The following is a 461,373-nucleotide window of genomic DNA, read 5'->3' on the forward strand; positions in this document are numbered from 1 at the left end:
CCTGCGGCCAGCGCCTTCATCGCGAGCGCGAGGCACGGGAACCGCGCGTAGTCGGGTTTTTCGAACGACAGGGACGCAATCTCCGCGAGATCGAGCTGCGCAACGCCGGAATCCACGCGATCCGGAAACGCGAGTGCGTGCGCGATCGGCGTGCGCATGTCGGGGTTGCCGAGCTGCGCGAGCACCGAGCCGTCCGCGTACGACACCAGCGAATGGATCACGCTCTGAGGATGGATCAGCACGTCGATGCGCTCGCCGGGCAGATTGAACAGCCAATGAGCCTCGATCACTTCGAGGCCCTTGTTCATCATCGTCGCCGAGTCGACCGAGATCTTGCGGCCCATCACCCAGTTCGGATGCTTGCAGGCTTCGTCAGGGGTCACGTCGACGAGCGTGGCCGGTTCGCGGGTGCGAAAGGGGCCGCCCGACGCAGTCAGGATGATCTTCGAGACGCCGCCATGCAGCGATGCTTCGCGCGGCAGGCATTGAAAAATTGCGTTGTGTTCGCTGTCGACGGGCAGCAGGACCGCGCCGTTGTCGTGCACCGCGTCCATGAAGATCGCGCCGGACATCACCAGCGCTTCCTTGTTCGCGAGCAGAATGCGTTTGCCGGAGCGCGCCGCGGCGAGGCTGGGCGCGAGACCCGCTGCGCCGACGATCGCCGCGACCACCGTGTCGCAGCCCTCGCTCTTCGCGACGTCGACGAGCGCCTGCGGCCCGTACGTGACCTCGGTCTTGCTGCCCGCATCGCGCAGCTTCGCGGCGACCTTCGCGGCCGTGTCGGCGTCGCCGACCACCGCCACTTCGGGCGCGAAGCGCAGGCATTGCTCGACAAGCTTGTCGCCGTTGCGATGCGCGCTCAGTGCGTAAATGGAAAAACGCTCGGGATGGCGCGCAACCACGTCGAGCGTACTGTCTCCAATCGAGCCCGTGGAACCGAGCAATGTCAGACGTTTTTGCATATCTCTTTTCTCTAGCCGAGCAGCAGCATCGCGAGCGGCAGCACCGGCAACAATGCGTCGATGCGATCGAGCACGCCGCCGTGCCCCGGCAACAGGCCGCTCGAGTCTTTGACGCCGGCCTGGCGTTTCATCATCGATTCGAACAGATCACCGACCACGCTGAAAACCACCAGCAGGGTCAGCGCGAGCACCGTGCGTAACGCGCCCAGTTGCGCCAGCAGCGCAGAATACAGGGTAGGCTCGAACGCGTGCAAAAAGATCGCCGCCGCCGCGACGATCATGACCAGCAACCAGCCGCCGATCGCGCCCTCCCAGGTTTTACCCGGACTGATGGCGGGTGCCAGCTTGTGCTTGCCAAACGCCTTCCCCGAGAAGTATGCGCCGATATCGGCGAGCCATACCAACAGCAGCAGCGACAGAACGAACGGCACACCGAGCATGCGCGCGGCGACGAGAGCATGCCAGCACGCGATGAAACCGACGATACCGGCAAGAAACAGAAAGGCGCGCCAGGCGCCCTGCGCGAGCACCGGCTTGCGCAGCAGCACGAAAGGACCGCCGATCACCCAGAAAATCGCCGCCGCCTGGAAGAATGGCCGCGCATGCTCGGTGCCAATGCCCAGCCGCGTGCTGGTGACGAGCCCGAGCGCCGCGACGAGCGCGTACAGCACCGGACCCGCGCCGCCGAGCTTCAGCAGGCGCGCCCACTCCCACGCGGCGAACACCACTACGAACGCGATCAGCGCGCCGAACGCGCCGACCGGCGCGAACAGCGTGACAGGCAGGAACACTGCCAGCAGCACGATCGCCGTGATGACACGGGTTTTTAGCATGGAAGCGAATCGACGTTCTGCGATTGCGGCTCGAGCTGAGCACTGGTGCGGCCGAAGCGGCGTTCCCGCTCGGCGTACGAAGCGATGGCGTGACCGAGTGCGTCGGCGTCGAAATCCGGCCAGAACGTGTCGGTGAAATAGAACTCGGTGTAGGCGAGCTGCCACAGCAGGAAGTTGCTGACGCGGCGCTCGCCGCCGGTGCGGATGAACAGGTCGGGCTCGGGCGCATAAGCCATCGACAGATGCTCGGCGAAGGTGTCCTCGTTGACCTCGACAGGTTTGCCGGCCGCAGCCGCCTGCTCGACGAGCTTGCGGGTGGCCTGCATGATGTCCCAGCGACCGCCGTAGTTCGCGGCGATGGTCAGCGTAAGACGGGTATTGCGCGCGGTCTTGGTTTCCGCGCGCTTGATCAGATCACGGATCTTGTCGTCGAAACGCTCGAGATCGCCGACCACGCGCAAACGGATGCCGTTCGCGTGCAGCTTGCCGATCTCGCGCTCGAGCGCGGTGACGAACAGGCGCATCAGGAACGACACCTCCTCGTTCGGACGGCGCCAGTTCTCCGAGCTGAACGCGAACAGCGTCAGATATTCGACGCCCCGCCGCGCGCACGCCTCGACGGCCGCCCGCACCGCGTCGACGCCGCGCGTATGGCCCGCCACGCGCGGCAGACGCCGCTGGGTGGCCCAACGGCCGTTGCCATCCATGATGATCGCGATATGTCGCGGCACCGCGGCGACTTCAGGCACGCGCACGGTCGAGCTGGTATAGGTCATGGCCGTCGGGACAGTAATGCCAGTAAAGAAGTGGAAATCAGAAAGACTGAGCCGAACGGCGTCAGACCGTCATGATCTCGGCTTCTTTCGTCGTGACGAGCTTGTCGATTTCAGCGACGAACTTGTCCGTCAGCTTCTGGACGTCGTCGCCGGCACGACGCTCATCGTCTTCCGAAATCTCCTTGTCCTTGACGAGCTTCTTCAGTTGCTCGTTGGCGTCGCGACGCAGGTTGCGCACGGCCACCTTGGCGGTTTCGGCTTCGCTGCGCACGACCTTGGTCAGCTCGCGGCGACGCTCTTCGGTCAGCGCGGGCATCGGAACGCGGATCACGTCGCCATGCGTGGCCGGATTCAGACCGAGGTCCGACTCGCGGATCGCCTTTTCGACGACCTGAACCATCTTCTTTTCCCACGGCTGCACGCCGATCGTGCGAGCGTCGATCAGCGTCAGGTTCGCGACCTGCGAAATCGGCACCGGCGAGCCGTAGTAGTCGCACTGGATATGATCGAGCAGGCCCGTGTGCGCACGGCCAGTGCGGATCTTCGACAGGTCGTTCTTGAACGCGTCGATGGAGCGCTGCATCTTCTGTTCAGCGCCCTTCCTGATATCAGCCACAGACATTTTTAAACCTCCGAACCTTCAAAACGGTGCGAGCCGCCCGGCACGCGCGATGCGGCGGCCCGGGCTCGCGTCAAAGCCCATGTAATGTAAACGAAGTTTACACGTGGACGAGTGTGCCCTCGTCCTCACCTAGCACGATGCGCTTCAGCGCACCCGGTTTGACGATCGAAAACACGCGGATCGGCAGCTTCTGGTCGCGGCACAGCGCAAAAGCCGTCGCGTCCATCACCTGCAGATTGCGGCCGATTGCCTCGTCGAAGCTGATCGTGGTGTAACGGGTCGCGCTCGAATCCTTCTTCGGGTCGGCCGAATAGACGCCGTCCACCTTGGTTGCCTTCAGCACCACTTCCGCGCCGATTTCCGAGCCGCGCAATGCAGCGGCCGTGTCGGTCGTGAAGAACGGGTTGCCGGTACCGGCCGCGAAAATCACGACCTTACCTTCCTCGAGCTGGCGGATCGCGCGGGGCCGGATATACGGCTCGACGACCTGGTCCATGCGCAGCGCGGACTGCACGCGCGCCTCGATGCCAGCATGGCGCATCGCGTCCTGCAGCGCCAGCGCGTTCATCATCGTGGCGAGCATACCCATGTAGTCGGCAGTCGCGCGGTCCATACCCGCCGCGCCGCCCGCGACGCCGCGAAAGATATTGCCGCCACCGATCACCACGGCCAGCTGCGTTCCGAGACGGACCACTTCGGCCACGTCCGCCACCATTCGTTCGATGGTCGCGCGATTGATGCCGAAGGCATCGTCGCCCATCAGAGCTTCACCGGAGAGTTTGAGCAGGACGCGTTTATAGGCAGTGGGCATAGAGGTATCCAGATCGCGCAGAACAGGGCAACAACAAGGGACTAATGTAGGGGTGAAATACTGATTCGGGCAAGCTCCGCCAAATTGGCGAACCCAAAGGTTCGCCAGCGGCGGCCGCGCGGCGAGGGTCAACCCGTGCGCGGCCTTGCGGCGCTGCCGACCGCGGCGAGGTCTTGCCTCGCCGTGGGTCCAAACGGTACGGCTGTGAAACTTAGCTAACGCTTATTGTTGCTTTGCAGCAGCGACCTGAGCGGCCACTTCCGCAGCGAAGTCGTCCTGCTTCTTCTCGATGCCTTCGCCGACCACGAACAGTGCAAACTTCTGCACGCTCGAGCTAGCCGCCTTCAGCATCTGCTCGATCGTCTGCTTGTCGTTCTTAACGAACGTCTGGTTCAGCAGCGACACTTCCTTCAGGTACTTCTGCACGCTGCCATCGACCATTTTGGCGACGATTTCAGCCGGCTTGCCCGATTCGGCAGCCTTCTGTTCAGCGATGCTGCGCTCCTTGGCGATCAGGTCCGCCGGAACGTCGTCCGACGACAGCGAAACCGGCTTCATCGCGGCGATGTGCATTGCCACGTCCTTGCCGACCTGCTCGTCCGCGCCGGTGTACTCGACCAGCACGCCGATGCGCGTGCCGTGCAGGTACGCGGCCAGCTTGTTGGCGGTTTCGAAGCGCTCGAAACGGCGGATCGACATGTTTTCGCCGATCTTGCCGACCAGCGCGAGACGGACTGCGTCGACGGTCGAGCCGTCGAGCGGCAGCGCCGACAGCGCGGCGACGTCAGCCGGGTTTTGCGTCGCGACGAGCTCGGCGACCTTCTTCGAAAACGCGAGGAAGTCGTCGTTCTTCGAGACGAAGTCGGTTTCGCAGTTCAGCTCGACGAGCGAACCAGCGTTGCCGCCAATAAACGATGCGACCACGCCTTCAGCCGTCACGCGCGATGCCGCCTTGCTCGCCTTGTTGCCGAGCTTCACACGCAGCAGCTCTTCAGCGCGCGCCAGATCGCCGTCGGCTTCCGTCAGCGCCTTCTTGCATTCCATCATCGGCGCGTCGGTCTTCGCGCGCAGTTCTGCAACCATGCTTGCGGTAATTGCCGCCATCATTTGCTCCTTGAGTTCTGTCTGTCACACGCCGCCCGCACTTCGATGCCGGCGGCAGGAATTCGTTTCAGCGTTTTCGCGTATTTTTGCGAGCGACGCGTGTCACGCCATCTCGAGCACTCTGCCAGATGTCCGTTACAACATCTGTTACAAGCGTCGCGGCTTAAAAAAAGGGGGCCTGTAGAAAGCCCCCTTTTATGTCGGACACTGGGCAGCCTTACGCTTCCGGGTTGACCTCGACGAACTCGTCGCCGTCGCCGCCACGTGCCGCCTGGACCACTTCGTTGACCGCATTGGCACGGCCTTCGAGGATCGCGTCGGCCACACCAGCCGCGTACAGGGCGACGGCCTTGCTGGCGTCGTCGTTACCCGGGATCACATAGTCCACACCTTCCGGCGAGTGGTTCGTATCGACCACGGCGATAACCGGAATGCCGAGCTTGTTTGCCTCGGTCACGGCAATCTTGTGGTAGCCGACGTCAACCACGAAGATCGCATCCGGAATGCCGCCCATGTCCTTCACGCCGCCGATCGACTTCTGCAGCTTGGCCATTTCGCGCTCGAACAGCAGCGCTTCCTTCTTGCTCATGCGCTCGGTTTCACCGGCTTCCAGCGCCGCTTCCATGTCCTTCAGGCGCTTGATCGATACCTTCAGCGTCTTGAAGTTGGTCAGCATACCGCCGAGCCAGCGTGCGTTCACGAACGGCATGCCAGCGCGCTGCGCTTCCTGGGCGATCGTGTCGCGCGATTGACGCTTCGTACCGACGAACAGGATAGTGCCGCGGTTCGATGCCAGCTGACGCGCGTACTTCAGCGCGTCGTTGTACATCGGGAGCGTCTTTTCGAGGTTGATGATGTGAATCTTGTTGCGATGACCGAAAATGAAGGGAGCCATCTTCGGGTTCCAGAAGCGGGTCTGGTGACCGAAGTGGACACCTGCTTCCAGCATTTGACGCATCGTAACTGCCATGAAATTCTCCACGAGGGTTGGGTCTTAAGCCGGCTGCCGTATCGGCCGCGCCCGCCTTTCTTTTGGCTGGAACGCGGCAGACACCCTGGGTGCGCCGGTTTGCGAATTGGTTGCCTGACACTGCTTTCTCCAGCTCACGACATCAGCAACCGGATTGCCGCGAGAAGCCGGTTCCGCCCAGTTGCCATGCGCGAATTTGCGGACTCGCGAATAAAAACGGACCAGGACCGACTTAGCCAAAGAGTATAGCACGCGACTATCGACCGACTCAACCGACCCAACCACCGGCGGATAGCCATGCGCACTGGAGCGCACAGCCGGGCTCCGAATCCGGGCTTGGCGCCCTATGGCCCACCAATTGGCCGATTTTGATCACTTTTAGCCCATTACCGCCTGATCCAGCGCAACGAGCCCGCCCCCACTGCTGTAAAATGGCTCGATTCCGCCACCCGCGGGGGATCGTCAAGGATCGACCGGCATTCCGTGTGCACCAGACGCCCTCCGCCAGGCCACCGCAACACCCAGCAAGCCTTATCCAGCAAGGCTTCCGAGGAAACCATGGCTATCACCATCAAAAACGAAGACGACATCGCGAAGATGCGCGTCGCCTGTCGGCTCGCGAGCGAAGTGCTCGACTACATCACGCCGTTCGTCAAGGCCGGCGTCACCACTGGCGAGCTCGACCGCCTGTGCCACGAATACATGCTGAAGGACCAGGGCACGGTCCCCGCGCCGCTGAATTACCAGCCGCCCGGCTACCCGCCGTACCCGAAAGCCACCTGCATTTCCGTCAACGACGTAATCTGCCACGGCATTCCCGGCGACAAGGCCCTGAAAAACGGCGACGCGCTGAACATCGACATCACGGTCATCAAGGACGGCTACTTCGGCGACACCAGCCGCATGTTCATCGTCGGCGAAGGGTCGATCATGGCGAAGCGCCTCGTGCAGGCTACCTTCGAGTGCATGTGGCTCGGCATCGACCAGGTGCGCCCCGGCGCGCATCTCGGCGACATCGGCTATGCGATCCAGAAGCACGCCGAAGGCCTCGGCTACAGCGTGGTGCGCGAATATTGCGGCCACGGCATCGGCACCGTGTTCCATGAAGATCCGCAGATCCTGCACTATGGCCGCCCCGGCACCGGCCTCGAATTGCAGGCCGGCATGATTTTCACGATCGAGCCGATGATCAACGCCGGCCGCCGCGACATCCGCACGATGCCCGACCAGTGGACCGTCAAGACCAAGGACCGCAGCCTGTCCGCGCAGTGGGAGCATACCGTCCTCGTCACGGAGACCGGCTACGACGTGCTGACCGTGTCGGCCGGTACGCCCGCGCGTCCGCCCGTGGTCGCGGCTACCGCCTGACCGATTCCGACCTCACCTTCCGTCTGCCAATGAGTAGCGTTCCAGCCGTCGCCCCCTCCCATGCCTCGTCGCTCAAGGCGGACTACAAAGTGGCTAAAGCCCAGTTGCTGGAACGCTTTCGAACGGCCACCAACGTCGACGCGTTGATGGCCGCGCTCGCGCGCGCCACGGACCATTCGCTGCGCGCCGCCTGGGACACCTGCGAACTGCCCGACGATCTCGCACTCGTCGCGGTCGGCGGCTACGGGCGCGGCGAACTCGCGCCGCACTCCGACATCGACATCCTGGTGCTGTTGCCCGACACGCGGCTCGAGCATCTGGAGGCGCGCATCGAGCGCTTCATCAGCCTCGCGTGGGATCTCGGGCTGGAACTCGGCAGCAGCGTGCGCAGCGTGTCGCAATGCCTCGAGGAAGCGGCCAACGACGTCACGGTGCGTACCTCGCTGCTGGAAGCCCGTCGCATCACCGGCAGCGCCGCGCTGTTCGACGATTTCGCCCAACGCTACCGTGCAGCGCTCGACCCGAAGGCGTTCTTCCAGGCTAAGGTGCTCGAAATGCGCCAGCGTCACGCGAAGTTTCAGGACACGCCGTACGCGCTCGAGCCGAACATCAAGGAAAGCCCGGGCGGGCTGCGCGACCTGCAGCTGATCCTGTGGATCACGCAGGCGGCCGGGTTCGGCAGCAGTTGGCGCGAGCTCGAAGCGCGCGGACTGATCACCGAGCGAGAGGCGCGCGAGCTGCGCCGCAACGAGAGCTTCCTGAAGGCGCTGCGCGCGCGGCTGCATGTGATCGCCGGGCGCCGTCAGGACATCCTGGTGTTCGACCTGCAAACGCCGGTCGCCGAAAGCTTCGGCTTCAAGCCGACCGCGACCAAGCGCGCGAGCGAGCAACTGATGCGCCGCTACTACTGGGCCGCGAAAGCGGTCACGCAGCTCGCGACGATCCTGATCCAGAACATCGAGGCGCAGCTGTTTCCGAACACGAGCGGCATCACGCGCGTGCTGTCGGATCGCTTCGTCGAAAAGCAGGGCATGCTCGAAATCACGTCCGACGACGTGTTCCAGCGCGAGCCGAACGCGATCCTCGAAGCGTTCCTGCTTTACGAGCGCACCCCCGGCGTGAAGGGTCTGTCGGCGCGCACGCTGCGCGCGATCTACAACGCTCGTGACGTGATGGACCAGCATTGGCGGCGCGACCCGGAAAACCGCCGGCTTTTCATGGAAATCCTGAAACAGCCGGCCGGCATCACGCATGCGTTCCGGCTGATGAACCAGACCAGCGTGCTCGGGCGTTATCTGCTCAATTTCCGGCGCATCGTCGGGCAGATGCAGCACGACCTGTATCACGTGTACACCGTCGATCAGCACATCCTGATGGTGCTACGCAATCTGCGCCGCTTCGCGATCGCCGAGCATGCGCACGAATACCCGTTCTGCAGCCAATTGATTGCCAACTTCGACCGGCCGTGGGTGCTGTACGTGGCCGCGCTGTTTCATGACATCGCCAAGGGGCGCGGCGGCGATCATTCCACGCTGGGCATGGCCGACGCGCGGCGCTTCTGCCGGCAGCACGGCATCGAAGGCGAAGATGGCGAGCTGGTCGTGTGGCTCGTGCAGCAGCATCTGACGATGAGCCAGGTCGCGCAGAAACAGGACACCAGCGACCCCGAAGTGATCAAGCGCTTCGCCGAGCTGGTCGGCACCGAACGCCGTCTGACCGCCCTCTATCTGCTGACCGTCGCCGACATCCGCGGTACCAGCCCGAAGGTCTGGAACACGTGGAAAGGCAAGCTGCTCGAAGACCTCTACCGCACCAGCCTCGCCGTGCTGGGCGGCGCTCAACCGGACGAGCATTCGGAACTGAAGTCGCGCAAGGAAGAAGCGCTCGCGCTGCTGCGCCTGGAAACCGTGCCGGAAGGCGCGCAACGGGCGCTGTGGGACAAGCTCGACGTCGGCTACTTCCTGCGCCACGACGCGGCGGACATCGCGTGGCAGACCCGCGTGCTGTACCGCCACGTCGAAACGCCGACGCCGCTCGTGCGCGCGCGGCCGTCGCCGATCGGCGAGGCGCTGCAGGTGCTCGTCTACGTGAAGGACCAGCCCGATCTGTTCGCGGGCATCTGCGCGTATTTCGACCGCAACGGCCTGTCGGTGCTCGATGCGCGCGTCAGCACGACGCGCCACGGCTACGCGCTCGACAACTTCCTCGTCACGCACACCGAAGAGGACGTGCACTATCGCGACATCGCCAATCTGGTGGAGCAGGAACTGACCGCGCGGCTCGCGGGCCACGGCACCCTGCTGCCGGGACCGTCGAAGGGCCGGCTGTCGCGGCTGTCGCGCACCTTCCCGATTACGCCGCGTGTCGACCTGCGGGCCGATGAGCGCGGCCAATACTACATCCTGTCCGTGTCGGCGAACGACCGGCCGGGCCTTCTTTATTCCATCGCGCGCGTGCTGGCCGAGCACCGGGTCGGCGTCGCCTCGGCGCGGATCAATACGCTCGGCGAACGCGTCGAGGACGTGTTCCTGCTCGAAGGACACAGCCTGTCGGACAACCGCCTGCAAATTCAGGTCGAGACCGAACTGCTGCGCGCGATCGCAGTGTGAGATTTCATGCGAATCAAATTAACAGCGAAGCATCCGCGGCCGGCGTCGTCCGAACGCTCCCCTGTCCGCCCCGGCAGCGCGTCGGCGCGTAAGCCGACCCGTCCAGCGCGGCCGAAGCCTTTCGAGGCCGAGGGTGGCGCGAAGCGGCCGGTCGGCGCGAAGCCGGCGGACGCCGGTGCGCGCGCGCCTCGTGCCGAAAGGTCGGGTCCGCGCGAACGGGGTGCGGCTGCCGCGGGCACACCGCGCCGCTTTGAAGGTGCGGCTGAGCGTGGCGAACGCGGAGAACGCCCACCGCGTCGTTTTGAGGGCAGCGCTGAGCGTGGCGAACGTGCCCCCCGGCGCGAATCCGGCGAGCGGAGTGAACGCGCGCCGCGTCGCTTCGAAGGCGGCGCTGAGCGTGGCGAACGTGCTCCACGGCGCGAATCCGGCGAGCGTACTGAACGCGCGCCGCGTCGCTTCGAAGGCAGTGCTGAGCGTGGCGAGCGCGCTCCACGACGCCAATTCGGCGAGCGGAGTGAACGCGCGCCGCGTCGCTTCGAAGGCGGCGCTGAGCGTGGCGAACGCGCTCCACGGCGCGAATTCGGCGAGCGTGGCGAACCAGCACGGCGTCGCTTGGAAGGCGGCGCTGAGCGCGGCGAACGCGCGCCCCGTCGCGAATTCGGCGAGCGCACAGAACGCGCGCCGCGTCGTTTCGAGGGCAATGCGGAGCGCGGCGGGCGCTCACCGCGCCGCGACGACGGCGAACGCCGTCCGTTCAGCGGTCCACGCGCAGGCGCAGGCAGACCGTCGGAAGGCAGCGGGCGTGACGACCGCCCGGTGCGCCGGGAGCGCGATGCCGCCGATCGTCCGCGCTTCGGTAGCGATCGCGGTGAGCCGCAGCAGCGTCGCGGTGGTGATCGAGGCGAGCGCAGCGAGCGCGCCCCGCGCCGCTTCGAAGGCGAGCGTGGCGAGCGCAGCTTCGGGAAACCCGCAAAAGGCGGCTACGGCGAGCGCACCGAGCGTCCGGCGCGCGCCCCGCGTGAGGACCGCGGCGAGCGCGGTGCACGCGGCGACTGGACGCCCTCGCGTCGCGAGTTCGGCGACCGCGCCGCACGCGGCGGTGAACGTACCGAGCGTCGCGAGCGCCCGGCGCGCAGCTTCGATGACACGCTGCCAGCCGCAAACCGCCGCTTCGGCGACGACCGGCCCGCCCGCGCCGCTAAGCCGCGAACGTCGGCATCGGCAACAGCCCGACCCGTCGACACCATCATCGACACCCCGCACCCGCCCCGCCGCGATCGCGAAGACGCGCCGGGCATGCTGCGTCTGTCGAAGCTGATGTCCAAGCTCGGCCTGTGCTCGCGCCGCGAGGCCGACGAGTGGATCGAGAAAGGCTGGGTCATGGTCGACGGCGAGCGCGTCGACACGCTCGGCACCAAGGTGTTCCCGGATCAGCGCATCGACATCGATCCAGCCGCCGAAGCCTTTCAGTCGAGCCAGGTGACCGTGATCGTCCACAAGCCGGTCGGCCTCGTATCGGGACAGGCGGAGGACGGCTATCAGCCGGCCATCACGCTCGTCACGCCGGAAAATCGCTGGGAAGGCGACCATTCGGGCATCCGCTTCTCGGTGTCGCATCTGCGCCAGCTCGCGCCGGCCGGACGTCTCGACATCGATTCGACGGGCCTGCTGGTGCTGACGCAGGACGGCCGCATCGCGAAGCAACTGATCGGCGGTCACTCGGACGTGGACAAGGAGTATCTGGTGCGCGTCGCCTACGGCGATCACACGGTCGACGTCGAAAGCCACTTCCCGCCCGAAAAACTCGCGCTGCTGCGCCACGGCCTGTCGCTAGACGACGTCGCGCTCAAGCCCGCGCAAGTCAGCTGGCAAAACGGCGAGCAGCTGCGTTTCGTGCTGCGCGAAGGCAAGAAGCGTCAGATTCGCCGCATGTGCGAACTGGTCGGTCTTGAAGTGGTGGGCCTGAAGCGCGTGCGCATGGGCAAAGTGATGCTCGGCGCGCTGCCGCCGGGACAGTGGCGCTATCTGTCGGAAGACGAGTCGTTCTGAAGTCCGTCCAATGCGCGTCGCTGCTCAGAGCGGGCGCATCGGCATAACAAAAAACCCACGCACTTAGGCGTGGGTTTTTTGTTGGCGGCAGCCGTGTCAGTCGTCGCTATTCGGATCGAGATCGGGGAACAGGACCTCGGTAAAGCCGAACTTCGAGAAATCGGTAATCCGCATCGGATACAGCTTGCCGATCAGATGATCGCATTCGTGCTGCACGACCCGTGCATGAAAGCCCTCGGCGACCCGGTCGATCGGATTGCCGAACTGATCGAAGCCGTGATAGCGGATCATCGAAAACCGGCTCACCACGCCGCGCAGTCCCGGCACCGACAGGCAGCCTTCCCAACTCTCTTCCATGTCCTGCGACACCGGCGTAATGGTCGGATTGATCAGCACCGTCTCCGGCACCGGAGGCGCGTCCGGATAGCGCTCATTCGAACCGAAGCCGAAAATCACCACCTGCAGATCGACACCGATCTGCGGTGCCGCAAGACCCGCGCCATTCGCCGCGTGCATGGTCTCGAACATGTCCTCCACGAGCCGGTGCAGCTCGGGCGTGTCGAAGTGATCGACCGGCTCGGCGATTCGCAGCAAGCGCGGGTCGCCCATCTTCAGAATGTCGTGAATCATCAGTGCCCCTCCAGGAGCTTGCGCATACCATCTTCGTCGAGTACGGGGATGCCGAGTTCCTCGGCCTTCGCGAGTTTGCTGCCCGCGTCGGCGCCCGCCACCACGTAACTGGTTTTCTTCGAAACCGACCCCGCCACCTTCGCGCCGGCCCCTTCGAGCATTTCCTTCGCGTCCTCGCGCGACAGGTTCGGCAGCGTGCCGGTCAGCACGACCGTCTGGCCGGCCAGCACGCCCTGCGGCGCCTTCGGCGCGGGCGGCCCTTCGGGCCACGTGACTCTGCCCGGTGCGCGCAGCTGCTCGATCACCGTGCGGTTGTGGTCCTCGGCGAAGAACTGATGGATCGATTCGGCGACGACCGGCCCCACGTCGTTGACTTCGAGCAGCGCTTCCAGCGACGCATCCATGATCGGATCGAGCGAGCCGAAGTGCTTCGCAAGATCCTTCGCGGTCGATTCGCCGACATGGCGAATCCCCAGCGCGTAGATAAAGCGCGCGAGCGTCGTGTGCTTGGCTTTTTCGAGCGAGTCGAGCAGGTTCTGCGCCGATTTATCGGCGAAGCGGTCGAGCTCCGCGAGCGTCGCGAAGCCGAGATTGAACAGATCGGCCGGCGTGCGGACCAGGTTCTGCTCGACCAGCTGATCGATGATCTTCTCGCCGAGGCCGTCGATATCGAGCGCGCGGCGCTGCGCGAAGTGCCACAGTGCCTGCTTGCGCTGCGCCGGACAGAAGAGCCCGCCCGTGCAGCGGGCAATCGCCTCGTCGGGCAGCCGCTCGATCGCCGAGCCGCACACCGGGCACTGCGTCGGCATCACGAACTCGCGCGCATCGGCCGGACGACGCTCGAGCAGCGCGCTGACCACCTCCGGAATCACGTCGCCGGCGCGCCGCACGATTACCGTGTCGCCGATGCGGATGTCCTTGCGGCGCACCTCGTCTTCGTTGTGCAAGGTCGCGTTCGTGACCGTCGCGCCGCCGACGAACACCGGCTCCAGCCGCGCGACCGGCGTGATCGCGCCGGTGCGGCCGACCTGCACGTCGATCGCCACGAGCTTCGTCAGCGCTTCCTGCGCGGGGAATTTGTGCGCGAGCGCGAAGCGCGGCGCGCGCGACACGAAGCCGAGCCTGTCCTGCTCGTCGCGCCGGTTGACCTTGTAGACGACGCCGTCGATGTCGTACGGCAGCCTGTCGCGCTTCTCGCCGACCGCGTGAAAGAAGCCGAGCAGGCCTTCGGCGCCCTGCACGACCGCGCGCTCGCCATTGACCGGCAAGCCCATTTCCTTGTACCAGTCGAGCAGTTCGCTATGCGTGGCCGGCATCTCGATGCCGTCGAGCACGCCGATCCCATACGCGAAAAACGACAGCGGCCGCTGCGCGGTGATCTTCGAATCGAGCTGGCGCAAGCTGCCCGCCGCCGCGTTGCGCGGGTTCGCGAATTCGCGTTGCCCGGCGGCGCGCTGGCGTTCGTTCAGGCGCTCGAAGTCGCGCTTGAACATCAGCACTTCGCCGCGCACGTCGAGCACGTGCGGCACGCGCTTGCCCTTCAGCTTCAGCGGAATCGAGCGGATCGTGCGGACGTTTTCGGTGACGTTCTCGCCAGTCGTGCCGTCGCCGCGCGTGGACGCCTGCACGAACACGCCGTCGACGTAGCGCAGCGAGATCGCGAGACCGTCGAATTTCAGCTCGGCCGAGTAGTCGACGGGGACCGGCGGCTCGCCCGCGTTGTTGCCGAGCGCGTCGCCGATGCGCTTGTCGAACGCGACGATGTCTTCGTCGGCGAAACCGTTGTTCAGCGACAGCATCGGCTGATCGTGCACGACCGGCTCGAAACCGCTCGCGGCCTTACCGCCGACACGCTGCGTCGGCGAATCGGGCACGATCAGATCCGGATGCTCGGTCTCGATGCGCTCCAGCTCCTTGAACAGCTTGTCGTACTCGGCATCCGGCAGATCCGGCTGATCGAGCACGTAGTACGCGTAGTTCGCGCGTTCGAGTTCCGCGCGCAACCACGCGGCCCGTTCGGCCGGAGCGCTGGTTGCGGAAGAAGGGACGGAGGATCGGGCCATGCTGTCGGAAGCTTCTCGAGATGAAAGTCGGACATCGGATTATCGCAGGAAGCGTGCCCCTTTACATCGGTGAATACCGGGCGAGCCATGCTGCAATGCAAGCCTGAAACGACGACGGCCGCACATCGTGCGGCCGTCGTCAAAACGGGTGGAACGCTGAAACTGCTTACTGGCTGAACAGGCGCCGCGTGGCCGGCGAACCCGCCGGAATGCCCGCCTGTTCGAGCTTCGCGTATAGCGTCATCAACTGTTTTTCGATCGCGAGCAGCGCGCTTTCGGGCAACGGCCGGCGGCCGTCGTCGACCACGCGTCCGCCGATACGCTCGGCCAGCGACTTCGCGTAATCGCACATCAGACGGAACGGCAGGATGTCTTCGTCGGCGACCGGCACGTCGAGCACCAGCGTGATCATCTCGCCGCCTTTATACGTGAGGTCGTCGCGCAGGAAGTTGGTGTCGCCGAACTGCAGCATGAATACCGGGTTTTGCCGCGAATCGAGCTTGACGAAGCGTGTGCCGTCACGCGACAGCAGCAGACCGTCCTGCGACGCGACCGCCTGCACGTAGTTGGCCGACCACGGTGCGCCGTCCGACAGCACGTTGATCGACAGCTGCGCGTCGCACTGAGCGGCAAAGCCATCGAGCTCGCGCGCCATCGCGACGGTTTCGAGCATGTCGGGGAATTCCGGCGCGGCGTCGAGCGCGTCGGCGAACTGCTGCACGCCGGTCACGAACTCGGAAAATTCCAGCTCGTTGAGCGCGCCGCTGCGGTTCGCGAGCTGCGCGGCCGCGCGCAGTTCTTCGTAGCGCGTGCCGTTCTGCAGCAGCTCCCACGCGCCGCCGCCTTCGGGCTTGCCTTCGATATGCACGGGCTTGCTACCCGCGCGACGCAAGCGCTGCGCGAGCGGCAGCACCTTGTCGCCGGCCACGGGACCGTTCAATCGGATCGGCACGATACAGTCGATGCGCCGATCGACGACGGCCGGTGGCGCCGACGAGATCGTCGTGGCGGCCGGCAGGATCGGTTCGACCCGCTCGTGCTCGGCGGGCGCCGGCTGGACCGCGGGCGCTTCGGCCGCGGGTCGCTCCACGTCGGCGTCCGAAGCCGCCGCATGCTCGCCTTCGCCGGCGGTATCGGAATCCGCCAACGGATAACCGTTCGGCGACGTCATCTCGGCCTGGATATCAGCCGGTGTATCGAGCGGCGCCGCGCCCGCGCCGAACGTCGGCTCGACGCGCGCGGCGCTCGGGTGCTTGGTCGGCTCGGCGCTCACGCTGGGCTCGCGCCGCGTGGTCGGCCGGGCCGGCTCGATGAACGGGCTTTGCTCCTCATGCTCGTCCCGCGCGAGGCTCTCGGCGGTGTCGGCCGGCATCGGCCGCGGCATCTTGCGACGCACCTTCGCGCCCTGCCACGCGTTGTACACGACCACGCCCCCCACCACCACGGCACCCGCGCCGATCAAACCGAGTGTCAACTCGTCCATGCATGCTCCATCAGCAATTCTTCTATCCACGCGGGCCTGTCGTCCGCTCCACGTACCGCGCGGCTCTCATCGAGGCCGCTGCGCTGGATGCGGATGCCCGCGAAGGCGTTAACTCAAACGATATTCTGGGCGAAACCCGCCGCCGTTTCCATGTCGACCGCAACGATCCGCGAGACGCCCTGCTCCTGCATCGTCACGCCGATCAGCTGCTGCGCCATCTCCATCGCGATCTTGTTGTGCGAGATGAACAGGAACTGGGTTTTGTCCGACATCGCCCGGACCAGATTCGCAAAGCGTTCGGTGTTGGCGTCGTCGAGTGGCGCGTCCACCTCGTCGAGCAGACAGAATGGCGCCGGATTCAGCTGGAACATCGCGAACACGAGCGCGGTCGCGGTCAGCGCTTTTTCGCCGCCCGACAGCAGGTGAATCGTCGAATTCTTCTTGCCCGGCGGCTGTGCCATCACCTGCACGCCGGCGTCGAGGATTTCGTCGCCGGTCATGATCAGCTTTGCCTGGCCGCCACCGAAGAGACGCGGGAACAGTTCGCCGAAATGACGGTTCACTTCATCGAACGTGCTTTGCAGCAGCGTGCGCGTTTCGGCGTCGATCTTGCGGATCGCGTCTTCGAGCGTTTCGATCGCGCTCGTCAGGTCGGCCGACTGCGAATCGAGGAAGCTCTTGCGCTCGGTCGCGGCCTTCAGCTCGTCGAGCGCGGCCATGTTGACCGGCCCGAGCGCGATGATCGCGTTGTTGATGCGCGTGACTTCGCTCTGCAGGTACGAGGGCTTCATGTCCGGCGTCAGCTTCGCTTGCAGCTCGGCTTCATCGACCCCGGCCGCGGTCAATTGCTCGACGAACTGCTCGCCGTTGATGCGCGCGGCCTGCTCCTTCAACTGCAATTCGTTGATGCGATCGCGCAGCGGCTGCAGCGCGCGCTCGGCGGTGAGGCGCGTTTCGTCGGCCGAGCGCAGCTTCGCGGTCAGGTCGTCGAGCTCGACGCGCGCGGCGCGCAGCGCCTCTTCCTTGACGGCGCGGATATCGAGCGCGTCCTGCAGACCCGTGTGCGCGGTCTGCTCGTTGATCGTTTCGAGCTCGGCGCGCGCGTCTTCGAGCGAGCCCGCAACGCGCTCGCTCTGCTCGTGCGCGACCTGAATGCTGCGCTTCAATTCGTCGATGCGGTTCGCCATGTTGCGCGCGGCAAAGCGCGCGTCGGTGGCGGCGCGGTCGAGGTCGCGTGCTTCGCCGCGGGCGGTCGTCAGTTCTTCGTCGAGTGCTTCGAAGGCGAGCTGATGGTCTTCGAAGCGCGCCTGCAGTTCGGCAAGCTCGCCGTCGTGACGCTCGAAGTTCGCCTCCGATTCCGCGCGCAGCGCACGCTGCTCGTCGACCTGCGCGGCGATCTCTTCGAGTTCCTCGCGAATCTGCGTGCTGCGCTGTGTGTAGCGCTCGTGCGCCTGGGTGAGCTTCAGCACGTCCATCTGCAATGCGTGGACCCGCTGTGTCGCGCGTTCGGCTTGCTGACGCATTTCGGCGAGCGCTTGCGCGGCCTGCGTGTGGGCGGCTTCGGCGCGGATCGCGGCGGCCTTCGCCTCTTCGGCGAGCAGCGCCTGCGCACGCACCTGGCGGCCGAGATTTTCGATTTCCTGCTGACGCGCGAGCATGCCGGCCTGTTCGGAATCGGCCGCGTACAGTTGCACGCCGACGCGCGTGACCACGTGCCCCGCCTTCACCACGAATGCGCCGCCCTCGGGCAGCTGCGCGCGCATCGACAGCGCCTGCTGCAGATCATCGGCGACGAACGCAAGGCCGAGCCAGTCGGTCAGCACCGCGCGGATACCCGCGTCCTCGATGCGCACGAGCGACAAAAGCGAGCGCAGCGCGCCGGCGGACGGGGCCGGCTGACCGGCCGCGGGCGGTGCGTAGAACGCGAGCTTGGCGGGGGGCGCGTCGGTTGCGAACGCCTTGACCCAGTCGAGATTCGACACTTCGAGCGCGGCGAGGCGCTCGCGCAGCACCGCTTCGAGCGCGGTTTCCCAACCTGCCTCGACATGCAGCTTCTTCCATAGACGCGGCAGGCTGCCCAATTCGTGCTTGTCGAGCCACGGCTGGATCTTGCCTTCGGTCTGCACGTTTTCCTGCAGCTGCTTGAGCGCGGCGAGGCGCGCATCTAGCTGATGGATCTGCGCGCTTTCGGCCTGCACGCGCTCCTGCGCGGCGCGCCGTTCGCCGTCGAGCCGCGGCAGCGTTTCCTGCGCGTCCGAAAGGCGTCCCTGCGCGTCGTGCAGGATTTCCTCGTGCTCGGCGAGCTGCATGCGCAACTCTTCGAGCTGCGCTTCGTCGGGCGCGTCGAGGCCGCCCTCTTCCGATTTCAGCCGCTCCTGGCGCTGCTGCAATTGCTGCAATTGCTGATCGGCATTGCGCTGATGTGCGGCTTCGAGCTTCAGCGCCTGCTCGGTCTGCGCGATGCCGGCGCGCTCGGTGTTCAGCTCCGCCTGCGCGTCGCGCCAGCGCGCTTCGAGCGCGGGCAGCGCGTCGTGCTTAGCGGCGGCGTTCTCTTCGGCCAGCACGGCTTTTTCTTCGGCGACGGCCAGTTGCTCTTCGGCGTCGGCGATATCGTCCTGCGCCTTGTCAGCCTGCGATTGCCACTGTTCGCGCTGCGCGGTCAGCGCGGCGATCTGCGCCTGCACGCGGTTGCGCGATTCGACGATGAAGCGGATCTCGGCTTCCAGCCGGCTCACTTCCGCGTTCGCCTCGTACAGCGCGCCCTGCGCGCCCTGCATCGCGTCGCTCGCCGAGTAATGCGCGACGCGCAGCGTTTCGAGCTCCGCCTCGACTTCGCGCAGCTTCGCGGTTTGCGCCTCGAGGTCGATCTGCGCCTGTTCGATCGCGCGTTGCTGACGCTGCTGCTCGCCAGCCGCCTCGTTCTTGCGCAATAGCCACAAGAGACGCTGCTTTTCCTCGCCATCGCTTTGCAGCTCGCGATAACGCGTCGCGACGACCGCCTGCCCCTCCAGCTTCTCGAGATTCGTGCCGAGCTCACGGATGATGTCCTCGACGCGCGTCAGGTTCTCGCGCGTGTCGTGCAGACGGTTCTCGGTCTCGCGGCGGCGTTCCTTGTACTTCGACACGCCGGCGGCTTCTTCGAGGAACACGCGCAGCTCTTCGGGCTTCGCCTCGATCAGCCGCGCGATCATGCCCTGCCCGATGATCGCGTACGCACGCGGACCCAGGCCGGTGCCGAGGAAGATGTCCTGGATGTCGCGGCGGCGCGCCGGCAGATTGTTGATGTAGTAGCTCGAGGTGCCGTCGCGCGTCAGCACGCGCTTCACGGCGATCTCCGCATACTGGCCCCACTGGCCGGCGGCGCGGCCGTCCGCATTGTCGAACACGAGCTCGACGCTCGCGCGGCTGCCGGGCTTGCGGGCGGTCGAGCCGTTGAAGATCACGTCCTGCATCGACTCGCCGCGCAATTCAGAGGCGCGCGATTCGCCGAGCACCCAGCGCACGGCGTCGATGATGTTGGATTTGCCGCACCCGTTCGGACCGACCACGCCAACCAGCTGGCCTGGGACCTGGAAATGCGTGGGATCGACGAAGGATTTGAAGCCAGCGAGTTTGATCGAGGTGAGCCGCACGGCGATTTCGCTGTTTGAAAAGAGAGTGTGATAGGTGGCTCGCGAGGTTGCGCCAGTCGTTCACCGCCGCGGCGGGACGGCCCCACGCAACCTCGCGAGCCTTCGCAATTTGTTGCCGGCTGCGTGCGCCCATGCACATCGGAGGCACAGGTGCGCATGCGCCGGCTAATGAGGGGGAATCATACCATCGCGCGTGGACGATTCTTACCGCCCTTTCGGTGGTCGTCGCTGTCGCCGTCACGGCCGTGTCCGTCACCGCGCGGGTCACCGCACGGGCCACCGCGTCCATCGTCGCCGCTCGGCCCGTCCGTGTCGCCGATGGCCGGATCGGGGGGCGCCGTCCTCGTCCGATGCACCCAGCTCGACAACGCCGATGCGAGCACGATGCACGCGCCGCCGGCCCATTCGCGCGGCCCCGGTACTTCGCCGCGAGCAGCAGACCGAGACCGAGTACCAGCAGCGCCGCGGTATCCAGATGCGCGCCGGTGGGCGGCGCGGGCATCGGCTCGATGAGCGACGCGAGCGCGCCGAACAGCGCAGCGCCGCCGAAGACCACCGCGGTGCGCATTTCGGGCTTCATGTCCGGCAGCACGCGGCTCGTCTTCAGAATCAGCACATTGCTCATCGCGAAGCCCATGCCGCCGGCGAGCCCGGCCCATTCGGCGGGATTGCCGGGCACCGGAATGCCGAGCCGCGGCGACCACAGCATCGTCATCGCGCCCGCGAGCGACAGCGCGGCCAGCGCCGCGCCCGACCACGTGAGCCTCTCATGCAGGATGAAATGTGCGAACAGCGCGGTCCACGCGGGCGTCAGATAGAACAGCAGCAGCACGCGCATCACCTGACCGTGGATCGCGCCCCACACGAAGCCGAGATTCGTGACGCCCGCGGCCAGCGCGAGCGCCGGCAGCAGCCAGTGCCATCGCACGGTCTTCAGCGCGCGATGCCGCACGAGCAGCACGAACAGGCAGCCGGTGCCGCTCGTCAGCGCGCTCGCTGCGGTGCCGGTCACGCCGAGCGCGGCGAGCATGCGCAGCGGGTACCAGACCATCCCCCAGACCGACGCGCCCAGCATGATTGCGAGCGTCGGCCAGCCGTTGCGAAGCCAGTTGGTCATGGGGCCGGACTCCGTCGGGCGCCGTGGGCGGGTCGGATGAGGGTCCAGCCGGCCGTCTGCTGCTCTGCTGCGTACATTGCTGCTCCTGCAAATTCTTTTACGCGAACCGTAGGGGATTCGCGCCGTTCCCGCCGCGGCGCGCCGGTGCGCCGCCTCGCGGATTGCTGCCGCGCCGCGCGGCAACCTCCCGCTTGGCCCGCGGGCGCGCCACGCTATAATCGTCCGTTCGCCGCCGCTGGTGGCCGGCTCGCCGCCGGCCAGTCCATCGCGCGCAGGGACGCCGATTCATGTTTGATGCACCGACGCCCGCCGGCGCGCGTGCCCGGTCGTCCCGACTTTCATCCGCGTCCATTCCGATCAGGCCAACTCGTTCCGTGAATCCGCTACTCGACTCCCTTCAGCCCTATCCGTTCGAAAAGCTGCGCCTGCTTTTCAAGGACGTCACGCCGCCGGCCGGCCTCGCGCATATCAGCTTCGGCATCGGCGAGCCGAAACATCCGACGCCGCCACTGATCCGCGACGCCGTCATCGCTTCGCTCGGCGGCCTCGCCGCCTATCCGGCCACGCTCGGCTCGGCGCCGCTGCGTGAGTCGATCGCGCAGTGGGTCACGCAACGCTACAACCTGCCGCCGCTCGATCCGCTGACCGAGGTGCTGCCGGTGTCCGGTTCGCGCGAGGCGCTGTTCGCGCTCGCGCAGACGGTGCTGAACCCGCGCCGGGATGCCGACGGAGAGCCTGCGATCGTACTCTGTCCGAACCCGTTCTACCAAATCTACGAAGGCGCGGCGCTGCTCGGCGGCGCCCAGCCGTACTTCGTCAACAGCGACCCGGCGCGCAACTTCGCGTGCGACTACTCGGCGGTGCCCGCCGACGTCTGGGCGCGCACGCAACTGCTGTACGTCTGCTCGCCGGGCAACCCGACCGGCGCCGTGCTCACACTCGACGACTGGCGCGAACTGTTCGCGCTGTCGGACCGCTATGGCTTCGTGATCGCGTCGGACGAGTGCTACTCGGAAATCTATTTCGACGAGTCGAAGCCGCCGCTCGGCGGTCTCGCAGCGGCCCACCAGCTCGGCCGCGGCTTCGAGCGCCTCGTGATGCTGTCGAGCCTGTCGAAGCGCTCGAACGTGCCGGGCATGCGCTCGGGCTTCGTCGCCGGCGACGCGTCGATTCTGAAGTCGTTCCTGCTGTATCGCACGTACCACGGCGCGGCGCTCTCCACCGTGTACCAGAGCGCGAGCGTGGTCGCGTGGAGCGACGAGACGCACGTGCGCGAGAACCGCGCGAAGTACCTGCAGAAGTTCACCACCGTAACGCCGATGCTCGCCGACGTGCTCGACGTGCGCCTGCCCGACGCCGCGTTCTACCTGTGGGCCAATGTCGAGCGCACCGGCCTCACGGACACCGAGTTCGCCCAGCGCCTCTACGCCGACTATAATGTGACGGTTCTGCCGGGCTCGTTCCTCGCGCGCACCGCGCACGGCGTGAACCCCGGCCGCAATTTCGTGCGCCTCGCGCTCGTCGCCGATGTCGACGAATGCACGGCAGGCGCGCAGCGGATCGTCGAATTCTGCCGGTCTCTCGCTGCGGCTTGAGCCGCACCCGAGCCGCACCGCATCCCCGTCTCCAGACTTCAACCCTTCAGAAAATCACGCATATGTCGCAACAACTTCAGAGCATCATCGATACCGCCTGGGACAACCGCGCCGAGCTGTCGCCGAAAGCCGCGCCGGCCGAAGTGCGCGAAGCCGTCGCCCACGCGATCGAGCAACTCGATAAGGGCGCGCTGCGCGTCGCCGAAAAGAAGGACGGCGACTGGGTGGTCAACCAGTGGCTGAAGAAGGCCGTGCTGCTGTCGTTCCGTCTGGAAGACAACGCGCCGATGCCGGCCGGCGGCTACAGCCAGTTCTACGACAAGGTGCCGTCGAAGTTCGCCAACTACACCGCTGAAGACTTCGCCGCCGGCGGCTTCCGCGTGGTGCCGCCCGCGATCGCGCGCCGCGGCTCGTTCATCGCGAAGAACGTCGTGCTGATGCCGTCGTACACCAACATCGGCGCATACGTCGACGAAGGCACGATGGTCGACACGTGGGCCACCGTCGGCTCGTGCGCGCAGATCGGCAAGAACGTGCACCTGTCGGGCGGCGTCGGCATCGGCGGCGTGCTCGAGCCGCTGCAGGCGAACCCCGTCATCATCGAAGACAATTGCTTCATCGGCGCGCGCTCGGAAGTCGTCGAAGGCGTGATCGTCGAGGAAAACTCGGTGATCTCGATGGGCGTGTACCTCGGGCAGAGCACCAAGATTTACGACCGCGAAACTGGCGAAGTCACGTACGGCCGCATTCCGGCGGGCTCGGTCGTGGTAGCGGGCAACCTGCCGTCGAAGGACGGCACGCACAGCCTGTACTGCGCGGTCATCGTCAAGAAGGTCGACGCGAAAACGCGCGCGAAGGTCGGCCTGAACGAGTTGCTGCGAGGCGACTGATGGCGCGCGGCACCAAAACCGTCGTCTACGGCATTCCGAACTGCGACACCGTGAAGAAGGCCCGTGTGTGGCTCGAAGAGCACGGCGTCGAGTTCGAGTTTCACGACTTCAAGAAGGCCGGCGTGACCGAGCCGCTCGTGCAGGACTGGCTCAAGGACGTCAAGCTCGACGCGCTGCTGAACCGCCGCGGCACGACGTGGCGCGCGCTGTCCGACGACATGAAGGCGGCCGCTGAAACGCAGCCGGGCGCGATCGCACTGATGATCCACAAGCCGTCGGTGATCAAGCGGCCGGTGCTGGTCGTGAACGGGCGCGTGAAGTCGCTCGGTTTTTCCGCCGACGACTACGCGGCGCTGTTTGCCTGAGCGCCAGACTCAGGCACAAGGCAGTAAGACGCGCGGCCTCGCGCCGCGTCGTTCAAAGGCTGTTGCCGGCTGCGGTGGCTCACCGCGAGCCGGCATTTTTTCATTTCAAAGTGGCTTGTACTGAATCCATGTCCGGCACCCTCGCCCTTACCGAACAACTGATCGCGCGCGCGTCCGTGACGCCCGACGACCAGCATTGCCAGCGTCTGTTGATCGAGCGCCTGGCCGCGCTCGGCTTCGAACACGAGACGATCGAATCCAACGGCGTGACCAACCTGTGGGCCGTCAAGCGCGGCGTCGACGGCACCGCGGGCAAGCTGCTCGCGTTCGCCGGTCACACCGACGTGGTGCCGACCGGCCCGCTCGAACAATGGCGCTCGGCGCCGTTCGAGCCGACCCAGCGCGACGGCAAGCTGTACGGCCGCGGCGCGGCGGACATGAAGGCATCGATCGCCGGCTTCGTCGTCGCGAGCGAGGAGTTCGTCGCGGCCAACCCTCGGCACCGCGGCTCGATCGCGTTCCTGATCACGAGCGACGAGGAAGGTCCCGCCACCGACGGCACCGTCAAGGTCGTCGAAGCATTGCAGGAGCGCGGTGAGCGCATGGACTACTGCATCGTGGGCGAGCCGACGTCGAGCGAGCGGTTCGGCGACATGGTCAAGAACGGCCGGCGCGGGTCGATGTCGGGCAAGCTGGTCGTCAAGGGCGTGCAAGGCCATATCGCTTATCCGCATCTGGCGAAGAATCCGGTGCACCTGCTCGCGCCAGCGCTCGCCGAACTCGTTGCCGAGCGCTGGGACGAAGGCAACGAATATTTCCCACCGACCACCTGGCAGGTGTCGAACATCCACAGCGGCGCCGGCGCGACCAACGTGATCCCCGGCCATGCGGACGTGATGTTCAACTTCCGCTTCTCGACCGCGAGCACCGTCGAAGGACTGCAAAAACGCGTGCATGCGATTCTCGACAAACACGGCCTCGAATACGAACTGCATTGGACCGTGAGCGGCCTGCCGTTTCTCACCCCGCGCGGCGAGCTGTCGAGCGCGCTCGCGCAGGCGATCAAGGACGAGACCGGCGTGGACACCGAGCTGTCGACCACGGGCGGCACGTCGGACGGCCGCTTCATCGCGCGCATCTGCGAGCAGGTGATCGAGTTCGGTCCGCTTAACGCGAGCATCCACAAGATCGACGAACATATCGAAGTCGCCCATATCGAGCCGCTGAAGAACGTGTATCGCCGCGTGCTCGAACAACTGATCGCATAACCAGGAACCTTGCGATGACGCTTCCTTTTTGCACCGTCCGCGACCTGCTGCGTTATGCAGTGTCGCGTTTTAGCGAGGCCAAGCTGTCTTTCGGCCACGGCTCGGCCAATGCCTACGACGAAGCCGCCTATCTGATCCTACACACGCTGCACCTGCCGCTCGACCTGCTCGAGCCGTTTTTCGATGCGCGCCTGACCACGGCCGAAATCGAGGCGGTGCTGAACGTGATCGAGCGACGCGCGGCCGAACGCGTGCCGGCCGCGTACATCACGCAGGAAGCGTGGATGCACGGCTATCACTTTTACGTCGACGAGCGCGTGATCGTGCCGCGCTCGTTCATCGGCGAGCTGCTGCAGGACGGCCTGCAGCCGTACGTCGAGGACCCCGAGCAGGTCGGCGCGGTGCTCGAGCTGTGCACCGGCTCCGGTTGTCTCGCGATCCTCGCCGCCCACGCGTTCCCGAACGCCGACGTCGACGCGGTCGATCTGTCCGCGCCCGCGCTCGAAGTCGCAACGCGCAACGTACTCGACTACCACCTCGACGACCGCATCGCGCTGTTCGAAGGCGATCTGTACGCGCCGCTCGCCGAGCGCCGCTACGACGTGATCATCAGCAACCCGCCGTACGTGAACGCGAAGTCGATGCAGGAGTTGCCGGCCGAATACAAGCACGAGCCGGAGATGGCACTCGCGGGTGGCGCGGACGGCATGGACATCGTGCGCCGGATCATTGCCGACGCGCGCAACTGGCTGACCGAAGACGGCGTGCTCGTCATCGAGATCGGCAACGAACGCGAGCACGTCGAGGCGGCGTTCGGCGGTCTGGACCTCGTGTGGCTGTCCACCAGCGCCGGCGACGACAACGTGTTCCTGATTCAGGCCAGCGACTTGCCGGTCTGAGTGCGGCGCGCTGTCCGTTTGATCGCGCGACGTGCGCGGCGCCGCTTGCAGCGGATTTCGCAAGTGACGCGCGCGCCGCGCGCCGCAGCACACACGGTTTATTCGTACGAGTTTTTACGCTATTTTTTAGCGCGGGTTTTTAGCCCGTTTTTGGCGCTTTCCCAGGCGCCGCAGCCGCAGTCTGAATTCGTTGCCCGACGCGTTCGCCGCAGACCACGAAGCGAGCCTGTGCCCGCCTCCGTTTCCTGAATCACGGCGCTTCGCCAACTGTTCGCGAGCTTATGACATTCGATCTGCTTCACGTCGGCCCGCTGGTTCTCCTTGCCCACATTCTCGGCATCATCGCGGCTGCTCACGCGATCCTCCATACCCGCACCTCGCAAGGGGCGATCGCGTGGGCCGTGTCGCTCGTCGCGATGCCTTATCTGACGCTCGTGCCCTACCTGTTCCTTGGCCGCAGCAAGTTCGCCGGCTACGCGGACGCGCGCCGCGTCGAGAACGAGCTGCTGCGCACACGCGCGCATCCGCAGGTGTGGGACACGCACGCGTCGTCGGCCGGGCTGCCGACGCAGCAGCTCGGCTCGCGGCTCGTGCAGTCGCTGACGCGCCTCGGCGGCATGCCGTTCCTGCCCGGCAATACCGTGCGCACACTGATCAACGGCACGGCGACTTTCGAGGCGATCTTCGACGCGATCCAGAACGCGCGCCGCTATGTAATCGTGCAGTTCTTCATCGTGCGCGCCGACGCGCTCGGCGACATGCTGAAAGACGCGCTGATCGCGAAAGCGCAACAAGGCGTGCGCGTGTACTTTCTGTATGACAGCATCGGCAGCTTCGATCTGCCGCACCGCTACGTCGCGGCACTGCGCGCGGCCGGCATCGAGATGCAGCCGTTCGCGACGAACCGCCGCTTCGTCAACCGTCTGCAACTGAACTTCCGCAATCACCGCAAGATCGTGGCGGTCGACGGCGAGCGCGCGTTTATTGGCGGTCACAACGTAGGCGTCGAATATCTGGGCGTGAAGCCGCCGCTGTCGCCGTGGCGCGATACGCACATCGAGGTGCGCGGCCCGGCGGTCGCCAGCATCCAGTTCGTTTTTATCGAGGACTGGTACTGGGCCACGCAGCAGTTGCCCGAGTTCGACCTGCCGGCCGCCGAATCAGCCGTCCCATCCGTCGAACAGCACGACGCCCACGACACCATCGAACGCCCCGCGAACAACATGCACTGCATCGTGCTGCCGAGCGGCCCGGCCGACAAACAGGAGACCTGCTCGCTGTTTTTCGTCGAAGCGATCAACGCGGCGCGCGAACGGATCTGGATCACGACGCCCTACCTCGTGCCCGACGAGGCGGTGTTCGCCGCGCTGCGGCTCGCGGCGCTGCGCGGCGTCGACGTGCGCATCCTGATTCCGAGCCGGCGCGATCACCGCGTGGTGTTCGAGGCGTCGAAGCTATACGCATACGACTCGCTGCGCGCGGGCATTCGCATCTTCCGCTATCAGCCGGGTTTCCTTCACCAGAAGGTCGTGCTGATCGACAGCAGCGCGGCCGCGATCGGCAGCGCCAATCTCGACAACCGCTCGTTCCGTCTGAACTTCGAGATCATGGTGCTGACCGTCGACCGCGGCTTCGCGCTCGAAGTCGAAACGATGCTGCTCGACGACTTCGCCGAGTCGCGTGAAATCGATCGCGACGAGTACCGCAAGGCGAACGCGCTGCGACGCATGCTGATGCACGTCGCGCGACTCTTTTCACCGATCCTGTAAAAGCGCTCCTGTTACAGCAGCGCTTCGATATCCTCGGTGATCGCCTCGGGCTTCGTCAGCGGCGCATAGCGCTTGACCACGTTGCCGTCGCGGCCAATCAGAAACTTCGTGAAATTCCACTTGATCGCCTCGAGGCCGAGCAGCCCCGGCGCTTCGATCGTCAGGTAACGGAATAGCGGGTGCGCGTTCGGGCCGTTCACGTCGATCTTGTCGAACATCGGGAACGTCACGCCGTAGTTCTTCTCGCAGAAGCTGCCGATCTGTGCGGCGTCGCCCGGCTCCTGCTTGCCGAACTGATTGCACGGAAAGCCGAGCACCGCGAGCCCGCGCGCCGCATAGGCGTCGTACAGCTTCTGCAAGCCCGCGTACTGCGGCGTGAACCCGCATTCGCTCGCGGTATTGACGATCAGCATCACCTTGCCTTGGTACTTCGCGAGACTCGCTTCCTCGCCGCCGAGCGTGCGTGCCGAAAACGAATAGATCGATGTCATGTGCCCTCCCGTGAAAGCCGTCAGTCTATGCCAAAAGCGCTGCCGATACAGTCAGCCGAATGGCCGATGGCGGCTGCGCTCGATGTGACAGCCGGGCGATCGGCGCCGCGCGCCCGGCAACCCGCCGGGCAGTCTAAAATAGCGGTTTTCTTCAGCCGGCCACGTCGTGATCCGCTTTAATCAGTTCAGCCTCGCGCGCGGCACCAAGCCGCTTTTCGACAACACCACGTTCACGTTGAACCCCGGTGAAAAAGCCGGCCTCGTCGGGGCGAACGGCGCGGGCAAGTCGACGCTGTTCGCCGTGCTGCGCGGCGAGCTGCATGCGGACGGCGGCGATTTCTCGATCCCGCCGACCTGGCGCATCGCCCACGTCGCGCAGGAAACCCCCGCCGTCGACAAAACCGCCCTCGCCTACACGCTCGACGGCGACGCCGCGCTGCGCGACATCGAGGCGCGCATCGCTTCGGCCTCCGCGGCGCACGACGGCGCGGCCGAAGCCGAAGCCCACGCCGCGTTCGCCGACGCCGACGGCTACACCGCGCCGGCTCGCGCCGAAGCGTTGCTGCTCGGCCTCGGCTTCACGCTCGACCAGACCCGTGAGCCGGTCACGAGCTTCTCGGGCGGCTGGCGCATGCGGCTGAATCTCGCGCAGGCGCTGATGTGCCGCTCCGACCTGCTGCTGCTCGACGAACCGACCAACCACCTCGACCTCGACGCGATCGTGTGGCTCGAAGACTGGCTCAATCGCTATGCCGGCACGCTGATCGTGATCTCGCACGACCGCGAGTTTCTCGATTCCGTCTGCAATGTCACGCTGCATCTCGAGAACCAGCAGATCAAGCGCTACGGCGGCAACTACTCGCAATTCGAAGTGCTGCGCGCGCAGCAGATCGCGCTGCAACAGAGCGCATACGAAAAGCAGCAGCGCACGGTCGCGCATTTGCAGAGCTACATCAACCGCTTCAAGGCACAGGCCACCAAGGCGCGTCAGGCGCAAAGCCGGGTGAAGGCGCTCGAGAAGATGGAACTGATCGCGCCCGCGCACGTCGCGTCGCCGTTCACGTTCGAGTTCCGTACACCCGACTCCGCGCCGAATCCGATGATGGTGATGGAAGACGTGCGCTGTGGCTATCACGCCGAAGACGGCAGCGAGATTCCGATCGTCGAGCGCGTGATGCTGTCGATCCAGAACGGTCAGCGCATCGGCCTGCTCGGTGCGAACGGCCAAGGCAAGTCGACGCTGATCAAGACGCTCGCGGGCACGCTCGAACCGCTCTGCGGCCACGTGCGCGAAGGCAAGGGTTTGCGCATCGGCTACTTCGCGCAGCATCAGCTCGAAACGCTGCGCCCGGACGACACGCCGTTGCAGCACCTCGCGCGCCTCGCACCCGACACCCGCGAGCAGGAACTGCGCGACTTCCTCGGCAGCTTCAACTTTTCCGGCGACATGGCGACCGCGAAGATCGCGCCGTTCTCGGGCGGCGAGAAAGCACGCCTCGCGCTCGCGCTGATCATCTGGCAGAAGCCGAACCTGCTGCTGCTCGACGAGCCGACCAACCACCTCGATCTCGAAACGCGCCACGCGCTGACGATGGCGCTCGCGCAATTCGAAGGCACGCTGATTCTGGTGTCGCACGACCGCCATCTGCTGCGCGCGACGACCGATCAGTTCATGCTGGTCGCGAAGCATCGTCTGCAGGAATTCGACGGCGATCTCGACGACTATCGCGACTGGCTGCTGCAGCATGCGGCCGAGCAGCGCGCGGCGTTGAAGGCGAATGCTTCCGGTGCGTCGGACGCAGCGTCTAGCGGCGCGGCAAATGGCGACGGCAACGTCAATCGCAAGGAGCAGCGTCGCCTCGAAGCGGAAACGCGGCAGAAGCTCGCGCATCTGAAGAAGCCGCTGCAAAGCCGTATCGCGAAGATCGAAAAGGAAATGGACGCGCTCAACGCGGAGAAGACGACGCTCGATACGTTCGTCGCCGATCCCGCGAGTTACGAGCCGGAGCAGAAGAGCAAACTGACGGAGGCGATCCGCCGTCAGGCAGACGTGAACGCGCGCCTCGATACGCTCGAAGCCGAATGGCTCGAGACGCACGAGGAACTCGAACAGATCGGCTAGCGGCACGCAACGGCCGGGCCGCGCCGGCATCCACGGGAGCTTGGCTTTGTCATTTGCGAACTCGTCGTCCGCGTCATCGGTGTCTGGACCCGCAGCTGCAACGGCAACCGAGGTGCCGCCACCGTTGCAAGGACTCCGCGTGCTCGACCTCACGCGCCTCTTGCCGGGGCCGGCGGCCGCGCTGCGTCTCGCCGAGCTCGGCGCCGATGTGCTGAAGATCGAGGCGCCCGGCGCGGGCGACCCGACCCGCACGATGATGCAATCGTCGAGCGATCGTGTCGCGGGCCGGCCCGGTGCGTTCTACCGGATGGTCAATCGCGGCAAGCGCGAGACGCGCCTCGACCTCAAATCGGAAGCGGGACGCAACGTGCTGCGCGCGCTCGCGGCCGAAGCCGACGTTCTGATCGAGAGCTTCCGGCCGGGCGTGATGGAGCGACTCGGCATGGGCTACGCGACGCTCAGCGCGGCCAATCCGCGGCTCGTCTATTGCGCGATCAGCGGATATGGCGCAAGCGGTCCATTCGCGGACCATGCCGGTCACGACCTGAACTACATCGGCTATGCGGGCGTGCTCGATCAACTGGCAAGCCGCGACGGTGCGCCGATCCTGCCGAACTTCCAGATCGCCGATCTGCTCGGTGGCGCCTTGAGCGCGGTCACGCAGATTCTCGCCGCGCTCTGGCATGTCGCGCGAGGCGGCGCGGGCCGCTTCGTCGATGTATCGATGACGCACACGAGCTATGCGCACAACTTCGTCGCGCAGGTCTCGCTGCTCAACGAAGGGGCGGCGCCCGCCGCGGGCAGTGGTCTGTTGAATGGCGGCGTGCCCTGCTACAACCTGTACCGCACGAGCGATGAGCGCTGGCTCGCGGTCGGCGCGCTCGAATTGAAGTTCTGGGAAACGCTGTGCATGGCGCTCGATCGGCCCGAATGGGCGACGCGTCACTGGAGCCTGGGGCAGGCGATCGGCGGTCCCGATGCCTTGGCGCTCATCCGGGAACTCGCTGAGGTGATCGCGACGCGCACGCTCGGCGAATGGGTGAAATCGTTGGAATCGCTCGATTGCTGCGTGTCGCCGGTGCTCACGCCCGCTGAAGCGGCGCAGCATCCGCTGTTCAATCCGCACGCGTATGCGGCGGTGGCCGCGAGCGCCGCCGACTCAGACGACGACGGGGCCTGAACCGCCACCGTCAACGCCGCGTCGCCGTCTGTCGCGGCAACGTTTGACGCGGCGATTTCTCGTCGTCGTACAGCAAGTGCTTGCGACCTTCCACATGGCGGCTGATCGTGGCGCGCACTTCGGCGGCCGTCACGTCTTCGGCCACCACCCGCCGCGAGATCTGCCCGGCGGTGTCGATCCACTCGACGATTCGGCAAGCGCCGCCCCAAGGCTGATGAATCGGTGCGGAGACCCGGCAGCCGCGCACCTGGATGTGCTGGTCGGCAGCGGTTTCATGTGACTGTTTCAAGGCGCGATCCTTTTTCGTGCATCGGAAGGGATGCATATCGTTACAGCTTAGGAAAAAGGTATCGCGCTCAGGTTACAGCCAATATTGCGACATTTACAGGGCATTACGAGACCGCAAGCGCACAAAGTGCCGGCGAGCCGTCCCGGCCCCCGTCTATTCGAGTGTGCGGACGCGGTCGATGGCCTGTTCGATCCGTTCGACCGCAACGACCTGTAAGCCTTCGATCGGCTGTTTCGGTGCATTGGCCTTCGGAATCACCGCCACCGAGAAGCCGAGCTTGGCCGCTTCCTTCAGGCGTTCCTGACCGCGCGGCGACGGTCGGATTTCGCCGGCGAGGCCGACTTCGCCGAACACGACGAGCCCTTTCGGCAGCGGCTTGTTGCGCATCGACGAATGAATCGCGAGCAGTACCGAGAGGTCTGCGGCGGGCTCGGAGATCTTCACGCCGCCCACCGCGTTCAGGAACACGTCCTGATCGAAACAGGCGATGCCCGCGTGCCGATGCAGCACCGCGAGCAGCATCGCGAGCCGGTTCTGTTCGAGGCCGACCGCGAGGCGGCGCGGATTCGGCGCGTTGGCCGAATCGACGAGCGCCTGCACTTCGACGAGCAACGGCCGCGTGCCCTCCTGCGTCACGAGCACGCAGGACCCCGGCACCGACTGTTCGTGCTGCGACAAAAACAATGCCGACGGATTCGCGACGCCGCGCAAACCACGCTCGGTCATCGCGAACACGCCGAGCTCGTTGACCGCGCCGAAGCGGTTCTTGATCGCGCGCACGAGACGGTACGACGAGTGCGTATCCCCTTCGAAATACAGCACCGTATCGACGATATGTTCGAGCACGCGCGGCCCCGCAAGCGCGCCCTCTTTCGTCACGTGCCCGACCATGATGATCGTGGTGCCCGACTGCTTGGCGATGCGCGTGAGTTGCGCGGCGCACTCGCGCACTTGCGCAACCGAGCCCGGCGCCGATGTCAAAGCATCCGAATAGACGGTCTGGATCGAATCGATCACGGCGACTTCGGGCCGTTGCTCGGTGATCGTCGCCTGAATTTTCTCGAGCTGGATTTCCGCGAGCAATTGCAGTTCGCTCGCCTTCGAGCCGGGTTCGAGCAGTGCGAGCCGTTGCGCGCGCAACGCGATCTGCGCGCCCGATTCTTCGCCGCTGATATAGAGCGCGCGCTTGTCCGCGGCGATTTCCGCGAGCGACTGCAACAGCAGCGTCGATTTACCGATGCCCGGATCGCCGCCAATCAACACCACGCCGCCCGGCACGAGGCCGCCGCCGAGCACGCGGTCGAATTCGCTGACGCCGGTGGAAAAGCGCGGCACGTCCGACGCGTCGATGTCGGCGAGGCGCCGCACTGGTGTGCTCTTCGCAAGCGACTGGAAACGGTGACCGGACGGCGCCTCGGCGATCGATTCGACGAGCGTGTTCCACGCCTGGCAGGACGGGCATTGACCGGACCACTTCGGCGACTGTCCGCCGCATTCGCCGCAGATGTACAACGTCTTCGCTTTCGCCACGCGTTACTCCGCCCGAACCGGCACACGCGGCGCGACCGCGCACATCAGCTCGTAGCCGATCGTGCCGCAGGCCTGCGCGACGTCGTCGATGGGCAGCGCGGTACCCCACAGTTCCACGCGCGAGCCGACGTTGGCGGTCGGCACCGGTGTCAGGTCGACGGTCAGCATGTCCATCGACACACGTCCAACGATTCGCGTGCGCACGCCATCGACGATCACCGGCGTGCCTTCGGGCGCGACGCGCGGATAGCCATCCGCGTAACCGCACGCGACCACGCCGATGCGCATCGGCCCGCGCGCGGTGAACGTCGACCCATAGCCGACCGAACTGCCTTCGCTGAGCGTTTGCACGGCGATCAGTTCCGACGCGAGCGTCATCGCGGGCTGCAGGCCGGTGCCGTCGATCGCGGCCGTCACGCCGGACGGCGACGCGCCGTACAGGATGATGCCGGGACGCACCCAGTCGAAATGCGCTTCTGGATGCCACAGCGTCGCGGCCGAATTCGACAGGCTGCGCGCACCGGCGATGCCCTGCGCGCCGCGCTCGAACGCATCCATCTGATGAGCAATGCCGCGCTCCCCATCGGCATCGGAAAAATGCGTCATCAACGTGATCTGGCCGACCCCTGGGCAGGCGCGCGCGCGCTCCCATGCGGCACGGAATTTTTCGACCGTATAGCCGAGCCGGTTCATGCCGGTGTTCATCTTCAACTGGATATTGACCGGTTTCGACAGGCGCGCCATTTCGAGCATGCGCAGCTGCTCGTCGGAATGCAGCGCCGTGGTCAAGCTGTAGCGGTCGATTACGTCGATGTCGGTCGGCCGAAAAAAGCCTTCCAGCAGAAGAATTGGGCCTGCCCAGCCCAATTCACGCAACTTCACCGCTTCTTCGAGGTCCAGCAACCCAAAGCCGTCCGTCGCGCGCAATCCGGGAAACACGCGCGCGAGGCCATGCCCGTAGGCATTGGCCTTGACGACGGCCCAGATTTTCGATTTCGGCGCATAGCGCCGCGCGACAGCGAGGTTATTGGCGAGAGCAGCGGTATGAATCGTGGCGGAAAGGGGGCGCGGCATGGGATTTTTTCGAAAAGACACTTGCGAATCAGCGGCTTACAAGGCGTTTTCAGCGCTCTGCGGCCCGCTGGGCGGTGCGATCAAGGATTCTGCTAGTCTGAATCCATCTATTTTCATGATATAAAGCCGTGCGCACAACCCATTTCGATCGGCATAAGCCCGGACGCATAACAAACGGCCGGGGCGGACGGACCGCAGCGAGGACAGCATCGCATCAGATGAAAAAAGGCTTTTACACCATCATGGCCGCGCAGTTTTTTTCGTCGCTGGCCGACAATGCGCTTCTGATCGCCGCTATCGCACTGCTGAAAGATCTTCACGCTCCGAACTGGATGACGCCGCTGCTCAAGCTGTTTTTTGTGCTGTCGTACGTCGTCCTTGCCGCCTTCGTCGGCGCATTCGCCGACTCCCGTCCGAAAGGACGCGTGATGTTCATCACCAATACGATCAAGGTGGTCGGCTGCATCACGATGCTGGTCGGCGCACATCCGCTGATTGCGTACGGCATCGTCGGTTTCGGCGCGGCGGCCTACTCGCCCGCCAAATACGGCATTCTCACCGAACTGTTGCCGCCTGACCGGCTGGTCGCCGCGAACGGCTGGATCGAAGGCACCACGGTCGGCTCGATCATTCTCGGCACGGTCCTCGGCGGCGCGCTGATCAGCCCGCACATCGCCGCGCCGATTCTCAAATGGCACGTCCCCACCGTGAACACGCCTGCGGAAGCCGCGATGCTCGTGATCATGGGCATTTACGTGGTCGCCGCGCTATTCAATCTGCGCATTCCCGACACCGGCGCGCGCTATCCGCGCCAGGAACACGGTCCGATCCGTCTGATCACCGATTTCGCCGATTGCTTTCTCGTGCTGTGGCGTGACAAGCTCGGACAGATTTCGCTCGCCGTGACGACGCTGTTCTGGGGCGCGGGCGCGACGCTGCAATTCATCGTGCTGAAATGGGCCGAGGTGTCGTTGGGCATGTCGCTGTCAGAGGCAGCGATCCTGCAGGCGGTGGTCGCGGTGGGCGTCGCGGGCGGCGCGATTTTTGCGGCTTCGCGTGTGCCGTTGAAGAAGTCGCTGTCGGTCTTGCCGGTCGGCATCATGATGGGTATCTCCGTGATGCTGATGGCGTTCTACACGCGCGATCTGTTTCCCCCGCACTGGGGCATTTATTTCGGCCGCATGCACGTGTCGGGCTATCTGATCTTCGCGTACATCTTCCTGATGTTCGTGGGCGGCCTGTCGGGCTTTTTCGTCGTGCCGATGAATGCGCTGCTGCAGCATCGCGGGCACGTGCTGCTGTCGGCAGGCCATTCGATCGCCGTGCAGAACTTCAACGAGAATCTGTCCGTGCTCGTGATGCTGTGCCTGTACGCGGTGCTCGTGTGGCTCGACGTGCCGGTTACCGTCGTGATCGTGCTGTTCGGCACCTTCGTGTGCGTGATGATGTGGCTCGTGATGCGGCGCCACCAGGCGAACCAGCGCGCGTTCGATTCGGTCGCGCTGATCGGCGAAGCCAAGCACTGATCAACCGCACCGGGCCGGCCGCGACACGCACGAACGCGCCCTTCTTCTTCCTCGCTCGACCATGACTCAAACGATTCCCAATGTGCTGACGATCGCCGGTTCCGATTCCGGCGGCGGCGCCGGCATCCAGGCCGATCTGAAGGCCTTCTCCGCGCTCGGCGCCTATGGCGCGAGCGTGATCACCGCGCTGACCGCGCAGAACACGCGCGGCGTGACCGCGATCCACGCGCCGGACCCAGGGTTCATCACCGCGCAGCTCGACGCGGTGTTCGACGACATTCGCATCGACGCGGTGAAGATCGGCATGCTCGCGAACGCGCCGATCGCGCGCGCGGTCGCCGACGCGCTGCGCCGTCACCGGCCCAAACACATCGTGCTCGACACGGTGATGATCTCGAAGAGCAATCACGCGCTATTGCTGCCCGATGCGGTCGCGGTGGTACGCGACGAACTGCTGCCGCTCGCCGATCTGCTGACGCCGAATCTGCCGGAAGCGGCCGCGTTGCTCGGCACGCAGCCCGCCACCGGCGAAGCCGGCATGGTCGAGCAAGGCGAAGCGCTGCGTGGGCTCGGCGCGCGCGCGGTGCTGATGAAGGGCGGCCATCTGAGCGCGACCGATAGCCCCGACTGGCTCGCGCAGGAAAGCGGCACGCTGCGTCTCGGCGGTCCGCGCGTGCCGGTGAAGAACACGCATGGAACTGGCTGCACGTTGTCGTCGGCGATCGCGGCGTTGATTCCGCAGCGCGACGATCTCGCTAGCGCCGTGGCCGATGCGAAGGTTTATCTGACCGGTGCGCTGCAGGCGAGCGAGCGGCTCGACGTCGGCCACGGCGTGGGGCCGGTGCATCACTTTCATCGGTGGTGGTGAGCGACGCTATTGCTTCGCGTAACGCCGCGCGTGCTCGGGCCAGTCGTCGGGCACGATAAAGCCGCGCGAGCGCTCGAGCAGACGTCCCGTGTTGTCTTCGATGAATCCGGCAACCATCGTCGGGCCGTATTGCGGTGAGATTCGAGCGGCGAGCGCGGTTGCGTCGACATAGCTCGAGTCGTCCGCGCCGGCTTGCATTCGATACTGCGGCGCGAGCCATTCGAGCCGCGGCAACAGCCGCCACTTGTGCGTGTGCGCGCACTCGAAAGCCGGCCAGTCGCGATGCGTAACCCACCAGCCGCGGCCATGCGCGGGATCGAGTTCGGCAGGATCGGCGGGCGTGGCGCCATGCCGGTAAAACAGCCAGCCTTTGACGAACATCTGCGGCGTCCACGCGCCCGTATAGCCCGTCGTTGCAAATTCGTCGCGTGCGCTGAGCGGCAACTGATGATCGAGCAGATGCGCGAGCTTCAGATCGAAGCGGTCCTTCAGATTGGGGCCGACATAATCGGCGAGACGCGCCGCCTGTGCCCCATTCGGATCGCCCGCATGCAGATAGCACTTCACTGCGAGTTCCCAATGCAGTCGCGCGCCTTCGCGTGTGCGCACGAGGAAATCGCATTCACCGAGCGTGCGGCCCGCGTGCCGTAGCGGCACACCCGCTGCGATAAGTTGCGTGCCCGGCCCATGACGAAGGAAAAAGCCCAGCAGGCGTTCGGCGTAGCGGCCAAGACGAGTGATGCGCGTTGCCGCGAGATCCTGATGCAGAGATCCTGGAGTGGCATCGAGCGCGTGCAGCCAGTCGAGCGTGGCCTGTAATTCCTGCGGTGTGTCGAATGGATCGGCGAGCGCGCCCGCGGGAGGCTGAGGGCGCAGCAGATCGGGACTCAGCAGCAGCCAGGCGAGATCGCGGACGGCGGGATCGCGCAGCGCATCGACTGAAGCATCGTCACGCAAACCCAGCAATGTATCGAGAAGCGCCGCCCGGCTGACAGACGCGGCGGGCATGCGCGCCGCCGGTCCCTCGGGGATCGTCACTTTGATTCGTTCGACGGCGCGCCGCCGTTCGCGAGCCACGTGGCGCGCGCAAGGCACAAGTCCGTCCATGCCTTGGCCTTGTCGGGCAGGCTACGCAGCAGATAGGCCGGATGATAGGTGACGATCACCGGTACACCCTCGTACGTATGCACGCGGCCGCGCAATGACGAAATGCTCGCCTCGGTCTTCAGCAGACTTTGCGCGGCGAACCGGCCGAGCGCGACGATCAGCTTCGGCTTCAGGAGCGACACCTGGCGCTGCAGATAAGGTTCGCAACGCGCGACCTCATCTGGCTGCGGATTGCGGTTGCCAGGCGGCCGGCACTTGATCACGTTCGCGATATAGACGTTGGTGCTGCGCGCGAGCGCGAGCGAATGCAGCATGTTGTCGAGCAGCTTGCCCGCCTGGCCGACGAACGGTTCGCCTTGACGGTCCTCGTTCTCGCCGGGCGCTTCACCGATCAGCATCCAGTCGGCCTCGCGATCGCCGACGCCGAACACCGTGTTCGTGCGCTTCTCGCACAGCCGGCAGGCCTCGCATCCGGCGACGCGCTCGGCGAGCGCGTCCCAATCGAGCGTGTGGATAGCCGGCAGAGCGGGCGCGTCGCGGCGTGCTTCGGCGGGTGCGGGGGCCGATACGGTTGGATCGTCGAACCACGCGAAGTCGTCGTCGGGTGGGGCGTCGAAAGTCGGCGGGACTGAAAAGTCGGATTGCGGTTGCGATGGCTCGCGGCGTGCGGCGGTATCGTCGAAGCGCGGTGCGGATTCACGCGTCGCTTGCTGCGGCTGCGCGTCGGCGGTTGCGCGCAGCGCTTCGCGCGCGGTCTGCGGTGCCGGCTCCGCGCGACGCTCGTCGTTTGCGTGTTCCCGCAGCGACTGCGACGCATCACCCTGCCCGGCCTCCGCCTCGCGCGCGGCGAGTCCGCGACGCACCCACAGCGGCGCGAGTCCAAATTCTTCGAGCACCGATTCATGCAGCGCCATCTTCGTCCTCCGTGCCAAACGACAGACGCATCACGATCGCGTCCTCCCGGGCGCGATGCCGCGCCGGATAATAATTTTTGCGCCGGCCGATCGATGCGAAGCCAAAGCGCTCGTATAAACGGATCGCCCGATGATTCGACGGCCGCACTTCGAGCAGCAGCCCCTCGAGCTTCTCCGCGTGCGTGATGCGCACCGCCTCGCGCAGCAGCGCGAGGCCCGCGCCGGCGCCTTGCGCTTGAGGTGCGACGCAGAGATTCAGCAGATGCATTTCATCGACGACCGGCATCAGCACGCAATAGCCGATCAAAGTGCCTGTCACGTGACGCAGACAGACGCCGAAATAGCCGTTGCGCAGCGAGTCGCCGAAATTGCCGCGACTCCACGGAAACTCATACGCCAGCTTCTCGATCGCGGCGACTTCGTCCAGGTCGCTTTCGGTCATCGGCGACATGTAGCGGTCCGTGAGCAGCACGCCGCTCATGGGCGCGCCTCGTCGTGGGACGGCTGGCCAGCCGCGCCGTTGGGCGCACTCTGTGCGGACTGCCCGGCGCTATGAGCCGCTTTGGCTGATTTCGCCGCTTTGTCGGCCATGCGCTCGGCGGTCGTCTGCGCGACCTTGTCGCGGACGTACTCGGGCGCGGCCTGATCGGCTGGTACCGTGCGACCCGCATGAAACGCGCGCAGCGCCGCGTACGCGAGCGGCAACGCATGCGGCAACGCCTCGCCATCGACGCTTCGCGCGGCCGCGACCGCCGGCAACCGCTCGCCGAACGCGGCGGCCGCGTTGCCGGCGAGTGTGAACGGTACGTCGGGCAACGCGATCCGCGCTGGCGCATCGAGCGACGCCGTCTGAACGGTGCGCCATTCGTGTTGCGCGTCGTCCCACGCGTAGTCGGCCCAGTAGATTTCGTCCATGCGCGCGTCGAGCGCGGCGAGCACGCGCGTCGTCGACGGATCGCGCAGGCGGGCGCTCTCCGCGCACGCGAGCAGCGTGCCGATCGGTACGACCGGCAGGTTCAGGCCGAATGCGAGGCCTTGGGCGACACCGGTCGCCGTACGCAGTCCGGTGAACGAACCCGGCCCCGAGCCGAACGCAATCGCGTCGCAGTCCGCCAACGGGAGGCCGGCTTCGTCGAACAGTTCGCGGATCGCCGGCAGCAGGCGGGTACTGGACACCGCGCCGGTTCGTTCGTGACGAACCCAGACGCGCGGTTCGGCGTTGGGCTGACCGGCGGCATCGACGGACGCGGACACGAGCGCCGCCGAACAGAATTCGGTCGAAGTATCGATTGCAAGGAGCACTGTTTGAGTCATGGACCGTATTGTAATCGGCGCGGTGCGCGTGAATGGTGGTTTGCGCGACCACGCTGCCCCCTTCGCGGCCGCCCGGTTTGGAATAAGCCCTCGGCCCCGCGGCGGCGGTCAATTGTTATGATTTTCAGTCGATCTCATCTATCCCGCCATCCGGGCCAAACCACCATGACCGATATCAACTCCCAGTTCGAACAAGCCCAGCAGGACGTCAAGCAGCTGCCCGAGCGTCCGGGCAATCTGACGCTGCTGCGTCTGTATGCGCTTTTCAAGCAGGGGAACGAAGGCGACGTGCACGGCGACAAGCCGGGCTTCACCGACATCGTCGGCAAATACAAGTACGAAGCTTGGGCGGCGCTCAAGGGCACCGCGCAGGACGCTGCGAAGCAGCAATACGTCGAACTCGTCGAATCACTGAAGAGCGGCGCCGCGGCCTGATTTTCCGGCGCGCCAATCATCTGCGGAACTGATCGTCTGGCAACGCTGCGACGGCCTCGCGGCGGGTGCCGAACACGAAGCCCCGAGCCGCCGCCTCACTTCCCTACCGCATTCCGTCACTTTTTTCTGTCGGAATTGCCTGAATGGTGGCGCAGTGCAGCAAAGGTCGCTATAATGCGGCCTGCGCTTCACTGCTTCGCCCGTTTTTTCCAACGGTCCTCGCGGCGCAGCGTCCCATAGCGTTTGCTCCAATCCAGTTTAGAACCTGTCCCCTTCTGCCTAGCCCACTACGGGCTCAAGTCCCAGGCTGGCGACTCGCCATGTTGGCATGTCGCATCCGATACAGCTTCTAACGAAAAACTCGCCTTCATTGTCGCGAGTTGCCCCCGTTTTTCGATTTGCTCGCTGCTTTTTTGCTCGCTGAATCCGACGACTTGGGTATGCCGATTGGCGTTGACGTTTTTCATCCGATGAACCACCCAGGATCGTTTTCAAGGATTCACATGACTTTGAGCAACACCCCCAGCAGCCCGTTGAACGCCATCGCCGACGAAGCACTCGGTCTCGCGCCCGCCGCTCCCGCAGCCGTCGCACAAGCTGACGCCAAGCCGAGCTTCGCGTCGCTCGGCCTGTCCGCGGAAGTCGTCTCCGCGCTGACCGCCGCTGGCTACGAGCACCCCACCCCGGTGCAGCAACGCGCTGTGCCGGCTGGTATCGCTGGCCGCGATCTGCTGGTTTCGAGCCCGACCGGTTCGGGCAAGACCGCCGCCTTCATGCTGCCCGCCATCGAGCGTTTCGCGCAGCTGCAAAAGGCCCAGGCGAGCCAGCCGCGCGAACCGCGCCCGGCCGACGGTGGCCGCGGCCGCCGTCCGCAGCCGGTCGCACGTCCGACCATGCTGGTGCTGACGCCGACCCGCGAACTCGCGATGCAGGTCACGACCGCCGCCGCGACGTACGGCAAGCACCTCAAGCGCCTGCGCACCGTCAGCATTCTCGGCGGCGTCGCTTACGGCCAGCAGCTGATGCTGCTCGCGAAGAACCCTGAAATCCTCGTTGCGACGCCGGGCCGTCTGATCGACCACCTCGAGCGCGGCCGCATCGATCTGTCGCAACTGCAGATCCTCGTTCTCGACGAAGCCGACCGCATGCTCGACATGGGCTTCATCGACGACATCGACACGATCGTTGCCGAGACGCCGGCTACGCGTCAGACCATGCTGTTCTCGGCCACGCTCGACGGCAAGATCGGCTCGCTGACCGGCCGTCTGTTGAAGGACCCGGAGCGTATCGAGATCGTCCAGCGCATGGAGCAGCGCACCAACATCGCGCAAACCGTCCACTACGTCGACGACCGCGATCACAAGGACCGTCTGCTCGACCATCTGCTGCGTGCCGACGGCCTCGATCAGGCGATCGTCTTCACGGCAACCAAGATGGACGCCGACCAGCTGGCAGGCCGTCTTGCCGACGCCGGTTTCGAATCGGCCGCCCTGCACGGCGACCTGCCGCAAGGCGCGCGTAACCGCACGATCCGCGCGCTGCGCGAGCGCCGCGTGCGCGTGCTGGTTGCCACCGACGTCGCCGCTCGCGGTATCGACATCCCGGGCATCACGCACGTGTTCAACTACGACCTGCCGAAGTTTGCCGAAGACTACGTGCACCGTATCGGCCGTACCGGCCGCGCGGGCCGCTCGGGTATCGCGGTGAGCCTCGTGCATCACGCCGAACAGGGCGCGTTGAAGCGCATCGAGCGCTTCGTGCGCACGCCGCTGCCGGTCAACGTCGTCGAAGGCTTCGAGCCGCGCAAGGCGCCGCCTTCGGGCAACGGCCGTCCTGGATTCGGTGGCCGCGGTCGTCCGGGCGGTAACGGCCGCCGCTTCGGCAGCGGCTCGGGCAAGCCGGGCGGCTACGGCGGCTCGCGCAACGGCAACGGCAACGGCGGCGGCAACAGCTGGGGCAACAAGTCGGCCGGCGGTTCGCGTGACGGCTACGGTTCGCGTGACAGCCGCGGCGGCTCGCGTGACGGCTATGGCTCGCGCGAAGGCTTCGGCGGTGGTTCGCGCGACGGTTACGGTTCGCGTGACGGCTACGGCGCGCGCCGCAACGACGGTCCGCGTTCGGCACGTCGCGGCGACTAACCGCCTCGTTATCTGAACGACCGGACGGCCTCGCGTCGTCCGTGACCACAAAGAAAACCGGTGCTCAGGCACCGGTTTTTTTTGCCGTTTGCCAAACCACCTTAAATTTCACGATATAAAAAATTTTTTTGCGTCGTAAAAAATGATGCTGCAAAGCACAAGAACAGCGATTGCAGCAGGGAAAATTTCGTTTCTTATCGCGAAACGTAGGACTCAACCTATTGATTTAACGGAAAAATAAATATTGGAAAAACGCTTTGCGGCGTCTATGGTGCGTCCATCGATTTGCCTAGACTCTTATATAAGACTTCACGAAACAGAACGCCTCTGCTGGCCCTACGCTTCGAGAAGACAGAGTCACCCATCCTCCATAACTGGCATCGAAGGAGCACATCATGACAATGACCCGCGAACAGCAAGTGCAGCAACTCAAGCAACAATGGGAAACGGACCCGCGTTGGAAGGGTGTCAAGCGCACCTACTCGGCCGAGGACGTGGTGCGTCTGCGCGGCTCGGTGCAACCCGAGCACACGCTCGCAAAGCGCGGCGCCGAAAAGCTGTGGGCCGCAGTGAACAGCGAGCCGTTCGTCAACTCGCTCGGCGCGCTCACCGGCAACCAGGCGATGCAGCAAGTGAAGGCCGGTCTGAAGGCAATCTATCTGTCGGGCTGGCAGGTCGCGGGCGATGCCAACGTCGCCGGTGAAATGTACCCGGACCAATCGCTGTATCCGGCCAACTCGGTGCCGCTCGTCGTCAAGCGCATCAACAACACGCTGACGCGCGCCGACCAGATCCAGTGGTCGGAAGGCAAGAACCCGGGCGATGAAGGCTACGTCGATTACTTCGCCCCGATCGTGGCCGACGCGGAAGCCGGTTTCGGCGGCGTGCTGAACGCGTTCGAACTGATGAAGGCGATGATCGAAGCGGGCGCGTCGGGCGTGCACTTCGAAGACCAGCTCGCCTCGGTCAAGAAGTGCGGCCACATGGGCGGCAAGGTCCTCGTGCCGACCCGCGAAGCCGTCGCGAAGCTGACCGCCGCGCGTCTGGCCGCCGACGTGTCGGGCGTGCCGACCGTGCTGCTCGCCCGCACCGACGCGGAAGCCGCCGACCTCGTGACCTCGGACATCGACGACAACGACCGCCCCTTCCTGACCGGTGAGCGCACCGTCGAGGGCTTCTATCGCACTAAGCCGGGCCTCGAACAGGCGATTTCGCGTGGCCTCGCGTACGCGCCTTACGCCGACATGATCTGGTGCGAAACCGGCAAGCCGGACCTCGAGTTCGCGAAGAAATTCGCCGACGCGATCCACAAGGAGTACCCGGACCAGCTGCTGTCGTACAACTGCTCGCCGTCGTTCAACTGGAAGAAGAACCTCGACGACGCGACGATCGCGAAGTTCCAGCGCGAGCTCGGCGCAATGGGGTACAAGTTCCAGTTCATCACGCTGGCCGGCTTCCACGCGCTGAACTACTCGATGTTCAACCTCGCGTACGGCTATGCGCGCAACCAGATGACCGCATTCGTCGAAATGCAGCAGGAGGAATTCGCGGCGGCCGAAAAGGGCTTCACCGCGGTCAAGCACCAGCGCGAAGTCGGCACCGGCTACTTCGACGCCGTCACGCAGACGGTCGAGCGCGAAGCATCGACGACCGCGCTGCATGGTTCGACGGAAAACGAGCAGTTCTTCGACAAGAAGGTTGCCTGAGACCAGCCGGTCGGGTCACGCAATCCCGTGGCCTGAACGCAGCAACGATTGGCAAATGTCGAGCGGCACCGTCAGAGTGCCGCCGACACAGGGGGGACCGCGCCGTACCGGATTGGCAGGAGCATTGGTGCGCATGCCAGCGGCCGGGGTCTGAGAGAAGCCAGCACGCGGCAAGCGTGCGGCGAACCTGAACGCGCCGGCTTCGCCGCCGGTGCGTTTTCTTTGAAGGCGGATGCCGGCACGCCGCCGGCGGCGGCGCAAAGCGAATCAGCGATAGACGATCACAGGAATTTTCGTATGCGTGAGCACGCGCTGCGTTTCACTGCCGATCAACAGGCTGCCGAGCCCACGCCGCCCATGCGACGCCATGAAGATCACGTCGCAGCCGCCCTGCTCGGCCGCTTCGATGATGCCGAGATACGGCGCCGGATGCACGCTCGTGCGGCTCTCGACGTGGACGCCGACGCGATGGGCCGCATGCTCGACTTCGCGCAGATGCACGCGCGCTTCGCGCTCGCTGCGTTGCAGGAACTCGCCGGGTGGTTCGACCGCGACATCGGAGAACGGCGAGTACGGATATTGCGGCAGACATGCGTACGCGGTCACGCGGGCGCCCACGGCCTGCGCGAGATCGATCGCACCCGCTATCGCCTTGCGTGAAAGATCTGAACCATCGGTCGGAACCAGGATGTGCCTGAACATGATGCCCTCCGTCGCCGGCTGCGCGCAGCACGGCGTCAGCGTCCAACAAAGCCCAGGGTGCAGGCTGCCCGGAACGATTGTAATGCGTATGAATGCCGGTAATTGCGTCCGGCTGGAGATTGGCCCGTCAGTCCCAGTAACCGGGTTCGCCGTACGTATGCTTGAGAAAGTCCAGAAACAGCCGCACCCGCAGCGGCAGATGACGGCGCTGCGGGAACACCGCGTGGATGCCGATCGGCGGCGCGGCGAATTCGTCGAGCACCGTGACGAGGCGTCCCGCCGCGAGGTCCGCGCCGACTTCCCACCAGGAGCGCCACGCCAGTCCGTGTCCGGCGAGACACCATTCATGCAGCACCGCGCCGTCCGAGCATTCCATCGTGCCGGACACCTTGATCGACACGACCTTGCCGTCGTGCTGGAACATCCAGCCGCGCTGCTGGTTCGCGCTCGCGCCGAGCGCGAGGCAGTTGTGGCGCGCGAGCTCGGCGAGGCTGTGCGGCGCGCCGCGCCGGTTCAGATACGCGGGCGACGCGACGCACACGCGGCGGTTTTCGGCGAGCTTCAGCGACACCAGCGACGAATCGGGCAACTCGCCGAGCCGCACCGCGCAATCGAAGCCCTCGTTGACGAGATCGACGAGACGATCGGACAGATCGAGCGTGATCGACACGTCCGGATGCGCGACAGTGAATGCGGGCACCAGTGGCGCCACGTGCCGGCGCCCGAAGCCGGCCGGCGCCGACAGCCGCAGATGGCCGCTCGCCTTGACGCCGCCCGCCGACACGCTCGCCTCGGCGTTCTGCATGTCGTGAAGGATGCGCTGGCAGTCTTCGAGAAAGGCCGAGCCTTCGAAGGTCAGCGTGATCTTGCGCGTCGTGCGCACCAAGAGCTTGACGCCGAGGCGCTCCTCGAGCGCGTCGATGCGCCGGCCGATGATCGCGGGAGCGACGCCCTCGGCGAGCGCCGCCGCGGACAGGCTGCCTTTGGCCGCGACGGTGGCGAAGGTCTCGATCTGCTTGAAACGGTCCATGAACGATGCGCACCGTGCGAACCAATGAAATCGGCGCAAGAGTGAGGGTTGTGTGCGAGATTAGGTATAGGAAAGTAAAAGATCAAGTGATCTTTAGCATATTTTTTACCACCTAAGGTCACCAATACAATCGATCCCGACCTCTGACAGGAGCGCACGGCAATGTCGGCCACAACGACATCCTCACCGCGAGCAGTGATTTTCGACGCCTACGGCACGTTGTTCGACGTGCATTCGGTGATCGCCGCAGCGGAGCAACTATTCCCCGGACACGGCGACGCGCTGTCGCAGCTTTGGCGCCAGAAGCAGATCGAATACACGCAGCTGCGCACGCTCGCCGCGCGCAGCGACGCCCCCGGCGAACACTACCGCCCGTTCTGGGACATCACGCTCGACGCACTGCGCTTCGCCGCGAAAAGACTGCAGCTCACGCTCGGCCGCTCGGCCGAAAAGCGTCTGATGGACGAATACGCGTGCCTGTCGGCGTTTCCCGACGCGGTGCCGGTGCTGCGCACGTTGCGCGAGCCCGCTGCCGCGCCGCGTGGCGGGCTCAGACTCGGGCTCGCGATTCTGTCCAACGGCAATCCGCAAATGCTCGACATCGCGGTCAAGAGCGCCGGCATGAGCGCCCTCTTCGATCATGTGCTGTCGGTCGATGCGGTGCGCGCGTACAAACCCGCGCCCTCCGCGTATGCGCTCGGCCCCGATGCGTTCGGCGTGGCCGCGCGCGAGATCGTGTTCGTGTCGTCGAACGGCTGGGACGTCGCGGGCGCGACGTGGTTCGGCTTCACGACGTTCTGGCTGAACCGGCAGAACCTGCCCGTCGAAGAGCTTGGAGTGAGCCCGCATGGCACCGGCGGCGGCATGAACGATCTGCTGGGCTTTCTGCGGACGCTCTCGACGTCGTCGCGCTCGAGCGGCGGCCGTCAAACCAAAACTCATGGCAGTGGCGGCCGCAAGCGCGCCAGCCCGCGCGTATGACGGCCCGCTCGCTTTCGGGAACCGTCTCCCATCTTCAACCTTCGCACTTTTGCAATCTGACCGACCAAGGAGAAAACATGGCTAATCCGCTGTCGTTGCCGCAAGGCATGGAAATCACCGGCGACATCAAGCCCGGCTTTGAAGCGATCCTCACCCGCGAAGCGCTGGAACTCGTCGCGGCCTTGCACCGCACGTTCGAGCCGCGCCGTCAGCAGTTGCTGCAGGCGCGCGTCGAACGTACGAAGCGGCTCGACGCGGGCGAGCGGCCCGACTTCCTCGCCGCCACGAAGAGCGTGCGCGAAGGCGACTGGAAGATCGCGCCGCTGCCGCAGGATCTGCAGTGCCGGCGCGTCGAGATCACCGGACCTGTCGAGCGCAAGATGATCATCAACGCGCTCAATTCGGGCGCGGACTCCTACATGACCGACTTCGAGGATTCGAATGCGCCGAGCTGGGACAACCAGATCACCGGTCATATCAATCTGAAGGACGCGGTGCGCCGCACGATCTCGCTCGAACAGAACGGCAAGTCGTACCGGCTCAACGACAAGACCGCGACGCTGATCGTGCGTCCGCGCGGCTGGCATCTCGACGAGAAGCACGTGAAGGTCGACGGCAAGCGCGTGTCGGGCGGCATCTTCGATTTCGCGCTGTACATGGTGCACAACGCGAAGGAGCTGATCGCGCGCGGCTCGGGCCCGTACTTCTATCTGCCGAAGATGGAGAGCCATCTCGAAGCGCGCCTGTGGAACGACATCTTCGTCGCCGCGCAGGAAGCCGTTGGCGTGCCGCGTGGCACGATTCGCGCGACGGTGCTGATCGAGACGATCGTCGCCGCGTTCGAAATGGACGAAATCCTGTACGAGCTGCGCGAACATAGCTCGGGCCTGAACGCGGGCCGCTGGGACTACATCTTCTCCGCGATCAAGAAGTTCAAGAGCGACCGCGACTTCTGCCTCGCCGATCGCTCGCAGATCACGATGACGTCACCGTTCATGCGCGCGTACGCGCTGCTGTTGCTGAAGACTTGCCATCGCCGCGACGCGCCGGCGATCGGCGGCATGAGCGCGCTGATTCCGATCAAGAACGATGCGGCCGCGAACGACAAGGCGATGGCCGGCGTGCGCTCGGACAAGGCGCGCGACGCTGGCGATGGCTACGACGGCGGCTGGGTCGCGCATCCGGGTCTCGTGCCGGTCGCGATGGAAGAGTTCGTCAAGGTGCTCGGCGACCGGCCGAACCAGATCGACAAGCAGCGCGTCGACGTGCTCGTGACCGCGACCGATCTGCTCGACTTCCGCCCGGAAACGCCGATCACCGAAGCGGGCTTGCGCAACAACATCAACGTCGGCATCCACTACCTCGGTTCGTGGCTCGCGGGCAATGGCTGCGTGCCGATTCACAACCTGATGGAAGACGCGGCCACCGCCGAGATTTCGCGCTCGCAGGTGTGGCAGTGGATCCGCTCGCCGAAGGGCAAGCTCGATGACGGCCGCAAGGTGACGGTCGAACTGGTGCGCGAGCTCGCGGGGCAGGAACTCGACAAGGTCAAACAGACGGTGGGCGGAGATACGAAGCCGTATGAGCGCGCCGCGCAGATCTTCGAGCAGATGTCGACCGCGGAGCAGTTCACCGATTTTCTGACGCTGCCGCTTTACGAAGAGATTTGATGGTGTCGATGAGGCGGGCTCGGGCGCCTCGTGCCTGCTCGAGCCAGGCGATCGCATCGGCTTGAATGACGGCGCGCCGCGGACATACGTGGCGCGCTGCGCTATTGGCCGCTTGCGCGCACCGGCTCAGCGCGTGCGCCGATGTTTGACCCAATCTCCCGAACGGATTTCGGGCAGCCCTTTTACCGCGTTCGGCACAACCGGATAGAAGCGGCAGTTCACGACGTTTCCGTCTACTTTGACCATCACCTCTCGGGCCAGAAAACGCTCGTCGACACCCGGATATACGGCTTCGATTTCGTCGAGCACCGCGACGAGCGCATCGTCGATCTCATAGACGTCGCCGACCACGTCGACGCCCGCTTCGTCGACGACGAGACCCGGATAGTCGCCAAAATCGAACAGATGGCCGCGCACCGTGGTGCTGCCGAGCAGGCTTGGCGCGGGGAGGTCGTTGCGCGCGGCGGCTTCGCTGATGTCGTTGGTTTCACCGGCACGCAGCGTGCCATAGACAAAGACGGTCTGCATCGTCGTTGAGTCTCCGTGGTCAGAGGTGAGTTGGTGGCTCGGGGGCCATCGGGACATTATGCAACGGTGGCCCGACGGCATCCGCAGCCAGGCACGATCTACAATGCTTGGAACCCGCGCCGGTGAATGGCCTCGACCGCGCCTCGCCCTTGCCGGCTCCGTTATCTGAACCGACCTTGCCATGCCCTCGTCCGCCGAGTCCAACCCGTTGAGCCGCGTGCGTTTCGCCGACATACCGCCCGAGTTCGCGCCGAACGACACGCATCCGATCCGCGTGCGCTCGCGGCCGATGCCGGCGGGCTGGCATATCGCGCGTCATACGCATGCATGGGCGCAGGTCGCGTATGCGTCGCGCGGCGTGCTGCGCGTCGCGACAACGGGCACGACGTGGATGGTGCCGCCATCGCGCGCGATCTGGTTGCCGCCGCATGTCACGCACGAAGTGGTCGCCGTCGAGGATGCGTTCCTGCGCACGCTGTACATCATCGAGAGTACGGTACCGGCCGGGCTCGATACGCCGCGCGTCGTCGAAGTATCGAACTTGTTGCGTGAGGTGATTGCCGCGCTCGATTCGCCTGGCCTGTCCGCCGCACGCGAGCAACTGCTCGGCGCGCTCGCTCTCGATGAACTGACGCGCTCCGAGCCGTTGCCGCTGTCCGTGCCGATGCCCAGCGAAAAGCGCCTGCGCGCGCTGTGCGAGGCCGTGATCGCCGACCCGATGCATGGCGAGCCGCTCGAACAGTGGGCGTCGACGGTCGGCGCGAGCACGCGGACGATCGCGCGGCTGTTTCGTCAGGAGCTGGGGGTGAGTTTTTCGCAGTGGCGTCAGCAGGCGATCCTCGCGCGCGCCATTCCCTTGTTGAGCCAGGGGCGGCCGCTGTCGCATGTCGCGCAGGAACTGGGCTATCAGAGCCAAAGCGCCTTCTCCGCGATGTTCCGGCGCGCGTTCGGCGCGAGTCCACGCGCGTTTATCGACCGAGGCGCCGAGCATCGCGCAAGCAACGGCGAGCATGATGATGCGCAAGCGGATGATGAAACGGCACAGGATCAAGCCGGTTCGGCCGATGTTGCCGAGCGGTGAACGTCGATGCGTGGCGGTGCGCGTCGGCGATCCACGCAGATCCGGCCTCAAACCCGCCGCGCCAGATGACGGATTGCGCCTAGCTGCGCGAGCCGCGGCCCGGCGAGCTTATAGCCCTTGCGCTGATAGAGCCGCGCAGCCGGATTATCGACGAACACGCGCAACTGCAACTCGCGCAGCCCCCGCTCGCGCGCCCATTGATGCGAGATGTCGAGAAGAAACGTACCGGCGCCAAGCCGCCGATATCCTTCGGCAATCTGCACGTCGCGGATATGCAGCGAATCACCCTCCTCGGTGATACGCAGCACGCCCATCGGCACGCTATCCACTTCGAGAATGAAATTCTCCGATTCCCGCCAACTGCCGAGAAACAGATCGCTGCGCCAGACCAGATGATGCCGGCGATAGTAGCCGCCCATGTTGTTGCGGGTCAGCGCCTCGGCAAACTCGAAATCGTCCATGCTTGCCGTGCGCAGATGAAACGGTGACGGGGCTTCGGTTGGATCGAACATGGCAGGACCGCGAGGATAAGTCGGATCAACGGTAAAACAGGCCGCGCGCGCTGGCAATGGCTGTTTGTCCCGAGCTTTCCGCGAGGCGACGGCAACGAGCAGCCGAAATAAAAAAAGCCCACTTCTTGTGAAGTGGGCTTTCTCAAATCTGGCGGAGCGGACGGGGCTCGAACCCGCGACCCCCGGCGTGACAGGCCGGTATTCTAACCAACTGAACTACCGCTCCAGATTTTGCATCGCAGTCTGCGGGCCATGCTCCCAGCCTGCTGCACCGTTCAAACTTCCAACCGAACGACGCCGATGTTCTGGCGTCCCCTAGGGGATTCGAACCCCTGTACTCACCGTGAAAGGGTGATGTCCTAGGCCTCTAGACGAAGGGGACAACGTACTGCTTACACCTTTAATGAAAAAGCCCGTTCAGGTATGTGTGAACGGGCTTTGTCTGGCGGAGTGGACGGGACTCGAACCCGCGACCCCCGGCGTGACAGGCCGGTATTCTAACCGACTGAACTACCACTCCAGTCTTTACACCCTGCTTGCGAGCGTCGGTTAATTCTCTGCAAGCTGCGCTGCTTTACTACCACTCGAATACTAAAGCGACGCTGATGTTTGGCGTCCCCTAGGGGATTCGAACCCCTGTACTCACCGTGAAAGGGTGATGTCCTAGGCCTCTAGACGAAGGGGACAAAATCTATTCAGATCCGTCTTAATTCGCTTTCGACTTATTCAGCTCGCTCTAACTTTTCAGTTAATTCGCTGAGCTTTTTAACGTCAACTGCGAAGACCGCTATTTTAACTACGTTTCAGCGATCTGTGAAGTCTTTTTTTCTACAACTTTCAGACTTCTTAACCACTTTAACTTCTCTCTGCTGTGTTGGTGGAGGTAAGCGGGATCGAACCGCTGACCTCTTGCATGCCATGCAAGCGCTCTCCCAGCTGAGCTATACCCCCGCGCGCATCAGAGAAACGAGATTCTAGAGGGCGATCTGCGGTTTGTAAATACCCCTTGAGCAATTACATGCGATTTTTCCGAAGGCGTGCGAAACCCTGTCACGCACGCCCACAGCTGATCAGCCAAGCGCTGTTTCGATGCGGCCAACGACGACGTCGCGACCGAACAGCATCAGCACGCTATCAATCGACGGAGTATGCGTCGTACCCGCCACCAGCAAACGCACCGGCATCGCGAGCTGCGGCATCTTCAGCTTGTGCGCGCCGAGCGTAGCCTTCAGCGCGGCGGCGATCGCCTCCTTGGTCCATTCGACCGTCTTCAATGCAGCGGCCAGATCAGCGAGCGCCGGACGAACCGCGTCGGTCACGTGCTGGGCAAGCGACTCGGCATCGGGTGCCGGCGTGCGATAGAACATCGCGGAGTTCTGCGCAATTTCCTTCACGGTCGACGCACGATCCTTCATCAGGCCCACCACGCCCGTCAAATCCGGACCTTGCGCGAGTGTGGCTTCGTCGATGCCGAGTTCCGCGAAGAACGGTATCGCCAGTTCGGCGAGGCGTGCGTTGTCGGCTTCCTTGATGTAGTGCGCGTTGAGCCAGTTCAGCTTGTCATGGTCGTACTGCGCCGGCGACTTGCCGAGGTGCTCGAGATCGAACCACTCGACGAACTGCTCGCGCGTGAAAATCTCCGCGTCGCCATGCGACCAGCCGAGGCGCGCCAGATAGTTGACGACCGCTTCCGGCAGATACCCTGCATCGCGATAACCAATGACGCTCATCGCGCCGTGGCGCTTGCTCATCTTCTCGCCCTGCTCGTTCAGCACGGTCGGCAGATGTGCATACACCGGCGGCTCGCCGCCGAGCGCGCGCAGAATGTTGATTTGCCGCGGCGTGTTGTTGACGTGGTCGTCGCCGCGGATCACGTGAGTGATGCGCATGTCGAGATCGTCGACGACGACGCAGAAGTTATACGTCGGCGTGCCGTCCGGACGGGCGATCACGAGGTCGTCGAGTTCTTCGTTCGAGATTTCGATGCGGCCTTTCACCGCGTCGTCCCACGCGACCACGCCGGTCAGCGGATTACGAAAGCGCAGCACCGGCGTCACGCCCGCAGGCGGCTCCGGCAGGACCTTGCCCGGCTCCGGGCGCCACGTGCCATCGTAGCGCGGCTTTTCGCCCGCTTCGCGCTGACGCTCGCGCAGCGCGTCGAGCTCTTCGGTCGACATGTAGCACGGGTAGACGAGCCCGGCGTCCTGCATCTGCTTCAGCACTTCGCGGTAACGGTCCATGCGCTGCATCTGGTAGAACGGGCCTTCGTCGAAATCGAGACCAAGCCATGCCATGCCCTCGAGAATCGCGTCGACGGATTCGGTGGTGGAGCGCTCGACGTCGGTGTCCTCGACCCGCAGCACGAAGGTCCCTTTCATCTTGCGCGCGAACGCCCACGGATACAGCGCGGAGCGGATGTTGCCCAGGTGGATGAAGCCGGTGGGACTCGGTGCGAAACGGGTACGAACGGAGGTGGTCATTAGCGGTTACTCGGAAAACAGGCGCCGGCGCTCGAGCGAACATGGCTGCGAAGCGCGGCAGCGAAGCGTGCCCATGCTGCGCGCGATGTCGCGCACGGCCACGAGGGAAATAGATGCAAGAGGCGAATTATACCTTCCGCCCGCGGGTGGCCGCCCTCGGCCGAACGGCCTAAGGCGCATGGGCGAACGGCGTCCGGACACCTGCGCAGGCACCTTCCCTCCGCTCACCGAACTCATCTTGAAAAGACGCGGCCCCAGTTCCGAATACTTCCTCTGCAACGTTTCATTACAGCGGACCGCGCGCGCCGATCGTTTGCATTAAGATGTGCGCGCGCTGATATAAGGGCTTGCCCCGCACATCGATCCGATAGGAACGGGACACTCTTCAGCGCGCGGTATCGCCACCGGCGATACGCCTCGCCTGACCTCAGCCTGATCGCGGTACGCGCGACGCCGCCTGCGTCGCCCGCGCCGTTGCTGGAGAACTCGTTGAAACCCTCATCCCCAAGTTTGAGCCGCCGCAGCTTTTCGCTGGCGGCCGCATCCGCAGTGCTTGCCGCCTGCACCACGACCAACGGCAAACTCAATGGCGCGCCCATCACCGCGACGCCCGCCGTTGCGCCGCCTGAAAAAGCGCAACAGAAACCGGTTCGCGTCGCGCTCGCTCTCGGCGGCGGCGCCGCGCGCGGCTTTGCGCACATCGGCGTGATCAAGGCGCTCGAGGCGCGCAATATCCAGATCGACCTGATCGCCGGCACGAGCGCCGGCTCCGTGGTCGGCGCGCTGTACGCGTCGGGCATGAACGGTTTCGCGCTGAACAAGCTCGCGCTGTCGATGGACGAAGCGTCGATCAGCGACTGGGCGATGCCGTTTCGTACGCGCGGCTTCCTCCAGGGCGTCGCGCTGCAGAACTACCTGAACACGACGCTGAACAACCGCCCGATCGAGAAGATGGCGAGGCCCCTCGGCGTAGTCGCGACCGATCTGCAAACCGGCCAGCCGATCCTGTTCCAGCGCGGCAACACTGGCACCGCGGTGCGCGCGTCGTGCAGCGTGCCGTCGATTTTCGAGCCGGTGAAGATCGGCGGCCACGAGTATGTGGATGGGGGTCTCGTGAGCCCCGTACCGGCGTCGTTCGCGCGCAAGATGGGCGGGGATTTCGTCATCGCCGTCGATATCTCGCAGCGGCCGGAGACTGGCCTCACCACGAGCTCGTTCGACGTGCTGATGCAGACCTTCACGATCATGGGCCAGACGATCAAGGCCTACGAGCTCGACAAGTACGCCGACGTGGTGATCCGGCCGAATCTCGCGGCGATGAGCGGCAGTGATTTCTCACAGCGCAACGCGGCGATCCTCGCCGGCGAGGAAGCGGTCGCGAAGATGATGCCGGAATTGCAGCGCAAGCTCGCCGCGCGGCGCATGGGCGCCTGAAAACCTCGTGGCGCACAGTCGCCGTGCGCCACCAGGGCAAAACTCGCGCATCAAATGCAAAAAGCCTGCTTCGAACGAAGCAGGCTTTTTTATCGCCGGACTCAGCGCGGAATTAGTTATTTCCGCTGATCGTCGCGGTCACGCGCTTGCGCAGATCGTCGGCCTGATACGAAGTCTCGATCCGACGCGCACCCGTGAAGCGCTTTTCCCAGTAGCCGTCATCCATGTCGTCGACGCGGATCGTGCTGCCGGTGGACGGCGAGTGCACGAACTTGTTGTCGCCGATATAGATGCCGACGTGCGAGAACGTGCGGCGCATCGTATTGAAGAACACCAGATCGCCCGGCTTGAGGTCGCTGACGCGCACCTTCTCGCCCATCCGGCTCATTTCCTCGGCACGACGCGGCAGCGCGAGGCCGAGCGTGTCCTGGAACACGTAGCGCACGAAACCGCTGCAATCAAGCCCTGAATCTGGCGTATTGCCGCCCCAACGGTAGCGAACGCCGATCATGTTCAGCGCGCCGACCACCACGTCACCCGCTTTGCCGGCCATACCGGAAAGGAAGGATTTGGCGCCGCTGCTCTCGGTGCTAGCAGCCTTGGGTTGGGGAGTGAGGAGGGAGAGAGGATCCGAGCCGTTGGTGGTCGGATACGAGGCATTCTGATTAAAACCGCTTACTTCATCGGCGAATGCGCCGGGAGCTGCTGCCATCAAGACGCCAGTGAACATCCCGGCGACGACGCGCGTGCAAGCCTGGGTGAAGTTTCTGTGCTGCATTGGTCGGTAGTTTTTGCCAAAAAATCAGACGTCTACGAAAAAGTTTGGTCGATACTAGCCAGTAAGTATTTGCGTGTCAAAAGGAATAGAAAAAATCAATCGAGACGCGCACTCAATTGGTGAAATGGTGAAAAATCAACGATCAAGCGCCGCTTTCAGCAGCTTTCTAGTGTAAGGATGCGCGGGTGTCGCAAAAATTTTCTCGACTTCGCCGGTCTCGACGATCGATCCGTTTTGCATCACCACCACGCGGTGCGCCATCGCCCCGATCACCTCCAGATCGTGACTGATGAACACGAAGCCGAGGTTGTACTTGTGCTGCAAACCGGTGAGCAGCTTGAGCACCTGCTGCTGAATCGAGACGTCGAGCGCGCTGGTCGGTTCGTCGAGGATCAGCACGCGCGGCTCGAGTACCAGCGCGCGCGCGATCGCGATGCGCTGCCGCTGCCCGCCCGAAAACTCATGCGGATAGCGATACAGCGCGGTGCGGTCGATGCCGACTTCACGCAGCACCGCGAGCACCTTGTCGCGCCGCGCCCGCGGCGTCATCTGCGGCCGATGCAGCGCGAGCCCCTCGCCGACGATCCGCTCGATCGTCTGCCGCGGCGAAAGCGAACTAAAAGGGTCTTGAAAGACAACCTGCATATTCGAGCGCAGCGCGGTCTTTTCGGCGCCGCGATAGCTCGCGAGCGCCCTGCCCTGAAACTGGATCTCGCCGTGCGCGGTGCGCTGCAGACCGAGCAGCGCCATCGCGAGTGTCGACTTGCCCGACCCTGATTCGCCGACGATCCCGAGCGTCTCGCCCTGGCGTACCGACACGTTCGCCGAGTCGACCGCACGAAACCGCCCCGCGCCGAACCAGCCGCGCAGGCCCGGCAGCTTCGTTTTGAAGTCGACCGACACATCGCGAGCTTCGAGCAGCACCGGCGAGATCGGCAGCACTGGCGCGACCTCGCGTTGCGGCCGGCTGGCGAGCAGGCGCTGGGTATACGGATGGCGCGGCGCCTCGAAGACCTGCTCGACCGTGCCGGTTTCGACCAGCACCCCCCGCTCCATCACCGCGACGCGCTGCGCGAAGTGACGCACCAGGTTCAGGTCGTGCGTGATCAGCAGCACGGCCATGCCGCGCTTTTGCGCTTCGTCGCGCTGCAACTCGAGCAGCAGTTCGACGATCTGCGCGCGAATCGTCACGTCGAGCGCAGTGGTCGGCTCGTCGGCGAGCAACAGGCGCGGCCGGCAGGCGAGCGCCATCGCGATCATCGCGCGCTGCCGCTGGCCGCCCGACAGCTGATGTGGATAGCTGTTGACGCGCTTCTCCGGTTCGGTGATGCCGGTGCGCGCAAGCAACGCGACGGCACGCCGGCACGCCTCGGCCACGCTGACGCCGTCATGCACGACGATCGTCTCGGCAATCTGGTCGCCGATCGTGTACAGCGGGTTGAGCGCGGTCATCGGCTCCTGGAAGATCATCGCGATGTCCGAGCCGCGCAGGCCGCGCATCGAGCGCTCGCTCTTCGCGAGCAGATCTTCACCATCGAAGCGGATCGCGCCGCTCACCTGCGCGTCGTTCAGCAGGCGCAGCACCGACAGCGCGGTCACGCTCTTGCCCGAACCCGACTCGCCGACGAGCGCGACGCGCTCGCCGCGCGCGATCGCGAGCGTGACGTCGTCGACGGCCACCGTGTCGCCGAACGCGACGCGCAGATGGTCGAGTTCGAGCAGCGGCATATCCGTCGATGGCGGATCGATTTGCGGCAGCGCGCTCATTGGCCACCTCCGGCGTGTATCGCATCGGAGATACGCGTGTCGAGCGCGTTGCGCAGCGCGTCGCCCATGAAGGTCAATAGCAACAGCATCGCCACCAGCACGCCGAAGGTCGACATGGAGATCCACCATGCGTCGAGATTCGCCTTGCCCTGAGCGAGCAACTCGCCCAAGCTCGGCGTCGGCGGCGGCACGCCGAGGCCGAGGAAGTCGAGACTCGTCAGCGCGAGAATCGCGCTGCTCATGCTGAACGGCAGGAACGTGATGACCGGCGTCAGACTGTTGGGCAACACATGACGCCACATGATCTGCCAATGCGACAGGCCCATCGCGCGCGCGGCGCGCACATAATCCTGCTGGCGATTGCGCAGGAATTCGGCGCGCACGTAATCGGACAGTCCGATCCAGTTGAACAGCGACAGCAGCACGATCAAGAGCGCAAAGCTGCGCTCGAAGATCGACGAAAAGATGATCAGCAGATAAAGCTGAGGCATCGCGTTCCAGACTTCGATCAACCGCTGCCCGACGATATCCGTTCGGCCCCCGAAGTAGCCTTGCACCGCCCCGGCAACGATGCCGACTATCGTGCTGATCACGGTCAGCACGAGGCCGAACACGACCGACACGCCGAAGCCGTACAGCAGACGCGCGAACAGATCGCGGCCGCGGTCGTCGGTACCGAGCCAGTTTTCGCGCGACGGCGGCGCCGGGTTGGGCGCCTTCGAGAAGTAGTTGAGCGTGTCGTAGTAGTAATGATTCGGCGGATACAGCGCGAAGTTGCCCGGCGCGTCGAAGCGGTGACGGATGTACGGATCGAGGTAATCGGTCGGCGTCGGGAAGTCGCCACCGAAGGTGGTCTCGGCGTAGGTCTTCACGAGCGGAAAATAGAGATGACCGTCATAGCGCACGACGACCGGCTTGTCGTTCGACCACAGCGGCCCCACGAGGCTCGCCGCGAACGCGACGACGAAGATGACCAGGCTCCAGTAGCCGAGACGCTGCTGGCGAAACCGCTGCCACACGCGACGCGCCGGCGACGGCGACATCAGTGCGCGCGCGGGTTCGGTGCGTGCCGCCGCATCGGCGGAAAGGCGGGCTCGATTCATCAGCGCTCCAGTTGTTCGAATTGGATGCGGGGATCGACCCACACGTAACACAGGTCGGAGATCAGTCGCGTGACGAGGCCGATCAGCGTGAACAGATACAGCGTGCCGAGCACGACCGGATAGTCGCGCCGCATCACCGATTCATACGACAGCAAGCCGAGCCCGTCGAGAGAGAACAGCGTTTCGATCAGCAGGCTGCCGGTGAAGAACGCGCCGATGAAAGCACCCGGGAAATTGACGATCAGCGGCAGTAGCGCATTACGAAACACGTGCTTCCACAACACGCGCCGCTCGGACAAACCTTTCGCGCGCGCGGTCAGCACGTACTGCTTGCGGATTTCGTCGAGGAACGCGTTTTTCGTCAGCATCGTGACGACCGCGAAGCTGCCCACTACCGACGCCGTGATCGGCAACGTGATATGCCACAGATAGTCGAGGATTTTGCCGATGAGGCTCAGCTGGTCCCAGTTGTCGGACGTGAGGTTGCGCAGCGGAAACAGCTGCAGGAACGTGCCGCCGCCGAACAGCACGAGCAGCAGCACGCCGAGCACGAAGCCCGGAATCGCGTAGCCGACCAGCACGACGAGGCTCGTCGCGATATCGAAGTGCGAGCCGTTGCGCACCGCCTTCGCGATGCCGAGCGGCACCGATATCAGATAGGTCAGAAAGAACGTCCACAGGCCGATGCTGATCGACACCGGCAGCTTCGACACGATCAGCGACCACACGCTCTGATGCCGGAAATAGCTCTGGCCGAGATCGAAGGTCGCGAAGCGCTTGAGCATCAGCCCGTAGCGTTCGAGCGGCGGCTTGTCGAAACCGTACAGCTGCTTCAGTTGCGCGATCTGCTGCGCATCGACGCCGCTATGCGAACGCAAACCGAACGGCGAGGCGCCCTCCGCGCCCTTGCGCAGTTCGTGCTGCATCTGCTCGACGGGGCCGCCCGGCACGAACTGGATCACGACGAAGGTCAGCGTCAGCACGCCGAGCAGCGTCGGGATCATCAGCAGCAGGCGTTTGAGGATGTAGCTCCACATAGGCGGTGTTCCAGTGCGAACGCGTTGGTGGGGGCGATGGGTCTGCGGATCAGTCGGCGCTGGCCGTGTGCGCATGCGCTTGCGGATCTTCGTACCACCACATCGTCGTGATCCAGCCCTCCGCGCCATAGTACAGCGGCAAAGTCTTCGGCCACGCGAGTCCGCGCTTGTAGGCGACGCGATGCGTGCCGCTGTACCAGTGCGGCACCACATAGTAGCCATGCATCAGCAGACGGTCGAGCGCGTGCGCAGCGTCGGTCAGCTGCTCGCGTGATTGCGCGTGTACGAGCGCGTTCAACACCGCGTCGACGGCCGGCGACTTCAGGCCGATCGCGTTGTCCGAGCCGGGGGTATCGGCGGCCTTGCTGCCGAAGCGGGTGATCTGCTCGGAGCCCGGCACCTGCACGTCGGGCATCCGAATCGTCGTTACGTCGAAATCGAATGCGTCGAGCCGCTTCTGATAGACCGCGAAGTCGGTAGTGCGGAAGTTCACGGTAATGCCGAGCTTCTGCAGATTGCGCGTGAAAGTCGCGATGATCGGCTCCATCGACGAGGCCGAACCCGCGTCGTCGAGTATCTCGAACTGGAACGGCTCGCCCTTGGCGTTGCGCAGCGCGCCGTCCCGATAGGTCCAGCCGGCCTGCTGCAGCAGATCGCGTGCCTCTAGCAGATTCGCGCGCAGCGTGCCGGGCGGATCGGTATCGGGCTGCTTCGGCAGCGGCCCGAATACCGCCGGGTCGAGCTGGGCGCGAAACGGCTCGAGCAGCGCGAGTTCGCCGGGCGACGGCAGCCCCTTCGCCTGCCATTCGGTATTGGCGAAATAGCTATCAATGCGCGTGTACTGGCTGAAAAACAGCTGGCGGTTCAGCCATTGAAAGTCGAGCGCGAGATCGAGCGCCTTGCGCACCCGCACGTCCTGGAACAGCGGCCGGCGCGTGTTCAGGAAAAAGCCCTGCATGCCGGTGCCGTTGTGCTGCGCAAACTCGCGCTTGATCAACTCGCCGCTGTCGAACCTCTTGCCGACGTCACGCCGCACCCAGTTACGCGCGATGTATTCGACCAGCGCGTCGTACTCGCCCGCCTTGAACGCCTCCAGCCGCGCGGTGCTATCCGCATACAGCTTGTAGACGATGCGATCGAAGTTGTACATGCCGACGCGCACCGGCAGATCGGCGCCCCAGTAGTTCGGGTCGCGCTTAAACGTGATCGTGCGGCCGTTGTCGAAGCTGTCGATCAGATACGGCCCGCTGCCGATCGGCTTTTCGAACGCAAGCTGATCGAACGGAACGCGGCTGCCGTCGGGCTTCAACCCCCACTTGCGCGAGAACACCGGCATGCTGCCCGCGAGCAGCGGCAACTCGCGATTGCGCTCGCGAAACTCGAAGCGCACTGTGGCCGGATCGACGACGACCGCGCCCTTGATCTCGCTGAAAAGCGATGCGAACTGCGGCGCGGCCTGCGGGCTCTTCAGCGTATCGAGCGAGAACTTGACGTCGTCGGCGGTCACGGGCTCGCCATTCGAAAAGCGCGCGCGCGAATTAATGCGGAACGTGACCGACAGGCCGTCGGGCGCGACGACGATGTCGTCGGCGAGCAGCCCATAAGCCGACGCGACTTCGTCGCTGCTGCCGATCGTCAGGCTCTCGAACATCAATTCGAGGCCCGGCGCCGCATTGCCGCGCAGCGTGAATGGATTGAACTTGTCGAAGCTCGTCAGACGGCTCGGGTTCGCGAGCACGAGCGTGCCGCCTTTCGGAGCATCGGGATTGACGTAGTCGAAGTGTCTGAAGCCGGCCGGATATTTCGGCTCGCCGTATTGCGCGATCGCATGGGCGGCATGCGCATGCGGCGCCGCGAGCAGACTCGCGCACAGCAGCGCGACGGCGAACGCGGCGCGCAAGGGTCCGTGGAGCACGCTGTGTCGAAGTCCCTGAGGCGTTTGAACCCGTCGCGAGCCAGTTGTCATGGAGTCGTGCTGGTAAGTGGGCAGTGGCGATGTGGGGGATTCTACCCAATTAGCTTGCGCGATCCGGCGGGCGACTGCGACGAAACGCATCAGTTATCGATGTTTCAGCGCAGAAAACAAAAACCGCCCTCGAAGGGCGGTTCTGATGTCGCAGCAGCCAGCTAGCGCGCCGCGGTGCCGGCTCAGTGCCAGCCGCGATGCTGGTCATAGTGACCGCGCCAATAGTCGCCGTGGCCCGGCGGATGATGGCGATACCAGTCGTCGCGCGCCCAGTAGCGACTGCCATCCCAGTAACGGTCGCCATGCCAGCCGATCACGATCTGCGGACCGCCGTAGTACACGGGAGCCGGCTGATAGACGACGGGAGGCGGCGGAGGCGGCGGCGGTGCGTAGACCGGAGCCGGTGCGACGTAGACCGGCGCGGGAATGCCGATATTGACTCCGACGTTGAGCCCCGCGGCCATCGCGGCACCCGATGCAGCCAACGTGAACACCCCGAGCATCAGCGGAACCAGACGAACGGACTTCATTGATCACCTTTGTACGAACATGTTTTGTTGGCGGAAATATAACGCAAGGCAGCAACACGCGTATTTCAACTTTGTAATAACTGATGCTGAAAATCGCCTGACCGACTGCGGCGTAATGTCTGGTTACATCCGCCATACGGCGGTGAAAAAACGCTTCCGGCGGGGCCGGCGGCAGAGGTCTGGCCGGCTTACCGCAAACGAACATTCCATGTTCGAAAGAACATTCACGCTCGCATTTCGGATCGCAGTCATCCGATCACCTTTCAAAAATTCTGACAAAGATTATCGAATTACCTCGAAAAATCAATGAAAATGCCGCCTGAGCTATGGTTTTCCCGAATATCAAGCCGGGTTCCAAGTGGTAGGATGACTTCAATAAATGTTCGAATTCGCGCATTTCCGAGCGCCGCCTCGGAAGCAACCGCTCAATGCGCCACGGAGACTGATTTTGAAAACGATCAAGGGATTGCGCTGGTGGATCATCGCCCTCGTTTGCGTTGGGACGATCGTCAACTATCTGTCGCGCAACGCGCTCGGCGTGATGGCGCCCGAGCTGATGAAGCTGCTGCACATGAATACGCGGCAGTACTCGTACGTGGTCGGCGCGTTCCAGGTCGGCTATACGGTGATGCAGCCCGTCTGCGGGCTGATCATCGATCTGATCGGCCTACGCCTCGGTTTCGCATTGTTCGCGTGCCTGTGGTCGCTGACCGGCGTGTTCCATAGCTTCGCGGGCAGCTGGCTTTCGCTCGCCGCGTTGCGCGGCTTCATGGGTCTGTCCGAAGCGGTCGCGATTCCGGCTGGCATGAAGGTCGTCGCCGAATGGTTTCCCGATCGCGAGAAATCCGTCGCGGTCGGCTATTTCAACGCGGGCACCTCGTTCGGCTCGCTGCTCGCGCCGCCCCTCGTCGTGTTCCTGTCGCTGCGCTACGGCTGGCAGAGCGCGTTTGCAGTGACCGGCGCGCTCGGCTTCTTCTGGGCCGCCGCATGGTTCGTGCTGTACCGCTCGCCCACCGAGCACAAGCGCGTGAGTGACGCCGAGCGCACGGCGATCGTCGAAGGCCAGGCACCGCCCGCGGCACGCCGCGCGAGCGTGCGTGAAGTACTGCGCACGCGCCGTTTCTGGGCGATCGCGCAGGCACGCTTTTTTGCCGAACCCGCGTGGCAAACGTTCAGCTTCTGGATTCCGCTCTATCTCGCCACGCAGCGTCATATGGATCTGAAGCAAATCGCTCTGTTCGCGTGGCTGCCGTTTCTCGCCGCGGACCTCGGCGGCCTGTTCGGCGGCTATCTGTCGCCGTTCCTAATGAAGCATTTTCGCGTGCCGCTGATCTGGTCGCGCATCTCGGGCGTGGTGCTCGGCGCGCTGATGATGCTCGGCCCGGCGTCGATCGGTCTCGTCGCGTCGCCGTACCAGGCGATCGCCCTCTTCTGCGTCGGCGGCTTCGCGCACCAGATGATCTCGGCGCTCGTCAACACGCTCGCCGCCGACGTATTCGATCCCGGCGAGGTCGGCACCGTCGCCGGCTTCGCGGGCATGGCCGCGTGGATCGGCGGCCTCGGCTTCTCGCTGATGGTCGGCGCGCTCGCCGATTCGATCGGCTACACGCCGCTGTTCGGCGCGCTCGGCGCGTTCGACATCATCGGCGCGGCGCTGCTGATCATCCTGATGCGCGGTGTGCCGCGCCACGGCCGCGCGCGCCGCGCCGACCTGAGCGTCAACACCGCTACCTGATCTCCCTCGAAGACTCGTCATGCGTTCACAGATCAATCTCAAACATCCGCCGCGCTTCGCACTTGCTTCCAACGCTGGCAACCCCGCGGCCAACCCGGTCGTGCTGAGCGCGCAGCCGAATTGCCGCATCGAGCTATTCGTGCTCGCCGAGGACATCATCCGCGTGCTCGTGCTGCCGGACGGCGAAACGCACGGTCCGCGCACGTGGGCGATCGCGCCCGGCGCGGACGACGTGCCGCTCGAAGGCCGCGAGCGCCGCGACCTGAGCGGCTTTATGCCGCCGCCGTTCACGGTGAACGAAGCAGCCGGCCACGTGGCGATCGAAACGGCGCGCGTACGCGTGAGCGTCACGCTCGAAGGCGGCGCCTGCGCATGGGACATCCTGCACGAAGGCACGTGGCATCGCGTAATGTGCGATCGCAAGACCCAGGCGTACAACTTCGGCTGGTGGGACTCGCGCGTCTATCACTACGTCGAGCGGCGCCGCGACGAAATGTACGTGGGCCTCGGCGAGCGTGCCGGCTCGCTCGATCGCGCGCAGCAAAGCTACGAGATGCGCAACATCGACGCGATGGGCTACAGCGCACGCACCACGGACCCGCTATACAAACACATCCCGTTCTACGTGACGTGGCAGCCGCAGACGTCGACCGGCTTTGGCCTGTTCTACGACACGCTCGCCGATTGCCGCTTCGACATGGGCCGTGAGCTCGACAACTATCACGGTCACTATCGGCACTTCATCGCCGAGCATGGCGATCTCGACTACTACTTCATCGCGTCGCCCGGCTCGCCGCTCGACGCGGTGCGCCGCTTCACGTGGCTCACCGGACGTCCCGCGTGGATGCCGAAGTGGGGCCTCGGCTACTCGGGCTCGACGATGAGCTACACCGACGCACCGGACGCGCAACAGCAGATGGGCGAATTCATCGAGCGCTGCCGCGAGCACGACGTGCTGTGCGACTCGTTCCATCTGTCATCGGGCTATACGTCGATCGGGCCGAAGCGCTACGTGTTCAACTGGAACCACGAGAAGTTTCCGGACATCGAAGGCTTCGTGCAGAGCTATCTCGATCACGGCGTGCGTCTGTGCGCGAACATCAAGCCGTGTCTGCTGCAGGATCACCCCGCGTTCGACGACGTCGCGCAGGCCGGCCTGTTGATCGAAGCGCCCGACGGCGAGCCCGCATGGGTGCAGTTCTGGGACGAAGTCGGCGCGTATCTCGACTTCACGAATCCCGCGACGATCGACTGGTGGAAGGCGCGCGTGAAGGACGCGCTGCTCGAATATGGCATCGCGGCCACCTGGAACGACAACAACGAGTTCGAGATCTGGTCGCCGCATGCAATTGCGCACGGCTTCGGCAAGCCGTATCCGGCACATCAGGCTAAGGTGCTGCAAACGCAGCTGATGATGCGCGCGTCGCACGACGCGCAGCGCGAGCATGCGCCCGATAAGCGTCCGTTCCTCGTATCGCGCTCGGGCGGCGTGGGCATGCATCGTTATGTACAGACGTGGTCGGGCGACAACTACACGTCGTGGGAAACGCTGCGCTTCAATCTGAAGATGGGCCTCGGGCTCGCGATGTCGGGCGTGTCGAATAGCGGCCATGACATCGGCGGCTTCTCGGGTCCGGCGCCGCAGCCGGAGCTGTTCGCGCGCTGGGTCGCGTTCGGCATTTTCCTGCCGCGCTTTTCGATTCACTCGTGGAACGACGACGGCACCGTCAACGAGCCGTGGATGCATCCGGAAGTCACGCGGCACGTGGCGGACCTGATCAAGCTGCGCTATCGGCTGATCCCTTACCTGTACGAGCTGCTGTGGCAATCGCATAGCGCGTACGAACCGGTGCTGCGGCCGCTGTTCGCGGAGTTTCCGCGCGATCCGCGCTGCCTCGTCGACGGCGACGACATGATGCTCGGCTCGTCGATGCTGGTCGCGCCGGTGGTCGATCCGGCCCGGAGCACGCGCGACGTGTATCTGCCCGCCGGTTCGCGCTGGGTGTCGTACTGGAGCGGCGAAGCATTCGACGGCGGCCAGACCGTCACGCTGCCCGCGCCTATCGAGCGGCCGGTGTTCCTGCTGCGCGAAGGCAGCGTGATTCCGCTCAACATCGCCGAGCAGCATTTCGGCCGCCCCGCCGACGAGCGCGCATTCCTCGCAGTGCCACATGCCGGCGCGGGCACCGCGCAAGGCGGCTCGATCGAGGACGACGGCGAGACCGAAGCCTGGCGCAATGGCGAGCAAGGACGCTGGAACGTCACGCTGACGGGTGACGCAAACACGTTGCGCGTGACGCTCGAGCGTCCGCAATGGAAGCATCGCACGCAGCTGCAAGTGCGTGTGTTCGTGCCGATGCATGAGACACGCGCGATCGCCTGCACGAACGGCACGCTCGACGCCGACCACACCGCAAACGGCTGGCGCTGCCTGACGATTTCGCTGCCGCACTGACACACAAAAGCACCGACTCGCGCTACTAGGCACTGAACGACACACCGCACCGGCCTGAGGGATCAGGCCGTCCCTTCAGTCTGGAGACATCCCAATCATGAAAATCAGCCAGCGCGCGCGCACCCGCGCGTTCGTCCTCTGCTGCCTGCCGTTCGCGGGCGCCGCGTTATCGACCAGCGCGTCTGCGCAAAGCAGCGTCGCGTTGTACGGCGTCGTCGACAATGCGTTCGCCTATGCCAGCAACCAGAAGGGGCATTCGAACTTCTACATGAGCCAGGGCAATCTGCAGGCGAGCAAGTTCGGCTTCCTCGGCTCGGAAGATCTCGGCAGTGGCACGAAGGCGATCTTCCGGCTCGAGAGCGGCTTCAATTCGCTGACCGGCGCGCAAAGCACCGCGGGTTACCTGTTCAACCGCCAGGCCTACATCGGCCTCGCGAACGACCGCTACGGCACCGTGACGCTCGGTCGCCAGTACACGCCGTACTTCCAGATGGTCGGCGCGCTCGGACCGACCGGCGTGCTGACCGGCGCGACCGGCGCACACCCGGGCGATCTCGACGCCCTCGACACGACGCTGCGCTTCAACAATTCGGTTACCTATCTATCACCGACGATCGCGGGCCTGCAGGCAAGTGCGCAGTACGGCCTCGGTGGCGTGCCCGGCAGCGTCGCGAACGGCAGCCTGTTCAGCGCGGCACTGCGCTATGACTTCCAGCCGGTATCGCTCGCAGCCGGCTACGTGAAGCTGAAGGACATCGCGACGAGCGCGGCGCTCGGCAGCTTCGCGATCAACTCGCCGGTCAACAACGGTTATGCGAGCGCGCGCAGCGCGCAGTTGTTCGCGGCGGCGGGCCGCTACACGTGGCACGATCTGATGGTGGGCGTCAACTACTCGAATGTGCAGTACGCGCCGGGCCACGGCTCGCTGTTCTTCGACAAGGCCGTGTTCACCACGTACGGCGCGATCGCGACGTACCGGATCACACCGAGCGTGACCGTCGGCGGCGGCTATAGCTTCACGCAGGCAAGCCAGGCGAATGGCATCACTGACCCGGCGCACTATCATCAGATCTCGCTCGAACAGACTTATAGCCTGTCGACGCGCACCACGCTGTACGCGCTCGAGGCCTATCAGCATGCGGGCGGCAAGTCGCTGATCGCGTCGGGCAGCGGCGTGACCATCGCCGATGCGGTCGCGGTGGTCGGCGACTCGCAGAACACGACGCCGTCGTCGGGCCCGTCTCAGTTCGTCGGCATGGTGGGGTTGCGGCACGCGTTCTAGGCGACGCGTGTTCAGAGCGCCATGCAGTGATCAGGATGCCTGCATAACTGGCAGTGAGAGGAAACGAAACAGCGGTCGCCGAAAAACAAAAACCCCGCAGAGCCTAGACTCTGCGGGGTTTCGCCGCCATTGCTGGCGGAGACGGAGGGATTCGAACCCTCGATCCAGGTTTTGGCCCAGATGCTCCCTTAGCAGGGGAGTGCCTTCGACCTCTCGGCCACGTCTCCCAAACTTTCTGTCGCACAGGGAGTCAGTGCGACGAAGCCAAGATAATAGCGGGCCGGGCCGATAAGGTCAATGTCCAGCGAACATTTTTTGTGCCAACGAGGTGTCTCGCGACGCAAATCGTTCACATGAACGCCACAAAACAAACGGGGCGCTCTAGAGCGCCCCGTTTTTTACACAATTTATGCCTGATCGAGTTCGAAGGCCTTATGCAGCGCGCGCACTGCGAGCTCCATGTACTTTTCGTCGATCAGTACCGAAATCTTGATTTCGGAAGTGGAGATCATCTGAATGTTGATGCCCTCTTCCGACAGCGTGCGGAACATCTTGCTCGCGATGCCGACGTGCGAGCGCATCCCAACGCCGACCACCGACACCTTCGACACCTTCGGGTCGCCCAGCACCTGCTCAGCCTGCACGTGCGCCTTCACCGTGCCGGTGAGGATTTCCATTGCACGCGCATAGTCGCCGCGGCCAACCGTGAACGTGAACGCTGTCTTGCCCTCGACGCTCTGGTTCTGAATGATCATGTCGACGTCGATATTCGCGTCCGCCACCGGGCCGAGAATCTGATACGCGATGCCCGGCTTGTCGGGCACGCCCATCACGGCGATACGAGCTTCGTCGCGCTGGAACGCGATGCCCGAGATGACTGCTTTTTCCATGGTCTCGTCTTCTTCAAAAGTAATCAGGGTGCCGGACTTCATTTCGTCGTCGAGCGGCATCAGCGGATCGGTCAGGCTCGACAGCACGCGCGTCTTCACCTGATATTTGCCGGCGAATTCCACCGAGCGGATCTGCAGCACCTTCGAACCCAGGCTGGCCATTTCCAGCATTTCTTCGAACGTCACGCGGTCGAGCCGGCGCGCTTCTTCAACGACGCGCGGGTCCGTCGTGTACACACCGTCGACGTCCGTGTAGATCAGGCACTCGTCGGCCTTCAGCGCGGCCGCGACCGCGACCGCCGAGGTGTCCGAGCCGCCGCGGCCGAGCGTCGTGATGTGGCCGTCGGGGTCGATACCCTGGAAGCCGGTGATCACGACCACCCTACCGGCCGCGAGGTCTTGCTTGACGCGCTCGCCGTCGATGTCGCTGATGCGCGCTTTCGTGAACGCGCTATCGGTTTTGACCGGCACCTGCCAGCCTGCGTAGCTGACCGCTTCGACGCCGGCTTCCTGCAGCGCGATCGCGAGCAGACCCGAGCTGACCTGCTCGCCGGTGGCGGCGATCATGTCGAGTTCACGCGGGCTCGGTTGAGTCGTGATTTCCTTCGCGAGGCCAAGCAGGCGATTGGTTTCGCCGGACATCGCCGAGGGCACGACGACCATCTGGTGGCCGGCCTTGTGCCATTTCGCGACTCGCTTGGCGACGTTCTTGATGCGCTCGACCGAGCCCATCGAGGTGCCGCCGTATTTGTGTACGATGAGTGCCATTGTCGTTCTGAACTGGAAGATAAACCGCGCTGGCGCGCTGGAGACGACCGCACAGAAAGCACAGGGGCGCAACGTCTCGTGAACGGCGGCAAAGTGTGTGGCGGCGTAGATGCAGCACGCGTGCAGCACGCGCGGATTTGCCCGGGATGAAATCGCAAATGGCTGATCGGATTTGAACGGCGACGACGGATCACGCACGCCTGCCGGGACTAACGACCGATCGCGACAAAAGCGACGGCGAAATCGGGTCGGGCAAACAAGCTAAAGTACCTGATTAGGCGCAAAAAGACAAGACGCACAGAGCGTTCAAATGCGTCAAATCAGGCCCGCAATGGCCTGTTTTATCGTTGATTTGCACCCTATTTCACTATTTCGACATGCCCCCGCGCGGCATGCGCGACTGTCCGACCGGCACTCAGGCGATCAGCAGATCTTCTCGCCAGGCGATCTTCACGCGCGTTTCGCGCTCGGATGCGTCGCGCACCGTCCGACGATTCACGCCGATCAGCGGCACGAACAGCAGTTCATCGCCGACGTAAAGCAATGGCACGTCGCGCTTCCATGCGGGAATGCCGCGCTCCTGAAACAGGTTCTTCAGCGTGCGGCTCGACGTGTTCGACGCACCGACGCGCATGCGCTCGCCGCCGCGGCGCGCCCGCACGCTTAGAGAAGCACGTTGCAGGACGCTGACGGGAACGGTATCCAATGCTTCGCCGCGTGGCGCTTCGTGCAATGCGTCGGCGACGTCGGAAGCAGCGGCTGCATCCACCACCGCGAACACGAACGTGCCGCGCCATTGCGGCAGATGCCAGACCTCTTGCCCCTGCCACGCGAGTTCGCTGATCTCACGCTCGACGAGCGCGGTTTCGTCGGCGGGCTCGCTGCTGTCGCCGGCCTCCCAGTACACGAGGCCGCGATAACTGCGCAACGCATGCCCCGCATGATCGATACGCAGACGATGTCCGTCCTGTCCCGCACCGACTTCGCGCAACTGCCGCAGCGCATCCGCGACACGTGCGCTCGATGCCGCGACGAAGCCGAGCGTGCGCATCCAGTAGCGCAGCAGATTCAGCGCGCGATCGTCGTCGAGAGCGAGCAGCGCGTCGTGCGCGAGCGCGCGTCCTTCATCGGACGCCGCGCTCTCCATGTCCGCGCGCGCGAGCGTATCGAGCAAGCGCTGCGCGGACGCCGCATGCGCGGCCGTGCGCGCGAGCGCATCGCGAAAGCCCGGAAAGTGCACCGCGAGCACCGGCATCACCTGATGACGCAATGCGTTGCGCGCGTAACGCGTGTCCGTGTTCGATTCGTCGTCGATCCAGCGCAGCTTGCGCGCGCTCGCATAATGTTCGAGTTGCGCGCGCAGCAAATGCAAAAGCGGCCGCATACGTGTCGTCGACGCACCCGTCGGCAGTGAGCCGGGCGCCATCGCCGCGAGCCCCGCGAGACCCGCGCCGCGCAGCAGTTGCAGCAGCACGGTCTCGGCCTGATCGTCCGCATGCTGCGCGAGCCATAGCGTGCTGATTCCGTGCGTTGCGCACATCGCGTCGAGCGCGCGATAACGCGCGTCGCGTGCCGCAGCCTCGATGCTCACGCCCGGCGCGCGCGAAACGTCCACGCGTCGCGCGTCGAATTCCACGCCACGTTCGCGCGCGAATGCCTCGCAATGCGCGAGCCACGCATCGGCATTTGGACTCAAACCGTGATGCACATGCAGAGCGACACAACGCGATGCGCCGGCGACGCGCACCGCCGCATCGAGCAGCACGCTCGAATCGACGCCGCCGCTGAATGCGAGCGCAATCCGCGCGTTCGGATCGAGCCCGGACAGCGCCGCGCCGAGCGCCTCGGTCACGAGGCGCTCGGCGGATGAGTCGGCGGTGGTGGTCACGTCGTTAGCGCGGCAAGCGCCGGTGGACGATGAAGACAGGTCAACGCGCGGGCTTATGCGCCCGGCGTCGTTTCCTTGAATTTGCCGTACGCCATCAGCCGTTCGAAACGGCGTTCGCGCAGGTCGTTGATGCTCATGCCCTGGAACTGGCGCAGCGAATCGGCGAGCGCGCGGCGCAGCATCGCGGCCATGCCCTTCGGATCGCGGTGCGCACCACCGAGCGGCTCGTTGACGATCTTGTCGATCAAACCGAGCGCCTTCAGACGATGCGCGGTCAAGCCGAGCGCTTCCGCTGCTTCCGGCGCCTTCGCGGCGCTCTTCCACAGAATCGACGCGCAACCCTCCGGCGAAATCACCGAGTAGGTCGAGAACTGCAGCATCAGCACGCTATCGCCCACTGCGATCGCGAGCGCGCCGCCCGAGCCGCCCTCGCCGATGATCGTCGCGATCAGCGGCGTCTTCAGCTCGGCCATCACGTACAGATTGCGGCCGATCGCTTCGGACTGGCCGCGCTCTTCCGCGCCGATGCCGGGGTACGCGCCCGGCGTGTCGATGAACGTGAAGATCGGCAGGCCAAACTTCTCGGCGAGGCGCATCAGACGCTCGGCCTTACGATAGCCTTCCGGACGCGGCATGCCGAAGTTGCGCAGCGCGCGCTCCTTGGTGTCGCGGCCCTTCTGATGACCGATCACCATGCACGCCTGGCCGTTGAACCGCGCGAGACCGCCGACGATCGACAGATCGTCCGCGAAGCTGCGGTCGCCATGCAGTTCATGGAAGTCGGTGAACAGTTCGCTCACGTAGTCGAACGTGTACGGACGCTGCGGATGACGGGCGATTTGCGAAACCTGCCAAGGTGTGAGGTTCGCATACAGATCTTTGGTGAGCTGCTGGCTCTTCTTGGACAGCCGCTCGATCTCTTCCGAAATATCGACGGCCGAGTCGTCCTGCACGAAGCGCAATTCTTCGATCTTCGCTTCGAGTTCAGCGATCGGCTGTTCGAAATCCAGAAACGTGGTCTTCATTGGTTGTAATCCTTGGACTTACCGGGCAGCGCGTATTCTAACCGCGCGAGCCGATGTCAAAACCATTTCTCAACTATCGACATGATATACACGATAGTCTTTGAAACGGCTTCGCCTCCTGTTCTTCTTCAGTAGTCGACCGGCAACGGATCGAGACTACGCCACATGTACCAGGTCGCCACGGTGCGCCACGGCTCCCAGTTCGCGGCAACCTCGCGCGCTTCACTGCGCGTGACGGGTTCGCCGCTGAAATAGTTGACGCTGATCGCGCGGATCAGGCCGAGGTCGTCGAGCGGCAGCACGTCGGGACGCGACAGGTTGAAGATCAGGAACATCTCCGCGGTCCAGCGGCCGATGCCGCGAATCTGCGTGAGTTCGGCGATCACCGACTCGTCGTCCATCGATGTCCATTTGCCGACGTGCAATGCGCCCGACACGAAATGCCGCGCGAGATCGAGCACGTACTCGGCCTTGCGTTTCGACAGACCGCACGCGGTCAGCTTCTCGAGACCGAGCTTGATGAACTGCTGCGGCACGAGCTTCGGACACGCGGCTTCGACCTTCGCCCACACCGCCTGCGCCGACGCGACCGAAATCTGCTGGCCGACCACCGAGCGCGCAAGCGTGACGAACGGATCGCCACGACTCAGAAGATGCACGGGGCCGAACTTCGGAATCAGCTTTTTCAGAATGCGATCGCGCTTGACGAGGTCCGCACACGCCTTATCCCAATACGCGGGACGCGTGACTTCAGGCGCGAGGCCGCCGATCTGCACCGGCACCGCGACTTCGTTCGCGAGCGATGCGACACCGGCCGCTTCGCCGCCGGCGCTGACCGTGCTCGCCGAGGCGGCCGACATACGTGTCTTGCGCACGACTTCGCCTGCGTTCGTATCGCGTGCGAGTTCCTGCACGTCGCCGGCGAGCTCGGCCGGCACCGCGCCATTGCCCTTCGCCCGCGACGCCGTTTTCGCGCGCTTCGCAACCGGCGCGTGCGCGGCTTCAGTGCCCGCGCCGCCGGCGCCATTGAGCGAGCGTTTGGCCGCGCTCTTCTTTGCCGCGGCCGAGCCGGCTTTCGCCGCCCCGCCCGCTATCGATGACGCTTTGTCTACCGCGCCATCGCCCGCGCGAGTCGACGCACGCGTCGACTTGGCTGCGGTAGCCGATGCTGCGGCTGCCGCACTGGTTTGAGACGCCGCGCGTTTAGCCGGCGTCTTCGTGGCCGTTGCCATCCTGCCTCCTGCCTGGCGAGTCGTTCAGAGGGAAGTACGAGGTGCGCTCACACGCGCCGCCACTCGGTCAACCCGCCGGGTTTGTCTTCGAGGGCAACGCCGGCCTCGAGCAATTCAGCCCGGATCCGGTCTGCTGCCGCATAGTCTTTTGCCTGCTTGGCGGCGATGCGCGCGGCGATCTTCGCTTCGATCGCGGCGGGCTCGAGCGCGCCTTCGGCTGCAGCACCCGCTGCCTGCTGCAGGTATGTACGCGGTTCGCGTCCGAGCAACCCGAGCACCGCGCCAAGCGCGCGCAATTGACGGGCCAGCGCGGGCTCGCGCGTGCGATTCACTTCAGTGGCCAGTTCGAACAGCACCGACACGGCCACCGGCGTGTTGAAGTCGTCGTTCATCGCTGCCTGGAAACGCTGCGCGTACGCTTCGTTCCAGTCGAGCGCGGCACTATCGGGTGACACGTCTTTCAACGCCGTGTACAAACGCGCGAGTGCATTGCGCGCGTCGTCGATATGCACGTCGCTGTAGTTCAGCGGCGAGCGGTAATGCGCGCGCGCGATGAAGAAACGCACCACCTCTGCATCGTACTGCGCGAGCACTTCGCGAATCGTAAAAAAATTGTTCAACGACTTCGACATCTTCTCATTGTCGATCTGTACGTAGCCGTTGTGCATCCAATAATTGACGAATGTTTGTCCGGTCGCGGCCTCGCTTTGCGCGATCTCGTTTTCGTGGTGCGGAAACTGCAGATCCTGGCCGCCACCGTGAATGTCGAACTGTTCGCCGAGCAGCGTGCAGCCCATTGCCGAGCACTCGATGTGCCAGCCGGGACGACCGCGCCCGTACTTCGAATCCCAGCCGGTGTCGGCCGGTTCATCGGGCTTCGCCTGCTTCCACAGCACGAAGTCGAGCGGGTCCTGTTTAGCGTCGTTGGCCGCGACGCGTTCGCCCGCACGCAGGTCTTCGAGCGACTTGCCCGACAGCTTGCCGTAGCCTGCGAATTTGCGTACCGCGTAATTGACGTCGCCGTCGCTCGCCTGATAGGCGTAGCCGTTTTTCTCGAGCGCCTCGATCATGCCGAGCATCTGCGGAATGAAGTCGGTCGCGCGCGGCTCGATGTCCGGACGCTCGATGCCGAGCGCGTCCGCGTCTTCATGCAGCGCGGCGATGAAGCGATCAGTCAGCGATTTGATAGTTTCACCGTTCTCGACTGCACGCTTGATTATCTTGTCGTCGATATCGGTAATATTGCGCACGTAGGTCACGTTGTACCCAAGCGCGCGCAACCAGCGCTGCACGATGTCGAACACGACCATCACCCGCGCATGACCGACGTGACAATAGTCGTACACGGTCATCCCGCAGACGTACATCCGCACGACGCCTTCGCGCAGCGGCACGAAAGTCTGTTTGTCACGCGCGAGCGTGTTGTAGATGCGCAGAGATTCCATAGAGAGCGGTGCGTGGGCCGAAAGAAGTCCGCATTGTGCTTCATGCGCGCCGCGACCCGCGAAACCAACAGGACAACGGGTGCGTCGCATACAGCTTAAACCGGCGCACCTCGTGCGGCGATCAGGCTGCAGACGATACTGCGAACCGGGCGGAGACGGCCACGAGTGGCGAAAAGACAGTCGGCGGTTCGACGGAACGCGCAGACCTTTTGTTAGAATGGCTCGGAGTATAACATCCTGACCTGAGCCTATGAAACACTCCAGCGGCCGCGCGCGCAGCGCTGCGACCCTCGCCGCGACTGCGTTTGGCGACGTTGTTGGCGGCATTACTTTCGAAGCTGCGCGCGCCCTCGCGTGGCGTATCACCGTCGTTGCCGCGCTAGCCGCGGTGCCGGCTGCGAGCGCTTTTGCGCAGAAGGCGGCGGTGATGCCGCAAGGTCCCGCCGTGCGCGACAACACGCCGGAAATCGACGCGTCGATCGCGCAGAAAAACTGGCAAGCCGCGCTGACCCAACTCGATGCGCGCGTCGCCGCAAACCCGCGCGACGCACAAGCTAAATTCAAACGCGCAAACGTGCTCGTGCATCTGAATCGCGACGACGAAGCGATCACTGCGTTCACCGAACTCACGCAGTTGTATCCCGAGTTGCCCGAGCCGTACAACAACCTCGCCACGCTCTTCGCAAGACAAGGGCGCCTGACCGAAGCGCGCGCAGCGCTCGAAATGGCCACCCAGGTCAATCCGAACTACGGGCTCGCGTTCGAGAACCTCGGCGACCTCTATCTGCGCCTCGCCGATGCCGCGTACCGTCGCGCGGAAAGCCTCGGCAAGGCTAGCCCGAGGACCGCGCAGCGTCTCGCGGACATCCAGAAGGTCGTGTCGCCGGCTGCGCCCGCTGCCGCGGCGTCGCAGCCCGCCGCCGAACAGACCACCGGGCCCGCCGCGCACCCCACGTCGAACATCACTGAGAGCCCGAGCTTCCAGTTCGGCGGCCCGAACGGCTCGCTCGCCATGCCGCCGTACATGGCGCCGTCGCGCTGAGCGTCGGGCTCGTTGCTTGCCGCACGTTTTCTCCAACCCCGAGGATTTTCATGAAATGGTTGATGTTGGCGCTCGGCAGCGCCGCCCTGATCGCAAACGCACCCGCCTTTGCACAGTCCGGTTCGCAGGCCGCTCATCCTTCCGTGCTGTTGAAGACGTCGGAGGGCGACATCCGCGTCGAGCTGTATCCCGAGAAGGCGCCAAAGACGGTCGCGAATTTTCTCGACTACGTGAAGGCCGGCCAATATAGCGGCACGATCTTTCATCGCGTGATTCCGGGCTTCATGATTCAGGGCGGCGGCTATACGCAGAGCTTCGCCGAGAAGCCGACGCGCGCGCCGATCCCGCTCGAGAGCCGCAACGGTCTGAAGAACACCGCGGGCACGATCGCGATGGCACGCACCAGCGACCCGAATTCCGCCACCGCGCAGTTCTTCATCAACACGGTGGACAATGCCAATCTCGACTACCCGAATCCGGACGGCAACGGCTACGCGGTGTTCGGCAAGGTCACGAGCGGCATGGACGTCGTGAAGCGCATCGAAGCCACGCCCACCACCACGCGCGGCCCGATGAGCGATGTGCCGCAGAAACCGGTCGTGATCCAGTCGGCGACGATGGTGAGCAAGTAACGACGAACCAGCGGGCGCACGAGCAAGCGAATCCGCGCGGCCGAAGCCCGGCCCCAACCAACGCCCCGGCGCGGCCTGTCGTCAGCGCATGACGACGCGACGCGCCTTTTATCCACCTGTTCATCAAAGGATTCCATCATGGTTGAACTGCATACGAACCACGGCGTCATCAAACTCGAGCTGAACGCCGAAAAGGCGCCGAAGTCGGTCGAGAACTTCCTGAACTACGTGAAGGCCGGCCACTACGACAACACGGTGTTTCACCGCGTGATCGACGGCTTCATGATCCAGGGCGGCGGCTTCGAACCCGGCATGAAGCAGAAGCCGACGGCCGAGCCGATCACCAACGAGGCAAACAACGGTCTGAAGAACGAGAACGGCTCGATCGCAATGGCGCGCACCAACGATCCCCATTCGGCGACCGCGCAATTCTTCATCAACGTGAACGACAACGACTTCCTGAACCACTCGTCGCCGACGCCGCAAGGCTGGGGCTACGCGGTGTTCGGCAAGGTCGTCGAAGGCATGGACGTGGTCGAGAAGATCAAGAAGGTCAAGACCGGCTCGAAGGGCTTCCATCAGGACGTGCCGGTCGATGACGTCGTGATCGAAAAGGCTGTCGTCGTCGGCTAAGCCGTGAGTGAGTCGCGCCCCATGCGGGCGTCGACTCGTTTGAACTGAAATCAGGCACCTTCAATGCTGCAAGAGACGCCGCTGCGAAGCATCGCCGCGGGCGTGCCAGGCGAGGGCCCACGCCCGCACGCTGCGCGCCCTTTTTTCTTCCTCTCCGATCTACATCTGAGCGAGGCGATTCCGCGCACGGTCGCCGCGTTCGAGCACTTCATCCGCGTGAACGCGGAAGCGGCCGACTCGGTTTTCATCCTCGGCGACCTGTTCGAATACTGGGTCGGCGACGACATGCTGAGCGAGCCGTTCGTCGCCCGTATTGCCGCATTGCTGCACACGCTGTCCGAGCGCGGCATCGCGCTCTACATCATGCACGGCAATCGCGACTTTCTGCTTGGCAAGCGCTTCATGAAAGCGGCCGGCGCGATCTGGCTCCCCGATCCATTCGTGATCACCGCGTTCGGCACGCGCATTGCGCTCGCCCACGGCGATGGTCTGTGCACCGCGGATCGCGGCTATCAGTTGTTCAGGTGTTTCGCGCGCAATCGACTCGCGCAGACACTGTTTCTCGCGTGGCCGTTTCGGTGGCGTCGCAAGCTCGCCGAGAATATGCGCTCGAAGAGCGAGCACGGCCGCACGCGGCCGATGTCGGTCAAGTATGACGTGACCCCGCGAGGCGTCGCCGCGCTGTTCAGGAAATCGAAGAGCGCGACGATCATTCACGGGCATACACATCTGCCCGCGCGGCATCGCGAACCGGGCGGCACGCGTTGGGTTCTGCCGGACTGGGATCTCGATCACGGCGAGCGCCGTGGCGGCTATCTGAAGATCGATGTCGACGGGATTCGGGCGTTGCCGCTGGATTGACCTGGTAAGTACGGCATGCGCTTCGCGCTGTCGAAGCGCCGATACCTAGCGCTCCGCCGCCACCCCTTCCACCTTCCCCGCGATCGCCGCCGATAGGCGCCGCAGATCGAGCAACGCCGCATCCGCGCCTTGCAGCCCTTCGAGGCTCGTGCCGAGCCGCTCGAGCGCATCGACGATTTCATCGATGCGCCGCGCCTGGGTAGCCGCATGATCGATCAGACCGTGAATCGCGAGCGACACCGGATCGTCGGCATTGGGCGTGATGCCGTAGGCGCAGAACGCGCTGATTTCGCTGCCACGCTTCGCGTCACGCGCGGCGTTGTCCGCATTCGTGTTCGCACCCGTGGCGCCGTTCGCGTCCGCGGCGAGCGACGCCGGCACGATGATCCGCGCCGGATTGCCGACCGCCGTGCCACGCGCCGGTACCGGCTTCGTCACCACCGCGTTCGAGCCGATCTTCGCGTCCGCGCCGATCGTGAATCCGCCGAGCACCTTCGCGCCCGCACCGACGATCACACCACGCTCGAGCGTCGGATGCCGCTTCGCGCCGCGCGTGAGCGACGTGCCACCGAGCGTCACGCCCTGGTAGATCGTGCAGTCGTCGCCGATCTGCGCGGTCTCGCCGATCACGACGCCCATGCCGTGATCGATGAACACGCGCCGCCCGACGGTCGCGCCCGGATGGATCTCGATCCCGGTCATGAAGCGCGCCATCTGCGACACGAAACGCGCGAGCCAACGGCGCTTCGCGCGCCAGCACGCGTGCGCGATCCGATGCAGCACGAGCGCGTGCAGCCCCGGATAACACGTGAGCACTTCCCATGCGCTGCGGGCGGCGGGATCGCGCTCGCGGATCGTGGCGATGTCTTCGCGAAGTCTCGTAAACATGGCTGGGACTGTGTTGTTTTGGGGGAAAGGAAAAACCGTCTGCGTGAGCGGGTCCGCGCGCTTAGCGCTCGCGCGGGCCTGTGCATTTCGCGCCACGCGTGACGGCATGCCTGCCGCTTAGCACGGCGGCAGCTTTGCTTCTAACGTTTCGTGGATTGTAGGGCGATTGCGCGAAACCTGCCGGAAGTCCCCGTCACCTGCAAGGTTGTCGTCAGATGAACGCGGCGCAACAGGTGCGCCGCGACGGGCTCGTCAACGAGCGTCAGCCGGTCCGCCCGGTCTTGAGCAGGATGTGCTTGGCGATGCCGCGCACGATGTTGACCTCTTCGCGCTCGAGGCCCGAGCGCGCGAAGAGCCGCCGCAGCCGTGACATCAGCTTCTTCGGATTGGCCGGATCGAGAAACTCGAGCGCGATCAGCGCGCTTTCCAGATGCGCGAACATGCTCTCGATCTCGTCGCTCGCTGCCATCTGCGCGCGCGTACCGGCGGATTCGGCCGGCGCTACGCGTGCCCCTGCGGCGGGCGCACCGTCGGTCGCTTCATCGGCGCCGAGATACGCGGTGCGCAGCTCGTAGGCGAGCACCTGCACCGCCTGCGCGAGATTGAGCGAGCTGTAGGCCGGATTGGCCGGAATATGCGCGATGGCGCTGCATCGCTCGACGTCCTCGTTCGACAAGCCCGTGCGCTCGTTGCCGAACACCAGCGCGATCTCGCCGTGCATCGCCTCTGCGTGCGCGGCGGCGGCAGCCGCACGCGGCGTCCATTGCGGCGGTCCATATTCGCGCAGCCGCGCGGTCAGCGCGATCGACCAGTGCACGCCGGTCAGCGCATCGGCAAGCGACGGCACCACGTGCACGGAGGCGAGCACGTCGTCCGCGCCGCTCGCCATCGCGATCGCTTCGGGATCGTTCTGCACGTTCGGCACGCGCGGCGACACGAGCACGAGCCGCGAAAAGCCCATGGTTTTCAGCGCGCGCGCCGCGGCGCCGACATTGCCCGGATGGCTGGGCTCGACCAGCACGAAACGCGTCGACGTGAAGCCGCCGCGCAAATCGGCCACGGCGGGGTCGGAGGAATGGTGGGTGTGATCCACGATGAAACTCGGCTGGCTAGAACTCAAGACGCGTATGGTAGCGCCAACGGGCGCCCGTGCGGCACATCCGCTCCACGTTAGCGAGCACCTGCGCGAGGGCGGCCGGACTCAGGTAAAATACCGCTCTTCGCGTCCGGCGCCGACGTTTGCTGAAGCCTTCGTCGAACCAGCCGCACCGTTCTTATTCAATTCGTCTCCGTCGACGGAAGGCGCTCCGGCTGGATAGCCGGCTGCCGTTCCGTGCTGTTTTTGCGTCGTTGCGGCGCCCGTCAGCGCAGGTTTCGCGCTTATTTACCGGCCGGCAGCCGTGCTGCCCCGGCACAAGGATCAGTTTATGCATCCCATGCTCAATATCGCTGTGAAGGCCGCGCGCCGCGCAGCTCAGATCATCAACCGCGCATCGCTCGATCTCGACCTGATTCAGGTCAGCAAAAAGCAGCACAACGATTTCGTCACGGAGGTCGACAAAGCGTCCGAAGCGGCGATCATCGAAACGTTGAAGACCGCCTATCCCGATCACGCCATCCTCGCCGAAGAATCGGGCAAGTCGAACGACGATTCCGAATACCAGTGGATCATCGATCCGCTCGACGGCACCACCAACTTCATCCACGGCTTCCCGTACTACTGCGTGTCGATCGCGCTCGCGCACAAGGGCATCGTCACGCAAGCCGTCGTCTACGATCCGACCCGCAACGATCTGTTCACCGCATCGCGTGGCCGTGGCGCGTTCCTCAACGATCGCCGCATCCGCGTCGCCAAGCGTGACCGCCTCGCCGACTGCCTGATCGGCACCGGCTTCCCGTTCCGCCAGTCCGACAGCCTCGAATCGTACGGCCGTCAGTTCGCCGAGATGACGCAAGCTTGCGCGGGCTTGCGCCGTCCGGGCGCCGCCGCGCTTGATCTGGCCAACGTCGCGGCCGGCCACATGGACGGCTTCTTCGAGCAGGGCCTGAACGCATGGGACGTCGCGGCGGGCAGCCTGCTGATCACCGAAGCCGGCGGTCTGGTCGGCAACTACACCGGGGATTCGGATTTCCTGCACGTCGGCGAAGTCGTCGCGGGCAACCCGAAGGTCTACGCGCAGATGATCCCGATCCTGTCGCGCTACAGCCGCACGCGTCAGCAGTCGGCGTAAGGTGCACCGCCGTGGCCGGTCCGCGGCCACGCATAACGGTTGTGCGGAAAAGCGGCTTCAGCCGCTTTTTTGTTGGCGGCGCTGCGGCGTGCCGGAGCGTCGCGCCAAAAAAAAAGCCGCGGTGACTCGGGACGGGACTCGGCCGGGACCGTTCTGTGCTCCCTACCGCTTTGACCCTGTCCGACTTTCACCCCGGGCGCAGCCTCCAACCGGCCCCATGAAAAAAGGCTTCCATACGATCATCGCGGCGCAGTTCATTTCGTCGCTGGCCGACAATGCGCTGTTGATCGCAGCCATCGCGCTGCTTTCCGTGATGCGCTCCGCCGCGTGGGTTACGCCGCTCTTGCAGATCTTCTTCACGATCTCGTACGTGCTGCTCGCGCCCTTTGTCGGCGCGTTCGCCGATTCGATGCAAAAGCGCCACGTGATGTTCATCTCCAACGCGTTGAAGGCGAGCGGTTGTCTGATGATGATCCTCGGCGTTCATCCGATGATCGCCTACGGCGTGGTCGGCTTCGGCGCGGCCGCGTATTCGCCCGCCAAGTACGGCATCCTCACGGAGCTGCTGCCCGCCGAAAAGCTCGTGCGCGCGAACGCGTGGCTCGAATCGGCGACGGTGCTGTCGACGATCGTCGGCACGATGCTCGGTGGTGCGCTGATCAGCACCGTCGTCGAGCATTTCGTCAAGCGCGTGCATATGCCGCTGATGCACTCCGCCGCCGATCTCGCGATGGCCGCAGTCATGCTTACCTACGCGATCGCCGCCGCGATCAATATCTTCATTCCGGATACCGGCGCGCGCTATCCGAACCGGCTGACCGAGCCGAGCAAGCTGCTCGGCGATTTCCATCACTGCTTCCGCGTGCTGTGGGCCGACAAGCTCGCGCAGATCGCGCTGTGGGTGACCACGCTGATGTGGGGCGCCGCGGTGACGATGCAGCTGCTGGTGCTCAAATGGGCGAACGTGAACCTTGGGCTGTCGTTGTCGAAAGCCGCGGTGATGCAGGGCGTGACCGGCATCGGCATCGCGATCGGCGCGGCGGGTGCGGCCGCGCTGATTCCGTTGCGACACTCGCTGAAGGTTTTGCCGGTCGGCGTGCTCACAGGTGCGGTGGCGATCGCGATGGCCTTCTACAACAAGGACCTGTTCCCGCCGGGCGCGGGCCTGCGCTTCGGCACGCACGTCGCGCCCTACTACATTCTGCTGGCCTATCCGCTGATGATCGTGCTCGGCGGGCTGTCGGGCTTTTTCATCGTGCCGATGAACGCGGTCCTGCAGCATCGCGGCGCGACGCTGCTTTCGGCCGGTCACTCGATCGCCGTGCAGAATTTCAACCAGAACCTCGCGGTGCTACTGATGCTCGGCGTGTACGCGCTGCTGCTCACGGCAAAGATGCCCGCGCAGTGGATCATCGTCGTGTTCGGCAGCTTCATCACGCTGCTGATGTGGCTCGCGAAACGCCGCAGCGCCACGAACGAACGCAGAGTGGACATGCGGGCGATGATCGAGGAATGAACGCATCCGGCTCCCGGGTTGGGCATCCTCCGTTCGGCCAGGGTCCCCTCATCGCGCCGGCGGGTTAAACTCACGCCCTGAGCATCTACCGCAAGAAGACACGAAGGATGGGCATTCAAACCGCAGCGGCCAACGACGTCGCACAACACACGCCCATGATGCAGCAGTACCTGCGCATCAAGGCGGAGCATCCGGGCACGCTGGTGTTCTACCGGATGGGCGACTTCTACGAACTCTTTTTCGACGACGCGGAAAAAGCCGCGCGTCTGCTCGACCTGACGCTCACGCAGCGCGGCGCATCGGCAGGCAATCCGATCAAGATGGCCGGCGTGCCGCATCACTCGGTCGAACAATATCTGGCCAAGCTCGTGAAGCTCGGCGAATCGGTCGCGATCTGCGAACAGATCGGCGACCCGGCCACCTCGAAAGGCCCGGTCGAGCGCAAGGTCATGCGCGTGGTCACGCCCGGCACGCTGACCGACGCCGCGCTGCTGTCCGACAAGAGCGACGTCTATCTGCTCGCGCTGTGCGTCGCGCACAATCGCCGCGGCGTCGCGACGAGCGTCGGTCTCGCGTGGCTCAATCTCGCGAGCGGTGCGCTGCGCCTCGCCGAAGTCGCGCCCGATCAGGTCGCCGCCGCGCTGGAGCGCATCCGTCCCGCGGAAATTCTGGTCGCCGATGCCGCCGCCGACTCGACCAGCTGGACACCGCCTGTCAATGCCAGCGCGCTCAAGCGCGTGCCGGCCTGGCACTTCGATATCACGTCGGGCACGAAGCGCCTGTGCGATCAGCTCGAAGTCGCGAGCCTCGACGGCTTCGGCGCGCATTCGCTCGGCTGCGCGTGCGGCGCGGCCGGCGCGTTGCTGCTGTATGCGGCGTCTACGCAAGGCCAGCAGCTGCGTCACGTGCGCAGCCTGAAGGTCGAATCCGAATCCGAATACATCGGCCTCGATCCGGCCACGCGCCGCAACCTCGAACTCACGGAGACACTGCGCGGCACCGAATCGCCAACGCTGTGCTCGCTGCTCGACACCTGCTGCACGACAATGGGCAGCCGCCTGCTGCGTCACTGGCTGCATCATCCGCCGCGCGATTCGGCGGTGGCGCAAACACGCCAGCAGGCGATCGGCGCGTTGCTCGACGCACCGCCAAACGCCGATCTCGATACGTTGCGCAGCGCATTGCGGCAGATTTCCGACATCGAACGGATCACCGGACGTCTCGCGTTGCTGTCGGCGCGACCGCGCGATCTGTCGAGCCTGCGCGATACCTTCATCGCGCTGCCTGCTTTGCGCGCGCAGCTCGCGGCGGTGGCAGCGAACGCGGATTCGCTCACGCGCATCGACGCGGCGCTCGAACCGCCGCACGCGTGCGTCGATTTGCTGAAGCTCGCGGTCGCGCAGGAGCCGGCCGCGATGGTGCGCGATGGCGGCGTCATCGCGCGTGGCTATGACGCCGAGCTCGACGAACTGCGCGATATTTCGGAGAACTGCGGACAGTTCCTGATCGATCTCGAAACACGCGAACGCGCACGCACCGGCATCAACAACCTGCGCGTCGAGTACAACAAGGTGCATGGCTTCTATATCGAAGTCACGCGCGGCCAGACCGACAAGGTGCCCGACGACTATCGCCGTCGGCAGACGCTGAAGAACGCCGAGCGCTACATCACGCCCGAGCTGAAGACCTTCGAGGATAAAGCACTGTCCGCTCAGGAACGCGCGCTCGCGCGCGAACGCGCGCTGTACGACGCGTTGCTGCAAGCGTTGCTGCCGTTCATTCCCGACTGTCAGCGCGTCGCGCTCGCGCTTGCCGAACTCGATCTGCTGGCCGCCTTCGGCGAACGCGCTCGCGCGCTCGACTGGGTTGCGCCGACGTTCTCGGCGAACGCCGGCATCGACATCGAGCAGGGGCGGCATCCGGTGGTCGAGGCGCAGGTGGAGCAGTTCATCGCCAACGATTGCACGCTCGCGACCGAGCGCAAGCTGCTGTTGATCACCGGTCCGAACATGGGCGGTAAGTCGACTTTCATGCGCCAGACCGCGTTGATCGCGCTGCTTGCATATGTTGGCAGCTACGTGCCGGCGCGGCGCGCGGCCTTCGGACCGATCGACCGTATCTTCACGCGCATCGGCGCGGCCGACGACCTCGCCGGCGGCCGCTCGACCTTCATGGTCGAGATGACCGAAGCCGCCGCGATCCTCAACGACGCAACGCCGCAAAGCCTCGTGCTGATGGACGAGATCGGCCGCGGCACATCGACGTTCGACGGCCTCGCGCTCGCGTGGGCGATCGCGCGTCACCTGCTATCCCACAACGGCTGCTACACGCTGTTTGCGACGCACTATTTCGAGCTGACGCAACTGCCCGCGGAGTTTCCGCACGCAGCCAACGTGCATCTTTCGGCGGTCGAGCATGGGCACGGCATCGTGTTCCTGCATGCTGTCAACGAAGGACCGGCCAATCAGAGCTACGGTCTGCAGGTCGCGCAACTCGCCGGCGTCCCCAACGCGGTGATTCGCGCGGCGCGCAAGCATCTCGCGCATCTGGAACAGCAATCGGCCGCGCAGCCCGCGCCGCAACTCGATCTGTTTGCGACGCAGCCTGCCATGCTCGCCGAAGATGCGGACGACGACCTCGAGGCGGCGAGCGACGCAACGCCTGCGTCGCCCGCGATGCTGACGCTCGTCGAGCGTCTGCGCGGCATCGATCCGAACGATCTGCGGCCGCGCGAAGCGCTCGATCTGCTGTACGAACTGCATGAACTGGCCGTCGCGCCGGATGCGGGCCACTGACATGCGCAGACGCCTGCCGCGCCCGCGGGGGATTCGCGCGGCGCTGCGTCACGTGCTCGCACCGGCAGGCGGCATCGTCGTGCTCGCAATGGTGTGCGCATGGGGCGCGCCGGCGCACGCCGAGGCCTCGCGCTTCGGGTTCGCGGTGATTTCCGGCACGATGCACAGCCCCGCCGACGAAGCCGCCACGCAACGGTTGCTCGATGCGATCGGCCGCGAGCGCGACGTGCGCTTCATCGTCTACGACGGCAATCTGAAGGGCCCGAAGGAAGTGTGTCGCGACGCGTTGTTCGAGCGCCGTCAGGCCTTGCTCGACAGCTCGCGCACTGCCCTCTTCTTTATCCCCGGCCAGCATGACTGGGCCGATTGCGGCACGGCGGAAGCCGGTGGCTTCGATCCAGTCGAACGGCTCGACCAATTGCGTCAAACGCTGTTCGCCGATCCGGCCTCGATGGGACAGAACCCGATCGCGTTGACACGCGAGAGCGAGGTATCGCGCTTCCGTCCATTTCGCGAAAACGTGCGCTGGGTGGTCAACGAAAAAGCGAATACCAAAGGCGGCGACGTCGTCTTCATCGGTTTGAACGCGCCGGGTCCGAACAATCACTTCCTGAGCGCGGGCGGCCGCAACGGCGAGTTCGAAGATCGCGTGATCGCCAATGCATTCTGGCTCGAGCACGCGGCCGAATACGCGAAGCGCCGCGACGCGCGCGCGATGGTCGTATTCATTCAGGGTGATTTCGACCCGGAGCGCTATGAGCGACCCGAACGGTTCGCCTGGCTGCACTTTGCGCACAGTCCGCGCCGCGACGGCTTTCTCGAATTCAAGCGCAGTCTGGTCAAGCTCGCGCAGATTTTCCCCGGACCCGTGGTCGTCGTGCATGCAGACGACGAACGGCAGGCCGGAGCTTTCGTCATCGATCAGCCGCTACGCAACGACAAGGGGATGGTCGTGACGAACCTCACGCGCATTGCGCTCGCGCCGCGTGATCGTCTCAACCAATGGATTCAGATAGAAGCGGACTTCGCCGCTAAGCCGCCGTTCAGAGTCAGCGTGCGCGACGTGCCGAAGCAGATGCCGCTGCCCACCACGCCGCCGGTCTTGCCACCCGTATCGCCGCGTGACGAATCCGGCGCGTCGATGCCGGCTGCGCCGGAGATGCCGAATGTGGAAGGGTTCGGGCCGGGGTCGGAATTGCCGCCCGTATTGCAGACACCTGGAGAGTCGCAGGACCAGCAGCCGCACATCCCGTCCGACCAGGGCGGCGGCGACTACGGCCCCGCGATCTCGATGCCGCCGGGGTCGATACTGCCAGCCTCGCCAGCGTTGCCGGCGTCGGTGCCGCCTGCCCCCGCGACGACACCGCGCACGCCCGCAAGCTCAGTGCAGGGTCGGTTTTGAGTTGTCTTCTTCGTCCTCGTCTTCGTCGTCGTCGAGGACTTCGAGGCCGTCCGCGCCATGCGCGTGTTCGTGCTGGATTTCGTCTTCAGTTGCCGGACGCACGTCCTTGACGGTCAACGCGAAACGCAGCGCCATGCCGGCGAGCGGATGGTTGCCGTCGAGCACGACCTTGTCTTCGGCGACGTCGGTCACCACGTAGACCAGCGCATCGATTTCCTCGTCGCCATCTTCCGGGGTGCCTTCGAACTGCATGCCGACTTCGAGAGGTTCCGGGAAGCGATCGCGCGGCTCGATCTTCACAAGCTCGGGATCGTATTCGCCGAACGCGTCTTGCGGTTCGAGCTGGATCTGGGTTTCGAAGCCAGCCTCGTGGCCGTCGAGCTCTTCCTCGATCTTGGGGAACGTGCCATCATAGCCGCCGTGAAGATAGACCATCGGCTCTTCGCTTTCCTCGATCAGATTGCCTTGCGCATCCGACAGCTTGTACGCGACCGACACGACGGTGTTCTTTGCGATTTTCATTCGATTCTCCAGAATACAACTCACATTATACGATGCCCAGGCGGCCCACTCACCTCCCGGTCGATGCACGTTCGGCAAGCAATTCGCCGTCTGCTGCAAAGCCGGCCACGCAGCCCATTCTTCCGCCCTCGCCCGACATTCCGACCGCACTGCTCGGCCATCTGAGCCCCTCGCAATTCATGCGCCGCTATTGGCAGAAAAAGCCATTGCTGATCCGTCAGGCGATTCCGGACGTCGAAGCGCCTCTGTCGCGCGACGAGTTGTTCGAGCTGGCCGATCAGGACGACGTCGAAGCGCGCCTGATCACGCACTTCCGCAACAAATGGCAGCTGGAGCACGGCCCGTTTGCGCCCGACGAACTGCCGTCCGTCAAACAGCGCGCGTGGACACTGCTCGTGCAGGGCGTGGACCTGCATGACGATCGCGCCCGCGCGTTGCTCGACCGTTTCCGCTTCGTGCCGGACGCGCGTCTCGACGACCTGATGATTTCGTATGCGACCGATGGCGGCGGCGTCGGTCCGCACTTCGATTCCTACGATGTGTTTCTTTTGCAAGTAAAAGGCAAGCGCCGCTGGCGTATTAGCGCGCAAAAAGACCTGACGCTGCAGCCCGGCTTGCCGTTGAAAGTTTTACAGCACTTCGAAGACGACGAGGAGTGGGTGCTCGAGCCCGGCGACATGTTGTATCTGCCGCCGCACATCGCGCACGACGGCATCGCCGAGGGCGAATGCATGACCTGTTCGATCGGTTTTCGCGCACCGTCGGAAAGAGAACTGACTGCGCAGTTTTTGTACCACCTGGCCGAGCGCGGAGAGGCCACAGGGAAGGCCAGCGCCCTCTACCGCGATCCGCTGCAGCCCGCCGTCGAGCGGCCGGCCGAGCTGCCCACGGCGCTGGTGGAACGGGTGGGCGCGATGCTTGCTAGAGTGCGATGGAATGAGCAGGACATTGCGTCGTTCCTCGGTACGTATCTCAGCGAACCGAAGCCGAGTGTCGTCTTTGATCCGCCGCAACGGCCGCTCAACGAAGCCCGTTTCATCGGCGTCGCATCGAAATCCGGTCTACGGCTCGATCGCAAGACCAACCTGTTGTATGAACGTCGTTTTTTCTTCGTAAATGGAGAAGAAATGACGTGGAACGGTGCGAAAAGATGGCTGTTTGATCTCGCGAATCAGAGGTCCATGAGTGCGAAACGCTTTGTAACACTATCGCACGATTCATCTGTGACATCCCTGCTACACGAGTGGTATCGTGCGGGCTGGATACAGGTGGGCGAGCTTGCGTAACTCTGCCCACGTGCTATACCGTACAGTGAAATTTTGTATGAGAAAGACAACGTATTGACCCCGGATTTATCGACTGTCAGTACGAAAGTGCATATAATTTCCGCCCAAGCCGTAGGGAAGATTCCAGCTCTCGAAAGAGCATCTCCACCAGCGGCCCAGGTCGGTGTTGGAGCACATTACCGGTTTTATTTTGCGCTGTTGCTTACCTTTAAACCATAAAAGGACGTGATCATGAAGAAATCCCTCCTCGTAGCATCCCTGTTGGCAGCTGTGGCACTCGCTGCATGCAATAAGAGCGAACAAGCCGCTGCTCCGTCAGATGCTGCGTCCGCGCCTGCTGCCGCGTCCCCGGCAGAAGCAGCATCGCCGGCAGTCGCAGCATCCCCGGCAGAAGCAGCATCGCCCGCAGAAGCAGCATCCCCGGCTGAAGCAGCATCGCCGGCAGTCGCAGCATCGCCGGCTGCAGGCGCAAGCCAGTAAGCTGCGCTTGCTCGACGTTGCGACGGCTCCCGTCGCAGCTAACGTCGATGCGGGAGGCTGCTCGAACCGGCAGCCCCTGGCAAGCAGCATTAAAAAAGCCACGAATGCAAATTCGTGGCTTTTTTGTTTGCGATGCACCGCGCACGCGGCACACGACGTTGGGTCGCTGCGTCACCTGAGCGCAGCAACCGATCAAGACATTCAACGGCGTTCGACCGGTTCCTCGAAGAACTCCCGGACCACCTCTATCTCGCGGGTGCGTTTGAAGGGCGGCAGACTCTGCCAGATACGGCGGCCATACGGTTTATCGACGAGACGCGTATCGCAGATCATCAGCACGCCACGATCCGTCTCCGCGCGAATCAGCCGGCCCGCGCCCTGCTTCAGCGTGATCACGGCTTGCGGCAGCTGATGCACGGCGAACGGACTCAAGCCCTTCTTCGTCAGTGCGTCGAGCCGCGCGGCCAGCACGGGATCGTCTGGCGGCGCAAACGGCAGCTTGTCGATCACGACCAGCGACAGCGCGTCGCCGCGCACGTCCACGCCTTCCCAGAAGCTCTGACTGCCGACCAGAATCGCATTGCCGTACGCGCGAAAGCGATCGAGCAGTTCGGTGCGGCTCGCATCGCCCTGGACCAGCAGCGGATAGTCCCAGCCGCGCGACTCGATCGCGTCGCGCAGCTTCGCCGAGATACGGTCCACCGCGCGTAGCGTCGTGCACAGCATGAAGACGCCGCCACCCGATGCTTCGATCGCGGGCAATGCCGCATCGAACACGGCATCGGTGAACATCGGCGACGACGGCTGCGGCAGATTGCGCGGCACGTACAGAAGCGCTTGCGACGGATAGTCGAACGGGCTCGGCAAGGTCATCGAGCGCTTCGAGTTCAAGCCCATCTGCGCCGCGTAATGCGTGAAGTCGCCCCGCACCGACAGCGTCGCCGATGTGAAGATCCACGCGCGCGGCACGCCGGCGCGCTGCTTCGCGAAAATCGGTGCGACCGACAACGGCGTTTCGTGCAACTGCACCGTGTGCGAGAACACCTCGATCCAGCGGACCTTTTCGTTCGGATCGGTGCGCTCGGCACCTGCGTCCCCTTCGCGTGTCGCAACCGCGTCGCGTTCCGCGCTCGTGGGCGGCGTGGTCCAGCCGCTGAGCAGGTCCTGCAGCTCGCGCGCGCGACGCAGACACGCGCCCAGCGATTCGGCTCGCTCAGCCTGCCCCGCCAGCGCCGAGGCCAATGCGTCGAGCTCGGCTTCGAGCGTGTCGAGCGCGGGGAATAGCGGATGATCGTCGGGCAACTGGCCGATCGACAGACGCACCGTGTCTTCCTTGAACGCGAGCCGCACGTCGCGCGCGGCGCGCTCGAGCGTCGCGCCGAGCTTGACCCAATCGAGCGCATCGCGTGCGTGACCGAGCCCTTCGGCCACCGAATCGCGCGCGAGCTCCAGGAACTGCGCGGTCGATAGCGTTTCGCCGAAAAACAGCGTGGCGGTTTCGGGCAGTTGGTGCGCTTCGTCGAAGATGACCGTGTTCGCAGTCGGCAGCAACTCCGCCATGCCAGTATCGCGCAGCATGATGTCGGCGAAAAACAGATGGTGGTTGACCACCACGATATCGGCCTGCTGCGCTTCGCGGCGCGCCTGCATCACGAAGCAGTCCTTGTAGTGCGGACACTCCTGGCCGAGACAGTTGTCGCGCGTCGAGGTGACCATCGACCACACTTGCGCGGTCTCCGGCACGCTCGCCAGTTCGGCCTTGTCGCCGGTGCGCGTGATCTTCGCGAAGCGCACGATGTCCTGCAGATACGAGGTTTCCTGGCGCGACGGCAGACGGCCGTTGTCCGCGGTGCGTTGCAGGTAGTAATGGCACAGATAGTTCGCGCGGCCCTTCAGCATCGCGACCGACACCGGCACCGCGAGCGCGTCGCGCACGGTCGGAATGTCGCGCTGGAACAGCTGATCCTGCAGATGCTTGGTGCCGGTCGAGACGATCACCTTGCCGCCCCACAGCATGGCCGGCACGAGGTACGCATAGGTCTTGCCGGTGCCGGTTCCGGCTTCGACGATCAGCGTGTTCTCACCCGCTTCGACACCGTCGGCTTCGACGTTGGTTTCGGTCGACTCAGAGGCGGCCTCAGCGCCGGTCTGCTGCAGGCGCCGTGCCGGGCGCTTCTGCGCCTCGAACATCACGGGCTCGGGCATCGCGCGACCCGACGCCTCCATCGCCGCGGCAACCGCGCGCGCCATTTCGATCTGCGACGCACGGGGCCGATAACCGTCGATCTGCCGCGCGAGCAGACCGTTGTCGGCGAAGATGTCGTCGAGCTCGCTCGCGCGGCGCCGACTCAGCGACACGCCTGGCACCGGTGCTGCCGCACGCGGCGAGGGCGTGCCCGAAGCAGATGCGTTGTCCGGCGCGGCCCGGGATGAAGTGTGATGCGATGAATTCAAGGCAAGCGTTCCTGCTAAGTCCGGCTCGCGCGCTGCGCGCCCCAGCACCTGCCAGGCCGCGAACTCAGGCGCGCGCGTCCGGTTCGAGCTGCAATTGCAGCAAGATGATGGTGTCCTTGACTTTGAGTTTGCGCTTTTTCAGGCGCTGCAACTCGAAGTCGTCGATGCCGGGTTCATCCGACATCCGGTCGATCAACCGGTCAAGTCCACTATGCTCCGATTCCAGTTGCAGAATGCGGTCGCGAAGTGTGTTTGCGTCGATGACGTGATGACGATCGCGCATGCTCGCCTCCTCTGGTCGGCGGCACCAGCCGCGTGCGCGCGGTCCGATGCCTGAGGTTGCTGTCCGGCTCAAAACGCATTACGGCGACTACGGCGGCCGTGGCCACGACCGCCACGGCTCACTCTACGGCACTGCCACTACAGCACGCTTACTGTTGCTGTTGCTGCTGCTTTTGCTGCTCTTCGAGCTGTTGCTGCTTCAACTCGTCCTGACGCTTCTGCTCGGCCTTTTCGGCAGCCTGCTTTTGACGCGCTTCGACATCGAGCTTGTGCTGCGCGGCCTCGGCCTGCTTCCGCTCGAAATTCTCCTGTTTCTGCTGGCGCTCCACGGCCTGTTGCGCGCCCTGCCGACGCGCTTCCTCGAGCTTGCGCTGGTAGTCGCTCTGCTTCTGGTCGTAGGCCTTCTGATTGGCCGCCGACTGCGCCGGCGCGACACCACGCTGCGCCTGGTCGAGCGCGTGCTGGCGCTGCTTCTCTTCGTAGGCCTGTGCATTGGCCTCGCGCTGCGGTGCCGCGGCGTTGCGCTGCGCCTGCTCGAGCGCGTGCTGACGCTGCTTCTCTTCGTAGGCCTGCGCGTTGGCTTCCCGCTGCGGCGCCTCGGCGTTGCGCTGCGCCTGATCGAGCGCGTGCTGACGCTGCTTTTCCTGATACGCCTGCTCGTTGCGCGCGTCTTCGGCGGCGCGTTGCGGCGCTTCAGCCTCGTTTTGCGCGCGCCGTAACGCTGTGCGTTCGTCGCGCTCGCGGGCGCGCTGCGCACGCTGCTCGGCGTCGAGCGCGAGCTGCTCCTTGCGGATGTCCGCCTGCACGCTGCGCATCGCGTCGCGCGCACGATTCAGACAGTGATTGACGAAGAAGCGGCTGTAGCAGTTGTGTTGCGCGACAGCGAATTGATAGTTGTTGTCGTCGGTGCGCTGGTTAAGCACCTGTTGCCGTTCGTCGAACGACTTGTCCAACGCGGCTGCATCACTCGCGCTTTGAGCGCTGCCGGCCGTTGCGGCGGCTTGCGGGCCCGAGGCCGCGACCGGCGCCGCACCTTGCGCGGGTGTCGCGCTCTGCGCCGCGGCCGGCACCGGCGCGGCAAGCGCTGCGGCGACCGCGCACGACGCGGCCGCCGTTACGACCGACGGACTAAGCCAGCGCAACGAAACCAGCGGCAATTGAGACGAACCCCGAGACGGACCCGGCAGCGAACCTGACGCCAGCGAAGAGACCAGGCGGTTAAGGGACAAGGAGATTGGCAACGTCGTAGAGGGTCAACGGAACATGCCCGAAATTCTAACACCCCGCGGTTGAGCCCTTTGGCATTTATGGCAAAATGCCCCGCTCTAGCAACCTGGTCGCGGCGCACGCCCGGCCTGTCCCGAATTGCCGCCCGCGCGCGGCCCATCACTGAGTCCGCAGGAATACCAAGACCTTATGACGGAAACCGTAGCACTCAAGATCGTCCAGCGCATCGCCACCGAACTGTCCGTCCAGCCGCGCCAGGTCGCGGCCGCGGTGGAACTACTCGACGAAGGCGCGACCGTTCCGTTCATTGCCCGTTACCGCAAGGAAGTGACCGGCAATCTCGACGATACGCAACTGCGTAATCTCGAGGAACGCCTGCTCTATCTGCGCGAGCTGGAAGACCGGCGCGCGGCGATCATCGCGAGCATCGACGAACAGGGCAAGCTCACCGACGAGCTGCGCAGCGCGATCGAAGGCGCCGACAGCAAACAGGTGCTGGAAGACCTCTATCTGCCGTACAAGCCGAAGCGCCGCACGCGCGCGCAAATCGCGCGTGAAGCCGGTTTGCAGCCGCTCGCGGACGCGCTGCTCGGCAATCCGCTGCTCGATCCGCAAGCCGAAGCCGCGGCGTACGTGGACGCCGACAAAGGCGTCCCCGATGTGAAGGCCGCGCTCGACGGCGCGCGCGACATCCTCTCCGAGCAGTTCGGCGAAACCGCCGAACTGCTCGGCAAGCTGCGCGACTATCTGTTCAACCAGGGCGTGGTGTCGTCGAAGGTCGTGGAAGGCAAGGAAACGGCGGAGGAAGAGAAGTTCCGCGACTACTACGATTACGCCGAAACGATCCGCACGGTGCCGTCGCATCGCGCGCTCGCGCTGTTCCGCGGCCGCAATGCCGGCGTGCTGATGATCAAGCTGGGTCTCGGCGAAGAGCTCGACGCGCAGGTGCCGCACCCGGGTGAAGCGCTGATCGCGCGGCACTTCGGCATCGCCAATCAGAACCGTCCCGCCGACAAGTGGCTCTCCGATGTGTGCCGCTGGTGCTGGCGCGTGAAGGTACAGCCGCACCTGGAAAACGAGCTGCTGACCAATCTGCGCGACGAAGCCGAACACGAAGCGATCCGCGTGTTCGCACGCAATCTGAAAGACCTGCTGCTCGCGGCGCCCGCCGGACCGAAGGCCGTGATCGGTCTCGATCCGGGCTTGCGCACCGGCGTGAAAGTGGCGGTGGTCGACCGCACCGGCAAGGTGCTCGCGACCGACACGATCTACCCGCACGAGCCGCGCCGCGACTGGGACGGCTCGCTCGCGAAGCTCGCGCGCCTTGCCGCGCAAACGCAGGCCGAGCTGATCAGCATCGGCAACGGCACCGCGTCGCGTGAGACGGACAAGCTCGCGAGCGAGCTGATCGCGCGTCACCCGGAGCTGAAGCTGCAGAAGATCGTCGTGTCGGAAGCGGGCGCGTCGGTGTACTCGGCGTCCGAACTCGCGGCGAAGGAATTCCCCGACATGGACGTGTCGCTGCGTGGCGCGGTGTCGATCGCGCGACGTCTGCAGGACCCGCTCGCCGAGCTCGTAAAGATCGAGCCGAAGGCGATCGGCGTCGGCCAGTATCAGCACGACGTGAACCAGCGCGAACTCGCGCGCTCGCTCGACGCGGTCGTCGAAGACTGCGTGAACGCGGTCGGCGTCGATGCGAATACCGCGTCGGTCGCGCTGCTCGCGCGGGTCTCGGGCTTGAACGCGACGCTCGCGCGCAACATCGTCGACTATCGCGATGCGAACGGGCCGTTCCCGTCGCGCGAGCATCTGCGTAAGGTGCCGCGCCTCGGCGACAAGACCTTCGAGCAGGCCGCTGGCTTCCTGCGCATCAACAACGGCGAGAATCCGCTCGACCGCTCCTCGGTGCACCCGGAGGCGTATCCGGTCGTCCAGCGCATTCTCGCGAAGATCAGCAAACAGGTTGGTGAAGTGCTCGGCAATCGCGACGCGTTGCGCGGACTGTCACCCACTGAATTCGTCGACGAACGCTTCGGTCTGCCAACCGTGCGCGACATCCTGGTCGAACTCGAAAAGCCGGGCCGCGATCCGCGTCCCGAGTTCAAGACCGCGACGTTCCGCGAAGGTGTCGAGAAGGTCAGCGACTTGATCCCGGGCATGGTGCTGGAAGGCGTCGTGACGAACGTCGCGGCGTTCGGCGCATTCATCGACGTCGGCGTGCATCAGGACGGTCTCGTGCACGTGTCGGCGATGTCGACGAAGTTCGTGAAGGACCCGCACGAGGTCGTGAAGGCCGGTCAGATCGTCAAGGTCAAGGTGCTGGAGGTCGACGTGAAACGCCAGCGCATCGCGCTGACGATGCGTCTCGATGACGAACCCGGCGCGGCGGCCGCGCGCAGCGGCGGCGGTGCGCAGCAGGATCGCAGCGGCTCGGGCGGCCTCAACCGCGGCGGAGCGGGACGCGGCGCGCCGCAGCGCTCGCGCGAACCGGAGCCGGGCGGCGCGATGGCGGCCGCGTTTGCCAAGCTCAAGCAGAAGTGAGCGTATCGGACCGGTGCACGTCGTTGGACGTGCTCTGGTCCGTTACACGACTGCGTCGCGCGCTCAACCGCTTACACGCACGCGCGCATGAATCAAAAGCCCACGCATTGCGTGGGCTTTTTGTTGGCGCTCCCGCACGTCACGCGCGGGCCGTCAAATCTCGATCTTCGTCCCCAGTTCCACGACCCGGTTAGCCGGGATGCTGAAGAAGTCGGTCGGCTTGGCGGCGTTCTGATGCATCCACGCGAACACCCGCTCGCGCCACACCGACATGCCCGGCAATTGCGTCGGCACCACCGTTTCGCGCGCGAGGAAGAACGACGTGTCCATCAATTCGAACGTCATGTCGTGCGAGCGGCCGACGTCGAGCAGCACCGCCTTCACGTCGGGCGTTTCGTTAAAACCGTAGGCTGCCTTCACCAGCCACAGCCCGCCGTTCATGTCCTTCACGGTCACGCGATCGGAGTCTTTCACATACGGAATGTCGCGCGTGACGAAGGTCAGGAAGATCGTGCGCTCGTGCAGCACCTTGTTGTGCTTCAGGTTGTGCAGCAGGCTCACCGGCACCAGCGAATCGCTGCCGGTCAGATAGATCGCGGTGCCCGACACGCGATGCGGCGGATGCGCGAGCAGGCCTTGCAGGAACGGCATCAGCGGAATACCGTCGGCGGCCGTGCGTTCCTTCACGATCATCCTGCCCTTGAACCACGTCATCAGCAGGAAGAACAGCAAGCCGCCGATGCACAGCGGCAACCAGCCGCCCTCTTCGACCTTCAGCAGATTCGCGCCGAAAAAGCCGAGGTCGACCACCAGGAACACGCCGATGATGAGTCCGACGAGCAGTTTGTTCCAGTTCCATACCTTCACCATCACGACGCACGCGAGGATCGTCGTGATCACCATCGTTGCCGTCACCGCGATACCGTACGCGGCCGCCAGATTGTCGGAGCTCTTGAACGCGATCACGATGCAAAGGATGATGAACAGCAGCATCCAGTTCACGACCGGCACGTAGATCTGCCCGATCGCGAGTTCGGACGTGTGCAGGACCTTCATGCGCGGCACGTAGCCGAGCTGGATCGCCTGGCTCGTCAGCGAGTACGCGCCCGAAATCACCGCCTGCGAAGCGATCACCGTCGCAACCGTCGACAGCACGACGAGCGGCAACAGCGCCCAGTCCGGCGCGAGCAGGAAGAACGGATTTTCGATCGCCTTCGAGTCGTGCATCAGCAACGCGCCCTGGCCGAAGTAGTTCAGCACCAGCGACGGCATCACGAGCACGTACCACGCCATGCGGATCGGCTTCGCGCCGAAGTGGCCCATGTCCGCGTACAGCGCTTCGGCGCCGGTCAGGACCAGCACGACCGAGCCGAGCACCACGTAGGCCTGCAGCACGTGCGCGGCCATGAAGGTGTACGCGTAGTACGGATTGAGCGCGCGGATCACGTTCGGCGACTGCATGATGTGCCACAGGCCGAGCAAGGCAAGCACGAGGAACCACAGCGTCATGATCGGCCCGAACAGACGGCCGACCGTGGCCGTGCCGTGCCGCTGGATCCAGAACAGCACGATCAGGATCACGATGGTCAGCGGAATCACCAGATGCGACAGATGCGGCGCGGCGATTTCCAGACCTTCGACCGCCGAGATCACCGAGATCGCTGGCGTGATCACCGCGTCGCCGTAAAACATGCAGGCGCCGAAGATGCCGAGCATCATCAGCAGGCCGGCCATTTTCGATTTCTGATCGACCGAGCGCAACGCCAGCGCCATCAGCGCGAGGACGCCGCCCTCGCCGTTGTTGTCGGCGCGCATCACGAACAGCACGTACTTGACGCCGACCACGATCATGATGGCCCAGAACAGCAGCGAGATCACGCCCAGGATCGACTGATCGGTCAACGGGATACCGTGCGACGGGCTGAAGGCTTCCTTCAGCGAGTACAACGGACTCGTACCGATGTCGCCGAACACCACTCCGATCGCGGCAAGCGCAAGGGAAGGAAGCGGCTGTTTGTGTTCGTGGTTGTTATCTGTCATGGACGCGAGGAAATCCGTTCCTGGGCGGAAAAAACGCCCGCTATTTTAAACTGCCCATCCGGTACCGCCCGGCTTGTTGTGGATACGCCACGTGGATGTCCGCGCAGTGTAGCACTGCGATATGGACGCGTCTGCCGCGGGGCGGGCGTCCCAGCGCGGCGTGTGGGGCGCATAAAAAACGGAGCCCGACTGGGCTCCGTTTTGTGACACCGCGATGCCGCGCGCGGCCTTGCGTTAATTGCCCGACGCCTCCTCGGCCTGGGCAATGCCGCGCTTGATCCACGCGCCGAGGTTATGCGGACGCACCGTGTCCCACTCCTCGAACGGCTGATGAATCCACGGGTTGGTCGGCAGATACTGCACGTGATAATCGGGCTTCACCTTCGAGCAGCCCTTGTACCACAGCACCGCTGAGCGCACCGCAGTGATGGCCGGATAGCGTTCCTTCAGATGCTGCTGCACGCGCGCGAGCGTGACACCCGAATCGACGAGGTCGTCGACGAGCAGCACGTTGCCGTGCAGTTCGCCGCGCGTCATCGTGATGTATTGCGCGATGTCGAGTTCGCCCTGCTGCGTGCCGGCCGCCTCGCGATACGAGCTCGTTGCGAGAATGGCCAGCGGCAGATCGTAGATGCGCGATAGCTGGTCGCCGACGCGCAGACCGCCGCGCGCGAGGCACAGGATCTTGTCGAACTTCCAGCCCGATTCGTGCACGGCAAGTGCGAGCACCTCGATCAGCCGGTGATATTCGTCCCAGCCGACCCACAGGTTCTTGTCGTCGTTACGCGGATCTTTCATCGCGATCATCGGTACACCTTGCATCACTTAAACCTTGAACGGATGACGCAGCAGAATCGTTTCGTCGCGATCCGGACCGGTGGACACCATGTCGATCGGAATGCCCGCGACTTCCTGCACGCGCGTCAGGTACGCACGCGCGTTGGCGGGCAGCTTGTCCCATTCCTTGATGCCGACCGTGCTTTCCTTCCAGCCCGCGAAGGTTTCGTAGACCGGTACGCAGCGCGCGACTTCCGTCGCGCCGCGCGGCAGCAGATCGACGTTCTGTCCGTCGACCGTGTAGCCGACGCACAGCTTCACCTCGTCGAGACCGTCGAGCACGTCGAGCTTGGTCATGCACAGACCCGTCACGCCGTTGATCTGGATCGAGCGGCGCAGCGCCGAGACGTCGAGCCAGCCGGTGCGACGCGGACGGCCGGTGACCGAGCCGAATTCCTTGCCGACGGTGGCGAGTTCGAGGCCGATCGGGTCTTGACGCGAGGTATTGTCCGCATCGTACAGTTCGCTCGGGAACGGGCCCGAACCAACACGCGTGCAGTACGCCTTGGTGATGCCGAGGATATAGTTGAGCTTCTGCGGACCGACGCCCGCACCCGCTGTCGCGGCACCCGCGACGCAGTTGCTCGACGTGACGAACGGATAGGTGCCGTGGTCGATGTCGAGCAGCGTGCCCTGCGCGCCTTCGAACAGCAGATTGCCGCCGTTCGCGTTGACGTCGTAGAGACGCCGCGACACGTCGGTGACCATCGGCTTCAGACGGTCGGCGTAGCTCAGCATCGTGTCGAGCGTTTGCTGGAAGTCGACCGCGGCTGCACCGAGGTACTGCGTGAGCACGAAGTTGTGGTAGTCGAGGTTTTCGCGCAGGCGCTCGGCGAAGGCTGGCGCGTCGAACAGGTCCTGCACGCGCAGGCCGCGGCGCGCGACCTTGTCTTCATATGCCGGGCCGATGCCGCGGCCGGTCGTGCCGATCTTGCTCGCGCCGCGGCGCGCTTCGCGGCCCTGGTCGATCGCGATGTGATACGGCAGGATCAGCGTGGTGGCTTCGGAAATGAACAGACGCTTCTGGACGTCGATGCCGGCGGCTTCGAGTTCGCCGATTTCCTTGAACAGCGCTTCCGGCGACAACACGACGCCATTGCCGATATAGCACGCGACGCCGGCATGCATGATGCCCGACGGAATCAGACGCAAGATGGTTTTCTTGCCGCCGATGATAAGTGTGTGACCGGCATTGTGACCGCCCTGGAAGCGAACGACGCCCTGAGCGTGGTCCGTCAGCCAGTCGACGATCTTGCCCTTGCCCTCATCACCCCATTGGGTACCCACGACGACGACGTTGCGCCCGGGGTTCACATTCACTGCGCTGGCAGACATGTTGTTTCGTAAGCTGGTTAAAAACGTATTTTACCTAGGTTCGCGGAAGCTTCCGGAATTTTTCCGTTTCCGCTCAACGGTATGCACGTTATGTTGAGTATTGCGAGGGATGCGCGGCCGCGAAAAGTCGCTCGACCGCGCCCGGTTCGGGCGATGGTTGCACCGCCCTGTAGCGAGCGCCGGAAACCTGTTCCCGGCGGAGTCGATCGGAACGCGCGTCTCAAGCGCGCGGTTCGACCACCCATGCGCCATTGCGCTCGACCAGCACGCGGTCGAACGCGAATTCATCGAGATCGTGCTTGTGGCCAGGCAGCGCCTGGATCACCACTTCGCCACCATCGCGCAATGCCGCGACCGCCACGCGCAACGCCTCGTCGTGCCGCCACGGCGCGAGGATCGCGCTGCTGCGCGCTTCGATCGGCGAGATCCGCGCGACTTCACGCAGATCCAGCGAAAAGCCGGTTGCCGCGCGGGCGCGGCCATAGGCCTGGCCGACGTGGTCGTAACGGCCGCCGCGCGCCACCGCGTTCGGCACGCCGTCCACGTAAGCGGAGAACATCACGCCGCTGTGGTACGCGTAGCCGCGTAGATCGGCGAGGTCGATCATCACTTCGGCGCCGTCGACCTGGCTCGCGAGGAACGCGAGGTCATCGAGCGCGCGGGCGATCGCCGGCGAATTCGGCAGACGCGCGCGGGCCTCTTCGAGCACCGAAGCGTCGCCGTACAAAGTGGGCAGCGCGCGCAGCGCATCGCGAATCACCGGCGAAAATTGCGCGGTCATCTCGACGAGGCGCGGCACGTCCTTGCCGGCCAGTGCGTCGTAGAGCGCCTGGCCGAGTTCCTCGGCGGCCGGCTCGGCTTCGATCAGCGCCGCCAGCACGCCCGCGTGACACAGGTCCAGACGCACCTTCGCGAGGCCGGCGAGACGCAGTGCGTCGAGCATTAGCTGCTGGATTTCGAGGTCCGCTTCGAGGCCCGCGTGGCCGTAGATTTCCGCACCGATCTGGATCTGCTCACGCGTCGCATGCAGGCCGCGCGGCCGCGTATGCGCGACATTGCCCGCGTAGCAAAGACGCGTGACACCCTGGCGGTTCAGCAGATGCGCGTCGATACGCGCGACCTGTGGCGTGATGTCGGCGCGCAGACCGAGCGTGCGGCCCGACAGTTGATCGACCAGCTTGAAGGTGCGCAGATTCAGGTCCTGCCCACCGCCCGTCAGCAACGACTCGAGGTATTCGAGCAGCGGCGGCATCACCATCTCGTAGCCGTACGAGCGGAAACGGTCCAGCAAATGACGCCGCAATTCTTCGATCTTGCGGGCCTCCGACGGCAGCACGTCGGCGATATTCTCAGGAAGCAACCAGGTCGACATCGATACAGTCCTACGGCGTTGAACACGGCGTCTTGTAGCGCCGATGATGAGTGTGAAGGCGTATAGCGGCTTGATTCTGGCGGCTGACACCGACGCTCGGGCGGCGTTTTGCGGCTCGCGCGCGACGCGCTGCGGCCTGACCGGAACAGTCGGCGTTTCGCTTGGGCGGACGAAACACGCGGCAGCACGCAGCGTTCGTCAGACAAGCAAGCCGGCTTCAGGTCGCGATGAACAGCAGAACCAGCCCGAGCAACATCACGATGAGCCCGCCGACCCGAATCTGATGCGCCGGTCGTTCCGCTATTTTACGAAACGTGTCGCGCCAGGCGCTCGGAAAAACGAACGGAAACATCCCCTCGATAATCAGCATCAGCGCGATCGCGAGCAATAACGAGCCAGCTATGTCCATGCGAGTGAAGCGGCCGCGATGCGGATGCCGCGGCCTTCGGTAATCAGCGTTTGTGCGCAGCAGGCGCGGAAGCGTCCGGGGCGACGCCGCCGGTCGGGCTACGCATGAAGCGGAAGAACTCGCTACTGGAGTCGACCACGATCAGATCGCCCGGTTTGAAGGTCTTCCGGTACGCCTGCATGCTTTGATAAAACTGATAGAACTGCGGGTCCTTGCCGAACGCTTCGGCGGCGATCTCCGCGGCCTTCGCATCGCCTTCGCCGCGAATGCCCTGGGCCTGGGCGAGGCCGTCGGCGAGCACCGCCTGCTGCTTCGCGAGCGCGTCAGCGCGGATCTGGTTCGCTTCTGCGGCGCCCTTCGCGCGCTCGTCCGCTGCGACCTGCTGGCGCGCGGCGATCATGCGCTTGAACACCGAGTCGGCCACCGCCGCCGGGAAATCGACGCGGGTGAGCTGCACATCCACGACCGACACGCCGAGCGATGCCGCGCTCTTGTCCATCGCACCGCGCGCCTCTTCGGCGACCGCCTGCTGTTTCGCGAGCGCGTCGGATAGTGTGAACTTGCCGAACGCGTCGCCGAGCGCGCCGCGCGACAGCAGCGCGAGCCGGTCGGGCAGGCTCTGCGGATCGCCTTTCGTTTCGGCGATCAGCTTCAGCGGATCGGTCACGCGGAACTTGACGACCGGGTTGACCAGCAGATCGGTTTTGTCGGACGTGACGTAATGATCTTCGTCGGGTGCGTCGAGCGACTGGATGCGATTGTCGACGAAAGTCACCGTTTGCAACGGCGGCGGCAGCTTCACGTGCAGCCCTGGGCCAAGCAGCGTGGGCACGGCGTCGCCGCGCGCAGACAGCACGGCCATATGCCGTTGATCGACGACGAACACCATCGACGATGCCGCGAACAGCACGATGACGACGGCGACGACGAGCGCAATGATTCGGTTCATATTCTCGTGCGCTCCTTATTGAACGTCTTCTTCGCGCATGCGATTGCGGAATGCTTCGCGCGAACGCAGCGACGCGGCGCTCGGCCGGCTCGCCGGCGCAGGCGCGGAAGCGGCGGGGCCGGATGCGCCCTCGGCGGCGGAGCCCGCCGCGGCACCGGTCTCAGCGGCCGACGCAGCCGACGGCGCAGCCGCGCTCGCCGCTTGCGGCGCGCCCGCGACGGCCGGACCTGAAGCGGCGGCGCCCGCCGCCGCGGCCTGACGCTCGCGGTTCTGCTCGACGAGCCTGTCGAGCGGCAGATACAGCACGTTGTTGCCGTTCTTCGCGTCGACGAACACCTTGGTCGCGTTCGCGTAAATCTGCTGCATGGTTTCCATGTACAGGCGGAAGCGCACGAGGGCCGGCGCCTTTGCGTATTGCGCGTAGACCTGCTTGAAGCGCTCGGCCTCGGCCTGCGCCTGCGCGACCGTGTTCTGGCTGTAGGTCTTGGCTTCCTGGACCTGACGATCGACGTCGGCTTGCGCGCGCGGCACGAGCTCGGCGGCATAAGCCTGCGCATCGCGTTTGGCGCGTTCGTTTTCGTCGTGCACCTTCGCAGCGTCGGCGAACGCGGGTTGCACCTGCTCTGGCACCTGCACGCTCTGAATCGTCACACCCGTGACTCCGAGACCGGACTGATACTGATCGAGCGATTGCTGGATCGACGCGATCAGCTGCTGGCGCAGTGTTTCGTGATCCTGATCGAGAATATCGCTGGTGCTGTGCGCTCCGACGATGCCGCGCACCGCCGCCTGCGCGGCATGCATCACGCTCTGATCGGGATCGACGCTGCGAAACAGAAAGTCGTTGGGCTTACGCACCTGGTACTGTACGGCGAAGCGCACGTCGACGATGTCGCCGTCGTGCGTGAGCATCGATGAATCCTTCACGTTGGCGAGACGCACCACGTTGCTACGGCCGATCTCGACCTGGCGGATCTGGCCGACGTTGACGAACTCGTGGGACTCGAACGGATACGGCAGACGCCAGTGCACGCCCTGCGCCGCGGTATAGCGATACTTGCCGAACTGCAGCACGACGGCCGCCTGGCCATCCTGTACGACGAACACGCCGCTGCCGAGATAGATTGCGATCAGCACGCCGATTACGATGCCGACGCCGATGCGCGCGCCGCGGCCGTTGTCCGGACGGCCACCGCCGCCGACACCGCCCTTGCGCCCGAAAATCCGGGACAGACGGCGATTGAAATCCCGCCACATTTCGTCGAGATCGGGCGGACCTTCACCGTCGCGCCCCGGTCGCTTCGGATCGTTCGGCCGTTGCCGGTCGCCGTTGCCGTCGCCCCGGCCCCAACGCGGATCGTTCAGTGAAAGCAAGGCGCGCATACGCAGCCAGACACTCCGCTCGTTGTAATCGTTCACCTGTGTTCGTTCACCAGAGTAGACAGCGGGTCAGTGCAATTGGAACGGGTCAGTGCCCGAGTTCTGGAATCTTGTGGTCTTCGCGCAGTTGCGCCGAGCGGTCATCTTGCGACGCATCGGGCGGCATCTCGGCAAGCGGTTCGGCTGTAGCGATTTCAGCGATGGCAGCGCGCAACGCATCCAGCCCCTGCCCGGTGCGCGCGCTCAAAAAGACGCGCGAAATATTACCATACTCGTCCCGCTCGACCGCGTCCCCACGGGCTGCCAGCTCTGGCACCGCATCTATTTTGTTGAACACGAGCACCTGGCGGATCGTGTCCGCGCCGATCGCGTGCAACACCTCGTTCACCTGATCGATCTGATCGAGCCGCACCGCACTGGATGCATCGACGACATGCAGCAACAGGTCCGCGTGAATGGTTTCCTCGAGCGTCGCGCGAAACGCCGCGACGAGCTGATGCGGCAGTTCGCGGATGAAACCGACGGTATCGGACACCACTACCTGCCCCGCTTCGTCGCCGAGATACACGCGCCGCGAGGTGGTATCGAGCGTCGCGAACAACTGGTCGGCGGCATACGCCTGCGCCTTGGTAAGAGCGTTGAAGAGCGTCGATTTCCCAGCGTTCGTATAGCCGACGAGCGACACCGACATCGTCTGGTTGCGATTACGCGCGCGACGCTGCGTGCCGTGCTGGCGGCGCAGCTTGTCGAGGCGGATCTTCAGTGCCTTGATGCGCTCGCCGATCAGCCGGCGGTCGGTTTCGAGCTGCGTTTCACCCGGACCGCGTAAACCGATACCGCCCTTCTGACGTTCGAGGTGGGTCCACGCGCGAATCAGCCGGGTCGACAGATATTGCAGCTGCGCGAGCTCGACCTGCAGCTTGCCTTCGTGGCTGCGCGCGCGCTGCGCAAAAATGTCGAGGATCAGACTGGTGCGATCGACCACGCGCCGATTAAGCGCCCGCTCCAGATTGCGCTGCTGCGCAGGCGCCAGAGCATGATTGAAGATCACGAGTTCGATGTCGTCCGCTTCACAGGCAAGGCGCAATTCTTCAGCCTTGCCGCTGCCGACGAACATCTTCGCGTCGGGACTGGAACGGCGTCCGGTGAGGGTGACTACGGGGTTCGCCCCCGCGCTTTGCGCGAGCAGGCTGAGTTCTTCGAGACTGGCTTCGAAATCGATCTTGCCGAAGTCGATGCCAACGAGCGCTGCATTGATCAAATTGGAGGGTATCAAAATGACGCGACCGGGAGCGAATCGCCAACGGGCGACGCTGTGCCGGCCGCGGCGAGGGTTAGGACTGTTCGGAATCCGGGTGGAAATTCACCGGACGGGCCGGCACGACCGTCGAAATCGCGTGCTTGTAGACCATCTGGGTGACCGTATTCCGGAGCAACACGACGTACTGGTCGAACGATTCGATGTTCCCTTGAAGCTTGATGCCGTTGACCAGGTAGATCGACACCGGCACATGCTCTTTACGCAGTGCGTTCAAAAACGGGTCTTGTAACAATTGCCCTTTGTTGCTCATAGCAAACTCCGTATTTTTTTGCAGGTTGACTGAATTGACGGCGAAGAAAAAGAGATCCGCCACCAACCGCTACACTATAGCTGATTTTCATTTCGACGCGCGGGCCCGGGACCACCGGCCAAACCCAGCATACATGCGGGTTTCAGCCCAGGTTTAAGACCAGCTTCAGCCTGCTTCAGCCTTTGTCCGCGTAAGGGTTCGTCGACGATCTGAACTCTATTCGCAATGGAGTCCCCGTCAGCTTGAAAGTTTCCCGGAAGCGATTTTCGAGGTACCGCTTATACGTGTCGGTGATCGCGTCGAGCGCATTGCCGTGAATCACGATAATCGGCGGATTCTGCCCGCCCTGGTGTGCATAACGCAGCTTCGGACGCACCGGACCGCGGCGGCGCGGCTGCTGGAACTCGACCGCCTCGATCAGCGCGCGCGTCAGCTTCGGCGTCGGCAGCTTCGACATCGCGGCCGTGTACGCGTCGTCGACCGAACGCATCAGCGGCCCAATCCCGGTTTTTTCCGCGGCGGAAATAAAATGGAATTTGGCGAAGTCCAGGAATTTTAGTTTGCGTTCAAGGTCGGCTTTGGTGCGCTCGCGCACATGCGGATCGAGACCGTCCCATTTGTTCACGCCAACCACCAGAGCGCGGCCCTGCTCGACGACGAAGCCAGCGATGTGCGCATCCTGATCCGAGATGTCCTGACGCGCGTCGAGCAGCAGAATCACGACGTTCGCATCGGAAATCGACTGCAGCGTCTTCACGACCGAGAACTTTTCGATCGCCTCGAACACCTTGCCGCGGCGGCGTAGGCCGGCCGTGTCGATCAGCGTATACGGCTTGCCGTTACGTTCGAAATCGACGTAGATCGAGTCGCGCGTAGTGCCGGGCATATCGAACGCGATCACCCGCTCTTCGCCGACCAGCGCATTGATCAGCGTCGACTTGCCGACGTTCGGCCGCCCGACGATCGCGATCTTCACGCCGCGCGCTTCCTTGTCTTCCTCGCTCTCTTCCGGCTGACCGGCATACGCGACTTCGAGCGCCTCGTTGATCATGTCGGTGACGCCGTCGCCGTGCGCGGCCGAGATCGCGCGCGGGTCGCCGAGACCGAGTTCGTAGAAGTCGGCTGCGACGTTGGTGTACTTCATCCCCTCGGCCTTGTTGACGACGAGGAAGATGGGCCGGCCGACCTTGCGCAGATAGTCGGCGATCGACTTGTCCTGCGGGGCGAGCCCGTTGCGGCCATCGACGATGAACACGACGACGTCCGACTCCTCGACCGCCTGACGGGTCTGGCGCGCCATCTCGTGCAGGATGCCGTCCTTCGCGACAGGCTCGAAGCCGCCGGTATCGACGACCAGATAAGGCCGCTCGCCGGTCCGTCCTTCGCCGTAGTGGCGATCGCGCGTGAGACCGGGCAGGTCGGCAACCAGCGCATCACGCGAACGCGTAAGGCGGTTGAACAGCGTGGATTTCCCCACATTGGGGCGCCCAACGAGGGCAATAACGGGTTTCATCTGATGTTGTTCACGGTGAAACGCGGGATCGCAATCGATCGCGCGCTTAGCGACGCCAGGCAGCCGCCACGCGGCGGCGTTTTGACGAAATTATCACGAATTCAGCCTGCTTCGGATGCGCGATCGACACGCGCATCCAGGCGGACGGGAGTGGCTGCGCAGATGCCACCGGGGGTCGCCTGCTTCAGACCGGGCTGCTCGGCGGCCGACGCTCGTGCGCGAGTGCTTCCGGGGTTCGCAAAGCCGCCGACCAAGCGCACGCACCGCCTTCGATGCCGGCGGGCGCAGCTTCGATCCGACTTGCCGGACCAGCCCGTCCGGCGATTTTTCTATTGAGCCTGCCCGATCACGCCACGGACGGAGTGGCAACCCGAGGCAGGAGCCGTGCGCCAAAGCCCACGCAGACTTCAATTAAAAGGCGCGCGGCCGGCAAAGCCGGCCTGCGTGCCTGACACCATCTATAGCGATCAGCGCGGACGATAGCCGAACAGGCCGCCATCGCGCGTCTGGATGACCAGCGTGTCGCCGGCCAGCACCGGTGCGGCGGTAATCGCGCTGCCGTCGGTCTTGACCCGCGCGACGAGCGTGCCGTCGGCGGTCGACAGGAAATGCACGAAGCCCTGATAGTCGCCGAACACGGCCGCGCGGCCGAGCAGCATCGGCACGCTCAGTTCGCGGTTCTTCAGCGCCTCGTTCTTCCACAGCACCGAACCATTGTTCACGTCGAACGCGGACACGACCGACCAGTCGTCGGCGGCGACCACGCTGCGCTCATCCTGCGCGAGGCCGCTCGTGCTCGAGAACGGCTTGCCCCACAGCGCGCGGCCCGAGTTCGCGTCGAAACAGCCAATCTGGCCCTGGAACGTCACCGCGCAGGTCTCCGAACCCACCAGCGTGGGCGGGCCGGTCACGTCGTTGATACGCTCGACCTCGGTCACGCCCTTCGGATATGACACCGGCGTCTGCCAGTAGGCGTCGCCCGTCTGCAGATTGATAGCGGCGAACGAACCGCCCGGGAAGCCGGCCAGCACGGCCGCGTCGCCCGCGAACGTCATGCCCGATGACACGCGCAGGTTCAACGGCACCGCGCGGTTGCGGAAGTTCCACTTCTGTTCGCCGGTTTGCGCGTTGAACGCGACGATCTGGCCGTCGATCGTGCGCACGACCACGAGGCCGTTGCCGACGAGCGGCGGCGAAATGATCTCGCCCGGCGCCTTCGCGGTCCACAGCTCCTTGCCGTCCGCGCCGAGCACGTATACGTCGCCCTTCAGGCCGCCGACCGCGGTGAGCGTGCCATCGCTGCCGACGCCCGCCGACAGATCGTCATGCAGCTTGACGCGCCACACGTCCTTGCCGGTTTGCGCGTCGATCTTGGCGACCGTGCCGTTCGTGCCGGCAGCGTACACGGCATTGCCGACGGCAACCGGCGAGAACATGTAGCGGCCCGCCTTGCCGACGCTCGCCGACCAGGACTGCTGCACGTCGAGAACGGGTTTGAACTCGGTGAGCGGCGTCGGCACACGGCGCTCGTCTTTCGTGGATGAGCAAGCCGCCAGCGTGAGAACGGTCATCGCACAGATAACGGGCACGGCGTAACGTTTCAGCAGATTCATCGGTGGACGAAGCATTCAGGAATTGGATTAAAGGAGACCGTCTTGCGGTCGTGGCTCGCGGCGCGCCGCGCGGGACGCTCAGCCGCCAAGCGCATCCAGCTTGAACTGGATCAGCTGGCGCGCCGAACTGTCGCTCTTCGACAGCGAGTCGAGCGCGAGCTTGTAGGCCGCGCGCGCGTCGTCGCGCTTGCCTTGGGCGGCGAGCAGGTCGCCGCGGCGGTCCGCCACGACGCCCTTGAAGGCATCGGATTGCGGCTCCGCCAGAAGCGCGAGCCCCTGGTCGTACGCCTTGTCGTCGAGCAGCAGCGATGCCATGCGCAGCTTCGCGATCTGCTTGAACTCGTCGTCTTTCGCGTGATCGATCGCCCATTGCAGCTGCGCCTTCGCGCCGGCTTCGTCGCCAGCGGTGTAGAGCGCCTTGGCGGCGCCGAGCGCAGTCATCTGAGCGTAGGCGGTGCGGCCGAACTTGTCTTCCATGTCGGCGGCGACGCGCGCGATCTGCGCCTTGTCGCCCGATGCCGTGGCTTGTTGAACCTGGTCATACAGCACCGCGGCTTCCGCGGCCTGGCGACGCTGCCAGAAATTCCAGCCATTCCAGCTCGCGCCTGCCAACAACACCACCAGCACGATCCACGTGGTCGCATTGCCCCACTGCTGCCACCATGCCTTCAGACTTTCAATCGATTCTTGTTCGTCGTGGTAACTCATTGCCCGGCGATTTCCTCATTCTTGCTATGTGTGCGTGTCGAGCCAGCCGGCTCGACGACATCGCGATCAGTCGTCGCCGTCTTCGGCGGATGCAACCATCGCATTGATTAGATATTCGGTCAAGTCTTCGGCGGGCACGTTCTGTTGCTCGTTCTTACCGCCACGGGCCTGGGTATCGCGCAGCGGTTTCACGCCGACCGTGCCATTGGCGATCTCGTCCTCGCCGAGCACGACCGCAAACGCGGCGCCGCTTGCATCAGCGCGCTTCATCTGCGACTTGAAGCTTGCCGACTGACCGTCCGCGCTGCAATGCAGGATCACGTCGAGACCGGTATCGCGCAGACGCTCGGCGATGATGAAAGCCTGCTCGCGCGCGGCGTCGCCCTGATGGACCACGTACACGTCGCAACCTTCGTCTTCCGGCACGAGCTGCTCTTCCTTCAGCAGCTCGAGAATCCGCTCGATGCCCATCGCCCAGCCGCACGCAGCGGTCGGCTTGCCACCGAGCTGCTCGATCAGAGGATCGTAGCGGCCGCCCGCTGCGACCGTGCCTTGCGCGCCGAGCTTGTCGGTCACCCACTCGAACACAGTCAGATTGTAGTAATCGAGACCGCGCACGAGACGCGGATTGATCGTGAACGGAAGATTGTTCGCCTTCAGAAGACGCTGCAGACCTTCGAAGTGCGCGCGCGATTCTTCGCCGAGAAAGTCGACCAGCTTGGGCGCGTTTTGCGCGATTTCCTGCAGCGCGGGATTCTTCGTATCGAGCACGCGCAGCGGGTTCGTATAGAGACGGCGCTTCGCGTCTTCGTCGAGCACGTCCATGTGCTTCTCGAGGTATGCGATCAGTTCGACACGATGCGCGGCTCGCTCTTCAGCGAGGCCCAGCGAGTTGATTTCGAGCTTGATGCCGGTCAAGCCGAGGTCGTCCCACAGACGCTGGCACATCATGATGATTTCCGCGTCCGCATCCGGACCCGCGAAGCCGAGCGCCTCGACACCGACCTGATGGAACTGGCGATAACGGCCGCGCTGCGGACGCTCGTGACGGAACATCGGCCCGATGTACCACAGGCGCTTCGGGCCGTCGTACAGCATGTTGTGCTCGATCGACGCGCGCACCACCGCCGCCGTGTTTTCCGGGCGCATCGTCAGGTTTTCGCCGTTCAATGCGTCGGTGAAGCTGTACATCTCTTTTTCGACGATGTCGGTCACCTCGCCGATACCGCGCGTGAACAGCTGCGTATGCTCGACGATCGGCGTGCGGATATTCTGATATCCATACGAACGCAGCATCGACTTGACGGTGGTTTCGAAAAATTCCCAGAGCCCGGCTTCCTGCGGAAGGATGTCGTTCATGCCCTTCACGCCGGAAAGCTTCTCGAGCTTTTTCTTCTGTTCAGTCATCTGTGTTTCGATTGCCGGTATTTAGTTGAGCGCTTCGGCGCGGCCATAGCGGCGCTCGACGTAGTCGCTCACGATTTGCTGGAATTCTTGCGCGATGTTTTCGCCGCGCAGCGTCTTCACTTTCTCGCCATCGATGAACACCGGCGCGGCCGGATTCTCGCCCGAGCCCGGCAGGCTGATGCCGATATTCGCCTGCTTCGACTCGCCCGGACCATTGACGATGCAGCCCATCACCGCGACGTGCATCTGCTCGACGCCGGGATACTGGTCACGCCACACCGGCATCTGCTGACGCAGATAGGTCTGGATCTGCGACGCCAGTTCCTGGAACAGCGTGCTCGTGGTGCGGCCGCAGCCCGGGCAAGCGATCACCATCGGCGTGAACGAGCGCAGGCCCATTGTCTGCAGGATTTCCTGACCGACGATTACTTCGCCGGTGCGCGACGCGCCCGGTTCCGGAGTCAGCGAGATACGGATCGTGTCGCCGATGCCCTGCTGCAGCAAAACCGACAGCGCCGCGGTCGACGCGACGATGCCCTTCGAGCCCATGCCTGCTTCGGTCAGGCCCAGATGCAGCGCGAAATCGCAACGGCGCGCGAGTTCGCGGTACACCGCGATCAGATCCTGCACGCCGCTGACCTTGCACGACAGGATGATCTGGTCGCGCCCGAGGCCGAGTTCGACCGCGCGTTCCGCCGAGCCGATCGCGGACTGGATCAGCGCTTCGTACATCACGCTTTGCGCTTCCCAAGGAGTAGCGCGCGAGCCGTTTTCGTCCATCATCTTGGCTAGCAGGTCCTGGTCGAGGCTGCCCCAGTTCACGCCGATGCGCACCGGTTTGTCGTATTTGACCGCCGCCTCGATCATCTGCGCGAATTGCGTGTCGCGCTTCGCGCCGTGCCCGACGTTGCCCGGATTGATCCGGTATTTCGACAGCGATTCCGCACAGCCCGGATAGTCGCGCAGCAGCAGATGGCCGTTGTAATGGAAGTCGCCGACGAGCGGCACCATCACGCCCATGCGGTCGAGTTGCTCGCGGATAGCCGGCACGGCCGCCGCCGCTTCCGGCGTATTCACGGTGATACGCACCAGTTCCGAACCGGCTTGCGCCAGCTCCTTGATCTGGATAGCGGTGCCGATGGCGTCGGCGGTGTCGGTGTTGGTCATCGACTGCACGCGCACCGGCGCATCGCCGCCGATGGTCACGAGCTGGCCGCCCCAGCGGACGTTGACCGCATGCGATTTGCGCCGCATCGCGGGGCCGCCGAATACCGGCTCGTCTGAAACGATCTTGCTACAGGATTGGGATTGAGCTTCGGTTTGCATCGAAAAACCCATTTACGCCGCACGCGCTATGCAAAAACGCAGCGCCTCAATTGAAAAAGCGCCGCGGACCGGTTGGCCGCGGCGCGTACCGTATCTGTCAAGGCAGCGCAAACCGCGCCACATTGCCCTTGGCTGCCGCATATTTCGACGGATCGACCGGCTGGCCGTCGAGCGTCACCGACTCGAGACCCGCCTTGTTGCCGACCGTCACCTTGAACGGGCCGGCGCCCGTCACTTCCTTCGGATCGCCAGCATGCACGAGGCCTGAGAACAGTTCCTTGCCGTTTTTGTCACGCACGCTGAACCAGCTGTCCTGCGTCACGCGCAGCGCGACGACCGACTCGCCGGGCGCTGGCGCAACCGCCGGTGCCGACGCGTTCGCCACGACCACCGGTGCACTTGGGCTCTCCATGGCGGCCTGTGCCTGCGCCTGCGAGCCGGCCTTCGCTGCCGCTGCCGTCGGCGCCGGCGTTGCCGCTGTATTCGCGGCCGGGGCCGAGCCCGGCGCGGTGCCGGTGGCAAGCGGTGCGGGCATCGGCGTTGCCGACGCAGACGCCGAATTATCCGCGCTCCCCGCGTTGTCCGCCGTGACCGCCGCGTCCGGCGCCGATGCGCCTTCCGTCGCCGGGCCTTGCGCGACCGGGCCCGACGCCGCCGTGTCGCTGCTCGTCGAACCATTTGCGCTGGCCTTCAGCCGCGCGAGCCACGCGGATGAATCGCCGCCGTTGGTGCGCCACATGCCGAGCGCGATGACCGCGACGACGATCGCCGCAATGCCCCAGAGCCACGAACGGCTCTTGTGTCCGCTATCGCCGAGCGACAGCGAAACCTTGCCGCGGGGCAGATCTTTGCCGGATGACGCGGGCATCGACAGATTCGGCGCCGGCACTCCTCTCTCGCGACGAAGCGCCGCCGTGAAAGGCGCCGGATCGGCGCCGAGCATTTTCGCGTAGCTGCGCACGACGCCAAGGGCGAATGTCGTGTCCGGCAGATGGCTAATGTCGCCCGATTCGAGCGCGCTCAGCTTGACGACCGACACCTTCAGCCGCGCCGACACGTCCTCGATCGCCCAGCCTTTCGACTCGCGCAACTGGGTCAAGCGCGCGCCAACCGCTGCCAACGAATCGAGGGCCGGCTGCACGACCGGCTGGACCACCGCCCTTGCAACGGGTGCCGGATGGCCATCGTTCGTGTCTGTCTCGTGCGGCTGCGGGTGCTGCGGCTCACTCATCCCAAATCCTTTCGCGTCGATTCTTTTAATCGTGCAACTGGACGGGCTCGAGCCTCACGTCCAAATCGCAGACCGTTTATAACAAAATGTGCGGCTTTGTGTGCCGCTCCCGATCGATTCTGCAAACTTTCTTTTCAACCGCCGGTGGCATCAGAGCATTTTTGCGTTCGCAGTGCTTTCCGCCGAACGCCGACGCCCTGCTGCCCCACGCGATTACACGGCGCGAACCTCGATCACCTTCGCCGCCTTCCCGGTGCGCTCCGCAAGACGCGTGCGGTCTTTCACCGCGCCGGCCAGCTGACCGCAGGCAGCATCGATATCGTCGCCGCGGGTTTTGCGCACAGTGGTGACGACGCCTGCGTCGATCAACACCTGCGCAAACCGCTTGATCTGTTCCGGTTTCGAGCGGATGAGGCCCGATTCGGGAAACGGATTGAACGGAATCAGATTGAACTTGCACGGCACGCTGCGCGTGACGGCGAGCAGCTCGCGTGCGTGCGCCTCACTGTCGTTCACGCCATCGAGCATGCAATATTCGAACGTAATGAAATCGCGCGGCGCCACTTTCAGGTAGCGCTCGCACGCCGCCATCAGTTCGCGCAGCGGATACTTTTTGTTGAGCGGCACCAGCACGTCGCGCAGCGCGTCGTTCGACGCATGCAGCGACACCGCGAGCGCCACGGGCAAGTCCGCGCCAAGCCGGTCCATCATCGGCACGACGCCCGAAGTGGACAACGTGACGCGCCGGCGCGACAGGCCGTACGCATTGTCGTCGAGCATCAGACGCATGGCCGGCACGACCGCGTCGTAATTGAGCAGCGGCTCGCCCATCCCCATCATCACGACGTTTGTGACGACGCGCTCGCCCTTGCCGTCGCCGCCCACCGCGCGGCCGCCGGCATCGCCACGCGACGCGCGCAGCGCAAACTCGGCCATGCGCAACTGGCCGATGATTTCGCCGGTGGTGAGATTGCGGGAGAATCCCTGCTTGCCGGTCGAGCAGAATCGGCAGTTGACCGCACACCCCGCCTGCGACGACACACATAGCGTTCCGCGCGTTTCTTCGGGGATGTACACGGTTTCAACAGCGTTGCCATTACCGACATCGATCAGCCACTTGCGTGCGCCGTCCGACGAAATATGATCGCTGACGACGCCAGGCATTGTGATCGTGGCGCGCCCTTTGAGCTTTTCGCGCAAGGACTTCGCGAGATCGGTCATGCCGTCGAAGTCGGCAGCGTTGTATTGGTGAATCCAGCGCTGCAATTGCTTGGCGCGAAACGGTTTCTCGCCCAGGCTGTCGCAATACGCGACGAGCCCTTGGGCGTCGAGGTCGAGAAGGTTGACGGAGGGACTGCTCGTCATATCGAATCCTGCCATTTCAGTGCGAGACTACGTTCATGCAACAAGCTGCATGAACGCCGTGCCGTTCGCGCCCATTTCCTGCTGCTTTTACCTTACTACTTTTGCCGTGCACCGCGCGCGATCCATGCGATAAAACAATTCGACCGCACGAAACGCGCCACGCGAAAGACGGCTTGCGATACGCGGCTGAGGTCACTGCCCGACCTCAGCGCGAGGCGCTCAACGCGAGTAGACGTTGACTTGGGGGAAGAAGAAAGCGATTTCGACCGCAGCCGTTTCCGGCCCGTCCGAACCGTGCACCGCGTTGGCGTCGATGCTGTCAGCGAAGTCAGCACGGATCGTGCCCTTTTCTGCCTTCTTCGGGTCCGTCGCACCCATCAGGTCACGGTGCTTCAGGATCGCATTTTCGCCTTCCAGCGCCTGCACAACCACCGGACCCGAGATCATGAATTCGACGAGGTCCTTGAAGAACGGACGTGCTGCGTGCACAGCGTAGAACTTCTCGGCGTCAGCACGCGACAGTTGAACCATGCGCGATGCCACGATCTTCAGGCCAGCGTTTTCGAAACGGGTATAGATCTGGCCGATCACGTTTTTGGCCACTGCGTCCGGCTTGATAATCGACAGGGTGCGCTCGATCGCCATAAAAACTCCAAAAAATTAAGAGGTTACGGATAAAAATGAATCCGCTATTGTAGCATGTTCTCGTGTATCATTGCGATTGAACCCTTACAGCACCGAAAGGATCGAAGCAACGGGTGCAAAATACTGGTAGCGTAGGCCATAGGGGTGACTGGAGGGTATTGAAACTCCGTGCCGCCGCGCTAATCTTACGGATGAACGGTGCGCCTGCCGGCGCTTCGCAAATTTCCGTATCACCATCACGAAACACGCTTCCGAGGTAAGGAGAGACCATGAACGAACATCCATATATGTTTGGCCGCAACGGCGCGGTCAGTACAGTCGAAACACGCAACCGCGTGCTGCGGAATACCTACTGGCTGCTCGCGTTGTCGATGATCCCAACGGTGCTCGGCGCCTGGGTCGGTCTTGCCACCGGCTTCTCGCTGTTTGCCGCCACCAGTCCCGCCATGAGCATGCTGGCGTTCTTCGCGATCGCGTTCGGCTTCATGTTCGCGATTCAGCGCACCAAGGACAGCGCCGTCGGCGTATTCGTACTGCTCGGCTTCACGTTCTTCATGGGGCTGATGCTGTCGCGCATTCTCGCGTTCGTGCTCGGCTTCTCGAACGGCCCGTCGCTGATCATGCTCGCGTTTGGTGGCACTGGTGTGATCTTCGCGGCCATGGCGACCATCGCCACGGTCAGCAAACGCGACTTCTCGGGCCTCGGCAAATGGCTCTTCATGGGCGTGATCGTGATCCTGCTGGCTTCGGTCGCGAACGTGTTCCTGCAACTGCCGGCACTGATGCTGACGGTTTCGGTCATGGCAATCGTGATCTTTTCCGCCTACATCATGTTCGACGTGCAGCGCGTCGTGAACGGCGGTGAGACGAACTACATCACTGCGACGCTAGCGATCTACCTGGATCTGTATAACGTGTTCGTGAACCTGCTTGCGCTGCTCGGCATTTTCGGCGGCAACCGCAATTAAGCTTGGCCGGTCGCGAGGCGTGCCCTGCGCCGCCTCGACGCTCATAGCAAAAGCCCATAACGATTGTTCGTTATGGGCTTTTTTTACTACCTGATCAGCTGACACATGCTGCGCGGCGCAACCGGAAGCCAGCCCCGCACCGCAGTCACAGAGTCAACCACCCGAAACCTTCGCTCTGCGACGCAACCACCACCTCGGTTGGAGCCGCGCCAACCACGCCCGCCAGCGCCGCCTGCGCGAGTTCCGGCAGATTGTTCTGCTGGCTCAGATGCGCGGCGACCAGATGCCGCAAACGCGAGCGGTCGAGCGACGCCAGGATTTCAGCCGCCGCGTCGTTGTTCAGATGCCCGTGATTGCCGCCGATACGCGCCTTCAGCGACGGCGGATAACGACTGCCCGCGAGCATCTGCACGTCGTGATTGCATTCGAGCACGAGTGCGTCACAACCACTCAGCACCGCGCTGATATGCGGGGTGGACGTGCCAACGTCGGTGAGCACGCCGAGCCGGCGCGCGCCGTTCGAGAACACGTATTGCAACGGTTCGCGAGCGTCGTGCGGAACGGTATAAGGGAGAACGCTGAGCTCGCCGATTGCTACCGCCTCGTCGCCCCACAGCACCTGCAGGTCGAGATCGGCTTCGTCGGCGCCCACCGCGCGCGCGGTGCCCCAGCTCATGTACAGCGGAATCGACCACTTGCGCGCCAGCGTCAATGCGCTGCCGATGTGGTCGCTATGTTCGTGTGTAATCAGGATCGCGTCGAGATGCTCGGCGCTCGCGCCGAGCCGCGCGAGACGCCGCTCGACTTCGCGCCCGGAAAACCCGCAGTCGAGCAGCACGCGCGTGGTACTCGCGCCGCTGTGCGCTTCCACCAGCAGCGCGTTGCCTTCACTGCCGCTGCCGAGACTTGCGAAGCGCACGACCCGCCTAATTCAGTTGCGCGTGCAGCAGCGACACGATGCGCTGCGCGTCCGACGACGTATCGATCTGCCCGTTCGCGTCGACGACCGCAACCTGCGTCACCGCGTCGCCCTTCGCGCGCACGTTGACGAGGAATTCCTGGCCCGGCTTGCGCGTCGAATTGCCGCTGTAGAAGAGTTTGCCGAACAGGCCTTCCTTCTTCAGCTCCTGCATCGAATCCGCGTAGCGTACGTAGTAGATGCCCTTCTCGCGATCGCGGTTGTCGACCGTGAAGTTGGTGCGATCGAGCGCGAGGCCCACACGCAGCCAGGCGCGGTCGAACGACTCTTGCAGATCGAGCGTCGATGCGCCCGCGTTCTGCTCGATGGTGGTCGGCGCGCTGGCTGGGCGCGCGTCGGTCAGCAGCTGCTTCGACTGCGCTTCGGTCAGGCCGAACTTCTGCATCAGCTTGGCGAGGAACAGCGCCTCGAGCGCCGGGTCACGCGGACGCTCTTCCCAGCGCGAAGATGTCTTGTCCTGCCCGGTCATCACCTCTTCCATCGCGCTATGCGTGATCGAGATATCGGTCGCGCTGTCCGAACCGCGCGATACGAGGGTGCGGAAACTGTCGCGGGTGCCCGACGAATAGGCGAAGTCGATCACCTTGCCGATCGTGCGGCGGAACCAGTCGTCCGGAATGTTCGCGCGGTTCTCCGCCCAGTCGGTCGTCATGATGCCGGTGGCCGGCGCGTCGGTCTTCAGCACGAAGCCGTTCTCCTGCCAGAACTCCTGCAGTTGCGGCCACAGCTGTTCCGGGGACCGGCCGTCCACCACCAGCCAGCGACGGTCGCCGTCGCGCTCGATATGCATGCCGAGCGGATCCTGTGCGGTCGGCTGACCTTCGGTCGCGTTGCCGGCGGCCGTGACAGCGCGCGTCGGCGTGCCACCGAGCGCCAGATTGGCGGGCGGCGCCACATAGCGCTGGTCATTCGGCGACGTGCTCAGGTCGCTCGGCACGGCAAGCGGCGGTGCGCTCGAGGTCGCCTTGTAGTTGACGCGGTCGGAAGCGAACCAGTCGTTCAGCGTGTCACAGCCGGCGAGCGTCGACAGGGCAAGCGCCAGCGCCGCCATGCGGGTTGCGTGGAGGGAAAGTGCGGAACGTTTCATGAGGTCCTTCGTGATGCTGGAACGCGATGCCTCGTTCGGTCTGCCGGGAACGTGGGCTGAAGCGACGTCGGTTGATGAAATGCCGGTGGCGGTCTGGCGTGGGCGGCTGGACGGGCGGGCCGTTCAGCCGAGCAGGCCCGCTTCGCGCAGCGCGCCGCGCACCACTTCGTGGTATTGCGCGTCGAGCGGCGTGAGCGGCAGGCGGATGCCGCCCTGCACACGCCCCAGTTGCTGCAGCGCCCACTTCGCCGGAATCGGATTCGCTTCGGCAAACAGGTACTTGTGCAGCGACAGGAGTTTCAGATGAATCTCGCGCGCGGTCTTCGCGTCCGCGGCGAGCGCGGCCTTGCACAACTCGCTCATTGCGCGCGGCGCGACGTTCGCGGTGACCGAAATATTGCCGTGACCGCCGAGCAGCATCAGCGCGATCGCAGTGGGATCGTCGCCGCTATAGATGCTGAAGTTTGCCGGCGCCGACTTGATCAGATGCGCAGCGCGGTCGATGTTGCCCGTGGCCTCCTTCACGCCGACGATCCCCGGCACCTGCGCGCAGCGCAGGATGGTCTCGTTGCTCATGTCGGCGACTGTGCGGCCCGGCACGTTGTACAGGATCACCGGCAGATCGACGCTTTCGGCGATCTTCGCGAAATGGCGGTAGATGCCTTCCTGGGTCGGCTTGTTGTAGTACGGCACAACCTGCAGCGTGGCATTCGCGCCGACGTCTTTCGCGTGCTGCGTGAGTTCGATCGCCTCGGCGGTGGAGTTGGCGCCCGCGCCCGCGATGACAGGAATGCGTCCAGCGGTGTGGTCGACCGCGGTCTTGACCATCAGCACGTGCTCTTCGACCGACAGCGTGGCCGACTCGCCGCTCGTGCCGACCACGACGAGCGCATTCGTGCCTTCCTCGATGTGCCAGTCGATCAGTTTGCGAAACGCCGGCAGATCAAGGCTGCCGTCTTCGAGCATCGGAGTGATGATGGCAGGAATGCTGCCGCGGATCTGAACGCCGTCCTGGTGACCGCTGTGGTTGCCGTTAGTCATGAAACGCCATGAATATGATCAGGTAAACCGCGATTGTAGCGGATTAGCCAGCCAACTCGTAACAAGGTGGAACTGTTGCTCGTGCGGGATCATCCGCACGTGCCGCTTCCCGAACCGCGCAGATGCGCTGAACGTATGCCGGACGCGGCTCGGCGAGAAATCCGTCCTGAAATGCGATCACCCGCAATTGGCCCCGCACGATCTCGAGCAACTCGCCAGGCGCGAGCAAAAACGCCGGATTGGAGGGTTTGCCGACGCTTTCGTTTCCTTGCGCAAAGGTCTCGTAAACCATTACGCCGCCGGGCGCGAGCGCGCGCAGCAACTGCGGAAAAAGTGGTCGGTGCAGGTAATTGGTGACCACGACGGCGGCGAACACCGCATCGTCCGGTAATGGCCACGGCGCGCTTTCGAGATCGGCCACGACAGGGCTGACGAGCGGTGCGTCGCGCAGCAGGTCGAGGGCAGCGGCATCGCGATCGATCGCGGTGACCGGATGGCCGAGCGACGCAAAAAAGCGCGCGTGCCGCCCGGCCCCCGATGCCACGTCGAGCACCGCCCCGCCCGGCGCGATCAGGTGCGCCCAGTGACGAACCCAGCGCGACGGTTCACCGAGGCCATGCAAGCCAGGGGTAGCCGGCGTGCTCATCGCTGCGGGGCGGCGCCTCGAGTGCGCATCAGTTGTACGAAAGCCCCATCGCCTCGCGGACGTCGCGCATCGTCTCGGTCGCGAAGCGGCGTGCCTTGTCGCAGCCATCGGCGACGATCGCGCGCAACAGCGACGGGTCGTCCATGTACTTCTGCGCACGCTCCAGCATCGGCTGCTGCTCGCGCAGAATCCCTTCGACGACCGGCTGCTTGCAATCGAGGCAACCGATGCCCGCCGAGCGGCAGCCCTTCTGCACCCACTCGTGGGTCGCTTCGTCGGTGTAGACCTGATGCAGCTGCCACACCGGGCACTTGTCCGGATCGCCCGGATCGGTGCGGCGCACGCGAGCGGGGTCGGTCGGCATCGTGCGGACCTTCTTCGTGATCGTTTCCGCGTCTTCGCGCAAGCCGATCGTGTTGCCGTACGACTTCGACATCTTCTGGCCGTCGAGACCCGGCATGCGCGACGCCTCGGTCAGCATCGCCTGCGGCTCGACGAGGATGATCTTGCGCGAACCTTCGAGATAGCCGAACAGGCGCTCGCGATCGCTCATCGACAGACTTTGCGATTCCTGCAGCATCGCCCGCGCGCGTTCGAGCGCTTCGTCGTTGCCTTCCTGCTGATACGCATTGCGCAGCTCGTGATACAGCTTCGAGCGCTTGCCGCCGAGCTTCTTCGCAGCTTCGTTCGCTTTTTCCTCGAAGCCCGGCTCGCGGCCGTACAGGTAGTTGAAACGACGAGCGATTTCGCGCGTCATCTCCACGTGTGGCACCTGGTCTTCACCGACCGGCACGAGCGAGCCGCGATACAGCAGAATGTCCGCCGCCATCAACACCGGGTAGCCGAGGAAGCCGTAGGTGGACAAATCCTTGTCCTTCAGCTTTTCCATCTGCTCCTTGTAGGTCGGCACGCGTTCGAGCCAGCCGAGCGGCGTGCTCATGCCGAGCAGCAGCGCCAGTTCGGCATGCTCGGGCACCCTGCTCTGGATGAACAGCGTCGCCTGCGCCGGATCGATGCCGGAAGCGAGCCAGTCGATCAGCACGTCCCACACGTTCTTTTCGATCACTTCTGGCGTTTCGTAGTGAGTCGTCAGCGCGTGCCAGTCGACCACGCAGAAAAAGCACGGGTACTCGGACTGCAGCCGCACCCAGTTTTTCAGCACGCCGTGATAGTGGCCGAGGTGCAGCGACCCGGTGGGCCGCATGCCGGAGAAGATACGGTCTGGGAACATGGTTATTTAGAAAAGCGAGACAAGAGGAGTCAGAATTGCGGTGATCGCGCTATAGCCGAGCGTAACGAGTGGCCTCAACCAGAAACGCGTGAGCGTACCCGTCATCACGAGCGCCATCACGATGAAAAAGCCGTACGGTTCGAGCCGCGACAACGCGATCGATTGCTTCGGCGGCAACAGGGCCATCACCACGCGTCCGCCATCTAGCGGCGGCAGCGGAAACAGGTTCAGCACACCGAGCACGAGATTGACGCCGACGCCCGCGCCCGCCATACGCGTAAAAAACGGTTCGTTGACATTGAGCACCGCCAGCACGATGCCAAGCACGCCCCACAGCAGCGCCTGGACAAAATTGCATACCGGCCCGGCTGCCGCGACCCAAAGGCTGCCCCAGCGCGGATTGCGCAGATTGCCGAACGCGACCGGCACCGGCTTCGCATAGCCGAACATGAACGCGCCGCTCGTCGCGAAGTACAGCAGCAACGGAATCGCGATCGTGCCGAGCGGATCGATATGCCGCATCGGGTTAAGCGACACGCGGCCGAGCACGTACGCGGTGTTGTCGCCGAGCCAGCGCGCGACGTAGCCGTGCGCGGCCTCGTGCAGCGTGATCGCGAAGATCACCGGCAGCGCGTACACCGCAATTGTCTGTATCAGGGAAGAATCCATAACTCGCTATTGTAACAATGCGCTCGCGCGTGTCTGTCCGCTTTCGCTCGGGCCGCTCACGCCGTTTCCTCGAGGCCGAACGGCTCGAGCGGGCCGCGCCCTGCCCGCACCAGCACCGGCTCCGAGCCGGTCAGATCGATCACGGTGGACGGCTCGCACACGCACGCGCCGCCGTCGATCACCAGATCGAGCTGCTTTTCGAGCCGCGCTCGGATTTCCTCGGGGTCGTTCAGCGGCTCGGTTTCGCCGGGCATGATCAGCGTCGTGCCGAGCAGCGGCTGGCCGAGCTCCTCGAGAATCGCGAGCGTGATAGCGTGATCCGGCACGCGCAGACCGATCGTCTTGCGCGACGGATGCGATACGCGTCGCGGCACTTCCTTGGTGGCCTGCAGCACGAACACGTACGGACCCGGTGTCACCGATTTCAGCAGCCGATACTGCCAGTTGTCCACCATCGCAAAATTGGCGAGCTCCGACAGATCGCGCACGAGCAGCGACAGCAGCTGCTTTTCGTCGAGTCCGCGAATACGCCGCAGGCGTTCGACCGCATCCTTGTCGTCGAGACGGCAGGCGAGCGCGTAGGTCGAATCGGTGGGCAAGGCGACCACGCCGCCGTCGTTGATGATCTGCGCGGCCTGCTTGACGAGGCGCGGCTGCGGATTGTCGGGATGGAGCCGAAAGTATTGGGACATGGAGACTCACGATGGCGGCAGACGAACTGCGGCGGATGTGCTGCGGCGAGCAGAGCGCGTGCCGCAGCCAGCCGGCCCGCGCGCGAAACGTGCCGTTCCGGCACGGCGCGCGGTCACAGCCAGCGTTCCCAGACGGGCTTCAGATCGGCGGGTAGCGGCGGCAGTGTGCCGAGTTCGATGCGGCCTTCGCCTGGCGCATGGAAGTCCGAACCGCGCGAGGCCTCGAAGCCATAGCGACGCGCGACATCCGCATATTCGCGGTATTGGTCGGGCGTGTGGCTGCCGGTCACGACCTCGATCGCCTTGCCGCCGAGGTCGATGAATTCGCCAAAGAATGCGTCGAATTCGAGTTGCGAATAGGCGTAGCGCCCCGGATGCGCGACGATCGCGACGCCGCCGGCGGCCTGGATCCAGCCGAGCGCGTCGGCGAGCTTGGCCCAGCGGTGCGCGACATAACCCGGCTTACCGTCGCCGAGATAGCGGTCGAACACTTCCTGGGTGTTTGCGCAGTGGCCGTGCTCGACCATGAAGCGCGCGAAATGCGTGCGCGACATCATGTCGGGATTCGATACGTAGTGCAGCGCGCCCTCGTACGCGTCTGGAATGCCGAGCGTGGCCAGTTGCTCGCCGATTGCCTCGGCGCGCGCGGCGCGGCCGTCGCGGGTGCGGGCAAGACCGTCGATCAGGACATGGTTGGACGGATCGATGCCGAGCCCGACGATGTGCACCGTGCGCCCCGCCCACGTAACCGAAATCTCGACGCCGCTCAGGTAGTTCATGCCGAGCGCCTCGGCCGCGGTGCGCGCCTCTTGCTGGCCGCCCAGTTCGTCGTGATCGGTGAGCGCCCACAGCGTCACGCCGTTCGCGTGCGCGCGGCGCGCGACGTCGGTCGGCGCGAACTGGCCGTCGGAAACGGTGGAGTGGCAGTGAAGATCGGCGTTCATCGTGGTCCTGGAAGGGTTCTGCGGTCATTTTACTGCAATGCAGTAAGGGTCCGCAGGGGTATCTGGCGACGCCGGTTGCACTTGCCCGCGTGCCGGAAGGTCAGGACGGGGCAGAGCCGAGACCAACGTCCGGGCGACCCGCGAGCGCCCTTTCGACCGTAGCTTCAGGCACGGCGTCAGGCGCAGAAACCCTCGATCAACGCGGCGACCTGCTCCGGCTGGTCGTGATGCACCATGTGCCCCGCGCCGTCGATGATCTTCTCGCGCCAATCGGCAAACGCGTGGAAACGCGCCTTGAATTCGTCGAGCGGCACGTCGCCGGCGATTCGCGCGAGCGTCGGCGAGCCGGCGGCCTCGACGTGCAGCACCTTCGCGCTGACCTTGCGCCACACCGCCATCACCTCGTCGAGGCGATACAAGGTGGGGCCGCGGACCTTGTGCGCCGGGTCGGCCAGCAGCATGAAGCGCCCTTCGTCATCCGGCTTCGACCAGTGCTGCGCGAGGAACTGCGCGCGCCGCGGATCGAGGCGCGGATTGGTTTTGATCAGGCGCGCGGCGACCTCGTCGAGCGACGCGTAGCGCTTCAACTGCGGCGGATCGCGCAATTCGTCGAGCCAGTTCAGCAGTCGTTTCGGCGCCTGCGCCGGATACGAAGGCGCGAGCCCGAAGCCCTCCAGATCGACCACCCGCCGCACCCGCTGCGGCCGCACGCCGGCGTACAGGCACACGACGTTCGCACCCAGGCTGTGACCGACCAGGTTCACCTCGCCGTCCGGCGCGTAGTGGTCGATCAACGCGTCGAGATCGCCGAGATAGTCTTGCACCCAGTAGCTGCCGCCGCCGCGCTCGGCAACCGGCCAGCCGGACAGACCGAAGCCGCGCAGGTCCGGCGCGATCACCTGCCAGTGGCCGCCGAGCGCATCGACGACAAACTGGAACGACGCGCCGACATCCATCCAGCCGTGCAGCATGAACAGTATCGGCGCGTCGGGACGGCCCCAGCGCCGCACGTGCAGCCGGACGCCATGTGCGCTAACGAATTCAGAGCGGGAGGTATTCATCAACGGCGCACTCGCAAAAAAGAATGGTCGTTCGATTATAGGGTGGGCGCCGCGAGAGGTGGTAATGGATTATCAGGGCGACGCCCGGTCGTCCGCAGCCCGTGTGGCTTGCAGCGTGTCCTCGCGTGCGAGCGCGGCGAGTTCGGCGTCGTCGAAACCGGCGTCGCGGCGCGCTTCGAAATTGAACGGGCCACGCAGTTTCGGCGCGTGATACTGGTCGGCCAGACGCAGATACGTGTGGTGCGGATCGAGGCCGTCCCCATCGCACAGTTGACGAAACCAGCGGTTGCCGATCAGCACGTGGCCGATTTCATCGCGCAGGATCACGTCGAGAATCGCCGCCGACGCGTGATCGCCGGCCTGCTGCAGCCGTGCGCGGATCGGCGGCGACGCGTCGAGGCCGCGCGCTTCGAGCGTCCGCGGCACGAGCGCCATGCGCGCGAGCACGTCGCCGCGAGTGCGCTCGCACATGTCCCACAGGCCGCCGTGCGCCGGGAAATCGCCGTATGCGTGGCCGTATTCGGCGAGACGCGCGGCGAGCAGCGAGTAGTGATATGCCTCTTCGGCGGCGACCTTGAGCCAGTCGGCATAGAACTCGGCGGGCATGCCGGAGAAGCGCCAGACGGCGTCGAGCGCCAGATTGATCGCGTTGAACTCGATGTGCGCAAGCGCGTGGAGCAGCACCGCGCGCCCCTGCGGCGACTGCATGCTGCGTCGGCCGAGCTGGCGGGGTTCGACCAGTTCCGGCCGTTCGGGGCGGCCCGGCAGGCCAGCGGGCTCGGGGAGATCGAGGCCGGCGTCACAGAGCGCGCGGCCATCGAGTACCGCAGCGTACAGTTCGCGGGTCGCCGCGACCTTCGCGGCCGGTTCCCGCTCGCGCAACGCGGCGAGCGCGGCGCGGCGCGCGCACAGCGGCTCGTCGTGAGAATGCGATGCGGGGAAAGCGACGGAAACGAGCGAAGGGACGGACGTCATGACGAACGGATAGGCGATGGAAGCGGTGAAGCCGACGGCGCCCGGCCCGCACGCGAGCGGCCGAGCGGCTCAAGCACACAACCGTTTACAATACCCGATTCGACCATCCGGCGCGCTTTCGGGCACGCCCGTAAGTTGGCCACGCAGAACCGCCAAACTCGCACTGCGCCGGGGCGCACGCCGCCCAGCCGATGCGAGGCAATCGATCAGACACCCATCGTGCACGGGATCGGAGCCGCCCCAAGGCCTGGCTCCGACCGATAAGGAGACATTGTGACGATTTACAAGCTGGGCGAAGCCGCCCCGATCATTCATGAAAGCGTGTTCGTCGCGGATTCCGCGAACATCATCGGCAACGTGACGCTCGAGGAGAACGCGAGCGTGTGGTTCGGCGCGACGCTGCGCGGCGACAACGAGCCGATCAAGATCGGCGCCGGCAGCAACGTGCAGGAAAACGCGGTGCTGCACACCGACCCGGGCTATCCGCTGACGGTCGAGTCGAACGTGACGATCGGCCATCAGGCGATGCTGCATGGCTGCACGATCAAGGAAGGCGCGCTGATCGGAATTCAGGCGGTGGTCTTGAATGGCGCGGTGATCGGCCGCAACTGTCTGGTCGGAGCGGGCGCCATCGTCACCGAGGGCAAGGTGTTTCCCGACAATACGCTGATCCTCGGCGCGCCCGCGAAGGCGGTGCGCGAACTGACGGAAGCGGATATCGCCAACCTGCAGCGCGCCGCGGCAAGTTATGCCGGGCGTCGCGAGTATTTCAAGGCGCAGCTCGTACGCATCGGCTAAACGGCCGGCGCGCGGCGCGCAAAGGCGCGGCATCACGCCGCGTCATTCCAGCGAGGAAAAGTTGTGAGCGACCAGTTGCAAAAATTCATGTTCAGCGCGGCGCCGGTGCGCGGCGAGATCGTTTCCCTGCGCAATACCTGGCAGGACGTGCTGACGCGCCGCGATTATCCGGCGCCCGTGCGAACGATTCTGGGCGAAATGATGGCCGCGTGCGCGCTGCTGTCGGCGAACCTGAAGTTCGACGGCACGCTCGTCATGCAAATTTTCGGCGATGGCCCGATCAAGATGCTGGTCGTGCAGTGCAGCTCTAACCTGACGATGCGCGCCACCGCGAAGCTGTCCGGCGAAGCCGCCCATACGATCGACGACACGACCTCGCTGATCGATCTGGTGAACGCGAGCGGCCACGGCCGCTGCGTGATCACGCTCGACCCGACCGACAAGCAGCCCGGCCAGCAGCCGTATCAGAGTATCGTGCCGCTGTCGGGCGCGAACGGACCGCTGAAGTCGATCGCCGAAGTGCTCGAGCACTACATGCATCACTCCGAGCAGCTCGACACGCGCATGTGGCTCGCGGCGAACACCGAGCGCGCGGTCGGCATGCTGCTGCAGAAGCTGCCGGGCGACGGCGGCATCGTCCCGCACCCGGGCGCGCTCGACGCGGATACGTGGGAGCGCGTGTGCACGCTCGGCGGCACGCTGTCACAGGACGAGTTGCTGAAGGAAGAACCGGAGACGGTGTTCCGGCGCCTGTTCTGGCAGGAAAACGTCCAGCATTTCGAGCCTGTCACCGCGCGCTTCGAATGCACGTGCTCGCGCGAAAAAGTCGGCGCGATGCTGAAGATGCTCGGCCGCGATGAAGTCGACGGCGTGATCGAGGAACGCGGCCACGTCGAGATTCACTGCGAATTTTGCAACCAGCGCTACGAGTTCGACCCGGTCGACGTCGCGCAACTTTTCGTCGCCGGCGGACTCTCACAAGGCGTGACGCCGGCGGCCGCGCAGCGGCACTAAAGTGCGCTTTCGCTGAAGCGGAGTGCGCGCCCGCGAACTGATCGCGCATTACGACGGAAGTCCTGACCGCGCCGCCCCATGCCTCGCCACGGCTCGGGCGGCGCGTTGCATTTGAGCGCGGCGTTGATACATTGGAAGGATGCGTCACCACGTGTTGGAAGACGCCTGCTCGAGCCACGGACCTCGGACCGATGGAGATTCGACCATGAAGCATACGCTTTCGTTGATCCTGGCCGTCCTCACGGGCTGCGCGGCGCTGGCCGCCTGCTCGATCGATCCGCCGGGCCCCGCGCCGATTCTGAGCCGTCTGCCGCCCGATCAGGCGGAGGCCATCAGCCATACACAGACGCTGACACCGGAGGAACGCGCGCGCTATGACGCGATCGAGCAACAGGTCATGTTCGAACAGAATCAGGCGATCGTCACGGACGCCGCCGCGCAAGCCTGGTCCCGCTATTACTCGCGCTCACCGCCCGTGAGGTTTTCCTTGGGCTTCTCGAGCGGCGGCTGGGGACGTGGCTGGGGAACTGGGGTCGGCGTCGGGTTCGGGCCGTATTGGGGTTGGTAGCAGCGAATACGGCAGCCCAAAAACAAAAAGCGCGGTTCAAAGTGAACCGCGCTTTTTTTCGCCATTCGTGGCGAAGCCGCTGCGAGATATCTAACCTCAGTGCGCCGGCTTCTTCTCCTTCGCAGCCGCCGCCTTCCCGCCATGCTTGCGATCCTGTTTCGCGCGCGACTCCGGATTCGGCACCACGTGCAGCGGCGCGGCGGACACTTCGCCGCGCGTCGAAGTATCCGCCGCCGGCGTGTTCGCCAACGGCAGCGGCTGGTTCGGCGACACGAACTGCACGAACACTTCGCCGTCCTTGACCATGCCCATTTCGTAGCGCGCCCGCTCTTCGACCGCGGCGGTGCCGTTCTGCAGATCCTGCACTTCGCCCTGGATGCGCTCGTTGCGCAGCTTGGCGTCGGCATTTTTCTGCAGTTGTCGCGCGAGCTGGCCTTGCAACTCATGCACGCGCAGCCAGCCGCCGTGCCCCCACCAGAGCGGGTACTGGATCAATGCCAGCAGAACGATCAGGACAGCAGTGACAAGCCGCATGAAGTAAGCACGATAAATACGCGCCGCCCTGCGCTATACGCAGGGCGGCGAGGTCAATCAGAAACGAAGGATAACCTGCTCATCGATCGGCGTGAACAATCTGGCGAAAACGCTTAGCGCAGATTGTAGAACGCCGACTTGCCAGGGTAGCTCGCGATATCGCCGAGATCTTCCTCGATACGCAGCAGCTGGTTGTACTTCGAGATGCGATCCGAACGCGACAGCGAACCGGTCTTGATCTGGCCGGCGTTCAGACCGACGGCGATGTCCGCGATCGTCGAGTCTTCGGTTTCGCCCGAGCGGTGCGAAATCACGGCCGTGTAGCCCGCGCGCTTGGCCATTTCGATCGCCGCGAAGGTTTCCGTCAGCGTGCCGATCTGGTTGATCTTGATCAGGATCGAGTTCGCGATGCCCTTCTCGATGCCTTCCTTCAGGATGCGCGTGTTCGTGACGAACAGGTCGTCGCCGACCAGCTGGATCTTGTCGCCGAGCTTGTCGGTCAGGATCTTCCAGCCTTCCCAGTCGCCTTCGTGCATGCCGTCTTCGATCGACACGATCGGGAACTTGTCCGCCAGGTTCGCGAGGTAATCCGCGAATTCCGTCGACGACAGCTGCAGGCCTTCGCCCGCGAGCTGGTACTTGCCGTCGTGGTAGAACTCGCTGGCTGCGCAGTCGAGTGCGAGCAGCACGTCTTCACCGGCGCGATAGCCCGCTTTCTCGATGGCTTGCAAAATGGTGGACAGGCATTCCTCGTTGCTGCCGAAATTCGGCGCGAAGCCGCCTTCGTCGCCGACTGCCGTGCTCATGCCGCGATCCGACAGGATCTTCTTCAGCGCGTGGAACACTTCGGCGCCGCAGCGCAGCGCTTCGCGGAAGCTCGGCTGGCTGACCGGCACGATCATGAATTCCTGGATGTCCAGGCTGTTGTTCGCGTGCGCGCCGCCGTTGACGATGTTCATCATCGGCACCGGCAGTTGCATCGCGCCCGAACCGCCGAAATAGCGGTACAGCGGCAGGCCGGCTTCTTCAGCGGCGGCCTTCGCGACGGCCATCGACACGGCCAGCATCGCGTTCGCGCCTAGGCGCGACTTGTTGTCGGTGCCGTCGAGCTCGAGCAGCGTCTTGTCGAGGAATGCCTGCTCGGAAGCGTCGAGACCCATGATCGCTTCGGAGATTTCCGTGTTGATGTGCTCGACGGCCTTCAGCACGCCCTTGCCGCCGTAGCGGCCGGCTTCGCCGTCGCGCAGTTCGATCGCTTCGCGCGAGCCGGTCGACGCGCCCGACGGCACGGCTGCGCGGCCCATCGTGCCCGACTCGAGCAGCACGTCGCATTCGACGGTGGGGTTGCCTCGCGAATCGAGAATCTCTCGACCGATGATGTCTACGATAGCACTCATGGTTTCCTCAAAGGATGACGTTGAATTCTTTACTCTGACACTGTATCGCGCTGTCGATCAGGAGTTGGTGCTTTAGCGCCTACTCCGGTCCCATGCAAAGCGCCCGCCGGTCTCCCCGACAGACAACTCGCGCGCCGATACGTTCGACGACCATTATGCGAAAACGCCGCGGGTCGATTATCGAGAGCAATCGTGACACGCGGCGCACACCTGAATCAGTTGAAGTCGCTTTCGAGGAACGGGCCGCGCTTGACGGCCTGGTCGAGCGTGACGAGCGTCTCGAGCAGGTCGGCCATGCGATTGAGCGGCACCGCGTTCGGCCCGTCCGACTTCGCTTGCGCCGGATTCGGGTGCGTTTCCATGAACAGACCCGCGACGCCGACCGCCACCGCGGCGCGCGCGAGCACCGGCACGAATTCGCGCTGGCCGCCCGAGCTCGTGCCCTGACCGCCCGGCAACTGCACCGAGTGCGTCGCGTCGAACACGACCGGCGCGTTGGTCTCGCGCATGATCGTGAGCGAACGCATGTCCGACACGAGGTTGTTATAGCCGAACGACACGCCGCGCTCGCACGCCATGAAGCGGTCTTCCGACAGACCCGCTTCACGCGCGGCGTCGCGCGCCTTGTCGATCACGTTCTTCATGTCGTGCGGCGCGAGAAACTGGCCCTTCTTGATGTTGACCGGCTTGCCCGAGCGCGCGCACGCGTGGATGAAGTCGGTCTGACGGCACAGGAACGCGGGCGTTTGCAGCACGTCGACGACCGACGCCACCTGCTCGATCTCGTGCTCAGCGTGCACGTCGGTCAGCACCGGCAGACCGAGCTGGCGCTTCACTTCGGACAGGATACGCAGACCTTCGTCCATGCCCAGACCGCGAAACGACTTGCCGCTGCTGCGATTGGCCTTGTCGTACGACGATTTGTAGATGAACGGGATGTTCAGCTTGCCGCAGATTTCCTTCAGGCGGCCGGCCGTGTCGATCGTCATCTGTTCGGATTCGACGACACAGGTACCGGCGATCAGGAAAAACGGCTTGTCGAGCCCGATTTCGAAATCGCCCAGTTTCATGCTTTCTCCTCGACCCTCGACTGCTGATGCGCGAGCGCCGCTTCGACGAACGACTTGAACAGCGGATGACCGTCACGCGGCGTGGACGTGAATTCGGGGTGGAACTGCACGCCGACGAACCACGGGTGCATGCTGCGCGGCAGCTCCATCATTTCCGGCAGATCCTCGCTCGGGGTACGGGCGCTAATGATGAGGCCACCCCCTTCGAGCTGGGGCACGAAACGGTTATTCACCTCATAACGGTGACGATGACGCTCGTTCACGTCCGTGCCGTAGATCTCTTCGGCGAGCGTGCCGGGCTTGATCGGGCAGCGCTGCGAGCCGAGACGCATCGTGCCGCCGAGGTCCGACTCTTCGGTGCGCTTCTCGACGCGGCCTTCGCGGTCGTACCACTCGGTGATCAGCGCGACCACGCGATTCTTCGTTTCCTGATCGAACTCGGTGCTGTTCGCGTCCTTCAGGCCGACCACGTCACGCGCGAATTCGATCACCGCGAGCTGCATGCCGAGGCAGATGCCGAGATACGGCACCTTCGCTTCGCGTGCGTAGCGGATCGCGGCAATCTTGCCTTCGGTGCCGCGACGGCCGAAGCCGCCCGGCACAAGCACCGCGTCGAGATGCCTGAGGCTTTCGACGCCTTGCGTTTCGATCTCTTCGGAGTCGATGTACTCGATGTTCACGCGCGTCGACGTATGCATCGACGCATGACGCAGCGCTTCGATCAGCGACTTGTACGACTCGGTCAGATCGACATACTTGCCGACCATGCCGATCGTCACTTCGTGCTTCGGGTTCTGCAGCTTCTCGACGAGGTCGGACCACATGGAAAGGTCGGCCGCCTTCGGCGTGAGCTTCAGCTCCTCGCAGATGATCGCGTCGAGACCCTGGTCGTGCAGCATCTGCGGAATCTTGTAGATGCTGTCCGCGTCCCACACGGAAATGACCGCGTCTTCGGGCACGTTCGAGAACAGCGAGATCTTCGCGCGCTCGTCGTCCGGAATGCGGCGGTCGGCGCGGCACAGCAGCACGTGCGGCGAGATGCCGATTTCGCGCAGCTTCTGCACGCTGTGCTGGGTAGGCTTGGTCTTGAGCTCGCCGGCCGTGGCGACCCAGGGCACCAGCGTCAGGTGCACGAAGCACGCGCTGTTGCGGCCGAGGCGCAGGCTCATCTGACGCGCGGCTTCGAGGAACGGCAGCGATTCGATGTCACCCACCGTGCCGCCCACTTCCACGATCGCGACATCGGGCTCGCCGCACGTTGCAGAAGCTGCGCCGCGTTCGACGAATGCCTGGATTTCGTTGGTGATGTGCGGAATGACCTGCACGGTCTTGCCGAGATAATCGCCGCGGCGTTCCTTGCGGATCACCGATTCGTAAATCTGGCCCGTGGTGAAGTTGTTGGCCTTGCGCATCTTCGTGCTGATGAAGCGCTCGTAGTGGCCAAGGTCGAGGTCGGTTTCCGCTCCGTCTTCCGTCACGAACACTTCGCCGTGCTGAAACGGGCTCATCGTGCCGGGGTCGACGTTGATGTAGGGATCGAGCTTGAGGAGGGTGACTTTAAGACCGCGCGATTCGAGGATCGCGGCGAGGGAAGCGGCGGCAATACCCTTGCCGAGGGAAGATACTACGCCGCCGGTGACGAAAACATATTTGGTCATCGCTGGATGCTCGCGGGAAAAACGGATTATACCGTAAAGGATGGTCCCGACCCAGCAAAAAACGACCCGCCCGCCGCGCGCCGATGCCGCTTCGCGTGGCAGCCGGCGCAGCAGTTTGGGGCCCGTTTCGTGCGCGCAGCGCGTCAGGCGGTTCGCTCCAGCTCGCGCAACATGCGTTGCACCGCGCGCGCGGTTTCGATCGGCTTTTCCATCGGATACAGATGGCTGCCCTCGATCCACTCGACGTGCCCGCCGGTCGCGCGCCGCGTCGCGTCGAGACCGACCTGGCGGATTTCCTTCGAGTGCGTGCCGGCGATGAACCCGACCGGCACCGACGCGCCGCGCGCGAGCCGCGCGCCGAGCGTATGCGGCAAAGTTCGGTAGATCTGGTATTCGGTGCGCCGATCGAAGGCGAGCACGCGGGTGCCGTCGGGCGAACTCTGCGGAATGCCGAAGTCGATGTAGTCGGACAGCATGCGCTCGTCCCAGCGCGCGAACGCGGGTTTCGAATGGAAGTGCCGCCAGGCTTCGTCGCGGCTAGCCCATTGCGTGCGGCGCTTGCGCGTCGCGGCGGCGGGCGACAGCCGCTCGTCGAGCCCGGTCCATTGCGACACGCGCAGCATGCTGCTGCGCCAGCCGGCGATCACCGGCGAGTCGAGCATCACGACGCCCCTCACCCACTGCGGCTTTTTCAGCGCCGCCATCAGCGACAGATAACCGCCGAGCGAATGCCCGACGAGCCACACTGGCTGCTCGTACTTGCGCACGATATCGTCGAGCAGTTGGTCGACCAGATGGGGCCAGTCCTGCGTGACCGGAAAGCGCGGATCATGACCGATCCGCTCGATCGAGCGCACCTCGTAGTCGTCGGAGAGTTCGGCGAAGATGGTCCGGTAAGTCGAGGCCGGAAAGCCGTTCGCGTGCGAGAAATGGATGATGTTTTTCAACTGCGGCAATCTCCGTTGTGTTTTTTACGCGCGGGCGGGTGCTGCGCCTCTGCCGCTGCTCATACCGCTGCTTGCGCCCGTTGTCTGCGCCGCTGCGCTCATTGAGCGGCGACGCGCTCAGGGCTCCATCCAGTAGCGGCGCTGCGTGTCGCGATAGCGCTCGAGCGTGAGCGCGGCGCCCTCCTCAGCGCGCACGCCCGGATTGACGTCGACCCTGACGGCGCCATCCCGATCGCTGCGCGCGAGCTCGATATGACGCGCCACATAGCGCGCGAGCACGCCCGCGTTCGGATGATGAAAACGATTCTCGTAGCCTACCTGAAATAACGCGATGGACGGAGCGACAGAGTCGAGGAACGGTTCGGTCGACGAGGTCTTGCTGCCATGATGCGGCACTATCAATACTTGCGCGCGTAGCATCTCGCGATCACGTGCGAGCAGCGCGCGTTCGGTCGGCGCTTCGATGTCGGCGGTCAGCAGAGCCGCGAAACGCGGCGCGTTCGCACTGACCTCCGCCGCCTGGCCTGCATTGGCGGCGGGCAACGTGCTGACTCTCAACACGCAGCAATGTTCGTTCGCCTTGCCGGTGAGCGCCCCGGCGTCCGGCCATAATACGGCGAACTCGACACCGTCCCACTGCCAGCGCTGCCCCGCCACACACGGCAGCGTCCGCGTGCCATGCTGCTTCGCCTTCTGCCACAGCGGATGGTCCGGCTTCAGTCCGGCCACCAGCTGACGAACCTCGATCGCGTCGAGCACTGCCGGCGCGCCGCCCGAATGATCCGAATCGTCGTGGCTGATCATCAGCGTATCGAGCATCGTCACACCTTGCGCCTGCAGGAACGGCACCACCACTCGCTCGCCAGCATGCGTCGATTCCGGGCCGGGGCCGGCATCGAACAGCAACGCGTGATGCGCGGTCTGCACCAGCACCGACGTGCCCTGCCCGACATCGAGCGCAGTCAGACGGAACGCGCCCGATGGCTCGGCGAGCGCGCCGTTTGCACTGGGCATCAGCAGCGGCAGCCACGTCAGCGGCGCCGCCCAGCGCAACGGCCAGCCGCGCGGCGCGAGACACCACAGCACACCGACTGCAGCCGCGGCGAGCGCCCACGCATGCGGCTGCGGCAACCACCACAGCGTCCAGCGCGGTCCCGACACCAGCTCCAGGCCGGCCACGAGACCATCGAGCAGCGTGTGCGCGGCGCGCCACGCGAACGCGTCGAGGGGCGCGGGCAATGCGACGCCCGCGAGCACCGCCGGCGTGACGAGCGCGCTCACCCACGGAATCGCGAACGCATTCGCGAGCGGACCGACGAGCGGAATCTGCGCGAACCAGTAGGCGGTCAGCGGCGCAAGCGCGACCGTCACCGCGAACTGCACGTGCGCGGCGCTGCGCAAGCGTTCGGCGAAGGCACGCAGATGCCGGATCAAGTCAGGACGCAGCGCCAGCCACCTACCATGCGCCGCGCCGCCCTCTTCGTCTTCATGCCGAAGGGACGCCTGTGGACCGCGCACGCGCGGCCGCCCCGCCATCGCGAACAGGATCGCGCCGACCGCGCAGAAAGACAGCCAGAATCCGGCCGACACGACCGCCCACGGATCGACCAGCAGCACGAGCCCGAGCGCCCACGCGAGCACCGTTGAGCGCGCCAGTTGCCGGCCACCGACGAACGCCAGCGCGACGAGTGCGGCCATCCACAGCGCGCGTTGCGCCGGCACGTTGAAGCCCGCGAGCGCGGCATGCAGCGCGGCGAATAGCGCCCCGGCCGTCACGCCGACGAGCTGCGCGGGCAAGCGCAGCGGCCAGTTGCGGCCGAGCCAGCCCGAGCGTCGCCAGATTGCTGCCGCGAGCCAGCCGGTCAGCCCCGCGACCAGGCCGATATGCAAGCCCGAGATCGCCACCAGATGACTCGTGCCGGTGCCGCGCATCAATTGCCAGTCGGCGCGGCTCAGCTGGTCCTGCGCGCCGATCGCGAGCGCGACGACGATGCCGCGATGCGGCGCATCGGCGAGCACCGTGTCGATACGCGCGCGCAACGCGGCGCGCCAGCGGTCGACCAGCACGGCGAGCCCTCGCGCGCGACCGGCGAGCCGCCGCGCATGCTCCGGCACGCTCACGTAACCAGTCGCGCGGACGTTGCGCGCGAGCAGACTCGCCTCGGCATCGCGCACGCCAAAATTCGCGTTGCCGTGCGGGCGCTTCAGGCGCACTGTCAGACGCCAGCGCTCGCCCGGTTCGAGCCGCGGCGCCGGGGCGTCGCGCGCGATCCAGGCGAGTTGGATCACGCGCGGGAAGGCGGCGAGCCGCGCATCGTTGGTCTCGACGTCGAACAGGAAGCGCGCGCCTTTGTTATCGAGCGTTGGCAGTCCCTTGATAGCGCCGACCACCTCGATGTCGCGCCCTTCCCACTCATGCGGCAGACTCACGGCGAGCCGCGTATGAGCGCGCAGAGCCGCATATCCGAAACCGACGCAGATCGCCGCGCACCACACGGCGCCCCAACCGGCGACCCGCCGCATGCGGACATCGCGCCATGCGCGGGTAGCGAACTGGTTCGAAAAGCGCCGCTCGTATTCGAGCCGGTACGCCGCACCCACCCTATCGCCACGCAAACCCCACACGGCAACGCCAGCCGCCGTGGAGCCGGCCAGTATCAACGCCCACCATCCGCCCGCATCCGGCAACACCGCCTGCTGCTGCAGCCAGATCACCCCCAACACAAACCCGCACCAGACTGCCCGCATCCGCCCTCCGCGCCACTGGCGCCGGGCGTCGTCACGCGCCGGCGAGCAGGCAGCAGCGAGCCCGCCGGGCACGGGTGTCGCCCGGCGCGAACCCTTTCGATCAACGGAATCGATTATGCAGAGGAAAGCGCGAGTCGCGGCAGCGCGGCGAGCGCGTTAGCCGTTGTGCCAAGGGCTGCTGCGTCGGAAGTGACACCGCGCAGTTGCGCGAGACTCGCGCCGATCGCCGGAATCTGCTCCGGCGAATTGCGCTGCCTGTACATCCACGATGGCGCGATATCGGGCGCGTCGGTCTCGACGACCAGCGCGTCGAATGGCAGCCGTTCGGCGAGTCGGCGGATCTGCCGCGCGCGCTCGAACGTCAGGTTGCCACCGAACCCGAGATGCAGGCCCTGATCGATATAAGCCTGAGCCTGCTGGAAACTGCCATTGAACGCGTGCGCGATGCCGCGATGGATCTGATGCCGGCGCAATCCCGCGATCACCTGATCCTGCGATTTGCGCACGTGGCAGATGACCGGCAGATCGAACTCGCGCGCGAGTTGCAACTGCCCGTTGTAGAAAAATTGCTGGCGCGCATCGTCCAGACCGTCGACGAAAAAGTCGAGCCCAATCTCGCCAATGCCGACGAAGCGCGGATCGTCGAGACTCGCCTCGATCTCCATGCGCAGCAGGTCAAGGTCGGCGTCGACGGCCCCTGGCGTGTACATCGGATGAATGCCCAGCGCGTACGCGCCGCCGTCGACACGGTGCGCGAGCTCGCGCACCGCCGCGAAGTTCTGTCGTCCGATCGCCGGGATCACGATGCGCGACACGCCCGCATCGCGCGCGGACGCCGCGACCGCGTCACGATCGGCGTCGAACTCCGAAGCGTCGAGATGGCAGTGCGTATCGATCCACATGGGTTGTCTCACTGGCAATGCAACGGAACCGAAGGTGGTCCGGCGGTTCTCGGCGGCGGTCGGTCATCCGCGGACCACCCGCAACGACCGTGCCGGGGTTTTGCTCAACCCGGGCTCAACCCGGGCTCAACCCGGGTTCAGACCGGCACCGGCGGTTCTTCGTGCAGCACGCCGTCGCGCAGCCGCATGATCCGATCGCAGCGCCCCGCCAATTCCGGGTCGTGCGTGACGATCACGAAGCTCGTCTCGAGGGTGCGCGACAGTTCGAGCATCAGGTTGAACACGGTATCGGCGGTGCCGCCGTCGAGGTTGCCGGTCGGCTCGTCGGCGAGCACGCAGGCGGGCTTCGTGACGAGCGCGCGCGCGATCGCGACACGCTGACGCTCGCCGCCCGACAGCTCGCCCGGCCGATGCTTCGCGCGATGCCCCATGCCGACGCGCTCCAGCACCGCCATCGCCTCACGGCGCGCGACTTCGGTCGTCTCGCGACGAATTCGCAGCGGCATCGCGACGTTATCGAGCGCGGAAAACTCCGGCAGCAAATGGTGAAACTGATAAACGAAACCAAGCGCGCGATTGCGCAGGTCGTTGCGCTCGCGCTCGGAGAGCTTCGTGAACGGCTTGCCGAGCACCGACACCTCGCCCGCGCTCGGATCGTCGAGACCGCCGAGCACGTGCAGCAGTGTGCTCTTGCCGGAGCCCGACGCGCCGACGATCGCGAGCTTCTCGCCGCGCCGCACGGCGAGCTCGGCATTGTTGAGCACCTGCACGTTCAGGCCACCCTGCACGAACGATTTGGAAATGCCGGTGGCTTCGAGCACGTACGGATACGATGCGGGGTCCTGAGCGGTCATGGATGAATCGGTTGAGGGATGGACGAGGCGGTCATTCATAGCGCAGCGCCTCCGCCGGACGGACCTTCGCGCCGCGCCAGCTCGGATACAGCGTCGCGAGCGCGGACAGCACGAACGCGATGATGCCGATGCGAGCGACGTCAGCCGGAACCAGCTCGGACGGCAGCTCGCTGATGAAGTACACCGACGGCGGCAGGAACTGCACGCCGAGCAGGTGCTCGATCATCGGCACCAGCCACGGAATGCTCCACGAGATCAGGCAGCCGAGCGCGACGCCGGTCGCCGTGCCGATAAAGCCGATCGTCACGCCCTGCATGACGAAGATCTTCATGATCGAGCCGGGCTGCGCGCCGAGCGTGCGCAGAATCGCGATATCGGCCTGTTTATTGGTCACCGTCATCACCAGCGACGACACCAGATTGAACGCGGCCACAGCAATGATCAGCGTCAGGATGATGAACATCATGCGCTTCTCGATCTGCACCGCCGAGAACCATGTCTTGTTCTGCTGGGTCCAGTCGCGAATGTACAGATCGCCCGACAGCGTGCGCGCGAGCTGACGCGCGACTTCCGGCGCGCGCTGCATGTCGGTGAGGCGCAGCCGCACGCCGGTCGGCGCGGGCAGCCGGAACAGCGCCTGGGCGTCCTTGATGTTGATCAGCGCGAGCGTGCTGTCGTATTCGTAGTGGCCCGACTCGAAGACGCCGACCACCGTGAACTGCTTCAGGCGCGGCAGCATGCCAGCCGGCGTGATCGTGCCTTCGGGCGCGACGAGCGTGATCTTGTCGTTCAACTGCACGCCGAGGTTGGCCGCGAGATCGGCGCCGAGCACGATGCCGAAGTCGCCGGGTACGAGGTCGGTCAGCTTGCCGCCCTTCATTTCCTTGCCGATATCGGACACTTCCGGTTCGAGCGTCGGCTCGATGCCGCGCAACGCGACGCCGCTCACCGCATCCTGGCGCGTGAGCAGCGCCTGGGCCTCGACGTAGGGCGCCGCGCCGATCACCTGCTGGTTCTGCCGCGCTTCCTTCGCGGTGAGCTGCCAGTCGGGCATCGACCCGGTCGGCGAAAAAATCTCGACGTGCGCGAGCACCGACAGCATGCGGTCGCGCACCTCTTTCTGAAAGCCGTTCATCACCGACAGCACCACGATCAGCGCCGCGACGCCAAGCGCGATGCCCGACATCGACACCAGCGCGATGAACGAGATGAAGCCGTTGCCAGTCGTGCGTTTGCCGGCGCGTGTGTAGCGCCAGCCAATCTGCCATTCGTAGGGAAATTTCAAGCGAATCCTTTTGTGCGTTCTTCGACTGTGTGTCGGGAGCGGCGGACATCGAGCGTGCGCCGAGCGGCCCGAGCGTCGTGATCGTTGGGCTCGCGGCGGCGCGGATCGTTCCTCGCCCGCCCAGCCGCCCTGCCGCTCCGCCGACGCATGGAGGCGTGGCTGCACGGTGCGCCGCCCCTGCCGCGCCCAGCGATCAAGCGCGAAGTTTGCCACACAATGCCGCCGGCTCGCGCAAAGCTCATGCCTCGGTTCGCGATCGACAAACCGACCGTGCCTCGTCGAAATACTCGCACCGTTTGCCCTACAATGCGCAGCATCATGCCTGCCGACCGCCTCCATCTTCTGCTGCCCTTCGCGCTGCCCGCCGCGGCCGACGCCTCCACCGCGCTTCACGACATCCAGAGCCCCGCCCTCGACAGGCTGATCGCCCGCGCGACGCTGATCGAACGCGTGATCGGCGAAGATTTCCAGCGCACGCTGCCGCACGAGCGCTGGGTCGCGCGACAATTCGGCGCGCTGCCCGATGGCACGGCAGGCGCCTCGGCCGCCGCCGACGAAGCCCCGCTCGCGCCCTACATGCTGCGCGCCGACGGCGGCGAACCCGGCAGCGCGACGTGGGCCTGCGTGCAGCCGGTGCACGTGCACATCGCGCACGACCACCTGGTGCTGATCGATCCCGCGTCGCTCGATCTGTCGGACGACGAAGCGGCCACGCTGCTCGCGCTTGCGCGTCCGCTGATCGAGGAGCTCGGCGTGCGCATCGAAGCGCCGAAACCGACCCGCTGGTATCTGTCGAGCGACGCGTTCGGCACGCTCGCGGGTGCGTCGCCGTTGCGCGCGAGCGGCCGCAACATCGAGATCTGGCTGCCCCACGAAGCGCATTCCGGCGAACGCTCGCGCGCATGGATGAAGCTGCAGAACGAAGTGCAGATGGCATGGTTCGAGCATCCGGTCAACGAGGCGCGCGAGGCACGCGGGCTGCCGGCCGTCAACTCGATCTGGTTTTACGCGCAAGGCGCCGCGCGGCCGGTGCGCAGTCCGTTCGCGCAGGTGCTGTCCGACGCCGCCGCGACGCGGGGCCTCGCGCTCAGCGCGGGGATCACGCCAGGCGCGCCGCCAGCGTCGTATCGCGAACTGCCGGCGGCGCTGCGCCGTGCAACCAACGGCAGCGGCGCGACACTCGTCGAACTCGATCCATTCTCCGCGCCCTACATTGAACAGGACTGGGCGCGCTGGAACCAGGCATTCGCCGCGCTGCAGACCGACTGGTTCGAGCCGGCGCTCGCGGCGCTGCAGGCGGGCGAACTCGCCGAACTCGACCTCACGCTGTGCGGCGACACCGGCTCGGTGACGCTGACCGTCACGCGCAGCGATCTGCGCAAATTCTGGCGGCGGCGCGTGCTGGCCTCGCTTTTCATCGAATGATCCACGGCCCTTCCGCATGACCCGAATCGTTACGCGCCCCTGCTCCCCCGTCGATGCCGAAGTACTGATCCGCTGCGGCATGCATCCGGTGCTCGCGCGCCTGTACGCATCGCGCGGCGTGTGCCTGCCCGAAGAGGTCGAGACCGGCCTCGCGCGGCTCGTGCCGCCCGTCGAGCTGAAGGGCTGCGACGCGGCCGCCGCGCTGCTCGCGGACGCGCTCCAGCAGCAGCGCCGCATGCTGGTCGTCGCCGACTACGACTGCGACGGCGCGACCGCCTGCGCGGTCGCGGTGCGCGGACTGCGCATGTTCGGCGCGCGCATCGACTATCTGGTGCCGAACCGCATGGAGCACGGCTACGGGCTCACGCCGGACATCGTCGAGCTGGCGGCGCGCGGCGCTACGGGCAAGCCCGATCTGCTGATCACCGTCGACAACGGCATCGCGAGCGTCGACGGCGTCGCCGCCGCCAACGCGCTCGGCATCGACGTGCTCGTCACCGACCACCACCTGCCCGGCGACGAACTGCCCGCCGCGCGCGCGATCGTCAATCCGAACCAGCCGGGCTGCACGTTCCCGAGCAAGTGCCTGGCCGGCGTCGGCGTGATGTTCTACGTGCTGCTCGCGCTGCGCGCCGAACTGCGCCGCCGCGGCGCGTTCGGCGACGCGCTGCCCGAACCGCGCCTCGACGGCCTGCTCGATCTGGTCGCGCTCGGCACCGTCGCCGATGTCGTCAAGCTCGACGGCAACAACCGCGTGCTGGTCGCGCAAGGTCTGCAGCGCATCCGCAAGGGTCGCATGCAGCCGGGGATCGCCGCCCTTTTTCGCGCCGCCGCGCGAGATGCGCGCAACGCGTCCGGCTTCGACCTCGGCTTCGCGCTGGGACCGCGCCTGAACGCGGCGGGGCGGCTGTCGGACATGTCGCTCGGCATCGAATGCCTGACCACCGACGACGTCGGCCGCGCGTGGGAACTCGCGCAGCAGCTCGACTCGATGAACCGCGAGCGCCGCGAAATCGAGGCCGGCATGCAGCAGCAGGCACTGGACGACCTGTCGACGGTCGATCCCGACGGCGCGACCACGATCACGCTGTTCAATCCGGGCTGGCATCAAGGCGTGATCGGCATCGTCGCCGGACGGCTGAAGGAGAAATTCCACCGCCCGTCGTTCACGTTCGCGCCCGCCGACGATACCGGCGTGCTCGTCAAAGGCTCGGGCCGCTCGATCCCGGGCTTCCATCTGCGCGACGCGCTCGATCTGATCTCGAAGCGCGAACCGGACCTGATCGTCAAATTCGGCGGCCACGCGATGGCCGCGGGCCTGACGATCGCCGCCGCGAACGTGCCGCGCTTCACTGCCGCGTTCGAGGCGGTCGGCCGCGAATGGCTGTCCGCGGAGGCGCTCGCGCGCACGGTCGAAACCGACGGCGAGCTGGAAGACGCGTACTTCACGCCGCAATTCGTCGAGATGCTCGACGCGGCCGTATGGGGCCAGGGCTTTCCGGCGCCGGTGTTCTCGGGCGAATTCGAGGTCGCGTCGCAGGCGCTCGTGAAGGACAAGCACCTGAAGCTGCAACTGTTGCGCGGCCGCCAGCGCTTCAACGCGATCTGGTTCAATCACACCGATACGCTGCCCGCGCGCACCACCGTCGCCTACCGGCTCGCGAGCGACACATGGAACGGCGTGTCGCGCGTGCAATTGATCGTCGAGCACGCGGCGAGCTGAAATCTTCCGCAAAATCAATCGCGAACCCGCGCGGGATCGCCCGCGGGGCTCCGGCGCGGCGTGCCGATCGGCTATAATTTCTCCTTTTTACGAAGCTATAAAAGATCGACATGGAAGCGGAACGTCTCAACGCGATCGAAGCCTCTCTGGCCGACCTGCGCAAGCGCGCGGACGACCTACGGGGGTATCTTTGACTACGACGACAAAGCACTGCGTCTAATCGAAGTCAACCGGGAACTCGAAGACCCGGACGTCTGGAACGATGCGAAGCACGCCCAGGCACTCGGTAAGGAAAAGAAGCTGCTCGACGACACGGTCGGCAAACTCACGTCGATCACCAACGACGTGAACGACGCGCAAGACCTGTTCGACATGGCGCGCGAAGAAGCCGACGACGAAACGCTGCTCGCCTGTGAAGCCGATGCCCAGGCCATCGAGGCGCGCGTCGCCGACATGGAATTCCGTCGGATGTTCGCGAACCCGGCCGACCCCAACAACGCGTTTCTCGACATCCAGGCCGGCGCCGGCGGCACCGAAGCGTGCGACTGGGCGTCGATGCTGCTGCGCCAATATCTGCGCTACTGCGAGCGCAAGGGCTTCAAGACCGAAGTGCTCGAGCAGACCGAAGGCGACGTCGCCGGCATCAAGAATGCGACGATCAAGATCGAAGGTGAATACGCGTACGGCTTCCTGCGTACCGAAACCGGCGTGCACCGCCTCGTGCGCAAGTCGCCGTTCGATTCATCGGGCGGCCGTCACACTTCGTTCTCGTCGGTGTTCGTGTACCCGGAAATCGACGACTCGATCGAAGTCGAGATCAACCCGGCCGATCTGCGCATCGACACCTACCGTGCTTCCGGCGCGGGCGGTCAGCACATCAACAAGACCGACTCGGCGGTGCGTATCACGCACATGCCGTCGGGCATCGTCGTGCAGTGCCAGAACGACCGCTCGCAGCACCGCAACCGCGCCGAAGCAATGGCGATGCTGAAATCGCGCCTGTACGAAGCGGAAATCCGCAAGCGCCAGGCCGAGCAGGACAAGCTCGAAGCCGGCAAGACCGATGTGGGTTGGGGCCATCAGATCCGCTCGTACGTGCTCGACAACAGCCGCATCAAGGATCTGCGCACCAACGTCGAAATCAGCAACACGAAGAGCGTGCTCGACGGCGATCTCGATCCGTTCATCAGCGCGAGCCTGAAACAGGGCGTCTAAGCGCGCACGGCGCGGCCACGTTCAGCGATCGGGACCGCGCTTGCTTCGTTTTCCAGTACCGCCTGAGGTTTCTACACTGACTGGCTTCCCGCTTTGCGGCGCACGCCGCGGCGGGCCACCGAATACCAAATCATCATGACTGAACCGACCCAGCCGAATGCGGCCCAGCGGAATGCCGCCCAGCGGAATGCCGCCCAGCCGACTGTCGTGCCCGAAGTGGACGACAACAAGATCATCTCCGAGCGCCGCGAAAAGCTGCGCGAGCTGCGTGAGCAAGGCGTCGCCTATCCGAACGATTTCCGTCCCACGCACCACGCCGAAGATCTGCAGTCGCAGTACGAGCACGCCGACAAGGAAGCGCTCGAAGCGAATCCGCTCGAAGTCGCGATCGCCGGCCGCATGATGCTCAAACGCGTGATGGGCAAGGCGAGCTTCGCGACCGTGCGCGATGGCTCGGGTCAGATCCAGTTCTTCATCACGCCGGCCGACGTCGGCCAGGAAACCTACGACGCGTTCAAGAAGTGGGACATGGGCGACATCGTCGCCGCGCGCGGCGTACTGTTCCGCACCAACAAGGGCGAGCTGTCGGTGCGCTGCACGGAGTTGCGTCTGCTGTCGAAGTCGCTGCGTCCGCTGCCGGACAAGTTCCACGGTCTCGCCGACCAGGAAATGAAGTACCGCCAGCGCTATGTCGATCTGATCGTCACGCCGGAAACGCGCCGCACGTTCGTCGCGCGCACGAAGGCGATCTCGTCGATCCGCAAGTACATGGCCGACGCGAACTTCATGGAAGTCGAAACGCCGATGCTGCACCCGATTCCGGGCGGCGCGGCGGCCAAGCCGTTCTCGACGCACCACAACGCGCTCGACATGCAGATGTTCCTGCGCATCGCGCCGGAGCTGTATCTGAAGCGTCTGGTGGTGGGCGGCTTCGAGCGTGTGTTCGAGATCAATCGTAACTTCCGCAACGAGGGCGTGTCCGTGCGCCACAACCCGGAATTCACGATGATCGAGTTCTACGCGGCCTACACGGACTACAAGTGGCTGATGGACTTCACCGAGCAGCTGATCCGCCAGGCCGCGATCGATGCGCTCGGCACGGCCACCATCACCTATCAGGGCCGCGAGCTCGATCTGTCGAAGCCGTTCCATCGCCTCACGATCACGCAGGCGATCCAGAAATACGCGCCGCAATACACGAACGAACAGCTCGCCGACAGCACGTTCCTGCGCGCCGAATTGAAGAAGTTTGGCGTCGATGCCTCGCAGCCGCAGTTCCTGAACGCGGGCATCGGCTCGCTGCAGCTGGCGCTGTTCGAAGAGACCGCCGAGTCGCAACTGTGGGAGCCGACCTACATCATCGACTACCCGATCGAGGTGTCGCCGCTCGCGCGTGCGTCGGACAAGGTGGAAGGCATCACCGAGCGTTTCGAGCTGTTCATCACCGGCCGCGAAATCGCCAATGGTTTCTCGGAGCTGAACGATCCGGAAGATCAGGCCGCGCGCTTCAGGAAGCAGGTCGACCAGAAAGACGCCGGCGACGAAGAAGCGATGTTCTACGACGCCGACTACATCCGCGCGCTCGAATACGGCATGCCGCCGGCGGGCGGCTGCGGTATCGGCATCGACCGTCTGGTGATGTTGCTGACCGATAGCCCGAGCATCCGCGACGTGATTCTGTTCCCGCATCTGCGTCGCGAAGATTGAGCGACGCTAAGCGCGAGTAGTCGTTGCGCTTCGCGTGCAATGTGATGGTTTTGAATAGCGCCCGGTCGATGCCGGGCGTTTTTTATGCGCGTTTTCGCTTGGCGGGACCGGTTTCTGCGAGCAGTCGTTTTGTAACCGGCGGTAAAAGCCGCGCCAGTGCGCGCAAATCGCCCTGGTCGCAGCGGTCTTGAAAGCTTGCTGAAACAAGGCTCGCCGCGCGGAGGCCACCGGCCCACGCCCGAGGCCGCCATCGAGCCGGTTACAAATGGAAACGCTGCCCGGATCGAATTGCCCGACACTCAGTCTCATAGGCAGTCGGCTCTGTCAGAAGCGGAGGCCCCACATGGACACCCCTACTCATCAACCCACGCAGCCACGTCGTCTTCATCCGTTGATCGCGGTCGCCGCCGGCGCGGTGCTCGTTGCAAGTCTCGTCGCTACCGCCGCGATCACCGGCGTGTTCCCGAAGGCGTCGGGCAACGGCGCACAGAACGATCAGACACAGGCCGCGCAGGTTAGCAGGCAAGTGCCGGGCGTCGTCGATTCGGCCGCACCGGTCAATCCATCCGCGCAACAGCAGCAGGTTCAGGCTCAGCAAGCTGCGCAGCCCGCCCCAGCCCCGCCCCCCGCTCCGGCGCAGCAACAGCAATACGCGCAGCAGCTACAGGCGCCGGCCGCACCTCAGGCGCAGTACGCGCAACAACCCGGGCCGCAAGCAGCGCCCCAGTACGCGCAGCAGCCGGCGCCACAAGCCGCTCATTGCTCGACTTGCGGCACGGTCGTCGCGATCTCTGCAGTTCGGCATGAAGGACATGGCACCGGCATTGGCGCGGTCGGCGGCGCGGTGGCCGGTGGCGTCGTCGGCAACCAGTTCGGGGCCGGCGGCGGGCGTACCGCGATGACGCTGCTCGGCGCGCTCGGCGGCGGGCTCGCCGGCAACTCGGTCGAAAAACATCTGCGCAGCACGACGTCGTATTCGGTGCGCGTGCACATGGAAGACGGCAAGACGCGCTACTTCACCTATCACGAGGCGCCGCCGTTCCACGACGGCGAGCGCGTGCGCGTGCAGAACGGCGGCCTCGTCGCCGACTGACATCGGCCGCGTCAATCACACGCTCCATTCTCGTCGACGCAGCCATGAAAAAAGGCGATTCCATCGGAATCGCCTTTTCTTTGCAGTTCAATGAACCGGTTCGAACGCGAGATCAATAATCCGCGTCTTCGATCCACGCCGCCTGAATCGCTTCGAGAATCTTTTCGCTGGAGCGGTTCGGATCGTCGTCGAAGCCATCGAGCTCCATCACCCAGCGATGCAGGTCGGTGAAACGCACCTGCTGCGGATCGACATCCTGATGCTTGTCGGTCAGAGCCATCGCGATTTCTTGCGTATCGGTCCACTTCATGGCGGCGCCCTCCTGTTAGTGGTTTTCCTTCGCGTGATTGATCGAGTAACGCGGAATTTCGACGACCAGATCCTGCTCGTCCGGCATGATCGCCTGGCACGACAGGCGCGAAGCCGGTTCGAGCCCCCATGCCTTGTCCAACAGATCGTCCTCGTCTTCCTCGGACGGCGTCAAGGCGGCGAAACCCTCACGCACGATCACATGACACGTCGTGCATGCGCACGACTTCTCGCACGCATGCTCGATTTCGATACCGTTATCGAGCAGGTTGTCGCAGATGCTCTTGCCGGGAACGGCGTCGATCACCGCGCCTTCCGGGCACAGTTCGACGTGAGGCAGCACAACGATTTGAGGCATACAGTTTCCGTTTGGGTCTGAGGCACAGCGGCTGCCAGCAATGCCGCGTGCAGGCTCCGTACCATTTTACTGGCGCCGCGCGGACTTTTTAAGTCCAGCCGGCGCCCTCAGTTGATTCGTGCGACGTTCGCGGTTCGTTCGCCCGTTCAGATCTCGTCGAGCTTGCGGCCCGACAGCGCGCGGCGAATCCCCTTGTTCATGCGGCGCGCGGCGAATTCGTCGGTGCCTTCGGCAAGCGCCTTCGTCGCGGCTTCGATCGCGCCGACGTCCTCGCCCGACGCGACATTGCGCAGCGCGGCGAGCAGCGCATCGAGTTCGGCGCGTTCACTGTCGTCGAGCAGTTCCGCGTCGGCCGCGAGCGCCGCGTCGGTCGCTTCGACGAGACGCTGGGCTTCGACCTGCGCCTCGCGCAGAGCGCGCGCCCGCATATCGATTTCAGCGGTCGAAAAGCTGTCTTCGAGCATGCGCGCGATGTCGTCGTCGGCGAGCCCATACGAAGGCTTCACGACGACCGACGCCTCCACGCCCGACGCGAGCTCGCGCGCGAACACGGACAGCAGGCCGTCGGCGTCGACCTGATAGGTCACGCGAATGCGCGCGGCGCCCGCGGCCATCGGCGGAATGCCGCGCAGCTCGAAGCGCGCGAGCGAACGGCAATCGCTGACGAGCTCGCGCTCGCCCTGGACGACGTGAATCGCCATCGCGGTCTGACCGTCCTTGAAGGTCGTGAAATCCTGCGCGCGCGCGACTGGAATCGTCGAGTTGCGTGGAATGATCTTCTCGGTGAGACCACCCATCGTCTCGACGCCGAGTGACAACGGAATCACGTCGAGCAGCAGCCATTCGTCGCCTTCCGCGCCGCGGTTGCCGGCCAGCAGATCGGCCTGGATGGCCGCGCCGAGCGCGACGACCTGGTCCGGATCGAGATTGACGAGCGGCGCCTGGCCGAAGAACGTCTCGACCGCGCGGCGGATCACCGGCATGCGCGTCGCGCCGCCAACCAGCACGACGCCCTTGATGTCCTTCGTCGTGACCTTCGCGTCGCGCAGCGCCTTCTTCGTCGGACCCAGCGTGCGTTGCACCAGCTCGGCCGTGATGGTCTCGAAAGTGGCTTCGTCGATCGTCAGATCGAGCGCGGTGCCGTTGGCAAGCGTGAGCTTGAGGTTAGCCTTCGGCGCGCTCGACAACGCCTCCTTGGCCTCGCGCACGCTATCGAGCAGCAGGCGCACGTCGTGCGGCGCGAGCGTCTGCGGCGCGATGCCGGCCTGTTCGAGCACATGGCGGTACAGCGCATGGTCGAAGTCATCGCCGCCGAGCGCGGAATCGCCGCCCGCCGCCAGCACTTCGAACACGCCCTTGGTGAGCTTAAGAATGGACAAGTCGAAGGTGCCGCCGCCGAGGTCGTAGACCGCGTACAGACCTTCGGCGCCGTTGTCGAGACCGTAGGCGATCGCGGCCGCGGTCGGTTCGTTGAGCAGACGCAGCACGTTCAGCCCCGCGAGGCGCGCGGCGTCTTTCGTCGCCTGGCGCTGCGCTTCGTCGAAGTAAGCGGGCACCGTGATCACCGCGCCGACCAGTTCGTCGCCGAGCGTGTCTTCGGCGCGCTGGCGCAGCGTCGCGAGAATCTCAGCCGATACTTCCACCGGGCTCTTCACGCCGTCCACAGTACGGATCTGCACCATGCCGGGTGCGTCGATGAAGTCGTACGGCGCGTTTTCGGCGCCCTCCACTTCGGCCTTGCCGCGGCCCATGAAGCGCTTGACCGACACGATCGTGTTGCGCGGGTCGCTGGCGGCCTCGGCCTTCGCCCGGCGGCCGATGCGACGGCCGCCCTGTTCCAGGTAGCGCACCACCGAGGGCAGCAGCACGTGCCCGTCTTCGTCGGGCAGCACATCGGGCAGGCCGCTGCGCACGGCGGCGACGAGGGAGTTGGTGGTGCCGAGATCGATGCCGACCGCCAGACGCCGCTGGTGAGGCGCCGGCGCCATGCCGGGTTCGGAGATTTGCAGTAAGGCCATCTGGATCTTCTCGGGGACGTTGTGCCCCGTCCTGAATGTTCGCGTTGCTGGGGGTGATGCCACGGCTCGCGGCCGCTCTGGTTTTTGTTTGTCGCTTGCTACATCGCTGCCTGCCGGTGCTGCTTCGGCGTGTTGCTGCTTGCCGGCGCCGCGCTTTTTGCGCGCGCCGCACGAAACCGGGCTAGCCTTCGAGCCGCTCGATCTGCGCTTCGATTTCCGACGCGACGCGTTCGATGAACATCATCTGCCGCACCGCCTCGGCCGCCGCCTGATTCGCACCGTTATCGAGCGATGCGCCGAGCTTGTCCAAGCGCTGACGTTCCTCGTCGCGCAACTCGATGAGCAGCGCGTCGAGCGCGTCGACGTTCTTCGCCGCGGCCGCATCCTCGATGTTCTCGCGCCACTCCATCTGCTGCATCAGGAACGCGGGCTCCATCGCCGTGTTGTTCTCCGCGCCGACGTTGATGCCGCGCAGCGACAGCAGATAGGTCGCGCGCTTGAGCGGATCGCGCAGCGTCTGATACGCCTCGTTCGCGCGCGTCGCCCATTGCATCGCGATACGCTTTTGCGCATCGCCGGCCGCCGCGAAGCGGTCCGGATGTACCTGCGCCTGCACGGTGCGGTACGCGTGATCGAGCGTGCTCGCGTCGAGCGCGAATTGCGCCGGCAGACCAAACAGATCGAAGTGGCTGTCGTTCAGCGATGCCATCGGATGAAAGTCCGTTGATGAAAACCTGGTGTGGAAACGTTGGGCCGTCTCAGGCGTGAGCGCTTCACGCGCGCACGGATCAAACTAAAAAGGCGGCCCGCGCCGCCTTTGATCCGCCGCACGCGGAAAGTAACGAATCTAGACTCGGAACGACTCGCCGCAGCCGCATTCGTCTTTCACGTTCGGGTTGTTGAACCTGAAGCCTTCGTTCAGCCCTTCGCGCGCGAAATCGAGCTCCGTGCCGTCGATATACGCGAGACTCTTCGGGTCGACCACGACCTTCACGCCGCCTGTCTCGAACACCTGATCTTCCGGCGCGAGTTCGTCCACGTACTCGAGCTTGTAGGCGAGGCCCGAGCAACCGGTGGTGCGCACGCCGACGCGCAACCCGATGCCTTTACCACGGCGGGTCAAATACTTCTGGACGTGCTGTGCTGCCTTTTCGGTCAACGTAATTGCCATAACGTTTCTCAGTTGGCCGGTGTGCTTGGCGCGCGTGTTCGCGCCGCGCTCACCGGTTGCTTCGTTCTTACCTTGTTGCTGCTCAGGCGGCCTTGCCGTCTTCGGCGACCGCCGCTTCGCCGTGGCGCTGCTTGTAGTCGGCGACTGCTGCCTTGATCGCATCTTCCGCGAGGATCGAGCAGTGGATCTTCACCGGCGGCAGTGCCAGTTCTTCGGCGATCTGCGTGTTCTTGATCGACATGGCCTGGTCTAGCGTCTTGCCCTTCACCCACTCGGTGACGAGCGAGCTCGACGCGATGGCCGAGCCGCAGCCGTAGGTCTTGAACTTCGCGTCTTCGATGATGCCGTCCGCGCCGACGCGGATCTGCAGTTTCATCACGTCGCCGCAGGCCGGCGCACCGACCATGCCGGTACCGACCGTGTCGTCGTCCTTGGCGAAGGAACCGACGTTGCGCGGGTTTTCGTAGTGGTCGAGGACCTTGTCGCTATAAGCCATGATTACACTCCTTGATTCGTTTCAACCTGCAATCCGATGAAGGTTCGATGTCGGTTTCGTTCCGCGGGTGCGTCAGTGCGCGGCCCACTGGATGGTCGACAGATCGATGCCGTCCTTGTGCATTTCCCACAGCGGCGACAAATCGCGCAGCTTGGAAATCTTCGTCTTCAGCAGGTTGATCACGTAGTCGATTTCCTGCTCGGTCGTGAAGCGTCCCACCGTGAAGCGGATCGAGCTGTGCGCCAGTTCGTCGTTGCGGCCGAGCGCGCGCAGCACGTACGACGGCTCCAGCGACGCCGACGTGCACGCCGAACCCGACGACACCGCGACGTCCTTCACCGCCATGATCAGCGATTCGCCTTCGACGAAATTGAAGCTGATGTTCAGGTTGTGCGGCACACGCTTTTCCATGTCGCCGTTCACATACACTTCCTCGATTTCCGACAAGCCTTTGAGCAAACGGTCACGCAGCATGCGGATGCGCTCGTTTTCGGTCGCCATCTCTTCACGCGCGATACGGAACGCTTCGCCCATGCCGACGATCTGGTGCGTCGCGAGCGTGCCCGAACGCATACCGCGCTCGTGGCCGCCGCCGTGCATCTGCGCCTCGATCCGGATACGCGGCTTGCGACGCACGTACAGCGCGCCGATGCCCTTCGGGCCGTAGGTCTTGTGCGCCGAGAACGACATCAGGTCGACCTTCAGCTTCTGCAGATCGATCTGGATCTTGCCGGTGGCCTGCGCCGCGTCGACGTGGAAAATGATGCCCTTTTCACGCGTGATCTCGCCGATCGCCTCGATGTCCTGGATCACGCCGATCTCGTTGTTGACCGACATCACCGACACCAGAATCGTGTCCGGGCGCAGAGCCGCCTTGAATGCGTCGAGGTCGATCAGACCGTCGTCCTTGACATCCAGATAGGTGACTTCGAAGCCTTCGCGCTCGAGTTCGCGGGTGGTGTCCAGCACGGCCTTGTGCTCGGTCTTCACCGTGACGATGTGCTTGCCCTTGCTCTTGTAGAAGTGCGCGGCACCTTTCAGAGCGAGGTTGTCCGACTCCGTCGCACCCGAGGTCCAGATGATTTCGCGCGGATCGGCGTTCACGAGCGCTGCGACCTGCTCGCGCGCTTCCTCGACCGCGCGTTCGGCGTTCCAGCCATAAGCGTGGCTACGCGACGCGGGGTTACCGAACTGTTCACGCAGATACGGGATCATCTTGTCCACCACACGCGGATCGATCGGCGTCGTGGCGCTGTAGTCCATGTAGATGGGCAGATGGAGAGAGTCGTTGTTCATCAATTGCTCCGGGGACGTCATGTGCTCTGGCTTCTGGATTCGATATGGGGCTGCGGCGAAAGATTTCTATCGCGTGCCGCGCTTCACGAACCGGCCATGTTGAAAACGGAATTGGGACCCTTGGGCGCCACGCGGACGGGTTCGACCGCCGGTGCGTCGCTGCGCCTGTCGCGCAGCACCGCCGGCGCGCCTTCGCGCGAACGCTGCTGGTCGACCAGATCCTTTAGCGAAACCGAATCGAGGTATTCGACCATTTTCTGGTTCAGCGTCGACCACAGCTCATGCGTCATGCAGTGGCCATCGTGCTGCTTGGTGCCTTCGCACGTGCCCTTGCCGCCGCACTGGGTGGCGTCGAGCGGCTCGTCGACCGCGATGATGATGTCGGCCACCGTCACCTCTTCGGCACGGCGCGCGAGATTGTAGCCACCGCCCGGTCCGCGCACGGACTCGACGATTTCATGACGGCGCAGCTTGCCAAACAGCTGCTCGAGATACGACAGGGAGATGTGTTGGCGCTGGCTGATACCCGCAAGCGTCACCGGGCCCTGCTCCTGGCGCAACGCCAGGTCGATCATCGCCGTGACGGCGAAACGGCCTTTCGTGGTGAGTCTCATATGATGTGGGAACCGCAATTCTCGACAAGTTTTGTCAAGTATAAATACATGACCAATTTAGTCAAGTATGGGCGGCAAATTTTGTGTTATCTGCTTAATTGATCGCCATACTTCGACGCCAGATTCACATGCGCGGCACACGCGGCATGAGGCTGCATTTGTCACCCGAGGGATACGCCCGCGCTCTTCGCCGATACCTAGGCGAGCAACTGCGGGCGCAGCGCGGCGATCAGCCCGCGGCAGGCTGCTTCGCACTGATCGAGCACCAACTCGAAGCCTTCCGCGCCGCCGAAATACGGGTCGACGACCTCTCGCGCGCCGCTCCAGCGGCCATCCGACTCCGGCACGAACTCCATCAGCAGACGGATCTTGTCCCGCTGAGAAGGCGGGCACAGTTGCCGCAACGCGGCGACGTTGCGGTCGTCCATTGCAATCAGCAGATCGAAGCGCTCGAAGTCCGCGACGGTGATCTGGCGGCCGCGCAGCGTGTCGAGGGCATAACCGCGCCGGCGCGCCGCGTGTTGCGCGCGTTCGTCGGGCGGCGCGCCGATGTGCCAATCGCCGGTACCGGCCGAATCGATCAGAATGCGATCCGCGAGCTTCGCCTCGTCGACTAGATGACGCATCACGCCCTCCGCCGTCGGTGAACGGCAGATATTCCCGAGGCAAACGAAACAGATGGACACAGTTTTCATCAGGGATTCTTCGGCGCTCCAGGCGCCGCGCGTGAGGTCATCAGACAGTCAGCGGACTGCGCCGCGATTATACAAACCTCGACGGATTCGCGCCGGGCGTGGTGCCGCGCAAGCGCAGCGGGCTTCGTACCGCCGCGGTCCGCCGCGACTGCCTACGATGCCTCGGCCAGCGGGGTCGCCGCGGCGGCAGGCATCGGTTTAGCGGGCAATGCCGACGCTGTGTCGATCATGCCGTATGACACTGCGCGTGCGAGTTCGGCGGTCAGATGGTTGGCATCGAGCGGCATCTGCGAAGCGCGCGAAGAGGGTTGGCCGTTGACGTGCAGATAGGCGAGCACCGCGAGCGACACAACGATGGCCAGAGGCCAGTACACCGATATTGTCTTTTTCATGATGTGTTTTCCAATTAGGGGCGCATGAGCTTTTGGCGCACTATGCCCAATCGAAATGCTATAGGAATTCACAATCACGAAAAACCCGCGCACACGGGATACATCGTTGCTCGAAATGGAACAGTCAATTGAGAGGTCTTCGGCGAGCGATTGCGGGATCGCTGGCACGAAAAAGAAGACCTTACAAACTCATACAAAGCCGCCGCGACGGAAAGCGATAATGATGGTCTTATTCTTACATCGACATTTCTTTGCACTTGCAACTGGTCCCACAAAATGAAACGCATTGCACCTCTCGCTGGCCTCGTGGCCGCCGCGCTGCTCGGCGGCTGCGCGGTCTATCCCGACGGCACGCCGATGTATGGCAACGGCTACGGCGCCTATAGCGGCTATGACGATTACGCGCCGGGCGTAGCGGTCGTGCCGCAATCCAATGTGTACCTCGGCTACAGCGATTACGGTCCGGGACGCTACTACGGCCCGCCGCCGGGCCGTGGCTTCCGCGGTCATCCGGGCGACAACGACCACGACAATCACGGCAACGATCGTGGCAACAATGGTGGCGGTCCTGGACAGCCGCACGGCGGGCCACCGCCGCAGGGCGCAGCGGGCGGTCCGCACGGCCCGAGCGGGGCGAACGGCGGCCCGCGCCCCGGCGCAGGGGGCCCGCCGCCGGCGCAGCCGCAGCCGCAGCCGCAGCCGCAAGCAGGCAACGGCGGACGGGGCAACGACTGGGTGAGAAATGCGCCTGCCCGTCGCCCGGGGCAACCGACGGAACATTGAGGACGGTCCGACGTCGAGCTAGTCCCGCCCGCGCCCAAGACGACAGCTGTGTGAGCGCGCAGCCGTCAAACCACTCCCACCGCCGCCGGCTCAGCCAATATGGCTGCGCTGGGCGGCATACAACTCCCGGAACGTACGACCCACCGGCGCCGGCATGTCGCGCGTAGCGGTCCAGCCCGCGCCCCCGAGCGGCAGCTTTGCAATCGACCGATTGCGCCCACCTATGCGCTCCAGCACGCGCACGGCGAGTTTCGTAAAGAGCGCATAGGCATCGGGATGCAGCGCGAGCCAACCCCACACCGCCAATCCGGCGCGCTCCTTCCACGGCCGCAGGTGTCGCTCCATCTGCTTTTCGCGCAGCTTGCGCAACAGATCGGACAATGGGATACCGACCGGGCACACGCTGTTGCATTCGCCGCACAACGTTGCTGCTTGCGGCAAATCGAGCGCCTTGTCGATGCCGACATAGCTCGGCGTCAGCACCGAGCCCATCGGCCCCGGATACACCCACCCGTACGCATGTCCGCCGACCTTCTGATACACCGGGCAATGATTCATGCACGCGCCGCAGCGGATGCAGCGAAGCATCTCCTGAAAGTCTCCGCCGATCAGCCCAGTTCGGCCACCGTCGACGAGCACCACGTACATATGCTCTGGCCCGTCCTGATCGCCCGCGCCACGCGGCCCGGTCAGCACCGAAAAATAGTTCGAGGTGGCCTGCCCGGTTGCCGAACGCGGCAGCAGGCGCATCGCGGTCGCGAGATCCTCGAGCGTCGGCAACACCTTCTCGATGCCGGTGACAGCGACGTGCACGCGCGGCATCACTGTGCACATGCCCTCGTTGCCCTCGTTGGTCACGACCACCACCGAGCCCGTTTCCGCGATGATGAAATTGCCGCCCGTCACGCCCATGTCCGCGCTCAGAAAATGCGGCCGCAGCATCTCGCGCGCCTCGCGCGTCATGTCGGGAATCTCGGTGAGCCGCGGCCGGCCGTGGGTCTTCGCAAACAGATCGGCGATCTCGTCTTTATCCTTGTGAACGACCGGCGCGATGATGTGGCTCGGCGGCTCGTTGTTGTTGATCTGCAGGATGTATTCGCCGAGATCGGTTTCGATCGACTGCACGCCCATCTGCCCGAGCACTTCGTTCAGGCGCATTTCCTCGGTGACCATCGACTTGGTCTTGATCACCTTCTTTACGTCGTGCTTGCGCGCGATGTCGCCGACGAGCCGCGCGGCCTCCTGCGTGGTCTCCGCGAATAGCATCGTCACGCCGCGCCGGGTCGCCTCGCGCTCGAAGGTTTCGAGCCACACGTCGAGATTCTCGAGCGCGCGATTGCGACGCTCCTTGAGCGCCGCGCGGGTCGTGGGAAAGTCGATCGCGGTGATCGCGCTGGCGCGCGCCGACACGAACTTCGTAGACAGTTTGGTCAGGTTCTGCTGCAGGCGCTGGTCGGCGAGTTTCTGACCGGCGCGAGCCTTGAACTGCATCGATTGGACTTGCATGGCGGCCCTGAGGAGATCGGATTGAAAACGCGCGGCGCACCCGCGCGCGACGCAATGCGTGAAAGACGCGACAGACGCGACGCGAACAATCGCCGTGTTCGCCGCGCGGGGCTTACACGTCGCCGGCCAGCACCTGCGCGATATGCAGCACGCGCGTCGTGGAGTCGCCCTGGCGGCGCAGCCGCCCTTCGATATTCAACATGCAGCCGAGGTCGCCGAGCACGACCGTACCGGCACCGGTCGCGGCGATGTTGGCGCACTTTTCGTCGACGATCGCAGTCGAGATATCGCCGTACTTGACCGCGAACGTGCCGCCGAAGCCGCAGCAATGCTCGCAGCCGTTCATTTCGGTGACCGCGACGCCGACCTGCGCGAGCAGTTCGCGCGGCTGCGCCTTCACGCCCAGTTCCCGCAGGCCCGAGCATGAGTCGTGATAAGTCACCTGTCCTGCGAACTCGCCCGGTTGCAGCTGCACCTTCGCGACGTTGACGAGGAAGTCCGTCAGTTCGAACACCTTGCCGCGCAGGCAGCCGAAACGGTTCATCAGTTCAGGATCATCGCGGAACAGGTCGCCGTAGTGCGCGCGGATCATGCCGCCGCACGAGCCCGACGGCACCACCACGTAGTCGAACTGTTCGAACTCGCGCAGCGTTTTCTCAGCGAGTTCGCGCGCGAGCCGGCGGTCTCCGGAGTTGTACGCGGGTTGCCCGCAGCAGGTTTGCGCAGGCGGCACCATGACCTCGAAACCGGCGCCTTCGATCAGCTTGATGACCGAAAAACCGATCTCGGGACGCATCAGGTCGATCAGGCACGTGACGAACAATCCGACTCGCATGAGCCCTCCTTTCGGGGAAACGTCCCTGATTATCCGCTGTTTGCCGGTGCAATACCAACGGCCGGAAGGCATAGGAAGCAGCACCGTCGGATTGGAAGCGCGCCTCGAAGCGCGTTCGCTTTTTTCACAATACGAGATACAATCAGTTTTCGCTGTTTGACGCATCCACCGATTCTCATATGAGCGATACGAACCCGGATCCCAAAACCTCGATCCAGGTGATCGAACGCATGATGCGCCTGCTCGACGCACTGGCGGCACATAGCGACCCGGTCAGCCTGAAAGAACTGGCCCTCCGCACGGAGCTGCACCCATCCACCGCGCACCGGATCCTGAACGATATGGTGATGTGCCGGCTGGTCGACCGTTCGGACCCCGGCACCTACCGTCTCGGCATGCGCCTGCTCGAACTCGGCAATCTCGTCAAGGCGCGCCTGTCCGTGCGCGACGCGGCGCTCACGCCGATGCGCGAGCTGCACCGTCAGACCGGACAGACCGTGAACCTGTCGGTGCGTCAGGGCGACGAAATCGTCTATATCGAACGCGCGTATTCGGAGCGCTCGGGCATGCAGGTGGTGCGGGCGATCGGCGGGCGCGCACCGCTCCATCTGACTTCGGTCGGCAAGCTGTTCCTCGCCGCCGACGAAGCCACCCGCGTGCGTGCCTACGCAACCCGCACCGGTCTGTCGGGCCACACGCAAAACAGCATCACCGATCTCGCGAAACTCGAGCGCGAGCTGTCGCATGTGCGCCAGCAGGCCTGCGCGCGCGACAACGAGGAACTGGAGCTGGGCGTGCGCTGCATCGCCGCCGGCATCTACGACGATACGGGCAAGCTGGTCGCGGGGCTGTCGCTGTCGGCGCCGGCCGATCGCTTGCAGGATTCGTGGCTGGGGCAGTTGAGTCAGACCGCGTTGATGATTTCGGAGTCGCTAGGCTACCGGCCGCAGGCGCAGCAGGATCATTCGCACGGCTCGCACGGCTCGCACGGTTCGCACGGCCAGCATTCGTAGGCCGCACGCACAGGGACCGCCTGACAGCCGTTGCACCGCTGCGCTCGCCGTCTTCGACGCCAACGAAAAAAGCCTCGCATCCGCGAGGCTTTTTCTTGGCACGACAACTGCAGCCGGCCTGAATACGATCGGCTGACCAATCGTTCCGGCTTCAGGTACCGGGACCGCCGGCATCGGCGCTCGTGATACGTGTCTGGTCGCCACCGTTGTCGAGCCATGTACGCAGACGCGTCGCGTCAGCGAAACGCGAGTACTTGCCCGACGAATCGAGCAGCACCAGGATCATCGGCCGGCCGTGGATGGTCGCCTGCATCACGAGACACTCACCCGCTTCGTTGATGAAGCCGGTCTTCTGCAGACCGATGTCCCACGTCGGGTTGCGCACCAGCGCGTTCGTGCTGTTATACGCGAGCGTGCGCTTGCCGGTGTACACCTCGTAGCTGTGATCGGTCGAGAACTTGCGGATCAGCGGGTACTGATACGCCGCGTTGACCATCTTCACCAGATCGCGCGCGCTCGACACGTTCATGCTCGTCAAACCGGTCGGGTTCTCGAAGTGCGTGTCGTTCATGCCGAGTTGCCTGGCCTTCGCGTTCATGGCCGCAAGGAACGCCGGACGGCCGCCCGGGTAGTAGCGCGACAACGCCGCCGCCGCACGGTTTTCCGACGCCATCAGCGCGATGTGCAGCATGTCTTCGCGCGACAGCACCGAGCCCACCGCCAAGCGCGAACCGGTGTTCTTCTCGTAGTCGCGGTCTTCGTCGGTGACTTCGAGCTGGTCGGTCATCGGCTCTTTCGAATCGAGCACCACCATCGCGGTCATCAGCTTGGTGATCGACGCGATCGGTACCACAGCACGCGAGTTCTTGTCGAACAGCGTCTCGCCGCTGTTCTGATCGATTACGTAGGCGACGCTCGAGCGCAGCATCAGCGCGTCCGGCGTCTCGTGCAAACCAAACGCCTGGCCGACGCTCGGCTGGCGCGGCTCGTACGCGACGCGTCGCATCACAGAATGGTGCCGGCCGTTCGCCGCGAATGTCACGCGCTTGCGTTTGACGCCGGCGCGCGGCGCATCTTCGTCTGCGGCAGCGGCTTTCACGGCCTCGCCCTTGCCTGCTATCGCTGCGTCAGCCTTGCCGGCTTTCGCCGCACGGCTCGAGACTTTTTCAGTGGCGGCCGCTTGCGCCGGCTTTTTGGCGGTTTTTGCGTGTTTGGAAGTTTTTGGGGATGCAGCAGACGTAGCTGCAAAAGTGCTGACAGGCGTAGCGAACGCCGCTGCGACGGCCAGCGAGACGGCGACCGACAGAGCGGTGCTGCGCGCCGCGCCGTGGAGCGCTTTTAGCGACGAAAACATGTCGGTTTTCATGGGTGTTCGATAGGGAGCGGCGAGAGGTTTCCGCAAGTGTAGTAAAGCAACGAAAAATTAGCAATTTGAAGCACTTATACGCGGTCCTTAAACCGGCTTGTCAGCTCCGATCGCGAAAACACGAATAAGTGCCGCGTCTTGATCGAAAAAAACGATCGTCGCCAGCAAGCCTCGCCATTGCTGCCGTCCAGCCCAAACCGAGCAGATCCTTGCAGGATAACGGCAATCTTGAGACAACCTTGATCCGGGGAAATACTGTCAGAGCGCCGGCGCAAACTACTGCACCGCGCCATAAGGGCGTCGCGAGCGTGCGGCAGACTTTTAAGTGCCTGACGAAAGTCGCTACCGCGCGTTCGACTGCCTTCGTTCTTTAACGTTCCTTGTCATCCGGTGGTTTACATCGAATTGATGATGATGGATTTTTCAGGGGCAAATCGCTGCGATGCAACCCCTCTCAGCCCGAATAAAGGCTTTGACGGCGAAAAATAATTTCCCGGCCGCCTCTTCCGGGGTCGTTTATCTCGCACCAGCTAGGTGCAGCGACTCAATCGTTCCGCGTCATATTAATGATATGCATACTGCATAACCTGTTGTTTTATCGGCGTTTTCTTAACATTGTGCGACGCACAAAAAACGCTTGACATTCCTTGTGACCATCCTAAAATGGGAACCATTGCTGCGATGCACAATACATCGCGGCCCAGGCGGACGATCAATCGGCGTCTTGCCACCCACCCAATGCGGTCCGCACAGACCGGCCGCAATCCAGGAGCGTAAACCATGACTCTGCTGACCCCTGAGCAATTCGCCGCAGCCCAGAAAGCCAACTTCGAAACCCTGTTCGGCCTGACGACCAAAGCATTTGAAGGCGTCGAAAAGCTGGTTGAGCTGAACCTGCAAGTTGTGAAGTCGACGCTCGCCGAAAGCCAGGAAAATGCCCAACGCGCGCTGTCCGTGAAGGACGCACAGGAACTGCTGGCACTGCAAGCAAGCCTCGCGCAGCCGGTGGCTGAAAAGGCGCTGTCGTATGGCCGCCACGTGTACGAAATCGTTTCGGCAACGCAAGGTGAATTCACCCGCGTTGCGGAAGCGCAATTCGAAGAGCAAAACCGCAAGGTTCAGGCGCTCGTCGAAAACGTCGCCAAGAACGCACCGGCTGGTTCGGAAACCGCTGTCGCCGTGATGAAGTCGGCTATCACCGCCGCCAACACCACGTACGAAACGGTCCACAAGGCAACCCGTCAGGCTGTCGAAATCGCCGAAAGCAACTTCAACGCAGCCGCAACGGCCGCTTCGAAGGCAGCTTCGCAAGCCGCTGCGCAAGCATCGCGCGCTGCCGCCAAGAAGGCAGTCTAAGCTTCACGCATGCATCAACTCGCCAGGCGTTAAACACCTCGCGTCGTCGTCTTTCACGCCGGCCCAGCCTACGCGCTGCGCCGGCGTTATCGCAAGCAACAGCGTCGTGCCGTTGCCGCTTATACGGTTTGATTGGCCGAACGCTCCGATACGTTGCAATGGACGTATCGTTTGCCCGGCCGCCAAGCCGGGATTTTTTTGCCCGCCTACCGGCCGCCAGGAAAACAGAAACGGCGCGCTCCGACATGGAGCGCGCCGTTTTTCTTTGCGCCACAGCCTGACGCACTTCGCCGGGCCCGCATGTCGCCATGCATTCCCGGCGCACCGCTTTACTTCTTCTTGACGGGCGGCAGATCGGTACAGACGCCTTCATACAACTCGGCCGCCATGCCGATCGATTCGCCGAGCGTCGGATGCGGATGGATCGTCTTGCCGATATCCGTTGCGTCCGCGCCCATCTCGATCGCGAGACAGACCTCGCTGATCAGGTCGCCCGCGTTCAGACCGACGATACCGCCGCCGATCACGCGATGCGTCTCCTCATCGAACAGCAGCTTCGTGAAGCCTTCGTCGCGGCCGTTGGCGATCGCGCGGCCCGACGCGGCCCACGGGAATACCGCCTTGCCGAACTTGATGCCTTCGGCTTTCAGCTGGTCTTCCGTCTTGCCGGCCCATGCCACTTCCGGATCGGTGTATGCCACCGACGGAATCTGCATCGCGTCGAAGTATGCTTTCTCGCCATGCGCGGCTTCCGCCGCTACGTGGCCTTCGTGCACGGCCTTGTGCGCGAGCATCGGCTGACCGACGATATCGCCGATCGCGAAGATGTGCGGCACGTTCGTGCGCTGCTGATTGTCAACTTCGATGAAGCCGCGATCCGTCACCGCGACCCCGGCCTTTTCCGCGCCGATGCGCTTGCCGTTCGGCGAGCGGCCCACGGCCACCAGCACGAGGTCATAGCGTTGCGGCTCGGCCGGCGCCTTCTCGCCCTCGAACGACACGTAAATACCGTCGTCCTTCGCTTCGGCCGCGACGGTCTTGGTCTTCAGCATCACGTTCGCGAACCGCTGGCTGTTGTACTTCTCCCAGACCTTGACCAGATCGCGGTCCGCGCCGGTCATCAGGCCTTCGAGCATTTCGACGACGTCGATTTGTGCGCCGAGCGTCGAGTACACGGTCGCCATTTCGAGGCCGATGATGCCGCCGCCGATCACCAGCATGCGCTGCGGAATCTGGCGCAGTTCGAGCGCGCCGGTCGAATCGACGACCCGCGGATCTTCCGGAATGAACGGCAGCTTCACCGCTTCCGAGCCCGCGGCGATGATCGCCTGCTTGAACTTGACGACCTTCTTGCCGCCCTCGGTCTGCACTTCCATGTGGTTCGGATCGACGAACGCGCCGGTGCCCGTCACCACTTCGACCTTGCGCATCTTGGCCATGCCCGCGAGACCGCCGGTCAGCTTCTTGACCACGCCCGATTTGAAATCGCGCAGCTTGTCGAGGTCGATCTGCGGCTTGCCGAACGTGATGCCGTGCGACGCGAGATCAGCCGCTTCGTCGATGACGAGCGCGGTGTGCAGCAGCGCCTTCGACGGGATACAGCCGACGTTCAGACACACGCCGCCGAGCGTCGGATAACGCTCGACCAGCACGGTCTTCATGCCGAGGTCGGCGGAGCGGAACGCGGCCGAATAGCCACCGGGGCCCGAACCGAGCACGAGCATGTCGCACTCGATGTCCGCACTGCCCGAATAGCTGCCGGCCTGCGGCGCCGGTGCGGCGGCCTTCGGCGCGGCAGGCGCCGGCGCGGGCGCCGCCTTTTCAGGTTCCTTCGCTGCCGGGGCGACCGCGGCCGCGCCGCCCGCCGCTGCCTCGACGAGCGCGATCACCGTGCCCTGCGAAACCTTGTCGCCCGGCTTAATGCGCACTTCCTTGACGGTGCCGGCGGTATCGCTCGGCACTTCCATCGACGCCTTGTCGGATTCGAGCGTCAGCAGCGACTGCTCCTGCTCGATGACGTCGCCCGGCTTGATGTTGACTTCGATAACGTCGACGTCCTTGAAGTCACCGATGTCCGGCACTTTTACTTCGACGAGACTCATGGTGTCCCCTTCTCTTATTGATCGATGATGAGCGGCGCGTTCGGGGCGCATGGCGCACGCGAACGCGCGGACGGCGCGACGCGGAACGGTCGGAACTATCCGGTCCCGCGCCGGCGGACCTCATCAGCCGGTCAAAGAATCACACGCCGGAAATCGGCAAGAATCGAACCGAGGTATGCGTTAAAGCGCGCGGCTTCCGCTCCGTCGATCACGCGATGGTCGTACGACAGCGACAGCGGCATGGTCAGGCGCGGCTCGAACTGCTTGCCGTCCCACACCGGCTTCATCGCGCTGCGCGACAGGCCGAGAATCGCGACTTCAGGCGCATTGATGATCGGCGTGAAGTGCGTGCCGCCGATACCGCCCAGCGACGAGATCGAGAAGCAGCCACCCTGCATCTGGTCCGGCTTCAGCTTGCCTTCGCGCGCGGCCTTCGACAGGTCGGCCATTTCCTTCGCGATGTCGACGAGACCCTTCTTGTCCGCGTCGCGAATCACCGGAACGACGAGGCCGTTCGGCGTGTCCGCGGCAAAACCGATGTGGTAGTACTGCTTGAACACCAGGTTGTCGCCGTCGAGGCTCGCGTTGAAAGTCGGGAATTTCTTCAGGGCCGCCACGCAGGCCTTGATCACGAACGCGAGCATCGTGAACTTGACGCCCGCCTTTTCGTGTTCCTTGTTCAGCTTTACGCGCAGCGCTTCGAGCTCGGTGATGTCCGCTTCGTCGTTGTTCGTGACGTGCGGGATCATGACCCAGTTGCGATGCAGGTTCGCGCCCGAGATCTTCTTGATGCGCGACAGCGGCTTCGGATCGATCGGACCGAACTTCGTGAAGTCGACCTTCGGCCACGGCAGCAGATTCAGTTCGCCACCGCCGGCGGCCGGCGCGGCGGCTCCTGCCGGCGCCGCGCGCTGGCCGGTCATCACGCCCTTCACGAACGCGGTCACGTCGGCCTGCGTAATGCGGCCCTTCGGACCCGTGCCCTTCACCTGGCTCACGTCGACGCCGAGTTCGCGCGCGAACTTGCGCACCGACGGCGAAGCGTGGCTCGGATGACGCGTGCCGCCTTCGCCGGCCGGGATCAGCGGCGCCTGCGCGAGCGCGGACGGCGCGGCCGGTGCCGGGGTCGGCGTGGCCGGCGCGTCGGACGGCTTTTCGACCGGCGCCTTCGCGGCCGGTGCGGGCGCGGGTGCCGGGGCAGCGCCGCCTTCCGCTTCGATCACGACGATGACCGAGCCTTCCGACACGGTATCGCCAACCTTGACCTTCACTTCCTTGACGACGCCGGCGGCCGAGCTCGGCACGTCCATCGTCGCCTTGTCGGATTCCAGCGTGACGAGCGACTGTTCCTTCTCGACGCGATCGCCGACCTTCACCGCGATCTCGATCACGGGAACATCTTTGTAGTCGCCGATATCCGGCACCTTGATTTCCTGCGCGCCGCCGCCTGCCGCCGCGGGCGCCGCGGCGGGAGCTGCCGCCGGCGCCGGTGCCGGTGCGGGCGCAGGAGCTGCCGCCGGCGCGGGCGCCGCGGCAGCCGCGTTGGCGCCTTCCAGCACGACGATCAGCGTGCCTTCGGACACCGCATCGCCAACCTTGACCTTCACTTCCTTGACGACGCCGTCAGCCGAGCTCGGCACGTCCATCGTCGCCTTGTCGGATTCCAGCGTAACGAGCGATTGCTCTTTTTCGACGGTGTCACCCGCCTTTACCAGCACCTCGATCACAGGGACGTCCTTGTAATCGCCGATGTCCGGCACCTTGACTTCGATCGCTTGACTCATTGTTAGTGTCTCCTGGGCCGCGCACGCCGCCTGCCCCTCGCGACGAGGAGCAGGCGCGTGCATCGTGGCACACGGGTGATGCCTTAGACGGTCATCGGGTTGGGTTTGGCGGGATCAAGGTTGTACTTCTTGAGCGCCTCGGCGACCACCTTGCGTTCGATCGTGCCTTCGTCCGCCAGCGCGTTGAGCGCGGCGACCGTGACCCAGTAGCGATCGACTTCGAAGAAGTGACGCAGCTTCTCGCGCGTGTCCGAACGACCGTAGCCGTCGGTGCCCAGCACGACGAACTTCTGCGGCACGAACGCGCGGATCTGCTCGGTCAGCGCACGCACGTAGTCGGTCGATGCGATGACCGGACCCGGCGCATCCTTCAGCAGCTTCTCGACGTGCGACAGCTTCTTCTCTTCGGTCGGGTGCAGCAGGTTCCAGCGCTGCACTTCGTGACCTTCGCGCGCGAGTTCGGTGAAGCTCGGCACGCTCCACAGGTCGGCGTTCACGCCCCAGTCGTTCTTCAGCAGGTCGGCCGCGGCGATCACTTCGTTGAAGATCGTGCCCGCGCCCATCAGCTGCACATGCGGCGTCTTCTTGTCAGCGGCGCTCTTGCTGAACGAGTACATGCCCTTGATGATGTCGGCCGCCACAGTCTCGCCCTGCGGGATCGCCGGGTGCTCGTAGTTCTCGTTCATCACCGTGATGTAGTAATACACATCTTCCTGCTCGGCGACCATGCGGCGCAGACCGTCCTGCACGATGACCGCGAGTTCGTAGCCGAAGGTCGGGTCGTAGCTGATGCAGTTCGGCACCGAAGCCGCCCACAGCAGCGAGTGGCCGTCTTCGTGTTGCAGACCTTCGCCGTTCAGCGTCGTGCGGCCGGCCGTACCGCCCAGCAGGAAGCCGCGCGAGCGCATGTCGCCAGCGGCCCATGCGAGGTCGCCGATGCGCTGGAAGCCGAACATCGAGTAGAAGATGTAGAACGGGATCATGATCTCGCCGTGCGTCGAGTACGACGTCGCGGCCGCGATCCAGTCGGCCATGCCGCCGGCTTCGTTGATGCCTTCCTGCAGGATCTGACCGGTTTCCGACTCACGGTAGAACATCAGCTGGTCGGAATCTTCCGGCACGTACTTCTGGCCGTCCTGATTCCAGATGCCGATCTGACGGAACAGACCTTCCATACCGAACGTACGCGACTCGTCCGGCACGATCGGCACGACGCGCTTGCCGAGCGCCTTGTCCTTCAGCAGGATGTTCAGGATTCGCACGAACGCCATCGTCGTGGAGATCTCGCGGCCTTCGCCCGTGCCCTTCAGCAGCGGCTCGAATGCCGACAGTTCCGGCACCGGCAGCGACTGGGCCTTCTGACGACGCGCCGGCAGATAGCCGCCGAGGTCCATGCGCCGCTGGCGCATGTATTCGAGTTCCTTCGAACCTTCCTCGAAGGTCAGGTACGGCACGTCGACGATCTGCTCGTCCGTAATCGGCAGACGGAACTGGTCGCGGAATTTCTTCAGCTGCTCCACCTGCATCTTCTTCTGCTGGTGGGTGATGTTCATCGCCTGGCCGGCTTCGCCCATGCCGTAGCCCTTGATCGTCTTCGCGAGGATGACGGTCGGCTGGCCCTTCGAATTGGTCGCTTCCGTGAACGCCGCGTAGATCTTGTGCGGATCATGGCCGCCGCGGTTCAGATTCCAGATGTCGTCGTCGGACCAGTCGGCGACCAGCGCCTTCAGTTCCGGCGTGTTGAAGAAGTGCTCGCGCACGAACGCGCCCGACTCCGACTTGTACGTCTGGTACTCGCCGTCGACCACTTCCATCATGCGGCGCATCAGCGCGCCCGACTTGTCGCGCGCGAAAAGGGCATCCCAGCGGCTGCCCCAGATGACCTTGATCACGTTCCAGCCGGCGCCGCGGAATTCGCTTTCGAGTTCCTGGATGATCTTGCCGTTGCCGCGCACCGGACCGTCGAGACGCTGCAGGTTGCAGTTGATCACGAACACGAGATTGTCCAGCCGCTCGCGGCCGGCCATGCCGATCGCGCCGAGCGATTCCGGCTCGTCCGTTTCGCCGTCGCCGAGGAAGGCCCAGACCTTGCGGCCGTCGGTCTTAGCGATGCCGCGCGCCTGCAGGTACTTCATGAAGCGCGCCTGGTAGATCGCCATGATCGGGCCGAGGCCCATCGACACGGTCGGGAATTGCCAGAAGTCCGGCATCAGCCACGGATGCGGATACGACGAGATGCCCTCGCCGCCGACTTCCTGACGGAAGTTATCGAGCTGCTTGTCGGTCAGGCGGCCGAGCAGGAACGCGCGCGAGTAGACGCCCGGCGACGAGTGGCCCTGCACGAACACGAGGTCACCACCGTGCTCGGCCGACGGTGCGTGCCAGAAGTGGTTGTAGCCGACGTCGTACAGCGTGGCGGCCGACGCGAAGGATGCGATGTGGCCGCCGACGTTGGTTTCCTTGCCGGCGCGCAGCACCATCGCCATTGCGTTCCAGCGGGTGTACGAGCGGATGCGGTGTTCGATGTCCTGATCGCCGGGGTTCTTGGCCTGGCGCGCGACCGGGATCGTGTTGATGTAAGGCGTATTGGCGGAGAACGGCAGATGTTCGCCGTGCACGCGTGCAAATTCGATCTGCTTTTCGATCAGGTAGTGGGCACGGTCAGGGCCTACAGCAGAAATCACGCCATCCAGCGCTTCCAGCCATTCGCCGGTTTCCTGGGGATCGTCGTCTTTCTCGGCGGCGACATATTTCATGACTTCGTCGGGTACAGCGGACATGCTCGTCTCCTGGATATGGGGAACGCACTTTGAACAGATCACGCGGACGCAGGATAGGCCGCGGCAGCACCGGCCGATTGTAATAAGGGTCCCGACGTGAACGCAATCAAATTTTCAAATTACGAGATCAATTCTCACAATGCGGAAAATTGCTGCAACGCAACCTGGTTTGACTGCCGTTAGACTCATCCGTCGGCTAGTTTGCGCCGATTAACTGCACTTTCCGCGCTTTTTTGCGCCATTTGTCGGGGACGTGCTGAGCTACAATGCCACGCATGTTGACCGAACGGCTTTTCTCTCGCTCGGCGCGCACCGCGGGTTCGCCGGCGGATTCGTCGCCGTCCCCGCGCTGGCACCACGGACCCTGGTGGTCCAATTCCTATTTGCTGACGCCGCTGCTGTCGATCCTGGTGTTCCTGGTCGTCATGAGCCTGATTCTCTGGAGTCTGAACCGGCGCGAACAGCAGCAGCAGGAAGACACGCTGTACCGCAACGTCGCGTGGGCGCAGCAGCAGATCCGGCTGTCAATGACAGGCGCGCAGGAACAGATCCAGGCGCTCGCGCGCGACCTCGCCGCCGGCCATGCCGACGAGCATTCGTTCCAGGTGAACACCACGGACATCATGCAGGGGCACCCCGAGATCCTCTACATGAACTGGTACACCGCTCAGCAGCAGCCGCGCTGGCCCAATGCCGCGCCGCCGGTGCTCGGCCAGCGGCTCGCGCGCCCGAACGACGCGCAAATGGACGAAGCGGTCAAAGCCGGTTTCGCCGAAGCGCGCAACACGCGCCGCCAGGTGTACTCGCCGCTCATCTACGACGACCTCGGCAACGGCTTCATCACGCTGCAAACGCCGATCTTCCGCGACCGCGATTTCCTCGGCACGATCGCCGCGGTGTTCTCGGTGGAAGGCATTCTGAAGCGCGACATCCCGCCCGAGCTGTCGGCCAAATACAAGATCTCGATCATCGACGTGAACAACCGCGAGTTGACGACCACGTCGACCCGCCCGCGCCTGCCGCGCGACATGTTCTACGACCTGCCGCTCGACCCGCCGGGCCAGGGCATCTCGGTGCGCGTGTACGCGTTCCCGCAGATCACCAACTTCACGAACAACACGCTGGTGTGGCTGGTGGCCGGCCTCTCGTGCTTCGTGCTGTGGAGCCTGTGGAGTCTGTGGAAGCACACCCGGCAGCGCTTCGAGGCGCAGCAGGCGCTGTACGCGGAAGCGTTTTTCCGCCGCGCGATGGAAAACTCGGTGCTGATCGGCATGCGCGTGCTCGACATGCACGGCCGCATCACGCACGTGAACCCGGCGTTCTGCCGCATGACCGGCTGGGACGAAAGCGACCTCGTCGGCAAGAGCGCGCCGTTCGCCTACTGGCCGCGCGACGCGTACCCCGAGATGCAGCGACAGCTCGACATGACGCTGCGCGGCAAGGCGCCCTCGTCCGGCTTCGAGCTGCGCGTGCGGCGCAAGGACGGCTCGACGTTCCACGCACGGCTCTACGTGTCGCCGCTGATCGACAGCTCGGGCCGCCAGACCGGCTGGATGTCGTCGATGACCGACATCACCGAGCCGAAGCGCGCGCGCGAAGAACTCGCCGCTGCCCACGAACGCTTCACCACCGTGCTCGAAAGCCTCGATGCCGCGGTGTCGGTGCTCGCCGCCGACGAAGCCGAGCTGCTGTTCGCGAACCGCTACTACCGGCATCTGTTCGGCATCCGCCCAGACGGTCACCTCGAGCTCGCGGGCGGCGGCTTCGACAGCTCGCAGGCGTCGTCCGATTCGATCGACATGGTCGACACCTTCGTCGGCCTGCCCGCCGCCGCGCTGACCGAAAGCACGGCCGACGCGCAGGAAATCTACATCCCCGGCATCCAGAAGTGGTTCGAGGTGCGGCGCCAGTACATCCAGTGGGTCGATGGCCATCTCGCGCAGATGCAGATCGCGACCGACATCACGACCCGCAAGCGTGCGCAGGAGCTGGCGCGCCAACAGGACGAAAAGCTGCAGTTCACGAGCCGCCTGATGACAATGGGCGAAATGGCCTCGTCGCTCGCGCATGAACTGAATCAGCCGCTCGCCGCGATCAATAACTATTGCTCCGGGACCGTCGCGCTGGTTAAATCCGGTCGAACGACGCCCGACAATCTGCTGCCGGTGCTCGAAAAGACCGCACAACAGGCGGTGCGCGCCGGCATGATCATCAAGCGCATCCGCGAGTTCGTGAAACGCAGCGAGCCGAAACGTCAGGCCACGCGGGTCGCGGATATCGTCGCCGACGCGGTAGGTCTCGCCGAAATCGAGGCAAGGAAGCGGCGGATTCGCATCGTCACCGATCTGCGCTCGCGGCTGCCGGTGATTTACGTCGATCCGGTGCTGATCGAGCAGGTGCTGGTGAACCTGCTGAAGAACGGCGTCGAAGCGATGGCCGAAGCGCGCCCGAATGCGGTCGACCCAGTGATCCGGGTGGTCGTGCGGCTGGAGAGCGGCTTCGTTTGCATCAGCGTCGTCGATCAGGGGCCGGGCGTCGACGAAACGACCGCCGAGCGTCTGTTCGAACCGTTTTACAGCACCAAGTCCGATGGCATGGGCATGGGGCTGAACATTTGCCGTTCGATTATCGAATCGCACCGCGGGCGTCTGTGGGTGGTCAATAATGTCGAATCCGACGGCCACATCACGGGCGCCACGTTCCATTGCAGTCTGCCTATTGGGGAGCCTGACGGCCCGAGCAACGGCGGGTCCGAGGCGCCGACACCACAAACCGTTACGGGAGAGCTATGAACAGCCCAGTCACCACCCAGGAAACCGTCTTTGTCGTCGACGACGACGAGGCCGTGCGAGATTCGCTGCGCTGGCTGCTGGAGGCGAACGGCTACCGCGTTCAATGCTTCCTGAGCGCCGAACAGTTCCTCGACGCATGGCAGCCGCATCAACATCCGGGCCAGATCGCGTGCCTGATCCTCGACGTGCGGATGTCCGGCATGAGCGGGCTCGAGTTGCAGGAACGCCTGATCGCCGACAACGCTTCGCTGCCGATCATCTTCGTGACGGGTCACGGCGACGTGCCGATGGCGGTGTCGACGATGAAAAAAGGCGCGATGGACTTCATCGAAAAGCCGTTCGACGAAGCCGAACTGCGCAAGCTCGTCGAGCGCATGCTCGACAAGGCGCGCAGCGAAAGCACCAGCGTCCAGCAGCAGCGTGCCGCGGCCGAGCGCCTCGGCAAGCTCACCGCGCGTGAGCATCAGGTGCTCGAGCGGATCATCGCGGGCCGCCTGAACAAGCAGATCGCCGACGACCTCGGCATCAGCATCAAGACGGTCGAAGCGCATCGCGCGAACATCATGGAAAAGCTGAACGTCAACACGGTCGCCGATCTGCTGCGACTCGCGCTGTCGAACAAGCCGCAAACGGCGCAGTAGCGTCGATATGGGCGGCCCTTCGCCCGGAGGGCCGGTTCTGCGTGACGGCCATGAGTGGCAGTTGCGTCGCCCGTTCGTGACGGCGTGTGCGTCGCTGGGTCCGGCGTGCGCGTGGCGTGCGAGCGGCCTGCCGCGCCGCCCGCGTTGCGCTTTCTTGCCGTCACACGTCCCGCCCCCTCCCATCCCGTACGCTTCCTCGCGCGACGCGGGCCCCGAATCCACTGCGGAAGCGCACGCCCCGCGCCGGTATAATGTCCGACTTTGCAGCGGCGCCTTGCCCGAACCGGCAACACGCCTGTCGCAGGGCGACCCAGCTTCGTCAAGCAGCCGAAGCACGCCGTCGTGCACCCCTTCCGCGCGAGCGCTTCGCCCCGCCAGCCAAAACCGCCTGCCCCGAATCGATTCCCGATCCCAACCTCGACTCAACGTTCGACCGACCATGACTGCCAAACTGATCGACGGCCTTGCCCTCTCCAAGACCCTGCGCGCCGACGTCGCGGCGCGCGCCGCAGCCCTGACCGCCCGCGGCCATCAGCCGGGCCTCGCCGTGATTCTGGTCGGCGACAATCCGGCCAGCGAAGTGTATGTGCGCAACAAGGTGAAAGCCTGCCACGACAACGGCCTCGGCTCGTCGTTCGACCGCTATCCGGCCGACCTGCCCGAAGCCGACCTGCTCGCGCGCATCGACGAGCTGAACCGCGACCCAGCCATCCACGGCATCCTCGTGCAGCTGCCGCTGCCGAAGCACATCGACAGCCACAAGGTGATCGAGGCGATCGCGCCCGAGAAGGACGTCGACGGTTTCCACGTCGCCAACGCGGGCGCGCTCCTGACCGGCCAGCCGCTGTTCCGTCCGTGCACGCCATATGGCGTGATGAAAATGTTCGAGGCCTACGGCATCGAGCTGAAGGGTGCCAACGCGGTGGTGATCGGCCGCTCGAACATCGTCGGCAAGCCGATGGCGCTGCTGCTGCTCGAAGCGGGCGCGACCGTTACGATGTGCCATAGCAAGACGCGCGATCTGGCCGCGCACACGCGCAACGCCGATGTCGTGGTCGCCGCGACCGGTCTGCGCAACATCCTGACCGCGGACATGGTGAAGCCGGGCGCGACCGTGATCGACGTCGGCATGAATCGCGACGACGCCGGCAAGCTGTGCGGCGACGTCGACTTCGCGGGTGTCAAGGAAGTGGCCGGCCATATCACGCCGGTGCCGGGCGGCGTCGGCCCGATGACGATCACGATGCTGCTCGTCAACACGATCGAAGCGGCCGAGCGCGAGGCAAACGCGGCCAAGGCGTAAGCGCCGGGCGATCAGTGCGAGGCGGAGCGAGGTGACTCTTCCGCCTCGTCCACGGGCTCATCACCCCCCCTTCTCGCAGCCCCGCGCTCATCGCCGCGCCGCCAGATCCCGCGGCCGACACCCCGCCCCAACGCGCGCCAGCGCACCGCAACATCTGTTAATTTGTCAGCCGATGGATTGGAATCGGCGCCTCCCGCCCCAATACTGTCCTTTGCCGGTGCCGCCGCGCGCCGTGCGCCGATCGTCGAGCGACACGCCACGAGACGGCTCGCGCGAACGCCGCCGCACCGCCCCCTTCACCCGCGTCAGACAGGAAGCCCTATGTCCACTACCGCCACGCCTCAAGACAACCCGCTCCTCGATTTTTCCGATCTGCCGCGCTTTGGCTCCATCCGACCCGAGCATGTGACGCCCGCCCTCGACGTGCTGCTCGCCGACGCGGCGGCCGCCGTCGAGCGTGCCGCGCTGCCGGTCACGCCCGCGTCGTGGGCCGACGTCGTCGAACCGGTCGAGCGCGCCACCGAGCCGCTGTCGCGCGCGTGGAGCGTGATCGGCCATCTGAATGCCGTCGCCGATACGCCCGAGCTGCGCGCCGTGTACGGCGACAACCTGCCGCGCGTGACCGAGTTCTGGTCGAGCGTCGGCCAGAACCTCGCGCTCTACGAGAAGTACAAGGCATTGAACGCGAGCGACGAGTTTGCATCGCTGAACGGCGAACGCAAGAAGATCCTCAGCAACGCGCTGCGCGACTTCCGCCTGTCCGGCGCCGAGCTGCCGGAAGACCAGAAGCCGCGTTTCGCGGAATTGCAGGAGCGCCAGGCGGCGCTGTCGAAGGCGTTTTCGGATCACGTGCTCGATGCGACCAACGCATATGCGTACATCGTCGATGCGGGCAACGAGGCGCAACTGGCGGGCCTTCCCGAAGACGTGATCGAAGCCGCGAAGGAAGCCGCCGAGCGCGACGGCAAGACCGGCTACAAGTTCACGCTGCACTTCCCGTCGTATTTTCCGGTCATGCAGTATTCGGAAAACCGTCCGATGCGCGAAGCGATGTATCGGGCGTACGTGACCCGCGCGTCCGAGCTCGGCGCGCAATACGGCAACGGCAAGACCGAGTGGGACAACACCCAGGTGCTCGCCGACGAACTGAAGCTGCGCGCCGAAGAAGCGCAGATGCTCGGCTACGGCAACTTCGCCGAAGTGTCGCTCGCGCCGAAGATGGCCGAATCGCCGGCTCAGGTGATGGCCTTCCTCGAAGACCTCGCGACGCGCGCGCGTCCGCATGCCGAGCAGGACTGGAAGGAGCTGCGCGAATTCGCCGCGAGCGAACTCGGCATGACCGATCTGCAGCCGTGGGACATGACGTTCGCCGCCGAGCGTCTGCGCCAGAAGCGCTATTCGTTCTCGGAAAACGAAGTGAAGCAGTACTTCCCGGAAGACGCGGTGTTCAATGGTCTGTTCAAGGTGACCGAGACGCTGTTCGGCGTGCGCATCCGCCGCGACGAGGCAGCGGTCTGGCATCCGGACGTGCGCTTTTTCCGCGTCGAGAATCAGGACGGCGGCCTCGTCGCGCAGTTCTATCTCGACCTGTATGCACGCGAAGGCAAGCGCGGCGGCGCCTGGATGGACGACGCGCGCGGCCGTCATAAGCTCGCGCACGGCGCGGTGCAAACGCCGGTCGCGTACCTGACGTGCAATTTTTCAGCGCCGGTCGGCGGCAAGCCCGCCTGCTTCACGCACGACGAAGTGATCACGCTGTTCCACGAGTTCGGCCACGGCTTGCATCACATGCTGACGCGTGTCGATGAGCTCGGCGTGTCGGGAATCAACGGCGTCGAATGGGATGCGGTCGAACTGCCGTCGCAGTTCATGGAGAACTTCTGCTGGGAATGGGACGTGCTGTCCGACATGACCTCGCACGTCGATACCGGAAAGTCGCTGCCGCGTGATCTGTTCGACAAGATGCTCGCCGCGAAGAACTTCCAGAGCGGTCTCGGCACGCTGCGGCAGATCGTGTTCTCGATGTTCGACATGCAACTGCATACCGGCTTCGATGCGAACGGTGCGAAGAGCGCCAACGACCTCGCGCGCGAAATCAACGAACGCTTCCACGTCGTGCCGCAAGCGCCGTTCTCGCGCTGGCCGAATACGTTCAGCCATATTTTCGCGGGCGGTTACGCGGCCGGCTACTACAGCTACAAGTGGGCGGAAGTGCTGTCGGCCGATGCGTACGCGGCATTCGAAGAAGCCGCGCAAGCCGCGGGCAGCGTGCTCGATCAGTCGACCGGCATGCGCTATCGTCGCGAGATTCTCGAAGTGGGCGGCAGCCGTCCGGCGATGGAATCGTTCAAGGCGTTCCGCGGCCGCGAACCGAATATCGATGCGCTGCTCCGGCATAACGGCATGGCGCCGGGTGCCGCACACTGAGCGATGCCAATAGAAAAACCGGCGGTCTGCGCGAGCAGGCCGCCGGTTTTTTCATTCATCCGCGAAACACCGCGCTACGCGCGATGCAGCTTGAAATCGACCTGTTCAGGCCGCCCTTCGAGCGATAACGACGCGCGCGCGGCCGGCGCGCGGCTCACCACCCTGCCCCGGCTCACCACCGCGAGCCGCGCGGCGCGCAGGCGGATCGCCTCGATCTCGTCGCGCGCATCGAGCACGACGAGATTGGCCGCGCATCCGGGCGCGATGCCGTAGTCTTCCAGACCGAGAATGCGCGCGGCGTTCACGGTCACCGCGTCGAAACAGGCGTGCATGCCGTCGACGCTGGTCATCTGCGCAACATGCAGGCCCATCTGCGCGACTTCGAGCATGTCGGCCGAGCCGAGGCTGTACCACGGGTCCATCACGCAGTCGTGGCCGAATGCGACCGTGATGCCCGCTGCCAACATTTCCGGCACTCGCATCATGCCGCGCCGTTTCGGGTACGTGTCGCTGCGGCCTTGCAGCGTGATGTTGATGAGCGGATTGGCGATCGCCGCGACGCCCGACTCGCGCATCAGCGGCAACAGCTTGCTCACGTAGTAGTTGTCCATCGAATGCATCGATGTAAGGTGCGAACCGGTGACGCGTCCGTGCAAGCCGAGCCGATGGGTTTCGGCCGCGAGCGTTTCGATGTGGCGCGACAGCGGATCGTCCGATTCGTCGCAATGCATGTCGACGCGCAGACCCTGCCCGGCCGCGTACTCGCACAGCATGCGCACCGACTGCGCGCCGTCGGCCATCGTGCGCTCGAAATGCGGAATGCCGCCGACCACGTCGACGCCCATGCCGATCGCGCGCTTCAGGTTGTCGAACGCACCGGCGCTGCGCAGCAGACCGTCCTGCGGAAAAGCGACCAGTTGCAGATCGAGATACGGCGCGACGCGGCGCTTCACTTCGAGGAGTGCTTCGACCGCGAGCAGACGCGGATCGCACACGTCGACGTGGCTGCGGATCGCGAGCAGGCCGCGCGCGACGGCCCAGTCGCAATACTGCATCGCGCGTTCGATCAACGCTTGCTGCGTGAGCTCTGGCTTCAACTCGCCCCATAGCGCGATGCCTTCGAGCAGCGTGCCCGACGCGTTCACGCGCGGCAAACCGTAAGACAGCGTCGCATCCATATGGAAATGCGGATCGACGAAAGGCGGCGTGACGAGCGAACCGGCCGCGTCGATTTCGTCGCGCGCGCTCGCGGCCAGGTTCGGTTCGACAGCGACGATGCGACCCGCGGCGATGCCGATGTCGACTGGCGACGGGTGATGCGGGGACAGCTGTGCGGCACTGCGCGGCAGCGCCGCGCGGCGGATGATCAGATCCATGTTCGCTCCGGTTGATCGCGTTTGGACTCGCTACGATTCTATCGGCGCCAGAATAATGCGGGCGCCGATGCGTACCGGCGCACGCGCCGCAATCCGTATCGGCTGCGTGCGATGCGACGCGCCTATACTCGCCGTTTCGGCCATGCATTGACGGAGCGTCCAGATGAAAACGATCGGCGTGATCGGCGGAATGAGCTGGGAGTCGTCCAGCGAGTATTACCGGCTGCTGAATCGCCACGCGAAGGTGCGGCTCGGCGGTCATCACAACGCACGCAGTCTGCTGCTGACCGTGGATTTCGCGTCGATCGAGGCGAATCAGCGCGCCGGCAACTGGCAAGCGCTCGGCGAACAGATGGCCGACGCCGCGCGCCAGCTCGAACGCGGCGGCGCCGATCTCGTGATTCTTGCGACGAACACGATGCATCGCGTGTACGAGTCGATCGAGCAGGCAATCACGGTGCCGTTCCTGCACATCGCCGATCCGACCGGCGCCGCGTTGCGCGCGGCGGGCGTCGAGCGCGTGGGCCTGCTCGGCACGCGCTACACGATGGAGCAGACCTTCTATACGGGCCGGCTGCACGAACGCTATGGACTCGACACGCTCGTGCCTGACGACGATGAACGCGCGGACGTGCACCGCATCATTTACGACGAGCTATGCCACGGTAACGTGGACGACGCGTCGCGCAAGGTCTATCAACGCGTGATCGAACATCTGGCCGCGCGTGGCGCGCAGGCGGTAATACTCGGTTGCACGGAGATCACGCTGCTGATCAAGCCGGAAGATTCGGTGCTGCCTGTGTTCGATACTACTGCGCTGCATGCGCAGGCCGCGGTGGAGTGGGCGATTGGAGCGGAGCGCTGATGGGTTCGAGGCTTCGATCGCGCGCGAATCCTGTTGCGTCTGTTCACGCGCACGTGCGGCACACGCAGCGAGCGCCACAAGCGAAACGAAGCGCTGAAAGTCAAAAAGCCCGCATGGCTTGCGCGATGCGGGCTTTCAACAATGCTTTGGTTGCGGGGGTAGGATTTGAACCTACGACCTTCGGGTTATGAGCCCGACGAGCTGCCAGACTGCTCCACCCCGCGTCAGAGAAAAAAGATTATATAAGCTTGCTAGCAAAACGTCAAACCTATGCGCAGAACATTTATCGAACGACGTCGTCGCGATGAGGCATGCGCCGTGAGCGCAACACATGCGGCGCAGCCTCGTATTCCACGCATGGCGCGACGCACACAGCAAGTAGAATGTCGCCGACTTTGACCGGCGAGGCCCCCGCTATAATCGGCCTCGCTCTCATCACGCATGCACCGGATATTTTCGTGAAAATCGCCACCTGGAACGTCAACTCCCTCAAAGTCCGCCAGCAGCACGTCATCGACTGGCTCGCGAGCAGCGGCACCGACGTGCTGTGCCTGCAGGAACTGAAGCTCCCCGACGAAAAGTTTCCGCGCGCCGAACTCGAGGCGGTCGGCTATCGAAGCTGGTACGCGGGTCAGAAAACGTATAACGGTGTCGGCATTCTGGTGCGCGAAGGTTTGAACGTCGACGAAACCAGCATCGTGCGCAACATCCCCGGTTTCGAGGACCCGCAGCAGCGCGTGATCGCGGCGACCATCGACGGCGTGCGCATCATCTCCGCGTATTTCCCCAACGGCCAGGCGCCCGGCACCGACAAGTTCGCGTACAAGCTACGCTGGCTCGACGCGCTGCACGACTGGCTCGCAACCGAGATGACACTGCATCCGAAGCTCGCGCTGCTCGGCGACTACAACATCGCGCCCGAAGATCGCGATGTGCACGACCCGAAGGCATGGGAAGGTCAGAATCTGGTGTCGCCCGAAGAGCGCGCCGCGTTTGTGCGGCTGATCGGCCTCGGTCTGCTCGACGCCTTCCGCCAGTTCGAGCAGCAGGAAAAGATCTATTCGTGGTGGGACTACCGGATGATGGCGTTCCGTCGCAACGCGGGGTTGCGCATCGATCACATCCTGCTGTCGAAGGCGCTGTCCGACATCTGCAAGGCGTGCGACATCGACAAGGTGCCGCGCAAATGGGATCAGCCGTCGGATCACGCGCCGGTGTTCGCGCAGCTCGGTTGATCCGGAACACAGCCACGAAGCGAGGCAGTGCGGCCTCGCTCCCCTATTGCTTCAAGCGTCGCCCAGCACACCCCACAAGAACTCGAATACCATCGCATCATGCTCGGCCTGCTCCAGCTCATCGGCGCCGCCGTGTCCGCCTTCCGTATTCTCCCGGTACCACACGTTCTGCGCGCCCAGCGCCTGCATGCGCGCGGCCATCTTGCGCGCATGGCCGGGATGCACGCGATCGTCGGCGGTCGATGTCATGAATAGCACCGGCGGATACGCGACGCCCGCCGCGAGGTTGTGATACGGCGAATACGCGGCGAGCGTGCGCGCTTCATCGGGTTCGTCCGGGTCGCCGTACTCGTCGATCCACGATGCGCCCGCGTGCAGCAGGTGATATCGGCTCATATCGAGCAACGGCACCTCGCACACGACCGCGCCGAATAGCTCCGGCCGCTGCACCATGCAAGCGGCCACCAGCAGACCGCCGTTGCTGCCGCCCTGAATGCCGAGCTGCGCGGCGCTCGTCACGCCTCTCGCGATCAGCGCTTCGGCGACCGCGATGAAATCATCGAACGCGCGCTGGCGATTTTCTCCCTGCGCCGCCGTGTGCCAGCGCGTGCCGAACTCGCCGCCGCCGCGAATATGTGCGACCACGTACACGCCGCCGCGTTCGAGCCAGCCGATGCCCTGCCCCGTCAGATAGCTCGGCAACAGCGGAATCGCGAAGCCGCCGTAGCCGCTCAGCAAACACGGACGCGTCGGTTGTCGATCGCCCGGCGATGACAGTGCTTCCTTCGGCCCGATCACCGTGTACGGTATGCGCGTGCCATCGGCCGATACCGCATGGCCGCGCGTTACGGCAACGCTCGTCGCGTCGAACTGCGTCGGCCAACGGTCGAGCAACTCCCATTCGCCGGGCTCGTCGCGCGCGAGATCGGAGAGCCAGTAGGCAGGCGGCTGCAGATAATCGTCGGTGTCGACGAACACTTCGTCGTTCAGCGTCGACTCGACCGGTGACACATCGACCTGCGCATCGCCGCGCGCCGCGAACACGCGCTCGCGCCAGTGCCACGTGCCGTCCTCGCGCTGCGAAGGCGTCCAGATCAGCGTCTTGGCGCGTACGTCGTCGAGATACGACACGATCAAATGATGGCGCGTATGCGACCAGTCGCAGGCCGAGGTCAGCGGTGTCGGCGTGAAAAGCGGCGTCACGTCGCGCTCGCCGCGCAAAAACGCGTCCTCGCGAATCGCGAGCAGCGCGCCGCCAGGATAGCGCGCGCGATTGCCGTCCCACTCGCACTCCCAGTCGAGCCGTGGCTCAAGCAGCAGCCAGCCCTGCCACGCCCCCACCGCGACATGCGACGGCACCTCGTAACGATGCCAGGCATCGCTGACATGGTCGAGGTAATAGGTGTGCGAATCGAAAAAGTCGACGCTGCTCGTCACCGTATGCCGGCGATCGAGCGGATCGTAATTCGCCTCCACGCCGATGTCGTCAAACTCGCCGCGAAACACGACGGGCGCGTCGGCGAGCGCGGTGCCACGGGTCCAGCGCCGCACGTCGCGTGGATAACCGGAACGCGTCAGCGTCTTGCGCCCGTTGTCCCAGCCGACGTACAGCGTATCGCGATCGATCCACGACACCGTGTGCTTGCCCGCCTTTGCTATCGCGAAACCATCGTCAATGAAACGCCGCTCGTCGAGATCGAACTCGCGCACGACGAGCGCGTCCGAGCCGCCCGGCGACATCGTGATCAGCGCGCGGTCGCCGTCCGGATAAAGGATGTCGAGATCTACGCACACCCACGGTGTGCCTTCGGCCGCGCCGAGCGCGTCGAAATCGAGCAGGTTCTGCCACACCGGCGCGCCGGCGCGCCATGCGGCCCACGCGGTGCGTCGCCAGAGGCCGCGCGGATTGCTCGCGTCCTGCCACAGATCGTAGGCCCAGTCCTTCCAGCGATCCGGAATCACCGGGCGCTCGCGCGGCAGATAGGCATCGGCGAGCCGGCGTCTGAGCGCGTCGAACGACGCGCCGCTGCACCACGCCGCACGGGTGCGCGCATTCTGCGCGTCGACCCATGCGAGTGCGTCGGTGTCGTACAGCTCTTCGAGCGACAGGAAAGGATCCGGGGAAAGCGGCCACTCGAACGGGGCGGGAGAAGCGGGAGAAGCTGGCATCGTCGGCTGTCGGATCGGAACAGCGTTGATTATGCCTCGTGCACGACAGTTGCCGGTTTGCCGCGAGGCGCGCTGCAAAAACGACGAAGGCGGCCTGAGCCGCCCTCGCCTGCGATGCAGGATCGCTCAATACGACCGCATCAAGGCTCGAGATTGAGCTCCTGAATCTTGCGCGTAATCGTATTGCGCCCGATACCGAGCCGCTCGGCCGCCTCGACCTTGCGGCCGCGCGTGAAGTCGAGCGCCTCGCGGATCACGGCCGCTTCGAAGCGGCGCGCGAGTTCGTCCATCACGTCGGCCGCGTTCTCGCGCAGCATGCGCGCGACTTCGGTGCGCAGGCCGCCTTCCCATGCGCTCAGCGCGGTGGCGACCGACGCACCGCCCGCACCGACCGGATGCACGAGCGTGCTGGCGTTCGCGCCAGCGAGCGGCGCACCGACCGTGAATCCCGCATTGGCCGTCACGGCGCCATCCGTCGTCGCGCCCCCGGCGGCGCCCGCACCGGGCTCGCTCCCGCCGCTGTGCGCGGGCCCGAGATCGGGCGGCAGATCCTTGATTTCGATCGTCTGCGCGGGCGCCATCACCGTGAGCCAGTTCGCGAGATTCTCGAGTTGCCGCACGTTGCCCGGAAACGGCAGCGACGCCAGATACGCGAGCGCCTCGTCGGACACGCGCTTCGGTTCGACGCCGAGATCACGCGCGCTCTTCTGCAGGAAATGCCGCGTCAGCAGAGGAATGTCCTCACTGCGCTCGCGCAACGCGGGCAAGCGCAAGCGGATCACGTTCAGACGGTGATACAGGTCCTCGCGAAACAGCCCCTGCCGCACGCGCGCTTCGAGATTCTGGTGTGTCGCCGCGATCACGCGCACATTCGCGCGCAGCGGATTGTGGCCGCCCACGCGATAGAACTGTCCGTCCGACAGCACGCGCAACAGGCGCGTCTGCAGATCGAACGGCATGTCGCCGATTTCGTCGAGAAACAGCGTGCCGTTCTCGGCCTGTTCGAAGCGTCCCTGGCGCATCGCCTGCGCGCCGGTGAACGCCCCACGCTCATGACCGAACAGCTCGGACTCCAGCAGATCCTTCGGAATCGCGGCCGTGTTCAACGCGATGAAGGGGCCGTTCGCGCGTGGGCTATGCCGGTGCAGCGCACGCGCGACCAGTTCCTTCCCGGTGCCTGATTCGCCGGTAATGAGCACGGTGGCCGCCGAATGCGACAGGCGACCGATCGCGCGAAACATGTCCTGCATCGCGGGTGCCTGGCCGAGCATCTCGGGCGCTTCGGCGACGCGCTCGTCCCACGTCTGCTCGCCACGCATGCTTTCGTCGACGGCGCGGCGAATCAGCTCGACGGCCTTGTCGACATCGAACGGCTTCGCCAGATACTCGAACGCACCGCCCTGGAATGCGGCCACCGCGCTATCGAGATCCGAGAACGCGGTCATGATGATGACCGGCAAGCCCGGCACCTTGTCGCGGACGGTTTGCAGCAGCTCCAGCCCGGAGCCGCCGGGCATGCGGATATCGGAGACCAGCACCTGCGGGCTGTCGTGATCGAGCGCGGCCGACGCTTCGCGCACGTTGGCGAAGCTGCGCGTCGCGAAGTTCTCGCGCGCCAGCGCTTTCTCGAGCACCCAGCGAATTGATTGATCGTCGTCTACTATCCAGATCGGCTTCATATGGTTCGGTCAGAAGTCTTGAGGTGCTTGTGGTATCTAGAGGTCGAGCGGCAGCAGAATCTGAAACTCGGTATGGCCCGGCCGGCTGTCCACCTCGATCAGACCTTCGTGCTGCTGCACGAAGGTCTGCGCAAGAGTTAGACCGAGACCGCTGCCGTCCTCGCGCCCCGATACGAGCGGATAGAAAATGCGGTCGCGAATCTCTTCCGGAATGCCTGGGCCGTTGTCGACGATATGCAAGTCCAATGCCAGCTTGCACAGGCGTTTTGAAATCGTGACCTTGCGCGCGATGCGCGTACGCAACTCGATGCGCGCATCGCCCTGTGAGATCCGCTCGCGCAACGCCTCGGCCGCATTGCGCACGATGTTCAGCAGCGCCTGGATCAGCTGCTCCTTGTCGCCGCGCAGATCCGGCACGCTGACGTCGTAGTCGCGCTCGATCGTCAGGCCGCGCGGAAATTCCGCGAGAATCACCTGACGCACGCGCTCGCACACCTCGTGAATATTCACGTCGCCGACGATATGCGGATGCCGGTGCGGTTCGAGCAGGCGGTCGACCAGCGTCTGCAGGCGGTCCGATTCCTTGATGATGACCTGGGTGTACTCGCGCAACTCGTCGCGTTGACGCTCCCCGAGTTCGAACTCGAGCAACTGCGCGGCGCCGCGAATGCCGCCGAGCGGATTCTTGATTTCGTGTGCGAGATTGCGGATCAGATGCTTGTTGACGGCGGTCAGGTCGTTGATGCGCTCTTCGCGGTCGGTGCGCAGATGCCGCTCGTTCTCGAACAGTTCGAGCAACACGTAGTCCTGCGCGCTTTCCAGAAAGCCGACGATCGCATGCACGTGCAGCGGCTCGTGGCCGGGACGCTCGAGCACGGCGTCCAGATGCGTCGCGTGAAAGCGGTGCGCGGCGATCGCGGTGATCGTCGCGACCAGTTCGTCCGCATTCGAGAAGATGTCCGGCCACGCCATCTGCGTGAGCTGCTTGCGCGACATCTCCAGCATCGACTCCGCCGACGGATTCGCGAACGCGACGCGCAGCGTGCGCTTCTCGAGCACCAGCACGACGGTGGGCAACGCCTCGAAGCCTGGCAGCAAGCCAGAGCTCACGAGCTGCGCGTCATCCGACAGCGTCTGTTCGTGTCCTTTCCTTGCCTTGATCAGATTCTTGAGAACCATCTTGGAGTGTGGCCGGTAGGAGATGGTGATAAATCAGGAGTGCGGCCGGTTGGTGATTCGTCGCAATGCATGTCGCCCGCGCGCGGCCGGCCGTGCGTACGGCCTAACGAAAAAGGGACGGCGCCGCCGTCCCTTCGTGACCGATCGCGAGCGTCGGGCAAAGCGCTTCGCCGCGTGAAGGGCGAAGCGCCATCGCCGCTTACAGCGAGTAGTACATTTCGAATTCGATCGGGTGCACCGACTGACGATAGCGTTGCAGTTCGCCCGTCTTCAGTTCGATGTACGCGTCGAGCATCGAATCCGTGAACACGCCACCGCGCGTCAGGAACTCGCGGTCCGCGTCGAGTGCGTCGAGAGCCTGGTCGAGGCCGGCGCACACGGTCGGGATCTTTGCATCCTCTTCCGGCGGCAGGTCGTACAGGTTCTTGTCGGCGGCTTCGCCCGGGTGAATCTTGTTCTGTACGCCGTCCAGACCCGCCATCATCAGCGCGGAGAAGCACAGGTACGGATTCGCCAGCGGATCCGGGAAGCGCGTTTCGATACGGCGGCCCTTCGGGTTCGACACGTGCGGAATACGGATCGATGCCGAACGGTTGCGAGCCGAGTAAGCCAGCTTGACCGGCGCTTCGAAGTGCGGCACGAGACGCTTGTACGAGTTCGTACCCGGGTTGGTGATCGCATTCAGCGCGCGAGCGTGCTTGATGATGCCGCCGATGTAGAACAGCGCGAATTCCGACAGACCTGCGTAACCATTGCCCGCGAACAGGTTCTGGCCGTCCTTCCAGATCGACTGGTGAACGTGCATGCCCGAACCGTTATCGCCGACGACTGGCTTCGGCATGAACGTCGCCGTCTTGCCGTACGTGTGCGCGACGTTGTGGACGATGTACTTCATCTGCTGCAGCCAGTCCGCGCGCTGCACGAGCGTCGAGAACTTGGTGCCGATTTCGTTCTGGCCCTGGCCCGCCACTTCGTGGTGGTGCACTTCGACCGGAATGCCGATCTGTTCGAGCAGCAGACACATTTCCGAGCGGATGTCCTGGAACGTGTCGACCGGCGCGACCGGGAAGTAGCCGCCCTTGGTGCCCGGACGGTGGCCGGTGTTGCCGCCTTCGAATTCCTTCGCCGACGACCACGGTGCTTCTTCCGAACCGATCTTGATGAAGCAGCCCGACTGGTCCGTGTTCCACTGCACCGAGTCGAAAATGAAGAATTCCGGTTCCGGACCGAAGTACGCGGTGTCGCCGAGGCCCGAGCTCTTCAGGTACGCTTCGGCGCGCTTCGCGAGCGAGCGCGGATCGCGCTCGTAGCCCTTGCCGTCAGCCGGTTCGACGACGTCGCAGGTCAGCACGAGGGTCGATTCTTCGAAGAACGGGTCGATGAAGGCCGTGTTCGCGTCCGGGACCAGCAACATGTCCGATGCTTCGATGCCCTTCCAGCCGGCAATCGACGAACCGTCAAACGCATGGCCGCTTTCGAACTTGTCTTCATCGAATGCCGACACCGGCACCGAAACGTGTTGCTCTTTGCCGCGCGTGTCGGTGAAGCGGAAGTCGACAAACTTGACGTCTTCGTCTTTGACGAGTTGAACGACGTCGGCCACGGATTTACTCATAACCTATCTCCTGATTAACAATTTCGGCGGATTTCAGCCGCCGCCCAATCTAGCTGACCCGTCCCGGAACGTCCACCTATACGGCGCCGCGGTCGGAAAATTCTGCGGGACAAATCGATCGGCACCAATAAAGCAGATAGCGTGCCACCTTTCAGGCCAGTATGAGCCAATTCGGCGCACACCGGTACTGCGCTTGCGTTTGCGGGCTACACGCGGAGCGCGAGCAGCGTCACGAAGAAACGCCTGAGCGCCCTCACGCACCAGTTTCGTGCATTCACCGCTTTGGAAATCGCGTTATCTTCCATTTTGGTGCATTCCGACGAAAGTGCACCATATTTGCGCATCGAGTTTGGGGCAGCGCCCGCCGACTGCCCCACGACGCCCAGTCTACCCAGGTCTGCGCGGTGCCTGCCGCGCGCTAGAATGATCATTTGGTCAGAAGGAGATTGACGCTCATGAGCACGCTCGAACAGCTTTACGCGAAGGCGGACGCCCGTCGCGCCGAGAACCAATTGCCCTACGCGGGCGCGGTATCGCCGGCCGAGGCGTTCGAATTGCTGGAACTCGATCCGCGCGCGCGTCTCGTCGACGTGCGTACCCGCGCCGAACTCGACTGGGTCGGCCGGCCGGTGATCGGTGATGGCCAATACGCGCATGTCGAATGGACGCGCTATCCGGGCGCGGTGCCCAATCAGGAGTTCATGCAGCAACTCGCGCAGGTCGCCTCGCCCGACACGCCGGTGCTGTTCCTGTGCCGCAGCGCCGCGCGCTCGAAGCTCGCCGCGATCGCCGCGACCCAGGCTGGCTTCAGGAAGGCGTACGACCTGCTGGAAGGCTTCGAAGGCGACAAGGACGGCCAGGGGCATCGCAAGACGGTGTCGGGATGGTGTTTTCGCGGCTTGCCGTGGATCGGCGCCTGATGGCGCACTGGCGCACTGCCCTCACATGCGCAAGTCCTGTCTAGCGGGGCTGAGGCAGGCTAATCGAAACAGGACGCGCCGACCACGCACTGATTGCATCGTCGGCGCGGGTTGTGACACTGCGATGTCGCGGCTCGCGCCAACCCAACCCTCCGGCGCGAACCGCTGTCGCCTTCTCAGCTTCGCGGCTTACCCGTGGCGGCCGCCGCCGCTGCCGCGACTTCAGGCTCGACGATGTCGCCACCGAGCAGATGCACCCCTTCGCGCAGCTTCACGAACGCCGCGGCGACGGCTTCCGGCTCACCCTTCACCCCGAGATCGATGTGATGCCGCGCATACACGCCGCCGCGCTCCGCATCCCCGACGCTCGGCAGGCTGAACACCCGCACGCCCGGAAAATCCCGCTCGATTTTCTCCATCAGCGGCGTCACGCGCGACTCCGGCAGCTCGAACACCAGCAGCGACTTTTCGGCGTGCGGCGTGGTGTGATGCAGATGCGCGTACTGCGTGTCCAACACCCACTCGATCATCGGCCAGGCCATCACCGGGAAACCCGGCACGAAATGGTGCTGGCGGATCGAAAAACCCGGAATCTTGTTGTAGCCGTTCGGAATGATGTCGGCGCCCTGCGGATACGTGCCCATGTTCAGGCGATGCCGGTTCTCGGGCGAGTTCAGATCCAGCGGTGTCGTTGAAGTCGCCGGATACATGTCGCGGATGCGCTCCTGGATCAGCTTCGCGGCCTCCGGATGCAGCTCGAGCGGCACGCCGAGCGCGGCCGCCGCGCACTGGCGCGTGTGGTCGTCAGGTGTCGCGCCGATGCCGCCCGTCGAGAAAACGATGTCGCCCGACGCGAACGTCCGACGCAGCGTCGCCGTGATGCGCTCCGGATCGTCGCCGATGTACTCCGCCCAGCCGAGCGACAGCCCGCGCGCCCGGAGCAACTCGATGACCTTCGGTAAATGCTTGTCGACGCGCCTGCCCGACAGGATTTCATCGCCGATGATGATGACGCCAAATGCCATTGCCGCCTCTTTCGTTTGATCAATAGGGAACCGGCGCGACCTCGCGCGCGCCGCCAGACGCTTCCGCCCGCATACGCTGCAGCGCGCGCAGGCAGTAGTTGCCGAACCATAGCGCCGAGAACACGAGGATGAACGCGTAAATCCAGATCGTCACCGTGGTAATCACCGGGAACAGCACGATCAGCCAGACCGAGGACGCCCACAGCAGCGTCGGCAGCGAACCTAGCAGGCCGCTCACGACACCGATCAGCAGCAGCGGCAAGCGGTGGCGCCGCACGAGTTCGCGCCGCTCGTCGCGCGTCGCATGCAACGCGAGCGCGTCGTAGGTCATCACCCGATACGTGAGCCAGCCCCACAGCAGCGGAGGAATCAGCGCGAAGAATGGCGGTACGAGCCACAGCGGCAACGTGACGATCAGCAGCACGAGACACAGCAGCGTGGTCCAGAGCGCCTGACCGAGGCTACCGTACCATGTTCCGCCGCGGCGTATCTCCAGCCCGGCGAATTGGCGCGCCGCGAGAAAGCGGATCACGGCCGGCATCGACAGCATCGCGATCAGCAGCAGCACCGTGACGACGATCAACGGGATCGCCATTGCAATTACGATGAACGGCGCGATGACCGCGTGCAGCGTCGAGAAACCGAGCACGTCGAACAGATGATAAAGCGTGGCGGTGAAAGACCAGTCGTCGAGCCAGGTGCGGGTCGCGCCGGTCACCGTCTGCCAGAAGAACCACAGGAGTAAGCCCCAGCCGACCGTCGCGACGATAAACGGTTTGAAGGTCAGCCAGAGCATGCGCGGATGCACCGCGCTTGCGAGTGCACGCCCAAACGAGCGCAACAGATCATTCATGCGAGCCAATGCCTGCGAACGAAACGATGGACAGGAAAAACGCGCCGCGCGCCGGCCTGGCATGCTGGTGGGGCACTGGAGGTGCGCACGAACGTGCACAGCATAAACCAAGGGACACGCCGCCGGCGGAAGTGGACGGCGCGGCGGAGCGCGTGCTCGAGAGGATCCGCAATGGACTCAGAATGAACTCTGAATGGACTCTGAAAGGACTCAAACGGCAGCGGTGTCGTTGCCGGTTGCGCGGCGCTTCGATACCAGGCGATGCGCGATGCGCACGAAGGCGAACCAGTGCTGCGCCCAGAAGCCATCGCCATAGCGGCGGCCTTCGAGCTGATCGCTGATACCGGTCGGCTCCACGTCGCGGCTCCACGACGCGCTGCGGAACAGCATGTCCCACCATGGGAACAGCACGCCGAAATTGCAGCCGTACTTGAGCCCTTCATGACCTAAGCCGATTGCGTGGTGACGGCGATGGAATGCCGGACTGACGAGCAGTCGCTCGCCGAGCCAGCCGTAATACAGCCGGATGTTCGCGTGCTGCACGCTCTGCGCGAGGTTCGTGATCGCGACCAGCACGACGAATTGCGACGGCGGCACACCGATCGCGAGCGAGATCACCGCGAAGAACGACGCCTGCAGCAAATCATCGAGCAGATGGTTACGATCGTCGGACCAAAGCGACATCTGCCGCTGACTATGGTGTACCGCATGCAGTTCCCACCACACGCCGAAGCGGTGCTGCCCGCGGTGATACCAGTAGCCGGCGAAATCGAGCACGAACAGATACATGACGAACGTGACGAGCGGCTGCGTGGTCACGCCGGGCCACAGATTGTCGAAGTTCAGGTTCGCGATGCCGTGAAGCCTGAGCCAGCCTTGCACGTTGTCGAAGAACGGCTGCAGTGCGAAGAAAAAGAAAAGATTCAGAATGCCGAGCTTGGCGATCCACGTGTACAGCACGTCGACCCGCACTGCCTTGCGGTTCTCCCATTGCTCGACCGGACGCAGCGCCTCGAGCGGACGCAGGATCGCGTACATCGCGAGCACCTCGAGCACACCGACGATGACCCAGTACAGGCTGTCGTAGGTGTCCTCGTCGTAGTCCATCAGATTGAACCGGAACAGCAGCGGCTGTACCACGTCGACGTACAGCCACGTCTGCGTGGCTGAAACGAAGCTGTCGAGTGTGGAGAAAATCAGATGGAACATGATGCTGGCCTGTTACTTCGTCCCTGGTGGCTCGTGGCGCCGGGGCTCTGCTGCGTTGCTCCCAGGCGCCCCCTTGAGACCCCTCAAGCACCGTTCGGCGCCGTGACCGGCGCGCGGTTGAAGAAATAGATGCCATGCGGCGAGCGGCCGACCGCAATCGTCTGGATCAGCTTGCGCGTGTTGAGATCGATGATGCCAATGTGCTTCGCGAAGCGGAAGGTCACCCACAGATAGCGCTTGTCGGCGGAAAGCTCCATGTCGTCCGGTCCTGGCATCAGGCCGGTGATATCGCCGACGTTGGTGAGCGTGTCTTCGTCGATGATGCTGATCGTGCTAGCGACGCGGTTCGACACCGCGACATGCTTGCCGTCGGCGAGCGAGCGGAAGTTGTGAGCGCCCTTGCCCGTGTGAATCGTCTTGACGACTTTCTGGTTGCGCCAATCCACGACGGCGACGTAGTCCTCGCCGGTCATGCCGACGAGCAGGTACTTTTCGCCCGGCGTCATCCACAGGCCCGCGGGCACCTTGCCGACCTTCATCTTCCATTTGACGGTTTGCGTGGGCAGGTCGATGGCGGCGAGTTCGCCCGAGATCTGCAGCGAAACGAACACCGTCCTGCTGTCATTCGTGAACGCCATGTGGCTCGGCATCACCGCGAGCGGCAGCCGTGAAGCCAGCGTCATCTGGTTTTTCTGGTTGTCGTAGTGGTAGATGTCGAGGCGGTCGAGCCGCAAGCCCGTAGTGACGAGCCACTTGCGATCCGGCGAAAAACCGATTTGATAGGGATCTTCGATGTTCTCGACCCAGCGCTGCAACTGCCCCGTTTTCGGATCGACGAACATCAGGCTGTTCGACACCGAATTGGCGACGATCAGTGAGGAATTGTCCGGCGTGGCCATCAGGTGATGCGGTTCCTTGCCCGTGGGCACGGTGCCGATGACCTGGCGGCTGTTCTCGTCGATCAGGCTCAGCGTGGCCTCACCGGAATTGAGCACGATCACGTTATTGGCGTGCGCCGCCGGAGAAAAAAAGCCTGCGGCGGCGACCAGCACCGCAGTTGCGGCGAACGTGGCAGTCAAGCCGGGAAGAAGAAATTTACGCATGAAAACTCGCTTCGGAGAACAACGGTCATTGTAGAACGTTTGCCGGTCCGAGCGGTTGACGTAAGTCACCGGGCGACGAGCGAAAAATGACGGATGCGATGAAGTGCGGCCGCGCGCGGGAAAGTTCGTCTGCCACGTCCCGTTTGATGCTCGCGCCGCGGGTTTCGAGTGAGGAATCAATGTGCTCTCATTTTCGGAATCAATCATGCATCAGCCACACGCCAATATCGCCCAAAGCAATAACAAAAACAATAGGAATGTTCTTTTTCTTCGCGCCAATAAATCTACCTGTATTAATATATTTTTTAGCCCAATTGAATTTCGGAGTTCGCTGATATCTGAATTGCGCGCGGGCATCGGAGAATTCTTCCTGCGCGTCGTCCCGCCAGCGCCTCATCCGTGCGAACCACGCGTATAACGCGGGGACGACGCGCGCTCGACCAAATAGCGCAAGCAGCTTCACCAATGGCCAGCGTTTTTATTTCGAGATTTTCAAACCTACCTGGGCAATAACGTCACACCAATCTCGAATTACGCACTACACGCCACGAACTAAAATAATGCGGAGGATTTTAAATTGATGAACAAGAATATTTCGATAATTGGCCGTACCACATCTCAAAGAAAAGTCGCAGCGGCGCAAACTGCCTGCCTGCAAACACGCCGTGCTTCCGCGCGCCAGAAAAGCATCGCCCGAGCAGTTCGACGTACTGCGGGTGTTGCCATAGCGGCGGCCCTGTGCGTCACGGAAGCGAACGGCGCCGGCGTCGATTCCGTCGAGGTAGGCACGGCCAGCGCGCCCGGCGACGCCGCGGTCGCGATAGGCGCACAGGCCATCGCAAGCGGCAACTCATCGCTGGCGATCGGCTCGCAGGCGAACGCGCAAAACGACGGCGCGCTCGCGGTAGCGGCAGGCGCCACGGCGCAGGGCGACGGCGCAGTCGCCGTGGGTCTCTCCTCTTCCGCAAAAGGCGAAGGCGCAAGCGCCTTTGGGCCCTATGCGAATGCGCAGGCGGAACGCGCGACCGCGGTCGGTCTGGACGCGTCGGCGCTCGGTGTCGACTCGGTCGCAACGGGCTCCGGTTCAATGGCGGCGAATTCGGCCGCCTCCGCGTTTGGCTCCCAATCCACGGCAACCAGCGTCGGATCGACCGCGCTCGGCTATGTCGCGCAGGCCGGAGGCACCAACTCGCTTGCCGCCGGAGCATGGGCCTCGGCACTGGCGGACTCGAGCGTCGCGCTTGGTAGTAATACCCTCGTCAGCGGTGTCGGCGCCATCGCCCTTGGCGTCGCTGCGCAGGCGAGCGGCGCCTACGCCAGCGCAATCGGCTTCGGCGCAACGGCAGCGGGAGCCGGCGCGATCGCGCTCGGCAGCAACGCAAACGCGAGCGCCGACAATAGCGTCGCGCTGGGCGCCAATGCCAGCACCACGACGGATCTGTCGCAAAGCGCATTTGTGCCCGGGGGAGCGGGCGCTACCCCGGTCGCGGCCCCCATCGCGACAGGCGAAGTCTCCCTTGGCTCGGCGAATAATGAGCGTCGCCTGACCAACGTCGCCGCGGGCGCTGCGCCCACTGACGCGGTCAACGTGAGCCAGTTGAACGCGGTCGACAACAAGGTCGATGCACTCGCTGAAAGCAGCGCGCTGCACTACCTCAGCGCTGCCGACCCGGCCGACGGCTCCAACAACGCGCTCGCACAAGGCACGCACGCGCTCGCCGTGGGCAGCAACGCCAGCGCCGTCGGCGCCAACGCAAGCGCATTCGGCACGAGCGCCAGCGCGAGCGCAACGGACTCGACCGCGATAGGCGCGGGCGCCGTCGCCGGCACGGCCGGCGCGACCTCGCTGGGCGCGTCAGCGTCGGCCTACGGCTCAGGGGCCACGGCGCTCGGGGCCAGCGCGACGGCAAACGGCGACGGCACGCTCGCGATCGGCTCCGGTGCCAGCGCAGCCGCCGACAACGCACTTTCGCTCGGCTATCAGTCGAGCGCGCTGGCCGCAAACGCCGTCGCGCTCGGTCAGGGCTCGATCGCCGATCGCGCGGGGACCGTATCGGTCGGGTCAGCGGGCAACGAGCGTCAGATCACCAACGTCGCGGCCGGCACCGCGGACACCGATGCGGTCAACGTCGCCCAGCTGAAAGCGGTGAGCGATCAGAGCAGCGCGAGCGCGGCGAAACTCGACGGCGCGGTCATGTACGACACGAACGCCGACGGCAGCATCAATCGGAACAGCATTACGCTCGGCGGCGATACGACGGAGGGCACCGCCATCCACAACCTCGCGAACGGCGTGCTGGCGTCCGACGCGGTCAATCTCGGTCAGCTGAACGCGGCGCTCGAAGGGGCGATCAATAACGCGGCGATCGGTTCGGCCGGCGCGTTATTCAGTGCTGCGGGTGAAAGCGCGACTGAAACCGCGCAAGCATCCGGTGCACACGCGATTGCGGCCGGGGCGAATGCGCGGGCAAGCGGCGCCAACGCGACAAGCATCGGAGCGAACGCCATCGCCAGCGGCAACAACGCGACGGCGGTCGGCGCCGCGGCCAGCGCGAGCGCCGACAACTCGGTGGCCTTGGGCCAGGGCTCCATCGCAGACCGAGCGAACTCAGTATCGGTTGGCTCGGTGGGCCAGGAGCGCCAGATCACCAACGTCGCAGCCGGCGCGCGAGGCAGCGACGCGGTCAACGTCAATCAGTTGCAGCAAAGCATGAGCGGCGCGATCAGCACGGCGAATCGCTATACGGACGATCAGATCCGTTCCGCCCGCCGGGACAGCTACGGGGGCACGGCATCGGCGCTCGCGATGGCAGGCTTGCCGCAAGCGGTCCTGCCCGGACACGGCATGGTCGCGATGGCGGCCGGCACGTACGGCGGTCAATCCGCGCTCGCAATTAGCGTGTCGCAGCTGTCGGACACCGGCAAATGGATCTACAAGGCCCAAGGTAGCGCCGACTCACGCGGGCAGTTCGGCGCATCGATCGGCGCGGGGATGCATTGGTGAAATCAGCTCGGGCGATCGTGTCGGGCAAAGCCCGGCCGCCGTGCACACCCAGTGTCCAGCGGCCGCGTGCGAGCAGCCTGACTTTACCGCTGCATCGACTCCCACACCTTGTACAAGCGCTTCACCGAAACCGGCATTGGGGTGCGCAGCTCCTGCGCAAACAGCGAGATGCGCAACTCCTCGAGCAGCCAGCGGAATTCCGCAAGCCGCGGATCCGTGACGCCGCCGCGCTGCGACACCGCCCGCTGATAGTGCTGCAACAGCGGCTGGAATTCGGCGAACTGCCGCGCGTCGCGGGTGGAGTCCGCGCGCAGCTTGTCGATACGCAGCGCCATCCCCTTCAGATAACGCGGGAAATGTGCGAGTTGGGCATACGGCGTATCGACGACAAAACGCTTGCCGATCAGCGCATCGAGTTGATTCTGCAGATCGGTGTACGCGGCCGCGAATGGCTTCGCCTGCAGCAGCTTCTTCGTCAGGCTCGCGTACTCGCCGAGGATCTGGCCGACCAGCCGCGAGATTTCCTGCGCGAGCAACGTGAGGCGGCTACGCCCTTCGTCACGTCGGGTATGGAAGCTCGCATCGTCGTCGGGCAGCGGGTCCTGCAGACACGCGCGGTCGAGTGCGGTGTCGATCAGCTGATCGCGCAGTTCTTCCTGCGTGCCGCGCGGCATGAACTGCATGGCCATTTCGCGCAGGCCCGGCAGATTCTTCTCCAGATACTTGATCGGCTCCTTCAACTGCAGCGCGAAAAGCCGACGCAGGCCCGCCCGATGAATCCGCGCGGCTTCTTCGGGCGAATCGAACACCTCGACGTCGCAGTGGGTGCCACGGTCCACGAGCGCCGGGTAGCCAAACAACGTCTGGCCACCACGGCGAATTTCGAGCAATTCGGGCAGCTTGCCGAAATTCCACGTGGTCAGGTTTTCGTACAGCGCGGTGGCTGGTGCGCCATCCGGCGTCGCGGGTTGTGGCGCGGCCGCGCCCTTGCCGCGCGCCGGGCCGCTCGCAGCCAGATCGGGAGACCGCGCAGGTGTCGCGACACCGCCGCCTGCATCGGCGAGAGCAGCGCCTGCCGCGCCCGAAACGAGCTTCTGGAAATGCTGCTGCGCCTGACCGCCGAGCTCTGCGCGCAGTTGCGACAGATTGCGTCCCATCGCGAGCTGCCGGCCATGTTCGTCGATGACCTTGAAGTTCATGAACAGATGCGCGGGCAGCGTCTCGAGCTTGAAGTCGGACTGCTTCATCGCGACCTGGGTCTGCTCGCGCACGTCGGCGATCAGCGCTTCGAGCAGGCCGCCCGCTCCGAAGCGCTGGGCGCCGTGCCGTTCGGCGAAACCTGCCGCGTATTCAGGGAGCGGCACGCAATGCCGACGCAGCTTCTGCGGCAGCGACTTCAGCAGCAACTGCGCCTTCTCTTTCAGCATGCCGGGCACGAGCCACTCACAACGGCGCGCGTCGACCTGGTTCAGCGCATACAGCGGTACCGCGAGCGTTACGCCGTCGCGAGGCGTGCCCGGCTCGAAGTGATAGGTCAGCGCCATCTCGATGCCCGCCATCGTCAACCGCTTCGGGAACAGATCCGTCGTGACACCCGCCGCTTCGTGCCGCATCAGATCGTCGCGGGACAAATACAACAGCCGCAGCTTGTCCTCCGCCTGGCCGCTCTTTTTGACTTCGTCGCGATACCAGCGCTCGAACGACGCGCCGGTATAGACGCCATCCGGCAGCGCCTGATCGTAGAACGCGTAGATCAATTCGTCGTCGACCAGCACGTCCTGGCGGCGCGACTTGTGCTCGAGCTGTTCGATGTCGGCAAGCAGCTTGCGGTTGTGCGCGAAGAACGCCAGCTTCGTGTCGAACTCCCCTTCAACAAACGCACCGCGAATAAACAGCTCGCGCGCCCGCGCCGGGTCCTGCTTGCCGAATGCGACGCGCCGCCGGTGATAAATCGGCAGGCCGTACAGCATCGCGCGCTCGAACGCGGACACCTGCGCCGCGCGCTTTTCCCAATGTGGCTCCGACAGCGACTTTTTCAGCAGATGCGCGCCGACCTTCTCGACCCACTCCGGCTCGATTTTCGCGATACAGCGCGCGTAAAGCCGGCTCGTTTCGACCAGCTCGGCAGCCATCACCCACTTGCCCGCTTTTTTCACGAGCGCAGAGCCCGGCCACAAATAGAACTTGATGCCGCGCGCGCCGAGATAGTACGGCTCATCGTCGGCTTTCAAGCCGATGTTGCCGAGAAGGCCGGTCAGCAACGCAAGATGGATCTGCTCGAACGTAGCCTCCGCTTCGTTCAGGCGCCAGCCGTGCTCCCGCACGACCGTCAGCAGTTGCGAATGGACATCGCGCCACTCGCGCAGCCGCAACTGCGACAGGAAGTTCTTGCGGCACTCGTCCTGCAACTGCCGGTTCGACTTCTTGTGCGCGATCGCTTCGTCGAACCAGTTCCAGATCTTCAGCCACTGCAGGAATTCGGAGCGCTCGTCGGCGAAGCGGCGATGTGCCTGGTCGGCCTGCTCCTGCGCGTCGATCGGCCGATCGCGCGGGTCCTGCACGGACAGCGCGCTCGCGATGATCAGCACTTCCTTCAGCGCCTGCTGGTCGCGCGCGGCGAGGATCATTCGGCCGACGCGCGGATCGAGCGGCAGTCGCGCGAGTTCACGGCCGAGCGGCGTCAGGTGATTGTCGTCGTCGACGGCGCCGAGCTCGTTGAGCAACTGGTAGCCGTCGGAAATCGCACGGCCCGGCGGGGGCTCGATAAACGGGAACGTTTCGATCGCCGTCAGGTGCAGCGACTTCATGCGCAGAATCACCGAAGCGAGCGAAGAGCGCAGAATTTCCGGATCGGTGAAGCGCGCGCGGCCCTGGAAGTCGCTTTCCTCGTACAGCCGAATGCAGATGCCATCGGCAACCCGTCCGCAACGCCCCGCCCGTTGATTCGCGGCGGCTTGAGAAATCGACTCGACCTGGAGCTGCTCGACCTTGTTGCGATACGAGTAGCGCTTCACGCGGGCGAGGCCCGTGTCGACCACGTAGCGGATGCCGGGTACCGTCAGCGAAGTTTCGGCGACGTTGGTCGCGAGCACGATGCGACGCGCGTTCGACGCGCGGAACACGCGCTCCTGCTCGGCCGCCGAGAGCCGCGCGAACAGCGGCAGAATCTCCGTATGGGGCGGGTGATGTTTGCGCAGCGCCTCGGCGGCGTCCCGAATCTCACGCTCGCCGGGCAGGAACACCAGCACATCGCCGTGACCCTCGCGGCACAGTTCGTCGACGGCCTCGACGATCGCCTCCATCCGATCGCGATCGGTCTCGCGCTGCGTCTTCGGGCGCTCGCGGCCAGACGACGCCACACCCGAGGTCGCTTGCGCCGCCTTGACCGCCGGGCTGTCCTCGACCACCGGTCGGTAACGCACCTCGACCGGATAAAGCCGCCCGCTCACTTCGATCACCGGTGCGGGCTTATCGTCGCTACCGAAGTGGCGCGCGAAACGGTCGGCGTCGATCGTCGCCGAGGTCACGATCAGCTTCAGGTCGGGACGCTTCGGAAGAATCTCCTTCAGGTAGCCGAGCAGAAAATCGATGTTCAGGCTGCGCTCGTGCGCTTCGTCGATGATCAGCGTGTCGTAGGCTTTCAGCAGCGGATCGGTCTGCGTTTCGGCAAGCAGAATGCCGTCGGTCATCAGCTTGACCGATGCGCCCGGCGCGAGGTTGTCGTTGAAGCGCACCTTGTAGCCGACCACTTCGCCGAACGGCGTGCCGAGTTCCTCGGCGATACGACGCCCGGTCGCCGACGCGGCGATCCGGCGCGGCTGCGTATGGCCGATCAGACCATTGCCGCCTGCGCCCAGACCACGGCCGAGCGTGAGGCAGATTTTCGGCAACTGCGTGGTCTTGCCCGAACCGGTTTCGCCCGACACGATCACGACCTGATTCTCCGCGATCGCCCGCGCGATCTCGTCGCGACGACCGGAAACGGGAAGTGCTTCGGGGAACGTGATCGGTGGAATCGGGTTCGGCTCGACGATCCGCGGCGACCGCGGTTCGCGCGGCGCGCGAGGCTCCTTGCGCGGCTCGCCCGATTGTTTGTCGTGCGAGTGCGTGGCGCGCGGACCGTGACGTTGCTCGTCACGTGGTCCGCGCTCGTCCTGTTCGTTGCGAGGCGCACGATGCCGTTCAACGCGCGGCGTGTCCGAGCGCGCGTCGCGGACTTCGCCACGCTGCGCGCTTTGCCGCGTACCACCTCGCTCATCACGAGCCTGGCGGCCATGCGCACCGCGCGGCGCGGTCGAACGCGTACTGCGGTGCTCGCTTTGCGGCCCGTCCTGTTGCTCGCTTTGCGCTCCACCGCTCTGCTGCTCGCGGGCCGCGTTTTGAAGCGCGGAACGGAATTGGCCAAGCTGCTCGCTCAACGAAGCGCCACGTGGCTCGCCACCAGCCCCGCCGCCCCGCTTGGCACCGGACGCTTCAACCGATTCAGCGCGAGATTCACCGCGCCGTTCATCATGCGCCGCGCCTCGCGCGCGAGCGTGCTTTTCGCGATCGTCACGACCCGCACCGCCACCTTCCGGCGACACTGTTTGCGCAGACGCGCCCGCCTCCCGACGCGCGTCACGCGCCTGCTCTGGTTTCGCATCCTGCGCTGGGCGGCGCATCGTGTCACCGGGCCTGGCCGGCTCACCGGCCGACGCCGGTTTCTCGTTCGCCCCAGCGGGACTTTTGGGTACATTCGACATGGGGGCGCATTATAATCCCCGGCATGAATTCCCAAACCGACCTCGTCCCCGCGCCCGCGAGCGTTCCGGCCCCCGCCGACTCGCCGGAAACCCTCGCCCAGCACGCGCAATTCGTCGACTGGATGCGTTCAGTCGCTCCGTATATCCACGCGTTCCGAAACAAGACATTCGTCGTCGGTTTCGGCGGCGAAGTGGTGCATCAGGGGCTGCTCAATGCGCTCGTGTCCGACATCGCGCTGCTACAGGCAATGGGCATCCAGATCGTTTTGGTGCATGGCTCGCGCCCGCAGGTCGAGGAGCAGATGAGTCTCCACGGCGTCGAATCGGAGTTTTCGCATGGCATGCGCATTACCGACGCGCGCGCGCTCGAGTCCGCGAAGGAAGCGGCCGGCGAAGTGCGTCTCGACATCGAAGCCGCAATCAGCCAAGGTCTGCCGAACACGCCGATGGCGCACGCGCACATCAGCGTCGTGTCGGGCAACTTCGTAACGGCGCGGCCAGTCGGCATTCTGGACGGCGTCGACTTCCAGCACACGGGTCTCGTGCGCAAGATCGACGCGGATTCGATCCGACATTCGCTCGCGAGCCGCAAGCTCGTGCTGCTGTCGCCGCTCGGCTTCTCGCCCACCGGCGAAGCGTTCAATCTGTCGATGGAAGACGTGGCTTCGGCCGCGGCCATCGCGCTGCGCGCCGACAAGATCGTGTTCCTGACCGAAACCGCGGGTCTGATGGAGATCAGCGAAAGCGGTACGGAGCTGATCCGCGAACTGTCGCTCGACGACGCCTACAAGCTGCACGAAAGCGGCGAAGTCACCGGCGACGCCGGGTTCTACCTGAAGCATTCGATCCGCGCCTGCCGCGGCGGCGTGCCGCGCGCGCACATCATCCCGTATGCGCTCGACGGCAGCCTGCTGCTCGAACTGTTCCTGCACGATGGCGTCGGCACGATGATCTCGTACGAGAACCTCGAAAGCCTGCGCGAAGCGACGCCGGACGACGTCGGCGGCATTCTCGCGCTGATCGAGCCGCTCGAAGCCGACGGCACGCTGGTACGGCGCGGCCGTCACCAGATCGAGCGCGACATCGACCATTTTTCGGTGATCGAGCACGACGGCGTGCTGTTCGGCTGCGCGGCGCTGTATCCGTATTCGCAGGAGCGCATCGGCGAAATGGCGTGCCTGACGGTCGCGCCCGAAGCGCAAGGCACCGGCGACGGCGAGCGTCTGCTCAAGCGGATCGAGCAGCGCGCGCGGGCACGCGGCCTCACGCGCATTTTCGTGCTCACCACGCGCACCGAACACTGGTTCCTGAAACGCGGCTTCGTCAAGGCTACGGTCGACGACCTGCCCGAAGACCGCCGCCGACTCTATAACTGGCAGCGAAAGTCGCTCGTGCTGATGAAACAGCTTTGAGTAACTGCGTGATCGTCCCCATCTGATCCGAACTGGCGTTTGCCCGCCCCACGTTGATACAGTAATTATTTTTCATGGGACCGGAGTCCGTGCTAAAGCACTAACTCCGGTCGACACAGGAGAAGCACAGCATGACTCGTATGGTTCAATGCGCGAAGCTCGGCAAGGAAGCCGAAGGCCTCGATTTCCCGCCGCTGCCGGGCGAACTCGGCAAGCGGATCTACGAAAGTATCTCGAAGGAAGCCTGGCAGGCCTGGTTGAAGCAGCAGACCATGCTGATCAACGAAAACCGCCTGAACATGGCCGATCCGCGCGCGCGTCAGTATCTGATGAAGCAGACCGAAAAGTTCTTCTTCGGCGAAGGCGCGGATACCGCATCGGGCTACGTGCCGCCGTCGGCTTGAGCTTGCCACGTCGAGAGCGACACCAGCACGCGTCGCCCGAACCGGGCGAACACACGCCTAAAAATCCGCGCCGCAAGCGCGGATTTTTTTCGCCCCGACATCGGCCTCGCGTCGTGTCTGCATTCACCTCGTCTGCACGTCAAAAAATCGCCCCGCGAATGTTCTAGGCGGTCTGTTTTCAAACCCGTTTCGACCCCGCCCGGACCCCCGCCCCGCAATGGATTGAGCCACACAGGCGGCCTTCGCCCGCACCCCCGGTTTGCACGATCCTCTGTCATCGTGCTAATATGTGCCCCGTTTCAGCTGCAATTCACCTTCATTCGTGTTCTTTTCAGATTGGCTCGTCGTGCGTTTTCCGCGCGTGCGTCATCCTGAATTGAGCTGTTTTTAAACAAGAAGGCTCGTCGGTCGTTTCCCCGCCTAACGCGGATAAATTCAAGACCGGCCTTTTTCGTTTCAAGCCTTCATTGGCGCATGGGTCGGCTTCCGCAGCCCCGCGTCCTTCATGCACCTGCCCCCCTTCCACGGCCACGCAGGTGCAACTGCCAGCACAATCTAGACGAGTGTTTTTTCGCGAACTTATCGCGAGGCACTGGCGTTTGCTTCATTTCGCCAACTGTTCCGCCGCCGGATAAGCAGCGCCGCGGATACCCTCGCCACGCTCACGAAATTGCACTTCCAGCAACCGAGGCGGAACGCATCACGAGTTTCGTCGCAGTCATTGGAGTTTTTAACCTTGACAGCTTCCAGCAACGGCTTCTGGCGACATCACAAACAAGAACAACGCCTTACCCTCGACGACATCACCGTCGTCGATCACTCCCTCCTGAAACGGGCCGTCGGCGCAATGGCGCTCGGCAACGCGATGGAATGGTTCGATTTCGGCGTGTACAGCTATATCGCGGTGACGCTCGGCAAGGTGTTCTTCCCCTCGTCGAGCCCGTCGGCGCAGCTCATCGCGACCTTCGGCACGTTTGCCGCGGCGTTTCTCGTGCGGCCGATCGGCGGCATGGTGTTCGGGCCGCTCGGTGACCGTATCGGCCGTCAGCGCGTGCTGGCGATGACGATGATCATGATGGCCGCGGGCACCTTCGCGATCGGCCTGATCCCCAACTACGCGACGATCGGCATTCTCGCGCCGGCGCTATTGCTGCTCGCGCGCCTCGTGCAGGGCTTTTCGACCGGCGGCGAGTACGGCGGCGCCGCGACCTTCATTGCCGAATTCTCGACCGACAAGCGCCGCGGCTTCATGGGCAGCTTCCTCGAGTTCGGCACGCTGATCGGCTATGTGCTCGGCGCGGGCACGGTCGCGCTGTTGACGGCGACGCTGTCGACCGACGCACTGCTGTCCTGGGGCTGGCGCGTGCCGTTCCTGATCGCCGGTCCGCTCGGCCTCATGGGTCTCTACGTCCGTATGAAGCTCGAGGAAACGCCCGCGTTCAAGAAGCAGGCCGAACAGCGTGAAGCCGAGGACCGCGCGCTGCCTAAACAGTCGTTCGGCCAGCTGCTCGCGCAGCAATGGAAGCCGCTGCTGCTGTGCGTCGGCCTCGTGCTGATCTTCAACGTGACCGACTACATGGCGCTGTCGTATCTGCCGAGCTATCTGTCGGCGACGCTGCACTTCAACGAAACGCACGGCCTGTTCCTCGTGCTGCTCGTGATGATCCTGATGATGCCGATGACGCTCGCCGCCGGCCGTCTGTCCGATGCGATCGGCCGCAAGCCGGTGATGCTGCTCGGCTGCGTCGGTCTGTTCGCGCTGTCGATTCCCGCGCTGCTGCTGATTCGCATGGGCACGGTGCTGCCGGTGTTCGCCGGTCTGATGATTCTCGGCGTGCTGCTGTCGTGTTTCACCGGCGTGATGCCGTCGGCACTGCCGGCGCTGTTCCCGACCCGAATCCGCTACGGTGCGCTCGCGATCGGCTTCAATGTCTCGGTGTCGCTGTTCGGCGGTACGACGCCGCTCGTGACCGCATGGCTGGTCGACCGCACCGGCAATCTGATGATGCCCGCGTACTACCTGATGGGCGCATCGCTGATCGGCATCGTATCGGTGCTTGCGCTGCGCGAAACCGCGCGCAAGCCGCTGCTCGGTTCGGGCCCGTGCGTCGCGACGCGCGCCGAAGCGCACGCGGTGCTGCGCGGCGAACGCGAGGCCGAGGAGATGGATGAACGGTTCGCGGCGGCTGCGACCGCGCGTGCGTGATCGGCGCAGTCACCCCTCGCTAGAGTAGTCTCGAAGCGGGCAGGCGATTTTCGCCGGCCCGCTTTTTTTTACGTCAGCAGCGCATCGAACGTCGCGCTGACCTGCGCGCCTTCGACGATCAGTCTGCCGGCGCACACCGGCAGCTTGAAGCGCCGTGGCCCCGCGCTGCCCGGATTGACGTACAGCACGCCGTCGCGCTCGGCGATCGATGGCTTGTGCGAGTGGCCGCTCACCACGACGCGAATGCCTTCGTCGTGCGGTACGCAGCCCAGCTCGGCGATATCGTGCACGACTAGAATCGTCACCTGCTGGACGGTGAGCCGCGCATGCGTCGGTAAAGACGCCGCCCATTCACCGGTATCGTTGTTGCCGCGCACCGCGGTCAGCGGCGCGATCCGCGCGAGCGCGTCGAGCACGTCCGGCTTGCAGATATCGCCCGCGTGAATGATCGCGTCGCAGCCGTCGAGATAGTGCAACGCTTCGGGACGCACGAGGTTGTGCGTATCAGAGACGAGCCCGATGCGGGCAGCGGTCGATGGTGGGCGACGTGAAGTCATGCGCAGTCCTGCTCAGTCTGCGGCTGCGCAAACTCACGCGCCGCCGCTGGGGCGCGCCGCTGCCCAGCCAGCATGCGCCGCGTCAACCCCTGCACGACGACCGACACCACCGCCGCGCACGCAAAGCCCGTCGCCACACCGTACTGTGGCAACAGCAACGCCGTCACCGCGAAGAACGCCGCGAACGAGCCGCGCCCGACCACCATGCCGCGCATCAGCAGCGCGACGAAGTCCGCGCCATGCGCACGCTGCGCCGATACCGCGAGCACGATACCGAGCAGCGGAAACACCGACAGCACGCCACTCCACGCCGCGCCCATCGATGCCGAGGCCGTCGTCACCGCGAGCGTCAGCAGCGCGCCCGCGAGCATGTGTACCGCCAGATCCGCGCGCCCGACGCGCGCCGCCGGTACATGACCGGTCGCGCGCGGCAAGCTGCTCTGCGACACCGCGACGCCCACGCACGCCGCCGCCAGCGCCCACCCGGCCGAACCGGGCAGCCGCACGATCAGCAGCGCCGCGCCGAGCCAGCCGGCCACCCCCACGACCAGTGCAAGCGGCCAGTCGAAACGCCGGCAGGTCCAACCATAAGCAAGATTGAACGCCTCCAACGCGGCGATCGCCGCAATCGACGCCGCCGACGCCTGCGCCGCGAACGCCGGCCCGCGCTCGAGCGCGAGCAGCAGCATGATCGGTCCGGCGACGACCGGCAGCCCCGCGAGCCATCCCGCGACCGATGGTCCCCAGACGCGCGCGGCCACCGTCAGCGCGGCGAGAAAGGCCGGCACCAGCACGAGCTTCAGCGCGAGCAGCATGCTCAGGCCTCCAGCACGGTTTCGATGCGCCGGTCCGGCACGAACCACCACGCCGCCGCGAGCGCGTACAGCGCAGCCGACGCCCACGGCACGACGAACGCGAGCCCGATGCCGGTCAGGTAAATGACGACCGAGACCTTACCCTTGAAGTCGTTGCCGAGCGCTTTGGCCAGTGCCGAATCGCGTCCATGCTGAGAAATCAGCGCACGCGTCAAGATGAAATATGCGATCGCCGACATGAACAGCACGATGCCGTACATCGCGGTCGGCCACGCGGCCAGATGGTTTCGGCCGACCCAGTGCGTGACGACCGGCAGCAGCGACAGCCAGAACAGCAGATGCAGGTTCGCCCACAGCACCTTGCCGTTGACCTTCTGCACCGCATGGAACACGTGATGGTGATTGTTCCAGTAGATGCCGACGTAGATGAAGCTCAGCACGTAAGCGCAGAACACCGGTACGACCGGGCGCAACGCCGCGAGATCGTAGCCCTCGGGCACCTTCAGCTCGAGCACCATGATCGTGATGATGATGGCGATTACGCCATCGCTGAAGGCTTCGACGCGTCCCTTGCCCATGCTGCGTTGTCCCGAAGATGAATGCGGTGGGGCGCACAGCCCGCCCGCGCGTTGCGCGCGGGCCGCGCCGCTGCCGATTATCCGCGATGGCGCGAAGATTTGTCGATGCGCGGAGCCGGCCGGGCGAATGGCTCTATGCGCCGGGGCTCACGGGTAGTGGACGGCGAGCCACACGCTTGGCTCGGTGTCGCTCGTATATGCGACGCGGTGCCGGCAATGCGCTTCGATCAGCACGTGATCGCCTGGCTTCATCGGATGCGGCTCGGGGTCGCCGTCGAATTCGAGCACCGCCGCGCCGCTGAGCAGCACGACCCATTCGGCGCGCGGGCTGTCGTACCAGAAGCCGGGCGGACTCGCCTGCCCCGTCGAGACGATCCGCTCGATCGTCACGCCGCCCCGCTCGACGAGCGCGTCGACCTGCTCATCGGCCGTCGTCCCCGACCGCACGACGGCGTCGAACAGGTTGCCGCTGCTACGTGCGGGTTTGAGCGAGCTTCTCATGGGCGTGTCGCGCCGGCGTCAACGCAGCTCATTGCATCGGTTTCAGTCCATCGAGCAGCGTCGGCACGAGTTCGCTGATGGTCGGATGCACGTGCATCGCGTATTGCAAAGTGGGATACGGCGCGCCCGCCGTCATGATGTCGACGAACGTATGGATCGCCTCGTCGCCCTCGACGCCGTGAATCGCCGCGCCGAGTATCTGTTTGCTGTTCGCATCGACGAGCGCCTTCATGAAGCCGTCGGTTTCGCCACGCTCGCGCGCACGGCCCACGCGCGACATCGGCATCGTGGCGATCAGCGCTTTGCGGCCGCTCTTGCGCACCTCCTCTTCCGACATGCCGACACGCGCGAGCGGCGGATCGACGAACACCGCGTACGTCATGATCCGCGTGTCGACGCTGCGCGCGCCGCCGTCGAGCAGGTTCGCCGCGACGATCTGGTAGTCGTCGTAAGACGTATGCGTGAACGCGCCGCGGCCGTTCACGTCGCCGATCGCCCACACGCCCGGCACGCTCGTGCGCAGCTGGCCGTCGACGATGATCGTGCCGTGCCGGTCGGTCTCGATGCCCGCGACGTCGAGACCGAGGTCGTCGGTATTCGGCGTGCGGCCGGTCGCGATCAGCAGATGCGATGCCTCCATCGCCGGAATGTTCTGCTCGAAGCCGACGCACACGTCGTTTGCGCGATGCGGATGCGGCTCGACGCGCGTCGGCTGCACGCCGAAATGAAACTCGACGCCCTCGCGCGCGAGCACCTTCTGCACCGATTCCGCGAAATCGGCATCCTCGCGGTTGAGCACGCGCTCGCCACGCACCAGCACGCTGACGCGGCTGCCGAAGCGGCGAAACACCTGCGCGAATTCGAGCGCGATATAACTGCCGCCGACGATCACCAGATGATTCGGCAACGTGGTCAGTTCGAGCAGCGTCGAGTTCGTGTAGTACGGAATCCGCTGGATGCCTTCGAGCGGCGGCACGACCGCGCGCGTGCCGGTGTTGATGAAGATTTCGAACGCGCTGAGCTCGTCCAGCAGTTGGCCGTCGCGCCCGATGATCGAGAGCGTGCGCGCGCCGGTGAAGCGCGCGTGGCCATTGAACACCGTGATGTTTTCCGTGCCGCGCAGCCATTTTTCGACGCCGCTGCGCGACTGTCCGATGATCCGGTCCTTTCGCGCCTTGACGGCCGCCATATCGACGCCGACCGAGCCCACCTGCACACCGAGGTCCGCCGCATGGCGCGCCACGTGCGCCGCGCGGGCGCTCGCCACATAAGATTTGGTCGGCGTGCAGCCAACGTTGACGCAGGTGCCGCCGAAGTCCGCGCGTTCGATCACCGCGGTACGGCGCCCGCTTTGAGCGAGCCGCACGGCGAGCGGCGAGCCGCCTTGTCCCGTACCGATCACGACTGCGTCGAAGTGCTGTGGCATGGCAACTCTCCCGGGGCTGGGTGCAGGTCGTTGCATCTTACGCTTAGTGCCACGGGCTGCCATGCGATGTCGGATTGTGCGGGCGCTTTGGCGATGGCCCCGTTTTGCCACGCGCCGCGCGAGGTGGCGCCAATCCGTTGGGATTACTGTGAATACTCCGCGGGACTTCTCAGGCGTGGCAATGAACCGCGCAAATCAGCTCGCGCGAACGCTGCAATGCGGCCTGCGCGCCGCGCGCCGCGAACACCCAGCCGACCTGGCCGAGATTGAAGTCTTGCGACACCATCACCTGCATCAAGGCGACCATCGGCAACACGACCGATGGCCGGTAAAGCTGGTTTCTGATCAATTCTGACATCACGACCCCCATTGCGGAGCGCCGCTTCGGCACTGCGCACCAATAACGTTTCGATGGGGGAATTCTAGGGAGCGCGTCGCCGCCGATAAATAGCGGCAACGCGAAGTCACTTGTTCGGCAAACTGAACAATCGCATCAGGACGCCTTCGCCATGCCGATCAATTGCGCGTCGTACAGCGTGCGCGCATAGGCGCTGGCCCCGACCGGCCGGCTGTACAGGTAGCCCTGCTGCTTGTCGCAATCGATCGCGCGCAGAAACGCCGCCTGCTCGGCGGTCTCGACGCCCTCGGCGGTCACGTTCATGCCGAGCGAGTGCGCCATCGCGACGACCGCCTGCGTGATCGCGATCGAATCGCGATGATCCGGCAGCCCCGCGACGAACGACCGGTCGATCTTCAGGTTGTGCAGCGGAAAGCGCTTCAGGTACGACAGCGACGAATAGCCGGTGCCGAAATCGTCGACCGACACGCGCACGCCCATTGCGCTCAGCGCGCTCAGCATCGGCAGCACGGTGTCGCTGTCGCTCATCAGCAGCCGCTCGGTGATTTCGAGTTCGAGCGCGGACGGTTCGAGCGCGGACTGCGCGAGACAGCGCTCGATGCGCTCGAGCAGCCCGTCGTTGAACTGCCGCGGCGACAGATTCACCGCGACGACCAGATGCGGCGCCAACGTGCGCCGCCACTGCGCGACCTGCTGGCAGGCGTGTTCGAGCACCCAGTCGCCGATCTCGACGATCAGCCCGGCGTCCTCGGCGACCGGAATGAATTCGCCCGGCGACACGTTGCCCAGTTCGCTGTTGTACCAGCGCAGCAGCGCTTCCGCGCCGATCGTGCGGCCGCTCTGGCTATCGACGATCGGCTGGTACACGAGGCTCAGCTCGTTGCCCGCGAGCGCGCGCCGCAGCGACTGCTCGATCGTGAAACGCCGCTGCAGATGCTGGTTCAGCTCGGCGGTGAAGAACTGGAAGTTGTTGCGGCCGCGTTGCTTCGCGTGATACATCGCCGAGTCCGCGTTGCGCATCAGCGTCGCGACGTCCTGGCCGTCTTCGGGAAAGAGGCTAATGCCGATCGACGCGCCCAGGTAGTACTCGTTGCCCGCCACCGCGAACGGCACCGCGATCATGTCGAGAACACGATGCGCGAGGCCGATCAGCTCGCTGGTATTACCGCACGCACTGGAGACGATCACGAACTCGTCGCCGCCCACCCGCGCCAGCGTGTCGCTGTGCCCGACGCAGGCCGACAACCGCTCGGCGACGCTGCACAGCAGGGCATCGCCGGCCTCGTGACCGGCGGTGTCGTTGACCTTCTTGAAGCCGTCGAGATCGACGAACAGCACAGCGACGCTGGCGAGTTCGCCGCCATGCTCGCCGCCGGCGCTCGGCGCGAACAGGTCGCGCATCCGCTCGGTCAGGTAGGCGCGGTTGTAGAGGCCCGTCAGCGAATCGCGCGTGGCGAGGTACTTCAGCTGGCGCTGCGCCTCGCGCACCGGCCCGATGTCGGAAAACGAAATCAGCACGGAGTCCGGTTCGCTGTCGCCCGGGCGCAGGATCGGCACGACGTTTTCCGTGATCCACACGACTTCGCCACTCATCAGCTCGAGGCCGATCGTCACGCCGAGCATCGGCTTGCCGGTCGCGAAGACCTGGGTGACCGGACGGTTGGCGTCGCCGATCACCGAGCCGTCCTCGCCGAACGCGCGTGTCATCACGGTCTGCATGCTGCGGCCGACGACCTGCGGTGTCACGTGCAGCATGCGCTGCGCACTCGGATTGCAGGCGAGCACGATGCCGGTGCGCGACTGCACGACGATACCTTCGCTCAGATGATCGACGACCAGCCGGTGACGCTCCTCGCTATGCGCGAGGCGCTGCGCCATCGCGTCCTGATGGACCGCGAGGCCGACGCTGCTGCCGATGTCGCGCAGCATCGCCTCTTCCTCGGGGGTCGGACGGCGCGTGGTGCGGTAGTAGACCGCGAACGCGCCGAGCACGTTGCCGGCATCGTTTTCGAAGGGCACGGACCAGCAGGCGCGCAAGCCGTGCGGCAATGCGAAAGCGCGGAAGTTTTCCCACAGCGGATCGGATTCGATGTCGTCGACGATCACCAGACGGCGCTCGAACATCGCCGTGCCGCACGAGCCGGCGCGCGGACCGATCGCGGCGCCCTCGATCGCGGCGCTGAACGGGGGCGGCAGCGACGGCGCGCCGCCCACGCGCACGTGCAAGCCGTCGGGGTCGAGCAGCAGGATCGAGCAGCACGCGCCGTCGCCGAGCAGCGCCTCGGCGCGACGGCAGACTTCGTCGAGCAGCTCGGGAAGCGGCGTGTTGCGCGTGATCAGCCGCAACACGCTGCGCTCGGATGCGAGTACTTCCTCGGCCCGTTCCGGGCGATAGCGGGCGCCCTCCGGCGCGGCTGTCGTCGTGCCACGTGATGTCGCTTCGCAAATCATAGTTGCGCCCCCCAACCCAACATCGGCAAGTTAGTGTACGCGGCACACCGGGGTTTACGCTGAGCACCGCGTGAAAATCTGCCACGCATCGCGTGCGGACGGCTACCGGTGTGGTGTGCAAGCATCGGTTGACGCGGGTACGACGGGCGACGGCAGGTCTGAGGCCGTCGGTTCGTGGCCCGCAGGCGCCGCAGCGGCTCGATGCCGGGCCGCTGCGGCAGGTTGCGGCGGCCCGATCGGCACCACTGTCTTCAGTGCTGTGGCGGCGTCAATTTCTCAATTGTCAATTGTTGCCGCCGCCTCCTGGTGGCCGTGTTCCGCCGCCACCGCCGCCTTGGGGTCCGCCTTGATGACCGCCTTGAGGTCCGCCTTGACCACTTGGGGGACGATTGGCGCCGCCCTGCTGAGCGCCGCCCGGCGGGCGACCGCCTCCGCCGCCTTGCGGTCCGCCGCCCGGTGGCCGGCCACCCCCACCGCCCTGCTGCGCGCCAGGAGGACGGCCGCCCGCGTTGCCCGGCGGCGAGCCACCCGGAGGACGCCCGCCGACATGCCCCGGCGACGGCCGCCAGTTCGGCGGCGGATGCCCGGCGCCCGGTCGCGGCGGCGGGGGCGGCGCATGACGCGCCCAGCGCGACCGCTGGCCGTACCACGGCTGGCCCCGGTAGTAGTTGCCCCAGTAATCGTTGATCGAGAACGCGAGGATCGGCAGGCCGAGCGCGGCGCCGTAGTTCAGCGGCATGTTGTAGCCCTGGTACGGCGAACTGAGCCGAGACGCATACACCCAGCCGCGCAGATTCGGTGTGGCGACGTCGCACCACTGGTAGTTGCTCAGGCACCCCATCACCGTCACCGGAACGCCGCCCGGTAGCTGCGCGACTATCGGATAGTCGGACGCCGGGCCCGCGCGCAGGTTTGTGCCGCTATTCGTATAGGCCTGCGACTGCGCGCTGGCCACGCCGGGCAAAATCAGCAGGCCCGCTGCCATGTAAAGACCGACCACGAGTTGTCGTTGCATTCGTTCTTCCTATTTCGATGGCCACCTTTTGACCACGCCGGCCTATGTGCCCCCACTTCCAATTTATAGACATTGCGCCTTCTTCATGATACGCGAACGTGCGCGCGCCGTACTCGCGCACGGCACATGCCAGCCGGCAAGCCCGTGCGGCAACATCTGGTAACGACCCGCCCGAACTCCCGCGTTGTTCGAAGGTCCGCGAGGTGCGCGACCGGTCGATCATCGGCGGCATGATCAATCGATGCACCGCCGGGACCCTGATGACCCTTTTCCGCCCCCTCCTGATCGCCGGACTGCTGCTCGCGCACCCGTATGCCAACGCGACCAGCTTCGACTGCCAGCGCGGCCGCTCGCCGGCCGAGCGCATGATTTGCGGCGACTCCGCGCTGTCGGCGCTCGACGACACGTTGGGCCAACTCTACTGGCAAGCGCGTCGACGAGTCGCCCAGCGCCGCGCGTTCATCGACGACAGCGACAGCAAGTGGGCCTGGCGCGAAGCGAACTGCCGTGACGCCGCGTGTCTGCGGACGTGGTACGCGACGCGCATCGACGAGTTGCAGCGGCTGCTGGCGAGCTTGCCGGGCGGCTCGCGGCACGCGGCGTCCGCGGGTGGGAATGTGGACGCGCAGCCGGACCCGTCGACGCTGCAATGCACGGCCGCGAAGCCCGGCCTCGTCGTCAACGAGCAATGTGCGAGCGTGATCGGACAGTCGGGCAAGCGTTGGAAGTATCAGCCGCACGATGGCGACTGGTTTTGCGGCGTGGCCACGCTCGATGCTGTGGACATGGCGCCGCCGCAAGCACAAGCGCGGATGCCGATGCAACCGCAGGTGCAGGCGAGCGTTGGGCAATGAGACGGCGAAACACACTGGCCACGACGGCGATCAACCTGCGCGCCGGGTGAATTGCGCGCGCAAAGCTCAGTCAGCGGCCGACGGCTCACCGCCCTCGCCTGGGCCGAACAGCTCCGCGCAAAGCTGCGCGCCGATTTCGCTCAGCGACGCGGCTCCGGTGCCATCGTCGTGGAACATCGTATCGACGAGACCGCCGCCCGATAGCGCCGTCAATTGCCGCCGCAAGCTGCTCATCGGCACGCCGGCCTGCTTCGACAGCTTCGCTAGCGACCATGCGCGCCGGGGTGTCTCGCGATGCGCGCGCCATAGCTGCGCGAGTATCGCGGCGAGTTGCGGGTCGATGTCGTCGTCGTTCATGTCGGTCTCGCAGTTGTGAGGTGTCGGTCGTATCGTGGTTGCGCCATTCACGCCATCGCCGTAGCCAGCTCGCCGAGCGTCTTCAGCGCCGCCTCGGCCTGCGCGGTCCACGGATAGCTGTAGTTGAGCCGGATGAAGTGCCGATAATCGTTGCGCGTCGAAAACATCATCCCCGGCCCGACCGTGATCCCGCGTTCGAGCGCGGCCTGATAAAGCCGCATCGAGTCGATCGCAACCGGCAGCTCGACCCACAGCACGTAGCCCCCGCGCGGCGTCGACACGCGCGTGCCGACCGGGAAGAAGCGCAGCACCAGCGCACTCATGATGCTCGCCTGCTGCCGGTACACGCGGCGCAGATGCCGCAAATGCCGGTCGTAGCCGTCCTGACGCAGATAATCGGCGACCGCGACCTGCGGCACCGACGGCGTCGTCAGCGTATTCAGGAACTTGAGCTTCTCGACCTGCGCGCGATAACGCCCCGGCAGCGCCCAGCCGATCCGGTACGACGCGCTCAGGCTTTTCGAAAACGACGCACAGTGCAGCACGAGCCCTTTGGTGTCGAACGTCTTCAGCGTCGATGGCCGCGCGTCGCCGAAATACAGCTCCTGGTAGACGTCGTTTTCGATCGCCGGAATCTCGTGCGCGGCCAGCAGTTCGACCAGCTGCCGCTTGCGCTCGTCGGACATGCAGAAACCGAGCGGATTCTGGAAGTTCGGCATCACCATGCACGCGGCGATCTTCTGCCGCGCGATCACCTTCGCGAGCGCGTCGATGTCGATGCCGTCGACCGGATGCGTCGCCACCTCGATTGCGCGCATGCCGAGGCGCTCGATCGCGTGCAGCATCGCGTAGAAGGTCGGCGATTCGACCGCGACGGTGTCGCCCGGCTTCGCGACCGCCTGCAGGCTCAGGTTGATCGCCTCGGTCGCACCGAGCGTGATCACGATTTCGCCCGGATCGACCGGCAGACCGTTTTCCGCGTAGCGCCGCGCGATCTGGCGGATCAGCTCGGGGTTGCCCGGCGGCAGATCGTCGATCAGATTCCAGCTCGCGTGCCGCCGCGCAACCGCGTTCGCGTACTGGTTGATGCGCCGCCACGGGAACAGCGACGGATCGGGATACGGCGAGCCGAACGGCACGGCGTCGTGCGCGCGGATGCTGCGCAGGGTCGACAGCACGAGCCGGCTCACGTCCACCGTCGCGGGCATCGGCGGCGGCGCGGACTTGCGGCCCGCGCGCGCCGCGGCGGGCACCGGCGCGGCAGCGTCGCGCACGAAATAGCCCGACTGCGGCCGGCTCTCGATGATGCCGCGGCTCTCCAGCAGCGCATACGCATGCAGCACCGTCTTGATGCTGACGCCGTGCTGCTGGCTCGCCTGCCGCACCGACGCAATCCGCTCGCCGGCCGCGAATACGTCGCGGCGCACGGCTTCGGTGATTTCGTCGGCGAGTTTTTCGTAGAGCTTCATGCGATTCGGGCGGTCCAGGGATCGTCGCGCAACTGTACTCCTATTCTTTCCGATTTTCTGTATCCGACGTGGATTGTGGAACACAGTACGCTTGCGGGCATTGGTCTGCAAAATCTGTCGAATCTGTCCACCGTCACGTCATGAAGAAGAACGAAGCACAAGCCGAACCCCGCATCGAGCCGTACAAGCACCCCGCCGCCGGCTGGGGCGCGCTGAAGTATGTCGCCATCAACCTGCTCAAGGAAAAGGTCGCGGGCGGCAACTACCGCACGCTGCTCAAGCAGAACCAGCCTGACGGCTTCGACTGCCCCGGCTGCGCGTGGCCGGATCGCGAGCACGCGTCGACGTTCGAGTTCTGCGAAAACGGCGTGAAGGCGGTGGCCGCCGAGGCCACCGGCAAGCGCGTGACGCCGGCGTTCTTCGAGCAGCACAGCGTCGCCGAGCTGATGACGCAATCCGACTTCGAGCTCGAGCAGCACGGCCGTCTGACCGATCCGCTCGTCTACGACGCCGTGCGCGACCGCTACGTGCCGATCGGCTGGGACGGCGCGTTCGAGCTCATCGCAAGCCATCTGAAGCGCCTCGACGATCCGAACCGCGCCGCGTTCTATACGTCGGGCCGTGCGAGCAACGAAGCCGCGTTCCTGTATCAACTTTTCGTGCGCATGTACGGCACCAACAATTTTCCCGATTGCTCGAACATGTGCCACGAGGCGACGAGCCGTGGCCTGCCGCACACGGTCGGCGTCGGCAAGGGCACGGTCACGCTCGACGACTTCGAACACGCGGATACGCTGCTGATCTTCGGCCAGAACCCGGCCACCAACCATCCGCGCATGCTCGGCGAGCTGCGCGAATGCGCGAAGCGCGGCGCCACGATCGTGTCGATCAATCCGCTGAAGGAGCGCGGCCTCGAACGTTTCGCGAGCCCGCAGCATCCGGTCGAAATGCTGACGATGGGCAGCACGAAAATCAGCTCCGTGTTCATCCGTCCGAAGGTCGGCGGCGATTTCGCGCTGATCAAGGGCGTCGCCAAACGCGTGCTCGAACTCGACGACGAAGCGCTCGTGTCAGGCCTCGAGCGCGTGCTCGACGTCGACTTCATCGCCCAGCACACGGTCGGCTTCGCCGCATTCGCCGACGATCTGCGCGCCGAGCGCTGGGACACGATCGTCGCCGAGGCCGGCGTGCCGCTCGACGAGGTGCTGAAGCTCGCCGATATCTACGTGAAGGGCCGCGCGGTGATTGCGACCTGGGGCATGGGTCTCACGCAGCACAAGAACTCTGTCGCGACGGTGCAACTGCTGTCGAATCTGATGATGATGCGCGGCAATATCGGCCGGCGCGGCGCGGGGCTGTGCCCGGTGCGCGGCCACTCGAACGTGCAGGGCGACCGCACGGTCGGCATCGAGGAAAAGCCGACCGAAGCGTTTCTCGACAAGCTTGGTGCAGCCTACGATTTCGCGCCGCCGCGTGAGCACGGTCTCGACGTCGTCAACACGATTCAGGCGATGCTCGATGGCAAGGTGAAAGTGTTCATCGGCCTCGGCGGCAATTTCTCGATCGCGACGCCGGATACGCCGCGCACGTGGGACGCGATGCGCGCATGCGAGCTGACCGTGCACGTGACGACGAAGCTCAATCGCAGCCACCTCGTGCATGGCCGCGACGCCCTCATCCTGCCGACGCTCGGGCGCACCGAGATCGATATTCAGAACGGCGTGGCGCAAGGCGTCAGCGTCGAGGATTCGGTGAGCATGGTGCACATGTCATACGGGATGAACAAGCCGGCGTCGGACAATCTGCTATCCGAAGTGGCGATCGTCGCGCGCATGGCGCATGCGACGTTGGGCAGCGGCAAGGTGGACTGGCTCGCGCATGCGGCCGACTATGCGCTGATTCGCGATGGCATCGCGAAGGTGATCGACGGATTCGACGACTACAACGAGCGGCTGAAGAAACCGGGCGGTTTCCATCTCGGCGTCGCGTCGCGCGATCGCATCTGGAAAACGCCGAGCGGCAAGGCGCAGTTCATCGTCCACGCGATCGCGCTCGACACGCCGATTCATCAGGCGAAGAAGCGTCACGGCGAACGCCTGATGACGCTGATGACCACCCGCTCGCACGATCAGTACAACACGACGATTTACGGTCTCGACGATCGCTATCGCGGCGTGTACGGACAGCGGCGCGTGCTGTTCGCCAACAAGGACGATCTCGCGATGCTCGGGTTCGCGGCCGCTCAGCGTGTCGATATCACGAGCGTGTGGGCCGATGGCATCGAGCGACGAGTGGACGGTTTTCTGCTCGTCGAGTACGACATTCCGCGCGGCTGCCTCGGCGCTTATTACCCGGAGACGAATCCGCTGGTGCCGCTCTCCTCGGTCGCGGATGGCGCGGGTACGCCGACGTCGAAGTCGATTCCGGTGTTGTTGACGGCGTCGGTGGTGGAGGATGCCGCCGTTCTGGCGGCCTGAAGTCGGCTCTATTTTCCGCGCCTTGCGCGCGGCGTGCCTCACACGGGCTTCTTCGCCAGATCGCGATGCGTCAGATACAGGCGCAGATCGAATTCGATCTGATGGTACCCCGGCTGCATGAACTCGCACAGACGATAGAACGCCTTGTTGTGATCGCTCTCTTTCAGATGAGCGAGTTCGTGCACGACGATCATCTTCAGAAACTCCGGCGCGGCGCCCTTGAATAGCGACGCGATGCGGATTTCCTTCTTCGCCTTCAGCTTGCTGCCCTGCACGCGCGAAATGCTCGTATGCAGGCCGAGCGCGTGGCGCATCACGTCGAGCTTGCTGTCGTAAGTGACCTTGTCGATCTGCTCCGCGTTGCGCAGGTGCTCGCGTTTGAGTTCCGCGCAGTACTCGTAGAGCGCGCGGTCGGTTTGCACCTCGTGCGTGTTCGGGTACTTCTGCGCGAGATAGGAGCCGAGCTGATCGTCGGCGATCAGCGTTCTCACCTTCTCTTGCAGAGGTGCGGGGTAGCCGGTCAGGTATTTGAGCGAAGACATGAAGGCGGATCGAGGTTGGCGAGGAGATATTACGCAGGGTCGCGCAGATCGACAAGGTTGGGCGCTTGTCCGGATTTACGCCCAGTTCTGGGGGCTCATCGCGTTATGCGGCGTGACAGTTTCTCACTCAATTTTGTCCGCATAGGCCAACGAGATTCACCGCTTACGTGCGATGCGCCGCAGATTCGAGCAGCACGCTGCCGCCAGTGATACGTAAAAAAATTGACCTGTACTTTCGAGCTCGGTATCAGCGCGAAGCAACTGGATTTCTGATCGGGAAAACTGGAGAGCGAGATCGGCACGGCGATGATCGGCGTGCGCGCATCGTGCCTGTCATTTGCAACTCTGGTGCCGGGGACCGGACTTGAACCGGCAAGCCCGAAGGCGGCGGATTTTAAGTCCGCTATGTTTACCAATTTCATCACCCCGGCAGGGGTCGCAATCGCGCGTGGTCGCGAATTCTACCATCGCCTCGCCGGAGCCCCAAAAACGCCCGACACCACGTTCATCCCCAAGTCACAAACCTTGCCGATAATCCGCTCACGAAAACGATTACAGCGGGCCGCAAACCGATGACGCCGACGATCAAGGATGTCGCCGCCCACGCGGGCTTTTCCATCGCCACGGTATCGCGCGCGATCAACGCGCCGCACACCGTGAACCCCATCACGCTCGACAAGGTACGTCAGTCGATCGACGCGCTGAACTTCCGCCCGAGCCCGCTCGGCCGGCAATTGCGCGGCGAGCGCACGCGCCTGATCGGCGTCGTTCTGCCGACGCTCGCGAACCCGGTGTTCGCCGAATGCCTGCAAGGCATCGACGATCTCGCGTCGGCGCAAGGCTACCGGCTGATGCTGATGACCACGCAGTACGACGTGGATCGCGAACGCCACGCAATCGAAACGCTGCGCGAGCATCGCGTCGAAGGCCTGATCCTGACCGTCGCCGATGCCGACACCCATCCGCTGCTCGACGAACTCGACCGCGACGGCCTGCTCTACGTGCTGATGCACAACGACACGGTGCGCCGCCCGTCGGTGTCGGTCGACAATCGCCTCGCTGCCTACGACGGCGTACGCCGGCTCATCGCCAACGGCCATCGCCGCATCCTGATGCTGGCCGGCTCGTTCGCCGCGTCGGATCGCGCGCGTCAGCGGCATCTCGGCTACACGCAGGCGATGCAGCAAGCCGGCCTCACGGCCGCGCCCGCGCTCGAAGTCGATTTCAACGCCGACGAACTCGCGCCGTCCGTGCTCGCGCACCTGACGCACGGCGCAAACCGTCCGACCGCCCTCTTCTGCAGCAACGATCTGCTCGCGATGGTGGTGATGCGCGGCCTGCGTCGCGCGCGTCTGAAGATCCCGCAGGACATGTCGATTCTCGGCTTCGACGGACTCGCGATGGGCGAACTGCTGTCGCCCGCGCTCGCGAGCATCTGCGCGCCGAATCGCGAGATCGGCCGCGCGGCGTGGCAGCGCCTGCTCGCACGCATCGGCGGCGCGCGCGACGAGCGGGCATTCCCCGCCACCTCGCTCGCGTTGACCCTGCCGCACAGCGTGCGCGAAGGCGCGACGATCGCGGCGCTCGGGTCCCACGCAGATTTCGACAGCGCATCACCAACGCAAGGGCTGACCGCCTAGGCAGGCGTCGCGCACTACAACCGCTTGCAACGACCACCTTTTACGGGCCCGGAGTGAGTGCGGAAGCACTTGCACCGATCGAACACAGGAGACCTGCAGTGACCCACTCGACCTCACTCTTCGCATCCTCGCTCAAACCGCTCTGGCAGAAACTGTCGCACGCCGCCGCGACCGTGCTGCCGGCGAGCCTGCTCGTCGCCGGCGCGGCGCTCGTCACGTTCGCGCCGCAAACCGCGCGCGCCGATGAAACCGCGATCTGCTACAACTGCCCCCCCGAATGGGCCGACTGGGCGAGCCAGATCAAGGCGATCCAGCAAAAGACCGGCATTCGCGTGCCGTTCGACAACAAGAACTCGGGCCAATCGATCGCACAGCTGATGGCCGAGCAGAAAAGCCCGGTCGCCGACGTCGTGTATCTCGGCGTGTCGTCCGCGTTCCAGGCCAAGGACAAGGGCGTGATCCAGACGTACAAGCCCGCGCACTGGGACGACATTCCGGCCAGCCTGAAAGACCCGCAAGGCTACTGGTTCACGATCCACTCGGGCACGCTCGGCTTCTTCGTCAACAAGGACGCGCTCGAAGGCAAGCCGGTGCCGCGCTCGTGGGCCGATCTGCTGAAGCCCGAATACAAAGGGATGATCGGCTACCTCGATCCGTCGAGCGCGTTCGTCGGCTATGCGGGCGCGGTCGCGGTGAACCAGGCGCTCGGCGGCACGCTCGATAACTTCGAGCCGGGCCTCGACTGGTTCAGGAAGCTCAAGGCGAACGCGCCGATCGTGCCGAAACAAACCGCATACGCGCGCGTGCTGTCCGGCGAAATTCCCATCCTGCTCGACTACGACTTCGACGCGTATCGCGCGAAGTACAAGGATCATGCGAACGTCGAGTTCGTGATTCCGCAGGAAGGCACGATCTCGGTGCCGTACGTGATGAGCCTCGTGAAGGGCGCGCCGCATGAAACGAACGGCAAGAAGGTGCTCGATTTCGTGCTGTCCGACGAAGGCCAGAAGCTGTGGGCGCAGGCGTATCTGCGGCCGGTGCGCGCGAGCGCGATGAATGCCGAGACCGCCGCGAAGTTCCTGCCCGCGAGCGAATACGCGCGCGCGAAGCCGGTCGACTTCGCGAAGATGGCCGAGAAGCAGTCGGGCTTCGGCGAGCGCTATCTGCAGGTGATGCATTGAACGACGTCACGTTCCCGCTGCGCTGGCGCATCGCGTTGCTCGCGCCGGCGCTCGCGGTGTTCATCGCGTTCTGGCTGTTGCCGATGGGCGCGCTCGCGCAGCTCTCCGGCGGCGGCCACGCGTTCGCGACCTATCGCGCGATGCTGACCAATCCGCGTTATATGTCGAGCCTCGGAGCGACTGTCGTGCTGTCCGCGGCGGTCACGGCGGCCACTTTGGTGCTGTCGGTGATCGCAGGGCTGCTGCTCGCGCGCCGCGAGTTCGCCGGCAAGCGCACGCTGCTCGCGCTGCTGACGTTTCCGCTCGCATTTCCCGGTGTCGTCGTGGGCTTCATGGTCATCATGCTCGCCGGGCGTCAGGGGCTGATCGGCGCGCTCTCGCTGAAACTCGCGGGCGATCGCTGGGTGTTCGCGTATTCGATGAGCGGCCTGTTTCTCGGCTATCTGTACTTCTCGATTCCGCGCGTGATCGTCACCGTGATGGCTTCCGCGACCAAGCTCGATCAATCGCTCGAAGAGGCCGCGCGCTCGCTCGGCGCATCGCCGTGGCGCATCATGCGCGACATCGTGCTGCCGGCGCTGTCGCCCGGTCTGATCGCGGCAGGCGCCGTGTGCTTCGCGACCGCGATGGGCGCGTTCGGCACGGCGTTCACGCTCGCCACCGACATCGACGTGCTGCCGATGACCATCTATACCGAGTTCACGCTGAACGCGAACATGGTGACCGCCGCGGGGCTGTCGATCGTGCTGGGCATCGTCACATGGGCGGTGCTGGCGATCGCGCGCAGCGCGAGCGGTTCGGGCGTGGCGGCGAGCGCATGAACGACAACCCATCCATGAACTCAGTCACGGCCTCCTCGGCCTCCTCGCCGTCGCAACCGGCAGCGGGACCGCGCACGCGACGCGCGTGGCCTTCCTCGCGAACCTGGCTCGCCGCGGGTCAATGGTTCGTCACCCTGCTGCTGTGCGCGTTCCTGATCGTGCCGGTTGTCATGTCGATCGTCGCGGGGCTGACGGTCAACTACTTCAAGGGTGTGTCGAGCGGACTCACGCTGCGCTGGCTCGTCGAAGTGTGGAGCCAGTATCACGGCTCGGTGTGGCTGTCGCTCGAAGTGGCCGCCGCGACGCTCGTCGTCACGCTGTTGACCGGCGTACCCGCGGGCTACGTGCTCGCGCGCAGCAAGACGCGCTTCGCACGCATCGTCGAAGAGTTTCTGGTGCTGCCGATCGCGCTGCCCGGCCTCGCGTCGGCGCTCGCGCTGCTGGTGATCTATGGCGGCTTCACGGCGTTCCGGATGAGCGCGGCGTTCATCGTGGTCGGGCATGTGGTATTCACGCTGCCGTTCATGGTGCGCGCGGTCGCGGCGGTCTGCGCGAGCAGCGATCTGCGCACGCTAGAAGAAGGCGCGGCAAGCCTCGGCGCGGGTTTCTTCACGCGCTTCGTGACGATCGTGCTGCCGAACGCGCGGCCCGGCATCGTCGCGGGCGCGCTCGCGGTGCTGACGCTGTCGATCGGCGAATTCAACCTCACGTGGATGCTGCACACGCCCGATACGAAGACGCTGCCGGTCGGCCTCGCCGATACCTACGCGTCGATGCGCATCGAGATCGGCAGCGCGTACACGATCCTGTTCTTCATCATGACGATGCCGCTGCTCGTCGCGATGCAATGGCTCGGCGTCGATGCGACCGGCCAGCGCAGCGCGTCGAACAGGCACGGCGCCGCCTCTTTCGCGAAACCCATCGACACGCCATGAAACTCACCTCGGTTCCCATCACGCTCACGCAATGCGCCAAGACGTTTCGCGGCACGCGCGTGCTCGAACCGCTCGACCTGTCGATCGGCGCGGGCGAAACCCTCGTGCTGCTCGGACCGTCGGGCTGCGGCAAGACGACGACGCTGCGCCTGATCGCGGGCCTCGAAACCCCGGACGCGGGCGGTCGCATCGCATTCGGCGACGACGACGTGACCCCGCTGCCGATCGAAAAACGCGCGGTCGGCATGGTGTTCCAGAGCTACGCGCTGTTTCCGAACCTGACCGTGCGCGGCAACATCGGCTACGGTCTGAAGATCAGGCGCGTGCCGGCGGCAACTGCCCGCCAACGCGTCGACGAACTGCTCGGCATGATGCGGCTTGCCGCGCACGCGGACAAACCGATCGATCAACTGTCGGGCGGCCAGCGTCAACGTGTGGCGCTCGCTCGCGCGCTCGCGGTGCAGCCGCGCGTGCTGCTGCTCGACGAACCGCTGACCGCGCTCGACGCGCGTCTGCGCGACGCATTGCGCACGGAAATGAACGCGCTGTTGCGCGAGCTCGGCATCACCACCGTCTACGTGACGCACGATCAGGCCGAGGCGATGGAGCTCGGCGATCGCATCGTCGTGATGAGCGCGGGACGCATCGAGCAGATCGGTTCGCCGCGCGACATCTACTATCGTCCGGCCAATCGCACGGTCGCGCAGTTCGTCGGCACGATCAACCGTATCGCGGGCGAGCCGCGCGACGGCATGCTGACGACGAGCGGCGGCGCCGTGCCGGTGCCCGCGCATGCATCGAATGCGACCGGCCCGCACGAAATCTTCTTTCGCCCCGAGGACGCGCGGCTCACCGACCCCGCGCTCGCGCAGCTGCGCGGCCTGATCGAAAGCATCGCGTTCCTCGGCGAACGCACGCGTCTGACGATTGGCGGCGCCGCGCCCGAGCCGCTCTTCGTCGACGTCGCGGGCCGTATCGAGCTTGCGCGTGGCACGCCGGTCGGCATTTCGATCGAGCGGGACGCACTGATTGCGCTATCGTAGGTACAAACAGCGCCGCAGCCTGGCGCTCAACACGAAGCAACCCGAAGGACCTCTGTCATGCTGCTGGCTCAAATTAGCGACCTGCATATCAAGCAACCCGGCGCACTCGCGTATCGCCGCGTCGATACCGCTCCCTACCTCGCGCGCTGCATCGACGCGCTGAACGCGCTCACACCGCGCCCCGACGCGGTGCTGATGACCGGCGACCTCGTCGATCAGGGCGACCCGGAGCAGTATGCGCACCTGAAGGCACTGCTCGCGCCGCTCGAGATCCCCTACTTCCTGATGGTCGGCAATCACGACGAACGCAACGCGTTGCGCGCGGCGTTTCCCGAGCGCGAGGAATTGCAAAGCGGCGGCGAGTTCGTTCAGTACGCGGCCGACGTCGGCCCGCTGCGCGTGATCGCGCTCGATTCGCTGGTGCCCGGTTCGAGCGCCGGCATGCTGTGTGACACGCGGCTCGCGTGGCTCGCGCAGCAACTCGATGCGGCGCGCGGCAAGCCGGTCGTGGTCGCGCTGCATCATCCGCCGTTCGCGTGCGGCATCGGACATATGGACGAGATCCGGCTCGACCCTGCGGCATCGGACAAGCTCGCCGCGTTGATCGCCCGCTATCCCAACGTCGAGCGCGTGCTCTGCGGGCACGTGCATCGCTCGATGTTCGTGCGCTTCGGCGGCACGATCGCGAGCGCGATTCCCGCGCCCGCGCACCAGGTGGCGCTCGATTTTCGCGAGGACGGACCGTCGGCGTTCGTGATGGAGCCGCCCGCTTACGCGCTGCATTACTACGCGCCGGCGACGGGCATCGTCACGCATCACGCGTATGTCGATCCGGCCGACGGCCCGTATCCGTTCTACGATGCTGGCGCGTTGATCGACTGACAGGAGCGGTAGATCTCTCTGCAACCGGATGGCGGCCGCGCGGGCGAGCGCTCGCTCGACCGTCAGCAGGAACCCCGCCGCTCCGGTATGATCGGCACGCTTGAGGACCGCGCATGGGCCGGTCCGTCGATCCGCCTCCGTCATGTCCACTTCCGACGCTTCCACTTCCGCTTCCTCCGCCCGGTCGCTGCGCGGCGTGTTGCTGCTGCTCGCGACGATCGCCGGTGTCTCTGTGGCGAACATCTACTTCAATCAGCCACTCCTCGACAACTTGCGCCAGTCGTTTCCGGACAGCGCGTCCTGGGTCGGCGCGGTGCCTGCCGTCACACAGCTCGGCTACGCCGCCGGCATGCTGCTGCTCGCGCCGCTCGGCGACCGCTTCGACCGGCGTTTGCTGATCCTGCTGCAGATCGCCGGCATGTGCGTCGCGCTCATCGTCGCGGCGTCGGCGCCGACGCTCGCGGTGCTGATCGTCACGAGTCTAGCGATCGGCGTGCTCGCGACGATCGCGCAACAGGCGGTGCCGTTCGCGGCCGAACTCGCGTTGCCGTCCGAGCGCGGCCACGCGGTCGGCACCGTGATGAGCGGCCTGTTGCTCGGCATCCTGCTCGCGCGGACCGCGGCGGGCATCGTCGGTGAATACTTCGGCTGGCGCGCGGTGTTTGGCGCATCGGTCGTCGCGCTGCTCGCGCTCGCGGTCGTCATCATTTTGCGTCTGCCGAAGAGCCAGCCGACCTCGACGCTGCCGTACGGCAAGCTGCTCGTGTCGATGTGGCATCTGGTGACCGAGCATCGCGCGCTGCGCGAGGCGTCGCTGACCGGAGCGGCGTTGTTCGGCGCGTTCAGCCTTTTCTGGTCGGTGCTCGCGCTGTTGCTCGCGGGTGCGCCGTTTCATCTCGGGCCGCAGGCGGCGGGGCTGTTCGGTATCGTCGGCGCGGCTGGCGCGCTGGCCGCGCCGCTGGCCGGCAAGTTCGCCGACCGGCGCGGCCCGCGCGCGATCATCACCGTGTCGCTCGTGCTGGTCGTGATCGCGTTCGTGATCTTCGGCGCATCGGCGAAGAGCATCGCGGGACTCGTGGTCGGCGTGATCATTCTCGACATCGGCGTGCAGGCCGCGCAGATTTCCAATCAGTCGCGCATCTACGCGTTAAAGCCCGATGCGCGCAGCCGCGTGAATACGGTGTACATGGTCGCGTATTTCATCGGCGGTGCGCTGGGCTCGGGTGTCGGCGCGATCGTGTGGCCGGCGTTCGGGTGGATCGGTGTCACTATCGCGGGGATCGGGTTTGCCGGGCTCGGCGCGTGGAATCATCTGCGCTTGCCGGCGCGGGCGGGGCATTGATATCAGGCTGATCAGAGCCGAGTGAGAATCGTCTTGTCGATTTGCCACCGCTGGCAGAGCCTGGTAACGCCTGTCGCATTCCGTCGCGCAGAATCATCCTTCGCCCATTTCATTACTCGTCGTTCCCGGATAGCTTAACGGACTGGTGTGGCACGAGTCGAAGGCTCGCGCCACTGTTCATCGACGTATTATGCGTTGCCCCCTGCCCGATCAAGTCCACACGCCGGTATGTCGAATACATATAACTACGGAATACACAGCAATCTAACCCCTACGCAACTGCTGCTAATCTCCGTGGATGAAACCATGGCCCAAATCGGTATCAGCGATGCGGTGGGCGCCTCCGTGATCCTCGCAGGCTCGCGCTTCATTCCGACGCGAGGCAAATTTGGCGGCGCGGTAAAAGGCACGTCAGTGGCATCGAAGCTCTCCCGCTCGCTATTGCCCTTCGAGTTAAAGCATCGAATTCTGCCTACGTTCACGTCATGGACCAGCGTCGCGCTACTCCGCGTGAAGTTGACGAGCCATCTGGGCGTATTGGTCGGTCGAGCAATTCCTGGAGTCGGGTGGATAATCACCGCATCTGACGTGGCAATAATCGGCTACAAAACCGTCAATGCCTATAACCGCCTGGTCAAACTGGAGGATCGCCTGTAATGAACGACACGTGGCTCGATCTCGTTCAGTTCATCCGCGAAGTGCGCACTCCCGCCGGGCTACCTCTCGACGACAAGCTGACCCGTGACATGGATCTGTATCACGATCTGGATTGGGAGCCGGCGAGAATCGTCGACGTAATGCAGGCATGGGCTGAACGCTTCCACGTGGACCTGCGCGATTTCGACGTTGCCTATTACGTTCCATCCGCCAACATGCGAAAGCGCGACATCGTCGCGGCCGCGTTGAAGTCCCCGTTCAGTGCCAGCGCTCGAGAGTTACTAGGTGGACGTTCCCTTACCCTTGGGATGCTCGATGAAGCGATGAAATGCGGATCATGGAAAACTGACTAGAAACGTCCCCCCGCGCAGGTTGTTACTCGCCGCCTCCCCGCCCCAACGCATACTCATGCAGCGCGTCGAGCACACGATCGAACTCGAACGATTTGTCGTAAAAGTGCCGCACGCCGTACTGCTCGCAGCGCGCTCGATACGCGGGCAACGCATGATTGGTCAGCACCGCCGCGAACATCGAATCGATCAGCCCCTCGCGCTGCAGATACGCGAGCACCGGCACGCCGGAGCCCTGCTTCAGCTGCAAGTCGACGATCACCGCATCGAACGCTTCATCGCCGAGCAACGCGATCGCCTCGTCGGCGGAGTCGGCATAAGCGGCCACGCGCAGCAAGCCCGAAGCATCGATCGCCTCGACGAGGCTGCGGCGGATCAGCGGCGAATCCTCGATCAGCAGCACGCGCAACGGCGCGCGGCTGGCTGGATCGGTAGCAGGGTTCGATTCGCTGTTCATCAGGATGTCTCGATCGTCCGTCATTCGATCAGACCATTCTTGATCGCGTAGTACGTGAGGTCCGCGTTGTTCGCGAGTCGCATCTTCTCGAGCACCCGCGCGCGATACGTGCTGACCGTTTTGACCGACAGATGCAGTTCTTCCGCGATCTCGGTCGGCAACTGCCCTGCCGCGAGCTTGCAGAAGATCTGGAATTCGCGCTCCGACAGCGCTTCATGGGGACGCCCGGCGGCGGGCTTGTCGAGATTGTCGGCAAGCGTATCGGCGACCGCCTCCGACAGATAGCGGTGACCGCGCGCAACCGAGCGGATCGCGCGCACGATTTCCTCCGGCTCGCAGTCTTTGTTCAGATAGCCGTTCGCGCCCGCGCGCAGCAGATTGATCGCGTACTGGCTCTCGGGGTAGCCAGACAGGATCAGCACGCCCTGCTCCGGACGCACTTGCTTGATCACCCGCAACGTATCGATGCCGTTCTTGTCCGGCATCGCGATGTCGAGCAGCACTACGTCGAATGCCTGCTCGCGCACGAGGCCGATCGCTTCCTCGCCGGTCGCGGCCTCGGCGGCGACGCACATATCCGGCTCGTCGGCGACGAACTGTCTGAAACCACCTCGAACGATCGCATGATCGTCAGCTATCAGCACTCGAATCATCGCTTGGGTGTCCGTGCAAAGGGAGTCGCTCCTAAGCCGACATTGTAATGATCCGCGGCCACGGCAGAACGTGGACTGCGAGGGCGGCTTCGCACCGCGGCCGCCGGCATTCCCGAGTTCGCTGGCGCCCGGTCAACACGATTGCGCCGCGTCTTCGTCGCTTCCCTGTCACTTTGGCGCGCTACTCACGCCCCGCGAGCAGATCCGCCATATCGTCGGCGTGCTCTTCCTCGACCGCGAGAATCTCCTCGAACAGCCGGCGCGTGGTCACGTCCTTCTCGCCGAGATAGCGGACGATCTCGCGGTACGTGTCGATCGCGATGCGCTCCGCGATCAGGTTCTCGCGAATCATGTCGGTCAGATCGGTGCCTTCCTTGTATTCCGAATGCGCGCGTGCCTTGATGCCGTCCGGCGCGAAATCGGGTTCGCCGCCAAGCTGCACGATGCGCTCGGCGATGCGATCGGCGTGTTCCTGCTCCTCGCTCGCGTGCTCGGCGAATTCCGTCGCGACCGCTTCGGAGTTGATGCCCTTCGCCATGAAGTAGTGACGCTTGTAACGCAGCGTGCAGACGAGCTCGGTGGCGAGCGCGTCGTTGAGCAGCTTGAGCACCGTGTCGCGATTCGCGCCGTAGCTCGGCGTGACCGGACCATCCGACATATGCTTGCGCGCGTCCTCGCGGATCTTTTTGATGTCCATCACGAACGTGTCGCCAGATTGCTTCGTCATCGAACTTCTCCTTTATCCGGTATTGGGGGAATCGCGCATCAGCACGAATCGCGCCTGATGCGCCGACGGTGGAATGACGGCGCTTCGAACGCGGGCGCCTCGATCGAGGATTCGAACGCCGCGCGTTCCCGCGCCTTGTTGACTACCTGTACCTACGTATACGTATTGCGTACTTCGCTGCCGATCTCGTGTTACGTTCATCCAGGGCTCGCGTGGCTAGGTTCGAAACACGCCGAGCAGCAACGTGACCACGAACACGACGAGGAAGATGTAGAACAGGATCTTCGCGATTTCGGCCGCGCCGGCCGCGATGCCGGTAAAGCCGAACACCGCCGCGATGATCGCGATCACGAAAAAGACGATGGCATAGTGAAGCATGGCATTTCTCCCTTTTGTTGGCCCTGCAATCGACTGCCAGCAAACCCCTCGCCTGCTATGAAGGCGCGGCTTGCCGCCACTGCGATGGCCGCGCTAATCGATCGTTTTCTTCGTCACGACGAAGCCGAGCACGAGGAACACCACGCACAGCACGACAAACACGAAGAACAGGAACTTCGCGATCGCCGCCGCGCCGGCCGCAATGCCGGTGAAGCCGAGAAGACCCGCGATCACCGCGACGATCGCGAAGAACAGCGCCCACTTCAGCATGATGGTTTTCTCCCGAAACATTGAATGAACGATCGGGTCCATGCTATCGATGCGCGGCGCCGCGCGCATTCCGACGCTCGCCGTTTTTCGTGTGAGAATCCGCTTACATTGGATTACGACGACGTTACGCGCGGCTTCGCTCGATGCTGAAGTCGACGCCCGAGTCGATGCCCTCTTTCCGGAGCAGCAAGTGTCGAATCTGCAGAACCCGCCGGAACAGCCTGGCGCGCGCGCCACGGCGCGGCTCGCCGACTGGATGCGCAGGCGCAGCTGGGCGATCGCGATGACGGTCGCGATCGTGATCACGGTGGGCGGCCTCGTGATTCTGGAGAGCGCGCGTCAGCGCATCGCCGCCGAGTACGAGACCGCGCTCGAAGCGCGCGACGTCACCGTGCAACTGAGCACGCTCGCGAGCGATCTGTCGCGCCTCAGCGCACAACAAAACCAGTTTCTTCTGACGAAGGACGACGCATCCGCCCAAGCGTTCTGCGCGAGCGCCGCGCGCATTCGCGAGACCACCCGGCAGTTGGACCACTTCTATCGCGGCGGCCGCGCGGACAGCGCGGAGCTCGCGAGCTTTACGCAGATTCTCGCGCTGATCGACGCGCGCATCGGCGCGGGCGCCGCCGCGATGCAGCACGCGGCGCCGCATCCGCTCGAATTCGGCGGATGCGGGCCCGCGAGCGACGTCAATCCGGCGGACGCTTCGTTGATCGACAGCACGCTCACGCTGCTGCGCGACAACGAAGAGCGCCGCGCGCAGCACGCGCTGGCCGCGAGCCGCGCCGATCAGCGGCTGTCGACGCTGTGCGCGGCGGGGCTGTCGGCGCTGAACATCGTGCTGTTCATTCTGCTGTTTCGCAATCTCGGCATCCAGATCGACCGGCAGGCGCGCGCGCAGCGTCAGCTGATTACGCAGCAGGAGGAACTCGACCAGCTGGTGGGCGAGCGCACGCGCCAGCTCGAAGCGCTCGGCTGGCATCTGCAGGCGGTCAGCGAAAACGAAAAGACCCAGCTCGCACGCGAGCTGCACGACGAGCTCGGCGCGATTCTGACCGCATGCCGGATGGACGTAGCGTGGGCGCGCCGCAAGCTGAAGGACAGCGAGCCGGACATCGCCGACAAGCTGCGGCGCGCGCTCGCCAATCTCGACCAGGGTATCGCGTTGAAGCGGCGCATCATCGAGGACATGCGGCCGACCGTACTCGCCAATTTCGGGCTCGTCACCGCGCTGCGCACGCTCGCCGACGAAGCCGCGCAGCGCAACAACTGGACGCTCGAACTGCACCTGCCCGCCGACGATGTCCAGCTCGACGAACAGACCGAGATTGCGCTCTTTCGGGTCGCGCAGGAGTCGCTGACGAACGCCGCCAAGTACGCGCGGGCCTCGAAGGTCGGCATCGCGCTGCGGGTCGGCGATGGCGAGGTCGCGCTGCATATCGCGGACAACGGCGTCGGCATCATGCCGGCCGATCTGAAACGCACGCATACGCATGGCCTGCTCGGCATGCGCCAGCGCGTGGCCGCGCATGGCGGACGCTTCGACATCCGCCGTGGCGCGCAAAACGGCACCGAAATCGACGTCGTGATGCCGAGCGCAAGCACGGCGACGCCTTCGATCGATCAGCCGCCGGCGTCGCCGGCCACACCGACCACTTCGTCGCAAAACCCCGTCTGACGCGTGCGGGCCGTGGCACCGCAAAGCCGTTGTAGGAGTGCGCCGACGCAAACACCGGAGCACGCCTACAACAAAATCGCGGCACGGCCGACAGCGCCGCCCCCACCCTTTTTTTACCATGCAATCAGGCCGGTTCGAAACCGGATCGAAACCGGATCGACTGGCATGGCCCCGGTCGGACGACATCAACCGATGCATTCTCGACAAGGAGAAGTTTCATGACTCGACTGATCGCTTTGCTTGTGCTCGCAGGAACCGCCATGCTCGTCACGGGTTGCAACACGATGGCCGGCGCCGGCCAGGACATTTCGAAGGGCGGCCACGCCATCACGAACGAGGCGGAAAAGGCAAAATAAGCCGGCACATGGCAGCAGGTTTTGCAGAGCCCGTCGCGGGATGCCGCGGCGGGCTTTTTTTTCGTGCATGCTGGCTTGCTGGCTAGCGACGCGACGCGTTTTCGGAGCCCGATCAAACAGAACGGCGACCCACTCTCGTGGATCGCCGTGCCGTCCTCCCGCTTTCCGACCATCCGGAGTCCTTGATTGTCCGGCTGGCGCAAGCGGTTCATCGATGCTCGCGCCGCGCGAGGCTCATCCGGTGACCGGCGGCCCCGTCATTGCCCGGTCAACGTATTCGACAGCTCCACGCTCGGCGTGCTCGTATTGCCGTTCTGTACGATCAGCAGATGAATCTGCCCAGGCGCCAGTTGGCTCAACACGCCCGCGATCGGCACCGAGGTGATCAGCCAGTCGGCGTTGTTCGCCAGCGAGAACGAGTTCGACTGGAAGATCGGCGTCTTGCTGCCGGCCACCGTCGCGATCAGCACGTACTGGCCACCCGACACGTAGATCGAATCCTGCCCGCTCGCCGGCACCGCGTTCTTGAACGACACGCCGGCGAGCGTCGGCGACACGTTGGTGATGCTGGTGGCGGTGGCCTGCACGAGGTAGAGGTCGAGGTCCGGCGCGTTCGCCGACGCATTGAAGCCGCGCACGCGCGCGTCGTTGGTCAGCAGGCCCTTGTCGAACGGATCGTCGATCAGGCCGATGTCGGGCGCCGACAGACCCGGCAATGCCAGCACTGTGTACACGTGGCCCTTCGCGACATCGGGGAAGCTGCCGCTCGCGAGCGCGTTTTTCGTGCCGGTCGCCGCATAAGCGACGGTCGTCGGGCCCGTGTCGATATTGGTGAGGTTGGTCACGCCTTTATACGAGATGTTGGTCTGTCCGGAAGGCGCGCTGCCATTGACAAGGAAGTCGACCGCGGGGCCACCCGCAAGCGCGTGAACGAAATGGATCTCGGGATTGGTCAACCCCAGCGTCTTGCCCGCATCGCTGCCATCACCGCCGCCGCACGCGCTCAGTACCGCCGCGGCCGCAACGACCGCCACCATGATTCGGATAATTTTCATTGTGTTCACCTGTCTCGCTAAAGGGCTTGACGCTCATCGCCCATTCATATGCGGGCGGCCGCGGGAAGCCTCGCGGTCGCCCTCCTCCCATCCGTGCCGCACGGCGCGCTGGTTTTGTCGGTGGCGCGTCCGTGTCGATCGACGCTCAAAATCAGCAATGGGTGTGCCGTGCCCCAAATAGCTGGCCTGAGACAACCGACCCAGGTCTTGCGAATCAATGGATTGCCGCGATTTAGAATTTTTCCTCGGCGGTCCGGTCCGGCGCGCGGTGTATCGTTCGTGCGGCCCCCCACTTACACGGTCCCTGCATGTCTTACCAACACTTACTCGCCGAGCTCGATCTGGGCTTCACACGTCTGTCCAACCGCGTCGTGATGGGCTCGATGCACACGGGCATGGAAGACCGCTTCTGGCATTACCCGCAACTGGCCGCATACTTCCGCGAGCGCGCGAAAGGCGGCGTCGGCCTGATCATCACGGGCGGCATTTCGCCGAATCGCGAGGGCTGGCTGCTGCCGTTCGGCGGCACGCTCAACTCGGTGTTCGATCTGCGCAATCACCGGCTCGTGACCGAGGCCGTACACGCGGAGGGCGGCAAGATCGCGCTGCAGATCCTGCATGCGGGCCGTTATGGCTATCAGCCGTTCGCGGTGTCGGCGTCGGCGTTGAAATCGCCGATCTCGAAGTTCAAGCCGCGCGCGCTGACGCTCGCCGGCATCGACCGAACCGTGCGCGACTACGCGCGCTGCGCGCGGCTCGCGCAACGCGCGGGCTATGACGGCGTCGAGATCATGGGCAGCGAAGGCTATCTGCTGAACCAGTTCCTGTGCCCGCGCACGAACCGGCGCACCGATCGATACGGCGGCAGCATCGAGAATCGCATGCGGCTCGCCTGTGAGATCGTCGAGCGGGTGCGTGCCGAATGCGGCGAGCGCTTCATCGTCGTGTACCGGCTGTCGCTGATCGATCTGGTCGAGGGCGGCAATACGTGGGAGGAAACCGTGCAGGTTGCGCAGGCCCTCGAAGCGGCCGGCGTGACGATCTTCAACACCGGCATCGGCTGGCACGAGGCGCGCGTGCCGACCATCGTGACCTCGGTGCCGCGCGCGGCGTTCGCCTCGCTGACCGCGCGTCTGAAGGCCGCGGTCAACGTGCCGGTGATCGCGTCGAACCGTATCAACACGCCCGAGGTGGCCGAAGCGCTGATCGCCGACGGCACGGCCGATCTCGTGTCGATGGCGCGGCCGCTGCTCGCCGATCCCGAGTTCGTGCTGAAGACCGCCCTGGACCGTGCGCACGAAATCAACACCTGCATCGCGTGCAATCAGGCCTGCCTCGATCACACGTTCAGGAATCAGCGCGCGAGCTGCCTCGTCAATCCGCGCGCGGGACGCGAAACTGAGCTCATCTACCGGCCGCTAGCGAGCGCGCGACAGGCGCGCGCGATCGCAGTGGTCGGCGCCGGGCCGGCCGGGCTATCGGCCGCGACGGTGGCGGCCTCGCGCGGGCATCGCGTGACGCTGTTCGAGGCCTGCGACACGCTCGGCGGCCAGTTCAATCTCGCGATGCGCGTGCCGGGCAAGGAAGAGTTCAGCGAAACGATCCGCTACTTCGGCAGCCAGTTGCAACGCCATCGCGTCGACGTGCGGCTCGGCACGCGCGTCGATGCCGCGCTGCTCGCCGCGGGCGCCTACGACGACGTGATCGTCGCGACCGGCATCGTGCCGCGGCGGCCGGCGATTGCCGGCATCGACGGGTCCAACGTGCTGTCGTATGTGGACGTGCTGCGCGGTGCGCCGGTCGGCGCGCGCGTCGCGGTGATCGGCGCGGGCGGGATCGGCTTCGACGTCAGCGAGTTTCTGCTGCATCGCGCGGGCGAGCCGCTGCCGGTGCCGCGCGATACGTGGCTCGACGAATGGGGCGTCGACCTCGCGGTGCGCGAGCGCGGCGGCCTGAAGCCGCCCGTTGCCGCGCAAGCGGCGCGGCAGATCTGGCTATTGCAGCGCAAGGCCGGCAAGCTCGGCGCGGGGCTCGGCAAGACGTCGGGCTGGGTGCATCGCGCGGTGCTCGCGAGGAACGGCGTGCAGATGCTAGGCGGCGTCGAGTATCGGGAGATCAGCGCGCGCGGTCTGAGGATCGCGCGAGACGGTGCCGACGAATGGCTCGACGTCGATACGGTCGTCGTGTGCGCGGGGCAGGAGTCGTTGCGCGAGCTAATGCCGTCGACCGTCGATGGCAAGCACGGCAGCGGCGGCCCGCGTTTTCATGTGATCGGCGGCGCGAAGCTCGCCACCGAGCTCGATGCGAAGCGCGCGATCCGCGAGGGCGCGGAGCTGGCGGCCGCGCTTTGACAACGGCGGCGCGGTTCGACGAGAACCGCGCCGCTTAGGCGCTGCCCTTCTTCTGGTAATCGAACCAGAACGACAAGCCGACGCTGCTCAGGATCACGATAGTCGCGATCACCGTCGAGCGTGTGACCGGCTCGCCGAGCAGCAGCGCACCCAATGCAACCGCGACGATCGGATTCACGTACATGCAGCTGCTCGCGATGATCGGGCTCGTGTGGCGAATCAGATAACCGTACGCGACGAACGCGGCCATCGTGCCGATCAGCATCAGATACAGGAACGCGACGAGCGGCAGGAAATGCAGCTCGAGCATCCGCTCGCCCGCCGCCCACGCGACCAGCGTCGAGATCGCGCCGCCGAGGCCGATCTGCAGCGAGGTCGATAGAAACAGGTCCGACGGCAGCTTCAACACCCCGGCCAGATGCGCGCCGCCGGCCCAGAACAGCGCGCCGCACAGAATCGCGAGACTGCCTCCCACCGAGCCCGGCGTGCTGTCGCCGTGACTCAGAATCACGATGCCGGCGAGCCCGAGCCCGACCGCGAACCATTCGCCGCGACCGATCTTCTGTCCGGCGACGGCCGCGATCACGGTCGCGAACAGCGGCACGGTCGCGACCATCACGGCCGCGGTGCCGGTGCCGACCGTGCGCATGCCGTACGCGAGCATGCCGCTCGACAGACCCACCAGCATCGTGCCGACGAGGCCCGCGTTGCGAATTTCGGCGACGCTCGGCCAGACCGGCTTGCGGCGCGCGGCGAACACGAACAAACCGATGCCGGCGAACAGGTTGCGCAAGCCCGACATCAGCAGCGGCGGAAACGAGCCGAGCGCGACGTGCACGGCGAGATAGGTCGAGCCCCACACCAGATAAACGACGGCAAGCGCGAGCGCGACCCGCCCTTTGCGCGACTGCGGCAGACGCAGCGACCAGCCAGACGGAGAAAAAACCGAGCGTTGCAGCGACATGCGTTCAGCCCGCCGTCGCCACTCGACCCGCGCGCTGCGCTCGATGCCGGCGAGGCCCCGCGCCTGCTTCGATGCCTTTCGGACGGGATGGCGGGCACCGCATCGGCGATGCGGTCTGACGGGTGAGGCTGGCGGACATGTCGGTGGAACAGTAAGACGATGGGCGGCGCAGGAAGCGCCAGAAACGGCTGTGGCGGCGGAATCGGTCAAAACGACGCGATGCAACGCGGCCGCGATGCGCGGCGACGCCGCGGGCGAAAGCCGCGGCGCGCAACGCATTATGCAGTAAGCGCCGAGTGCGCTGCGCGACAGAATCGTAACTTTTTGGTTTCCTGCAACAGAAAAGCCGGGGACGCATCCCCGGCTTCCATTCAGCGTCGAATCCGTTCGATGCTCCACGCATCGGCAGGATCGCTAAGCACCCCGCACGCGGACTCAGTTGCCCATCGCGCCCGACGCTTCGTGCTTCATGCCCATCTCGCCGCCGCCCTTTTTCATCGAATCGTGTTTCATCGCGTCCTTTTTCATGCCGTCCTTCGACATGCTGTCTTTGGACATCGAATCTTTCGACATCGTGTCTTTCGACATCGCATCGTTCGACATCGCGCCGCTCGCCTGCGCGAATGCGGCGCCGCCGCTTGCCAGCATCAGCAGTGCGATCGTGGTGACTGCAATCTTCTTCATGGGATGACTCCGTTGGTGGTGGATGAATCGAAACCGGCCCGTGCCGGCGTGCTTCCGAAGCCGCTGCCGCAAGCGCGCGTGCGCCCGCATGCGTCAGGAGCCTCCGAACCAGTTGTAGCCCTGGTCGACCCAATAGCCGCCGGGATACGTGTTGGTGACGAATATCTCGACGATGTGCTTCGGATTTTTGTAGCCGAGCTTGGTCGGCATGCGCAGCTTCATCGGGTAGCCGTATTTCGCGGGTAGTCGCTCGCCGTCGTAAGAAAACGTCAGCAGCGTCTGCGGATGTAATGCGGTCGGCATGTCGATGCTTTCGTAGTAGTCGTCCGCGCATTTGAAGCCGACGTACTTCGCCGTCGTATCCGCGCCGACACGCCGCAGAAAATCGCCGAAGGGCGTGCCGCCCCAGCGGCCGATCGCGCTCCAGCCTTCGACGCAGATATGCCGCGTGATCTGCTCGGCATGCGGCAGCGCGTACAGTTCGGGCAGCGTCCACACGCGCTTGCCGGTCACGAGGCCGCTCAGCTTCAGCTGATAATCGGAGCCGTCGACGTGCGGCACGTCGTCGATGCCGTAGTACGCGTTGAAGGGAAACGGTCGCGTGATCTGCGCTTCCGTGTAGGTCGGCGCGAGCTGCTTGGGATCGAACAGCGCGGCCTGGGCGCGATCGTTCAGCCGCGACACGGCGGTGAGGAAGCGGTTCACGGAAGCGTCGTCGGTCAGCGAGCAGCCGCTCAGCATCGATAGACCGCCGAGCGTCAATAGCTGCTTGCCGAACAGGCGGCGCGACGGCATCGCCAGTTCGCGCTTCGCATCGAGCAGGATCGATGCGCGGTCGAGCGTGCGGCTAACACGCTGCGTGGGCTGGTCTGCTGGTTTGTCGATCGGCTTGTTCATGATTCGGTATCCGTAGGGGTTCGCGTGGCTCGTCGATGAGCGTGAATATCGGCATGGCCGTGAGCAGCCGCGGCTCAACGTCCGCGCAGCATCGCGAGCAACGAACGCGGCACGAGCGCGACCATCGCCAGATGCACCACAAGAAACGCGGCCAGCAGCGACATCGCGGTGAAGTGCACGACGCGTGCGTTGTCGTAGCCGCCCATCAGTTCACGCAGCAGTGGAAACTGCACCGACTTCCAGATCGCGAGCCCCGAGAGCACCAGCACGATCAGATCGGCGATCGCGAACAGGTAGGCGAACTTCTGCACCGCGTTGTAGACGCGCAGATCGTCGTGCGACAGCTTCCCGCGCAACGCGGCGATGAAATCGCGCAGCACCGCGCGCGGCGTCAGCGGCAGGAACTTGCGCACGAAACGCCCGCTCGCGAGATTCAGCGCGATATACACGAGGCCGTTGAACACCAGCAGCCACATCGCCGCGAAGTGCCATTGCAGCGCGCCGCCGAGCCAGCCGCCCAGCGTGATCGCGGTCGGAAAGCTGAACGCCGGGAAGATCGGCGACGCGTCGTAGATGCGCCAGCCCGACAGCATCATCACGATTGCCGCGAGCGCGTTCAGCCAATGCGTGATGCGCAGCCACAGCGGGTGAATGACGCCGCGCTTGGGTGCGGCCGGCGCGGAGGGTGCGCCGGGGCGCAACGCGTGCGGTGTGGGTGTGGACATGGCGGCTCTCCTCGAGGCAGCGGTAGAGAATGCGGCGCGTGCGATGTCGATCAACGGCACGCGGGAAGATCGGCCGCTTGCAGCACGTCGCCGCTCGCGTCGCTTTCGACGAACGCGACCACGCCGAAGCGATCGGCGGCATTGTCGATCGGATCGGCTTTCGCGTCGACGCTCGCTTCGCGTAGATCGATGTCCTGACGAATCCGCGCGTGACCGGCGACGAGTGGCACGGGCCCGAACCATGCGCGCACGACGCGCTCGTGATGCAGCGTCGCGCCGCGGTTTTCGCCCGCGCCGACCTGCGTCGTCAGCGCGTTCTCGTAGACCGCAACATAGGCGCTCAACGGACCCGTGATGGCGGCTGCCGTCGTGCTGAACTGCGCATCGACATCGAACGCGCCGGGCGCACGCGGGCTCAGCGCGAGCGCGACATTGGCCTGCGCAGGTGCGGCGACGAGTTCGTCGATGCGGCGCTCGAAACTGTCGCGTTGCGACCAGTCGCGCAACTCGCGGCCCGCGACGAACACTTCCGGCGTATAGATCGTGTGCGCGCCCGCGAGATGCGTCAGCGTCTCCTGACGTTCGGTGAAGCGATGCTGGGAAAACCGGTCGCTCCAGCCGAGGCTGTTCCAGTAGTCGACGTGCAGTGCGAGCGGCACAATGCCGTGGGCGGCGCCGTTGCTTTTCCATTGACCGAGCCAACGGTCAGCGGGCGGGCAGCTATCGCAGCCCTCGCTGCTGTACAGCTCGACGAGCGCTAACCGGTGCGCGGGGCTGTGCGTCGCGCATTGGGGTCCGGCCGCGACCGCATCGGCCGCACGGATGCCCGAAGCGCTGAGCACAACGAGCGCGAGGCCGGCGGCGGGCCTGGAAAAACTCGTAAAGCGCTGAAGTAGCGAGCGATTGTGCGCGGTCGACATGACGTGCTCCGATCGTAATCTGCACGTTTGTCGAACCGCGCGGCCGGTTATGACAAGCCTCTTTTAATTTTTTTCCGGCAGGGGGAGCGAGCCCAGGCTCGCCCGCGACTCAGTCGTAACTGACCACTACCGTCACGCGCGTGTCCGTATCGGTGCGCCGCGCGTTCAGCGACAGCACGCCGCCCGCGCGATCGAGCGCGTAGTGGCCGTCGCGGGCCAGCACGCCGTGCCCGGCGCCATCGACGAAACGCGCTGCCAACAGATCGCGCGACTGCGTACCGCCGTTCACTTCGAGCGCGACATCCGCCCCGCTGACGACGCCCGGCGGCGCACTGAACGTCACCGTGCGCGAGAAGCGCTGACCGGCCACGCTCGCACTATCGACGGCGACGCCAGTGGGCGCCGTATCCGCGCTGATCTGCAGCGGCGGTGCGACGATCATCCCCACGAACCGGATCACGCCGCCCGTCACCGTCGATGCCGCCGGCGCCGCCAGCGGCGCGGCAAACAATGCCACCACCGCGGCTGTGCGACCGAACGTTCGCCACCGCATTGTTTCCGCTTTCATGTGCACCTCTCTGTCAATCGGCGCGAGTCGCGTCGCGCCATTCACGCGCCATCCCGCGAATCGCTTCGCTGGAGCGCGGCCTTCGCTGCACTTTGTTTAACGGCAATCCTTTGACTGGCTTGAACGCAATGCGGATCAGGTCGCTTTCTTCTGGCACCGCACAAAGACGGCCGATCGACGGAGCGCGATGTCTCCAACGGAAGTGCCCGAGACAGCGTGCTAACATCAAGCTTTCGTCGCTGGTGTCGCGGGCTTCACGTTTTGCTGCGCGGCAACCTGCCGTTCGCTATTCCCATCACCTGGTCGTTTTGCCCGTGACTTCGCTGCGTCGTCCGACTTTTCGTGCTCTCGCCCGCTTGCGCCCATGCCGCGCAGGCGGCTGCGCGCGCGCGGGCGTCGCGCCGCACGGCACCGGCGAGACGTCCCGAATGCTCCCGCTTCACGCCGCCCGGCGCCCTCGCTGACGTAGCCTGCCGATACCCGGGGGCCGCGTCGCCGGGCTCCGGGCTTTCCCATTCGCACTCATTCGCCGACCACCCGCATGGGATCGTCGCACGCGGCCATCCTTCACCGCCTTATCGGAGTCCTGATGATGAAGAAGATCAAAACCTGCTATCTGACCGAACTCGACGTGGCCCGCCTCGAGAAATATGCGGCCGCTAACGCCAAGCTGCAGCACATGCTCGACGATGTGCTCGAACGCGCGGTAATCGTCGACTCGCACGACATCCCGGCCGACGTCGTCACGATGAACTCGCAAGCAACGCTGATCGATTCGGCGAGCGGCGAACAAATGACGTGGACCGTCGTCTATCCGCCCAACGCCGATTTCGCGCAAGGGCGGCTGAACGTATTCTCGCCGGCCGGCCTCGCGCTGCTCGGCGCGCGCCGCGGCGAGAGCATCAGCTTTACGCCACCCAGCGGCGATCAGCAAGTGCTCAAGATCGACAAAATTCTGTATCAGCCCGAAGCCGCCGACGATTTTTCGCTGTAAGCCGGCTGTTCCATTGCTGTAAGTTGCCCTGTCTGATGCGGTCTCGGAATAAGCATAGGAGATGTCTGGATTCATCTGGACCAGTTTTTTGAATCACTCAGACAGGTTGCCAAACCGCGGGCGGGCGGTGTATCGTGTGCGCTGCTAACGCGGGGGTCCTGCGTAGCGCGGAGCTGGAGGTCCGTGTTGCGTGGGTGAGAAATACCCTTTGAACCTGATCTGGATAATGCCAGCGCAGGGAAGCGTACGGATCTCGCACCAGCCTCAACAGCCTCACCTCTTAGCGATTTCCGACCACTTCCATCTCAGTCTCCTGCTTAGCCGCCCCACTTTGTACGGAGACTTTCATGAACGCCAATCCGAAGTTTATTTCCGCCGAAGCCCATGTGGACGAGGCCGCCGTCGCGCCGCTGCCGAATTCGCGCAAGGTCTACGTGACCGGCTCACGCCCCGACATCCGCGTGCCGATGCGCGAAATCTCGCAGGCAGACACGCCCGACAGCTTCGGCGGCGAAAAGAATCCGCCGATCTACGTGTACGACACGTCGGGCCCCTACTCCGACCCGGACGCGAAGATCGACATCCGCGCGGGTCTGCCCGCGCTGCGTCAGGCGTGGATCGAGGAGCGCGGCGACACCGAGCCGCTGACCGGTCTGTCGAGCAGCTTCAGCCGCGAGCGCGCCGCCGATCCGGCCACCGCGCAGCTGCGTTTCCCGGGCCTGCATCGCACGCCGCGCCGCGCGATCCCCGGCAAGAACGTCACGCAGATGCACTACGCGAAGCAAGGCATCATCACGCCGGAAATGGAATACATCGCGATTCGCGAGAACCAGCGTCGTGCCGAGTATCTGGAGACCTTGAAGGCGAGCGGCCCGAACGGCGCGAAGCTCGCCGCGATGATGGGCCGCCAGCACCCCGGCCAGGCGTTCGGCGCGAGCGCGTTCGGTCCGAACGGTCTCAGCGAAATCACCGCGGAATTCGTGCGCGAGGAAATCGCGCGCGGCCGCGCGATCATCCCGAACAACATCAATCACCCGGAGAGCGAGCCGATGATCATCGGCCGCAACTTCCTCGTGAAGGTCAATGCGAACATCGGCAACTCGGCGGTGACCTCCTCCATCGGCGAGGAAGTCGACAAGATGACGTGGGCGATCCGCTGGGGCGGCGACACGGTGATGGATCTTTCGACCGGCAAGCACATTCATGAAACGCGCGAATGGATCATCCGCAACAGCCCGGTGCCGATCGGCACGGTGCCGATCTACCAGGCGCTGGAAAAGGTCAACGGCAAGGCTGAAGATCTGACGTGGGAGATCTTCCGCGACACGCTCATTGAACAGGCTGAGCAGGGCGTCGACTACTTCACGATCCACGCGGGCGTGCGTCTGCAATACGTGCCGCTCACCGCGAACCGGATGACCGGCATCGTGTCGCGCGGCGGCTCGATCATGGCGAAGTGGTGTCTCGCGCATCACAAGGAAAGCTTCCTGTACGAGCACTTCGAAGAGATCTGCGAAATCATGAAGGCCTACGACGTAGCCTTCTCGCTCGGCGACGGCCTGCGTCCCGGCTCGATCTACGACGCGAACGACGAAGCGCAACTGGGCGAGCTGAAGACGCTCGGCGAGCTCACGCAGATCGCGTGGAAGCACGACGTGCAGGTGATGATCGAAGGTCCGGGCCATGTGCCGATGCAGCTGATCAAGGAGAACATGGACCTGCAGCTCGACTGGTGCGACGAAGCGCCGTTCTACACGCTCGGGCCGCTGACCACCGACATCGCGCCGGGCTACGACCACATCACGTCGGGCATCGGCGCCGCGATGATCGGCTGGTTCGGCACCGCGATGCTGTGCTACGTGACGCCGAAGGAACACCTCGGTCTGCCGAACAAGGACGACGTGAAGACCGGCATCATCACGTACAAGCTCGCGGCGCACGCAGCGGACCTCGCGAAGGGTCATCCGGGCGCGCAGGTACGCGACAACGCGCTGTCGAAGGCACGCTTCGAATTCCGCTGGGAAGACCAGTTCAATCTCGGTCTCGACCCGGACAAGGCGCGTGAATTCCACGACGAGACGCTGCCGAAGGATTCGGCCAAGGTCGCGCATTTCTGCTCGATGTGCGGCCCGCACTTCTGCTCGATGAAGATCACCCAGGACGTGCGCGAGTTCGCCGCGCAACAGGGCGTCAGCGATAACGAAGCGCTGCAGAAAGGCATGGAAGTCAAGTCGATCGAGTTCATGAAGCAAGGCGCGGAGATTTATCAGCGGCAATAAGCGGCTTGCGCGACGCGCGCGCGAAGTAGCGCCCTGCAGTATCGAAGCCCGCCGGCATGGCGGGCTTTTTTTATTCCGCCGCGTCGAGCAGGCACGTTGTGTGCTGACAGAAAGAAACAACTAGTTCCAACAACGAAGGGAGTCAGCATCATGAAATCGATCCGTCAACTCGGCACTCGTCTTGGCACGGCCGCAGTCGCGCTTTCGCTCGTCGCGGGTGTCGCGGCATGCGGCGACATGTCCCCACGCACACGTGATACCGCGATCGGCGCGGGTGTCGGCGGCGCGGCCGGCGCGGCGATCGGCGGCAGCGGCTTGTCGACGTTGGGCGGCGCGGCCGTGGGCGGTGTCATCGGTAACCAGATCGGCAAGTGAGCGGCAAGCGAGCGTTGCGTCCGATGATGCGTCTGACGATTCATACAGGACAGCCAAGCATTTATTCCGACCACGCACCGGACTGACGAGGGCCGCGAATGCGGTGCGCCCTCGTCCCGACAGCGCGCGTGGAAATAGACTGAAATATGCGGTTGCGGTTTTGCCACAGCGCTGCCGCGGCAGAAGCGTAAGCTCCTCATAACGACGTCGCGCGAGGCGGCATCGGTTCATCGAGGAGCGCGTTATGAAGTCCCGCGTCGTCACCCATCTTCGCGCGGTGCGCCTCTCGACGCCACGCGAGGCATCCAGTTTTTTCGCAAGTTTCGCGCGGCCCGCCGCCGCGATTTCCGCGCTCGCCTCCAGTCTGTTTTTAGCCGGCTGCTATTACCCCGCCGGCTACTATCCCGCGGGCTATTACACGTCTTACTATTCGACCGCGCCCGCGACCACAGCGGACCAAACCGCACCGGCCACCGATCCACAGCAGACGCCTCAAGCCCAGGCGCAAATGCAGGTCGCGCCGCAGGACATGCCGCCCGGTTATGCAGCCGCGGCGCCCGTGTATGTGGCGCCGCCGGCGTATCCCGCCTACTATCCGCCGCCCGCTTATCCTTATCCCGCCTATTACGGCTATCCCGCCTACTATGGACCGTCGATTGCGATCGGCATTGGTGGCTACTGGGGAGGCCATTGGGGCGGCCACTGGCATTGACCTGTCTTTCGTTCGCCCGCCACCGCGCACACCCGCCCGTACTTTCCCGGCTTGACTCGCCGATATGGCGCTCTATTCTTCAAAGGTTGCACGCAGCACCCGCTTAAATCAGGCGCCGCCGCTTGGTCGAGGCCACTCGCGAGCGTCCGGCGTGGCAGAGCGACGCGCCGTCATGCGCAATCTCCCGCGTCGAATTACACAACAACGAAGGAGAGATGATGTTTCATCAACTGCTCACTCCAGTCGGTAATTCGCTTTTTGCGTCGTTTATCGTCGCCGCGCTGCCGATCATCGTCGTGCTCGCGCTGCTCGGCTGGGCGCGCAGGCCAGCGTGGCAGGCGTCGCTCGCGGGATTGATCGTCGGTTTGATCGTAGCGATTTTCATCTGGCAGTTTCCGGTCGGGCTCGCGTTGAACTCGGTCGCGGCCGGCGTCGTCTTTGCGATCTGGCCAGTGATGTGGATCGTGTTCACCGCGATCCTGCTGTACAACATCGCGCAGCGCTCGGGACGCTTCGAGGCCTTCCGCCTGTGGATGATCGACAACCTGCCGAACGACCGGCGCATCGTGCTCGTCGTCGTCGGCTTTTCGTTCGGCGCGCTGCTCGAGGGCATTTCGGGCTTCGGCACTCCGGTCGCGATCACGAGCTCACTCTTGATCATGCTCGGCTTTCCAACGCTCGAAGCGCTGGTCTTCACGCTGATCTTCAATACCGCGCCGGTCGCGTTCGGCGCGCTCGGCGTGCCGATCACGGTCCTCGGCGCGGTCACGCATTTGCCGTCCGATGTGCTCGGCAAGATGGTCGGGCGGCAATTGCCGTTCTTTGCGGTCCTGCTGCCCTTCTATGTGATCGGCGTGTACGCGGGCTTTCGCAACATGCTGCGGATCTGGCCGGTGCTGCTGGTGTCGGGCCTGAGTTTCGCGCTGACCCAGTTCGTCGTCTCGAACTTCGTGAACTACAGCCTGACCGACGTGTTGTCTTCGCTGGTTTCGTTGATCCTGACCGTGGCGTTCCTGCGGGTCTGGAAGCCCGTCGCCGATCCGAAATTCGCGATCAACGTCGATCGCATCAACGAGGTGCGCGGCAAAATCAGCGGCGTGCAGGGCTGGTATCCGTGGATCATCGTGTCGGTTGTCGTGATCGTCTGGACGGTCGCGAGGATCTTCACGATCGGCGACGTCAAGGTATCGTGGCCGGGTCTCGACAAGGCCGTGTTCATCACGCTGTACAACACGCCGTACGGCGCGATCTGGGACTTCCAACCGCTTGCGACCGGCACCGCGATCCTCGTCGCGGCGCTCATCACCGCGTTCGTCGTGCGGCTCTCCCCCGCCGACTTCGGCAAGGCGATCTCCGACACGTGGGTGCAAACGCGCATCGCGATTCTGACCGTGGCGACGATCGTCGGCCTCGCGTATCTGATGAACTACTCGGGCCTCAACTACACGCTCGGCCTCGGAGTCGCGTCGGTCGGGCCGGTGTTTCCGCTCGTGTCGGCGTTCCTTGGCTGGATCGCGGTGTTCCTGTCGGGCAGCGATACGTCGGGCAATGCGCTGTTCGGCAATCTGCAGGTGGTGGCGGCCAAGCAGCTGAACCTGAATCCGGTGTTGATGGCGGCGACCAACTCGTCGGGCGGCGTGATGGGCAAGATGATCTCGCCGCAGAACATTTCAACCGGCGTCGCGACCACCGACTTGAAGGGCAAGGAAGGCGTCGTGTTCGCCAAGACCTTCAAGCATTCGATTCTGCTCACGGTGCTGCTCGGTGTTCTCGTGTGGGCGCAGCAGAACTTCCTGCAATGGATGATTCCGCACTGAGCTCGCGCCGCTGACGGCGCAACGCAATTCACATTGTTTCGGACGGCGCCCGCGCATCGCGGGCGCCGTTTGCAATTCCGTCCCCGCTACCGCTCCTCCGCATCGCAATTTTTCTCACATATCGGTGAGAATTGCTCGTTTGGCGCGCACCCTCGCGGCGTTTACGATCGACCTACCCGGACGCGGCCGTCTCCCGGATCTTGCCGTTTCATCCCGCATTGAAACGAATCGCGCGATCGCACTGTTAGGATGAGCTGGCGTCTCGACTCAACTGCGCGCGGCGCCATTCCAATGAAAGCCAGAAACCTTCTGCAACTGCTGATCCTCGCCGCCCTGTGGGGCGCATCGTTCCTGTTCATCCGCGTCGGCGTGACCGACTTCGGCGTCGCGCCGCTGATGGCGCTGCGCGTCGGCATCGGCGCCCTCTTTCTCGCGATCGTGCTGATCGCGCGACGACCGCTGCAACAGTCCGCCACGGTGTTGCGCACGCACGCGGTGCCGCTGCTCGTGGTCGGCATCCTCAATTCGGCGGCGCCATTCTGTCTGTTCGCGTATGCCGAGCTGACGCTGTCGGCGGGCGTCACGTCGGTGATCAATGCGTGTGCGCCACTGTGGGGCGCGCTGGTCGGCTTTCTGTGGCTGCGCGACCGGCTCAGCGCGCTGCGCACGCTCGGCCTCGTGGTCGGCTTTCTCGGCGTCCTGATGCTCGTGTGGGACCAGATCGCGACGCCGGACGGCTCGGCCGCCTCGCCGCTCACCGTCGCACTCGCGGCCGGCGCCGCGCTTGGCGCCACGCTGCTCTATGGCATCGCGGCCAATTACACGAAGCGTCACCTGACTGGCGTCGACGCGCTCACTGTCGCGACCGGCACGATGATCGGCGCGACGATCGTATTGCTGCCGCTCGCGGTGATCTACTGGCCCGCCGCGCCGATCTCGCTGCGCGCGTGGGGCGCGGTGATCGCGCTCGGCGTCGCCTGCACCGGCATCGCGTACATGCTGTTCTTCCATCTGATCGCGGTCGCGGGGCCGACACGCGCGATCACCGTGACCTTCGTGATTCCGATCTTCGGCATTCTGTGGGGCGCGCTGTTTCTCGGCGAGACGGTGTCGCCCGGCATGCTCGAAGGGTGCGCGGTGATTCTGGTCGGCACCGCGTTGGCGACCGGCGTAATCAAGCGCTTGCCGTGGGTCGGCTCGCGGCGGCGCGCGGATACCTGAGTAAGCGGTCGAAAAAAAAACCGCCCGGATTGCTCCGGGCGGTTTTTTCGTCGAACCGGCGGCGTTGGCCGCGAGGCTCTCGTATCAGCGCAGCTGATAGGCCATCAGGCTCATGATCTGCTTGGCCTGCGAGCTTTCGTCGACCTGGCCCTTGTCGTCGACCACAGCCACGCGGGTCTGATCCGGCGTCACCGCGCGCACGTTCACGCGATACTCCTTGGCGACCTTCTCCTTCCGGCCGTGGAAGACCTGGCTCCAGAAGCCCTGCTGGGCCGACGACATATCCTTCGGATCGACGTAGCGCACGAAATACAGGCCGCGGCTCACGTCGCGGTCGTCGACCGTGAAATTGCTGCGATCGAGCGCGAGGCCCACGCGCAGCCACGCACGGTCATACGGCTCGCCGAGCGTAAGCTCGGTCGATGACAGCTGCGCCGACGTGTTGTTGGCCGAATCCACGTCCGGCGTCGACGGCTGGGCCGCCAGCGCGACGTTCTGCGCGACAACGGCGGCCGTCGCCGACTTGGCACCCGCCGTCGCCGCGTTCGGCGCGAACTGCGTGCCCGCAGGCGACAGCTCGGCATTCTGCGTGCCACCCGCACCCGATTCAGCCCGCGCGAGCGAGGCCATCAGGCGCTTCAGATATTCCTGCTCGAGCGCCGGGTCGTTCGGCTTGGGTTGCCACTGGGTCGACTCGTTGTTCGTACCGGTGATCGCCTCACGCATGCCTTTCTGGCTGACGAACACGTAAGTGCCGCCCTTCGGCGCGGCTTCGAGACGCGTGCGGAACTTGTTGCGCTCCGAGCTCACGTAGCTGTTGCCCATCGCCTTCGACAGCGTGTTGCGGATAAAGCCGTCGTTGATCTGCGCGTGGGTTTCGTTCCAGTCGGTTTCCATCACGCCCTTGTCGCGCTGGTCGACGACGAGTAGGAAGCCCTGCTCCTGCCAGAAGCGGCGGATTTGCGGCCAGGCCTGATCGGGCGTTTTGTTGTCGATCACGAGCCAGCTTTCGGTGCCGTCGCGCTGGATGTGGATGCCCTGGACGGGCGGCACGACCGCAACCGCGTCGCCGGCCGGCGCCTGCGCCTGCACCTGTTTCAGCGTGGACAACGAGGTTTCGCCGCCCTGCGGCGGCAGCGAACGCTGATCGGCCGTCTCGTCGATCATGTTCGGCGGTACGGCAAGCGATACCTGCTTCGAACGGGAGTCGCTCCTATAGTCGATTTTGGTCGGCGACGAGGTACCGCAGCCGGCGACCAGCCCGCCTGCCATGAGCATTACTGCAAACCGCTTGGTGAGACGAAAATCAGTCATGTTCGGGGAATCCTTCCGCTACGCCACGGCAAGTTTCCGTGGATCAACCCAACATTTTACCGGTCCCGGCGAGGCGTGTGCAAAAACTGGGGTTTGCCCGGGACTCGCCACATGCCACGGCGACGCAACGGCCACGGAAAAAAGGCCGTGCGCGTCACGCTATTTGCCCTCTTATGAGGTAAATTTAACACTCAATGACACTTTCGAGTTGACCTTGGGAGTATTCCCAAAGTCTTCGCCGGATGCCCGCCGCATAAGGGCTTCCGGTTTGCATGCGGCTTGTTTTCCACATGGCGTGCGGTCCTGTCCGCCGCAGGTGTGCAAAGACCAGAAGAAAACCGGTGCTACGTTAATCGAGTTATCTCAATAAAAATCCGGCACCAAACGAGGAAGGCCTCATGTCCAGGTTCAATCTCCATCCATCCGCGATCGCCTCAATGATCGCCGTCGTCGCGTGCTGCGCGAGCTTCGGCGCGCATGCCGAATTGGGCGGCACAATGCCGAGCCAGGCGGTGGCGGGCGCGAGCGCTCCGCGCACGCTGCTCAATGGCGCATTGCGCGCGCGCACGTGGACCGACGCCGGCAATACCACCATCAACGAATACGCGACCAGCACCGGCCTGATCGTCGCCTACGCATGGCAAGGCCCGACGATGCCGGATCTGCGCGCGCTGCTCGGCAAACACGGCGACTCGTACAAGACCGGCGCGGCGGCGGCGGCCGGCAGCGGCAATTTGCATTCGTCGCGGGTCGCGCGCTCCGACGTGATCGTCGAGTCCGGCGGACCGATGCGTGGCTACGTCGGCCGCGCGTGGCTGCCGGCGGCTTTGCCCGCCGGCGTCACCTCCGACGACATCCAGTGACGCGCGCGCCCCGCACGCGTCGCTCGCGCCCCCTTTCACGCCTGAGTTCCACCAGACGGACCGCCACGCCATGAAATCCGCCTTGCGTTTCCATGCCCTGCTTATGATCGTCTGCGCGGCCCTCGTCGGCTGCGGCGGCGCAGGCGGCAGTTCCTCGTCCGGCTCGTCCGGCTCCGGCTCGACGCCGTCCGCGAGCGCGCCGACCAGTTCCGCGACCGCGCCGACTCCCAGCGCGAACGTGCCGCAATCGACCACGCCCAACGTGCAGCCGGTCACGGTCGGCGTATCGCCCGGCAATACGCGCAATATGCTGATGACGAGCGTCACCGTCTGCCAGGCCGGCACCGGCAACTGCGCAACGATCGACGACATCCAGGTGGACACCGGCTCGAACGGCCTGCGCATCCTCGCATCGGCGCTGCCGACCACCCTGTCGCTGCCGACCATCGCCGCGGGCAGCGGCGTAAGCGCCGAATGTGCGGTATTCGGCAGCGGCTACGCGTGGGGCTCGATTCACACCGCGGACGTACGCATGGCTGGCCAACAGGCGTCATCGATTCCGATCCAACTGATCGCCGAGAGCGCGCTGCCCGGCGCACCCGCCGACTGCGCGAACTCCGGCGGCGCGTCGCTGCTGACCGTATCGAGCCTGCACGCGAATGGCATCCTTGGCGTGGGCCTGTTCCCGGTCGACTGCGGCAACGGCTGCGCGAACTCCGCGTTGCCGCGCTGGTACTACAGCTGCACGACGAGCGGCTGCAGCCCGACCGCGCAGCCGCTAGCGCAGCAGGTGACCAATCCGGTCAGCAGCTTCCCGCTCGATAACAACGGCGTCGTGATCGACCTGCCCGCCGTCGCCGATGCGGGCGCGGCGAGCGTGTCAGGCTCGCTGATCTTCGGCATCGGCACCCAGTCGAACAATACGCTGACGGGCACGAACGTTCTGAGAGCGAACTCGGCGACCGGTTACGTGACGACGAACACCGGCGGCCTGACCTATGCGGTGAGCTATCTCGACAGCGGCTCGAACGGCCTCTTCTTCCACTCGACGCAGTTCCCGTTGTGCGGCTTCTGGTACTGCCCGACTTCGACGCAGTCGGCAAGCGCGTCGATCACCGGCATCGATGGCGTGTCAAGCACGGTTTCGTTCGACATCGCCAATTCGAACACGCTGTTTTCGTCGTCGAACAACGCGTTCGACAATCTCGCCGGCAATTCGAGTCTGGGTTTCGGCTGGGGCTTGCCGTTCTTTTACGGCAAACGCATTTACACGGCGATTGCGACGCGCAATACGTCGGCCGGCCAGGGACCGTATTACGCGTTCTGAGGGTTGCCTGGGTTGGATGCGCAGCGACGGTGCGGCGCGCGCGGCTGCGAACTCAGCCCGCCGCGCTGTCCGGTTGTGCTGCCGGCGTGGCCAGCTGCGGCGGCGCGAGCCAGCGGAATACGTCGAGCTGTTCGCCGTGGAATGTGCATTCGGCGGCGGCCGGCGTGCGGACCCTCGACGGCTGGGCCGGCTTCGCGGCCACCTTGGCCTCGGAGGCCGCTTGCGACGCCGATGCCGTGAGCGGCGCGGAAGCCCCGGTCGCGGACGCGCTCACCGCATGCTCGATGGTCCCCTCCACCACGACCCGCGAGCCGCGAATCGCGGCCCCGCGATGCGTGACCCGCAGCCGATCTGACGACATCCCCGACGACGGCTCGGCCAGCTTGCTGCGCATCAATTGTTCACAGGCGCTCGAGTTGCGGGTGACGATGGTGCAGGCCGCCAGCAGCGCCGCGGCGCTCGCGAGACAGGCGACAGAGAGAAGGCGAATCTTCATCGATATTCCGTTGTTCGAGGTCCCGGCCATTGTAGCCGCTTGACCTTGACGCGGCGCATCGGCATCGTGTTGGCCGGCCGCCCGGTTGCCCACATGGCGCGGCGAATTCCAAGCGACTCCCCCGGTAACGATTCCGGCTTCTTCATGCTCAGCCTCGTCCTGCTCGCAACCGTCGCCTATGCCGCGACCAATATCGACAACCTGTTCGTCCTGCTCGGCTTTCTGGCCGAAGCGGGCGCAAAACGGCGTCGCGTGGTCGCGGGACAGTACGCGGGATCATTGATCCTCGTCGCCGCGGCGCTCGTGCTCGCGGCCTTGCTCACGCGCCTGCCAGCCGGGTATGTCGGCCTGCTCGGCTTGCTGCCGATCGTCGTGGGCCTGCACAAGGCGTGGCAGCGCTTCGGTTCTGGTCACGCACTGAATAAAGATAACGTGGACGGCCGCACACGCGCTCCGCCATCCATTCGCGGTTCATCGAGCTGGACCGTCGCGAGCGTCGCCATCGCCAACGGCTCGGACAACCTCGCCGTCTACGTGCCGCTGTACGCCAGTCATACACCCGCCGAGAACGCGCTGGTTTCACTCGTGTTCATCGTGATGATCGGGCTGTGGTGCGCGGGCGCGGCATGGCTCGTCGACCATCCGTTGCTCGGCGGGCCGATCCGGCGGTACGGCTCGGCGGTGCTGCCGCTGATCCTGCTCGCGATAGGCGTATCGGTGTTGTTGAACAGCGATACGCTGCGGCTTTTGTCCGGCGGGTGAGCAACGCGGGGCTCGGTCGAAACACTGTCCAGGCGTCGACGAAGTCAATTTGCCGGCCGCAGCGGTTGCACGTAAGTACGCACGCCGGCCAGCGGCGCGCCATAGCCGCCCGCGCTCGGGTTGTTCGGCAAGCCGTTGACCAGTTGCGCGCGCGGATCGGTCGGATTCAGATTCAACTCGCCCGCCTGCTGGTTGCCGTGCGTCGGATACTCGCTGCCGAGCGCCGCATGTGGCATCAGGCGCGTGCTGTTCTGCGGCGCGTTCATGTCGTTCTGCGCGCTGAGCCCCTGCGCGCCGGCCTGCCCGACGAACCCGCACGCCAACGCCGCGCACGCGCCGGTCCTTGCGACAGCGGATATCCACGCTACTCGTTTCATGTTCGCCTCCTGCTCAGTGAATTGACGATGCCTCGTGAGCTCACCCGTGAATCGAACGCGGCACGAGCACACTGCGTGCCCTTGACGCAATCTCAATAATATGTTCCCATTGCGCACTATGTACCGCGCCCAGACCACCCTATCGCTACTACTAGCCCGCTCTACCGGGCTAGGTCTGCTGCTGCGCGCGTCCGCTTCTCTCTGATACACCGAAGCATCGCTTGAATCCCCAGTAACTGACCCAGCCCCGGTTTCCGACCGGCGGCCCAGTATCGCGTTTTCGTCGTCCGGTCGACACCCGTTCCACGGTCTCTCCCTCGGATGATGAAAATGTTGAAAAACCCCGCTACCAAGTACCGTTCGTTCAAGCCGATCAATTTGACGGATCGCCAGTGGCCGTCGCGCACCATCACGCGCGCGCCCATCTGGATGAGCACCGACCTGCGCGACGGCAACCAGGCGCTGTTCGAGCCGATGAACGCCGAGCGCAAGATGCGCATGTTCAAGACGCTGGTGCAGATCGGCTTCAAGGAAATCGAAGTCGGGTTTCCGTCAGCCTCGCAGACCGATTTCGACTTCGTGCGCGAGCTGATCCAGGGCGGCCATATTCCCGACGACGTGACGATCGAAGTGCTCACGCAGGCGCGCGACGATCTGATCGAGCGTACGTTCGAATCGTTGCGCGGCGCCCCGCGCGCGATCGTCCACCTGTACAACGCGACCGCGCCGGACTTCCGCAAGATCGTGTTCGGCCTCGAAAAGAGCGGCGTGATCGAACTCGCGCAGAAGGCCGCGCGCACGGTGAAGCGCCTCGCCGACGCGCAGCCGGAAACGCACTTCACGCTGCAATACAGCCCGGAAGTGTTCAGCGGCACCGAACTCGAATTCGCGAAGGAAGTCTGCGACGCGGTGTTCGACATCTGGCAACCGACGCCCGAGCACAAGGCGATCGTCAATCTGCCGGCCACCGTCGAAATGGCCACGCCGAACGTCTACGCGGACCAGATCGAATGGATGCACCGCAATCTCGCACGCCGCGATTCGCTGATCGTCTCCGTCCATCCGCATAACGACCGTGGTACGGCCGTCGCCGCCGCGGAGCTCGCCGTGATGGCGGGCGCGGATCGCGTCGAAGGCTGCCTGTTCGGCAACGGCGAGCGCACCGGCAACGTCGATCTCGTCACGCTCGCGTTGAATTTGTACACGCAAGGCGTCGATCCCGAGCTCGATTTCTCGAACATCAACGAAGTCGCGCGCACGGCCGAAGAGTGCACGCAGTTGCCGATCCATCCGCGTCATCCGTATGTCGGCGACCTCGTCTTCACCGCGTTCTCGGGCTCGCACCAGGACGCGATCAAGAAGGGCTTCGCTGCGCAGAAGCCGGACGCGATTTGGGAAGTGCCGTACATGCCGATCGATCCGAGCGACCTCGGCCGCACCTACGACTCCGTGATTCGCGTGAACAGCCAGTCGGGCAAGGGCGGCATCGCGTATCTGCTCGAGCAGAGCTACGGCGTCGTGTTGCCGCGCCGCCTGCAGGTGGACTTCAGCTCGGCCGTGCAGCGCTTCACCGACGACAGCGGTCAGGAAGTCACGCCCGCGCAGATCTGGGAACTGTTCCAGCAGGAATACGTGCGCACGGCCGAGCCGGTCCGCTATGTCAGCCACAGCCTGTCCGAGCATGACGGCCGCGAGCACATCAAGCTCAACGTCGAAATCAACGGCACGCCGCGCGTGCTGACGGGCGCCGGCAACGGCCCGCTCGACGCGCTGATGCACGCGTTCGACGTGCCCGTGCGCATCCAGCACTACGAGGAACGCGCGCTCACGCAGGGCGCCGATGCGCGCGCGATCGCGATCGCCGAAATGGCCGGCGCCGATGTGGCCGGCAGCGCGTTCGGCGTCGGTGTCGATGCGAACCTGATTACCGCGTCGATTCGCGCGGTGATCAGCGGCGTGAACCGCGCGTATGCACGCGTGAACGCGGATGCACAGGAGCGTTTCTTCGACGCAGCGCTGAGCGACGCGACGGTGTGAGTCCTAAGTCTGCCGCGTTGAACGCGCGTCCCGCCACATGTTCAACGGGCTGATGGCAATGAAGAAGGGGCGTCTCGACGACGCCCCTTCTTTTTTGACGTGAATATATCCGCGTCAAAGTCGGCCGAGGTTCACTGAAACACGTCCCGGCCGAAGTACTTCAGCGAAATCCGCTGATAGGTACCGTCTTTTCGCATACGGGCGAGCGCGTCGTCGATTGCGACGCGCAGCTTCGGATTGCCCTTGCGGATCAGTACCGCCGACTTGTCGCTGCTATCGGGCGACGTATCGACCGCGACGACCTTGATCCTTGCGTCGGGCACGCGCTTCTTATAGTCGAGAAACGACAATGAATCGTTGACGGTCGCATCGACGCGGCCCCTGACGAGCAGATCGATCGATTCGTCGAAGCCCTGCGCCGGAATCACCTGCGCGCCGTGCGCGGCCGCGATCCTGCCGACGTTGCTGGTCAGCGTATTGGCCGACTTGCGGCCGTTCAGGTCATCGAAAGATTTGATCGTCGTATTGTCCGAGGCGACGATCAGCACCGCGTGCGACGTGATGTACGGGTCCGAGTAATCGTATTTGAGCTTGCGCTCGTCGGTGATCGCAACCTCGTTGATCACCGCGTCGTAGCGATCGACGTCGAGACCGGCGATCAACCCATCCCATCTGGCTTCGATGAATAGCGGCTTGACCCCGAGACGCTGCGCGATCGCGCGGGCGAGTTCGACGTCGAAGCCGGTCAGCTTGCCCGTGTCGTCGTGATAAGTGAACGGTGCGTACGTGCCTTCGGTGCCGATCCGGAACACGCCCGCTGCCTTGATCTGCGCGAGGTCGTCGGCGCTCGCCGGATGCGCCAGCACGGCCTGCAATAGCGCGAGCATCGCGAGTGAACGAATCGGCTTCATCGGACGGCTCCGTCTGAGTGGCTGCGCAGGTGGCGGGCCGCCGCGTTCGGCGAGGGGACGCCGGCGCGCGGCCGACTGCGTGGGCCGACTGTAGCAAACCGTCCGCGATTTTCAAAATGATTCGCGCGCGATCAGTCCGTCAGTACGTCAGTACGTCTCCAGATGCAGCCGCCCTTCCCGCTTCAGCTTCGCCCACAACGCTTGCCAATCGAGCTGATGCTGCTCGCCGATGTCCTTGAGCGCCTGCAGCACACCGTCCTCCATGCCCTTGAGACCGCACACGTAGATATAGGCGTTGTCGTCTTTCAGCAGGTTCGCAACGTCGGCCGAACGCTCGCGCATCGCGTCTTGCACGTAGCGCTTCGGCTGTCCCGGCGTGCGCGAAAACGCGAGCGTGGTGTCGATGAAGTCCTTTGGCAGATTCGTCAGCGGTCCAAAATACGGCAGTTCCTCCTTGGTGCGCGCGCCGAAGAACAGCATCAGCTTGCCGGTCGCGCCTTTGAGGCGCTTGCGCCGGCGGTACTCGGTCATTGCGCGCATCGGCGCGGAACCGGTGCCCGTGCAGATCATCAGCAGATGCGAGTTCGGATGATTCGGCATCAGGAAGGTGCTGCCGAACGGACCGATCACGTTGACCACGTCGCCCTTCTTCAGATCGCACAGATAGTTCGAGCAGACGCCGTCGATCGCGTCGCCGTGCTGCTGCGACACGCGCTTCACCGTCAGCGACACGTTGTTATAGCCGGGCCGCTCGCCGTCGCGCGGACTCGCGATCGAGTACTGGCGCGCGTGGTGCACGCGGCCGTCGGCGGCGGTGCCCGGCGGCAGAATGCCGATCGACTGGCCTTCGAGCACCGGAAACGGCATCGAGCCGAAGTCGAGCACGATGTGATGGATGTCGCTCGACGTCGCACTGTCGGTGAGCCGGTAGTTGCCGACCACCGTCGCGGTCGTCGGCGCCTTGTGCGTGTACAGATTCACGTACGGCTTCGCAGCCGACCACGGCGGCACGACCGCGCCGCGCACGATATCGACTTCGAGGCCGTCCGCTTCGTCGGAACCGTCGCCCGCGGCGGACGCGGCCGCATTTTCTTCAGCCGGCACCGCCATCGTGTTCTGCTCCGGCAGCACGTCCCATGTAAACTGCTCGTCGATCGAATACGCGTCGGCCTTCAGCACCGTGCGCCAGTTGTCGATCGCGCCGGTCGGGCAAGGCGGCACGCAGGCCATGCAGCCGTTGCAGACATCGGCGTTCACGACGTAGTTGTTGTCGTCATGCGTGATCGCATCGATCGGACAGGTCTCTTCGCAGGTGTTGCAGCGAATGCAGATCTCCGGATCGATCAGATGTTGCCGCAGCACTTCGATCGATACTGGGCCGTTCATGACTTCCTCCACCTGGCAATACGGCGCGCGTGTGGCGTGCCTTTCGTGCTTCGCTTGCTTCAGTTGAAGCGCACGTATTCGAAATCGACCGGCTGACGGTTCACGCCCATCGCGGGCGGCGCGATCCAGTTCGCGAACTTGCCCGGTTCGGCAACGCGACCCATCAGCGAAGCGACGAACGCGCGATCTTCCGGCGTGGCGAGCCACTTCGCTTCGTTGGCGGCCCATTCGGCTTCGCTGATGACGCGCCCATCGGGCGACACCCGCGTGCCCGCGAACGTGCCGATCTGCCGGTTGAACGCCTTGTGCGGCACCGTCATGCGAAAGTCGATGCCGGCCTTCTCGAGCACCTTGTTCCAGCGGCCGACGCCCGCGACCGAGTCCTTGATGTAATCGTCGCGCAGCACTTCGTTCATCGCGTTGAGCATCGGCACTTCGCGCTCGACGAGCTTGCCGTCCTGCACGTCGAGCAGCTTGTAGCTATGCTCGTTCAGGCGATGATCGTCGTCGCGCTTGCCTTCCTCGTAGCGCCCCTTCAGCCCTGAGCTATAAAACGTCGCCGCGTTCGACGAATGATCGGCGCCGAACAGGTCGATCGTGACCGAGTAATGGAAGTTCAGATAGCGCTGGATGGTCGGCAGATCGATCACGCCGGCCGCGCGGATCTTCGCGACGTCGTCGGTGCCGAACTCGTTCATCACCTGCGCGGTGCGCTGGATCACGCGCGACACGCCCGACTCGCCGACGAACATATGATGCGCTTCCTCGGTCAGCATGAACTTCGTGGTGCGCGCGAGCGGATCGAAGCCCGACTCCGCGAGCGCCGACAGCTGGAACTTGCCGTCGCGGTCGGTGAAGTACGTGAACATGTAGAACGCGAGCCAGTCCGGCGTTTTCTCGTTGAACGCGCCGAGAATGCGCGGATTGTCGTCGTCACCCGAGCGGCGGCCGAGCAAGGCTTCGGCTTCCTCACGACCGTCGCGGCCGAAGTAGCGATGCAGCAGATACACCATCGCCCACAGATGCCGGCCTTCCTCGACATTGACCTGGAACAGGTTGCGCAGATCGTACAGCGACGGCGCGGTCAAGCCGAGGTGACGCTGCTGCTCGACCGAAGCCGGCTCCGTATCGCCCTGCGTGACGATGATGCGGCGCAGGTTCGCGCGATGCTCGCCGGGCACGTCCTGCCACGCGGCCTCGCCCTTGTGCTCGCCGAAGTGGATCTTGCGATCCTGATCGCCCGGCGTGAGGAAAATACCCCAGCGGTACTCCGGCATTTTCACGTAGTCGAAGTGCGCCCAGCCACTCGGGTCGACACTGGTCGCGGTCCGCAGATACACGTCGTAACCGTGCGAGCCCTCCGGGCCCATATCGCCCCACCACGACAGAAAATTCGGCTGCCATTGTTCGAGCGCACGCTGCAGCGCGCGGTCGTCGGCGAGGTTGACGTTGTTCGGAATCTTTTCGCTGTAGTTGATCGAGGACATGGTCGGTTCCCTGGGTCAATTCCCTTTTCGGAAGCTGCAGTGCGAAAGGCGCGTATCGGCAGGCGGCGTCGTTTAGTCGGTGCGAGCGCGATGCCGATTACACGCGCGACACATCGAATTGCGCCTTGCTGCCCTTGCCGTACACCTTGAGCGCACCCTTGTCGCCCACTGCGTTCGGCCGGTTGAAGATCCAGTTCTGCCAGGCGGTGAGACGGCCGAAGATGCGCGTCTCCATCGTCTCCGGCCCGTTGAAGCGCAGATTCGCTTCGAGGCCGGTCAATGCATCGGGCGACATCGCCGCGCGCTCTTCGAGCGCGATGCGGATTTCGTCGGCCCAATCGATATCGTCCGGCGACGCGGTGACGAGACCGAGGCGCTCGGCGTCGAGCGCCTTGACCGGCTGGCCGATCAGCGCGCGCACCGCGTCGAGGGGCTCGGCTTCCTCGTAGAAGCGCCGCGCGAGCCGCGATTGATGCGTGACCATCGGATACAGACCGAAGTTGACTTCCGACAGCGTGATCGACGGCTCCTCGTCCTCGTTGTCGGGCAGCGCCGCCATGTAGGTGCGATCGGCAGCGAACGCGAGTTCGGCGAACGTGCCGGCGAAGCACGAACCCGGCTCGATCAGCGTGAAGATGGACCGCGACGACACGTCGAGGCGCGCGAGCGTGCGGCGCAGCATGCCGACCGTTTCGCGCACGAACCAGTGATCCTTGTGCCGCAGCAGCGTCGCGTCGACGGCGAGCAGATGGCGGGCGTCGCCTTCGGTCTTGAACACCCAGGTGCCGATGTCGAGCGCGTTGGTGCGCATCGACAGGATCGCGTCGTCGAGTTCACGGGCGAATTGCAGCGGCCACCAGTTGGCGCCGGCCGCGACGATCGCGGCGAGGTCGGTCGGTTGCTCGGTGCGCGGTGCGCGCGCGGTGAAGGTCGCCACACGTTTCGCGCGATCGATGGTCACGTCCACGGTTTGATAGCCGAGGCCGTCTTCGCGATCCGTGCGTTCGATGCGCGTGAGCGCGACGCCCTTGGCATCGGCCGGACGATCGCTGTGCGCGCCGAGTTCGAGCGCGCGCGCCTGAATGGCCTGCTCGAACTGGTTGGGCTTCACGACTTCGTCGACGAGACGCCATGCCTTCGCACGCTCGCCACGCACACCCTCGACCACCGTGCAGAAAATATCAGCGCGATCGTGGCGCACCTTGCGTTTATCGGTCACGCGCGTGAGACCGCCGGTGCCGGGCAGCACGCCGAGCAGCGGCACTTCCGGCAGTGACACCGAAGAGGAACGATCGTCGATCAGATAGATTTCGTCGCAGGCGAGCGCGAGCTCATAACCGCCGCCCGCGCATGCGCCGTTCACCGCGGCCAGAAACTTCAACCCCGAATGGCGCGACGAATCTTCGAGCCCGTTGCGCGTTTCGTTCGTGAACTTGCAGAAGTTGACCTTCCAAGCGTGCGACGACAGCCCCAGCATGAAGATATTCGCGCCCGAGCAGAACACCCGGTCCTTCAGACTCGTCACCACCACCGTGCGGACTTCCGGATGCTCGAAGCGAATCCGCTGGATCGCATCGTGCAGCTCGATGTCGACGCCGAGGTCGTACGAATTGAGCTTCAGCGTGTAGCCGCCGCGAATGCCGCCGTCCTCGGCGATGTCGATGCCGAGCGTCGCAACCGGGCCGTTGAAGCTCAGCTTCCAGTGCTTGTACTGCGACGGCTCGGTGCGGTAGTCGACCGGCGCGGCCTCGGCAACGACGGTAGGTGCTGTGGACATGGGGCGTCTCCTGACTGGACGATGCAATCTGTTTTTTTGAACAATAGTGCATCAACATACCAGCGTAAAGCACTTTAGTGCACTTTTACGGGGAAACCCTGGCACTCCCGATAGGTCAGTTCACGCGCGCGCTTCGTCGGGCGCTTCCGCCGCGAGACGCGCGGCGAGACGGTCGCGCAACTGCAGGTACGCATCGGCGAGCGTCTTTTCGCTGGTGTCGAACGTCATGTCGGCCCGCCCGTACAGCTCCGCGCGCCCGGCGAGGATGCGTTTCAGGTCGTCCATCGCCTCGCGGTTGCCGGACATCGGCCGCAGATCGCCTTGCGCGACGACGCGGCGCATATGTTCTTCGGGCGTCGCCTGCAACCATACGGTGAAGCAGTGCGACAGCAGCACGTTGAACGTGCCCGATTCCGACACGAGCCCGCCCGGGGACGCGATCACCGCGCGCGAATGTTCGTGGATCACCGCCTCTAGCGCGCGCTGCTCGTAGCGTCGATACGCGCTCGCGCCGTATAGCGAATGTATCTCCGACGGCGGACAACCCGCGAGCTGTTCGATCACGCGCGTGAGTTCGATGAACGGCACCTTGCGCTCCTGCGCGAGCATGCGTCCGAGCGTCGACTTGCCCGCGCCGCGCAGACCGATCAGCGCAATACGGTCCTTGCGGTGCGGGTCGCGCGGCGCCTGCGCGAACATCTCCGCGAGCGCGATGCGCGCGCGCTGCAGCGCCGCCTGGTCGCGCCCCTCCAGCAGTTCGCGGATCAGCAGCCATTCGGCGGACGCAGTGGTTTCGTCGCCGATCACCTCGGCGAGCGGACAGTTCAGCGCGGCCGCGAGCTGCCGCAGCACCAGCACCGACGCATTGCCGACGCCCGATTCGAGGTTCGCTAGATGCCGCTCCGACAAACCGGTTTCGGCCGCCAGCGTCTTGCGCGTCATGCCACGGCGAGCGCGCAGCAAACGCACGCGCTCGCCCATCGCGGTCAGGAACGGGTCGCGTTCTTCGCGCTCCACGCCGCGTTCGGCCGTTCGGTCACCTGCGCGCTCGAGGCGTTCGGTGCGGGCCGCGTCGTCATCGGCTTCATTCAACGGTGCGGGAGGGTACTTTTGGTTCATGTTTTGCGACCTCTTGACTACGATATATGTACTATAGTGCTTGACACGCACCAGGTGAACGGTTTAATTTTCGCCAAAAGCTGATCCAATCACAAACACAGTCGCGCGCCTCCCTTGTATTCCGGCCGCGTCATGGAGACGGCGCCGCACCACGCATGCATCAAAGTTCCGAGGGCCGGCCATCTGGGGGCCGGCCGTCCGGCCTGCGTGAGCGCGCTTCTGGAGGCTCGCATGTCCGCACAGGAATTCCAGCGCCTGATCGCAGGCGTCACTGGGCAACTCGCCGGGCGGCCGCTCGACGCCGCGCTCGCCGACTGGCTGAACGACACCTGGCCCGCCGACAGTCCCACCTTTCACGAACTCGCGAACGCATGCCGCACAGGCGCCGCCGAAGGCTGGCTGTGCAACCGCGAGGCCGGCGGCATCCGCTACGGCCGCATCTTCAAGGCGCTGCCCGACACGCACGGCTTTTCCGTCGACGTCGTCGACATGCAGGACATTGCCGGTCCGCACCACGTCCATCCGCACGGCGAGATCGATCTGATCATGCCGCTCACCGAAGGCGCGACGTTCGACGGGCATCCGGCCGGCTGGTGCGTGTATGGCCCCGGCTCCGCGCATCGGCCGACCGTCGCGAACGGCCAGGCTTTGGTGCTGTATCTGCTGCCGCAAGGAGCGATCGAATTCACGCGCGCGTGAGACGCGAGCGGCCAGCATCGAGCGGATCACGCGCACACAAAAGCCGGACCGCGTCCACGGACGGAGGAGACATATGGAAGCCCTGCTGGAAACGAGCGCGCGCGAGCCGGTTGCGCCGCCGCCCCCGCTGTTCAACTTCGCGAGGCATCTGTTCCAGTTGAACGAAGCGCGCGCGAGCAAAGTCGCTTATATCGACGATCACGGCGCGACGACTTACGGCGAACTCGAACAGCGCGCTCGGCGCTGCGCCAGCGCACTGCGTGCGCTCGGCGTGCATCCCGAGGAGCGCGTGCTGCTCGTGATGCTCGACACCGTATCGTTGCCGGTCGCGTTTCTCGGCGCGCTGTACGCCGGCATCGTGCCGGTCGTCGCGAACACGCTGCTGAGCGCCGCCGACTATACGTACATGCTGACGCACAGCCATGCGCGCGCGGTGATCGTGTCGGAACCGTTGCTACCCAACGTGACGCAGGCGCTGAGCAGCATCGACGACGACGGCTGCCAGCTGATCGTCTCGCAGCCAGACGCTTCCACCGGAAAGCCGCCCGGGGCGCCCCACTTCGAAACGCTGGTCGATACCGCCACACCGGCCGTCAAAGGCTGCGCGAGCAACGCGGACGACATCGCCTTCTGGCTCTATTCGTCGGGCTCGACCGGCAAGCCGAAAGGCACCGTCCACACGCACGCGAATCTGTACTGGACCGCCGAGCTGTATGCGAAGCCGATGCTCGGCATCGTCGAGAGCGACGTGGTGTTTTCGGCGGCGAAGCTGTTCTTTGCGTATGGGCTCGGCAACGCGCTGACGTTTCCGCTGTCGGTCGGCGCGACCGCGATCCTGATGGCCGAGCGCCCGACCGCCGACGCGATCTTCGCGCGCCTCGTCAAGGAGCGCCCGACCGTGTTCTGCGGCGTGCCGACCTTGTACGCGAACATGCTGGTGTCGCCCAATCTGCCCGCGCGCGCTGACGTCGCGATCCGCGTGTGCGCGTCGGCCGGCGAGGCGTTGCCGCGCGATGTCGGCGAACGCTTCACCGCGCACTTCGGTGCTGAGATTCTCGATGGCATCGGCTCGACGGAAATGCTGCACATCTTCCTGTCGAATCGCGCGGGCGAAGTCGAATACGGCACGACCGGACGCCCTGTGCCGGGCTACGAAGTCGAGTTGCGCGACGAGGCCGGGCGGGTGGTGCCCGATGGCGAAGTCGGCGATCTGTTCATCAAAGGGCCGAGCGCGGCGCTGATGTACTGGAGCAATCGCGAGAAAACGCGCGCGACGTTTCTCGGCGAATGGATCAGAAGCGGCGACAAGTATCGGCGTCTCGCGAACGGCTGTTACGTTTACGCGGGCCGCAGCGACGACATGCTGAAAGTAAGCGGCCAGTATGTGTCGCCAATCGAGGTCGAAATGGTGCTCGTCGCGCATCCGGCGGTGCTCGAAGCGGCGGTGGTCGGCGTCGATCATGGCGGACTCGTGAAGACGCGCGCGTTCGTCGTGCTCAAGCGCGACTTCATGCCGTCCGAGATGCTCGCCGACGAACTGAAGACCTTCGTCAAGGAACGGCTCGCGCCGCACAAGTACCCGCGCGATATCGTGTTCACCGACGATCTGCCGAAAACCGCCACCGGCAAGATACAACGTTTCAAACTACGCGAACTGTCATAGGTGATTCATTGACGCAGAACCGAGGTACCGTCCCTGCCACCTCCTTCGTGAATGCCGCCAGCGGCTTCGCCGAACTGCCGGCAACCGCGTCGCATGAGCCGCTGCGGATCGAGTACCGGTGGGTCAACGAGCAGGCGAATGCTCAACAGGACGATCCGCCGATCGCTGTCTTCCTGCACGAAGGTCTCGGCTCGATCGCGATGTGGCGCGACTGGCCACAGACGTTGTGCGAGCGGCTCGGCATGCGCGGGCTCGTCTATTCGCGGCCCGGTTACGGACTCTCGACCCCGCGTGCGCCTGACGAGAAATGGCCGGTCGATTTCATGACTGCGCAAGCGCGCGCCATTCTCCCGGACTTGCTCGACGCGCTCGATATCGACTTGCGGCAACGCCAGCGCATGTGGGTGATCGGCCATAGCGACGGCGGCTCGATCGCGCTGCTGTACGCGGCGCTGTATCCGGATGCCCTGGCGGGCGCGGTCGTAATCGCACCGCACGTCTTCGTCGAAGACATCTCGGTGCGAAGCATCGCCCAGACGAAGCAACTTTACGAAAGCACCGATCTGCGCGCGAAGCTCGCCCGCTACCATGCCGACGTCGATTCCGCGTTTTACGGCTGGAACGATATCTGGCTCGATCCCGGGTTCAGGCAGTGGTCGATCGTCGAGGCGCTCGCGCGGATCCGCCGACCGCTGCTCGCGATCCAGGGCCACGACGACAACTACGGCACGATGGCGCAGATCGATACGATCGCCGCGCGCGTGCCACACGCGCAACTCGTGAAGCTCGACGCATGCGGACACTCGCCGCATCGCGATGCGCCCGCGGCGCTCAACGACGCGATCGCTGCGTTCGTTCGCGCGCAGCGATAAGCGGCGCCCTGGCTGTACCGATACTTCATAAAAATTACACGGATCGGCGATTATGCTTGCGCATCGCTGACCTCGGCACATCGATGGCGAGGCATCCCTTCCTCGCCCGGAGACTGTGCCATGCCTTTCGTGTCGAAGCCGATTCGTGCGCCGCGCCGCAAACGTTTGACCGGCGCCGTGGCGGTCATCGCGCTGTGCGCGCTAGCGGGAGCATGCAGCAACGAGGACCGGCCCCCGAGCACGAATACGATCAGTTCAACGGAACATTCCGCCGCTAACCCCGGCGCCCCATCGATCGCCCCGCCGCCCGCCGACTCCGCGCCGCCGACACTGACGATCCAGACACCGGCGGCACCGGCATCCGAAGCCGACACGGCGCTGTCCGCCGCCTCACCGCCGCTTGCCCGCCCCGTCATCCATACCGTCGATTGAGCATTGCGCCGCGCGCGAAAGACCAGCCTGCCTTCGCGCGTCCGGCGCAGCATTGCCGTTTCAGCACCGCAATTCGTCTTCCCCGTGCCTTTTCCTCCACCGAAGATCAAAGCCACAACCATGACCTCAACAAATCGCCGTGATTTTCTGCGCTCGGCCGCGCAAGCCGCCGGTTCCTTTACCGCGTTGAGCATGCTGCCGCCCGGCATCCGCAATGCGCTCGCGCTTCCGGCCAACAACCGCACCGGCACGATCCGCGACGTCGAGCATATCGTCGTGCTGATGCAGGAGAACCGCTCGTTCGACCACTACTTCGGCACGCTCAAGGGCGTGCGCGGCTTCGGCGACACGCGTGCAATCAACCTCGCGAATGGCCAGCCGGTGTGGTATCAGCCGCTCACAACCGATACCACCGGCGCCAGCTACGTGCTGCCGTTCCGTCCGAGCGCGCCGAACCTCGGCCTGCAATTCCTGCAGGATCTCGCTCACGACTGGGGCACCACGCACGCCGCATGGAACGGCGGCCGCAACGATCAGTGGGTACCGTCGAAAGGCGCGACCACGATGGCCTACCTGACGCGCGACGACATCCCGTTCCACTATCAGCTCGCCGACGCATTCACGATCTGCGACGCGTACCACTGCTCGCTGATGGGTCCGACCGATCCGAACCGCTATTACATGTGGAGCGGCTGGGTCGGCAACGACGGCAGCGGCGGCGGTCCGGTGATCGACAATTCGGAGCTCGGCTACGGCTGGTCGACCTTCCCCGAAGTGCTGCAGAACGCGGGCATCTCCTGGAAGATCTATCAGGACATCGGCACCGGGCTCGACGCGAACGGCTCCTGGGGCTGGACGCAGAACGCGTACATCGGCAACTACGGCGACAACTCGCTGCTCTATTTCAACCAGTATCGCAACGCGCAGCCGGGCAACCCGCTGTATGACAACGCGCGTACCGGCACCAACGCGGCGAACGGCGACGGCTACTTCGACATCCTGAAGCGCGACGTGCAAAACGGCACGCTGCCGCAGGTGTCGTGGATCGTCGCGCCCGAAGCGTACAGCGAACACCCGAACTGGCCGACCAACTACGGCGCGTGGTACATCGATCAGGTGCTGCAGATCCTCACGTCGAACCCGGAGGTGTGGAGCAAGACCGTGCTGCTGATCAACTACGACGAAAACGACGGCTTCTTCGATCACATCGCCGCGCCGTTCGCGGCCGCGTCGAGCGCGAACGGTCTGTCGACCGTCGATATCGCGAATGAGATCTATCCGGGCGATCCGAAGAACGTCGCCGGGCCGTACGGGCTCGGACCGCGCGTGCCGATGCTGGTGGTGTCGCCGTGGTCCAAAGGCGGCTACGTTTGCTCCGAAGTGTTCGACCACTCGTCGGTGATTCGCTTCATCGAAAAGCGCTTCGGCCACCGGCACAATCTCGGCGAATCGAACATCACGCCGTGGCGTCGCGCGGTGTGCGGCGATCTGACCTCTGCGTTCAATTTCGCGAATCCGAACGCGTCGGTGCCGTCGCTGCCGAGCACGAGCGGCTACGTGCCGCCAGACCGGAACCGTCACCCGGACTACGTGCCGCAAACGCCGACGGTGCAGACGGTGCCGAAGCAGGAAGCGGGCGTGCGCCCGGCACGCGCGCTGCCGTACGAACTGTTCGTGCGCGTCGACGAAGGCTCGAACGGCAAGCTGACGATGCGCTTCGTCAACACCGGCCGCGCGGGCGCGGTGTTCCTCGTGTACGCGGCCAATAGCGCCGACGCGCCGCGCAGCTATACCGTCGAAGCGGGCAAGCATTTGCAGGACACGCTGATGCTCAACGCCGATGGCAGCTACGACTTCAGCGTGCACGGACCGAACGGCTTCCTGCGCCGCTTCGCGGGCAAAGTGGTTGCGCGGAACTGGTGGAATGGTTCGGATACCGCACGGCCGGCCGTCGTCGAAGGCTACGATGTCGCGAACGGCAATCTGCAACTGCGGCTCGAGAACGTCGGCAGCACGCGATGCCAGTTCACGATCGTCAACGCGTACGACAAGGACCATGTGATCAAGCATTCGGTGCGCGGCGGCGACACCGACAATCTGTACCTCGATCTGCGCAAAGCATACGGCTGGTACGATCTCGCGATCACCGTCGATACGGACCCGACGTTTGCCCGCCGCATCGCCGGTCACGTCGAGACGGGCAATGACAGCATCAGCGATCCGGCGCTGGGCGGCTGAGCGTCGCTGTCACCCAACGCTGTAAAAGCAACGGCCGCTGGCTCTTCGAGCACAGCGGCCTTTTTTATCCAGCTGTCTCGAGCGCAAACCCGCAAACGCGCGCGAGCGTCTACGCTTCGAAATCGAGCCCGCCGATCAACGTAACCGGTTCACCCTGCGTGTGCGTGGAGAAATCGAGTTCGCGCGCCTGGGTCCACGCGTTGAGCTTGCGCGGCAACGCGGCCAGATATCTGGCGAAACGCGTCGCGCCCTGCTCGCCCATCAGTCTTTCTATTTCATCGCTGTCCCAGGTCAGATACAGATTCAATGGATGCGGGTAATGACCGAGTTCATCGAGCGGCGTTGCGTGAATCCGCACGCGGGTGGGCTGCCCAGGTTCACCATGCGGCAGCACGTCGGTGTGAACGGTCTTCGCGACACACGCGGCGATCGCCTCGGCAATGCGCGGCGCGAACTCCTGGTCGAAACGAATTGCACTCTCGGGGCGCATTCCATGTCTCCGCTGTGATTCTCATCGTGGGTGGGTCATCGTAGCAGACTCAGTTTTTCGCCGGTGGGATCGCGTCCGGGTCGTGCGCGCCGGTCTCCCCCAGCGCCTCGCGCAGCGCCTTGCGGATCACCTTGCCGGTGGCCGTCATCGGCAGACTTTCGACGAAGCGAATCTCGCGCGGATATTCGTGCGCAGCCAGACGCGTCTTTACGTGCTGCTGGATCTCGCGCACCAGCGCATCGTCGCCGACGAAGCCCGCTTTAAGCACGACGAACGCCATCACGATTTCGGTGCGCTCTCGATCGGGCGCGCCGACCACGGCGGCCATCGCGACGGCCGGATGACGCAGCAGCGAATCCTCGATCGACGCGGGCCCGATCCGGTAGCCGGCGCTCGTGATCACGTCGTCGCCGCGGCCGACGAAGCGGATGAAGCCGTCCGCGTCGCGCGTGCCGAGATCGCCGGTCAGCAGAAACTTGCCGCGGAATTTCTCGCGCGTCGCCGCCTCGTTGCGCCAGTAGCCGACAAACATCACCGGATCGGGCGCGGCCACCGCGATATCGCCGATCGCGCCGGGCGGCAGTTCGTTGCCGGCGGCATCGACGATCGCGACATGGTGCCCCGGCACCGCGCGCCCAATCGCGCCGAAGCGCGGCTCGAACAGCGCCGCGCACGACGACACCACGACGTTGCACTCGGTCTGCCCGTAGAACTCATTGATCGTCACGCCGAGCGCATCGCGCCCCCAGCCGATCAGTTCCTCGCCAAGGGATTCGCCGCCGCTCGCCACCGATCGCAACCCGAGCCGCAGATGAGCGGGCCGCTCGACGCCGCGCATCATCTTCAGCGCGGTCGGCGGTAAAAAGGCATGGGAGACCGCGTGACGCGCGAGCAGATCGAACGCGGCGTGGCCGTCGAATTTTGCAAAACGGCGCGCGAGCACCGCGACGCCGTGATGCCACGACGGCAGCAGCACATCGAACAGGCCGCCGATCCACGCCCAGTCCGCGGGCGTCCACATCAGCGTCGCGTGCGCGGGAAAGCCCTGCTGCGACATCTCGACGCCGGGCAGATGGCCGAGCAACACGCGATGCCCGTGCAGCGCGCCCTTCGGTTTTCCGGTCGTGCCCGACGTATAGATGATGATCGCCGGATCGTCCGCGGCGGTATCGGCCGGCGCGAACTCAGGCGAAGCGCTATGCAACGCCTGCCAGAAAGACCTCACGGGCGCGTCCGATGCTTCGTCGTCCTGCTCGATATCGACGCTGAACACGTGTCGCAACTCCGGCAGCGCGCCGCGGATTTCGTCGATCTTTTGCACGCCGGCGTGATCGGTGATAAGTGCGACCGCACCGCTATCGCCGAGCCGATGCTCGATCGCGTCCACGCCGAACAGCGCGAACAACGGCACGGCGACCATGCCGGCCTTGTAGGCCGCGAGATGCGCGATGGCCGTTTCGATCGATTGCGACAGGAAGATGCCGACGCGCTCGCCGCGCCGCGCGCCCGCCGCGAGCAGCGCATTGGCGAAGCGGTCAGACAGGGCTTTCAGTTCGTCGAACGTATAGCGGGTCGCGCGGCCGTCGGCATCTTCGTAGATCAGCGCGAGACGCCCCGAGCCATCGGCCCACTTGTCGCATGCATCGACGCCGATGTTGTAGCGCGGTGGAATGTGCCACGAGAAATTGGCCGTGAGCGAATCGTACGTCTCGCCGTCGAGGTTCATCGCGTCTCCTGAATATCGTCGCTATCGCTGCATGGAGTAATGCATGGCCCATTGCTTGCTTCTTCTGCCCGCGCATGGCCGGTGTTCCGCAGTTTAGCCCACGATCTTGCCTGTGCCGTTCGCCGCATCGCCTTGCGCAATTGGATTCGCCAAATACGACATAGTCCCGCCGATAATCGCCGACCCGTCGCGCTGAACTCAGCGTTTTGCGACAACTCCTGTGTGATTCAAGCCCTTTAAGTCTGACCTGTGCCGTCCCCGTCTAGGATCGTTACACAGGTTCGGCGCCTATGTTGCGCCGCATGATCGCTACCCCGGATGACATATGCGCAAGGCAAGATTTGCATCGTTCTGGCACGGTCCGGAACTTTCTCCCTATGAAGTCGCCTGTCTAAGTTCGTTCACGCAGTACGGCAGCGAGGTCGCGCTTTATAGCTACGAGCCGATCGCCGGATTGCCGCCCGGCGTGAGCGCGAAAGACGCGACCACCATACTGCCGCGCGATTCGCTGAACGACTTTCCGATTCGCGGGATGCCGTCGATGCAACATTTCACCGACTATTTCCGCTTCGTGATGTTCACGAAGACCGACGAGATCTGGGTCGACACCGACATGCTGCTGCTTCGTGATTTCGACCTCAACGCCAAGGGCGACCTGATCGGGCGGGAAACCCAGACGAGCATCGGCAATGCGATTCTGAGGCTCGATCCGGATCAGCCGCGCTTGCACGAGGCGATCGAACGGGTCGAAGCGATGAAAGGTACCGCACTGAAGTGGGGCGACACCGGCCCTCGTCTGTTGACCGCGGTCTACGGCGTGAAGGCCGGTCTTCCCGAAAGCCTGTTCTATCCGGTGCACTTCAACGACTACTACAAGGTGTTCCTGCCGCGCTATTTCGAAGAGTGCGCGGAGCTCTGTTCCGACGCGTACACGCTGCATCTGTGCAACAACCGTGTCGTCAAGATGGGGCTCTTCAAGCGCATCGGCCCGCCCGTTGGGTCGTTCCTGCATCATGTGTTCGAGCAAATCGGCGCCAACGAACTGTTTCGCGAGTTTTATCCGGCAAGCGTGATGCAGGCGATGATCGATAACGCGGTGGAGAAAGTCGGCAGCGACGAAGGCGTGCGCAAGCTGCTGCGCGTCGGCGTGCCGATGGTCAGGACGGCCATTGCGCGCAGACTCGGCGCCTGAGTTCGCCGCTTCAGTTCGCGCCGCCCCTGCCCGAGCCCTGCGCCTGCTCCAGCACGAAGTCGATGAACGTCGCGGCCGCGCGCGTGTGGTGCCGGTTCGGCATGTACAGCATGTACATGTGGGTGCCGAAGATGCTGAGCCGCCAGGCATCGAGCGCGCTCAGCACGGCGCCGCGCTTCAGATCGTCCTGCACCACGTAGTCCGGCACGAGTCCGACGCCCAGACCGGCCAGCACCGCCTGCCGCAAAAATAGAAAGTTTTCCGAAATAATCGTCGGTTCGAGCAGCACTTCATGACGCTCGTCGCGCAGATACGCGGCAAGCCGCAATTGCTTGCCGATCACGGCCGCGGTAATCAACGGCGCGGTGCGCAGGTCGTCGAGCGTCGCGGGCATGCCGTGCGTCCGCGCGAATTCGGGGGATGCGCAGGCCACGTACCGGACCGGCCCCATGTCCCGAGCGACGAGGTTTTGCGGCGGCTCCGACATCACGCGCACGGCGATGTCGATCTCGTCGCGCATCAGATCCTCGACGCGGTTCTCGAACATCACGTCGAGCACGATGCCCGGATACAGCCGCTTGAACGCGATCAGCCAGTCGGACATCACGAGCTGGCCATAGCCGCTCGGCACGCTCAGCCGCACTCGCCCTTGCAGGCTTTGGCCCAGCGTCGTCACCGACTCGCGCGCGGCCAGCAATGCGTGGCGAATAGTACGGCCGTGCTCGTAGAGCCGCAGACCGATCTCGGTCGGCTCGACGCGCCGCGTGGTGCGCCGCACCAATTGCAGGCCCACCGAGCGCTCGAGCTGGTTCAAATGATAGCTAACGTTCGCGCGGCTCATCTTGAGCCGGCGCGCCGCTTCGCTCAGATTGCCGGCATCGAGGATGTCGACGAGCAGGGTCAGCGAGTTGACGTCCATTGGCATGTCGTTGTCAAAATAATTTTGACAGTCTGTCAACCAGCCATGTGATTGTCAATGAACATTGACCACTCCAGAATGGGGCGATCCGGCGCACTTCGCCACCCTCATACGGAGACACCCACGATGAACCATTCCCCCACAGCAGACGTCGTCATGCGCGAATTGCGCGGCAAGGTCCTGCTCGTCACGATCGACCACGCGCCGGTCAACGCGCTCTCTGCCGACGTGCGGCGCGGCCTGCTGGCCGCGATCGAAGCCGCCGACGCCGATCGCGCCGTCGAAGCCGTGCTGATCGTCGGCGCGGGGCGCAATTTCATCGCCGGTGCCGATATTCGCGAGTTCGGCAAGCCGCCGCTGCCGCCTTCGCTGCCGGACGTGTGCAATCGCATCGAGGCCTGCGGGAAACCCGTGATTGCCGCGTTGCATGGCGCCGCGCTCGGCGGCGGGCTCGAAGTGGCGCTCGCCGCGCATTACCGGATCGCCGTCGAGGGCGCGAAGCTCGGCCTGCCCGAAGTGCAGCTCGGCCTGCTGCCCGGCGCGGGCGGCACGCAACGCACACCGCGCCTGATCGGCGCGCCGGCCGCGCTCGATCTGATCCTGAGCGGCCGTCATGCGAGCGCGAAGGAAGCGTTCGCGCTGGGCTTGATCGACCGTCTCGGCGACAGCGACGACATCCTCGCCGAAGGACTCGCCTACACGCACGAATTGCTCACCGCGCACGCGCCGGTGCGCCGCACGCGCGACGCCGCCGCATTGAACGATCGCGTCGCGAGCCTCGCCGCCGTCGCGAAAGCGCGTGACGAAACCGCGAAGAAAGCGCGCGGCCTGTTCTCGCCGCTGAAAATCGTCGACGCCGTCGAAGCCGCGATCGAAAAGCCCTTCGACGAAGGCCTGAAGTTCGAACGCACGCTGTTCCTGCAATGCCTCGACAGCCCGCAGCGCGCAGGTCTCGTGCACGCGTTCTTTGCCGAGCGCGAAGTGCTGAAAGCGCCTGAAACGCGCGACGCGAAACCGCGCGCGCTCGAGGCGATCGGCGTGATCGGCGGCGGCACGATGGGCGCGGGCATAGCGGTCGCTGTGCTCGACGCGGGGCTGCCCGTCACGATGATCGAACGCGACGAAGCGTCGCTCGCGCGCGGCCGCGCGCACATCGACAAGGTCTACGACGGGCTGATCGCCAAAGGCCGCCTCACCGCCGAAAAGAAAGCCGCGACCATGGCGCGCTGGAGCGGCAGCACGTCGTACGATGCGCTTGCTCACGTCGACCTCGTGATCGAAGCCGTGTTCGAAGATCTCGACGTCAAAAAGGCCGTGTTCGCCGAGCTCGATCGCGTCTGCAAGCCCGGCGCGGTGCTCGCGACCAACACGTCGTATCTGGACATCGAAGCGATCGCGGCCAGCATCTCGCGCCCCGCCGATGTGATCGGCCTGCACTTCTTCTCGCCCGCCAACATCATGAAGCTGCTCGAAGTCGTGGTGCCGAAGCAGGTCAGCGCCGACGTCGTCGCGACCGCGTTCGAGCTCGCGAAGAAGCTGCGCAAGACGCCGGTGCGCGCGAGCGTGTGCGACGGTTTCATCGGCAATCGCCTGCTCGCCGTTTATCGCGCCGCCGCGGACGCGCTGATGGAAGACGGTGCATCGCCGTATCAGATCGACGCGGCCGTGCGCGCGTTCGGCTTGCCGATGGGCCCGTTCCAGGTGGTCGACCTCGCGGGCGGCGACATCGGCTGGGCGGCGCGCAAACGCCGCGCGGCCACGCGCGATCCGAACGCACGCTACGTGCAGATCGCCGACCGCCTGTGCGAGCGTGGCTGGTTCGGCCAGAAGACGGGCCGCGGATTCTATCTGTACCCCGAAGGATCACGCGGCGGCATGCCCGATCCCGAAGTCGAGGCGATCATCGACGCCGAGCGTAAGCGCGCGGGCGTCACGCCGCGCAGCTTCACCGACGAGCAGATCATGCGCCGCTATATGGCCGCGATGATCAACGAAGGCGCGAACGTCGTGCACGAAGGCATCGCGCTGCGCCCGCTCGACGTCGACGTGACGCTGCTGTACGGCTACGGCTTTCCGCGCTACCGCGGCGGTCCGATGAAATACGCGGACAGCGTCGGCCTGGCGACGATCCTCGCCGACATCCGCGAGTACGCGAAGGAAGACCCGCTGTTCTGGCGGCCGTCGCCGCTGCTCGTCGAACTGGTCGAGCGCGGAGCGGATTTCGCGAGCCTGAACACGACGGCCTGAGCCGCCACGAACCCGGACGGAACGACTGCGATGGATCTGAACTTCACCGCTGAAGAAGAAGCGTTTCGCGCCAGCGTGCTGGCGTTTCTGCGCGACAAGCTGCCGCAACGCCTCGCCGGCAAGGTGCACGCCGGCCGGCGTTTGACGCGCGACGACATGGCCGACTGGCACGCGATTCTGAACGCGCAGGGCTGGCTCGCGAATCACTGGCCGAAGGAGTTCGGCGGCCCGGGCTGGAACGCGGTGCAGAAGTTCATCTTCGAGAACGAATGCGCGCTGGCCGGCGCGCCGCGCGTCGTACCGTTCGGCGTCAACATGCTCGGGCCCGTGCTGATCAGGTACGGCAGCGACGCGCAGAAGCGTCACTGGCTGCCGCGCATTCTCGATGGTTCCGACTGGTGGTGCCAGGGCTATTCGGAGCCGGGCGCGGGCTCCGACCTCGCGTCGGTGAAGACGACAGCCGTGCGCGGTATCGACGATCAGGGCGAGCATTACATCGTCAATGGCCAGAAGACGTGGACCACGCTCGGGCAGCACGCGAACATGATCTTCTGCCTCGTGCGCACCGCCAACGACGTGCGCAAGCAGGAAAGCATCAGCTTTCTGCTCGTCGATATGAACGCGCCGGGCGTCGAAGTGCGGCCGATCATCACGCTCGACGGCGAGCATGAAATCAACGAAGTGTTTTTCACGGACGTGCGCGTGCCTGCCGCCAATCTCGTCGGCGAAGAGAACAAGGGTTGGACATACGCGAAATATCTGCTGACGTACGAGCGCACGAACATCGCGGGCGTGGGCTTTTCGGTCGCCGCATTCAACCGTCTGCGCAAGATCGCCGCGAAACAGCTGCGCAATGGCCGGCCGCTCGCCGAGGATCCCGCGTTCGCGGCGCGCATGGCGCGCGTCGAGATCGATCTCGAGAATATGAAGACGACCAACCTGCGCGTGATCGCGGCAGTGGCGGGCGGCGGCGTGCCCGGTGCCGAGAGTTCGATGCTGAAGATTCGCGGTACCGAAATCCGTCAGGAAATCTCGTCGCTGATGCGGCGCGCGATGGGCGCTTATGCGCAGCCATTCGTCGAGGAAGCGCTGTACGAAGGCTTCGACGGCGTGCCGGTCGGCCCCGACGAAGCCGCGAGTGCCGCGTCGCAGTACTTCAATAATCGCAAGCTGTCGATCTTCGGCGGCTCGAACGAAATCCAGAAGAACATCATTTCCAAAACGATCCTCGGACTGTAAGAGGCGCGCGTCATGAATTTCCAGCACACCGAAGACCGCCGCATGCTGGCGGATACGCTGAACCGGTTTATCAGCGAGCAGTACGGCTTCGCGACGCGCGACCAGATCGCGCGCTCGACGCAAGGCTTCAGCACCGAATTGTGGGCGCGCTTCGCAGAGCTTGGCGTGATCGGCGCACTGTTCGACGAAGCGAGCGGCGGTTTTGGCGGCGGCGGGTTCGATATTTCCGTGATGTTCGAGAGTATCGGCCGGGGGCTCGTGGTCGAGCCGTTTCTCGATACGCTGATCGTCGGCCGGGCGATCGCTCGCAGCGGCAGTGACGCGCAAAAATCGGCACTGGGTTCGTTGATCGACGGCTCGCGAATCGTTGCGCTCGCGCATGGCGAACCGGACAGTCACTACGAACTGGCTCGTGTCGCAGCGACGCGCGCGCGGCGCAGCGTTGACGGCAACAGCGGCGCGTGGACTTTGGATGGCGCGAAGGCCGTCGTTCAGCATGGCGAGCATGCTCAGGTGTTCCTCGTCTCGGCACGCACGAGCGGCGAAGACGATGCCGAAGCCGGCATCACGCTGTTTCTGGTGCCGAGGGACGCGGCGGGCGTGAGCGTGCGCGGCTATCGGAAGATCGATGGGGGACGCGCGGCCGAAGTGACGTTCGACAATGTCACGCTCGACCACGACTCCGTGCTCGGCTCAGTCGGCCAGGGCTTTGCGACGCTCGAATTTGCGATGAGCTGCGGCGTGCTCGCGCTGTGCGCGGAAGCGGTCGGCGCCATGGACGTCGCGAAAGACTGCACGCTCGACTATCTGCGCACGCGCAGGCAGTTCGGCGTACCGATCGGCAGCTTCCAGGCGTTGCAGCATCGCATGGCCGATTTGCTGCTCGAAATCGAGCAGGCGCGCTCGGCGGTGATCAATGCGGCGGCGGTTCTCGATGGTGAACGCAATGCGCGCGAGCGCGCGGTGTCGGCGGCGAAGTACAGCATCGGCCGGATCGGCACCCGGGTCGCAGAGGAATGCATCCAGATGCACGGCGGGATCGGCATGACATGGGAGTTGCCGCTTGCGCATTACGCGAAGCGGCTCGTGATGATCGATCATCAGCTTGGGGATGAGGATCATCATTTGGAGCGGTTTGTGGCGCTGGGAGCTGCGGCGTCGCTCGCGCAGGCCTGATCATCAGGCGCCTGCTTGTCGGAGACGCGGGGCGTCGCAGTTATCGGCGACGGGCAAGAAAAAAGGACTTACGGCTTTCACCGTAAGTCCTTTTTGATCTTGGTCGGGGCGAGAGGATTTGAACCTCCGACCACCTGCACCCCATGCAGGTACGCTACCAGGCTGCGCTACGCCCCGAACAGAAGAAAAATTATAACAGACACTTCATTCGATTAGAACTGCCCGACACGAACAAAGCGAACGAGCCCATTAACTAGTGGCCCAGCAGATCGATTACGCTCTGCAGTTCCTCGCGCAACTTCTCGACATCGACAGCAACCGTGGCCGCCGATGCCTGGACCTGCCCCGCGGCTCCGGCGGCAGCTTCACCCTCTTCGATGACGACATCCGGCCCACCGCTGCCATGCGCATCGAGCCGGTTGCGGGCGCCGTTGATCGTAAAACCCTGCTCGTACAGCAACTCACGAATCCGCCTGATCAGCAGCACCTCGTGATGCTGATAATACCGACGATTGCCGCGCCGCTTGACCGGCCTCAACTGGGTGAACTCCTGCTCCCAGTAACGCAGCACGTGGGGCTTCACGCCGCAAAGTTCGCTGACCTCACCAATCGTGAAGTATCGCTTCGCCGGAATCGGAGGCAAGACGACTTTTTCGATCGTCGCTGTCATCGTCAGTTAGCCGTGATGGGTTGCCCGAAAGCGCGCCAGTCGATCAGCGCGCGAAGCTCGCTTCGGCGCCGTTTTCGACGAGCGCCTTCAGCTTTTGACTTGCATGAAACGTCACCACGCGACGCGCCGCGATCGGAATCGCCTCGCCCGTCTTCGGATTTCTGCCGGGACGCTGCGGCTTGTCGCGCAACTGGAAGTTGCCGAAGCCCGACAGCTTGACGCTGTCGCCGCTCTCGAGCGCATCGCGGATCACCTCGAAGAACGCCTCGACCATGTCCTTCGCTTCCCGCTTGTTGAGCCCGACATTGTCGAACAGCAACTCGGCAAGTTCCGCCTTGGTGAGCGTCGGCGTCTCATTGGAAACGACGGCGGGTGATGTCGGAATTTCTCGAATCATGGCGCTGCGTTGCGCCGTAAGAAGGGCTTCGAAATCACTCGAGTTCATTTCATTCATATCTATCAAATGGCGCGCCAAGCGTAAAACAATGGATGCGGAAACAGCCGTGCAAATGTTAAATGCGGATTATCCGCGCAACCGTGCGCCATATACTCGAGCCAGACGTTCCACCAGAGTTTGAATAGCCAGATCGACCGTTTCATCCTGAAGGGTTCCGCCAGTATCTTGCAAGGTCACCCGGAACGCAAGGCTTTTCTCGTGCGCGGCCAGACCACCGGAAGTGTTTGATTTTGGACGAAATTCATCGAAAAGCGCAACCTTCTGGACAGCCTTGCAGGCCGGTTCGGACTGGGCCTTCTGGAGCTCGTCGAGCAGCGCCTGAACCTCGATTTTCTGATCGACGACCACCGCAATATCACGTCGTACCGGCGGGAATTTTGAAACTTCCGACGGAACCGGCAATACCCGTTGCATTAATGCTTCCGCTTCGATTTCAAACAGAATCGGCGCATGCGGCAAATCATATTTTTGCATCCAGCGCGGATGCAATTCGCCAATCCAGCCCACTGGGCGACCATTCAATTCGATACGCGCGCTGCGTCCCGGATGCAGCGCCGGATGCTCGGCCTTTACGAACCGCGCGAGCGCCGGTGCGACCAGCGCTTCGATGTCGCCCTTCATGTCGAAGAAGTCGACGGCACGCGTCGGTGCGCCCCACTGCTCGTCGAGCGCGGGACCATAGGCGAGCGCGCCGATCATCTTCGGCTGCGCGAAACCTTCGACCGTCAGCTCGCCGGCCTTGATCGACGGATCGTGCAGGAACACGCGGCCCGCTTCGAACACGCGCACGCGGTCCGCCGCGCGACGGTTCAGGTTCGTGCGCAGCACATGAATCAGGCTGCCGAACAGCGTCGTGCGCATCACCGACAGCTGGCTTGCGATCGGGTTAATCAGACGCACCGGGTTGCTATTGCCCGCGAAGTCCTGCTCCCACTCGGCGTCGACGAAGCTGAAGTTCACCGTTTCCGCGTAGTCGCGCGCGGCGAGTGCATGCCGGATCGCATGGATCGAGCGTTGCGTCTCGCTGCTCGCGCGCATTTCGCTGGTCGCGACCGGCGGGCGCGCCGGAATCTTTTCGAAGCCGTAGATACGTGCGACTTCTTCGATCAGGTCCTCTTCGATTTCGATATCGAAGCGGTACGACGGCGGCATCACCGAGAACGTATCGCCGTCACGCTCGAACGACAGGCCGAGGCGCGTGAAGATCTGCCCGATTTCATCGGCGCCGATCGCGACGCCGATGATGCGGTTCGCGCGCGAAACGCGCATCTTCACGGGCGCGCGCTTTGGCACGTTGACGATCTGATCGTCGACCGGACCCGCTTCGCCGCCGCAGATGTCGAGGATCAACTGCGCGATGCGCTCGATATGATCGACGGTCGTTGCGTAATCCACGCCGCGCTCGAAGCGATGGCCTGCATCGGTCGAAAAGTTGTACTTGCGCGAGCGGCCACGAATGCTATCGGGCCACCAGAACGCGGCTTCGAGATAGATGTTGGTTGTGTCGAGCGTGACTGCCGTGCTGTCGCCGCCCATGATGCCCGCGAGGCTTTCGATATGCTGCTCGTCGGCGATCACGCCGACCGTTTCATCGAGCTCGACCGTGTTGCCGTTCAGCAGTTTCAGCGTTTCGCCCTTGCGTCCCCAGCGCACGTCCATGCCGCCGTGGATCTTGTCGAGATCGAACACGTGCGACGGACGCCCCAGCTCGAGCATCACATAGTTCGAGATGTCGACGAGCGCGGAGATGCTACGCTGGCCCGAGCGCTCGAGACGCTCGACCATCCATTGCGGCGACTTCGCGCGCGCATTGACGCCGCGGATCACGCGGCCCGAGAAACGGCCGCACAGATCGGGCGCCGAGATTTTCACGGGCAGCGTTTCATTCAGCTTTACCGGAGCCGGCTTGATGTCGAGCGAGCGCAGCGGTGCCCCGGTAATCGCCGACGTTTCGCGCGCGACGCCGAATACCGACAAACAGTCGGCCTTGTTCGGCGTCAGCTTGATTTCAAAAACGGTGTCGTCGAGGTTGAGGGTCTCGCGGATGTCCTGGCCGATCGGGGTATCTTCCGGCAGGATCATCAGACCACTGTGATCTTCGGAGAGCTTCAGCTCGCGCGCCGAACACAGCATGCCTTGGCTTTCGACGCCGCGCAGCTTCGACAGCTTGATCGCGAACGGTGCGCCGCCCTCTTCGGCCGGCGGCAGTTGCGCGCCGACCAGCGCGACCGGCACCTTGATGCCGGGCGCGACATTCGGCGCGCCGCATACGATGTTCAGCGTCGCGCCGGTGCCGGCGTTGACCTGACACACGTTGAGCTTGTCCGCATCCGGGTGCTTGACGACTTCCAGCACCTGGCCGACAACGATCTTCGAGGTCGGCGGCGCGGCCGGCCGCAGGTCCTCGACTTCGAGACCCGCCATCGTCAACGCGTGCGACAGTTCGTCGGTGGTCAGTCGGGGATCGACAAAAGTTCTGAGCCAGGATTCCGGAAATTGCATGATTCTGTGTACGTTCTGATCAGGTTAGGTCCACGTCCGGCAGATGCTTCGTAAAGCCGGTGGTCTTGCGCCGGTTCAGCGAGCTCTGCCGGGGACGCTCGCGGCGCGCACCGGGTGCGCTACCGCGTTCTTTGCTTTGTAGCGCTCGCGCGCGCCGGTTCACGCGAATTGACGCAGGAAACGCAGGTCGTTTTCGAAGAACAGGCGCAGGTCCTGCACGCCGTAACGCAGCATCGTGAGACGCTCGAGGCCGCTGCCGAAAGCGAAGCCGATGTAGCGCTCCGGGTCCAGACCCATGTTACGGATCACGGTCGGATGCACCTGGCCGGAACCCGAAATTTCGAGCCACTTGCCCGCGTTCTTGCCCGTTTCGAACTGCATGTCGATCTCGGCCGACGGTTCGGTGAACGGGAAATACGACGGACGGAAGCGCACGAGAATGTCGTCGCGCTCGAAGAATTTTTTCAGGAAGTCGGTATAGACACCCTTCAGGTCGGCGAAGCTGATGTTCTCGTCGATCCACAGGCCTTCGACCTGGTTGAACATCGGCGAATGCGTGGCGTCGCTATCCACGCGATACGTGCGGCCGGGCACTATCACCTTGATCGGCGGCGTGTTGGTACGCGCGTAGCGTACCTGCATCGGACTCGTATGCGTACGCAGCAGCAGCGGGCGACCGTCGGCGTCCTTGCCGTCGACGTAGAAGGTATCCTGCATCGAACGCGCCGGATGGTTTTCCGGGCTGTTCAGCGAAGTGAAGTTGTACCAGTCGGTTTCGATCTCGGGGCCGTCGGCCACGTCGAATCCGATCGTACGAAAAATTTGCTCGACGCGCTCCCAGGTGCGCATCACCGGGTGCAGGCTGCCAGCATTGGCGCCGCGGCCCGGCAGCGTGACGTCGATCGCCTCAGCGGCGAGGCGCTGGTTCAGAAGCGCGTCGGCGAGCGACTGACGACGTGCCGTCAGCGCGGCTTCGACCTGTTGCTTGACGAGGTTGATCCGAGCGCCTTCTGTCTTGCGCGTTTCGGGATCGAGTTTGCCAAGGCCTTTCAACATCTCGGTCAGCGCACCCGCCTTACCGAGAAAGCGCGCTTTCTCGTTCTCGAGGGTGGTGACGTCGGGGGCTTCTGCGAAGGCTTTTTGCGCGTCGGCGACAATCTGGTCCAGATCCATTGATCCCATCATTTCAACGTCAGTGTTCTATCGAAACAAAACTGGTTCTACCAACAAAAACGGGGCTCGGTGAGGAGCCCCGTTTTTGTTGCAGCGTCACCGAGACTACCAGATGTTCGCTGCAACGAACCACGCAGTTTTAATTGCCAGAAGCGCAATCAGGCTGCAACGGCGGCTTTCACCTGCTGAACGATCGCAGCAAAAGCAGCCTTGTCGAATACAGCCATGTCGGCCAGCACCTTGCGGTCCAGTTCGATCGACGCCTTCTTCAGGCCGTTGATGAACACGCTGTACGTCATGTCGTGCTGACGCACCGCCGCGTTGATACGCGTGATCCACAGTGCGCGGAACACACGCTTCTTGTTGCGGCGATCGCGGTAGGCGTACTGGCCTGCGCGCATGACCGCCTGCTTGGCGATGCGATAGACGTTATTGCGACGGCCGCGGTAACCCTTGGCCAGCTTGATGATCTTCTTGTGACGGGCCCGTGCGGTAACCCCACGTTTTACTCGAGGCATGTTTCGCTCCTATGAGTGTCGGTTAAGGGTTAAGCGAACGGCAGCATTGCGCGAACGGAGTTCAGATCGGAATCATGAACTGCCGTGGAGCCGCGCAGATGGCGTTTGTTCTTGGTGGTCTTCTTGGTAAGAATGTGACGCTTGAAGGCCTGACCGCGCTTAACGGTACCGCCCGGACGCACCACGAAGCGCTTTGCAGCGCTCTTCTTGGTCTTCATCTTCGGCATGACAACTCCATTATTAGATGGACATGGGTGTGCGGTCGGCCAGATGGCCATTTCCCGCCCTTCGAAACCCATTCCACTTGGTATGCAGACCGCCGATACCGCCAGCGGCCGCTTTTCGGGAACGACTGCGCGCTTGCCTGCGCGACGTTCCGAAATTTTCCAACACCGCGCCAGACACCCAGCACAGCATCAAACAACCTTGCGCTACCGGAGAGCGGGCCGCATGGCACGCCGCCACTCCGGCCAACTGCTTCGCGCTTACTTCTTTTTCTTTGGAGCAAGCACCATGATCATCTGGCGCCCTTCCATTTTCGGCATCTGTTCGACCTGACCGACTTCGTCGAGGTCGGTGCGCAGGCGTTCGAGCATGCGCATGCCGATTTCCTGGTGAGCCATTTCGCGGCCACGGAAACGCAACGTGATTTTCGTCTTGTCGCCGTCTTCGAGGAAGCGGACGAGGTTGCGCAGTTTGACGTTGTAATCGCCGTCGTCGGTACCCGGGCGGAATTTGACTTCCTTGACCTGAATGACCTTCTGCTTGAGCTTGGCCTCGTGTTGCTTCTTCGCTTCCTGGTACTTGAACTTGCCGTAGTCCATCAAGCGGCAAACCGGCGGAACCGCTTGCGGGGCGATTTCGACCAGATCCACGTCCTGCTGTTCCGACATGCGGAACGCATCAGCGAGTTTCACGATGCCGAGCGGTTCGTTCTCGACGCCGACCAGTCGCACCTCGGGTGCTGTAATTTCACCGTTGATGCGGTGCGCAGACTTATCAGTAGCGATGTTACGTTTCCTCTAAAAATTAAAAAAAACGAGCCGGGCACCGAGTGGTTAGTTGAACGACTGCACGTCCTGGCGCAGACGCTCAATGAAGGCGTCAACAGGCATCACACCCATATCGACACCACCACGGGCACGCACGGCTACCGTTTGCGCTTCACGCTCCTTGTCGCCGACCACCAGCAGGTACGGCACCTTTTCCAGCGTGTGCTCGCGTATTTTATAGCTAATCTTCTCGTTGCGCAAATCGGCCTCGACTCTAACCCCTTGTTTTTGCAACGATTGGGCTAGCGACTGCGCATATTCGGCCTGACTTTCCGCGATATTCATCACGACGACCTGGATCGGCGCGAGCCAGGCGGGCATTGCACCGGCATGGTGCTCGATGAGAATCCCGAGGAAGCGTTCCATCGATCCGACGATTGCCCGGTGGAGCATGATCGGGCGACGACGACTATTGTCTTCGGCGACGTATTCGGCACCCAGACGCTCCGGCAGCACCATGTCGAGTTGCAGCGTACCGCACTGCCACGAGCGGCCGAGCGCGTCCTTGATGTGATACTCGACCTTCGGGCCGTAGAACGCACCCTCGCCGGGCAGTTCTTCCCACGTGACGCCGCAGGCCGTCAGCGCCTCGCGCAGCCCCTGCTCCGCGCGATCCCACGTTTCGTCGGTGCCGGCGCGCGCATCCGGACGCAGCGACAGCTTGATCTCAACGTTGTCGAAGCCGAAGTCGCGGTAGACGCTCATCGCCAGCGTGTTGAACGCGATCGATTCGCTGATGAACTGGTCTTCGGTACAAAAAATATGGGCGTCGTCCTGCACGAAGCCGCGCACGCGCATCAGTCCATGCAGAGCGCCCGACGATTCGTTGCGATGGCACGAACCGAACTCAGCGTAACGCAGCGGCAGATCGCGATACGAGCGCAGACCGTGGTTGAACACCTGCACGTGACCGGGGCAGTTCATCGGCTTGATCGCGTAGTCGCGCTTTTCCGATTCGGTCGTGAACATATTTTCACGATAGTTCTGCCAGTGTCCCGACGCTTCCCACAGCGAGCGGTCCATGATCAACGGCGTCTTGATTTCAAGGTAGCCGGCGTCATTCACGCGACGGCGCATGTACTGCTCGACCTGCTGCCACAGCGTCCAGCCGCGCGGATGCCAGAACACCATGCCCGGCGACTCGTCCTGCATGTGGAACAGGTCGAGCTGCTTTCCCAGCTTCCGATGATCGCGCTTCTCGGCCTCTTCGAGCATGTGCAGATATGCTTCCTGGTCTTCCCTCTTCGTCCAGGCCGTGCCGTAAATTCGCTGCAACTGCTCGTTCTTCGAGTCCCCGCGCCAGTAGGCTCCCGCGACTTTCATCAGCTTGAAGACCTTCAGCTTGCCGGTGGACGGCACGTGCGGGCCGCGGCACAGGTCCGTGAAGCCGCCATGCGAGTACAGCTTGATTTCGTCGCTGACGGGAATCGATTCGATGATTTCGGCTTTGTACTTTTCGCCGATGCTCTTGAAGTACTCGACCGCTTCGTCGCGCGACACCACGCGACGCGACACCGGCTCGTCCTTCTTCGCGAGCTCCTGCATGCGCTTTTCGATCTTTTCGAGGTCTTCCGGCGTGAAAGGACGGTTGTACGAGAAGTCGTAATAGAAACCGTTGTCAATGACGGGGCCGATCGTAACCTGCGCTTCGGGGTACAGATCCTTCACCGCATACGCGAGCAGGTGTGCCGTCGAGTGGCGGATGATATCGAGTCCGTCTGCATCCTTCTCCGTGATGATGGCGAGCACCACGTCGCGATCGATCAGCGCAGACGTATCGACCAACTCCCCGTCGATCTTACCGCCGAGTGCGGCTTTCGCGAGGCCGGGGCCGATCGAGGCGGCCACTTCGGCGACGGTCACCGGATGCTCGTACTGTCGAACAGAACCGTCAGGCAAACGTATCGAAACCATTGCGTTCTCCGTGGTGCCGACCGGCGGCGGCACATACAACCAGGGTCAAAAAGACAAAAAAAATGCGGCCCCACTTTCGAGAGGCCGCATTCACATTTTACGCAAACATCACTGGCGAAAGAGGTCCTCGACTAGCGTCGCTCCGAAGTGGTTTCGGTCAACGTTCGCGGTGTCATAACCGTATTCGCCTTTTTGCGCTCAAAGCGCTTACTGCAGCTTGCGAAACCCCGGCGAGACCGGAATTCCATTTCGTTGGTAGGCTCGATTGGACTCGAACCAACGACCCCCACCATGTCAAGGTGGTGCTCTAACCAGCTGAGCTACGAGCCTGAAGAAACGAGAGTATATCGGGTACAGCCCAGCCTGGCAAGTACCTTTATGCAGCGACTTTAATTCGTCTCACCGTCGGCAGGCCCTTTTCCGATCGTCCGCGCCTCAGTTCTTGCGCGTCGCCCGCACCACGCCCGTGATTTCGCCCAGCAACGTGCACGCGCGCTGGATCTGCGCAGAGCTGGAAACCTCGACGGTAAATTGCATGAACGCGGCATTGCGGCGCGTTTGCGTCTTCACGCCGATCACGTTCATCTTTTCCCGCGCGAACACTTCGGAGATATCGCGCAGCAAGCCTTGTCGGTCCGTCGCCTCGATGCTGAGATCGACCGGGTAGACGGACTGGCCGCGACCGCTCATCACGTCCGCCGACCACGCGGTCTGCAGCACGCGCTCCGGCGCGCGCTCTGCCATCCGGCGGAACGTCGCGCAGTCGCTGCGATGCACCGACATGCCCTTGCCGCGCGTGACGAAGCCGCAGATGTCGTCGGGCGGCGCGGGCCGGCAGCAGCGCGCGAGCTGGGTGAGCAATGCATCGACGCCGACCACCAGCACGCCGGTCGACGCGCCGCGCGCGACGCTCGCGCCACTGCTGCGTTTCTCGAATTTTTCCGGCGCCTCGAGCTCGGGCTCGGGCGGCGGCGCGTCCTGCAGCGCCTGCTCGACGAGCCGCAGGCTGAATTCCTCCTTGCCGACCACGGAGAACAGGTCGTCGGTGGTCTTGAAACCAAGCCGCGCGGCCAGCTGATCGAGATTGACCGAGGTCTTGCCTTCGCGCTGCAGGGTTTTTTCAACCATCGCGCGACCGTTCGCGATGTGCTCCTGCAACTCGACCGCGTTGAACCACGCGCGCACCTTCTGCCGCGCTCGCCCGCTTTGCAGATAGCCAAGCTGCGGATTGAGCCAGTCGCGCGACGGACCACCCTCCTTCACCGCCACGATCTCGACCGTCTGGCCATTCTGCAATGCGGTGTTGAGCGGCACCATCACGCCGTCGACGCGCGCGCCGCGGCAACGATGCCCAAGCTCGCTGTGCAGGTGGTACGCGAAGTCGATCGGCGTCGCGCCGTGCGGCAACGGAATCACGCGCGCCTGCGGCGTCAGCACGTAGATGTGATCGTCGTCGAGCGTGGCCTGCCGCAACTGCTCCCATGGCTGCACCGCGCCCGCTTCGCCATGCTCGCCCTCGGACACCTCGTCCTTCCACGCGAGCAGCTGTCGCAACCAGGCGATCTTCTCGTCGTATTTCTCGCTCGCGGTGAACGTGCCGCCATAGCCGCGCGCACCCGCTTCCTTGTAGCGCCAGTGCGCGGCCACGCCGTATTCGGCGAAGCGATGCATTTCCTGCGTGCGGATCTGCACTTCGAACGCGCGGCCGTCGTCGCCGATCACGACCGTGTGCAGCGACTTGTAGCCGTTCGGCTTCGGCCGGGAAATGTAATCGTCGAACTCCTTCGGCACCGGCTGCCACAGGTTGTGCACGATGCCGAGCACGGTGTAGCAGTCCTTGATGTCCGGCACGATCACGCGAAACGCGCGCACGTCGTACAGCTCGGCGAAGTCGAGCTGCTTGCCGCGCATCTTGCGCCAGATGCTGTAGATGTGCTTCGGCCGACCGCTCACTTCGGCGCGGATGTGCGCGGCGGCCAGCTCCTGCTGCAGGCGTTCGATCGCCTGTGCGACATAGCTCTCACGCTCGATGCGCTTCTCGTCGAGCAGCTTCGCGATGCGCTTGTAGGTGTCCGGCTCCTCGAAACGGAACGCGAGGTCCTCGAGCTCCCACTTCAATTGCCAGATACCGAGGCGGTTCGCGAGCGGTGCGTAGATATCGAGGGTTTCGCGCGCGACGTCGGGCGACGGCGTGATCTTCGCGGCCGCGTAGTAACGCAGCGATTGCAGCCGCGACGCGAGGCGGATCAGCACGACGCGAATGTCCTTCGCGAACGCGAGCAGCATTTTGCGCAGCGCCTCGACCTGCGCGCGGCGCGCAGCCTGCGCGTCACGCCCGGCCTCGGGCATCGCGTTTTGCGCCGCACGCAAACTGACCGTGCCGAGCCGCAGCAGCTTGCGCACGTCGCCGACCAGTTGCGCGACTTCTTCGCCGAAGTTGTCGGCGATCACGCGCTCCGGATCGTGCAGATGCGGTGTCAGCGCGAACAGGGCCGCGGCCAGCACCGCCGGCGGATCGACGTTGAGCTTGCGCATGATCGACGCGGTGCCCGCCGCGTGGTCCGCGAGCAATTCGCCCGGCGACAGCCGCACCTCGCCCGCATGTTCGCGCACGAACGCCATCGCTTCGTCGAAGGAACGATGGGGATGAGGCGCGTTCGGAACGGTTTCGGTATTCATGGTGCGACGGCCCGCCGGGCCAGACGATTCAACGGAAAATCAACAACGGTGCGGCCTCTCAACCGCAAATCAGCTGCGCTGCGCCGCGATCACGACGATTTCGACGAGGCACTTCGGATTCGCGAGCTTTGCCTCGACGGTCGCGCGCGGCGGCGTGTCACCCTGCGCGACCCACTCGTCCCACACGGCGTTCATGCCGGCGAAATGCGCCATGTCCGAGATATAGATCTGCACCGACAGCAGCAGCGACTTGTCGCTGTTCGCTTCAGCGAGCAGACGGTCGATGTGGCCGAGCACTTCGCGCGTCTGGCCGGTGATGTCCTGATCGTCGTCCTCGGCGATCTGACCCGCGAGGTACACGGTGCCGTTGTGCACGGCCATTTCCGAGAGACGCTTGCCGACGTGATAACGAATGACTGCCATGAAATGTCCTGAGCTGAGGGGTTGATCGAACTACATGCCGCACGACACTGCTAATAGACCTTCATACGGAACTCAATATTATGACCCGTTCGCGGCCGAACCGATGAAGAACTCCCTCGCGAGCGCGATCTGGTCCGCCGCGAGAAACGCCGGCGCATGACCGACGCCCGCGATCTCCACGCTCGATACGGCACGCCCGGCCGCCACCATCTTCGCGACCGTTTCACGCGACAGCAAATCCGACTGCTCGCCGCGCACCACGAGCACCGGCCCCTGGAACGACGCGAGCGAATGCCACAGCGCCGCTTCGCCGAGCTTCGCCGCTTCCTCGTTGACCGCCGCGAACGGCTGGGCGATGCGCGGGTCATAGCGCAGCACCCACGCACCCTCCTCTTCGCGCAGCAACGGCGTATTGATTTCGCGCCATTCGTCAGGCGTCAGCGGGCCGAAGCCCTGCGCGAGTTGCGCCGCGTAGTCGACACCCTGCTGCAGCGTATCGAAGCGTGCGGGCTTGCCCAGATAATCGCCGATGCGCTTGACCGCGACCGGCTCCAGATGCGGCCCGACATCGTTCAGCAGCAGCTTGCGGATCGGCGTGTCCGGCAGGCCGGCGAGCCCCATGCCGATCAGGCCGCCCATCGAGGTGCCGAACCAGTCGACGGTGTCGACGTCGAGCCGCGCGATCAGCGTGACCATGTCGGCGACGTACTGCGGTACCGCATATAAGTTGGGGTTCGCGAGCCACGACGACAAGCCCCGGCCAACCACGTCCGGGCACACCACGCGATAGATGTCCGCGAAGTTGGCAGCGAGTCGGTCGAAGTCGCGCCCCGATCGTGTCAGTCCGTGCACGCACAGCAGCACGCGCGGATTGTCCGGATCGCCCCACTCGGTATAGGCGACGCGATGCAGGCCGGCCGCGCTCGCGCACTGCACGTAACGTTGACGCGGCGCGGGCCGCCCGGTGGTGGAAGCATAAGTCGTTGCGGTCATCTGGTGTCCTTGCAAAGACGCTGCGGATTGGGCTGCGAACGATTGTAAACCGCTTCGTCGCGCGGCAAGCATCGGCCAGAAGGCTTAGGAAGATCGTGCAAACCGTCCGGCGCATCCGGCGCCGCGCGCCAAAAATAGAACGGGCGAGACTCGCGTCTCGCCCGTCCGGAAACCATCGTTGCCGCCGCGCTCGCATCGACGCGCGCAGCGGCGTCTCAAGCCGCGTCAGCTCACCGCGCTCACATCGAGCGGCGCGCCGGTCTTCGCCTTGATTTCGTCGACGCTCACGCCCGGCGCAAGTTCGGTCACTTTCAAGCCGTTTTCGGTCACTTCGATCACGCCGAGATCGGTGATGATCTCATCGACCACACCCACGCCCGTCAGCGGCAGCGTGCATTCTTCGAGGATCTTGTGCTGATCGCCCTTGGCGACGTGCTCCATCAGCACGACCACGCGTTTGACGCCCGCGACCAGGTCCATCGCGCCGCCCATGCCCTTGATCATCTTGCCCGGGATCATCCAGTTCGCGAGATCGCCCTTCTTGCTGATCTGCATCGCGCCGAGAATCGCCAGGTTGATGTGGCCGCCGCGAATCATCGCGAAGGAATCCGCCGAAGAGAAAATCGACGAACCGGGCAGCGTCGTCACCGTCTGCTTGCCGGCGTTGATCAGATCGGCGTCGACTTCGTCTTCGGTCGGCGAGGGGCCGATGCCGAGCAGACCGTTTTCCGACTGCAGCCATACTTCGACGCCCGCCGGCACGTGGTTCGCGACCAGCGTCGGCAAGCCGATGCCGAGGTTCACATAAAAGCCGTCCTGCAGTTCCTTCGCCGCGCGCGCGGCCATTTCGTCACGAGTCCATGCCATGATCAGTCTCCTTTCGCGCGGACGACGCGTTGTTCGATGCGTTTTTCCGGATGCGCGTTCAGTACGATGCGCTGCACGAAGATGCCAGGCGTGTGGATCGCGTCCGGATCGAGCTCGCCCACTTCGACGATCTCTTCGACCTCCGCGACGGTGATGCGGCCCGCCATCGCGCACATCGGATTGAAATTGCGCGCGGTGCGGCGATAGATCAGGTTGCCGGCCTTGTCGGCCTTCCATGCCTTGACGAGCCCGATATCCGCGGTCAGCGAATGTTCGAGCACGTAGTGGTTCTCGCCGAACTGGCGGGTTTCCTTGCCCTCGGCGATCTGCGTGCCGAAACCGGTGTTCGTGAAAAACGCCGGGATGCCCGCGCCGCCCGCGCGCAGCTTCTCGGCGAGCGTGCCTTGCGGCGTGAATTCGAGCTCGAGTTCGCCGGCCAGGTACTGGCGCTCGAACTCCTTGTTCTCACCGACGTACGACGAGATCATCTTCCTGATCTGACGCGTCTCGAGCAGCAGGCCGAGGCCGAAACCGTCGACGCCCGCGTTGTTGCTGATGCAGGTGATGCCCCGCACCTTCGAATCGCGCAGCGCCGCGATCAGCGCCTCGGGAATGCCGCACAAGCCGAAGCCGCCGACGGCGAACGTCTGCCCGTCCTTGACGATGTCCTTCAGCGCCTCGGCGGCGCCTGGATAGACCTTGTTCATCTGTATGTCCCTTCCTCTATGGAAACCCGAAACCTGTACGCAGGCCGCCGGATCATTGCGGCTGATATCGCAACTGGCGAACTTCACGTCGCCTCACGATACCGCTACGTCATTCTAGTAGTCATCCGCGGCATGCGCCGCGTTGTCATCTGCCCGAAAGAGTACGCTGGGCCCGCCATACGGCACAATACGCAAAAATACATAAGTACTTGCCGCCCCGCCCATGCCCTCCCTGGATTACCGCACTGCGTTTCACCTCGCGCCGATCGGACTCGTGCTGTCGCGCGAGCGGACCATCGAAGACTGCAACGACGAACTCGCATCGATTTTCGGCTACGCGCGCGACGCGCTGATCGGTCAGTCATTCCAGGTGTTGTACCCATCGGCGGATGAGTTCGAGCGGATCGGCGCACGCATTCCGCCGATCATGACCGCGCAAGGCAGCTACGCGGACGACCGCATCATGAAACGCGCGAACGGCGAGCTGTTCTGGTGTCACGTGACGGGCCGCGCGCAGCAGCGCACCGACCCGCACGCGGCGGGTGTCTGGACCTTCGAGGATCTGAGCGCGACCCGCCGGGTCGCGGTGGAACTGACGCCGCGCGAGCGCGAAATCGCCGCGCAACTGGTGACCGGCAAGACCAGCAAGCAGATCGGCCGCGTGCTCGACATCAGCCCGCGCACGGTCGACGTCTACCGTGCGCGGCTCATGCGTAAATACGATACGGGCAATGCGACCGAGCTCTTGCAACGGCTGCTCGGGGATTGACGGAGAAAGAGAGTATGAGGCGCGCGACCGCGCTCAGGGCAGCGCCGTCAGGCAGCCTTGACGAGAGCCGCGCTCTCGATGGCCGCGCGCAGCACGTCGGGCACTGGCATCGACTTGCCTGCCGCGTAGTCGATCCACACGCATCGCGCGGCGCCCCGCGCATAGAGCGTATCCGGCTCATCGGCACGCAAAAGCTCGAAAGCCGTATCGAAGCTGCTGCGCCCCGGCGTGGCCACCGACATCCGGCCGATCACGTCACCCGGATAGTGCAGCTGCTTCAGAAACTCCATCGACGCATTGACGATCACCGGCCCCTGCCCGTCCGGGCGCTCGCCGAGGAAGTCCATATGTTCGAACCAGGAAATCCGCACCTGCTCCATGTAGCGAAAATAAACCGTGTTGTTGACGTGACCGAAGGCGTCCATGTCGCCCCAGCGGATCGGCATCGTCATTTCGAAAACTGCGTGAAAATCGCTCATGCTTTACTTCCGTTCTTCCTTTGCTGCCTGACTGTTGAAACGTTTGACTGCGCGCTCACGCGAGCCCGAAACCGTCGTCGGCGGCGATCACCGAGCCGTTGATGAACTGCGATTCGTCCGCCGCGAGCAGCAGGAGCAGCCCGTCGAGATCCTCCGGTTTGCCGACCCGATGGCGCGGCAGCATCGCAATCAGTTTTTGCCCCTGATCGGTCGACCAGTGGTGGTGGTTGATCTCGGTGTCGATATAGCCGGGGCAGATCGCGTTCACATTGATGCCATGCTTGCCCCACTCGAGCGCCATCGCCTTCGTCATGTGGACGACCGCGGCCTTGCTCATCGAATACAGGCCGATTTGCGGCAGCACGCGCAAGCCCGCCATCGACGCGATGTTGATGATCCGGTACGACGGCTTCTGCGCGTTGTTGCCACGCATGATCATGCGCTTGGCGACCTCCTGCGCGACGAAAAAAGCGCCGCGCGTATTGGTGTCGAACACGTATTCGAAGTCCGCCGGCGTGACCTCGGACAGCTTCTGCGTAGTCGACACGCCCGAGTTATTGACGAGGATATCGATGGTGCCGGCTTCGGTCTCCGCGTGCGCGACCGCCGACTTGATGCTCTGGTAGTCGGTCACGTCGAGCGACACCACGTGCGCGGCGCCGCCGGACGCCTCGATTTCCGCGCGCAGCTCCTTGAGCCGCTCGGTCCGTCGGCTCGCCAGCACGACCTTCGCGCCCGCCTGCGAGAGCACCTGCGCGAAGCGCTTGCCCAACCCGCTCGAGGCGCCAGTGATCAGCGCGACCTTGCCTTCCAGATTGATCGAACGGCCCATTGTCTTTCCTTGCTCGGTTGTAGTGACAACTGCGGTTGACGGGGTTTGGTACGACCGCGATAAGGGTCTATACCGTATCATGAAATAGTACGCTCGTGCTAATCTTCGGCTTTTGGGTTGCGGCGTAGGGATCGATCGCCCACAATACGAACCCGAAAAAAGCATTCTAACGGTAAGAGGAGCATCAATGACCCCCGCAAGTCTCATTGAGCAGTACGGCCCGCGCGAGTCGATGGAGTATGACGTCGTCATCGTCGGCGGCGGCCCTGCGGGCCTGTCGGCTGCCATTCGTCTGAAGCAGCGTGCCGCCGAACAAGGCGTCGAGCTTGGCGTCTGCGTACTCGAAAAAGGCTCTGAGATCGGGGCGCATATCCTGTCGGGCGCGGTGATGGACCCGCGCGCGCTGACCGAGCTGATCCCGGACTGGAAGGAGAAAGGCGCGCCGCTGACGGTCGAGGTGACCGAAGACCGCTTCCTGTTCCTGTCGGCGACGGGCGCGAAGAGCGTGCCGAACTGGGCGCTCCCGGACAATTTCAAGAACCACGGCAACTACGTGATCAGCCTCGCGAACGTCACGCGCTGGCTGGGTCAACAGGCCGAGGCGCTCGGCGTCGAGATTTTCCCGGGCTTTCCGGCGGCTGAAGTGCTGTACAACGACGACGGCTCGGTCAAGGGCGTCGCGACCGGCAATCTCGGCATCGGCAAGGACGGCGAGCCGACCGAGAACTTCCAGCTCGGCATGGAGCTGCACGCGAAGTACACGCTGTTCTGCGAAGGCGCGCGCGGCCACCTCGGCCGCCAGCTGAACGAGAAGTTCAAGCTGCGCGACGGCGTCGATCCGCAGGTGTACGGCCTCGGTATCAAGGAGCTGTGGGAGATCGATCCCGCGAAGCACAAGCCGGGTCTGGTGATGCACACGGCCGGCTGGCCGCTCGAAAACGACACCTACGGCGGCTCGTTCCTCTATCACATGGACAACAACCAGGTCGTGGTCGGCTTCGTGGTCGGCCTCGGCTATTCGAATCCGTATCTGTCACCGTTCGAGGAATTCCAGCGCTACAAGACGCATCCGGCGATCCGCGCGATTCTGGAAGGCGGCAAGCGCGTGTCGTATGGTGCGCGCGCGATCACCGCGGGCGGCCTGATGTCGCTGCCGAAGCTGGTGTTCCCGGGCGGCGCACTTGTCGGCGACGACGCGGGCTTCCTGAACGCATCGCGCATCAAGGGTTCACACGCCGCGATCAAGACCGGCATGCTCGCCGCCGACGCCGCATTCGCCGCCGTACGGGCCGGCCGTCAGTCGGACGAACTGAGCGCTTATCCGGAAACCTTCAAGACGTCGTGGCTCTACACCGAGCTGTATCGCGCGCGTAACTTTAAGCAGTGGATGAGCAAGGGTCTCTACCTCGGCACGCTGATGGTCGGCGTCGAGCAGAAGCTGCTCGGCGGCAACGTGCCCTGGACGCTGCATCACCAGCATTCCGATCACGAGATGCTGAAGCCGGCTTCGCAGTGCAAGCCGATTCCCTATCCGAAGCCGGACGGCAAGCTGACGTTCGACCGGCTCTCTTCGGTGTTCATCTCGAACACGAACCACGAGGAAAATCAGCCGGCGCACCTGACGCTGAAAGATCCGACCGTGCCGGTCAACGTGAACTGGCAGACTTACGCCGGACCGGAGTCGCGTTATTGCCCGGCTGGCGTGTACGAGTTCGTGAAGAATGACGAAGGCAACGAGCGGCTCGTCATCAATGCGCAGAACTGCGTGCACTGCAAGACCTGCGATATCAAGGACCCGACGCAGAATATCGTGTGGGTCACGCCGGAAGGCGGTGGCGGGCCGAACTATCCGAACATGTAATTGTTGTGCTGTTTGCTTTTGCGGCGCTGTGCGATAAGCGGCAGCGTCGCGAAGGCAAATTCCGATAGCGCGCTCGCGCCTTCGTCTGCGCGCATTCTCGCGCGTTTCGTCCGTCCCCTTCCCTATTCATTTTCATGGCGGCTCGTTCGCCGCCAATCTCGGGGCCGCGTCAGCGTTACGGCGCGCTCGCCGCGATCTTCGGCGTGCTCACGGCCACATCGCCGCATTGCGCGCGATGGCGCAGCGCATGATCGATCAGCACGAGCGCAAGCATCGACTCGGCGATCGGCGTCGCGCGAATGCCGACGCACGGGTCGTGCCGCCCGAAGGTTTCGACGACCACCGGCTGTCCCGCCTTGTCGATCGAACGGCGCGGCGTGCGAATGCTCGACGTCGGTTTGATCGCGATCGACACCGTGATGTCCTGTCCCGTCGAAATGCCGCCGAGCACCCCGCCCGCGTGATTGCCGACGAAGCCCTCCGGCGTCAGCTCGTCACCATGCACCGAGCCGCGTTGCGCGACGCTCGCGAAGCCCGCACCGATCTCGACGCCCTTCACCGCGTTGATGCCCATCATCGCGTGCGCGATGTCGGCGTCGAGGCGGTCGAACAGCGGCTCGCCGAGGCCGACCGGCACACCGGAGGCGACCACGTTGATGCGCGCGCCGATCGAATCACCGTCCTTGCGCAGCGCGTCCATATACGCCTCGAGCTGCGGAACGATCTGCGCATTCGGCACGAAGAACGGGTTTTCGCGCACCTGCGCCCAATCGACGAACGGCACGTCGATCTCGCCGAGCGCGGCCATATAGCCGCGAATCTCGGTGCCGAACTTCTCGCGCAGCCACTTCTTCGCCACCGCGCCCGCCGCGACCGTGGGCGCCGTCAGCCGTGCCGACGAGCGGCCGCCGCCGCGGTAATCGCGAATGCCGTACTTCTGCCAGTACGTGTAGTCGGCGTGGCCCGGGCGGAACGTCTCGGCGATGTTGCCGTAGTCCTTGCTGCGCTGGTCGGTATTGCGGATCAGCAGCGCGATCGGCGCGCCGGTGGTTTGACCTTCGAACACGCCCGACAGGATCTCGACCTTGTCCTCTTCCTGGCGCTGCGTCACGTGGCGCGACGTGCCCGGCTTGCGGCGATCGAGTTCGAACTGGATATCGGCTTCGTTGAGCGCCATGCCCGGCGGGCAGCCGTCGATCACGCAGCCGATAGCGGGGCCGTGCGATTCGCCGAAGGTCGTGACAGTGAAAAGCGTACCGAGCGTGTTGCCGGACATGAGCGTCGTCCAAGGAAATTCGGGGAGAACGCTATTATGCCAGCCCGCTCGCCCCGAAGACGGGCGTGGCGACAGCGCTGCCGAATGCGGAGGATAGTGGACGAGCTAGCGACCTCGGCATCCGCGCACCGGCCCAAGGCTATTTGCGCGCGCCGCGCAGCTCGGTCACGATCTGCTGCAGTGTTTCCGGCGTCGCGAGCGCCGGGTCGATCGGCTCGCCGACCGCGAGGCTCAGCCGGCTCATCACGCCCTTCCTGAGCGGACGCGGCCAGTGGGCATCGACCGCGCGCGAAAACACGCTGCCCCACAGACCACGCAGCGCCATCGGAATAACCGGCGCCGGGGTGCGCCTGACGATCTCGGCGACGCCGTGGCGAAACGGGTTCAGCTCACCGGTGCGCGTCAGTTTGCCTTCGGGAAAGATGCAGACGAGTTCGCCGTCCGCGAGCGCCCGCGCGCACAGATCGTACGCACGCGAGAGCAGCGTCGCATCCTGATGCGCGGGCGCGATCGGAATCGCCTTCGCGTGCCGGAACAGCCAGCCGACGAACGGCGAGCGGAAGATTTGATGGTCCATCACGAAGCGGATCGGCCGCGGGCTTTCGGCCATGATTACGATTGCATCGACGAAACTGACGTGGTTGCACACGAGCACCGCCGCGCCGCGCTCCGGAATCCGCTCCGCGTGCACGAGCCGGATCCGGTAAAACGTATGCACGAGCAGCCACGCAACGAAGCGCAGCAGAAACTCGGGCACGAGCGAATAGATGTAGCCCGCGACCACCACGTTCAGCAGCGCGGTGACGAGAAAAATTGCCGGAATGCCGAAGCCCGCGGCGGTCAGGCCCATCGCCATCAACGCCGACACGATCATGAACAGCGAGTTGAGGATATTGTTCGCGGCGATGATGCGCGCGCGATGACTCGGCTGACTACGGCTCTGAATCAGCGCATACAGCGGCACGCTGTAGAAGCCGCCAAACATCGCGAGCAGGAACAGATCGGCGAGCACGCGCCAATGCGCGAGCCGCGCGAGAAATTCCGCGACGCTGAGCAGATGCCCCGCCGGCGGCAGCGCATGGCTCGCAAAAAAAAGATCGATCGCGAACACGCTCATGCCGATCGAGCCGAGCGGCACGAGGCCGACTTCGATCCGCCGCTTCGACAGCCGTTCGCACAGCAGCGAGCCAATGCCGATGCCGATCGAAAACGTGGCGAGCAGCACGGTCACGACGTCCGGATCGGCGGACAGCACGTCCTTCGCAAAATTGAAAAACGACGCGAGAAACGTCGCGCCGACGAACCACAGCCACGAGATGCCGAGCAGGCTCAGAAACACCGTGCGGTTTTCGTGCGCGAGCTTCAGATTGCGCCACGTTTCGCTGACCGGGTTCCAGTTGATGCGCAAGCCGGGCTGCGGCGCGGGCGTAGCCGGCACGAAGCCGGACACGCCGCGCCCGATCAGCGCGATCGCGATACACGCGCCAGCGAGCACCACCGCGCCATGCTCGGCAAACCCCGCGCCCGCGCCGCCGACGATCGTGCCGACCAGGATCGCGACGAAGGTGCCCATCTCGATCATGCCGTTGCCGCCGACCAATTCGGCCTTCGACAGATGCTGCGGCAGATACGAGTACTTGACCGGCCCGAATACGGTCGAATGCACGCCCATCAGGAACGTGCACAGATACAGCAACGGCGCGCTATGCAGCCAGAAGCCCGCGCCGCCGACCAGCATCACCGCGATCTCGAAAGTCTTGACGAGACGCGTGAGCAAGGCCTTGTCGTACTTGTCCGCGATCTGACCGGAAGTGGCCGAGAACAGCACGAACGGCAGAATGAAAATCGCGGAGATCAGGAACGCAGCGGTTTTCGGATCGACGCCCGAAAAGCGCGCCGCCTGATAGGTGACGAGCGACGTGAAGCCGATCTTGAACACGTTGTCGTTCATCGCACCGAGAAACTGTGTCCAGAAGAACGGCGCGAAACGGCGCTGGCGGAGCAGGCGGAACTGGGATTCGTGCGCTTCGTGCGCGCGAGCGGCGCGGCGGGCGGCAGGCAACGGACGATCGTTCATGAAGTCAGAACAACGGCGCGGAAAATGGCGATGAAGCGCGCGGAGCGGCGGACAAACGGGCCGGTGCGACGCGCGCTCCAGATCCGGGCACCGGCCCGGACACAAAAAAAGCGCCCGCTTGCGCGCGCGCCCTGCCGGCGGATTCGCGCTCGCGGCGACGGCCGGAGCGCGACCTTCGAGCCACGCGCATCAACGCGCCGGCTGCTGATCCTGTCCTTCCTGCTCTTCCGGCCAGTCGCGGATATAGGCCTTCAGCATGCGGTTCTCGAACCCCTGCTCCTCGACCACCGCCTTGGCGACGTCGTAAAACGAGATGACGCCCATCAGCGTGCGGCTTTCCATGACCGGCAGATAACGCACGTGATGCTCGAGCATCATGCGGCGCACTTCGTTGACGTCGGTTTCGGGCGTGCAGGTGAGCGGATGGTCGTCCATCACCTTGCGGATCGTCGAAGTACCGACGCTGCCGCCGTTCTCCTTCAAGGTCAGAATGATTTCGCGAAACGTCAGCATGCCGACGAGGTCGCCGTACTCCATCACGACGAGCGAGCCGATGTCGTGCTCGGCCATGGTAATGACGGCGTCATGCAGCGTGGTATCCGGCGTGACCGTAAAAAGGGTGTTGCCCTTGACTTTAAGAATGTCGCTGACTCGCATGATCTATCTCCTGGTACCGCCAATCTTGCAGTGCATTAAATGGTTGTTTCGATCCTATCGGAAAGGCCCATAAAAGGAAAGCGGCCCGCCAGCCAAGGCTCGGCGGGGTTTCGGGGGCTCCAATTCATCTGACTTCCAGATAGCGAGCATGCCCCGCTCCCGGCACGAGCCGCACAAATCCGCGGTCCACCCCACGGGAAAACCGCGCTTGAAGCGGCGCGCGCCAATGATAGGATGGCCGGCCTACCCTGATCATTCGCGTGGCCCCTCGCGGCCCGCCGCACACGATGTCCGCCAACCGTTTCGATACGCTTGCGCTGCACGCCGGCGCTGCCCCCGACCCCGCCACCGGCGCGCGCGCGACGCCGATCTACCAGACCACGTCGTTTTCGTTCCGCGACTCGGACCACGCCGCCGCGCTGTTCAACATGGAGCGCGCCGGCCACGTCTACTCGCGCATCTCGAATCCGACCGTCGCCGTGTTCGAAGAGCGCGTCGCCGCGCTCGAAAACGGCGCCGGCGCGATCGGCACCGCGAGCGGCCAGGCCGCGCTGCATCTGGCGATCGCGACGCTGATGGGCGCCGGCTCCCACATCGTCGCGTCGAGCGCGCTGTACGGCGGCTCGCACAATCTGCTGCATTACACGCTGCGGCGCTTCGGAATCGAGACCACCTTCGTGAAGCCCGGCGACATCGACGCGTGGCGCGCCGCGCTGCGCCCCAACACGCGCCTGCTATTCGGCGAAACGCTCGGCAATCCGGGCCTCGAGGTGCTCGACATCGCCGCGCTCGCGCAGATCGCGCACGCGCACCGCGTGCCGCTGCTGGTCGATTCGACCTTCACGACGCCCTACCTGCTGCGCCCGTTCGAGCACGGCGCCGACTTCGTCTACCACTCGGCGACCAAGTTTCTCGGCGGCCACGGCACGACGATCGGCGGCGTGCTGGTTGACGGCGGCACGTTCGATTTCGAGGCTTCCGGCCTTTTCCCCGAATTCACCGAGCCATACGACGGTTTCCACGGCATGGTGTTCGCCGAAGAAAGCACCGTCGCGCCGTTCCTGCTGCGCGCGCGGCGCGAAGGCTTGCGCGATTTCGGCGCGTGCCTGCATCCGCAGGCCGCGTGGCAACTGCTGCAGGGCATCGAGACGCTGCCGTTGCGCATGGAGCGGCACGTCGCCAACACACGCCGCGTGGTGGAGTTTCTCGCCGCTCATGCGGTGGTCGAATCGGTTGCCTATCCCGAGCTGCCGACGCATCCCGACCACGCGCTCGCGAAGCGGCTGCTGCCGCGCGGCGCCGGAGCGGTGTTCAGCTTCAACCTGCGCGGCGACCGCGCGGCCGGGCGCGCCTTCATCGAAGCGCTGACGCTGTTCTCGCACCTCGCGAACGTCGGCGACGCGCGCTCGCTGGTGATCCACCCGGCATCGACGACGCACTTTCGCATGGATGCCGCCGCGCTCGCCGCGGCCGGTATCACCGAAGGCACGATCCGTCTGTCGATCGGGCTCGAAGATCCGGATGACCTGATCGACGATCTCAAGCGCGCGCTGAAGGCCGCGCAAAGAACCGCCGCTGCGGCGCCCGCCGCCACCAACGCCCCCGCCCGCCCGGAGTCCCCATGATCGTCACCGTCCAAGGCAAACCGGCCTACGCCTACAGCGGCGGCAAACCCTTCGACGCGGGCCTGCCAACCGCCGTGTTCATCCACGGCGCCGAGCACGATCACAGCGTGTGGGCGCTGCAAAGCCGCTATTTCGCGCATCACGGCTTCGGCGTGCTCGCGCTCGACCTGCCGGGCCACCGACGCAGCGTCGGCCCCGCGCTCGCCAGCATCGCCGCGCTGGCCGACTGGCTCGCCGCGCTGCTCGATGCCGCGGGCGTCACGCGTGCGTTCGTCGCCGGTCACAGCATGGGCTCGCTGATCGCGCTCGACTTCGCCGGCCGCTATCCGCAGCGCGCCACGCATCTTGCGCTGCTCGCGACGGCGCTGCCGATGACGGTCTCCGACGCGCTGCTCGACGCGGCGCTCAATCGCGAGCCCGAGGCGATCGACATGGTCAACCAGTGGTCGCATTCGACGCTCGCCGCGAAGCCCTCGTGCCCCGGCCCCGGCTTCTGGCTGCACGGTATGAACCAGCGGCTGATGGAGCATGTGTCCGCCAGCGGCGAGCCGCATCTGTTCCACACCGATTTCACCGCCTGCCATACCTATGCGGACGGCCTCGCCCGCGCGGCGCAGGTGCGTTGCGCGACGCGCCTGATCGTCGGCCGCCGCGACGCGATGACGCCGCCGCGCGCGGCGAAAGCGCTCGCCGATGCGCTCGCGCAGGCGGGCACGCCGGTCGACACCGTCACGCTCGATGCGGGCCACGCGTTGATGACCGAGCAACCCGACGCGACACTCGATGCGCTGTACAGCTTCGCCACGCGGGCACCGCACGAAGGGCGCTGAATCACGACGATACCCACGCCGAGCCCGCCGCGCCATCGGCCGAATGGCCAGGTTGCGTTAGGCAGGCGATCGCCGGAAAATGATTGAAGCTGTCTTTTTCAGCCTCCGGAGGCCGTTATGGCTCATACAGCACATACCGATCACTTCGCGAGCTTCGCGGAGTTTTATCCGTACTACCTGAGCGAGCATCGCAACATCGCGTCGCGGCGGCTGCATTTCGTTGGCTCGCTCGGAGTAATTGGCTTTCTCGCGATGGCGCTCGCCACCGGCAACTGGGTATGGCTGCCGGCGGCCGTCGTGTGCGGCTATGGCTTCGCGTGGGCCGGCCATTTCTTCTTCGAAAAGAACAAGCCGGCCACGTTCCGTCATCCGCTTTACAGCCTGATGGGCGACTGGGTGATGTTCAAGGACATCTGCGTGGGGAAGATTTCGTTGTAGTTTTACCAACGCGGCTCGAAGTCGAGCCGCCCTGTCACGCCGCCTGGTGCGGCATCGAAGCCGCCGCGCGCTCGTTTCCGGGTCGCGCTGCCCTTGCCGCCGCGCGCGAGGCAAGGAGCGCGGCGAGCGTCACCTTCAGCTGGTCGTTGTCGAGCGCGGCGAGCAGCATACCGCCGTCAACCCGCGTGGAGTCGAGTTCGAGCTGATACGTAAGCTCCGCGCGGTCGATCACGAACAGGTCGTACAGCCGCTGCACGGTCACCTGCGCCGGGTTCGCGAGCAGCACGTAGTGCGGGCCGGTATGGTCCTCCTCCAGCCGCGCGATCCATTCGATCTCCTCGAGACGCTGCAACAGCATCAGCGTCGTATCCTTGTCGCGGCGAAGCATGCGCGCAAGCTCGGGCATCGTGTAGCCACGTCTGCCGCCCTCACGCGCTTCGCACAGCCGCGCGAGCAATTCGAGCGAATCGAACAGATTGCTGCCATAGAACACCGGGCGGTGAAACTGACCGATGCGGATCGCCGGCAACGCCGATGCGATCATCGCTCCGGTCAGCGTGATGAACCAGCAGAGATACATCCACACCAGGAACAGCGGCACCGCGGCGAACGCGCCGTACACCGCCGTATATGTTGGAATACGGCGCACGTAGTAGCCGAAACCGCGCTTGGCGAGCTCGAACGCGACCGCGGCGATCACGCCGCCGACCACCGCGTCGCGCCATTCGACACGGCAGTTCGGCAAATAAACGTAAAGAATCGTGAACGCGAGCATCGTGAACGGCAGCGTGGCGCTCGCGAGCGCCCATTCGATCAGCGGTGTGATGCGCTGCGCGGCGCTAAACGACATCGATTGCGTGAACAGGTACGACGAGATGGACAGGCTCACGCCGATCAGGATCGGACCGAGCGTGATGATCGCCCAGTACACGAGGATGCGCTGCGCGACGGGCCGCGCCTTGCGCACGCGCCAGATCACGTTGAACGCGGACTCGACGGTCATCATCGTCATCACCGCGGTGACGAACAGGATGATCATGCCGATCGTGGTCAGCCCTTTGGCCTTCGACGCGAACTGGTTCAGATATTTGAAGATCTGATCGTTCAGTTGCGCGGGCATCAGATGATCGGCGAGAAAAAACTGCAGCGACGCCTGGAACGAGCTGAAGATCGGAAACGCGGTGAACAGCGCAAACGCGACGGTGGCGAGCGGCACGAGCGCGAGCATCGTGGTGAACGTCAGGCTGCCCGCGACCTGCGGAATCCGGTCCTCGCCGATGCGTTGCGCGGCGAATTGCGCGAGCCGTTTGAGCGTGTCGAGATCGAAACGCACCCTAACCAACAAACCTGCCTCCTTGCTTGCTGAACCGTCAGAACGGGACTGCGGGAACCCCTTGCGGCGTTTGGCCGAACCTGCTGGCCGAACGGCTATGAATGGCCTGTGCAACGGACCGAACCCCTATAATACCCGTTCAATGATGAGGCCTATGAAAGACATTCTCGTGCTCTATTACAGCCGTCACGGCGCCACGCGCGAGCTCGCGCTGGCGATCGCGCACGGCGTCGACAGCGTCCCCGGCATGCAGGCGCGCGTGCGCACCGTACCGGCGGTTTCCACGGTCTGCGAGGCGAGCGAGCCGGACATCCCCGCCGAAGGACCACCATACGTCGAGCTGCGTGACCTCGAAGAATGCGCGGGCCTCGCGCTCGGCTCACCGACCCGCTTCGGCAACATGGCGGCCGCGCTCAAATACTTTCTCGACGGCACCACGCCGCAGTGGCTATCCGGCGCGCTGTCGGGCAAGCCGGCCTGCGTGTTCACGTCGACCGGCAGCCTGCACGGCGGCCAGGAATCCACGCTGCTGTCGATGATGCTGCCACTGCTTCATCACGGCATGCTGATCGTCGGCATTCCGTACACGGAGAGCACGCTGACCACCACGCAAACCGGCGGTACGCCGTACGGCGCGTCGCATTTCGCGCGCGCGGGCACGGCCGGCCAGGGCATCTCCGCCGACGAACGGACGCTGGCCATTGCGCTGGGTGCGCGCGTTGCGCGCACGGCGGCGTCGATGTCCGAACGGCCGTGAGCGCGCAGCCGTGAACGACCCGCATCCGCAACCAACCGAACGCGACGACGTCCGTCGGGACGCCAGCGGCGCGGAATTCGCAAGCACGTCGGCAGCCGCAACCGTTGTACCCGCGCAGCCCAAAGCCGCCGCCGCGCTCGTCGCCGCTTTCACACTGGTCGCGATGATCGTGCTGGCAGTCGCATGGGAATGGTGGCTCGCGCCATTGCGGCCCGGCGGCTCGCTGCTCGTGCTGAAGGCGTTGCCGTTGCTCTCCGCGTTGCCCGGCGTGTGGCGACGTCGGCTCTATACGATGCAATGGGCGCCGATGCTGATCTTGCTGTATTTCGCCGAAGGCGTCGTGCGCGGCTGGAGCGATCATGGCTTGGGCGCGCGGCTCGGCTGGCTGCAAGCGGCGCTCGCCGTGGTCTTCTTCGCCTGCGCGCTCGCGTATGTCGGGCCGTTCAAGCGCGCGGCGAAACGAGCCGCGAAGCAGGCTGCAAAGCAAGCCGCGAAGCAAGCCGCAAAGCAGGCTGCAAAGCAAACCACCGGCGAACCAACTCCGCCCCCCCTGACGTCCAAGCTTCAAAACCGTCAACCGATCCACATGAACCACACCGCTTTTCTCGCCGCCTGCCGCGACGCCATCGGCGCGGCTCACGTCCTGACCGATCCGCACGACACCGCTCCCTTTCTGACCGACTGGCGCCGCCGCTACACCGGCGCGGCCTGCGCGGTGCTGTGCCCGGCCACGTCCGCGCAAGCCGCCGCGCTCGTCAGGCTCGCGGTCGAACATCGCGTCGCGCTGGTGCCGCAGGGCGGCAACACCGGCCTCGCAGGCGGCGCGACACCTGACGCCAGCGGCGCGCAGGTGGTCATCAGCCTGCGCCGCCTGAATCGCGTGCGCGACATCGATCCGCACAACAACACGATCACCGTCGAAGCCGGCGTGATCCTCGCCGACGTGCAGAAGCACGCCGAAGCGGCCGGGCGTCTGTTTGCGCTGAGCCTCGCCGCCGAAGGCAGCTGCACGATCGGCGGCAATCTGTCGACCAACGCGGGCGGCACCGGCGTGCTGCGCTATGGCACCACGCGCGAGCTGTGCCTCGGCCTCGAAGTGGTGACGCCGCAAGGCGAACTGTGGGACGGCCTGCGCGGGCTGCGCAAGGACAACACCGGCTACGATCTGCGCGACCTGTTCATCGGCGCGGAAGGCACGCTCGGCCTGATCACCGCGGCGGTGATGAAGCTGCATCCGCAGCCGGCCGCGCGCGTGACCGCGCTCGCCGCGCTCGCATCGCCGCATGCGGCGCTCGATTTTCTCGCGCTCACGCAACGCGTCGCCGGGCCGCTCCTGACCGGCTTCGAACTGATGTCGGATTTCTGCCTGCGCCTCGTTGGCCGGCATTTCGAACAGATGCGCTATCCGTTCGCCGAACCGCATGCGCAAATCGTGCTGCTCGAACTTTCGGACAGCGAAAGCGAAGAGCACGCGCGCAGGCTGTTCGAGGGGCTGATGGAAACCGCGCTCGAACAGGGTCTCGTCGAAGACGCCGTGGTCGCGGAAAACCTCGCGCAGTCGCGCGCGTTCTGGAATCTGCGCGAGCACATTCCGCTCGCGCAGGCCGAGGAAGGCCTGAACATCAAGCACGACATCGCGGTGCCGATCTCACGCATCGGCCACTTCATCGAAGCGACCGATGTCGCGATCGCGCAAGCCGCGCCGGGCGCGCGCATGGTCACGTTCGGCCATCTCGGCGACGGCAATCTGCACTACAACGTGCAGGCGCCCGAGGGCGTCGATGCGAAGGCGTTTCTGCGCCAGTACCAGAGCCCGATCAACCGGATCGTCTACGACAGCGTGAATGCGCACCGCGGCAGCATCAGCGCGGAACACGGACTTGGCCAGCTGAAGATCGACGAAGCCGCGCACTACAAACAGGACGTCGAGGTGCGGATGATGCGCGCGATCAAGCAGGCGCTCGATCCGCTGAACCTGATGAATCCGGGCAAGGTGCTACGCTAATGTTTGAAGCCACCGCGATCCGGCGCGGCGGCGTTTCGCAGGAGTCGCGTCCGTGAAGATTCGCGTGCTGTCCGATCTGCATCTGGAAAACGACGAGCCTGAGCTGATCCCGCATGCGCAGGCGGATCTGGTCGTGCTGGCGGGCGACATTCACAACCACGCGGCCGGCCCGCGCTGGGCCGCGCAGGCGTTCGACGACACGGTGCCGGTCGTCTACGTACCGGGCAATCACGAGTATTACGACGGCGAGTTCGGCGCGCTGGAGAGCGCGACGCTCGACGCGGCCGCACAGGTCGATAACGTGCACGTGCTGAACAACGCCACGCTCGTCGATAGCCAGGGGCGCTGGCGCGTGCTCGGCACGACGCTGTGGACCGACTTTGCGCTGTACGGCGCGACGCCCGAAGCAATCGAGGAATCGATCGTCGCCGCGCGGCGCGTCATGCTCGATTATCGCGGGCTGATCCAGATGAACTGGCCGCACGACCCGCGGGATGCCGCGCGCGACTTCACGCCGGCCGATTCGCTCGCGCTGCACCAGCATGCGCGCGCGTGGCTCGAAAGCGAGCTGACCAAACCATTCGCCGGCCAAACGATCGTGGTCACGCACCATGCGCCGCATCGGCTGAGTCTCGCCGAGCGCTTTGCCGATGACCGCGTGTCGGCGGGCTTCGTCAATCACCTGCCGGAACTCGTGCGCGCGCCTGTCGCGTTGTGGATTCACGGCCACACGCATACGTCGTTCGACTATGTGGTGGACGGCACGCGTGTGGTGTGCAATCCGCGCGGCTATTTCGACCGGCGCACGCGCGAGTGGGAAAATCCGCTGTTTGCGTGGGACAAGGTCGTCGAGATCTAGCTGGTTCTAGCGGGCCCGCTCACCGCTCTCGCCGCGGCGCATCCTGTGACTCGACTTCGACCGGCACGAGCCGCGGCTGCTGTACACGCATGCGGCGCAGCAAATCGCGCGACGCGGCGACGCCGATCAATCCGAACATGACGGCCAAGCCGATCATCAGGTGCGTATCCATGGATGTGTCGTCCTTCAGTGGTTGCGAGGTGCCGAACGGCGGCGAATCCAGCGCGTCCGGCCAGAGCGGCGACGCGTGAACGACACGTTAACAAATCGACTGCGCGGCAGAAGTAAAGAAATGTTGCGACGCGGCGCGTGTGTAACAGGCTGTCACGCCGCGCGTCCCTCGAACGTCGACGCTTGACGAGCAGACCGTTCAGGTTCGCGCGAACTGCCGCAATTCTTCCTGATCCGCCGCCAGCGTCGAGGGCAACTCGTCGCGCAGGAATTCGACCCATGTGCGGATCTTCGCATCGAGATACTGCCGCGACGGATACAGCGCATACAGATTCATCTGCTGCGACGTGTACTCGGGCAGCAGCCACACCAGTTCACCGCTGCGCAAACCACTGATCGCCGAGTAGATCGGAATCAGCGCGATGCCCATGCCTTGGGCGACAGCCACGACCATCGCCTCGGCCACGTTCACCTGGAACGTCGCCGAGCCGAGCGACACGACTTCCTCGCCGTTCGGGCCGTCGAAGGTCCATTTGTCGGGCGGGTACACCGGCGTCACCATCTGCAGGCAGGTGTGCTGCGCGAGGTCCGCGGGTGTTTGCGGCACGCCGCGCCGCTCGAGATAGGCAGGCGACGCGCACGCAATGCTGAACGCGCTACCAATGCGCTGCGACACGAGCCCCGAGTCCGGCAGGACGGTGGCGAGCGTCAGCGACACGTCGAAGCCTTCGTCGAGCAGATCCGGCATGCGCTGCGCGAGCGTCAGTTCGACATGCACGTCCGGGTAGCGCTGCTGGTAACGGCTCACGGCCGGCACCACGTAGTGCTGGCCGAAGCTCGTCATCGCGTGAACCTTCAGCTTGCCGGACGGGCGCGCGTGCGCGTCGCTCGCCTCGGCCTCCGCCTGATCCACGTACGCGAGGATCTGCTCGCAGCGCTGCAGATAACGCTCGCCCGCCTCGGTCAGCGCGATGCGGCGCGTGGTCCGGTTCAACAGCCGCGTGCGCAGATGCGCTTCCAGATCGGAAACCGCGCGCGACGCGTAGGCCGTCGTCGTATTCAGATGTTGCGCGGCGCCCGTGAAGCTGCCCGCTTCGACGACGCGGACGAATACGCGCATGTTTTGAAGCGTGTCCATACCTATCCTCTGTCGACGGGAGTTTGCGCTCTAGCCCTTGCTCCGATCCCATGCAACACAGTTGTGAAAAATCGGCAGCGATTGTTACACGATCAGCAATGGCCATTATCTCATGTCTCGTAAAAATGCCTTGCATCTTTACCGGTTATTCCGCAATTGATCGAAAAATATAATTGCGCACAGGGTTCTATAGTCAAATTTGGAGGAAATCGTGCAGTCTCCGGTACGCAAAGGGATCGCCGCAGCCTCGGTTCTTACGATCCTATTAACAATCGCCGGATGCGCAAGTACCGGGGGCGTGGCGCCGCAATCGCGCACGATCAATCCTGCATCGCTCGACGCCGGCAACGCGATTCGCGCCGCCAACGCCGACGCGCAGTGGCCCGCCGCCGACTGGTGGCGCGCCTATGACGATCCGCAGCTGAACCGGTGGATCGCGGACGCACAGGCCGGCAATCCGAGTCTCGCGGTCGCCCAGGCGCGCGTGCGCGAGGCGGCGTCGATGGCCGGTATCGCGCGCGCGGCGCTCGCGCCGCAAGTCAACGGCAGCCTGTCGATCCAGCGCGAACAATGGCCCGACAACGTGTTCTACGGGCCGGGGCCGCTCGCCGGCGAGCAGTCGTGGAACAACACCGGCACCCTCGCCCTCGCCTATCACCTCGACTTCTGGGGCAAGGACAAGAACGCCGCCGAGCGCGCGCTCGACCTCGCACACGCGAGTGCCGCCGACGCGCGCGCCGCGCAGCTTGAACTGCAAGCGAACGTCGTGCGCACCTATATCGAAATGTCGCTGAACTACGCGCTGCTCGATATCGCGAAGGCCACGCTGCAACAACAGCAGCAAATCGTCGACCTCGCGAACCGGCGCCTGAAGGGCGGCATCGGCACGCAGCTCGAAGTGAGCCAGGCCGAAACGCCGATGCCCGAGTACGAGCGCCAGATCGACGCGATCGAGGAAAAGATCGCGCTCGGCCGCAATCAGTTGGCCGCGCTCGCGGGCAAGGGTCCAGGCGCCGGCGACGCGATCCAGCGCCCGACGTTGTCGCTCGCCGCGCCCGCCGGTTTGCCGGCTGCCCTGCCCGCGGATCTGATCGGCCACCGCCCCGACGTGGTCGCGGCGCGCTGGACGGTCGCCGCACAGGCGCGCGGCATCGACGTCGCCAAGGCCGGGTTCTATCCGGACATCAACCTGCTCGCGTCGATCGGCGGCTATGCGGCGATGGGGCCGCTGTTCCAGTTCCTGAAGAGTCCGTCGCATAGCTGGAGCGTGGGCCCCGCGCTGACGCTGCCGATCTTCGACGGCGGCCGGCTGCGCTCGCAGCTCGGCGCCGCGTCGGCGGGCTACGACGAAGCGGTCGAGCGCTACAACCAGTCGATCGTCACCGCGCTGAAGGACATTTCCGACCAGGTGATCCGCATCCGTTCTCTGACCACCCAGGCCGACGACGCCGACCGCTCAGTCGCTGCCGCGCGCAGGAACTACGATCTGTCGCGCGAGGGTTTCCGGCGCGGCTTGACCGACTATCTGAACGTGCTGGTCGCGCAAAACCAGTTGCTGCGTGCGCAGGAAGGCGTCGCCAAGGTGCAGGCCGAGCGTCTTGGCGCGCATGCGTCGCTGATGACGGCGCTCGGCGGCGGTCTCGACGATCCGGCCAACGGTCCGCGGGATAACGAAACGTTGCCTGCGCATGGCAAGGGCAGCAACGAAGGCAGAAGCGGCTCGGCGGATAGCGGCGCGGCGAAGGCAAAGGCCGATCCGCATGCCAACGCCAGCACAAATGTAGTCACCACCGCCACCACCGTCTCGCGCGCCCCGAGCGCGCCCGCGTCCGAGTAACAAAGGCCATGTCCTCGTCGCCCTCCCCGTCGACCGCGCGCCCCGCGTCGTTCGCCGCATTCTACGATGCCGCCGCCCACTGGGCGCGCACCGACGGCCTCGTGTGGATGTACCTGTTCAAATCGCTCGCCGCGTGTTTCCTCGCGCTCGGCATCGCGATGAAACTCGATCTGCCGCAGCCGCGCACCGCGATGACCACCGTGTTCATCGTGATGCAGCCGCAAAGCGGCGCCGTGTTCGCGAAGAGCTTCTACCGGATCTGCGGGACGCTGGTCGGTCTGGTCGTGATGCTCGCGCTGATCGGCCTGTTCGCGCAGCAGCCGGAGCTGTTTCTGATCACGACCGCGATCTGGGTCGGCATCTGCACCGCCGGCGCCGCGCGCAATCGCAACTTCCGTTCGTACGGCTTCGTGCTGGCCGGCTACACGGCCGCGCTGATCGGCATCCCGACCTGGCAGCATCCGGATGGCGCGTTCCTCAGCGCGCTCACGCGGGTCGCCGAAGTCGTGATCGGCATCATCTGCGCGGGCGCGGTAAGCGGCCTCGTGTTTCCGCAATTCGCCGGCCAGCAGATGCGCAGCACCGTGCGCGCGCGCTTCTCGGCCTTCGTCGAATACGTGTCGGCGTCGCTGGCCGGCCGCAACGACCGCGCGCAGATCGAGGCGACCAATGCGCGCTTCGTCGCCGACATCGTCGGTTTCGAGGCGGCGCGCAGCATGGCGATGTTCGAAGGTCCCGATTCGCGGATGCGCGGCGGACGCCTCGCGCGTCTGAACAGCGAGTTCATGACCGCGTCGACGCGCTTTCACGCGCTGCATCAGCTGATGAACCGTCTGCGCAAGAACCGCACGCACGGCGCGTCGATTGCGATCGACGCGCTCGAGCCGTACTTCAAGGAGATCGCGCCGTTGCTCGCGAAGTCGGGCGAGCCGGTGCTGAGCGCGGTCGACGCCGCGCACGCCGCGGCGCAGCTCGACACCTACAGGAGCGAATTGCCGAAACGCGTGCGCGCGACGCGCGACGAGCTCGAAACGCATCCCGACGCGCCGTTGCTCGATTTCGACACGGGCGCCGAACTGCTGTACCGGTTCATCGACGACCTGCACGCGTACGCGGCGACCTACGCGTCGCTCGCGGTCGACACGCACGCGCGCGAACGCTGGATCGAGCGCTACGAACCGAAAACCAACGCGATCGCGGCCGGCGTCGCGGGCCTGCGCGCGGCCATCGTGATGCTGGTGCTCGGCGCGTTCTGGATCGCGACCGCGTGGCCGAGCGGCTCGACGCTGACACTGGACGCGGCGGCCGTGTGCGCGCTCGCGTCGTCGTCGCCGAACCCGAAGCGCACCGCGTTCCAGATGGCCGGCGGCACGGTGCTCGCGACGCTGATGGGCATGACCGCGGTGTTCGGCGTGTATCCGCACATCGACGGCTTCGTGATGCTGTGTGTCGCGCTCACGCCGTTCCTGCTGCTCGGAGTGTTCATGACCACGCGTGCGAAGCTCGCGGGCTACGGCGTCGGCTATTGCATCTTCTTCTGCTTCCTCGCCGGCCCCGACAACGTGATTCACTACGACCCGAGCTCGTTCATGAACGACGCGCTCGCGCTGGTGCTGTCGATGCTGGTGGCGTCGATCGCTTTCGCGGTGCTGCTGCCGCCGTCCACGCCGTGGCTGCGCAACCGCCTGCTCGTCGACCTGCGCCGCCAGGTGGTGCTGGCTGGCCGCGCGAGTCTTGCGCGCGTGCGCTCGCGCTTCGAGAGCGGCGCGCGCGACCTGATGTTCCAGATCAACTCGCTGTCGCAGAACGAGCCCGAAACGAAGCGCGACACGCTGCGCTGGCTGTTTTCTGTGCTGGAGGTCGGCAACGCGGTGATCGACCTGCGCCGCGAAATCGCGACGCTGCCCAACGAGGCGCGCTACCACAAGGCGGCACCTTGGCGGGTCGCACTGCGTGCGCTGCGCGATGCGCTCGCGGCGCTGTTCGAGCGGCCGCGGGAGCGGCACTTCGAACGCGCGCTCGCGGCGACTGCCGATGCGATCGCGCAAGTGCAGCAGCTGATGGCTGGCTTCACGCCATCGCGCGAAGAACGCCATCAGCTGCTGCGCATCCTCAGTCAATTGCATTTCATCCGTACCGCGCTGCTCGATCCGCAGTCGCCGCTCGCCTCGGCGATCGGCGCGCGCGCGGACACCTCAGAAGAAGGAGCTCCTCATGCCGCGTGATATCGCCGTGCTCGATGCCTATGTGCCGGCCATTCTGCTGCTGTTCATCGCGGGCGCCGCGCTGACCTGGCTACTCGATCGCGTGATCGCCTATACGGGCCTCTATCGCGTGGTGTGGCATCCCTCCCTGTTCCGGGCGAGCTTGCTGGTGTCCGTGTGCGGCCTTCTCGGCCTCGCCGTTTATCGTTGATCAGAGTCGAAACATGACCATCCGAAATCTTGTGGGCTTCATCGCGACAGCCGTCATTTTCATCGTCGCGATCCTGATTGGCCGCGTGCTGTGGGTCCATTACATGGACGAACCGTGGACGCGCGACGGCCGCGTACGCGCCGAGATCGTCAACGTTGCGCCGGACGTGTCGGGCGCGATCGTCGATCTGCCGGTCAAGGACAACCAGTTCGTGAAGAAGGGCGACCTGCTGATGCAGATCGATCCGTCGCATTATCAGATCGCGGTCGAGCAGGCGCAGGCCGCGGTTGCCGCCCGCAAGGCCGAATTGCAGATGAGGCGCGACGACGCGCAGCGGCGTGCCGACATGGATTCGCAGGTGGTGTCGAAGGAGGCCCGCGAAAACGCGACGCATACCGCGTCCGCCGCCGGTGCCGCCTATCAGCAGGCGCTCGCCGCGCTCGACGCCGCGAAGCTGAACCTCGAGCGCACGCGCGTCGTGTCGCCGGTCGATGGCTACGTGACGAACCTCTCGGTGTTCCGCGGCGACTATGCGACCGCCGGCGCCGCGAAGCTCGCGATCGTCGATAGTCATTCGTTCTGGGTGTATGGCTATTTCGAGGAAACCAAGCTGCCGCACGTGCGCATCGGCGATCAGGCCGAAGTGCGGCTGATGAGCGGCGGCACGCTGCAAGGCCATGTGGAGAGCATCTCGCGCGGCATCTACGACCGCGACAATCCGCAAAGCCACGAGTTGCTCGCGGACGTGAATCCGACTTTCAACTGGGTGCGCCTTGCGCAGCGCGTGCCGGTGCGTGTGAAGATCGACTCGGTGCCGGCCGATGTGATGCTGGCGGCGGGCACGACCTGCACGGTGGTCGTGCGGCCGGGGACGGGGTCCAACTCCCACTTCGCGTCGGCCAACGCGAGCTGACGACCGCATCGTTTTTGTAGGCGGAACTGCCTCATCGTCGCCTTCAGCCCTATCCGACTTGTCGTGCGCGAGGCGGTTAAGAACTTCTAACCTCTCGCCAGCGTGAAGCTGTGTCAAGGCAGCGGAAGCTTGCTGTCATCGAGCCGGCGCGGAGGATTGGCTCCCCAACGAGCTCGTATCTGCGCCGGTGTCTCCGGGGGCCATTTCACGCCCAACATGATGATGCGGTCCCGGATTTCGACCAGCTTCCTGTATGCCGGTGAATCAGGCGCGGAGGCGTTTCTGTTGATGTCATGAGAAAGCGCGAATGGGAACGATACGCCGTTGATGTTGTAAGTGGACGGATTCGCGCCGTGATCGAGCAGGTAGTCGATCTGGTCGAGTGCATTGTTCATTAATGCTTCAAACAGCACTGAATTACGCAACGAATCGCGCCGGTTCAGATCCGCGCCATGCTCCACCAGCAGCTTGAGTGAGCCGGATGTCGACTCCTTTGCAACATCAAAAATTATCGGGGTGCCTTCTGAAATCAAATTTGGATCAACACCGCCGTCCAGCATGGCACGCAGGAATTCCGGGTGAGAGCTGTTGAGCATGACTCCGAGTGGGTCACCAAAATCCGGCACTTCCTGCAAGGGATCGGCTCCGGCCTTCACCACCTCCGACGCAACCGCGAGCCGATGCGGGTCGCGCTGCAATGCCTCCTGGAACGCAAAAAACAGCATCGTCATGTTCTTGCGTCCGGGCGTGTTCAGATCCGTCTTCGGTGCCAGTCGCCGGACCTGCTCCATGTCGCCGCGCTCGATGGCCTGCGCCAGTTCGAGTTGCGGGCCGCTAAAGAAATCAGTGGCGGGAAATTTTTTCATTGCATGAACCACAGAAGATAGCGCCAGTAACAGCACCGGCACGATAAGGATTCGGCTGAGTGTTTTCATCGCTTTCAGCCTCGCTATGACAGTGTTTCAAGTACGGTGATGTCCTCCGCCTTCTGCTGCTCGATGCCATCAATTGCCTGCGTGATGAAGTGCCGCGACACGGGCGAGCCGCTGCCATGCAGGGGATAGGGAGTACCGGCTGCACCGGGCAGGGGCGTCCACGTCTGTACCACGGTCAGAATGTCGCCGTTCACATGGTAGGCATTGATGTTCGATCGCGTGACCTGGCCGCCGTAGTGTTCGACCGTCTTCGGGTGCAGACCGGCGGCGTTGAAGCTCCAGCATTCCTTGCCGCTGGCGACGGATGCAGCCGAACACAGGCCACCGCCCAGCGAGTGACCTGTGATGTCGATAGGTTCTGTTGAGAAGGCTAAATTCTTACCTATATTGACGGCTCTGTTGTAATAGGGCGATTCCATATCCACGCTCTGGCTGAGGTTGTTCGACCAGTCGGCCAGACTCGTCATTTCGGTTCCCTTGAACGCGAGGGCGGGCTTCATATCGTTACCGAAGACCGCCGCATCCGGTTCGTATAGCTGCGCCCTGAAGTCCGAGCCCTTGATCTTCAGGTCTTTTGGCTTCAAGCCATACCGATCCAGAAACTCCCTATCCCCGCTGCGGTTCGCCCACCCTTCGGGCACCGGCCCGGACGGCTCGTAGACATGATCGGAGAGTCTGGCCTTCTCCACCGCGACATTGTTGCGCGCGAGCCGTTCAGCCGCCGCCCGCACGCGCCCGGACATGGCCGCATTGCCCGTCGCAATCAGCGCCTTGCGGGTCTGCCACCGCTGCGCCTTGGTCAGTGCCTGTGGTATCTCGATGTGTGGCGGTGTCGCCCTGGCTGCGCGCGCAGCGTTCAGCCGGGCTTGCCAGGTGGCCGGATCATACTGGACGGACCGAATGGGTTCACCGTCCGGGTGACTGCCGGTCCTCGCTATGGGATTCCTTAACGGCGTACTGCTGTGGGGTGACGGAAACAGGCCATTACGCGGACCTCGAATGGCAAGCAGGTTACCGCGGCGAACCTCTTCGAGAAGAGCAACGATGACCCACCAGCCATCGGTGTCAGGGTTACGCTGCCGCGCGCTATGGAAAAACAACCAGCCACTCTTCTGGATGCGCCCTCCCAGTTCCCGGTCCTCCTCCCACTTCCTGTGATTCAGTTCGGCAATTTCAAGAAATTCCCGGGTCTCTGCCTTGGCCTTCTGACGGTCTGCTGCCTTGCCAAGGCACGCCTTATAGTGCCATTCGTCACAGATGACATAACAGGCACCCGGTGGCCGCTGGCAGAACAGCTCCACGGAGTGCATCTCAAATACGGACAGGGACATAGGTGTGTCGTTGGTCTATCTGAAGTCGCTGCCGGGGTTGGCAGCAGTCAGATAATTACCGTGCGACAGGCAGTCCGTACATGGGCGACCGCCCAAAATCGGCTTTCGATGAACCTCGCGGTGTTCCGCTGCGACTATGCGACCGCCGGCGCCGCGAAGCTCGCGATCGTCGATAGTCACTCGTTCTGGGTGTATGGCTATTTCGAGAAAGCCAGGCTGCCGCTCGTGCGCGTCAGCGATCCGGCCGAAGTGCCTCGCGCAACGCGTGCCTGTGCGCGTGAAGATCGACTCGATGCCGGCCGATGTGATGGCGGCGACGGGCACGACCTGCACGGTGGTCGTGAGGCCGGGAACGGGTTCCGGCTCCCACCGCGCCGCTTTTTACAGCCGGAACTGCCCCACCATCGCCTTCAGACCGCGCGCCTGATCATCGAGCGAGCGGGCCGCGGCGGTGGCCTCCTCCACCAGCGCCGCGTTCTGCTGCGTGCCCGCGTCCATCTGCGTGACCGCGATATTGATCGCCTCGATACCGGCGCTCTGCTCGGACGACGCCGCCGAAATCTCGCCGATGATGTCGGTCACGCGCTTCACGGCCTTGACGACTTCGTCCATCGTCTGACCGGCTTCCGCGGCGAGCGTCGAGCCGTTGCCGACGCGCTCGACCGACGTCTGGATCAAGCCCTTGATCTCCTTCGCGGCCGCAGCACTCCGTTGGGCGAGATTGCGCACTTCCGCCGCCACCACCGAAAAGCCGCGCCCCTCCTCGCCCGCGCGCGCCGCCTCGACGGCCGCGTTCAGCGCGAGGATGTTGGTCTGGAATGCGATTCCCTCGATCACGCCGATGATGTCGCCGATGCTGTGCGCGCTGTCGTTGATGTCGTTCATCGTCGCGACCACGCGGCTCACGACCGCGCCGCCCTGCTCGGCGATCTCCGACGCGTTGTTCGCGAGTGTGCTCGCCTGCTTCGCGTTGTCGGCGTTCTGACGCACCGTCGACGTCAGCTGTTCCATGCTGCTCGCGGTGCGCTCGAGCGCGAGCGCCTGCTGCTCGGTGCGTTGCGACAGGTCCAGGTTGCCCATCGAAATCTGTCCGGACGCGGTCGCGATCGCATCAGCGCTCGACGCGATGTCGGCGACCGTCGTCGCGAGTCCGCTTTGCATGTCGAACAGCGCGAACAGCATGCTCGAACGGTCCTTGCCGCCGAGCGCAATGCGGTTCGACAGATCGCCCGCGGCGATGCGGCGCGCGATTTCCTTCGCGTACGCGGGCTCGCCGCCGAGCTGCGCGGTGAGCCGCCGCACGACCCACGCGGCGATGCCGAACGCGAGCACGATCAGTGCGAGCGTCATCACCGCGATCATCACGAACGACGACTGGTAGATGAAGCCGGACGCGTCGATCGTCGCCTTCGCGGCGGTGCCGCGCTCGGTGACGAGTTCGTCGACGAGCTTTTCGAGCTTGCCGGTTTCGACGAGCAGCGACACGTCCTGCGTGCCGACCTGCCAGTTCATCTGCGACAGATCGAGCGGCTGCGCTTTCACGAGCGTGACGAAGTCGCGCAGATGGGTGCTCCAGGTCCCGATCGCCGCGGCGAACGCGTTCTGCGCGGCGACCGCCTTCGCGTCGGACGGATCGACATACTGCTGCAGCGTGCGCAGTTGCTCGTTCAGGCCGGCGAGGCCGCGCTCGATGTCGGCGCCGAGTTCGTCGCGCTCCTTCGCGGTGGTTGCAGTCAGCAGCATTTTTTGCGCGCGGCTCGCGCGCAGCATGTGGCCGCGCGCTTCCTCGGCGGCGCGGCTCGCGACGTGGCCCTGATCGTAGATCGATTGCGCGGACGCGTTCAGCCGGCCGATCTGCAGCAGCGAAAACACGCCGATCAGCAGTGTGCCGGCGAGCAGGATCGCGAACGCGATCCGCAGCGTCGCCTTTACCGACAGGCCGTTGAACTTCGTTGCGCTGTGTGCCACTGCTTCCATACTCCCCAACCCCCACGTGTCGACGCGCCGGAAAGGTCGGTTCCGGCGTCCCCGCTTGTCTCTCCGGGTCTACGGCAGCCTGCCGCGCGATCTTGAATGTCGCCCGATCAGACGACGGCGGGTCGTGCCCCGCCGGCCGTTCCCGGTCCCATGTTCGACGCGCCGCTTCGTGAGCCGCGCATTCGCGAGCGCTTTATACCGCAGACAAAAATCCGCCAAAAGCCTCGACAGCGCAGAGCAGACGATTCGCCGTTGTGAGCGAAAGCGAAGCCATCCGGCCCCATGTCCGATTCGCGACAAAACTTGTCCTTACAATTCGCTCCGGCCACATTAAACTTCGGCTGAATAGTCAAAACGCCGGTTGCCGCGACCAAATGACGCAGCGGTTTGCGGAACGCGCCTACGAAGCGCGCTGCCGCACCGGTTCCAGCGCCGATTTTTTCTCTCACATTTGCCTGATCTTCTTCTACTCGCGTATGGAAACCAGCCTCGATAACAGCGCCCTCGCCGGTGAATCCGCCACGGGGGCGAGCGCGTCCCCGGCCGCCGCCGTGCCGGCGGCCGCCAAGGTGCAGCGCACCGTGTATTCCGTGCTCGGTGCAATCAGCTTTTCGCACCTGCTCAACGACATGATCCAGTCGCTGATCCTCGCCATCTACCCGATGTTCAAGGACAACTTCTCGTTGTCGTTCGGGCAGATCGGTCTGATCACGCTGACCTACCAGATCACCGCATCGCTGCTGCAGCCGCTCGTCGGCAGCTATACCGACAAGCACCCGAAGCCGTACTCGCTGCCGGTCGGCATGGGCTTCACGCTTGCTGGTCTGCTGCTGATGTCGGTTGCGCCGAATTTCAGCGTGCTGCTGGTCGCCGCGGCGCTGGTCGGCTGCGGGTCGTCGGTGTTTCATCCGGAGTCGTCGCGGGTCGCGCGGATGGCCTCGGGCGGCCGTCACGGTCTCGCGCAGTCGCTGTTCCAGGTCGGCGGCAATGCGGGTTCGTCGCTCGGGCCGCTGCTTGCCGCGCTGATCGTGATTCCGCATGGCCAGCGCAGCATTGCGTGGTTCTCGGCGGCGGCGCTCGTCGCGATCGTCGTGCTCACGCAGATCGGCCGCTGGTACAAGCGGCATCCGTCGGTCAAGAAGGCGCGCGGCCACGCGGCGCATGCGGCGCTGCCGCGTAACAAGATCATCCTCGCGATGAGCGTGCTGGTGCTGCTGGTGTTCTCCAAGTACTTCTACCTCGCGAGCATCAACAGCTATTTCACGTTCTATCTGATCGACAAGTTCCATCTGTCGGTGCAGGCCGCGCAGATTCATCTGTTCGTGTTCCTCGCGGCGGTCGCGGCGGGGACGGTGATCGGCGGGCCGATTGGCGACAGGATCGGGCGTAAGTATGTGATCTGGGTGTCGATACTTGGCGTCGCGCCTTTTACGCTGCTGCTGCCGTATGCGAATCTGTTCTGGACTGGGGTGCTGACTGTTGTGATCGGGGTGGTGCTTGCTTCCGCGTTCTCGGCGATTCTTGTTTATGCGCAGGAGTTGATTCCTGGGAAGGTGGGGATGGTTGCCGGGTTGTTCTTTGGTTTTGCGTTTGGGTTGGGCGGCGTTGGCGCCGCGGTGCTTGGGCAGCTGGCTGACGCTACGAGTATTGGGTTTGTTTATAAGGTTTGTTCGTTTTTGCCGTTGATTGGGGTGCTCACTGTTTTGTTGCCGGATGTTGAAGAGAAGCGGGTGAAGGGGTGATCTATCTCCGTGCGGGATGGGGCTTTTTTCGTTGTTCTGGCTTCTTTGGCCTTTCCTTGTTGTGTTATCGGTCTATTAGCGTTGCCCCTGTGCGGGGCGGCACCTACTTTCTTTGCTGCTGCAAAGTGAGCCGTAAGCCGCAAAGCCACGCCCATCGTGGTTTCCAATGAAAATTGCCGCGCCTACCCCCGCGCGCACCCCCGCCTGTATTTTCAATTGATGGTTTTCCGGCGAATTTTTTAAAATCCGCTGGGGACGATGGCGGCCCCGGCCTGTCGTGGACTACGTCCGCGACGCGCCAGCGTCACCACGGGCCGTTCTGCGGCCCCTGCGCGTGTCTTTCGCGGTTCGGCAGGATCGCGTGTCCACGCGCCTGTTCATGGAAGCCGGGCGCCGCTGTGGCGAGATGTACCGCGTGCGCGGCGACGCGCCGGTTTTCGTAGCGATCTTCTCCCGCGTACGGCCGGGTTCCGTTTCAACTCGACGGCGCCGAGCGGCGCCTTCGTTTTTCGTCGCTGCGACCGGCGGTGCCGATTGGCGCCGCCGCTTGACGCGGGCGGGACCGCCCACCGGGGGGTACTTCGAAAGTTTTTGAGGACCGGACGGAAACCGTCGGAAAAGTTTTTCTCCCACCGGCGCACTTCCGCAATCGGGGGCCAACCGGCCCGCACCCGCCCGGTACCCGGCGCGGTACCCATCTCAAGCGGACAACAATCGGCTGTCCACGGACGTTGGCCCTCATTTCTAGGTGGCGCCCGAGCGTCAGCTCTGCTCAAGCGGGCCGCGAACACACCACCGGCCCGGGCGACCTATGCCAAAAACCGCTTTGCCATGTTTGCAATCTGTTTTGGCTGGTCCGCCAATTTAGTCGCGTCCCCATCGCGCCAGTAGAGTTCTTCGCCAACGAAGCTCAGCTCTTTTTGCGGCGGCACGGTTATGACTATCACCCCCAAGTCATAGTACGAGTTGAAATCCATGCTCGACAACACCGCGTCCTTGAGGTGGTCAGAAAGGGCCGAGTTCTTGATGGCGTGTTTCCACTTCGCGAAATATTCTTCAACGGACAATCCCATGACTTTCGCCTCGCGATTGACCCCGACAACGTAGCGCTTGCCGATGCGTTTGGGCTCGATTGCGTCGAGTTCCTTTGCCCGTGCCGCGTCAGCGTCCTTGTCTGTAACGCCAATGATCAATTTCCCGGTCCTACCGGGTCCGTTGTTGGCGATCGTAGCAATGGTCTTGATGACCTTCTCAACTAGGCTTTGATCGACTGCTCTATCCTTCCCCAGTGAAAGCATCCCTTGCTTGAGTTCATAGCCTGCCAATTCAATCTCGGAACGCCGGATAATCCCATCGATGTCCGTAGTGGCGTGGCTCCCATAAATCTCTTTAGCGACGTCGGCGTCTACGAACAAGTCCCGCATGAGCCCCTTTACTGTGTCGATGTTTTTACGCCGTTCTTCGGGTGACGTAGCCTTTCTCCCGATTGACAGCCTCCCGTCGACGTTGTCAATCGCCTTTTTAAGACCCGAGTAGTCGGCAGCTTTCTTATGCTCGCGCACAACAAGCTCATGAACCGAAATCAACAAGATTGCGAAAACAGACGGGAAAGCGTTTGTCGTATTCTTCGTAAAGACAATGTCTCTGAGCTTGTCCGTCTTTCCGTCGGCCGCGCAGATCTTCAGGATCTCGTCGAAGCAGTACTTAAACTCTTCTGAAAATTTGTCTGCGCCGTATAGGTTGAGCGCATTGAGGATCCGATCGCTCTCGTCGCTGCCAACAGTAAAAATGTCGTCCAACGCATCCTTCGATCGCTCGATGAGCTGCCCCCCTACAATGCACGCGGCAATGTCCGCAATGCATTGCTCGTCCATGCTGTCGCGTAGGTCTGTGGACCGCAAAATCCCTTCGGTGACCCACACGACTTCATCTGCCTGGACTTCGTAGCCATGCTTGGTCATCGGTAGATCGATACTGATCGACGGCATTGCTGCCAACCCTAGGACGTCAGCAGAAGCATCTCCGCGAATCGTGCACGCGATGCTACGCACCATGTCGGAAAACTCATTTTGGACACCAGCTTGTCGACGCTCTTGGTCACTCAGTCGATGTCCGTATGTGTTGATTCGACCGAACACATCATTCACCTCCGCCTCGCTTGCGTTTCGCATAACGGAGAGGGCAAGCGAATAGTCGAGCAGCGTCGTCACCTCGCGCTGACTAAGTAGCGAGTCACTGACGTTTGGAACGAAAGCGCCCTCATCAGCTCTGCTCTTCGCCGTCGGGAAGAACTCGAGCGCAAACAGCTTGCCGTCAAGAGTAGGAAATGAGGTCTCGATAAACGATACGATCGCGGGCAGCCGCTGAAGCCCGTCAATGATCTCATATGTTCCGGCGGCATCTTCCCTTTCTGCGACCAAGATCGCAGGGATCGGATACTTTTTTAGAATTGACTCGACGAGCTTCTGTTTCTCGAGTTGCGTCCAGACCAGCTTTCGTTGATATCGCCGGTTGACAAAAAGCTTGTTTTCTCTGTACCAGCCGTAGAGGGTTTGAATCGACGTTGGTTGTGACGCTAATTCGGCCATTTTGCCTCTCATTATCGAAGGACTGCGAACGCCGGCTCCTAGAGCGCCGCAAAGCACTTATTGTAAAGCAGGGCCTGCAACCGGACAGAATTGTCGACACTCGCCGAAGTATGATGGCTGCGCTGCCGGTCTGGAAGATTCTTTGGTAAACACGAATAAGGCTGCCAACGCCGCGAATCGGCTCATTGCGCGCTTCGTGGCGCATGAAGAGCATGCGGTAAGTGCCCGATTCACCAGCATATTGGTCGGCATTACGCTCTCAAAGCAGCTATGCCGCAGGCTGGCGAAAGTCGGTCGAATTATGCCGGTCGGCGCTCATGTCGGCCTGCCGCTGCGGGCACGCGGACGGCGCTTGCGTTCGCGATCATAGGTGCGGCGGCCCTCGGCCGTCAGGGACAATGGCGCCGGGTGGGTTTCGCGATCAGGCTGGCGGGCCACCCAGAAAGCGAGACCGGAGACCACCTCCGAAACGAGCCGTGAGAATGTCGCCGCGCCGCTATCCCTGATCGCCGCCTCGCTCGTGTCCCTGCAACGGATTGCAGTCTCGGCGGCAGAAAAAAACCGTGCAGCGTTCGCGCCGCACGGCTCATACCGACACTCGCAGATGCACGTGGATATTTTGAGTCCCGCCACGTGCGCCGGGGCTATCCCTCGTCGTCGAGCCGCACCACGCGCGTAGCCGAATAGTCCCGGTGTGGCCTACGCGCACGGTCCAGTTGCAGTTCGCGTTCGATCAGTTCGGCCGCCGGATGCCCGCGCACGTTTTCAATTCTCGCGTTGGGATTGGCCGGAAGCGGCGTCAAACTCAGTTCGAGCCATTCCCACGACAGGTAGCGGATGCCGCCATCGTGCATCTGTTCTGTTTTCAGCGCGCGGAAACCGATTGATACGTGGGCGAGCAGACCCGCCCTGATTGCCTGCCATGCGCCGTCAACGCGGTCTTTCAGCGGTCCCGGCTCGGCGATCTTCGCAAGCTGCGCGCGAAAGGTGATGCCCGCGACCGACGCCGCACCCAACAGCACCTGGCCAACCGTTTCGGCCGGGTTGTGATTGACGAGCAGCGGCAATGGCGTGTGGAAAACCGCGCCTTCCGGTTCGACGATGTCGCCGTACCTGTCCGTCGCCGGCGTTGACGCGATGCCTTCGATGATGCGACTTTCGTCAACGGCGCGATTGATCGTCACAAGGGACTGCGCGTGAACGAACTCGCCCGCATGGCATTGACGCGGCTGATAGGTTTCGACTTTCATGTCGGCCTCACTGCTTCGTACGTGTCGTTGCGGCGGATGCCGGGGGCCAGTCCGCATTCGCGACATATGCAATCGAGCCGGGCGCGGCCTGCCATGCCACGAAGCGGCGAGCCAGATAGCCGACTAGGTTTTCCTGCCATAGGCTATGCGTGACATTTTCGATGGTCACATCCGCCTGCGTGGCAACGTCGAGTTGCACGCCGCCGTCGCCATAGGCGATGCCGCCCGCATCGACCAGCGCCACCACATCGTCAGCGACCGAACCCGATGCGACGACCGGCAGGCCGCAGAAGACGCCGCCCTTTACGCCCAGGCCGGCCGCGCTGCCAACCAGCGAGGGCTGAAGGCACAGAGACATCGCGGTGTTTGATGACATCACCAGCACCGCGCGCTCGATGTCACCTTCGAATGCTGCGGTCAGCGCGGCCATGTCAGCGCGCACGTCCCCGGTCGACGACACTTCGACCGCATCGACAAGCAGTGATGCAGGCGCACCCGCGACCGGCGCCGCGGCGAACGCCGCCGCACTGGTGAGCTTCGCGACGGCGCGCTCCAGCGAGCGGGTCAATGATGTTTCGGCAGCGTCGGTTGCAAGTGCAACAACTTCCCGCGTCACGATGACCAGCCCGCATGCCTTCTGCGGCTCGACCTTCGTTTCCGTGAACGACGCGCCGCTCACCACGACCGGCTCGCCTTCATCCACCCAGACCGCGACCGGCTCCTCGTCCTGAACCAGAACGCGCGTGCGCAGCGGGATGGTGTGCAGCGGCGAGACCGCATCGATGCGCGGCAGGATGTCGTAGATGGCCACGCCAGCCATGAATTCCGCGATCGACGCGCGCCACGCGGCATCGCCGCCGAGGTCGGATGTATCGATGATGACCGCCTTCTGGAGCAGGCCGACCACCGGCCCTTCGCCGTAGTCCGTGCGAGCGAGTTCCACGGCGGCAACCGGATCGCCGTTTGACCTCGCGAGGCATCGCATCGCCTTGATGAACGAGTTGTTCCTGATCACGCCGCCTCCCGCCTGACTTCGTCCGGACGTCTGAATGATGGTCGTGGCCGGGTCGGAAGTCGATGCCGCAATATCCGCGTTATCCGCGTTATCCGCCGCCGTTATAGCTGCGCTCGATGGCGCGCGCCAGATCGACAGTGCGATACATACGCCTGTTGCCAAGCAGGCGGAACGGCACCCGGTTCACGCCGTCCGCTGCCTGCCTGCGCAGAGCATCGGGACCGGCATAGCCGAGCACCTTCGCCGCGGCCGCTTCATCGATCGCACCATCGGCAGCGATCGCGATCTCGTTGCGTCGGCAATAGCGCTCGATCTGCCGCGCAGTTACCGCGATGCGCGCGGCGAGTTCGGCGTCGTCGCTCACGTGCGCCGCCCGTCACGCGGGAGCCCCGGCCGTGGCCGCGTCGTCAGCCGTCCAGCGCGGCAGGCCGAGCGTAACCCAGACGCCATTGCGCAGCAGCATGAACGGAACGCCGAGCGTCCGGCCTTCGCGCATCAGGCTCACCGACATTTCGCCGTTCAGCAGGATCGACAGCACCAGTTGCGCGCCACGCGCCTGCCTGCCGGGTAAAACGCACCATCGCATCAAGCGCAAAGAGTCGTTGCGCGAGTTCGCGGGTCGCGCTCGTCAGGTCACGGGCGAGTGCCGGGTTGCCCTCGGCTTGGAGTGCCGCGCCAAGCTGCTCGCGCAGCGAGTCAAGATGCGCTTCATAGGAATTCATGCGGCCGCCTTCGACTTCGGGCGGTCCATCGGCACAACCTCGCCGCCTTCAAGAAAGCGCGCCCACTGGTCCATGAGCGGCACGCGGTCCTCGAAGAAACGCGTTCTTTCGTAGGCCTTCTTCACACCGTCGCGCGAGTCGTGCGCAATCAGCGCTTCAGCCACGCGCTCGTTTGCCTTCGCGGATTCGCCCTGCGGGTGAAGATTCGCGATGACGGCGTAGTCAGCAACAAGGCGGTGTATCTGGCGCTGGGCATCCAGAGCGACGGCCAGCGCGACGTGCTGGGCCTGTGGATCGAGCAGAGCGAGGGGGCGAAGTTCTGGCTCAAGGTGTTCAACGAACTCAGGACGCGCGGCTGTCAGGACATCCTGATCGCCGTGGTCGATGGCCTTAAGGGACTGGCCGAGGCAATCGGCACCGCTTATCCCAGGACAGCTGTACAGACCTGCATCGTGCACCTGATCCGCAACAGTCTGGAATACGCGAGCTACAAGGACCGTAAGGCCCTCGCGGCGGCGCTGCGGCCAATCTATGCGGCCGCGGGTGAAGCGGCTGCGCGGCAGGCTTTACAGGCGTTCGCTGAGGGTCCCTGGGGCATCAGATACCCAACGATTGCGCAATCCTGGCAGCGCGCCTGGGAGCATGTCACGCCGTTCTTCGTGTTTCCGCCGGAGATCCGACGGGTTGTGTACACCACAAACGCTATCGAAAGTCTGAACATGCAGTTGCGCAAGATCATCAAGACGCGTGGCCACTTCCCCAATGACGAAGCGGCCATCAAGCTGCTGTGGCTGGCATTGCGCAACGTGTTTGCAAAGTCCGTTCGCCATGCCTATGACTGGAACTCCGCGATGAACCAGTTTGCCATCCTGTTCGGCGACCGATTCACGCAGGCGCGAGGGTGACAATTCTCTTAACCGCCTCGCCCACAAAAACGCGGACAGGTTCGCTCAAACCGCTAACTCTTAAGCGGGTCCCTCTGTCCGCGTGAGGTAGTGGTGCATCTGGAATCCGTGCTCCCGCACATTCCGCGTTCGTGACACGGCAGTCATTCTTCCGGCGGCGCTGCGCGCGCCGAATCCCCGCTCCAAAACCACTGGTTGTTTCGGCGCCTCGCCGAGGCGCAGCCGAGGGCTCCCGCTGCGCGGGCAAGCCCGCTGGTTTCCCCGGCAGACCCGTCCGCGACGCACAAAGTGCGGAGTGGGATGGATGATGGCTTTGTCACTGCCGTCGAATGTGCGGGGGCACGGATTCCAGATGCACCACTACCCCTGCCAAGCCAGGGGACCCGCTTATGAGCTGGCGGTTTGAGCTGTCTTCTTTGCCTACTTTCTTTGCAGCAGAAAGAAAGTAGGTGCCGCCCCGCACAGGGGCAACGCCAATAGACCGACAAGCCAGCAAGGAAAGGCCAACACCGCAAAGAACACCACCCGCGCCTTAGACCCGCATCCGTCTCCACGCAAAAAAACCCACGGCAACTACGACAACCGCAACACCGTCGACGACGCCCAGCACTGGCAAAGGATCAATCCACTTGTCCATGTTCGTCGTACGCGAATAGTAGGGCTCGCCGTTTCCATACGCTTCGTTAAGGTTGACCACGTTGAACGCGACGACAGCAACTGCAATGGCAGGTAAAACTACGCCAGCGAAAACACGGACAAACCTGGCTTTCCGCATGTCAGTACCTGACCGTTAATGGAATGTAGCGATCCGGCGACGGCGTCGCCGCCTCATTCAGGTCGCACACGAAAGTTTCCATCCCAGCATGCAGGTTGATACAACCCGCGCTTCCCGCCTGCGTGCCACCGTGAATAAAGAACCCTTCGCGTCCATAATCGAATTTGCCCCTGCTATCCGTTCTGCCAGACACTGCCGCATAGTTGCGGGAAACCCGACCACTCATGGTCAAAAAACGACCATCAAAGCGTAGGAACACGTGAGACCTCGCGCAGGCCGGAACACGCGGACTACCACGCTCGGAAGCGTATCGATTGGGCAAGCAAACCTCCATGTTTGGGTAAAAGCGATGTGCCACGTTGGCCGTCTCCACCCTACCTGGCATCGAGAAACCTGGATATGGGCGACGGATGAATCTGAGGAACAACGATTTTTTCCTGTTGCCCTTCGCCCTTGCGGCGAACCAGCTTGCTCACCCTCCCGCCCGTAGCTATGCTTGTGCGGATAACCCGCGCCGCGCCGGGCGCGCAAATTGCACGGCCGTTTCATACCCCCGTCCACTCCCGCCGCACGAGGATCGCCGCCGATGACCCGCTACCGCGATTTCCACCGCCGCTCGATCGAACACCCCGAAGCCTTCTGGCGCGAAGAAGCCCAGCGCATTCACTGGCACACGCCATTCGGCACCGTGCTCGACCGCTCGAAGCCCCCATTCGCGCGCTGGTTCGTCGGCGGCCGCACGAACCTCTGTCATAACGCGGTCGACCGCCATCTGGCCGAGCGCGCACAGCAAAACGCGCTGCTCTACGTATCGACCGAAACCGGCATCGAGCGCCAGTACACTTACGCCGAGCTGTACGCCGAAGTCAACCGGATGGCCGCGGTCATGCGTTCGCTCGGCGTGAAGCGCGGCGACGTCGTGCTGATCTATCTGCCGATGATCCCCGAGGCGCTGTTCGCGATGCTCGCCTGCGCCCGGCTCGGCGCGATCCACTCGGTCGTGTTCGGCGGCTTCGCGGCGCCGAACCTTGCCGCGCGTATCGACGACGCGAAGCCGGTGCTGATCGTGACCGCCGACGCCGGCGCGCGCGGCGGCAAAGTGGTCGACTACACGCCGCTCGTCGACGAAGCGCTGTCGCGCGCGAAGCACAAGACGCCGCACGTGCTGCTGATCGACCGGCAGCTCGCGCCCGAGCGCCTGAATGCGCCCTACCTCGTCGCCTACGAGCCGCTGCGCGAACAGTTCTTCGACGTCCACGTGCCGTGCGAATGGCTCGAATCGAACGAGCCGTCGTACGTGCTGTATACGTCGGGCACGACCGGCAAGCCGAAGGGCGTGCAGCGCGATGTCGGCGGCTATGCGGTCGCGCTCGCCGCATCGATGGAATACATCTTCGAGGGCAAGGCCGGCGACACGATGTTCACCGCGTCCGACGTCGGCTGGGTGGTCGGCCACAGCTACATCGTGTACGCGCCGCTGATCGCGGGGCTCACCACGGTAATGTACGAAGGCACGCCGATTCGCCCGGACGGCGGCATCTGGTGGCGCCTCGTCGAACAGCACAAGATCAACCTGATGTTCACCGCGCCGACCGCGATACGCGTGCTGAAGAAGCAGGACCCGGCGCTGATGAAGGCCGCCGATCTGTCGAGCCTGCGCACGCTGTTTCTCGCCGGCGAACCGCTCGACGAACCGACCGCCGAATGGATCTCGACCGCGCTGAACAAGCCGGTGATCGACAACTACTGGCAAACCGAAACCGGCTGGCCGATGCTCGCGATTCCGCGTGGCATCGAGGTACTGCCGACCAAGCTCGGCTCGCCGGGCGTGCCGTCGGTCGGCTATAGCCTGACCGTGCGAGACGAGTTGACCGGCGAGCCCTGTGCGCCCGGCGAGAAAGGCGTGCTGACGCTCGACTATCCGCTGCCGCCAGGCTGCATGTCGACGGTGTGGGGCGACGACAAGCGCTTCGTCGGCACCTACTGGTCGAGCGTGCCGAACCAGCAGGTCTATTCGACGTTCGACTGGGGCGTGCAGGACGAGGACGGCTACGTGACGATCCTCGGCCGCACCGACGACGTGATCAACGTCGCGGGCCATCGGCTCGGCACGCGCGAGATCGAGGAGGCGCTGTCGAGCCACGCGGCCGTCGCGGAAGTCGCGGTGGTCGGAGTGACCGATCCGGTCAAGGGTCAGGCGGCGATGGCCTTCGTCGTGCTGCGCGGCGCGCAAAGTGAAGGCGACCCGAGCGAGCGCGCGCGGCTTGCAGCCGAGCTGACGATGACGGTCGACCGCCAGCTCGGCTCGATTGCGCGGCCCGCACGCGTGGTGATGGTATCGATGCTGCCGAAGACGCGCTCCGGCAAGCTATTGCGCCGCGCTATCGCGGCGCTCGCCGAGGGGCGCGAGCCGGGCGACCTGCCGACGATCGAAGATCCGGCCGCGCTACAGCAGGTGCGCGACGCGCTCGGCGACGGCACGAAGAAATAAACCAGCGGGCGCTCAGCCCGCGGCGTGCCGCGTGCCCAGAAAGCGCGCGAGGATCGCGTTCGAATACGTGCCCGCGATGCCGGTCAGAAACGACATGAACGATCCGGGCGCGTGGTCGTCGGCGGTATCGGAGATCGTGCGCACGACCGCGCACAGCACGCCGTACTCGTAGCAGACTTGCGCGATCGCCGCGCCCTCCATCTCGACCGCGAGCGCGTCGGGCAGCGCGTGGCGCAAAGCAGCGACGGCCGCCGCGCTCGCGACGAACTGATCGCCGCTGACGATCAAGCCGCGATGCACGCGCGGCTCGCGCGTGCCGAACCGGGCCGCGCATGCCGCGCCCTCTTCGGCGACGAACTGCTCGCATGCGAGCGTGAGACGATCGGCTAGCGCCGCGTCGGCGGCAAAGCGCGACATGCCGAGCAGCGGCACCTCGAAGCGCGGAAACAGCGGCGACGCGTCGACATCGTGCTGCATCAGCGTGCTCGCGACGACGATATCGCCGACGTGCACATCGACGCCGACCCCACCCGCGACACCGGTGAACACAACGGCTTCGACATCGAACGCGTGAATCAGCGCGCTGACCGTCGCGGCCGCCGCGACCTTGCCCACGCGCGCGAGCGTGACGACACACGGCGTGCCGTGCACGGTGCCGACGTGGTAGTCGCGCTGGCCGTACTTGACCGTGCGCACGCCGGACTCGGCGCGCATCGCTTCGATCAGGTCGCCGAGTTCCTGCGGCAACGCGGCCAGAATGCCGAGCGGTCGCCGTGCACCGTGGCTGACGTTCAAGGGCATGCTCATTCGACCGCCTGCAATTTAGCGACCGCCAGCGCCAGCCACTTTTCGCCGTGCCGCTTGAAGCGGACCTGCGCTTTCGCGTCGGTGCCGTTGCCTTCGAGCGCGGTGATCGTGCCTTCGCCGAACTTCGTGTGGAACACCTGCTGGCCGACGCGAAAGCCCGTTTCGGCCGCGCGCTGCTCGTTCGCGAAGGCGGGCGCCGGCGCCGAGGTCACCGCCGCCGCCGAACCGCCGCCGTAGCCCGGCCGCGCAAACCAGTCGCGCCCGTAGCCGGCGTTGTCCGAGCGGCCGCCCCAGCGCGAACCCGCCTCGACCTTCGGCGTGAGCCACTTCAGCGTTTCCTGCGGCAATTCGTCGAAGAAACGCGAGCGGATGTTGTAGCGGGTCTGACCGTGCAGCATCCGGCTCTGCGCGAACGACAGATACAGCCGCTCCTTCGCGCGCGTGATCGCGACATACATGAGACGCCGCTCTTCTTCGAGGCCGTCCGTCTCCATCGCGCTGTTCTCATGCGGGAACAGCCCTTCTTCGAGACCGGTGATGAACACCGCGGTAAATTCGAGCCCCTTTGCCGCGTGCACCGTCATCAGCTGCACCGCTTCCTGGCCGGCCTGCGCCTGGTTGTCGCCCGCTTCGAGCGACGCGTGCGACAGGAAGCCCGCGAGCGGCGTCATCGTGTCGGGGTTTTGTGCGGGATCGGCGATGCCCGGCGCGTCGAGGACCACCGTGTTCGGATCGTCGGTCGCGACCGCGAGTTCGGGCGCGGCGCTGGCGCCTGGGCGCAGCGGAATCGAACGCGCGGGCGTATCGAGCCCGTAGCCTTCCTCGCTGACGAACGCGGCGGCCGCGTTGACGAGTTCCTGCAAGTTCTCGAGCCGCTCCTGGCCTTCGCGCTCGTTCTGATAGAAGTCGGCGAGACCGCTCGCGCGGACCACGTACTCGACGGTCTCCGGCAGGCTCATCTGCTGCGTGTCGGCGGGCATCTTGCCGATCAGGTTCGCAAACGCGGCGAGGCTCGAGCCCGCCTTGCCCGCGACGTACGGAATCGCCGCGGCCATCGAGCAGTTGTACAGACGCGCCGCGTCGGCGAGCTGTTCGATCGAACGCGCGCCGATGCCGCGGGTCGGGAAATTGACGACGCGGCCGAACGCGGTGTCGTCGTTCGGGTTGTCGATCAGGCGCAGATAGGCAAGCGCGTGCTTGACTTCCTGACGCTCGAAAAAGCGCAGACCGCCGTACACGCGGTACGCGATGCCCGCGTTGACGAGCGTGTGCTCGATCGTGCGCGACTGCGCGTTGCTGCGGTAGAGCACGGCGATTTCGCTGCGCGACAAGCCGGTGTTGATCAGCGCGCGGATCTCTTCGACGATCCAGCCGGCCTCCTGCGAATCGGTCGCCGATTCGTAGACGCGCACCGGTTCGCCGTGGCCTGCGTCGGTGCGCAGATTCTTGCCGAGGCGGCGCGAGTTGTTCGCGATCAGCTGGTTCGCGGCATCGAGAATATGGCCGTGCGAGCGGTAGTTCTGTTCGAGCTTGATCAGATTGCGCACGTTGAACTCATGCTCGAAGTCGCGCATGTTGCCGACGTTCGCGCCGCGGAACGCGTAGATCGACTGGTCGTCGTCACCGACCGCGAAGATCGCGTTGTGCTGACCCGCGAGCAGCTTGAGCCACGCGTATTGCAGCTTGTTGGTGTCCTGAAACTCGTCCACCAGGATGTGCCTGAAGCGCGCCTGGTAATGCGCGCGCAGCGGCGGATTGTGCGCGAGCAGTTCGTAGCAGCGCAGCAGCAGTTCGGGAAAGTCGACCACGCCCTCGCGCTGGCATTGCTGATCGTAGGCTTCGTAGAGTTCGACGAACTTGCGGTTGAAGTTGTCGGTGGCGTCGACGTCTTTGGGGCGCAGGCCCTGCTCTTTCGCGTTGTTGATGAAGTACTGGAGATTTTTCGCCGGGTACTTTTCGTCGTCGATGTTGAGGCCCTTCATCAGACGCTTGATCGCCGAGAGTTGGTCTGCGGTGTCGAGAATCTGGAACGTGGCGGGCAGCCCGGCGTCGCGGTGATGCGCGCGCAGCATCCGGTTGCACAGGCCGTGGAACGTGCCGATCCACATGCCGCGCGTGTCGATCGGCAAGAGCGCCGAGAGGCGCGCCATCATTTCGCGGGCGGCTTTGTTGGTGAAGGTCACCGCGAGGACGGTCGCGGGGGACGCGAGGCCTTGCTGGATCAGCCACGCGATGCGGGTGATCAGGACGCGGGTTTTGCCGCTGCCGGCTCCCGCCAGGATCAGGGCGGGCTCATTCGGGAGCGTTACGGCGGCGTGTTGTTCGGGGTTTAGATTCGAAAGGAGGTCGGGCATTTTTTTCGCGAAGCGCAGTTCGGGGGACATTATATGCCCCGGCGGGGGCGGCGCTTTTTTGTCGTTGATCTGGCTTTATTGGCCTTTCCTTGCTGGCTTGTCGGTCTATTAGCGTTGCCCCGCACAGGGGCAACGCTAATAGACCGATAACACCACAAGGAAAGGCCAAAGAAGCCAAAACAACGACAAACCAAGCCGCCAGCAGGCAAAAACCCCTCGTTAGCTATAATCAACCATTCTCCGCCTCCAAAATCCAGCCTTTAAACCAGAAACATGAGCGACACCCCGAGCGACCCGACCTCGACGCTTGCAAAAAGCTTCGAACCCCACACCATCGAAGCCCACTGGGGCCCTGAATGGGAAAAGCGCGCCTACGCCGCGCCCTCCTTCGACGCGAACCGCAAGGATTTCTCGATCCAGCTGCCGCCGCCGAACGTCACGGGCACGCTGCACATGGGCCACGCGTTCAACCAGACCATCATGGACGGTCTCACCCGCTATCACCGCATGCTCGGCGAAAACACGCTGTGGGTGCCGGGTACCGACCACGCGGGCATCGCCACGCAGATCGTCGTCGAACGTCAGCTCGACGCACAAGGCGTGTCGCGCCACGACCTCGGCCGTGAAAAATTCGTCGAACGCGTGTGGGAGTGGAAGCAGCAGTCCGGCTCGACCATCACGAATCAGGTGCGTCGTCTCGGTGCGTCGATCGACTGGTCGCGCGAATACTTCACGATGGACGACAAGATGTCGGCCGCCGTGCGCGACGTGTTCGTGCGTCTGTATGAACAGGGCCTGATCTATCGCGGCAAGCGCCTCGTGAACTGGGACCCCGTGCTGCTCACCGCCGTGTCCGACCTCGAAGTGGTCAGCGAAGAAGAAAACGGCCACCTGTGGCACATCCACTATCCGTTGACCGACGGCTCGGGCCATCTGACCGTCGCGACTACCCGTCCGGAAACCATGCTCGGCGATACCGCCGTGATGGTGCACCCGGAAGACGAGCGCTACGCGCACCTGATCGGCAAGACCGTCACGCTGCCGCTGTCGAACCGCGAAGTGCCGATCATCGCCGACGATTACGTCGACCGCGAATTCGGCACCGGCGTCGTCAAGGTCACGCCCGCGCACGATTTCAACGACTACCAGGTCGGCCTTCGCCACAAGCTGCCGCAGATCGAAATCCTCACGCTCGACGCGAGGATCAACGACAACGCGCCCGAAAAATACCGCGGTCTCGACCGTTTCGAAGCCCGCAAGCTGGTGGTCACCGATCTCGAAGCGCTCGGCGCGCTCGAATCGGTCAAGCCGCACAAGTTGATGGTGCCGCGCGGCGACCGCACCGGCGTCGTGATCGAGCCGATGCTGACCGACCAGTGGTTCGTCGCGATGAGCAAGCCGGCGCCCGAAGGTACGTTCAATCCGGGCAAGTCGATCGCCGAGACCGCGCTCGACGTCGTGCGCAACGGCCAGATCAAATTCGTGCCGGAGAACTGGACCACCACGTACTACCAGTGGCTCGAAAACATCCAGGACTGGTGCATCTCGCGTCAGCTGTGGTGGGGGCATCAGATTCCGGCGTGGTACGGCGAGAACGGCGAAGTGTTCGTCGCGAAGACCGAAGAAGATGCGCGCGCGAAGGCCACCGCTACCGGTTACTCGGGCGCGTTGAAGCGCGACGAAGACGTGCTCGACACGTGGTTCTCGTCGGCTCTGGTGCCGTTCTCGTCGCTCGGCTGGCCGAACGAAACGGAAGAACTGAAGCACTTCATGCCGTCGTCGGTGCTCGTCACCGGCTTCGACATCATCTTCTTCTGGGTCGCGCGCATGGTCATGATGACCACGCACTTCACGGGCAAAGTGCCGTTCGACACGGTCTACGTGCACGGCCTCGTGCGCGACGCCGAAGGCCAGAAGATGTCGAAGAGCAAGGGCAACACGCTTGACCCGATCGACATCGTCGATGGCATCGACCTAGACGCGCTCGTCGCTAAACGCACCACCGGCCTGATGAATCCGAAGCAGGCCGCGTCGATCGAGAAGAAGACCCGCAAGGAGTTTCCGGACGGCATTCCGGCGTTCGGCACCGACGCGCTGCGCTTCACGATGGCGTCGATGGCCACGCTCGGCCGCAACGTCAATTTCGACCTTGCGCGCTGCGAAGGCTATCGCAACTTCTGCAACAAGCTGTGGAACGCCACCCGCTTCGTGCTGATGAACTGCGAAGGCCATGACTGCGGTTTCGGCCAACCGGCGCAATGTGGCGAATGCGGGCCAGAAGGCCAGTTGCATTTCTCGCAGGCCGATCGCTGGATCGTGTCGCAGCTTCAGCGCGTCGAAGCGGAAGTCACCAAGGGCTTTTCGGACTATCGTTTTGATAATGTGGCCAACGCCATATACAAGTTCGTCTGGGACGAATATTGTGACTGGTACGTCGAGCTCGCCAAGGTGCAGATCCAGACGGGGCAGCCGAACCAGCAGCGTGCCACGCGTCGCACGCTTTTGCGTGTGCTCGAAACGGTGCTGCGCCTCGCGCATCCGGTGATCCCGTTCATCACCGAAGCGCTGTGGCAGAAAGTGGCGCCGCTCGCGGGACGCTACCCGGAAGGCAAGGCCGAGGGCGAGGCGTCCATCATGGTGCAGCAGTACCCCATCGCGGAGCCTTCGAAGCTCGATGAAGACGCCGAGAAGTGGGCGAGCGACCTCAAAGCGGTGATCGATGCATGCCGGAATCTGCGCGGCGAAATGAATTTGTCGCCGGCGGTGAAGGTGCCGTTGCTCGCCACCGGCAACGCGGAGCGTCTTCGTACTTTCGCGCCTTATGCTCAGGCGCTTGCGCGTCTGTCCGAGGTGCAGATCATCGCCGACGAGGCCGCGCTCGATGCTCAGGCGGATGGCGCGCCAATTGCTATCGTAGGAACGGACAAGCTCGTTTTGAAGGTCGAAATCGATGCGGCGGTCGAACGCGAACGCCTGTCGAAGGAGATCACGCGGTTGAGCGCCGAAATCGTGAAATGCAACGGTAAGCTGCAAAATCAGGCGTTCGTCGCGAAGGCGCCGGCGGCGGTCGTGGAACAGGAGCAGAAGCGGCTGGCCGATTTCGAAGCCACCGTCGGCAAGCTGAAAGCCCAACTGGCTCGCTTGCCGGCCTGATCGACGCGCCCGCCGTCCTCAACGGCGGGCAAGGATTTAACCAGAGGACTCAGGGTATTCACATGCTAAAAGTTACGAAGGCGGTTTTTCCGGTAGCAGGACTTGGCACCCGCTTCCTCCCCGCCACGAAGGCTAGCCCGAAGGAGATGTTGCCGATCGTCGACAAGCCGCTGATTCAGTACGCGGTCGAAGAGGCCATGGCGGCAGGCATCACCGAAATGATCTTCGTCACGGGCCGCAGCAAGCGCGCGATCGAAGACCATTTCGACAAGTCCTATGAGATCGAGGCCGAACTCGAAGCACGCGGCAAGGACAAGCTGCTCGAACTCGTGCGTAGCATCAAGCCGAGCCACGTCGACTGCTTCTACGTGCGCCAGGCCGAAGCGCTGGGCCTCGGCCATGCGGTGCTGTGCGCGGAGAAGCTGGTCGGCGACAACCCGTTTGCCGTGATTCTCGCGGACGACCTGTTGTACGGCACGCCGCCCGTGATGACCCAAATGATCGAGGTGTTCGATCACTATCACAGCTCGGTGATCGGCGTCGAAGAGATCCCGCCGCAAGACACGAAGTCGTACGGCATCGTCGATGGCAAGGAATGGGAAGATTCGATCATCAAGATGTCGGGCATCATCGAAAAGCCGGAGCCGAGCGTGGCGCCGTCGAACCTCGGCGTGGTCGGCCGATATGTGCTGAAGCCGCGCATCTTCGATCACCTGCGCTCGATCAAACCGGGCGCGGGCGGTGAATTGCAACTGACGGACGCGATCCAGTCGCTGCTCGCCGATGAACAGGTGCTCGCGTACAAGTATCACGGCACGCGTTTCGACTGCGGCAGCAAGCTCGGCTACCTGAAGGCGACCGTCGAGTTCGCGCTGCGTCACCCGGAAGTGGCCTCGGATTTCGAAGAGTATCTGCGTACCCGCTCGCCGGTGCTCGAAGGCTGACGCCAAGGTCAGGCTGAAACGAAGAAGGCGCTGTACCCCGAATAATGGGGACAGCGCCTTCTTTTTTACATCGGACGGACAGTTTTACCGGATGCCGCTCAACGGCGCCGCATCAGAAACGTAAATACCTTGTCGTGCGCCGAGCTTTCGACGATCTCGTTGCCGGTCTGCTTCGCGAACGCGGCGAAATCGCGCTGCGAGCCGGGATCGGTGGCGAGCACCTTGAGAATCTGGCCGCTTTCCATGTCGGCGAGCGCTTTTTTGGCGCGCAGGATGGGCAGCGGGCACATGAGCCCGCGCGCATCGACTTCCTTGTGAATCTGAATTTGCATCGACGATGACCTTCAGGACGAGGCGTCGCTGACGACGCCGGACAGAGGGTCAAATTCTACAGCAGGCGGCGCGGCGGCGCCGGGCAGCACACCGCTACAGCGTCACCGCCCCGCCGCTTTGCAGCGACTCGCGCAGCGCGACGCCGATACGCGTCGCTTCGAGCGCATCGGCGAGCGTCGCGCCACTGCATGCCGCATCACCGTTCCCCGGCCCTTTTTGCACCGATGCGACGAACGCGCGTGCCTCGTGCAGAAACGCGTCCTCGAAGCGGTCGAAAAAGTTCGGCGTGCACTCGTTGCGAATGCCGGCCGAGTCGTAGATCTCGACGCGGTTCGCGCGCGGATTGCGGCCGATCGTCAATGCGCCCGCGGTGCCGATCACTTCGCTATGCGTGTCGTTGCCGTGCGCCTGCGTGCGCGACGCGTAAAACATCGCGAGCTTGCCGCCCTCGAATTCGCAGATCGCAACGCCGTTGTCGACGTCGCCGAATTCGCGCAGACCTTCGTGCAGCGCGATCGTGCCCGCCGCGAACACGCGCGTCGCGCGCGGCTTGCCGAGCAGCCAGCGGGCGACGTCGATGTCGTGCACCGTGCAGTCGAGAAAGATGCCGCCCGAGGTGGCCGCGAAGCGCACGAAGAAACCGTCGTTGTCGTTTTTATCGGTGGTCTGCGAACGCACGAGGAACGTCCGGCCGATCTGGCCGGCGGCGATTTTATCGAACGCGTCGCGGTAGCTCGGATCGAAGCGGCGCATGAAGCCGAGCGTCGCTTGCAGATGCGGATAGCGCGCCGCTTCGGCCAGCACGCGCTCGCATTCGACGACATCGAGCGACAGCGGCTTTTCGCAGAATACGTGCTTGCCGGCGCGCAATGCGTCGACGATCTGCTGCGCGTGCAGCGACGACGGTGTGACGAGCCATACCGCGTCGATCTGCGGATCGGCGAGCAGGTCCGCGTAATCGGCGTAAAGACGCGGCTCGGGTAGCGCATCGCGCGCCCACGCGAGTTCCTCTTCGAGCGGACTGCACGCGGCCGCGAGCGTCGCACCCGGCACGCGATACGCGAGATTCTCCGCATGCCGCTTGCCAAGCCGCCCAAGGCCCACCACGCCGACCCGCAAGCGCTCCGTGGCGGGCTTCATCACGCGGCCTCGCCGAGTTTGACCGCGCGGCCGTCGCGCCACGAACGCGTCGCGGCTTCCGCGAGTTCGAGCGCTTTCAGGCCATCGGCGACGGTGGTGCGCACCGGCTTGCCGTGCGTGACCGCGTCGAAGAAATGCGCGATTTCGAGCGCGTACGCCGCGCGATAGCGTTCGAGAAAAAACGCCTCGGGCACGTCGGTCGATACCTTCGTTTGCGAGTACGCGGTGACTTCGGTGGGCCGTATGTTGCCCGCTTGCAGCATGCCGGTGCTGCCGAGCACTTCGAAGCGCTGGTCGTAGCCGTATGCGGCGCGCCGCGTGGTGTTGATCTGGCACAGGCGGCCGCGCTTCGTGCGGATCGTCACCGCGGTCGAATCGATGTCGCCCGCGTCGGCGATCGCGGGGTCGGTGAGGCAGCTGCCGGTGGCGTGCAGCGTGTCGGCTTCGTCGTCGAGAATCCAGCGGCAGATGTCGAAGTCGTGAATCAGCATGTCCTTGAAGATGCCGCCGGAGCGCCGGATGTAGTCGACCGGCGGCGCGCCGGGATCGCGGCTCGTCACGACGAGCATCTCAGGCGTGCCGATCTCGCCCGCGTCCAGACGCGCTTTCAATGCGGCAAACGTCGGATCGAAGCGCCGCTGAAACCCGATCATGCACACCACACCCGCGCGCTCCACGGCTTCTGCGCACATCCGCGCGCGCTCCAGCGTGAGATCGACCGGCTTCTCGCAGAACACGTGCTTGTTCTGCGCGGCCGATTTGACGATCAGGTCCGCATGCGTGTCGGTGCTCGAACAGATCACGGTCGCGCCAATCGAAGCGTCGCCGATCGCGCCGTCGATATCCGCGACCTGCGCGCCATGCTGCGCGGCGAGCGCGGCGGCCGCCTCGCGATTCACGTCGACCACGTATTTGAGCCGCACGCCGGGCTGCCGCGCGAGATTCGCCGCATGGATCTTGCCGATGCGTCCCGCGCCGAATACCGCGACGTCGATCGTGCTTACCGCGTCAGTCATCGTAGCCTCCAGGGTCGTTGGATTCTTCAACGTTCAGTTCGAGCTTGTACGCGAGCGCGATGAACAGCGCCTGGCACAGGCAGATCGTGCTGGTCAGCGAGCGAAACGCGAACGCGCTGCCCTCTTTCACGTAGAGTTGCGTGCTCGCGTAGCGCGCGAGCGGCGATAGCTGGCTATCCGTAATGACGAGCGTCTTCGCCTGATGATGATGCGCGACCCGCAGACAGTACTGCGTCTCCTTGCCGTACGGCGCGAAGCTGATCGCGATCACCACGTCGCCCTTCCTGACACTGCGGATTTGCTCGCGATACATGCCGCCGAAGCCGGACACCAGATGCACGCGCTTGTGCGTGTGCTGCAACGCATAGACGATGTAGCTCGCGACCGGGAACGAGCGCCGCACGCCGATCACGTAGATGTTGTCGGCCTGCTGCAGCATCTTCACGGCGGCGTCGAACTGCTTGTCGTCGAGGCCCGCTTCGAGTTCTTCGAGGCCGCCGCGCGACGCGGCGATGAACTCGCGCGCGACCGCGCCGCCCGACAGCGTGCCGGGCTTCTCGTCGATCAGCTTGCGGATGCGCTGCTGATAGCTCGACGACGACACGCCCTGCCCCGTATACGCCTGACGAAACACCGCCTGCAGATCGGAAAACCCGGAAAAGCCGAACCGCTGCGCAAAGCGCACGACCGCCGACGGGTGCACGCCGCAGCTCGCGGCGATATCGCTGGTGCGATCCATCATCACGCTCGAGCGATGCTGCTCGATATACGTCGCCACGCTCTTCAACTGCCGCGGCAGCGACTCGTAGGTATCCGCGATGCGCTGCATCAATTCGTCGACGCTCGGCAACGCTTCTTCGGTGATCTGTTCCGCCATGACTGCCTCTCGGGGTTTCCTGCAATGCGACAGACGCGCCCGCGGCCCGCCGCAACGCGCATCCGACGTTGCCGAGTATAGGCGGCCGCCCGATCAAATGGAATGTATTTTCCATTTTTATTTGTCATGAAATTTTCTTTGCAAGGCTTCGGAAGATGACCTACTCTTGGTCGTGAGCGATGGCGCTTCGGCCTCGTTGTGTGGGTCATCGGAATGGCAAGCCACCCGCCAGGCGCTCCCTCAATAACGAACGACAGACCGAGAAAGGTGGAGACAATGAGACTTTGCAGAGGCAAGGCAACGCTCAGGATTCTGGTGACGGCGTTGACGTTGGCGACGGGATTCGGCGCGGCCTCGGCCGCCCGCGCGGCGGACGCTCACTTCGTGCTGGTCAGCCACGCGCCGGATTCGGACTCGTGGTGGAACACGATCAAGAACGCGATCAAGCAGGCCGACGAGGACTTCAACGTTCAGACCGACTACCGCAACCCGCCGAACGGCGACATCGCCGACATGGCGCGTCTCGTCGAACAGGCGGCCGCGCGCAATTACGACGGCGTGATCGTATCGATCGCCGACTTCGACGTGCTGAAGAGCTCGATCGGGAAGGTCACCGAGAAACACATTCCGCTCGTCACGATCAATTCGGGCACCGAGGAGCAAAGCGCGAAGCTCGGCGCGATCATGCACGTCGGCCAGCCCGAATTCGCGGCCGGCAAAGCCGCCGGCGAAAAGGCCAAGGCCGCCGGTATCAAGTCGTTCCTGTGCGTGAACCACTACGCGACGAACCCGGCTTCGTTCGAACGCTGCCGCGGTTTCGCCGAAGCGATCGGCGCCAACTTCAAGACCTCGACGCTCGACGTGGGCCAGGACCCGACCGGCGTGCAGTCGAAAGTCAGCGCGTTCCTGCGCAATCATCCGGATACCCAGGCGGTGCTGACGCTCGGTCCGCTGTCGGCCGACCCGACGCTGAAGGCGCTGCAGCAGATGGGCGTCGCCGGCAAGATCTGGTTCGCGACCTTCGACTTCGATAGCGACATCGCAAAGGGCATCCAGGACGGCACGATCCAGTTCGCGATCGACCAGCAACCGTACTTGCAGGGCTATATCCCGGTCGCCGTGCTGGCGATCGCGAAGAAGAACAACACCACCGATCCTGTGAAGATCCGCGAGGTCCTGCAGGCGAATCCGAAGTTCAAGGAGCGTCTCGCGACCTATGGGCTCGCACCGTCGTATGGGCCGCGCAATATCGGCTCGGGTCCGGGCTTCATCACCAAGGAAAATGTCGACAAGGTGCTGAAGTACGCGGGTCAGTACCGCTGAACGCACGGCATCGCATCGCATCGCGCGATCAAGCCGCCGCGCGGCGGCAAGGTTGAAAAGGCAGTGACCGGTGGGACACATTGCGTCTTGCCGGCACCCGCCCGCTCAGCGGTTATGCCGCCCAGCGGATATGCCGCCCAACGGATTCGCAAACGCCCAAGGCATTGCGCCGACTCGCCGGTCGCGGGCGTATCAAGGAGAGCTTCAATGGGTGTCGCCGACCTGTTTCATCCCCATCACCGCAAGCAACCGCCGTCCGATCCGCAGGACCCGCCACAGTCTGGCGCGACGACCGCCTCGCAAGCCACTGCCGTCGACGAACGCGTGCGCGAGGAATCCTGGTTCCGCCATCTGCTCGGCCGACCGGAATTCGCGGCGCTCGCCGGTACCGTGATGGTGTTCATCGTGTTCGGCCTGGCCGCCGGCAACTCGGGGATGTTCAACCTCGACGGCGTGATGAACTGGTCGCAGGTCGCCGCCTATCTCGGTCTGATCTCGGTCGGCGCATGCCTGCTGATGATCGCCGGCGAGTTCGATCTGTCGATCGGCTCGATGATCGGTTTTGCCGGCATGATGGTCGCGCTGCCGACCATGTACTTCCACTGGCCGATCTGGCTTGCGATCGTGTTCGCGTTCGTCGGCTCGATGTTGCTCGGCGCGCTCAACGGCTATCTGGTGATGCGCACGCGCCTGCCGTCGTTCATCGTCACGCTCGCGTTCCTGTTCATTCTGCGCGGTCTGACGCTCGCGCTGTCGGTGATGTTCGCCGATCGCACGATCATCTCCGGCGTCGGCGACGTCGCGCGTCAGGACTGGTTCGCGCACACGTTCTTTCAGGGCGTTGCGTTCCGAGGTCTGTTCGTATGGCTTGGCCACCTCGGTCTCGTGAAGATGCTCGACAACGGCGCGCCGCTCGTGCCGGGCATTCCCAAGGTGCTGCTCTGGTGGTTCGTGCTCGCCGTGGTCTGCGCGTTCACGCTCGCGAAGACGCGCTTCGGCAACTGGATTTTCGCGGTCGGCGGCGATGCCAACGCGGCCAAGAACGTCGGCGTGCCGGTGCGTCGCGTGAAGATCTCGCTGTTCGTACTGACCGCGTTCTGCTCGGCGCTGTATGCGGTGCTGCAGGTGTGCGATATCGGTTCGGCCGCGGCGGACCGTGGTTTGCAGGCGGAGTTCGAGGCGATCATCGCCGCGGTGATCGGCGGCACGCTGCTGACGGGCGGCTACGGCTCGGTGGTCGGCGCCTGCTTCGGCGCGCTGATCTTCGGCGTCGTGCAGATCGGCATCACCTATACCAACGTCGATTCCGACTGGTTCCGCGTGTTCCTCGGCGTGATGCTGCTGTTCGCCGTGCTGTTCAACCACTACGTGCGCGGCCGCGTCGCGGCATCGCGCTAGACGGAGGTTCACGATGAGCACCCCCGAACAGAACCGCGACGACATCATCTTGTCGCTCGAAAACGTCAGCCGTTATTTCGGCAACATCATCGCGCTGAACGACATCACGCTGCGGCTCAAACGCGGTGAAGTGCATTGCCTGCTCGGCGACAACGGCGCCGGCAAATCGACGCTGATCAAGACGCTCGCGGGCGTGTATCAGCCGAGCAAAGGCACCTACCGGGTGGACGGCAAACCGGTGCATTTCACGTCGCCGAAAGACGCGCTCGATCTCGGCATCGCAACCGTCTATCAGGATCTCGCGCTGGTGCCACTGCTGTCGGTCGCGCGCAATTTCTTCATGGGCCGCGAACCGCAGAAAAAGCTGTTCGGCTTTCTGAACGTAATGGACCTCGAAACCTGCGCCGCAACCGCGCGCGACAAGCTCGCCGAAATGGGCATCAACGTGCGCGACCCGCATCAGCCGATCGGCACGATGTCGGGCGGCGAGCGTCAATGCCTCGCCATCGCGCGTGCGATCCACTTCGGCGCGCGCGTGCTGATTCTCGACGAACCGACCGCCGCGCTCGGCGTCAAGCAGAGCTTCAACGTGCTGAAGCTGATCCATAAGGCGCGCGCCAAAGGCATCTCGGTGATCTTCATCACGCACAACGTGCATCACGCGTATCCGATCGGCGATTCGTTCACGCTGCTCAATCGCGGCCGCTCGCTCGGCACCTTCACCAAACAGACGATCAGCAAGGACGAAGTGCTCGACATGATGGCCGGCGGCGCCGAGATGCAGAAGATGATCGGCGAACTCGAAGGCGCGACGATCTGACCGATTCGCGCGGTGCGACCGGCCTCGACGGGTTTCGCCAGGCCGGCTACCGCGCACTCACCGCGCACTGTTACTCAGGACTATTCATGGCTCACTCCAGCACCTCCAGCGCTAACGCAGCGGGCAGCCGGTTCGCGCCGGGGCGCGCCCGCGACATCGTGTGCCTCGGCCGGCTCGCCGTCGATCTGTACGCGCAGCAGGTCGGCGCGCGGCTCGAAGACGTGTCGAGCTTCGCGAAGTATCTCGGCGGCTCGTCGGCGAACATCGCGTTCGGCTGCGCGCGGCTCGGGCTTGACGCAGCCATGCTGGCGCGCGTCGGCAACGATCACATGGGACGCTTCCTGACCGAAACGCTCGCGAAGGAAGGCTGCGACGTGAGCCACGTGCGCATCGATCACGAACGGCTGACCGCGCTCGTGCTGCTCGGCCTGAAGGACCGCGACACGTTCCCGCTGATCTTCTACCGCGAGAACTGCGCAGACATGGCGGTCGACGAGGCCGATTTCGACGAGGCGTTCATTGCGTCGTCGAAAGCACTGTTGATCACCGGCACGCACTTTTCCACCGCACAGGTCGATCGCACGAGCCGCCGCGCGCTCGAATACGCGCGCCGCAACGACGTGCGCACCGTGCTCGACATCGACTACCGCCCGGTGCTGTGGGGGCTCACCGGCAAGGCCGACGGCGAGACGCGTTTCGTCGCGAGCGAAGGTGTCAGCGCGCATTTGCAGCGGATTCTGCCGCTGTTCGATCTGGTGATCGGCACCGAGGAAGAGTTTCGCATCGCCGGCGGCAAGACCGACCTGCGCGATGCGCTCGCGATGGTGCGCGCCGTGACGCCGGCCACGCTGGTGCTGAAGCGCGGGCCGCTCGGCTGTCAGATCATCGACGGCGACGTGCCTGCATCGCTCGACGCTGCGCCGATTCATGGCGGCGTCGAAGTCGAAGTGCTGAACGTGCTCGGCGCAGGCGACGCATTCGCTTCCGGCTTCCTCTCGGGGTGGCTGCGCGATCAGCCGCTCGAGGCCTGCGCGCGCGCCGCGAATGCGAGCGGCGCGCTGGTCGTATCACGCCACGGCTGCGCCCCCGCGATGCCGACCCCGGCCGAGCTCGACTACTTCCTGCGCGAGGCGCAGGCCGATCCGCAGCGCATGCGCCGGCCCGACCGCGATGCGAAGCTCGCCAGACTGCATCGCGTTTCGCCGGCGCGTAAAGCGTGGCGCGAAGTGCTCGGCTTCGCATTCGATCATCGCAACCCGTTCTTCGAACTCGCGCAGCAGACCGGCGCCGACGAAGCGCGCATTGCCTCGTTGAAGGGCTTGTTCGTCGAAGCGGTCGCGCAGACCGAGCGCGCATTGAACCTGCAGGGACGCATCGGCGTATTGATCGACGACCGCTATGGTCAGGACGCGCTGAATGCCGCGACCGGCCGCGGCTGGTGGATCGGCCGTCCGGTCGAGTTGCCCGGCTCCGTGCCGCTCGTGTTCGATCATGGCCGCTCGATCGGCACCACGCTGATCGCGTGGCCGCAGGAGCACATCGTCAAATGCCTCGTGCAGTTTCATCCGGATGAGCCGATCGAGCAGCGGCTCGAACAGGAGGCGCAACTGCGCGCGCTGTATGACGCGACTCAGGCCAGCGGCCACGAACTGCTGCTCGAAGTGATTCCGCCGAAGCATGCGTCGCTGCCGCAGGGGCCGGACATCGTGTATCGCGCGTTGAAGCGCCTGTACAACCTCGGCATCTACCCCGAGTGGTGGAAGCTCGAACCGATGGACGCCGCGCAATGGCAGGCCATCGACGCGCTGATCGCCGAGCGAGATCCCTATTGCCGCGGCGTCGTGCTGCTCGGCTTGTCGGCGGCGGTCGAGCAGTTGAGCGAAGGCTTTCGTGCGGCCGCACAAGCGGCGACGTGCCGCGGCTTCACGGTCGGCCGCACGATCTTTCACGAACCGAGCCATGCGTGGCTCGCCGGCGAAATCGGCGATGACGAACTGATCGCGCGCGTGCGCCACACGTTCGAAACGCTGATCGCCGCGTGGCGCGGTGCGCGCGGCGAACCGACGGCGTATGGCACACCTCATCACGCTCATCAGGAGCAGGCCGCATGAACGAGGGCATCATGCATGACGACACTCCATCCATCAGCGGCGCGTCGCAATCGCCCGGCCGCACCGGCGGCACGATTCGCCTGACGATGGCACAGGCGCTGGTGCGCTATCTGGCCGCGCAACGCGTCGCCAGCGAAGACGGCACCAGCGTCGAACCGCTGTTCGGCGGCGTGTTCGCGATCTTCGGCCACGGCAACGTCGCGGGCATCGGCGAGGCGCTGTATCAGCATCGCGACGCGCTGCCCACGTTCCGGGCGCACAACGAGCAGGCGATGGCGCATAGTGCGATCGCCTATGCTAAGGCGCACTTTCGCCGCCGCATGATGGCCGTGACGACGTCGATCGGCCCCGGTGCGACCAATCTGCTGACCGCGGCCGCGCTCGCGCACGTGAACCGTCTGCCGGTGCTGCTGCTGCCCGGCGATATCTTCGTCTCGCGCGCGCCCGATCCGGTGTTGCAGCAGCTAGAGGATTTCAGCGACGGCGGCGTATCCGCGAACGACGCGTTCAAGCCGCTATCGCGCTACTTCGACCGCATCGTGCAGCCCGCGCAATTGCTGAGCGCGCTGCCGCGCGCGATCCGCGTGCTGACCGATGCCGCGTCGTGTGGCCCGGTCACGCTCGCGTTGCCGCAGGACGTGCAGGCGCAGGCATGGGACTTTCCGGAGGACTTTTTCACGCCGCGCGTCGTGCGTATTCATGCACCCGCGCCGCGTAGCGACGATCTCGACGCCGCGTGCGCGCGCTTGCGGCACGCGAAGCGGCCGCTGATCGTCGCGGGCGGCGGCGTGCTGTACAGCCGCGCGGCCGATGCGCTGCACCGTTTCGCGAGCGCGCATGGCGTGCCGGTCGCGGAAACGCAGGCCGGCAAAAGCTCGCTCGCGTGGAACGATCCGTTGAATGCGGGCGCGCTCGGCGTGACCGGGTCGCCCGCCGCCAATGCGCTCGCGCATGACGCCGATTGCGTACTCGCGCTCGGCACGCGGCTGCAGGACTTCACGACCGGCTCGAACACGCTGTTCACGCAAGCCGACGTGATCGCGATCAACGCGAATGGCTTCGACGCGCTCAAGCATCGCGGCTTCGTCGTCGAAGCCGATGTGAAGCTCGCGCTCGATGCGCTCGCCGGGCCGCTGCAAGGCTGGCACGCAGAGCGCGCGTGGACCGCGCGCGCGCACAAGCTCGCGGCCAGTTGGCGCGACACCGTGCAAACGCTCACGCATGCGCCGCAACGCGACGCGGTGCTGCCCTACGAGGGCGACGTGATCGGCGCGGTGCAGCGTTCGAGCGCGCGCTCGCCGGCCGACGACATCGTCGTCTGCGCGGCCGGCACGCTGCCCGCCGAGCTGCACAAACTGTGGCGCGCGGGCCGGCCCGGCGCGTATCACGTCGAATATGGCTACTCGTGCATGGGCTATGAGATCGCGGGCGGCCTCGGCGTGAAGCTGGCGCGGCCCGAGCGCGAGGTGATCGTGATTCTCGGCGACGGCAGCTATCTGATGATGAACAGCGAGATCGCGAGCTCGGTGATGCTCGGCGCGAAGCTGATCGTCATCGTGCTCGACAATCGCGGCTTCGGCTGCATCAACCGGCTGCAACAGGCTTGCGGCGGCGCACCGTTCAACAATCTGCTCGACGATTGCGCGCACGGCCCGGAAGGCGTGCCGCGCATCGACTTCGCTGCGCATGCGCGCGCGCTCGGCGCGCAAGCCGAACATGCGCGCAATCTCGCCGAACTCGAAGTGGCGCTGCAACGCGCACGCGCGGCCAAGGGCACGTACGTGATCAGCATCGACACCGACCCGGCTCGCACGACCGAAGACGGCGGCTGGTGGTGGGAAGTCGCGGTGCCCGAAGTCTCGACGCGCACCGAAGTGCGCGACGCCCGCGCGAAGTACGACGCGCAGCTCGCGGCGCGCGCGGCGCCCTCCGCACCGCCTTCGCCGCCACAGGGCGCCGATCAAGACTGAGAACCATGAGGACTTCGGCATGACTGCTTTCGACGTACGCATCGGCATCAATCCGCTATCGTGGATGAACGACGACCTGCCGTCGCTCGGCGGCGAGACGCCGCTCGAAGTCGCGCTGACCGAGGGTCGCCAGATCGGCTATCAGGGCTTCGAGCTCGGCAACAAGTTTCCCCGCGAGCCGCAAGCGCTGAAAACGCTGCTCGCGCAATACGACCTCGCGCTCGTGTCCGGCTGGTACTCGGGACAATTGGCCAAACGCAGCGTCGCGGAAGAAATCGACGCGGTCGGCCCGCATCTGGAATTGCTCGCGCAAAACGGCGCGACCGTGATGGTGTATGGCGAAGTCGCCGATTCGATCCAGGGCGCGCCGCGCCCGCTGTATCAACGGCCGCGCTTTTTCAGCGACGCGCAATGGGCCGACTACGCGGCACGCGTCGATGAATTCGCGCGCTATACGCAAAGCCGTGGCGTTCGGCTCGCCTATCATCATCACATGGGCGCGTACGTCGAAACGCCAGCCGACGTCGATCAGTTGATGGCGCGCACCAGCGACGCGGTCGGCCTGCTGTTCGACGCCGGGCACATCACGTTCGCGGGCGGCGATCCGGTGGCCGTGCTCGACAAGCACATCGCGCGCGTTTGTCACGTGCACTGCAAGGACGTGCGCCCCGCCGTGATGAAGCTCGCGCGCAATCGCAACTGGAGTTTTCTCGATGCGGTGATCGCCGGCGCGTTCACGGTGCCCGGCGACGGCGCGGTCAATTTTCCGGCGCTGATCGACCGGCTGAAGCGGCATGGTTATTGCGGCTGGCTCGTCGTCGAGGCGGAGCAGGACCCCGTGGTCGCGCCGTCGTTCGATTATGCGCAGAAGGGGTATGGAACTTTGCGGGCGCTCGTCGATGCGCCGCTCGGCAAGGAGGCAGCATGAGCTTATTGGTAAAGGCAGAGCGCGAAGGCCAGACGATCGCGCGCGTGACGCCGCAGTCGGCCTGCTGGCGCTATGTAGGATTCGCCGCGTACCGGGTCGGCACGAACGAACTGGTGTATGTATTCGAACCGGCGCGCGAATCGTGCATCATCGTGCTGAGCGGCGCGGTCGATATCGAAACGCCGGATACGACTTGGAGTTCGGTCGGCTCGCGCGACAGCGTGTTCGAAGACGCGGCGCCGTACGCGGTGTATCTGCCGCCGAACGTGCGCGCGACGGTGCGCGCGAACCGCGACGCGGAAATTGGTGTCGCGAGCGCGCCGGCCAAGGGCGAGTATCCGGCGCGGCTGATCGAGCCGGCGTCGATGAAGCGCTCGACGCGGGGCAAGTCGCTGAATACGCGCTACGTGTGCGACATTCTTCCGCAGACCGAACCGGCGGAGTCGTTGCTGGTGGTCGAAGTGAGAACGCCGGGCGGTCACGCGTCGAGCTATCCGCCGCACAAGCACGACACCGACAACATTCCGCACGAAAGCTCGCTCGAAGAAACCTATTACCACCGGCTCGATCCGCCGCAAGGCTTCGCATTTCAGCGCGTCTACACCGACTCGCGCGATATCGACGAATCGATGGCCGTCGAGGATCACGACGTCGTGATGGTGCCGCGCGGCTATCACCCGGTCATCGTGCCGTACGGGTACGACTCGTACTATCTGAACGTGATGGCCGGTAGCCAGCGGGTCTGGCATTTCCATAACGATCCGGCGCACGAATGGATCATCAATAAGGATGCTTGACCATCCGGGATGCGCTACGCGTTGGGTGTCCAAGCGTAGCCCCCGCGTCGCTCCAGGCGCGCGCGAGCCTGTGCGTCAACCCACCCCGAGCCACTCGCGCATCACATCGTCACGCGACAGAAACGACGCAAGCGCGCCGTCGAACACGATCTCGCCATGCCCCATCACCGCGACGCGGCTCCCGATGTCCTGCGCAATCACGAGCCTCTGCTCGATCAGCAACATCGCGACGCCACGCTCGCGCAACGTGTGCAGACAATCGGCGACCTGCCTCATCACGAGACTCGCGAGCCCTTCGCCGGGCTCGTCGATCAACAGCAGATCGGGGTCGCCGAGCAGAGCCCGCGCGAGCGCGAGCATCTGTTGCTCGCCGCCCGACAGCGCGCCGGCACGCGTGCGCTTGCGCTCGGCGAGCACCGGGAATAGCGCATATGCGTCGTCGAGCGTGAAGCGCGGCGCGCGGCCGCGCGCACGCGATGCGGCAACTGGCGCAATGCCGAGCAGCAGGTTTTCATGGACACTCAGCGCGGCGAACACATCGCGATGCTCGGCCACGTAGCCGAGCCCGAGCCGCGCGATCTCGAACGTGCGCAGACCCGCGAGCGAGCGCCCCGCGAAACGCAGTTCGCCCTCGCAGCGCACGAGGCCCATGATCGCGCGTGCCAGCGTCGAGCGGCCTGAGCCATTGCGGCCGACCAGTGCGACCACTTCGCCGGGCTCGATGCTCAGCGTGACGCCGTGCAGCGCCTGGCTCGCGCCGTACCACGCGTTCAGGTCGCGAATGTCGAGCAGCGCGCTCATCGGCCTGCTCCGTGGTCTAGCTCGTCACCGGACCGCGCGCCTGAGGCGGCATCGAAGCGCTCACCCAGATACGCGGCCCGCACCGCCGCATCCGCGCGAATCGCGGCCGGCGACCCGCTCGCGATGATGCGCCCCTGCACCAGCACCGAAATCCGATCGGCGATCGCGAACACCGCTTCCATGTCGTGCTCGACCATCAGCAGCGTACGGCCCGCGGTGGTGTCGCGAATCAGCTCGATCGCGCGCGCCGCCTCGGCGCGGTTCATGCCCGCCGTCGGTTCGTCGAGCAGCAGCGTGTGCGCGCCGCTCGCGAGCGCGATGCCGAGGTCGAGCGCGCGCTGCTCCGCGTAGCTGAGCGTGCCGGCCGCGACGTCGCGGCGCGGGCCGAGGCCGACCGCGTCGAGCACGTCGGCAGCGCGCGCATCGACAGCGGCGGCGCCGGTCAGACGCTGCCACCAGCGCGTACGATCGCGCTCGGCAAGCTGCGCCGCGCAGCGCAGGTTGTCGAACACGGACAGCCGCGCGAACACGCTGGTGCTCTGGAAGCTGCGCGCGAGGCCGCGGCGCGCGATCGCGGCCGGCGCGAGCCGCGTGATGTCCGCGCCGAACAGATGGATACGCCCCGCGCTCGGCCGCGCGCCGCCGCTGATCAGGTTGAACAGCGTCGATTTGCCCGCGCCGTTCGGGCCGATGAGCGCGTGCCGCTCGCCGGGTTCGATGGCGAGATCGACGCCGCGCAGGATCGGCGTCGCGCCGAAGCGTTTTTCGATGCCGTGGAGCGCGAGTGCGGGGATCATCGTGCGGCTCCGGAGGATCGTGCCGCGCGCGCGTGCGCGGTGACGCGTGCATGCGCGCGCAGTGCATGGCGTGTGGACAACGTAGCCAGGACAGCGAGCGCAACGAGTGTCAGCGCCAGAGGAAGCGGCGACAGCGTCGGTGCGACGGTGACATCAGTACCCGCACCCGCGCCGAACAATGCGCTAAACGCCGGGCCTTCGTCCGCCCCGAACTGCGCCGCATAGGCCCACTGCACCGCGATCACGATGGCCGCGAGCCACAGCAGCCCCGCCGCCGCGCTCCACAGATAGGCGGCCCGGCAACCTCGCCAGCCATAGGCCGCAATCCGCGCCACCTGCCGCGACGCAAAGCCAGCAAGCCCGTCCGGCGCGGCCATCACGACGACGACAAAGAACACCCCGAGATAGAACAACCACGCCCGCGTAACACTTGCGACCACCACGCTGAAAAACGTCAGCACGATCGCTCCCGCGACCGGCCCGAAGAACACCGCCGTGCCGCCGATCACGGTCGCGATCAGCACCGTGCCCGAGCGCATCATGCCGACGCTCTCGGTCGACACGAGTTCGATATTGATCAGCCCGAGCGTCCCCGCGATGCCCGCGAAAAACGCCGACAGCACGACCACGCGATAGCGAACCCGGCGCGGATGGCAGCCGATCGCCGCCGCACGCGCCGGGTTGTCGCGCACCGCGTTCGCGAGCCGCATGAACGGCGTGCGCGACAGCGCAAACATCGCGACACTCGCGACGACACACCACAGCGCGATCAGCGCATAGGCCGCGCGCGCCGGACCGAAGTTCCAGCCGCCGAGCGGCGGCCCATTCGCGCGATCGATCGCGACGCCCGCCTCGCCGCCGAACCAGCCCGGGAGCGTCCACGCGGCCGCGACGACGAGTTCGCCGAGACCGAGCGTGATCATCGCGAACGCGGTGCCGGCACGGCGCGTCGCGATAAAGCCGAACAGCACACCGCACAGCGCGCCGCCGATGCCGCCGACCAACGGCAGCAGCACGAGCGGCACGCCGGTCGCGTTGAACACGCGCGCGGCGACCAGCGCGCCGAGCCCCGCATAGGCGGCATGTCCGAACGACAGCAGCCCGGTCTCGCCGAGCAACAGGTTGTACGACAGCGCGAACACGATCATCGTCGCGCTTTGCGCAAGGTAGGCGAGCAGCCAGCTGTGCGGCCAGATGAAAGGCGGCACGGCTAGGAATGCGACGAGCGCGAGCCAAGGCACGAGCGCGCGGCCGGGCCTGCAAGGCGGCACCCTGCCTTCCACCGCATCTGACGACCCACTCCGCCTATGCATGATCGTCACGCCGTCCGAACAGCCCGCGCGGCCTCATCGCCAGCACCGCGACGAGCAGCAGGTACGGCAGCAGCGGCGCGACTTGCGCGAGCGTCAGCGCGTCCCATTCGGGCGGCAGCACCGCGCCGGCGAGCGACACCATGTCGCCCAACGACAGATCGCTCGCCACCGCCAGCGTCTGCACGCACCCCACCAGCAGCGACGCGACCAGCGCCCCGCTCAGCGACCCGAGCCCGCCGATCACGACCACGACGAATACGATCGAGCCGAGCGACTCCGCCATCGCCGGCTCGATCACGAACAGCGGCGCGCCGATCACGCCGGCCAGCGCGGCGAGCCCGGTGCCGGCGGCGAACACGCCGGTGAACACGCGCGGCACGTTGTGGCCGAGCGCTTCGACGGCCTGCGCATGCGTGAGCGCGGCGCGCACGATCAAGCCCGTCTTCGACACCCGCAGCATGGCGACGAGCGCGGCAAGCATCGCGAGCGACACCGCCATCATGAACGCGCGATAGCGCGTGAAAACCGCGCCGTACAGCGAGAACAGCGGACCGTCGAGCACGGCCGGAAGCCTCGCCGACAGCGGACTGAGCCCCCAGCCGAGCTTGACGAGTTCGCCGAGCAGATACGCGGCGCCGAACGTCAGCAGCAGTTCGGGCAGATGACCGTGCCCGCGCACGCGCCGCAGCAGCCAGCGCTCGAGCGCCGCGCCGAGCAAACCGACGACGAGCGGCGCGACTACCAGCGCGCTCCAGAAGCCGGCGCGTGCCGCCACCGAAAAGCCGACGTACGCGCCGAGCATGTAGAAGCTCGCATGCGCGAAGTTGAGCACGCCGAGCATGCTGAAGATCAGCGTCAGCCCGGCCGACAGCATGAACAGCAACAGCCCGTAGCTCAGGCCGTTGAGCAAAGTGATGACGAACGACTGCACGCGTCTAGTCCGCCGGCCCGGCGACCCACAAAGGTTCGAGCGCCGCGCGCAGTTCGGCGGGCAGGTTCACCGGCCGGCGCGTCGCGCGATCCACGTAGACGTGCACGAAATGCCCCTGCGCGGCGGGCGCGGCGTCGCCGTCGCGGAACAGCCCCACCTCGTAGCGCACGCTCGACGTGCCGAGCCGCGCGACGCGCAAGCCCGCGTCGATGCGATCGGGAAACACGAGCGGCGCGAAGTAGTTGCACTGCGTCTCGACGACGAGCCCGATCGTCGCGCCGCGCTCGAAATCGAGCACGCCCGCGCGGATCAGATACTCGTTCACGACGGTGTCGAAATAGCTGTAGTAGACGACGTTGTTCACGTGGCCGTAGACGTCGTTGTCCATCCAGCGCGTGGTGATCGACAGAAAGTGCGGATACGCGGCGCGGCCGGCGGGGGCGGGTTTGTTCATCGGACGTGGCGGTTGGTGGATGCGAGGAGGCGGGGCTCGGTCACAAAGACTCGGTCAGCATGCGGCGATAGTCGTCGGCACTCGCCTCGCGCGGATTCGTGCGATGGCAATGATCAAGCAGCGCGCCCTGCACGACCTTGTCGAACATGCTTTCGTCGACGCCCATCTGCCTGAGGCCGGTCGGCAGACCGAGCCGCGCGGTCATGTCGAACAGCGCCTGCGCCAGATCCGCATGCTCGGGCACCCCCATCACGCGACGCATGCGCGCATAGCGACGCTCGGCCACCACGCTCGGCGCGCGCTCGTTGAAGCGCAGCACCGCGGGCAGCACGACCGCGTTCAGCGTGCCGTGATGCAGCGACGTGCGGCCGTTCACCTTCAAACCGCCCAGCGGATGCGACAGCGAATGCACACAGCCGAGGCCCTTCTGGAACGCCATCGCGCCCTGCATCGACGCGCTCATCATGTTCAGGCGCGCCTCACGATCGCTGCCGTCCGCGCACGCGCGCTCGATGCTGTGCCACGCGCGTTCGAGGCCGTCGAGCGCGATGCCGTCGGCGGGCGGATTGAAGGCCGGCGCGAGGAAAGTCTCGATGCAATGCGCGATCGCGTCCATGCCGGTCGCCGCCGTCAGCCCCGGCGGCAGGCCGAGCGTGAGACCCGGATCGCACAGCGCCGATTTCGGCAGCAGACTCCACGAATGAAAGCCGAGCTTGCGGCCGTCGTTCAGGATCACGATCGCGCCGCGCGCGACTTCGCTGCCGGTGCCGGCCGTGGTCGGAATCGCGATCAGCGGCGCGACGGCGTCGGTGATCTTCGCGCTGCCGCCTTCGATCGTCGCGTACTGCGTGAGCGGCCCCGGATGCGTGGCCGCGATCGCGACGCCTTTCGCGAGATCGATCGACGAACCGCCGCCCACCGCGATCAGCCCGTCGCAGCGCTCGTCGCGATACACCTGGGCGGCCGCGAGCACCTTTTCCTCGGTCGGATTCGACGGCGTGTCGTCGAACAGCGGCACGTCGCCGAGCTTCAGCGCATCGAGTGCCTGCCGCGCGATGCCAGCCGCGACGACGCCCTTGTCGCTGATCACCAGAGGCCGCTTGATGCCGATGCGCGCGCACTCGGACGACAGTTGCGACAGTGCGTCATAGCCCAGATGAATATGGGTCAGGTAGTAGATGTAGGCCATGCCGTTGCTTCTCCCTGAGCGTGCGCTCGTTGACCGCTGATTGACGTGGATGAACGATTCGGTGATGCGTCGATGGCTGTGCTGTGGGCTGTCTCTATGTTCTCTGCGTTGTCTGTGTGCTGGCCAATGTTGCAGCTCCGTGGGCGCAGCGCTTCACAGCCCCGGACGCTCGACGAATTCGAACGGCAAATTGCGCCGCCGCATCCATTCGCCGAGCGCTTGCCCCGTACCCGCGCGCCAAGGTCGCAGCTTCGCGGGCTCGACGAGCCGGTATTCGAGCAGTTCGGGCGACAGCGCGATCGTCCCATGCGCCTTCACGTGATACGCGATGATCAGCTCGTTCTTGCGGATGAATTCGTACACGCCGATCAGCTCGACCGACTCCGTATGCAGCGAGGTCTCCTCCATCACTTCGCGCGCGATGCCCTGCTCCGGCGTCTCGCCGTTTTCGAGGAAGCCGGTAATCAGCGCGAACCTGCCCTCGGGCCACGCGGCATTGCGCGCAAGCAGAATCTTGCCCTCGTACTCGACGATCGCGGCGACGACCGGCAGCGGATTATTCCAATGAACGTAGCCGCACTCGGTGTCGGGACAGATCTGACGGACGCGGCCACCGTCGTGCTCGGGGTCGGTGCGTTCGGTCAGCGGCTTCGCGCAGCGGGGACAGAATCGGTACTCGGTCATGGCGGGGGACGTCTCGTTGTTTCGTGTTTTTTGGCGGGTCGTAGTGGAGTGACTTTGCGTGTGTGCCGAGTGGTGCGTCGAGGCGCCGTTTGTTACCCGGGTTCCGGCAGCTTCACGCGTCTTCGATCACGCGACGCAAAGTTCGCGCACGTCGGCGGCGAAACGCTCGACCGTTTCGGGCTGCGTGTCCCACGCGCACATCAGCCGGCAACCGCCCGCGCCGATGAACTCGTAAAACTTCCAGCCACGCGCGCGCATCGTCTTCGCGGCATGCGGCGGCAACTGCGCGAACACCGCGTTCGATTCACTCGGAAACATGATGCTCACGCCCGGGATTTCCTGCAACCGCGTCTCCAGCAAACGCGCCATCGCGTTCGCGTGACGCGCATTGCGCAACCATACATCGTTGTCGAGCAGGCCGAGCCACGGCGCGGAGATGAAGCGCATCTTCGATGCGAGTTGTCCCGCCTGCTTGAGCCGATAAGCGAAATCGTCGGCGAGCGCGCGGTCGAAGAACACCACCGCCTCGCCCACTGGAAGACCGTTCTTGGTGCCGCCGAAGCACAGCACGTCGACACCCGCGCGCCACGTGATTTCCGACGGATGCACGTCGAGCGCGGCAACCGCATTCGCGAAACGCGCGCCGTCCATGTGCACCTTCAGATGACGGCGCTTCGCGATCGCGGCGATCGCGCGCACTTCCTCGACGCTGTAGACGGTGCCGACCTCGGTCGACTGCGTCAGCGTGACGACCTTCGGCTTCGGATAGTGGATATCGGCGCGCCGCGTGACGATGGACTCGATCGCATCGGGCGTGAGCTTGCCGCCGATGCCCGGCGCCGTCAGCAGTTTCGAGCCACCTGAAAAGAACTCGGGACCGCCGCATTCGTCGGTCTCGATGTGTGCCAGGTCGTGGCAGATCACCGAGTGATACGACTGGCACAACGACGCTAGCGCGAGCGAATTGGCCGCCGTGCCGTTGAACACGAAGAACACTTCGCAATCGGTCTGAAACAGGTCGCGCAGACGGTCGCAGACCTGGTTGGTCCAGGAGTCGTCGCCGTAGGCCGGTTCGTGCCCGCTGTTGTTGGCGGCGATCAGCGCGTCGAGCGCTTCGGGACAGATGCCGGCATAGTTGTCGGACGCGAAATGTTGCATGGTCGAGCGACGCGCCCGGCGACAGGCGCGAGGGAATGACGGAAAGCGGTCATTTTAGTGCGCTCGTGCGAGATTTGTTTTCGGTGCTAGTTGCAACCGCAATCCGGCATGCGACCACGGCGCAGTCCGCGCGGCACCCGCATCACCGCGATCAGCCCTGCCGCCCCCGCCAGCAGCGCGCCCGCGGCGAGCCACAGCGCCAGCCAAAACGATCCCGTGTGGGCGGCGATCGGCGCGGCCACCAACGGACCCGCGATCTGTCCGATGCCGTAGGCAGCCGTCGCGTAACCCATCAGCCCGGCCGCGTCGTCGCCGCGCAGCCGGCGCGCCTCGCGCATCGCGAATAGCGTGATCGCGGTAAACGGCAGGCCGATCAGGATGCTGCCGAGCGAAAAACCGCCCGCCGTCGGCCACACGATGCCCAACGCGATGCCGATTGCCTGCAGCACATACGAGCCCGCGAGCAGCGTGCGGTTGTCCCAATGCAAGGGCAAACGCGCGGCGAGCAACGCGCCGACGATCAGCGCGGCACCGAACATCGGCCAGAACAGGTCCGGCCACGCCGAGCCCGGCAACGCGTGGCGCGCGATGACCGGCAGAAAGGTCGCGGTGATGATGTAGCCGAAGCCCGGGATACCGTAGAGCAGCACCAGCCAGAACGCGTCGCTGCGGTGGACGGCATGACTCGTCCGAACGCCGGCCGTACGGGGCGGCGGGTTTGCGCCAGCGCGTGATCCGGTGGCGGATTTTGCGGTCGACGAGCTCGCAACGGCAGGCTTCGCCGGCCCCACGCCCCGCGTCTCCCCGAACACCGGCCACACCAGCACGGTCAGCACCGCGCCGATCAACGCAAAGCCGATCCATCCGACCACCGCGCCATAGCCGCCCGCGACGCTGACCAGCAGGCCGGTCCCGACGATGCCCACGCCCGGCCCGGTGTAGATGACCCCGCTCCACGCATTTGCGCCGAGTTCGGCGAGCCGCCGCAAGCCCCACTGCGACGCGAACACGAAGGTCCACGCGCTGACCGCGCCGGCGACGAAGCGCACCAGCGCCCACACCCAGAACTGGCCGGTGACGCCCATCGCGAGCGTCAGCAGCACGGTCGCGGCGAGTCCGACGCGCACCATGCGCGCGGGCTCGGCCCGCAGCGCCGCGCACGTCATTGCGCCGACGAAATAGCCGGCGTAATTAAACGACGCGAGCCAGCCGCCATGCTGGATATCGAGGTGCGGCTGGCCGAGCGCGGCGCCGTGCAGCATCAGCGGCAGCAGCGGCGTAAAAGCAAAGCGCCCGATCCCGAGCGCGACGGCCAGCGCGGCCATGCAGGCGAGCGCCGCGCGCCGGGCCGCGTGCGGTTCGTGGAAGCGCGAGTACGCGTGGGAAGCAAGGTCGTTCATGATCGGACGGTCAGGCAGCGATGGGGTGGATCCATATTAGCTTGACCTTTCGATCACGAAAAATGAATAATTAGGATGTCATTCATCGCCGGGAGAGAATCATGGATCTGGCCGCTCTGACCATTTTTCGCGCGGTCGTACGCGAAAACGGCGTGACACGCGCCGCGGCGAAGCTCAATCGCGTGCAATCGAACGTGACCACGCGCATCAAGCAACTCGAGGAGCAGCTCGGCACCGAGCTGTTCATCCGCGACGGCCGCCGGCTCGTGCTGACGCCGGCCGGCGAGACGCTGCTGCCCTACGCCGAACGGCTGCTCGCGCTCGCCGACGAGGCGCGTCACGCGGTGCGCGAGGATCGCCCGAGCGGGCGTCTGCGCCTCGGCACGATGGAAAGCGTCGCGGCGACGCGTCTGCCGGCCCTGCTCGCGCAATATCACCAGCAATGGCCGGCCGTCGAACTGGAGCTGGAGACCGGCACGACCGGCAGGCTGATCGAGCGCGTGCGCGAATTCGAGGTCGATGCGGCGCTGGTCGCAACGCCGCTCGACCCCGCGACGCTCGGCGATGTGCTCGAGACCGTGCCGATCTTCCGCGAGGAACTCGTGATGCTGACGCCGCGCGGCCATCGGCCGATCCGCGAAGTGCGCGACATCGCGCTATCGACGCTGATCGCGTTCGAGCGCGGCTGCGCTTATCGCGCGTATATCGAGAAGTGGTATCTGGAGCACGGGGTGCGGCCGGAGCGCGTGCTGGAGCTCGGCTCGTATCACGCGATCGTCGCGTGCGTGGCGGCCGGCGCGGGCGTCGCGGTCGCACCGCGCTCGGTGCTCGATCTGCAGCCCGACACGAGCAATATCGCGGTGCACGAGTTGCCCGATCTCGGCATCATCGACACGCTGCTGGTGTGGCGACGCGGGCATTTTTCGTCGGCGCTCAATGCGTTGCGGCGCGCGCTGGTCGCGTCGCAGGAAGGGACGGCCGACGCGGATGCGGCGGCGCCCGTGGATGCGAATGTGGTTTGATCGTTGAATCCGCCGCGCCGGCAAAGAGGTTCGACGCAAGCCGATTGGCTTCAGCAAAAGCGAAGGGGCCACGTAGCGCGCCGATTCTGCTGGCGCGCCGCGTAGCCCCTTTGTCGAACCCGCTCGACTTCGCGTCGAGCCGGACTCAACCGACCATCAGATTCAAAGCTGTGCTTCGACCCAGCTCTTGACGCCCGCGAGCGCCGCCGGCAGGTTGGCCGGTTCGGTACCGCCAGCCTGCGCCATGTCCGGACGGCCACCGCCCTTGCCGCCCACCTGCTGGGCCACGAAGTTGACCAGTTCGCCCGCCTTGACCTTCTTGCTGGCGTCGGCGGTCACACCGGCGATCAGGCTGACCTTGCCGCCTTCGACCGACGCGAGCACGATCGCCGCGCTCTTCAGCTTGTCCTTGAGCTTGTCGACCGTTTCGCGCAGCGTCTTCACGTCCGCGCCTTCGAGCGTTGCCGCGAGCACATGCACGCCGCCCACTTCGATCGCCTGGCCGGCGAGTTCGTCGCCCTGGCTCGACGCCATCTTCGACTTCAGCGCGCTCAGTTCCTTCTCGAGCGCCTTTACCTGGTCCTGCACCTGGCCGATGCGCTGCGTGAGTTCCGCCGGTTGCGCCTTCAGCATGGCCGCTGCCGCGTTGACGCGCGCTTCGAGCTCCTGCACGTAGCGCACCGCGTTGTCACCGGTGATCGCTTCGACGCGACGGATACCGGCCGCGACGCCGCCTTCCATCACGATCTTGAAGAAGCCGATGTCGCCCGAGCGATTCACGTGCGTACCGCCGCACAGCTCACGCGAGAAGCCCAGGTCGAGCACGCGCACTTCGTCGCCGTACTTTTCGCCGAACAGTGCCATGGCGCCGCCCTTCACCGCATCGTCGTACGACATCAAACGCACGATACCGGGCGCGTTCGCCAGCACTTCCGCGTTGACGATTTCCTCGACGCGGCGGATCTGTTCGTCCGTCATCGGCGCGTTGTGCGCGAAGTCGAAGCGGGTCTTGTCGGCGTCGACGAGCGAGCCCTTCTGCTGCACGTGCGAACCGAGCACCTCGCGCAGCGCCTTGTGCATCAGGTGCGTGGCCGAGTGGTTGCGCGCCGTGCGAGCGCGGCGCACCGCGTCGATTTCCGCCTTGACGACGTCGCCAACCTTCAGCGTGCCCTGCTCGAGCGTGCCGTGATGGCCGACCACGTCGGCCTGCACTTTCAGCGTATCGGCAACGGCAAAGCGCGTGCTGGCGTTCGCGAGCACGCCCTGGTCGCCGACCTGACCGCCCGACTCCGCGTAGAACGGCGTGTGATCGAGCACGACGACCGCCGGCTGACCGGCTTGCACCTGCTGCACCGACGCGCCGTCCACATACAGCGCGACGACCTTCGCGTCGTCGAAGACGATTTCTTCGTAGCCGTGGAACGTGGTCTTCGCGCCCGAGTACTCGAGGCCCTGGGCCATCTTGAACTTGCCCGCCGCGCGCGCCTGCTCGCGCTGACGCGCCATCGCATCGTCGAATGCGGCTTCGTCGACCGTCACTTCGCGCTCGCGGCAGACGTCCGCGGTCAGGTCGAGCGGGAAGCCGTAGGTGTCGTGCAGCTTGAACGCGAGTTCGCCGTCGAGCGTCTTGCCACCCTTGGCGTCGAGATCGGCCAAGGCGGCTTCGAGAATCGACATGCCGTGCTCGATCGTCTCGAAGAAGCGCTCTTCTTCCTGACGCAGCACGTCGGTCACGCGCTTCTCGGCCTGCGCCAGTTCCGGATAGGCTTCGCCCATCTGCGCGACGAGGTCGGCCACGAGGCGATGGAAGAACGAACCCTTCTTGCCGAGCTTGTAGCCGTGGCGGATCGCGCGGCGCACGATGCGGCGCAGCACGTACCCGCGGCCTTCGTTGCCCGGAATCACGCCGTCGACGATCAGGAACGAGCACGCGCGGATGTGATCGGCGATCACCTTCAGCGAGTTGTTGGTCAGATCGGTCACGCCGGTTTCGCGGCCGGCGGCCTGGATGAGCGCCTGGAACAGGTCGATCTCGTAGTTGCTGTGCACGTGCTGCAGCACTGCGGCGATACGCTCGAGGCCCATGCCGGTGTCCACGCATTGCTTCGGCAGCGGCGTCATGTTGCCCTGCGCGTCGCGGTTGAACTGCATGAACACGAGGTTCCAGATTTCGATGTAGCGGTCGCCGTCTTCCTCGGGAGACCCCGGCGGGCCACCCCACACGTCCGGGCCGTGGTCGTAGAAGATTTCCGAACACGGGCCGCACGGGCCGGTGTCGGCCATCTGCCAGAAGTTATCCGACGCGTAGCGCGCGCCCTTGTTGTCGCCGATGCGGATGATGCGCTCGACCGGCACGCCCACTTCCTTCGCCCAGATGTCGTGCGCTTCGTCGTCTTCCTGGTAGACGGTGACCCACAGCTTGTCTTTCGGCAGCTTATAGACTTCGGTCAGCAGTTCCCACGCGTAGTGGATCGCGTCGCGCTTGAAGTAGTCGCCGAACGAGAAGTTGCCGAGCATCTCGAAGAACGTGTGGTGACGCGCGGTGTAGCCGACGTTCTCGAGGTCGTTGTGCTTGCCGCCGGCGCGCACGCTGCGCTGCGCGGTCGTGGCGCGCGAATACGGACGCGATTCCGCGCCGAGGAACACATCTTTGAACTGCACCATCCCCGAATTGGTGAAGAGCAGCGTCGGGTCGTTGCCGGGCACGAGGCTCGACGAACGGACGATCGTATGGCCCTTCGATTCGAAGAACTTGAGGAATTTCTCGCGGATTTCAGCGGCTTTCATAGCGTGCGGGGGACGGTCCTGACGGTTCCTGACGAAGACTGGCGGTCGATGGGATGCGCCAACTGTCTGTTTCTTTAAACGACTGATTATACGGGATCGGCACGCGTGCGCGGCACTGCGCGCCGGCGTGCTGGCCATCCGGCCAGCACGGCATGCGCCCGCTGCGACACTCGCGTGTCCCATCGTCCGAGCCGCGCTATGACGTTCGGCTGACTGCGCCCGCGAGCGGGAATCGCTTAAGATGACTTCCACGAAACCTCGCGCGAAATGGCGCATGGCGGCTCGCCGCGCGGCATGCAACCATCAGGAGACATTCAGGAACATGGGCGCTCTCAGTCACATCCGCGTGCTGGATCTCACCCGCGTGCTCGCCGGTCCGTGGTGCGCGCAGACGCTCGCCGATTTCGGCGCCGACGTCATCAAGATCGAACGCCCCGAGGTCGGCGACGACACGCGCCACTGGGGGCCGCCGTATCTGCGGACGCCGGACGGCGCGGACACGCGCGAAGCCGCCTACTATCTCGCGGCGAACCGCAACAAGCGCTCGGTCACGCTCGACATCGCGTCGCCCGAGGGCCAGAGGATCGTGCGCGAACTGGCCGCGCAAAGCGACGTCGTGCTCGAAAACTACAAGGTCGGCCAGTTGAAAAAATACGGCCTCGACTACGAATCGCTCAAAGCGGTGAAGCCCGACCTGATCTACTGCTCGGTCACGGGCTTCGGGCAAACCGGGCCGTATGCGCAGCGCGCCGGTTATGACTTCATCGTGCAGGGCATCGGCGGCTTCATGAGCATTACCGGTGAGCGCGACGGCCAGCCGGGCGGCGGCCCGCAGAAGGCCGGCGTCGCGATCGCCGACCTGATGACCGGCATGTACTCGACGATCGCCGTGCTGACCGCGCTCACGCACCGCGACCGCACGGGCGAAGGCCAGTACATCGACATGGCGCTGCTCGACGTGCAGGTCGCGATGCTCGCCAACATGAACTCGAACTACCTCGCGAGCGGCCAGCCGCCAATGCGCTGGGGCAACGCGCATCCGAACATCGTGCCCTACCAGACCTTCCAGACGAGCGATGGCTGGATCATCGTCGCGGTCGGCAATGACGGACAGTTCCGCAAGTTCGTCGAGGTGGGCGGCCGCCCTGAACTCGCCGACGACGATCGTTTCGCGACCAACCCCGCGCGCGTGCGCAACCGCGAACTGCTCGTGCCGATGCTCGCGGACATGGTCCGTCTGCAGGGCAAGCAGCAATGGATCGCGGCGCTCGAAGCGGCCGGCGTGCCGTGCGGGCCGATCAATAACCTCGACGAAGTGTTCGACAACGAGCAGGTGGTCGCGCGCGGTCTTCAGGTGGCTCTGCCGCATCCGTCGGGCGGCACGGTCAAGCTCGTGCGCAATCCGATCAACATGACCGGCACGCCGCCGCAGGCGCTGAGCCATCCGCCGCTGCTCGGCGAGCATACCGAGCTTGTGCTGCGCGACCTGCTCGGATACGACGCGCGGACGATTGCGGAGTTGAAGCGAAAAGCGGTGATCTGACCAACGAGGCGGCGAGACTCAGCGCGCACGCGTTAGCGAAGCCAGCCAGCCCCGCCCCTCGTCCCAATCGCCGAGGCCGCTATCGGCGTTGATGTGGCCGCGCGCGCCGATGCCGATCCAGCGGCTGCCCCACGCGCTCGCGCAGGTTTGTGAAAACGGCACGCCGCCATACGGATCGTCGCTGCTCGCCACGACGATCGTCGCAAACGGCAGGCGCTCGAGCGGCACCGGCGCAAAGCCGGTCGCGTCCCGCGGGAATTGCGCTTCGGCCGGATCGGGCACGGCGACCAGCAGCGCGCCGGCCACTTTCGCGAGTTGCGCAGCGCTAGCGTACTGCGAGGCCCAGAACGCCGTGGTCAGACAGCCGAGACTGTGAGCGGCGAACACGACCGGCGCGTCCAGGGAATCGAGCGTGGCGGCCAGCGTGCGGCACCAGGCGTCGCGCGAAGGGTGGTCCCAGTCCGGCATCCGCACGCGGACGAACGCGGGATCGAGCGCTTGCCAGCGCGTTTGCCAATGGCCTGGGCCGGAGTCCAGATAGCCCGGCAGTACTAGTTTGGTTGGTTGTTGTTCGGTCATCGTGCTTCCCCGTGTTCGGCTTATGGCCCGCTCGCGGGATAGCGCAGCGGGGCGTCTACCGTATCACGCGTGCCACGCCGGCACCACGGGGATCGCTCGCTGGCTCGGGCGTCGCGCCGTTCACGCGGATCATCTGCACGTCGCCGTTGAACGGCTGCTGCTCGACCGTATAGCCGAGCTCCTTCAATTGCGTGGCGAGCTCATCCGGCGCGGGATGGTACGGCTCGAAGTAAATCGTCTTTTGCCGCAGCAGCTGATGATGGAAACGCATTGCGGCGAGCGCGTCCGTCGGCGACATCTCGAAGTCGGACAGATTCGTCATCACCTGGAAGATCGTCGTCAGGATGCGCGAGCCGCCGGGCGTGCCGATCGCCAGCGCGATCTTGCCGTCCTTCAGCAGCAGCGTGGGCGTCATCGACGAAATCGGGCGGCGGCCCGGCGCGATCATGTTCGGCTCCGCGTCGGCATCGGCGGCGCCGGATGCCGAGGCCGCGCCCGACGCGCCCGTCGCCCCGGCGCCGGCCGGCTTGATCAGGAAATCGTCCATCGCATCGTTGAGCAGGAACCCGCCGCCGTCCACCACGACGCCCGAGCCGAAATCGCCGTTCAGCGTGTAGGTGTTGGCCACCGCGTTGCCCCACTTGTCGACTACCGAGAAATGCGTGGTTTGCGCCTTTTCCGTCGCCGCGGCGCCGTCGACTCCAGCCTTCTCCGCGGCCGCTCCGGGCGCTTCGCCGGCTTTGACTTCGGCCGCGCGCTGCGCGAGGTAGGCGTCGTCGATCAGCTTCGCGACCGGTACCGGCGATGCGTCAGGGTCGCCGATATAGCGCTGCCGGTCAGCGAATACCCGATCCTCGATCTGCGCGATCAGATGGATGTACGGCGCCGAATTCAACGCGAGACCGTCGAACGCCGGCTGCAGAGCGGCCCGCATTTTCAGCAACTGGATCAGCCCGATGCCGCCCGAGCTCGGCGGTGGCGCGGTGATCACGCGGTAGCCGTGCCAGTCGGCCGCGAGCGGCTCGCGCCAGAGTGCCTTGTACTGGCTCAAATCCTGGCTCGTGATCAGGCCGTGGCCGTACATCTGCGCGGCGATCATTTGAGCGGTGCGGCCCTCGTAGAACTCGCGGCCGCCGTCGCTCGCGATCCGCCCGAGCGTCTGCGCGAGTTCCGGCTGGCGCAGCGTCGCGCCCGCTTTCAGGTTGCCGAAATAGGCGTCGAAATTGGTCTTGCCGGCGAAACTTTTCGCGGCCGCGTCGCGTCGCTGCTGCAGGCGCGGGCCGACCTGGAAGCCGTCGGTCGCGTAATGGATCGCGGGCGCGAGGACCTGCTTCCATTTGAGCTTGCCGAAGCGCCGCTGCGCTTGCCACATACCATCGACAGTGCCCGGCACGGCCGCCGCGCGATGGCCGACCGTGCTCATGCCAGGCACCACGTTGCCCTTGTCGTCGAGGTACATGTCGCGGTTCGCCTGCTGCGGCGCGCGCTCGCGATAATCGAGAAAATACGGCTTGCCGTCGACCAGCAGCGTCATGAAACCGCCGCCGCCGAGGTTGCCCGCATCGGGCCGCGTGACGGCCAGCGTGAAGGCGATCGCGACCGCGGCATCGACCGCGTTGCCGCCTTCGGCGAAGATCTGCTGCGCCGTGTCGGCGCTGTAGCCGTCCGGCGCGGCGACGGCCGACCCATCGAGCGCTGGCTTCGGCAGCGGTGTTTTCGCAGCGGCGGACAGCGGCGCGGCCACGTTCACGGCCAGCGCGGCAAACCACGCGGAAGCGAGCACGCGACGAGTACGGCAAGAGAATCGGGCGCTAGCCAAAGCGCGGGCAAGAGGCGCGCGAAACGCGCCGTGCATCGGGAGAGACATCCGAGAGAACTCCGGCAACGAGGCGAGCATGGCGCACGAGCAGAGGAGCCTCGTGCAAGCGATGAAGGACAGCGTGGACAGCTCAGGCAGCCTGCCCCGCGCGAAGGCCCAGCGCGGGTGCGCGGGCCGCGCGCAGCAGCGCATCCTAAGTCGGCGCGGCGCGCGTCGCCAACCCGTTTTACCTCCTGTTACAGCCCCGCGCGCCTGCCTCGGTGACTGCGGCATCCGCGCCAGACCCGCCCCGCCGTTGGCTGCACGCCGCAAGCGCCTGCCGCGAGCGGGCTCGTCAGGTAGAATTGACGGCTAAGCGGGCGCATCACGCGCCCCCACGGACTCTCATCTTCTCGCATGAATACCGAACGCAAAGACGCTGACCGCAACGACGCGCCCGCGGCATCCAATTTCATCCGCAACATCATCGACGACGACAACCGCACCGGCAAATGGAGCCAGCGCGTCGAAACGCGCTTCCCGCCGGAGCCGAACGGCTATCTGCACATCGGTCACGCGAAGAGCATCTGCCTGAACTTCGGCGTCGCGCGCAGCTACGGCGGCGTGTGCCATCTGCGCTTCGACGACACCAATCCGGAGAAGGAAAGCGTCGAGTACGTCGAGTCGATCATCGACTCGGTGCGCTGGCTCGGCTTCGAATGGGAAAAGGACCGCACCGAGCATCTGTACTACGCGAGCGACTACTACGACAAGCTGTACGAGTTCGCCGAGCTGCTGATCCAGCGCGGCAAGGCGTACGTGGATAGCCAGTCGGCCGAGGAAATGCGCGCGAACCGCGGCTCGGCCACCGAAGTCGGCACGCCGTCGCGTTTCCGCGAGCGTTCGGTCGAGGAAAACCTCGGCCTGTTCCGCCGCATGAAGGCGGGCGAGTTCAAGGAAGGCGAGCACGTGCTGCGCGCGAAGATCGACATGTCGTCGCCGAACTTCAACATGCGTGACCCGGTCATCTATCGCATCCGCTTCGCGCATCACTACCGTACCGGCGACACCTGGTGCGTGTACCCGATGTACGACTACACGCACTGCATCTCGGACGCGCTCGAAAACATCACGCATTCGCTGTGCACGCTCGAATTCGAAGATCACCGTCCGCTGTACGACTGGATCCTCAACGAGCTCGCCGAAGCCGGCATCTTCAAGCGTCCGTTGCCGCAGCAAATCGAGTTTTCGCGCCTGAACCTGACCTATGCGATCACCAGCAAGCGCAAGCTGCTGCAACTCGTCAACGAAGGCCATGTGGAAGGCTGGGACGACCCGCGCATGCCGACCATCGTCGGCGTGCGCCGGCGCGGTTTCACGCCCGAATCGATCCAGCTGTTCTGCGAGCGCATCGGCGTGACCAAGGTCGACTCGTGGATCGACATGAGCGTGTTCGAAGGCGCGCTGCGCGACGATCTCGACGAGAAGGCGCCGCGCATCGCCGCCGTGCTCGATCCGGTCAAGCTGATCATCGACAACTTCCCCGAACGCCTCACCGAGCCGTGCCACGCACCGGTGCATCCGCATCATCCGGAACAGGGCGTGCGCGAGTTTCCGATTTCTCGCGAGCTGTGGATCGAGCGCGAGGATTTCACGGAAACGCCGCCGAAGGGCTACTTCCGCCTGTTCCCGGGCAACAAGGTGCGCCTGCGCTACGGCTACGTGATCGAATGCACGCACGCGGACAAGGACGAGAACGGCAACATCGTCGCGGTGCACTGCAACTACTTCCCGGACAGCAAATCGGGCACCGAAGGCGCGAACAATTACAAGGTCAAGGGCAACATCCACTGGGTCAGCGCGGCGGCCGCGTGCCCGGCCGAAGTGCGCATTTACGACCGGCTCTTCAAGGAACCGCAACCGGACGCCGGCGGGCGCGATTTCCTCGAAGCGCTGAATCCGGACTCGAAGCGCGTGGTCCAGGCGTACCTCGAAACCGGCGCGCGCCACGCGCTGCCGGAGCAGCGCTACCAGTTCGAGCGGCACGGCTACTTCGTTGCCGATCGCGTCGATTCGAAGCCGGGTAAGCCCGTATTCAACCGCATCGTCAGTCTGCGCGACAGTTGGGGCAAGCCGGCCTAAGCTCGCGTCAGCGACGGCCCGGCGCTGACGGGCCATCCGGGTTGCAGGATGTTAGATCGATAATCACAGCGCGCTCGCCTGGGCGCGCCGGTCCGGGAGGCCCGATGAAGGTTGCAGGCCGCTGCGGGGAAGGGTCTGAAGGTATGGTTCGGAGCGGACGGGGCCAGCGCGGCTCAGGCATGCCGTATCTCGTGCGCGGCATGCGCCGCGTGCTGCTTGCGCTGGCCGCCTGCGGCGCGGTCGCGTTCGCCGGCCCCGCACGCGCGGATGAACTGACCGGCACGCTGAGAAAGATCCACGACGACGGCGTCGTCGTGCTCGGAGTGCGCGAGGCATCGATCCCGTTCTCGTACTTCGACGGCAGGCGCACGGTCGGCTACTCGCAGGCGATCGCGATGCAGATCGTCGATGAAATCAGGAAGACGCTCGGCATGCCGCAGTTGCGGGTTCACGAAATCACGGTGACTTCGTCGAACCGCACGCCGATGCTGCTCAACAATCAGATCGATCTCGAATGCGGCTCGACCACGCACACCGTCGAGCGCGAAAACGTCGCCGCGTTTTCGGACAGTTTGTTCCAGTACGCGGTGCGCATGATCACGCGCAAGAACAGCGGCATCACCGACTTCCCCGATCTGGCCGGCAAGCCGGTCGTGACGACCGCGGGCACGTCCGACGAGCGCCTGCTGCGCAGGCTCAACACCGAGAAGCAGCTGAACATGCGAATCATGAGCGTGCGCGACCATCAGGAAGCCTTCAACGCGATGAAGGACGGCCGCGCGGTGGCGTTCGTGATGGACGAGCCGATCGTCTACGGTTTCAAGGCGACCGACCCGCATCCCGACGATTTCATCGTGACGGGTACGCCGCTCGGCTACGAGGTGTATGCGTGCATGTTCCGCAAGGGCGACGAGCCGTTCCGGGCGCTCGTGAATCGCGTGATCGCGCGCTCGCAGACGTCCGGCGACGCGGAGCGTCTGTACCGGCAGTGGTTCACGCAGCCGATTCCGCCGCGCGGCATCAATGTCAATTTCCCGCTGTCGGAGCAAAACCGCGCATTGTTCGCGCATCCTAACGACCACGCGCTCGATTGAACGCGGCGCGCGCCGTCTATAGCGACCGGTGCAGTTCCGCGAGCGACAGCGTCGTCTCGAAGAGCCGCGTCAGACTACGGCTCGCATAGTGCGGGACCTCTTCGATCGACGCCCAGCGGTAGTCGTCCATCTCCGGGATCAGCGTGCCGTCCGAGCGGCGCGGAAACAGCGACGTGCAGGTGCACGTGCTCAGATCGAGTTCGCCGGCACTCGCGCGCGCCGCGAACAGATGCAGGTCCTTGTCGCGCCGATAGACGAACAGGCCGAGATCCTTCAAGCGGCCAGCCTCGAGCGCGATGCCGGTCTCCTCGACCATCTCGCGCAGCGCGGTGACGTGCGGCGCCTCGCCGTCCTCGCCCTGCCCTTTTGGAATATCCCAGTGCGTCGTTTCCGTGGCGTGCGCGAGCAGCACGCGCCCGTCGGGATCGAGCAGCACGACCCCGCACGAGACGATTCGCGGGCTCATCGCTTCTGCAGTTGCCAGGCGCCGCCTACCTTGCAGAAGTTCGGACGCAGGTTCATCGATTGCCCCTTCGCATTGAGTACGACGCCGAGGATGCGGCAAGTGCGCCCGCCGTCGGTCGAGGTGCTGTCCATCGTGATGGTCGCGTCGATCTTCACGCTATTGCCGGTGCCGTCGTTGACCCACGTAAAGCTGTCGCCGTCCTTCCTGTCATTGAGCGCGCTCATGACCGCGTGCTTGATCGAGTCGTTGTCGCGCTGCTTCATGTAGGTGATCGGCGTGTCGTTCAGAAAGGCCAGGTTCGCCGCTTGCCCGCCGATCGCCGCGCCGAGCAGCAGGCCTGCGGCACCAAGGCGGAACAGCACACGGGTTCGCGTCGACATGTGGGACTCTCCTTGAAGTGCGCACGGCGCGCACGGGCGCACGCGGTTTTTGGGCTTTTGATCCTGACCTCAAAAGCATAGCATGCGCACTTCTGCAGGCAGCGCGCCATCGACGCGGCCATCAACGTGCGGCGGCCGCCCCCTGCAGGCGGAACGTGCTTACGACGTCGCGCAGCATCTGCGCCTGCTCCTGCATCGACTGCGCGGCGGCCGCCGCCTGCTCGACCATCGCCGCGTTCTGCTGGGTGGTCTCGTCCATCTGCGCGATCGCGAGATTGACCTGCTCGATGCCGCGGCTCTGCTCGTCCGACGCGGCGGAAATCTCGCTGATGACGTCGGTCACGCGCTTCACCGCATCGACGAGCGAATCCATCGTGCCGCCCGCTTTCTCGACGAGCGCCTTGCCGCTGCCGACGCGCGCGACCGAATCCTCGATCAGCGTCTTGATCTCCTTGGCCGCATCGGCGCTGCGGCGCGCGAGATTGCGCACCTCGCCCGCGACGACCGCGAAGCCGCGACCCTCCTCACCGGCGCGCGCGGCTTCGACGGCCGCGTTCAGCGCGAGGATGTTGGTCTGAAACGCGATGCTCTCGATCACGCCGATGATATCGACGACGCGCGCCGAACTCGCCGCGATGCTCTGCATATTCGCGACGACGTGCTGCACGGCTTCGCCGCCCTCGCCCGCGAGCTGCGACGCGGAGTGCGCCATGCGGTTGGCCTGCAGCGCGTTGTCGGCGTTCTGCTTGACGGTCGCCGTCAGCTGCTCCATGCTCGCGGCCGTTTCGCCGAGCGACGACGCCTGCTGTTCCGTGCGTGCCGACAGATCGAGATTGCCCGCGGCGATCTCTTCCGCCGCGACCGTGATCGTTTCGGTGCCGCCGCGAATACGCCTGATCGCGTCGGCGAGGCGGCTTTGCATGCGCTGCATCGCGAACAGCATGCTTTCCTGATCGTTGCCGGCCAGTGTGACGGGGCACGATAGATCGCCGTCGGCGATCGTCTCCGCGACGCGCGCCGCATAGGCGGGCTCGCCGCCGAGACTGCGCTTGACGTTGCGGATGATCAGCACGAGCGCGATGGTGCTGACACTGCCGATCATGAGGATCGTCAGCAGATAGCGCAGCAGGTCGGCGCGGAACGCCGCGTCGATGTCGTTCACGTAGACGCCCGAAATCAGATACCAGTCCCACGCGGCAAAGCGCTTGACGAAGCTGATCTTCGGCACGTGCTCGTTGTGGCCGGCAAGGCGTCCCATGTAATCGACGAAGCCCTGCCCCTGCGCCTGCGCAACCTTGACCATCTCGACGAACAGCAGCTTGCCGTCGGTGTCCGCGTAGTGCGACACGTCCTTGTTGCGCAGATCGGCGAGCACTGGATGCATGATCACGACCGGCGTCGCGGTCGTCACGATCATGTAGCCGCTGCCGGGGTAGCGCATCGCGGACAGGCGGGCGAGCGCCTGCTGGCGCGCCTCATCGGGCGTCAGCTCGTGTTGGTCGGCGCGCTGCGCGTAGTCGGCGACGATGCCGTACGCGCTCTCGACGACGTTCTGCACCGCCGACTTGCGCTCGGCGAGCATCGTCGCGCGCGACTGCCACGCGGCCCAGCCGCCGAGGCCGAGCAGGCCGAGCCACGTGATCAGCAGCGCGAGCCAGAGTTTGGTGTTGAGGCTGAGTCGGTTCACGCTGATTCCTCCATCGCGGCGCGTCAAACGGTTCTGTCGAACTAACGGCGTCGCGCGCGATTTCCTGAGTCGGCAAACACCCGAAGCAAGCTCGGCGTCGCGTTCAATGATCCGCGCGAGGTGCGAAAAGACAGCAAAAAGACAAAAAGGGTTACAGGCGCGAGGCCTGTAACCCTTCGATGATTCTGGTACGGCAGGAGGGGCTCGAACCCCCGACCCTCGGCTTAGAAGGCCGATGCTCTATCCAGCTGAGCTACTGCCGTATGGATCGCTATTCGCATGAAAACGGCACTCGCGGCGAGCCGCCCGATTTCGCACAAACTAAAATTTTAACTGACCTGCAAGCAACCGGGCCCGGATTATAACCGATCGCCCGCCGCCCTCAGACCGGCTGCGGATGCAGCATGAACCAGCCCAGGAACACGATTCCCGCGATCGCGCAGTACAAACCGAACGACGCGAGACGCCCGCGGCCCTCGAAGTAGCGCATCAGGAAACGCACGCTCAGGTACGCGGCGATCGCGGTCAGCACGCCGCCGAGCGCCGCGTCGGCAAGCTGGCTCGGCGCGTGGAGCAGCTTTGGCAGTTCGAGTACGCCAGCCGCGAAAATGATCGGCGTGCCGAGCAAAAACGAAAACTCGGCGGCTTTCTCGGTGGTGAGGCCGGCCGCATTGCCGGCGATCATCGTCAGGCCGCTGCGCGAGAAGCCCGGAATCAGCGCGCCGATCTGCGCGAGGCCGACGAAGAACGCCTGGCGGAACGTCAGCTTTTCCGGCGCCCGATGTGCGCGCGCGCGTTGCAGGCGATCGCCGAACCACAGCAGCACGCCGTTTACGATCAACGCAAACGCGACGATTCGCAGATCGTGAAAAAGCGCCTCGAGGCGCTTTTCCAGCACGAGACCGACGAGACCCGCCGGAATCGTACCGATGATCAGCGCCCACATCATGTGACCGTCGTCGTTGCGGCGGCCGCCGAGCGACGCGAAGAAACCGCGCACCAGCGCGCACCAGCGCGCGCGGAAGTACCACAGCAGCGCGAACGCGGTGCCCAGATGCAGGGCGACGAGGAACGGCAGCAACTGCGGCGCATGCTTGTCGATGTGCATGTCGAACAGGGCTGGCACGAGCAGCGTGTGGCCAAGGCTGCTCACCGGAAGCAGTTCGGTCACGCCTTGCAGCACGCTCAGGAAAATCAGAAACGACAGGTTCACGCGGCGGTCCTTGTAAGGAAAATGTCGGGGAACTGCGCGCCGCACAAAAGGGAGCCGGCGCGTCAAAAGGCGCACCGATTATGCCTGGCTGCACAGTCAGCGCCAAGCGGTTAGACCACATTCGGGGAAATATTGACGCGCTGCGTCACAACTCGACACGGTTGTTACGCGAGGGCAAGGAAGCGAGCAGCGGGATTCGTCGCGCGCGTAGTGCGAACGCCGAGGAATGAACCCAGCGGGATCAGCGCTTGAGCGAGTGGAAGAAGTAGTACGTGCTAGCCGTGAATATGCCGAACAAAGAAACGGCCATTGCCATTGCGAGATCCATGATGCCTCCTGAGCCGATTCGCCCGGGAGTCGGATAGACCGGACGCTCAGACGGATTATCAATAGGATTCGCCCTTTTCCGACACCCGCAATTTCCCGGGAAGGGTTTCCCCGTAGCGCAAAGCAGCGCAAAATCGCGATTTCACCGCGCGTGACGCAGTCGCGGCGAGTGGCGCAAAAACGCCGCTTCAATGCGGATTGCGTCGGCCGACGCAGCCGACCGCTTTGGACGACCCTCAACCTCTATCTGGCTACCTACTGACCATGCCCCTCTCCCCGGAACAGGACATTCTCGAGATCGCCCAGGACGCCTCCGTGCTCCGCTTTTCGCCGCAAGCCGGCGGCCGCCTGCTGTCGTGGACGATCGACGGCGAAGAGGTGATCCACTGGCCCGAGCACGCCGACTGGAGCGTGCCCGCGCGGATTCGCGGCGGCAATCCGCTGCTGTTTCCGTTTCTCGGCCGTCACTTCGTCGACGGCAAGATCGGCTATTGGCGTGACGCGCATGGCATCGTGCGCGAGATGCCGATGCACGGTTTCGCGCGCGACCTGCCGTTCGAGCCCCACGCCGACGTGCACGGCGCCGGCCTGCGCATGGTTCTGACCGACAGCAAAGCGACCCGCGCCGTCTATCCGTTCGGCTTTCGCTTCGAGGCCGCTTATGAGCTGATCGATCCGCGCACGCTCGACGTGACGCTGACCACCGCCAACACCGGCCACACGCGCCTGCCTTACTACGCCGGCCATCACTTCTACTTCACGCTGCCGCACACGCAGCGCGCGCAGACGACGCTCGAGCTGCCGCGCACTGAACGCTGCCGCCAGCTCGGGGATGGCTCGATCAGCCCCGCCGAGCCTGGCGAAGCGAGCTACACGCTCGACGAAGACCGCATCTACGACCGCTTCCATTGCCTGAGCGGCACGCCCGACAGACCGGTGCGGGTCGAGGCGCCGGGCATCAATCGCGTGATTACGATCGATCTGCAGCGGCCCGGCTCGGTGCCCTGGTACTCGGTCACGACGTGGACTGAAACGCCGCAGTCGGACTTCTACTGCGTGGAGCCGTGGCTCGGGCTGCCGGATGCGATCCATAACGGCCGCGGTTTGCGCTGGCTCGAGCCGGGACAAACCGAGACGGCGGCCCTGCGCATTAGCGTCGAGAAGACCAGCTGATACGCCGACGGCGGCGGCGAGCCGCTCGAAGCGGCCGCCCACCCCCCTCGCCCCCCACGCGGGGGGCGCAACACAAAACCGTTAGAATCGAACGCTTTGTCTGTCTGTGCCGCGTGATCGGGATCGGCGCGCGGCAGCGCTTTGCGAGGTCCAATGCTGGAAACGACAAGAATCAAACGACTCGGTTGCGCGGCGTTGTTCGCGCTGCTCGCCGCGTGCGGGTCGGCGCCAGTGGCGCCGGGCTACTACCGGGTCGAACGGGGCGACACGCTGTCGAAAATCGCGCGCGGCAACCGGCAGTCGGTGCAGAACATCGCGCGCTGGAACAACCTGACCAATCCGGACAACATCGAGGTCGGCCAGGTGCTGCGTGTCGCGCCACCGAGCGGAACGGCGTCGACGAGCGGCGCAATCCGTAGCGGCGGCGGTGGTGGTGGCAGCAGCAGCGGCAGCGCGAGCGCGTCGGCCGCGCCGCGTCCCGCGCCGGCGGACACTGGGCCGGCCACCGCGCCCGCGCCGATTTCGCTGGTCTGGCCGGCCGACGGCACCGTATTCCGCCGTTTCGACGGCGGCAACTCGAAGGGGATCGATATTTCCGCGGCGGCCGGCACACCGATCGTCGCGGCGGCGCCCGGCACCGTGGTCTACGCAGGCAACGGTCTGCGCGGCTACGGCAATCTTTTGATCCTCAAGCACAACGCCGACTATCTGACCGCTTACGCGCATAACCGCGCGCTGTTCGTGAAGGAAGGCGAATCGGTCAAGCGCGGCCAGAAAATCGCCGAAATGGGTGACACCGATACCGATCGCGTGATGCTGCATTTCGAGCTGCGCTACCAGGGCCGCTCGATCGATCCGTCAAAGGAACTGCCGCCGCGCTAGGCGGCGGCGGGCGCGGGAACCCCACCGTGCTATAAACGCTCAATTCGAAGCGGCGTGGCTGCGCGCCACGCCCTTCCGTTATTTGCAAGGAATCTGAAATGAAAAGCCCATTGGCGCGCGTCGCGACGGCCGCAACGATCAGTCTCGGCTTCCTGACGCTCGGCGGCCTCGGCGGCTGCTCGACCACGACCACGATGACCTATCTGCCGAGCGGCGACACGGGTTTCGCGATCAACTGCAGCGGCAGCGACGCGAGCACGAGCTGGGCCGAGTGCTACAAGCGTGCGGGCGAAACCTGCGGCAACTACGGGTACGACGTGGTGTCGAAAGACGTCGACAACGGCGCGACGTCCGGCGGCACGATCGGCGGGATTTTCGGCGCGAATGTGAAAAACCGTTCGATGGTCATTCGCTGCAAGCAGTAAAGGAGGCACACCATGCGGTGCGCGCGGCCGCCCAGCGAGATAGCGTCACCGCTTAGCGGCGTCGCCGGCGTCCCGAGCGCGGATCGACGCGAGCGGCGAAACGCAGCAGCAACGCGAGCGCGATCATCCATACGCCGACAAAGACGATCGCCCCGGTCATGAGTCTCGCGCCGCAAAAAATAATCGGCCATCATCGGCCATGTATGTGAATTCGCGGTGAAGATCGCCGCAGCGGTTAAACACCCGCCTAAATCCGTTCAAAAAAAAAGCCCGGCACGAGGCCGGGCTAACGGGGGTTCGGCGCATATCGGCAAAGGACCGGTTCACCATGCGCCAGAACGAAATCTAACAATCTGCATTTACCAGCGCAATCCAATAATTTTGCGGTCAATGTTACACGGCGTACGGATTACGCAATCCGTGAATCGGAAATGTCGGAATGAGACCGGCCAAATGCGCCGCAGCCGGATACGCAACCCGCCAAGTCGTTCAAACTGGATTCCCCGAGGCTCGCATCAGTCAATGTTCCTGGCCGATCGAAGAAAATCCCTGCAAAACAGCAGAGGAAAGACATCTGTCCGAATAACACTAACTCGTTCTCCAATAAACCGTTTTCGCTTGCGAATATAAACTTGGTGCGGAAACGCACGTAACGCATCGATTAGTCGCGCCAGCACTTTCGAATAATCCTCGATATTTCCTCACAACAAATTCGCGAATAGCGAAAGATTAACATCAACAATTCCACGGACAACCGTGAAACCGCATTCAAACTCGCGTTTCAAGTTTGAATATTCGGACGATTAATCGGACGCTGATTGGCGGCAAGGCTCGTGCGCCGTCGTCGTTGAATCCGCCGGCATCCAGGTTCAGAATCCGACTCAGTCCGGCGATGCATTAAAAGACCGCTCGGCGCGTTGTGGAAGCTCGCCACGCGGCCCGACGGTGTGCGCCAATAGTTTATAGTGACGGCCCCGTCCGACCCCGCCTACGATGACTTCCAACGACGCCCCCCAAAGCCCCCTGTACGCCAAGCTGCTCGGCGAAACCGCCAAGATCGGCTGGAGCGAACTCGAACGTTTCTTTGCGCGCGGCATCCTGCTGCACGTCGCGCGCGATCTTGATCTCGTGAGCGTCGCCGAAGCGATCGCCAACGACGACACCACCCAGGTCGCCCAATGGTTGTCTTCCGGCCTCGTCGAGCGCGTGCAGTCGGAGACGGCCGCCGATTTCGCTGCGCGCGACCCCGAGCTGTGGGCGGTCGTGGTCTCGCCGTGGGTGTGCGTGCAGGAGCGGTCTTGAGCGACGCGAGGATGTCCGATGCCGGGACGCCCGACGTCGGGAGCCCCGACGCCGGCATGCCTCCCGCCGAGCCTTCCGAAACCGCCGCGCATTCAGCCAGCGCGCCTGCGCTGCCGGTGCGCTGGCATCGCCGGGTGCTCGCGCTCGCGTTCCCGATCGTCCTCGCGAATCTGACGCAGCCGATCCTCGGCACGGTCGATACCGCCGTCGCTGGTCATCTGGACAGCGCCTCGTACCTCGGCGGCGTCGCGCTCGGCGGCCTCTTCTTCAACTTCGTGTTCTGGGGCTTCGGCTTCCTGCGCATGGGCACCACCGGCCTCGTCGCGCAGGCGCACGGCGCGGGCCGCGGCGACGAGCTGCGCAACAGCGTCGTGCGCGCGCTGCTGATGGCGGCTGCGATCGGCGCGCTGGTGCTGCTCGTGCAGCAACCGCTGATCGACTACGCGCTGCGAGCGATCGGCGGCAGCGACGCCGTGCAGCGGCACGCGCAGGTTTACTGCCACGCGCGGATCTGGGCCGCGCCGCTCGCGCTCGGCAACTACGTGGTGCTGGGCTGGCTGCTCGGCACGCAGCGGGTGCGGCTCGCATTGCTGTCGCAGGTGTTCATCAACAGCGTGAACATCGTCGCGGTGCTGCTGTACGTGTACGCGTTTCACTGGGGCGTGGCTGGCATCGGCGCGGCTACTGCGACTGCCGACGCGCTCGGCTTCGTGCTCGGCCTCGCGCTGCTATGGCACGGCAGGCCGCGCGGCCTGCCCGCGCTGAATCGCGCCGCCTTGTTCGACGCCGCCGCGCTGAAGCGGCTCGTCGTGCTGAATCGCGACATTTTCGTGCGCACGCTGTGCCTGCTGTCGTCGTTCGGCTGGTTTGCGCATCTCGGCGCGCGGCAAGGCGACGCGACGCTCGCCGCGAACGCATTGCTGCTCAATTTTCAGACCTTCATGGCGTACGGGCTCGACGGTTTCGCGCATGCGGCCGAGGCGCTGGTAGGCGCGGCGATCGGCGCGCGCGATCGTCACGCGTTCGCGCAGGCGGTCAAGGTCACCGCGCTATGGTCGGGGCTCGGCGCGATCGGCTTTTCGTTCGTGTACTGGGGCGCGGGCGCATGGATCATCGAGCGGCTCACCGATCAGGCCGCCGTGCGCGCCGCGGCCGAAACCTATCTGCCGTGGGCAGCGCTGTCGCCGGTCATTTCGGTGTGGGGCTTCCTGCTCGACGGCGTGTTCATCGGCGCGACGCGCACACGCGAACTGATGATGGCGATGGTGGTGTCGCTCGTGGTGTTCGTGGCGGCATCGTGGGCATTGCTCGCGTGGCACGGCAATCACGGGCTGTGGATCGCGCTGCTGATCTTCATGGCCACGCGCGGCGCGACGCTCGCGCGTTACCTGCCGGGCGTGTCGCGAGGGATCGCGGCGGCGTAGTAGCGCCGTGCGCCGCTCTTCGTTGGCTGTTCGGCGGACGACGGAACGTTACGGCTTGAAACAAGCGCATACATATCGCATAACGAGCGCGTCCTAGAATGTTTTCAGCCCGTGCTCTCCGCGCGAACAGTCGGCACGGGTCAGAAGTGCCGGCGTGCCCGCGCCGGCACTTCGCTTTTCCCACCCCGGCCTTTCCCGATCGTTTTCACTTCGACGAGAGCCTACTGTGCGACGGGCGCGGGCACCATCGCGGGGGGCCGATCGTCAGTGGACACGCCGTGGTAGTCGGCGGGATCATGTGGCGGGCTGCCGCGATGCGCGGACGGATTGTCCGCACAACCGGCGACGCCGGCGCACAACAGCAAGGCAACAGTCAGAACGCGGTTCATTTTGGAATCTTCTCCGGGACAAATGGGGTGGCGGACGTCCGCCGGCGCCGAGAGTCTACCCGCAAAGCGCGTTCCGCGATGCCATCACGCCGGCTCCTGCCGCGGGCGTTCCATTTCGTGAGATTTCGCGAGACCTGCGCTACTATGGGTTTATGGCTGAACCTACCGGGAGACTGCCATGGACGGTGAATCGATCGCGGGCCTGATCGGGCTCGCCATAGGCCTGATCGTGCTGGCGGCGTTGTCGATTTTCGAATCGCGGGCCTACCGGCGAGAACACGACGGCGAGGGCATGCTGCATCACTGGACGCATCAGCATCTGCATATGCCGCATTGGAGGCGTCCACGGCATTGACGCGGGTGATCTTCGAACTCGGATCGAGTCCCTCTAACCGGGGCACCGGCACATCGCAGTGCCTCAGTTGCGCGTCCGCTCGGTGATGCGATGACCGGCGTTGCGGCGCATGCATGCGCCGCGCGCGTCGTCGTCCGCTGCACGTGCGCAATCCCTTGTCAGTTCCTTGGACATACCTACATCGAACGGTGACGCTACGCGCGCCGCCCCCTCCTTTTTTCACCTTCGTCCAAGGCCTCGCTGCATCGATCTTCATCGGTGATTGGCACATGCCTTGCGGGTTCCGATCTAACAACAGGCGCGCGATACGCGCGTCGATTGTCGCGGCGCGCATGCGCCGAACCAGCGTGACGATCCGGCCAGCGATTTCGCGGCCCTTCGAAAAGGAGAACGCCATGACCGTCGGAACCATCCTGCTAATCGTGCTCATCCTGCTGTTGATCGGCGCATTGCCAAGCTGGCCGTATAGCAGCGGCTGGGGCTATCGACCGACTGGACTCGTCGGCGTCGTGCTGATCGTCGTGATCATTCTGCTGTTGATGGGGCGTATATAGCTCACCGCCGAGCCAGCGCGAGCCAAGGCATTGACGCTCCTGTCCGTACCCCCTATACTCTCGGATTCGTCGGAGCGTAGCGCAGCCTGGTAGCGCATCTGATTTGGGATCAGAGGGTCGAAGGTTCGAATCCTTTCGCTCCGACCATTGGAATCAAGCACTTAGCCCAGCCTTAACCGGCTGGGCTTTTTGCTTTCTGGGTCCGTCCAGGCGCTGTTTGGCAAATTCGACCAACGCGAATCGGCCTTCGTCGCGATCCCTCGTCTAAAGTCTGCTATCAAAAGCTATCATTTTCGCCAGCCGCGTTGTTTTCGGCGCGTGCAGCGTCAAGGCGCGGCCTTGCTGCATATGAGGATCGGCTTGTGCATTTGAGCGAGGCTCTATCGATATTCATCAATTTCAACGGTGCCGCCCATGGCTTCCATTATGGTGCGAATATCGTCGGGCACTTCAGGCACGCGGTCGCCGCTCTCGTTGTCCCAATAACAGAAGAAACGCATCTGTGCGCCCTTGTCTGCCAGTAGCTGGCGCAAGTCATCTCGCGGCAAATTCAGGCGATCAATAAGATAGCGGAGGTGCGGTTCCAGCGAGTTGCTATGAACGGCGGCTTTGCTTCTTACCCCCATACGCCGGTACGCCCCGGCACGCTGCTCAATCGCCCCGACGGAGTCATAAACCGCTTCCCCTTGACTATCGCCGTGTCCGGCGAAACGCCGAAATATCTGGTCCAAACATCGGGATCCGAATCATCCCCGGCTATCGAAAATGATGCATGTGCGAGTTGATGTACGTTCATCGTATGAAGATCAGTTGCATAGTCGTGCATATTGCCGATGATGTTTTTTCTAGATTCGACGTCCCCACTATCGTGCCAAATGACATTGTCATCGCCTCGCAGCTTGAGATCATATTTCATCGCATGAATCATGTCGCCGAACGTGTCGCGGTCATATCCCAGCATTTTCGCCGCGTAGTTTGGATTCGTTCAGGTACCGCCTCGCGCATCGCGTCGGCGGCGGCGCGCTGCCGGGCTTCCTGTTCGCGCGGGTCAATGCCCATGTCGACCAGCATGCGCAGGTCGGCGGCATGCTGGCGGGCGTCCTCCAGTTTCCTGTTGCAGGATCGCCAATGGTGCAGCGGATCGTGCGGCCGTGCAGGCGGCCTTCGACAATGCAGGCACGCGCGCCTGCCGACGTGACGCGCAGGCCGAAGCAGCGCGTCTTGGTGTCCTTTCGCTCCGACCACGAAAAGCAAAAACCCGCGAAGCCTCCGGCTTCGCGGGTTTTTGCTTTTTGGGCCCGCGTTCACCTTGACGCCGACAGCCGATCCATCAGGCACTCGCCTTGCAAACCATCATCCGTGCATGCGACAGTGCTTGCGCGCGTACCTCGTTGCGAAGCCGCGCAAACCCGCCGCAACGCCATCTCAAGCCGCTCAAAAGGAGACTCCCATGGACCTGATCCTCTGGCGTCATGCCGAAGCAGAAGATGTCGCCGCGAGCGATCTCTCGCGCGCGCTCACCACGCGCGGCCGCAAGCAGGCACAAAACGCCGCGAAATGGCTGCGCGCCCGCCTACCCGAAGACGCGGTCGTCCTCGCGAGCCCCGCCGTGCGCACGATCCAGACCGCCGAGACGTTGAGCGACCAGTATCGCGTCGTGCGCGAACTCGCGCCGAACGCGAGCGCGAACGATGTCCTCGAAGCGGCCGGCTGGCCCGGCGGCATCGCGCAAACCGTGGTGATCGTCGGCCATCAACCGACGCTCGGCCACGTCGCCGCGCAACTGCTCGGCGACAGCCGCGCGAGCTGGCCGCTGAAAAAAGGGGGCATCTGGTGGATCGAGAGCCGCGAGCGCCACGGCGAAGAGGAGGCAGTGTTGCGCGCCGCCATCAGTCCCGATCTGATCTGAGCGCACGCGTCGCGCGACGCGTCCGACTTGACAGGCACACACGCGAGGGCTTACGGGCAGTCATCCAATCGTCACAGCTTTGCCATGCGAGCGTCACCGCGCGTTACTACATTGGCGAAAAAAGAAATCCTCCCTCTTTTCGACTAGGACAGCCAATGCGAGAACTGCCGACGCCCACCCTGCCCTTCGCCTCGCTTTTCGAACCGCGCCGTCTGCCGCGCGCCGAGGAAACGGTTACCGCGCAGCATCGCCTGCAAGTGTCGTGGGCGCGTACCGACGAAGAGCTGCGTGAAGCGCAGCGTCTACGCTATCGCGTCTTCGCCGACGAAATGGGCGCGCGCTTGAGCGGCCCCGCCGGCCTCGACGTCGATGCCTTCGATTCGTACTGCGATCATTTGCTGGTACGCGATCTCGACACGTTGAAAGTAGTCGGCACGTATCGCGCATTGCCGCCGCATCAGGCCGCGCGCATCGGCCGTCTGTATGCGGAAAGCGAGTTCGACGTGTCGCGTCTCACGCATCTGCGCGCGAAGATGGTCGAGGTCGGCCGCTCGTGCGTGCATCCCGACTATCGCAGCGGCTCGGTGATCATGTCGCTGTGGGCAGGGCTCGGCGCGTACATGAAGCACAACGGCTACGAGACGATGCTCGGCTGCGCGAGCGTCGCGATGGCCGACGGCGGCCACTATGCTGCGAACCTGTATTGCTCGCTGCGCGACAACGCGCTGACCGCGCCCGAATATCGCGCGTTCCCGCATACGCCGCTGCCGGTCGACGACCTGCAGACCGGCGCCGCCGTCGCGCCGCCACCGCTCGTGAAGGGCTACTTGCGACTCGGCGCGAAGATTTGCGGCGCACCGGCGTGGGACCCCGACTTCAATACCGCGGACTTCCTGACTCTATTCCGCCTGTCCGATATCAACGCCCGCTACGCGCGGCACTTCCTCGGCGATGCGTTGCCCCGATAAGCCGCATCACCTGGGAAGCGAAAAAGCCCTGCATTTGCAGGGCTTTTTTGTGCACGCTCACGCCGCGAATCGAAGCGTGCGCCGATCGGCGCCGCGTCAATCGTCCGTATAAACCACGCGATACGGAATCCCGACTTTCTCCCACTCCGCTGCTTCCTGGATCAGGCTGTAGTCCGTCAACGGATTGTTGGCGACCCACTCGTTCGGCAAACGCACCTCGTAACCGCCGTTCGCCTGAGCAACCGTGATGCCCGGCAGGCCGACGTCCGCGCGTCGACGGCACAGCAACGCTGCGAGCCGCAGGCAGAACAGCAGCGGCCATTCGACGTCGCGCGTCTGCGACAGCTTGCCGAGCTTGCCCGCGTGCCCGAGCACGAGCGCGGCGAGGCGCGCCTGATCGGTGCGCGAAAAGCCTGGCATGTCGGCGTTGCTTGCGATATACGCCGAATGCTTGTGATAAGCGCTATGCGAGATCGACAGCCCGATTTCGTGCAGCGACGCCGCCCAGCCGATGAACATGCGGTTTTCCGCGCGGCGTTCTTCGTCCGGTTCGATGAACTGGTCGTAGAGGCTCGTCGACAGATCGCTGATACGCCCGGCCTGCGCACGATCGACGCCATAGCGGCGCATGAAGCCCCCGACCGTCACCGTACGCATGTCCTCGTGCTGCGAACGGCCGAGCAGGTCGTACATGACGCCGAGACGCAGCGCGCCGTCGGTGGTGTCGACATAGTCGACGCCCAGTTCGTCGAACACCGCGATCATGATCGACAGGCCGCCCGCGAGCACCGGCACGCGGTCGCTCTTCAGCGCGATCAGTTTCAGCCGGTTGACGTTTTCGGCCTTGATCAGCGCGCGCTTGAGCCGCTCGAGGCCGCCGCGCGAAATGCCGTGCGTGACGCCGGCATCGTTGAAATTGTTCGCCTCGACCAGCTCGGCGAGCGCGCGGGCGGTGCCCGACGAGCCGATCGCCTGCTCCCAGCCGGTCTTCTTGTATTCGGCGGAAATGATCTGGATTTCGCGTCGCGCGGCGAGCTCGGCCTGGCGCATCGTGTATTCGTCGACGTTGCCGGCCGGAAAAAACGTGCGGCTATGGCTCACGCAGCCGATATACAGGCTCTCCATCTTGATCGGCGTGTAGTGCGAGCCGATGATGAATTCCGTCGAACCGCCGCCGATATCGACGACGAGCCGCTTGCCCGCGCTCGCCGGCACCGAGTGCGCGGCGCCTGCATAAATCAGGCGCGCTTCCTCTCGCCCCGCGATCACTTCGATCGGAAAACCGAGCGCCGCCTGCGCTTCACCGAGAAACTCGCCTGCATTCTTCGCGATGCGCAGCGTATTGGTCGCGACCGCGCGCACGTGGTCGGGGTGAAAATCGCGCAAACGCTCGCCGAAGCGCTTCAGCGCATCCCAGCCACGCACCTGCGAGGCGCGATCGAGCATTTTGTCGCTCGATAGCCCGGCCGCGAGCCGCACCGGCTCGCGCAAGGCGTCGACCTGATAGATCTGGCTGCCCGCGTCGGTTTCCTCGACCCGGCCCACGATGAGCCGGAAGCTGTTCGAACCGAGATCCACGGCGGCGAGGAGATGAGGGATAGTGACCATCGGGTAAGCGTACTCCATGCGCGCGAGCGCGGCGGCTGCGGCTGCGGGCGTGGCGGCGGACGCTGGCAGCGCCACGCGCCTGCCCGGCGCCTTCGACGCATGGTGCGCGTCGCGGCCGGCCGCACTGTTCAAAGACGCCATTCTAAGCGTAGCAGCCTTCACGGTGTCACCTCGCGGCGCAGGGAGTTCGGTATCGTCGCATAGGTAGCGCGTCATATTGACGACAGCCGACGATTGCGGCATAAAATGTTTAAAACACCGCCGATGTCATCAGGACGTCACCAAATCGTGAGAATTTCCGAGCGTCTTTCCGTCGCCATTTCAGACATTCCAATCTCGCCACCGATGTCCGTCCGCTATCCCTTATTGAATCGCGAGCTGGGCATTCTGGGTTTCAACGAGCGCGTGTTGGCGCAAGCCGCCGATCCCGCCGTCCCCCTGCTCGAACGTCTCCGCTTTATCTGCATCACCAGTAGCAATCTCGACGAATTCTTCGAAGTCCGCATGGCCGGGCTTCAGGAACAGATGCGCGACAACCCCGGCGCATTGTCGCCGGACGGCATGTCGCTGCAACACGTGTACGACCTCGTGGTCGAGCGTGCGCAGAAGCTCGTGCATCGCCAGTACACGATGCTGCACGACACGGTGCTCACCGCGCTCGAGGAGGAAGGTATTTATTTCCACGGCACCGAAGCATGGAGCGACGCGCAGACCGAATGGGCGCGCAACTACTTCTTCGACGAACTGCTGCCGGTGTTGACGCCGATCGGTCTCGATCCCGCCCATCCGTTTCCGCGCGTGCTGAACAAGAGCCTGAACTTCGTCGTCGAACTCGAAGGCAAGGATGCATTCGGCCGCCAGGCGATGATGGGCATCGTGCAGGCGCCGCGCGCGCTGCCGCGGCTCGTGCGCATGCCGCAGGAACTGTCGGGCTATCCGCATGGCTTCGTGCTGCTGAGCTCGCTGTTGCAACGCTTCGTCGGCGAGCTGTTTCCGAACCTCGTCGTGCGCAGCTGCAATCAGTTTCGCATCACCCGCAATAGCGAACTGTTCGTCGACGAAGACGAAATCACCAATCTGCGCGTCGCGTTGCAGGGCGAACTGCCGGCGCGGCATCTGGGCAATGCGGTGCGGCTCGAAGTGTCGGCGGAAACGCCCGCGCACGTGGTGCGGCGCCTGCTCGACGAAAGCGGTCTGTCGAACAAGGACTGCTACTACGTGAACGGCCCCGTCAACCTGGTGCGGCTGATGCAGCTGCCCGAGATGGTCGACCGGCCGGATCTGAAGTTCGTGCCGCATATTCCGTCGACGCCGACGCAGATCGCCAACAGCACGAGCATGTTCGACGTGATCGATCAGGGCGACGTGCTGCTGCATCATCCGTACGAGAGCTTCCAGCCGGTGCTCGAGCTGCTGCTGCAGGCGGCCAAGGACCCGAACGTGGTCGCGATCAAGCAGACCATCTATCGCACCGGCACCGACTCGCCGCTGATGGACGCGCTGATGCAGGCCGCGCGCAACGGCAAGGAAGTCACGGTGGTCGTCGAGCTGCTCGCGCGCTTCGACGAAGAAACCAACATCAACTGGGCCTCGCAGCTCGAAGCGGTCGGCGCGCACGTGGTCTACGGCGTGGTCGGCCACAAGTGCCACGCGAAAATGATGCTGATCGTGCGACGCGTATTGGCGGGCGGCAAGTCGACCCTGAAGCGCTACGCGCACCTCGGCACCGGCAACTATCACCCGCGCACCGCGCGCCTCTATACCGACTTCGGTCTGATGACCGCAGATCAGAAGATCTGCGAGGACGTGCACCATGTATTCCAGCAGCTGACCGGCATCGGCGGCGAGCTGACGCTGCACGAATTGTGGCAGTCGCCGTTCACGCTGCACCCGAAGCTCGTCGAAGCGATCCGCAAGGAAGCCGAGCACGCACGGGCGGGCAGGAAGGCGCGCATCGTCGCGAAGATGAACGCACTGCTCGAGCCGACGGTGATCGCCGAGCTGTACGAAGCAGCGCAGGCCGGCGTGAAGATCGATCTGATCGTGCGCGGCGTGTGCTCGCTGCAGCCGGGCGTGCAAGGACTCTCCGAAAACATCACGGTGCGCTCGATCGTCGGGCGCTTTCTCGAACATCATCGCATCTACTACTTCTACGACAGCGGCAAGGAGCAGGTCTATCTGTCGAGCGCCGACTGGATGGATCGCAATCTGTTCCGGCGCGTCGAAGTCGCATTCCCGGTCAACAACCGGCGGCTGAAACGGCGCGTGATCGCGGAAGGGCTATCGGCGTTTCTCGGCGACAACCAGTCGGCCTGGTTGATGCAAAGCGATGGTCACTATCGCCGGCGCCGGCCGGGCAAGGCGTCGCGCAATGCGCAGATGAGCCTGCTCGGCAAGTTCTGTTCGTAGTCGCCCGCGTTGCGGGTGCTCGCCGCGACGGCGGGCACATGACAATCCGCGCGCATAAAAAAACCGCCTGTTTCAGGCGGTTTTTTTGTTGGATCGACCCGTCGGACGACTGCCGCGCTCATACCTGCGCGGTTTGACAGCGCGCGGTCCGATACACCGGAAAGCGCACCGTGAACGTGCTGCCGCGCCCTTCTTCGCTCTTCACTTCAAGTTGCGCATCGTGCCGTTGCAATACGTGCTTGACGATGGCAAGACCGAGCCCAGTGCCGCCCGTGTCGCGCGAACGGCTGCGATCGACGCGATAGAAGCGCTCGGTGAGCCGCGGAATATCGGCGGCCGGAATGCCGAGGCCGCTATCGATGACCGAGAACACCGCATGGCCACCCTGCGCACGCCAGTTGACCTTGATCGAGCCGCCGTCGGGCGTATAGCGGATCGCGTTCGTCACCAGGTTGCCGAACGCACTGAGAATCTCGGTTTCGACGCCGGTGACGGTCAAAGCTTCGTCGGCCTCGAAGACGATCTTGTGATGATCGCCGGACAGGCTCTGCGCGTCGTCGCGCAGATGCCGCAATACCGCCTGCATGTCGATCATCTGATCGCTCGGCGGCTTGTTGTCACCTTCGAGCGTCGCGAGCACCAGCAGATCGCTGACGATATGACGCATGCGCGACGCCTGCTGCTCCATCAGGTCGAGATAGCGCGCGCGCTCGGCCTCGCCCAACGGCAGCTCGCGCATCGTCTCGAGAAAACCGGACAGCACGGTAAGCGGCGTTTTCAGTTCGTGCGACACGTTGGCGACGAAGTCACGCCGCATCGCATCGGTGCGCTCGAGTTCGGTGATGTCCTGCGACAGCACCAGTTTGCGATTGTCGCCATACGGAAACACCTGCACCGACAGCACGTTCTGGCGCTTGTCGCCCATGCCGCGCATGATCAGCATTTCCTCGTACCGATGCGAATTCAGATAGCGCACGAAATCCGGATGGCGCACCAGATGCGTGATGTGCTGGCGCAGATCGCGCTTCGCATCGAGCCCGAAGTGGCTTTCGGAAATCGCGTTGCACCACTCGATCTGATCGTGATCGTCGAGCATCGCGACGCCGTTCGGCGACGCCTGGATCGCCTGGATGAAACGCGAATGCTGCTGCTCGACCTGGCGCACCTGGGCGTGCCAGCGCTTCGCGAGCTTGTGCAGACGGTAGTAGATTTCGCCCCAGATGCCGGGGGCGCTCGGCACTTCGCCGTACACCGGCGCATCGAGCAGACGCCACAGACGCTGCTTATGGAAGGTACTGAAGACGCTCTGTGCGAGCAGCATGACGATGGCGAGAGCGAGCCCTGCCTTGACGTTCACCAGTGCGCCGACCACCGCGCACAGAACAGCAAGCAGCACGACCGACACGATGGAGCGCGCCCAGATGATGTTCATGGTCTAGCGATCGAAGAGAAAATACAGCGCAGGAAGGAGGTGCGGCGGCTCAACAGCTACGCAGTGCAGTGCGCCGCCGACGACGGCTATCAGGCGCTCTTCGCCAGCCGGTAGCCGCTGCCGCGTACCGTTTCAATCATAGCATCGCACCCGGCCGGCTTGAGTGCCGCACGCAGACGCTTGATATGTACGTCGACGGTACGCTCTTCGACGAACACGTGATCGCCCCACACCTGGTCGAGCAGTTGCGTGCGGCTGTGCACGCGCTCCGGGTGAGTCATGAAGAAATGCAGCAGACGGAATTCGGTCGGGCCAAGATCGAGCTTGATCTCGCTGCCTTCCGCATGCGCCGCGACGCGGTGCGTGGCCGGATCGAGCTTCAGGCCGTTGATCGCGACCACGTCTTCGGTCAGCTGCGGCGCGCGGCGGCGTAGCACCGCCTTGATGCGCGCCATCAGTTCCTTCGGCGAGAACGGCTTCGTCACGTAGTCGTCGGCGCCGATCTCGAGACCGAGCACCTTGTCCTGCTCGTCGCCGCGCGCGGTCAGCATGATGATCGGGATATGCTTCGTGCGCTCGTTGTTGCGCAGATCGCGCGCGAACGAAATGCCCGATTTGCCCGGCAACATCCAGTCGAGCAGCACGAGATCGGGCAGCACGTCGCTGATCAGGTTGTGCGCCTGCTCCGCGTTGTACGCGCGAATCGGGCAGTGTCCGGCGTGTTGAAGATTGACCGAAATCAATTCGGAAATGGCGGGCTCATCTTCAATGACGAGAATGCTGCTGGGCATCGGCACCTCTGTTCCTTATCTCTGGATTAGCTGAGCGCTTCGCGTTCGAGCGCGTCGCGCGACTGGTGCCGCACGTCGGTACCCTTGACGATGTAGATGATGAATTCGGCGATGTTCTTCGCGTGGTCGCCGATCCGCTCGATCGCCTTGGCGATGAACAGGAAGTCGAGGCCCACCGAGATCGAACGCGGATCTTCGGTCATATACGAAATCAGCTTGCGCACGAACGCGCGGAATTCCTCGTCGATCGCCTTGTCGTCGCGCACGATCTGCGCGGCGGCGACCGTGTCCAGACGCGCGAACGCGTCGAGCGCGCGGCGCAGGATTGACACGGCCATCTCGCCGGACAGCTTGATCTCGGCGATGTTGATGGTGCGCGAGGCGCCGTCTTCCATCAGACGCTTGGTGCGCTTCGCGATCTTCTCGGCTTCGTCGCCGGCGCGCTCGAGGTTCGTGATGGTCTTCGAGATCGCGATCAGCAGGCGCAGATCGCGCGCGGCCGGCTGACGGCGCGCGATGATGTTGCTGCACTCCTCGTCGATCTCGACTTCCATCTTGTTCAGACGGTCTTCGGTGGCGATGACCTGCTCGGCGATACCGAGGTCGAATTCGTTGAGCGCCTGCATCGCGTTGACGATCTGCGATTCGACGAGGCCGCCCATTTCGAGCACTTTCGACGAAACGAGGTTCAGGTCGGCGTCGAACTGGCTGGACAGATGTTTATCGGACATGTCGTACTCCGTTGTATTGCCCGGCGGATCAACCGAAGCGGCCGGTGATGTAGTCCTCGGTTTCCTTGCGGACCGGCTTGATGAAGATCTTTTCTGTGTCGCCGAATTCGATCAGTTCACCGAGGTACATATAGGCAGTGTAGTCCGAACAGCGGGCCGCCTGCTGCATGTTGTGCGTGACGATCACGACCGTGTAGTCGCTCTTCAGCTCAGCGATCAGCTCTTCGATACGGCCCGTCGAAATCGGGTCGAGCGCCGAGCACGGCTCGTCGAGCAGCAGCACTTCGGGGCGAATCGCGATACCGCGCGCGATACACAGACGCTGCTGCTGGCCGCCCGACAGACCGTAGCCACTCTGGCCGAGCTTGTCCTTCACTTCGTTCCACAGCGCCGCCTTGGTCAACGCCCATTCGACGCGGTCGTCCATTTCCGAGCGCGACAGCTTCTCGAACATCTTCACGCCGAAAGCGATGTTGTCGTAGATCGACATCGGGAACGGCGTCGGCTTCTGGAACACCATGCCGATGCGCGCGCGCAGCAGCGAAATATCCTGGCGCGTGGTCAGCAGGTTTTCGCCGTCCATCACGATCTCGCCTTCCGCGCGCTGCTCCGGATAGAGCGCGTACATCTTGTTGAAGGTTCGCAGCAGCGTGGACTTGCCGCAGCCCGACGGGCCGATGAACGCGGTCACCTTGCCTTCGGGAATCTGCAGATTGATGTTCTTCAGCGCGTGGTACTTGCCGTAGAAGAAGTTGAGATCCTTGACCTCTATCTTCGGACGCGACGGCGTTTGAGCGTGAGCGCTGTGTTCGGGGTCGGAGCCCGCGGGCGCGGTTGCGTGCCCGGCCGGATTGAGTTGGGTTTCTGCCATGTTCATCGGATTCACTCCGCCCTTACTTGTTCGAGAAGATCGTGCGCGCGAGGATATTCAGTCCCAGCACCGCGAGCGTGATCAGGAAGACGCCGGCCCACGCGAGCGATTGCCATTGCGCGAACGGGCTCATCGCAAACTTGTAGATCGTGACCGGCAGGTTCGCGACCGGCTGGCCCATATCGACCGAGAAGAACTGGTTCGACAGCGCGGTGAAGAGCAGCGGCGCGGTTTCGCCGGCAATCCGCGCGACCGCGAGCAGCACACCGGTGACGATGCCCGCGATCGACGCCTTCAGCGTGATCGAAAGCACCATCTTCCACTTCGGCGTGCCGAGCGCGAACGCGGCTTCCCGCATCGCATTCGGCACGAGCTTCAGCATGTTTTCGGTCGTGCGGATCACGATCGGAATCTGCAGCAGCGCCAGCGCGAGCACGCCGGCCCAGCCGCTGAAGTGGCCCATCTTCGCGACGACGAGCGCGTAGACGAACAGACCGATGACGATCGACGGCGCCGACAGCAGGATGTCGTTGATGAAGCGCGTGAGGTTCGCAAGCCAGCCCTTCTGGCCGTATTCGGCGAGATAGACGCCCGCCATGATGCCGATCGGCGTGCCAACGAAGGTCGCGAGCGCGACCAGCAACAGGCTGCCGACGATCGCATTCGCAAGACCGCCGCCATCGGTGTTCGGCGGCGGCGTCGACTGCGTGAAGAGCTCGACCGACAAACCGCCGATCCCGAGATGCAGCGTCGTATAGAGAATCCACACGAGCCACAGCAGGCCGAACGCCATCGCCGCGAGCGACAGCGTCAGCGCGATCGCGTTGGTCATCCGACGGCGCCCTTGCAGACGCACGCGCATCGCTTCGAGCGTCGCGGGGTCCTTCAGACCCGGCATATTCAGGGACGGCCCGCTCATTTCGCGCCCTCCCCTTTCTCGAGACGCAGCAGCATGATTTTCGAAATCGCCAGCACGATGAATGTAATCACGAACAGGATCAGGCCGAGTTCCATCAGCGCCGACGTGTGCAGGCCCGGGTCCGCTTCCGCGAACTCGTTGGCGAGCGCCGACGTGATGCTGTTGCCCGGCGAAAACAGCGAAATATTGTCGAGCAGATTGGTGTTGCCGATCACGAAGGTGACCGCCATCGTCTCACCCAGCGCGCGGCCGAGGCCCAGCATGATGCCGCCGATCACACCGGTCTTGGTGTACGGCAGTACGATCTTCCACATCACTTCCCACGTCGTGCAGCCGATACCGTAGGCCGATTCCTTCAGCAGCACCGGCGTCACTTCGAACACGTCGCGCATGACCGCGGCGATGTACGGGATGATCATGATCGCAAGGATCACGCCCGCGCACAGAATGCCGATGCCGATCGGCGGACCCGAGAACAGCGCACCGACGATCGGAATGCCGCCGAGCACCGCGCCGAGAGGCTTCTGGAACCACACCGCGAAGATCGGCGCGAACACGAGCAGGCCCCACATGCCGTACACGATCGACGGAATCGCGGCGAGCAGTTCAATCGCGATGCCGAGCGGCCGACGCAGCCATGCAGGCGACAGTTCGGTTAGAAACAGTGCGATGCCGAAGCTGACGGGCACCGCGATAATGAGAGCGATGATCGACGTCGCGAGGGTGCCGTAGATCGGCACGAGCGCGCCAAATTGCTTGCTGGGTGGATCCCACACCGCCGTCCACAGGAACGCGAGACCGAACTCGCGAATCGACGGCATCGAGGAGATGATCAGGGACACGATGATGCCGCCGAGCAGCAGCAGCGTGACGACCGCGGAAAGGCGTGCGAGGCCGCCGAAGATCACATCGCCGGAGCGGCCAGGCGCTTTTTGCTGCGACGCGCTGCCAGGCGGAGTGGCCCGGCTCGTGCCGGACGCTAAATGAATATCGGACATGAGAGCCTGAGGGACCTGTTTCCAGTTGCCGGACGACACTTGTCGGGCGGGCGGTGATGCATGCGGCGCGTGCCGCGTGAAAGTCACAGGCCGTCCTCGTACGAGGACGGCCGGGGTGCTACCAGGCGCGATTCAGACATACCGCGCCAGCTTACGCCTGTTACTCGGCGAGCGTCTTGCCTGCCGAATCCTTGACCTTCTGCTTCCACTGCGTGCGGATTTCCGACACGACCGATTCCGGCAGCGAGATGTAGTCCAGATCGTTCGCAGCCTGACCGCCGTTCTTGAACGCCCAGTCGAAGAACTTCAGCGTTTCCGCGCCTTGCGGTGCCTTTTCCTGCGTCGTGTGCAGCAGCACGAACGTCGCGCCGACGATCGGCCATGCGTTCTTGCCCGGCTCGTTCGTCAGGATCTGGTAGAACGACTTCGACCAGTCAGCGCCAGCAGCCGCTGCCTTGAACGTGTCCGTCTGCGGCTGAACCACTGCGCCAGCTTCGTTCTTCATCGCGACATAGTTCATGTGGTTCTGCTTGGCGTACGCCCATTCGACGTAGCCGATCGAACCCGGCAGACGCTGCACGAATGCCGCGACGCCGTCGTTACCCTTGCCGCCCGTACCGGTCGGCCAGTTGACCGTCGCACCTTCACCGACCTTCGTCTTCCATTCCGGGTTGACCTTCGACAGGTAGTTCGTCCAGATGAAGCTGGTGCCCGAACCGTCGGCGCGGCGCACCACGGCGATGTCCAGATCCGGCAGCTTGACCTTCGAGTTCAGCGCGACGATTGCCGGGTCATTCCACTTCTTGATCTTGCCGAGATAGATGTCGCCGAGCACTTCACCCGACAGCACCAGTTCGCCCGGCTTCACGCCCGGCACGTTGACTGCCGGCACCACGCCGCCGACCACGGTCGGGAATTGGAACAGGCCTTGCTTTGCGAGTTCGTCGTCCTTCAGCGGAGCGTCCGAACCAGCGAAATCGACGGTCTTCGCCTCGATCTGCTTGATGCCGCCCGACGACCCGATGCCCTGGTAGTTAACCTTGCCGCCGCCGGTCTTCTGATAAGCGTCGGCCCACTTCGTGTAAATCGGTGCCGCGAACGTGCTGCCCGCGCCGGTGATGTCTGCGGCTTGCGCTGCGATTGCGAAAAGCGCGCCAGCGACGCCAGCGAACACGGTTTGCATCAATTTCATGAGACCTCCAATGGAGTGTGAGCGTGTAGTGTGAGCGGGAAACTCGAACACCGCGAAGCTTAGGGTCTCTTTATGACAAAAACGTGACTGATCGTGAATCAGATGTGACAGTCACATTACCCGATGAAAGGTTCAGGAGCCGGTAAATTGCCGCGATTGCGATGCTCGTTGCATTGCATTCTTCAAGTTAGACGAAAAAGACGGGGCGCGAACGTTTGCGCTCGGTGCGGAGAGACGGTTTGGTGCGGGATGCACCGACCTTTTGGCGGCTGGAGCGTGGGGATTTATTGGGTGAAGCCGGCGACGAAGGTCATGGCACGCGGGTCGCCGAAGCTCTCGGAGCGACCGTCAGGCGGCAAGCTGTCGCCACCGCCCGCCGCCTGTTGGGGAACAGATCAGGCCGTTGCGACCCGCACGGCTTGCGCAATCGCTTCCGAATGCTCAAGCGCGTCCGCGACGTTCTGCGCCTCTACCATCACGCGTAGTACCGGCTCGGTGCCCGACGCGCGGATCAGGACGCGACCGCGCCCGTCGAGCGCGCCTTCGGCCACCTTGATCGCGCTACGAATCGTATCGCTGCCCTTCCAGTCCGCGCCGGGCTTCATGCGCACGTTGATCAGCTTCTGCGGGAACAGCGTGACGCCGTCGAGCAGATCCGCGAGCGACTTGCCGCTGCGCTGCATCGCCGCCAGCACGAGCAGAGCGGACACGATGCCGTCGCCGGTCGAATGGCGATCGAGCGACAGAATGTGGCCCGAACCTTCGGCGCCGAGCTGCCAGCCGTGTTCACGAAGCTGTTCGAGCACATAGCGGTCGCCGACCGCGGCGCGCACGAACTTGACGCCGGCTCTCTGCAGCGCGACCTCCACGGCCATGTTGGTCATCAGCGTGCCGACCGCGCCTTCCACGTGGCCGGCGGTCGCGATACGGTCCTTGACCAGCACGTACAACAGCTCGTCGCCGTTGAACAGGCGGCCGGACTCGTCGACGACCTGCAAACGGTCGGCGTCGCCATCGAGCGCAATCCCGAGGTCCGCGTGGTTCGCGCGCACCGCGCGCACCAGCGCATCCGGCGCGGTCGCACCGACGCCGTCGTTGATATTGAAGCCGTTCGGCGAGACGCCGATCGGGATCACTTCCGCGCCGAGCTCATGGAACACGTGCGGCGCGACGTCGTACGCGGCGCCATGCGCGCAATCGACGACGAGCTTCATGCCGCGCAGGTCGTAGGCGGCCGGGAAGGTGCTCTTGCAGAACTCGATGTAGCGGCCGGCCGCGTCGTCGAGACGACGCGCCTTGCCCAACTGCTCGGAAGCCGCGCAAGCGAGCGGCAGCTCGAGCTGCTCCTCGATCTGCGCCTCGACGTCGTCCGGCAGCTTGTTGCCGTCGGCCGAGAAGAACTTGATACCGTTGTCGTAGTACGGGTTGTGCGACGCGCTGATCACGACGCCCGCGGCAAGCCGCAGCGCGCGCGTCAGATACGCGATGCCGGGAGTCGGCATCGGGCCGGCCAGCATCACGTCGACGCCGGCCGCCGAAAAGCCGGATTCGAGCGCGGCTTCGAGCATGTAGCCCGAGACGCGCGTGTCCTTGCCGATCAGCACGGTCGGGCGAGCGCCTGTCTTCGCCCATTGATCGGCGCCCGCGAGCACCTTGCCGGCCGCGTAGCCGAGCCGCAACACGAATTCCGGCGTGATCGGGCCTTCGCCGACCTTGCCTCGAATGCCGTCCGTACCGAAGTAACGACGTGCCATATTTGTTCTCCCTGTATCTGGCTGCGGGCTCAACCGTGCGCGCGGCTCTGCTTGGCAGCGTCGCGCAGGGTTGCCCATACTTTCAATGCATCGACTGTTTGCGCGACGTCGTGTACGCGCAGAATCGCGGCGCCCCGCTCGGCCGCGCACACCGCTGCGGCGATGCTGCCGGCCACGCGCTCCGGCGCCGGCCGCCCTGTCACCGCGCCAACCATCGATTTGCGCGACATGCCCGCAAGGATCGGATATGGCGACGCGGCGCGCGGCGCCGTGTCGCGCAGATGCGCAAGCAACGCGTAGTTGTGCTCGACGACGATCTTGCCGAAGCCGAAACCCGGATCGACGCTGATTCGCTCGCGCGCAATCCCCGCCTGCTGCAAAGTCGCGACACGCTCCTCGAGGAACTGGCGCACTTCGCTGACAACGTCGGCATAGTGCGGCTCGCCGCGCTGCATGGTCTGCGGCTCACCTAACATATGCATTACACAAAGGCCGCAGTCGCTGTCGCGCACCGCGTCGATCGCGCCCGGCATGCGCAAGCCCCAGACGTCGTTGATCAGGTCGGCGCCCGCGTTCAACGCATCGCGCATCACTTCCGGCTTGTACGTATCGACCGACAACGGCACATTCGCGCCACGAAGTTGCTCGACGAGTGGTATCACGCGCTCGAGTTCCTCGTCGAGCGGCACCGGCGGCGCGCCAGGACGCGTCGATTCCCCGCCGATATCGATAATGTCCGCGCCCTCGAGCATCATGCGCTCGGCATGGCGCAGCGCATCGCCGCGCATCGCGTACAAGCCGCCATCGGAGAAGGAATCGGGAGTGACGTTCAGAATGCCCATGACCAACGGGCGTTCAAACGTCAGCTTGAAGCGGCCGCACTGTAGCGGCTCTGGAAGGGGTACGGAAGAACAATCGACTTTCGACACGTAACAATGCTTCACTTTGAACGGATCAATGCAAAACGGGCCGGTGTGTAGCACACCGGCCCGCACTTTCTACTGGCTACCTATCAGGCCGGCGCGGTTGCGCTGCCCGGCTTGACTTCGGTGCCCGCGCTACCGCCCGACGAGGCGTCGCTTGCCGACGGCGGCGAACTCTTCGGCGAACGCGGCGGACGGCCGGCCATGATGTCGTTGATCTGATCGGCGTCGATCGTCTCCCACTCCATCAATGCGGCGGTCATCGCTTCGACCTTGTCGCGGTTTTCTTCCAGCAGGCGCCGCGCCAGATTGTACTGCTCGTCCAGCACACGACGGATTTCCGCATCGACCTTCTGCTGCGTCGCTTCCGAAATGGTCCGCGTGAAGCCGCGGCCGAACGGCGAAGCGTCGTTTTCGTCGTCGACATAGACCATCGGTCCGAGCGCATCCGTCATACCGAAGCGGGCAACCATCGCGCGAGCCGTCTGGGTCGCCTTGTTGAAGTCATCCGACGCACCGGTGCTGATGAGGTTCAGGAACAGCTCTTCCGCGACGCGACCGCCGAACAGAATGGCAAGACGGTCGAGCAGATAGTCCTTCGAGTACGTTTCGTTATCATGCTCCGGCAACTGCCACGTGACGCCCAGCGCACGGCCGCGCGGAATGATCGTGACCTTGTGCACCGGATCGGCCTTCGGCAACAGCTTTGCGATCACCGCGTGACCCGATTCGTGATACGCGGTCGCACGCTTCGATTCTTCGCGGATCACGGCCGACTTGCGCTCCGGACCCATGAAGATCTTGTCCTTCGCGTCCTCGAAATCGGTCATTTCGACGATGCGCTTGCCGCGGCGCGCCGCGAACAGGGCTGCTTCGTTGACGAGGTTCGCGAGATCGGCGCCCGAGAAACCCGGCGTGCCGCGCGCGATCACTGCCGCATCGACGTCGTTCGAAATCGGAACCTTGCGCAGGTGCACCTTCATGATGTGCTCGCGGCCGCGGATATCGGGCAGACCGACGTACACCTGGCGGTCGAAACGGCCCGGACGCAACAGCGCCTTGTCGAGTACGTCCGAACGGTTGGTCGCGGCGATCACGATGACACCCGAGTTCGCCTCGAAGCCGTCCATTTCGACGAGCATCTGGTTCAGCGTCTGTTCGCGCTCGTCGTTACCGCCGCCCATGCCGGCGCCGCGATGACGGCCGACCGCGTCGATTTCGTCGATGAACACGATACACGGCGCGTGCTTCTTGGCCTGCTCGAACATGTCGCGCACGCGAGCCGCGCCGACGCCGACGAACATTTCCACGAAATCCGAACCCGAAATGCTGAAGAACGGCACCTTCGCCTCGCCGGCGATCGCGCGTGCGAGCAGCGTCTTACCGGTTCCCGGCGGGCCAACGAGCAGCACGCCGCGCGGAATACGACCACCGAGCTTCTGGAATTTCTGCGGATCGCGCAAAAAGTCGACGAGTTCCGACACTTCTTCCTTGGCTTCGTCGCAACCGGCAACGTCGGTGAAATTGATTGCGTTGTTGTTCTCGTCGATCAGCCGCGCGCGCGACTTCCCAAACGAGAAGGCCCCGCCTTTGCCGCCCCCCTGCATCTGTCGCATCATGTAGAACCAGAAACCGATGATCAGGATCGTCGGCCCGAGGTAATACAGCACGGACATCAGTGCATTGGGTTCGTCGTCAGCCTTGCCGCTCACCTGTACGCCATACTTCATCAGATCGCCGACCATCCAGATGTCGCCGGGCGACACGATCTGGTACTTCTGGCCGTCTGCCGGAGTGACCGTGAGGTTCCGCCCCTGGACAATGACGTTCTTGACTTTGCCGTTCTTCGCGTCGTCCATGAACTGCGAATAGGAAACGCCTTCCTGGACACGGGGCTTGTCGAACTGCTTGAACACCGTAAACAGCACCAGTGCGATTACCAGCCACACTGCTGCTTTCGAAAACATATTGTTGTTCAAAGCACCACTCCTTCACTTAGACGGGCGCCTACATTTGCCTTGCGGCACCACGAAAGCATTCTAATCCAGTCCGCAGACCCCTGCCATAGCGTTTCACTACCACGGAAATAGGGTAGCGGGCCAGCTTGACGCCGGTCTCCGACGCATCGGGCTGGCTATTGGCAGAAATGGAACCGGCTCGCCGCATCCCTACGCGAGACGCTTCAAATGCTTACCCAAAATAAATGTTTCTGACGATTTATCCCGCGACGCCTTCGGCTTGCGGGCCGCCACCACCTTGAATTGGCGCTTGAACTTTTCGACAATCTGACTATATCCGCTGCCGTGAAAGCATTTGACTAAAAGGGCACCATCGGGCTTCAGGTGATTCTGTGCGAATTCGAGCGCGAGATCGCATAAATGCTCGATCCGCGCCGCGTCCGCGATCGCCACACCGGACAGGTTGGGTGCCATATCCGAAATTACAAGGTCTACCTGGCGCGCGCCGACCAACTCTTCGAGCTGGACCAGCACCGAGTCTTCGCGGAAATCCCCCTGGATGAAGTGCACGTCGGCTACCGGCTCCATCGGCAGAATGTCCAAAGCGATGATCGTGCCGTCGATGCCACCTTCGCGCTCCGCGTTGCGCTGCGAGCCGCCGGCGAGCTTGTTACGCGCGTACTGGCTCCAGCTGCCCGGCGAGGAACCGAGATCGACGATCACCTGTCCGGGGCGGATCAGCTTGTCCTGTTCGTCGATTTCCTTGAGCTTGTAGGCCGCGCGGGCACGATAGCCTTCCCGCTGCGCCATTTTGACGTACGGATCGTTGATGTGGTCGTGCAGCCACGCGGTATTGAACTTGTTTTTTGCCATTAAAGATTGAACTATTGCTGCGTCAAGTCGCGCTTTAGGGGATAATACGCGGTTAATTCGCGCGGTCACCGCCAGACTGGCGGCCATCCGCGATTCTGTTGTTCTGACGCGCACCCTGCTGAATCAACCCGCCCGAATCGCTCGGCGATGGGACGAAAAGCGCAGGAGCCGCCATTTTAGTCGAGTCTTCCACTTTCCATGCCAGCCCTCAAAGTCTCTCCCGACCAACGCGCCGAGTTGCGCTCCCAGGCACATGCGCTCAAACCGGTCGTGCTCGTCGGGGCCGAAGGCTTGACCGACGCTGTGCTCGCCGAAATTAAGGTGCACCTCGCAGCGCATCAACTGATCAAAATCCGCGTGTTCGGTGACGAGCGCGAGGAGCGCATCGCCATCTACGAAGAAATCTGCGACACGCTGAACGCGGCACCGATTCAGCATATTGGCAAGTTGCTCGTGATCTGGAAGCCAGAATCCGCGCAGCCGGCGGCAAAAGCGAAGCGCGGCGCGTTGCCGAGCGCCCGTGAAGCGGCAGTTGAAGAAACCCGGCCGGCCAAGGGCCGCGCACCGCGCATCGTCAAAGTGGTGAAACCGACCGACGTGCCGATGCGCAAGCCGCGAGCGAAAGCGGTGCTGGTGCGCGGCAACGAACGCGTGACGCAGGGCGGCAACATCAAGCGCGCGAAGAAGCGTCAAACCAGCGCGAAGCGTTCGCATCAGTCGAAGTAAGAGCACACGCGGCGAAGGTGCGGACCGGGTCCGCACCGCGCGTTGGCGGGCTTGGGCGCAAGGCCCGAAACGGCGCCAATGAACCGTAGCTGGCCGCCGGAATAGCGACGATTCGTCGCAACATGAAGTTCATCGCGGGCATCGGTTCGGCATCGACCGGAGGACATAGCGCCGCGTCACACCACCAGCCACCCGCGAGCCTCAGCCCGCCACCTTCCCCGTGACTCCGCGCGCGCCCTCTTCGTCGGCCGCGGTACCGACATGCACCGGCAGCAGCCACACGAGCGCAGCACCTAGCAGGCTCTCGATCAGATAGAACAGACTCGACACGCCATGCAGGATGCCGAAGCGCGTCGCATAAACGGAATGTCCGACGTCGCCGCCCGCCTCGAGCGCCGCGACGCGCATCGCGTTCATGAACGGCTGCAACGCGAAATAGCCAACCAGCACGCATACGAGCATACCGGCGAGCAGCCAGCGCAGGCGGCGATACACGCCACTACCGCGCCGCACGAGCAGATTGGCAAGACCGAGCAGCAAAATACCGCACACGACGCCAATCACTCCCTGAATCCGAAACAGCTCCGCGGCAATGGCACCCGCCGTCATGCGGTCGAGCGACGTGAACAGCACGGGCGCAACCGCGTAGCCGATAGTCAACAGGCTACCGACCCACACCACCGTCAACAGGCGGAATAAACGATGCGGCATCAGAGACACCGGCGCGATCCTCAGATGTAGCTGACCGCGATGATTTCGTATTCACGAATGCCGCCCGGTGCCTGCACCGACGCGACGTCGCCTTCCGATTTGCCGATCAGCGCACGCGCGATCGGCGAGCTGATCGAGATCAGGCCGTGGTCGATGTCCGCTTCGTCGTCACCGACGATCTGATATTTGACCGACGCGCCCGACTCGAGGTCTTCGAGCTCGAGCGTCGCGCCGAACACCACGCGGCCGTCCGCTTCCACTTGCGCCGGATCGATCACCTGCGCGCCCGCGAGCTTCGACTCGATTTCGGCGATGCGGCCTTCGATGAAGCCCTGCTTTTCCTTCGCAGCGTCGTATTCCGCGTTTTCCGACAGATCGCCCTGGGCGCGCGCTTCCGCGATCGAGTTGATCACCGCCGGACGCTCAACCGATTTCAAGCGCTGCAATTCATCGCGCAGCATGTCTGCTCCGCGCTTCGTCAATGGGATAGTGCTCATAAACAACTCTGGAGGCAAAAAACGGCCATAAAAAAATCACCGCGGTTAAGTGCATTCCGCGAAAGCCGCCGCCCATGGACAGACCCGGGCCGCAGCACCTGCGGAACGCCGCTTAACCGCGGCACTTACATCTTGGACAGGTATGAAGCCTTAGTTTAGGCGAGCGTGGAGTCCTTGTAAATCATAGACTTCCAGGTTCTTCAGATAACGAAGACCCTCCACCGCCGCGCGTGCGCCCGACATCGTCGTGTAGTAGGTGACCTTGTTCGCCTGCGCGCTCATGCGAATCGAACGCGAATCGGCGATCGCCGCGCGCGTTTCGTCGACGGTCGTGAAGACGAGAGCGATCTCGCCGTTCTTGATCATATCCACGATGTGCGGACGGCCGTCCTTTACCTTGTTGACGACCTTGACCGGCACGCCGGCCGCTTCGATCGCGGCAGCCGTGCCCTTGGTCGCGACGATCGGGTATCCGAGCTCGTGCAGCATGCGCGCGACTTCGACCGCCTTCGGCTTGTCGGCGTCCATCACGGTCAGCAGCACCGTGCCCGACTCCGGCAGACGCGAACCCGCCGCGAGTTGCGACTTGAACAGCGCCTCGCCGAACGTCTGACCGACGCCCATCACTTCGCCGGTCGAACGCATTTCAGGTCCGAGCACCGGGTCGACCGTCGGGAACTTGACGAACGGGAACACCGCTTCCTTCACGCTGAAGTACGGCGGCTGGACTTCCTTCGTCACGCCTTGCGCGGCGAGCTTCTGGCCGACCATCGCGCGCGCCGCGATCTTCGCGAGCGGCAGGCTGGTCGCCTTCGACACGTACGGGACCGTGCGCGACGCGCGCGGGTTCACTTCGAGCACGTAGATGATGTCGTCCTTCGACCCATCAGCCGCATTTGTTTTGGAAGGCACCTGCTGGATCGCGAACTGCACGTTCATCAGGCCGACCACGTTCAGCGCCTTCGCCATTGCGGCGGTCTGGCGCTTCAGTTCGGCAACGGTCGCCTTCGACAGCGAATAAGGCGGCAGCGAGCAGGCCGAGTCGCCCGAGTGCACGCCCGCCTGTTCGATGTGCTCCATCACGCCGCCGATGAACACGGCGTCGCCATCGGAAATGCAATCCACGTCGCATTCAATCGCGTCGTTCAGGAAGCGGTCGAGCAGCACCGGCGAATCGTTCGATACCTTGACGGCCTCACGCATATAGCGTTCGAGGTCGCGCGGCTCGTGGACGATTTCCATCGCGCGGCCGCCCAGCACGTACGACGGACGCACCACGAGCGGATAGCCGATCTCGTCAGCGAGCTTCAGCGCTTCGTCTTCGGTGCGCGCGGTACGGTTCGGCGGCTGACGCAGGCCGAGGTCTTGCAGCAGCTTCTGGAAACGCTCGCGGTCTTCGGCCGCGTCGATCATGTCCGGCGACGTACCAATGATCGGCACGCCGTTCGCTTCGAGATCGAGCGCGAGCTTCAACGGCGTCTGGCCACCGTACTGCACGATCACGCCGACCGGCTTTTCCTTGTCGACGATTTCGAGCACGTCTTCGAGCGTCAGCGATTCGAAGTACAGACGGTCGGACGTGTCGTAGTCGGTCGACACGGTTTCCGGGTTGCAGTTGACCATGATCGTTTCATAGCCGTCCTCGCGCATCGCGAGCGCGGCATGCACGCAGCAGTAGTCGAACTCGATGCCCTGGCCGATCCGGTTCGGGCCGCCGCCCAGCACCATGATCTTCTTGTTGTCCGTCGGACTCGCTTCGCACTCTTCCTCGTAGGTCGAGTACATGTACGCGGTTTTCGTTGCGAACTCGGCAGCGCACGTGTCGACGCGCTTATACACCGGACGCACGTTCAACTCGATACGGCGCGCGCGCACGTCCGCCGGCTTCGCGCCGAGCAGCTTGGCGAGACGCCGATCCGAGAAGCCGCTCTGCTTCAGATACTTCAACTCTTCCTTCGACAGGCTCGCGAGCGTACGGCCCGCCAGCGCCTTTTCCTTCAGCACGATCTGTTCGATCTGCGCGAGGAACCACGGGTCGATCGCAGTCTCTTCGAAGATTTCCTGCGCGCTCATGCCGGCGCGGAACGCGTCGCCGACATACCAGATGCGATCAGGACCGGCTTCGCCGATCTCGCGGATGATCTCGTCGCGATCGGCGGTCTTTTCGTCGAGACCGTCGACGCCGACTTCGAGGCCGCGCAGCGCTTTCTGGAACGACTCCTGGAAAGTGCGGCCGATCGCCATCACTTCGCCGACCGACTTCATCTGCGTGGTCAGGCGCGAATCGGCTTCACGGAATTTTTCGAACGCGAAACGCGGGATTTTCGTGACGACGTAGTCGATCGTCGGTTCGAACGACGCCGGGGTCTGGCCGCCGGTGATTTCGTTCTTCAGTTCATCGAGCGTGTAGCCGACCGCGAGCTTGGCCGCGACCTTCGCGATCGGGAAGCCGGTTGCCTTCGACGCCAGCGCCGACGAACGCGACACGCGCGGGTTCATTTCGATCACGATCATCCGACCGTCTTTCGGATTGATCGAGAACTGCACGTTCGAGCCGCCCGTGTCGACGCCGATCTCGCGCAGCACCGCCAGCGACGCGTTACGCAGGATCTGGTATTCCTTGTCCGTCAGCGTCTGCGCCGGCGCGACCGTGATCGAGTCACCGGTGTGGATGCCCATCGGGTCGAGGTTTTCGATCGAGCAGACGATGATGCAGTTATCCGCCTTGTCACGGACCACTTCCATCTCGTACTCTTTCCAGCCGAGCAGCGACTCTTCGATCAGCAGCTCGCGCGTCGGCGACAGGTCGAGACCGCGCTTGCAGATCTCTTCGAACTCGTCGCGGTTGTAGGCGATGCCGCCGCCCGAACCGCCCAGCGTGAACGAAGGACGGATCACGACCGGATAGCCGCCGCTGCCGGTTTCCGCGGCGATCTTCGCCTGCACCGCGAGTGCTTCTTCCATCGAATGCGCGGTGCCCGACTTGGCCGAACCGAGGCCGATTTTGGTCATCGCGTCCTTGAACTTCTGGCGGTCTTCCGCCTTGTCGATCGCTTCCGGCGACGCGCCGATCAGCTCGACGTCGTACTTCGCCAGCACGCCATGCGCGTGCAGATCGAGCGCGCAGTTCAGCGCGGTCTGGCCGCCCATCGTCGGCAGGATCGCGTCCGGGCGCTCCTTCGCGATGATGCGCTCGACCACTTCCCACGTGATCGGCTCGATGTAGGTCACGTCGGCCGTGTTCGGGTCGGTCATGATCGTCGCCGGATTGCTGTTGACGAGAATGACCTTGTAGCCTTCCTCACGCAGCGCCTTGCATGCCTGCGCGCCCGAGTAATCGAACTCGCACGCCTGGCCGATGATGATCGGACCCGCGCCGATGATGAGGATGCTCTTGATGTCTGTCCGCTTGGGCATAACGCTCTCGCTAATGTATTCCTGAATTCTTTCCGTCGGCGCGCGCCGTTTTCACGTTGCGCGCGCTGTTTGCGGCGCGTCCGCCGCATCGTGCCGCGGGGCGCCGCGGCCGCCGCGAGCCGCTTTCGTTTCCGTCTCGGGCTGGCTTTGCGGCCGGCCTTTAGTGCTTCAAGCCGCTGCGCTCTTGCCGCTCTTCTGCGCGTCCATCAACGCGGTGAAGCGGTCGAACAGGTACGCGATGTCGTGCGGACCAGGCGACGCTTCCGGGTGGCCCTGAAAGCAGAACGCCGGCTTGTCGGTCAGCGCGAAGCCTTGCAGCGTGCCGTCGAACAACGATACGTGCGTCACGCGCGCGTTGGCGGGCAGCGTGTCGGCATCGACCGCGAAGCCGTGGTTCTGCGACGTGATCACCACGCGGCCGTCTTCGAGATCCTTGACTGGGTGATTCGCGCCGTGGTGGCCGGTCTTCATCTTCATCGTCTTCGCGCCGACCGCGAGGCCCATGATCTGGTGGCCAAGGCAAATGCCAAAGGTCGGAATGCCGCGCTCGATGAACTCCTTCGTCGCCGCGATCGCGTAGTCGCACGGCTCCGGGTCGCCGGGGCCGTTCGAGAGGAACACGCCGTCCGGGTTGAGCGCGAGCGCGTCGGCGGCGCTCGCTTGCGCCGGCAGCACGGTGACATGGCAGCCGCGCTCGGCCAGCATCCGCAGGATGTTCTGCTTGACGCCGTAATCGAATGCGACCACGCGGTACTTCGGCGCCTTCTGGTCGCCGTAGCCCGTGCCCAAGCGCCATTCGGTTTTGGTCCACTCGTAGGTTTGCCCGGTCGACACGACCTTCGCGAGGTCCATGCCGGCGAGGCCCGGGAACGAGCGCGCGAGTTCGATGGCCTTGGCTTCGTCGTCGGACCCAGCGAGGATCGCGCCGTTTTGCGCGCCCTTGTCGCGCAGCAGGCGGGTCAGCTTGCGGGTGTCGATGCCGGCGATGGCGACTACGCCTTCGTCCTGAAGATATTGTGGGAGCGTACGCTCCATGCGGAAGTTCGACGCGAGAACCGGCAGATCACGGATGATTAGGCCAGCGGCATGGACTTTCGTCGCTTCGACGTCTTCGGCGTTCACGCCGACGTTGCCGATATGCGGGTACGTGAGGGTCACGATCTGGCGCGCGTAACTCGGGTCAGTCAGGATTTCCTGATAGCCGGTGATGGCGGTGTTGAACACGACTTCACCGGTGGTGTGCCCGGGGGCCCCGATCGAATAACCACGAAAGACCGTGCCGTCGGCGAGCGCGAGAAGAGCGGGAGAAAATGACGGCAACACGGGAGACTCCTTGGGGGAACACCCTGTTGCCACCTGTCTATCCGATTTCGAGCCGCAGCGGAACACATTCTGGATGCGCGCGCAGACTCGCTCGCGAGCTGCCGGTAACGATGCAAGGGGCGCGATGAGTCCATTGTGTGGACGACTTCGGCTGGATGCGGGGCCCTTCTTGCTACGCCAATGGCGCGCGGCGGATGAACGGTATGGGGGAGGTAGGCGCTAGGGTGCGGGTTGATAAGCTCAAACCTTGAAATTATAGCCTGAAACCGCCCTTCCTTCCAAATCTGACATAGGACGCGGACTTGCAGCAGCGTGCCGCGCGGCCGTTCAGGCTTCCTGCTCCGCGCGCATTTCGCCGGACCCGGCAAGCTGCCGTCCCGGCAATGCGTACCAGACTGCGCTCAGTACCTGCAGCGCGACAAGGATTGCCCACGCGCTCAGATGCGCGACCGCCGGATAGTGCCCGCCGCTCGCCGGCCAGTGAGAAAGCACCGCGCCAACGCCGATCTGAAAACCGAAGATCAGCAGAAAAATAATCAGCGTCAGCGTCGTGTTGACCCGGCCGATCATCTGCGGCGGGAAATGTCGCGCCATCACCGCGTAGCTCAGAATGCCAGTGCCACCGAAGATTCCGTACGCGGCCCACAACAGGCTCGCCGGCAATGGCGCATTGAACATGATCAGCATCTGCGTCAGCACGTACAACGCCATGCCGATGCCGCAGAACGCGTACAACGAGAGACCGCGCCGCTCGAGACTACGCGCCGCCGCGCCGAAACCGACGCACCCCGCCATCATCGCGAAGCCGAGAATCGACACGAGCGCCGCCGCCTCGTGCGGTTCGAAGCCTTGTACGTCGCGCAGCCATGCTCCGACCCACAACGATTGCATCGCGTAGAAAACGCCCTGCGTAACGACCGAGAACGACGCGATTTTCCAGAATGCCGCGCTGCGCAGGATATGCCACGTCCCCTTGAACTGCGCAACGAGGCTCGTCTGGCGATGCGTGTCGCGCGCGTCCGGCGCGAGCGTCCATTGCGCGAGCGCGACCACCACCGTCAGCACCCCGAGCCCCACGCAGACCGAGCGCCAACTGGAGAAGCCGAGCACCCACGTGAGCGGCGAACCGACCATCACGCCGCCGAAACCGCCGATCGCCATCACGAGCCCGTTCATCAATGGCAAACGCGAGACCGGAAAATGCTGCGCGAGCGCCTTGAACGCGGCGCCGAGGCATACCGAGACGCCGACGCCGATCAGCAACCGCCCGACCATCATCATGCCGAGACTGTGCGCCGCGCCGAACACCCAGATGCCGAGCGCGGCGAAGAGCAGCGTGACAGCCGTCACGCGACGCGCGCCGAAGTGGTCGAGCAGCACGCCAGCGGGGGTCTGCGCGCCCGCGAAGCCGAGGAAATACAGGCTCGTCAGCACACCCAGATCGGCGGCTGACAGACCGAGATCGCGCGTGATGAACGGCGCGAAACCAAGATTGACGCCGCGAAACACGTAAGAGACGAAGTAGCCGGCGGAAAAAAGCAGAAAGACGCGCAGTTGGGTCGACGACATAAATCAGGAAGAAAACCTGGAAATGGACCTCAAGAACCTTGCCCGAGGTCCCGACGGATCAGGATAGGACGGCGTCCCGCGGCCAACGCGGCCGAAGCACGAACAATAAAGTAAATACGGCAAACCCGCAGGAACCGTGTCCGCGCAATGAAAAACGCCGTCACCCTGAGGTGACGGCGTTGGATGAACACGGTGCGTGATCGGAGCGCAATCCATGCGCTGCCCCCGCAACGCATGTGGTCACTACCGTGAGAGCCGCTATTGGTCTATTTACCCTTCTTCTTCGCGTTGGCCACGGTCTTCGGGCGGCTCTCAGCCGCGGCCTTCGACGCATTGCCGGACACCGAGGTCGACACCTTCTCGACCTTGCCCTTGCTGGCAGGCGCCGCCGGTTTGTCACCCTTGCCGCCCGGCTGGGAGACCTTCACGATGGCAGAGTGGCCGCGCCCTTTCTTCTTATCGTAGCGCGAATCGCCGCGGGCGTCTGCGGCATGGACGCCAATCTTCTGCACACTGCCGCCTTGCACATCGGCGGCGATCTTTTCCGGCCCCGGCTCGCTCGGTACTGGCTTGCCGACCGGCACGTGCAGCACGACCACCTGGCCGCGCGAAACCTGATCGCGATGTGTCTTGTTCCATGCCTTCAGTTGACCAACCGACACGCCGTAGCGCAGCGCGATGGCGGCCATCGACTGATTGCGGCGCACGCGGATCAGCATCTTGCGCGTGTCGGGCACGTCGGGTTCCATCGCGAGCACCGCGCTTTCGGCGATGTCGGCGCTGATGTCCTCGTCGTCGTCCGAGCCGCGCGGCACGACGATCGTCGAGCCTGGCTTCAGGCGCATGCCGACCGGAATCTTGTTCACTTCCATCAGCGTGTCTGCGTCGACGCCGATCTTCTGTGCGATCGCCGCAGGTGTCGCCCGTGCGTCGACGGTGTAGGTGGTCCAGGACGACAGCGAGCCCGAGTACGTTTTCAGATTGCGCTCGAACGCGGACGCGTTGTCGAAAGGCAACAGAATCTGCGGCTGCGTCGCGCCGAGAATCACCGGCTTCCTGAACGACGGGTTCAGCGAGCGGAACTCGTCGGTCGACATGTTGGCAAGCCGCGCGGCGACGTCGACGTCGATATCGTGCGAGGTCGTGACCGTCACGAAGTACGGGTGGTTCGGAATCGCCGGCAGCGCGAGCCCGTACACCTGCGGGTTCATCACGAGGTTCTTGACCGCCTGCAGCTTCGGCACGTAGTTGCGCGTTTCGTTTGGCATACGCAGGCTCAGGTAGTCGGTCGGCAGACCCGCCGCCTCGTTGCGCGCGATCGCGCGCTGCACGTTGCCCTCACCCCAGTTGTACGCGGCGAGCGCGAGCTGCCAGTCGCCGAACATATCGTGCAGCTTCGACAGGTAGTCGAGCGCGGCGCTGGTCGACGCGAGCACGTCGCGGCGCTCGTCCTGCCACATGTTCTGCTTCAGGTTGTAGGTACGGCCCGTGCCCGGCATGAATTGCCACATGCCCGCCGCCTTGGCGACCGACAAAGCCTGCGGGCTATACGCGGACTCGATGAATGGCAGCAGTGCGAGCTCGGTCGGCATATGGCGCGACTCGAGTTCCTCGACGATGTGATAGAGATATTTCTGCGAGCGCTCGGTCATGCGCTGCACGTAATCGGGGCGTTGCAGATACCAGTTGAGCTGCATGTCGACGAGGTCGCTCTGCAGATCGGGCATCTGGAAGCCACGGCGAATGCGGCCCCACAGATCGGCGTCCTCGCTCGTCAACTGATTGACCGAGCCCTGGTCGACATTGATGGTTTCTTTAGCGGTGGCGTTCTTGCGAAGTGCGTCGGCTACGGCTTGCTGGCTGGCGGGGTTATTGGCGGTATTCGTCGTCGGTCCCTGACTCGCGCACGCGGCGAGTGTCAAGACCAATAACGCGCTTAAGATAAATCGCATGAACGTCTCGGTTTCCACAAGGGCTGGAATTTGCAGCCGATAGTACGAAACGTCAACGTTTCCGTCAATTGGAAAATCAAGAAAAAAATCAACTAAATCTGGGGCTTGGCGAATTTTTCCGATTCATCGCGTGAAGAACTGCCGAATACGCTCCGGATCAACGGAAGCGGTTCTTCCATTCGCGCATCAAGGTGAAGGCCTTCAGCCTGTCAGAGACCGTTTCATGCAATTGTGCTTCGAGGTTCGACTGGATCGCCGGCTCGTCTGCGCGCAGGAACGGATTGACCGCGCGCTCGTGCGCGATCGTGGTCGGCAGCGTCGGCTGGTGGCGGGAGCGCAGTTCGTTCGCCTTGTCGCGCCACGCCTGCAGTTCCGCATTGTGCGGCTCGCAAGCGAGCGCGAAGCGGATGTTCGACAGCGTATATTCGTGCGCGCAATGCACTTCGGTTGCGCCGGGCAGCGCGGCGAGCGCATCGAGCGAATTCAGCATCTGCTGCGGCGTGCCTTCGAAAAGGCGCCCGCAACCGCACGCGAACAGTGTGTCGCCGCAAAACACGTGCGGCGTGCCGCGCGTATCGGCCGCCTGGAAATAGGCAATGTGTCCGCTGGTGTGACCGGGCACGTCGAGCACGCTGAATTCGAGTGCGGGCGCCGCGATCGTCACGTGATCGCCGCTTTTGAGACGATGCTTAAGGTGCGCGATCGCTTCGCCGGCGGGGCCGTAGACAGGCACGTCCTGGCCGTTCAGCAGGTCGGCCACCCCGCCGACGTGGTCTTGATGATGGTGCGTGAGTAAAATAGCGCTCAGCCGCCAGCCTCGTTGGGCCAGACAGGCGCGCACAGGGGCGGCTTCGCCCGGATCGACGACGACCGCATGGTGTCCGTCGGCAATGACCCAGATGTAATTGTCTTCAAACGCCGGGACCGGTACGTACTCGAGCGCATTCATAGGCGACGCATTTTTAATATGACTGACCGAGCGATTATAGACTGGCCCGCCTGGACCGATTCGCCGCCAGGCCGCTACGTGCTCGACTGGGAGCAAACCCAGCTCGATCGCGTGGTGTCGGACGTGTTCGGCTATCATGCGCTGCAACTCGGCCTGCCGCAGCTCGACGCGCTGCGCGAAAACCGGATGCCGTGCCGCGGCCTCGTGCTCGACGCGGCGAGCGGCGCGAGCGCGCCGTACACGTATCCGCCGGCGGCACGTCGTGGCACCGCCGGCGGCATCGGCGGCGCGGGCAACCCTGACGGCGACAATCCCGTCAACGCAGCGCCAGGCGCGCCGGGGCTGCACGCGCCGGCCGGCCGCAGCGCGGTCTGGTGCGACCTGCTCGATCTGCCGTTCGAAGCGCAAAGCGTCGACCTGCTCGTGATGCCGCACACGCTCGAATTCACCAGCGACCCGCATCGGCTGCTGCGCGAAGCCGAACGCGTGCTGGTGCCCGAAGGCCAACTGATCATCCTCGGCTTCAACTCGTTGTCGCTGTGGGGCGTCCGGCAATCGATCGGCAAGATGACAGGCCGCCCGTTCGTGCCTTCGGCCGTCGACCTGATCGCGTTCACGCGTCTGAAGGACTGGATCAAGCTGCTCGGCTTCGATCTTGAACGCGGGCGCTTCGGCTGCTATCGTCCGCCGCTCGCGAGTGATCAATGGCTCGCGCGCTACGGCTTCATGGAAGCCGCCGGCGACCGCTGGTGGCCGATTTTCGGCGCAACCTACATGATCAAGGCGATCAAGCGCGTGCGCGGCATGCGTCTCGTCGGGCCGCTCAAAGTGAAAAAGCCCGTGCTCGCGGCAGGCCTCGCGCCCGCCGCTACCCCGAACACACGTAACCACACCGAATGACACCGGACCACATCGACATCTATACCGACGGCGCCTGCAAGGGCAATCCCGGCCCTGGCGGCTGGGGCGCGCTGCTGCGCTTCGGCAACCAGGAAAAAGAACTGTTCGGCGGCGAGGCCAACACGACCAACAATCGCATGGAGCTGATGGGCGTGATTTCCGCGCTCGAGGCGTTGAAGCGCCCGTGCAAGGCGATCGTGCATACCGATTCGCAGTACGTGCAGAAAGGCATCAGCGAGTGGATTCACGGCTGGAAGAAGAAAGGCTGGGTCACCGCGGCGAAGCAGCCGGTCAAGAACGCCGATCTATGGAAGCGGCTCGATGCGCTCGTCGCGCAGCACGAAGTCGAATGGCGCTGGGTGCGCGGCCACAACGGCCACCCGGAGAACGAGCGCGCCGATCAGTTGGCCAATCGCGGCGTGGCGTCGCTCGCCGAGATGTAAGGAGCGTGCGCGCATCGGCCAACGACGCGCGCCGCCCTCTTCGCTTTTACTGCACTTTTTTCGAAGCAGGCTAATCCGACATGCGTCAACTGATCCTCGACACCGAAACTACCGGCCTGAACGCCCGCGGCGGCGACCGGATTCTCGAACTCGGTTGCGTCGAGCTAGTGAACCGCCGACTGACCGGCAACAACCTGCACTTCTATATCAACCCGGAGCGCGACAGCGATCCGGGCGCGCTCGCGGTGCACGGCCTCACGACGGAATTTCTGAGCGACAAGCCGAAGTTCGCGGAGATCATCGACCAGTTCCGCGACTTCATCCAGGGTGCGGATCTGATAATCCACAACGCGCCATTCGACATCGGCTTTCTCGACGCCGAGTTCGCGCTGCTCGGTCTGCCGCCGGTGAGCACGCACTGCGGCGAGATCATCGACACGCTCGCGCAAGCCAAGCAGATGTTCCCCGGCAAGCGCAATTCGCTCGATGCGCTGTGCGACCGCTTCGGCATCAGCAATGCGCACCGTACGCTGCACGGCGCGCTGCTCGACTCGGAATTGCTCGCCGAGGTCTATCTGGCGATGACGCGTGGCCAGGAAAGCCTCGTCATCGACATGCTCGGCGAAGCGCAGACCGGCGGCGCTGCAGATACGCCGCGTGTAGCGCTCGAATCGCTGGAACTCGTCGTGATCACCGCGAGCGACAACGAACGCGCCGCGCATGAAGCCGTGCTCGACGATCTCGACAAGGCGATCAAGGGCGCGAGCGTATGGCGCCTTGAACCCGCGCCAGCAACTGATGAGCAAACTGCTTAAAAAAGACTAGACGAACCCCAAATTCCCTGACATAATCTCAATCTCTTCGGGTGGTTAGCTCAGCGGTAGAGCACTGCCTTCACACGGCAGGGGTCACTGGTTCGATCCCAGTACTACCCACCACTTACCGGGACAATCTCGGGACAGTGGCGGAAACCGGAGAACATCAAATGGGCACGATCACCCAGCGCGAGAACGGCAAATGGCAGGTCAAAATCCGGCGAGCCGGGACAAAGCCACTCAGCGCCACATTCCACACGTACGAAGACGCCAAAGCCTTTGAGCGCCAGCAGGAGCACAAGGTTGACAAGGGCGTACTCGGTCAGCTCGACGGGACACCCACTCTGTCCCAAATCATCACCCGCTATCTAGCCGAAGTCACACCTAGCAAGAAGGGTGCCGACTCCGAGGAGTGGCGTCTCAAGGCCATCCAGAGGCACTGGATCGGCTCTACACAGGTCGGTAAGCTAACCAGTACCATCGTAGCCAAGTGGCGCGACGAGCGGCTCCAAGGGGCTGATGGCAGGGCTGTGAGTGGCTCGACTGTCAATCGGGAGATGAACCTACTCCATCACGTGCTGGAAACGGCCCGTAAGGATTGGGGCATCGGCACCGCCGTCAATCCGGTGTCCGAGGTACGCCGCCCGAAGAACAACCCTAGCCGCGACCGTCGTCTGACGGATGAGGAGAAGGCAGTTCTGCTGGAAGCGTGCCGCGATACGCGGAAACCGTACCTCCCACAAATCGTGGAGCTGGCACTGGAAACCGCGATGCGGCAGGGAGAGATAGTCTCCCTGATGATCGAGCAAGTCGATCTGAAGGATAGTGTGGTCAGCCTCAAGGCGGGAGCCACGAAGACCGATGAGGCACGCACGGTGCCGCTGTCCACCCGAGCGAACGCGATCCTGAAGGAAGCCATTGGCGACAGGACCGAGGGCCGGGTATGGCCGGGACTGACCAGCGAGGCGGTGAAGAAAGCCTTCATCCGGGCGCGTGAGCGGGCTGGGATCGAGAACGTGAAGTTCCACGACACCCGGCATGACGCCACCACCAGCTTCGTCGAGCTGGGTCTGACGGACACCGAGGTCATGTCGATCACCGGGCACAAGACGCAGAGCATGATGCGCCGGTACACCCACTTGCGGGCGAAGGACTTGGCTAAGAAGCTGGGCTAGTGCATGGTCATTTCGGACCACAGCCACACGGCTAGAACGTGGTCCGCCACCGGCCACACCGAGAAGGTGTCGTCCGGCAGAGGCTCGGCGGGTACAGCGGTGTACTCGCCTGTCTCGTCCACACACAGGTCGGCGTAGACGTAGATCACTTCAGCTTCTCGTAGAAGGCTCGCAGACCGTCGAGCTGCGCATTGCAGAAGTCGAGGGCGGTCTGATAGTCATGGACGGACTGCACCAGCCCGCCGAGTGTGTGGTCAGCCGGGGGCGCTGGCTCCTCGCACGGGAGCAGCAACGACGCCGCTGGCTTTGCTGGGCCGGTTGCCGTACAGGCTGTCCCACACATCATCAGGAACGCTAGTGCTAGTCCAGTCAGGGTGCGCTTGTAGGGCATTGTTCACCTTGGTCTGGTTGGTTGCGGCTGTCTTCGCCGCCTTCTGCGCGGAGGCCGTGTAGGCGTCCAGTGCAGCTTGGGAGGCGGCTAGACTCGCGGTGAGGGTTAGGACTTGCTGCTCGGCAGCATTGGCCCTCTCGTGCTCTATATATATAGCGGCACCGAGGCCACAGAGGACGAGCAGGCCAGCGAGCGCCAGCAGGATACGGTCGATGAGGGTCACTTGATGCACACCTCGTACTCGGCTTGACGCCGAAGCTCAAGGCCACGCAGCTTCACGCCCTTGGCGTACACCCACCTCAGCAGCTCCTTACAAGCACCGGCATGGTCGCCAGCGTTGAACTTCTTCAGGAGCGTGGAGGAGGCTAGGTTGCCCCTACCCACATTGAATGTGAAGTCGGTGAGTGCAGCCAGCTCGTTCGCATTGATCGGGCCGGTGGTGAGGTCAAGCACGGCTCCCATTGCCTCGGCGGAATCCGCGTTCAGCAGGGTCGTGCATTCGGCTGGGGAGTACACCCGCCCTACCCGCACGTCCTTGCCGGTATGCCCGGTGCAGGCCGTAGGGATGCCGACAGGATCGGCGTAAGCGGTGGTGCGGGTGCCCTCGAAGTGGAGTGTGAGTGGGACAGCGATAGCAAGCGCCGCCGCAATCACTCGCGGCGATACGCGAGCCATTAGCTGCCGCTGACCGGGACCATGCCCACGGTGAAGTTCTTGTCGCCGGTCGCCTTGTGTGCGGCGTTCGCAGCAGCGATGAAGAAGTCTCGCAGTTGGCCTGCCGACGCCTTACCGCCAGCGCCGTACGCAGCCACGATCTCGACAGCCGTGATTGCATCGGCGGTGTCTTGGCGAAGGTCGTCGCCCTCGCTGACGATGTTGCTGATGTTGGGAAGGGAAGTTACGAGTGCCATTCGGCTTATCTCCTGTACTTGTTGAAGACGCTCCCGCCGCCGCGTTGGCGCTGGCGTGGGTCTTGTCGGTAGTCCACTCGACCGAGCGGGTTCTTGATCCAGTCCTGAAACTCTTTCTCGCGGAGGTGCTGGATCGCACGCTCCTGATTAATGCCCATCTGCTCCACCCAATAGCGGCACGCACCAGCCAGCGCGTCGAGCCTGTCGTCGTGCTGTAGTGCGTTCTTCTCTCGGGTGATGAAGGCGATCTGATGCAGCAGGGAGTAGCTGGGGCGCTTCTCCACCGGGTAGCGCTGGAGTGACTTCTCCTCGTCGCGGGCGATGTCGTCGTTGAAGACGAGCGAGCCACGGGCGATGATCGGTTCGAGCACGTCGATGATGCGTAGCTCCTTCTGGCCCGACTCCCACGTCTCCTCGATGGCGCAGCCGTCACCTATGGTTTGCGGGTACTCGGCGCGGAGGATCGGGAGCCACGTGTGCAGGTACGCACCGTTGCCGAAGTTCTTCTCCACGAGGATGCGGTTCACCTTCCAGTTGCGGGCGACGTGGGCGAGGAACTTGAATCCTTCCGGGTCGAAGCCGCCCTTGATGCCGCCCACTTCGAGCGCGTACAGCGTGCCGTTCAGGAAGCCGACCACGGCGTAGCCTGTCTCGTCGCCGTTCTTGCCGCCGCCTGCCGGGTCCACGTACATGACGATGCCTTGTAGCGGAGCGCGGTCGGGCGATACCGACGAGGGCACGCCCATCGTGTACGTCGTGCCGTTGACTTGGTACTTGATGATCTCGTGCGCGAGCAGACCGGGCGTGACGGTCAGAGGGAACACCTCGGACACACGCATCGACATGATCTTCGCGAGGCGCAGCGGGAAGCGTTCGCTGTCCGCCAGCTTCGTGTTCAGCATGTGCTGGAGCTGGAAGTAGCTCGGGCCTTGGTCCTGCTCCTTCTTCGCGAGGAACTCCTCGGTGCCTGCTGGCAGCTCGGTGTCTACCGGCTGGCCTTGGTCGCCCAGCATCCCGCCGCCCGTGGTGAGCGTCGGGTCGGCTTCGAGCCTGCGCCGGATGTACGGTGCGAGCATGTCGCCGTAGTTCTCCATCTGCGCTGCCGTAGGGAAGCGACCGGGCCAGATGCGGACGGTGTAGCCGCGACCCGGCAGGGTGTTGTAGATGGAGTTGATGGACTGCGGCGTACCGAGGTAGATGATTCGCCCGGTCGAGCAGATTGAAGGGAAGTCACGTGTGAGCTGAAGTAACGCCTGACGCTGGTGTTCGGTCAGGGAGTTCTTCGCACTCTCAATGTCGTCCGCAATAAGTAGGTCGGCGCGCTTACCCTGCAAGTTGCCGGTGACGCCTACGCACGCCACGGATGGCGACTTATCCAGACCCTTGAGGGTGTGGTGAACGTCGAATGCCTCGACCGAGGTTCGGTCGCCTGCGTTACGGTCAGGGCGGAGACATTCCAGAATGTCCATCGTCATGATGACGCGGACGATGAGGGTTGAGATTTCGTTGGCCTGTGTGCCGCCCGCCGAGATAATCAGCACGCGGAACTTCGGGTCGTGGATGAGACACCACACAGCGAACGCTGCGGTGATGGTGGTTTTTGCCTGACCACGTTGAGCCTGCACCATGAGGTAGTGCGGGCCGTACTCAAGGAATTCAGCGATGTCCGCCTGAACCTCCGAGAGCGAGAAGCCCAGCTCCACCATCACGTCCTCGCAGAACGGGACGAAGTGTGGGTAGGCTTCTTGCAGGAGTTCTAGCTGCTCGAATCGCTGGAGGGCGAGTTCGGCGGACTCACGAGCCATTCATTGCGATGGCTGCATCGACTGCGGCTTGCGCCTCGTCGTCGGTTACTACGGGATCGGGTACGAGCGGAACTACATTCTGGAAGCGACGCTTGCTCTGCCGCTCCTGAATCTTCTTCTGCATCTCGGTCAGCGTCGAGTTGTCCTCGACCACTGCTGTGATGCTGTTGTCCTTCAGGAACTTCGTCGCCGCCCCAAGGATAGCCGCGTTGCACAGCTCAGGGTCTTTCACCAGCTCCATGAACGTGTCGGCTACCATTGCGTGCAGTTCCGCCAGCTTGTCGGTGCTGGCGGTCTTGGTCACTTCTTCTCCTTGCCTGTGAGAGTTCGGTACACCTTCGGTGCGATTACGATGAACTGGCACACTAGGTACAGCCCGGTGCCCCACATGATCCAGTCGGGTAGCGGGTGCCCCAAGTACAGGGACGTACCCGTGACGCCGACCGGTGGTGATGCTTGAACTACTGCCGATGCTACGTCACGGACAGTCATAGGTTCTCCTAAGTTATTGAGGCTCGACAGGCCACTCGACGGAGAGCGGGAAGCCCTCCTGAGCGGTGATGTCGCGCAGAGCTTGCCGGTACGCCTGCCACTTCTGGCGGGTGGCCTCGGGGATGTCGGGGTTCTGTGTCCAGTCCGACTTTGCGATAGTCCAGTCACGCCGCTCGCGAACCTGCGCCGCTTGGAAGTCCTTCTCGTACTTCGGGTACAGGTCCGTCATCAGCGCCACATTTGGCACGGGGATGTCAGTACGCTTCCACTGCACCATGAAGGCGGGGCCGCACTGATTGCCGTCGTCATCCAGCGGGTGCCCGACGAGGAAATCCTTGCCGTGCTCCACGCCGGGAATCTCATTGCGGATGACGAAGATCAGTTGATCGTGTGTGAGCATCAGTTGTTCCTCAAGTAGATGGCGCGGGGCCACACGTTGTTGGTGCCTGCCTGCGTGCGCAGTCCGACAAGCACGTACGGGTTGCCACAGTCGCTCGTGTTGTTGCCGCCGACGTTGCAGCCGCCCAGCTCGATCAGCCCGCTGTTGTAGACACAGTTCGCATAGCGGTCGGCCTTGTTGGAGTTCAGGGCGTCGTATCCACCGGCAGCGGAGCCGCCGCGATTGTTCCATGCACCGCCGAGTGTGTTGCCATCCTCTGCGAGCGTGCCATTCCCGTTGCCAGATGTTACGTGCCCCGGCAGGAAGATGTTGCCCCGCGAGGTAATGCTCCCAGCGACGATGTCACCGCCGTCATTCACATCGACGACTACTGCGTTGTACGCGTTGTTGACGAGCTGCATCCCACCGTTTCCCTCGCGACCGCGCAAATACATATACGAGCCGTCAGTGGAGCGAATGCCCATCTCACCGTAGATACCATCGCGGAACAGGTGGATGCGCTGCTTCGCGTATAGCTGACCAGTGACAATGATGTCGCCGCCGATGTACAGGCCACCACGGACGTTCACGCTACCGCTGTCGTAGATCTGGACGTTCACCATGCTGCCAGCGCCGTTGACGATCTCAATAGAGCCTCCCTGCCCTGCTGCGTTGTTGGCGCGGATGAACGGTGCGTAGCCATTGGCGTTGAAGTACACCTGCGGGCTATACGCACCGGAGGTCTGCTTCAGTGTCAGCGGGCCGGTCATGGTATCGCCGCCCTTCTGGACAGCGGTCGCTACCGCAGCACTTGCTGCGTCGGCAGTCGCCTTCGCAGCCGCCGCCGTGGTCTTTGCGTCGGTCGCCGTGCCGCTCACGGAGTTTGCCGTGGACACAGCGTTGTCTGCCTTCGTGCTGGCTGCGTTCGCCGTGGTGACGGCATTGCCTGCCTGAGTGAGGGCGCTCGATGCCTTCGCGTCGATACCGTTCGCCGTGGCTACCGCGCCGTTCGCAGTGGTCACTGCGCCAGCCGCCGTGTCGAGCGCGCTCTGCGCCTTGCCGTCGATGCCCTGTGCCGTGGTCTTGGCGTCATTCGCGGTGTTCAGCGCCGTGTTGGCGGTGCCGATTGCCGTGTCGGACTTCGAGCTGGCTGCATTGGCGGTGCCCGCTGACAAGTTCGGCGGCAAGTACACGGACGAGACCAACCCGCTGACCGGCAAGCCCGTGGACTACGTGAAGAACGTCCGCACCGCCATGCGCGTGCTTCCCGGCGCTAACACCATCATCGGCTCGGCAATCGCCAATGAGCTAAATCAGTAACCCGGAACCCGTCCAGCCCTTGCTGGGCGGGCTTCTCCGATTTCATGACCCTCTGACAGACACGAACAACAGGAGCTTACATGGCAGCAGACTATCTCGTTCCGTGGCTGAAGGCGTCAGGGCAGGATGGCCTGCGTAACTCCATGCTGGTCATTCCCGGCGACGGCGTGACCAAGACCTTCAGCTTCAACTTCGCTGGTGGCTACATCAGCAAGGATCACATCAAGGCTTACAGCCTGCTAGACTGCACACTGAGCCCGCCACGCGATTAGAGCCCCGTACAGCGCCCCGCGTCCCTTCTGGCTACCCTTGCCTACCATGCCTGTCCCTAGCCTGTCTCAGAGCCCGCCAGAGCCCTTGCTGGGCGTTCTGTGTCCACTGCCTTGCGCAGGCAGGGCTTAGCCGCCGACCCAGCGCCACAGAGGAGCAATCGCACGCGCACCCGCCTGCCCGCGTCTATCGTGATCTGGAGATGGCGCGCACGGGGGAGCGCAGGCGCGAGCGGGCGGCGTAACTGCCCACGCATAAGCACAGCAAAATTGGGTCCGGGTCGGGACACCTGACAACTGTCCCTGAGACATCCTATGACTGTCCCGGCCAGCCCTCTCGGGACAGCTCGGCACGGCACTGGTCGGAGGCAGTTGACAGGTCCGGTCGGAGGCGTCTACAGTGGAGCCCTGTCCCGGCCCTGAAAAGCGGGGACGATGCGGGGACAATGAGTGTCTCCAGCGTAAGTAGGGCCATGACGCAAAGCCTTGTGGTAGAGCACTGGGACCGCCTGAAGGGCGGGACAAATCGCCTTCACACGGCAGGGGTCACTGGTTCGATCCCAGTACTACCCACCAGATTCTTGGTGTGTCGATCACCGAAGACAAAAGGGCTTACGCAGAAATGCGTAAGCCCTTTTTCTATTTGCCGGCAAAAACGTCGCGTGCACCGCACGAGGCAGCATCGTCGGCTGTGTAGAACCACGTCGTTCCGTAGGTTGGCGAGCGCCCCGCACTGTTGCTATATTCGGCAGACGGGCATTCGCCCGGTCCGGCTCTGTCCGGTTTCTCCATCTTGAACCATCTCAGGGAGGCGCCACATGTTCGCAGTGCATCGCGCGCTCCCTCGCATGGTCCCACGACCGTCAGCCCGTCCGCCACGACCGCTGCGACCTTAAACGCCGCAGCATCGCAGCAGATGCGCAGCCGCCTCGACAGGCGCGCCGCGTTCACTCCCGACAGTCCGTTGTTCCGTTGCCGTTGTTTGCCGCCGTACTTTTTCGCGTGTTCCCGCGCGCATTCCGGCATCCGCTGGCTGTCTACCCTTTTTCGCTTCTGACTGGAACCTCGGCGCGCTCGTGCGTCGCCGGGTCGAAAGCAAATGGCCAACAAAAAACTCGACTTTCGCGGACAAGCCTTCAAGGATGTCCTCGGCTTCACCTTCCGTCACTGGGCGCAACAGCCGTGGCGCATCGTCGTGATTGCGGCGCTCGCGCTGTTCACGGCGGGCGCGGACATCCTGACGCCGGTCTTCGCCGGACGTCTGGTGGACGCGATCGCGGCCGGTTCGGCGTCGTCGGCGCCCATCTGGCATCACGCGCTCGAGGCCTTCGGCGTGCTCGCCGCGCTCGGCCTGACCGCGACGCTGCTGCGTCAGGGCGTGTACTTCAACATCATCCGCTTCACGCTGAAAATGATGAGCGAGATCGCCGCACGCGCGTTTCATCGCGTGCAGCGCTTTTCGACCGACTGGCACGCGAACAGCTTCGCCGGCTCGACCGTGCGCAAGATCACGCGCGGCATGTGGGCGCTCGACCTGCTGAACGACACGCTGCTGATCGCGTTGCTGCCGTCGCTGGTGATGCTGGTCGGCGCGACGCTGCTGCTCGGTTCGCGCTGGCCGATGATGGGCGTCGTCGTCGGCATCGGCTCGCTGCTGTACATCAGCGTGACAGTGACGGTGTCGCTGGGCTTCGTCGCGCCGTCCGCGCGTCTCGCGAACGCGTGGGACACGCGCATGGGCGGCGCGCTCGCCGATGCGGTCAGCTGCAACGGCGTCGTCAAGGCATTCGGCGCGGAAGCGCGCGAGGAAGCGCGCCTCGGGTACGTGATCGGCAAATGGCGGCAGCGCACGCGCCGCACGTGGGTACGCGGCACGCTCAACGGCGGCCTCCAGGGCGGCATGCTGGCCGCGATTCAGGCCGCGATTCTCGGCGTTGCGTTGCTGCTGTGGGCACGCGGCGAAGCGAGCGTCGGCGACATCACGTTCGCGTTGACGATGTTCTTCATGCTGCAAGGCTACCTCCGCGACATCGGCATGCACATCCGCAACCTGCAGCGCTCGGTCAACGACATGGAGGAACTGGTGTCGCTCGAAAGCCAGCCGCTCGGCATCGAGGATCGTCCCGGTGCGGGTCCGATCGCGATCCGCAACGGCGAAATCCGCTTCGAGCATGTGTCGTTTCACTATGGCGCGCACAGCCGGCCGCTCTACGACGACTTCTCCATCCGCATCGCGCCGGGCGAGCGCGTCGGGCTGGTCGGTCATTCAGGCTCGGGCAAGACGACCTTCATCAAGCTGATCCAGCGCCTTCACGACATTTCGGGCGGGCGGATCACGATCGACGGCCAGGACATAGCGCAGGTCCAGCAAGCGTCGCTGCGCAGCCAGATCGCGATCGTCCAGCAGGAGCCGGTGCTGTTTCACCGCTCGCTTGCCGAGAACATCGCGTATGGACGGCCCGGCGCGAGCCGCGCCGACATCGAGCGCGCCGCGCGGCTCGCCAGCGCGCATGACTTCATCGCCGCGCTGCCGAACGGCTACGACACGCTGGTCGGCGAACGCGGCATCAAGCTATCGGGCGGCGAGCGTCAACGCGTCGCGATCGCGCGGGCGTTTCTCGCCGACGCGCCGATCCTGATTCTCGACGAAGCCACGTCGAGCCTCGACAGCGAAAGCGAAGTACTGATCCAGCGCGCGATGGAGCGGCTGATGCAGGGGCGCACCACGCTGGTGGTCGCGCACCGGTTGTCGACGGTGCGCGCGCTGGACCGGCTGCTCGTGCTGGACAAGGGCAAGGTGATCGAGGAAGGCAGCCACGACGCGCTGATCAAACGCGACAACGGCTTGTACCGTCGCTTGTTCGAGCGTCAGGCGCTGGAGTTGATCAAGGGTCTCGGCGAGCCGGAACTCGTGCGCGAGTCGGCAGAGGTCAAAGCCGACCGGGTCGACGATTCTGGCTTGCTGGTCGGCTAGCGCGACGCAGGCCTGCACGAGGCGCAACGCTTGGCGCGCGCCACCAGCCCGTCGCAATGGAAAGAAGGCCTGCCGCGCTACACCGCGCCGGCCGGCAGCCCGATGCCGCGCGCCATTCCGGTCGCCGCAAACACAAGCAGAACCAGCAGCACGGTCTGGATCACGCTGAAATGCGCGTAGGAACGCGCCTTCTTCAGATTCGGCGCCGCGCCGCTGCGGATCGACGCGCGCCAGCGCATCAGGCCGAGCATCGTGGGCACTTCGAGGATCAGGATGAGCACCAGCAACGTCATCTTCACGTGAAAGAGCGGCTCGTGCAGGTAGTAGTCGGCGCCCTTCTCATAGCCGCCGAACACGCGCATCAGGCCGGTCACGATCAGCACCAGCGCGGCGATGCCCCAGCGTGAATCGGCGCGGAACACCGAACGCAGCGCGGCGGGCACCGACGCGCGACGCAGCGACCACGTGCGTCTGAGAATCGACGCGAGCGCAAAGCCATAAGCGAGCAGATGAAGGGCGGCAAGCAACCAGCGAACCAGCATAGCGACTCCTGCGAAAGACGCGATACGATCGATGAGTGTCCCACTCGCCCGCCGGCAGGCCGGGCGCCTTGATTGCATTATCGACGAAGCTTCGCTTCGGGATGCGTGCAACGGCCACGCGGTGTGACCGATAGCACAAAACGTGCAGCGTCAGACCTGGCGCAGCGTCGTGTCGAGCGCGCGGGCGGCGACGCGATCGCCTTCGGTCGTCAGCGCGGCGCGGAAAACGGTCTGCCGGTTGTGCCCCGCGGCGGCCGGCGAATCCCACAGCAACTCGACCTTCGGACGAACGCCGAACGTGCTGCGCGCCAGCGAAGGCGCCGCGACCGACGGCATCGGCGCCGCCGATGCACCGGCCTCGCCCGCCGCGCCGAACGCAACTGCGGGCGCGGGCGCCGGCGTCGCGCGCGCATCGGAACCGCTCGCCCAGCGCACCGACAATTCGCGCGCATCGTATTGCCCCACCTTGCGCCGCTCGGCCCACACGACGACGGTGCGCGTCACCGGATCGAGCGACACCGCATAGCGGCCGATCGCAAAGCGCCGCGCCGCCACATTGGTGCGCCACAACGGCAGCGGCCGGCAGATCCACAAGACGATCGCATACAGCACCGGCGCCGCGACGAGCCAACCGTTGGTGGCCGCGACCGCCTGCATCGCGCGGCGCCAGCCCGCGCTCGCGACGAACGCGCCGACCGACCACAGCGCAAACAGAAACCCGAGGAACGCGAACAGGCGCAGCGCCTGACGCAGCCATTGCGGCAACGGATGGAACGGACGCTCGGCGACGGCGCGCGCGCCGGGCAGGAAGATCAGCAGGAACAGAAAGACGAGGTTGATACATGCCCACGGTGAAGACGCCATCGCGGTCAGCGCGGTGGTCAGCCTCATCTCGGACATCGAGAAAAGCCAGCGGGCGGCGAGCACGAGACCGATGGCGCGCAACGTAAAAATCGTTCCGGCGCCGGGCGCGGCGTTCGCGCGCGTCTCTTTCGTTCTCGCCAAGGCATCCTCCTGTCGTCGGCGGCGCCGCAGCCCAATTTGCGGCACGGCAATTATAGGGATATTACCGAGCCTGGCTCGTTCGCGCCGCGCGGAAACCGGTATTTTCATCGGTACACCGACGAAAAACGCGGCGCGCATGCAACAACGCCCCGCCGGCAACATGCCGGCGGGGCGTTCAGAGCAGCGAAGGAAGCGTGATTCCTGCTGCCGGCGTCTCATCTACCGCGAAACAACCGCGGCGAATCAACCGCCAATCAGCCCGCGTTGACTTCGCGCAGCACCGTGCGATGCTTGCTGCGCAGCAGGTCTTCGTAGACGGCGACGTAGTTCTTCGCCATCACCTTCGACGTGAAGCGTGCTTCGAACGCCTTGCGCACGCCAGCGCGGGGCAGCGTGTGCAGACGCTTGAGCGCAGCGACCGCGCTGATTTCGTCTTCGACGACGAAACCCGACACGCCGTTTTCGATCACTTCCGGCACTGAACCGCGATTGAACGCGATCACCGGCGTACCGCAAGCCATCGCCTCGATCATCACCAGGCCGAACGGCTCCGGCCAGTCGATCGGGAACACCAGCGCATGCGCGTTGCCGAGGAACTCACGCTTTTCGGCTTCGCCGATTTCGCCGATGTACTCGACATGCGGGAGCGCCATCAGCGGCTTGATCACTTCTTCGTAATAAGCACGGTCGGCCTTGTCGATCTTCGCGGCGACCTTGAGCTTCATGCCTGCCTGGCCGGCGATGCGGATCGCGCGGTCGAGGCCCTTCTCCGGCGAAACGCGGCCGAGGAATGCGAGGTAGCCCGGCTCGACGTCGGGGATCGGCGTGAGCACGTTTTCCGGCAGACCGTGGTAGACGGTTTGCAGCCAGTTCGCCTGTTGCAGCGGGATGCGCTGGTTGTCGGAAATCGACACGACCGGCACGTCCTTGAACGTATTGAAGATGGGCTGCAGTTCCGGCAGATCGAGACGGCCGTGCATCGTGGTCAGGAACGGCACCGGCTGACGCGCGAACAGCGAGAACGGGTAGTAGTCGATGTGGAAATGCAGCACGTCGAATTCGTCCGCGCGGCGGCGCACTTCTTCGAGCAGCAGCATATGCGGCGCCATCACGTCGCGGATCGTCGGGTCGAGGCGCAGCGCCTGCGGCCAGAATGCTTCGAGCTTCGCCGAGGTTTGCGAATCACCGCTTGCAAACAGCGTGACGTCGTGGCCCTGCTCGACCAGCGCCTCGGTCAGATTGGACACCACGCGTTCCGTACCACCGTACAGCTTGGGAGGAACCGCCTCGTGCAGCGGAGCGATTTGAGCGATTCGCATATTGACGAACTCCTAGTAAAAAATCAGGCAAAGGTACTGCATTTGGAAAAAGCGACTCGCTTGCTCGCCAGGGCAGTCTGGCCGGAGATACCGGCGCGGGCCTGATTCTTTTGAGAAATCCTGCGATGGATCGCTTGGGTCAAGAGCCCAGACAAGTGGATCATCGTCTGCGCATGTGCGAGTAAACGCGCATGGGGCACCTACGTTGACAAACTGTCAGAAAATTTGCCCGGGCTAACGAGCACGCATTATCGATGCCCGAATTGTCGCCGCACCACAACATTTCAAAGTCTTTACGTTGTTACAAACGCGAAACACTTTGCAAACCCTTGTTTTCAAAGACAGTTCTACAGTGTCCGGGAGGTTCGGCGAGGCACGACGTACCGAGCGGTGAACTCTCGTGCATCAAACGTTGCCGGCAGGAATTTGCAAAATTGCCTCGGCCCGGTTGAATGCAAACTGTAATTATATCTCGAAATTTTCCGCAATCTGCCTGAAGGGCCCGTCGGCTGGCGTGTCGAGGCGACGCAGATCGCGGAGGTCTATCGCGAAATCAAACGCGTCAAAGCCCGGATACACAGGGCGCAATCGTCTTTGCATGTTTACAATGCGAAGCATCGGCTTCACGGAGAGCCATGCTTGTCCGTGTGGTCCGCGCATTGCATGCACAACCCGCAACACATCGATCTCAGCTCAATTGGAACACTTGACCATCGCCCAGCGAAACGCCCAGAACGCAAAGCTCGCGAGCTATGCGCACCGGCCGCTTGCGTTTCTCTTCCGCTTTATCCGCCGCCATCCGGTCGCGCACGCGATCGTGCTGTGCAGTGTGTTTGCGGCCGTGGGCTGTGCACTCGCTTCGCAATACGCGATCAAACATCTGATCGACGTGCTCGGCGGTGGCCGCCATCATCCGGGGCCGTTGTGGGGCGCGTTCGCGATCCTCGTCGGCCTGATCGCCGCCGATAACCTGTTATGGCGGCTCGGCGGCTGGTTCGCCGCGCACACGTTCGTCGCCGTGACGGGCGATTTGCGGCGCGACCTGTTCCAGTACCTGAGCGGCCATTCACCGACCTACTACGCCGAAAAGCAGCCCGGCATGCTGGCAAGCCGGATCACCGCGACCTCGAACGCCGTCTACACCGCCGAAAACACCACCGCGTGGAACGTGCTGCCGCCGTGTATCGCCGTGCTCGGCGCGATCGTGATGATCATCTCGGTGAACCCGCTGATGGCCGCCGGCCTGATGCTGTGCTCGGCGATCCTGGCGGTCGTGCTGTACAAGCTCGCGGGCCGCGGCTCCGCGCGTCACCATAATTTTGCGACCAAGGCGGCATCGGTCGACGGCGAGCTCGTCGACGTGATCAGCAACATGGGCCTCGTGCGCGCGTTTGGCATGACGTTCCGCGAACAGCAACGTTTTGCGTCAACGGTCAAGTCGGAAATGGACGCGCGCCAGCAAAGCCTGCTGTACCTGGAAAAGCTGCGTCTGCTGCACGCCGTGATCACCGCGCTGCTGTCGGCCGGCCTGCTCGGCTGGGCGCTGTGGCTGTGGGACCAGGGCCGCGCGACTTCGGGCGACATCGTGCTCGTCAGCTCGCTCGGTTTCACGATCCTGCACGGCACGCGCGATCTCGCGGTCGCGCTCGTCGACGTCACCCAGCACGTCGCGCGACTCGCGGAGGCGGTGCGCACGCTGCTCGAACCGCACGGCATGCCCGATCGCGACGACTCGACCGAACTCGTGCCCCAGGGCGGCCGCGTCACGTTCGAGGGCGTCACGTTCGCCTATCCGCGCCGCCGGCCGATCCTCGATCACTTCGACCTCAATATCGAGCCGGGCCAGCGCGTCGGCCTGATCGGCAAGTCGGGGGCCGGCAAATCGACGGTGCTCGCGCTGTTGCAGCGCTTTTACGACACCCAGGGCGGCGCGATCAAGATCGACGGCCAGGACATCGCGTCGATCACGCAGGACAGCCTGCGTCACGCGATCGCGCTGGTGCCCCAGGACATCTCGCTGTTCCATCGCACGGTGTACGAGAACATCGCGTACGGCCGCCCGGAAGCGAGCCGCGAGGAAGTGCTCGCCGCAGCGCGCGAGGCGCGTTGCGCGGACTTTATCGAAGCGATGCCCGAAGGCTACGACACGATCGTCGGCGACCGCGGCGTGAAGCTGTCGGGCGGCCAGCGCCAGCGAATCGCGATTGCGCGCGCGATTCTGAAAAACGCGCCGATCCTGCTGCTCGACGAAGCCACGTCAGCGCTCGACAGCGCGTCCGAGGAAGCGATCCAGAAGGCGCTCGACCGCCTGATGGTCGGTCGTACCGTGATCGCGATCGCACACCGTCTATCGACGCTGAACAACTTCGACCGGATCATCGTGATGAGCGCCGGAAAGGTCATCGACGACGGCTCGCCGGAAGAACTGCGTCAGCGTCCGGGCCTCTATCGCGACCTGCTCGCCAAGCAGTATGGCAAGGGCCAGACGCTGCATATCGGCGGCAAGAAAGTCGACGAACAGCACGTGGCCTGACGCCACGCAGGTTCCAGGCGCTGCGCGCCGCATGCAAAAAGCCGCTCCAGGGAGCGGCTTTTTGCTGTCTGGCTTCGCGGCTAGCTTAGCCGGTCACGCTCTCGCGCGCCGCCCTCTTCCGCCCGGCGCGAGCCGCACCCGTGGCCGCGCGCGCCTTCCCGCTCCTAGCGCGCTTCGCGCCATCGACGCTCTGCAGATCGCGCATGAAGTTATCGCGCCACACCGACACGTTGTTCTCGCGCAGCTGCGCCATCATGTCGCGATAGCGGGCCTCGCGCTCGGCGAGCGGCATGTCGAGCGCCTGCGCCAGCGCCTCCGCCATGCCGTCGATATCGACCGGATTGACGATCAGCGCGCCGTCGAGCTCCTGCGCCGCGCCCGCGAAGCGCGACAGCACCAGCACGCCGGGATTCTCCGGATCCTGCGCCGATACGTATTCCTTCGCGACGAGGTTCATGCCGTCTCGCAAAGGCGTCACATAGCCGACGTGCGCGGTGCGGAACAGCGCCGCCAGCACCGAGCGCTCGTATTGCTTGTGGATGTACAGGATCGGCGTCCAGTCCAGCTCGGCGAAACGTCCGTTGATCCGTCCCGACTCGCCTTCGAGCTGCAGCCGGATGTCCTGATACGCGTGCAGGTCGGCGCGCGTCGGCGGCGCGATCTGCAGGAACGACACCTTGTTGCGCTGCGCGGCCGTATGCTCGAGCAGGCGCTCGAACGCGCGGAATCGCTCGACCAGCCCCTTCGAATAATCGAGCCGGTCGACGCTCATGATCAGCTTGCGCGAATGCAGCGTCGCCTTCATCGTGCGCACCGGCTTGCCGCGCTCGCCCGCCCTCGCGAGCTCGGCGATTTCGTCCGGATAGACGCCGATCGGATAGGCCGACGCGCGCAGCGTGCGGCCGAACGCATGCACGGTGAGCGGACCTTTCGGCGACGCGTCGATCGAGCCGCCCGCCTCGTTGATGACGTAGTCGCAGAACGCGCGCAGATCGGGGCCGGTCTGGAAGCCGAGCAGGTCGAACGAACACAGCGCCTCGACGAGCTCGCGATGCGGCGGCACCGTCAGCAGCACCTGCGCGGCCGGAAACGGAATGTGCAGGAAAAAGCCGATGCGGTTCTTCACCCCTGCCGAGCGCAGCGCCTGCGCGAACGGGATCAGGTGATAGTCGTGCACCCAGATCACGTCGTCTTCGCGCAAGAGCGGCACGAGTTGCTGCGCGAGCCACGCGTTGACGCGGCAGTAGCCTTCGAAGTCGTGCCGGTCGTAGTGCAGCAGGTCGGAACGATAGTGGAACGCGGGCCACAGCGTCGCGTTCGAGAAACCGCGGTAGTACTGGTCGTAGTCGCGGCGCATCAACGGGACGGTCGCGAAAGTCACCGGACCGCGCTCCTCGAGCTTGATCTGCGGCTGGCCGGAGCTGAGAACGTCGCCGCTCCAGCCGAACCACATGCCGCCGGTCTCTTTCAGCGCGTCGTACACGCCGACGGCCAGACCGCCCGCCGCCGGGCCGCCCTCCGAAATGGGCGCCACCCGGTTCGAAACAATGATCAGTCGGCTCATGAAGCGCGATTCCCGATGCAGTATGTTGTTTTCGTTGAACGTCGCGCCGGCGTCATGCGCCGCGCGCCGCCGCGACAATCGTTTCGAGCCAGTCGAGCAGTGACGACACCGACTCGACGCGGGTGCGCGCCATCGTTTCGCCCGCGCCAACCTTGATCGACAGACCGCCACGTTCGTTGACGACCGCGAAGCCCTTTTCGTCCGTCAGATCGTCGCCGGCGAACACGGGCGTGCGGCCGGTGAACGGTAGCTCCTCCAAGAACGCGCGCGTCGCGCGGCCCTTGTCGACGTCCTTCGGCTTGATCTCGTAGACCATCTTGCCGGGCTGCAGCACGTACGACGCGGGGTAATCGGCGACGAGCCGCTCGGTTGCTTCGCGCGCGACCGGCTCGCGGTCCGGCGCATTGCGGTAGTGCAGCGCGAGCGCAGCGCCCTTGATCTCGAGCAGCATGCCCGGATGCTCGTTGACGACTTGCGCGAGCACCTGCTCCATGCGCAACAGGCGCTGGTCGTGAAAGCCGATGCGCTGCGTGTCGCCGTTCGCATCGCGCCGCTCGGCGCCGTGCAGACCAGCGACCGGCAGATCGGGCATGCCGAGAAAACTGTCGATGCTGTCGATGCCGCGCCCGGACACCACCGCGACCGCGCCATTCGTCAGGCTGCGCAGTTCGCGCAGCAGGTCGATCACGCGCGGCTGCACGAGCACACCGTCCGGCGTGGGGGCGAGTTCGACGAGCGTGCCATCGAAGTCGAAGAAAAATGCCGTCTCGCTCGGAGACAGAACAGCCGGAAGTGCTTGCATTGCCTGGGTTCGCCTTTCAGCCATCTGGGGCCGGAAAAGTGTGCGCATCTTACCGCGCATCGGTCAATTTTTCGAGGAAGTAAGCCGGCCTCAAGCCCGGCGGGCCGTTTGCCCGCCCGCTCGCGGTGATTGCATTCAAAAGCGCAACCATCGGGCTTCGCCCGACTTTCAGCCTGCTGCGTCATATTGACTCGCCAATCGTACGCCCGGCGCGCCGCGCGACGCTGGCGCCAATTTTGCGCTACAGTCGCTGCCACACGGACCGTCGGCGTAATGCGCATCGTTGCACCTGCCGCTCAATTGCGTGCCGCGCGCAAATCTTGCACGGCATGATCGGGCGACGGAGCACCTCCCCGCTCCATCGATTCGCGTGGCCTGCTCCCCAATCGAGTCATTGAACCCTGCTTTGTTCCCGATCTTTCCGCTCCAGCGCCCGCGGCCAAACCTGTCCCGCTCACGATCCAACCGGTCCATGCATCGGTTGACGCACGGGGTGGCGCGCCAGTTTGCGGCGGCAGCGGCGCTGGGCACGCTGGTCGCGCTCGCCACACTGACCGGTTGCACGCAGCGCGCCGAGCCATGGCGGTTGACCAACGTGACCGGGCACCTGCCGGATCTGGACTTTTCGTTGACCGACGACACCGGCCGGCCCGTCAGCGCCGCTTCGTTCAAGGGCCGCACCTCACTGGTCTACTTCGGCTACACGCATTGCCCGGACGTCTGCCCCGAAACGATGGGCCGTCTGATGCAGGTGCTGGGCAAGCTCGGCCCCGAGGCGCAGAAAGTGCGCATCCTGTTCATCACCGTCGATCCCGCGCGCGACACGCCGCAGGCGTTGCACGACTATGTCGGCGCGTTCGACGCGCGGCACGCCGAAGGGCTGACCGGCACCGACTGGCAAATCGAGTCGCTGGCGCAGCGCTATCGTGTTGCGTATCAGATGGAAAAGCGCGACCCGAACGGCAATTACGAGGTCACGCACAGCTCCGCCGTCTATGTGTTCGACAGTCAGGGCCGCGCGCGCCTGCTCGCCACCGATCACGACACACCCGATGCGATTGCGCAGGACTTGCGCCGCATCATCGATGACCAATCCTGATTCTTCTTTGATCCCACTCAATCCACCATGACGATCAAGCTCAGACCATTCGCTTCCCTCGCCTGCACGCTCGTGCTGTCTTTCGGCGTCGCGTCCGCCGCGCACGCGGCTGATACTCACGCGATCAGCATCAAGGACGCGTGGGTGCGCTGGCTGCCGAACAACCTGCCCGCGGCCGGCTATGCGACGCTCGTCAACGCGAGCGACAAGCCGATCGACCTCGTTGACGTATCGAGCGACGACTACGGCGACGCGATGCTGCATCAAACCGTATCGAACGGCTCGACCCAGAAGATGGTGATGGTCGACAAGCTGACGGTGCCCGCGCATGGCCAGGTCGCGATCACGCCGGGCGGCTATCACCTGATGCTCGAGGACGCTAAGCACAAGGTCGCACCGGGCGACACCGTGCATCTGACGCTGAAGTTTTCCGATGGCGAAACGTTGAGCGCGCCGTTCGCGGTCAAAGGGCCGGGCGAGACCAAGTAAGCGGCAACACGGGCCGCCGCCACCGCACACGCCATCGCCATGAACCCGCTCTACTGGCTCGATCCTTGGGAGTTTTCGCCGACCGTCGTGATCGCGTTGCTGATTGCCGCGATCCTGTTCGTACGCGGCGCGCGCAAAGCGCGGCTGTCGTTCGCGCGGCGTGTGTCTTTCTGGTTCGGGCTGGTCGCGCTGTATGTCGTGTTGCATACACGGCTCGATTATTTCTTCGAGCATGAGTTCTTCATGCATCGATTGCAGCATCTGGTGCTGCATCATCTCGGGCCGTTCTTTATTGCGCTGTCGTATCCAGGCGCGGCGTTGCGCGCGGGCATTCCATTGCGCTGGCGACCGCGCTTCGTGCGGCCCGCGCTGCAAACTCCGCTCGTGCGCGGGGCGCTCGACGTGGTCATGCACCCGGTCGTGGCGGTCACGCTGTTCGTCGGGCTGATCTATTTCTGGCTGCTGTCGCCGATCCATTTCATCGCGATGCTCGACTGGCGGATCTATCGCGTGATGAACTGGAGCATGGCGATCGACGGCCTGCTGTTCTGGTGGCTCGTGCTCGATCCGCGTCCGGCGCCGCCCGCGCGTCTGTCGCCGGGCAAGCGCGTGCTCGTCGTCATTGCGGCGATTCCGCCGCAGATCATTCTCGGCGCGTTCATCTTCTTTACGCCGCACGAGCTGTATCCGATCTATTCGATCTGCGGCCGCGCGTTCACATGGCTGAGCCCGATCCGCGATCAGCAGATCGGCGGGCTCCTGCTATGGATTCCGGGTTCGATGATGAGCGTGGTCGGCGCGCTAATCGCGCTGCGTCACTGGATGCGGCTGTCGGCGCGCGGACGCCTGCGCGCGGAGCGGCGTGCGAAAGCGGCGCACGGGCTCGCGCATGCCGCGTCGACGACCGCGAACGGGTCTCGCTGACCCACTCGCGTTCAGGGCGAGCGCATCCACACATGCGGGATGCCGTCTTCGTCGTGAATCTCCGAGACCGGCTCGAAGCCGAACGCACCGTAAAAGCCTTGCAGATGCGCCTGCGCGTGCAGACGGATCGGCGTATCGGGCCACTGCGCACGAATATGCGCGAGCGAGCGTTCGAGCATCGTATTGCCGAGACCGATGCCGCGAAACGACGCGGTGGTCAGCACCCGGCCGATCCGTATGTCGGCATCCGTCGCATCGGGCAACAACACGCGCAAATAGCCGGCCAACGGCGGCAGCGCCGCGTCGCCGCCGGTGCCATACGCGAGCAGATGCCAAGCTTCGACATCGAGCCCATCGATATCGCCATACACGCAGTTCTGTTCGACGACGAACACCGCGCTGCGGGCGGCCAGCATCTCATAGACTTCGACGCTCGTGAGGTCCGCGAACGGCTTCCAGCGCCATTCGAGTTGGGCGAGCCGCGCGGCGGCGGTGTGCTGCAAATCAGTCATCGGTAGCTTTCAGGTCAATGCGCGACAGCGCGGGCAACGATCCGCAATTATGCCGCGCGTGCCGGTGTTGGGCTATCGCGCGGGTCGGCTTGAGATTGACCGCGAGTCGGCCGCCCGTCAGTGCCGTTGCGCCGAGCGCACCTTCGACGCCTGCTTGTGGCTATACATCGCCGCATCGGCCGCGGCGAGCAGTTCGGCGACCGTGCCGTGGCGCGTCGGCTCGTACGTCACCTGGCCGACGCTGAAGTGGATCTGATAGCCGCGCAGCAACTCGGCATTGCGCCGGTCGAGCAGGTGCTCGAGACGCTGCGTCACTTCATGCGTCTCCGCGTTGCTGGCGCCGGTCAGCAGCGCGACGAACTCGTCGCCGCCGAGCCGCCCGATCACGTCGCTTTCGCGCAGCGCAGCGCGTAGCACCTCGGCGAAGGCTTGCAGCGCGCGGTTGCCCTCGGCGTGTCCGAGCGTGTCGTTGATCTGCTTGAAGTCGTTCAGATCGAAGAACAGCAGCGACGCCGGCTTATCCATGCGCCGACAGACGTTCAGCGCGTGTTGTGCGAGCACTTCGAAACCGCGTCGGTTCGACAGCAGCGTGAGGTCGTCGAGCGTGGCCAACCGGATCGCGGCGAGTTCCTGTTCGGCCATGCGCGCGAGGTCACGCAGCAACGCGCGATCTTCGTCATCGAGCATGCGCGGCTTCGTGTCGAGCAGGCACAGCGTGCCGACCTTGCCGCCGTTCGCAACCTGCAGCGGGCAGCCTGCGTAGAAGCGGATGTGCGGTTCGTCGGTGACGAACGGATTGTCGTTGAAGCGCGAATCGGCGAGCGTGTCGGGCACCAGGAAAATATCGTCGCCGAGAATGGCGTGCGCGCAAAACGACACGTCGCGCGAGGTCTCGCTCACCTCCAGGCCGATGCACGATTTGAACCACTGCCGGTTCGCATCGACGAGACTAACGACGGCGATCGGTACACCGAATAGCCGCCGCGCGAGGCGGGTCAGGCGATCAAAGCGCTCTTCCGGCGCCGTGTCGAGAATATGCAGTGCGTGCAATCCGTCGAGACGGGCGCTTTCATTGCTGGGGATCGGAGGAACGAGCATGGAGTGAGGTCTGCGGGTGTCGGATGTTCTAAGGGTAAGGATTAGTGTATAGCGGCATTCCGGCGCGTGGAATTGAGGAAACGGCCAGTCGTCCGGGCGGTCGACACGGCCGTGTGCAGTCGCGAAATCCGCGCACGCGCTCAGAACACTGCTTGCACGGGTCGCGCGAGGCAGTCGAGCAGATTGTCGGGACCACACAGATGCAGCGCGCCGACGACCACCAGCGTGCGCTCGCGCACGTCCAGCAATTCGTTCAGCCGCGCGGCCCATGCGCGATTGCGAACGTCGAGGATCGCCTGACGGATGCCGGGCAGATTGAACATCGGTGATTCGACGGCGATTTGCTGTATCGCTTGCAGATCGCCGTCCAGCCACGCCGCGTGCATCCGTTCGAGCGTGCGCTGCGGCTCGCCGCGATCGGCCATCAGCATCTCGAGCGCGGCGGCAATCGCTTCGAGTGGAATCGATTCGAGCGTGACAGCGACGTCCTGTGCGTACTCGAGATAGCGATACGGCTTCGCCTGCGCGAGCGCCGAGCGCAACATGCGCGGCTCGACACCCTCGACGACCTGCTGCAGCAGCGTGGGCGCGACGATCAGCGCGGCCCACGGGCGCAGTGTTTCAAGCGGCGCGAGCCGATCATCGGTTGGCCATAGCGCCTGCAGTTGCATCCAGGCTTCATCGCGCATCAAGGGCCGCAGTTGTGCGGCAGCGGGGTGTGCGTCGGCTTTGAGAAACGGCAGGATCGTCGCTGGATCGGACTCGAATACAAGCGTCTCAGCCCAGTCATAGGCGTCGGCGATCCATGGCGGCGTTCGACGGCTCGTCGCGGGAAACAGATGCATCGAGCCGAGCAAGCGGACCTGTGTGCCGGTGAGGTGGAAATACATGCGGCTTCGATAAGAGCGGGCGATGACGATGCTGTGATTCTATCGTCCGTTCCCGATGCGGCGCGCCGACGTGCTTTGTCCTTCTCCGCGAGCCGGACACGCCATTAATCAGAATGCGCGGCTCATGTGTGAGCCGGAGTCAAACCCGGCAATAGCGATACGCCGAAAAATGCGGTCGTGTTACGTCCAGAACAACGCTGCCCTGCCGTCGATCAAATCCGCGCTCCATTTCTGATTGATTCGAAGCAACGTCTACAGCGCGCGATGGGATCGACCGGTCCGCACACATCGCAGATGACGGTCGACAAAAGCTGGCGAAAGAGGAATAGAAAAAACAAAAGCCCCGACAAGTCGGGGCTTTTGTTTTACATCAAAGACTGGAGGCGCGAGCCGGAGTCGAACCGGCCTAAACGGCTTTGCAGGCCGCTGCATAACCGCTTTGCTATCGCGCCGCAAGCGGACTGGAACCTAGACACGGGTTCGCAGATTTATCTGGTGGTCACCAGAAGAACCGAAGCTCTGGAAAGTTCAGAACGACCGGCCTTCCAAACAAAAAGGGAAGCGTTGCTTCCCCTGATGTATGGAGCGGGAGACGAGGCTCGAACTCGCGACCTCAACCTTGGCAAGGTTGCGCTCTACCAACTGAGCTACTCCCGCATTGAACTGCTTCACACCGCGCTGCGTTTTTTACTTCGCCAAACAACGCGATGCTTCGAAAACTGGAGCGGGAAACGAGGCTCGAACTCGCGACCTCAACCTTGGCAAGGTTGCGCTCTACCAACTGAGCTATTCCCGCGTCGTACTGCATTTACTGCTACTGCTTTACCGCGTCTCCGGTGTTTCGCGTTGCGTGCATCGGAGAAACGAGATTATGGAGAAACGACTGAAACGTGTCAACCCCTTTTGGCCCATCTGTTTTAAAGAAATATTTCGCTCGTAGTAGCGAAGCGGGCGAACACACTTTTGCGTCCGCGCGCTCCTTTTGTTCACGCCATCACGCGACACCACCGCGCTCGCGAATCTGCGGCCACGCGAGCTTCATGTAGTACAGCATCGACCAGATCGTCAGGAACGCGGCCAGATAGATCAGCCACAGGCCCCACACCCGTGTGTCGACCGTCACGCCGCCGCCGAGCGGCAGCGGACCATAGAACAGCAGCATCGGAATCGCGACCATCTGGCAAGCGGTCTTGAACTTGCCGAGCGAGTTCACAGCAACGCTCTTCGATGCGCCGATCTGCGCCATCCATTCGCGCAGCGCCGAGATCGCAATTTCGCGTCCGACGATCACGAGCGCGATCGCCGAATCGATCCGCGCGAGCTGCACGAGCACGAGCAGCGCCGCAGTGACCATCAGCTTATCGGCGACCGGATCGAGAAACGCGCCGAATGCCGAGGTCTGATTCCATTTGCGGGCCAGAAAGCCGTCGAACCAGTCGGTGAGCGCCGCCAGAACGAAGATCGTCGCGGCCGCGAGATTGCGGTGCGCGGGGCTCATCATCATGTCAGGTAAATAGTACACACCGACGACGAGCGGAATCAGCACGATCCGCAGCCAGGTCAGGAATATCGGGAAATTAAACGGCATGGGGGCAGGCGCAGCGTCTGACAAGTGAGTTGCAATTGTGCCGTGTCACAAGGCCTGCCACAAGCAAGCGGCCCGGGCATGGCCGCGCGGAAGCGGCAAGCGGGCCGGGCCCGGCACGGGTGCGGACCCGGCGCCAGCCGGCGCTTGCGCAGCGCTATGCGTCAGCTCCGGCGAGCCGTCGTGCCGATAACAGCGCGGCGCGGCTCGTCGATTCAATGCAGTTGCCGGTAGATCTGCTCGGCGAGCGCCTGCGAAATACCTTCAACGCTCGCGAGATCCTCGACGCTCGCCGCCACCACACCGCGCAAGCCGCCAAACCGCGCGAGCAGGCGCTGACGCCGCTTGGCCCCCACGCCTTCGAGTTCTTCGAGCCGCGAGGTCTGGCGTGTCTTGCCGCGTTTGGCGCGCATGCCGGTGATCGCGAAGCGGTGCGCTTCGTCGCGGATCTGCGCGACCAGCATCAGCGCGGCGCTTTCCTTGCCGAGTTCGAGCGGCGCACGGCCGTCGGCGAAAATCAGCGTCTCGAGACCGACCTTGCGCCCCTCGCCCTTCGCGACGCCGACCAGCATGCCGGTATCGAGCCCCAACTCGGTGAACACCTGCCGCGCGATCTCCACCTGCCCCTTGCCGCCGTCGATCAGCACGATGGTCGGCAGCACGCCGCCGGCCGCGGCCGGCTCGGCGGCATCGGCAGCGAGCGACGGATCGGCGGCCGCGTCGCTTTGCGATTCGGCGGCTTCGTCGCTCGCATTCGCGGCGGCTTGCGCGACCATCTTCTCGTAGCGGCGCGTGAGCACCTGGCGCATCGCCGCGTAATCGTCGCCGGGCGTGATGCCGGTGATGTTGTAGCGGCGATACTCGGACGACTGCATCTTGTGGTGGTGATAGACGACGCACGACGCTTGCGTCGCCTCGCCCATCGTGTGACTGATGTCGAAGCATTCGATGCGCAGATGCGCGAGGTCGTCGCACTCCATGCCGAGCGTGTCGGTCAGCGCGCGCGTGCGCGCCTGCTGCGAGCCCTGCTCGGAGAGCAGCCGCGCGAGCGCGAGCCGCGCGTTCTGCTCGGCCATCGCGAGCCACGCGCGCCGCTGTCCCTGCGGTTGACGCAGCACGCTCACCTTGTGGCCCGCCTGTTCGATCAGCCCGTCGACGAGTTCGCGCGCCGGCGCGTGGCTGACCACCAGCACCGGCGGCACGCGATTGCCGAGGTAATGCTGCGCGATGAACGCTTCGAGAACTTCGGATTCGACGCCGCCGGGCGCGCGGCCTTTGCGCCCCTTCGCCGCGGGGCCGGATTCTGGGTTTCCGTCGGCGCCTTCGTCCGTGCCTTCGTCGCTGAAGGCGTCCGCGGTCGCTTCGGTAGCCTCGTCGAGCGCTTCTTCGTCACTACCATCGGTGTCTTCGTCTTCCGATGGCATGTCCTGCGCGATCGCGAGCGCATCGGCCGTGGCCCTCGCCGCTGCGGCCGACGGCGCGACCGCTTGCCCACCCGCCGAAGCATCGTCCTGATCGCCGTCTTCTTCCAACCCGCCTTCTTCCGCCGTCAACGCGCTCTCCACGTGCGCTGGAAAGTACGCCTTGTCGCCGAGATGCCGCCCGCCGCGCACCATCGCGAGATTCACGCACACGCGGCCGCCCAGCGCGACCACCGCGAGAATGTCGACGTCGCTATCGCTGCCGACTTCGATCGCCTGTTGATGCAGCACCGTCGACAGCGAGCTCATCTGGTTGCGCACCGCCGCGGCCTGTTCGAACTTCAGCTCGCTCGCGAACGCGTGCATCTTCTGCTCGAGCTCTTTCATCACCTCGCCCTGGCGGCCGAGCAGAAAGCGCGACGCGTTGGCGACGTCGCGCGCGTAGTCCTCTTCGCTGATATTCGCAACGCACGGCGCCGTGCAGCGGCCGATCTGGTGCAGCAGACACGGCCGCGTCCGGTTGTTGAACACCGAGTCCTCGCAGGTGCGCAACTGGAACACGCGCTGCAGGATCTGGATGCTCTCGCGCACCGCCCACGCGCTCGGGAACGGACCGAAGTACTGGTTCTTGCGATCGACCGAGCCGCGGTAATAGGCCATGCGCGGAAACTTGTGGCCGGTCAGCTTCAGATACGGATACGACTTGTCGTCGCGAAACAGGATGTTGTACCGCGGGGTGAGAGCCTTGATCAGGTTGTTTTCGAGCAGCAGCGCCTCGGCCTCGGAACGCGTAACCGTCGTCTCGATGCGCGCGATGCGCGTGACCATCATCGCGATACGCGGCGACAGCTGCGTCTTCGTGAAATAGCTCGATACGCGCTTCTTCAGATCGCGCGCCTTGCCGACGTAGAGCACCACGCCGCTCATGTCGTAATAGCGGTACACGCCGGGCAGATGCGGCAGTTGGGCGAGCACTTTTTTCGGCTCGAAGGTGTCGGGGGCGTCGTTTGCTTCGGGTTCGGTCATGCGGGATCGATTGGGGTGGGACTGTCTCGCGCTGCCTCGCCGCTTGCACCGATTGCACCGATTGCGCCGGCGGGTGCCCGGCACCATGCACCGGGGGTCGTGTCGCGCGTCGCGCCATGCGGCCCGCGTGGCGGACAAACGGCGCGCGGGATCGCGAACGAGGCTTTAGAATCGCCAGTTTAGAACATTCCGCGTTCGTTCGAACCCGCTCCGCGTCGCCGGAGTCACCGAGCCAGCCGAGCCGCCATGTCCTCCGTCGCACCCGCCTCCGGATCACCCGCCGCCCCTGCCAACCCGATCGCCTGCGATATCTTCTGCGCGGTCATCGACAACTTCGGCGACATCGGCGTGTGCTGGCGCCTCGCGCGCCAACTCGCGCACGAGCATGGCTGGCAGGTGCGCGTGTTCGTCGACGATCTGCATGCGTTCAAGAGGCTGTGCCCGTCGCTCGTGCTCCAGCGTGCGCGGCAGACGCTCGACGGCATTGTCATCGAGCATTGGCACGAGCCGTCTCATGCGGGCAACACGCTCGAAGTCGCCGACGTCGTGATCGAGGCGTTCGGCTGCGAACTGCCTCCGGTCTATATCACGGCGATGGCCGAGCGTGCGCGCGCGCCGCTGTGGTTCAACCTCGAATATCTGAGCGCCGAGGACTGGATCGCCGATTTTCATTTGCGGCCGTCGCCGCATCCGCGCTACGCGCTCAGCAAGATCTTCTTTTTTCCCGGCCTCGGCCCCGGCACCGGTGGCGTCTTGAAGGAGCGCGATCTCGACGCGGCGCGCGCCGCGTTCGAAGGCTCGCCGGCCGCGCGCACCGACTGGTGGCGCAACGTCACGGGCCACGCGCCGCCGCCCCCCGACGCGACCGTCGTTTCGCTGTTCGCATACGAAAACCCGGCCGTCGACAGCCTGCTCGAACAATGGCGCGACAGCGCAGGCCCGATCGTGCTGCTGGTGCCCGAAGGTCGCATTTCCGGCGCGCTCGCGCGTTTTTTCGGCCTACCGTCGTTTGCGGCGGGCACCTATGCGACGCGCGGCAACCTCAGCGCGCACGCACTCGCCTTCACCGAACAGCCGGGCTACGACGCACTGCTATGGGCGAGCGACATCAATTTCGTCCGCGGCGAGGACTCGTTCGTGCGCGCGCAGTGGGCCGCCAAGCCGTTCGTCTGGCACATCTATCCGCAGGCCGACGACGCCCATCTGCCAAAGCTCGACGCCGCGCTCGCGCACTACACGCGCACGCTGACCAAGGACGCCCGCGCCGCGCTCGGGCGTTTCTGGCACGCGTGGAACGGCGCGGGCCAGCCGGACTGGGCGGATTTCCAGCGCCACTATCCGGCGCTTAAGCGGCGCGCCGCCGCTTGGGCGGTCGAACTCGCGCAAGTCGGCGATCTCGCCGGAAATCTGACCTCGTTCGCAAAAACTCAGTTAAAATAAGCGGTTATCCAACGGCCGACGACGCAAGCGCGGCCCGATTCGAGCAATAACCCCATGGTCAGCCCGTCTGACCGGTCCCCTCGAAAAACACAGCACGTGTCCCAATCTCCTGGTCGGGCACGCGAATGTCAAAAAAGGGACGTATGTTTGGGCGTGTTGCAGATCGGCGCCACTCGTGTACACGCCCGAACAGGGTAAAAACTCAGGTAACGGACAGGTGGAAACGCCGGGGCATCACGCCGCGATTTTCGCCGTGAGCCGGTCCCGTTTCACGCATCCGGGCTGCGGTCGCTTCGAGCGGCGCGCGGCAGGCGGTGGCGAAACGCCGAAGCCGCTTGGCACCTATGCCGTTGAGCAACAGTTAAGCTATTTATCTCGTACAGGACAGTTTTATGAAGACCGCACAGGAACTCCGCACCGGCAACGTCGTGATGATCGGCGCAGACGCAATGGTCGTGCAAAAGGCCGAATACAACAAATCGGGCCGTAACTCCGCCGTCGTCAAAATGAAGTTCAAGAACCTGCTGACCGGCGCAGGCATGGAAACCGTGTACAAGGCGGACGACAAGTTCGACGTCGTCGTGCTCGAGCGCAAGGAAGTGACCTACTCGTACTTCGCCGACCCGATGTACGTGTTCATGGACGCCGACTACAACCAGTACGAAGTCGAAGCCGAAATGATGGGCGATGCGATGAACTACCTCGAAGACGGCATGGCTTGCGAAGTCGTGTTCTACAACGAGAAGGCCATCTCGGTCGAACTGCCGACCACGCTGGTTCGCGAAATCATCTACACGGAACCGGCAGTCAAGGGCGACACGTCGTCGGGCAAGGTCCTGAAGAACGCCAAGCTGAACACCGGCTTTGAACTGCAAGTGCCGCTCTTCTGCAACATCGGCGACAAGATCGAAATCGACACCCGTACGCACGAGTACCGCAGCCGCGCCTAAACGGCGGCCTGCGTCACCCCGCCAGCGCCGGCGCCCTGCCGGCCTGCGCCCAGAGCGCTCAATTTTGGGCGCTTTTTCTTTTCTGTCGCGCCGTGTATGGTTTAGGAAAACTTTACCGGCAAATTTCTCAAAATTGCCATCGCGACATCCTGAATTCGCGTCGCGCGCGCGGCAGGCCCTTGATCCATTTCATCCAAGCTTTTTGGCACGATCCCTGCTAGGTGGAGAGAGTTACGCGAGTACCGCTCAATTTCCACCTTGGGAGAGCCACCATGAACAACGACATTGCTGAAGGTAAATGGAAACAGATGGTCGGCAAGGCGAAGGCCGCATGGGGCGAACTGACCGACGACGAACTGACCAAGGCCGAAGGCCGGGCCGACAAGCTCGCCGGTCTGATTCAGGAACGCTATGGCAAAACCCGTGAAGAGGCGGAACTCGAAGTGCGCCGGTTTTTCGATAGCAACCGGGATTTCTGACAGGAGCAGTGCAGGAACTACAGGCGCCGGCCCGCGCCGCTCAAGACGCAGTGCCGGCGGCTGTCGTTTTTTCACCGTACGAGGACCGTTCGTTTAGCCCTGTCATCGAGCCCCCAGGAGCCCGCGGTGCGCGCCATCAGCGTTGGCGGCGCGCCGGGCATTCAACCCATTCATAAAATTGCGCTCGCCATGCCACACGCCCTGATTGTTGAAGACGATCCCAATAGCCTGTCCGGGCTGTCGGCAATCCTCGCTGCCGACGGCTTTTCAGTCGACACCGCGACCACGCTCGCCGAGGCGCGCGGCGCATTGACGCGCTTCATTCCGGACGTCGTGCTCGTCGACCTGAATCTGCCGGATGGCAGCGGACTCGATCTGTTGCAGCATCTGCCCGCGCATCCGCCAGGCGGCGCGCTTCCGGTGATCGTGATGACCGGCAATGCGACCGTCGAGAGTGCGATCGAGGGCTTGCGGCACGGTATCTGGGACTATCTGCTGAAGCCGGTCAACATCCCGCGTCTGCGCAGCCTGCTCGCGCGCATTCCGCGGCCGTATGAACTAACCGAGGAAGTCCAGGCGCTGCGCGCATCGCTGCGTCAACTCGGACGCTTCGGTTCGATGCTCGGCCGCAGCAGCACGATTCAGCACGTGTACGACACGATCGAGCGGCTCGCGCCGACCGAAGCGGCGGTGCTGATCTCCGGCGAAGCCGGCACCGGCAAGGAGATCGCCGCGCACACGCTGCACGACATGAGCCGCCGTCGCAAAGGCCCATTCGTCACCTTCGATTGCCGCGGCGCGGCGGCCGGCGGCCTCAATCGCTCGCTCGACAGCATGCTGTTCGGCCACGAACGCGGCGCGTTCGGCGGCGCCGAGCAGCGCGAGCCAGGCCTCTTCGAACAGGCGAGCGGCGGCACGCTGTTCATCAACGAAATCACCGAGCTGCCGCGCGCGCAGCAGGAAGCGCTGTTGCGCGCGCTCGATTCGCAGACCTTTATGCGCGTGGGCGGTAGCAACCAGATCGTGACCGACTTCCGACTGATCGCGTCGACGCGCAAACCGCCGCGCGCGGCGGTCGCGGACGGCTCGCTGCATCAGGACCTCGCGCTGCGTCTCGAAGCCGCCGCGGTCAACCTGCCGCCGCTGCGCGAGCGCGGCGAAGATCCGGTGCTGATCGCGCAAGCAGTCGTCGACGAACTGAATATGGAAGCGACCGCGCGCGGCACGGCCGAGGTCGCGAAGCAGGCGGGGCCGAACTTCCTGCGCGAATGCCTTGCGTACGACTGGCCGGGCAACGTGCGCGAGCTGCAGGAACGCGTGCGGCGCGCCTATCAGGCATCCGGCGACGTGATCGAATCGTTGCGCGCCGACGAAACCGGCACGACCAACGGCCGCGATCTGAACGGCAGCCGCGTTCAGGTGACGGTCGGCACGCCGCTCGCGGATGTCGAAGAAATGCTGATTCGAGCGACGCTCGATGCGGTCGGCGGCACGCGGCATCGCGCCGCGTCGTTGCTGGGAATCAGCCCGAAGACGCTCTACAACAAGCTGCAGCGCATGCGCTTGAACTGAGCGATTGCTCGACGGCGGTTCGAGCCAGTCGGAGCTGATAAAAAAAATGGCGCCTTGAATTGCTTCAAGGCGCCATTGCCATTTATACAAAGGTACTGCGAACCAGCTTCTGCGCTTCGGCGTACCGTGGCTCGGCCATCAGCTTGCTCCACGTGAGCGCCTTGCCGCGCGGCCGCATGCGCTTCAGCCGCCGCAGCGATTCCTTCGACGGCGTGACGCGCAGTGCGTCGAGCACCTTCTCCGCTTCGTCCGGCTGGTTGCAGATCAGCACCATGTCGCAGCCGGCCTCCAGCGCGGCTTGCGCGCCTTCGGTCAGCGTGCCGCCCTGGCGCGCGGCTTCCATCGATAGATCGTCGCTGAAGATCGCCCCTTCGAAGCCGAGCTTGCCGCGCAGGATGTCTTGCAGCCAGATGCGCGAGAAGCCGGCCGGTTTCGCATCGACCGCCGGATAGACGACGTGCGCGGGCAGCACCGCGCCAAGCGACAGACCGAGCCAGTCGTACGGCGCGACGTCGTTGCCGAGGATCTCGTCGAGCGGGCGTTCGTCGACGGGCATCGCGACGTGCGAATCGGCCTGCGCGAATCCGTGCCCCGGAAAATGCTTGCCGCAGTTGCTCATGCCGGCGAGCGCGAGACCGTGATTCAGGCTCTTCGCGAGCAGCGCGACCACGCGCGGATCGCGATGGAACGCGCGATCGCCGATCACCTGCGAGTGCCCATAGTCGAGGTCGAGCACTGGCGTGAAGCTCATGTCGACACCGCATGCGCGCAATTCCGCGGCGAGGACGTAGCCGACCGCGGTCGTCACCTTCGTCGCGTGCAGCACGTCCTCGTCCCACAACGCGCCGAGCTTGCCCATCGACGGCAGCACCGTGAAGCCGTCGGTACGAAAGCGCTGCACGCGGCCGCCTTCGTGATCGACCGCGATCAGCAGATCCGGGCGAATCGCGCGGATCGCATCGGTCAGCGCGACCAGTTGCGCGCGGCTCTCATAGTGCCGCGCGAACAGGATCACGCCGCCGGTCATCGGGTGCGCGAGACGCCTTTTGTCATCGCGGTTCAGCGTTTTGCCGACCACGTCGAGCATCACCGGTCCGGGTGTGGTTTTCATCGAATTCCGCTGGAAAAGAGTCTGACGCAAAGACAAACGCGACCGTGAGCGGCCGCGTTCAACGTTTTCATTCGGTGGCGGAGTGCGCGGACGAAGCCCGCGACGCCGGCGCGGCAAACGAACCTTCCGTCTCGTCCGGCCGCTGCGTCTCGGCGATCACGAATGACACCGCGTAATCACGCTCGTCGCTGATCGTCACGCGCGCCGTGATGCCGCGCGCGTCGAGCCAATCGGCCAGCTCGCCGGAGGCGACCACCATCGGCTCGCCGCTCGGCCGGTTCAGCGTCTGCAACGCGCGCCAGCTCATCGGCCAGTGCATGCCGAGGCCGATTGCCTTCGAGAACGCCTCTTTCGCCGAAAAACGTGTCGCGAGAAACGCGAGACCGCGCGCCGCCGAACGGGCCTGACGCGCGTGGTAGACGCGAAGTTCGTCGGGACCGAGCACCTTCTCGGCGAAACGGCCATTGGTGCGGGTCATCACCGCTGCGACACGGCTGACCTGAACGATGTCGGTGCCGATTCCGTAGATTGCCATGCGTGCGTCCGTCGCGAGATTGGGTTACGCGCGCGCGCCGAGACGCGCGGCGACCATGATCGCCTTCATCTCGCGCACCGCGTTGTCCCAGCCCGCGAAGATCGCGTGCGCGACGATCGCATGGCCGATGTTGAGTTCGACGATGCCGTCGATAGCCGCGATCTGCTGCACGTTCGTGTAGTGCAGGCCGTGGCCCGCGTTCACCTTGAGGCCGAGCGTCGTGCCGAATTCGACCGCGCGCACGATGCGCTCGTATTCGCGCTGCTGTTCGGCAGGATCGTGCGCTTCCGCGTAACGGCCGGTGTGCAGCTCGATCACCGGTGCGCCGGCTTCGTGCGCGGCGCGAATCTGCGTTTCGTCGGGATCGATGAACAGCGACACGCGCGAGTTGGCATCCGCCAGTTGCTTGCAAGCGGCGCGCACCGCCTCGAACTGGCCGGCGACGTCGAGACCGCCTTCGGTCGTCAGCTCCGCGCGCTTTTCCGGCACGAGGCACACGTCGTGCGGCTGCACTTCGCACGCGATGTCGAGCATTTCGGCCGTGACCGCGCATTCGAGATTCATACGCGTTTTCAGCAGCGGACGCAGCTTGTGCACGTCGGCGTCGACGATATGCCGGCGATCTTCGCGCAGGTGCAGCGTGATCGCATCGGCGCCGGCTTCTTCGGCCATCAGCGCGGCGCGGATCGGATCGGGATAGGACGTGCCACGCGCGTTGCGCAGCGTGGCAACGTGGTCGATATTCACGCCGAGGTCGATCACGGTCGGCGAAGTCAGGAAGAAGCTCATAAGTTCTGCAGGTCGATCAGGATCTGGCGGGTAGCAAGCGGCGCGCCGCCGAGATAGGTGTTGAGCAGGAAGCGCATCAGCGTTTTGCTTTGCGCGACGGTCTGCGCTCGATGGTAATCGTCCTTTTCCATATCGAGCAAGGTTTGTCCCGATACCACCGGCCACTGCGCGGGCCATTCGTCCGATGCCTCGCGCACGCCGCGCTCGGGATCGAACACGTAGCGGCCGTCGGCGAGCACGGCCTTGCGCGCGACCGTGCGGTCGAGCGCCATCGCGTAGCCGGTCTCGCGCAGCAGCACGCGCTCGAACGAGCGCAGCACCTGCACCGGCGGCTCATCGTGCGCAAGACGCGTCAGCGTGACGACGTAGTGATGGAACAACTGCGGATGCGGGTCTTCGCGCGCACAGAAGCGCACCAGCAGTTCGTTGACATAGAAACCGCACAGCAGCGCGTCGCCGGTCAGCGGCAGCATGCCGCCGACCCACTCCGCGCCGGTCAGCGTGCGCATTTCGGATTTGCCCGACCATGCGAGCGACAAAGGCTGGAAAGTTTGCAACACGCCGCGCAACGCAGAGTGCGGGCGCTTTGCGCCCTTCGCGACGAGCGCGAGACGACCGTGATCGCGCGACAGCACGTCGATGATCAGGCTGGTCTCGCGATACGGGTAGCTATGCAGCACGAACGCGGGCTGCTCGGTGATCCGGTATTCGGATGTGGAGGTGCGCGGCGCGCGACGCGCCGGCGCTTTGCGCGGCTCGCCATCGTCGGCGGGCGCGCTATTCGCGCTTTTCGCGCTATTCGCGCCTTTTGCCTGAGCCGACGACTTCCTCGCGCTACGCGCGGGCCGCGACGGCTCGTGCTCCGGTTGGTCCGGAGTCTCGTCTGAATTGAGCGTCATCCACGCGTCATTCGTACCCATACGCACGAAGCCCGGCTTCGTTGTCGGCCCAGCCGCTCTTCACCTTGACGAAGGTCTCGAGATACACCGGCCCGTCGAACAGCTTCGCCATGTCGAGGCGCGCCTCGGTGCTGATCTGCTTCAGTTTCGCGCCCTTCTGGCCGATGATCATCGCCTTGTGCGTGTCGCGATCGACGAGAATCGTCGCGAAGATACGGCGCAGTCGCCCTTCGGTTTCGAACTTGTCGATCAGCACGGTGCTGGTGTACGGCAGTTCGTCGCCGGTCCAGCGGAAGACTTTCTCGCGCAGGATTTCGGCCGCAAGGAAGCGCTCGCTGCGATCGGTCAGGTCGTCCTCGCCGTAGATCGGCTCGCCTTCCGGCAGGAACGGCTTGATGGTCGCCATCAGACGCTTGATGTCGTCGGTATTTTTCGCCGACAGCGGCACGATCTCGTTGAACTCGCGCAGCGTGCTCATCTGCTGCATGAACGGGAACAGCGAGTCTTTATCCGACACGCGATCGAGCTTGTTCGCGATCAGCAACGTCGGCACCTTCGCGGGGATCAGGTCGAGTACCTTCTGGTCGTCGGGGCCGAAGCGGCCTGCTTCGATGACGAACAGGATCGCATCGACCGAGGTCAGCGTCGACGTGACGGCGCGATTCAGCGAGCGGTTCAGCGCGCCGCTGTGCCTGGTCTGGAAACCGGGCGTGTCGACGAAGATGTACTGGGCGTCTTCGAGCGTGTTGATGCCGGTGATGCGATGGCGCGTGGTCTGCGCCTTGCGCGACGTGATGCTGACTTTCTGGCCGACCAGCGCGTTCATCAGCGTGGACTTGCCGACGTTCGGGCGGCCGACGATCGCGACCATGCCGCAGCGAAAACCAGTGGGAGTGGGAGCGTTCATATTCGGACTACGGCAGGTTCAGGTCGGCGCGCGCGACGCGCACGCCGATGGCAATCAATGGCCCGCATCGGCGACGCGCGTTTGCACCGCGCCGGCGACGCCGGGTTCGTGTTCGGCAGGTGCCGCCGAGACAACCGACGCGGGCGCGGCGGAAACGCCCGATGAGGCAGTGCCCGGCGCGGCTTCGCGGTTACGCTGACGCTCCGCGCTGCGCGCGTGTGACGGCGCGTCGGCTTTGAGGTCGGGGGTCTTGTCCGCTGAGTGTTTTTCGGCCGGCTTGTCGACAGGTTTCTCGCCTGAGTGCACCGAAACCTTGTCGGCTCTCTCCGCCTTTTCGGACTTCTCGGCGCGCTCCGGCTTGTCATGTCCGCTGTACTCTACATGCGCGGCACGGATGACGGCCAACGGCGCACCGGCGGCGCCCGGCGCTGCACGCTCGGCTGCAGGCCTTTCAGCCGCTGATTTTTCCACGGCAGACTTGTCGGCGTGGGCTTCAACCGCAGCAGGCGCGCGCCCTTCGCCGCGCGCGCTCTTGCGATCCGGTGTGCGTAAATCCAGTGCGGCCTGCACGCCGGTCACGCCCGGCACGATTTCCTGCTCGGCGTTTTTCGCGGCGCGCGCGCTTTTCGAACGCTTCGGCTTCGCAACTACGGCAGGCGCCGCGGCCATTACTTCGTCGAGCGCTTTCTTTGCGGCCGCCTGCTCCGCCGCGCGACGGCTCGCGCCCGAGCCGGACACCTTGACGTCGAGCTTTGGCACCGTGCATTCGACTTCGAATTGTTGATTGTGCGCCGCACCATGGGTGGCGACGACCGTATAGGTAGGCAATGCAATCTTGTGGCCCTGCAGATACTCCTGCAGCAGCGTCTTAGCGTCCTTGCCGAGCGTACGCGGGTCGATATGGTCGAGGATTGGCACGTAGAGGCGTTTGATAACCGTCTGCGCAGCGTCGAAGCCGCCGTCGAGAAATATCGCACCGAGCACCGCCTCGAGCGTATCCGCGAGGATAGACGGCCGGCGGAAGCCGCCGCTGCGCAATTCACCCTCGCCGAGGCGCAGGCCCTCGGAGATATTGAGTGCCTGAGCAATCTCGTAAAGGGACTGCTGTTTGACCAGATTGGCACGCACGCGCGACAGATCGCCTTCGTCGAGTTTGCCGAAACGTTGGAACAAAAGCGCAGCCACCGCGCAATTCAGAACGGAGTCGCCGAGAAATTCGAGCCGTTCGTTGTGCGTGGAGCTGTGACTGCGGTGTGTTAAAGCCTGGCGCAGCAATTCCGCATTGCGAAATTCATAGCGCAAACGGCTTTCCAACGGAGATAGAGGCATGGGCAGAGTATAACGCGGGCGCCTGACCCGGCGGAAAGGCGGGGCGCCAGAGGAAAAAGCGTGGTGAAGCGACGTTACCGCGAGTTCTTAAAGTAGCATGACAACACGCCGCGACCGAGATAACCGGTGCCGGTTATTCGCGCGGCGTGTGACCGCTCATGAAGTGATCACGAAGCGATCAATGCACACGACTCACTGGAAGGAGCCGATGCGTCGCAGATCGCTGAAGTTCATCCAGATGAAAAATGCGCGGCCGACGATATTGCGTTCAGGCGCAAAACCCCAGTACCGGCTATCCGCGCTGTTGTCTCGGTTATCGCCCATCATGAAGAAGTTGCCCGGCGGCACTTTGCAGATCACGCCACGTGCGTTGTATTGGCAGTTGTCGCGATAGGGGAAGTCTTCCGCACCAACGATGAACGGCGGCACCGCCGGATTATTCAGAATCGCGTTCTTGCGGCCGTCGATATCTTCCTGGAACTGCTTCGCATAGCCGAGCCGCTCTTCGTCGAGATAATCGGGCAGCGGCGTTTCTGGCACCGGCTTGCCGTTGACGGTCAACTTCTTGTCCTGATACTCGACCACATCGCCCGGCAGGCCAATCACACGCTTGATGTAGTCGACCGATTCGTCTTTCGGATAACGGAACACCACCACGTCGCCGCGCTGGACCGGACGGCCCTGCGTGATCCTCGTGTTGGTGATCGGCAAACGAAGACCGTATTCGAATTTATTGACGAGGATGAAGTCGCCCACCAGCAGCGTCGGCACCATGGAGCCGGATGGGATCTTGAACGGCTCGACCACGAACGAGCGCACGACGAACACCACCAGAATCACCGGAAAAAAGCTCGCCGTATATTCGAGCCACCACGGCTGACGCAGCTTGTCGTCACGCAAACGCGCGCGGGTTTGCGCGGCGTTTTCATCGGCGAAACGCTCGCCGATGCGCGCCTGCTGACGATCGAATTCGGCGACTGCGGCTTCCGCCTCGCGGCGCCGTTTCGGCAGGAAAACCAGTTTGTCCGCGACCCATGCGACACCCGTCAAAACGACGAGCACAAAAAGAATCAGCGCGAAATTCATAGGGTTCCGTTATTCAACTTATTTGTCTTCGACACGCAGAATAGCGAGGAAAGCCTCTTGCGGGATTTCAACCGAGCCCACCTGCTTCATTCGCTTCTTGCCTGCCTTCTGCTTTTCAAGCAGCTTCTTCTTACGCGTGATATCACCGCCGTAGCATTTTGCCAGCACGTTCTTACGCAACGCTTTAATGTTTTCGCGCGCGATAATGTTCGAACCGATCGTGGCTTGAACCGCCACGTCGTACATCTGACGCGGAATCAGCTCGCGCATTTTCGCTGCCACTTCGCGGCCGCGATACTGGCTTTGCGAGCGATGCACGATCACCGACAGCGCATCGACCTTGTCGCCGTTGATCAGCATGTCGACCTTCACGACGTCCGACGCGCGGTATTCCTTGAACTCGTAATCCATCGACGCGTAACCCCGCGAAATCGACTTCAGACGATCGAAGAAATCGAGCACGACTTCGCCCATCGGGATTTCGTACGTCAGCTGGACCTGACGACCGTGATACTGCATGTTGATCTGGTTGCCGCGCTTCTGCGTACACAACGTGATCACCGCGCCGACGTAGTCTTGCGGCATGTAGAGGTTCACGGTGACGATCGGCTCGCGCACTTCCTCGATCTTCGATGGCTCCGGCATCTTGGCCGGATTCTCGACCATCAGGGTCGTGCCGTCGCGCTGCAGAACTTCGTAGACCACGGTCGGCGCCGTCGTGATCAGGTCCATGTCGAACTCACGCTCGAGACGTTCCTGCACGATTTCCATGTGCAACAGACCGAGGAAGCCGCAGCGGAACCCGAAACCGAGCGCTTGCGACACTTCCGGCTCGTACTGCAGCGACGCGTCGTTCAGCTTCAGCTTTTCGAGCGAGTCGCGCAGCGCGTCGTACTGGTTCGCTTCGACCGGATAGAGACCCGCGAACACCTGCGGCTTCACCTCCTTGAAGCCCGGCAGCGGCTCGGCCGCCGGCTGGTTCACCAGCGTAACCGTGTCGCCGACCTTCGCCGCCGCGAGTTCCTTGATGCCGGCGATGATGAAGCCCACCTGCCCCGCCGACAGCGATTCGAGATTCTTCGACTTCGGCGTGAACACGCCGATATGTTCCACCGGATACTGCGCGCCGGTTGCCATCAGGCGGATCTTGTCCTTCGGACGCAGCATGCCGTTGACGATGCGCACGAGCATCACGACACCGACGTAGTTGTCGAACCACGAGTCGATGATGAGCGCCTGCAGCGGCGCTTCCGGATCGCCCTTCGGCGGCGGTACTTTCGCGATCAGCGCTTCGAGCACGTCTTCGACGCCGAAGCCGGTCTTCGCGCTGCAATGTGTGGCGTCGGTCGCATCGATGCCGATCACGTCCTCGATCTCGGCGATCGCGTTTTCGGGGTTCGCCGCCGGCAGATCGATCTTGTTCAACACCGGCACCACTTCGACGCCGAGTTCGATGGCCGTGTAGCAGTTGGCGACGGTTTGCGCCTCCACGCCCTGGCTCGCGTCGACGACGAGCAGCGCACCTTCGCACGCGGACAGCGAGCGGCTGACTTCGTACGAGAAGTCAACGTGCCCGGGGGTGTCGATCATGTTCAGGTTGTAGACTCGGCCGTCGCGCGCGCGATACGACAACGCGGCGGTTTGCGCCTTGATGGTAATGCCGCGCTCGCGCTCGAGATCCATCGAGTCGAGCACCTGAGCTTCCATTTCGCGGTCGGACAGACCACCACAAATCTGGATGATGCGATCGGCGAGCGTCGACTTGCCATGGTCGATGTGCGCAATGATCGAGAAGTTACGAATATGATCCATTCAGTGCCGATCAAGCGAAAAGGCGCGCCCGGACAATAGCGGAGCACGCCTTGTAAGTAGGTGAAAAACCTATCTATTTTAGCCGAAAAGCCCCTCGGCCGGCGCATCTTGCATAGCGCGGGCCTCAAGACTACGTAGAGGAGGCGAGGAATTTACCGTGCGCATCGCAGCGAGTCACGACAAACACGCGCATGGATCGCGCGAATCGCCATGCCGCGCGGATGTATATCAGGACGCCGCCGCCACACGCGACGCATGCGCCGCCAATGCTGCGCGCACTCGCGCTTCGTCGAGATGGTAGTGGCACAACTCGACGCCATCGCATACCAGCACCGGCACCAACTCGTTGTAACGCGCTTCGAGCAACGGATCGCGGTCGACGTCGATCACCGCCAGTTGCGCTCCGAACTCGGCCAGCAACGGCTCGAGCGCGGCGCGCATGTCCTCGCACAGATGGCACCACGCGCGCCCATAGAGCGTGAGCGATGCCGTCTTCGTCATTTCTGCGCGCTGCGCGGACGGACTGGCACAAACTGCGTGTTGTCGCCGCGACGCACCAGCAACGCGACCATCTTCTGCGAATCGAGGTGCGAGGTCAGTTCGTCGAACTGTTTCGCGCTCGTCACATCCATGTCGCCAACCCGCAAGATGATGTCGCCCTTTTGGAGCCCGACACGGGCTGCCGGACCGTCGACCGCGTCGATCTGCACGCCGTTCTGAATCTTCAGCGCTTTCTGCTGATCGGCAGGAATGTCGCTGACCGCGATGCCCAGGGCGTTGGTCGCGCGCTGCTTCGGCGCCTGCGGCTTCTTCTGATCCGCTTTCGCGACCTTGTCCGCCTGCATTTCTGCGATCGTGATCGGCAGTTCGCGCGTCTGACCCTTGCGCCAGATCGAGATCGACGTCTTCGTGCCCGGCTTCGTATCGCCGACCATGCGCGGCAGGTCCGTCGCGGTCTCGACCGGATGACCGTTGAACTTCAGGATGATGTCGCCCGGCTGCACGCCGGCCTTGTCGGCCGGGCCGCCCGGCTCGACGCTGCTGACGAGCGCGCCCTGCGCCTTCGGCAAGCCGAGCGAATCGGCGACGTCTTTCGTCACTTCACCGATCGCCACCGCGATGCGGCCGCGCACCACCTTGCCCGAACTCTTCAGCTGATCGGCCACGCGCATCGCTTCGTCGATCGGAATCGCGAACGAAATGCCCATGAAACCGCCGGTGCGGCTGTAAATCTGCGAATTGATGCCGATCACTTCGCCTTGCATGTTGATTAGCGGACCGCCCGAGTTGCCCGGATTGACGGCTACGTCGGTCTGGATGAACGGCAGGTAGTCGCCAGTGTCGCGTCCCTTCGCGCTGACGATACCGGCCGTCACCGTGTTTTCGAGACCGAACGGCGAGCCGATCGCGACGACCCATTCGCCGACGCGCACCTTGTTTGAATCGCCGATCGTGATGGTCGGCAGGTTCGACGCGTTGATCTTCACGACCGCGACGTCGGTACGGTCGTCGACCCCGATCAGCTTCGCCTTGAATTCGCGCTTGTCGGTCAGCGTCACGTAGATCGTGTCCGCGTCGTCGACGACGTGCGCGTTGGTCATCACGTAGCCGTCCGCCGACAGGATGAAGCCCGAGCCCACCCCGCTGTTCTGTTCGGGGTCGGTGTTGTCCTGTGAATCCGGGCTGCCGCCGCTGCCGCCCCCCCCTCCACCGCCACCGCCACCGCCGTTATCACCACCGCGCGGTGATTGCGGTGACTGCGGCAACGGAATCCCGAAGAAGCGCCGGAAGAACTCCGACATATCGCCGTCGTCCATACCCGGCGGCAGGCCGCCGCGGGTACTACCGTTCGACACGCGCGTTGTCGTGCGAATGTTGACGACCGCCGGGCCGACCTTGTCGACGAGGTCAGTGAAGTCGGGCAGATTGGCAGCGGGAGCCGCTGATGCCATATGCGGCACAAGCGGCAAACACGCCGCCACCACTACGGCCGCGAGGAATTTGCGCACCGAGAAAGTCGTCATATCGTAGCAAGCCGAGGGATTTCAGGATTCGGAAGGGTTACTTCGGAGCTTTGTATTCTATGGCAGACGCGAATTGCTGCAATGTGGTTTGGGGCACCTCACCGAGCAGGGTAATCCAGAAGTCACCCTGACGCTTGACCAGGACGTGCGTCGCGCCGCTATCCCCCGTTCCCTCTTTGCGCGTGTTGTTCTCGACCGGTTCGACGAAAACCGAAATCGCCGCGAGGCCGTCGGAAAACACCGCCTGGTCGACCGGGATCGGCGGCTGCCCCGCCTCGCGCGATGCCATCGGACGGCGCAACTGACGGATGATATGGAACCCCCGCACCGACGGATTGATTAGCCAACCCTGCGCGGCCATGTCGACCGGCTCGACCGGGGGACGCACAACCGTCCAGCCCGTGAGATTGCGGATGCCGTTGACGATGCCCGCCTTGTCGACCGGCACGCCGATGCGGACCTGCGAAAACGACAGTTGCTCGAGCACCTGGCCGCTCGGGTCGAGCGTCTGCGCGCGCAGCAGCAGACCGGTTTTTTTGTCGGCCCACAGCTTGTACGCGAACCGGTACGCGTCTTTCGGATCGAGTTCCATCACGAGACTGTCGACGCCCGCGACGCGGTCATCGCCCAGCATCTTCGGCTCGTAGACGGACAGTACCTGCTCGCCGTTCACGGACAGCAGCGCGGGGAATGAATCCTTGTTCTGCCGCTTTTCGAAGACCACGATACGCCGTTCCGGCAGGAACGTGTACATGTCGTCGTTGTGGCGCAGCATTTTGCGCGGCTTGCCGTCGAGGCTTTCGAGCTGCTCGAACTCGCCGTCCGTATGCGTGGAGTAATGCGCAATGTGCGACGTCTGCACGAAATTGCCGCGCTGATAGACGAAGGCGCCCTCGTAGTTCTGCTGCTGGGCGGCCTGATGGATGCGGTCGAGCAGTTCCGCGGCCGTGCGACGGGCGACGACCGGATCGTCTTGAGCGAAGACCCGCGGTGTAGCGGACAACAACACGGCTGCACAGAACAGAAATGCTGGCAACCGCCCCCAGATAGTCGTTTTATTGAACCGCGGAGTCTGCATCAAACTATTGGCCCTGCGTGGAGACTGAGGCAGCACGAATCACCGGCATCGAGCCTGCCATCGCCGGTTGCTGCGCGAATTGCTGATGAGCTTCGAGGTATTGATCGAGGCTCGCGTCGCGAATGATGTTGGAGTCTTGCGCGGGCACCGAGGCCATCGCGACACGCTGCACGGGGTCGGCGTGCGATTGGAGCGAAGCAAGCTGAGCACCCGGGCCACCCGGCACGCCCTGCAGCTGCGGCACGACGATCCAAGTCAAGGTAGCGGCCGCGGCAGCGACGGCAAAAGCCGGCACGACTCGCCGGCGCAGCCCGAGCAGGCGGCGCGTGACCGACGCGGACGCGGCGGCTGGCGCCAGCACATGCGGCTCGCTTTCGAGGCGCGCGGCAAAACCGCTGAGAAAGGCGCTGCTCCGTGCGGGGCTGACTGCCAGATCGTCGGAACGAAGCGCGTCGCCGATCAGGTGGTAGCTCGACCAGGCGGCGCGATCATCGCCGTCCAGTTCCGCAAGAAACTTGTCCAGATTCAGATGCTCTTCGCCAAACAATTCACCGTCGACGAAAGCGGACAGACGCTCGCCGCGCGAGCCCGCTTGCGATTGCATCGAGACCGACCCCATGATGCTCCCCATCTTCCAAATACCCCGTAGTGACACCACTAATCCAGATATTGCGCCGCTGCCCCGCCAAGCCTGCTGGACGCTCAAAAACCTCTACCAGCGCTTGCCTTCGGGTGTGTCAAGCAACGGTCGCAATTTTGCCGCAATGGCTTCGCGAGCGCGGAAAATTCGTGATCTGACTGTGCCAATCGGGCAACCCATCATCTCAGCGATTTCCTCGTAGCTCAAACCCTCAATTTCTCGAAGAGTAATGGCGGTGCGCAATTCTTCCGGTAAAACCGCCATCGCAGCATTGACCGTCTCGGCGATCTGCTTGCTCATCAACATCGACTCAGGCGTGTTGATATCCCTTAGTTGGTCAGCGTCGGAGAAAGTTTCAGCTTCTTCAGCATCCGCTTCGGTCGAGGTCGGCGCGCGCCGGCCCTGGGTGGCAAGGTAGTTCTTCGCGGTATTGACCGCAATCCGGTACAACCACGTATAAAACGCCGACTCGCCGCGAAACTGCGGCAACGCGCGATACGCCTTGATAAACGCGTCCTGTGCGACGTCTTCGACTTCGGCGGGGTCCCGCACGAGACGCGAGATCAGCCGGAGAATCTTGCGGTGGTATTTGGAGACCAGAAGCTCGAACGCGGCCTTGTCGCCCTTCTGGACGCGCTCGACCAGCACCTGATCAATTTCTTTTTCGCTCACCTGATAAATCCGTTAACTATAGGGCGCATGGCGGGGGACCATTGTAGCGTCCCCCTCGTGAGGGCACGTTACTACGGTAACAGCGGTTACAGTCGTTACAGTCAGGCGCCGGCCGCACGCCGGCCCAGCACGGAAAGTTCGCGGAAAACATTGGGCGGCAGCGCGTCGGCGGCGAGCAGCAGGGAGCGCGTACGGCCCAGCGACGCACGCATGAGGCCACGCCTTCGACCACTCTCGGGCGCGAGCGCGAGCACCAACAAACGGCTGCTCCACTGCGCGCAGCCGACGACGCGACCTCGCGCGAGCAATTCACCTGCGCGGTTCCAGGCGGAAATCTCGCCCATCGCGATATGCAGCGCGGCGGGCTGCGCCGCGTCATGCCTAGCCGCGCACAGTGCAAGGACCGCTGCGACGGCGAGCGTCAACGCAGCGGCCGGCCACGCGCCCAAGCGCGGCGCGAGGCAGGTATAAACGGCTAACGTCGCAATCAGCACGAACGCCCCCGCCGCGGCACGCATTGCGACAGAGCGACGCAACGCAATCCGCTGCGTCGTCCTGCTCATCGTTGCCGGTGCGGGGGAAAGCGCCGGCGAAGCCGGCGTCGCGAACTGATGCGTCACCCGTGATCAGGCGCGCTTGAACACCAGCGTGCCGTTCGTACCGCCGAACCCAAACGAGTTCTTCAGCGCGACGTCGATCTTCATGTCCCGCGCGGTGTTTGCGCAGTAATCGAGATCACAGGCCGGGTCCTGGTTGAAGATGTTGATGGTCGGAGGCGAGACCTGGTGATGCACGGCGAGCACCGTGAACACCGACTCCAGACCGCCGGCGCCGCCCAGCAGGTGACCCGTCATCGACTTGGTCGAATTGACGACCATGTCCTTCGAGTGGTCGCCGAACGCCCGCTTGATGCCGGTCGTTTCCGCCAGATCGCCGAGCGGCGTGGACGTGCCGTGCGCGTTCAGGTAGTTCACCTGATCGCCGTTGATGCCCGCGTTCTTCAGCGCTGCGAGCATGCAGCGGCGTGCGCCGTCGCCGTCTTCGAGCGGCGCGGTCATGTGGTACGCATCGCCGCTCATGCCGTAGCCGCCGATTTCCGCGTAGATCTTCGCGCCACGCGCCTTCGCGTGCTCGTATTCTTCGAGCACCATCACGCCCGCGCCTTCGCCGAGCACGAAGCCGTCGCGGTCTTTGTCCCACGGACGGCTAGCGGTTGCCGGATCGTCATTGCGTTGCGACAGCGCGCGCGCCGCCGCAAAGCCGCCGATACCGAGCGGGGACACGGTCGATTCCGCGCCGCCGGCAATCATCACGTCGGCGTCGCCGTATTCGATCAGGCGCGAAGCCTCGCCGATGCAGTGAAGACCGGTCGTGCACGCGGTGACGATCGACAGATTCGGACCCTTGATGCCGAACTTGATCGACAGGTGGCCGGAGATCATGTTGATGATCGAAGCCGGCACGAAGAACGGCGAAATGCGGCGCGGGCCGCGATTGAGCAGTTCGGTTTGGGTGATTTCGATCATCGGCAGACCGCCGATGCCCGAACCGACCACCACGCCAATGCGCTCCGAATTCTCGTCGGTGACTTCCAGCCCGCTGTCCTGCATCGCCTGGATGCCCGCGGCCACGCCGTAGTGGATGAACGTATCCATGTGGCGCGCTTCCTTACCGGGGATGTAGTCCTCGATATTGAAGCCCTTCACCTCGCCGGCGAAACGAGTCGAGAAGTTCGACGCATCGAACTTCGTGATATTGGCAATCCCAGACTTGCCGGCGACCAGATTGGCCCAGCCATCGGCAACATTATTGCCAACAGGCGAAATCAGCCCCAGGCCTGTAACAACAACACGACGGCGGCTCACGGTAACCCCTTTTTCATAGATGACAAAAGCAAAAGCCACAGCGCCCACAGGAATCGCCCTGTGTGCCCTGTGGCTGTTTAAGTCGGCAATCGCGCGGAAAGTTGCGCTGTCAACATCGCTGGCTCCTGCGTGGCAAGCGGCGTGGCGTATGGCGTGTCAATGGACACACCCCATAGCGCCGACCCTGCTGGCGCCGGCAAGCGGCACGGCAGGGCGTCATGCGCGACCCGTGCAGAAACGCAGGCGCGAATGACCTTAGGCCTTGACGTTCGCGCGAGCGTAGTCGATCGCTTGCTGAACGGTGGTGATCTTCTCGGCTTCTTCATCCGGAATTTCCATGCCGAATTCGTCTTCGAGGGCCATCACGAGCTCAACGGTGTCCAGCGAGTCGGCGCCCAGATCGTTCACGAACGACGCTTCGTTCTTGATTTCCGCTTCCGCAACGCCCAGTTGTTCCGCGACGATCTTCTTGACGCGCTGTTCGATATTGTCCATTACCCCTCCAAGGGAAAAGAAGTTCAAAAATACAGGTGCGCGCATTTTATCAGGTTTGACCCGGCAAAAAAGCGGCGCTTCGGGTTCCTGTCAACGCATGCGCCTCGTGCTTCTGCGAACGCATCAAGGCGCGGATAGTAACCGAATTTGGTTACTGCATGTACATGCCGCCGTTCACGTGCAGCGTCGTGCCGGTGATGTAGCCCGCTTGCGGCGACGCGAGGAAAGCGACCGCGTGCGCGATATCTTCCGGGCTGCCGAGACGGCCGAGCGGAATCTGCGTTTTCAGCACGGTCTGCTGCTCTTCGGGCAGCGCCTTGGTCATGTCGGTATCGATGAAGCCAGGTGCCACGCAGTTGACCGTGATGCCACGGCTGCCGATCTCGCGCGCGAGCGCGCGCGTCATGCCCGCGACGCCCGCCTTCGCGGCCGCGTAGTTGATCTGGCCAGGGTTGCCGGCCGAGCCGACCACCGACGTGATATTGATGATCCGGCCGCCCTTCGCTTTCATCATCGGGCGCAGCACCGCACGCGACAGACGGAACACGGACTTCAGGTTGGTGTCGACCACCGCGTCCCAGTCGTCGTCCTTCATGCGCATCGCCAGTTGATCCTGCGTGATGCCGGCGTTGTTCACCAGCACGTTCAGCGCGCCGAATTCCTTGACCGTGCCGTCGATCAGCGCTTCGGCCGCGGCCGCGTCGTTGACGTCGAGCACCGCGCCGCGGCCGCTCACCCCGGCCGCCTTGAACGCCTCGGTGATCGCCGTCGCGCCGCTTTCGCTGGTCGCGGTGCCGATGACCGTCGCGCCCTGACGCGCGAGTTCCATCGCGATCGCACGGCCGATGCCGCGCGATGCGCCCGTTACGATTGCGATCTGCTTGTCGAGAGTCTTTTCCATCTGTCAGTCCGGATGCCCTTCAAATAGGGCTCATTGATTCTTGTTGATTCGTCTGTCGAGGGATGCCGCGCCAGCGCGGCACGGCTCTGCCGATACCCGCTCGCGAAAGCGCTCAGCCTGCCGTCACGAGCTTCAGCGTTTCTTCGAGCGATGCCGGATCGAACACCGATGCGCCGCCGAGATTGCCGTCGATGCGCTTGGTCAAACCCGCAAGTACCTTGCCCGGCCCGCATTCGATCACGTGCGTGACGCCCTGCGCGGCCATTGCCTGCACGCATTCGACCCAGCGCACCGCACCAGCCGCCTGGCGCACCAGCGCGTCCTTGATTTTGGCCGGCTCGTTGACCACGGCGACGTCGACGTTGTTGATGACGGGAATCGACGGCACCTGCACGTCGATGCTCGCGAGGTATTCGCGCAATTGATCCGACGCCGGCTTGAGCAGCGACGAGTGGAACGGCGCCGACACCGGCAGCGGCAGCGCGCGCTTCGCACCTTTCGCCTTCGCGAATTCACAGGCTTTCTCGACCGCGGCCTTGTGGCCCGCGATCACGACTTGCGCCGGCGCATTGAAATTGACCGCTTCGACGACGCCCGCGACCGACGCTTCCGCGCAGACCGCGCGCACCGTGTCGTCGTCGAGGCCGAGAATCGCGGCCATGCCGCCTTCGCCCACCGGCACCGCGGTTTGCATCGTCTGGGCGCGGAAACGTACGAGCGGCACCGCGTCGCGGAAAGCTAGCGCGCCGGCCGCGACGAGCGCCGTGTATTCGCCGAGGCTATGGCCGGCGACGATCGCCGGCGCCGGGCCGCCCGCCTGCTGCCACGCGCGATAGGTAGCGTAGGCCGCGGTCAGCATGACCGGCTGGGTGTTGGTGGTGAGATTGAGATCTTCGGCGGGGCCTTCGGCGATCAGCTTGCCGAGGTCCTGGTTGAGTGCGTCGGAGGCTTCCTGAACCGTCTCACGCACGACTGCGTGACCGGCAAATGCATTGAGCATGCCGACCGCCTGCGAGCCCTGCCCAGGAAAAACGAACGCGAATTTCATATCGTCCCCAAAATCTGTTTAATCGGATGTGGCTGCCGGCCGCGGCTGCCCGATGGCGCACGGCATTACTCCGGCCGCGCAGGCGCCGCCAGCTACGCCCTGCGATGCGTCGTCGCGCTCAGTAGCGAATGACCGACGCGCCCCACGTGAAGCCGCCGCCGACGCCCTCGATCAGCACGTTCTGGCCGCGCTTGATGCGGCCGTCGCGCACCGCGACGTCGAGTGCAAGCGGAATGGACGCCGCCGACGTATTGCCGTGCTCGCCGACCGTGACGACCATGCGCTCCTGCGGCAGGCCGAGCTTGCGGCAGGTGCTTTGCATGATGCGGATATTGGCCTGATGCGGAATCAGCCAGTCGATCTGCTCGGGCTTCAGATCGGCTTTTTCCAATGCTTCGATTGCGACCTTCTCCAGCACGTTGACGGCAAGCTTGAACACCGCCTGGCCGTCCATGTGCAGGAACGCGCTGCCAGCGACCACGCCGCCGTTCACGTTGCCCGGCGTGCACAGAATGTTCGAATGGCTGCCGTCCGCGTGCAGCGCGCTCGAGAGCACGCCCGGTTCGTCGGAGGCCTGCAGGATCACCGCGCCGGCGCCGTCGCCGAACAGCACGCAGGTGGTGCGGTCGTTGAAATCGAGGATGCGCGAGAAGGTTTCCGCGCCGACCACGAGGGCCGTGCGATGCTGACCGGTGCGAATCAGACTGTCCACTGTCGCGACGGCGTAAGCGAAGCCTGAGCAGACCGCCTGCACGTCGAACGCGGCGCCCTGATTCTTGATGCCGAGCTTGTTCTGCAGCAGGCAGGCGGTGCTTGGGAATACAAAGTCCGGTGTGGAAGTGGCGACGACGATCAGATCGATGGACTGGGGATCGATGTCCGCCGCTTCGATCGCGCGCTGCGAGGCGATCAACGCGAGGTCGCTGGTCGTGACGTCGGGATCGGCGAAGTGGCGGGCATGGATGCCCGTGCGCGCGACGATCCATTCGTCGCTCGTTTCGACACCTTGCTTGGCGAGACGCTCAGCCAGATCCTGATTGGTGACGCGGTTGGACGGCAGGTAGCTGCCGGTGCCCAGCACGCGGGAGTAGATTGTGGATTGAGCCATTATGCCTTCGAGGATTGCGCAGCGTAGGGCTCGGCCGGCTGGCCTGCGATCGGGCTTGCGTGACCCGCACCGCTTGCGTCGCGCGCCGCCTGTTCGAGAGAACCTGCGTTCTCTTCCATCGCTCGCGCAAGGCGCTCCAGCACGCCGTTTTTGACGGCATCATACCCGCGTTTGATAGCCCACTCAAACGCGTAGGCATCGGCGGAACCGTGGCTTTTGATCACGAGACCGCGCAAGCCGAGCAGCGCGGCGCCATTGTATTGCCGATGGTCGACGCGTTTCTTGAAGCGCATCAATACCGGCAGCGCGAGCACCGCCATCACCTTGGTCAGCCACGAACGGCCAAACTCTTCCTTGATGATGTTGGACAGCATCTGCGCGAGACCTTCCGACGTCTTCAGCGCGACATTGCCGACAAAGCCATCGCAGACGATTACGTCGACGGTGCCCTTGTAGATGTCGTCGCCTTCGACATTGCCATGAAAGTTCAGTGTACTCGCACGCAGCAGTTCGCCGGCGCGCTTGATGATGTCGTTGCCCTTGATGACTTCTTCGCCGATGTTGAGCAGGCCAATGGTGGGCCGCTCTTTGCCTTCGAGCGCGGACACCAGCGCGTGCCCCATCTCGGCGAACTGCAGCAGGTGCTGCGGCTCGCAGTCGACGTTGGCGCCCAGGTCGAGCATCATCGTATAGCCGGTGGGATTGGGCAGGGCGAACGCGATGGCCGGGCGTTCGATACCCGACAGCGTTTTCAGCACATAACGCGAGACCGCCATCAGTGCGCCGGTGTTACCGGCGGAAATGCAGGCTTGGGCCTCGCCTTCCTTCACGCGATTCAGCGCCACGCGCATCGACGAATCTTTTTTCTTGCGCAGCGCGACCTCGACCGGATCGTCCATCGCGACGACCTCGGTAGCAGGCACGACGGTCAGCGCCGGCAGATCCTGAGCCTTGAGCTTCTTCAGCTGCGCACGAATCGCACTTTCAATGCCGACGAGCAGCAACTGCGCATCGGGATGCGAACGAACGAAGTTGACGGCAGCGGGAACGGTCACGGACGGGCCGTGGTCGCCTCCCATGCAATCTATCGTGAGCTTTACTGTCATGGAGTGCGACGAATTTCAGACACAAAAAAGCGGCAGTTGAATGCCGCCTTTTTGCCGAACCGGGAAAATGTCAAGCGAGCCGATCGCTACGCGAAACGCCACAGGGCGCATCGCAGTCGACGATTAGTCGTTCTTCGTCTTGACGACTTTCTTGCCGCGATAGTAGCCGTTCGGGCTAATGTGGTGACGCAGATGCACTTCGCCCGTGCTCGGCTCGACAGCCAGCGGCGCTGCCGTCAGGAAATCGTGCGAACGGTGCATGCCGCGCTTCGACGGCGACTTCTTGTTTTGTTGAACTGCCATGACTAAAACTCCAAAAAATTTTCCGAATTCTAACACAGCCCGATACGGACTTAACCACTGGCCGAATAGCCAATGCGCCAGCATCGCGCCCCCTGCAACTATTCAGTGCTTCTTGCCGCCCGGTCCGTCGCGCCTCAGACTCTCGAGCGCCGCGAACGGATTGCGCCGCTCGCTGGATTGATCCGCCTCGCCGACATCGCCAGCTTCGTGCTGCGCGGCTTCGTCACCCTCCCCTTCGCTGCCGTCCGCACCCGAGACAAGGCTCTCGTGCACTTCAGGACAGACCTCGTGTTTCGGCACGAGCGGCAAGGAAAGCAGCAACTCTTCTTCGATCAAGTCGATGAGATCGAACTGGCGCGAGCCCACGATCACCTCGACTTCATCCTCGTCGAGCGGAAACTCTTCGGCTTCCGCCTCCGTACTGACGATCCGGTAAGTTGCATCGACGTTGAACGCCTGCGAATACGGCGTCAAGCACCGCTGGCATTCGAGCCACGCGGCACCATGAATCGCCAGCCGCAGATAAGGCTGGGGACCTTCGGTGCCGTCGTCCTGCAATTCCGGTTGCGTCGTCCCTTCGGCCTGCCATGTGAACGCGGTGTCGCGATCTGGCGCTTCCGCCGGGACTTCGTTTAACATGCGCGGCAGTTGCGAGACGCGCACGACACCCGCAGCCTGACGCCCACTTCGCGCAAATTCGAACAGATCGAGTTCATGCCGGTCGGACGGACCTGCAGGTTTGCCAGGATGTTGAGTCATGTGCGCTCCTGCGTCGGCAAGCAAGTTGCCGGGGTGATTCGCGAAGGACGATCAGATCCGCCGCGAAGATAATCCGGTGTGCGAGGCAGCCTGTAGGCGCCAGTGGCCATTGCGTTCAACCTGCCGAGCTTTCTTCGACCTTCCGGCTGCCGAAAGCCGCTGAACGCGCCGAGACCCTTCAGGCGCAAGCATACCGTGAAAAGCCCAAAATCATATCCGTTTTGTCTTTTCGAGTCAAACACTTAAGCCCGTACGCACACGAGCCTCGCGCGACCCCGTACGACCTGCCTCTTCCGTTGCCCGCAAACCATGTCTGATTCCTCCAAACGCCCGCCACGCCTGATTCTGGCGTCGAGTTCGCAGTATCGCCGCGAGTTGCTCGAACGCCTGCGCGTGCCGTTCGACATCGTCGTGCCCGCGATCGACGAAACCCCACTCGCCGGTGAAACACCCGATACCACTGCGCTGCGCCTTGCCGAAGCCAAAGCGCGCGCGGTCGCCAAAGGCCTCGCCGCCGCCGAACGCGCGCTCGTGATCGGCTCCGACCAGGTCGCCACCTATGACGGCCTGCAGATCGGCAAACCCGGCACGCACGACAGGGCGCTCGCGCAGTTGCAGGCGATGCGTGGTCGCGAGGTGCTGTTCCATAGCGCACTGTGTCTGTTCGACAGCGCGACGGACAGCGCGCAGACCGTCGATGTGATCACCCGCGTGCGCTTTCGCGACCTGCCGGACGCGGCCCTCGACGCCTATCTGCGCGCCGAAACGCCGTACGACGTGGCCGGCAGCGCCAAATCCGAAGGACTTGGCATCGCGCTGCTGGAGGCGATCCATTCCGACGACCCGACCGCGCTCGTCGGCCTGCCGCTCATCGCGTTGTCGCACATGCTGCTCGCGGCCGACTATCCGCTTCTGGGGGCATGATGACCGGTACGCTCTATCTGATTCCGAACACACTCGGCGAAGGCGACGCAAGCGCACTCGAGCTGGTCCTGCCCGCGCCCGTGCGCGCCCGTGCGGCGTCGCTGCACTATTACATTGGCGAAAACGCGAAAACCACGCGCGCGTTCCTGAAAAAAGTCGGCACCGAACGGCCGATCCAGGAGATCGAGATTCGCGAACTGAACGTCAATACGCCGGGCGGGGAAATCGACAAGCTGCTCGCGCCGCTGCTCTCGGGCACCGACGCAGGCCTCGTCTCCGAGGCTGGCTGCCCGGCAGTCGCGGACCCGGGCGCACTACTCGTGCGACGCGCGCACGAGCGCGGCGTCAAAGTCGTGCCGCTGGTCGGACCGAGTTCGATTCTGCTCGCGCTTATGGCGTCGGGGCTGAACGGCCAGACTTTCGCATTTCACGGCTACCTGCCCGTCGACGCCGCCGAGCGCGCGAAACGTCTGCGCGATCTCGAGCAACAGTCGCGCAAGAGCAAGCAAACGCAGATCTTCATCGAAACGCCGTACCGGAATCGGGCGTTGCTCGATACGTTGCTTGTGACCTGCGCGCCGTCGACGCTCGTCTGTGTGGCGGTCGATCTGACGCTGCCGAGCGAAGTCATCGCAAGCCGGAGCGTTGCGGACTGGAAAAAGAAGCCTGGGATCGACCTGCATAAGCGGCCGGCGATCTTTCTGATTCTGGCGGCCTGAGCGCGAGTACGGGGCAGACAGCGAACACCAGGCCGCCCCGAAACGTGCCCGCAAAGACAAAGCCCGCGCAATCGGCTAAAGCCGACCGCGCCGACTTCTTGCGTTCAACGCAGATTCACTCTTGCGCCGAGTGCCATCGCCCGAACCGCGCCGGCGCCGACCGCAGCGCCGAATTTGCGCGCAACGCGGTCCGTAATGCTCTCTTTTACCGTGTAATCGACGATATCCGGCGCCTTGAAGATCTCTCGCGCGACGTAATCCGCATCACCAAAACCGTCCGCGAGGCCCAATTCGACGCTCTTCTGCCCCGTCCAGAACAGACCCGAGAACATGTCCGGTGTCTCATGCAGACGCTTGCCGCGCCCCTGACGCACCGCATCGATGAACTGCGAGTGGATTTGATCGAGCATAGCCTGCGCATGCTCGTCCATCTTCGGCGTTTCAGGTGAGAACGGGTCGAAAAACCCCTTGTTCTCTCCCGAAGTGTGCAGCCGGCGCTGAATCCCCAGCTTGTCCATCAGACCGGTGAAACCGAAGCTGTCCATCAGCACGCCGATCGAACCGACGATGCTCGCCTTGTCTACATAGATCTTCTCCGCCGCGGCGGCCGCGTAGTAGCCGCCTGACGCGCACATATCGCCAACTACGACATACAGCGGAATAGACGGATACTTCCCGCGCAACCGCCGAACTTCGCTGTTGATAATGCCTGCCTGGACCGGACTGCCGCCCGGGCTGTTGCAATAGAGAATTACGCCGGCGGTATTGGAATCTTCGAAGGCGGAATCGAGGGCA

401 protein-coding genes, 16 tRNA genes, 3 pseudogenes and 1 riboswitch (2 of these 421 cut by a window edge) are annotated in these 461,373 nt (G+C 64.4%); of the genes and pseudogenes, 150 read left to right on the forward strand and 270 right to left on the reverse strand.

Annotated elements, in window-relative coordinates; translation table 11 throughout:
* The 7 genes from AB3X86_RS04725 to rpsB form a co-directional block, all read right to left on the reverse strand.
* Positions 1–962, reverse strand: the 5' portion of a protein-coding gene (locus AB3X86_RS04725; RefSeq protein ID WP_368595106.1) for a 1-deoxy-D-xylulose-5-phosphate reductoisomerase. 244 nt of this gene lie to the left of the window's left edge; the window shows 962 of its 1,206 coding nt (coding positions 1–962); the start codon lies at positions 960–962; its stop codon lies beyond the left edge, outside the window.
* An 11-nt stretch (positions 963–973) separates the two neighbouring features.
* The gene (locus tag AB3X86_RS04730; protein ID WP_176124972.1) at positions 974–1,795 is read right to left on the reverse strand and encodes a phosphatidate cytidylyltransferase; all 822 of its coding nucleotides are present in this window, start codon (positions 1,793–1,795) and stop codon (positions 974–976) included.
* Complete coding sequence (gene uppS / locus AB3X86_RS04735) at positions 1,789–2,571, reverse strand: polyprenyl diphosphate synthase (protein ID WP_368595107.1); 783 nt, start codon at positions 2,569–2,571, stop codon at positions 1,789–1,791. The genes AB3X86_RS04730 and uppS overlap by 7 nt, the downstream gene beginning before the upstream one ends.
* A gap of 61 nt (positions 2,572–2,632) precedes the next feature.
* The gene (gene frr / locus AB3X86_RS04740) at positions 2,633–3,193 is read right to left on the reverse strand and encodes a ribosome recycling factor (RefSeq protein WP_013089702.1); all 561 of its coding nucleotides are present in this window, start codon (positions 3,191–3,193) and stop codon (positions 2,633–2,635) included.
* 97 nt (positions 3,194–3,290) lie between these two features.
* Positions 3,291–4,004, reverse strand: a complete 714-nt coding sequence (gene pyrH / locus AB3X86_RS04745; protein ID WP_013089703.1) for a UMP kinase — start codon at positions 4,002–4,004, stop codon at positions 3,291–3,293.
* Positions 4,005–4,226: 222 nt separating this feature from the next.
* The gene (tsf, locus tag AB3X86_RS04750) at positions 4,227–5,108 is read right to left on the reverse strand and encodes a translation elongation factor Ts (protein ID WP_176108287.1); all 882 of its coding nucleotides are present in this window, start codon (positions 5,106–5,108) and stop codon (positions 4,227–4,229) included.
* 217 nt (positions 5,109–5,325) lie between these two features.
* The gene (rpsB, locus tag AB3X86_RS04755) at positions 5,326–6,078 is read right to left on the reverse strand and encodes a 30S ribosomal protein S2 (RefSeq protein ID WP_013089705.1); all 753 of its coding nucleotides are present in this window, start codon (positions 6,076–6,078) and stop codon (positions 5,326–5,328) included.
* Between the two features lie 483 nt (positions 6,079–6,561).
* Between rpsB and map the strand changes: the two genes are divergently transcribed.
* From map to AB3X86_RS04770, 3 genes are all read left to right on the forward strand, one after another.
* Positions 6,562–7,446: a type I methionyl aminopeptidase gene (map, locus tag AB3X86_RS04760; protein WP_368595108.1), complete on the forward strand. Its 885-nt coding sequence runs from the start codon at positions 6,562–6,564 to the stop codon at positions 7,444–7,446.
* Positions 7,447–7,475: 29 nt separating this feature from the next.
* Positions 7,476–10,055 carry a [protein-PII] uridylyltransferase gene (locus tag AB3X86_RS04765; RefSeq protein ID WP_368595109.1) on the forward strand — a complete coding sequence of 860 codons (2,580 nt, stop codon included), beginning with the start codon at positions 7,476–7,478 and terminating at the stop codon, positions 10,053–10,055.
* A gap of 612 nt (positions 10,056–10,667) precedes the next feature.
* Complete coding sequence (locus AB3X86_RS04770; protein WP_368595110.1) at positions 10,668–12,104, forward strand: pseudouridine synthase; 1,437 nt, start codon at positions 10,668–10,670, stop codon at positions 12,102–12,104.
* 96 nt (positions 12,105–12,200) lie between these two features.
* On the opposite strand, the gene def is transcribed toward AB3X86_RS04770, so the two are convergent.
* The 5 genes and pseudogenes from def to AB3X86_RS04795 all read right to left on the reverse strand — a co-directional run bounded on the left by def (position 12,201) and on the right by AB3X86_RS04795 (position 21,029).
* Positions 12,201–12,734, reverse strand: a complete 534-nt coding sequence (gene def / locus AB3X86_RS04775) for a peptide deformylase (RefSeq protein ID WP_176108283.1) — start codon at positions 12,732–12,734, stop codon at positions 12,201–12,203.
* On the reverse strand, positions 12,734–14,797 hold the full coding sequence (gene ligA / locus AB3X86_RS04780) for an NAD-dependent DNA ligase LigA (RefSeq protein WP_368595111.1): 2,064 nt from the start codon (positions 14,795–14,797) through the stop codon (positions 12,734–12,736). Before ligA ends, def begins: the two co-directional genes overlap by 1 nt.
* Positions 14,798–14,963: 166 nt before the next feature.
* The gene (locus AB3X86_RS04785) at positions 14,964–16,280 is read right to left on the reverse strand and encodes a cell division protein ZipA C-terminal FtsZ-binding domain-containing protein (RefSeq protein ID WP_368595112.1); all 1,317 of its coding nucleotides are present in this window, start codon (positions 16,278–16,280) and stop codon (positions 14,964–14,966) included.
* 113 nt (positions 16,281–16,393) lie between these two features.
* Entirely contained in the window at positions 16,394–19,912 is a 3,519-nt protein-coding gene (gene smc, locus AB3X86_RS04790; protein WP_368595113.1) for a chromosome segregation protein SMC, read from the reverse strand.
* Between the two features lie 179 nt (positions 19,913–20,091).
* Positions 20,092–21,029 (reverse strand): annotated as a pseudogene (locus AB3X86_RS04795) (EamA family transporter).
* A gap of 374 nt (positions 21,030–21,403) precedes the next feature.
* Here AB3X86_RS04795 and dapC point away from each other — a divergent pair.
* From dapC to cls, 6 genes are all read left to right on the forward strand, one after another.
* Complete coding sequence (gene dapC, locus AB3X86_RS04800; RefSeq protein ID WP_368595114.1) at positions 21,404–22,624, forward strand: succinyldiaminopimelate transaminase; 1,221 nt, start codon at positions 21,404–21,406, stop codon at positions 22,622–22,624.
* A gap of 62 nt (positions 22,625–22,686) precedes the next feature.
* Complete coding sequence (gene dapD / locus AB3X86_RS04805) at positions 22,687–23,514, forward strand: 2,3,4,5-tetrahydropyridine-2,6-dicarboxylate N-succinyltransferase (RefSeq protein ID WP_008923562.1); 828 nt, start codon at positions 22,687–22,689, stop codon at positions 23,512–23,514.
* Positions 23,514–23,879, forward strand: coding sequence for an ArsC family reductase (locus AB3X86_RS04810; protein WP_176124961.1), 366 nt, complete (start codon positions 23,514–23,516; stop codon positions 23,877–23,879). Before dapD ends, AB3X86_RS04810 begins: the two co-directional genes overlap by 1 nt.
* A gap of 128 nt (positions 23,880–24,007) precedes the next feature.
* On the forward strand, positions 24,008–25,147 hold the full coding sequence (gene dapE / locus AB3X86_RS04815) for a succinyl-diaminopimelate desuccinylase (protein WP_368595115.1): 1,140 nt from the start codon (positions 24,008–24,010) through the stop codon (positions 25,145–25,147).
* 14 nt (positions 25,148–25,161) lie between these two features.
* Complete coding sequence (gene prmB, locus AB3X86_RS04820) at positions 25,162–26,046, forward strand: 50S ribosomal protein L3 N(5)-glutamine methyltransferase (protein ID WP_368595116.1); 885 nt, start codon at positions 25,162–25,164, stop codon at positions 26,044–26,046.
* A gap of 281 nt (positions 26,047–26,327) precedes the next feature.
* Complete coding sequence (cls, locus tag AB3X86_RS04825) at positions 26,328–27,815, forward strand: cardiolipin synthase (protein WP_368595117.1); 1,488 nt, start codon at positions 26,328–26,330, stop codon at positions 27,813–27,815.
* Between the two features lie 11 nt (positions 27,816–27,826).
* Here cls and AB3X86_RS04830 read toward each other — a convergent pair whose 3' ends face one another.
* Positions 27,827–28,306, reverse strand: coding sequence for a glutathione peroxidase (locus AB3X86_RS04830; RefSeq protein ID WP_013089718.1), 480 nt, complete (start codon positions 28,304–28,306; stop codon positions 27,827–27,829).
* A gap of 166 nt (positions 28,307–28,472) precedes the next feature.
* Between AB3X86_RS04830 and AB3X86_RS04835 the strand changes: the two genes are divergently transcribed.
* The gene (locus AB3X86_RS04835; RefSeq protein ID WP_368595118.1) at positions 28,473–30,428 is read left to right on the forward strand and encodes an ATP-binding cassette domain-containing protein; all 1,956 of its coding nucleotides are present in this window, start codon (positions 28,473–28,475) and stop codon (positions 30,426–30,428) included.
* Positions 30,429–30,552: 124 nt separating this feature from the next.
* Positions 30,553–31,608, forward strand: a complete 1,056-nt coding sequence (locus AB3X86_RS04840; protein ID WP_368595119.1) for a CaiB/BaiF CoA transferase family protein — start codon at positions 30,553–30,555, stop codon at positions 31,606–31,608.
* A 10-nt stretch (positions 31,609–31,618) separates the two neighbouring features.
* On the opposite strand, the gene AB3X86_RS04845 is transcribed toward AB3X86_RS04840, so the two are convergent.
* From AB3X86_RS04845 to alr, 3 genes are all read right to left on the reverse strand, one after another.
* Complete coding sequence (locus tag AB3X86_RS04845; protein ID WP_176108271.1) at positions 31,619–31,897, reverse strand: DUF2866 domain-containing protein; 279 nt, start codon at positions 31,895–31,897, stop codon at positions 31,619–31,621.
* A gap of 153 nt (positions 31,898–32,050) precedes the next feature.
* Positions 32,051–33,427, reverse strand: coding sequence for a DNA repair protein RadA (gene radA / locus AB3X86_RS04850; protein ID WP_018435504.1), 1,377 nt, complete (start codon positions 33,425–33,427; stop codon positions 32,051–32,053).
* Positions 33,428–33,430: 3 nt separating this feature from the next.
* Entirely contained in the window at positions 33,431–34,501 is a 1,071-nt protein-coding gene (alr, locus tag AB3X86_RS04855; protein ID WP_368595120.1) for an alanine racemase, read from the reverse strand.
* A 218-nt stretch (positions 34,502–34,719) separates the two neighbouring features.
* Between alr and lplT (AB3X86_RS04860) the strand changes: the two genes are divergently transcribed.
* Together lplT (AB3X86_RS04860) and thiD are read left to right on the forward strand one after the other, a co-directional pair.
* Complete coding sequence (gene lplT, locus AB3X86_RS04860) at positions 34,720–36,027, forward strand: lysophospholipid transporter LplT (RefSeq protein WP_176108269.1); 1,308 nt, start codon at positions 34,720–34,722, stop codon at positions 36,025–36,027.
* Between the two features lie 61 nt (positions 36,028–36,088).
* Positions 36,089–36,895 (forward strand): bifunctional hydroxymethylpyrimidine kinase/phosphomethylpyrimidine kinase, encoded by an 807-nt coding sequence (thiD, locus tag AB3X86_RS04865; RefSeq protein WP_368595121.1) that lies wholly within the window; start codon positions 36,089–36,091, stop codon positions 36,893–36,895.
* 6 nt (positions 36,896–36,901) lie between these two features.
* Here thiD and AB3X86_RS04870 read toward each other — a convergent pair whose 3' ends face one another.
* The 4 genes from AB3X86_RS04870 to tsaB are packed head-to-tail and all read right to left on the reverse strand — an operon-like array spanning position 36,902 to position 40,230.
* The gene (locus AB3X86_RS04870) at positions 36,902–37,933 is read right to left on the reverse strand and encodes a DUF1853 family protein (RefSeq protein WP_368595122.1); all 1,032 of its coding nucleotides are present in this window, start codon (positions 37,931–37,933) and stop codon (positions 36,902–36,904) included.
* The gene (locus tag AB3X86_RS04875; protein WP_368595123.1) at positions 37,930–38,916 is read right to left on the reverse strand and encodes a uracil-DNA glycosylase family protein; all 987 of its coding nucleotides are present in this window, start codon (positions 38,914–38,916) and stop codon (positions 37,930–37,932) included. Before AB3X86_RS04875 ends, AB3X86_RS04870 begins: the two co-directional genes overlap by 4 nt.
* Positions 38,903–39,397 (reverse strand): ribosomal protein S18-alanine N-acetyltransferase, encoded by a 495-nt coding sequence (gene rimI / locus AB3X86_RS04880; RefSeq protein WP_368595124.1) that lies wholly within the window; start codon positions 39,395–39,397, stop codon positions 38,903–38,905. Before rimI ends, AB3X86_RS04875 begins: the two co-directional genes overlap by 14 nt.
* On the reverse strand, positions 39,394–40,230 hold the full coding sequence (gene tsaB / locus AB3X86_RS04885) for a tRNA (adenosine(37)-N6)-threonylcarbamoyltransferase complex dimerization subunit type 1 TsaB (protein ID WP_368595125.1): 837 nt from the start codon (positions 40,228–40,230) through the stop codon (positions 39,394–39,396). The genes rimI and tsaB overlap by 4 nt, the downstream gene beginning before the upstream one ends.
* 165 nt (positions 40,231–40,395) lie before the next feature.
* On the opposite strand from tsaB, the gene AB3X86_RS04890 reads away from it, so the two are divergent.
* The 3 genes from AB3X86_RS04890 (at position 40,396) to aceA (ending at position 44,509) form a co-directional block, all read left to right on the forward strand.
* A complete protein-coding gene (locus tag AB3X86_RS04890; protein ID WP_368595126.1) occupies positions 40,396–40,665 on the forward strand; it encodes an acyl-CoA-binding protein in 270 nt (89 codons plus the stop codon).
* Between the two features lie 503 nt (positions 40,666–41,168).
* Positions 41,169–42,803, forward strand: coding sequence for a DEAD/DEAH box helicase (locus AB3X86_RS04895; RefSeq protein ID WP_368595127.1), 1,635 nt, complete (start codon positions 41,169–41,171; stop codon positions 42,801–42,803).
* Positions 42,804–43,204: 401 nt separating this feature from the next.
* A complete protein-coding gene (gene aceA / locus AB3X86_RS04900; RefSeq protein WP_368595403.1) occupies positions 43,205–44,509 on the forward strand; it encodes an isocitrate lyase in 1,305 nt (434 codons plus the stop codon).
* A gap of 267 nt (positions 44,510–44,776) precedes the next feature.
* Here the strand turns inward: aceA and AB3X86_RS04905 are convergent, their stop codons facing one another.
* Positions 44,777–45,211, reverse strand: a complete 435-nt coding sequence (locus AB3X86_RS04905; RefSeq protein WP_018435495.1) for a universal stress protein — start codon at positions 45,209–45,211, stop codon at positions 44,777–44,779.
* 127 nt (positions 45,212–45,338) lie between these two features.
* Positions 45,339–46,241: a LysR family transcriptional regulator gene (locus tag AB3X86_RS04910; protein ID WP_176108262.1), complete on the reverse strand. Its 903-nt coding sequence runs from the start codon at positions 46,239–46,241 to the stop codon at positions 45,339–45,341.
* A 162-nt stretch (positions 46,242–46,403) separates the two neighbouring features.
* On the opposite strand from AB3X86_RS04910, the gene AB3X86_RS04915 reads away from it, so the two are divergent.
* Both AB3X86_RS04915 and aceB read left to right on the forward strand, forming a co-directional pair.
* Positions 46,404–47,222 carry a haloacid dehalogenase type II gene (locus AB3X86_RS04915; protein WP_368595128.1) on the forward strand — a complete coding sequence of 273 codons (819 nt, stop codon included), beginning with the start codon at positions 46,404–46,406 and terminating at the stop codon, positions 47,220–47,222.
* A gap of 77 nt (positions 47,223–47,299) precedes the next feature.
* On the forward strand, positions 47,300–48,892 hold the full coding sequence (aceB, locus tag AB3X86_RS04920) for a malate synthase A (RefSeq protein ID WP_368595129.1): 1,593 nt from the start codon (positions 47,300–47,302) through the stop codon (positions 48,890–48,892).
* 126 nt (positions 48,893–49,018) lie between these two features.
* Here aceB and AB3X86_RS04925 read toward each other — a convergent pair whose 3' ends face one another.
* Positions 49,019–49,420, reverse strand: a complete 402-nt coding sequence (locus tag AB3X86_RS04925; RefSeq protein ID WP_176108259.1) for a gamma-glutamylcyclotransferase — start codon at positions 49,418–49,420, stop codon at positions 49,019–49,021.
* Positions 49,421–49,601: 181 nt separating this feature from the next.
* Here AB3X86_RS04925 and AB3X86_RS04930 point away from each other — a divergent pair, with 181 nt between their 5' ends.
* The gene (locus AB3X86_RS04930; protein WP_368595130.1) at positions 49,602–50,501 is read left to right on the forward strand and encodes a helix-turn-helix domain-containing protein; all 900 of its coding nucleotides are present in this window, start codon (positions 49,602–49,604) and stop codon (positions 50,499–50,501) included.
* A gap of 47 nt (positions 50,502–50,548) precedes the next feature.
* Here AB3X86_RS04930 and AB3X86_RS04935 read toward each other — a convergent pair whose 3' ends face one another.
* The 7 genes from AB3X86_RS04935 to gltX all read right to left on the reverse strand — a co-directional run bounded on the left by AB3X86_RS04935 (position 50,549) and on the right by gltX (position 53,493).
* A complete protein-coding gene (locus AB3X86_RS04935) occupies positions 50,549–51,013 on the reverse strand; it encodes a GNAT family N-acetyltransferase (protein ID WP_176108257.1) in 465 nt (154 codons plus the stop codon).
* Between the two features lie 149 nt (positions 51,014–51,162).
* Positions 51,163–51,239: transfer RNA gene (locus AB3X86_RS04940), tRNA-Asp, on the reverse strand.
* Positions 51,240–51,319: 80 nt separating this feature from the next.
* A tRNA-Glu gene (locus AB3X86_RS04945) sits at positions 51,320–51,395 on the reverse strand.
* A 61-nt stretch (positions 51,396–51,456) separates the two neighbouring features.
* Positions 51,457–51,533: transfer RNA gene (locus AB3X86_RS04950), tRNA-Asp, on the reverse strand.
* 90 nt (positions 51,534–51,623) lie between these two features.
* A tRNA-Glu gene (locus tag AB3X86_RS04955) sits at positions 51,624–51,699 on the reverse strand.
* A 189-nt stretch (positions 51,700–51,888) separates the two neighbouring features.
* Positions 51,889–51,964 (reverse strand) — tRNA-Ala (locus AB3X86_RS04960).
* Positions 51,965–52,083: 119 nt separating this feature from the next.
* Positions 52,084–53,493: a glutamate--tRNA ligase gene (gene gltX, locus AB3X86_RS04965; RefSeq protein WP_368595131.1), complete on the reverse strand. Its 1,410-nt coding sequence runs from the start codon at positions 53,491–53,493 to the stop codon at positions 52,084–52,086.
* Between the two features lie 489 nt (positions 53,494–53,982).
* Between gltX and AB3X86_RS04970 the strand changes: the two genes are divergently transcribed.
* Positions 53,983–54,927, forward strand: a complete 945-nt coding sequence (locus AB3X86_RS04970) for a patatin-like phospholipase family protein (RefSeq protein WP_176108255.1) — start codon at positions 53,983–53,985, stop codon at positions 54,925–54,927.
* A 112-nt stretch (positions 54,928–55,039) separates the two neighbouring features.
* Here AB3X86_RS04970 and AB3X86_RS04975 read toward each other — a convergent pair whose 3' ends face one another.
* The 6 genes from AB3X86_RS04975 to AB3X86_RS05000 form a co-directional block, all read right to left on the reverse strand.
* On the reverse strand, positions 55,040–55,705 hold the full coding sequence (locus AB3X86_RS04975; RefSeq protein WP_368595132.1) for a C40 family peptidase: 666 nt from the start codon (positions 55,703–55,705) through the stop codon (positions 55,040–55,042).
* A gap of 135 nt (positions 55,706–55,840) precedes the next feature.
* Positions 55,841–57,472, reverse strand: a complete 1,632-nt coding sequence (locus AB3X86_RS04980) for an ABC transporter ATP-binding protein (protein ID WP_368595133.1) — start codon at positions 57,470–57,472, stop codon at positions 55,841–55,843.
* Positions 57,469–58,575: an ABC transporter permease gene (locus AB3X86_RS04985; protein WP_176379186.1), complete on the reverse strand. Its 1,107-nt coding sequence runs from the start codon at positions 58,573–58,575 to the stop codon at positions 57,469–57,471. Before AB3X86_RS04985 ends, AB3X86_RS04980 begins: the two co-directional genes overlap by 4 nt.
* Complete coding sequence (locus AB3X86_RS04990) at positions 58,575–59,612, reverse strand: microcin C ABC transporter permease YejB (RefSeq protein ID WP_176126412.1); 1,038 nt, start codon at positions 59,610–59,612, stop codon at positions 58,575–58,577. The genes AB3X86_RS04985 and AB3X86_RS04990 overlap by 1 nt, the downstream gene beginning before the upstream one ends.
* 49 nt (positions 59,613–59,661) lie before the next feature.
* Entirely contained in the window at positions 59,662–61,578 is a 1,917-nt protein-coding gene (locus AB3X86_RS04995) for an extracellular solute-binding protein (RefSeq protein ID WP_368595134.1), read from the reverse strand.
* 182 nt (positions 61,579–61,760) lie between these two features.
* A complete protein-coding gene (locus AB3X86_RS05000; RefSeq protein WP_176108249.1) occupies positions 61,761–62,108 on the reverse strand; it encodes a hypothetical protein in 348 nt (115 codons plus the stop codon).
* A gap of 448 nt (positions 62,109–62,556) precedes the next feature.
* Here AB3X86_RS05000 and AB3X86_RS05005 point away from each other — a divergent pair, with 448 nt between their 5' ends.
* The 3 genes from AB3X86_RS05005 to AB3X86_RS05015 all read left to right on the forward strand — a co-directional run bounded on the left by AB3X86_RS05005 (position 62,557) and on the right by AB3X86_RS05015 (position 67,580).
* Positions 62,557–63,843 (forward strand): MFS transporter, encoded by a 1,287-nt coding sequence (locus AB3X86_RS05005; RefSeq protein ID WP_368595135.1) that lies wholly within the window; start codon positions 62,557–62,559, stop codon positions 63,841–63,843.
* Positions 63,844–63,862: 19 nt separating this feature from the next.
* The gene (locus AB3X86_RS05010; RefSeq protein WP_368595136.1) at positions 63,863–66,298 is read left to right on the forward strand and encodes a TIM-barrel domain-containing protein; all 2,436 of its coding nucleotides are present in this window, start codon (positions 63,863–63,865) and stop codon (positions 66,296–66,298) included.
* Positions 66,299–66,395: 97 nt separating this feature from the next.
* Positions 66,396–67,580, forward strand: a complete 1,185-nt coding sequence (locus AB3X86_RS05015; RefSeq protein WP_368595137.1) for a porin — start codon at positions 66,396–66,398, stop codon at positions 67,578–67,580.
* A gap of 133 nt (positions 67,581–67,713) precedes the next feature.
* Here AB3X86_RS05015 and AB3X86_RS05020 read toward each other — a convergent pair.
* The 6 genes from AB3X86_RS05020 to cysS form a co-directional block, all read right to left on the reverse strand.
* Positions 67,714–67,807: transfer RNA gene (locus tag AB3X86_RS05020), tRNA-Ser, on the reverse strand.
* A 180-nt stretch (positions 67,808–67,987) separates the two neighbouring features.
* Complete coding sequence (locus tag AB3X86_RS05025; protein ID WP_018435472.1) at positions 67,988–69,238, reverse strand: aspartate kinase; 1,251 nt, start codon at positions 69,236–69,238, stop codon at positions 67,988–67,990.
* Between the two features lie 415 nt (positions 69,239–69,653).
* On the reverse strand, positions 69,654–71,126 hold the full coding sequence (gene tilS / locus AB3X86_RS05030) for a tRNA lysidine(34) synthetase TilS (protein WP_368595138.1): 1,473 nt from the start codon (positions 71,124–71,126) through the stop codon (positions 69,654–69,656).
* A gap of 53 nt (positions 71,127–71,179) precedes the next feature.
* Entirely contained in the window at positions 71,180–72,151 is a 972-nt protein-coding gene (locus tag AB3X86_RS05035) for an acetyl-CoA carboxylase carboxyltransferase subunit alpha (RefSeq protein ID WP_062129671.1), read from the reverse strand.
* 128 nt (positions 72,152–72,279) lie between these two features.
* A complete protein-coding gene (locus AB3X86_RS05040; protein WP_368595139.1) occupies positions 72,280–73,383 on the reverse strand; it encodes a DNA-3-methyladenine glycosylase in 1,104 nt (367 codons plus the stop codon).
* A 47-nt stretch (positions 73,384–73,430) separates the two neighbouring features.
* Entirely contained in the window at positions 73,431–74,828 is a 1,398-nt protein-coding gene (gene cysS, locus AB3X86_RS05045; protein ID WP_368595140.1) for a cysteine--tRNA ligase, read from the reverse strand.
* 250 nt (positions 74,829–75,078) lie between these two features.
* On the opposite strand from cysS, the gene AB3X86_RS05050 reads away from it, so the two are divergent.
* From AB3X86_RS05050 to AB3X86_RS05065, 4 genes are all read left to right on the forward strand, one after another.
* Positions 75,079–75,870 carry a tetratricopeptide repeat protein gene (locus AB3X86_RS05050; RefSeq protein WP_368595141.1) on the forward strand — a complete coding sequence of 264 codons (792 nt, stop codon included), beginning with the start codon at positions 75,079–75,081 and terminating at the stop codon, positions 75,868–75,870.
* Positions 75,871–75,920: 50 nt separating this feature from the next.
* Positions 75,921–76,502 (forward strand): peptidylprolyl isomerase, encoded by a 582-nt coding sequence (locus AB3X86_RS05055; RefSeq protein WP_368595142.1) that lies wholly within the window; start codon positions 75,921–75,923, stop codon positions 76,500–76,502.
* A gap of 138 nt (positions 76,503–76,640) precedes the next feature.
* Entirely contained in the window at positions 76,641–77,135 is a 495-nt protein-coding gene (locus AB3X86_RS05060) for a peptidylprolyl isomerase (protein WP_013089755.1), read from the forward strand.
* Between the two features lie 63 nt (positions 77,136–77,198).
* Complete coding sequence (locus AB3X86_RS05065; RefSeq protein WP_368595143.1) at positions 77,199–77,996, forward strand: UDP-2,3-diacylglucosamine diphosphatase; 798 nt, start codon at positions 77,199–77,201, stop codon at positions 77,994–77,996.
* 45 nt (positions 77,997–78,041) lie between these two features.
* On the opposite strand, the gene cysE is transcribed toward AB3X86_RS05065, so the two are convergent.
* Both cysE and AB3X86_RS05075 read right to left on the reverse strand, forming a co-directional pair.
* Positions 78,042–78,884 carry a serine O-acetyltransferase gene (cysE, locus tag AB3X86_RS05070; RefSeq protein WP_368595144.1) on the reverse strand — a complete coding sequence of 281 codons (843 nt, stop codon included), beginning with the start codon at positions 78,882–78,884 and terminating at the stop codon, positions 78,042–78,044.
* Positions 78,885–79,146: 262 nt separating this feature from the next.
* Entirely contained in the window at positions 79,147–79,977 is an 831-nt protein-coding gene (locus tag AB3X86_RS05075; protein WP_176125682.1) for an RNA methyltransferase, read from the reverse strand.
* Between the two features lie 334 nt (positions 79,978–80,311).
* Here AB3X86_RS05075 and AB3X86_RS05080 point away from each other — a divergent pair, with 334 nt between their 5' ends.
* The 4 genes from AB3X86_RS05080 to AB3X86_RS05095 all read left to right on the forward strand — a co-directional run bounded on the left by AB3X86_RS05080 (position 80,312) and on the right by AB3X86_RS05095 (position 86,828).
* Positions 80,312–81,115, forward strand: coding sequence for an inositol monophosphatase family protein (locus AB3X86_RS05080; protein ID WP_368595145.1), 804 nt, complete (start codon positions 80,312–80,314; stop codon positions 81,113–81,115).
* 217 nt (positions 81,116–81,332) lie between these two features.
* Positions 81,333–82,631: a lysophospholipid transporter LplT gene (gene lplT, locus AB3X86_RS05085; RefSeq protein ID WP_368595146.1), complete on the forward strand. Its 1,299-nt coding sequence runs from the start codon at positions 81,333–81,335 to the stop codon at positions 82,629–82,631.
* Between the two features lie 107 nt (positions 82,632–82,738).
* Positions 82,739–85,426, forward strand: coding sequence for a DNA mismatch repair protein MutS (mutS, locus tag AB3X86_RS05090; RefSeq protein WP_368595147.1), 2,688 nt, complete (start codon positions 82,739–82,741; stop codon positions 85,424–85,426).
* Entirely contained in the window at positions 85,392–86,828 is a 1,437-nt protein-coding gene (locus AB3X86_RS05095) for a hypothetical protein (RefSeq protein WP_368595148.1), read from the forward strand. The genes mutS and AB3X86_RS05095 overlap by 35 nt, the downstream gene beginning before the upstream one ends.
* Here AB3X86_RS05095 and AB3X86_RS05100 read toward each other — a convergent pair.
* Positions 86,808–87,350: a peptidylprolyl isomerase gene (locus tag AB3X86_RS05100; RefSeq protein ID WP_129959440.1), complete on the reverse strand. Its 543-nt coding sequence runs from the start codon at positions 87,348–87,350 to the stop codon at positions 86,808–86,810. The two genes, AB3X86_RS05095 and AB3X86_RS05100, sit on opposite strands and share 21 nt — an antisense overlap.
* A 32-nt stretch (positions 87,351–87,382) precedes the next feature.
* Between AB3X86_RS05100 and AB3X86_RS05105 the strand changes: the two genes are divergently transcribed.
* Entirely contained in the window at positions 87,383–88,636 is a 1,254-nt protein-coding gene (locus tag AB3X86_RS05105) for a cupin domain-containing protein (RefSeq protein ID WP_368595149.1), read from the forward strand.
* A gap of 231 nt (positions 88,637–88,867) precedes the next feature.
* Positions 88,868–89,116, forward strand: a complete 249-nt coding sequence (locus AB3X86_RS05110) for a hypothetical protein (RefSeq protein WP_035491217.1) — start codon at positions 88,868–88,870, stop codon at positions 89,114–89,116.
* 201 nt (positions 89,117–89,317) lie between these two features.
* On the opposite strand, the gene AB3X86_RS05115 is transcribed toward AB3X86_RS05110, so the two are convergent.
* The 3 genes from AB3X86_RS05115 to AB3X86_RS05125 all read right to left on the reverse strand — a co-directional run bounded on the left by AB3X86_RS05115 (position 89,318) and on the right by AB3X86_RS05125 (position 93,003).
* A complete protein-coding gene (locus tag AB3X86_RS05115) occupies positions 89,318–91,570 on the reverse strand; it encodes an ATP-dependent DNA helicase (protein ID WP_368595150.1) in 2,253 nt (750 codons plus the stop codon).
* Between the two features lie 64 nt (positions 91,571–91,634).
* Positions 91,635–91,853 carry a DUF465 domain-containing protein gene (locus AB3X86_RS05120; protein ID WP_013089766.1) on the reverse strand — a complete coding sequence of 73 codons (219 nt, stop codon included), beginning with the start codon at positions 91,851–91,853 and terminating at the stop codon, positions 91,635–91,637.
* A 148-nt stretch (positions 91,854–92,001) separates the two neighbouring features.
* Positions 92,002–93,003, reverse strand: coding sequence for a hypothetical protein (locus tag AB3X86_RS05125; RefSeq protein WP_368595404.1), 1,002 nt, complete (start codon positions 93,001–93,003; stop codon positions 92,002–92,004).
* Between the two features lie 265 nt (positions 93,004–93,268).
* Between AB3X86_RS05125 and AB3X86_RS05130 the strand changes: the two genes are divergently transcribed.
* Positions 93,269–95,620 carry a Tex family protein gene (locus tag AB3X86_RS05130; protein ID WP_368595151.1) on the forward strand — a complete coding sequence of 784 codons (2,352 nt, stop codon included), beginning with the start codon at positions 93,269–93,271 and terminating at the stop codon, positions 95,618–95,620.
* Between the two features lie 153 nt (positions 95,621–95,773).
* Here AB3X86_RS05130 and AB3X86_RS05135 read toward each other — a convergent pair whose 3' ends face one another.
* From AB3X86_RS05135 to ndk, 17 genes are all read right to left on the reverse strand, one after another.
* A complete protein-coding gene (locus AB3X86_RS05135) occupies positions 95,774–97,660 on the reverse strand; it encodes a potassium transporter Kup (protein ID WP_368595152.1) in 1,887 nt (628 codons plus the stop codon).
* Positions 97,661–97,894: 234 nt separating this feature from the next.
* On the reverse strand, positions 97,895–98,467 hold the full coding sequence (locus AB3X86_RS05140) for a phosphoribosyltransferase (protein WP_013089770.1): 573 nt from the start codon (positions 98,465–98,467) through the stop codon (positions 97,895–97,897).
* An 18-nt stretch (positions 98,468–98,485) separates the two neighbouring features.
* Complete coding sequence (locus AB3X86_RS05145; protein ID WP_368595153.1) at positions 98,486–99,832, reverse strand: adenylosuccinate synthase; 1,347 nt, start codon at positions 99,830–99,832, stop codon at positions 98,486–98,488.
* Between the two features lie 220 nt (positions 99,833–100,052).
* Entirely contained in the window at positions 100,053–101,204 is a 1,152-nt protein-coding gene (locus tag AB3X86_RS05150) for an ATP phosphoribosyltransferase regulatory subunit (RefSeq protein ID WP_176108230.1), read from the reverse strand.
* Between the two features lie 217 nt (positions 101,205–101,421).
* Positions 101,422–101,613, reverse strand: a complete 192-nt coding sequence (locus tag AB3X86_RS05155) for a DUF2065 domain-containing protein (RefSeq protein ID WP_176108229.1) — start codon at positions 101,611–101,613, stop codon at positions 101,422–101,424.
* Positions 101,614–101,656: 43 nt separating this feature from the next.
* Complete coding sequence (gene hflC, locus AB3X86_RS05160) at positions 101,657–102,562, reverse strand: protease modulator HflC (RefSeq protein ID WP_176108228.1); 906 nt, start codon at positions 102,560–102,562, stop codon at positions 101,657–101,659.
* A 15-nt stretch (positions 102,563–102,577) separates the two neighbouring features.
* A complete protein-coding gene (hflK, locus tag AB3X86_RS05165; RefSeq protein ID WP_368595154.1) occupies positions 102,578–103,981 on the reverse strand; it encodes an FtsH protease activity modulator HflK in 1,404 nt (467 codons plus the stop codon).
* A gap of 49 nt (positions 103,982–104,030) precedes the next feature.
* Positions 104,031–105,218, reverse strand: a complete 1,188-nt coding sequence (gene hflX, locus AB3X86_RS05170; RefSeq protein WP_368595155.1) for a GTPase HflX — start codon at positions 105,216–105,218, stop codon at positions 104,031–104,033.
* A gap of 58 nt (positions 105,219–105,276) precedes the next feature.
* Positions 105,277–105,513 (reverse strand): RNA chaperone Hfq, encoded by a 237-nt coding sequence (hfq, locus tag AB3X86_RS05175; protein ID WP_006051315.1) that lies wholly within the window; start codon positions 105,511–105,513, stop codon positions 105,277–105,279.
* Positions 105,514–105,688: 175 nt separating this feature from the next.
* Positions 105,689–107,026, reverse strand: coding sequence for a ribosome biogenesis GTPase Der (gene der / locus AB3X86_RS05180; protein WP_013089777.1), 1,338 nt, complete (start codon positions 107,024–107,026; stop codon positions 105,689–105,691).
* Positions 107,027–107,493: 467 nt separating this feature from the next.
* Entirely contained in the window at positions 107,494–108,639 is a 1,146-nt protein-coding gene (bamB, locus tag AB3X86_RS05185; RefSeq protein ID WP_368586073.1) for an outer membrane protein assembly factor BamB, read from the reverse strand.
* Positions 108,640–108,717: 78 nt separating this feature from the next.
* Entirely contained in the window at positions 108,718–109,347 is a 630-nt protein-coding gene (locus AB3X86_RS05190; protein WP_176379946.1) for a tetratricopeptide repeat protein, read from the reverse strand.
* 66 nt (positions 109,348–109,413) lie between these two features.
* Positions 109,414–110,754 (reverse strand): histidine--tRNA ligase, encoded by a 1,341-nt coding sequence (hisS, locus tag AB3X86_RS05195; RefSeq protein ID WP_368595156.1) that lies wholly within the window; start codon positions 110,752–110,754, stop codon positions 109,414–109,416.
* A 21-nt stretch (positions 110,755–110,775) separates the two neighbouring features.
* Complete coding sequence (gene ispG, locus AB3X86_RS05200; RefSeq protein ID WP_176108222.1) at positions 110,776–112,092, reverse strand: flavodoxin-dependent (E)-4-hydroxy-3-methylbut-2-enyl-diphosphate synthase; 1,317 nt, start codon at positions 112,090–112,092, stop codon at positions 110,776–110,778.
* An 85-nt stretch (positions 112,093–112,177) separates the two neighbouring features.
* Positions 112,178–113,311: a helix-turn-helix domain-containing protein gene (locus AB3X86_RS05205; RefSeq protein WP_368595157.1), complete on the reverse strand. Its 1,134-nt coding sequence runs from the start codon at positions 113,309–113,311 to the stop codon at positions 112,178–112,180.
* Positions 113,312–113,524: 213 nt separating this feature from the next.
* Positions 113,525–114,676, reverse strand: a complete 1,152-nt coding sequence (gene rlmN / locus AB3X86_RS05210; RefSeq protein ID WP_368595158.1) for a 23S rRNA (adenine(2503)-C(2))-methyltransferase RlmN — start codon at positions 114,674–114,676, stop codon at positions 113,525–113,527.
* Positions 114,677–114,895: 219 nt separating this feature from the next.
* Positions 114,896–115,321 carry a nucleoside-diphosphate kinase gene (gene ndk, locus AB3X86_RS05215; RefSeq protein ID WP_368595159.1) on the reverse strand — a complete coding sequence of 142 codons (426 nt, stop codon included), beginning with the start codon at positions 115,319–115,321 and terminating at the stop codon, positions 114,896–114,898.
* A 269-nt stretch (positions 115,322–115,590) separates the two neighbouring features.
* Between ndk and AB3X86_RS05220 the strand changes: the two genes are divergently transcribed.
* Complete coding sequence (locus AB3X86_RS05220) at positions 115,591–116,289, forward strand: Bax inhibitor-1/YccA family protein (protein ID WP_018417558.1); 699 nt, start codon at positions 115,591–115,593, stop codon at positions 116,287–116,289.
* 145 nt (positions 116,290–116,434) lie between these two features.
* Here the strand turns inward: AB3X86_RS05220 and AB3X86_RS05225 are convergent, their stop codons facing one another.
* From AB3X86_RS05225 to AB3X86_RS05270, 10 genes are all read right to left on the reverse strand, one after another.
* A complete protein-coding gene (locus AB3X86_RS05225) occupies positions 116,435–117,208 on the reverse strand; it encodes an MBL fold metallo-hydrolase (RefSeq protein WP_368595160.1) in 774 nt (257 codons plus the stop codon).
* Between the two features lie 7 nt (positions 117,209–117,215).
* On the reverse strand, positions 117,216–118,355 hold the full coding sequence (gene bamC / locus AB3X86_RS05230) for an outer membrane protein assembly factor BamC (RefSeq protein ID WP_176125664.1): 1,140 nt from the start codon (positions 118,353–118,355) through the stop codon (positions 117,216–117,218).
* Positions 118,356–118,478: 123 nt separating this feature from the next.
* Complete coding sequence (gene dapA, locus AB3X86_RS05235) at positions 118,479–119,396, reverse strand: 4-hydroxy-tetrahydrodipicolinate synthase (protein WP_176379951.1); 918 nt, start codon at positions 119,394–119,396, stop codon at positions 118,479–118,481.
* A 43-nt stretch (positions 119,397–119,439) separates the two neighbouring features.
* Positions 119,440–120,042, reverse strand: coding sequence for a bifunctional 2-polyprenyl-6-hydroxyphenol methylase/3-demethylubiquinol 3-O-methyltransferase UbiG (locus tag AB3X86_RS05240; protein WP_184226659.1), 603 nt, complete (start codon positions 120,040–120,042; stop codon positions 119,440–119,442).
* A 28-nt stretch (positions 120,043–120,070) separates the two neighbouring features.
* Positions 120,071–121,273: a tryptophan--tRNA ligase gene (locus tag AB3X86_RS05245; RefSeq protein WP_176108215.1), complete on the reverse strand. Its 1,203-nt coding sequence runs from the start codon at positions 121,271–121,273 to the stop codon at positions 120,071–120,073.
* Positions 121,274–121,279: 6 nt separating this feature from the next.
* Positions 121,280–121,942 carry a site-2 protease family protein gene (locus AB3X86_RS05250; RefSeq protein ID WP_176108214.1) on the reverse strand — a complete coding sequence of 221 codons (663 nt, stop codon included), beginning with the start codon at positions 121,940–121,942 and terminating at the stop codon, positions 121,280–121,282.
* A gap of 56 nt (positions 121,943–121,998) precedes the next feature.
* Entirely contained in the window at positions 121,999–122,634 is a 636-nt protein-coding gene (locus AB3X86_RS05255; protein ID WP_018435435.1) for an L-threonylcarbamoyladenylate synthase, read from the reverse strand.
* Between the two features lie 113 nt (positions 122,635–122,747).
* Entirely contained in the window at positions 122,748–123,578 is an 831-nt protein-coding gene (locus AB3X86_RS05260; RefSeq protein WP_368595161.1) for a 3',5'-nucleoside bisphosphate phosphatase, read from the reverse strand.
* Positions 123,579–123,754: 176 nt separating this feature from the next.
* Positions 123,755–124,639, reverse strand: a complete 885-nt coding sequence (locus AB3X86_RS05265) for an alpha/beta fold hydrolase (protein WP_368595162.1) — start codon at positions 124,637–124,639, stop codon at positions 123,755–123,757.
* A gap of 72 nt (positions 124,640–124,711) precedes the next feature.
* Positions 124,712–125,614 carry a ferritin-like domain-containing protein gene (locus AB3X86_RS05270; RefSeq protein ID WP_368595163.1) on the reverse strand — a complete coding sequence of 301 codons (903 nt, stop codon included), beginning with the start codon at positions 125,612–125,614 and terminating at the stop codon, positions 124,712–124,714.
* Between the two features lie 273 nt (positions 125,615–125,887).
* Here AB3X86_RS05270 and AB3X86_RS05275 point away from each other — a divergent pair, with 273 nt between their 5' ends.
* From AB3X86_RS05275 to AB3X86_RS05285, 3 genes are all read left to right on the forward strand, one after another.
* The gene (locus AB3X86_RS05275) at positions 125,888–126,412 is read left to right on the forward strand and encodes a gamma carbonic anhydrase family protein (RefSeq protein WP_176125657.1); all 525 of its coding nucleotides are present in this window, start codon (positions 125,888–125,890) and stop codon (positions 126,410–126,412) included.
* A gap of 63 nt (positions 126,413–126,475) precedes the next feature.
* Positions 126,476–127,426, forward strand: coding sequence for an Hsp33 family molecular chaperone HslO (gene hslO / locus AB3X86_RS05280; protein ID WP_176108210.1), 951 nt, complete (start codon positions 126,476–126,478; stop codon positions 127,424–127,426).
* A gap of 205 nt (positions 127,427–127,631) precedes the next feature.
* Complete coding sequence (locus AB3X86_RS05285) at positions 127,632–127,994, forward strand: hypothetical protein (RefSeq protein WP_368595164.1); 363 nt, start codon at positions 127,632–127,634, stop codon at positions 127,992–127,994.
* A 96-nt stretch (positions 127,995–128,090) separates the two neighbouring features.
* On the opposite strand, the gene ftsB is transcribed toward AB3X86_RS05285, so the two are convergent.
* From ftsB to AB3X86_RS05330, 9 genes are all read right to left on the reverse strand, one after another.
* The gene (gene ftsB / locus AB3X86_RS05290; protein WP_368595165.1) at positions 128,091–128,528 is read right to left on the reverse strand and encodes a cell division protein FtsB; all 438 of its coding nucleotides are present in this window, start codon (positions 128,526–128,528) and stop codon (positions 128,091–128,093) included.
* 113 nt (positions 128,529–128,641) lie between these two features.
* Positions 128,642–129,925 carry a phosphopyruvate hydratase gene (eno, locus tag AB3X86_RS05295; RefSeq protein WP_368595166.1) on the reverse strand — a complete coding sequence of 428 codons (1,284 nt, stop codon included), beginning with the start codon at positions 129,923–129,925 and terminating at the stop codon, positions 128,642–128,644.
* Between the two features lie 215 nt (positions 129,926–130,140).
* The gene (gene kdsA / locus AB3X86_RS05300) at positions 130,141–130,995 is read right to left on the reverse strand and encodes a 3-deoxy-8-phosphooctulonate synthase (protein WP_368595167.1); all 855 of its coding nucleotides are present in this window, start codon (positions 130,993–130,995) and stop codon (positions 130,141–130,143) included.
* Entirely contained in the window at positions 130,992–132,653 is a 1,662-nt protein-coding gene (locus tag AB3X86_RS05305; protein ID WP_368595168.1) for a CTP synthase, read from the reverse strand. The genes kdsA and AB3X86_RS05305 overlap by 4 nt, the downstream gene beginning before the upstream one ends.
* 143 nt (positions 132,654–132,796) lie before the next feature.
* Positions 132,797–133,600: an alpha/beta fold hydrolase gene (locus AB3X86_RS05310; protein WP_368595169.1), complete on the reverse strand. Its 804-nt coding sequence runs from the start codon at positions 133,598–133,600 to the stop codon at positions 132,797–132,799.
* Between the two features lie 117 nt (positions 133,601–133,717).
* Positions 133,718–136,348, reverse strand: a complete 2,631-nt coding sequence (locus AB3X86_RS05315) for a DNA internalization-related competence protein ComEC/Rec2 (protein ID WP_368595170.1) — start codon at positions 136,346–136,348, stop codon at positions 133,718–133,720.
* A 113-nt stretch (positions 136,349–136,461) separates the two neighbouring features.
* Positions 136,462–137,250 (reverse strand): TatD family hydrolase, encoded by a 789-nt coding sequence (locus tag AB3X86_RS05320; RefSeq protein ID WP_368595171.1) that lies wholly within the window; start codon positions 137,248–137,250, stop codon positions 136,462–136,464.
* A gap of 137 nt (positions 137,251–137,387) precedes the next feature.
* Positions 137,388–138,143: a lipoprotein-releasing ABC transporter ATP-binding protein LolD gene (gene lolD, locus AB3X86_RS05325; RefSeq protein WP_013089806.1), complete on the reverse strand. Its 756-nt coding sequence runs from the start codon at positions 138,141–138,143 to the stop codon at positions 137,388–137,390.
* On the reverse strand, positions 138,136–139,389 hold the full coding sequence (locus AB3X86_RS05330; protein ID WP_368595172.1) for a lipoprotein-releasing ABC transporter permease subunit: 1,254 nt from the start codon (positions 139,387–139,389) through the stop codon (positions 138,136–138,138). The genes lolD and AB3X86_RS05330 overlap by 8 nt, the downstream gene beginning before the upstream one ends.
* Positions 139,390–139,695: 306 nt before the next feature.
* Here AB3X86_RS05330 and AB3X86_RS05335 point away from each other — a divergent pair, with 306 nt between their 5' ends.
* The 5 genes from AB3X86_RS05335 (at position 139,696) to AB3X86_RS05355 (ending at position 146,552) form a co-directional block, all read left to right on the forward strand.
* Complete coding sequence (locus AB3X86_RS05335) at positions 139,696–140,814, forward strand: regulator (RefSeq protein WP_368595173.1); 1,119 nt, start codon at positions 139,696–139,698, stop codon at positions 140,812–140,814.
* A gap of 16 nt (positions 140,815–140,830) precedes the next feature.
* Positions 140,831–142,537: a single-stranded-DNA-specific exonuclease RecJ gene (gene recJ / locus AB3X86_RS05340; protein WP_368595174.1), complete on the forward strand. Its 1,707-nt coding sequence runs from the start codon at positions 140,831–140,833 to the stop codon at positions 142,535–142,537.
* Positions 142,538–142,647: 110 nt separating this feature from the next.
* Positions 142,648–143,752, forward strand: a protein-coding gene (gene prfB, locus AB3X86_RS05345) for a peptide chain release factor 2 (protein ID WP_013089810.1) whose coding sequence is annotated in 2 segments (ribosomal slippage) — positions 142,648–142,728 and positions 142,730–143,752 — 1,104 coding nt in all. Because the reading frame shifts where the segments join, the coding sequence is not laid out codon by codon here.
* A gap of 135 nt (positions 143,753–143,887) precedes the next feature.
* The gene (gene lysS, locus AB3X86_RS05350; RefSeq protein ID WP_368595175.1) at positions 143,888–145,459 is read left to right on the forward strand and encodes a lysine--tRNA ligase; all 1,572 of its coding nucleotides are present in this window, start codon (positions 143,888–143,890) and stop codon (positions 145,457–145,459) included.
* 343 nt (positions 145,460–145,802) lie between these two features.
* Positions 145,803–146,552, forward strand: a complete 750-nt coding sequence (locus AB3X86_RS05355) for a glycine zipper 2TM domain-containing protein (protein WP_368595176.1) — start codon at positions 145,803–145,805, stop codon at positions 146,550–146,552.
* 112 nt (positions 146,553–146,664) lie between these two features.
* On the opposite strand, the gene iscX is transcribed toward AB3X86_RS05355, so the two are convergent.
* From iscX to AB3X86_RS05405, 10 genes are all read right to left on the reverse strand, one after another.
* On the reverse strand, positions 146,665–146,862 hold the full coding sequence (gene iscX / locus AB3X86_RS05360) for a Fe-S cluster assembly protein IscX (protein ID WP_176379970.1): 198 nt from the start codon (positions 146,860–146,862) through the stop codon (positions 146,665–146,667).
* A 15-nt stretch (positions 146,863–146,877) separates the two neighbouring features.
* The gene (gene fdx / locus AB3X86_RS05365; protein WP_013089813.1) at positions 146,878–147,219 is read right to left on the reverse strand and encodes an ISC system 2Fe-2S type ferredoxin; all 342 of its coding nucleotides are present in this window, start codon (positions 147,217–147,219) and stop codon (positions 146,878–146,880) included.
* Between the two features lie 146 nt (positions 147,220–147,365).
* The gene (gene hscA, locus AB3X86_RS05370) at positions 147,366–149,237 is read right to left on the reverse strand and encodes a Fe-S protein assembly chaperone HscA (RefSeq protein WP_368595177.1); all 1,872 of its coding nucleotides are present in this window, start codon (positions 149,235–149,237) and stop codon (positions 147,366–147,368) included.
* Positions 149,238–149,418: 181 nt separating this feature from the next.
* Complete coding sequence (gene hscB / locus AB3X86_RS05375; RefSeq protein WP_176369793.1) at positions 149,419–149,946, reverse strand: Fe-S protein assembly co-chaperone HscB; 528 nt, start codon at positions 149,944–149,946, stop codon at positions 149,419–149,421.
* A gap of 138 nt (positions 149,947–150,084) precedes the next feature.
* Positions 150,085–150,408 (reverse strand): iron-sulfur cluster assembly protein IscA, encoded by a 324-nt coding sequence (gene iscA / locus AB3X86_RS05380; protein ID WP_368595178.1) that lies wholly within the window; start codon positions 150,406–150,408, stop codon positions 150,085–150,087.
* A gap of 82 nt (positions 150,409–150,490) precedes the next feature.
* Positions 150,491–150,904 carry a Fe-S cluster assembly scaffold IscU gene (gene iscU, locus AB3X86_RS05385; RefSeq protein WP_013089817.1) on the reverse strand — a complete coding sequence of 138 codons (414 nt, stop codon included), beginning with the start codon at positions 150,902–150,904 and terminating at the stop codon, positions 150,491–150,493.
* Between the two features lie 72 nt (positions 150,905–150,976).
* Positions 150,977–152,200, reverse strand: coding sequence for an IscS subfamily cysteine desulfurase (locus AB3X86_RS05390; RefSeq protein ID WP_176108193.1), 1,224 nt, complete (start codon positions 152,198–152,200; stop codon positions 150,977–150,979).
* 83 nt (positions 152,201–152,283) lie between these two features.
* Positions 152,284–152,814 carry a Fe-S cluster assembly transcriptional regulator IscR gene (gene iscR, locus AB3X86_RS05395; protein ID WP_013089819.1) on the reverse strand — a complete coding sequence of 177 codons (531 nt, stop codon included), beginning with the start codon at positions 152,812–152,814 and terminating at the stop codon, positions 152,284–152,286.
* A 197-nt stretch (positions 152,815–153,011) separates the two neighbouring features.
* On the reverse strand, positions 153,012–153,509 hold the full coding sequence (locus tag AB3X86_RS05400) for a low molecular weight protein-tyrosine-phosphatase (RefSeq protein WP_368595179.1): 498 nt from the start codon (positions 153,507–153,509) through the stop codon (positions 153,012–153,014).
* A gap of 152 nt (positions 153,510–153,661) precedes the next feature.
* Positions 153,662–153,901, reverse strand: a complete 240-nt coding sequence (locus AB3X86_RS05405; protein ID WP_368595180.1) for a hypothetical protein — start codon at positions 153,899–153,901, stop codon at positions 153,662–153,664.
* A gap of 276 nt (positions 153,902–154,177) precedes the next feature.
* On the opposite strand from AB3X86_RS05405, the gene AB3X86_RS05410 reads away from it, so the two are divergent.
* On the forward strand, positions 154,178–154,684 hold the full coding sequence (locus AB3X86_RS05410; protein WP_368595181.1) for a hypothetical protein: 507 nt from the start codon (positions 154,178–154,180) through the stop codon (positions 154,682–154,684).
* 90 nt (positions 154,685–154,774) lie between these two features.
* Here the strand turns inward: AB3X86_RS05410 and AB3X86_RS05415 are convergent, their stop codons facing one another.
* Positions 154,775–156,190 (reverse strand): lactate utilization protein B, encoded by a 1,416-nt coding sequence (locus AB3X86_RS05415; protein WP_368595182.1) that lies wholly within the window; start codon positions 156,188–156,190, stop codon positions 154,775–154,777.
* A gap of 112 nt (positions 156,191–156,302) precedes the next feature.
* The gene (locus AB3X86_RS05420) at positions 156,303–157,025 is read right to left on the reverse strand and encodes a (Fe-S)-binding protein (RefSeq protein WP_368595183.1); all 723 of its coding nucleotides are present in this window, start codon (positions 157,023–157,025) and stop codon (positions 156,303–156,305) included.
* 179 nt (positions 157,026–157,204) lie between these two features.
* Here AB3X86_RS05420 and AB3X86_RS05425 point away from each other — a divergent pair, with 179 nt between their 5' ends.
* Positions 157,205–158,038 carry an IclR family transcriptional regulator gene (locus AB3X86_RS05425; RefSeq protein WP_368595184.1) on the forward strand — a complete coding sequence of 278 codons (834 nt, stop codon included), beginning with the start codon at positions 157,205–157,207 and terminating at the stop codon, positions 158,036–158,038.
* 151 nt (positions 158,039–158,189) lie between these two features.
* Here AB3X86_RS05425 and pbpG read toward each other — a convergent pair whose 3' ends face one another.
* On the reverse strand, positions 158,190–159,404 hold the full coding sequence (pbpG, locus tag AB3X86_RS05430; protein WP_368595185.1) for a D-alanyl-D-alanine endopeptidase: 1,215 nt from the start codon (positions 159,402–159,404) through the stop codon (positions 158,190–158,192).
* A 780-nt stretch (positions 159,405–160,184) separates the two neighbouring features.
* On the opposite strand from pbpG, the gene AB3X86_RS05435 reads away from it, so the two are divergent.
* The gene (locus AB3X86_RS05435) at positions 160,185–160,760 is read left to right on the forward strand and encodes a phasin family protein (RefSeq protein ID WP_013089827.1); all 576 of its coding nucleotides are present in this window, start codon (positions 160,185–160,187) and stop codon (positions 160,758–160,760) included.
* A gap of 329 nt (positions 160,761–161,089) precedes the next feature.
* On the opposite strand, the gene lpdA is transcribed toward AB3X86_RS05435, so the two are convergent.
* The 3 genes from lpdA to aceE form a co-directional block, all read right to left on the reverse strand.
* On the reverse strand, positions 161,090–162,862 hold the full coding sequence (gene lpdA, locus AB3X86_RS05440; RefSeq protein WP_368595186.1) for a dihydrolipoyl dehydrogenase: 1,773 nt from the start codon (positions 162,860–162,862) through the stop codon (positions 161,090–161,092).
* Between the two features lie 131 nt (positions 162,863–162,993).
* Positions 162,994–164,646 (reverse strand): dihydrolipoyllysine-residue acetyltransferase, encoded by a 1,653-nt coding sequence (gene aceF, locus AB3X86_RS05445; protein ID WP_368595187.1) that lies wholly within the window; start codon positions 164,644–164,646, stop codon positions 162,994–162,996.
* A gap of 83 nt (positions 164,647–164,729) precedes the next feature.
* The gene (gene aceE, locus AB3X86_RS05450) at positions 164,730–167,426 is read right to left on the reverse strand and encodes a pyruvate dehydrogenase (acetyl-transferring), homodimeric type (protein WP_368595188.1); all 2,697 of its coding nucleotides are present in this window, start codon (positions 167,424–167,426) and stop codon (positions 164,730–164,732) included.
* Positions 167,427–167,701: 275 nt separating this feature from the next.
* Here aceE and fixL point away from each other — a divergent pair, with 275 nt between their 5' ends.
* The 4 genes from fixL (at position 167,702) to AB3X86_RS05470 (ending at position 174,589) form a co-directional block, all read left to right on the forward strand.
* Positions 167,702–170,218 (forward strand): PAS domain-containing sensor histidine kinase, encoded by a 2,517-nt coding sequence (fixL, locus tag AB3X86_RS05455; RefSeq protein WP_217710116.1) that lies wholly within the window; start codon positions 167,702–167,704, stop codon positions 170,216–170,218.
* Complete coding sequence (fixJ, locus tag AB3X86_RS05460) at positions 170,215–170,859, forward strand: oxygen response regulator transcription factor FixJ (RefSeq protein ID WP_008922736.1); 645 nt, start codon at positions 170,215–170,217, stop codon at positions 170,857–170,859. The genes fixL and fixJ overlap by 4 nt, the downstream gene beginning before the upstream one ends.
* Before the next feature lie 439 nt (positions 170,860–171,298).
* Entirely contained in the window at positions 171,299–172,162 is an 864-nt protein-coding gene (folD, locus tag AB3X86_RS05465) for a bifunctional methylenetetrahydrofolate dehydrogenase/methenyltetrahydrofolate cyclohydrolase FolD (RefSeq protein WP_368595189.1), read from the forward strand.
* Between the two features lie 321 nt (positions 172,163–172,483).
* Positions 172,484–174,589 carry a M3 family metallopeptidase gene (locus tag AB3X86_RS05470; protein ID WP_368595190.1) on the forward strand — a complete coding sequence of 702 codons (2,106 nt, stop codon included), beginning with the start codon at positions 172,484–172,486 and terminating at the stop codon, positions 174,587–174,589.
* A 74-nt stretch (positions 174,590–174,663) separates the two neighbouring features.
* Here the strand turns inward: AB3X86_RS05470 and AB3X86_RS05475 are convergent, their stop codons facing one another.
* On the reverse strand, positions 174,664–175,965 hold the full coding sequence (locus AB3X86_RS05475) for an amidohydrolase family protein (RefSeq protein ID WP_368595191.1): 1,302 nt from the start codon (positions 175,963–175,965) through the stop codon (positions 174,664–174,666).
* A 163-nt stretch (positions 175,966–176,128) separates the two neighbouring features.
* Here AB3X86_RS05475 and AB3X86_RS05480 point away from each other — a divergent pair, with 163 nt between their 5' ends.
* Positions 176,129–176,830 (forward strand): aspartate/glutamate racemase family protein, encoded by a 702-nt coding sequence (locus AB3X86_RS05480; protein ID WP_368595192.1) that lies wholly within the window; start codon positions 176,129–176,131, stop codon positions 176,828–176,830.
* A gap of 147 nt (positions 176,831–176,977) precedes the next feature.
* Here AB3X86_RS05480 and AB3X86_RS05485 read toward each other — a convergent pair.
* Positions 176,978–177,054, reverse strand: a tRNA-Met gene (locus AB3X86_RS05485).
* Between the two features lie 234 nt (positions 177,055–177,288).
* Between AB3X86_RS05485 and xth the strand changes: the two genes are divergently transcribed.
* Entirely contained in the window at positions 177,289–178,065 is a 777-nt protein-coding gene (gene xth, locus AB3X86_RS05490) for an exodeoxyribonuclease III (protein WP_368586746.1), read from the forward strand.
* A gap of 51 nt (positions 178,066–178,116) precedes the next feature.
* On the opposite strand, the gene AB3X86_RS05495 is transcribed toward xth, so the two are convergent.
* The 4 genes from AB3X86_RS05495 to glnA all read right to left on the reverse strand — a co-directional run bounded on the left by AB3X86_RS05495 (position 178,117) and on the right by glnA (position 184,707).
* Entirely contained in the window at positions 178,117–180,234 is a 2,118-nt protein-coding gene (locus AB3X86_RS05495) for a prolyl oligopeptidase family protein (protein WP_368595193.1), read from the reverse strand.
* A 140-nt stretch (positions 180,235–180,374) separates the two neighbouring features.
* Positions 180,375–181,913, reverse strand: coding sequence for a nitrogen regulation protein NR(I) (gene ntrC / locus AB3X86_RS05500; RefSeq protein WP_368595194.1), 1,539 nt, complete (start codon positions 181,911–181,913; stop codon positions 180,375–180,377).
* Positions 181,914–181,949: 36 nt separating this feature from the next.
* Positions 181,950–183,092 carry a nitrogen regulation protein NR(II) gene (glnL, locus tag AB3X86_RS05505; protein ID WP_176124098.1) on the reverse strand — a complete coding sequence of 381 codons (1,143 nt, stop codon included), beginning with the start codon at positions 183,090–183,092 and terminating at the stop codon, positions 181,950–181,952.
* A gap of 199 nt (positions 183,093–183,291) precedes the next feature.
* The gene (gene glnA / locus AB3X86_RS05510) at positions 183,292–184,707 is read right to left on the reverse strand and encodes a type I glutamate--ammonia ligase (RefSeq protein WP_176108159.1); all 1,416 of its coding nucleotides are present in this window, start codon (positions 184,705–184,707) and stop codon (positions 183,292–183,294) included.
* A 455-nt stretch (positions 184,708–185,162) separates the two neighbouring features.
* Between glnA and AB3X86_RS05515 the strand changes: the two genes are divergently transcribed.
* Positions 185,163–185,627: a rhodanese-like domain-containing protein gene (locus AB3X86_RS05515; RefSeq protein WP_368595195.1), complete on the forward strand. Its 465-nt coding sequence runs from the start codon at positions 185,163–185,165 to the stop codon at positions 185,625–185,627.
* 176 nt (positions 185,628–185,803) lie between these two features.
* Here the strand turns inward: AB3X86_RS05515 and AB3X86_RS05520 are convergent, their stop codons facing one another.
* From AB3X86_RS05520 to AB3X86_RS05540, 5 genes are all read right to left on the reverse strand, one after another.
* Complete coding sequence (locus AB3X86_RS05520) at positions 185,804–186,652, reverse strand: molybdopterin-binding protein (protein ID WP_018435396.1); 849 nt, start codon at positions 186,650–186,652, stop codon at positions 185,804–185,806.
* 19 nt (positions 186,653–186,671) lie between these two features.
* Positions 186,672–187,505, reverse strand: coding sequence for an EI24 domain-containing protein (locus AB3X86_RS05525; RefSeq protein WP_368595196.1), 834 nt, complete (start codon positions 187,503–187,505; stop codon positions 186,672–186,674).
* Between the two features lie 210 nt (positions 187,506–187,715).
* On the reverse strand, positions 187,716–188,714 hold the full coding sequence (locus AB3X86_RS05530; RefSeq protein ID WP_176124094.1) for a sterol desaturase family protein: 999 nt from the start codon (positions 188,712–188,714) through the stop codon (positions 187,716–187,718).
* Between the two features lie 83 nt (positions 188,715–188,797).
* Positions 188,798–189,817: a beta-propeller fold lactonase family protein gene (locus AB3X86_RS05535; protein WP_176108156.1), complete on the reverse strand. Its 1,020-nt coding sequence runs from the start codon at positions 189,815–189,817 to the stop codon at positions 188,798–188,800.
* A 199-nt stretch (positions 189,818–190,016) separates the two neighbouring features.
* Positions 190,017–190,280: a hypothetical protein gene (locus AB3X86_RS05540; RefSeq protein ID WP_368595197.1), complete on the reverse strand. Its 264-nt coding sequence runs from the start codon at positions 190,278–190,280 to the stop codon at positions 190,017–190,019.
* Between the two features lie 117 nt (positions 190,281–190,397).
* Between AB3X86_RS05540 and AB3X86_RS05545 the strand changes: the two genes are divergently transcribed.
* The gene (locus AB3X86_RS05545; RefSeq protein WP_368595198.1) at positions 190,398–192,821 is read left to right on the forward strand and encodes a YadA family autotransporter adhesin; all 2,424 of its coding nucleotides are present in this window, start codon (positions 190,398–190,400) and stop codon (positions 192,819–192,821) included.
* An 83-nt stretch (positions 192,822–192,904) separates the two neighbouring features.
* On the opposite strand, the gene hrpA is transcribed toward AB3X86_RS05545, so the two are convergent.
* Positions 192,905–197,239 carry an ATP-dependent RNA helicase HrpA gene (hrpA, locus tag AB3X86_RS05550; protein ID WP_368595199.1) on the reverse strand — a complete coding sequence of 1,445 codons (4,335 nt, stop codon included), beginning with the start codon at positions 197,237–197,239 and terminating at the stop codon, positions 192,905–192,907.
* On the reverse strand, positions 197,236–197,376 hold the full coding sequence (locus AB3X86_RS05555) for a hypothetical protein (RefSeq protein WP_368595200.1): 141 nt from the start codon (positions 197,374–197,376) through the stop codon (positions 197,236–197,238). Before AB3X86_RS05555 ends, hrpA begins: the two co-directional genes overlap by 4 nt.
* Positions 197,377–197,586: 210 nt before the next feature.
* Between AB3X86_RS05555 and argA the strand changes: the two genes are divergently transcribed.
* The 3 genes from argA (at position 197,587) to proP (ending at position 201,585) form a co-directional block, all read left to right on the forward strand.
* Positions 197,587–198,975: an amino-acid N-acetyltransferase gene (argA, locus tag AB3X86_RS05560; RefSeq protein WP_368595201.1), complete on the forward strand. Its 1,389-nt coding sequence runs from the start codon at positions 197,587–197,589 to the stop codon at positions 198,973–198,975.
* A 131-nt stretch (positions 198,976–199,106) separates the two neighbouring features.
* Positions 199,107–199,379 carry an oxidative damage protection protein gene (locus AB3X86_RS05565; protein WP_026228676.1) on the forward strand — a complete coding sequence of 91 codons (273 nt, stop codon included), beginning with the start codon at positions 199,107–199,109 and terminating at the stop codon, positions 199,377–199,379.
* A 736-nt stretch (positions 199,380–200,115) separates the two neighbouring features.
* Complete coding sequence (gene proP / locus AB3X86_RS05570; protein WP_368595202.1) at positions 200,116–201,585, forward strand: glycine betaine/L-proline transporter ProP; 1,470 nt, start codon at positions 200,116–200,118, stop codon at positions 201,583–201,585.
* Between the two features lie 68 nt (positions 201,586–201,653).
* Here proP and AB3X86_RS05575 read toward each other — a convergent pair whose 3' ends face one another.
* From AB3X86_RS05575 to AB3X86_RS05610, 8 genes are all read right to left on the reverse strand, one after another.
* Entirely contained in the window at positions 201,654–202,142 is a 489-nt protein-coding gene (locus AB3X86_RS05575; protein WP_184226637.1) for a metallophosphoesterase family protein, read from the reverse strand.
* Entirely contained in the window at positions 202,139–202,957 is an 819-nt protein-coding gene (locus AB3X86_RS05580; protein ID WP_368595203.1) for a hypothetical protein, read from the reverse strand. Before AB3X86_RS05580 ends, AB3X86_RS05575 begins: the two co-directional genes overlap by 4 nt.
* A 2-nt stretch (positions 202,958–202,959) precedes the next feature.
* On the reverse strand, positions 202,960–203,535 hold the full coding sequence (locus AB3X86_RS05585; protein WP_368595204.1) for a TMEM175 family protein: 576 nt from the start codon (positions 203,533–203,535) through the stop codon (positions 202,960–202,962).
* A 147-nt stretch (positions 203,536–203,682) separates the two neighbouring features.
* Complete coding sequence (locus AB3X86_RS05590; RefSeq protein WP_368595205.1) at positions 203,683–204,036, reverse strand: cupin domain-containing protein; 354 nt, start codon at positions 204,034–204,036, stop codon at positions 203,683–203,685.
* 28 nt (positions 204,037–204,064) lie between these two features.
* A complete protein-coding gene (locus AB3X86_RS05595; protein ID WP_368595206.1) occupies positions 204,065–205,462 on the reverse strand; it encodes an FAD-containing oxidoreductase in 1,398 nt (465 codons plus the stop codon).
* A gap of 169 nt (positions 205,463–205,631) precedes the next feature.
* Entirely contained in the window at positions 205,632–205,820 is a 189-nt protein-coding gene (locus AB3X86_RS05600) for a hypothetical protein (RefSeq protein ID WP_008922008.1), read from the reverse strand.
* A gap of 135 nt (positions 205,821–205,955) precedes the next feature.
* Entirely contained in the window at positions 205,956–208,271 is a 2,316-nt protein-coding gene (locus tag AB3X86_RS05605; RefSeq protein ID WP_368595207.1) for a putative bifunctional diguanylate cyclase/phosphodiesterase, read from the reverse strand.
* A gap of 283 nt (positions 208,272–208,554) precedes the next feature.
* On the reverse strand, positions 208,555–209,286 hold the full coding sequence (locus AB3X86_RS05610; RefSeq protein ID WP_368595208.1) for an SH3 domain-containing protein: 732 nt from the start codon (positions 209,284–209,286) through the stop codon (positions 208,555–208,557).
* A 260-nt stretch (positions 209,287–209,546) separates the two neighbouring features.
* Between AB3X86_RS05610 and AB3X86_RS05615 the strand changes: the two genes are divergently transcribed.
* Positions 209,547–210,140, forward strand: a complete 594-nt coding sequence (locus AB3X86_RS05615) for a lysozyme inhibitor LprI family protein (RefSeq protein WP_368595209.1) — start codon at positions 209,547–209,549, stop codon at positions 210,138–210,140.
* Between the two features lie 66 nt (positions 210,141–210,206).
* On the opposite strand, the gene AB3X86_RS05620 is transcribed toward AB3X86_RS05615, so the two are convergent.
* Both AB3X86_RS05620 and AB3X86_RS05625 read right to left on the reverse strand, forming a co-directional pair.
* Complete coding sequence (locus tag AB3X86_RS05620; protein ID WP_368595210.1) at positions 210,207–210,497, reverse strand: ArsR family transcriptional regulator; 291 nt, start codon at positions 210,495–210,497, stop codon at positions 210,207–210,209.
* Between the two features lie 47 nt (positions 210,498–210,544).
* Entirely contained in the window at positions 210,545–211,966 is a 1,422-nt protein-coding gene (locus tag AB3X86_RS05625; protein ID WP_368595211.1) for a PLP-dependent aminotransferase family protein, read from the reverse strand.
* 140 nt (positions 211,967–212,106) lie between these two features.
* Here AB3X86_RS05625 and AB3X86_RS05630 point away from each other — a divergent pair, with 140 nt between their 5' ends.
* The gene (locus tag AB3X86_RS05630) at positions 212,107–214,443 is read left to right on the forward strand and encodes an FdhF/YdeP family oxidoreductase (RefSeq protein WP_368595212.1); all 2,337 of its coding nucleotides are present in this window, start codon (positions 212,107–212,109) and stop codon (positions 214,441–214,443) included.
* Between the two features lie 38 nt (positions 214,444–214,481).
* On the opposite strand, the gene AB3X86_RS05635 is transcribed toward AB3X86_RS05630, so the two are convergent.
* Together AB3X86_RS05635 and AB3X86_RS05640 are read right to left on the reverse strand one after the other, a co-directional pair.
* Positions 214,482–214,985 carry a M48 family metallopeptidase gene (locus AB3X86_RS05635; protein ID WP_368595213.1) on the reverse strand — a complete coding sequence of 168 codons (504 nt, stop codon included), beginning with the start codon at positions 214,983–214,985 and terminating at the stop codon, positions 214,482–214,484.
* Positions 214,986–215,331: 346 nt separating this feature from the next.
* Positions 215,332–215,416: transfer RNA gene (locus AB3X86_RS05640), tRNA-Leu, on the reverse strand.
* A 141-nt stretch (positions 215,417–215,557) separates the two neighbouring features.
* Here AB3X86_RS05640 and AB3X86_RS05645 point away from each other — a divergent pair.
* The 9 genes from AB3X86_RS05645 (at position 215,558) to AB3X86_RS05685 (ending at position 223,839) form a co-directional block, all read left to right on the forward strand.
* Positions 215,558–216,625 carry a LacI family DNA-binding transcriptional regulator gene (locus AB3X86_RS05645; RefSeq protein WP_368595214.1) on the forward strand — a complete coding sequence of 356 codons (1,068 nt, stop codon included), beginning with the start codon at positions 215,558–215,560 and terminating at the stop codon, positions 216,623–216,625.
* 98 nt (positions 216,626–216,723) lie between these two features.
* Positions 216,724–217,806 (forward strand): ABC transporter substrate-binding protein, encoded by a 1,083-nt coding sequence (locus AB3X86_RS05650; RefSeq protein ID WP_368595215.1) that lies wholly within the window; start codon positions 216,724–216,726, stop codon positions 217,804–217,806.
* Entirely contained in the window at positions 217,803–218,627 is an 825-nt protein-coding gene (locus AB3X86_RS05655; protein WP_368591806.1) for an ABC transporter permease, read from the forward strand. Before AB3X86_RS05650 ends, AB3X86_RS05655 begins: the two co-directional genes overlap by 4 nt.
* Before the next feature lie 14 nt (positions 218,628–218,641).
* Positions 218,642–219,562 carry an ABC transporter permease gene (locus tag AB3X86_RS05660; protein WP_176124077.1) on the forward strand — a complete coding sequence of 307 codons (921 nt, stop codon included), beginning with the start codon at positions 218,642–218,644 and terminating at the stop codon, positions 219,560–219,562.
* Positions 219,559–220,605, forward strand: coding sequence for an ABC transporter ATP-binding protein (locus tag AB3X86_RS05665; protein ID WP_368595216.1), 1,047 nt, complete (start codon positions 219,559–219,561; stop codon positions 220,603–220,605). The genes AB3X86_RS05660 and AB3X86_RS05665 overlap by 4 nt, the downstream gene beginning before the upstream one ends.
* Positions 220,606–220,662: 57 nt before the next feature.
* A complete protein-coding gene (locus AB3X86_RS05670; protein WP_368595217.1) occupies positions 220,663–221,487 on the forward strand; it encodes a phosphodiesterase in 825 nt (274 codons plus the stop codon).
* A gap of 142 nt (positions 221,488–221,629) precedes the next feature.
* Positions 221,630–222,829, forward strand: a complete 1,200-nt coding sequence (locus AB3X86_RS05675; protein WP_368591810.1) for an MFS transporter — start codon at positions 221,630–221,632, stop codon at positions 222,827–222,829.
* Positions 222,830–223,057: 228 nt separating this feature from the next.
* Positions 223,058–223,486 carry an STM2901 family protein gene (locus tag AB3X86_RS05680; RefSeq protein ID WP_368595218.1) on the forward strand — a complete coding sequence of 143 codons (429 nt, stop codon included), beginning with the start codon at positions 223,058–223,060 and terminating at the stop codon, positions 223,484–223,486.
* The gene (locus tag AB3X86_RS05685; protein ID WP_176382082.1) at positions 223,486–223,839 is read left to right on the forward strand and encodes a DUF1493 family protein; all 354 of its coding nucleotides are present in this window, start codon (positions 223,486–223,488) and stop codon (positions 223,837–223,839) included. The genes AB3X86_RS05680 and AB3X86_RS05685 overlap by 1 nt, the downstream gene beginning before the upstream one ends.
* A gap of 22 nt (positions 223,840–223,861) precedes the next feature.
* Here the strand turns inward: AB3X86_RS05685 and AB3X86_RS05690 are convergent, their stop codons facing one another.
* The 5 genes from AB3X86_RS05690 to AB3X86_RS05710 all read right to left on the reverse strand — a co-directional run bounded on the left by AB3X86_RS05690 (position 223,862) and on the right by AB3X86_RS05710 (position 226,321).
* Positions 223,862–224,293 (reverse strand): response regulator, encoded by a 432-nt coding sequence (locus AB3X86_RS05690; protein ID WP_368595405.1) that lies wholly within the window; start codon positions 224,291–224,293, stop codon positions 223,862–223,864.
* A gap of 20 nt (positions 224,294–224,313) precedes the next feature.
* A complete protein-coding gene (locus AB3X86_RS05695; RefSeq protein WP_013089872.1) occupies positions 224,314–224,946 on the reverse strand; it encodes a response regulator transcription factor in 633 nt (210 codons plus the stop codon).
* 181 nt (positions 224,947–225,127) lie between these two features.
* Complete coding sequence (locus tag AB3X86_RS05700) at positions 225,128–225,673, reverse strand: bacterioferritin (RefSeq protein ID WP_176382084.1); 546 nt, start codon at positions 225,671–225,673, stop codon at positions 225,128–225,130.
* 216 nt (positions 225,674–225,889) lie between these two features.
* Positions 225,890–226,051, reverse strand: a complete 162-nt coding sequence (locus tag AB3X86_RS05705) for a DUF1328 domain-containing protein (RefSeq protein WP_006052455.1) — start codon at positions 226,049–226,051, stop codon at positions 225,890–225,892.
* A gap of 93 nt (positions 226,052–226,144) precedes the next feature.
* A complete protein-coding gene (locus AB3X86_RS05710) occupies positions 226,145–226,321 on the reverse strand; it encodes a DUF1328 family protein (RefSeq protein WP_026225929.1) in 177 nt (58 codons plus the stop codon).
* A gap of 40 nt (positions 226,322–226,361) precedes the next feature.
* Here AB3X86_RS05710 and AB3X86_RS05715 point away from each other — a divergent pair, with 40 nt between their 5' ends.
* Both AB3X86_RS05715 and AB3X86_RS05720 read left to right on the forward strand, forming a co-directional pair.
* A complete protein-coding gene (locus AB3X86_RS05715; protein ID WP_368595219.1) occupies positions 226,362–227,999 on the forward strand; it encodes a sensor histidine kinase in 1,638 nt (545 codons plus the stop codon).
* A gap of 218 nt (positions 228,000–228,217) precedes the next feature.
* Complete coding sequence (locus AB3X86_RS05720; protein ID WP_013089876.1) at positions 228,218–228,355, forward strand: entericidin A/B family lipoprotein; 138 nt, start codon at positions 228,218–228,220, stop codon at positions 228,353–228,355.
* A 257-nt stretch (positions 228,356–228,612) separates the two neighbouring features.
* Here AB3X86_RS05720 and AB3X86_RS05725 read toward each other — a convergent pair whose 3' ends face one another.
* Positions 228,613–229,410, reverse strand: coding sequence for a DUF4397 domain-containing protein (locus tag AB3X86_RS05725; RefSeq protein ID WP_368595220.1), 798 nt, complete (start codon positions 229,408–229,410; stop codon positions 228,613–228,615).
* Between the two features lie 308 nt (positions 229,411–229,718).
* On the opposite strand from AB3X86_RS05725, the gene AB3X86_RS05730 reads away from it, so the two are divergent.
* Positions 229,719–231,761 carry an FAD-dependent oxidoreductase gene (locus tag AB3X86_RS05730; protein ID WP_368595221.1) on the forward strand — a complete coding sequence of 681 codons (2,043 nt, stop codon included), beginning with the start codon at positions 229,719–229,721 and terminating at the stop codon, positions 231,759–231,761.
* Between the two features lie 34 nt (positions 231,762–231,795).
* On the opposite strand, the gene AB3X86_RS05735 is transcribed toward AB3X86_RS05730, so the two are convergent.
* The 6 genes from AB3X86_RS05735 to AB3X86_RS05760 form a co-directional block, all read right to left on the reverse strand.
* Positions 231,796–232,725 carry an EamA family transporter gene (locus AB3X86_RS05735; protein WP_368595222.1) on the reverse strand — a complete coding sequence of 310 codons (930 nt, stop codon included), beginning with the start codon at positions 232,723–232,725 and terminating at the stop codon, positions 231,796–231,798.
* Positions 232,726–233,160: 435 nt separating this feature from the next.
* Positions 233,161–233,409 (reverse strand): pentapeptide MXKDX repeat protein, encoded by a 249-nt coding sequence (locus tag AB3X86_RS05740; RefSeq protein ID WP_368595223.1) that lies wholly within the window; start codon positions 233,407–233,409, stop codon positions 233,161–233,163.
* Positions 233,410–233,502: 93 nt separating this feature from the next.
* Positions 233,503–234,306, reverse strand: coding sequence for a molybdopterin-dependent oxidoreductase (locus AB3X86_RS05745; protein WP_368595224.1), 804 nt, complete (start codon positions 234,304–234,306; stop codon positions 233,503–233,505).
* 74 nt (positions 234,307–234,380) lie between these two features.
* Entirely contained in the window at positions 234,381–235,031 is a 651-nt protein-coding gene (locus AB3X86_RS05750; RefSeq protein ID WP_368595225.1) for a cytochrome b/b6 domain-containing protein, read from the reverse strand.
* 50 nt (positions 235,032–235,081) lie between these two features.
* The gene (locus AB3X86_RS05755) at positions 235,082–235,951 is read right to left on the reverse strand and encodes a DUF1223 domain-containing protein (protein WP_368595226.1); all 870 of its coding nucleotides are present in this window, start codon (positions 235,949–235,951) and stop codon (positions 235,082–235,084) included.
* A gap of 109 nt (positions 235,952–236,060) precedes the next feature.
* On the reverse strand, positions 236,061–236,519 hold the full coding sequence (locus AB3X86_RS05760) for a hypothetical protein (RefSeq protein ID WP_368595227.1): 459 nt from the start codon (positions 236,517–236,519) through the stop codon (positions 236,061–236,063).
* Positions 236,520–237,108: 589 nt separating this feature from the next.
* Between AB3X86_RS05760 and AB3X86_RS05765 the strand changes: the two genes are divergently transcribed.
* The 6 genes from AB3X86_RS05765 (at position 237,109) to AB3X86_RS05790 (ending at position 243,917) form a co-directional block, all read left to right on the forward strand.
* The gene (locus tag AB3X86_RS05765) at positions 237,109–237,513 is read left to right on the forward strand and encodes a GreA/GreB family elongation factor (RefSeq protein ID WP_368595228.1); all 405 of its coding nucleotides are present in this window, start codon (positions 237,109–237,111) and stop codon (positions 237,511–237,513) included.
* Between the two features lie 141 nt (positions 237,514–237,654).
* Positions 237,655–237,772, forward strand: a riboswitch (TPP riboswitch).
* A gap of 88 nt (positions 237,773–237,860) precedes the next feature.
* Positions 237,861–239,792 carry a phosphomethylpyrimidine synthase ThiC gene (gene thiC, locus AB3X86_RS05770; protein ID WP_176368060.1) on the forward strand — a complete coding sequence of 644 codons (1,932 nt, stop codon included), beginning with the start codon at positions 237,861–237,863 and terminating at the stop codon, positions 239,790–239,792.
* 150 nt (positions 239,793–239,942) lie between these two features.
* Complete coding sequence (locus tag AB3X86_RS05775) at positions 239,943–240,167, forward strand: glycine zipper 2TM domain-containing protein (protein ID WP_368595229.1); 225 nt, start codon at positions 239,943–239,945, stop codon at positions 240,165–240,167.
* A 244-nt stretch (positions 240,168–240,411) separates the two neighbouring features.
* Positions 240,412–240,879, forward strand: a complete 468-nt coding sequence (locus AB3X86_RS05780; protein ID WP_368595230.1) for a hypothetical protein — start codon at positions 240,412–240,414, stop codon at positions 240,877–240,879.
* Between the two features lie 218 nt (positions 240,880–241,097).
* Complete coding sequence (locus tag AB3X86_RS05785) at positions 241,098–242,696, forward strand: L-lactate permease (RefSeq protein ID WP_368595406.1); 1,599 nt, start codon at positions 241,098–241,100, stop codon at positions 242,694–242,696.
* A gap of 291 nt (positions 242,697–242,987) precedes the next feature.
* Positions 242,988–243,917: a DMT family transporter gene (locus tag AB3X86_RS05790; RefSeq protein WP_368595231.1), complete on the forward strand. Its 930-nt coding sequence runs from the start codon at positions 242,988–242,990 to the stop codon at positions 243,915–243,917.
* An 84-nt stretch (positions 243,918–244,001) separates the two neighbouring features.
* Here AB3X86_RS05790 and bamC (AB3X86_RS05795) read toward each other — a convergent pair whose 3' ends face one another.
* The gene (bamC, locus tag AB3X86_RS05795; RefSeq protein ID WP_368595232.1) at positions 244,002–245,231 is read right to left on the reverse strand and encodes an outer membrane protein assembly factor BamC; all 1,230 of its coding nucleotides are present in this window, start codon (positions 245,229–245,231) and stop codon (positions 244,002–244,004) included.
* 398 nt (positions 245,232–245,629) lie between these two features.
* Between bamC (AB3X86_RS05795) and AB3X86_RS05800 the strand changes: the two genes are divergently transcribed.
* Both AB3X86_RS05800 and AB3X86_RS05805 read left to right on the forward strand, forming a co-directional pair.
* A complete protein-coding gene (locus AB3X86_RS05800) occupies positions 245,630–246,094 on the forward strand; it encodes a DUF2844 domain-containing protein (protein WP_368595233.1) in 465 nt (154 codons plus the stop codon).
* Between the two features lie 70 nt (positions 246,095–246,164).
* On the forward strand, positions 246,165–247,421 hold the full coding sequence (locus tag AB3X86_RS05805) for a DUF3443 domain-containing protein (protein WP_368595234.1): 1,257 nt from the start codon (positions 246,165–246,167) through the stop codon (positions 247,419–247,421).
* Between the two features lie 52 nt (positions 247,422–247,473).
* Here the strand turns inward: AB3X86_RS05805 and AB3X86_RS05810 are convergent, their stop codons facing one another.
* On the reverse strand, positions 247,474–247,917 hold the full coding sequence (locus AB3X86_RS05810; protein ID WP_368595235.1) for a hypothetical protein: 444 nt from the start codon (positions 247,915–247,917) through the stop codon (positions 247,474–247,476).
* A 144-nt stretch (positions 247,918–248,061) separates the two neighbouring features.
* Between AB3X86_RS05810 and AB3X86_RS05815 the strand changes: the two genes are divergently transcribed.
* Positions 248,062–248,679 (forward strand): cadmium resistance transporter, encoded by a 618-nt coding sequence (locus tag AB3X86_RS05815; protein WP_368595236.1) that lies wholly within the window; start codon positions 248,062–248,064, stop codon positions 248,677–248,679.
* Between the two features lie 44 nt (positions 248,680–248,723).
* On the opposite strand, the gene AB3X86_RS05820 is transcribed toward AB3X86_RS05815, so the two are convergent.
* Positions 248,724–249,056: a hypothetical protein gene (locus AB3X86_RS05820; RefSeq protein WP_368595237.1), complete on the reverse strand. Its 333-nt coding sequence runs from the start codon at positions 249,054–249,056 to the stop codon at positions 248,724–248,726.
* Positions 249,057–249,386: 330 nt separating this feature from the next.
* Here AB3X86_RS05820 and leuA point away from each other — a divergent pair, with 330 nt between their 5' ends.
* A complete protein-coding gene (gene leuA / locus AB3X86_RS05825; protein ID WP_368595238.1) occupies positions 249,387–251,093 on the forward strand; it encodes a 2-isopropylmalate synthase in 1,707 nt (568 codons plus the stop codon).
* A gap of 131 nt (positions 251,094–251,224) precedes the next feature.
* Here the strand turns inward: leuA and AB3X86_RS05830 are convergent, their stop codons facing one another.
* The 5 genes from AB3X86_RS05830 to AB3X86_RS05850 form a co-directional block, all read right to left on the reverse strand.
* Positions 251,225–252,004, reverse strand: coding sequence for an amino acid ABC transporter substrate-binding protein (locus tag AB3X86_RS05830; RefSeq protein WP_368595239.1), 780 nt, complete (start codon positions 252,002–252,004; stop codon positions 251,225–251,227).
* A gap of 147 nt (positions 252,005–252,151) precedes the next feature.
* Complete coding sequence (boxA, locus tag AB3X86_RS05835; protein WP_368595240.1) at positions 252,152–253,390, reverse strand: benzoyl-CoA 2,3-epoxidase subunit BoxA; 1,239 nt, start codon at positions 253,388–253,390, stop codon at positions 252,152–252,154.
* 59 nt (positions 253,391–253,449) lie between these two features.
* Positions 253,450–254,877: a benzoyl-CoA 2,3-epoxidase subunit BoxB gene (boxB, locus tag AB3X86_RS05840; RefSeq protein WP_368595241.1), complete on the reverse strand. Its 1,428-nt coding sequence runs from the start codon at positions 254,875–254,877 to the stop codon at positions 253,450–253,452.
* Positions 254,878–254,974: 97 nt separating this feature from the next.
* Positions 254,975–256,654 carry a 2,3-epoxybenzoyl-CoA dihydrolase gene (boxC, locus tag AB3X86_RS05845; protein ID WP_368595242.1) on the reverse strand — a complete coding sequence of 560 codons (1,680 nt, stop codon included), beginning with the start codon at positions 256,652–256,654 and terminating at the stop codon, positions 254,975–254,977.
* A gap of 120 nt (positions 256,655–256,774) precedes the next feature.
* A complete protein-coding gene (locus AB3X86_RS05850) occupies positions 256,775–257,773 on the reverse strand; it encodes a helix-turn-helix transcriptional regulator (RefSeq protein WP_368595243.1) in 999 nt (332 codons plus the stop codon).
* 231 nt (positions 257,774–258,004) lie between these two features.
* Here AB3X86_RS05850 and AB3X86_RS05855 point away from each other — a divergent pair, with 231 nt between their 5' ends.
* The 5 genes from AB3X86_RS05855 to AB3X86_RS05875 all read left to right on the forward strand — a co-directional run bounded on the left by AB3X86_RS05855 (position 258,005) and on the right by AB3X86_RS05875 (position 263,677).
* A complete protein-coding gene (locus AB3X86_RS05855) occupies positions 258,005–258,472 on the forward strand; it encodes a DUF4863 family protein (protein WP_176368073.1) in 468 nt (155 codons plus the stop codon).
* Positions 258,473–258,545: 73 nt separating this feature from the next.
* On the forward strand, positions 258,546–260,135 hold the full coding sequence (locus tag AB3X86_RS05860; RefSeq protein WP_368595244.1) for a benzoate-CoA ligase family protein: 1,590 nt from the start codon (positions 258,546–258,548) through the stop codon (positions 260,133–260,135).
* Positions 260,136–260,143: 8 nt separating this feature from the next.
* Positions 260,144–261,007: an alpha/beta fold hydrolase gene (locus tag AB3X86_RS05865; RefSeq protein WP_368595245.1), complete on the forward strand. Its 864-nt coding sequence runs from the start codon at positions 260,144–260,146 to the stop codon at positions 261,005–261,007.
* A 120-nt stretch (positions 261,008–261,127) separates the two neighbouring features.
* Positions 261,128–261,439, forward strand: a complete 312-nt coding sequence (locus AB3X86_RS05870) for a hypothetical protein (protein ID WP_368595246.1) — start codon at positions 261,128–261,130, stop codon at positions 261,437–261,439.
* Between the two features lie 120 nt (positions 261,440–261,559).
* Positions 261,560–263,677: a phosphocholine-specific phospholipase C gene (locus AB3X86_RS05875; protein ID WP_368595247.1), complete on the forward strand. Its 2,118-nt coding sequence runs from the start codon at positions 261,560–261,562 to the stop codon at positions 263,675–263,677.
* A 109-nt stretch (positions 263,678–263,786) separates the two neighbouring features.
* On the opposite strand, the gene AB3X86_RS05880 is transcribed toward AB3X86_RS05875, so the two are convergent.
* The gene (locus tag AB3X86_RS05880) at positions 263,787–264,167 is read right to left on the reverse strand and encodes a DUF5594 family protein (protein WP_176368078.1); all 381 of its coding nucleotides are present in this window, start codon (positions 264,165–264,167) and stop codon (positions 263,787–263,789) included.
* A gap of 49 nt (positions 264,168–264,216) precedes the next feature.
* Positions 264,217–265,893, reverse strand: coding sequence for an acyl-CoA synthetase (locus tag AB3X86_RS05885; protein WP_368595248.1), 1,677 nt, complete (start codon positions 265,891–265,893; stop codon positions 264,217–264,219).
* A gap of 325 nt (positions 265,894–266,218) precedes the next feature.
* Between AB3X86_RS05885 and AB3X86_RS05890 the strand changes: the two genes are divergently transcribed.
* Entirely contained in the window at positions 266,219–267,085 is an 867-nt protein-coding gene (locus AB3X86_RS05890; protein WP_368595249.1) for a hypothetical protein, read from the forward strand.
* A 10-nt stretch (positions 267,086–267,095) separates the two neighbouring features.
* Here AB3X86_RS05890 and AB3X86_RS05895 read toward each other — a convergent pair whose 3' ends face one another.
* Complete coding sequence (locus AB3X86_RS05895) at positions 267,096–268,004, reverse strand: LysR family transcriptional regulator (RefSeq protein ID WP_368595250.1); 909 nt, start codon at positions 268,002–268,004, stop codon at positions 267,096–267,098.
* Between the two features lie 126 nt (positions 268,005–268,130).
* Here AB3X86_RS05895 and AB3X86_RS05900 point away from each other — a divergent pair, with 126 nt between their 5' ends.
* The 3 genes from AB3X86_RS05900 to AB3X86_RS05910 are packed head-to-tail and all read left to right on the forward strand — an operon-like array spanning position 268,131 to position 272,666.
* Positions 268,131–270,251 (forward strand): 3-hydroxyacyl-CoA dehydrogenase NAD-binding domain-containing protein, encoded by a 2,121-nt coding sequence (locus tag AB3X86_RS05900; protein ID WP_368595251.1) that lies wholly within the window; start codon positions 268,131–268,133, stop codon positions 270,249–270,251.
* Between the two features lie 30 nt (positions 270,252–270,281).
* Positions 270,282–271,490, forward strand: a complete 1,209-nt coding sequence (locus AB3X86_RS05905) for an acyl-CoA dehydrogenase family protein (RefSeq protein ID WP_368595252.1) — start codon at positions 270,282–270,284, stop codon at positions 271,488–271,490.
* 12 nt (positions 271,491–271,502) lie between these two features.
* Complete coding sequence (locus AB3X86_RS05910; RefSeq protein ID WP_368595253.1) at positions 271,503–272,666, forward strand: acyl-CoA dehydrogenase family protein; 1,164 nt, start codon at positions 271,503–271,505, stop codon at positions 272,664–272,666.
* A 100-nt stretch (positions 272,667–272,766) separates the two neighbouring features.
* On the opposite strand, the gene AB3X86_RS05915 is transcribed toward AB3X86_RS05910, so the two are convergent.
* The 15 genes from AB3X86_RS05915 to AB3X86_RS05985 form a co-directional block, all read right to left on the reverse strand.
* Positions 272,767–272,843, reverse strand: a tRNA-Pro gene (locus AB3X86_RS05915).
* Between the two features lie 76 nt (positions 272,844–272,919).
* Positions 272,920–273,336 (reverse strand): MerR family transcriptional regulator, encoded by a 417-nt coding sequence (locus AB3X86_RS05920; protein ID WP_368595254.1) that lies wholly within the window; start codon positions 273,334–273,336, stop codon positions 272,920–272,922.
* A 43-nt stretch (positions 273,337–273,379) separates the two neighbouring features.
* Positions 273,380–273,790, reverse strand: coding sequence for an integration host factor subunit alpha (locus AB3X86_RS05925; protein ID WP_176108086.1), 411 nt, complete (start codon positions 273,788–273,790; stop codon positions 273,380–273,382).
* Between the two features lie 69 nt (positions 273,791–273,859).
* Complete coding sequence (pheT, locus tag AB3X86_RS05930; protein ID WP_368595255.1) at positions 273,860–276,295, reverse strand: phenylalanine--tRNA ligase subunit beta; 2,436 nt, start codon at positions 276,293–276,295, stop codon at positions 273,860–273,862.
* Positions 276,296–276,454: 159 nt separating this feature from the next.
* Positions 276,455–277,468, reverse strand: a complete 1,014-nt coding sequence (gene pheS / locus AB3X86_RS05935) for a phenylalanine--tRNA ligase subunit alpha (RefSeq protein ID WP_176108084.1) — start codon at positions 277,466–277,468, stop codon at positions 276,455–276,457.
* A 158-nt stretch (positions 277,469–277,626) separates the two neighbouring features.
* Positions 277,627–277,986, reverse strand: coding sequence for a 50S ribosomal protein L20 (gene rplT, locus AB3X86_RS05940; protein WP_006052502.1), 360 nt, complete (start codon positions 277,984–277,986; stop codon positions 277,627–277,629).
* Positions 277,987–278,015: 29 nt separating this feature from the next.
* Complete coding sequence (rpmI, locus tag AB3X86_RS05945) at positions 278,016–278,213, reverse strand: 50S ribosomal protein L35 (protein ID WP_006052501.1); 198 nt, start codon at positions 278,211–278,213, stop codon at positions 278,016–278,018.
* A gap of 258 nt (positions 278,214–278,471) precedes the next feature.
* Positions 278,472–278,996, reverse strand: a complete 525-nt coding sequence (infC, locus tag AB3X86_RS05950) for a translation initiation factor IF-3 (RefSeq protein WP_075643713.1) — start codon at positions 278,994–278,996, stop codon at positions 278,472–278,474.
* Positions 278,997–279,044: 48 nt separating this feature from the next.
* Positions 279,045–280,952, reverse strand: coding sequence for a threonine--tRNA ligase (thrS, locus tag AB3X86_RS05955; RefSeq protein WP_368595256.1), 1,908 nt, complete (start codon positions 280,950–280,952; stop codon positions 279,045–279,047).
* A gap of 253 nt (positions 280,953–281,205) precedes the next feature.
* Positions 281,206–281,282 (reverse strand) — tRNA-Val (locus AB3X86_RS05960).
* A gap of 105 nt (positions 281,283–281,387) precedes the next feature.
* Positions 281,388–283,631, reverse strand: coding sequence for a bifunctional (p)ppGpp synthetase/guanosine-3',5'-bis(diphosphate) 3'-pyrophosphohydrolase (locus AB3X86_RS05965; protein ID WP_368595257.1), 2,244 nt, complete (start codon positions 283,629–283,631; stop codon positions 281,388–281,390).
* A 69-nt stretch (positions 283,632–283,700) separates the two neighbouring features.
* The gene (locus tag AB3X86_RS05970) at positions 283,701–284,054 is read right to left on the reverse strand and encodes a RidA family protein (protein WP_018435253.1); all 354 of its coding nucleotides are present in this window, start codon (positions 284,052–284,054) and stop codon (positions 283,701–283,703) included.
* Positions 284,055–284,132: 78 nt separating this feature from the next.
* A complete protein-coding gene (locus AB3X86_RS05975) occupies positions 284,133–285,047 on the reverse strand; it encodes an alpha/beta fold hydrolase (RefSeq protein ID WP_368595258.1) in 915 nt (304 codons plus the stop codon).
* Between the two features lie 225 nt (positions 285,048–285,272).
* The gene (locus AB3X86_RS05980; RefSeq protein WP_013089923.1) at positions 285,273–285,914 is read right to left on the reverse strand and encodes a CoA transferase subunit B; all 642 of its coding nucleotides are present in this window, start codon (positions 285,912–285,914) and stop codon (positions 285,273–285,275) included.
* Positions 285,915–285,916: 2 nt separating this feature from the next.
* Complete coding sequence (locus AB3X86_RS05985; protein WP_176108079.1) at positions 285,917–286,621, reverse strand: CoA transferase subunit A; 705 nt, start codon at positions 286,619–286,621, stop codon at positions 285,917–285,919.
* 223 nt (positions 286,622–286,844) lie between these two features.
* Between AB3X86_RS05985 and AB3X86_RS05990 the strand changes: the two genes are divergently transcribed.
* On the forward strand, positions 286,845–287,390 hold the full coding sequence (locus AB3X86_RS05990; protein WP_176108078.1) for a LuxR C-terminal-related transcriptional regulator: 546 nt from the start codon (positions 286,845–286,847) through the stop codon (positions 287,388–287,390).
* A gap of 47 nt (positions 287,391–287,437) precedes the next feature.
* Here the strand turns inward: AB3X86_RS05990 and AB3X86_RS05995 are convergent, their stop codons facing one another.
* A complete protein-coding gene (locus AB3X86_RS05995; RefSeq protein ID WP_176124024.1) occupies positions 287,438–287,869 on the reverse strand; it encodes a thioesterase family protein in 432 nt (143 codons plus the stop codon).
* 55 nt (positions 287,870–287,924) lie between these two features.
* The gene (locus tag AB3X86_RS06000; protein WP_013089927.1) at positions 287,925–288,701 is read right to left on the reverse strand and encodes an SDR family oxidoreductase; all 777 of its coding nucleotides are present in this window, start codon (positions 288,699–288,701) and stop codon (positions 287,925–287,927) included.
* A gap of 187 nt (positions 288,702–288,888) precedes the next feature.
* Between AB3X86_RS06000 and AB3X86_RS06005 the strand changes: the two genes are divergently transcribed.
* Positions 288,889–290,562, forward strand: coding sequence for an electron transfer flavoprotein-ubiquinone oxidoreductase (locus tag AB3X86_RS06005; protein WP_368595259.1), 1,674 nt, complete (start codon positions 288,889–288,891; stop codon positions 290,560–290,562).
* A 175-nt stretch (positions 290,563–290,737) separates the two neighbouring features.
* Here the strand turns inward: AB3X86_RS06005 and aroC are convergent, their stop codons facing one another.
* From aroC to AB3X86_RS06020, 3 genes are all read right to left on the reverse strand, one after another.
* Positions 290,738–291,838, reverse strand: coding sequence for a chorismate synthase (gene aroC, locus AB3X86_RS06010; RefSeq protein ID WP_176124022.1), 1,101 nt, complete (start codon positions 291,836–291,838; stop codon positions 290,738–290,740).
* Positions 291,839–291,977: 139 nt separating this feature from the next.
* The gene (locus AB3X86_RS06015; protein ID WP_368595260.1) at positions 291,978–293,915 is read right to left on the reverse strand and encodes an MFS transporter; all 1,938 of its coding nucleotides are present in this window, start codon (positions 293,913–293,915) and stop codon (positions 291,978–291,980) included.
* Between the two features lie 189 nt (positions 293,916–294,104).
* Positions 294,105–294,572 (reverse strand): CBS domain-containing protein, encoded by a 468-nt coding sequence (locus tag AB3X86_RS06020; protein WP_026228653.1) that lies wholly within the window; start codon positions 294,570–294,572, stop codon positions 294,105–294,107.
* A 287-nt stretch (positions 294,573–294,859) separates the two neighbouring features.
* On the opposite strand from AB3X86_RS06020, the gene AB3X86_RS06025 reads away from it, so the two are divergent.
* From AB3X86_RS06025 to AB3X86_RS06035, 3 genes are all read left to right on the forward strand, one after another.
* A complete protein-coding gene (locus AB3X86_RS06025) occupies positions 294,860–296,197 on the forward strand; it encodes an O-acetylhomoserine aminocarboxypropyltransferase (protein WP_368595261.1) in 1,338 nt (445 codons plus the stop codon).
* Positions 296,194–297,027, forward strand: coding sequence for an alpha/beta fold hydrolase (locus AB3X86_RS06030; RefSeq protein WP_368595262.1), 834 nt, complete (start codon positions 296,194–296,196; stop codon positions 297,025–297,027). The genes AB3X86_RS06025 and AB3X86_RS06030 overlap by 4 nt, the downstream gene beginning before the upstream one ends.
* Before the next feature lie 117 nt (positions 297,028–297,144).
* Positions 297,145–297,465, forward strand: a complete 321-nt coding sequence (locus AB3X86_RS06035) for an Mpo1-like protein (RefSeq protein ID WP_368595263.1) — start codon at positions 297,145–297,147, stop codon at positions 297,463–297,465.
* A 34-nt stretch (positions 297,466–297,499) separates the two neighbouring features.
* Here AB3X86_RS06035 and AB3X86_RS06040 read toward each other — a convergent pair whose 3' ends face one another.
* A complete protein-coding gene (locus AB3X86_RS06040) occupies positions 297,500–298,810 on the reverse strand; it encodes a YihY family inner membrane protein (protein WP_176108069.1) in 1,311 nt (436 codons plus the stop codon).
* 142 nt (positions 298,811–298,952) lie between these two features.
* On the opposite strand from AB3X86_RS06040, the gene wrbA reads away from it, so the two are divergent.
* The 4 genes and pseudogenes from wrbA (at position 298,953) to AB3X86_RS06060 (ending at position 302,419) form a co-directional block, all read left to right on the forward strand.
* Positions 298,953–299,555, forward strand: a complete 603-nt coding sequence (gene wrbA / locus AB3X86_RS06045; protein ID WP_176124018.1) for an NAD(P)H:quinone oxidoreductase — start codon at positions 298,953–298,955, stop codon at positions 299,553–299,555.
* 163 nt (positions 299,556–299,718) lie between these two features.
* Positions 299,719–299,931, forward strand: a pseudogene (locus AB3X86_RS06050) (DUF2069 domain-containing protein); the annotation flags it as partial.
* A gap of 210 nt (positions 299,932–300,141) precedes the next feature.
* A complete protein-coding gene (locus AB3X86_RS06055; protein ID WP_368595407.1) occupies positions 300,142–301,560 on the forward strand; it encodes an FAD-binding oxidoreductase in 1,419 nt (472 codons plus the stop codon).
* Positions 301,561–301,612: 52 nt separating this feature from the next.
* Positions 301,613–302,419 (forward strand): metallophosphoesterase, encoded by an 807-nt coding sequence (locus AB3X86_RS06060; RefSeq protein ID WP_176366037.1) that lies wholly within the window; start codon positions 301,613–301,615, stop codon positions 302,417–302,419.
* Positions 302,420–302,438: 19 nt separating this feature from the next.
* On the opposite strand, the gene AB3X86_RS06065 is transcribed toward AB3X86_RS06060, so the two are convergent.
* Complete coding sequence (locus AB3X86_RS06065) at positions 302,439–302,591, reverse strand: hypothetical protein (RefSeq protein WP_013089940.1); 153 nt, start codon at positions 302,589–302,591, stop codon at positions 302,439–302,441.
* A gap of 198 nt (positions 302,592–302,789) precedes the next feature.
* Positions 302,790–303,728 carry a LysR family transcriptional regulator gene (locus AB3X86_RS06070; protein WP_176108063.1) on the reverse strand — a complete coding sequence of 313 codons (939 nt, stop codon included), beginning with the start codon at positions 303,726–303,728 and terminating at the stop codon, positions 302,790–302,792.
* A 211-nt stretch (positions 303,729–303,939) separates the two neighbouring features.
* Between AB3X86_RS06070 and AB3X86_RS06075 the strand changes: the two genes are divergently transcribed.
* The 4 genes from AB3X86_RS06075 to AB3X86_RS06090 are packed head-to-tail and all read left to right on the forward strand — an operon-like array spanning position 303,940 to position 308,893.
* A complete protein-coding gene (locus AB3X86_RS06075) occupies positions 303,940–305,565 on the forward strand; it encodes an efflux transporter outer membrane subunit (protein ID WP_368595264.1) in 1,626 nt (541 codons plus the stop codon).
* 8 nt (positions 305,566–305,573) lie between these two features.
* Positions 305,574–307,790 carry an FUSC family protein gene (locus tag AB3X86_RS06080; RefSeq protein ID WP_368595265.1) on the forward strand — a complete coding sequence of 739 codons (2,217 nt, stop codon included), beginning with the start codon at positions 305,574–305,576 and terminating at the stop codon, positions 307,788–307,790.
* A complete protein-coding gene (locus AB3X86_RS06085) occupies positions 307,780–307,980 on the forward strand; it encodes a DUF1656 domain-containing protein (protein WP_013089944.1) in 201 nt (66 codons plus the stop codon). The genes AB3X86_RS06080 and AB3X86_RS06085 overlap by 11 nt, the downstream gene beginning before the upstream one ends.
* A gap of 13 nt (positions 307,981–307,993) precedes the next feature.
* On the forward strand, positions 307,994–308,893 hold the full coding sequence (locus AB3X86_RS06090; RefSeq protein ID WP_368595266.1) for an efflux RND transporter periplasmic adaptor subunit: 900 nt from the start codon (positions 307,994–307,996) through the stop codon (positions 308,891–308,893).
* Between the two features lie 113 nt (positions 308,894–309,006).
* On the opposite strand, the gene AB3X86_RS06095 is transcribed toward AB3X86_RS06090, so the two are convergent.
* Both AB3X86_RS06095 and AB3X86_RS06100 read right to left on the reverse strand, forming a co-directional pair.
* Entirely contained in the window at positions 309,007–309,828 is an 822-nt protein-coding gene (locus tag AB3X86_RS06095; RefSeq protein WP_368595267.1) for an ankyrin repeat domain-containing protein, read from the reverse strand.
* Positions 309,829–309,842: 14 nt separating this feature from the next.
* Positions 309,843–311,159, reverse strand: a complete 1,317-nt coding sequence (locus AB3X86_RS06100) for a hypothetical protein (RefSeq protein ID WP_368595268.1) — start codon at positions 311,157–311,159, stop codon at positions 309,843–309,845.
* 111 nt (positions 311,160–311,270) lie between these two features.
* On the opposite strand from AB3X86_RS06100, the pseudogene AB3X86_RS06105 reads away from it, so the two are divergent.
* A pseudogene (locus AB3X86_RS06105) lies at positions 311,271–311,586 on the forward strand (hypothetical protein); the annotation flags it as partial.
* Here AB3X86_RS06105 and AB3X86_RS06110 read toward each other — a convergent pair.
* The gene (locus tag AB3X86_RS06110) at positions 311,541–313,136 is read right to left on the reverse strand and encodes a methyl-accepting chemotaxis protein (protein WP_368595269.1); all 1,596 of its coding nucleotides are present in this window, start codon (positions 313,134–313,136) and stop codon (positions 311,541–311,543) included. The pseudogene AB3X86_RS06105 and the gene AB3X86_RS06110 sit on opposite strands and share 46 nt — an antisense overlap.
* Positions 313,137–313,612: 476 nt before the next feature.
* Between AB3X86_RS06110 and AB3X86_RS06115 the strand changes: the two genes are divergently transcribed.
* On the forward strand, positions 313,613–314,878 hold the full coding sequence (locus AB3X86_RS06115) for an MFS transporter (RefSeq protein WP_368595408.1): 1,266 nt from the start codon (positions 313,613–313,615) through the stop codon (positions 314,876–314,878).
* 809 nt (positions 314,879–315,687) lie between these two features.
* Here AB3X86_RS06115 and AB3X86_RS06120 read toward each other — a convergent pair.
* From AB3X86_RS06120 to AB3X86_RS06145, 6 genes are all read right to left on the reverse strand, one after another.
* The gene (locus AB3X86_RS06120) at positions 315,688–317,466 is read right to left on the reverse strand and encodes a DUF262 domain-containing protein (RefSeq protein WP_368595270.1); all 1,779 of its coding nucleotides are present in this window, start codon (positions 317,464–317,466) and stop codon (positions 315,688–315,690) included.
* Positions 317,467–318,110: 644 nt separating this feature from the next.
* Positions 318,111–318,716: an HK97 family phage prohead protease gene (locus AB3X86_RS06125; protein WP_368595271.1), complete on the reverse strand. Its 606-nt coding sequence runs from the start codon at positions 318,714–318,716 to the stop codon at positions 318,111–318,113.
* Positions 318,717–318,723: 7 nt separating this feature from the next.
* Positions 318,724–319,731, reverse strand: coding sequence for a phage major capsid protein (locus AB3X86_RS06130; protein WP_368595272.1), 1,008 nt, complete (start codon positions 319,729–319,731; stop codon positions 318,724–318,726).
* 88 nt (positions 319,732–319,819) lie between these two features.
* Entirely contained in the window at positions 319,820–320,095 is a 276-nt protein-coding gene (locus AB3X86_RS06135) for a hypothetical protein (RefSeq protein ID WP_368595273.1), read from the reverse strand.
* A 12-nt stretch (positions 320,096–320,107) separates the two neighbouring features.
* Entirely contained in the window at positions 320,108–320,320 is a 213-nt protein-coding gene (locus AB3X86_RS06140; RefSeq protein WP_368595274.1) for a hypothetical protein, read from the reverse strand.
* 129 nt (positions 320,321–320,449) lie between these two features.
* The gene (locus AB3X86_RS06145) at positions 320,450–320,617 is read right to left on the reverse strand and encodes a hypothetical protein (protein ID WP_368595415.1); all 168 of its coding nucleotides are present in this window, start codon (positions 320,615–320,617) and stop codon (positions 320,450–320,452) included.
* On the opposite strand from AB3X86_RS06145, the gene AB3X86_RS06150 reads away from it, so the two are divergent.
* Entirely contained in the window at positions 320,594–321,358 is a 765-nt protein-coding gene (locus tag AB3X86_RS06150) for an IS256 family transposase (RefSeq protein WP_368595275.1), read from the forward strand. The genes AB3X86_RS06145 and AB3X86_RS06150 overlap by 24 nt on opposite strands.
* A gap of 532 nt (positions 321,359–321,890) precedes the next feature.
* On the opposite strand, the gene AB3X86_RS06155 is transcribed toward AB3X86_RS06150, so the two are convergent.
* Positions 321,891–322,133 carry a hypothetical protein gene (locus AB3X86_RS06155; protein ID WP_368595276.1) on the reverse strand — a complete coding sequence of 81 codons (243 nt, stop codon included), beginning with the start codon at positions 322,131–322,133 and terminating at the stop codon, positions 321,891–321,893.
* Positions 322,134–322,719: 586 nt separating this feature from the next.
* On the opposite strand from AB3X86_RS06155, the gene AB3X86_RS06160 reads away from it, so the two are divergent.
* Positions 322,720–324,624: a propionate--CoA ligase gene (locus AB3X86_RS06160; RefSeq protein WP_368595277.1), complete on the forward strand. Its 1,905-nt coding sequence runs from the start codon at positions 322,720–322,722 to the stop codon at positions 324,622–324,624.
* Between the two features lie 12 nt (positions 324,625–324,636).
* On the opposite strand, the gene AB3X86_RS06165 is transcribed toward AB3X86_RS06160, so the two are convergent.
* Entirely contained in the window at positions 324,637–325,431 is a 795-nt protein-coding gene (locus AB3X86_RS06165) for a 5'-methylthioadenosine/adenosylhomocysteine nucleosidase (protein WP_368595278.1), read from the reverse strand.
* Positions 325,428–327,785, reverse strand: a complete 2,358-nt coding sequence (locus tag AB3X86_RS06170) for a UvrD-helicase domain-containing protein (protein WP_368595279.1) — start codon at positions 327,783–327,785, stop codon at positions 325,428–325,430. Before AB3X86_RS06170 ends, AB3X86_RS06165 begins: the two co-directional genes overlap by 4 nt.
* Positions 327,786–328,058: 273 nt before the next feature.
* On the opposite strand from AB3X86_RS06170, the gene AB3X86_RS06175 reads away from it, so the two are divergent.
* Complete coding sequence (locus tag AB3X86_RS06175) at positions 328,059–330,938, forward strand: valine--tRNA ligase (RefSeq protein WP_368595280.1); 2,880 nt, start codon at positions 328,059–328,061, stop codon at positions 330,936–330,938.
* Between the two features lie 62 nt (positions 330,939–331,000).
* Complete coding sequence (galU, locus tag AB3X86_RS06180; RefSeq protein ID WP_176108012.1) at positions 331,001–331,882, forward strand: UTP--glucose-1-phosphate uridylyltransferase GalU; 882 nt, start codon at positions 331,001–331,003, stop codon at positions 331,880–331,882.
* Between the two features lie 98 nt (positions 331,883–331,980).
* Here the strand turns inward: galU and AB3X86_RS06185 are convergent, their stop codons facing one another.
* From AB3X86_RS06185 to AB3X86_RS06200, 4 genes are all read right to left on the reverse strand, one after another.
* Positions 331,981–332,208, reverse strand: coding sequence for a sulfurtransferase TusA family protein (locus AB3X86_RS06185; protein WP_026225937.1), 228 nt, complete (start codon positions 332,206–332,208; stop codon positions 331,981–331,983).
* A gap of 100 nt (positions 332,209–332,308) precedes the next feature.
* Positions 332,309–333,355: a Gfo/Idh/MocA family oxidoreductase gene (locus AB3X86_RS06190; RefSeq protein ID WP_368595281.1), complete on the reverse strand. Its 1,047-nt coding sequence runs from the start codon at positions 333,353–333,355 to the stop codon at positions 332,309–332,311.
* On the reverse strand, positions 333,355–334,371 hold the full coding sequence (gene iolG / locus AB3X86_RS06195; RefSeq protein ID WP_368595282.1) for an inositol 2-dehydrogenase: 1,017 nt from the start codon (positions 334,369–334,371) through the stop codon (positions 333,355–333,357). The genes AB3X86_RS06190 and iolG overlap by 1 nt, the downstream gene beginning before the upstream one ends.
* Complete coding sequence (locus tag AB3X86_RS06200) at positions 334,364–335,248, reverse strand: MurR/RpiR family transcriptional regulator (RefSeq protein WP_176124000.1); 885 nt, start codon at positions 335,246–335,248, stop codon at positions 334,364–334,366. Before AB3X86_RS06200 ends, iolG begins: the two co-directional genes overlap by 8 nt.
* Before the next feature lie 276 nt (positions 335,249–335,524).
* Here AB3X86_RS06200 and AB3X86_RS06205 point away from each other — a divergent pair, with 276 nt between their 5' ends.
* The 7 genes from AB3X86_RS06205 to iolB all read left to right on the forward strand — a co-directional run bounded on the left by AB3X86_RS06205 (position 335,525) and on the right by iolB (position 344,595).
* Complete coding sequence (locus AB3X86_RS06205) at positions 335,525–336,571, forward strand: sugar ABC transporter substrate-binding protein (RefSeq protein ID WP_176123999.1); 1,047 nt, start codon at positions 335,525–335,527, stop codon at positions 336,569–336,571.
* 207 nt (positions 336,572–336,778) lie between these two features.
* Entirely contained in the window at positions 336,779–337,969 is a 1,191-nt protein-coding gene (locus AB3X86_RS06210; protein ID WP_368595283.1) for an ABC transporter permease, read from the forward strand.
* Between the two features lie 13 nt (positions 337,970–337,982).
* Positions 337,983–338,789, forward strand: a complete 807-nt coding sequence (locus tag AB3X86_RS06215; RefSeq protein WP_368595284.1) for an ATP-binding cassette domain-containing protein — start codon at positions 337,983–337,985, stop codon at positions 338,787–338,789.
* Positions 338,790–338,875: 86 nt separating this feature from the next.
* The gene (gene iolC / locus AB3X86_RS06220) at positions 338,876–340,900 is read left to right on the forward strand and encodes a 5-dehydro-2-deoxygluconokinase (RefSeq protein ID WP_368595285.1); all 2,025 of its coding nucleotides are present in this window, start codon (positions 338,876–338,878) and stop codon (positions 340,898–340,900) included.
* A complete protein-coding gene (gene iolD / locus AB3X86_RS06225) occupies positions 340,897–342,870 on the forward strand; it encodes a 3D-(3,5/4)-trihydroxycyclohexane-1,2-dione acylhydrolase (decyclizing) (protein WP_368595286.1) in 1,974 nt (657 codons plus the stop codon). Before iolC ends, iolD begins: the two co-directional genes overlap by 4 nt.
* 19 nt (positions 342,871–342,889) lie before the next feature.
* Positions 342,890–343,798, forward strand: a complete 909-nt coding sequence (gene iolE, locus AB3X86_RS06230) for a myo-inosose-2 dehydratase (RefSeq protein WP_368595287.1) — start codon at positions 342,890–342,892, stop codon at positions 343,796–343,798.
* Positions 343,795–344,595, forward strand: coding sequence for a 5-deoxy-glucuronate isomerase (gene iolB, locus AB3X86_RS06235; RefSeq protein WP_176380404.1), 801 nt, complete (start codon positions 343,795–343,797; stop codon positions 344,593–344,595). The genes iolE and iolB overlap by 4 nt, the downstream gene beginning before the upstream one ends.
* Positions 344,596–344,670: 75 nt before the next feature.
* Here iolB and AB3X86_RS06240 read toward each other — a convergent pair whose 3' ends face one another.
* From AB3X86_RS06240 to AB3X86_RS06280, 9 genes are all read right to left on the reverse strand, one after another.
* Entirely contained in the window at positions 344,671–345,396 is a 726-nt protein-coding gene (locus AB3X86_RS06240) for an ABC transporter ATP-binding protein (RefSeq protein ID WP_368595288.1), read from the reverse strand.
* On the reverse strand, positions 345,393–346,193 hold the full coding sequence (locus AB3X86_RS06245) for an ABC transporter ATP-binding protein (RefSeq protein ID WP_368595289.1): 801 nt from the start codon (positions 346,191–346,193) through the stop codon (positions 345,393–345,395). Before AB3X86_RS06245 ends, AB3X86_RS06240 begins: the two co-directional genes overlap by 4 nt.
* The gene (locus AB3X86_RS06250; protein ID WP_368595409.1) at positions 346,190–347,476 is read right to left on the reverse strand and encodes a branched-chain amino acid ABC transporter permease; all 1,287 of its coding nucleotides are present in this window, start codon (positions 347,474–347,476) and stop codon (positions 346,190–346,192) included. The genes AB3X86_RS06245 and AB3X86_RS06250 overlap by 4 nt, the downstream gene beginning before the upstream one ends.
* A gap of 22 nt (positions 347,477–347,498) precedes the next feature.
* The gene (locus AB3X86_RS06255) at positions 347,499–348,437 is read right to left on the reverse strand and encodes a branched-chain amino acid ABC transporter permease (RefSeq protein ID WP_368595290.1); all 939 of its coding nucleotides are present in this window, start codon (positions 348,435–348,437) and stop codon (positions 347,499–347,501) included.
* 4 nt (positions 348,438–348,441) lie between these two features.
* Positions 348,442–348,891 (reverse strand): acyl-CoA thioesterase, encoded by a 450-nt coding sequence (locus AB3X86_RS06260; protein WP_368595291.1) that lies wholly within the window; start codon positions 348,889–348,891, stop codon positions 348,442–348,444.
* 40 nt (positions 348,892–348,931) lie between these two features.
* Complete coding sequence (locus AB3X86_RS06265) at positions 348,932–350,080, reverse strand: iron-containing alcohol dehydrogenase (RefSeq protein WP_368590608.1); 1,149 nt, start codon at positions 350,078–350,080, stop codon at positions 348,932–348,934.
* Between the two features lie 153 nt (positions 350,081–350,233).
* Positions 350,234–350,764, reverse strand: coding sequence for an NUDIX domain-containing protein (locus tag AB3X86_RS06270; protein WP_176107984.1), 531 nt, complete (start codon positions 350,762–350,764; stop codon positions 350,234–350,236).
* A gap of 126 nt (positions 350,765–350,890) precedes the next feature.
* Positions 350,891–351,922 (reverse strand): low specificity L-threonine aldolase, encoded by a 1,032-nt coding sequence (locus AB3X86_RS06275; RefSeq protein WP_368590607.1) that lies wholly within the window; start codon positions 351,920–351,922, stop codon positions 350,891–350,893.
* A gap of 86 nt (positions 351,923–352,008) precedes the next feature.
* The gene (locus AB3X86_RS06280; protein WP_368595292.1) at positions 352,009–353,322 is read right to left on the reverse strand and encodes a YbfB/YjiJ family MFS transporter; all 1,314 of its coding nucleotides are present in this window, start codon (positions 353,320–353,322) and stop codon (positions 352,009–352,011) included.
* Positions 353,323–353,423: 101 nt separating this feature from the next.
* Here AB3X86_RS06280 and AB3X86_RS06285 point away from each other — a divergent pair, with 101 nt between their 5' ends.
* Positions 353,424–354,344, forward strand: coding sequence for a LysR family transcriptional regulator (locus AB3X86_RS06285; protein ID WP_368595293.1), 921 nt, complete (start codon positions 353,424–353,426; stop codon positions 354,342–354,344).
* A 162-nt stretch (positions 354,345–354,506) separates the two neighbouring features.
* On the opposite strand, the gene alaS is transcribed toward AB3X86_RS06285, so the two are convergent.
* Positions 354,507–357,131, reverse strand: a complete 2,625-nt coding sequence (gene alaS / locus AB3X86_RS06290) for an alanine--tRNA ligase (RefSeq protein ID WP_368595294.1) — start codon at positions 357,129–357,131, stop codon at positions 354,507–354,509.
* Positions 357,132–357,453: 322 nt separating this feature from the next.
* On the opposite strand from alaS, the gene AB3X86_RS06295 reads away from it, so the two are divergent.
* Positions 357,454–358,674: a CaiB/BaiF CoA transferase family protein gene (locus AB3X86_RS06295; RefSeq protein WP_368595295.1), complete on the forward strand. Its 1,221-nt coding sequence runs from the start codon at positions 357,454–357,456 to the stop codon at positions 358,672–358,674.
* 18 nt (positions 358,675–358,692) lie between these two features.
* Here the strand turns inward: AB3X86_RS06295 and AB3X86_RS06300 are convergent, their stop codons facing one another.
* Both AB3X86_RS06300 and ggt read right to left on the reverse strand, forming a co-directional pair.
* A complete protein-coding gene (locus tag AB3X86_RS06300) occupies positions 358,693–359,253 on the reverse strand; it encodes an RBBP9/YdeN family alpha/beta hydrolase (protein WP_368595296.1) in 561 nt (186 codons plus the stop codon).
* A gap of 55 nt (positions 359,254–359,308) precedes the next feature.
* Positions 359,309–361,120 carry a gamma-glutamyltransferase gene (ggt, locus tag AB3X86_RS06305; RefSeq protein ID WP_368595297.1) on the reverse strand — a complete coding sequence of 604 codons (1,812 nt, stop codon included), beginning with the start codon at positions 361,118–361,120 and terminating at the stop codon, positions 359,309–359,311.
* Between the two features lie 348 nt (positions 361,121–361,468).
* On the opposite strand from ggt, the gene AB3X86_RS06310 reads away from it, so the two are divergent.
* Together AB3X86_RS06310 and AB3X86_RS06315 are read left to right on the forward strand one after the other, a co-directional pair.
* Complete coding sequence (locus tag AB3X86_RS06310) at positions 361,469–363,193, forward strand: glutamine--tRNA ligase/YqeY domain fusion protein (RefSeq protein WP_368595298.1); 1,725 nt, start codon at positions 361,469–361,471, stop codon at positions 363,191–363,193.
* Positions 363,194–363,393: 200 nt separating this feature from the next.
* Entirely contained in the window at positions 363,394–364,287 is an 894-nt protein-coding gene (locus AB3X86_RS06315) for a transporter substrate-binding domain-containing protein (protein ID WP_368595410.1), read from the forward strand.
* Between the two features lie 16 nt (positions 364,288–364,303).
* On the opposite strand, the gene AB3X86_RS06320 is transcribed toward AB3X86_RS06315, so the two are convergent.
* From AB3X86_RS06320 to AB3X86_RS06340, 5 genes are all read right to left on the reverse strand, one after another.
* A complete protein-coding gene (locus tag AB3X86_RS06320) occupies positions 364,304–364,753 on the reverse strand; it encodes an NUDIX hydrolase (RefSeq protein ID WP_176380390.1) in 450 nt (149 codons plus the stop codon).
* Positions 364,750–365,133 (reverse strand): hypothetical protein, encoded by a 384-nt coding sequence (locus tag AB3X86_RS06325; RefSeq protein ID WP_368595299.1) that lies wholly within the window; start codon positions 365,131–365,133, stop codon positions 364,750–364,752. The genes AB3X86_RS06320 and AB3X86_RS06325 overlap by 4 nt, the downstream gene beginning before the upstream one ends.
* A 121-nt stretch (positions 365,134–365,254) precedes the next feature.
* Complete coding sequence (locus AB3X86_RS06330; protein WP_368595300.1) at positions 365,255–366,820, reverse strand: methyl-accepting chemotaxis protein; 1,566 nt, start codon at positions 366,818–366,820, stop codon at positions 365,255–365,257.
* Positions 366,821–367,006: 186 nt separating this feature from the next.
* Positions 367,007–367,083 (reverse strand) — tRNA-Arg (locus AB3X86_RS06335).
* 119 nt (positions 367,084–367,202) lie between these two features.
* Positions 367,203–368,033: an undecaprenyl-diphosphate phosphatase gene (locus AB3X86_RS06340; RefSeq protein WP_368595301.1), complete on the reverse strand. Its 831-nt coding sequence runs from the start codon at positions 368,031–368,033 to the stop codon at positions 367,203–367,205.
* Positions 368,034–368,624: 591 nt separating this feature from the next.
* Here AB3X86_RS06340 and AB3X86_RS06345 point away from each other — a divergent pair.
* The 5 genes from AB3X86_RS06345 to AB3X86_RS06365 all read left to right on the forward strand — a co-directional run bounded on the left by AB3X86_RS06345 (position 368,625) and on the right by AB3X86_RS06365 (position 373,566).
* On the forward strand, positions 368,625–369,533 hold the full coding sequence (locus tag AB3X86_RS06345; protein WP_368595302.1) for an aldose epimerase: 909 nt from the start codon (positions 368,625–368,627) through the stop codon (positions 369,531–369,533).
* Positions 369,534–369,686: 153 nt separating this feature from the next.
* Positions 369,687–370,415, forward strand: a complete 729-nt coding sequence (locus AB3X86_RS06350) for a peptidoglycan DD-metalloendopeptidase family protein (RefSeq protein WP_368595303.1) — start codon at positions 369,687–369,689, stop codon at positions 370,413–370,415.
* A 98-nt stretch (positions 370,416–370,513) separates the two neighbouring features.
* Positions 370,514–370,840: a hypothetical protein gene (locus tag AB3X86_RS06355; RefSeq protein ID WP_368595304.1), complete on the forward strand. Its 327-nt coding sequence runs from the start codon at positions 370,514–370,516 to the stop codon at positions 370,838–370,840.
* Positions 370,841–371,833: 993 nt separating this feature from the next.
* Positions 371,834–372,142 (forward strand): DUF2288 domain-containing protein, encoded by a 309-nt coding sequence (locus AB3X86_RS06360; protein ID WP_013089991.1) that lies wholly within the window; start codon positions 371,834–371,836, stop codon positions 372,140–372,142.
* 56 nt (positions 372,143–372,198) lie between these two features.
* Positions 372,199–373,566 (forward strand): MATE family efflux transporter, encoded by a 1,368-nt coding sequence (locus AB3X86_RS06365; RefSeq protein WP_368595411.1) that lies wholly within the window; start codon positions 372,199–372,201, stop codon positions 373,564–373,566.
* A gap of 221 nt (positions 373,567–373,787) precedes the next feature.
* On the opposite strand, the gene AB3X86_RS06370 is transcribed toward AB3X86_RS06365, so the two are convergent.
* Positions 373,788–373,955 (reverse strand): hypothetical protein, encoded by a 168-nt coding sequence (locus AB3X86_RS06370; protein WP_368595305.1) that lies wholly within the window; start codon positions 373,953–373,955, stop codon positions 373,788–373,790.
* Between the two features lie 178 nt (positions 373,956–374,133).
* Between AB3X86_RS06370 and AB3X86_RS06375 the strand changes: the two genes are divergently transcribed.
* From AB3X86_RS06375 to AB3X86_RS06385, 3 genes are all read left to right on the forward strand, one after another.
* Positions 374,134–374,310, forward strand: coding sequence for a hypothetical protein (locus AB3X86_RS06375; RefSeq protein WP_368595306.1), 177 nt, complete (start codon positions 374,134–374,136; stop codon positions 374,308–374,310).
* A 395-nt stretch (positions 374,311–374,705) separates the two neighbouring features.
* Positions 374,706–374,864, forward strand: a complete 159-nt coding sequence (locus tag AB3X86_RS06380) for a DUF3309 family protein (RefSeq protein ID WP_176105549.1) — start codon at positions 374,706–374,708, stop codon at positions 374,862–374,864.
* A 70-nt stretch (positions 374,865–374,934) separates the two neighbouring features.
* Positions 374,935–375,011: transfer RNA gene (locus AB3X86_RS06385), tRNA-Pro, on the forward strand.
* 233 nt (positions 375,012–375,244) lie between these two features.
* Here the strand turns inward: AB3X86_RS06385 and AB3X86_RS06390 are convergent.
* Both AB3X86_RS06390 and AB3X86_RS06395 read right to left on the reverse strand, forming a co-directional pair.
* Entirely contained in the window at positions 375,245–375,595 is a 351-nt protein-coding gene (locus tag AB3X86_RS06390) for a DUF4279 domain-containing protein (RefSeq protein WP_368595307.1), read from the reverse strand.
* Positions 375,596–375,788: 193 nt separating this feature from the next.
* Positions 375,789–375,935: a hypothetical protein gene (locus AB3X86_RS06395; protein WP_368595308.1), complete on the reverse strand. Its 147-nt coding sequence runs from the start codon at positions 375,933–375,935 to the stop codon at positions 375,789–375,791.
* Between the two features lie 379 nt (positions 375,936–376,314).
* Here AB3X86_RS06395 and AB3X86_RS06400 point away from each other — a divergent pair, with 379 nt between their 5' ends.
* Positions 376,315–376,773 (forward strand): histidine phosphatase family protein, encoded by a 459-nt coding sequence (locus AB3X86_RS06400; protein ID WP_176380386.1) that lies wholly within the window; start codon positions 376,315–376,317, stop codon positions 376,771–376,773.
* A gap of 155 nt (positions 376,774–376,928) precedes the next feature.
* The gene (locus tag AB3X86_RS06405) at positions 376,929–377,741 is read left to right on the forward strand and encodes a GNAT family N-acetyltransferase (protein ID WP_013089997.1); all 813 of its coding nucleotides are present in this window, start codon (positions 376,929–376,931) and stop codon (positions 377,739–377,741) included.
* A 96-nt stretch (positions 377,742–377,837) separates the two neighbouring features.
* Here the strand turns inward: AB3X86_RS06405 and ppx are convergent, their stop codons facing one another.
* The gene (ppx, locus tag AB3X86_RS06410; protein ID WP_176380384.1) at positions 377,838–379,490 is read right to left on the reverse strand and encodes an exopolyphosphatase; all 1,653 of its coding nucleotides are present in this window, start codon (positions 379,488–379,490) and stop codon (positions 377,838–377,840) included.
* A gap of 204 nt (positions 379,491–379,694) precedes the next feature.
* Between ppx and ppk1 the strand changes: the two genes are divergently transcribed.
* On the forward strand, positions 379,695–381,758 hold the full coding sequence (ppk1, locus tag AB3X86_RS06415; protein WP_368595309.1) for a polyphosphate kinase 1: 2,064 nt from the start codon (positions 379,695–379,697) through the stop codon (positions 381,756–381,758).
* Between the two features lie 118 nt (positions 381,759–381,876).
* On the opposite strand, the gene phoR is transcribed toward ppk1, so the two are convergent.
* The 11 genes from phoR to AB3X86_RS06470 all read right to left on the reverse strand — a co-directional run bounded on the left by phoR (position 381,877) and on the right by AB3X86_RS06470 (position 394,200).
* Positions 381,877–383,190 (reverse strand): phosphate regulon sensor histidine kinase PhoR, encoded by a 1,314-nt coding sequence (phoR, locus tag AB3X86_RS06420; RefSeq protein WP_176380383.1) that lies wholly within the window; start codon positions 383,188–383,190, stop codon positions 381,877–381,879.
* An 89-nt stretch (positions 383,191–383,279) separates the two neighbouring features.
* Entirely contained in the window at positions 383,280–383,981 is a 702-nt protein-coding gene (gene phoB / locus AB3X86_RS06425) for a phosphate regulon transcriptional regulator PhoB (RefSeq protein ID WP_008922879.1), read from the reverse strand.
* Between the two features lie 26 nt (positions 383,982–384,007).
* Entirely contained in the window at positions 384,008–384,712 is a 705-nt protein-coding gene (phoU, locus tag AB3X86_RS06430; protein ID WP_176380382.1) for a phosphate signaling complex protein PhoU, read from the reverse strand.
* Positions 384,713–384,740: 28 nt separating this feature from the next.
* Complete coding sequence (gene pstB / locus AB3X86_RS06435) at positions 384,741–385,589, reverse strand: phosphate ABC transporter ATP-binding protein PstB (RefSeq protein WP_176124137.1); 849 nt, start codon at positions 385,587–385,589, stop codon at positions 384,741–384,743.
* 16 nt (positions 385,590–385,605) lie between these two features.
* Positions 385,606–386,502: a phosphate ABC transporter permease PstA gene (gene pstA, locus AB3X86_RS06440; protein ID WP_013090003.1), complete on the reverse strand. Its 897-nt coding sequence runs from the start codon at positions 386,500–386,502 to the stop codon at positions 385,606–385,608.
* Positions 386,499–387,500, reverse strand: coding sequence for a phosphate ABC transporter permease PstC (pstC, locus tag AB3X86_RS06445; RefSeq protein WP_176380381.1), 1,002 nt, complete (start codon positions 387,498–387,500; stop codon positions 386,499–386,501). The genes pstA and pstC overlap by 4 nt, the downstream gene beginning before the upstream one ends.
* 160 nt (positions 387,501–387,660) lie before the next feature.
* On the reverse strand, positions 387,661–388,692 hold the full coding sequence (pstS, locus tag AB3X86_RS06450) for a phosphate ABC transporter substrate-binding protein PstS (RefSeq protein WP_176124139.1): 1,032 nt from the start codon (positions 388,690–388,692) through the stop codon (positions 387,661–387,663).
* A 395-nt stretch (positions 388,693–389,087) separates the two neighbouring features.
* The gene (gene glmM / locus AB3X86_RS06455) at positions 389,088–390,446 is read right to left on the reverse strand and encodes a phosphoglucosamine mutase (protein ID WP_176105540.1); all 1,359 of its coding nucleotides are present in this window, start codon (positions 390,444–390,446) and stop codon (positions 389,088–389,090) included.
* Between the two features lie 29 nt (positions 390,447–390,475).
* Positions 390,476–391,375 (reverse strand): dihydropteroate synthase, encoded by a 900-nt coding sequence (folP, locus tag AB3X86_RS06460; protein ID WP_368595310.1) that lies wholly within the window; start codon positions 391,373–391,375, stop codon positions 390,476–390,478.
* Between the two features lie 83 nt (positions 391,376–391,458).
* Positions 391,459–393,348, reverse strand: coding sequence for an ATP-dependent zinc metalloprotease FtsH (gene ftsH, locus AB3X86_RS06465; protein WP_013090008.1), 1,890 nt, complete (start codon positions 393,346–393,348; stop codon positions 391,459–391,461).
* Positions 393,349–393,537: 189 nt separating this feature from the next.
* The gene (locus tag AB3X86_RS06470; protein WP_176124230.1) at positions 393,538–394,200 is read right to left on the reverse strand and encodes an RlmE family RNA methyltransferase; all 663 of its coding nucleotides are present in this window, start codon (positions 394,198–394,200) and stop codon (positions 393,538–393,540) included.
* A gap of 198 nt (positions 394,201–394,398) precedes the next feature.
* Here AB3X86_RS06470 and AB3X86_RS06475 point away from each other — a divergent pair, with 198 nt between their 5' ends.
* Positions 394,399–394,926: a YhbY family RNA-binding protein gene (locus AB3X86_RS06475; RefSeq protein WP_368595311.1), complete on the forward strand. Its 528-nt coding sequence runs from the start codon at positions 394,399–394,401 to the stop codon at positions 394,924–394,926.
* A gap of 201 nt (positions 394,927–395,127) precedes the next feature.
* Here AB3X86_RS06475 and AB3X86_RS06480 read toward each other — a convergent pair whose 3' ends face one another.
* From AB3X86_RS06480 to gloB, 7 genes are all read right to left on the reverse strand, one after another.
* Positions 395,128–395,637, reverse strand: coding sequence for a DUF4149 domain-containing protein (locus tag AB3X86_RS06480; RefSeq protein ID WP_368595312.1), 510 nt, complete (start codon positions 395,635–395,637; stop codon positions 395,128–395,130).
* A 20-nt stretch (positions 395,638–395,657) separates the two neighbouring features.
* Positions 395,658–396,134, reverse strand: coding sequence for a transcription elongation factor GreA (gene greA / locus AB3X86_RS06485; RefSeq protein ID WP_176105537.1), 477 nt, complete (start codon positions 396,132–396,134; stop codon positions 395,658–395,660).
* Between the two features lie 150 nt (positions 396,135–396,284).
* The gene (gene carB, locus AB3X86_RS06490; RefSeq protein ID WP_368595313.1) at positions 396,285–399,551 is read right to left on the reverse strand and encodes a carbamoyl-phosphate synthase large subunit; all 3,267 of its coding nucleotides are present in this window, start codon (positions 399,549–399,551) and stop codon (positions 396,285–396,287) included.
* A 168-nt stretch (positions 399,552–399,719) separates the two neighbouring features.
* Entirely contained in the window at positions 399,720–400,874 is a 1,155-nt protein-coding gene (carA, locus tag AB3X86_RS06495; RefSeq protein WP_368595314.1) for a glutamine-hydrolyzing carbamoyl-phosphate synthase small subunit, read from the reverse strand.
* A 327-nt stretch (positions 400,875–401,201) separates the two neighbouring features.
* Entirely contained in the window at positions 401,202–402,443 is a 1,242-nt protein-coding gene (locus tag AB3X86_RS06500) for a nitrate/nitrite transporter (RefSeq protein WP_368595315.1), read from the reverse strand.
* 266 nt (positions 402,444–402,709) lie between these two features.
* Positions 402,710–404,395, reverse strand: a complete 1,686-nt coding sequence (locus tag AB3X86_RS06505; protein ID WP_368595316.1) for a transglycosylase SLT domain-containing protein — start codon at positions 404,393–404,395, stop codon at positions 402,710–402,712.
* Positions 404,396–404,552: 157 nt separating this feature from the next.
* Positions 404,553–405,344, reverse strand: a complete 792-nt coding sequence (gene gloB / locus AB3X86_RS06510; protein ID WP_368595317.1) for a hydroxyacylglutathione hydrolase — start codon at positions 405,342–405,344, stop codon at positions 404,553–404,555.
* Positions 405,345–405,362: 18 nt separating this feature from the next.
* On the opposite strand from gloB, the gene AB3X86_RS06515 reads away from it, so the two are divergent.
* The 5 genes from AB3X86_RS06515 to AB3X86_RS06535 all read left to right on the forward strand — a co-directional run bounded on the left by AB3X86_RS06515 (position 405,363) and on the right by AB3X86_RS06535 (position 408,677).
* Positions 405,363–406,244 carry a class I SAM-dependent methyltransferase gene (locus AB3X86_RS06515; RefSeq protein ID WP_368595318.1) on the forward strand — a complete coding sequence of 294 codons (882 nt, stop codon included), beginning with the start codon at positions 405,363–405,365 and terminating at the stop codon, positions 406,242–406,244.
* On the forward strand, positions 406,241–406,687 hold the full coding sequence (rnhA, locus tag AB3X86_RS06520; protein WP_176105530.1) for a ribonuclease HI: 447 nt from the start codon (positions 406,241–406,243) through the stop codon (positions 406,685–406,687). The genes AB3X86_RS06515 and rnhA overlap by 4 nt, the downstream gene beginning before the upstream one ends.
* A gap of 80 nt (positions 406,688–406,767) precedes the next feature.
* Positions 406,768–407,502, forward strand: coding sequence for a DNA polymerase III subunit epsilon (gene dnaQ, locus AB3X86_RS06525; RefSeq protein ID WP_368595319.1), 735 nt, complete (start codon positions 406,768–406,770; stop codon positions 407,500–407,502).
* Between the two features lie 48 nt (positions 407,503–407,550).
* Positions 407,551–407,625, forward strand: a tRNA-Val gene (locus AB3X86_RS06530).
* 47 nt (positions 407,626–407,672) lie between these two features.
* Positions 407,673–408,677 (forward strand): tyrosine-type recombinase/integrase, encoded by a 1,005-nt coding sequence (locus AB3X86_RS06535; RefSeq protein WP_368595320.1) that lies wholly within the window; start codon positions 407,673–407,675, stop codon positions 408,675–408,677.
* Here the strand turns inward: AB3X86_RS06535 and AB3X86_RS06540 are convergent.
* The 8 genes from AB3X86_RS06540 to AB3X86_RS06575 form a co-directional block, all read right to left on the reverse strand.
* A complete protein-coding gene (locus AB3X86_RS06540) occupies positions 408,674–408,826 on the reverse strand; it encodes a hypothetical protein (RefSeq protein ID WP_368595321.1) in 153 nt (50 codons plus the stop codon). The genes AB3X86_RS06535 and AB3X86_RS06540 overlap by 4 nt on opposite strands.
* 105 nt (positions 408,827–408,931) lie before the next feature.
* A complete protein-coding gene (locus tag AB3X86_RS06545) occupies positions 408,932–409,291 on the reverse strand; it encodes a hypothetical protein (protein WP_368595322.1) in 360 nt (119 codons plus the stop codon).
* Positions 409,288–409,743: a lysozyme gene (locus AB3X86_RS06550; RefSeq protein WP_176105525.1), complete on the reverse strand. Its 456-nt coding sequence runs from the start codon at positions 409,741–409,743 to the stop codon at positions 409,288–409,290. The genes AB3X86_RS06545 and AB3X86_RS06550 overlap by 4 nt, the downstream gene beginning before the upstream one ends.
* Complete coding sequence (locus AB3X86_RS06555) at positions 409,743–409,979, reverse strand: hypothetical protein (RefSeq protein ID WP_368595323.1); 237 nt, start codon at positions 409,977–409,979, stop codon at positions 409,743–409,745. The genes AB3X86_RS06550 and AB3X86_RS06555 overlap by 1 nt, the downstream gene beginning before the upstream one ends.
* 5 nt (positions 409,980–409,984) lie before the next feature.
* Entirely contained in the window at positions 409,985–411,784 is a 1,800-nt protein-coding gene (gene terL, locus AB3X86_RS06560) for a phage terminase large subunit (RefSeq protein WP_368595324.1), read from the reverse strand.
* Complete coding sequence (locus tag AB3X86_RS06565; RefSeq protein ID WP_176105522.1) at positions 411,774–412,088, reverse strand: hypothetical protein; 315 nt, start codon at positions 412,086–412,088, stop codon at positions 411,774–411,776. Before AB3X86_RS06565 ends, terL begins: the two co-directional genes overlap by 11 nt.
* Before the next feature lie 201 nt (positions 412,089–412,289).
* A complete protein-coding gene (locus tag AB3X86_RS06570) occupies positions 412,290–412,676 on the reverse strand; it encodes a tail fiber assembly protein (protein ID WP_368595325.1) in 387 nt (128 codons plus the stop codon).
* Positions 412,676–413,830: a hypothetical protein gene (locus tag AB3X86_RS06575; protein WP_368595326.1), complete on the reverse strand. Its 1,155-nt coding sequence runs from the start codon at positions 413,828–413,830 to the stop codon at positions 412,676–412,678. Before AB3X86_RS06575 ends, AB3X86_RS06570 begins: the two co-directional genes overlap by 1 nt.
* Between AB3X86_RS06575 and AB3X86_RS06580 the strand changes: the two genes are divergently transcribed.
* The 3 genes from AB3X86_RS06580 to AB3X86_RS06590 all read left to right on the forward strand — a co-directional run bounded on the left by AB3X86_RS06580 (position 413,811) and on the right by AB3X86_RS06590 (position 417,218).
* Positions 413,811–413,975, forward strand: a complete 165-nt coding sequence (locus AB3X86_RS06580) for a hypothetical protein (RefSeq protein ID WP_368595327.1) — start codon at positions 413,811–413,813, stop codon at positions 413,973–413,975. The genes AB3X86_RS06575 and AB3X86_RS06580 overlap by 20 nt on opposite strands.
* A gap of 80 nt (positions 413,976–414,055) precedes the next feature.
* The gene (locus AB3X86_RS06585) at positions 414,056–414,247 is read left to right on the forward strand and encodes a hypothetical protein (RefSeq protein WP_368595328.1); all 192 of its coding nucleotides are present in this window, start codon (positions 414,056–414,058) and stop codon (positions 414,245–414,247) included.
* Positions 414,248–415,343: 1,096 nt separating this feature from the next.
* Positions 415,344–417,218, forward strand: coding sequence for an ABC transporter ATP-binding protein (locus tag AB3X86_RS06590; protein ID WP_368595329.1), 1,875 nt, complete (start codon positions 415,344–415,346; stop codon positions 417,216–417,218).
* Between the two features lie 77 nt (positions 417,219–417,295).
* Here the strand turns inward: AB3X86_RS06590 and AB3X86_RS06595 are convergent, their stop codons facing one another.
* The 3 genes from AB3X86_RS06595 to AB3X86_RS06605 form a co-directional block, all read right to left on the reverse strand.
* On the reverse strand, positions 417,296–417,760 hold the full coding sequence (locus tag AB3X86_RS06595) for a DUF2214 family protein (RefSeq protein WP_368595330.1): 465 nt from the start codon (positions 417,758–417,760) through the stop codon (positions 417,296–417,298).
* A 150-nt stretch (positions 417,761–417,910) separates the two neighbouring features.
* The gene (locus tag AB3X86_RS06600; RefSeq protein ID WP_368590579.1) at positions 417,911–418,765 is read right to left on the reverse strand and encodes a hypothetical protein; all 855 of its coding nucleotides are present in this window, start codon (positions 418,763–418,765) and stop codon (positions 417,911–417,913) included.
* Positions 418,766–419,019: 254 nt separating this feature from the next.
* Positions 419,020–420,084, reverse strand: coding sequence for a glycosyltransferase family 4 protein (locus AB3X86_RS06605; protein ID WP_176105482.1), 1,065 nt, complete (start codon positions 420,082–420,084; stop codon positions 419,020–419,022).
* A 697-nt stretch (positions 420,085–420,781) separates the two neighbouring features.
* Here AB3X86_RS06605 and AB3X86_RS06610 point away from each other — a divergent pair.
* Positions 420,782–422,617 (forward strand): ABC transporter ATP-binding protein, encoded by a 1,836-nt coding sequence (locus tag AB3X86_RS06610; protein WP_176124151.1) that lies wholly within the window; start codon positions 420,782–420,784, stop codon positions 422,615–422,617.
* An 85-nt stretch (positions 422,618–422,702) separates the two neighbouring features.
* Here the strand turns inward: AB3X86_RS06610 and otsA are convergent, their stop codons facing one another.
* Both otsA and otsB read right to left on the reverse strand, forming a co-directional pair.
* Entirely contained in the window at positions 422,703–424,181 is a 1,479-nt protein-coding gene (gene otsA, locus AB3X86_RS06615; RefSeq protein WP_368595331.1) for an alpha,alpha-trehalose-phosphate synthase (UDP-forming), read from the reverse strand.
* A 52-nt stretch (positions 424,182–424,233) separates the two neighbouring features.
* Positions 424,234–424,983, reverse strand: a complete 750-nt coding sequence (gene otsB, locus AB3X86_RS06620) for a trehalose-phosphatase (RefSeq protein WP_176124153.1) — start codon at positions 424,981–424,983, stop codon at positions 424,234–424,236.
* A 472-nt stretch (positions 424,984–425,455) separates the two neighbouring features.
* Between otsB and AB3X86_RS06625 the strand changes: the two genes are divergently transcribed.
* From AB3X86_RS06625 to AB3X86_RS06635, 3 genes are read left to right on the forward strand one after another with little or no spacing between them, the layout of a single operon-like run.
* Positions 425,456–426,082, forward strand: a complete 627-nt coding sequence (locus AB3X86_RS06625) for an SCO family protein (RefSeq protein WP_368595332.1) — start codon at positions 425,456–425,458, stop codon at positions 426,080–426,082.
* A 27-nt stretch (positions 426,083–426,109) separates the two neighbouring features.
* The gene (locus AB3X86_RS06630; protein ID WP_368595333.1) at positions 426,110–426,571 is read left to right on the forward strand and encodes a copper chaperone PCu(A)C; all 462 of its coding nucleotides are present in this window, start codon (positions 426,110–426,112) and stop codon (positions 426,569–426,571) included.
* A gap of 39 nt (positions 426,572–426,610) precedes the next feature.
* On the forward strand, positions 426,611–427,495 hold the full coding sequence (locus AB3X86_RS06635; RefSeq protein WP_368595334.1) for a cytochrome c oxidase assembly protein: 885 nt from the start codon (positions 426,611–426,613) through the stop codon (positions 427,493–427,495).
* An 11-nt stretch (positions 427,496–427,506) separates the two neighbouring features.
* Here the strand turns inward: AB3X86_RS06635 and AB3X86_RS06640 are convergent, their stop codons facing one another.
* The 8 genes from AB3X86_RS06640 to uvrC form a co-directional block, all read right to left on the reverse strand.
* On the reverse strand, positions 427,507–428,007 hold the full coding sequence (locus tag AB3X86_RS06640) for a GNAT family N-acetyltransferase (RefSeq protein ID WP_176124157.1): 501 nt from the start codon (positions 428,005–428,007) through the stop codon (positions 427,507–427,509).
* Positions 428,008–428,124: 117 nt separating this feature from the next.
* The gene (locus AB3X86_RS06645) at positions 428,125–429,105 is read right to left on the reverse strand and encodes a sensor domain-containing diguanylate cyclase (RefSeq protein WP_368595335.1); all 981 of its coding nucleotides are present in this window, start codon (positions 429,103–429,105) and stop codon (positions 428,125–428,127) included.
* Positions 429,106–429,245: 140 nt separating this feature from the next.
* Positions 429,246–429,995 (reverse strand): TraB/GumN family protein, encoded by a 750-nt coding sequence (locus AB3X86_RS06650; RefSeq protein ID WP_368595336.1) that lies wholly within the window; start codon positions 429,993–429,995, stop codon positions 429,246–429,248.
* A gap of 378 nt (positions 429,996–430,373) precedes the next feature.
* Positions 430,374–430,447: transfer RNA gene (locus AB3X86_RS06655), tRNA-Cys, on the reverse strand.
* Positions 430,448–430,576: 129 nt separating this feature from the next.
* Positions 430,577–430,652: transfer RNA gene (locus AB3X86_RS06660), tRNA-Gly, on the reverse strand.
* A gap of 63 nt (positions 430,653–430,715) precedes the next feature.
* Positions 430,716–430,791 (reverse strand) — tRNA-Gly (locus AB3X86_RS06665).
* A gap of 198 nt (positions 430,792–430,989) precedes the next feature.
* Positions 430,990–431,583: a CDP-diacylglycerol--glycerol-3-phosphate 3-phosphatidyltransferase gene (pgsA, locus tag AB3X86_RS06670; RefSeq protein ID WP_368595337.1), complete on the reverse strand. Its 594-nt coding sequence runs from the start codon at positions 431,581–431,583 to the stop codon at positions 430,990–430,992.
* Positions 431,584–431,795: 212 nt separating this feature from the next.
* Positions 431,796–434,027, reverse strand: a complete 2,232-nt coding sequence (uvrC, locus tag AB3X86_RS06675; RefSeq protein WP_368595338.1) for an excinuclease ABC subunit UvrC — start codon at positions 434,025–434,027, stop codon at positions 431,796–431,798.
* A 246-nt stretch (positions 434,028–434,273) separates the two neighbouring features.
* On the opposite strand from uvrC, the gene earP reads away from it, so the two are divergent.
* The 4 genes from earP to AB3X86_RS06695 all read left to right on the forward strand — a co-directional run bounded on the left by earP (position 434,274) and on the right by AB3X86_RS06695 (position 438,468).
* Positions 434,274–435,467, forward strand: a complete 1,194-nt coding sequence (earP, locus tag AB3X86_RS06680; protein ID WP_368595339.1) for an elongation factor P maturation arginine rhamnosyltransferase EarP — start codon at positions 434,274–434,276, stop codon at positions 435,465–435,467.
* A gap of 392 nt (positions 435,468–435,859) precedes the next feature.
* On the forward strand, positions 435,860–436,417 hold the full coding sequence (gene efp / locus AB3X86_RS06685; RefSeq protein ID WP_176105469.1) for an elongation factor P: 558 nt from the start codon (positions 435,860–435,862) through the stop codon (positions 436,415–436,417).
* A gap of 272 nt (positions 436,418–436,689) precedes the next feature.
* Positions 436,690–436,896, forward strand: coding sequence for a CsbD family protein (locus tag AB3X86_RS06690; protein ID WP_368595340.1), 207 nt, complete (start codon positions 436,690–436,692; stop codon positions 436,894–436,896).
* A 189-nt stretch (positions 436,897–437,085) separates the two neighbouring features.
* Positions 437,086–438,468: a sigma-54-dependent transcriptional regulator gene (locus tag AB3X86_RS06695; protein WP_368595341.1), complete on the forward strand. Its 1,383-nt coding sequence runs from the start codon at positions 437,086–437,088 to the stop codon at positions 438,466–438,468.
* Positions 438,469–438,550: 82 nt separating this feature from the next.
* Here AB3X86_RS06695 and nagZ read toward each other — a convergent pair whose 3' ends face one another.
* From nagZ to AB3X86_RS06805, 22 genes are all read right to left on the reverse strand, one after another.
* Positions 438,551–439,579, reverse strand: coding sequence for a beta-N-acetylhexosaminidase (gene nagZ, locus AB3X86_RS06700; protein ID WP_368595342.1), 1,029 nt, complete (start codon positions 439,577–439,579; stop codon positions 438,551–438,553).
* 67 nt (positions 439,580–439,646) lie between these two features.
* Positions 439,647–440,114, reverse strand: a complete 468-nt coding sequence (acpS, locus tag AB3X86_RS06705) for a holo-ACP synthase (protein WP_176124164.1) — start codon at positions 440,112–440,114, stop codon at positions 439,647–439,649.
* 24 nt (positions 440,115–440,138) lie between these two features.
* Positions 440,139–440,903, reverse strand: coding sequence for a pyridoxine 5'-phosphate synthase (gene pdxJ / locus AB3X86_RS06710; RefSeq protein ID WP_176105465.1), 765 nt, complete (start codon positions 440,901–440,903; stop codon positions 440,139–440,141).
* Positions 440,900–441,823, reverse strand: coding sequence for a DNA repair protein RecO (recO, locus tag AB3X86_RS06715; RefSeq protein WP_368595343.1), 924 nt, complete (start codon positions 441,821–441,823; stop codon positions 440,900–440,902). Before recO ends, pdxJ begins: the two co-directional genes overlap by 4 nt.
* Positions 441,810–442,709, reverse strand: coding sequence for a GTPase Era (era, locus tag AB3X86_RS06720; RefSeq protein ID WP_026228279.1), 900 nt, complete (start codon positions 442,707–442,709; stop codon positions 441,810–441,812). The genes recO and era overlap by 14 nt, the downstream gene beginning before the upstream one ends.
* A gap of 54 nt (positions 442,710–442,763) precedes the next feature.
* Entirely contained in the window at positions 442,764–444,038 is a 1,275-nt protein-coding gene (gene rnc / locus AB3X86_RS06725) for a ribonuclease III (RefSeq protein WP_368595344.1), read from the reverse strand.
* 192 nt (positions 444,039–444,230) lie between these two features.
* Entirely contained in the window at positions 444,231–445,124 is an 894-nt protein-coding gene (gene lepB / locus AB3X86_RS06730; RefSeq protein WP_013090047.1) for a signal peptidase I, read from the reverse strand.
* Positions 445,125–445,142: 18 nt separating this feature from the next.
* Positions 445,143–446,936: a translation elongation factor 4 gene (gene lepA, locus AB3X86_RS06735; RefSeq protein ID WP_368595345.1), complete on the reverse strand. Its 1,794-nt coding sequence runs from the start codon at positions 446,934–446,936 to the stop codon at positions 445,143–445,145.
* A 228-nt stretch (positions 446,937–447,164) separates the two neighbouring features.
* Entirely contained in the window at positions 447,165–447,437 is a 273-nt protein-coding gene (locus AB3X86_RS06740; RefSeq protein WP_368595346.1) for a glutaredoxin family protein, read from the reverse strand.
* The gene (locus AB3X86_RS06745) at positions 447,434–448,960 is read right to left on the reverse strand and encodes a DegQ family serine endoprotease (protein ID WP_368595347.1); all 1,527 of its coding nucleotides are present in this window, start codon (positions 448,958–448,960) and stop codon (positions 447,434–447,436) included. The genes AB3X86_RS06740 and AB3X86_RS06745 overlap by 4 nt, the downstream gene beginning before the upstream one ends.
* A 37-nt stretch (positions 448,961–448,997) precedes the next feature.
* Entirely contained in the window at positions 448,998–450,038 is a 1,041-nt protein-coding gene (locus AB3X86_RS06750) for a MucB/RseB C-terminal domain-containing protein (protein WP_368595348.1), read from the reverse strand.
* A gap of 4 nt (positions 450,039–450,042) precedes the next feature.
* Positions 450,043–450,657 (reverse strand): sigma-E factor negative regulatory protein, encoded by a 615-nt coding sequence (locus AB3X86_RS06755; protein ID WP_184226551.1) that lies wholly within the window; start codon positions 450,655–450,657, stop codon positions 450,043–450,045.
* A 93-nt stretch (positions 450,658–450,750) separates the two neighbouring features.
* Positions 450,751–451,350, reverse strand: a complete 600-nt coding sequence (gene rpoE / locus AB3X86_RS06760) for an RNA polymerase sigma factor RpoE (RefSeq protein ID WP_006051939.1) — start codon at positions 451,348–451,350, stop codon at positions 450,751–450,753.
* Between the two features lie 101 nt (positions 451,351–451,451).
* Positions 451,452–451,913: a protein YgfX gene (locus AB3X86_RS06765; protein WP_368595349.1), complete on the reverse strand. Its 462-nt coding sequence runs from the start codon at positions 451,911–451,913 to the stop codon at positions 451,452–451,454.
* Positions 451,914–451,976: 63 nt separating this feature from the next.
* Positions 451,977–453,215: a beta-ketoacyl-ACP synthase II gene (fabF, locus tag AB3X86_RS06770; RefSeq protein WP_176105457.1), complete on the reverse strand. Its 1,239-nt coding sequence runs from the start codon at positions 453,213–453,215 to the stop codon at positions 451,977–451,979.
* A 255-nt stretch (positions 453,216–453,470) separates the two neighbouring features.
* Positions 453,471–453,710, reverse strand: a complete 240-nt coding sequence (gene acpP / locus AB3X86_RS06775; RefSeq protein ID WP_004197638.1) for an acyl carrier protein — start codon at positions 453,708–453,710, stop codon at positions 453,471–453,473.
* A 151-nt stretch (positions 453,711–453,861) separates the two neighbouring features.
* Positions 453,862–454,611: a 3-oxoacyl-ACP reductase FabG gene (gene fabG, locus AB3X86_RS06780; protein ID WP_176105456.1), complete on the reverse strand. Its 750-nt coding sequence runs from the start codon at positions 454,609–454,611 to the stop codon at positions 453,862–453,864.
* Positions 454,612–454,723: 112 nt separating this feature from the next.
* A complete protein-coding gene (fabD, locus tag AB3X86_RS06785) occupies positions 454,724–455,659 on the reverse strand; it encodes an ACP S-malonyltransferase (protein WP_368595350.1) in 936 nt (311 codons plus the stop codon).
* A 118-nt stretch (positions 455,660–455,777) separates the two neighbouring features.
* On the reverse strand, positions 455,778–456,767 hold the full coding sequence (locus AB3X86_RS06790) for a beta-ketoacyl-ACP synthase III (RefSeq protein ID WP_176124174.1): 990 nt from the start codon (positions 456,765–456,767) through the stop codon (positions 455,778–455,780).
* Positions 456,767–457,873, reverse strand: a complete 1,107-nt coding sequence (gene plsX / locus AB3X86_RS06795; RefSeq protein WP_013090058.1) for a phosphate acyltransferase PlsX — start codon at positions 457,871–457,873, stop codon at positions 456,767–456,769. Before plsX ends, AB3X86_RS06790 begins: the two co-directional genes overlap by 1 nt.
* 123 nt (positions 457,874–457,996) lie before the next feature.
* Positions 457,997–458,176: a 50S ribosomal protein L32 gene (rpmF, locus tag AB3X86_RS06800; RefSeq protein ID WP_006401275.1), complete on the reverse strand. Its 180-nt coding sequence runs from the start codon at positions 458,174–458,176 to the stop codon at positions 457,997–457,999.
* Positions 458,177–458,278: 102 nt separating this feature from the next.
* Positions 458,279–458,935 carry a DUF177 domain-containing protein gene (locus AB3X86_RS06805; RefSeq protein WP_368595351.1) on the reverse strand — a complete coding sequence of 219 codons (657 nt, stop codon included), beginning with the start codon at positions 458,933–458,935 and terminating at the stop codon, positions 458,279–458,281.
* Positions 458,936–459,244: 309 nt separating this feature from the next.
* Here AB3X86_RS06805 and AB3X86_RS06810 point away from each other — a divergent pair, with 309 nt between their 5' ends.
* Entirely contained in the window at positions 459,245–459,859 is a 615-nt protein-coding gene (locus tag AB3X86_RS06810; protein WP_368595352.1) for a Maf-like protein, read from the forward strand.
* On the forward strand, positions 459,859–460,578 hold the full coding sequence (locus AB3X86_RS06815; protein ID WP_368595412.1) for an SAM-dependent methyltransferase: 720 nt from the start codon (positions 459,859–459,861) through the stop codon (positions 460,576–460,578). Before AB3X86_RS06810 ends, AB3X86_RS06815 begins: the two co-directional genes overlap by 1 nt.
* A gap of 104 nt (positions 460,579–460,682) precedes the next feature.
* Here AB3X86_RS06815 and AB3X86_RS06820 read toward each other — a convergent pair whose 3' ends face one another.
* Positions 460,683–461,373, reverse strand: partial view of a S49 family peptidase gene (locus AB3X86_RS06820; protein WP_368595353.1) — the 3' portion only. It continues 311 nt past the right edge of the window; the window shows 691 of its 1,002 coding nt (coding positions 312–1,002); the start codon falls outside the window, past its right edge; the stop codon is at positions 460,683–460,685.

The organism is Paraburkholderia sp. BR14374 (assembly GCF_040948685.1).
In the GTDB taxonomy this organism is placed as follows: Bacteria; Pseudomonadota; Gammaproteobacteria; order Burkholderiales; family Burkholderiaceae; genus Paraburkholderia; species Paraburkholderia youngii.

Bases quoted from the DNA above. Each gene is read 5' to 3' on its own strand.
- AB3X86_RS04730 (WP_176124972.1), bottom strand. From the start codon at position 1,795: ATGCTAAAAACCCGTGTCATCACGGCGATCGTGCTGCTGGCAGTGTTC.
- uppS (WP_368595107.1), bottom strand. From the start codon at position 2,571: ATGACCTATACCAGCTCGACCGTGCGCGTGCCTGAAGTCGCCGCGGTG.
- frr (WP_013089702.1), bottom strand. From the start codon at position 3,193: ATGTCTGTGGCTGATATCAGGAAGGGCGCTGAACAGAAGATGCAGCGC.
- pyrH (WP_013089703.1), bottom strand. From the start codon at position 4,004: ATGCCCACTGCCTATAAACGCGTCCTGCTCAAACTCTCCGGTGAAGCT.
- tsf (WP_176108287.1), bottom strand. From the start codon at position 5,108: ATGGCGGCAATTACCGCAAGCATGGTTGCAGAACTGCGCGCGAAGACC.
- rpsB (WP_013089705.1), bottom strand. From the start codon at position 6,078: ATGGCAGTTACGATGCGTCAAATGCTGGAAGCAGGTGTCCACTTCGGT.
- AB3X86_RS04765 (WP_368595109.1), top strand. From the start codon at position 7,476: ATGAGTAGCGTTCCAGCCGTCGCCCCCTCCCATGCCTCGTCGCTCAAG.
- def (WP_176108283.1), bottom strand. From the start codon at position 12,734: ATGATTCACGACATTCTGAAGATGGGCGACCCGCGCTTGCTGCGAATC.
- ligA (WP_368595111.1), bottom strand. From the start codon at position 14,797: ATGGCCCGATCCTCCGTCCCTTCTTCCGCAACCAGCGCTCCGGCCGAA.
- AB3X86_RS04785 (WP_368595112.1), bottom strand. From the start codon at position 16,280: ATGGACGAGTTGACACTCGGTTTGATCGGCGCGGGTGCCGTGGTGGTG.
- dapD (WP_008923562.1), top strand. From the start codon at position 22,687: ATGTCGCAACAACTTCAGAGCATCATCGATACCGCCTGGGACAACCGC.
- AB3X86_RS04810 (WP_176124961.1), top strand. From the start codon at position 23,514: ATGGCGCGCGGCACCAAAACCGTCGTCTACGGCATTCCGAACTGCGAC.
- dapE (WP_368595115.1), top strand. From the start codon at position 24,008: ATGTCCGGCACCCTCGCCCTTACCGAACAACTGATCGCGCGCGCGTCC.
- prmB (WP_368595116.1), top strand. From the start codon at position 25,162: ATGACGCTTCCTTTTTGCACCGTCCGCGACCTGCTGCGTTATGCAGTG.
- cls (WP_368595117.1), top strand. From the start codon at position 26,328: ATGACATTCGATCTGCTTCACGTCGGCCCGCTGGTTCTCCTTGCCCAC.
- AB3X86_RS04830 (WP_013089718.1), bottom strand. From the start codon at position 28,306: ATGACATCGATCTATTCGTTTTCGGCACGCACGCTCGGCGGCGAGGAA.
- alr (WP_368595120.1), bottom strand. From the start codon at position 34,501: ATGCCGCGCCCCCTTTCCGCCACGATTCATACCGCTGCTCTCGCCAAT.
- lplT (WP_176108269.1), top strand. From the start codon at position 34,720: ATGAAAAAAGGCTTTTACACCATCATGGCCGCGCAGTTTTTTTCGTCG.
- thiD (WP_368595121.1), top strand. From the start codon at position 36,089: ATGACTCAAACGATTCCCAATGTGCTGACGATCGCCGGTTCCGATTCC.
- AB3X86_RS04875 (WP_368595123.1), bottom strand. From the start codon at position 38,916: ATGGCGCTGCATGAATCGGTGCTCGAAGAATTTGGACTCGCGCCGCTG.
- rimI (WP_368595124.1), bottom strand. From the start codon at position 39,397: ATGAGCGGCGTGCTGCTCACGGACCGCTACATGTCGCCGATGACCGAA.
- tsaB (WP_368595125.1), bottom strand. From the start codon at position 40,230: ATGACTCAAACAGTGCTCCTTGCAATCGATACTTCGACCGAATTCTGT.
- AB3X86_RS04890 (WP_368595126.1), top strand. From the start codon at position 40,396: ATGACCGATATCAACTCCCAGTTCGAACAAGCCCAGCAGGACGTCAAG.
- AB3X86_RS04895 (WP_368595127.1), top strand. From the start codon at position 41,169: ATGACTTTGAGCAACACCCCCAGCAGCCCGTTGAACGCCATCGCCGAC.
- aceA (WP_368595403.1), top strand. From the start codon at position 43,205: ATGACCCGCGAACAGCAAGTGCAGCAACTCAAGCAACAATGGGAAACG.
- AB3X86_RS04905 (WP_018435495.1), bottom strand. From the start codon at position 45,211: ATGTTCAGGCACATCCTGGTTCCGACCGATGGTTCAGATCTTTCACGC.
- AB3X86_RS04910 (WP_176108262.1), bottom strand. From the start codon at position 46,241: ATGGACCGTTTCAAGCAGATCGAGACCTTCGCCACCGTCGCGGCCAAA.
- AB3X86_RS04915 (WP_368595128.1), top strand. From the start codon at position 46,404: ATGTCGGCCACAACGACATCCTCACCGCGAGCAGTGATTTTCGACGCC.
- aceB (WP_368595129.1), top strand. From the start codon at position 47,300: ATGGCTAATCCGCTGTCGTTGCCGCAAGGCATGGAAATCACCGGCGAC.
- AB3X86_RS04925 (WP_176108259.1), bottom strand. From the start codon at position 49,420: ATGCAGACCGTCTTTGTCTATGGCACGCTGCGTGCCGGTGAAACCAAC.
- AB3X86_RS04930 (WP_368595130.1), top strand. From the start codon at position 49,602: ATGCCCTCGTCCGCCGAGTCCAACCCGTTGAGCCGCGTGCGTTTCGCC.
- AB3X86_RS04935 (WP_176108257.1), bottom strand. From the start codon at position 51,013: ATGTTCGATCCAACCGAAGCCCCGTCACCGTTTCATCTGCGCACGGCA.
- gltX (WP_368595131.1), bottom strand. From the start codon at position 53,493: ATGACCACCTCCGTTCGTACCCGTTTCGCACCGAGTCCCACCGGCTTC.
- AB3X86_RS04975 (WP_368595132.1), bottom strand. From the start codon at position 55,705: ATGCAGCACAGAAACTTCACCCAGGCTTGCACGCGCGTCGTCGCCGGG.
- AB3X86_RS04980 (WP_368595133.1), bottom strand. From the start codon at position 57,472: ATGAGCGCGCTGCCGCAAATCGATCCGCCATCGACGGATATGCCGCTG.
- AB3X86_RS04985 (WP_176379186.1), bottom strand. From the start codon at position 58,575: ATGAATCGAGCCCGCCTTTCCGCCGATGCGGCGGCACGCACCGAACCC.
- AB3X86_RS04990 (WP_176126412.1), bottom strand. From the start codon at position 59,612: ATGTGGAGCTACATCCTCAAACGCCTGCTGCTGATGATCCCGACGCTG.
- AB3X86_RS04995 (WP_368595134.1), bottom strand. From the start codon at position 61,578: ATGACAACTGGCTCGCGACGGGTTCAAACGCCTCAGGGACTTCGACAC.
- AB3X86_RS05000 (WP_176108249.1), bottom strand. From the start codon at position 62,108: ATGAAGTCCGTTCGTCTGGTTCCGCTGATGCTCGGGGTGTTCACGTTG.
- AB3X86_RS05010 (WP_368595136.1), top strand. From the start codon at position 63,863: ATGCGTTCACAGATCAATCTCAAACATCCGCCGCGCTTCGCACTTGCT.
- AB3X86_RS05015 (WP_368595137.1), top strand. From the start codon at position 66,396: ATGAAAATCAGCCAGCGCGCGCGCACCCGCGCGTTCGTCCTCTGCTGC.
- AB3X86_RS05025 (WP_018435472.1), bottom strand. From the start codon at position 69,238: ATGGCACTCATCGTACACAAATACGGCGGCACCTCGATGGGCTCGGTC.
- AB3X86_RS05035 (WP_062129671.1), bottom strand. From the start codon at position 72,151: ATGAAGACCACGTTTCTGGATTTCGAACAGCCGATCGCTGAACTCGAA.
- AB3X86_RS05040 (WP_368595139.1), bottom strand. From the start codon at position 73,383: ATGGCAACGGCCACGAAGACGCCGGCTAAACGCGCGGCGTCTCAAACC.
- cysS (WP_368595140.1), bottom strand. From the start codon at position 74,828: ATGGAATCTCTGCGCATCTACAACACGCTCGCGCGTGACAAACAGACT.
- AB3X86_RS05050 (WP_368595141.1), top strand. From the start codon at position 75,079: ATGAAACACTCCAGCGGCCGCGCGCGCAGCGCTGCGACCCTCGCCGCG.
- AB3X86_RS05055 (WP_368595142.1), top strand. From the start codon at position 75,921: ATGAAATGGTTGATGTTGGCGCTCGGCAGCGCCGCCCTGATCGCAAAC.
- AB3X86_RS05060 (WP_013089755.1), top strand. From the start codon at position 76,641: ATGGTTGAACTGCATACGAACCACGGCGTCATCAAACTCGAGCTGAAC.
- AB3X86_RS05065 (WP_368595143.1), top strand. From the start codon at position 77,199: ATGCTGCAAGAGACGCCGCTGCGAAGCATCGCCGCGGGCGTGCCAGGC.
- cysE (WP_368595144.1), bottom strand. From the start codon at position 78,884: ATGTTTACGAGACTTCGCGAAGACATCGCCACGATCCGCGAGCGCGAT.
- AB3X86_RS05080 (WP_368595145.1), top strand. From the start codon at position 80,312: ATGCATCCCATGCTCAATATCGCTGTGAAGGCCGCGCGCCGCGCAGCT.
- lplT (WP_368595146.1), top strand. From the start codon at position 81,333: ATGAAAAAAGGCTTCCATACGATCATCGCGGCGCAGTTCATTTCGTCG.
- mutS (WP_368595147.1), top strand. From the start codon at position 82,739: ATGGGCATTCAAACCGCAGCGGCCAACGACGTCGCACAACACACGCCC.
- AB3X86_RS05095 (WP_368595148.1), top strand. From the start codon at position 85,392: ATGAACTGGCCGTCGCGCCGGATGCGGGCCACTGACATGCGCAGACGC.
- AB3X86_RS05100 (WP_129959440.1), bottom strand. From the start codon at position 87,350: ATGAAAATCGCAAAGAACACCGTCGTGTCGGTCGCGTACAAGCTGTCG.
- AB3X86_RS05105 (WP_368595149.1), top strand. From the start codon at position 87,383: ATGCCCAGGCGGCCCACTCACCTCCCGGTCGATGCACGTTCGGCAAGC.
- AB3X86_RS05110 (WP_035491217.1), top strand. From the start codon at position 88,868: ATGAAGAAATCCCTCCTCGTAGCATCCCTGTTGGCAGCTGTGGCACTC.
- AB3X86_RS05120 (WP_013089766.1), bottom strand. From the start codon at position 91,853: ATGCGCGATCGTCATCACGTCATCGACGCAAACACACTTCGCGACCGC.
- AB3X86_RS05130 (WP_368595151.1), top strand. From the start codon at position 93,269: ATGACGGAAACCGTAGCACTCAAGATCGTCCAGCGCATCGCCACCGAA.
- AB3X86_RS05135 (WP_368595152.1), bottom strand. From the start codon at position 97,660: ATGACAGATAACAACCACGAACACAAACAGCCGCTTCCTTCCCTTGCG.
- AB3X86_RS05140 (WP_013089770.1), bottom strand. From the start codon at position 98,467: ATGATCGCGATGAAAGATCCGCGTAACGACGACAAGAACCTGTGGGTC.
- AB3X86_RS05145 (WP_368595153.1), bottom strand. From the start codon at position 99,832: ATGTCTGCCAGCGCAGTGAATGTGAACCCCGGGCGCAACGTCGTCGTC.
- AB3X86_RS05150 (WP_176108230.1), bottom strand. From the start codon at position 101,204: ATGTCGACCTGGTTGCTTCCTGAGAATATCGCCGACGTGCTGCCGTCG.
- AB3X86_RS05155 (WP_176108229.1), bottom strand. From the start codon at position 101,613: ATGGACATAGCTGGCTCGTTATTGCTCGCGATCGCGCTGATGCTGATT.
- hflC (WP_176108228.1), bottom strand. From the start codon at position 102,562: ATGAACCGAATCATTGCGCTCGTCGTCGCCGTCGTCATCGTGCTGTTC.
- hfq (WP_006051315.1), bottom strand. From the start codon at position 105,513: ATGAGCAACAAAGGGCAATTGTTACAAGACCCGTTTTTGAACGCACTG.
- der (WP_013089777.1), bottom strand. From the start codon at position 107,026: ATGAAACCCGTTATTGCCCTCGTTGGGCGCCCCAATGTGGGGAAATCC.
- bamB (WP_368586073.1), bottom strand. From the start codon at position 108,639: ATGAATCTGCTGAAACGTTACGCCGTGCCCGTTATCTGTGCGATGACC.
- AB3X86_RS05190 (WP_176379946.1), bottom strand. From the start codon at position 109,347: ATGAGTTACCACGACGAACAAGAATCGATTGAAAGTCTGAAGGCATGG.
- hisS (WP_368595156.1), bottom strand. From the start codon at position 110,754: ATGACTGAACAGAAGAAAAAGCTCGAGAAGCTTTCCGGCGTGAAGGGC.
- ispG (WP_176108222.1), bottom strand. From the start codon at position 112,092: ATGGGTTTTTCGATGCAAACCGAAGCTCAATCCCAATCCTGTAGCAAG.
- AB3X86_RS05205 (WP_368595157.1), bottom strand. From the start codon at position 113,311: ATGAGTGAGCCGCAGCACCCGCAGCCGCACGAGACAGACACGAACGAT.
- rlmN (WP_368595158.1), bottom strand. From the start codon at position 114,676: ATGACGAGCAGTCCCTCCGTCAACCTTCTCGACCTCGACGCCCAAGGG.
- ndk (WP_368595159.1), bottom strand. From the start codon at position 115,321: ATGGCGATCGAGCGCACCCTGTCGATTATCAAGCCGGACGCAGTGGCC.
- AB3X86_RS05220 (WP_018417558.1), top strand. From the start codon at position 115,591: ATGAACGAACATCCATATATGTTTGGCCGCAACGGCGCGGTCAGTACA.
- bamC (WP_176125664.1), bottom strand. From the start codon at position 118,355: ATGAAACGTTCCGCACTTTCCCTCCACGCAACCCGCATGGCGGCGCTG.
- dapA (WP_176379951.1), bottom strand. From the start codon at position 119,396: ATGACTAACGGCAACCACAGCGGTCACCAGGACGGCGTTCAGATCCGC.
- AB3X86_RS05240 (WP_184226659.1), bottom strand. From the start codon at position 120,042: ATGAGCACGCCGGCTACCCCTGGCTTGCATGGCCTCGGTGAACCGTCG.
- AB3X86_RS05245 (WP_176108215.1), bottom strand. From the start codon at position 121,273: ATGTTCCCAGACCGTATCTTCTCCGGCATGCGGCCCACCGGGTCGCTG.
- AB3X86_RS05250 (WP_176108214.1), bottom strand. From the start codon at position 121,942: ATGGATTCTTCCCTGATACAGACAATTGCGGTGTACGCGCTGCCGGTG.
- AB3X86_RS05255 (WP_018435435.1), bottom strand. From the start codon at position 122,634: ATGTCCCAATACTTTCGGCTCCATCCCGACAATCCGCAGCCGCGCCTC.
- AB3X86_RS05260 (WP_368595161.1), bottom strand. From the start codon at position 123,578: ATGAACGCCGATCTTCACTGCCACTCCACCGTTTCCGACGGCCAGTTC.
- AB3X86_RS05265 (WP_368595162.1), bottom strand. From the start codon at position 124,639: ATGAATACCTCCCGCTCTGAATTCGTTAGCGCACATGGCGTCCGGCTG.
- AB3X86_RS05270 (WP_368595163.1), bottom strand. From the start codon at position 125,614: ATGACGTCCGTCCCTTCGCTCGTTTCCGTCGCTTTCCCCGCATCGCAT.
- AB3X86_RS05285 (WP_368595164.1), top strand. From the start codon at position 127,632: ATGAAGCATACGCTTTCGTTGATCCTGGCCGTCCTCACGGGCTGCGCG.
- ftsB (WP_368595165.1), bottom strand. From the start codon at position 128,528: ATGCGGCTTGTCACTGCTGTCCTGATCGTTCTGCTGGCATTGATCCAG.
- eno (WP_368595166.1), bottom strand. From the start codon at position 129,925: ATGAGTGCTATCGTAGACATCATCGGTCGAGAGATTCTCGATTCGCGA.
- kdsA (WP_368595167.1), bottom strand. From the start codon at position 130,995: ATGAAACTGGGCGATTTCGAAATCGGGCTCGACAAGCCGTTTTTCCTG.
- AB3X86_RS05305 (WP_368595168.1), bottom strand. From the start codon at position 132,653: ATGACCAAATATGTTTTCGTCACCGGCGGCGTAGTATCTTCCCTCGGC.
- AB3X86_RS05315 (WP_368595170.1), bottom strand. From the start codon at position 136,348: ATGCGGGCAGTCTGGTGCGGGTTTGTGTTGGGGGTGATCTGGCTGCAG.
- AB3X86_RS05320 (WP_368595171.1), bottom strand. From the start codon at position 137,250: ATGTGGATCGATACGCACTGCCATCTCGACGCTTCGGAGTTCGACGCC.
- lolD (WP_013089806.1), bottom strand. From the start codon at position 138,143: ATGAATGACCGCCTCGTCCATCCCTCAACCGATTCATCCATGACCGCT.
- AB3X86_RS05335 (WP_368595173.1), top strand. From the start codon at position 139,696: ATGCGCAGCATCATGCCTGCCGACCGCCTCCATCTTCTGCTGCCCTTC.
- recJ (WP_368595174.1), top strand. From the start codon at position 140,831: ATGACCCGAATCGTTACGCGCCCCTGCTCCCCCGTCGATGCCGAAGTA.
- lysS (WP_368595175.1), top strand. From the start codon at position 143,888: ATGACTGAACCGACCCAGCCGAATGCGGCCCAGCGGAATGCCGCCCAG.
- AB3X86_RS05355 (WP_368595176.1), top strand. From the start codon at position 145,803: ATGGACACCCCTACTCATCAACCCACGCAGCCACGTCGTCTTCATCCG.
- iscX (WP_176379970.1), bottom strand. From the start codon at position 146,862: ATGAAGTGGACCGATACGCAAGAAATCGCGATGGCTCTGACCGACAAG.
- fdx (WP_013089813.1), bottom strand. From the start codon at position 147,219: ATGCCTCAAATCGTTGTGCTGCCTCACGTCGAACTGTGCCCGGAAGGC.
- hscA (WP_368595177.1), bottom strand. From the start codon at position 149,237: ATGGCCTTACTGCAAATCTCCGAACCCGGCATGGCGCCGGCGCCTCAC.
- hscB (WP_176369793.1), bottom strand. From the start codon at position 149,946: ATGGCATCGCTGAACGACAGCCACTTCGATCTGTTTGGTCTGCCGGCG.
- iscA (WP_368595178.1), bottom strand. From the start codon at position 150,408: ATGGCAATTACGTTGACCGAAAAGGCAGCACAGCACGTCCAGAAGTAT.
- iscU (WP_013089817.1), bottom strand. From the start codon at position 150,904: ATGGCTTATAGCGACAAGGTCCTCGACCACTACGAAAACCCGCGCAAC.
- AB3X86_RS05390 (WP_176108193.1), bottom strand. From the start codon at position 152,200: ATGAACAACGACTCTCTCCATCTGCCCATCTACATGGACTACAGCGCC.
- iscR (WP_013089819.1), bottom strand. From the start codon at position 152,814: ATGAGACTCACCACGAAAGGCCGTTTCGCCGTCACGGCGATGATCGAC.
- AB3X86_RS05400 (WP_368595179.1), bottom strand. From the start codon at position 153,509: ATGAAAACTGTGTCCATCTGTTTCGTTTGCCTCGGGAATATCTGCCGT.
- AB3X86_RS05405 (WP_368595180.1), bottom strand. From the start codon at position 153,901: ATGAAAAAGACAATATCGGTGTACTGGCCTCTGGCCATCGTTGTGTCG.
- AB3X86_RS05410 (WP_368595181.1), top strand. From the start codon at position 154,178: ATGAAACGCATTGCACCTCTCGCTGGCCTCGTGGCCGCCGCGCTGCTC.
- AB3X86_RS05415 (WP_368595182.1), bottom strand. From the start codon at position 156,190: ATGCAAGTCCAATCGATGCAGTTCAAGGCTCGCGCCGGTCAGAAACTC.
- AB3X86_RS05420 (WP_368595183.1), bottom strand. From the start codon at position 157,025: ATGCGAGTCGGATTGTTCGTCACGTGCCTGATCGACCTGATGCGTCCC.
- AB3X86_RS05425 (WP_368595184.1), top strand. From the start codon at position 157,205: ATGAGCGATACGAACCCGGATCCCAAAACCTCGATCCAGGTGATCGAA.
- pbpG (WP_368595185.1), bottom strand. From the start codon at position 159,404: ATGAAAACCGACATGTTTTCGTCGCTAAAAGCGCTCCACGGCGCGGCG.
- AB3X86_RS05435 (WP_013089827.1), top strand. From the start codon at position 160,185: ATGACTCTGCTGACCCCTGAGCAATTCGCCGCAGCCCAGAAAGCCAAC.
- lpdA (WP_368595186.1), bottom strand. From the start codon at position 162,862: ATGAGTCTCGTCGAAGTAAAAGTGCCGGACATCGGTGACTTCAAGGAC.
- aceF (WP_368595187.1), bottom strand. From the start codon at position 164,646: ATGAGTCAAGCGATCGAAGTCAAGGTGCCGGACATCGGCGATTACAAG.
- aceE (WP_368595188.1), bottom strand. From the start codon at position 167,426: ATGTCCGCTGTACCCGACGAAGTCATGAAATATGTCGCCGCCGAGAAA.
- fixL (WP_217710116.1), top strand. From the start codon at position 167,702: ATGTTGACCGAACGGCTTTTCTCTCGCTCGGCGCGCACCGCGGGTTCG.
- fixJ (WP_008922736.1), top strand. From the start codon at position 170,215: ATGAACAGCCCAGTCACCACCCAGGAAACCGTCTTTGTCGTCGACGAC.
- folD (WP_368595189.1), top strand. From the start codon at position 171,299: ATGACTGCCAAACTGATCGACGGCCTTGCCCTCTCCAAGACCCTGCGC.
- AB3X86_RS05470 (WP_368595190.1), top strand. From the start codon at position 172,484: ATGTCCACTACCGCCACGCCTCAAGACAACCCGCTCCTCGATTTTTCC.
- AB3X86_RS05475 (WP_368595191.1), bottom strand. From the start codon at position 175,965: ATGGATCTGATCATCCGCCGCGCGGCGCTGCCGCGCAGTGCCGCACAG.
- AB3X86_RS05480 (WP_368595192.1), top strand. From the start codon at position 176,129: ATGAAAACGATCGGCGTGATCGGCGGAATGAGCTGGGAGTCGTCCAGC.
- AB3X86_RS05495 (WP_368595193.1), bottom strand. From the start codon at position 180,234: ATGCCAGCTTCTCCCGCTTCTCCCGCCCCGTTCGAGTGGCCGCTTTCC.
- ntrC (WP_368595194.1), bottom strand. From the start codon at position 181,913: ATGAAGCCGATCTGGATAGTAGACGACGATCAATCAATTCGCTGGGTG.
- glnL (WP_176124098.1), bottom strand. From the start codon at position 183,092: ATGGTTCTCAAGAATCTGATCAAGGCAAGGAAAGGACACGAACAGACG.
- glnA (WP_176108159.1), bottom strand. From the start codon at position 184,707: ATGAGTAAATCCGTGGCCGACGTCGTTCAACTCGTCAAAGACGAAGAC.
- AB3X86_RS05515 (WP_368595195.1), top strand. From the start codon at position 185,163: ATGAGCACGCTCGAACAGCTTTACGCGAAGGCGGACGCCCGTCGCGCC.
- AB3X86_RS05520 (WP_018435396.1), bottom strand. From the start codon at position 186,652: ATGGCATTTGGCGTCATCATCATCGGCGATGAAATCCTGTCGGGCAGG.
- AB3X86_RS05525 (WP_368595196.1), bottom strand. From the start codon at position 187,505: ATGAATGATCTGTTGCGCTCGTTTGGGCGTGCACTCGCAAGCGCGGTG.
- AB3X86_RS05530 (WP_176124094.1), bottom strand. From the start codon at position 188,714: ATGTTCCATCTGATTTTCTCCACACTCGACAGCTTCGTTTCAGCCACG.
- AB3X86_RS05535 (WP_176108156.1), bottom strand. From the start codon at position 189,817: ATGCGTAAATTTCTTCTTCCCGGCTTGACTGCCACGTTCGCCGCAACT.
- AB3X86_RS05545 (WP_368595198.1), top strand. From the start codon at position 190,398: ATGAACAAGAATATTTCGATAATTGGCCGTACCACATCTCAAAGAAAA.
- argA (WP_368595201.1), top strand. From the start codon at position 197,587: ATGAATTCCCAAACCGACCTCGTCCCCGCGCCCGCGAGCGTTCCGGCC.
- AB3X86_RS05565 (WP_026228676.1), top strand. From the start codon at position 199,107: ATGACTCGTATGGTTCAATGCGCGAAGCTCGGCAAGGAAGCCGAAGGC.
- AB3X86_RS05575 (WP_184226637.1), bottom strand. From the start codon at position 202,142: ATGACTTCACGTCGCCCACCATCGACCGCTGCCCGCATCGGGCTCGTC.
- AB3X86_RS05580 (WP_368595203.1), bottom strand. From the start codon at position 202,957: ATGCTGCTCGCGCTGAAGCTCGTGCTGGTGCCGGCCTTTCTCGCCGCG.
- AB3X86_RS05585 (WP_368595204.1), bottom strand. From the start codon at position 203,535: ATGGGCAAGGGACGCGTCGAAGCCTTCAGCGATGGCGTAATCGCCATC.
- AB3X86_RS05590 (WP_368595205.1), bottom strand. From the start codon at position 204,036: ATGAGAAGCTCGCTCAAACCCGCACGTAGCAGCGGCAACCTGTTCGAC.
- AB3X86_RS05595 (WP_368595206.1), bottom strand. From the start codon at position 205,462: ATGCCACAGCACTTCGACGCAGTCGTGATCGGTACGGGACAAGGCGGC.
- AB3X86_RS05600 (WP_008922008.1), bottom strand. From the start codon at position 205,820: ATGTCAGAATTGATCAGAAACCAGCTTTACCGGCCATCGGTCGTGTTG.
- AB3X86_RS05605 (WP_368595207.1), bottom strand. From the start codon at position 208,271: ATGATTTGCGAAGCGACATCACGTGGCACGACGACAGCCGCGCCGGAG.
- AB3X86_RS05610 (WP_368595208.1), bottom strand. From the start codon at position 209,286: ATGCAACGACAACTCGTGGTCGGTCTTTACATGGCAGCGGGCCTGCTG.
- AB3X86_RS05615 (WP_368595209.1), top strand. From the start codon at position 209,547: ATGACCCTTTTCCGCCCCCTCCTGATCGCCGGACTGCTGCTCGCGCAC.
- AB3X86_RS05620 (WP_368595210.1), bottom strand. From the start codon at position 210,497: ATGAACGACGACGACATCGACCCGCAACTCGCCGCGATACTCGCGCAG.
- AB3X86_RS05625 (WP_368595211.1), bottom strand. From the start codon at position 211,966: ATGAAGCTCTACGAAAAACTCGCCGACGAAATCACCGAAGCCGTGCGC.
- AB3X86_RS05630 (WP_368595212.1), top strand. From the start codon at position 212,107: ATGAAGAAGAACGAAGCACAAGCCGAACCCCGCATCGAGCCGTACAAG.
- AB3X86_RS05635 (WP_368595213.1), bottom strand. From the start codon at position 214,985: ATGTCTTCGCTCAAATACCTGACCGGCTACCCCGCACCTCTGCAAGAG.
- AB3X86_RS05645 (WP_368595214.1), top strand. From the start codon at position 215,558: ATGACGCCGACGATCAAGGATGTCGCCGCCCACGCGGGCTTTTCCATC.
- AB3X86_RS05660 (WP_176124077.1), top strand. From the start codon at position 218,642: ATGAACTCAGTCACGGCCTCCTCGGCCTCCTCGCCGTCGCAACCGGCA.
- AB3X86_RS05665 (WP_368595216.1), top strand. From the start codon at position 219,559: ATGAAACTCACCTCGGTTCCCATCACGCTCACGCAATGCGCCAAGACG.
- AB3X86_RS05670 (WP_368595217.1), top strand. From the start codon at position 220,663: ATGCTGCTGGCTCAAATTAGCGACCTGCATATCAAGCAACCCGGCGCA.
- AB3X86_RS05675 (WP_368591810.1), top strand. From the start codon at position 221,630: ATGTCCACTTCCGACGCTTCCACTTCCGCTTCCTCCGCCCGGTCGCTG.
- AB3X86_RS05680 (WP_368595218.1), top strand. From the start codon at position 223,058: ATGTCGAATACATATAACTACGGAATACACAGCAATCTAACCCCTACG.
- AB3X86_RS05685 (WP_176382082.1), top strand. From the start codon at position 223,486: ATGAACGACACGTGGCTCGATCTCGTTCAGTTCATCCGCGAAGTGCGC.
- AB3X86_RS05690 (WP_368595405.1), bottom strand. From the start codon at position 224,293: ATGAACAGCGAATCGAACCCTGCTACCGATCCAGCCAGCCGCGCGCCG.
- AB3X86_RS05695 (WP_013089872.1), bottom strand. From the start codon at position 224,946: ATGATTCGAGTGCTGATAGCTGACGATCATGCGATCGTTCGAGGTGGT.
- AB3X86_RS05700 (WP_176382084.1), bottom strand. From the start codon at position 225,673: ATGACGAAGCAATCTGGCGACACGTTCGTGATGGACATCAAAAAGATC.
- AB3X86_RS05705 (WP_006052455.1), bottom strand. From the start codon at position 226,051: ATGCTTCACTATGCCATCGTCTTTTTCGTGATCGCGATCATCGCGGCG.
- AB3X86_RS05710 (WP_026225929.1), bottom strand. From the start codon at position 226,321: ATGCTGAAGTGGGCGCTGTTCTTCGCGATCGTCGCGGTGATCGCGGGT.
- AB3X86_RS05715 (WP_368595219.1), top strand. From the start codon at position 226,362: ATGCTATCGATGCGCGGCGCCGCGCGCATTCCGACGCTCGCCGTTTTT.
- AB3X86_RS05720 (WP_013089876.1), top strand. From the start codon at position 228,218: ATGACTCGACTGATCGCTTTGCTTGTGCTCGCAGGAACCGCCATGCTC.
- AB3X86_RS05725 (WP_368595220.1), bottom strand. From the start codon at position 229,410: ATGAAAATTATCCGAATCATGGTGGCGGTCGTTGCGGCCGCGGCGGTA.
- AB3X86_RS05730 (WP_368595221.1), top strand. From the start codon at position 229,719: ATGTCTTACCAACACTTACTCGCCGAGCTCGATCTGGGCTTCACACGT.
- AB3X86_RS05735 (WP_368595222.1), bottom strand. From the start codon at position 232,725: ATGTCGCTGCAACGCTCGGTTTTTTCTCCGTCTGGCTGGTCGCTGCGT.
- AB3X86_RS05740 (WP_368595223.1), bottom strand. From the start codon at position 233,409: ATGAAGAAGATTGCAGTCACCACGATCGCACTGCTGATGCTGGCAAGC.
- AB3X86_RS05745 (WP_368595224.1), bottom strand. From the start codon at position 234,306: ATGAACAAGCCGATCGACAAACCAGCAGACCAGCCCACGCAGCGTGTT.
- AB3X86_RS05750 (WP_368595225.1), bottom strand. From the start codon at position 235,031: ATGTCCACACCCACACCGCACGCGTTGCGCCCCGGCGCACCCTCCGCG.
- AB3X86_RS05755 (WP_368595226.1), bottom strand. From the start codon at position 235,951: ATGTCGACCGCGCACAATCGCTCGCTACTTCAGCGCTTTACGAGTTTT.
- AB3X86_RS05760 (WP_368595227.1), bottom strand. From the start codon at position 236,519: ATGAAAGCGGAAACAATGCGGTGGCGAACGTTCGGTCGCACAGCCGCG.
- AB3X86_RS05765 (WP_368595228.1), top strand. From the start codon at position 237,109: ATGATGAAGAAGATCAAAACCTGCTATCTGACCGAACTCGACGTGGCC.
- thiC (WP_176368060.1), top strand. From the start codon at position 237,861: ATGAACGCCAATCCGAAGTTTATTTCCGCCGAAGCCCATGTGGACGAG.
- AB3X86_RS05775 (WP_368595229.1), top strand. From the start codon at position 239,943: ATGAAATCGATCCGTCAACTCGGCACTCGTCTTGGCACGGCCGCAGTC.
- AB3X86_RS05780 (WP_368595230.1), top strand. From the start codon at position 240,412: ATGAAGTCCCGCGTCGTCACCCATCTTCGCGCGGTGCGCCTCTCGACG.
- AB3X86_RS05785 (WP_368595406.1), top strand. From the start codon at position 241,098: ATGTTTCATCAACTGCTCACTCCAGTCGGTAATTCGCTTTTTGCGTCG.
- AB3X86_RS05790 (WP_368595231.1), top strand. From the start codon at position 242,988: ATGAAAGCCAGAAACCTTCTGCAACTGCTGATCCTCGCCGCCCTGTGG.
- bamC (WP_368595232.1), bottom strand. From the start codon at position 245,231: ATGACTGATTTTCGTCTCACCAAGCGGTTTGCAGTAATGCTCATGGCA.
- AB3X86_RS05800 (WP_368595233.1), top strand. From the start codon at position 245,630: ATGTCCAGGTTCAATCTCCATCCATCCGCGATCGCCTCAATGATCGCC.
- AB3X86_RS05805 (WP_368595234.1), top strand. From the start codon at position 246,165: ATGAAATCCGCCTTGCGTTTCCATGCCCTGCTTATGATCGTCTGCGCG.
- AB3X86_RS05810 (WP_368595235.1), bottom strand. From the start codon at position 247,917: ATGAAGATTCGCCTTCTCTCTGTCGCCTGTCTCGCGAGCGCCGCGGCG.
- AB3X86_RS05815 (WP_368595236.1), top strand. From the start codon at position 248,062: ATGCTCAGCCTCGTCCTGCTCGCAACCGTCGCCTATGCCGCGACCAAT.
- AB3X86_RS05820 (WP_368595237.1), bottom strand. From the start codon at position 249,056: ATGAAACGAGTAGCGTGGATATCCGCTGTCGCAAGGACCGGCGCGTGC.
- leuA (WP_368595238.1), top strand. From the start codon at position 249,387: ATGTTGAAAAACCCCGCTACCAAGTACCGTTCGTTCAAGCCGATCAAT.
- AB3X86_RS05830 (WP_368595239.1), bottom strand. From the start codon at position 252,004: ATGAAGCCGATTCGTTCACTCGCGATGCTCGCGCTATTGCAGGCCGTG.
- boxA (WP_368595240.1), bottom strand. From the start codon at position 253,390: ATGAACGGCCCAGTATCGATCGAAGTGCTGCGGCAACATCTGATCGAT.
- boxB (WP_368595241.1), bottom strand. From the start codon at position 254,877: ATGTCCTCGATCAACTACAGCGAAAAGATTCCGAACAACGTCAACCTC.
- boxC (WP_368595242.1), bottom strand. From the start codon at position 256,654: ATGTCCACAGCACCTACCGTCGTTGCCGAGGCCGCGCCGGTCGACTAC.
- AB3X86_RS05850 (WP_368595243.1), bottom strand. From the start codon at position 257,773: ATGAACCAAAAGTACCCTCCCGCACCGTTGAATGAAGCCGATGACGAC.
- AB3X86_RS05855 (WP_176368073.1), top strand. From the start codon at position 258,005: ATGTCCGCACAGGAATTCCAGCGCCTGATCGCAGGCGTCACTGGGCAA.
- AB3X86_RS05860 (WP_368595244.1), top strand. From the start codon at position 258,546: ATGGAAGCCCTGCTGGAAACGAGCGCGCGCGAGCCGGTTGCGCCGCCG.
- AB3X86_RS05870 (WP_368595246.1), top strand. From the start codon at position 261,128: ATGCCTTTCGTGTCGAAGCCGATTCGTGCGCCGCGCCGCAAACGTTTG.
- AB3X86_RS05875 (WP_368595247.1), top strand. From the start codon at position 261,560: ATGACCTCAACAAATCGCCGTGATTTTCTGCGCTCGGCCGCGCAAGCC.
- AB3X86_RS05880 (WP_176368078.1), bottom strand. From the start codon at position 264,167: ATGCGCCCCGAGAGTGCAATTCGTTTCGACCAGGAGTTCGCGCCGCGC.
- AB3X86_RS05885 (WP_368595248.1), bottom strand. From the start codon at position 265,893: ATGAACCTCGACGGCGAGACGTACGATTCGCTCACGGCCAATTTCTCG.
- AB3X86_RS05890 (WP_368595249.1), top strand. From the start codon at position 266,219: ATGCGCAAGGCAAGATTTGCATCGTTCTGGCACGGTCCGGAACTTTCT.
- AB3X86_RS05895 (WP_368595250.1), bottom strand. From the start codon at position 268,004: ATGGACGTCAACTCGCTGACCCTGCTCGTCGACATCCTCGATGCCGGC.
- AB3X86_RS05900 (WP_368595251.1), top strand. From the start codon at position 268,131: ATGAACCATTCCCCCACAGCAGACGTCGTCATGCGCGAATTGCGCGGC.
- AB3X86_RS05905 (WP_368595252.1), top strand. From the start codon at position 270,282: ATGGATCTGAACTTCACCGCTGAAGAAGAAGCGTTTCGCGCCAGCGTG.
- AB3X86_RS05910 (WP_368595253.1), top strand. From the start codon at position 271,503: ATGAATTTCCAGCACACCGAAGACCGCCGCATGCTGGCGGATACGCTG.
- AB3X86_RS05920 (WP_368595254.1), bottom strand. From the start codon at position 273,336: ATGACAGCGACGATCGAAAAAGTCGTCTTGCCTCCGATTCCGGCGAAG.
- AB3X86_RS05925 (WP_176108086.1), bottom strand. From the start codon at position 273,790: ATGAATGAAATGAACTCGAGTGATTTCGAAGCCCTTCTTACGGCGCAA.
- pheT (WP_368595255.1), bottom strand. From the start codon at position 276,295: ATGCAATTTCCGGAATCCTGGCTCAGAACTTTTGTCGATCCCCGACTG.
- pheS (WP_176108084.1), bottom strand. From the start codon at position 277,468: ATGGATCTGGACCAGATTGTCGCCGACGCGCAAAAAGCCTTCGCAGAA.
- rplT (WP_006052502.1), bottom strand. From the start codon at position 277,986: ATGCCTCGAGTAAAACGTGGGGTTACCGCACGGGCCCGTCACAAGAAG.
- rpmI (WP_006052501.1), bottom strand. From the start codon at position 278,213: ATGCCGAAGATGAAGACCAAGAAGAGCGCTGCAAAGCGCTTCGTGGTG.
- thrS (WP_368595256.1), bottom strand. From the start codon at position 280,952: ATGGTTTCGATACGTTTGCCTGACGGTTCTGTTCGACAGTACGAGCAT.
- AB3X86_RS05965 (WP_368595257.1), bottom strand. From the start codon at position 283,631: ATGAATACCGAAACCGTTCCGAACGCGCCTCATCCCCATCGTTCCTTC.
- AB3X86_RS05970 (WP_018435253.1), bottom strand. From the start codon at position 284,054: ATGGCAGTCATTCGTTATCACGTCGGCAAGCGTCTCTCGGAAATGGCC.
- AB3X86_RS05975 (WP_368595258.1), bottom strand. From the start codon at position 285,047: ATGACCGCAACGACTTATGCTTCCACCACCGGGCGGCCCGCGCCGCGT.
- AB3X86_RS05980 (WP_013089923.1), bottom strand. From the start codon at position 285,914: ATGGCATGGACTCGTGACGAAATGGCCGCGCGCGCGGCGAAGGAACTG.
- AB3X86_RS05985 (WP_176108079.1), bottom strand. From the start codon at position 286,621: ATGAACAAGGTCTATCCAGGCGCCGCCGAGGCGCTGAAGGACATCGTC.
- AB3X86_RS05990 (WP_176108078.1), top strand. From the start codon at position 286,845: ATGCCCTCCCTGGATTACCGCACTGCGTTTCACCTCGCGCCGATCGGA.
- AB3X86_RS05995 (WP_176124024.1), bottom strand. From the start codon at position 287,869: ATGAGCGATTTTCACGCAGTTTTCGAAATGACGATGCCGATCCGCTGG.
- AB3X86_RS06000 (WP_013089927.1), bottom strand. From the start codon at position 288,701: ATGGGCCGTTCGATCAATCTGGAAGGCAAGGTCGCGCTGATCACTGGC.
- AB3X86_RS06005 (WP_368595259.1), top strand. From the start codon at position 288,889: ATGACCCCCGCAAGTCTCATTGAGCAGTACGGCCCGCGCGAGTCGATG.
- aroC (WP_176124022.1), bottom strand. From the start codon at position 291,838: ATGTCCGGCAACACGCTCGGTACGCTTTTCACTGTCACGACCTTCGGC.
- AB3X86_RS06015 (WP_368595260.1), bottom strand. From the start codon at position 293,915: ATGAACGATCGTCCGTTGCCTGCCGCCCGCCGCGCCGCTCGCGCGCAC.
- AB3X86_RS06020 (WP_026228653.1), bottom strand. From the start codon at position 294,572: ATGCGAGTCAGCGACATTCTTAAAGTCAAGGGCAACACCCTTTTTACG.
- AB3X86_RS06025 (WP_368595261.1), top strand. From the start codon at position 294,860: ATGTCCGCCAACCGTTTCGATACGCTTGCGCTGCACGCCGGCGCTGCC.
- AB3X86_RS06030 (WP_368595262.1), top strand. From the start codon at position 296,194: ATGATCGTCACCGTCCAAGGCAAACCGGCCTACGCCTACAGCGGCGGC.
- AB3X86_RS06035 (WP_368595263.1), top strand. From the start codon at position 297,145: ATGGCTCATACAGCACATACCGATCACTTCGCGAGCTTCGCGGAGTTT.
- wrbA (WP_176124018.1), top strand. From the start codon at position 298,953: ATGAAAGACATTCTCGTGCTCTATTACAGCCGTCACGGCGCCACGCGC.
- AB3X86_RS06055 (WP_368595407.1), top strand. From the start codon at position 300,142: ATGAACCACACCGCTTTTCTCGCCGCCTGCCGCGACGCCATCGGCGCG.
- AB3X86_RS06065 (WP_013089940.1), bottom strand. From the start codon at position 302,591: ATGGATACGCACCTGATGATCGGCTTGGCCGTCATGTTCGGATTGATC.
- AB3X86_RS06070 (WP_176108063.1), bottom strand. From the start codon at position 303,728: ATGGACACGCTTCAAAACATGCGCGTATTCGTCCGCGTCGTCGAAGCG.
- AB3X86_RS06080 (WP_368595265.1), top strand. From the start codon at position 305,574: ATGTCCTCGTCGCCCTCCCCGTCGACCGCGCGCCCCGCGTCGTTCGCC.
- AB3X86_RS06085 (WP_013089944.1), top strand. From the start codon at position 307,780: ATGCCGCGTGATATCGCCGTGCTCGATGCCTATGTGCCGGCCATTCTG.
- AB3X86_RS06090 (WP_368595266.1), top strand. From the start codon at position 307,994: ATGACCATCCGAAATCTTGTGGGCTTCATCGCGACAGCCGTCATTTTC.
- AB3X86_RS06095 (WP_368595267.1), bottom strand. From the start codon at position 309,828: ATGAAAACACTCAGCCGAATCCTTATCGTGCCGGTGCTGTTACTGGCG.
- AB3X86_RS06100 (WP_368595268.1), bottom strand. From the start codon at position 311,159: ATGTCCCTGTCCGTATTTGAGATGCACTCCGTGGAGCTGTTCTGCCAG.
- AB3X86_RS06110 (WP_368595269.1), bottom strand. From the start codon at position 313,136: ATGGAAGCAGTGGCACACAGCGCAACGAAGTTCAACGGCCTGTCGGTA.
- AB3X86_RS06115 (WP_368595408.1), top strand. From the start codon at position 313,613: ATGGAAACCAGCCTCGATAACAGCGCCCTCGCCGGTGAATCCGCCACG.
- AB3X86_RS06120 (WP_368595270.1), bottom strand. From the start codon at position 317,466: ATGGCCGAATTAGCGTCACAACCAACGTCGATTCAAACCCTCTACGGC.
- AB3X86_RS06125 (WP_368595271.1), bottom strand. From the start codon at position 318,716: ATGAAAGTCGAAACCTATCAGCCGCGTCAATGCCATGCGGGCGAGTTC.
- AB3X86_RS06155 (WP_368595276.1), bottom strand. From the start codon at position 322,133: ATGCGGAAAGCCAGGTTTGTCCGTGTTTTCGCTGGCGTAGTTTTACCT.
- AB3X86_RS06160 (WP_368595277.1), top strand. From the start codon at position 322,720: ATGACCCGCTACCGCGATTTCCACCGCCGCTCGATCGAACACCCCGAA.
- AB3X86_RS06165 (WP_368595278.1), bottom strand. From the start codon at position 325,431: ATGAGCATGCCCTTGAACGTCAGCCACGGTGCACGGCGACCGCTCGGC.
- AB3X86_RS06170 (WP_368595279.1), bottom strand. From the start codon at position 327,785: ATGCCCGACCTCCTTTCGAATCTAAACCCCGAACAACACGCCGCCGTA.
- AB3X86_RS06175 (WP_368595280.1), top strand. From the start codon at position 328,059: ATGAGCGACACCCCGAGCGACCCGACCTCGACGCTTGCAAAAAGCTTC.
- galU (WP_176108012.1), top strand. From the start codon at position 331,001: ATGCTAAAAGTTACGAAGGCGGTTTTTCCGGTAGCAGGACTTGGCACC.
- AB3X86_RS06190 (WP_368595281.1), bottom strand. From the start codon at position 333,355: ATGAAGCCCGCCACGGAGCGCTTGCGGGTCGGCGTGGTGGGCCTTGGG.
- iolG (WP_368595282.1), bottom strand. From the start codon at position 334,371: ATGACTGACGCGGTAAGCACGATCGACGTCGCGGTATTCGGCGCGGGA.
- AB3X86_RS06200 (WP_176124000.1), bottom strand. From the start codon at position 335,248: ATGGCGGAACAGATCACCGAAGAAGCGTTGCCGAGCGTCGACGAATTG.
- AB3X86_RS06205 (WP_176123999.1), top strand. From the start codon at position 335,525: ATGAGACTTTGCAGAGGCAAGGCAACGCTCAGGATTCTGGTGACGGCG.
- AB3X86_RS06210 (WP_368595283.1), top strand. From the start codon at position 336,779: ATGGGTGTCGCCGACCTGTTTCATCCCCATCACCGCAAGCAACCGCCG.
- AB3X86_RS06215 (WP_368595284.1), top strand. From the start codon at position 337,983: ATGAGCACCCCCGAACAGAACCGCGACGACATCATCTTGTCGCTCGAA.
- iolC (WP_368595285.1), top strand. From the start codon at position 338,876: ATGGCTCACTCCAGCACCTCCAGCGCTAACGCAGCGGGCAGCCGGTTC.
- iolD (WP_368595286.1), top strand. From the start codon at position 340,897: ATGAACGAGGGCATCATGCATGACGACACTCCATCCATCAGCGGCGCG.
- iolE (WP_368595287.1), top strand. From the start codon at position 342,890: ATGACTGCTTTCGACGTACGCATCGGCATCAATCCGCTATCGTGGATG.
- iolB (WP_176380404.1), top strand. From the start codon at position 343,795: ATGAGCTTATTGGTAAAGGCAGAGCGCGAAGGCCAGACGATCGCGCGC.
- AB3X86_RS06240 (WP_368595288.1), bottom strand. From the start codon at position 345,396: ATGAGCGCGCTGCTCGACATTCGCGACCTGAACGCGTGGTACGGCGCG.
- AB3X86_RS06245 (WP_368595289.1), bottom strand. From the start codon at position 346,193: ATGATCCCCGCACTCGCGCTCCACGGCATCGAAAAACGCTTCGGCGCG.
- AB3X86_RS06260 (WP_368595291.1), bottom strand. From the start codon at position 348,891: ATGAACAAACCCGCCCCCGCCGGCCGCGCCGCGTATCCGCACTTTCTG.
- AB3X86_RS06265 (WP_368590608.1), bottom strand. From the start codon at position 350,080: ATGGCCTACATCTACTACCTGACCCATATTCATCTGGGCTATGACGCA.
- AB3X86_RS06270 (WP_176107984.1), bottom strand. From the start codon at position 350,764: ATGACCGAGTACCGATTCTGTCCCCGCTGCGCGAAGCCGCTGACCGAA.
- AB3X86_RS06275 (WP_368590607.1), bottom strand. From the start codon at position 351,922: ATGCAACATTTCGCGTCCGACAACTATGCCGGCATCTGTCCCGAAGCG.
- AB3X86_RS06280 (WP_368595292.1), bottom strand. From the start codon at position 353,322: ATGAACGACCTTGCTTCCCACGCGTACTCGCGCTTCCACGAACCGCAC.
- AB3X86_RS06285 (WP_368595293.1), top strand. From the start codon at position 353,424: ATGGATCTGGCCGCTCTGACCATTTTTCGCGCGGTCGTACGCGAAAAC.
- alaS (WP_368595294.1), bottom strand. From the start codon at position 357,131: ATGAAAGCCGCTGAAATCCGCGAGAAATTCCTCAAGTTCTTCGAATCG.
- AB3X86_RS06295 (WP_368595295.1), top strand. From the start codon at position 357,454: ATGGGCGCTCTCAGTCACATCCGCGTGCTGGATCTCACCCGCGTGCTC.
- AB3X86_RS06300 (WP_368595296.1), bottom strand. From the start codon at position 359,253: ATGACCGAACAACAACCAACCAAACTAGTACTGCCGGGCTATCTGGAC.
- ggt (WP_368595297.1), bottom strand. From the start codon at position 361,120: ATGTCTCTCCCGATGCACGGCGCGTTTCGCGCGCCTCTTGCCCGCGCT.
- AB3X86_RS06310 (WP_368595298.1), top strand. From the start codon at position 361,469: ATGAATACCGAACGCAAAGACGCTGACCGCAACGACGCGCCCGCGGCA.
- AB3X86_RS06315 (WP_368595410.1), top strand. From the start codon at position 363,394: ATGCGCCGCGTGCTGCTTGCGCTGGCCGCCTGCGGCGCGGTCGCGTTC.
- AB3X86_RS06320 (WP_176380390.1), bottom strand. From the start codon at position 364,753: ATGAGCCCGCGAATCGTCTCGTGCGGGGTCGTGCTGCTCGATCCCGAC.
- AB3X86_RS06325 (WP_368595299.1), bottom strand. From the start codon at position 365,133: ATGTCGACGCGAACCCGTGTGCTGTTCCGCCTTGGTGCCGCAGGCCTG.
- AB3X86_RS06345 (WP_368595302.1), top strand. From the start codon at position 368,625: ATGCCCCTCTCCCCGGAACAGGACATTCTCGAGATCGCCCAGGACGCC.
- AB3X86_RS06350 (WP_368595303.1), top strand. From the start codon at position 369,687: ATGCTGGAAACGACAAGAATCAAACGACTCGGTTGCGCGGCGTTGTTC.
- AB3X86_RS06355 (WP_368595304.1), top strand. From the start codon at position 370,514: ATGAAAAGCCCATTGGCGCGCGTCGCGACGGCCGCAACGATCAGTCTC.
- AB3X86_RS06360 (WP_013089991.1), top strand. From the start codon at position 371,834: ATGACTTCCAACGACGCCCCCCAAAGCCCCCTGTACGCCAAGCTGCTC.
- AB3X86_RS06365 (WP_368595411.1), top strand. From the start codon at position 372,199: ATGCCTCCCGCCGAGCCTTCCGAAACCGCCGCGCATTCAGCCAGCGCG.
- AB3X86_RS06370 (WP_368595305.1), bottom strand. From the start codon at position 373,955: ATGAACCGCGTTCTGACTGTTGCCTTGCTGTTGTGCGCCGGCGTCGCC.
- AB3X86_RS06375 (WP_368595306.1), top strand. From the start codon at position 374,134: ATGGACGGTGAATCGATCGCGGGCCTGATCGGGCTCGCCATAGGCCTG.
- AB3X86_RS06380 (WP_176105549.1), top strand. From the start codon at position 374,706: ATGACCGTCGGAACCATCCTGCTAATCGTGCTCATCCTGCTGTTGATC.
- AB3X86_RS06395 (WP_368595308.1), bottom strand. From the start codon at position 375,935: ATGCTGGTCGACATGGGCATTGACCCGCGCGAACAGGAAGCCCGGCAG.
- AB3X86_RS06400 (WP_176380386.1), top strand. From the start codon at position 376,315: ATGGACCTGATCCTCTGGCGTCATGCCGAAGCAGAAGATGTCGCCGCG.
- AB3X86_RS06405 (WP_013089997.1), top strand. From the start codon at position 376,929: ATGCGAGAACTGCCGACGCCCACCCTGCCCTTCGCCTCGCTTTTCGAA.
- ppx (WP_176380384.1), bottom strand. From the start codon at position 379,490: ATGGCGTCTTTGAACAGTGCGGCCGGCCGCGACGCGCACCATGCGTCG.
- ppk1 (WP_368595309.1), top strand. From the start codon at position 379,695: ATGTCCGTCCGCTATCCCTTATTGAATCGCGAGCTGGGCATTCTGGGT.
- phoR (WP_176380383.1), bottom strand. From the start codon at position 383,190: ATGAACATCATCTGGGCGCGCTCCATCGTGTCGGTCGTGCTGCTTGCT.
- phoB (WP_008922879.1), bottom strand. From the start codon at position 383,981: ATGCCCAGCAGCATTCTCGTCATTGAAGATGAGCCCGCCATTTCCGAA.
- phoU (WP_176380382.1), bottom strand. From the start codon at position 384,712: ATGTCCGATAAACATCTGTCCAGCCAGTTCGACGCCGACCTGAACCTC.
- pstB (WP_176124137.1), bottom strand. From the start codon at position 385,589: ATGAACATGGCAGAAACCCAACTCAATCCGGCCGGGCACGCAACCGCG.
- pstA (WP_013090003.1), bottom strand. From the start codon at position 386,502: ATGAGCGGGCCGTCCCTGAATATGCCGGGTCTGAAGGACCCCGCGACG.
- pstC (WP_176380381.1), bottom strand. From the start codon at position 387,500: ATGTCCGATATTCATTTAGCGTCCGGCACGAGCCGGGCCACTCCGCCT.
- pstS (WP_176124139.1), bottom strand. From the start codon at position 388,692: ATGAAATTGATGCAAACCGTGTTCGCTGGCGTCGCTGGCGCGCTTTTC.
- glmM (WP_176105540.1), bottom strand. From the start codon at position 390,446: ATGGCACGTCGTTACTTCGGTACGGACGGCATTCGAGGCAAGGTCGGC.
- AB3X86_RS06470 (WP_176124230.1), bottom strand. From the start codon at position 394,200: ATGGCAAAAAACAAGTTCAATACCGCGTGGCTGCACGACCACATCAAC.
- AB3X86_RS06475 (WP_368595311.1), top strand. From the start codon at position 394,399: ATGCCAGCCCTCAAAGTCTCTCCCGACCAACGCGCCGAGTTGCGCTCC.
- AB3X86_RS06480 (WP_368595312.1), bottom strand. From the start codon at position 395,637: ATGCCGCATCGTTTATTCCGCCTGTTGACGGTGGTGTGGGTCGGTAGC.
- greA (WP_176105537.1), bottom strand. From the start codon at position 396,134: ATGAGCACTATCCCATTGACGAAGCGCGGAGCAGACATGCTGCGCGAT.
- carB (WP_368595313.1), bottom strand. From the start codon at position 399,551: ATGCCCAAGCGGACAGACATCAAGAGCATCCTCATCATCGGCGCGGGT.
- AB3X86_RS06500 (WP_368595315.1), bottom strand. From the start codon at position 402,443: ATGTCGTCGACCCAACTGCGCGTCTTTCTGCTTTTTTCCGCCGGCTAC.
- AB3X86_RS06505 (WP_368595316.1), bottom strand. From the start codon at position 404,395: ATGCGATTTATCTTAAGCGCGTTATTGGTCTTGACACTCGCCGCGTGC.
- gloB (WP_368595317.1), bottom strand. From the start codon at position 405,344: ATGAATGCGCTCGAGTACGTACCGGTCCCGGCGTTTGAAGACAATTAC.
- AB3X86_RS06515 (WP_368595318.1), top strand. From the start codon at position 405,363: ATGACTGACCGAGCGATTATAGACTGGCCCGCCTGGACCGATTCGCCG.
- rnhA (WP_176105530.1), top strand. From the start codon at position 406,241: ATGACACCGGACCACATCGACATCTATACCGACGGCGCCTGCAAGGGC.
- dnaQ (WP_368595319.1), top strand. From the start codon at position 406,768: ATGCGTCAACTGATCCTCGACACCGAAACTACCGGCCTGAACGCCCGC.
- AB3X86_RS06535 (WP_368595320.1), top strand. From the start codon at position 407,673: ATGGGCACGATCACCCAGCGCGAGAACGGCAAATGGCAGGTCAAAATC.
- AB3X86_RS06550 (WP_176105525.1), bottom strand. From the start codon at position 409,743: ATGGCTCGCGTATCGCCGCGAGTGATTGCGGCGGCGCTTGCTATCGCT.
- AB3X86_RS06555 (WP_368595323.1), bottom strand. From the start codon at position 409,979: ATGGCACTCGTAACTTCCCTTCCCAACATCAGCAACATCGTCAGCGAG.
- terL (WP_368595324.1), bottom strand. From the start codon at position 411,784: ATGGCTCGTGAGTCCGCCGAACTCGCCCTCCAGCGATTCGAGCAGCTA.
- AB3X86_RS06570 (WP_368595325.1), bottom strand. From the start codon at position 412,676: ATGCTCACACACGATCAACTGATCTTCGTCATCCGCAATGAGATTCCC.
- AB3X86_RS06585 (WP_368595328.1), top strand. From the start codon at position 414,056: ATGGCAGCAGACTATCTCGTTCCGTGGCTGAAGGCGTCAGGGCAGGAT.
- AB3X86_RS06590 (WP_368595329.1), top strand. From the start codon at position 415,344: ATGGCCAACAAAAAACTCGACTTTCGCGGACAAGCCTTCAAGGATGTC.
- AB3X86_RS06595 (WP_368595330.1), bottom strand. From the start codon at position 417,760: ATGCTGGTTCGCTGGTTGCTTGCCGCCCTTCATCTGCTCGCTTATGGC.
- AB3X86_RS06605 (WP_176105482.1), bottom strand. From the start codon at position 420,084: ATGCGAATCGCTCAAATCGCTCCGCTGCACGAGGCGGTTCCTCCCAAG.
- otsA (WP_368595331.1), bottom strand. From the start codon at position 424,181: ATGAGCCGACTGATCATTGTTTCGAACCGGGTGGCGCCCATTTCGGAG.
- otsB (WP_176124153.1), bottom strand. From the start codon at position 424,983: ATGCAAGCACTTCCGGCTGTTCTGTCTCCGAGCGAGACGGCATTTTTC.
- AB3X86_RS06625 (WP_368595332.1), top strand. From the start codon at position 425,456: ATGCATCGGTTGACGCACGGGGTGGCGCGCCAGTTTGCGGCGGCAGCG.
- AB3X86_RS06630 (WP_368595333.1), top strand. From the start codon at position 426,110: ATGACGATCAAGCTCAGACCATTCGCTTCCCTCGCCTGCACGCTCGTG.
- AB3X86_RS06635 (WP_368595334.1), top strand. From the start codon at position 426,611: ATGAACCCGCTCTACTGGCTCGATCCTTGGGAGTTTTCGCCGACCGTC.
- AB3X86_RS06640 (WP_176124157.1), bottom strand. From the start codon at position 428,007: ATGACTGATTTGCAGCACACCGCCGCCGCGCGGCTCGCCCAACTCGAA.
- AB3X86_RS06645 (WP_368595335.1), bottom strand. From the start codon at position 429,105: ATGCTCGTTCCTCCGATCCCCAGCAATGAAAGCGCCCGTCTCGACGGA.
- AB3X86_RS06650 (WP_368595336.1), bottom strand. From the start codon at position 429,995: ATGTATTTCCACCTCACCGGCACACAGGTCCGCTTGCTCGGCTCGATG.
- pgsA (WP_368595337.1), bottom strand. From the start codon at position 431,583: ATGCCGTTTAATTTCCCGATATTCCTGACCTGGCTGCGGATCGTGCTG.
- uvrC (WP_368595338.1), bottom strand. From the start codon at position 434,027: ATGACCGAACCCGAAGCAAACGACGCCCCCGACACCTTCGAGCCGAAA.
- earP (WP_368595339.1), top strand. From the start codon at position 434,274: ATGTCCTCCGTCGCACCCGCCTCCGGATCACCCGCCGCCCCTGCCAAC.
- efp (WP_176105469.1), top strand. From the start codon at position 435,860: ATGAAGACCGCACAGGAACTCCGCACCGGCAACGTCGTGATGATCGGC.
- AB3X86_RS06690 (WP_368595340.1), top strand. From the start codon at position 436,690: ATGAACAACGACATTGCTGAAGGTAAATGGAAACAGATGGTCGGCAAG.
- AB3X86_RS06695 (WP_368595341.1), top strand. From the start codon at position 437,086: ATGCCACACGCCCTGATTGTTGAAGACGATCCCAATAGCCTGTCCGGG.
- nagZ (WP_368595342.1), bottom strand. From the start codon at position 439,579: ATGAAAACCACACCCGGACCGGTGATGCTCGACGTGGTCGGCAAAACG.
- acpS (WP_176124164.1), bottom strand. From the start codon at position 440,114: ATGGCAATCTACGGAATCGGCACCGACATCGTTCAGGTCAGCCGTGTC.
- pdxJ (WP_176105465.1), bottom strand. From the start codon at position 440,903: ATGAGCTTCTTCCTGACTTCGCCGACCGTGATCGACCTCGGCGTGAAT.
- recO (WP_368595343.1), bottom strand. From the start codon at position 441,823: ATGGGTACGAATGACGCGTGGATGACGCTCAATTCAGACGAGACTCCG.
- era (WP_026228279.1), bottom strand. From the start codon at position 442,709: ATGAACGCTCCCACTCCCACTGGTTTTCGCTGCGGCATGGTCGCGATC.
- rnc (WP_368595344.1), bottom strand. From the start codon at position 444,038: ATGCCTCTATCTCCGTTGGAAAGCCGTTTGCGCTATGAATTTCGCAAT.
- lepB (WP_013090047.1), bottom strand. From the start codon at position 445,124: ATGAATTTCGCGCTGATTCTTTTTGTGCTCGTCGTTTTGACGGGTGTC.
- lepA (WP_368595345.1), bottom strand. From the start codon at position 446,936: ATGGATCATATTCGTAACTTCTCGATCATTGCGCACATCGACCATGGC.
- AB3X86_RS06740 (WP_368595346.1), bottom strand. From the start codon at position 447,437: ATGACGAAGACGGCATCGCTCACGCTCTATGGGCGCGCGTGGTGCCAT.
- AB3X86_RS06745 (WP_368595347.1), bottom strand. From the start codon at position 448,960: ATGACGACTTTCTCGGTGCGCAAATTCCTCGCGGCCGTAGTGGTGGCG.
- AB3X86_RS06750 (WP_368595348.1), bottom strand. From the start codon at position 450,038: ATGCAGACTCCGCGGTTCAATAAAACGACTATCTGGGGGCGGTTGCCA.
- AB3X86_RS06755 (WP_184226551.1), bottom strand. From the start codon at position 450,657: ATGGGGTCGGTCTCGATGCAATCGCAAGCGGGCTCGCGCGGCGAGCGT.
- AB3X86_RS06765 (WP_368595349.1), bottom strand. From the start codon at position 451,913: ATGAGCAGGACGACGCAGCGGATTGCGTTGCGTCGCTCTGTCGCAATG.
- acpP (WP_004197638.1), bottom strand. From the start codon at position 453,710: ATGGACAATATCGAACAGCGCGTCAAGAAGATCGTCGCGGAACAACTG.
- fabG (WP_176105456.1), bottom strand. From the start codon at position 454,611: ATGGAAAAGACTCTCGACAAGCAGATCGCAATCGTAACGGGCGCATCG.
- fabD (WP_368595350.1), bottom strand. From the start codon at position 455,659: ATGAAATTCGCGTTCGTTTTTCCTGGGCAGGGCTCGCAGGCGGTCGGC.
- AB3X86_RS06790 (WP_176124174.1), bottom strand. From the start codon at position 456,767: ATGGCTCAATCCACAATCTACTCCCGCGTGCTGGGCACCGGCAGCTAC.
- plsX (WP_013090058.1), bottom strand. From the start codon at position 457,873: ATGACAGTAAAGCTCACGATAGATTGCATGGGAGGCGACCACGGCCCG.
- rpmF (WP_006401275.1), bottom strand. From the start codon at position 458,176: ATGGCAGTTCAACAAAACAAGAAGTCGCCGTCGAAGCGCGGCATGCAC.
- AB3X86_RS06805 (WP_368595351.1), bottom strand. From the start codon at position 458,935: ATGACTCAACATCCTGGCAAACCTGCAGGTCCGTCCGACCGGCATGAA.
- AB3X86_RS06810 (WP_368595352.1), top strand. From the start codon at position 459,245: ATGTCTGATTCCTCCAAACGCCCGCCACGCCTGATTCTGGCGTCGAGT.
- AB3X86_RS06815 (WP_368595412.1), top strand. From the start codon at position 459,859: ATGACCGGTACGCTCTATCTGATTCCGAACACACTCGGCGAAGGCGAC.